The organism is Candidatus Nitrososphaera evergladensis SR1, from assembly GCF_000730285.1.
Classification (GTDB): domain Archaea; phylum Thermoproteota; class Nitrososphaeria; order Nitrososphaerales; family Nitrososphaeraceae; genus Nitrososphaera; species Nitrososphaera evergladensis.
Map to the genome: position 1 here is coordinate 628591 of NZ_CP007174.1, position 446034 is coordinate 1074624.

At 50.3% G+C, this 446034-nt stretch carries 526 protein-coding genes, 10 tRNA genes and 2 pseudogenes (1 of these 538 only partly in view); 248 read left to right on the forward strand and 290 right to left on the reverse strand.

Annotated elements, in window-relative coordinates; translation table 11 throughout:
* The first annotated feature begins 181 nt into the window (after nt 1–181).
* Entirely contained in the window at nt 182–520 is a 339-nt protein-coding gene (locus NTE_RS03125; protein ID WP_148699704.1) for an FUN14 domain-containing protein, read from the forward strand.
* Nucleotides 521–601: 81 nt separating this feature from the next.
* Nucleotides 602–1054: a hypothetical protein gene (locus NTE_RS03130; RefSeq protein WP_226987137.1), complete on the forward strand. Its 453-nt coding sequence runs from the start codon at nt 602–604 to the stop codon at nt 1052–1054.
* Here NTE_RS03130 and NTE_RS03135 read toward each other — a convergent pair.
* Entirely contained in the window at nt 1044–1964 is a 921-nt protein-coding gene (locus tag NTE_RS03135; RefSeq protein ID WP_148699705.1) for a helix-turn-helix domain-containing protein, read from the reverse strand. The genes NTE_RS03130 and NTE_RS03135 overlap by 11 nt on opposite strands.
* Nucleotides 1965–1996: 32 nt before the next feature.
* Complete coding sequence (locus NTE_RS03140; RefSeq protein ID WP_148699706.1) at nt 1997–2701, reverse strand: ACT domain-containing protein; 705 nt, start codon at nt 2699–2701, stop codon at nt 1997–1999.
* A 76-nt stretch (nt 2702–2777) separates the two neighbouring features.
* Between NTE_RS03140 and NTE_RS03145 the strand changes: the two genes are divergently transcribed.
* The 13 genes from NTE_RS03145 (at nt 2778) to NTE_RS03205 (ending at nt 12647) form a co-directional block, all read left to right on the forward strand.
* Nucleotides 2778–4019 carry an argininosuccinate synthase gene (locus NTE_RS03145; protein ID WP_148699707.1) on the forward strand — a complete coding sequence of 414 codons (1242 nt, stop codon included), beginning with the start codon at nt 2778–2780 and terminating at the stop codon, nt 4017–4019.
* Entirely contained in the window at nt 4016–4189 is a 174-nt protein-coding gene (gene lysW/argW, locus NTE_RS03150; RefSeq protein WP_148699708.1) for an alpha-aminoadipate/glutamate carrier protein LysW, read from the forward strand. The genes NTE_RS03145 and lysW/argW overlap by 4 nt, the downstream gene beginning before the upstream one ends.
* Nucleotides 4190–4201: 12 nt before the next feature.
* Nucleotides 4202–5065: a lysine biosynthesis protein LysX gene (gene lysX, locus NTE_RS03155; RefSeq protein WP_148699709.1), complete on the forward strand. Its 864-nt coding sequence runs from the start codon at nt 4202–4204 to the stop codon at nt 5063–5065.
* A 142-nt stretch (nt 5066–5207) separates the two neighbouring features.
* Nucleotides 5208–6260: an N-acetyl-gamma-glutamyl-phosphate reductase gene (gene argC, locus NTE_RS03160; protein ID WP_148699710.1), complete on the forward strand. Its 1053-nt coding sequence runs from the start codon at nt 5208–5210 to the stop codon at nt 6258–6260.
* Nucleotides 6257–7060, forward strand: a complete 804-nt coding sequence (locus tag NTE_RS03165) for a [LysW]-aminoadipate/[LysW]-glutamate kinase (RefSeq protein ID WP_148699711.1) — start codon at nt 6257–6259, stop codon at nt 7058–7060. The genes argC and NTE_RS03165 overlap by 4 nt, the downstream gene beginning before the upstream one ends.
* Nucleotides 7057–8238 (forward strand): aspartate aminotransferase family protein, encoded by a 1182-nt coding sequence (locus NTE_RS03170; protein WP_148699712.1) that lies wholly within the window; start codon nt 7057–7059, stop codon nt 8236–8238. The genes NTE_RS03165 and NTE_RS03170 overlap by 4 nt, the downstream gene beginning before the upstream one ends.
* On the forward strand, nt 8228–8656 hold the full coding sequence (gene lysM, locus NTE_RS03175) for an HTH-type transcriptional regulator LysM (protein WP_075054796.1): 429 nt from the start codon (nt 8228–8230) through the stop codon (nt 8654–8656). Before NTE_RS03170 ends, lysM begins: the two co-directional genes overlap by 11 nt.
* 166 nt (nt 8657–8822) lie before the next feature.
* Complete coding sequence (locus tag NTE_RS03180; RefSeq protein ID WP_193354087.1) at nt 8823–9440, forward strand: hypothetical protein; 618 nt, start codon at nt 8823–8825, stop codon at nt 9438–9440.
* A gap of 83 nt (nt 9441–9523) precedes the next feature.
* Nucleotides 9524–9916 (forward strand): hypothetical protein, encoded by a 393-nt coding sequence (locus tag NTE_RS03185; RefSeq protein ID WP_148699713.1) that lies wholly within the window; start codon nt 9524–9526, stop codon nt 9914–9916.
* 105 nt (nt 9917–10021) lie between these two features.
* On the forward strand, nt 10022–10804 hold the full coding sequence (locus NTE_RS03190) for a class I SAM-dependent methyltransferase (protein WP_148699714.1): 783 nt from the start codon (nt 10022–10024) through the stop codon (nt 10802–10804).
* Nucleotides 10805–10840: 36 nt separating this feature from the next.
* Complete coding sequence (locus tag NTE_RS03195) at nt 10841–11059, forward strand: methyltransferase family protein (RefSeq protein ID WP_148699715.1); 219 nt, start codon at nt 10841–10843, stop codon at nt 11057–11059.
* Nucleotides 11060–11151: 92 nt separating this feature from the next.
* On the forward strand, nt 11152–11745 hold the full coding sequence (locus tag NTE_RS03200; RefSeq protein ID WP_226987138.1) for a nitroreductase family protein: 594 nt from the start codon (nt 11152–11154) through the stop codon (nt 11743–11745).
* 185 nt (nt 11746–11930) lie between these two features.
* The gene (locus NTE_RS03205) at nt 11931–12647 is read left to right on the forward strand and encodes a CDGSH iron-sulfur domain-containing protein (protein WP_148699716.1); all 717 of its coding nucleotides are present in this window, start codon (nt 11931–11933) and stop codon (nt 12645–12647) included.
* A gap of 89 nt (nt 12648–12736) precedes the next feature.
* Here NTE_RS03205 and NTE_RS03210 read toward each other — a convergent pair whose 3' ends face one another.
* Nucleotides 12737–13732, reverse strand: a complete 996-nt coding sequence (locus NTE_RS03210; protein WP_148699717.1) for an alpha/beta hydrolase — start codon at nt 13730–13732, stop codon at nt 12737–12739.
* A 162-nt stretch (nt 13733–13894) separates the two neighbouring features.
* Between NTE_RS03210 and NTE_RS03215 the strand changes: the two genes are divergently transcribed.
* Nucleotides 13895–14449 carry a hypothetical protein gene (locus NTE_RS03215; protein WP_148699718.1) on the forward strand — a complete coding sequence of 185 codons (555 nt, stop codon included), beginning with the start codon at nt 13895–13897 and terminating at the stop codon, nt 14447–14449.
* A gap of 50 nt (nt 14450–14499) precedes the next feature.
* On the opposite strand, the gene NTE_RS03220 is transcribed toward NTE_RS03215, so the two are convergent.
* The gene (locus NTE_RS03220; protein WP_226987139.1) at nt 14500–15018 is read right to left on the reverse strand and encodes a hypothetical protein; all 519 of its coding nucleotides are present in this window, start codon (nt 15016–15018) and stop codon (nt 14500–14502) included.
* Nucleotides 15019–15176: 158 nt separating this feature from the next.
* The gene (locus tag NTE_RS03225) at nt 15177–15635 is read right to left on the reverse strand and encodes a 50S ribosomal protein L15e (protein ID WP_148699720.1); all 459 of its coding nucleotides are present in this window, start codon (nt 15633–15635) and stop codon (nt 15177–15179) included.
* Between the two features lie 220 nt (nt 15636–15855).
* On the opposite strand from NTE_RS03225, the gene NTE_RS03230 reads away from it, so the two are divergent.
* Both NTE_RS03230 and NTE_RS03235 read left to right on the forward strand, forming a co-directional pair.
* Nucleotides 15856–16596, forward strand: a complete 741-nt coding sequence (locus NTE_RS03230; protein WP_148699721.1) for a hypothetical protein — start codon at nt 15856–15858, stop codon at nt 16594–16596.
* Nucleotides 16597–16663: 67 nt separating this feature from the next.
* Nucleotides 16664–17827, forward strand: coding sequence for an RNA-guided endonuclease InsQ/TnpB family protein (locus tag NTE_RS03235; RefSeq protein WP_338031180.1), 1164 nt, complete (start codon nt 16664–16666; stop codon nt 17825–17827).
* Here the strand turns inward: NTE_RS03235 and NTE_RS03240 are convergent.
* Nucleotides 17820–18752, reverse strand: a complete 933-nt coding sequence (locus tag NTE_RS03240) for a hydroxyacid dehydrogenase (RefSeq protein ID WP_148699722.1) — start codon at nt 18750–18752, stop codon at nt 17820–17822. The genes NTE_RS03235 and NTE_RS03240 overlap by 8 nt on opposite strands.
* Nucleotides 18753–18859: 107 nt before the next feature.
* Here NTE_RS03240 and NTE_RS03245 point away from each other — a divergent pair, with 107 nt between their 5' ends.
* Together NTE_RS03245 and NTE_RS03250 are read left to right on the forward strand one after the other, a co-directional pair.
* Complete coding sequence (locus tag NTE_RS03245; protein WP_148699723.1) at nt 18860–19240, forward strand: hypothetical protein; 381 nt, start codon at nt 18860–18862, stop codon at nt 19238–19240.
* A 105-nt stretch (nt 19241–19345) separates the two neighbouring features.
* Nucleotides 19346–19984, forward strand: coding sequence for a DUF1326 domain-containing protein (locus tag NTE_RS03250; RefSeq protein ID WP_148699724.1), 639 nt, complete (start codon nt 19346–19348; stop codon nt 19982–19984).
* A gap of 128 nt (nt 19985–20112) precedes the next feature.
* Here the strand turns inward: NTE_RS03250 and NTE_RS03255 are convergent, their stop codons facing one another.
* Nucleotides 20113–20550, reverse strand: a complete 438-nt coding sequence (locus NTE_RS03255; protein ID WP_148699725.1) for a hypothetical protein — start codon at nt 20548–20550, stop codon at nt 20113–20115.
* Between the two features lie 251 nt (nt 20551–20801).
* On the opposite strand from NTE_RS03255, the gene NTE_RS03260 reads away from it, so the two are divergent.
* The 7 genes and pseudogenes from NTE_RS03260 (at nt 20802) to NTE_RS03280 (ending at nt 25413) form a co-directional block, all read left to right on the forward strand.
* Complete coding sequence (locus NTE_RS03260) at nt 20802–21437, forward strand: DUF1326 domain-containing protein (protein WP_158385049.1); 636 nt, start codon at nt 20802–20804, stop codon at nt 21435–21437.
* 52 nt (nt 21438–21489) lie between these two features.
* Nucleotides 21490–22434, forward strand: coding sequence for a DUF2182 domain-containing protein (locus NTE_RS03265; RefSeq protein ID WP_226987140.1), 945 nt, complete (start codon nt 21490–21492; stop codon nt 22432–22434).
* Nucleotides 22431–22580 carry a hypothetical protein gene (locus NTE_RS16310; RefSeq protein ID WP_158385051.1) on the forward strand — a complete coding sequence of 50 codons (150 nt, stop codon included), beginning with the start codon at nt 22431–22433 and terminating at the stop codon, nt 22578–22580. Before NTE_RS03265 ends, NTE_RS16310 begins: the two co-directional genes overlap by 4 nt.
* 43 nt (nt 22581–22623) lie before the next feature.
* Nucleotides 22624–22860: a hypothetical protein gene (locus tag NTE_RS03270; protein ID WP_148699728.1), complete on the forward strand. Its 237-nt coding sequence runs from the start codon at nt 22624–22626 to the stop codon at nt 22858–22860.
* The gene (locus NTE_RS03275; protein ID WP_148699729.1) at nt 22838–23299 is read left to right on the forward strand and encodes a hypothetical protein; all 462 of its coding nucleotides are present in this window, start codon (nt 22838–22840) and stop codon (nt 23297–23299) included. The genes NTE_RS03270 and NTE_RS03275 overlap by 23 nt, the downstream gene beginning before the upstream one ends.
* A gap of 86 nt (nt 23300–23385) precedes the next feature.
* Nucleotides 23386–23901 (forward strand): annotated as a pseudogene (locus NTE_RS17535) (GNAT family N-acetyltransferase); the annotation flags it as partial.
* A gap of 126 nt (nt 23902–24027) precedes the next feature.
* On the forward strand, nt 24028–25413 hold the full coding sequence (locus NTE_RS03280; protein WP_420835302.1) for an aspartate ammonia-lyase: 1386 nt from the start codon (nt 24028–24030) through the stop codon (nt 25411–25413).
* A gap of 9 nt (nt 25414–25422) precedes the next feature.
* Here the strand turns inward: NTE_RS03280 and NTE_RS03285 are convergent, their stop codons facing one another.
* Both NTE_RS03285 and NTE_RS03290 read right to left on the reverse strand, forming a co-directional pair.
* The gene (locus NTE_RS03285; protein WP_148699731.1) at nt 25423–25797 is read right to left on the reverse strand and encodes a hypothetical protein; all 375 of its coding nucleotides are present in this window, start codon (nt 25795–25797) and stop codon (nt 25423–25425) included.
* A gap of 23 nt (nt 25798–25820) precedes the next feature.
* The gene (locus NTE_RS03290) at nt 25821–26162 is read right to left on the reverse strand and encodes a DUF488 domain-containing protein (RefSeq protein WP_148699732.1); all 342 of its coding nucleotides are present in this window, start codon (nt 26160–26162) and stop codon (nt 25821–25823) included.
* A 96-nt stretch (nt 26163–26258) separates the two neighbouring features.
* Between NTE_RS03290 and NTE_RS03295 the strand changes: the two genes are divergently transcribed.
* The gene (locus NTE_RS03295; RefSeq protein WP_148699733.1) at nt 26259–27311 is read left to right on the forward strand and encodes an alcohol dehydrogenase; all 1053 of its coding nucleotides are present in this window, start codon (nt 26259–26261) and stop codon (nt 27309–27311) included.
* 165 nt (nt 27312–27476) lie between these two features.
* Here the strand turns inward: NTE_RS03295 and NTE_RS03300 are convergent, their stop codons facing one another.
* The 4 genes from NTE_RS03300 to hemB all read right to left on the reverse strand — a co-directional run bounded on the left by NTE_RS03300 (nt 27477) and on the right by hemB (nt 31116).
* Nucleotides 27477–28421, reverse strand: a complete 945-nt coding sequence (locus NTE_RS03300; RefSeq protein ID WP_148699734.1) for an alpha/beta fold hydrolase — start codon at nt 28419–28421, stop codon at nt 27477–27479.
* Between the two features lie 93 nt (nt 28422–28514).
* Nucleotides 28515–29912 (reverse strand): NAD-dependent succinate-semialdehyde dehydrogenase, encoded by a 1398-nt coding sequence (locus NTE_RS03305; protein WP_148699735.1) that lies wholly within the window; start codon nt 29910–29912, stop codon nt 28515–28517.
* A 54-nt stretch (nt 29913–29966) separates the two neighbouring features.
* Nucleotides 29967–30129, reverse strand: a tRNA-Tyr gene (locus tag NTE_RS03310).
* 33 nt (nt 30130–30162) lie between these two features.
* Nucleotides 30163–31116: a porphobilinogen synthase gene (hemB, locus tag NTE_RS03315; RefSeq protein ID WP_148699736.1), complete on the reverse strand. Its 954-nt coding sequence runs from the start codon at nt 31114–31116 to the stop codon at nt 30163–30165.
* A gap of 113 nt (nt 31117–31229) precedes the next feature.
* Here hemB and NTE_RS03320 point away from each other — a divergent pair, with 113 nt between their 5' ends.
* The 3 genes from NTE_RS03320 to NTE_RS16315 all read left to right on the forward strand — a co-directional run bounded on the left by NTE_RS03320 (nt 31230) and on the right by NTE_RS16315 (nt 33152).
* On the forward strand, nt 31230–32183 hold the full coding sequence (locus NTE_RS03320; RefSeq protein ID WP_148699737.1) for a magnesium transporter CorA family protein: 954 nt from the start codon (nt 31230–31232) through the stop codon (nt 32181–32183).
* 131 nt (nt 32184–32314) lie between these two features.
* On the forward strand, nt 32315–32920 hold the full coding sequence (locus tag NTE_RS03325) for a hypothetical protein (RefSeq protein WP_148699738.1): 606 nt from the start codon (nt 32315–32317) through the stop codon (nt 32918–32920).
* 79 nt (nt 32921–32999) lie between these two features.
* Nucleotides 33000–33152 (forward strand): hypothetical protein, encoded by a 153-nt coding sequence (locus NTE_RS16315; RefSeq protein ID WP_158385053.1) that lies wholly within the window; start codon nt 33000–33002, stop codon nt 33150–33152.
* A gap of 213 nt (nt 33153–33365) precedes the next feature.
* On the opposite strand, the gene NTE_RS03330 is transcribed toward NTE_RS16315, so the two are convergent.
* Nucleotides 33366–33671 carry a YybH family protein gene (locus tag NTE_RS03330; RefSeq protein WP_148699739.1) on the reverse strand — a complete coding sequence of 102 codons (306 nt, stop codon included), beginning with the start codon at nt 33669–33671 and terminating at the stop codon, nt 33366–33368.
* A 212-nt stretch (nt 33672–33883) separates the two neighbouring features.
* Here NTE_RS03330 and NTE_RS03335 point away from each other — a divergent pair, with 212 nt between their 5' ends.
* Nucleotides 33884–34273: a translation initiation factor IF-5A gene (locus tag NTE_RS03335; protein WP_193354097.1), complete on the forward strand. Its 390-nt coding sequence runs from the start codon at nt 33884–33886 to the stop codon at nt 34271–34273.
* 131 nt (nt 34274–34404) lie between these two features.
* Here NTE_RS03335 and NTE_RS03340 read toward each other — a convergent pair whose 3' ends face one another.
* Genes NTE_RS03340 through NTE_RS03355 form a run of 4 tightly spaced genes read right to left on the reverse strand, consistent with a single transcriptional unit; the run spans nt 34405 to nt 40903 of the window.
* Nucleotides 34405–35838 carry an ABC transporter permease gene (locus NTE_RS03340; RefSeq protein ID WP_148699741.1) on the reverse strand — a complete coding sequence of 478 codons (1434 nt, stop codon included), beginning with the start codon at nt 35836–35838 and terminating at the stop codon, nt 34405–34407.
* Nucleotides 35835–36884, reverse strand: coding sequence for an ABC transporter permease (locus NTE_RS03345; RefSeq protein WP_226987142.1), 1050 nt, complete (start codon nt 36882–36884; stop codon nt 35835–35837). The genes NTE_RS03340 and NTE_RS03345 overlap by 4 nt, the downstream gene beginning before the upstream one ends.
* A gap of 32 nt (nt 36885–36916) precedes the next feature.
* Complete coding sequence (locus NTE_RS03350) at nt 36917–40036, reverse strand: CFI-box-CTERM domain-containing protein (protein WP_148699742.1); 3120 nt, start codon at nt 40034–40036, stop codon at nt 36917–36919.
* A gap of 33 nt (nt 40037–40069) precedes the next feature.
* Nucleotides 40070–40903, reverse strand: coding sequence for an ATP-binding cassette domain-containing protein (locus NTE_RS03355; RefSeq protein WP_148702005.1), 834 nt, complete (start codon nt 40901–40903; stop codon nt 40070–40072).
* A gap of 82 nt (nt 40904–40985) precedes the next feature.
* Here NTE_RS03355 and NTE_RS03360 point away from each other — a divergent pair, with 82 nt between their 5' ends.
* The 4 genes from NTE_RS03360 to NTE_RS03375 all read left to right on the forward strand — a co-directional run bounded on the left by NTE_RS03360 (nt 40986) and on the right by NTE_RS03375 (nt 45127).
* Nucleotides 40986–41675, forward strand: a complete 690-nt coding sequence (locus NTE_RS03360) for a diphthine--ammonia ligase (protein ID WP_148702006.1) — start codon at nt 40986–40988, stop codon at nt 41673–41675.
* Between the two features lie 10 nt (nt 41676–41685).
* The gene (locus tag NTE_RS03365; RefSeq protein WP_148699743.1) at nt 41686–43059 is read left to right on the forward strand and encodes a signal recognition particle receptor subunit alpha; all 1374 of its coding nucleotides are present in this window, start codon (nt 41686–41688) and stop codon (nt 43057–43059) included.
* The gene (locus tag NTE_RS03370; RefSeq protein ID WP_148699744.1) at nt 43052–44221 is read left to right on the forward strand and encodes a hypothetical protein; all 1170 of its coding nucleotides are present in this window, start codon (nt 43052–43054) and stop codon (nt 44219–44221) included. The genes NTE_RS03365 and NTE_RS03370 overlap by 8 nt, the downstream gene beginning before the upstream one ends.
* 84 nt (nt 44222–44305) lie before the next feature.
* On the forward strand, nt 44306–45127 hold the full coding sequence (locus NTE_RS03375; protein WP_148699745.1) for a D-glucuronyl C5-epimerase family protein: 822 nt from the start codon (nt 44306–44308) through the stop codon (nt 45125–45127).
* A 152-nt stretch (nt 45128–45279) separates the two neighbouring features.
* On the opposite strand, the gene NTE_RS03380 is transcribed toward NTE_RS03375, so the two are convergent.
* On the reverse strand, nt 45280–45696 hold the full coding sequence (locus NTE_RS03380) for a hypothetical protein (RefSeq protein ID WP_148699746.1): 417 nt from the start codon (nt 45694–45696) through the stop codon (nt 45280–45282).
* A gap of 451 nt (nt 45697–46147) precedes the next feature.
* Between NTE_RS03380 and NTE_RS03385 the strand changes: the two genes are divergently transcribed.
* Nucleotides 46148–46903, forward strand: coding sequence for a hypothetical protein (locus tag NTE_RS03385; RefSeq protein WP_226987143.1), 756 nt, complete (start codon nt 46148–46150; stop codon nt 46901–46903).
* 25 nt (nt 46904–46928) lie between these two features.
* Nucleotides 46929–48551 carry a nucleotidyltransferase domain-containing protein gene (locus NTE_RS03390; protein ID WP_158385055.1) on the forward strand — a complete coding sequence of 541 codons (1623 nt, stop codon included), beginning with the start codon at nt 46929–46931 and terminating at the stop codon, nt 48549–48551.
* A 4-nt stretch (nt 48552–48555) separates the two neighbouring features.
* On the opposite strand, the gene NTE_RS03395 is transcribed toward NTE_RS03390, so the two are convergent.
* The gene (locus NTE_RS03395) at nt 48556–48765 is read right to left on the reverse strand and encodes a 30S ribosomal protein S27ae (protein WP_148699748.1); all 210 of its coding nucleotides are present in this window, start codon (nt 48763–48765) and stop codon (nt 48556–48558) included.
* Between the two features lies 1 nt (nt 48766).
* Nucleotides 48767–49147 carry an eS24 family ribosomal protein gene (locus NTE_RS03400; protein ID WP_148699749.1) on the reverse strand — a complete coding sequence of 127 codons (381 nt, stop codon included), beginning with the start codon at nt 49145–49147 and terminating at the stop codon, nt 48767–48769.
* 100 nt (nt 49148–49247) lie between these two features.
* Here NTE_RS03400 and NTE_RS03405 point away from each other — a divergent pair, with 100 nt between their 5' ends.
* Genes NTE_RS03405 through NTE_RS03415 form a run of 3 tightly spaced genes read left to right on the forward strand, consistent with a single transcriptional unit; the run spans nt 49248 to nt 52108 of the window.
* Entirely contained in the window at nt 49248–49652 is a 405-nt protein-coding gene (locus NTE_RS03405) for a hypothetical protein (RefSeq protein ID WP_148699750.1), read from the forward strand.
* A gap of 27 nt (nt 49653–49679) precedes the next feature.
* The gene (locus tag NTE_RS03410; RefSeq protein ID WP_148699751.1) at nt 49680–51134 is read left to right on the forward strand and encodes a menaquinone biosynthesis decarboxylase; all 1455 of its coding nucleotides are present in this window, start codon (nt 49680–49682) and stop codon (nt 51132–51134) included.
* Between the two features lie 14 nt (nt 51135–51148).
* Entirely contained in the window at nt 51149–52108 is a 960-nt protein-coding gene (locus NTE_RS03415; protein WP_226987144.1) for a GNAT family N-acetyltransferase, read from the forward strand.
* A gap of 9 nt (nt 52109–52117) precedes the next feature.
* On the opposite strand, the gene mqnC is transcribed toward NTE_RS03415, so the two are convergent.
* Nucleotides 52118–53218 carry a cyclic dehypoxanthinyl futalosine synthase gene (gene mqnC / locus NTE_RS03420; protein ID WP_226987145.1) on the reverse strand — a complete coding sequence of 367 codons (1101 nt, stop codon included), beginning with the start codon at nt 53216–53218 and terminating at the stop codon, nt 52118–52120.
* 121 nt (nt 53219–53339) lie between these two features.
* Here mqnC and NTE_RS03425 point away from each other — a divergent pair, with 121 nt between their 5' ends.
* Both NTE_RS03425 and NTE_RS03430 read left to right on the forward strand, forming a co-directional pair.
* Nucleotides 53340–54458: a radical SAM protein gene (locus NTE_RS03425; protein WP_226987146.1), complete on the forward strand. Its 1119-nt coding sequence runs from the start codon at nt 53340–53342 to the stop codon at nt 54456–54458.
* 86 nt (nt 54459–54544) lie between these two features.
* Nucleotides 54545–54748, forward strand: coding sequence for a hypothetical protein (locus NTE_RS03430; protein ID WP_148699753.1), 204 nt, complete (start codon nt 54545–54547; stop codon nt 54746–54748).
* Here the strand turns inward: NTE_RS03430 and NTE_RS03435 are convergent, their stop codons facing one another.
* Nucleotides 54749–56182 carry an amidase gene (locus tag NTE_RS03435; RefSeq protein ID WP_148699754.1) on the reverse strand — a complete coding sequence of 478 codons (1434 nt, stop codon included), beginning with the start codon at nt 56180–56182 and terminating at the stop codon, nt 54749–54751.
* Between the two features lie 231 nt (nt 56183–56413).
* Between NTE_RS03435 and purE the strand changes: the two genes are divergently transcribed.
* From purE to NTE_RS03460, 5 genes are all read left to right on the forward strand, one after another.
* The gene (purE, locus tag NTE_RS03440; RefSeq protein WP_226987147.1) at nt 56414–56923 is read left to right on the forward strand and encodes a 5-(carboxyamino)imidazole ribonucleotide mutase; all 510 of its coding nucleotides are present in this window, start codon (nt 56414–56416) and stop codon (nt 56921–56923) included.
* 376 nt (nt 56924–57299) lie between these two features.
* Nucleotides 57300–58844: a purine-cytosine permease family protein gene (locus NTE_RS03445; RefSeq protein WP_148699755.1), complete on the forward strand. Its 1545-nt coding sequence runs from the start codon at nt 57300–57302 to the stop codon at nt 58842–58844.
* Nucleotides 58841–59725 (forward strand): cysteine hydrolase family protein, encoded by an 885-nt coding sequence (locus tag NTE_RS03450; protein ID WP_226987148.1) that lies wholly within the window; start codon nt 58841–58843, stop codon nt 59723–59725. The genes NTE_RS03445 and NTE_RS03450 overlap by 4 nt, the downstream gene beginning before the upstream one ends.
* Nucleotides 59726–59793: 68 nt before the next feature.
* Nucleotides 59794–61236 (forward strand): ArsB/NhaD family transporter, encoded by a 1443-nt coding sequence (locus NTE_RS03455; protein WP_148699756.1) that lies wholly within the window; start codon nt 59794–59796, stop codon nt 61234–61236.
* A 61-nt stretch (nt 61237–61297) separates the two neighbouring features.
* Entirely contained in the window at nt 61298–62173 is an 876-nt protein-coding gene (locus NTE_RS03460; protein WP_148699757.1) for a fumarylacetoacetate hydrolase family protein, read from the forward strand.
* Between the two features lie 38 nt (nt 62174–62211).
* On the opposite strand, the gene NTE_RS17260 is transcribed toward NTE_RS03460, so the two are convergent.
* From NTE_RS17260 to NTE_RS03470, 3 genes are read right to left on the reverse strand one after another with little or no spacing between them, the layout of a single operon-like run.
* Nucleotides 62212–62346 carry a hypothetical protein gene (locus tag NTE_RS17260; RefSeq protein ID WP_264357937.1) on the reverse strand — a complete coding sequence of 45 codons (135 nt, stop codon included), beginning with the start codon at nt 62344–62346 and terminating at the stop codon, nt 62212–62214.
* Nucleotides 62334–62528, reverse strand: a complete 195-nt coding sequence (locus NTE_RS03465; RefSeq protein ID WP_148699758.1) for a hypothetical protein — start codon at nt 62526–62528, stop codon at nt 62334–62336. The genes NTE_RS17260 and NTE_RS03465 overlap by 13 nt, the downstream gene beginning before the upstream one ends.
* A 33-nt stretch (nt 62529–62561) precedes the next feature.
* On the reverse strand, nt 62562–63422 hold the full coding sequence (locus tag NTE_RS03470; RefSeq protein WP_226987149.1) for a menaquinone biosynthesis family protein: 861 nt from the start codon (nt 63420–63422) through the stop codon (nt 62562–62564).
* A 75-nt stretch (nt 63423–63497) separates the two neighbouring features.
* Here NTE_RS03470 and NTE_RS03475 point away from each other — a divergent pair, with 75 nt between their 5' ends.
* Complete coding sequence (locus NTE_RS03475; protein ID WP_148699759.1) at nt 63498–65699, forward strand: elongation factor EF-2; 2202 nt, start codon at nt 63498–63500, stop codon at nt 65697–65699.
* A 140-nt stretch (nt 65700–65839) separates the two neighbouring features.
* Here NTE_RS03475 and NTE_RS03480 read toward each other — a convergent pair whose 3' ends face one another.
* On the reverse strand, nt 65840–66526 hold the full coding sequence (locus tag NTE_RS03480; RefSeq protein WP_148699760.1) for a lytic polysaccharide monooxygenase: 687 nt from the start codon (nt 66524–66526) through the stop codon (nt 65840–65842).
* Nucleotides 66527–66831: 305 nt separating this feature from the next.
* Here NTE_RS03480 and NTE_RS03485 point away from each other — a divergent pair, with 305 nt between their 5' ends.
* Nucleotides 66832–67206, forward strand: coding sequence for a YybH family protein (locus NTE_RS03485; RefSeq protein WP_148699761.1), 375 nt, complete (start codon nt 66832–66834; stop codon nt 67204–67206).
* Nucleotides 67207–68246: 1040 nt separating this feature from the next.
* Here the strand turns inward: NTE_RS03485 and NTE_RS03490 are convergent.
* Nucleotides 68247–68990 (reverse strand): putative quinol monooxygenase, encoded by a 744-nt coding sequence (locus NTE_RS03490; protein ID WP_148699762.1) that lies wholly within the window; start codon nt 68988–68990, stop codon nt 68247–68249.
* On the opposite strand from NTE_RS03490, the gene NTE_RS03495 reads away from it, so the two are divergent.
* Nucleotides 68989–70569 carry a sialidase family protein gene (locus tag NTE_RS03495; protein ID WP_148699763.1) on the forward strand — a complete coding sequence of 527 codons (1581 nt, stop codon included), beginning with the start codon at nt 68989–68991 and terminating at the stop codon, nt 70567–70569. The two genes, NTE_RS03490 and NTE_RS03495, sit on opposite strands and share 2 nt — an antisense overlap.
* Before the next feature lie 194 nt (nt 70570–70763).
* Nucleotides 70764–71693 carry a hypothetical protein gene (locus NTE_RS03500; RefSeq protein WP_148699764.1) on the forward strand — a complete coding sequence of 310 codons (930 nt, stop codon included), beginning with the start codon at nt 70764–70766 and terminating at the stop codon, nt 71691–71693.
* 747 nt (nt 71694–72440) lie between these two features.
* Here the strand turns inward: NTE_RS03500 and NTE_RS03505 are convergent.
* Nucleotides 72441–72755 carry a hypothetical protein gene (locus NTE_RS03505; protein ID WP_148699765.1) on the reverse strand — a complete coding sequence of 105 codons (315 nt, stop codon included), beginning with the start codon at nt 72753–72755 and terminating at the stop codon, nt 72441–72443.
* A gap of 217 nt (nt 72756–72972) precedes the next feature.
* Between NTE_RS03505 and NTE_RS03510 the strand changes: the two genes are divergently transcribed.
* Nucleotides 72973–73242 carry a hypothetical protein gene (locus tag NTE_RS03510; RefSeq protein ID WP_226987150.1) on the forward strand — a complete coding sequence of 90 codons (270 nt, stop codon included), beginning with the start codon at nt 72973–72975 and terminating at the stop codon, nt 73240–73242.
* A gap of 173 nt (nt 73243–73415) precedes the next feature.
* On the opposite strand, the gene NTE_RS03515 is transcribed toward NTE_RS03510, so the two are convergent.
* Both NTE_RS03515 and NTE_RS03520 read right to left on the reverse strand, forming a co-directional pair.
* Nucleotides 73416–73976 (reverse strand): hypothetical protein, encoded by a 561-nt coding sequence (locus tag NTE_RS03515; RefSeq protein ID WP_148699767.1) that lies wholly within the window; start codon nt 73974–73976, stop codon nt 73416–73418.
* Between the two features lie 24 nt (nt 73977–74000).
* Nucleotides 74001–74558 carry a hypothetical protein gene (locus NTE_RS03520; protein WP_148699768.1) on the reverse strand — a complete coding sequence of 186 codons (558 nt, stop codon included), beginning with the start codon at nt 74556–74558 and terminating at the stop codon, nt 74001–74003.
* 731 nt (nt 74559–75289) lie between these two features.
* Between NTE_RS03520 and NTE_RS03525 the strand changes: the two genes are divergently transcribed.
* Nucleotides 75290–75607, forward strand: a complete 318-nt coding sequence (locus NTE_RS03525; protein WP_148699769.1) for a hypothetical protein — start codon at nt 75290–75292, stop codon at nt 75605–75607.
* A 97-nt stretch (nt 75608–75704) separates the two neighbouring features.
* Here the strand turns inward: NTE_RS03525 and NTE_RS03530 are convergent, their stop codons facing one another.
* From NTE_RS03530 to NTE_RS03540, 3 genes are all read right to left on the reverse strand, one after another.
* Nucleotides 75705–76541 carry an SDR family oxidoreductase gene (locus tag NTE_RS03530; RefSeq protein ID WP_158385057.1) on the reverse strand — a complete coding sequence of 279 codons (837 nt, stop codon included), beginning with the start codon at nt 76539–76541 and terminating at the stop codon, nt 75705–75707.
* Nucleotides 76542–76667: 126 nt separating this feature from the next.
* Nucleotides 76668–77081, reverse strand: a complete 414-nt coding sequence (locus NTE_RS03535) for a hypothetical protein (protein WP_148699771.1) — start codon at nt 77079–77081, stop codon at nt 76668–76670.
* A 384-nt stretch (nt 77082–77465) separates the two neighbouring features.
* Nucleotides 77466–78854 carry a hypothetical protein gene (locus tag NTE_RS03540; RefSeq protein WP_148699772.1) on the reverse strand — a complete coding sequence of 463 codons (1389 nt, stop codon included), beginning with the start codon at nt 78852–78854 and terminating at the stop codon, nt 77466–77468.
* A 278-nt stretch (nt 78855–79132) separates the two neighbouring features.
* On the opposite strand from NTE_RS03540, the gene NTE_RS03545 reads away from it, so the two are divergent.
* Entirely contained in the window at nt 79133–79624 is a 492-nt protein-coding gene (locus tag NTE_RS03545; RefSeq protein WP_148699773.1) for a hypothetical protein, read from the forward strand.
* 65 nt (nt 79625–79689) lie between these two features.
* Here NTE_RS03545 and msrA read toward each other — a convergent pair whose 3' ends face one another.
* On the reverse strand, nt 79690–80169 hold the full coding sequence (gene msrA, locus NTE_RS03550; RefSeq protein WP_148699774.1) for a peptide-methionine (S)-S-oxide reductase MsrA: 480 nt from the start codon (nt 80167–80169) through the stop codon (nt 79690–79692).
* 68 nt (nt 80170–80237) lie between these two features.
* On the reverse strand, nt 80238–80411 hold the full coding sequence (locus NTE_RS16320; RefSeq protein WP_158385059.1) for a hypothetical protein: 174 nt from the start codon (nt 80409–80411) through the stop codon (nt 80238–80240).
* Nucleotides 80412–80519: 108 nt separating this feature from the next.
* On the opposite strand from NTE_RS16320, the gene NTE_RS03555 reads away from it, so the two are divergent.
* Complete coding sequence (locus NTE_RS03555; protein ID WP_148699775.1) at nt 80520–81182, forward strand: HAD family hydrolase; 663 nt, start codon at nt 80520–80522, stop codon at nt 81180–81182.
* Here the strand turns inward: NTE_RS03555 and NTE_RS03560 are convergent.
* Nucleotides 81162–82028 carry a hypothetical protein gene (locus NTE_RS03560; protein ID WP_226987151.1) on the reverse strand — a complete coding sequence of 289 codons (867 nt, stop codon included), beginning with the start codon at nt 82026–82028 and terminating at the stop codon, nt 81162–81164. The genes NTE_RS03555 and NTE_RS03560 overlap by 21 nt on opposite strands.
* Nucleotides 82029–82101: 73 nt before the next feature.
* Between NTE_RS03560 and NTE_RS03565 the strand changes: the two genes are divergently transcribed.
* A complete protein-coding gene (locus NTE_RS03565; RefSeq protein ID WP_226987152.1) occupies nt 82102–82521 on the forward strand; it encodes a bifunctional nuclease family protein in 420 nt (139 codons plus the stop codon).
* A gap of 3 nt (nt 82522–82524) precedes the next feature.
* Here NTE_RS03565 and NTE_RS03570 read toward each other — a convergent pair whose 3' ends face one another.
* The 4 genes from NTE_RS03570 to NTE_RS03585 form a co-directional block, all read right to left on the reverse strand.
* Nucleotides 82525–83625, reverse strand: a complete 1101-nt coding sequence (locus NTE_RS03570) for a formate--phosphoribosylaminoimidazolecarboxamide ligase family protein (RefSeq protein ID WP_148699778.1) — start codon at nt 83623–83625, stop codon at nt 82525–82527.
* 36 nt (nt 83626–83661) lie between these two features.
* Nucleotides 83662–83997: a twin-arginine translocase TatA/TatE family subunit gene (locus NTE_RS03575; protein ID WP_226987153.1), complete on the reverse strand. Its 336-nt coding sequence runs from the start codon at nt 83995–83997 to the stop codon at nt 83662–83664.
* 26 nt (nt 83998–84023) lie between these two features.
* Nucleotides 84024–84839 carry a twin-arginine translocase subunit TatC gene (tatC, locus tag NTE_RS03580; RefSeq protein ID WP_148699779.1) on the reverse strand — a complete coding sequence of 272 codons (816 nt, stop codon included), beginning with the start codon at nt 84837–84839 and terminating at the stop codon, nt 84024–84026.
* A 65-nt stretch (nt 84840–84904) separates the two neighbouring features.
* Complete coding sequence (locus tag NTE_RS03585; protein WP_148699780.1) at nt 84905–85366, reverse strand: hypothetical protein; 462 nt, start codon at nt 85364–85366, stop codon at nt 84905–84907.
* Between the two features lie 95 nt (nt 85367–85461).
* Between NTE_RS03585 and NTE_RS03590 the strand changes: the two genes are divergently transcribed.
* On the forward strand, nt 85462–85977 hold the full coding sequence (locus NTE_RS03590) for a HEAT repeat domain-containing protein (protein ID WP_226987154.1): 516 nt from the start codon (nt 85462–85464) through the stop codon (nt 85975–85977).
* A 44-nt stretch (nt 85978–86021) separates the two neighbouring features.
* Nucleotides 86022–86333, forward strand: coding sequence for a hypothetical protein (locus NTE_RS03595; RefSeq protein ID WP_148699781.1), 312 nt, complete (start codon nt 86022–86024; stop codon nt 86331–86333).
* A gap of 14 nt (nt 86334–86347) precedes the next feature.
* Here the strand turns inward: NTE_RS03595 and NTE_RS03600 are convergent, their stop codons facing one another.
* Nucleotides 86348–86716: a VOC family protein gene (locus NTE_RS03600; RefSeq protein ID WP_148699782.1), complete on the reverse strand. Its 369-nt coding sequence runs from the start codon at nt 86714–86716 to the stop codon at nt 86348–86350.
* 88 nt (nt 86717–86804) lie between these two features.
* Between NTE_RS03600 and NTE_RS03605 the strand changes: the two genes are divergently transcribed.
* Nucleotides 86805–87242, forward strand: a complete 438-nt coding sequence (locus NTE_RS03605) for a winged helix-turn-helix transcriptional regulator (protein WP_226987247.1) — start codon at nt 86805–86807, stop codon at nt 87240–87242.
* On the opposite strand, the gene NTE_RS03610 is transcribed toward NTE_RS03605, so the two are convergent.
* The 4 genes from NTE_RS03610 to NTE_RS03625 all read right to left on the reverse strand — a co-directional run bounded on the left by NTE_RS03610 (nt 87211) and on the right by NTE_RS03625 (nt 91548).
* Nucleotides 87211–87285: transfer RNA gene (locus tag NTE_RS03610), tRNA-Arg, on the reverse strand. The genes NTE_RS03605 and NTE_RS03610 overlap by 32 nt on opposite strands.
* Before the next feature lie 36 nt (nt 87286–87321).
* Nucleotides 87322–89628, reverse strand: a complete 2307-nt coding sequence (locus NTE_RS03615; RefSeq protein WP_158385061.1) for an HD domain-containing protein — start codon at nt 89626–89628, stop codon at nt 87322–87324.
* 120 nt (nt 89629–89748) lie between these two features.
* Nucleotides 89749–90486, reverse strand: coding sequence for a 5,6-dimethylbenzimidazole synthase (gene bluB / locus NTE_RS03620; RefSeq protein ID WP_148699784.1), 738 nt, complete (start codon nt 90484–90486; stop codon nt 89749–89751).
* A 39-nt stretch (nt 90487–90525) separates the two neighbouring features.
* Nucleotides 90526–91548 (reverse strand): DNA-methyltransferase, encoded by a 1023-nt coding sequence (locus NTE_RS03625; protein WP_148699785.1) that lies wholly within the window; start codon nt 91546–91548, stop codon nt 90526–90528.
* A 102-nt stretch (nt 91549–91650) separates the two neighbouring features.
* Between NTE_RS03625 and NTE_RS03630 the strand changes: the two genes are divergently transcribed.
* From NTE_RS03630 to NTE_RS16325, 3 genes are all read left to right on the forward strand, one after another.
* Nucleotides 91651–91724: transfer RNA gene (locus NTE_RS03630), tRNA-Val, on the forward strand.
* Between the two features lie 119 nt (nt 91725–91843).
* Nucleotides 91844–92050 (forward strand): hypothetical protein, encoded by a 207-nt coding sequence (locus tag NTE_RS03635; protein ID WP_148699786.1) that lies wholly within the window; start codon nt 91844–91846, stop codon nt 92048–92050.
* Between the two features lie 10 nt (nt 92051–92060).
* The gene (locus tag NTE_RS16325; protein WP_158385063.1) at nt 92061–92219 is read left to right on the forward strand and encodes a hypothetical protein; all 159 of its coding nucleotides are present in this window, start codon (nt 92061–92063) and stop codon (nt 92217–92219) included.
* Here the strand turns inward: NTE_RS16325 and NTE_RS03640 are convergent.
* Nucleotides 92216–92410 carry a hypothetical protein gene (locus tag NTE_RS03640; protein ID WP_148699787.1) on the reverse strand — a complete coding sequence of 65 codons (195 nt, stop codon included), beginning with the start codon at nt 92408–92410 and terminating at the stop codon, nt 92216–92218. The two genes, NTE_RS16325 and NTE_RS03640, sit on opposite strands and share 4 nt — an antisense overlap.
* A 103-nt stretch (nt 92411–92513) precedes the next feature.
* On the opposite strand from NTE_RS03640, the gene NTE_RS03645 reads away from it, so the two are divergent.
* Nucleotides 92514–92726 carry a hypothetical protein gene (locus NTE_RS03645; protein ID WP_148699788.1) on the forward strand — a complete coding sequence of 71 codons (213 nt, stop codon included), beginning with the start codon at nt 92514–92516 and terminating at the stop codon, nt 92724–92726.
* Between the two features lie 81 nt (nt 92727–92807).
* Here the strand turns inward: NTE_RS03645 and NTE_RS03650 are convergent, their stop codons facing one another.
* Nucleotides 92808–93116 carry a hypothetical protein gene (locus NTE_RS03650; protein WP_148699789.1) on the reverse strand — a complete coding sequence of 103 codons (309 nt, stop codon included), beginning with the start codon at nt 93114–93116 and terminating at the stop codon, nt 92808–92810.
* Between the two features lie 112 nt (nt 93117–93228).
* On the reverse strand, nt 93229–93381 hold the full coding sequence (locus NTE_RS16330; protein ID WP_158385065.1) for a hypothetical protein: 153 nt from the start codon (nt 93379–93381) through the stop codon (nt 93229–93231).
* Between the two features lie 272 nt (nt 93382–93653).
* On the opposite strand from NTE_RS16330, the gene NTE_RS03655 reads away from it, so the two are divergent.
* Nucleotides 93654–94484 carry a PHP-associated domain-containing protein gene (locus NTE_RS03655; protein ID WP_148699790.1) on the forward strand — a complete coding sequence of 277 codons (831 nt, stop codon included), beginning with the start codon at nt 93654–93656 and terminating at the stop codon, nt 94482–94484.
* 42 nt (nt 94485–94526) lie between these two features.
* Entirely contained in the window at nt 94527–94760 is a 234-nt protein-coding gene (locus tag NTE_RS03660; protein WP_075055557.1) for a TRAM domain-containing RNA chaperone, read from the forward strand.
* 116 nt (nt 94761–94876) lie between these two features.
* On the opposite strand, the gene NTE_RS03665 is transcribed toward NTE_RS03660, so the two are convergent.
* Nucleotides 94877–95581, reverse strand: coding sequence for a cysteine hydrolase family protein (locus tag NTE_RS03665; protein ID WP_148699791.1), 705 nt, complete (start codon nt 95579–95581; stop codon nt 94877–94879).
* A gap of 95 nt (nt 95582–95676) precedes the next feature.
* Here NTE_RS03665 and NTE_RS03670 point away from each other — a divergent pair, with 95 nt between their 5' ends.
* A complete protein-coding gene (locus NTE_RS03670; RefSeq protein ID WP_148699792.1) occupies nt 95677–96537 on the forward strand; it encodes a hypothetical protein in 861 nt (286 codons plus the stop codon).
* 12 nt (nt 96538–96549) lie between these two features.
* Here the strand turns inward: NTE_RS03670 and NTE_RS03675 are convergent, their stop codons facing one another.
* Complete coding sequence (locus NTE_RS03675) at nt 96550–97356, reverse strand: AN1-type zinc finger domain-containing protein (RefSeq protein ID WP_148699793.1); 807 nt, start codon at nt 97354–97356, stop codon at nt 96550–96552.
* 83 nt (nt 97357–97439) lie between these two features.
* On the opposite strand from NTE_RS03675, the gene NTE_RS03680 reads away from it, so the two are divergent.
* Complete coding sequence (locus NTE_RS03680) at nt 97440–97769, forward strand: DUF2024 family protein (protein WP_148699794.1); 330 nt, start codon at nt 97440–97442, stop codon at nt 97767–97769.
* Nucleotides 97770–97783: 14 nt separating this feature from the next.
* Here the strand turns inward: NTE_RS03680 and NTE_RS03685 are convergent, their stop codons facing one another.
* Nucleotides 97784–98347: a hypothetical protein gene (locus tag NTE_RS03685; protein WP_148699795.1), complete on the reverse strand. Its 564-nt coding sequence runs from the start codon at nt 98345–98347 to the stop codon at nt 97784–97786.
* Nucleotides 98348–98482: 135 nt separating this feature from the next.
* Here NTE_RS03685 and NTE_RS03690 point away from each other — a divergent pair, with 135 nt between their 5' ends.
* Nucleotides 98483–98692, forward strand: a complete 210-nt coding sequence (locus tag NTE_RS03690; protein ID WP_075055561.1) for a hypothetical protein — start codon at nt 98483–98485, stop codon at nt 98690–98692.
* A gap of 26 nt (nt 98693–98718) precedes the next feature.
* Here NTE_RS03690 and NTE_RS03695 read toward each other — a convergent pair whose 3' ends face one another.
* Genes NTE_RS03695 through NTE_RS03710 form a run of 4 tightly spaced genes read right to left on the reverse strand, consistent with a single transcriptional unit; the run spans nt 98719 to nt 104509 of the window.
* A complete protein-coding gene (locus tag NTE_RS03695; protein WP_148699796.1) occupies nt 98719–99384 on the reverse strand; it encodes an adenylate/guanylate cyclase domain-containing protein in 666 nt (221 codons plus the stop codon).
* Between the two features lie 16 nt (nt 99385–99400).
* Nucleotides 99401–99787, reverse strand: coding sequence for a response regulator (locus tag NTE_RS03700; RefSeq protein WP_148699797.1), 387 nt, complete (start codon nt 99785–99787; stop codon nt 99401–99403).
* Nucleotides 99768–102107, reverse strand: a complete 2340-nt coding sequence (locus tag NTE_RS03705) for an ATP-binding protein (RefSeq protein WP_148699798.1) — start codon at nt 102105–102107, stop codon at nt 99768–99770. The genes NTE_RS03700 and NTE_RS03705 overlap by 20 nt, the downstream gene beginning before the upstream one ends.
* A gap of 53 nt (nt 102108–102160) precedes the next feature.
* The gene (locus NTE_RS03710; RefSeq protein ID WP_148699799.1) at nt 102161–104509 is read right to left on the reverse strand and encodes an amino acid permease; all 2349 of its coding nucleotides are present in this window, start codon (nt 104507–104509) and stop codon (nt 102161–102163) included.
* Between the two features lie 104 nt (nt 104510–104613).
* Between NTE_RS03710 and NTE_RS03715 the strand changes: the two genes are divergently transcribed.
* Nucleotides 104614–105738, forward strand: a complete 1125-nt coding sequence (locus NTE_RS03715) for a Clp1/GlmU family protein (RefSeq protein WP_148699800.1) — start codon at nt 104614–104616, stop codon at nt 105736–105738.
* On the opposite strand, the gene NTE_RS03720 is transcribed toward NTE_RS03715, so the two are convergent.
* Together NTE_RS03720 and NTE_RS03725 are read right to left on the reverse strand one after the other, a co-directional pair.
* Nucleotides 105704–106363 (reverse strand): 7-cyano-7-deazaguanine synthase, encoded by a 660-nt coding sequence (locus tag NTE_RS03720; protein WP_148699801.1) that lies wholly within the window; start codon nt 106361–106363, stop codon nt 105704–105706. The two genes, NTE_RS03715 and NTE_RS03720, sit on opposite strands and share 35 nt — an antisense overlap.
* A complete protein-coding gene (locus NTE_RS03725) occupies nt 106364–107200 on the reverse strand; it encodes a 6-pyruvoyl trahydropterin synthase family protein (protein WP_148699802.1) in 837 nt (278 codons plus the stop codon). It lies immediately after the preceding gene.
* A gap of 132 nt (nt 107201–107332) precedes the next feature.
* Here NTE_RS03725 and NTE_RS03730 point away from each other — a divergent pair, with 132 nt between their 5' ends.
* On the forward strand, nt 107333–107587 hold the full coding sequence (locus NTE_RS03730) for a hypothetical protein (protein ID WP_148699803.1): 255 nt from the start codon (nt 107333–107335) through the stop codon (nt 107585–107587).
* Nucleotides 107588–107632: 45 nt separating this feature from the next.
* A complete protein-coding gene (locus tag NTE_RS03735) occupies nt 107633–108430 on the forward strand; it encodes an asparagine synthase C-terminal domain-containing protein (RefSeq protein ID WP_148699804.1) in 798 nt (265 codons plus the stop codon).
* Nucleotides 108431–108440: 10 nt separating this feature from the next.
* On the opposite strand, the gene NTE_RS03740 is transcribed toward NTE_RS03735, so the two are convergent.
* From NTE_RS03740 to NTE_RS03760, 5 genes are all read right to left on the reverse strand, one after another.
* A complete protein-coding gene (locus NTE_RS03740) occupies nt 108441–108836 on the reverse strand; it encodes a hypothetical protein (protein WP_075055571.1) in 396 nt (131 codons plus the stop codon).
* 128 nt (nt 108837–108964) lie between these two features.
* Complete coding sequence (locus NTE_RS03745) at nt 108965–109927, reverse strand: UbiA family prenyltransferase (RefSeq protein WP_148699805.1); 963 nt, start codon at nt 109925–109927, stop codon at nt 108965–108967.
* A gap of 173 nt (nt 109928–110100) precedes the next feature.
* On the reverse strand, nt 110101–110991 hold the full coding sequence (locus tag NTE_RS03750) for a hypothetical protein (RefSeq protein WP_148699806.1): 891 nt from the start codon (nt 110989–110991) through the stop codon (nt 110101–110103).
* A 106-nt stretch (nt 110992–111097) separates the two neighbouring features.
* The gene (locus NTE_RS03755) at nt 111098–111964 is read right to left on the reverse strand and encodes an alpha/beta hydrolase (RefSeq protein WP_148699807.1); all 867 of its coding nucleotides are present in this window, start codon (nt 111962–111964) and stop codon (nt 111098–111100) included.
* A 106-nt stretch (nt 111965–112070) separates the two neighbouring features.
* Nucleotides 112071–112883, reverse strand: a complete 813-nt coding sequence (locus NTE_RS03760) for a class I SAM-dependent methyltransferase (RefSeq protein WP_148699808.1) — start codon at nt 112881–112883, stop codon at nt 112071–112073.
* A gap of 224 nt (nt 112884–113107) precedes the next feature.
* On the opposite strand from NTE_RS03760, the gene NTE_RS03765 reads away from it, so the two are divergent.
* The gene (locus NTE_RS03765; RefSeq protein ID WP_148699809.1) at nt 113108–113308 is read left to right on the forward strand and encodes a hypothetical protein; all 201 of its coding nucleotides are present in this window, start codon (nt 113108–113110) and stop codon (nt 113306–113308) included.
* Here NTE_RS03765 and NTE_RS03770 read toward each other — a convergent pair.
* The 9 genes from NTE_RS03770 to NTE_RS03810 form a co-directional block, all read right to left on the reverse strand.
* Nucleotides 113298–114308: an inorganic phosphate transporter gene (locus NTE_RS03770; RefSeq protein ID WP_226987155.1), complete on the reverse strand. Its 1011-nt coding sequence runs from the start codon at nt 114306–114308 to the stop codon at nt 113298–113300. The genes NTE_RS03765 and NTE_RS03770 overlap by 11 nt on opposite strands.
* A 9-nt stretch (nt 114309–114317) precedes the next feature.
* Entirely contained in the window at nt 114318–114956 is a 639-nt protein-coding gene (locus NTE_RS03775; RefSeq protein ID WP_148699810.1) for a DUF47 domain-containing protein, read from the reverse strand.
* An 83-nt stretch (nt 114957–115039) separates the two neighbouring features.
* Entirely contained in the window at nt 115040–115513 is a 474-nt protein-coding gene (locus NTE_RS03780; protein ID WP_148699811.1) for a hypothetical protein, read from the reverse strand.
* Between the two features lie 539 nt (nt 115514–116052).
* Nucleotides 116053–116682 (reverse strand): Hcp family type VI secretion system effector, encoded by a 630-nt coding sequence (locus tag NTE_RS03785; protein ID WP_226987156.1) that lies wholly within the window; start codon nt 116680–116682, stop codon nt 116053–116055.
* 90 nt (nt 116683–116772) lie between these two features.
* A complete protein-coding gene (locus NTE_RS03790; RefSeq protein WP_148699812.1) occupies nt 116773–119037 on the reverse strand; it encodes a hypothetical protein in 2265 nt (754 codons plus the stop codon).
* 110 nt (nt 119038–119147) lie between these two features.
* Nucleotides 119148–119963, reverse strand: coding sequence for a DUF72 domain-containing protein (locus NTE_RS03795; RefSeq protein WP_148699813.1), 816 nt, complete (start codon nt 119961–119963; stop codon nt 119148–119150).
* A gap of 33 nt (nt 119964–119996) precedes the next feature.
* Nucleotides 119997–120362, reverse strand: a complete 366-nt coding sequence (locus NTE_RS03800; protein WP_148699814.1) for a hypothetical protein — start codon at nt 120360–120362, stop codon at nt 119997–119999.
* Between the two features lie 501 nt (nt 120363–120863).
* Complete coding sequence (locus tag NTE_RS03805) at nt 120864–121208, reverse strand: hypothetical protein (RefSeq protein WP_148699815.1); 345 nt, start codon at nt 121206–121208, stop codon at nt 120864–120866.
* A gap of 2 nt (nt 121209–121210) precedes the next feature.
* Nucleotides 121211–121579 carry a hypothetical protein gene (locus tag NTE_RS03810; RefSeq protein WP_148699816.1) on the reverse strand — a complete coding sequence of 123 codons (369 nt, stop codon included), beginning with the start codon at nt 121577–121579 and terminating at the stop codon, nt 121211–121213.
* Between the two features lie 118 nt (nt 121580–121697).
* On the opposite strand from NTE_RS03810, the gene NTE_RS03815 reads away from it, so the two are divergent.
* Nucleotides 121698–122003, forward strand: a complete 306-nt coding sequence (locus NTE_RS03815) for a hypothetical protein (protein ID WP_148699817.1) — start codon at nt 121698–121700, stop codon at nt 122001–122003.
* 102 nt (nt 122004–122105) lie between these two features.
* On the opposite strand, the gene NTE_RS03820 is transcribed toward NTE_RS03815, so the two are convergent.
* Entirely contained in the window at nt 122106–123470 is a 1365-nt protein-coding gene (locus NTE_RS03820; RefSeq protein WP_148699818.1) for a hypothetical protein, read from the reverse strand.
* Between the two features lie 1755 nt (nt 123471–125225).
* Entirely contained in the window at nt 125226–125621 is a 396-nt protein-coding gene (trxA, locus tag NTE_RS03825) for a thioredoxin (RefSeq protein WP_226987157.1), read from the reverse strand.
* Nucleotides 125622–125837: 216 nt separating this feature from the next.
* Between trxA (NTE_RS03825) and NTE_RS03830 the strand changes: the two genes are divergently transcribed.
* Entirely contained in the window at nt 125838–126173 is a 336-nt protein-coding gene (locus tag NTE_RS03830; RefSeq protein WP_226987248.1) for a helix-turn-helix domain-containing protein, read from the forward strand.
* 842 nt (nt 126174–127015) lie between these two features.
* Nucleotides 127016–127489: a universal stress protein gene (locus tag NTE_RS03835; RefSeq protein ID WP_148699820.1), complete on the forward strand. Its 474-nt coding sequence runs from the start codon at nt 127016–127018 to the stop codon at nt 127487–127489.
* A gap of 62 nt (nt 127490–127551) precedes the next feature.
* On the opposite strand, the gene NTE_RS03840 is transcribed toward NTE_RS03835, so the two are convergent.
* From NTE_RS03840 to NTE_RS03855, 4 genes are all read right to left on the reverse strand, one after another.
* Nucleotides 127552–128118: a flavodoxin family protein gene (locus NTE_RS03840; protein WP_158385071.1), complete on the reverse strand. Its 567-nt coding sequence runs from the start codon at nt 128116–128118 to the stop codon at nt 127552–127554.
* Nucleotides 128087–128668, reverse strand: coding sequence for a hypothetical protein (locus tag NTE_RS03845; protein ID WP_148699822.1), 582 nt, complete (start codon nt 128666–128668; stop codon nt 128087–128089). The genes NTE_RS03840 and NTE_RS03845 overlap by 32 nt, the downstream gene beginning before the upstream one ends.
* 55 nt (nt 128669–128723) lie before the next feature.
* Nucleotides 128724–129329: an RDD family protein gene (locus tag NTE_RS03850; RefSeq protein WP_226987158.1), complete on the reverse strand. Its 606-nt coding sequence runs from the start codon at nt 129327–129329 to the stop codon at nt 128724–128726.
* A gap of 99 nt (nt 129330–129428) precedes the next feature.
* Entirely contained in the window at nt 129429–129854 is a 426-nt protein-coding gene (locus tag NTE_RS03855; RefSeq protein ID WP_148699824.1) for a hypothetical protein, read from the reverse strand.
* Between the two features lie 462 nt (nt 129855–130316).
* On the opposite strand from NTE_RS03855, the gene NTE_RS03860 reads away from it, so the two are divergent.
* Together NTE_RS03860 and NTE_RS03865 are read left to right on the forward strand one after the other, a co-directional pair.
* Nucleotides 130317–130706: a hypothetical protein gene (locus tag NTE_RS03860; protein ID WP_148699825.1), complete on the forward strand. Its 390-nt coding sequence runs from the start codon at nt 130317–130319 to the stop codon at nt 130704–130706.
* A 249-nt stretch (nt 130707–130955) separates the two neighbouring features.
* The gene (locus NTE_RS03865) at nt 130956–131597 is read left to right on the forward strand and encodes a DUF998 domain-containing protein (protein ID WP_148699826.1); all 642 of its coding nucleotides are present in this window, start codon (nt 130956–130958) and stop codon (nt 131595–131597) included.
* Nucleotides 131598–131799: 202 nt separating this feature from the next.
* Here the strand turns inward: NTE_RS03865 and NTE_RS03870 are convergent, their stop codons facing one another.
* Nucleotides 131800–132318 (reverse strand): universal stress protein, encoded by a 519-nt coding sequence (locus NTE_RS03870; RefSeq protein ID WP_148699827.1) that lies wholly within the window; start codon nt 132316–132318, stop codon nt 131800–131802.
* Between the two features lie 180 nt (nt 132319–132498).
* On the opposite strand from NTE_RS03870, the gene NTE_RS03875 reads away from it, so the two are divergent.
* A complete protein-coding gene (locus NTE_RS03875) occupies nt 132499–133560 on the forward strand; it encodes an NAD(P)-dependent alcohol dehydrogenase (RefSeq protein ID WP_148699828.1) in 1062 nt (353 codons plus the stop codon).
* Here the strand turns inward: NTE_RS03875 and NTE_RS03880 are convergent.
* The 5 genes from NTE_RS03880 to NTE_RS03900 form a co-directional block, all read right to left on the reverse strand.
* The gene (locus NTE_RS03880; RefSeq protein ID WP_148699829.1) at nt 133550–134215 is read right to left on the reverse strand and encodes a CBS domain-containing protein; all 666 of its coding nucleotides are present in this window, start codon (nt 134213–134215) and stop codon (nt 133550–133552) included. The genes NTE_RS03875 and NTE_RS03880 overlap by 11 nt on opposite strands.
* A gap of 153 nt (nt 134216–134368) precedes the next feature.
* Nucleotides 134369–134536 (reverse strand): ECF-type sigma factor, encoded by a 168-nt coding sequence (locus tag NTE_RS03885; RefSeq protein WP_148699830.1) that lies wholly within the window; start codon nt 134534–134536, stop codon nt 134369–134371.
* A 260-nt stretch (nt 134537–134796) separates the two neighbouring features.
* Nucleotides 134797–136179: an APC family permease gene (locus tag NTE_RS03890; protein WP_148699831.1), complete on the reverse strand. Its 1383-nt coding sequence runs from the start codon at nt 136177–136179 to the stop codon at nt 134797–134799.
* Nucleotides 136176–136610: a universal stress protein gene (locus NTE_RS03895; protein ID WP_148699832.1), complete on the reverse strand. Its 435-nt coding sequence runs from the start codon at nt 136608–136610 to the stop codon at nt 136176–136178. Before NTE_RS03895 ends, NTE_RS03890 begins: the two co-directional genes overlap by 4 nt.
* Entirely contained in the window at nt 136607–137110 is a 504-nt protein-coding gene (locus NTE_RS03900) for a CBS domain-containing protein (RefSeq protein WP_148699833.1), read from the reverse strand. Before NTE_RS03900 ends, NTE_RS03895 begins: the two co-directional genes overlap by 4 nt.
* A gap of 96 nt (nt 137111–137206) precedes the next feature.
* On the opposite strand from NTE_RS03900, the gene NTE_RS03905 reads away from it, so the two are divergent.
* The 4 genes from NTE_RS03905 to NTE_RS03920 all read left to right on the forward strand — a co-directional run bounded on the left by NTE_RS03905 (nt 137207) and on the right by NTE_RS03920 (nt 139351).
* On the forward strand, nt 137207–137761 hold the full coding sequence (locus tag NTE_RS03905; protein WP_148699834.1) for a CBS domain-containing protein: 555 nt from the start codon (nt 137207–137209) through the stop codon (nt 137759–137761).
* A gap of 6 nt (nt 137762–137767) precedes the next feature.
* Complete coding sequence (locus NTE_RS03910) at nt 137768–138217, forward strand: universal stress protein (RefSeq protein ID WP_148699835.1); 450 nt, start codon at nt 137768–137770, stop codon at nt 138215–138217.
* 47 nt (nt 138218–138264) lie between these two features.
* Nucleotides 138265–138876 carry a hypothetical protein gene (locus NTE_RS03915; protein ID WP_148699836.1) on the forward strand — a complete coding sequence of 204 codons (612 nt, stop codon included), beginning with the start codon at nt 138265–138267 and terminating at the stop codon, nt 138874–138876.
* Between the two features lie 85 nt (nt 138877–138961).
* Nucleotides 138962–139351, forward strand: coding sequence for a nuclear transport factor 2-like protein (locus NTE_RS03920; protein WP_226987159.1), 390 nt, complete (start codon nt 138962–138964; stop codon nt 139349–139351).
* Between the two features lie 996 nt (nt 139352–140347).
* On the opposite strand, the gene NTE_RS03925 is transcribed toward NTE_RS03920, so the two are convergent.
* A complete protein-coding gene (locus NTE_RS03925) occupies nt 140348–140785 on the reverse strand; it encodes a CBS domain-containing protein (protein WP_148699838.1) in 438 nt (145 codons plus the stop codon).
* A gap of 473 nt (nt 140786–141258) precedes the next feature.
* Between NTE_RS03925 and NTE_RS17060 the strand changes: the two genes are divergently transcribed.
* Complete coding sequence (locus tag NTE_RS17060; RefSeq protein ID WP_226987160.1) at nt 141259–141477, forward strand: P-II family nitrogen regulator; 219 nt, start codon at nt 141259–141261, stop codon at nt 141475–141477.
* A 342-nt stretch (nt 141478–141819) separates the two neighbouring features.
* Here NTE_RS17060 and NTE_RS03935 read toward each other — a convergent pair whose 3' ends face one another.
* Nucleotides 141820–143277: a multicopper oxidase domain-containing protein gene (locus NTE_RS03935; protein WP_226987161.1), complete on the reverse strand. Its 1458-nt coding sequence runs from the start codon at nt 143275–143277 to the stop codon at nt 141820–141822.
* A 239-nt stretch (nt 143278–143516) separates the two neighbouring features.
* On the opposite strand from NTE_RS03935, the gene NTE_RS03940 reads away from it, so the two are divergent.
* Complete coding sequence (locus NTE_RS03940) at nt 143517–144131, forward strand: cbb3-type cytochrome c oxidase subunit I (RefSeq protein ID WP_226987162.1); 615 nt, start codon at nt 143517–143519, stop codon at nt 144129–144131.
* A gap of 753 nt (nt 144132–144884) precedes the next feature.
* On the opposite strand, the gene NTE_RS03945 is transcribed toward NTE_RS03940, so the two are convergent.
* Nucleotides 144885–145571 (reverse strand): VIT1/CCC1 transporter family protein, encoded by a 687-nt coding sequence (locus NTE_RS03945; protein ID WP_148699839.1) that lies wholly within the window; start codon nt 145569–145571, stop codon nt 144885–144887.
* A 452-nt stretch (nt 145572–146023) separates the two neighbouring features.
* Between NTE_RS03945 and NTE_RS03950 the strand changes: the two genes are divergently transcribed.
* The 3 genes from NTE_RS03950 to NTE_RS03960 all read left to right on the forward strand — a co-directional run bounded on the left by NTE_RS03950 (nt 146024) and on the right by NTE_RS03960 (nt 148346).
* Nucleotides 146024–146479, forward strand: a complete 456-nt coding sequence (locus NTE_RS03950; RefSeq protein ID WP_148699840.1) for a universal stress protein — start codon at nt 146024–146026, stop codon at nt 146477–146479.
* 315 nt (nt 146480–146794) lie between these two features.
* Nucleotides 146795–147211: a cupredoxin domain-containing protein gene (locus tag NTE_RS03955; RefSeq protein WP_226987163.1), complete on the forward strand. Its 417-nt coding sequence runs from the start codon at nt 146795–146797 to the stop codon at nt 147209–147211.
* A gap of 592 nt (nt 147212–147803) precedes the next feature.
* The gene (locus tag NTE_RS03960) at nt 147804–148346 is read left to right on the forward strand and encodes a hypothetical protein (protein ID WP_148699842.1); all 543 of its coding nucleotides are present in this window, start codon (nt 147804–147806) and stop codon (nt 148344–148346) included.
* Nucleotides 148347–148847: 501 nt separating this feature from the next.
* Here the strand turns inward: NTE_RS03960 and NTE_RS03965 are convergent.
* From NTE_RS03965 to NTE_RS03975, 3 genes are all read right to left on the reverse strand, one after another.
* Nucleotides 148848–149117 (reverse strand): hypothetical protein, encoded by a 270-nt coding sequence (locus tag NTE_RS03965; RefSeq protein ID WP_148699843.1) that lies wholly within the window; start codon nt 149115–149117, stop codon nt 148848–148850.
* Nucleotides 149118–149384: 267 nt separating this feature from the next.
* Nucleotides 149385–149981, reverse strand: a complete 597-nt coding sequence (locus NTE_RS03970) for a hypothetical protein (protein ID WP_148699844.1) — start codon at nt 149979–149981, stop codon at nt 149385–149387.
* A gap of 4 nt (nt 149982–149985) precedes the next feature.
* Nucleotides 149986–150354 carry a hypothetical protein gene (locus tag NTE_RS03975; protein ID WP_148699845.1) on the reverse strand — a complete coding sequence of 123 codons (369 nt, stop codon included), beginning with the start codon at nt 150352–150354 and terminating at the stop codon, nt 149986–149988.
* Between the two features lie 340 nt (nt 150355–150694).
* Between NTE_RS03975 and NTE_RS03980 the strand changes: the two genes are divergently transcribed.
* Nucleotides 150695–152161 (forward strand): DEAD/DEAH box helicase, encoded by a 1467-nt coding sequence (locus NTE_RS03980; RefSeq protein WP_158385073.1) that lies wholly within the window; start codon nt 150695–150697, stop codon nt 152159–152161.
* A 10-nt stretch (nt 152162–152171) separates the two neighbouring features.
* On the opposite strand, the gene NTE_RS03985 is transcribed toward NTE_RS03980, so the two are convergent.
* Together NTE_RS03985 and cobJ are read right to left on the reverse strand one after the other, a co-directional pair.
* A complete protein-coding gene (locus tag NTE_RS03985; RefSeq protein ID WP_148699847.1) occupies nt 152172–152504 on the reverse strand; it encodes a hypothetical protein in 333 nt (110 codons plus the stop codon).
* A gap of 130 nt (nt 152505–152634) precedes the next feature.
* On the reverse strand, nt 152635–153444 hold the full coding sequence (cobJ, locus tag NTE_RS03990) for a precorrin-3B C(17)-methyltransferase (RefSeq protein ID WP_148699848.1): 810 nt from the start codon (nt 153442–153444) through the stop codon (nt 152635–152637).
* 86 nt (nt 153445–153530) lie between these two features.
* On the opposite strand from cobJ, the gene NTE_RS03995 reads away from it, so the two are divergent.
* Nucleotides 153531–153959, forward strand: coding sequence for a hypothetical protein (locus tag NTE_RS03995; RefSeq protein ID WP_148699849.1), 429 nt, complete (start codon nt 153531–153533; stop codon nt 153957–153959).
* A gap of 97 nt (nt 153960–154056) precedes the next feature.
* Here the strand turns inward: NTE_RS03995 and NTE_RS04000 are convergent, their stop codons facing one another.
* The gene (locus NTE_RS04000; protein WP_148699850.1) at nt 154057–154761 is read right to left on the reverse strand and encodes a PepSY domain-containing protein; all 705 of its coding nucleotides are present in this window, start codon (nt 154759–154761) and stop codon (nt 154057–154059) included.
* Nucleotides 154762–156711: 1950 nt separating this feature from the next.
* On the opposite strand from NTE_RS04000, the gene NTE_RS04005 reads away from it, so the two are divergent.
* Entirely contained in the window at nt 156712–157098 is a 387-nt protein-coding gene (locus tag NTE_RS04005; protein ID WP_148699851.1) for a DUF2795 domain-containing protein, read from the forward strand.
* A gap of 766 nt (nt 157099–157864) precedes the next feature.
* Here the strand turns inward: NTE_RS04005 and NTE_RS17065 are convergent.
* Nucleotides 157865–158101, reverse strand: a complete 237-nt coding sequence (locus tag NTE_RS17065) for a hypothetical protein (protein WP_148699852.1) — start codon at nt 158099–158101, stop codon at nt 157865–157867.
* Between the two features lie 289 nt (nt 158102–158390).
* Between NTE_RS17065 and NTE_RS04015 the strand changes: the two genes are divergently transcribed.
* Entirely contained in the window at nt 158391–159173 is a 783-nt protein-coding gene (locus NTE_RS04015; RefSeq protein ID WP_158385075.1) for a hypothetical protein, read from the forward strand.
* 566 nt (nt 159174–159739) lie between these two features.
* Here the strand turns inward: NTE_RS04015 and NTE_RS17540 are convergent.
* The 5 genes from NTE_RS17540 to NTE_RS04040 all read right to left on the reverse strand — a co-directional run bounded on the left by NTE_RS17540 (nt 159740) and on the right by NTE_RS04040 (nt 163019).
* A complete protein-coding gene (locus NTE_RS17540; RefSeq protein WP_226987249.1) occupies nt 159740–159928 on the reverse strand; it encodes a site-specific integrase in 189 nt (62 codons plus the stop codon).
* A 985-nt stretch (nt 159929–160913) separates the two neighbouring features.
* On the reverse strand, nt 160914–161171 hold the full coding sequence (locus NTE_RS04025; protein WP_148699855.1) for a hypothetical protein: 258 nt from the start codon (nt 161169–161171) through the stop codon (nt 160914–160916).
* Nucleotides 161172–161444: 273 nt separating this feature from the next.
* Nucleotides 161445–162164: a PepSY domain-containing protein gene (locus NTE_RS04030; protein ID WP_148699856.1), complete on the reverse strand. Its 720-nt coding sequence runs from the start codon at nt 162162–162164 to the stop codon at nt 161445–161447.
* Between the two features lie 106 nt (nt 162165–162270).
* Nucleotides 162271–162675, reverse strand: a complete 405-nt coding sequence (locus tag NTE_RS04035; protein WP_148699857.1) for a hypothetical protein — start codon at nt 162673–162675, stop codon at nt 162271–162273.
* A 47-nt stretch (nt 162676–162722) separates the two neighbouring features.
* On the reverse strand, nt 162723–163019 hold the full coding sequence (locus NTE_RS04040) for a winged helix-turn-helix domain-containing protein (RefSeq protein ID WP_226987164.1): 297 nt from the start codon (nt 163017–163019) through the stop codon (nt 162723–162725).
* Nucleotides 163020–163259: 240 nt separating this feature from the next.
* Here NTE_RS04040 and NTE_RS04045 point away from each other — a divergent pair, with 240 nt between their 5' ends.
* From NTE_RS04045 to NTE_RS04060, 4 genes are read left to right on the forward strand one after another with little or no spacing between them, the layout of a single operon-like run.
* Nucleotides 163260–163676 carry a DUF7475 family protein gene (locus tag NTE_RS04045; RefSeq protein WP_148699859.1) on the forward strand — a complete coding sequence of 139 codons (417 nt, stop codon included), beginning with the start codon at nt 163260–163262 and terminating at the stop codon, nt 163674–163676.
* Entirely contained in the window at nt 163657–164397 is a 741-nt protein-coding gene (locus NTE_RS04050; protein ID WP_148699860.1) for an ABC transporter ATP-binding protein, read from the forward strand. The genes NTE_RS04045 and NTE_RS04050 overlap by 20 nt, the downstream gene beginning before the upstream one ends.
* Nucleotides 164394–166499 carry a COG1361 S-layer family protein gene (locus tag NTE_RS04055; RefSeq protein ID WP_148699861.1) on the forward strand — a complete coding sequence of 702 codons (2106 nt, stop codon included), beginning with the start codon at nt 164394–164396 and terminating at the stop codon, nt 166497–166499. Before NTE_RS04050 ends, NTE_RS04055 begins: the two co-directional genes overlap by 4 nt.
* Nucleotides 166500–166505: 6 nt before the next feature.
* Nucleotides 166506–167795 carry an ABC transporter permease gene (locus NTE_RS04060; protein WP_148699862.1) on the forward strand — a complete coding sequence of 430 codons (1290 nt, stop codon included), beginning with the start codon at nt 166506–166508 and terminating at the stop codon, nt 167793–167795.
* A 31-nt stretch (nt 167796–167826) separates the two neighbouring features.
* Here NTE_RS04060 and NTE_RS04065 read toward each other — a convergent pair whose 3' ends face one another.
* The 3 genes from NTE_RS04065 to pcn all read right to left on the reverse strand — a co-directional run bounded on the left by NTE_RS04065 (nt 167827) and on the right by pcn (nt 170280).
* Nucleotides 167827–168009: a hypothetical protein gene (locus NTE_RS04065; RefSeq protein WP_148699863.1), complete on the reverse strand. Its 183-nt coding sequence runs from the start codon at nt 168007–168009 to the stop codon at nt 167827–167829.
* 98 nt (nt 168010–168107) lie between these two features.
* Complete coding sequence (locus NTE_RS04070) at nt 168108–169541, reverse strand: aspartate kinase (protein WP_226987165.1); 1434 nt, start codon at nt 169539–169541, stop codon at nt 168108–168110.
* On the reverse strand, nt 169528–170280 hold the full coding sequence (pcn, locus tag NTE_RS04075) for a proliferating cell nuclear antigen (pcna) (RefSeq protein WP_148699864.1): 753 nt from the start codon (nt 170278–170280) through the stop codon (nt 169528–169530). Before pcn ends, NTE_RS04070 begins: the two co-directional genes overlap by 14 nt.
* 194 nt (nt 170281–170474) lie before the next feature.
* Between pcn and NTE_RS04080 the strand changes: the two genes are divergently transcribed.
* Together NTE_RS04080 and NTE_RS04085 are read left to right on the forward strand one after the other, a co-directional pair.
* A complete protein-coding gene (locus NTE_RS04080) occupies nt 170475–171473 on the forward strand; it encodes a cation diffusion facilitator family transporter (protein WP_158385077.1) in 999 nt (332 codons plus the stop codon).
* Between the two features lie 54 nt (nt 171474–171527).
* On the forward strand, nt 171528–172799 hold the full coding sequence (locus NTE_RS04085) for a phosphoribosylglycinamide synthetase C domain-containing protein (RefSeq protein WP_148699866.1): 1272 nt from the start codon (nt 171528–171530) through the stop codon (nt 172797–172799).
* On the opposite strand, the gene NTE_RS04090 is transcribed toward NTE_RS04085, so the two are convergent.
* From NTE_RS04090 to NTE_RS04135, 9 genes and pseudogenes are all read right to left on the reverse strand, one after another.
* Entirely contained in the window at nt 172796–173047 is a 252-nt protein-coding gene (locus NTE_RS04090; protein WP_226987166.1) for an Lrp/AsnC family transcriptional regulator, read from the reverse strand. The genes NTE_RS04085 and NTE_RS04090 overlap by 4 nt on opposite strands.
* A 180-nt stretch (nt 173048–173227) precedes the next feature.
* Nucleotides 173228–175168 (reverse strand): metallophosphoesterase family protein, encoded by a 1941-nt coding sequence (locus tag NTE_RS04095; RefSeq protein WP_148699867.1) that lies wholly within the window; start codon nt 175166–175168, stop codon nt 173228–173230.
* A gap of 241 nt (nt 175169–175409) precedes the next feature.
* Entirely contained in the window at nt 175410–175778 is a 369-nt protein-coding gene (locus NTE_RS04100) for a hypothetical protein (protein WP_148699868.1), read from the reverse strand.
* Between the two features lie 359 nt (nt 175779–176137).
* Entirely contained in the window at nt 176138–176434 is a 297-nt protein-coding gene (locus NTE_RS17545; RefSeq protein WP_148702023.1) for an Lrp/AsnC ligand binding domain-containing protein, read from the reverse strand.
* A gap of 96 nt (nt 176435–176530) precedes the next feature.
* Complete coding sequence (locus NTE_RS04110) at nt 176531–177013, reverse strand: potassium-transporting ATPase subunit C (RefSeq protein ID WP_148699869.1); 483 nt, start codon at nt 177011–177013, stop codon at nt 176531–176533.
* A gap of 8 nt (nt 177014–177021) precedes the next feature.
* Entirely contained in the window at nt 177022–179187 is a 2166-nt protein-coding gene (locus tag NTE_RS04115) for an HAD-IC family P-type ATPase (protein WP_148699870.1), read from the reverse strand.
* Between the two features lie 6 nt (nt 179188–179193).
* Nucleotides 179194–180752 (reverse strand): annotated as a pseudogene (gene kdpA / locus NTE_RS17270) (potassium-transporting ATPase subunit KdpA).
* Nucleotides 180753–181448: 696 nt separating this feature from the next.
* Nucleotides 181449–181775, reverse strand: coding sequence for a transcription factor S (locus tag NTE_RS04130; protein WP_148699873.1), 327 nt, complete (start codon nt 181773–181775; stop codon nt 181449–181451).
* 26 nt (nt 181776–181801) lie between these two features.
* Complete coding sequence (locus NTE_RS04135; protein ID WP_158385081.1) at nt 181802–182077, reverse strand: RpoL/Rpb11 RNA polymerase subunit family protein; 276 nt, start codon at nt 182075–182077, stop codon at nt 181802–181804.
* A 59-nt stretch (nt 182078–182136) separates the two neighbouring features.
* Between NTE_RS04135 and NTE_RS04140 the strand changes: the two genes are divergently transcribed.
* From NTE_RS04140 to NTE_RS04160, 5 genes are all read left to right on the forward strand, one after another.
* Complete coding sequence (locus NTE_RS04140; RefSeq protein WP_148699875.1) at nt 182137–182646, forward strand: hypothetical protein; 510 nt, start codon at nt 182137–182139, stop codon at nt 182644–182646.
* Between the two features lie 123 nt (nt 182647–182769).
* Nucleotides 182770–183222 carry a MarR family winged helix-turn-helix transcriptional regulator gene (locus NTE_RS04145; RefSeq protein WP_158385084.1) on the forward strand — a complete coding sequence of 151 codons (453 nt, stop codon included), beginning with the start codon at nt 182770–182772 and terminating at the stop codon, nt 183220–183222.
* Between the two features lie 11 nt (nt 183223–183233).
* On the forward strand, nt 183234–184727 hold the full coding sequence (locus NTE_RS04150; protein WP_148699877.1) for an MFS transporter: 1494 nt from the start codon (nt 183234–183236) through the stop codon (nt 184725–184727).
* Nucleotides 184728–184772: 45 nt separating this feature from the next.
* The gene (amrS, locus tag NTE_RS04155; protein ID WP_226987167.1) at nt 184773–185843 is read left to right on the forward strand and encodes an AmmeMemoRadiSam system radical SAM enzyme; all 1071 of its coding nucleotides are present in this window, start codon (nt 184773–184775) and stop codon (nt 185841–185843) included.
* Between the two features lie 31 nt (nt 185844–185874).
* A tRNA-Pro gene (locus NTE_RS04160) sits at nt 185875–185949 on the forward strand.
* A gap of 233 nt (nt 185950–186182) precedes the next feature.
* Here the strand turns inward: NTE_RS04160 and NTE_RS04165 are convergent.
* The 9 genes from NTE_RS04165 to NTE_RS04200 all read right to left on the reverse strand — a co-directional run bounded on the left by NTE_RS04165 (nt 186183) and on the right by NTE_RS04200 (nt 194163).
* The gene (locus tag NTE_RS04165) at nt 186183–186536 is read right to left on the reverse strand and encodes a hypothetical protein (RefSeq protein WP_148699878.1); all 354 of its coding nucleotides are present in this window, start codon (nt 186534–186536) and stop codon (nt 186183–186185) included.
* A 1126-nt stretch (nt 186537–187662) separates the two neighbouring features.
* Nucleotides 187663–188397 (reverse strand): hypothetical protein, encoded by a 735-nt coding sequence (locus NTE_RS04170; protein ID WP_148699879.1) that lies wholly within the window; start codon nt 188395–188397, stop codon nt 187663–187665.
* A 223-nt stretch (nt 188398–188620) separates the two neighbouring features.
* On the reverse strand, nt 188621–189262 hold the full coding sequence (locus tag NTE_RS04175) for a hypothetical protein (RefSeq protein WP_148699880.1): 642 nt from the start codon (nt 189260–189262) through the stop codon (nt 188621–188623).
* A gap of 141 nt (nt 189263–189403) precedes the next feature.
* Nucleotides 189404–190252: an integrase gene (locus NTE_RS04180; protein ID WP_148699881.1), complete on the reverse strand. Its 849-nt coding sequence runs from the start codon at nt 190250–190252 to the stop codon at nt 189404–189406.
* A gap of 381 nt (nt 190253–190633) precedes the next feature.
* Nucleotides 190634–191338, reverse strand: coding sequence for a hypothetical protein (locus NTE_RS04185; protein ID WP_148699882.1), 705 nt, complete (start codon nt 191336–191338; stop codon nt 190634–190636).
* A 205-nt stretch (nt 191339–191543) separates the two neighbouring features.
* Nucleotides 191544–191675, reverse strand: a complete 132-nt coding sequence (locus NTE_RS17280; protein ID WP_264357939.1) for a hypothetical protein — start codon at nt 191673–191675, stop codon at nt 191544–191546.
* A 115-nt stretch (nt 191676–191790) separates the two neighbouring features.
* On the reverse strand, nt 191791–192441 hold the full coding sequence (locus tag NTE_RS04190; protein WP_148699883.1) for an ammonia monooxygenase family protein: 651 nt from the start codon (nt 192439–192441) through the stop codon (nt 191791–191793).
* 162 nt (nt 192442–192603) lie between these two features.
* On the reverse strand, nt 192604–192912 hold the full coding sequence (locus NTE_RS04195; protein WP_226987168.1) for a hypothetical protein: 309 nt from the start codon (nt 192910–192912) through the stop codon (nt 192604–192606).
* A 147-nt stretch (nt 192913–193059) separates the two neighbouring features.
* Nucleotides 193060–194163, reverse strand: a complete 1104-nt coding sequence (locus tag NTE_RS04200; RefSeq protein ID WP_148699885.1) for a hypothetical protein — start codon at nt 194161–194163, stop codon at nt 193060–193062.
* 188 nt (nt 194164–194351) lie between these two features.
* Here NTE_RS04200 and NTE_RS16340 point away from each other — a divergent pair, with 188 nt between their 5' ends.
* The 3 genes from NTE_RS16340 (at nt 194352) to NTE_RS04210 (ending at nt 195261) form a co-directional block, all read left to right on the forward strand.
* Nucleotides 194352–194528, forward strand: a complete 177-nt coding sequence (locus tag NTE_RS16340; RefSeq protein ID WP_158385086.1) for a hypothetical protein — start codon at nt 194352–194354, stop codon at nt 194526–194528.
* 127 nt (nt 194529–194655) lie between these two features.
* A complete protein-coding gene (locus tag NTE_RS04205; RefSeq protein WP_148699886.1) occupies nt 194656–194901 on the forward strand; it encodes a hypothetical protein in 246 nt (81 codons plus the stop codon).
* Nucleotides 194902–195012: 111 nt separating this feature from the next.
* The gene (locus NTE_RS04210) at nt 195013–195261 is read left to right on the forward strand and encodes a hypothetical protein (RefSeq protein WP_148699887.1); all 249 of its coding nucleotides are present in this window, start codon (nt 195013–195015) and stop codon (nt 195259–195261) included.
* On the opposite strand, the gene NTE_RS04215 is transcribed toward NTE_RS04210, so the two are convergent.
* The gene (locus tag NTE_RS04215; protein WP_148699888.1) at nt 195248–196180 is read right to left on the reverse strand and encodes a hypothetical protein; all 933 of its coding nucleotides are present in this window, start codon (nt 196178–196180) and stop codon (nt 195248–195250) included. The two genes, NTE_RS04210 and NTE_RS04215, sit on opposite strands and share 14 nt — an antisense overlap.
* A 45-nt stretch (nt 196181–196225) precedes the next feature.
* Between NTE_RS04215 and NTE_RS04220 the strand changes: the two genes are divergently transcribed.
* From NTE_RS04220 to NTE_RS04235, 4 genes are all read left to right on the forward strand, one after another.
* The gene (locus NTE_RS04220) at nt 196226–197632 is read left to right on the forward strand and encodes a nucleotide sugar dehydrogenase (RefSeq protein ID WP_148699889.1); all 1407 of its coding nucleotides are present in this window, start codon (nt 196226–196228) and stop codon (nt 197630–197632) included.
* A gap of 142 nt (nt 197633–197774) precedes the next feature.
* Nucleotides 197775–198824 carry an S-methyl-5-thioribose-1-phosphate isomerase gene (gene mtnA, locus NTE_RS04225; RefSeq protein WP_226987169.1) on the forward strand — a complete coding sequence of 350 codons (1050 nt, stop codon included), beginning with the start codon at nt 197775–197777 and terminating at the stop codon, nt 198822–198824.
* Nucleotides 198825–198874: 50 nt separating this feature from the next.
* Nucleotides 198875–199483 carry a PqqD family peptide modification chaperone gene (locus NTE_RS04230; protein WP_148699890.1) on the forward strand — a complete coding sequence of 203 codons (609 nt, stop codon included), beginning with the start codon at nt 198875–198877 and terminating at the stop codon, nt 199481–199483.
* Nucleotide 199484: 1 nt separating this feature from the next.
* Entirely contained in the window at nt 199485–200057 is a 573-nt protein-coding gene (locus NTE_RS04235) for a methyltransferase domain-containing protein (protein WP_148699891.1), read from the forward strand.
* Here the strand turns inward: NTE_RS04235 and NTE_RS04240 are convergent, their stop codons facing one another.
* Genes NTE_RS04240 through NTE_RS16345 form a run of 4 tightly spaced genes read right to left on the reverse strand, consistent with a single transcriptional unit; the run spans nt 200058 to nt 202995 of the window.
* The gene (locus tag NTE_RS04240) at nt 200058–200348 is read right to left on the reverse strand and encodes a winged helix-turn-helix domain-containing protein (protein WP_148699892.1); all 291 of its coding nucleotides are present in this window, start codon (nt 200346–200348) and stop codon (nt 200058–200060) included. It lies immediately after the preceding gene.
* 42 nt (nt 200349–200390) lie between these two features.
* Nucleotides 200391–201569, reverse strand: coding sequence for a hypothetical protein (locus tag NTE_RS04245; RefSeq protein ID WP_148699893.1), 1179 nt, complete (start codon nt 201567–201569; stop codon nt 200391–200393).
* 38 nt (nt 201570–201607) lie between these two features.
* Nucleotides 201608–202849, reverse strand: a complete 1242-nt coding sequence (locus tag NTE_RS04250; RefSeq protein ID WP_148699894.1) for an MFS transporter — start codon at nt 202847–202849, stop codon at nt 201608–201610.
* The gene (locus tag NTE_RS16345; protein WP_158385088.1) at nt 202846–202995 is read right to left on the reverse strand and encodes a hypothetical protein; all 150 of its coding nucleotides are present in this window, start codon (nt 202993–202995) and stop codon (nt 202846–202848) included. The genes NTE_RS04250 and NTE_RS16345 overlap by 4 nt, the downstream gene beginning before the upstream one ends.
* 201 nt (nt 202996–203196) lie before the next feature.
* Between NTE_RS16345 and NTE_RS04255 the strand changes: the two genes are divergently transcribed.
* A complete protein-coding gene (locus tag NTE_RS04255; protein ID WP_226987170.1) occupies nt 203197–203745 on the forward strand; it encodes an SRPBCC family protein in 549 nt (182 codons plus the stop codon).
* Nucleotides 203746–203882: 137 nt separating this feature from the next.
* Here NTE_RS04255 and NTE_RS04260 read toward each other — a convergent pair whose 3' ends face one another.
* Together NTE_RS04260 and NTE_RS04265 are read right to left on the reverse strand one after the other, a co-directional pair.
* Nucleotides 203883–204788: an arginase family protein gene (locus NTE_RS04260; protein WP_148699895.1), complete on the reverse strand. Its 906-nt coding sequence runs from the start codon at nt 204786–204788 to the stop codon at nt 203883–203885.
* Nucleotides 204789–204963: 175 nt separating this feature from the next.
* Nucleotides 204964–205290, reverse strand: coding sequence for an ArsR/SmtB family transcription factor (locus NTE_RS04265; protein ID WP_148699896.1), 327 nt, complete (start codon nt 205288–205290; stop codon nt 204964–204966).
* Between the two features lie 36 nt (nt 205291–205326).
* Between NTE_RS04265 and NTE_RS04270 the strand changes: the two genes are divergently transcribed.
* Nucleotides 205327–205767, forward strand: coding sequence for an SRPBCC family protein (locus NTE_RS04270; protein WP_148699897.1), 441 nt, complete (start codon nt 205327–205329; stop codon nt 205765–205767).
* A gap of 148 nt (nt 205768–205915) precedes the next feature.
* On the opposite strand, the gene NTE_RS04275 is transcribed toward NTE_RS04270, so the two are convergent.
* The gene (locus NTE_RS04275; protein ID WP_148699898.1) at nt 205916–206308 is read right to left on the reverse strand and encodes a hypothetical protein; all 393 of its coding nucleotides are present in this window, start codon (nt 206306–206308) and stop codon (nt 205916–205918) included.
* Nucleotides 206305–207765, reverse strand: coding sequence for a glycine--tRNA ligase (locus NTE_RS04280; RefSeq protein WP_148702027.1), 1461 nt, complete (start codon nt 207763–207765; stop codon nt 206305–206307). Before NTE_RS04280 ends, NTE_RS04275 begins: the two co-directional genes overlap by 4 nt.
* 121 nt (nt 207766–207886) lie before the next feature.
* Between NTE_RS04280 and NTE_RS04285 the strand changes: the two genes are divergently transcribed.
* Nucleotides 207887–209065 carry an aminotransferase class I/II-fold pyridoxal phosphate-dependent enzyme gene (locus NTE_RS04285; protein WP_148699899.1) on the forward strand — a complete coding sequence of 393 codons (1179 nt, stop codon included), beginning with the start codon at nt 207887–207889 and terminating at the stop codon, nt 209063–209065.
* A 6-nt stretch (nt 209066–209071) separates the two neighbouring features.
* Here NTE_RS04285 and pspAA read toward each other — a convergent pair whose 3' ends face one another.
* From pspAA to npdG, 3 genes are all read right to left on the reverse strand, one after another.
* On the reverse strand, nt 209072–209509 hold the full coding sequence (pspAA, locus tag NTE_RS04290; RefSeq protein ID WP_148699900.1) for a PspA-associated protein PspAA: 438 nt from the start codon (nt 209507–209509) through the stop codon (nt 209072–209074).
* A 170-nt stretch (nt 209510–209679) separates the two neighbouring features.
* Nucleotides 209680–209973, reverse strand: coding sequence for a hypothetical protein (locus NTE_RS04295; RefSeq protein WP_193354088.1), 294 nt, complete (start codon nt 209971–209973; stop codon nt 209680–209682).
* Nucleotides 209974–209999: 26 nt separating this feature from the next.
* Nucleotides 210000–210683, reverse strand: coding sequence for an NADPH-dependent F420 reductase (gene npdG, locus NTE_RS04300; protein WP_148699901.1), 684 nt, complete (start codon nt 210681–210683; stop codon nt 210000–210002).
* A 186-nt stretch (nt 210684–210869) separates the two neighbouring features.
* On the opposite strand from npdG, the gene NTE_RS04305 reads away from it, so the two are divergent.
* The 10 genes from NTE_RS04305 (at nt 210870) to NTE_RS04350 (ending at nt 218502) form a co-directional block, all read left to right on the forward strand.
* The gene (locus NTE_RS04305) at nt 210870–211493 is read left to right on the forward strand and encodes a histidine phosphatase family protein (RefSeq protein WP_148699902.1); all 624 of its coding nucleotides are present in this window, start codon (nt 210870–210872) and stop codon (nt 211491–211493) included.
* Between the two features lie 54 nt (nt 211494–211547).
* The gene (locus NTE_RS04310) at nt 211548–211835 is read left to right on the forward strand and encodes a cytochrome c oxidase subunit II (protein WP_226987172.1); all 288 of its coding nucleotides are present in this window, start codon (nt 211548–211550) and stop codon (nt 211833–211835) included.
* Nucleotides 211836–212327, forward strand: coding sequence for a cytochrome c oxidase subunit II (locus NTE_RS04315; protein WP_148699903.1), 492 nt, complete (start codon nt 211836–211838; stop codon nt 212325–212327). It abuts the gene before it with no gap.
* A gap of 177 nt (nt 212328–212504) precedes the next feature.
* Nucleotides 212505–214028: a cytochrome c oxidase subunit I gene (locus NTE_RS04320; RefSeq protein ID WP_148699904.1), complete on the forward strand. Its 1524-nt coding sequence runs from the start codon at nt 212505–212507 to the stop codon at nt 214026–214028.
* A 16-nt stretch (nt 214029–214044) separates the two neighbouring features.
* A complete protein-coding gene (locus tag NTE_RS04325) occupies nt 214045–214902 on the forward strand; it encodes a cupredoxin domain-containing protein (RefSeq protein ID WP_148699905.1) in 858 nt (285 codons plus the stop codon).
* Between the two features lie 3 nt (nt 214903–214905).
* Nucleotides 214906–215379 carry a COX15/CtaA family protein gene (locus NTE_RS04330; protein ID WP_148699906.1) on the forward strand — a complete coding sequence of 158 codons (474 nt, stop codon included), beginning with the start codon at nt 214906–214908 and terminating at the stop codon, nt 215377–215379.
* Nucleotides 215380–215427: 48 nt separating this feature from the next.
* A complete protein-coding gene (locus tag NTE_RS04335) occupies nt 215428–216507 on the forward strand; it encodes a hypothetical protein (protein ID WP_148699907.1) in 1080 nt (359 codons plus the stop codon).
* A gap of 30 nt (nt 216508–216537) precedes the next feature.
* A complete protein-coding gene (locus NTE_RS04340) occupies nt 216538–217488 on the forward strand; it encodes an iron-containing alcohol dehydrogenase (protein WP_148699908.1) in 951 nt (316 codons plus the stop codon).
* Nucleotides 217489–217748: 260 nt separating this feature from the next.
* The gene (locus NTE_RS04345) at nt 217749–218342 is read left to right on the forward strand and encodes an SRPBCC family protein (RefSeq protein WP_148699909.1); all 594 of its coding nucleotides are present in this window, start codon (nt 217749–217751) and stop codon (nt 218340–218342) included.
* A gap of 64 nt (nt 218343–218406) precedes the next feature.
* A tRNA-Lys gene (locus NTE_RS04350) sits at nt 218407–218502 on the forward strand.
* Between the two features lie 166 nt (nt 218503–218668).
* On the opposite strand, the gene NTE_RS04355 is transcribed toward NTE_RS04350, so the two are convergent.
* The 3 genes from NTE_RS04355 to NTE_RS04365 form a co-directional block, all read right to left on the reverse strand.
* Nucleotides 218669–219940: a YncE family protein gene (locus tag NTE_RS04355; protein WP_148699910.1), complete on the reverse strand. Its 1272-nt coding sequence runs from the start codon at nt 219938–219940 to the stop codon at nt 218669–218671.
* A 762-nt stretch (nt 219941–220702) separates the two neighbouring features.
* A complete protein-coding gene (locus NTE_RS04360) occupies nt 220703–221176 on the reverse strand; it encodes a hypothetical protein (RefSeq protein WP_148699911.1) in 474 nt (157 codons plus the stop codon).
* Between the two features lie 162 nt (nt 221177–221338).
* Nucleotides 221339–221944 (reverse strand): TetR/AcrR family transcriptional regulator, encoded by a 606-nt coding sequence (locus tag NTE_RS04365; protein WP_148699912.1) that lies wholly within the window; start codon nt 221942–221944, stop codon nt 221339–221341.
* A 108-nt stretch (nt 221945–222052) separates the two neighbouring features.
* On the opposite strand from NTE_RS04365, the gene NTE_RS04370 reads away from it, so the two are divergent.
* A complete protein-coding gene (locus tag NTE_RS04370) occupies nt 222053–223141 on the forward strand; it encodes a hypothetical protein (RefSeq protein ID WP_148699913.1) in 1089 nt (362 codons plus the stop codon).
* Nucleotides 223142–223310: 169 nt separating this feature from the next.
* Here NTE_RS04370 and NTE_RS04375 read toward each other — a convergent pair whose 3' ends face one another.
* The 5 genes from NTE_RS04375 to NTE_RS16350 all read right to left on the reverse strand — a co-directional run bounded on the left by NTE_RS04375 (nt 223311) and on the right by NTE_RS16350 (nt 227710).
* Nucleotides 223311–224891, reverse strand: a complete 1581-nt coding sequence (locus NTE_RS04375; RefSeq protein ID WP_148699914.1) for a hypothetical protein — start codon at nt 224889–224891, stop codon at nt 223311–223313.
* 707 nt (nt 224892–225598) lie between these two features.
* Nucleotides 225599–226216 (reverse strand): DUF1326 domain-containing protein, encoded by a 618-nt coding sequence (locus NTE_RS04380; RefSeq protein ID WP_158385090.1) that lies wholly within the window; start codon nt 226214–226216, stop codon nt 225599–225601.
* Between the two features lie 132 nt (nt 226217–226348).
* Entirely contained in the window at nt 226349–226825 is a 477-nt protein-coding gene (locus tag NTE_RS04385) for a PepSY domain-containing protein (RefSeq protein WP_148699916.1), read from the reverse strand.
* 25 nt (nt 226826–226850) lie between these two features.
* Complete coding sequence (locus NTE_RS04390) at nt 226851–227570, reverse strand: hypothetical protein (protein ID WP_148699917.1); 720 nt, start codon at nt 227568–227570, stop codon at nt 226851–226853.
* Nucleotides 227571–227572: 2 nt separating this feature from the next.
* Nucleotides 227573–227710: a hypothetical protein gene (locus NTE_RS16350; protein ID WP_158385092.1), complete on the reverse strand. Its 138-nt coding sequence runs from the start codon at nt 227708–227710 to the stop codon at nt 227573–227575.
* Nucleotides 227711–227943: 233 nt separating this feature from the next.
* Between NTE_RS16350 and NTE_RS04395 the strand changes: the two genes are divergently transcribed.
* Nucleotides 227944–229443, forward strand: coding sequence for a glucose/sorbosone family PQQ-dependent dehydrogenase (locus NTE_RS04395; RefSeq protein WP_226987174.1), 1500 nt, complete (start codon nt 227944–227946; stop codon nt 229441–229443).
* Between the two features lie 190 nt (nt 229444–229633).
* On the opposite strand, the gene NTE_RS16355 is transcribed toward NTE_RS04395, so the two are convergent.
* The 5 genes from NTE_RS16355 to NTE_RS04415 form a co-directional block, all read right to left on the reverse strand.
* On the reverse strand, nt 229634–229783 hold the full coding sequence (locus NTE_RS16355) for a hypothetical protein (protein WP_158385094.1): 150 nt from the start codon (nt 229781–229783) through the stop codon (nt 229634–229636).
* Nucleotides 229784–230101: 318 nt separating this feature from the next.
* Nucleotides 230102–230917 carry a uroporphyrinogen-III synthase gene (locus tag NTE_RS04400; protein WP_148699918.1) on the reverse strand — a complete coding sequence of 272 codons (816 nt, stop codon included), beginning with the start codon at nt 230915–230917 and terminating at the stop codon, nt 230102–230104.
* On the reverse strand, nt 230904–231704 hold the full coding sequence (gene cobA / locus NTE_RS04405) for a uroporphyrinogen-III C-methyltransferase (RefSeq protein ID WP_148702030.1): 801 nt from the start codon (nt 231702–231704) through the stop codon (nt 230904–230906). The genes NTE_RS04400 and cobA overlap by 14 nt, the downstream gene beginning before the upstream one ends.
* Nucleotides 231701–232648, reverse strand: coding sequence for a hydroxymethylbilane synthase (gene hemC / locus NTE_RS04410; RefSeq protein WP_148699919.1), 948 nt, complete (start codon nt 232646–232648; stop codon nt 231701–231703). The genes cobA and hemC overlap by 4 nt, the downstream gene beginning before the upstream one ends.
* Nucleotide 232649: 1 nt before the next feature.
* Nucleotides 232650–233942, reverse strand: coding sequence for an aspartate aminotransferase family protein (locus NTE_RS04415; RefSeq protein WP_148699920.1), 1293 nt, complete (start codon nt 233940–233942; stop codon nt 232650–232652).
* A 151-nt stretch (nt 233943–234093) separates the two neighbouring features.
* On the opposite strand from NTE_RS04415, the gene NTE_RS04420 reads away from it, so the two are divergent.
* Nucleotides 234094–234591, forward strand: a complete 498-nt coding sequence (locus NTE_RS04420) for a hypothetical protein (protein WP_148699921.1) — start codon at nt 234094–234096, stop codon at nt 234589–234591.
* On the opposite strand, the gene NTE_RS04425 is transcribed toward NTE_RS04420, so the two are convergent.
* Both NTE_RS04425 and NTE_RS04430 read right to left on the reverse strand, forming a co-directional pair.
* Nucleotides 234575–235282 (reverse strand): TapB family protein, encoded by a 708-nt coding sequence (locus NTE_RS04425; RefSeq protein WP_148699922.1) that lies wholly within the window; start codon nt 235280–235282, stop codon nt 234575–234577. The genes NTE_RS04420 and NTE_RS04425 overlap by 17 nt on opposite strands.
* A gap of 52 nt (nt 235283–235334) precedes the next feature.
* Nucleotides 235335–235739 (reverse strand): EVE domain-containing protein, encoded by a 405-nt coding sequence (locus tag NTE_RS04430; RefSeq protein WP_148699923.1) that lies wholly within the window; start codon nt 235737–235739, stop codon nt 235335–235337.
* Between the two features lie 56 nt (nt 235740–235795).
* Between NTE_RS04430 and truD the strand changes: the two genes are divergently transcribed.
* The 3 genes from truD (at nt 235796) to NTE_RS04445 (ending at nt 237976) form a co-directional block, all read left to right on the forward strand.
* Nucleotides 235796–237073: a tRNA pseudouridine(13) synthase TruD gene (gene truD / locus NTE_RS04435; protein ID WP_158385096.1), complete on the forward strand. Its 1278-nt coding sequence runs from the start codon at nt 235796–235798 to the stop codon at nt 237071–237073.
* A gap of 214 nt (nt 237074–237287) precedes the next feature.
* Nucleotides 237288–237638, forward strand: coding sequence for a winged helix-turn-helix domain-containing protein (locus NTE_RS04440; RefSeq protein ID WP_226987176.1), 351 nt, complete (start codon nt 237288–237290; stop codon nt 237636–237638).
* Between the two features lie 98 nt (nt 237639–237736).
* Nucleotides 237737–237976 carry a hypothetical protein gene (locus NTE_RS04445; protein ID WP_148699925.1) on the forward strand — a complete coding sequence of 80 codons (240 nt, stop codon included), beginning with the start codon at nt 237737–237739 and terminating at the stop codon, nt 237974–237976.
* Nucleotides 237977–237981: 5 nt separating this feature from the next.
* On the opposite strand, the gene NTE_RS04450 is transcribed toward NTE_RS04445, so the two are convergent.
* Nucleotides 237982–238248 (reverse strand): hypothetical protein, encoded by a 267-nt coding sequence (locus NTE_RS04450; protein ID WP_226987177.1) that lies wholly within the window; start codon nt 238246–238248, stop codon nt 237982–237984.
* A 37-nt stretch (nt 238249–238285) separates the two neighbouring features.
* Between NTE_RS04450 and NTE_RS04455 the strand changes: the two genes are divergently transcribed.
* Complete coding sequence (locus NTE_RS04455) at nt 238286–239542, forward strand: S1C family serine protease (protein ID WP_148699926.1); 1257 nt, start codon at nt 238286–238288, stop codon at nt 239540–239542.
* On the forward strand, nt 239514–240254 hold the full coding sequence (locus tag NTE_RS04460; RefSeq protein WP_148699927.1) for a hypothetical protein: 741 nt from the start codon (nt 239514–239516) through the stop codon (nt 240252–240254). Before NTE_RS04455 ends, NTE_RS04460 begins: the two co-directional genes overlap by 29 nt.
* Nucleotides 240255–240311: 57 nt before the next feature.
* Here the strand turns inward: NTE_RS04460 and NTE_RS16360 are convergent, their stop codons facing one another.
* A complete protein-coding gene (locus tag NTE_RS16360) occupies nt 240312–240476 on the reverse strand; it encodes a hypothetical protein (RefSeq protein ID WP_158385098.1) in 165 nt (54 codons plus the stop codon).
* 75 nt (nt 240477–240551) lie between these two features.
* On the reverse strand, nt 240552–241148 hold the full coding sequence (locus NTE_RS04465; RefSeq protein WP_148699928.1) for a hypothetical protein: 597 nt from the start codon (nt 241146–241148) through the stop codon (nt 240552–240554).
* Nucleotides 241149–241223: 75 nt separating this feature from the next.
* Here NTE_RS04465 and NTE_RS04470 point away from each other — a divergent pair, with 75 nt between their 5' ends.
* On the forward strand, nt 241224–241586 hold the full coding sequence (locus NTE_RS04470) for a hypothetical protein (protein WP_148699929.1): 363 nt from the start codon (nt 241224–241226) through the stop codon (nt 241584–241586).
* Here NTE_RS04470 and pyrH read toward each other — a convergent pair.
* Genes pyrH through tmk form a run of 3 tightly spaced genes read right to left on the reverse strand, consistent with a single transcriptional unit; the run spans nt 241583 to nt 244166 of the window.
* Nucleotides 241583–242287, reverse strand: a complete 705-nt coding sequence (pyrH, locus tag NTE_RS04475) for a UMP kinase (RefSeq protein ID WP_148699930.1) — start codon at nt 242285–242287, stop codon at nt 241583–241585. The genes NTE_RS04470 and pyrH overlap by 4 nt on opposite strands.
* Nucleotides 242271–243539 carry an HD domain-containing protein gene (locus tag NTE_RS04480; RefSeq protein WP_148699931.1) on the reverse strand — a complete coding sequence of 423 codons (1269 nt, stop codon included), beginning with the start codon at nt 243537–243539 and terminating at the stop codon, nt 242271–242273. Before NTE_RS04480 ends, pyrH begins: the two co-directional genes overlap by 17 nt.
* A gap of 30 nt (nt 243540–243569) precedes the next feature.
* A complete protein-coding gene (gene tmk / locus NTE_RS04485; RefSeq protein WP_148699932.1) occupies nt 243570–244166 on the reverse strand; it encodes a dTMP kinase in 597 nt (198 codons plus the stop codon).
* Nucleotides 244167–244319: 153 nt separating this feature from the next.
* Here tmk and NTE_RS04490 point away from each other — a divergent pair, with 153 nt between their 5' ends.
* A complete protein-coding gene (locus tag NTE_RS04490) occupies nt 244320–244997 on the forward strand; it encodes a hypothetical protein (RefSeq protein WP_148699933.1) in 678 nt (225 codons plus the stop codon).
* Between the two features lie 3 nt (nt 244998–245000).
* Here the strand turns inward: NTE_RS04490 and NTE_RS04495 are convergent, their stop codons facing one another.
* Entirely contained in the window at nt 245001–245183 is a 183-nt protein-coding gene (locus tag NTE_RS04495; protein WP_148699934.1) for a zinc finger domain-containing protein, read from the reverse strand.
* Nucleotides 245184–245270: 87 nt separating this feature from the next.
* Between NTE_RS04495 and hsp14 the strand changes: the two genes are divergently transcribed.
* Complete coding sequence (hsp14, locus tag NTE_RS04500; protein ID WP_148699935.1) at nt 245271–245657, forward strand: archaeal heat shock protein Hsp14; 387 nt, start codon at nt 245271–245273, stop codon at nt 245655–245657.
* On the opposite strand, the gene NTE_RS04505 is transcribed toward hsp14, so the two are convergent.
* Nucleotides 245650–247323, reverse strand: a complete 1674-nt coding sequence (locus NTE_RS04505; RefSeq protein WP_226987178.1) for an ABC1 kinase family protein — start codon at nt 247321–247323, stop codon at nt 245650–245652. The two genes, hsp14 and NTE_RS04505, sit on opposite strands and share 8 nt — an antisense overlap.
* Entirely contained in the window at nt 247301–247714 is a 414-nt protein-coding gene (locus NTE_RS04510) for a hypothetical protein (protein WP_148699936.1), read from the reverse strand. Before NTE_RS04510 ends, NTE_RS04505 begins: the two co-directional genes overlap by 23 nt.
* 77 nt (nt 247715–247791) lie before the next feature.
* On the opposite strand from NTE_RS04510, the gene NTE_RS04515 reads away from it, so the two are divergent.
* The gene (locus NTE_RS04515) at nt 247792–248337 is read left to right on the forward strand and encodes an NUDIX hydrolase (RefSeq protein ID WP_158385100.1); all 546 of its coding nucleotides are present in this window, start codon (nt 247792–247794) and stop codon (nt 248335–248337) included.
* On the opposite strand, the gene NTE_RS04520 is transcribed toward NTE_RS04515, so the two are convergent.
* Nucleotides 248323–249384 (reverse strand): phosphosulfolactate synthase, encoded by a 1062-nt coding sequence (locus NTE_RS04520; protein ID WP_226987179.1) that lies wholly within the window; start codon nt 249382–249384, stop codon nt 248323–248325. The genes NTE_RS04515 and NTE_RS04520 overlap by 15 nt on opposite strands.
* 30 nt (nt 249385–249414) lie before the next feature.
* On the opposite strand from NTE_RS04520, the gene NTE_RS04525 reads away from it, so the two are divergent.
* Together NTE_RS04525 and NTE_RS04530 are read left to right on the forward strand one after the other, a co-directional pair.
* Nucleotides 249415–250467 (forward strand): ABC transporter substrate-binding protein, encoded by a 1053-nt coding sequence (locus NTE_RS04525; RefSeq protein ID WP_148699938.1) that lies wholly within the window; start codon nt 249415–249417, stop codon nt 250465–250467.
* Between the two features lie 115 nt (nt 250468–250582).
* Nucleotides 250583–251404 (forward strand): ABC transporter permease, encoded by an 822-nt coding sequence (locus NTE_RS04530; RefSeq protein WP_226987180.1) that lies wholly within the window; start codon nt 250583–250585, stop codon nt 251402–251404.
* On the opposite strand, the gene NTE_RS04535 is transcribed toward NTE_RS04530, so the two are convergent.
* Nucleotides 251405–251707: a 4a-hydroxytetrahydrobiopterin dehydratase gene (locus NTE_RS04535; protein ID WP_148699939.1), complete on the reverse strand. Its 303-nt coding sequence runs from the start codon at nt 251705–251707 to the stop codon at nt 251405–251407.
* Between the two features lie 119 nt (nt 251708–251826).
* Between NTE_RS04535 and NTE_RS04540 the strand changes: the two genes are divergently transcribed.
* From NTE_RS04540 to NTE_RS16365, 3 genes are all read left to right on the forward strand, one after another.
* Nucleotides 251827–252150, forward strand: a complete 324-nt coding sequence (locus NTE_RS04540) for a hypothetical protein (RefSeq protein WP_148699940.1) — start codon at nt 251827–251829, stop codon at nt 252148–252150.
* 80 nt (nt 252151–252230) lie between these two features.
* Nucleotides 252231–252305, forward strand: a tRNA-Val gene (locus NTE_RS04545).
* 438 nt (nt 252306–252743) lie between these two features.
* Nucleotides 252744–253118 carry a hypothetical protein gene (locus tag NTE_RS16365; protein ID WP_158385102.1) on the forward strand — a complete coding sequence of 125 codons (375 nt, stop codon included), beginning with the start codon at nt 252744–252746 and terminating at the stop codon, nt 253116–253118.
* A gap of 215 nt (nt 253119–253333) precedes the next feature.
* On the opposite strand, the gene NTE_RS04555 is transcribed toward NTE_RS16365, so the two are convergent.
* A complete protein-coding gene (locus NTE_RS04555) occupies nt 253334–254392 on the reverse strand; it encodes a hypothetical protein (protein WP_148699941.1) in 1059 nt (352 codons plus the stop codon).
* Nucleotides 254393–254522: 130 nt separating this feature from the next.
* Between NTE_RS04555 and NTE_RS04560 the strand changes: the two genes are divergently transcribed.
* Nucleotides 254523–254990, forward strand: a complete 468-nt coding sequence (locus NTE_RS04560) for a hypothetical protein (protein ID WP_148699942.1) — start codon at nt 254523–254525, stop codon at nt 254988–254990.
* Between the two features lie 241 nt (nt 254991–255231).
* Here NTE_RS04560 and NTE_RS04565 read toward each other — a convergent pair whose 3' ends face one another.
* Nucleotides 255232–255435 (reverse strand): hypothetical protein, encoded by a 204-nt coding sequence (locus NTE_RS04565; RefSeq protein ID WP_148699943.1) that lies wholly within the window; start codon nt 255433–255435, stop codon nt 255232–255234.
* 46 nt (nt 255436–255481) lie between these two features.
* On the opposite strand from NTE_RS04565, the gene NTE_RS04570 reads away from it, so the two are divergent.
* Nucleotides 255482–256324 (forward strand): hypothetical protein, encoded by an 843-nt coding sequence (locus NTE_RS04570; RefSeq protein ID WP_148699944.1) that lies wholly within the window; start codon nt 255482–255484, stop codon nt 256322–256324.
* A gap of 43 nt (nt 256325–256367) precedes the next feature.
* Nucleotides 256368–256553, forward strand: coding sequence for a tautomerase family protein (locus NTE_RS04575; RefSeq protein WP_148699945.1), 186 nt, complete (start codon nt 256368–256370; stop codon nt 256551–256553).
* 7 nt (nt 256554–256560) lie between these two features.
* Here the strand turns inward: NTE_RS04575 and NTE_RS04580 are convergent, their stop codons facing one another.
* Genes NTE_RS04580 through NTE_RS16370 form a run of 4 tightly spaced genes read right to left on the reverse strand, consistent with a single transcriptional unit; the run spans nt 256561 to nt 259188 of the window.
* On the reverse strand, nt 256561–257091 hold the full coding sequence (locus NTE_RS04580) for a hypothetical protein (protein WP_148699946.1): 531 nt from the start codon (nt 257089–257091) through the stop codon (nt 256561–256563).
* A 57-nt stretch (nt 257092–257148) separates the two neighbouring features.
* Nucleotides 257149–258504 carry a M20/M25/M40 family metallo-hydrolase gene (locus NTE_RS04585; RefSeq protein ID WP_148699947.1) on the reverse strand — a complete coding sequence of 452 codons (1356 nt, stop codon included), beginning with the start codon at nt 258502–258504 and terminating at the stop codon, nt 257149–257151.
* A 48-nt stretch (nt 258505–258552) separates the two neighbouring features.
* Nucleotides 258553–258963, reverse strand: a complete 411-nt coding sequence (locus NTE_RS04590) for a cupredoxin domain-containing protein (protein WP_148699948.1) — start codon at nt 258961–258963, stop codon at nt 258553–258555.
* Nucleotides 258964–259023: 60 nt separating this feature from the next.
* Nucleotides 259024–259188, reverse strand: coding sequence for a hypothetical protein (locus tag NTE_RS16370; RefSeq protein WP_158385104.1), 165 nt, complete (start codon nt 259186–259188; stop codon nt 259024–259026).
* Between the two features lie 85 nt (nt 259189–259273).
* Here NTE_RS16370 and NTE_RS17445 point away from each other — a divergent pair, with 85 nt between their 5' ends.
* A complete protein-coding gene (locus tag NTE_RS17445; RefSeq protein ID WP_148699949.1) occupies nt 259274–261379 on the forward strand; it encodes a 4-hydroxybutyrate--CoA ligase in 2106 nt (701 codons plus the stop codon).
* 53 nt (nt 261380–261432) lie between these two features.
* Here the strand turns inward: NTE_RS17445 and NTE_RS04600 are convergent, their stop codons facing one another.
* The 3 genes from NTE_RS04600 to NTE_RS04610 form a co-directional block, all read right to left on the reverse strand.
* Entirely contained in the window at nt 261433–263634 is a 2202-nt protein-coding gene (locus NTE_RS04600; RefSeq protein WP_148699950.1) for an ATP-binding protein, read from the reverse strand.
* Between the two features lie 285 nt (nt 263635–263919).
* Entirely contained in the window at nt 263920–264426 is a 507-nt protein-coding gene (locus NTE_RS04605; protein ID WP_158385106.1) for a GNAT family N-acetyltransferase, read from the reverse strand.
* An 84-nt stretch (nt 264427–264510) separates the two neighbouring features.
* A complete protein-coding gene (locus NTE_RS04610; RefSeq protein WP_148699952.1) occupies nt 264511–265233 on the reverse strand; it encodes a zinc-ribbon domain-containing protein in 723 nt (240 codons plus the stop codon).
* An 89-nt stretch (nt 265234–265322) separates the two neighbouring features.
* Between NTE_RS04610 and NTE_RS04615 the strand changes: the two genes are divergently transcribed.
* Nucleotides 265323–266090 (forward strand): ABC transporter permease, encoded by a 768-nt coding sequence (locus tag NTE_RS04615; RefSeq protein ID WP_148699953.1) that lies wholly within the window; start codon nt 265323–265325, stop codon nt 266088–266090.
* Here NTE_RS04615 and NTE_RS04620 read toward each other — a convergent pair.
* On the reverse strand, nt 266074–267042 hold the full coding sequence (locus NTE_RS04620) for an ABC transporter ATP-binding protein (protein WP_148699954.1): 969 nt from the start codon (nt 267040–267042) through the stop codon (nt 266074–266076). The two genes, NTE_RS04615 and NTE_RS04620, sit on opposite strands and share 17 nt — an antisense overlap.
* 116 nt (nt 267043–267158) lie before the next feature.
* Between NTE_RS04620 and NTE_RS16375 the strand changes: the two genes are divergently transcribed.
* Both NTE_RS16375 and NTE_RS04625 read left to right on the forward strand, forming a co-directional pair.
* A complete protein-coding gene (locus NTE_RS16375; RefSeq protein ID WP_158385108.1) occupies nt 267159–268607 on the forward strand; it encodes a hypothetical protein in 1449 nt (482 codons plus the stop codon).
* Nucleotides 268608–268642: 35 nt separating this feature from the next.
* Nucleotides 268643–269890 (forward strand): carboxylate-amine ligase, encoded by a 1248-nt coding sequence (locus NTE_RS04625; protein ID WP_158385110.1) that lies wholly within the window; start codon nt 268643–268645, stop codon nt 269888–269890.
* Here NTE_RS04625 and NTE_RS04630 read toward each other — a convergent pair.
* The 3 genes from NTE_RS04630 to NTE_RS04635 form a co-directional block, all read right to left on the reverse strand.
* The gene (locus NTE_RS04630; protein WP_226987181.1) at nt 269887–272652 is read right to left on the reverse strand and encodes a DEAD/DEAH box helicase; all 2766 of its coding nucleotides are present in this window, start codon (nt 272650–272652) and stop codon (nt 269887–269889) included. The two genes, NTE_RS04625 and NTE_RS04630, sit on opposite strands and share 4 nt — an antisense overlap.
* The gene (locus NTE_RS17075; protein ID WP_226987182.1) at nt 272609–272803 is read right to left on the reverse strand and encodes a hypothetical protein; all 195 of its coding nucleotides are present in this window, start codon (nt 272801–272803) and stop codon (nt 272609–272611) included. The genes NTE_RS04630 and NTE_RS17075 overlap by 44 nt, the downstream gene beginning before the upstream one ends.
* A gap of 105 nt (nt 272804–272908) precedes the next feature.
* The gene (locus NTE_RS04635; RefSeq protein WP_148699957.1) at nt 272909–274609 is read right to left on the reverse strand and encodes a hypothetical protein; all 1701 of its coding nucleotides are present in this window, start codon (nt 274607–274609) and stop codon (nt 272909–272911) included.
* A gap of 247 nt (nt 274610–274856) precedes the next feature.
* Here NTE_RS04635 and NTE_RS04640 point away from each other — a divergent pair, with 247 nt between their 5' ends.
* Complete coding sequence (locus NTE_RS04640; protein ID WP_148699958.1) at nt 274857–275441, forward strand: hypothetical protein; 585 nt, start codon at nt 274857–274859, stop codon at nt 275439–275441.
* A 7-nt stretch (nt 275442–275448) separates the two neighbouring features.
* Nucleotides 275449–275784: a hypothetical protein gene (locus NTE_RS04645; protein ID WP_148699959.1), complete on the forward strand. Its 336-nt coding sequence runs from the start codon at nt 275449–275451 to the stop codon at nt 275782–275784.
* Nucleotides 275785–275920: 136 nt separating this feature from the next.
* Here NTE_RS04645 and NTE_RS04650 read toward each other — a convergent pair whose 3' ends face one another.
* Nucleotides 275921–276298, reverse strand: coding sequence for a hypothetical protein (locus NTE_RS04650; RefSeq protein WP_148699960.1), 378 nt, complete (start codon nt 276296–276298; stop codon nt 275921–275923).
* A 457-nt stretch (nt 276299–276755) separates the two neighbouring features.
* Entirely contained in the window at nt 276756–277337 is a 582-nt protein-coding gene (locus NTE_RS04655) for a hypothetical protein (RefSeq protein WP_148699961.1), read from the reverse strand.
* A gap of 115 nt (nt 277338–277452) precedes the next feature.
* Here NTE_RS04655 and NTE_RS17695 point away from each other — a divergent pair, with 115 nt between their 5' ends.
* A complete protein-coding gene (locus NTE_RS17695; protein WP_148699962.1) occupies nt 277453–277806 on the forward strand; it encodes a four-helix bundle copper-binding protein in 354 nt (117 codons plus the stop codon).
* A gap of 179 nt (nt 277807–277985) precedes the next feature.
* Here NTE_RS17695 and NTE_RS04665 read toward each other — a convergent pair whose 3' ends face one another.
* From NTE_RS04665 to NTE_RS04675, 3 genes are all read right to left on the reverse strand, one after another.
* Nucleotides 277986–278255, reverse strand: a complete 270-nt coding sequence (locus tag NTE_RS04665; protein ID WP_148699963.1) for a hypothetical protein — start codon at nt 278253–278255, stop codon at nt 277986–277988.
* A gap of 248 nt (nt 278256–278503) precedes the next feature.
* A complete protein-coding gene (locus NTE_RS04670; RefSeq protein ID WP_148699964.1) occupies nt 278504–279028 on the reverse strand; it encodes a hypothetical protein in 525 nt (174 codons plus the stop codon).
* A 54-nt stretch (nt 279029–279082) separates the two neighbouring features.
* Nucleotides 279083–279487: a hypothetical protein gene (locus tag NTE_RS04675; protein ID WP_148699965.1), complete on the reverse strand. Its 405-nt coding sequence runs from the start codon at nt 279485–279487 to the stop codon at nt 279083–279085.
* A 58-nt stretch (nt 279488–279545) separates the two neighbouring features.
* Here NTE_RS04675 and NTE_RS04680 point away from each other — a divergent pair, with 58 nt between their 5' ends.
* Complete coding sequence (locus tag NTE_RS04680; protein ID WP_148699966.1) at nt 279546–280319, forward strand: TrmB family transcriptional regulator; 774 nt, start codon at nt 279546–279548, stop codon at nt 280317–280319.
* On the opposite strand, the gene NTE_RS04685 is transcribed toward NTE_RS04680, so the two are convergent.
* Nucleotides 280285–281286, reverse strand: a complete 1002-nt coding sequence (locus NTE_RS04685; RefSeq protein WP_226987184.1) for an aldo/keto reductase — start codon at nt 281284–281286, stop codon at nt 280285–280287. The genes NTE_RS04680 and NTE_RS04685 overlap by 35 nt on opposite strands.
* Before the next feature lie 102 nt (nt 281287–281388).
* Between NTE_RS04685 and NTE_RS16380 the strand changes: the two genes are divergently transcribed.
* Nucleotides 281389–281559 carry a hypothetical protein gene (locus NTE_RS16380; RefSeq protein WP_158385112.1) on the forward strand — a complete coding sequence of 57 codons (171 nt, stop codon included), beginning with the start codon at nt 281389–281391 and terminating at the stop codon, nt 281557–281559.
* Here the strand turns inward: NTE_RS16380 and NTE_RS04690 are convergent.
* Genes NTE_RS04690 through NTE_RS04700 form a run of 3 tightly spaced genes read right to left on the reverse strand, consistent with a single transcriptional unit; the run spans nt 281556 to nt 283836 of the window.
* Entirely contained in the window at nt 281556–282053 is a 498-nt protein-coding gene (locus NTE_RS04690) for a hypothetical protein (protein ID WP_148699967.1), read from the reverse strand. The genes NTE_RS16380 and NTE_RS04690 overlap by 4 nt on opposite strands.
* The gene (locus NTE_RS04695) at nt 282050–283096 is read right to left on the reverse strand and encodes a tyrosine--tRNA ligase (RefSeq protein WP_148699968.1); all 1047 of its coding nucleotides are present in this window, start codon (nt 283094–283096) and stop codon (nt 282050–282052) included. The genes NTE_RS04690 and NTE_RS04695 overlap by 4 nt, the downstream gene beginning before the upstream one ends.
* A gap of 32 nt (nt 283097–283128) precedes the next feature.
* Nucleotides 283129–283836, reverse strand: coding sequence for a M48 family metallopeptidase (locus tag NTE_RS04700; protein ID WP_158385114.1), 708 nt, complete (start codon nt 283834–283836; stop codon nt 283129–283131).
* An 87-nt stretch (nt 283837–283923) separates the two neighbouring features.
* Between NTE_RS04700 and NTE_RS16385 the strand changes: the two genes are divergently transcribed.
* Entirely contained in the window at nt 283924–284175 is a 252-nt protein-coding gene (locus tag NTE_RS16385; RefSeq protein ID WP_158385116.1) for a hypothetical protein, read from the forward strand.
* Here the strand turns inward: NTE_RS16385 and NTE_RS04705 are convergent.
* The 5 genes from NTE_RS04705 to NTE_RS16390 all read right to left on the reverse strand — a co-directional run bounded on the left by NTE_RS04705 (nt 284169) and on the right by NTE_RS16390 (nt 288889).
* A complete protein-coding gene (locus NTE_RS04705; protein ID WP_148699970.1) occupies nt 284169–285020 on the reverse strand; it encodes a hypothetical protein in 852 nt (283 codons plus the stop codon). The genes NTE_RS16385 and NTE_RS04705 overlap by 7 nt on opposite strands.
* Before the next feature lie 66 nt (nt 285021–285086).
* A complete protein-coding gene (locus tag NTE_RS04710; RefSeq protein WP_148699971.1) occupies nt 285087–285518 on the reverse strand; it encodes a hypothetical protein in 432 nt (143 codons plus the stop codon).
* 51 nt (nt 285519–285569) lie between these two features.
* Complete coding sequence (locus NTE_RS04715; protein WP_148699972.1) at nt 285570–286676, reverse strand: DNA topoisomerase IV subunit A; 1107 nt, start codon at nt 286674–286676, stop codon at nt 285570–285572.
* 3 nt (nt 286677–286679) lie between these two features.
* Nucleotides 286680–288662: a DNA topoisomerase VI subunit B gene (locus NTE_RS04720; protein WP_158385118.1), complete on the reverse strand. Its 1983-nt coding sequence runs from the start codon at nt 288660–288662 to the stop codon at nt 286680–286682.
* A gap of 68 nt (nt 288663–288730) precedes the next feature.
* Nucleotides 288731–288889: a hypothetical protein gene (locus NTE_RS16390; protein WP_158385120.1), complete on the reverse strand. Its 159-nt coding sequence runs from the start codon at nt 288887–288889 to the stop codon at nt 288731–288733.
* Nucleotides 288890–288928: 39 nt separating this feature from the next.
* Between NTE_RS16390 and NTE_RS04725 the strand changes: the two genes are divergently transcribed.
* A complete protein-coding gene (locus NTE_RS04725) occupies nt 288929–289300 on the forward strand; it encodes a SemiSWEET family sugar transporter (RefSeq protein ID WP_148699974.1) in 372 nt (123 codons plus the stop codon).
* On the opposite strand, the gene NTE_RS04730 is transcribed toward NTE_RS04725, so the two are convergent.
* Nucleotides 289267–289515, reverse strand: coding sequence for a hypothetical protein (locus NTE_RS04730; RefSeq protein ID WP_148699975.1), 249 nt, complete (start codon nt 289513–289515; stop codon nt 289267–289269). The genes NTE_RS04725 and NTE_RS04730 overlap by 34 nt on opposite strands.
* A 34-nt stretch (nt 289516–289549) precedes the next feature.
* On the opposite strand from NTE_RS04730, the gene NTE_RS04735 reads away from it, so the two are divergent.
* From NTE_RS04735 to NTE_RS04750, 4 genes are all read left to right on the forward strand, one after another.
* Entirely contained in the window at nt 289550–289771 is a 222-nt protein-coding gene (locus NTE_RS04735; protein WP_148699976.1) for a hypothetical protein, read from the forward strand.
* Between the two features lie 63 nt (nt 289772–289834).
* A complete protein-coding gene (locus NTE_RS04740) occupies nt 289835–291016 on the forward strand; it encodes a beta/alpha barrel domain-containing protein (RefSeq protein ID WP_158385122.1) in 1182 nt (393 codons plus the stop codon).
* Between the two features lie 132 nt (nt 291017–291148).
* Nucleotides 291149–292831: a B12-binding domain-containing radical SAM protein gene (locus NTE_RS04745; RefSeq protein ID WP_148699978.1), complete on the forward strand. Its 1683-nt coding sequence runs from the start codon at nt 291149–291151 to the stop codon at nt 292829–292831.
* Between the two features lie 45 nt (nt 292832–292876).
* Nucleotides 292877–293179, forward strand: a complete 303-nt coding sequence (locus tag NTE_RS04750; protein ID WP_148699979.1) for a hypothetical protein — start codon at nt 292877–292879, stop codon at nt 293177–293179.
* Here the strand turns inward: NTE_RS04750 and NTE_RS04755 are convergent.
* Together NTE_RS04755 and NTE_RS04760 are read right to left on the reverse strand one after the other, a co-directional pair.
* Entirely contained in the window at nt 293176–293805 is a 630-nt protein-coding gene (locus tag NTE_RS04755) for an HD domain-containing protein (protein WP_226987185.1), read from the reverse strand. The genes NTE_RS04750 and NTE_RS04755 overlap by 4 nt on opposite strands.
* Before the next feature lie 102 nt (nt 293806–293907).
* Nucleotides 293908–294465, reverse strand: a complete 558-nt coding sequence (locus tag NTE_RS04760; protein ID WP_226987186.1) for a methane monooxygenase/ammonia monooxygenase subunit B — start codon at nt 294463–294465, stop codon at nt 293908–293910.
* Nucleotides 294466–294581: 116 nt separating this feature from the next.
* Here NTE_RS04760 and radA point away from each other — a divergent pair, with 116 nt between their 5' ends.
* The 6 genes from radA (at nt 294582) to NTE_RS04790 (ending at nt 298159) form a co-directional block, all read left to right on the forward strand.
* The gene (gene radA, locus NTE_RS04765; RefSeq protein ID WP_148699980.1) at nt 294582–295565 is read left to right on the forward strand and encodes a DNA repair and recombination protein RadA; all 984 of its coding nucleotides are present in this window, start codon (nt 294582–294584) and stop codon (nt 295563–295565) included.
* Nucleotides 295566–295640: 75 nt separating this feature from the next.
* Nucleotides 295641–295940: a 50S ribosomal protein L21 gene (locus NTE_RS04770; RefSeq protein WP_148699981.1), complete on the forward strand. Its 300-nt coding sequence runs from the start codon at nt 295641–295643 to the stop codon at nt 295938–295940.
* Nucleotides 295937–296269 (forward strand): RNA polymerase Rpb4, encoded by a 333-nt coding sequence (locus NTE_RS04775; protein ID WP_148699982.1) that lies wholly within the window; start codon nt 295937–295939, stop codon nt 296267–296269. Before NTE_RS04770 ends, NTE_RS04775 begins: the two co-directional genes overlap by 4 nt.
* A 41-nt stretch (nt 296270–296310) precedes the next feature.
* Nucleotides 296311–296928, forward strand: coding sequence for a DUF655 domain-containing protein (locus tag NTE_RS04780; RefSeq protein ID WP_148699983.1), 618 nt, complete (start codon nt 296311–296313; stop codon nt 296926–296928).
* Nucleotides 296929–297648: a ribosomal RNA small subunit methyltransferase A gene (locus NTE_RS04785; protein ID WP_148699984.1), complete on the forward strand. Its 720-nt coding sequence runs from the start codon at nt 296929–296931 to the stop codon at nt 297646–297648.
* A gap of 1 nt (nt 297649) precedes the next feature.
* A complete protein-coding gene (locus NTE_RS04790) occupies nt 297650–298159 on the forward strand; it encodes a class I SAM-dependent methyltransferase (RefSeq protein ID WP_148699985.1) in 510 nt (169 codons plus the stop codon).
* Here NTE_RS04790 and NTE_RS04795 read toward each other — a convergent pair.
* Both NTE_RS04795 and NTE_RS04800 read right to left on the reverse strand, forming a co-directional pair.
* Nucleotides 298149–299177, reverse strand: a complete 1029-nt coding sequence (locus NTE_RS04795; protein ID WP_148699986.1) for an isocitrate/isopropylmalate dehydrogenase family protein — start codon at nt 299175–299177, stop codon at nt 298149–298151. The genes NTE_RS04790 and NTE_RS04795 overlap by 11 nt on opposite strands.
* Before the next feature lie 43 nt (nt 299178–299220).
* On the reverse strand, nt 299221–299784 hold the full coding sequence (locus NTE_RS04800; protein ID WP_148699987.1) for a hypothetical protein: 564 nt from the start codon (nt 299782–299784) through the stop codon (nt 299221–299223).
* Nucleotides 299785–299903: 119 nt separating this feature from the next.
* Here NTE_RS04800 and NTE_RS04805 point away from each other — a divergent pair, with 119 nt between their 5' ends.
* The 3 genes from NTE_RS04805 to NTE_RS16395 all read left to right on the forward strand — a co-directional run bounded on the left by NTE_RS04805 (nt 299904) and on the right by NTE_RS16395 (nt 301892).
* Entirely contained in the window at nt 299904–300659 is a 756-nt protein-coding gene (locus tag NTE_RS04805) for a metallophosphoesterase family protein (RefSeq protein WP_148702039.1), read from the forward strand.
* Between the two features lie 421 nt (nt 300660–301080).
* A complete protein-coding gene (locus NTE_RS04810; protein WP_148699988.1) occupies nt 301081–301644 on the forward strand; it encodes a methane monooxygenase/ammonia monooxygenase subunit C in 564 nt (187 codons plus the stop codon).
* Nucleotides 301645–301754: 110 nt separating this feature from the next.
* On the forward strand, nt 301755–301892 hold the full coding sequence (locus tag NTE_RS16395) for a hypothetical protein (RefSeq protein ID WP_158385124.1): 138 nt from the start codon (nt 301755–301757) through the stop codon (nt 301890–301892).
* Nucleotides 301893–301921: 29 nt separating this feature from the next.
* On the opposite strand, the gene NTE_RS04815 is transcribed toward NTE_RS16395, so the two are convergent.
* Genes NTE_RS04815 through NTE_RS04825 form a run of 3 tightly spaced genes read right to left on the reverse strand, consistent with a single transcriptional unit; the run spans nt 301922 to nt 305720 of the window.
* Nucleotides 301922–303172, reverse strand: coding sequence for an ABC transporter permease (locus NTE_RS04815; RefSeq protein WP_148699989.1), 1251 nt, complete (start codon nt 303170–303172; stop codon nt 301922–301924).
* Entirely contained in the window at nt 303169–304986 is a 1818-nt protein-coding gene (locus NTE_RS04820) for a COG1361 S-layer family protein (protein WP_148699990.1), read from the reverse strand. The genes NTE_RS04815 and NTE_RS04820 overlap by 4 nt, the downstream gene beginning before the upstream one ends.
* Nucleotides 304983–305720: an ABC transporter ATP-binding protein gene (locus NTE_RS04825; RefSeq protein ID WP_226987188.1), complete on the reverse strand. Its 738-nt coding sequence runs from the start codon at nt 305718–305720 to the stop codon at nt 304983–304985. Before NTE_RS04825 ends, NTE_RS04820 begins: the two co-directional genes overlap by 4 nt.
* A 126-nt stretch (nt 305721–305846) precedes the next feature.
* On the opposite strand from NTE_RS04825, the gene NTE_RS04830 reads away from it, so the two are divergent.
* Nucleotides 305847–305987 (forward strand): YHS domain-containing protein, encoded by a 141-nt coding sequence (locus tag NTE_RS04830; protein ID WP_075055745.1) that lies wholly within the window; start codon nt 305847–305849, stop codon nt 305985–305987.
* Here NTE_RS04830 and NTE_RS04835 read toward each other — a convergent pair.
* The 5 genes from NTE_RS04835 to NTE_RS04855 form a co-directional block, all read right to left on the reverse strand.
* Nucleotides 305979–306917 (reverse strand): asparagine synthase C-terminal domain-containing protein, encoded by a 939-nt coding sequence (locus tag NTE_RS04835; protein ID WP_148699991.1) that lies wholly within the window; start codon nt 306915–306917, stop codon nt 305979–305981. The two genes, NTE_RS04830 and NTE_RS04835, sit on opposite strands and share 9 nt — an antisense overlap.
* A gap of 63 nt (nt 306918–306980) precedes the next feature.
* The gene (mce, locus tag NTE_RS04840; RefSeq protein WP_148699992.1) at nt 306981–307412 is read right to left on the reverse strand and encodes a methylmalonyl-CoA epimerase; all 432 of its coding nucleotides are present in this window, start codon (nt 307410–307412) and stop codon (nt 306981–306983) included.
* A gap of 46 nt (nt 307413–307458) precedes the next feature.
* Nucleotides 307459–309066, reverse strand: a complete 1608-nt coding sequence (locus NTE_RS04845) for an acyl-CoA mutase large subunit family protein (protein ID WP_148699993.1) — start codon at nt 309064–309066, stop codon at nt 307459–307461.
* Between the two features lie 20 nt (nt 309067–309086).
* Nucleotides 309087–310010, reverse strand: a complete 924-nt coding sequence (gene meaB / locus NTE_RS04850; RefSeq protein ID WP_148699994.1) for a methylmalonyl Co-A mutase-associated GTPase MeaB — start codon at nt 310008–310010, stop codon at nt 309087–309089.
* A 44-nt stretch (nt 310011–310054) separates the two neighbouring features.
* The gene (locus NTE_RS04855) at nt 310055–310273 is read right to left on the reverse strand and encodes a hypothetical protein (protein WP_148699995.1); all 219 of its coding nucleotides are present in this window, start codon (nt 310271–310273) and stop codon (nt 310055–310057) included.
* A gap of 110 nt (nt 310274–310383) precedes the next feature.
* On the opposite strand from NTE_RS04855, the gene NTE_RS04860 reads away from it, so the two are divergent.
* A complete protein-coding gene (locus NTE_RS04860) occupies nt 310384–310836 on the forward strand; it encodes a cobalamin B12-binding domain-containing protein (protein WP_226987189.1) in 453 nt (150 codons plus the stop codon).
* 29 nt (nt 310837–310865) lie between these two features.
* On the opposite strand, the gene ilvC is transcribed toward NTE_RS04860, so the two are convergent.
* Nucleotides 310866–311867, reverse strand: coding sequence for a ketol-acid reductoisomerase (gene ilvC, locus NTE_RS04865; RefSeq protein ID WP_148699996.1), 1002 nt, complete (start codon nt 311865–311867; stop codon nt 310866–310868).
* 80 nt (nt 311868–311947) lie between these two features.
* A complete protein-coding gene (locus tag NTE_RS04870; RefSeq protein ID WP_158385128.1) occupies nt 311948–312397 on the reverse strand; it encodes a universal stress protein in 450 nt (149 codons plus the stop codon).
* A 124-nt stretch (nt 312398–312521) separates the two neighbouring features.
* Here NTE_RS04870 and NTE_RS04875 point away from each other — a divergent pair, with 124 nt between their 5' ends.
* Complete coding sequence (locus tag NTE_RS04875; RefSeq protein WP_158385130.1) at nt 312522–313136, forward strand: HPP family protein; 615 nt, start codon at nt 312522–312524, stop codon at nt 313134–313136.
* A gap of 337 nt (nt 313137–313473) precedes the next feature.
* On the opposite strand, the gene NTE_RS04880 is transcribed toward NTE_RS04875, so the two are convergent.
* Entirely contained in the window at nt 313474–313806 is a 333-nt protein-coding gene (locus NTE_RS04880; protein WP_148699999.1) for a hypothetical protein, read from the reverse strand.
* A gap of 154 nt (nt 313807–313960) precedes the next feature.
* On the opposite strand from NTE_RS04880, the gene NTE_RS04885 reads away from it, so the two are divergent.
* On the forward strand, nt 313961–314455 hold the full coding sequence (locus NTE_RS04885) for a methyl-accepting chemotaxis protein (protein ID WP_148700000.1): 495 nt from the start codon (nt 313961–313963) through the stop codon (nt 314453–314455).
* 39 nt (nt 314456–314494) lie between these two features.
* A complete protein-coding gene (locus tag NTE_RS04890) occupies nt 314495–314677 on the forward strand; it encodes a hypothetical protein (protein WP_148700001.1) in 183 nt (60 codons plus the stop codon).
* Between the two features lie 110 nt (nt 314678–314787).
* Here the strand turns inward: NTE_RS04890 and NTE_RS04895 are convergent, their stop codons facing one another.
* From NTE_RS04895 to NTE_RS04905, 3 genes are all read right to left on the reverse strand, one after another.
* The gene (locus NTE_RS04895) at nt 314788–315159 is read right to left on the reverse strand and encodes a hypothetical protein (protein WP_148700002.1); all 372 of its coding nucleotides are present in this window, start codon (nt 315157–315159) and stop codon (nt 314788–314790) included.
* Between the two features lie 83 nt (nt 315160–315242).
* The gene (locus NTE_RS04900; RefSeq protein WP_148700003.1) at nt 315243–315785 is read right to left on the reverse strand and encodes an ArsR/SmtB family transcription factor; all 543 of its coding nucleotides are present in this window, start codon (nt 315783–315785) and stop codon (nt 315243–315245) included.
* A gap of 48 nt (nt 315786–315833) precedes the next feature.
* Complete coding sequence (locus NTE_RS04905) at nt 315834–316328, reverse strand: hypothetical protein (RefSeq protein ID WP_148700004.1); 495 nt, start codon at nt 316326–316328, stop codon at nt 315834–315836.
* A 218-nt stretch (nt 316329–316546) separates the two neighbouring features.
* On the opposite strand from NTE_RS04905, the gene NTE_RS04910 reads away from it, so the two are divergent.
* Both NTE_RS04910 and NTE_RS04915 read left to right on the forward strand, forming a co-directional pair.
* Nucleotides 316547–317077 (forward strand): Dps family protein, encoded by a 531-nt coding sequence (locus NTE_RS04910; RefSeq protein ID WP_148700005.1) that lies wholly within the window; start codon nt 316547–316549, stop codon nt 317075–317077.
* A 387-nt stretch (nt 317078–317464) separates the two neighbouring features.
* On the forward strand, nt 317465–320089 hold the full coding sequence (locus NTE_RS04915; RefSeq protein WP_148700006.1) for a spermine/spermidine synthase domain-containing protein: 2625 nt from the start codon (nt 317465–317467) through the stop codon (nt 320087–320089).
* 24 nt (nt 320090–320113) lie between these two features.
* On the opposite strand, the gene NTE_RS04920 is transcribed toward NTE_RS04915, so the two are convergent.
* Nucleotides 320114–321202: a PX domain-containing protein gene (locus NTE_RS04920; RefSeq protein WP_148700007.1), complete on the reverse strand. Its 1089-nt coding sequence runs from the start codon at nt 321200–321202 to the stop codon at nt 320114–320116.
* A 143-nt stretch (nt 321203–321345) separates the two neighbouring features.
* Between NTE_RS04920 and NTE_RS04925 the strand changes: the two genes are divergently transcribed.
* On the forward strand, nt 321346–321624 hold the full coding sequence (locus NTE_RS04925) for a nickel-binding protein (protein WP_148700008.1): 279 nt from the start codon (nt 321346–321348) through the stop codon (nt 321622–321624).
* Nucleotide 321625: 1 nt separating this feature from the next.
* Here NTE_RS04925 and NTE_RS04930 read toward each other — a convergent pair whose 3' ends face one another.
* Complete coding sequence (locus NTE_RS04930) at nt 321626–322168, reverse strand: hypothetical protein (protein WP_148700009.1); 543 nt, start codon at nt 322166–322168, stop codon at nt 321626–321628.
* Nucleotides 322169–322273: 105 nt separating this feature from the next.
* Here NTE_RS04930 and NTE_RS04935 point away from each other — a divergent pair, with 105 nt between their 5' ends.
* Nucleotides 322274–322978 carry a hypothetical protein gene (locus tag NTE_RS04935; protein ID WP_226987190.1) on the forward strand — a complete coding sequence of 235 codons (705 nt, stop codon included), beginning with the start codon at nt 322274–322276 and terminating at the stop codon, nt 322976–322978.
* Nucleotides 322979–323031: 53 nt separating this feature from the next.
* On the opposite strand, the gene NTE_RS04940 is transcribed toward NTE_RS04935, so the two are convergent.
* Nucleotides 323032–323478 (reverse strand): pyridoxamine 5'-phosphate oxidase family protein, encoded by a 447-nt coding sequence (locus tag NTE_RS04940; protein WP_226987191.1) that lies wholly within the window; start codon nt 323476–323478, stop codon nt 323032–323034.
* Nucleotides 323479–323654: 176 nt separating this feature from the next.
* Here NTE_RS04940 and NTE_RS04945 point away from each other — a divergent pair, with 176 nt between their 5' ends.
* The gene (locus NTE_RS04945; protein ID WP_148700012.1) at nt 323655–324014 is read left to right on the forward strand and encodes a Rieske (2Fe-2S) protein; all 360 of its coding nucleotides are present in this window, start codon (nt 323655–323657) and stop codon (nt 324012–324014) included.
* Between the two features lie 41 nt (nt 324015–324055).
* On the opposite strand, the gene NTE_RS04950 is transcribed toward NTE_RS04945, so the two are convergent.
* From NTE_RS04950 to NTE_RS04965, 4 genes are all read right to left on the reverse strand, one after another.
* Complete coding sequence (locus NTE_RS04950; protein ID WP_148700013.1) at nt 324056–324652, reverse strand: GNAT family N-acetyltransferase; 597 nt, start codon at nt 324650–324652, stop codon at nt 324056–324058.
* A gap of 173 nt (nt 324653–324825) precedes the next feature.
* The gene (locus tag NTE_RS04955; RefSeq protein WP_148700014.1) at nt 324826–325284 is read right to left on the reverse strand and encodes an iron chaperone; all 459 of its coding nucleotides are present in this window, start codon (nt 325282–325284) and stop codon (nt 324826–324828) included.
* Between the two features lie 80 nt (nt 325285–325364).
* Entirely contained in the window at nt 325365–325844 is a 480-nt protein-coding gene (locus tag NTE_RS04960; RefSeq protein ID WP_148700015.1) for a VOC family protein, read from the reverse strand.
* Between the two features lie 81 nt (nt 325845–325925).
* The gene (locus tag NTE_RS04965; RefSeq protein ID WP_148700016.1) at nt 325926–326351 is read right to left on the reverse strand and encodes an SRPBCC family protein; all 426 of its coding nucleotides are present in this window, start codon (nt 326349–326351) and stop codon (nt 325926–325928) included.
* 269 nt (nt 326352–326620) lie between these two features.
* On the opposite strand from NTE_RS04965, the gene NTE_RS17295 reads away from it, so the two are divergent.
* Together NTE_RS17295 and NTE_RS04970 are read left to right on the forward strand one after the other, a co-directional pair.
* The gene (locus NTE_RS17295) at nt 326621–326743 is read left to right on the forward strand and encodes a hypothetical protein (protein WP_264357940.1); all 123 of its coding nucleotides are present in this window, start codon (nt 326621–326623) and stop codon (nt 326741–326743) included.
* Between the two features lie 184 nt (nt 326744–326927).
* Nucleotides 326928–327227: a hypothetical protein gene (locus NTE_RS04970; RefSeq protein ID WP_148700017.1), complete on the forward strand. Its 300-nt coding sequence runs from the start codon at nt 326928–326930 to the stop codon at nt 327225–327227.
* 66 nt (nt 327228–327293) lie between these two features.
* On the opposite strand, the gene NTE_RS04975 is transcribed toward NTE_RS04970, so the two are convergent.
* Complete coding sequence (locus NTE_RS04975) at nt 327294–327878, reverse strand: antibiotic biosynthesis monooxygenase (RefSeq protein WP_148700018.1); 585 nt, start codon at nt 327876–327878, stop codon at nt 327294–327296.
* Between the two features lie 120 nt (nt 327879–327998).
* On the opposite strand from NTE_RS04975, the gene NTE_RS04980 reads away from it, so the two are divergent.
* From NTE_RS04980 to NTE_RS04990, 3 genes are all read left to right on the forward strand, one after another.
* Entirely contained in the window at nt 327999–328874 is an 876-nt protein-coding gene (locus tag NTE_RS04980; protein ID WP_148699371.1) for a phospholipase D-like domain-containing protein, read from the forward strand.
* A gap of 320 nt (nt 328875–329194) precedes the next feature.
* Nucleotides 329195–330049: a hypothetical protein gene (locus NTE_RS04985; protein ID WP_148699370.1), complete on the forward strand. Its 855-nt coding sequence runs from the start codon at nt 329195–329197 to the stop codon at nt 330047–330049.
* An 86-nt stretch (nt 330050–330135) separates the two neighbouring features.
* Nucleotides 330136–330624, forward strand: coding sequence for a hypothetical protein (locus tag NTE_RS04990; protein ID WP_148699369.1), 489 nt, complete (start codon nt 330136–330138; stop codon nt 330622–330624).
* A gap of 29 nt (nt 330625–330653) precedes the next feature.
* On the opposite strand, the gene NTE_RS04995 is transcribed toward NTE_RS04990, so the two are convergent.
* Entirely contained in the window at nt 330654–331622 is a 969-nt protein-coding gene (locus NTE_RS04995) for a transposase (RefSeq protein ID WP_158384944.1), read from the reverse strand.
* 195 nt (nt 331623–331817) lie between these two features.
* On the opposite strand from NTE_RS04995, the gene NTE_RS16405 reads away from it, so the two are divergent.
* Nucleotides 331818–331979 carry a hypothetical protein gene (locus tag NTE_RS16405; protein ID WP_158384940.1) on the forward strand — a complete coding sequence of 54 codons (162 nt, stop codon included), beginning with the start codon at nt 331818–331820 and terminating at the stop codon, nt 331977–331979.
* Nucleotides 331980–332046: 67 nt separating this feature from the next.
* Here the strand turns inward: NTE_RS16405 and NTE_RS05000 are convergent, their stop codons facing one another.
* From NTE_RS05000 to NTE_RS05030, 7 genes are all read right to left on the reverse strand, one after another.
* On the reverse strand, nt 332047–332361 hold the full coding sequence (locus NTE_RS05000; RefSeq protein WP_148699367.1) for a type II toxin-antitoxin system RelE family toxin: 315 nt from the start codon (nt 332359–332361) through the stop codon (nt 332047–332049).
* Nucleotides 332362–332367: 6 nt separating this feature from the next.
* A complete protein-coding gene (locus NTE_RS05005) occupies nt 332368–334032 on the reverse strand; it encodes a restriction endonuclease subunit S domain-containing protein (protein ID WP_148699366.1) in 1665 nt (554 codons plus the stop codon).
* Nucleotides 333968–335938, reverse strand: a complete 1971-nt coding sequence (locus NTE_RS05010; RefSeq protein WP_148699365.1) for a type I restriction-modification system subunit M — start codon at nt 335936–335938, stop codon at nt 333968–333970. The genes NTE_RS05005 and NTE_RS05010 overlap by 65 nt, the downstream gene beginning before the upstream one ends.
* Nucleotides 335939–336147: 209 nt before the next feature.
* A complete protein-coding gene (locus NTE_RS05015) occupies nt 336148–336708 on the reverse strand; it encodes a hypothetical protein (protein WP_148699364.1) in 561 nt (186 codons plus the stop codon).
* 308 nt (nt 336709–337016) lie between these two features.
* A complete protein-coding gene (locus tag NTE_RS05020; protein ID WP_148700019.1) occupies nt 337017–337658 on the reverse strand; it encodes a DsbA family protein in 642 nt (213 codons plus the stop codon).
* Nucleotides 337659–337665: 7 nt separating this feature from the next.
* Complete coding sequence (locus NTE_RS05025) at nt 337666–338151, reverse strand: peroxiredoxin (protein ID WP_148702042.1); 486 nt, start codon at nt 338149–338151, stop codon at nt 337666–337668.
* A gap of 219 nt (nt 338152–338370) precedes the next feature.
* The gene (locus NTE_RS05030; RefSeq protein WP_148700020.1) at nt 338371–339138 is read right to left on the reverse strand and encodes an SDR family NAD(P)-dependent oxidoreductase; all 768 of its coding nucleotides are present in this window, start codon (nt 339136–339138) and stop codon (nt 338371–338373) included.
* Between the two features lie 278 nt (nt 339139–339416).
* Between NTE_RS05030 and NTE_RS17550 the strand changes: the two genes are divergently transcribed.
* From NTE_RS17550 to NTE_RS05045, 3 genes are all read left to right on the forward strand, one after another.
* Nucleotides 339417–339545 carry a CDGSH iron-sulfur domain-containing protein gene (locus NTE_RS17550; RefSeq protein ID WP_476727297.1) on the forward strand — a complete coding sequence of 43 codons (129 nt, stop codon included), beginning with the start codon at nt 339417–339419 and terminating at the stop codon, nt 339543–339545.
* Between the two features lie 160 nt (nt 339546–339705).
* A complete protein-coding gene (locus NTE_RS05040; RefSeq protein ID WP_148702044.1) occupies nt 339706–340680 on the forward strand; it encodes a ring-cleaving dioxygenase in 975 nt (324 codons plus the stop codon).
* A 30-nt stretch (nt 340681–340710) separates the two neighbouring features.
* Nucleotides 340711–341379 carry an alpha/beta hydrolase gene (locus NTE_RS05045; RefSeq protein WP_148700021.1) on the forward strand — a complete coding sequence of 223 codons (669 nt, stop codon included), beginning with the start codon at nt 340711–340713 and terminating at the stop codon, nt 341377–341379.
* 83 nt (nt 341380–341462) lie between these two features.
* On the opposite strand, the gene NTE_RS05050 is transcribed toward NTE_RS05045, so the two are convergent.
* Nucleotides 341463–341798, reverse strand: coding sequence for a hypothetical protein (locus tag NTE_RS05050; RefSeq protein ID WP_148700022.1), 336 nt, complete (start codon nt 341796–341798; stop codon nt 341463–341465).
* A gap of 120 nt (nt 341799–341918) precedes the next feature.
* Between NTE_RS05050 and NTE_RS05055 the strand changes: the two genes are divergently transcribed.
* The 5 genes from NTE_RS05055 to NTE_RS05075 all read left to right on the forward strand — a co-directional run bounded on the left by NTE_RS05055 (nt 341919) and on the right by NTE_RS05075 (nt 345799).
* Entirely contained in the window at nt 341919–342263 is a 345-nt protein-coding gene (locus tag NTE_RS05055; RefSeq protein WP_148700023.1) for a hypothetical protein, read from the forward strand.
* Between the two features lie 350 nt (nt 342264–342613).
* The gene (locus NTE_RS05060; protein WP_148700024.1) at nt 342614–343150 is read left to right on the forward strand and encodes a PPOX class F420-dependent oxidoreductase; all 537 of its coding nucleotides are present in this window, start codon (nt 342614–342616) and stop codon (nt 343148–343150) included.
* Between the two features lie 334 nt (nt 343151–343484).
* Nucleotides 343485–343757 (forward strand): hypothetical protein, encoded by a 273-nt coding sequence (locus tag NTE_RS05065; protein ID WP_148700025.1) that lies wholly within the window; start codon nt 343485–343487, stop codon nt 343755–343757.
* A 169-nt stretch (nt 343758–343926) separates the two neighbouring features.
* Nucleotides 343927–344463, forward strand: a complete 537-nt coding sequence (locus tag NTE_RS05070; protein ID WP_148700026.1) for a Dps family protein — start codon at nt 343927–343929, stop codon at nt 344461–344463.
* 169 nt (nt 344464–344632) lie between these two features.
* Nucleotides 344633–345799 (forward strand): oxalate decarboxylase family bicupin, encoded by a 1167-nt coding sequence (locus NTE_RS05075; RefSeq protein ID WP_148700027.1) that lies wholly within the window; start codon nt 344633–344635, stop codon nt 345797–345799.
* Between the two features lie 313 nt (nt 345800–346112).
* On the opposite strand, the gene NTE_RS05080 is transcribed toward NTE_RS05075, so the two are convergent.
* Nucleotides 346113–346325, reverse strand: a complete 213-nt coding sequence (locus NTE_RS05080; protein WP_158385136.1) for a hypothetical protein — start codon at nt 346323–346325, stop codon at nt 346113–346115.
* A 152-nt stretch (nt 346326–346477) separates the two neighbouring features.
* Nucleotides 346478–346747, reverse strand: coding sequence for a hypothetical protein (locus NTE_RS05085; RefSeq protein ID WP_148700029.1), 270 nt, complete (start codon nt 346745–346747; stop codon nt 346478–346480).
* Between the two features lie 207 nt (nt 346748–346954).
* Here NTE_RS05085 and NTE_RS05090 point away from each other — a divergent pair, with 207 nt between their 5' ends.
* Nucleotides 346955–347293 carry a hypothetical protein gene (locus NTE_RS05090; RefSeq protein WP_148700030.1) on the forward strand — a complete coding sequence of 113 codons (339 nt, stop codon included), beginning with the start codon at nt 346955–346957 and terminating at the stop codon, nt 347291–347293.
* A 40-nt stretch (nt 347294–347333) separates the two neighbouring features.
* Here NTE_RS05090 and NTE_RS05095 read toward each other — a convergent pair whose 3' ends face one another.
* On the reverse strand, nt 347334–347675 hold the full coding sequence (locus NTE_RS05095) for a P-II family nitrogen regulator (protein ID WP_158385138.1): 342 nt from the start codon (nt 347673–347675) through the stop codon (nt 347334–347336).
* A gap of 222 nt (nt 347676–347897) precedes the next feature.
* Complete coding sequence (locus tag NTE_RS05100; RefSeq protein ID WP_148700032.1) at nt 347898–348932, reverse strand: alcohol dehydrogenase; 1035 nt, start codon at nt 348930–348932, stop codon at nt 347898–347900.
* A 350-nt stretch (nt 348933–349282) separates the two neighbouring features.
* Here NTE_RS05100 and NTE_RS05105 point away from each other — a divergent pair, with 350 nt between their 5' ends.
* Complete coding sequence (locus NTE_RS05105; RefSeq protein WP_148700033.1) at nt 349283–350338, forward strand: alcohol dehydrogenase; 1056 nt, start codon at nt 349283–349285, stop codon at nt 350336–350338.
* Nucleotides 350339–350439: 101 nt separating this feature from the next.
* On the opposite strand, the gene NTE_RS05110 is transcribed toward NTE_RS05105, so the two are convergent.
* Together NTE_RS05110 and NTE_RS05115 are read right to left on the reverse strand one after the other, a co-directional pair.
* Nucleotides 350440–352650 (reverse strand): MFS transporter, encoded by a 2211-nt coding sequence (locus tag NTE_RS05110; RefSeq protein ID WP_148700034.1) that lies wholly within the window; start codon nt 352648–352650, stop codon nt 350440–350442.
* 30 nt (nt 352651–352680) lie between these two features.
* Nucleotides 352681–353856: an L-dopachrome tautomerase-related protein gene (locus NTE_RS05115; RefSeq protein WP_148700035.1), complete on the reverse strand. Its 1176-nt coding sequence runs from the start codon at nt 353854–353856 to the stop codon at nt 352681–352683.
* Between the two features lie 641 nt (nt 353857–354497).
* On the opposite strand from NTE_RS05115, the gene NTE_RS05120 reads away from it, so the two are divergent.
* Together NTE_RS05120 and NTE_RS05125 are read left to right on the forward strand one after the other, a co-directional pair.
* Nucleotides 354498–355916, forward strand: coding sequence for an NAD-dependent succinate-semialdehyde dehydrogenase (locus NTE_RS05120; RefSeq protein WP_148700036.1), 1419 nt, complete (start codon nt 354498–354500; stop codon nt 355914–355916).
* An 832-nt stretch (nt 355917–356748) separates the two neighbouring features.
* Nucleotides 356749–357381, forward strand: coding sequence for a hypothetical protein (locus NTE_RS05125; RefSeq protein ID WP_148700037.1), 633 nt, complete (start codon nt 356749–356751; stop codon nt 357379–357381).
* A 9-nt stretch (nt 357382–357390) separates the two neighbouring features.
* Here the strand turns inward: NTE_RS05125 and NTE_RS05130 are convergent, their stop codons facing one another.
* On the reverse strand, nt 357391–357822 hold the full coding sequence (locus NTE_RS05130) for a hypothetical protein (RefSeq protein ID WP_148700038.1): 432 nt from the start codon (nt 357820–357822) through the stop codon (nt 357391–357393).
* A 422-nt stretch (nt 357823–358244) separates the two neighbouring features.
* On the opposite strand from NTE_RS05130, the gene NTE_RS05135 reads away from it, so the two are divergent.
* The 3 genes from NTE_RS05135 (at nt 358245) to NTE_RS05145 (ending at nt 360986) form a co-directional block, all read left to right on the forward strand.
* Nucleotides 358245–358631, forward strand: coding sequence for a hypothetical protein (locus NTE_RS05135; protein ID WP_148700039.1), 387 nt, complete (start codon nt 358245–358247; stop codon nt 358629–358631).
* Nucleotides 358632–358636: 5 nt separating this feature from the next.
* Entirely contained in the window at nt 358637–360478 is a 1842-nt protein-coding gene (locus NTE_RS05140; RefSeq protein ID WP_148700040.1) for a helix-turn-helix domain-containing protein, read from the forward strand.
* A 208-nt stretch (nt 360479–360686) separates the two neighbouring features.
* Nucleotides 360687–360986: a hypothetical protein gene (locus tag NTE_RS05145; RefSeq protein WP_148700041.1), complete on the forward strand. Its 300-nt coding sequence runs from the start codon at nt 360687–360689 to the stop codon at nt 360984–360986.
* A gap of 22 nt (nt 360987–361008) precedes the next feature.
* Here NTE_RS05145 and NTE_RS05150 read toward each other — a convergent pair whose 3' ends face one another.
* From NTE_RS05150 to NTE_RS05185, 8 genes are all read right to left on the reverse strand, one after another.
* The gene (locus NTE_RS05150) at nt 361009–361683 is read right to left on the reverse strand and encodes a hypothetical protein (RefSeq protein WP_148700042.1); all 675 of its coding nucleotides are present in this window, start codon (nt 361681–361683) and stop codon (nt 361009–361011) included.
* The gene (locus tag NTE_RS05155; protein ID WP_148700043.1) at nt 361684–365220 is read right to left on the reverse strand and encodes a hypothetical protein; all 3537 of its coding nucleotides are present in this window, start codon (nt 365218–365220) and stop codon (nt 361684–361686) included.
* Between the two features lie 73 nt (nt 365221–365293).
* Nucleotides 365294–365788, reverse strand: a complete 495-nt coding sequence (locus NTE_RS05160; protein ID WP_148700044.1) for a ParB/RepB/Spo0J family partition protein — start codon at nt 365786–365788, stop codon at nt 365294–365296.
* Nucleotides 365789–366146: 358 nt separating this feature from the next.
* Nucleotides 366147–366809, reverse strand: a complete 663-nt coding sequence (locus NTE_RS05165) for a hypothetical protein (protein ID WP_148700045.1) — start codon at nt 366807–366809, stop codon at nt 366147–366149.
* Nucleotides 366810–366836: 27 nt separating this feature from the next.
* A complete protein-coding gene (locus NTE_RS05170; protein ID WP_158385140.1) occupies nt 366837–367610 on the reverse strand; it encodes a hypothetical protein in 774 nt (257 codons plus the stop codon).
* A gap of 236 nt (nt 367611–367846) precedes the next feature.
* Complete coding sequence (locus NTE_RS05175) at nt 367847–368029, reverse strand: hypothetical protein (RefSeq protein WP_148700047.1); 183 nt, start codon at nt 368027–368029, stop codon at nt 367847–367849.
* A complete protein-coding gene (locus NTE_RS05180) occupies nt 368026–368964 on the reverse strand; it encodes a tyrosine-type recombinase/integrase (protein ID WP_148700048.1) in 939 nt (312 codons plus the stop codon). The genes NTE_RS05175 and NTE_RS05180 overlap by 4 nt, the downstream gene beginning before the upstream one ends.
* 78 nt (nt 368965–369042) lie before the next feature.
* Nucleotides 369043–369378, reverse strand: coding sequence for a hypothetical protein (locus NTE_RS05185; RefSeq protein WP_148700049.1), 336 nt, complete (start codon nt 369376–369378; stop codon nt 369043–369045).
* Between the two features lie 374 nt (nt 369379–369752).
* Here NTE_RS05185 and NTE_RS05190 point away from each other — a divergent pair, with 374 nt between their 5' ends.
* Nucleotides 369753–370925: a ParB/RepB/Spo0J family partition protein gene (locus NTE_RS05190; protein WP_148700050.1), complete on the forward strand. Its 1173-nt coding sequence runs from the start codon at nt 369753–369755 to the stop codon at nt 370923–370925.
* Here NTE_RS05190 and NTE_RS05195 read toward each other — a convergent pair.
* Nucleotides 370922–372325 (reverse strand): hypothetical protein, encoded by a 1404-nt coding sequence (locus NTE_RS05195; protein ID WP_148700051.1) that lies wholly within the window; start codon nt 372323–372325, stop codon nt 370922–370924. The two genes, NTE_RS05190 and NTE_RS05195, sit on opposite strands and share 4 nt — an antisense overlap.
* 99 nt (nt 372326–372424) lie before the next feature.
* Nucleotides 372425–372517 (reverse strand) — tRNA-Lys (locus NTE_RS05200).
* 94 nt (nt 372518–372611) lie between these two features.
* On the opposite strand from NTE_RS05200, the gene NTE_RS05205 reads away from it, so the two are divergent.
* Nucleotides 372612–373577, forward strand: a complete 966-nt coding sequence (locus NTE_RS05205; protein ID WP_148700052.1) for a radical SAM protein — start codon at nt 372612–372614, stop codon at nt 373575–373577.
* Here NTE_RS05205 and NTE_RS05210 read toward each other — a convergent pair.
* Nucleotides 373574–374209: a cyclase family protein gene (locus tag NTE_RS05210; RefSeq protein WP_226987192.1), complete on the reverse strand. Its 636-nt coding sequence runs from the start codon at nt 374207–374209 to the stop codon at nt 373574–373576. The two genes, NTE_RS05205 and NTE_RS05210, sit on opposite strands and share 4 nt — an antisense overlap.
* A gap of 103 nt (nt 374210–374312) precedes the next feature.
* On the opposite strand from NTE_RS05210, the gene NTE_RS05215 reads away from it, so the two are divergent.
* Nucleotides 374313–374564 carry an Lrp/AsnC ligand binding domain-containing protein gene (locus NTE_RS05215; protein ID WP_148700053.1) on the forward strand — a complete coding sequence of 84 codons (252 nt, stop codon included), beginning with the start codon at nt 374313–374315 and terminating at the stop codon, nt 374562–374564.
* Between the two features lie 10 nt (nt 374565–374574).
* On the opposite strand, the gene NTE_RS05220 is transcribed toward NTE_RS05215, so the two are convergent.
* Nucleotides 374575–375756: an aminotransferase class V-fold PLP-dependent enzyme gene (locus NTE_RS05220; RefSeq protein ID WP_148700054.1), complete on the reverse strand. Its 1182-nt coding sequence runs from the start codon at nt 375754–375756 to the stop codon at nt 374575–374577.
* A 39-nt stretch (nt 375757–375795) separates the two neighbouring features.
* Between NTE_RS05220 and NTE_RS05225 the strand changes: the two genes are divergently transcribed.
* Nucleotides 375796–376437 (forward strand): hypothetical protein, encoded by a 642-nt coding sequence (locus NTE_RS05225; protein WP_148700055.1) that lies wholly within the window; start codon nt 375796–375798, stop codon nt 376435–376437.
* Here NTE_RS05225 and NTE_RS05230 read toward each other — a convergent pair.
* The gene (locus NTE_RS05230; RefSeq protein WP_148700056.1) at nt 376421–376753 is read right to left on the reverse strand and encodes a hypothetical protein; all 333 of its coding nucleotides are present in this window, start codon (nt 376751–376753) and stop codon (nt 376421–376423) included. The two genes, NTE_RS05225 and NTE_RS05230, sit on opposite strands and share 17 nt — an antisense overlap.
* Nucleotides 376754–376798: 45 nt before the next feature.
* Between NTE_RS05230 and NTE_RS05235 the strand changes: the two genes are divergently transcribed.
* On the forward strand, nt 376799–377026 hold the full coding sequence (locus tag NTE_RS05235; protein ID WP_148700057.1) for a hypothetical protein: 228 nt from the start codon (nt 376799–376801) through the stop codon (nt 377024–377026).
* A gap of 12 nt (nt 377027–377038) precedes the next feature.
* On the opposite strand, the gene thsB is transcribed toward NTE_RS05235, so the two are convergent.
* The 5 genes from thsB to NTE_RS05255 all read right to left on the reverse strand — a co-directional run bounded on the left by thsB (nt 377039) and on the right by NTE_RS05255 (nt 381172).
* Nucleotides 377039–378706 (reverse strand): thermosome subunit beta, encoded by a 1668-nt coding sequence (gene thsB, locus NTE_RS05240; protein WP_148700058.1) that lies wholly within the window; start codon nt 378704–378706, stop codon nt 377039–377041.
* A 75-nt stretch (nt 378707–378781) separates the two neighbouring features.
* Nucleotides 378782–379801, reverse strand: coding sequence for a rhomboid family intramembrane serine protease (locus tag NTE_RS05245; protein ID WP_148700059.1), 1020 nt, complete (start codon nt 379799–379801; stop codon nt 378782–378784).
* A gap of 47 nt (nt 379802–379848) precedes the next feature.
* Nucleotides 379849–380019: a C2H2-type zinc finger protein gene (locus NTE_RS16935; protein WP_193354090.1), complete on the reverse strand. Its 171-nt coding sequence runs from the start codon at nt 380017–380019 to the stop codon at nt 379849–379851.
* A gap of 30 nt (nt 380020–380049) precedes the next feature.
* Nucleotides 380050–380280: an Lrp/AsnC ligand binding domain-containing protein gene (locus tag NTE_RS05250; RefSeq protein WP_148700060.1), complete on the reverse strand. Its 231-nt coding sequence runs from the start codon at nt 380278–380280 to the stop codon at nt 380050–380052.
* A gap of 76 nt (nt 380281–380356) precedes the next feature.
* Nucleotides 380357–381172, reverse strand: a complete 816-nt coding sequence (locus tag NTE_RS05255; RefSeq protein ID WP_148700061.1) for a helix-turn-helix transcriptional regulator — start codon at nt 381170–381172, stop codon at nt 380357–380359.
* A 122-nt stretch (nt 381173–381294) separates the two neighbouring features.
* Here NTE_RS05255 and NTE_RS05260 point away from each other — a divergent pair, with 122 nt between their 5' ends.
* The 3 genes from NTE_RS05260 to trxA (NTE_RS05270) all read left to right on the forward strand — a co-directional run bounded on the left by NTE_RS05260 (nt 381295) and on the right by trxA (NTE_RS05270) (nt 387020).
* Nucleotides 381295–381777: a 50S ribosomal protein L11 gene (locus NTE_RS05260; protein WP_148700062.1), complete on the forward strand. Its 483-nt coding sequence runs from the start codon at nt 381295–381297 to the stop codon at nt 381775–381777.
* Between the two features lie 84 nt (nt 381778–381861).
* The gene (locus NTE_RS05265; RefSeq protein WP_148700063.1) at nt 381862–386628 is read left to right on the forward strand and encodes a S8 family serine peptidase; all 4767 of its coding nucleotides are present in this window, start codon (nt 381862–381864) and stop codon (nt 386626–386628) included.
* Between the two features lie 47 nt (nt 386629–386675).
* Nucleotides 386676–387020, forward strand: a complete 345-nt coding sequence (gene trxA / locus NTE_RS05270; RefSeq protein ID WP_148700064.1) for a thioredoxin — start codon at nt 386676–386678, stop codon at nt 387018–387020.
* A gap of 12 nt (nt 387021–387032) precedes the next feature.
* Here the strand turns inward: trxA (NTE_RS05270) and infB are convergent, their stop codons facing one another.
* Genes infB through rpl7ae form a run of 5 tightly spaced genes read right to left on the reverse strand, consistent with a single transcriptional unit; the run spans nt 387033 to nt 390097 of the window.
* Complete coding sequence (gene infB / locus NTE_RS05275) at nt 387033–388823, reverse strand: translation initiation factor IF-2 (protein WP_148700065.1); 1791 nt, start codon at nt 388821–388823, stop codon at nt 387033–387035.
* A gap of 6 nt (nt 388824–388829) precedes the next feature.
* Complete coding sequence (gene ndk / locus NTE_RS05280; protein WP_148700066.1) at nt 388830–389234, reverse strand: nucleoside-diphosphate kinase; 405 nt, start codon at nt 389232–389234, stop codon at nt 388830–388832.
* A 6-nt stretch (nt 389235–389240) separates the two neighbouring features.
* The gene (locus NTE_RS05285) at nt 389241–389453 is read right to left on the reverse strand and encodes a 50S ribosomal protein L24e (RefSeq protein WP_148700067.1); all 213 of its coding nucleotides are present in this window, start codon (nt 389451–389453) and stop codon (nt 389241–389243) included.
* A gap of 10 nt (nt 389454–389463) precedes the next feature.
* The gene (locus NTE_RS05290; protein WP_075055812.1) at nt 389464–389682 is read right to left on the reverse strand and encodes a 30S ribosomal protein S28e; all 219 of its coding nucleotides are present in this window, start codon (nt 389680–389682) and stop codon (nt 389464–389466) included.
* Nucleotides 389683–389713: 31 nt separating this feature from the next.
* A complete protein-coding gene (rpl7ae, locus tag NTE_RS05295) occupies nt 389714–390097 on the reverse strand; it encodes a 50S ribosomal protein L7Ae (protein WP_148700068.1) in 384 nt (127 codons plus the stop codon).
* 297 nt (nt 390098–390394) lie between these two features.
* On the opposite strand from rpl7ae, the gene NTE_RS05300 reads away from it, so the two are divergent.
* Complete coding sequence (locus NTE_RS05300; protein ID WP_148700069.1) at nt 390395–390577, forward strand: hypothetical protein; 183 nt, start codon at nt 390395–390397, stop codon at nt 390575–390577.
* Between the two features lie 12 nt (nt 390578–390589).
* Here the strand turns inward: NTE_RS05300 and NTE_RS05305 are convergent, their stop codons facing one another.
* Nucleotides 390590–390961 carry an MFS transporter gene (locus tag NTE_RS05305; protein WP_148700070.1) on the reverse strand — a complete coding sequence of 124 codons (372 nt, stop codon included), beginning with the start codon at nt 390959–390961 and terminating at the stop codon, nt 390590–390592.
* A 78-nt stretch (nt 390962–391039) separates the two neighbouring features.
* Here NTE_RS05305 and NTE_RS05310 point away from each other — a divergent pair, with 78 nt between their 5' ends.
* Both NTE_RS05310 and NTE_RS05315 read left to right on the forward strand, forming a co-directional pair.
* The gene (locus NTE_RS05310) at nt 391040–391837 is read left to right on the forward strand and encodes a hypothetical protein (protein ID WP_148700071.1); all 798 of its coding nucleotides are present in this window, start codon (nt 391040–391042) and stop codon (nt 391835–391837) included.
* A gap of 90 nt (nt 391838–391927) precedes the next feature.
* On the forward strand, nt 391928–392197 hold the full coding sequence (locus NTE_RS05315) for a hypothetical protein (RefSeq protein ID WP_148700072.1): 270 nt from the start codon (nt 391928–391930) through the stop codon (nt 392195–392197).
* A gap of 23 nt (nt 392198–392220) precedes the next feature.
* Here the strand turns inward: NTE_RS05315 and NTE_RS05320 are convergent, their stop codons facing one another.
* Together NTE_RS05320 and NTE_RS05325 are read right to left on the reverse strand one after the other, a co-directional pair.
* A complete protein-coding gene (locus NTE_RS05320) occupies nt 392221–392754 on the reverse strand; it encodes a hypothetical protein (protein WP_148700073.1) in 534 nt (177 codons plus the stop codon).
* 238 nt (nt 392755–392992) lie between these two features.
* Entirely contained in the window at nt 392993–393529 is a 537-nt protein-coding gene (locus NTE_RS05325) for a hypothetical protein (RefSeq protein ID WP_148700074.1), read from the reverse strand.
* Nucleotides 393530–393894: 365 nt separating this feature from the next.
* Between NTE_RS05325 and NTE_RS05330 the strand changes: the two genes are divergently transcribed.
* Nucleotides 393895–394392 (forward strand): LPXTG cell wall anchor domain-containing protein, encoded by a 498-nt coding sequence (locus tag NTE_RS05330; RefSeq protein WP_148700075.1) that lies wholly within the window; start codon nt 393895–393897, stop codon nt 394390–394392.
* 30 nt (nt 394393–394422) lie between these two features.
* Here the strand turns inward: NTE_RS05330 and NTE_RS05335 are convergent, their stop codons facing one another.
* The 5 genes from NTE_RS05335 to NTE_RS05355 form a co-directional block, all read right to left on the reverse strand.
* Nucleotides 394423–394989 (reverse strand): Pycsar system effector family protein, encoded by a 567-nt coding sequence (locus NTE_RS05335; RefSeq protein ID WP_158385142.1) that lies wholly within the window; start codon nt 394987–394989, stop codon nt 394423–394425.
* 194 nt (nt 394990–395183) lie between these two features.
* Nucleotides 395184–396680, reverse strand: a complete 1497-nt coding sequence (locus NTE_RS05340; RefSeq protein WP_148700077.1) for a hypothetical protein — start codon at nt 396678–396680, stop codon at nt 395184–395186.
* 5 nt (nt 396681–396685) lie between these two features.
* The gene (locus NTE_RS05345) at nt 396686–397606 is read right to left on the reverse strand and encodes a bifunctional DNA primase/polymerase (protein ID WP_148700078.1); all 921 of its coding nucleotides are present in this window, start codon (nt 397604–397606) and stop codon (nt 396686–396688) included.
* Nucleotides 397603–397989, reverse strand: a complete 387-nt coding sequence (locus tag NTE_RS05350) for a hypothetical protein (protein WP_148700079.1) — start codon at nt 397987–397989, stop codon at nt 397603–397605. Before NTE_RS05350 ends, NTE_RS05345 begins: the two co-directional genes overlap by 4 nt.
* 104 nt (nt 397990–398093) lie before the next feature.
* Nucleotides 398094–398315 carry a hypothetical protein gene (locus NTE_RS05355; protein ID WP_148700080.1) on the reverse strand — a complete coding sequence of 74 codons (222 nt, stop codon included), beginning with the start codon at nt 398313–398315 and terminating at the stop codon, nt 398094–398096.
* A 1039-nt stretch (nt 398316–399354) separates the two neighbouring features.
* Between NTE_RS05355 and NTE_RS05360 the strand changes: the two genes are divergently transcribed.
* The 4 genes from NTE_RS05360 to NTE_RS05375 all read left to right on the forward strand — a co-directional run bounded on the left by NTE_RS05360 (nt 399355) and on the right by NTE_RS05375 (nt 400846).
* The gene (locus tag NTE_RS05360) at nt 399355–399741 is read left to right on the forward strand and encodes a hypothetical protein (protein ID WP_148700081.1); all 387 of its coding nucleotides are present in this window, start codon (nt 399355–399357) and stop codon (nt 399739–399741) included.
* Entirely contained in the window at nt 399741–400133 is a 393-nt protein-coding gene (locus NTE_RS05365) for a hypothetical protein (protein ID WP_148700082.1), read from the forward strand. The genes NTE_RS05360 and NTE_RS05365 overlap by 1 nt, the downstream gene beginning before the upstream one ends.
* 94 nt (nt 400134–400227) lie before the next feature.
* Complete coding sequence (locus NTE_RS05370; RefSeq protein WP_148700083.1) at nt 400228–400410, forward strand: hypothetical protein; 183 nt, start codon at nt 400228–400230, stop codon at nt 400408–400410.
* A gap of 13 nt (nt 400411–400423) precedes the next feature.
* On the forward strand, nt 400424–400846 hold the full coding sequence (locus NTE_RS05375) for a hypothetical protein (protein ID WP_148700084.1): 423 nt from the start codon (nt 400424–400426) through the stop codon (nt 400844–400846).
* A gap of 354 nt (nt 400847–401200) precedes the next feature.
* Here the strand turns inward: NTE_RS05375 and NTE_RS05380 are convergent, their stop codons facing one another.
* On the reverse strand, nt 401201–402532 hold the full coding sequence (locus tag NTE_RS05380; RefSeq protein WP_148700085.1) for a hypothetical protein: 1332 nt from the start codon (nt 402530–402532) through the stop codon (nt 401201–401203).
* 125 nt (nt 402533–402657) lie between these two features.
* Entirely contained in the window at nt 402658–404022 is a 1365-nt protein-coding gene (gene glmM / locus NTE_RS05385; RefSeq protein ID WP_148700086.1) for a phosphoglucosamine mutase, read from the reverse strand.
* A gap of 71 nt (nt 404023–404093) precedes the next feature.
* Here glmM and NTE_RS05390 point away from each other — a divergent pair.
* From NTE_RS05390 to NTE_RS05400, 3 genes are all read left to right on the forward strand, one after another.
* Nucleotides 404094–404204 (forward strand) — tRNA-Leu (locus NTE_RS05390).
* Between the two features lie 55 nt (nt 404205–404259).
* The gene (locus NTE_RS05395; RefSeq protein WP_226987193.1) at nt 404260–404529 is read left to right on the forward strand and encodes a redoxin domain-containing protein; all 270 of its coding nucleotides are present in this window, start codon (nt 404260–404262) and stop codon (nt 404527–404529) included.
* A gap of 60 nt (nt 404530–404589) precedes the next feature.
* Nucleotides 404590–406095, forward strand: coding sequence for a carboxypeptidase M32 (locus tag NTE_RS05400; protein WP_148700088.1), 1506 nt, complete (start codon nt 404590–404592; stop codon nt 406093–406095).
* Between the two features lie 15 nt (nt 406096–406110).
* On the opposite strand, the gene NTE_RS16410 is transcribed toward NTE_RS05400, so the two are convergent.
* From NTE_RS16410 to NTE_RS05420, 5 genes are all read right to left on the reverse strand, one after another.
* On the reverse strand, nt 406111–406260 hold the full coding sequence (locus tag NTE_RS16410; protein ID WP_158385147.1) for a hypothetical protein: 150 nt from the start codon (nt 406258–406260) through the stop codon (nt 406111–406113).
* Nucleotides 406229–406723 (reverse strand): hypothetical protein, encoded by a 495-nt coding sequence (locus NTE_RS05405; protein ID WP_148700089.1) that lies wholly within the window; start codon nt 406721–406723, stop codon nt 406229–406231. The genes NTE_RS16410 and NTE_RS05405 overlap by 32 nt, the downstream gene beginning before the upstream one ends.
* A 141-nt stretch (nt 406724–406864) precedes the next feature.
* Nucleotides 406865–407509: a pyridoxal 5'-phosphate synthase glutaminase subunit PdxT gene (pdxT, locus tag NTE_RS05410; RefSeq protein ID WP_148700090.1), complete on the reverse strand. Its 645-nt coding sequence runs from the start codon at nt 407507–407509 to the stop codon at nt 406865–406867.
* Nucleotides 407506–408486, reverse strand: coding sequence for a pyridoxal 5'-phosphate synthase lyase subunit PdxS (gene pdxS, locus NTE_RS05415; RefSeq protein ID WP_148700091.1), 981 nt, complete (start codon nt 408484–408486; stop codon nt 407506–407508). The genes pdxT and pdxS overlap by 4 nt, the downstream gene beginning before the upstream one ends.
* Nucleotides 408487–408549: 63 nt before the next feature.
* Nucleotides 408550–409053 carry a hypothetical protein gene (locus NTE_RS05420; RefSeq protein ID WP_148700092.1) on the reverse strand — a complete coding sequence of 168 codons (504 nt, stop codon included), beginning with the start codon at nt 409051–409053 and terminating at the stop codon, nt 408550–408552.
* 278 nt (nt 409054–409331) lie between these two features.
* Here NTE_RS05420 and NTE_RS05425 point away from each other — a divergent pair, with 278 nt between their 5' ends.
* Nucleotides 409332–411620 carry an aconitate hydratase gene (locus NTE_RS05425; RefSeq protein ID WP_148700093.1) on the forward strand — a complete coding sequence of 763 codons (2289 nt, stop codon included), beginning with the start codon at nt 409332–409334 and terminating at the stop codon, nt 411618–411620.
* Between the two features lie 10 nt (nt 411621–411630).
* Here the strand turns inward: NTE_RS05425 and NTE_RS05430 are convergent, their stop codons facing one another.
* The gene (locus NTE_RS05430; RefSeq protein ID WP_148700094.1) at nt 411631–412005 is read right to left on the reverse strand and encodes a hypothetical protein; all 375 of its coding nucleotides are present in this window, start codon (nt 412003–412005) and stop codon (nt 411631–411633) included.
* Nucleotides 412006–412136: 131 nt separating this feature from the next.
* Here NTE_RS05430 and NTE_RS17300 point away from each other — a divergent pair, with 131 nt between their 5' ends.
* The 4 genes from NTE_RS17300 to NTE_RS05445 are packed head-to-tail and all read left to right on the forward strand — an operon-like array spanning nt 412137 to nt 415573.
* Nucleotides 412137–412271, forward strand: a complete 135-nt coding sequence (locus NTE_RS17300; RefSeq protein WP_264357941.1) for a hypothetical protein — start codon at nt 412137–412139, stop codon at nt 412269–412271.
* 54 nt (nt 412272–412325) lie between these two features.
* On the forward strand, nt 412326–414275 hold the full coding sequence (locus NTE_RS05435; protein WP_420835303.1) for a 2-oxoacid:ferredoxin oxidoreductase subunit alpha: 1950 nt from the start codon (nt 412326–412328) through the stop codon (nt 414273–414275).
* The gene (locus NTE_RS05440) at nt 414265–415242 is read left to right on the forward strand and encodes a 2-oxoacid:ferredoxin oxidoreductase subunit beta (RefSeq protein WP_148700096.1); all 978 of its coding nucleotides are present in this window, start codon (nt 414265–414267) and stop codon (nt 415240–415242) included. The genes NTE_RS05435 and NTE_RS05440 overlap by 11 nt, the downstream gene beginning before the upstream one ends.
* 52 nt (nt 415243–415294) lie before the next feature.
* The gene (locus NTE_RS05445) at nt 415295–415573 is read left to right on the forward strand and encodes a ChaB family protein (RefSeq protein ID WP_148700097.1); all 279 of its coding nucleotides are present in this window, start codon (nt 415295–415297) and stop codon (nt 415571–415573) included.
* 1 nt (nt 415574) lies between these two features.
* Here NTE_RS05445 and NTE_RS05450 read toward each other — a convergent pair.
* Nucleotides 415575–415649, reverse strand: a tRNA-Arg gene (locus NTE_RS05450).
* A gap of 88 nt (nt 415650–415737) precedes the next feature.
* Here NTE_RS05450 and NTE_RS16415 point away from each other — a divergent pair.
* Both NTE_RS16415 and NTE_RS05455 read left to right on the forward strand, forming a co-directional pair.
* Entirely contained in the window at nt 415738–415890 is a 153-nt protein-coding gene (locus tag NTE_RS16415) for a hypothetical protein (protein WP_158385149.1), read from the forward strand.
* A 7-nt stretch (nt 415891–415897) separates the two neighbouring features.
* Nucleotides 415898–416107, forward strand: a complete 210-nt coding sequence (locus NTE_RS05455; RefSeq protein WP_148700098.1) for a hypothetical protein — start codon at nt 415898–415900, stop codon at nt 416105–416107.
* Between the two features lie 3 nt (nt 416108–416110).
* Here NTE_RS05455 and NTE_RS05460 read toward each other — a convergent pair whose 3' ends face one another.
* Nucleotides 416111–416359: an Lrp/AsnC ligand binding domain-containing protein gene (locus NTE_RS05460; RefSeq protein WP_148700099.1), complete on the reverse strand. Its 249-nt coding sequence runs from the start codon at nt 416357–416359 to the stop codon at nt 416111–416113.
* Between the two features lie 94 nt (nt 416360–416453).
* Between NTE_RS05460 and NTE_RS16420 the strand changes: the two genes are divergently transcribed.
* On the forward strand, nt 416454–416618 hold the full coding sequence (locus tag NTE_RS16420) for a hypothetical protein (protein WP_158385151.1): 165 nt from the start codon (nt 416454–416456) through the stop codon (nt 416616–416618).
* On the opposite strand, the gene NTE_RS16940 is transcribed toward NTE_RS16420, so the two are convergent.
* Nucleotides 416605–416772: a hypothetical protein gene (locus NTE_RS16940; protein ID WP_193354091.1), complete on the reverse strand. Its 168-nt coding sequence runs from the start codon at nt 416770–416772 to the stop codon at nt 416605–416607. The two genes, NTE_RS16420 and NTE_RS16940, sit on opposite strands and share 14 nt — an antisense overlap.
* 123 nt (nt 416773–416895) lie before the next feature.
* Between NTE_RS16940 and NTE_RS05465 the strand changes: the two genes are divergently transcribed.
* A complete protein-coding gene (locus NTE_RS05465; protein WP_148700100.1) occupies nt 416896–417408 on the forward strand; it encodes a cupredoxin domain-containing protein in 513 nt (170 codons plus the stop codon).
* Nucleotides 417409–417515: 107 nt separating this feature from the next.
* On the opposite strand, the gene NTE_RS05470 is transcribed toward NTE_RS05465, so the two are convergent.
* Both NTE_RS05470 and NTE_RS05475 read right to left on the reverse strand, forming a co-directional pair.
* Nucleotides 417516–417758, reverse strand: coding sequence for an Lrp/AsnC ligand binding domain-containing protein (locus NTE_RS05470; RefSeq protein WP_148700101.1), 243 nt, complete (start codon nt 417756–417758; stop codon nt 417516–417518).
* Nucleotides 417759–418188: 430 nt separating this feature from the next.
* Nucleotides 418189–418863 carry a hypothetical protein gene (locus tag NTE_RS05475; RefSeq protein WP_148700102.1) on the reverse strand — a complete coding sequence of 225 codons (675 nt, stop codon included), beginning with the start codon at nt 418861–418863 and terminating at the stop codon, nt 418189–418191.
* 153 nt (nt 418864–419016) lie between these two features.
* Here NTE_RS05475 and sufC point away from each other — a divergent pair, with 153 nt between their 5' ends.
* The 4 genes from sufC to NTE_RS05495 are packed head-to-tail and all read left to right on the forward strand — an operon-like array spanning nt 419017 to nt 422114.
* A complete protein-coding gene (sufC, locus tag NTE_RS05480) occupies nt 419017–419793 on the forward strand; it encodes a Fe-S cluster assembly ATPase SufC (RefSeq protein WP_148700103.1) in 777 nt (258 codons plus the stop codon).
* A 45-nt stretch (nt 419794–419838) separates the two neighbouring features.
* On the forward strand, nt 419839–420561 hold the full coding sequence (locus tag NTE_RS05485; RefSeq protein WP_148700104.1) for a chlorite dismutase family protein: 723 nt from the start codon (nt 419839–419841) through the stop codon (nt 420559–420561).
* On the forward strand, nt 420554–421120 hold the full coding sequence (locus NTE_RS05490; RefSeq protein WP_148700105.1) for a DUF1802 family protein: 567 nt from the start codon (nt 420554–420556) through the stop codon (nt 421118–421120). The genes NTE_RS05485 and NTE_RS05490 overlap by 8 nt, the downstream gene beginning before the upstream one ends.
* Nucleotide 421121: 1 nt before the next feature.
* Complete coding sequence (locus NTE_RS05495) at nt 421122–422114, forward strand: aldo/keto reductase (RefSeq protein WP_148700106.1); 993 nt, start codon at nt 421122–421124, stop codon at nt 422112–422114.
* Here the strand turns inward: NTE_RS05495 and ahbA are convergent.
* Nucleotides 422111–423106, reverse strand: a complete 996-nt coding sequence (gene ahbA, locus NTE_RS05500) for a siroheme decarboxylase subunit alpha (RefSeq protein WP_148700107.1) — start codon at nt 423104–423106, stop codon at nt 422111–422113. The two genes, NTE_RS05495 and ahbA, sit on opposite strands and share 4 nt — an antisense overlap.
* A 104-nt stretch (nt 423107–423210) precedes the next feature.
* Between ahbA and NTE_RS05505 the strand changes: the two genes are divergently transcribed.
* Nucleotides 423211–423390: a hypothetical protein gene (locus tag NTE_RS05505; RefSeq protein WP_148700108.1), complete on the forward strand. Its 180-nt coding sequence runs from the start codon at nt 423211–423213 to the stop codon at nt 423388–423390.
* A gap of 38 nt (nt 423391–423428) precedes the next feature.
* Here NTE_RS05505 and NTE_RS05510 read toward each other — a convergent pair whose 3' ends face one another.
* Nucleotides 423429–423710, reverse strand: coding sequence for a winged helix-turn-helix domain-containing protein (locus NTE_RS05510; RefSeq protein WP_148700109.1), 282 nt, complete (start codon nt 423708–423710; stop codon nt 423429–423431).
* 114 nt (nt 423711–423824) lie between these two features.
* Here NTE_RS05510 and NTE_RS05515 point away from each other — a divergent pair, with 114 nt between their 5' ends.
* Together NTE_RS05515 and NTE_RS05520 are read left to right on the forward strand one after the other, a co-directional pair.
* Nucleotides 423825–424340: a hypothetical protein gene (locus NTE_RS05515; protein WP_148700110.1), complete on the forward strand. Its 516-nt coding sequence runs from the start codon at nt 423825–423827 to the stop codon at nt 424338–424340.
* Nucleotides 424301–424909 carry a YkgJ family cysteine cluster protein gene (locus NTE_RS05520; protein ID WP_148702046.1) on the forward strand — a complete coding sequence of 203 codons (609 nt, stop codon included), beginning with the start codon at nt 424301–424303 and terminating at the stop codon, nt 424907–424909. The genes NTE_RS05515 and NTE_RS05520 overlap by 40 nt, the downstream gene beginning before the upstream one ends.
* Here the strand turns inward: NTE_RS05520 and NTE_RS05525 are convergent.
* The 3 genes from NTE_RS05525 to NTE_RS05535 are packed head-to-tail and all read right to left on the reverse strand — an operon-like array spanning nt 424898 to nt 426899.
* Nucleotides 424898–425116 carry a DUF504 domain-containing protein gene (locus tag NTE_RS05525; RefSeq protein WP_148700111.1) on the reverse strand — a complete coding sequence of 73 codons (219 nt, stop codon included), beginning with the start codon at nt 425114–425116 and terminating at the stop codon, nt 424898–424900. The genes NTE_RS05520 and NTE_RS05525 overlap by 12 nt on opposite strands.
* Nucleotides 425117–425121: 5 nt before the next feature.
* Nucleotides 425122–425622, reverse strand: coding sequence for a 3-isopropylmalate dehydratase small subunit (locus NTE_RS05530; RefSeq protein ID WP_148700112.1), 501 nt, complete (start codon nt 425620–425622; stop codon nt 425122–425124).
* Nucleotides 425623–425624: 2 nt separating this feature from the next.
* Entirely contained in the window at nt 425625–426899 is a 1275-nt protein-coding gene (locus tag NTE_RS05535) for a 3-isopropylmalate dehydratase large subunit (protein ID WP_148700113.1), read from the reverse strand.
* An 84-nt stretch (nt 426900–426983) separates the two neighbouring features.
* On the opposite strand from NTE_RS05535, the gene cofE reads away from it, so the two are divergent.
* Genes cofE through NTE_RS05550 form a run of 3 tightly spaced genes read left to right on the forward strand, consistent with a single transcriptional unit; the run spans nt 426984 to nt 428990 of the window.
* Nucleotides 426984–427757: a coenzyme F420-0:L-glutamate ligase gene (cofE, locus tag NTE_RS05540; protein ID WP_158385153.1), complete on the forward strand. Its 774-nt coding sequence runs from the start codon at nt 426984–426986 to the stop codon at nt 427755–427757.
* Nucleotides 427758–427817: 60 nt separating this feature from the next.
* Nucleotides 427818–428363: a hypothetical protein gene (locus NTE_RS05545; RefSeq protein ID WP_148700115.1), complete on the forward strand. Its 546-nt coding sequence runs from the start codon at nt 427818–427820 to the stop codon at nt 428361–428363.
* A gap of 51 nt (nt 428364–428414) precedes the next feature.
* Nucleotides 428415–428990 (forward strand): hypothetical protein, encoded by a 576-nt coding sequence (locus NTE_RS05550; protein ID WP_148700116.1) that lies wholly within the window; start codon nt 428415–428417, stop codon nt 428988–428990.
* Here the strand turns inward: NTE_RS05550 and NTE_RS05555 are convergent.
* Nucleotides 428982–429422, reverse strand: coding sequence for a hypothetical protein (locus tag NTE_RS05555; RefSeq protein ID WP_148700117.1), 441 nt, complete (start codon nt 429420–429422; stop codon nt 428982–428984). The genes NTE_RS05550 and NTE_RS05555 overlap by 9 nt on opposite strands.
* Nucleotides 429423–429681: 259 nt before the next feature.
* Between NTE_RS05555 and NTE_RS05560 the strand changes: the two genes are divergently transcribed.
* A tRNA-Ser gene (locus NTE_RS05560) sits at nt 429682–429768 on the forward strand.
* A gap of 413 nt (nt 429769–430181) precedes the next feature.
* Here NTE_RS05560 and NTE_RS05565 read toward each other — a convergent pair.
* The 3 genes from NTE_RS05565 to NTE_RS05575 all read right to left on the reverse strand — a co-directional run bounded on the left by NTE_RS05565 (nt 430182) and on the right by NTE_RS05575 (nt 431875).
* On the reverse strand, nt 430182–430532 hold the full coding sequence (locus tag NTE_RS05565; protein ID WP_148700118.1) for a hypothetical protein: 351 nt from the start codon (nt 430530–430532) through the stop codon (nt 430182–430184).
* A gap of 323 nt (nt 430533–430855) precedes the next feature.
* Nucleotides 430856–431146: an Sso10a family chromatin protein gene (locus NTE_RS05570; protein WP_148700119.1), complete on the reverse strand. Its 291-nt coding sequence runs from the start codon at nt 431144–431146 to the stop codon at nt 430856–430858.
* A gap of 510 nt (nt 431147–431656) precedes the next feature.
* On the reverse strand, nt 431657–431875 hold the full coding sequence (locus tag NTE_RS05575) for a hypothetical protein (protein ID WP_148700120.1): 219 nt from the start codon (nt 431873–431875) through the stop codon (nt 431657–431659).
* A gap of 155 nt (nt 431876–432030) precedes the next feature.
* Between NTE_RS05575 and NTE_RS05580 the strand changes: the two genes are divergently transcribed.
* Together NTE_RS05580 and NTE_RS05585 are read left to right on the forward strand one after the other, a co-directional pair.
* Entirely contained in the window at nt 432031–432363 is a 333-nt protein-coding gene (locus NTE_RS05580; protein WP_148700121.1) for a hypothetical protein, read from the forward strand.
* Nucleotides 432364–432800: 437 nt separating this feature from the next.
* Nucleotides 432801–433136: an Sso10a family chromatin protein gene (locus NTE_RS05585; protein WP_148700122.1), complete on the forward strand. Its 336-nt coding sequence runs from the start codon at nt 432801–432803 to the stop codon at nt 433134–433136.
* Nucleotides 433137–433279: 143 nt separating this feature from the next.
* Here the strand turns inward: NTE_RS05585 and NTE_RS05590 are convergent, their stop codons facing one another.
* Nucleotides 433280–433465: a hypothetical protein gene (locus NTE_RS05590; protein WP_148700123.1), complete on the reverse strand. Its 186-nt coding sequence runs from the start codon at nt 433463–433465 to the stop codon at nt 433280–433282.
* A 286-nt stretch (nt 433466–433751) separates the two neighbouring features.
* On the opposite strand from NTE_RS05590, the gene NTE_RS05595 reads away from it, so the two are divergent.
* Nucleotides 433752–434381 carry a CAP domain-containing protein gene (locus NTE_RS05595; RefSeq protein WP_148700124.1) on the forward strand — a complete coding sequence of 210 codons (630 nt, stop codon included), beginning with the start codon at nt 433752–433754 and terminating at the stop codon, nt 434379–434381.
* A gap of 155 nt (nt 434382–434536) precedes the next feature.
* Here NTE_RS05595 and NTE_RS05600 read toward each other — a convergent pair whose 3' ends face one another.
* On the reverse strand, nt 434537–434740 hold the full coding sequence (locus tag NTE_RS05600; RefSeq protein ID WP_148700125.1) for a hypothetical protein: 204 nt from the start codon (nt 434738–434740) through the stop codon (nt 434537–434539).
* Nucleotides 434741–434950: 210 nt separating this feature from the next.
* On the opposite strand from NTE_RS05600, the gene NTE_RS05605 reads away from it, so the two are divergent.
* Complete coding sequence (locus NTE_RS05605; RefSeq protein ID WP_148700126.1) at nt 434951–435268, forward strand: hypothetical protein; 318 nt, start codon at nt 434951–434953, stop codon at nt 435266–435268.
* Nucleotides 435269–435398: 130 nt separating this feature from the next.
* Here NTE_RS05605 and NTE_RS05610 read toward each other — a convergent pair whose 3' ends face one another.
* The 5 genes from NTE_RS05610 to NTE_RS16425 form a co-directional block, all read right to left on the reverse strand.
* Entirely contained in the window at nt 435399–435680 is a 282-nt protein-coding gene (locus tag NTE_RS05610; protein ID WP_148700127.1) for a hypothetical protein, read from the reverse strand.
* Between the two features lie 567 nt (nt 435681–436247).
* Entirely contained in the window at nt 436248–436442 is a 195-nt protein-coding gene (locus tag NTE_RS05615; protein ID WP_148700128.1) for a hypothetical protein, read from the reverse strand.
* Between the two features lie 125 nt (nt 436443–436567).
* Entirely contained in the window at nt 436568–436888 is a 321-nt protein-coding gene (locus tag NTE_RS05620) for an HNH endonuclease signature motif containing protein (RefSeq protein WP_148700129.1), read from the reverse strand.
* A gap of 52 nt (nt 436889–436940) precedes the next feature.
* On the reverse strand, nt 436941–437444 hold the full coding sequence (locus tag NTE_RS05625) for a hypothetical protein (protein WP_148700130.1): 504 nt from the start codon (nt 437442–437444) through the stop codon (nt 436941–436943).
* A gap of 78 nt (nt 437445–437522) precedes the next feature.
* Nucleotides 437523–437675 (reverse strand): hypothetical protein, encoded by a 153-nt coding sequence (locus NTE_RS16425; protein WP_158385155.1) that lies wholly within the window; start codon nt 437673–437675, stop codon nt 437523–437525.
* A 130-nt stretch (nt 437676–437805) separates the two neighbouring features.
* On the opposite strand from NTE_RS16425, the gene NTE_RS05630 reads away from it, so the two are divergent.
* Together NTE_RS05630 and NTE_RS05635 are read left to right on the forward strand one after the other, a co-directional pair.
* Nucleotides 437806–438036 (forward strand): hypothetical protein, encoded by a 231-nt coding sequence (locus NTE_RS05630; RefSeq protein ID WP_148700131.1) that lies wholly within the window; start codon nt 437806–437808, stop codon nt 438034–438036.
* Nucleotides 438037–438222: 186 nt separating this feature from the next.
* Nucleotides 438223–438684: an Lrp/AsnC family transcriptional regulator gene (locus tag NTE_RS05635; RefSeq protein ID WP_193354098.1), complete on the forward strand. Its 462-nt coding sequence runs from the start codon at nt 438223–438225 to the stop codon at nt 438682–438684.
* 4 nt (nt 438685–438688) lie between these two features.
* Here the strand turns inward: NTE_RS05635 and NTE_RS05640 are convergent, their stop codons facing one another.
* The gene (locus NTE_RS05640; RefSeq protein WP_148700133.1) at nt 438689–438979 is read right to left on the reverse strand and encodes a winged helix-turn-helix transcriptional regulator; all 291 of its coding nucleotides are present in this window, start codon (nt 438977–438979) and stop codon (nt 438689–438691) included.
* Between the two features lie 152 nt (nt 438980–439131).
* Between NTE_RS05640 and NTE_RS16430 the strand changes: the two genes are divergently transcribed.
* The 3 genes from NTE_RS16430 to trxA (NTE_RS05650) all read left to right on the forward strand — a co-directional run bounded on the left by NTE_RS16430 (nt 439132) and on the right by trxA (NTE_RS05650) (nt 439986).
* Nucleotides 439132–439305, forward strand: a complete 174-nt coding sequence (locus NTE_RS16430) for a hypothetical protein (RefSeq protein ID WP_158385157.1) — start codon at nt 439132–439134, stop codon at nt 439303–439305.
* A 95-nt stretch (nt 439306–439400) separates the two neighbouring features.
* The gene (locus tag NTE_RS05645) at nt 439401–439589 is read left to right on the forward strand and encodes a protein translocase SEC61 complex subunit gamma (protein ID WP_148700134.1); all 189 of its coding nucleotides are present in this window, start codon (nt 439401–439403) and stop codon (nt 439587–439589) included.
* Between the two features lie 52 nt (nt 439590–439641).
* Nucleotides 439642–439986, forward strand: a complete 345-nt coding sequence (trxA, locus tag NTE_RS05650; protein WP_148700135.1) for a thioredoxin — start codon at nt 439642–439644, stop codon at nt 439984–439986.
* 22 nt (nt 439987–440008) lie between these two features.
* Here the strand turns inward: trxA (NTE_RS05650) and NTE_RS05655 are convergent, their stop codons facing one another.
* Nucleotides 440009–440497 (reverse strand): hypothetical protein, encoded by a 489-nt coding sequence (locus NTE_RS05655; protein WP_148700136.1) that lies wholly within the window; start codon nt 440495–440497, stop codon nt 440009–440011.
* Between the two features lie 129 nt (nt 440498–440626).
* Between NTE_RS05655 and alaS the strand changes: the two genes are divergently transcribed.
* Both alaS and leuS read left to right on the forward strand, forming a co-directional pair.
* Nucleotides 440627–443377, forward strand: a complete 2751-nt coding sequence (gene alaS, locus NTE_RS05660; RefSeq protein ID WP_148700137.1) for an alanine--tRNA ligase — start codon at nt 440627–440629, stop codon at nt 443375–443377.
* 10 nt (nt 443378–443387) lie between these two features.
* On the forward strand, nt 443388–446034 hold the 5' portion of the coding sequence (leuS, locus tag NTE_RS05665; protein WP_148700138.1) for a leucine--tRNA ligase. Its footprint extends 254 nt past the window's final position; the window shows 2647 of its 2901 coding nt (coding positions 1–2647); the start codon lies at nt 443388–443390; its stop codon lies off the right edge, out of view.

Below are 446034 nucleotides of genomic sequence, written 5' to 3' on the forward strand. Positions count from 1 at the left end.
TGATTACAGATTTCAAAACTCCTCCGCTTTAAAAACACGCCTTTGTCTTTTTGAACATGTGTGTGTGTTGTATTCATGATGTTTTTGATTTCGCTGAAAGTTTCTTTTATGCGATTGACCCCGAACATTTTTCCTTCAAGTAATAAATCTGGGCTGCGCGAAGTAGTAGCAGCACATAATCATGAGCGTTGATTTTACTTCTGTCGCAGCGTCAGTAGGCGTAGGTGGCGTAGCAGGTTTTGTTATGGGCTACGCGATAAAAAAGATTCTGAAGATAGTGATGGTAATCGTAGGTCTATTTTTGGCCGCACTTGCGTACCTGGCCAGCCAGAACGTGATAACGATAAACTGGGACAAGATAGGGGCCGCTTCTACTTCTACCTTGGTAGGGCTACAGAATGCGACAATAGGCGCGACGCCCGGCGCTGCCGATCAGGTGATGATGGCGATGGCAAACATTGGCATACCGCTCACTGGCAGCTTTGCAGCCGCGTTTGCGCTTGGGTTCATGAAGGGCTGAGCTAGCGGGCCAAAAACCTATAGAAGGATTACCAATAGGACTTAAATCCTATCGCCGCGCTTGGAAGCAATGAATGATATATTGTTGCTAGATCCACTGTTCTTACAGGTTAATGGAAACTTTGTCATTGCCGCGCTCGCCCTTATCTTTGGGCTCTTGATCCTGTGGATACTGGTTTCCATACCTGTGTGGATTGCGGCAAAAATAGTGACTGCCGGCAGGGCCCGCTTTACGCGCGCAATGCTGGTAACTGCGGCCGGCCCCATCACCTATGCCATCGTGTTCTTTCTCTCTAGCGCAATCCTGGAGATGACGCTTGGAGAGAAGATATTCATAACCACCATCGCCTTCATCCTTGCGTTCATCGCCTGGATAGGTGTCTTCAAGCTGGGCTTTGACACGGGATGGCTTCGTGCGCTTGGGATAGCCATCCTTGCGACCATAGTGTTTGCCGTGATCGGCACGATAATCACGATAGGCTTGCAGGCACTGGTGCCAGAGACGCCGCCGATAACGCCGTTTCCTACATTCTAGAGGAAACTATGAGGATGTACTGGCGCTCTGCCCAGTCCACAATCCCCTGCAGGTCCTTTGCTGCATAGTCGGCGTTTTCGCCGGCAGCCGCCTCGGCTTCCGGGGCAAGGGCGGCAAGGCGCAATTCTCCCTTGAGCCGGCCTCCAATTGCCTTGACGGTGGAAGCAATAAAGCGCAGCGGGCCTTCGCCGGACGAAAACACGCACATCAGCATCAGCCCGTGCTTGTTTCCCCATGCCTTGCTCACGTAGCGCTGCAGGTCAATGTCGAAAAAGGGGTCGATGTCCTGCTCGACGCTTCCCACATAGCGCGAGTCCCATCCAAGTATCTGAAAGACGACAGCCGCGCTCTTGGCAAGGTGCGCCCTGTCGTCGGTGCCTGCAACGCAAAGCACGTGGGCGTTCATCTTTGGCTCTGCAGGGTGCGCGTTGAATTTCACTAGATCGATGAACTCGACCATCATGGAGGCAAGGTGCGCGCGCTCTGTCTTGCCAAGCCTGCCCCTGCTGTACAGCTCTCCAACGGTGTTTGCCGCAGGCAGGATGACGTCTGTTATGATCTTTACCTGGTCGATGTTGGAGTTAAGCACGCTTATCAAGAGCCTGCGGGCCTGCTCCTCCTCTCCGGCAAGCGCAAAGTCAATGAGCCTCTGCTGCACCTGCACATAGTTGACCGGAAACTCGATGTCAGAGATGCCTGTTTCCAAAAACCACACGTTGACGGTGCCTGTCTTTTTCTTTTTTACGAGGCCCATCGTGTTCATGATGTCCAGGTATTTTGTAATCGTCATGCGGTTGATGCCCGTCTTGTCGGCAAGCTCGACGCCTGAAAGCCCGGTGCCGGCGTTCTGAAGCACGTCAACTATTTTCCGCTTTACCTCATCGAGCGTGTAGCGCCGGTACATCGACATGTACCAACTGCCCTGCCGGAAGATAAAAACCCTTACCGGTGCTGCTGATGTTGATGCTTTTTCTTTGGCATCTTTCTTGAATTTGATATCAGGTCGGTCAGTGCGTTGAACGCCTTTCCCACCTGGTCCATACGTACGAGCATGATGGTGTCAGTGTAGCAGCTTACCGTGTCTTCTATGTTGATGTGCCTGCGCGCAAGCTGGTTGTAAAACGCAATGGCGCACCCCGGCGTCTTTATAATCTCTTCCGGGCTGTGCACGATTATGGCGGCAAGGTCGTCTTCAACCTCGAGCACGTCGTCGTGCGCAAACATTGTCTTGACGTCGTCAAGCAGCACGTCGTCAAACACGAGCGTGATGGACATGATGCTTTCAGACACGCTGATAAAGTTGTCAACGTTCTGCGTGAGCGACTTGGCAACCTTTTCAATCGTCTTTTTGCTCTTTGCCGCCGACACCTTGGCAACGTCTGTCTTGACGCTGACCGTGCTCCCTGCAAGGATTGCCGCGATAGGGCGCTCGGGGACGTCATAGTCGCGCCTTGAGCGCTTTAGCGCCGTGACAATGCTTTCAACGCTGGTGTTCTTGCCGCCGAGCATCTGATCTATCTGCGGCTTGACGATCCTTGCCAGCGCGCTGATGTTGCAATAGTCGCGCTGCAGCGAATCCTGGAACGAAAGGTCGTTGTTGACGACTTCTTTTACCGCGTTTGTGATGGATTTCTCGTTGACCGACATTGGTCACTATCACCTTGATTTAGGTCATTCCTGACCAAAAAATATAAATGTAGTGCTCGAAACGAAACGCACGTTCATGGCAAACAAAGTGGTCCTGGCCTATTCTGGCGGCCTCGACACGTCAGTCTGCATAAGGTACCTGCAGACTCTGCACAAGATGGATGTCATTACCGTTACGGTAGACTGCGGCCAGGACGACGATTTTGCAGAGATTGAGCGGCGCGCAAAAGCAATAGGCGCAATCAAGCACGTCTACGTCGACGCCAAGGACGAGTTTGCCAGGGATTACGTCATCCCAAGCATCAAGGCTAACGGCCTGTACCAGGGCAAGTACCCGCTGGCAACGGCGCTTGCCCGCCCGCTCATTGCGGCAAAGACGGTGGAGGTCGCCACAAAGGAAAACGCGGTCGCAATTGCGCACGGCTGCACCGGCAAAGGAAACGACCAGATCCGCTTTGACGTCACCATGAGGGCGCTCAGGCCCGACCTAAAGATAATCGCTCCAATACGCGACATGAACCTCACAAGGGACGTCGAGATAAAGTACGCCAAGGAGCAAAACATCCCGATAAGCACCGAGGCCAAGAAATACAGCATCGACCTCAACCTCTGGGGCCGCGCTGTGGAAGGCGGAAATATCGAAGACGCCGACTTTGAGCCGCCAGAAGAAGCATTCCAGTACATCAATTTCAAAAACGACAAGGCCGGCTATGTTGAAATTGAATTTGACCAAGGTGTTCCAGTCGCAGCAGACGGCAAGCACATGTCGCTTACCGACCTTATCCAGTACGTCAATGACAAGGCCGGCGCACACGGCGTTGGCATAGTTGACCATATCGAAGACCGCGTCGTCGGCATAAAGTCGCGCGAAGTGTACGAGGCGCCGGCGGCAGTGACAATAATCGAGGCCCACCGCGACCTTGAAAAGATGGTGCTGACCAAGCACGAGCTTGCCTTCAAGCGCATGGTGGACGACCAGTGGAGCTGGCTTGCATACGCCGGCCTGTGGCAGGACCCCTTGCGCACGGATCTGGATAGATTTATAGACGCGACCCAGACCCGCGTCAGCGGAAAAGTGCGGGTAAAGCTCCAGAGGGGATCGCTTCGCGTGGTCGGAAGGCAATCGCGCTACTCCCTTTACAAAAACGACCTGGCGACGTATGCGGCCGGGTCGACCTTTGACCAGTCTCTGGCAAAAGGCTTTGTCGAGCTATGGGGGCTGCAGTCGATAATCGCAAACTCGGTTGCAGGCACGGCCGACAAGAAACAGCAGCAACAGCAACAAGAAAAACTAGTAGGAGGAAAAAATAGAAAATGAAAAAAGAATGCCAAGAATGTGGAGCCGACATCAACATCCCGGAAGACGCAGTGGTGGGGGAGATCGTGACCTGCCCTGACTGCGGTGGCGACTTTGAAATTGCCGCCAAGGCAGCAGACAAGGTGGAGTTGAAGCCGGCAGAAACAGTAGGCGAAGACTGGGGACAGTAGTGTGTAGCAGAAATGGCAGTCGAACTCTGCATAATCTACGACAAGGTGCGCTTTGAGGAAAAGGCGCTCTATGACAAGGCCCTTGAAAAGGGATTAAAGGCGCAGATAGTGGATGGAAAAAACATCACCGTCGGCACCGAAAGCAAAAAGAGCGACCTTGCACTCGGCGACGTGGTAATGCAGAGAAGCGTGAGCCATTACCGTGGCCTGTACCTCACAGCCTGCCTTGAATTTCTTGATTACCCAGTAATTAACAAGTTCCAGACCGCAGAGACGTGCGGTAACAAGCTTGTCACGTCGCTCGTGCTGGCAAAGAACAACATCCCGACGCCCAAGACGCAGATGGCGTTTTCAGCCGAGTCTGCAATTGAGGTGATACGCAAGACCGGCCTGCCACTAGTGCTCAAGCCAATAGTCGGCTCGTGGGGCAGGGGCGTTTTTCCGCTGCGCGACGACGAGACCGCAAGCATGATTGTGGAAATGAGGGAGGAAAACGACAGCCCGCTTGCAAGGATCTACTATGTGCAGGAAATGATAGACAGGCCGCCACGCGACATCCGCTGCATCGTGGTAGGCGACAGGGTCGTGACTGCAATATACCGCTACTCTGCCGAAAACGAGTGGCGCACAAACGTCGCCCGCGGAGGCAAGGCCGAGCTTGCGCCGATGACAAAAGAGCTTGAAGATCTGGCGCTGCGGGCGGCAAAGGCGGTGGGCGGCGGAATCGTGGGCGTCGACCTTATGGAAGACAAGAACCGCGGCCTCGTGGTCCACGAAGTAAACAACACCGTAGAATTCCGCGGTGCTGCAAGCGTTTCTACAAACGACATCCCTGGCGCAATGATAGATTACGCCGTCAGCCTGGTAAAGAAGTAGTTGACCAATTTCGGTCACTATTGACCTTTATTAGGTCAAATATATCCAAAAAATATAAATGAGGATTTTTAAGGCAGAACCATATTAACATGCTGCATCATCATCTCGTGAACATGGCAATGATGGAGGACAACGTTTCGCAATGAAGGTTGGAGTAGTTGGCGCGTCCGGCTACGTCGGAGGCGAGCTTCTCAGGCTGCTTGTAACACACCCCAAGGTTGAAGTCAGCATGGTGACTTCGCGCCAAAAGGCAGGCGAGTACGTGCAGAGGGTGCACCCCAGCTTGAAGGGTTTCATCGACCTTACATTCTCGCCGATGGACATGGAAAAGCTTGCGAACAACTGCGACATGGTGTTCACGTCGGTGCCGCACGGAAAAGCCAACAAGATAGTCAAAGACCTGTACGACAGGGGAATCAAGATAATCGACCTTTCTGCAGACTTTCGCCTAAAGAACCCAAAAGATTACATAAAGTGGTACGGCTGGGAGCACCCCTTCCCCGACATGCTGTCCAAGTCAGTCTATGGCGTGCCGGAACTGCACCGCGAAGAGATCAAAAAAGCGCAGCTGGTGTCGTGCCCGGGATGCATGGCAGTGACGTCGCTCTTGGCGCTAAAACCCCTCATCGAGAACAACCTTATAGACACCGAGCATGTGGTCGTCGACAGCAAGATAGGCTCGTCCGGCGCTGGCCAGAAGGCAAACGCAGGCACGCACCACGCGATGCGCTACGGAGTCGTCAGGCCGTACAAGCCTGCCAAGCACCGGCACACTGGCGAGATAGAGCAAGAGCTGTCGATGATAGCCAAAAAGCAGATCAAAGTCAGCATGAGCCCGCACGCAGTCAACATCGTCCGTGGCATCCTGACTACAAACCACACGTTCCTCAAGCGCAAGGTCGAGGAGCTGGAGCTGTGGAAGATGTACCGCAACTCGTACAAGGGCGAGCCGTTTGTCCGGCTCATCCGCGACAAAAAGGGCCTGTACAAGTTCCCCGATCCCAAGTTCGTTGTCGGCTCGAACTTTTGCGACGTCGGCTTTGACATTGACGAGGACAACCAGAGGATAGTTGCGCTCTCGGCGTCTGACAACCTCATGAAGGGCGCCGCCGGCTCTGCTGTGCAGGTGATGAACGTGATGTTTGGCTACGAAGAGACCGAGGGCTTGAAGTACACCCCTCTGACCCCGGTATGATAGTCATAAAGATAGGGGGAAGCGTGGTCGACGGGCTGCACCCGTCAACGCTTGCCGACATCAAGGCAATAGCAGAGAAAGAGAAACTGGTCTTTGTGCACGGCGGTGGCAAGGAGGTGACGGCGACAGCGACCAAGCTTGGCAAGGAACAAAAGTTCATCGTCTCGCCAGGCGGCGTGCGCAGCAGGTACACTGACAAGGAAACCGCTGACATTTACACGATGGTCATGTCAGGCAAGATAAACAAGGCGATTGTTGGAATGCTGTTGCGCCAAGGAATAAAGGCAGTAGGCGTCGCCGGCGTCGACGGCGGCATATTGAAAGCCGAGCGGAAGAAAAAACTGATGGTGATAAACGAAAAGGGAAGGAAGATGGTCATCGACGGCGGCTACACGGGCAAGATAAACGACGTCGACCCGTCGCTTGTAAACACGCTGGTGAACAGCGGCTATGTGCCGGTGGTGTCGCCTATTGCGCTTTCTGAAGAATTCGACTTTCTTAACGTGGACGGCGACAGGGCGGCCGCATACGTGGCCGGAGGCGTCAAGGCAGACAAGGTGATATTTATCACCAACGTCAACGGACTGATGCTCAACGAAAAGCTGGTCACGGGCATGAACCTGGAGCAGGCAAAAGCAACGCTTCCAAAGATAGGCTTTGGCATGGAAAAGAAGGTGCTTGCCTGCACGGAAGCGCTAGAGATGGGCGTCAGGGAGGCCATAATCGCGTCCGGCCAGGTCGACAACCCTATATCGTCGGCGATTGCTCACAACAACTGCACGGTGATAACCCCAAAATGAACGGCGAGGACAACTACCTAGGCACGCTGTACCAGAGGTTCCCGGTAAACGTCGCAAGGGGCAAGGGAGCCAGAATCTGGGACGTAAACGGCAAAGAGTACATCGACTGCATGGGAGGGTACGGCGTTGCGCTCGTAGGGCACTGCAACGACCGCGTCGTTGACGCAATCAAAAGGCAGGCAGAGACTCTGATAACCGCGCACATGTCGGTCTACAACGAGACGCGCCTTGAATTCATGAAAAAGATGGCGCAGGTGGCGCCGCCTGGCCTCGCAAAAATGTTCTTTACCAACTCGGGCGCCGAGTCTGTAGAAGCGGCGCTAAAGTTTGCAAGGAAATTCACGGGCAAGCACGGCGTCATTGCCATGAACGGCGCCTACCATGGCAAGACGTTTGGCGCGCTCTCTGTGACTTATAACGAGAAATATCGCAAGGCGTTCATGCCGCTCCTTGACGGGGTAAAGTTCGTGCCGTACGGCGAGCCTTCAAAACTTGAAGATTCAATAGACGACACCACAGGCGCAGTGATACTGGAGCCCATACAGGGCGAGACAGGCATCATAGTCCCGCCAGACGACCTCATACCCAAGATCCGCGAGATATGCAACCGCAGAAACCTCGTGCTGATATTTGACGAGATCCAGGCAGGCCTTGGCAGGACGGGCAAGATGTGGGCAGGGCAGAACTGGAACACGACTCCGGACATCATGTGCCTTGCAAAGGGCATCGCCGGCGGAGTGCCTATGGGACTGGTGCTGACAAAGCCCGAGATAATGGACGCAATAAAGCTGGGCGAGCATTCGTCAACGTTTGGCGCAAGCCCTTTAGCGTGCGCGGCAGCTTCGGCAACGCTTGAGGCCCTGACGACTGACGGCCTAGTAGACAACGCGGCCAAGACCGGCAAGATATTCAAAGAAAAGCTGATAGCCCTCAAGGAGCGCCACAAGATAATCCGGGAAGTGCGCGGCCTTGGGATGATGCTCGGCGTCGAGCTCCGCTTTGAGGTAAAGGATGTGCTCTTTGACGGAATCAGCAACGGGCTGCTTATGCTGTACTCGGGAAGGAACATTATACGCCTGCTTCCGCCACTTGTAATGGACGAAGCGACGGTTTCCCGCGCAGTTGAAATAATGGATGCGGTACTTACAAGGGAGGAGCAGAGAAGAAATGTCAATTAGCAACATGGACGAAACGGACGAAAAGATAATCCGCATCCTGCAGGCCGATTCAAGAAAGGCGTTTGTGGACATTGCAAACGAGATCGGCCTTTCCGAGTCAGCCGTCAGAAGGCGCGTCAAGAACCTGACAGACAGCGGCATAGTAAAGCGCTTTACGATAGAGCTAGGCGCTTCGGACAAGACAAGCGCAATAACGCTTATCTCGGTAAGCTCTACTGCCGACACCTCGGCAGTTTCGCAGAGGTTGATGAAGCTTGCCGGCGTCGAAGTAGTCTACGAGATCACGGGCCAGTACGACATTGCAGCAATCATTGCCGCGCCTGCTATCGTCGAGATAAACAAGTGCATCGACGACATCCGCAAGATAGAAGGCGTGTCTGACACCAACACCGTCATAATACTAAAGACGATGCGCTAGTATAGCCGAGATTCGCCCTAGAGGGCGCGTCCTTGTTTTGCTATTGATAAAGATCTTGCATATTCGGCCCTATTAAACTCACTATAATCCGTACTTTACTCCATGCTTTTCCTTTTGACCAAGTCTTATCACGAGAATCAGCGCAATATATCCCGGTGACGATTGTGTGAGAGGAGAAGCGCTCGGCAGAAACAGTAGCAGCGTATGGTCCAACAGGTTCATAGCGTCGGCAATAATTCAGGGCGCGGCTATCACCCTGCTTACCGCTTCGTTCGTTGGGATGCAGTTCCTCTTTTCGTCCAGCGTCAACATCATCCAGATCCTTTCGCTGTCGTTTGAAGGGCCGGCAAAGTGGATATTCCTTGGCTACATACTCTACATGATACTGATCGTCGCAATAGCGACTACGGCAATATTCTACAACCACCTGGAGGTCAACCTGCAAAAGAGGATCCGCGGGGTCAGGTCTGCTCTTGCGTGGACCAACCTTGTAGGGATGAACGTCGGAGGTGCCGCGGTGACGTTAATGATGGTCTATGCAGGGCTTGCCGGTTCCGGCGTGCTTGGCATGATTGCCGGTGGCGGAGGAGCGAATGCAGGTCTGACGGAAAACCCTGCGGTAATGGATCAGTTCATCATTCCAATTGCAGCATTTGCAGTGCTTTTGATAATAGGTGTCATTGCAGGCGGGCTGGCATACATTGCCACTTATTTTCAAAAAAAGCCATCCGTATCATATGACGACAGCAACAACATTGACATGGAAAAAATCGGGAGCGTCTAAAAGCCTCCTCTTCCTATTTTTTAGGTCTGTTATTGTGCACAAAGTAGTTCATATATTACCTAGTTGCAAAGATCAATTCATATATGTCCAACAGACCGCAGGCTGACCCTGACACTGCTGCAAAATACAGGGAGAAATGCAACAGCATCCTTGCAATTTCGCCGCGCATACGCTACGCCGGTGTCATGAACAAGTTTGGAAGAACGCTTGCAGGTGGCCTGCGCAAGGGCGTGGTCCCGCTGCTAAAGCCGGAAGAGGCACGCAACGAGTACTTTATTGAAGCAACGCGCAGCCAGCTGAGAAAAAGCTTCGAGCGGTCGATAGGCAAGACAGAATACACCTTCACTGAAAACGAAAAAGTGAAAATCCTTACCCTGACAAACGAGGACAACTTTTACTACCTTACAATGGACAAGGAAACGCCGGCTGCCGAAGTAGCCAAGATAATCGAGTCAGCCAAAAAGCTGGCCAGGTAAAGGTCGCTGGCAACAGCAAGCATACGCCCGCTTGACATACTGCTGTGGACGTTCCGGCGAAGCGAAAAAGACGTCGTAAAACTCTACAACTCGCTCTCTCCTCTGATGACCATTGCAGCCGGAGGCAGGATGCTCAATTTCGGCTACTGGGACGATTCTTCTTCCGCAAAAACACCGCTTGAAGCGCAACAGATGCTCTGCGCTGCAGTTGGCGAGCTGGCCGAGCTTGCGTCTTCCATGACTGTTCTAGACGTTGGGAGCGGCCTTGGCGCACCTGCGGCCTACTGGAAATCCTGCTACAAATCGCTGCAGGTTGCCTGCGTGAACATTAATTTTTCGCAGCTACAGAATTCCAAGGATGCGCAGGCATCCTTGGTAAACGCCACTTCTACAGCGCTGCCTTTTGCCAGTAATTCGGTGGACAGGGTAATAGCGCTTGAATCGGCGCAGCACTTTCGGCCACTTGGCCGGTTTGTACAGGAGTCTGCCAGGGTACTTGACAGCGGCGGCCTCTTGGTCATGGCAATTCCTGTACTAAAACTGCGCAAGAAGAGGCTGCTGCATTTCTTGAGCCTTGGAATACTGGCTGTGACCTGGTCGTCGGAGCACTATGATCCAGAATACGTCGAGCGCGCAATTACGGGCGCGGGCCTGTCGATAGAGTCAAGCCGCTACATCGGGAAAAATGTCTACGGGCCGCTTGCCGACTATTACCTGAAAAACAGGGAAAACTTGCGGCCAAGAATACTTGCTGCATACCCTGCCTACCTTGAAAAGATACTGTACAGGTCGATTTTGAAAATGAAGCAGCTGTCAGACAAAGGTGACATTGAATATGTCCTGCTAAAGGCAAGAAAAACAGACACCTTGACCCGGGAAAAACCTTAGATGATCTATGTTTTTATTCAGCACGCATATACACATATGTCGTCCTCTTCTGCTCCCTCCTCTTTCGCCCGATCCGAATTCAAGATGCTGACGGGCTTCTGGGTCTCAAAAGCCCTGATGGCTGCAGTAGAGTTTGATCTGTTTACAAAGCTCGCCGGCGGCAGGCAGATCACCTTGCAAGAGCTGCAGAAAACTCTTGGAATGGAAAGGCGGCCTCTTGCAGGCCCTGCCGAGATTGCCATCAGCTATTGTTAAAGTAAGTGGGTGCTGACCTGCAAAGGTTGTTCTTACCTACTTGGTAGGAAATTACTACCAAGTTTATTAATACTGCCAGCTATTTGCTTTGCGTGAAACAAGAGCAACAAGCGCTTGGAAGAAAGGCAACTTACGAGATAAACCCGCTGATACTGAACAGGTGGTCTGCGCGGGCCATGAGCGGCGAGGCGCTCTCGCATGAAGAGCTCATGCCACTGTTTGAAGCGGCCAGGTGGGCCCCGTCAGCGTTCAACGGCCAGCCGTGGCGCTTTGTCTATGCAAAAAGGGACACGCCACACTGGAGCCGGCTGTTTGGGCTACTCATGGATCTCAACAAGTCGTGGGCAAAGGACGCCGCGGCGCTTGCAGTGGTCGTCTCGAAAAAGACCTCTGACTATAACGGCCAACCAAACGCTACACATCAGTTTGACACTGGCGCTGCTTGGCAGAACCTTGCCCTTGAAGCTACCTCGCGCGGCCTTGTTGCGCACGCGATGGGTGGGTTTGACCACGATGGGGCAAGGCACGAGCTGGACCTGCCGGATGACTATGAGCCGCTAGCGATGGTTGCTATAGGCAGGCCAGCGCCAAAAGAAAAACTCGATCCTGCCCTTCGCGAAAGGGAATACCCAAGCGACAGAAAGCCGCTGGCAGAAATAGTGATGGAGGGAAAGTTCAGAGCGTAGTGCGGCGCGATTAACAACAATAATTAATCGATTTACATTCTTTTTCTGTGTCGCTTTGAAACAAAATTCCTGCAAAAATACAACAACATCATAACATATTTCCGGTTACTTTCTAGCTCTTGCACTTCCGGCGCCTATTAGCATGAACGATAAATTAATCCGCACCAACAACGATCGTCTATCCAATGCGAAAGGAAGATCAGAACGTGGACAAATCTTTAGAGAAAAAGATAATCGTCAGCAAGAACGGACCCTATCTGGTTTCAGGCGGCATTCCCCTTTCAATGCAGATAATCACCCCGAACAAAGAGGGTTTTTCGTGGGATTGGACAGAGGGCAGATCGTTTGATACGCAATCAGAGTATGCGCTGTGTCGATGCGGGCAGTCAAAGAACAAGCCATTTTGCGACGGAACCCATGAGAAAATAGGATTTGAGGGAAAAGAAACCGCGACGCGCAGGCCGTATGTCAGACAAGCCAAAAAATATGACGGCCCGACAATGGTCCTTAGCGACGCGGAAAACTTGTGCGCATTTGCGCGTTTTTGCGATCCTGCAGGACAGATCTGGAATCTAATCGAGCAAACTGACAACTCTGCTGCCCGTGATCTGGTGATACGCGAAGCGAATCACTGCCCTGCAGGCCGGCTGGTGGTGCACGATAAAAAGACCGGAAAGGAGATTGAACACAAGCTTCCCCCTTCTATTGGGGTGGTCGAAGATCCTGCCTTGGAGTGCAGCGGACCGCTGTGGATTCGCGGAGGCATTCCTATCGAATCCCACGACGGCAAGCGCTACGAGGTGCGCAATCGCGCAACGCTGTGTCGGTGCGGGGCTTCAAGTAACATGCCGTTTTGCAACGGCAGTCATGCAAGCATCAAGTTCAGAGACGGACTTGATTAAGGTAAAATAACGGACTCTAATCATACGCAAAAAAGTCTCTATATATATGCGCAATTTAGCGTTTGTGCAAGAAAAACTGCGTGTTGTTATTATTGAGCTGATGACAACACCGCCCTTTTTAGCATTTCAGAAGCCTGATCGATTGCCCCGCGGGCCGCTGGAGTATCGGCTATCGCATTTAGCATTACAAAGTCGTGGATGGTGCCAAGATACCGGGTTGCCGTCACCGGAACCCCTGCCTGCATCAGCTTATGGGCATAAGCCTCTCCCTCGTCGCGCAGTACATCAAACTCATCTGTAATTATGAGCGCTGGCGGCAATCCCTTGAGCTGGTCAATTGGAGCCTGCAGCGGCGAAGCAGTAGGCTCTTTCCGGGAGTTGTTGTCTGGCGCATAGTTATTCCAGAACCACCTCATGCCTTCACGAGTAAGCCAAAAGCCATCCTGGTACATAGTGTAGGATGGAGAGTCTAAATTGGCATCAGTGACTGGATAAAAGAGCGCCTGAAAGGTCATCTTGGGTCCTCCGCGCTCCTTGGCAAGCAACGTAACTGCGATAGCCATGTTGCCGCCTACACTGTCACCGGCAACTGCCAGCCGCGAAGCGTCAACATTGACGGACTTGCCGTTTTGCGCAACCCATTTCGTGGCGGCATAGACCTCTTCCAATGGTACTGGATATCTGGCTTCTGGCGATGGAGTATAGTTGACAAAGACGATGGCCACATTGGCCTTGCTGGCAAGCTCCCTTACCAGCCTGTCATGAGTGTCGCTACCGCCAAGCACCCATCCTCCCCCGTGGAAATACATTACAGCCTGCAGGGTTTTATTGCCGCTGCCTTGCGGTCTGACGATTCGGATCGATACTTCTTTGCCGCCTGGACCGCCAGGGATGGTACGGTCCTCTATCTCGGCCGGAAGCTTTGTGACCGGTCCTGACTGAAGGCTTGACAATACAGCACGGGCATCCTTTGGCGATAGTGTCTGGATTGGCGGGCCTCCCTGCTTCTTAAGGCCCTCCAAGAATTCCCTTGTCTTTTGTTCTACTTTCGTTATTTCCGAGACTGTAACATTTCCAGAAGACACACTTTCTCTCTCTCATGTTATCGACCACATTGAAAGACTAAAGGCTTTTGAAAGTACTTCATCTAACAAAGCACCGCGGCAAATCAATCTGATGCCTTCGCTGACAGAGTGGATCATAGGATCGCTGCAGTTTGGATAAAAGCTAATTAGACGTGCATCTAGATGAATCCCGTGGCTGACAGGGCGGCGTACGCGGCTATAGGCGGCCTGCTCGTTGGACTCATGTTCCTTGCTATACTGGGCGCTGCGACAAGTGCTCGTCCGTGGCCAAAATATTCCTTTTCTGATTACGTGGTAAGGCAAGAGGGTCCAATCCCGCCTCTAAGGCTTGTGATGGTCTATGATTACAAAGAATATGAAGGCCTTGGCGGCAATATGGCTTGGGGCAGGGATGCGGGGAGCGGACCTATGCCTGGACACTCTAATTTCGATACCGGTAGTGCAGACTATGACGCCAAGAAAATCGTGATAGATTTGAGCAGGAATTCCACGGTATATTTCGAAGGGCACGATTACAACGGAACCCTGCAAGTGAGCACCTATGTTTACGACATGGAAAACGGACCGTGGGGAATTTTGGACGATAGAGGCGATGACGGCACAAAAAAGCACACTTTTGGAGTCAATTTGGAGCCGGGAGATTATTTCGTCACCGCGTACGCGTACGGAAAAGAAGGGTACATTTCTTCATTTTACAGGATTCAAGTCATCAAATAGGATATCGAAGCTGTCTTGAGAAATTCTGGTCATTGGTAAAAATAATTTTTTTACTTCCTTATAACTTTGCGAAGTGCAAAAAATGAAGCCAATGCACTCGCAGATCCGATTCCAATTATCACGTACAATCCCTCGGGGCGGGTGTACCATGGCGCCGGCGGCGGCTTGACGTAATAGTCTCCTGAGAGGGGAGTGAAGATGAACATGCTTGGGTCCTGCTCCTCTGGCATAAAATACCGCCCTTCGAAATCCCTGACCCTGAGTGGCACTTGATTGTTTAGCCGATAATAGAAATAGGCATTCCTGTTGGCGGCATTGTTGTTATCCAGATCTCCGTACTGTATCCATTCCGTAAAAGTGTTGTTTTTGATGGCTTGGTCCATTTCTGCCTTTTTTGCCTCCATCCATTCTTTTCCTTTCATTTCATAGTATTTGTCCCACCTTTCTCTGAGTTCAGCTTCTGATGCGGCTCCATAGGCTGGACAGGGCTTTTCTGGCCAGTCTTTATCTTCTGCGCATTCATCTGCATTAACGCTTTGAAAGTAAAAAGTAGTAGTTGTCATCGTCATCATCATTGCAAATGTCAAGACTAACGAAATTGTCATTCTGACGGCTAATCGTTTGCAAAAGCTATGAAAGTGTGGGCAATTTGACACGCCATTCGTACCTGGGATAAGGAACTGTTAAATTATTTGATTACAACGTGCGTATATACACACGTGCGCAATTACTTTGCAAACGCCTTGAGCTTGCCCCTCATCTCGCGGTCCTTTGATATCGCGGGGTGGGCCGGGTCTGCCATTATTACCTCGTACCAGATGTTCATGCCGTCCTTGTGCAGGTAGTACGAGCCCATCACTTCGAGGTTTGGGAACTTTTCTGAAACTCTTCTCTCGGCAACCTTGCGCATGCTGATGCCCTGCTTGATGTGGACGACACCGATGTGCTTTGGCCTTCTGCCTGCTACCGGGCGCTGCTTTCTCATGCCGCCCCTGCCGACGCGCACGCGGACAACTATTATACCTTGCTTTGCCTTATAGCCCAGCCTGCGGGCCCTGTCGAGCCTGCTTGGCCGGTCGATCCTGTTGATCGTTGGCTCTTGCCTCCATGCAATGGCCTTGGACTTTAGTTCATCCGAGTTCTCCTTCCACATTTTTGTCCAAGTCTGGGCCATGTAGCTGCGCATATCGGTTTCCTGTTGCTAACCCCCTTATAGAGATTTGGATAACGGTGTTAATGGAAGGTTCAAAACTTGACGGAATATACTTTGCATTGCAGTTAGGTCTAGTATCTGCTTAATTTGTGATAACGATACTTGGTTAAAGTTAATGTATTGGTGGTTATTTTGATAATCAAAATTGAGGGTATTTAGCTCTCGTCTTCATTTTTGTTTTGCAGTAGAACAATTGATTCGAGAATCTGTAATTGCATGTATTCCAAGTGCTTGGGATGAAAATCATATAACCTATAAAATCATAGAAACACTCAAGGGAAAACTTAACCCCGATTTTGTCATAAACAGTAGGAACAATACTAATGTTTTATGGCATCCGTATAAAGCAAAAGGTAAAGTTGAAACTGATTTTGGTGACATTGCCATTCTTGTCAACATAATATATGATGATGGAAAAACACTTACAGGAATTGGATTTCTTGAAGCAAAAAGGCGAAACGTACATTCAAAGAAATTCATCCAAATAAAAAGAAGACAACTTGGCAGGATACTTAAGAATGCTCACTATTCTCGCCTTCTCCTCTATGACTACAAGGACATCACACAATTTGCTGATACCAGTATCTTCGATAGGATACCCGGAAGTTTGCATCACAGCCCATTTGTACCTGTTACCCGAAGTGCAGTTGTACCCGTCAGTATAGCTCTTCCAAAAAGAATCACAAATATCTCACTTTACGATTTTTCACTACCTTTTTCTTACCAGCTATGTTTCAGATATCCTAACGGATTAGATCTGGAACTAAGTGAAACAAGTATAGGTGTCGTTAAGGGTGCTATAAAAAAAGAATATGACAGTATGGAGATACCCATAGCTCCAAAATATATTGTTGCTTTCTCAGTTAGCAACGGGAACAGATATCCATCTCTGGAATATCTACCAATCAACAGAGATTTGTATGTGTCCGCCTAAAACGTCCCCCTCTCCCTAAGGTGCTTCTTGGATTAAATACGAATTTGCAATCCTTATTTCTTATATTATGATGCGGAATTACAAGTTTAGATTATATCCAACGTTTCAACAGGAATCTAAACTCGTAAATGCCCTGCAAACGTGCAACTGGGTCTACAATCGCCTGATACAACTAAAGCCGTATTCTAGAAACGAGTTGAATTATGCTCTTACAGAGCTGAAAGAAACGGAACCGTGGTTGTACAATTATCATTCAAAGATGCTGCAAATGATATCAACAAGAATTACAGCCGAACATAATAGTCTCAAAGCCCTGCGTAAGAAAGGCTGCAAAGTTGGCAGTTTTGCTTCTATTGAAAGAGCTAGTTACAATTCGTTTACCTATAATCAATCTGGGTTCAAAATAGAAAAGCGTGGAAAAACTGACCTGTTGTGGCTATCTAAAATAGGATGCACGGAAATCCGCCTGCATAGAAAGCTTGCGGACATTAAACAAGTAACAGTTTTCAGGCGCAATGAAAAGTGGTATGCTATCATAACGTGTGATATTGCAAAGTCTACATTTTGTTTTATTGACCCGCGAAAATCTGTTGGAATTGACCTTGGGATAACAAAGTTTGCTCACGATTCGAATAATCGCATTGTCGACAATCCCTTATTTCTTACATCTATGGCAAAGCCATTGCGGAGAGCACAACGCCAGTTGTCTAGACGGGAAAAGGGTGGTCATAATTATCAGAAAGCAAAAAGCCGGGTTGCTCGTTTACACGAAAGAATTAGGAATAAGAGGCAAGATTTCCTTCATAAGGAATCGTACCATTATTCCAAAGAATACGACTTGATATTCGTTGAACGTCTACACACTTGTAATCTGGCTAGAAATCGTCATACTGCAAAGCGTATTCTTGACAGTGGCTGGTCAACTTTTAGACAATTCCTAGCCTACAAGGGAAAGATGGTCATGGAGATAGATCCCTACAATACGACCGTAGACTGCTCTCAATGTGGCAACAAAGTGCAAAAAGACCTTGCAGTTAGGATTCATTGTTGCGACAGGTGCGGGCTTGTCATAGACCGCGATTACAATGCAAGCTTGAACATCTTGCAAAAAGGCTTGCTGCAACTACCGCAGGGATTGCGGGAAGTTACGCCTGTAGAGATCCTGTGTGGGTCTATGAAGCAGGAAATGCTTACCGGCTGTGACGGTAAATATCCACATGTCATTATATGACGCCACGCAGGATCTGTATTATCTTCTCTGCGATAACGGTCGATGCCAGCTCTTGCCCCTCCTTGGTCTGCGCGCCAATGTGCGGGGTGCAAACGAGATTTGGCAATCCCAAGAGAAGCTTGTTCGTCGGCGGTTCTACCTCAAAGACGTCAAGAGCCGCGCCGGCCAGCTTGCCGTTTTTCAGCGCCTCGTACAGGGCGTTTTCGTCGATTATCTCGCCCCTTGACGTGTTGACGAGGTACGCTGTCGGCTTCATCTTTGCCAGCCGCTCTGCGTTGAACATGTGCTTTGTCTCTGGCGTCGAAGGTACGTGGCACGTGATATAGTCGGCGCTTTCAAGAAGAGTGTTGAAGTCGGTTACTATCATGCCGGTCTCGCTTATGAATTCCTTGTTTATTGGATATGGATCGTAGCCAATCAGGTTCATGTGGAGCGCCTTGGCCATCCTGCCGATATGCCGGCCAATGTTTCCGACGCCGACGATGCCGAGGTACTTGCCGGACAACTGCGTCCCCATTAGGTCTTTTTTGATCCAGCTGCCCTTTTTCGTCTCGGCGTCAGCCCTTGGTATGCTCCTTGCAAGCGAAATCATGAGGCCGATTGCAAGCTCGGCAACTGCAACGGATGCTGCTTCGGGCGCGTTTATAACCCTGATCTTTTTCGCCTCTGCAGTCTTGACATCGACGTTGTCAAGCCCGACTCCTACCCTTGCTATTATCTTGGCGCTGGAGGCAGCGTCGATGACTTCCTTTGTGACCTTGGTCCTGCTCCTTACCACAATAACGTCATAATCCTTGACAGTTGCAACCAGTTCATTGGCCTTGATCTCGGGCTTGTAGTCCACTGCGAGCCCGGCGCGCTTCATGCTGTCGATGCCTGCCTGATCGATTGAATCGCAGACAAGCACCCTGCCGCTTACTTGCATATGGCGCATGGAAATCCCGGTGATAATATATTGTTATTGCGATGATGATTCGCAACGCTTATTGTTTCGTGTGCCTGCAAGTCTGGAGGTTGTTATCGGCGTACGTCGTGCGTATAAAAGAGGAGCAGGAGCGTATGCTGTACGCAAGGCAGTCGCTGTACGTGGGCATCAGGCGTGACTGGTCTTTAGGATCAAAAATCCTGCTCATCAAAAAAAATGTGCAGGGCGACTCTGTAATAATTGGCTCTGCAACGCTTGAAAAAATAGTCGAGCTTGACGCATTGAGCAACATTGAAAAAAAGCCGTGCCTTGAAAACAACTGGTACGGCAAGATGGTGTTTGCCATGCTCGCAAGGTTCCTGCCTGCCGTGCCTGTTTCACAAACGCCTCTTGCCGGCAAGCAGCCCGCGCTCTTGCACGGCCTTGCCATAACCGAGGACGAACTGTACGAGATTGAAAGCCTTGCAGGCTCGAAAATAATTACTTGATGTTATATTGCTCTTGCAAAATTTGGAGCTATTAATTTCTCGTAGGTAACAAAATCATTATTTCATCTTCTAAATACTTAAAATATCGCGCACTATACCAAATGTATGTCTGAAGATACTCCAAAATGGAAAGCTTCAGGAGACTGGTTTGATGTTTGCAAATGCAATATTCCCTGCCCCTGTACATTCGCTCAAGCTCCATCTTATGGAGATTGCGAAGGCATACTTGCATACCATATCAAGAATGGACACTATGGCGAAACGCCCCTTGACGGGTTGAATGTGATGATGGTAGGCGGCTTCAAAGGCAATATCTGGGCGGGGGAGGCAAAAGCAACCATGGGATTCTTTTTCGACGAGCGAGCTAATGAAAAGCAGCGAGAAGCTCTTCAGATGATATTTACCGGCAAAGCAGGTGGCTTCATGGGAGAGCTTGCCAAGGCCTTTGGAGAAGACCGTGGCACGGAATTCGTTCCGATCAAGTTTGAGATAGCAAATGACCTTGCATACTGGAGCGCAGAAGTACCGGGCAAGGTCGTTGCAAGAGGTGAAGCATTAACTGGGCCCATGACTCCACCCGGCAAACGAGTGCAGACTCTTAATGCGCCTGGAAGCGAGACTGGACCAGGTACCGTTGCAACATGGGGTAGGGCTGTGGCTGACGAAGTGGATGCTATGGGCTTCAAGTGGGACTGGAAGGGCAGATCGAGCAAGCACATTCCTTTCGACTGGACCGGCCCCTAAACATTATCATCGAGATTATGATAAACAGAGTGACATAGAAACGCCATGCGCGGAGCAGAGGGTGTGTGCTTTTCTTGGCCAACTATGTTGTCTTGAACATGCCGCTCACCTAGATCTCGCCGTCTAGCCTACAATAATTTATTTGCGTGCCATTCCTTTTCGTGAGTTGCACGTTCGACATCATTGTAGAACATCAGGTTGCAGAACCTGCACCTTACGTCCAGTTTTCTGCGCCGGGACTTGCGGCGCCTCTTGCCCCGTTTCCTTTTCTGTTTTATGTTTGAAGCGGGGAAATACGCGAGGGTATCATGCGCGGTGTCTTTTTGCGACTTTTGCGTTCTGTGTCCGTATTGCAAGGCAGAATGACGAAAGCCGTCCTTCCAGGATGCTATCCACTTTCCAAGCATGAAAGGCCAGTCGATTTGCTGGTCGTCCATTTCATGTATTTCGTCTATGAGTTTTACATAGTCGGCGGTGTCGCTGGTAGAGGCTCGAAACCCTATCGCGTCTGAAGCCAGCTTGATCGCAAACTCTGTCTCGTCAAGATTCGTCCAAAGCTGGATCATTTTCATATAAGATTGCTCTATTCGGCTATAATGAATAAATTCCCTTATTCAAGGATTCTGGCAAGTTGGCGATAAAAAGGTGAAAATTTACTGAAATTATCCTGTTTTTACTATAACTAAATGGTCAATTACCGCAAGTTATTGAGGAGAAGAATAAACCATAATTTTTTTCTAGAATGTCCTGCCGGCTATGCGAGCTGCACCATCGACAACTGCTTATTACATACATGTCCGTATACAAAATCCGTCAAATGACCGCTTCTGTAGTTGAGATTCCTTCTTGGAGGACAAAGAGCGACTACATAGAAACGTGCAACTGCGACTATGGTTGTCCCTGCAACTTTAACGGCTATCCAACATATGGCTTTTGCAGGGCGCTAGTTTTGTATCCTATAAGGGAAGGCCATTACGGAAACGACGTCAAACTTGACAACATTGATGTCGTATACGCCGCATCTTGGCCCAAAGCAATTCATGAAGGAAACGGTACGATGCAACTGTTTATCTCTGGTAATACTACACCGGAGCAAAGAAACGCAGTTGTAAACATCTTTTCAGGAAAGGCAAAAGGGGAGGGGCCCTTTTCGATCTTTGCGACAACCATAAAGTACATGCTTGAGCCCCAGTTCGTTGACATTAACGTCAAGCTGGATGGCAAGAAAAGCAGCTTCTCCGTGCCCGGAGTGCTAGATGTCCGTCTTGAGAGCTTTAAAAATCCTGTTACCTGCGAAGAGCAAGACACAAAGGTGCAGCTTCCAAAAGGTTTCGTCTGGAAAATAGCAGACGCCGCCAAGAGTTCTGTGATGAGGATAATGACGCCAAACCTTAACTTTGACGATTCGGGCAAGAACGCCTATGCCTCAACAGTAGAATACAGAGGGCAGTGAGATGATGATGACGCAGTAACGATGGAGCGAGTTGTTGCTGGCTATGGATAAAGTGCAAAAGATAATCCTTGTTTCACTTGTCTCCGTTTCAGCAGCAAGCTGGCTGACCTCCCAGACCCTTCAGAACGACATGATGATGACAATGACAACGGCGGCTATGATGCCGTCGCCTTTTGCCTCTGGAATGGGTGATGATAATAATGGATTTGGCTTGGCATCTTCTTACCTGTTTTTTGTATTGTTGTGGACCGTTGGCATGGCCGCAATGATGTTTCCTGCAATCACTCCGATGGTGTTTCTCTATAACAGACTGGCCAGCTCTGAAAAAAACAACAGCCAAGTGCAAGTGGCTCTTCAGAAAAATGATGATGCATCCCAAAAGCAAGTCTATCCCTTCAAGACCTTGCTCTTTGTTGGCGGCTATCTTGCAGTGTGGTCCCTGACAGGGTTTGTCCTGCTGCTTGGATGGTCAATGTTGACGAGCATCATGACAAGTGCAGCATCGGGGTTGTCTATTATCCAATACATCTACGGCGCCATCTTGGTTATCGCAGGGGCGTATCAATTTAGCCCGCTCAAGAACAAATGCCTCGGATACTGCGAGTCTCCCCTGAGCTTTTTCATGAGGAGGTGGAGCAGTGGCGCTACAGGAGCAGCCAAGATGGGCGTCTTTCACGGCTTGTACTGCCTGGGATGCTGCTGGCCGTACTTTTTGCTAATGGTGGCGCTTGGATGGATGAACCTGCTCTGGATGGCCCTGTTTTCGGGAATAATTTTCGGGGAAAAAGTCTGGTCAAAGAAGGGGATATGGATTGCAAGGGCTGCAGGAATTGGATTTGTGATAATTGGAATTCTGGTTATGGTTACAGGCGGATCTGCAATAATAATTTCGATGCCTACAATGATGTCTACAGGCGACGCGGCTTTTACCAATACCGCCGACATGGAGCCGTCTGCAAACATGACGCCGGCCCAAAAGATGCCGCAGATGGGATGATGACAAAGAGAAACTATGTGGAAGAAATGTGCGTCTACGGTCATTTTGCAGGCGCGGTAACGGCTCTGCAAAATAATATCGTCATCATCATCACCACTTGCGCCGTGTCCAAAAATGAAGAAAGGTGCAAGAAAGAGTCTCCATAATCGCTTAATACTGAAAATAAATATTTTCTGATGCTGTATCATCATGGGAGTACTGACCTGGATCCTTGTTGGAGTAGTGGTTCTGGCCGTGCTGGGTCTTGGAGTGCGTACGTTCCTGTCGGGACTGCAACAGGGAGTGGAAAAAATCGCCAATGCCCCAATAATAAAAGACGCTGCTGCAAAAGCAAAGCAGCTTGTATCTGAGGGAAAGGACGAACTAGAAAACAGCTTTAAAGAAGATTATCATCAAGAAGAAAATGCAATCACAAATAATTCGTAACAAGCTGGCAGGAATGCTGGCAATAGCCTCCGGCGTGCTTTTTCTTGCTTCCGGCTACCATCCAAGTACCGCTATTTATGATCTAGTTGCCGCCGGATTAAAAGAATACACTGCAAAAGATGTCTGGCAGGTCGCCATCGTGCCGCTTGGGCTGCTGGCGCTGGTTGCGCAGCTTGGCGGCATCGTCGTGATAATCGGGGGAGTGTTGTTTTTCAAAAACAGGATTACAACCGGCAAGTTCTTTGTGATGATAGGAACCGGCCAGGGAATCCTTACTATAATTCTGAGCCTTATCCTCGGCCTTGCATCAGAAGGCTCTGGTTTTCTGGGCAATTACGTCCTATGGTTCACAGGCACCGCGGCAGGAATCGGGATTATCTGCTCGATAATCTCAAGGACGATTGCAATAGCCCCTGTCAAGGCAGGGCAGCGCCGGTGACTCATGTAATTTTGCAGTATCTTTTTTGCATCCAGCAAACCTGCAACCTGTCTTAATAGACACGAATACGCACATCACAGGGCGGTATGGTTCTGGTAATTGAAGGAAAACGGATTGTCTTGCGGACTCCTGAAAAATCTGACGCCCGGTCCATCCAAGAAAACCTAAACGATAAAGAAGTCAGCAGATACACGCGCATTATTCCTTATCCGTACACGTTGCGGCATGCCCGGGATTTCATCAAAATTGCCCAGCAACAACAACAACACCGTCGCGGTGGTAGCAGTAGAGAAGAAGGCTACTCGTTTGGCATCGAGATTAAACAAACCCACAAGATCATCGGGGTAATCAGTTTGACCCGCCTAGACTGCCAGAACAGAAACGCAGAAGTCGGGTACTGGCTGGGCAAAAAGTACTGGGGCAGGGGACTGGCAAAAGAGGCTCTCCTTGGCATCCTGGACTTTGGATTTGGCGACCTGAAACTCTTTAGGATCTACGCCAATGTCATGCATCCAAACACCGCGTCTGCAAAGCTGCTGGAAAAGGCTGGATTTGAGCTTGAAGGCAGGATGCGAAAGAGCGTCTTGAAGGACGGAGAATGGCTGGACGAGTTGAGGTATTCAATGCTTGAAGAAGAGTACACCACTGGCTCGTACAGTCGGCTTGACAAATTCAAGCCGCAAGAGCGTCGATTAATTTATTACGGCGCTGGCGCCATCGCGGTTGCGATGTCATACAGGATTGACAAGGATTCGCTTGGCGAAGTCAAGGTTCCGTCTGACGCTTACTACGGCCCCTTTGCGTCGAGGGCAAAAGAGATGTACAAGGTCACTGGCCAGAGAGCCCACATCAACCTGATACGCGCTTTTGTCATGATAAAGCGCTCTTCAGCCCTTGCAAACAAGGAGCTAAAAGCGCTGGACACCAAAAAGGCCGACGCTATCGTAAAGGCCTGCGACGAGATCCTTGCTGGCAAGCTCTTGGATCAGTTCGTAGTCGAGGCAATAAACTCGGGTGCCGGCACAGCCTTTAACATGAACTCAAACGAGGTGATTGCAAACAGGGCGCTTGAAATCCTGGGCAAGAAAAAGGGCGAGTACGAAACCGTCAGCCCAAACGACCACGTCAACATGTCACAATCTTCAAACGACACCTTTCCCACGGCGATGCACGTGGCAATCCTGCTCAACATGGAAGAGGCAGACAGGTCGCTTTCCATCCTGATAAACTCGCTTCGAAAAAAAGCCAGAGAGTTTGAAGACGCCATCAAGATCGGAAGGACGCACCTGATGGACGCAATCCCTGTCACGTTGGGCGCCGAGTTTGAAGAGTACGCCTACTCGCTTGCAAGGGCGCAAAAGAGGATGCGCGAGTCAATGGACGGCTTGCGCGAGGTGGGCCTTGGGGGCACTGCCGTCGGCACGGGCGCAAACACGCCCAAGGGCTACCGCGAGCTTGCCATAAAGCACCTGTCTGAAGTATCGAAACTAAAGCTGAAACCGTCTGACAACATGTTTTATTCCTTGCAGAGCAAGTTCGATGTCGCAAACGCATCGTCGGCTCTGCGCAACGTCGCAATAGAACTTACAAAAATGGCAAACGACATACGCTTGATGGCCTGCGGCCCCGTCGCCGGCCTTGCAGAAGTCCTGATACCTGCGGTGCACGCAGGCTCGTCGATAATGCCGGGCAAGGTCAACCCGTCGCTTGCAGAGTGCCTGAACATGGTATGCTTCAACATAATAGGAAACGACGTCTCTGTCGGTATGGCGGCGCAGGCGGGCCAGTTCGAGCTGAACGTCATGCTCCCCGGCATGCTAAAGAGCATGCTCGACTCGACTGACATGCTAAAGAATTTCCTGCCGATATTTGCAGAAAACATGATAGACGGGATAAAGGCCAACAGGGAAAAGCTGGAATCGTACATCGAGAAAAGCCCCGTGCTTGTAACTCTTTTGAACCCGTACATAGGCTACCTAAAGGCCGCTGAAATCTACAAGGAGGCGCTGAAGACGAACAAGAGCATACGGGAGCTCGTCCTTGAAAAGAAGCTGATGACAAAGGCAGACCTTGACAAGGCGCTGTCAAAAGAAAGCATCCTTGGAGCAGGCTAGCTCTTTATTTCATATTCTCTTCTGGCTGCTGGCCGTAGCAACCTTTCTTCTTTTTTGCAACTCCAATACTGCAGTCGCTATCAACGCTATTTGCAGTATGTATCCGCCCGTTATGAGCACTATTGCGTTTAATGGCTTTGAAAACGTCGTCATTATCTCTACGTGCGGAGGCGCAAGCGAGTTTCCGACCATCACGATTACTGCAAGCGGGATGCACGCGTACAGCTGCTTTTTGTAGCCGGCAAAGGTCAGCACCGCAAGGGCGATAAACACGCATTCAAGCGCAATCGCCCTGTCAAGGAATGCGGGATTGCCTGAAGGGATTGCAATCGCGCCGGTGACTGCTATTGCCGCAAGGACTATTGCGACCGCGCTGACACGCATATACAGGTGAAAGGATGTGCGTCCTAGCAATTAAAGCGTTTCAGGTATTCCAAAAGCGCAACTGCGTTGTTGTGCTCTGCATCTTTTGCCGCAAACAGCAGGGTCACGAGCCCCTGCTTTTCTTTTTCAAGGATTGCCTTGACAAGCTCTTGCCTTTCGTCAAGCTCTTTGAAGTAGCGTTCCTTAAAGCCGTCCCACTTTTTAGGATCATGGGAGAACCACCTGCGCAACGCGTCGGACGGGGCAATGTCCCTCAGCCAGAGATCCACGCTGCTTTTGTTGACGCCTCTTGGCCACAATCTGTCTACCAACACGCGATAGCTTTTGTCATTTTCAAAGGAGTAGATCCTTGCCACTCTGATCAAAGTATATGCATATGATTGCACGAAATTGCAAGATAAACTGTACGTCTATGTGTGTGTGCGTTTAGTTTAATACCAATCGCATCGTACAACTGGCGTATGAAGGCTGCACGCATAATCAAGACAAAGGAACCTTTGAAAGTAGAAGATATTGCTACACCAAAGCCAAGCGGCGAGCAGGTCCTTGTGAAGGTGGACAGCGCAGGGGTCTGCCACAGCGACCTGCACCTGTGGGAAGGAGGCTACGCCGGCCCGCAGGGCGTTTTCATGAAGGTTGAAGACCGCGGAGTAAAGTTCCCGCTGACGCCGGGCCACGAGGTCGCCGGCTCGATAGTAGAGATGGGCGACAAGGTCACCGGCTATGCCAAGGGCGAAAAGGTGCTGGTCTACCCGTGGATAGGCGACGGGGTGTGCCCTGCGTGCAAGGCCGGAGAGGAAAACCTCTGCGATGCGCCAAGGTCGCTTGGCGTCTACCAGGACGGAGGCTATGGCGAGTACGCGCTTGTTCCAAGTTACAAGTACCTTGTAAAACTGGGCAACTATGACACTGCCGCAGCCGCGTCGCTTGCGTGCTCCGGCCTCACCGCGTTTACCGCCGTGAAAAAGGCGGCAGTAAAGGACGGCGAGACGCTTGTGATAGTCGGCGCAGGGGGCCTTGGGCTCATGGCGGTGCAGATAGCCAAGGCGATAACTGGCGCCAAGATAGCCGTGGTTGATATCGACGACAAAAAGCTGGACGAGGCGAAAAAGCTTGGAGCCGACATCGCCGTGAATTCGGGCAAGGGCGACCCCGTGCAGGGCGTCAAGGATGCCACAAAGGGCCTCGGCGCAGAAGCAGTCATCGACTTTGTCAACAACGCCAAGACGGCGCCAAACTCGTTTAACATGCTGAGAAAGCGCGGCAAGCTCGTGATGGTCGGGCTTTTTGGAGGCTCGATGGAACTCAACCTGCCTCTTATACCACTGAGGGCGTTTACCCTTACGGGCGCCTACACCGGCAAGTACGCCGATCTGGTGGAGCTGGTAGAGATTGCTAAGAAGGGCAAGATCCAGTCGGTGGTGTCACGCCGGTTCAAGCTCGACGAGGTAAACACCGCGCTTGAAGAGCTAAAGGCCGGCAAGATACTTGGCAGGGCAGTAATCAATCCCTAGCCGGCCCGCTCCCTTCTTTTCTCTTTTTGAATGGAACGAAAATGGTTCTGCTACCTTACTTGCGGTTATATACATATGCCGCACATCTCTCTATATTGTTGCGAATTTTTACCTGACCCGATAATAATAGCTTGCAGTAGTGGCCTTGACCATGCTTGTATTGTGTCATATGTTGTATGGCTTGAGAAAATCATGCAAGAGCTCGCAAACCACTGCAGGTTTCTCAGCAAAAGGCGCGTGCCCGGCGTCTTTAACTATTACAGCAAGCGAATTTCTTGTGCCCTCTTTGAAAATTTGACAGTATTTTGGTGGGATCAGCCTGTCCTCGCTTCCCCAGACAATCAGCGTCGGGACATTCTTTTGATCGATTAGCTTTAGCCTTTTAATTCCTATTTGTGTGCTTGTGCTGTTGTTGTAAGCTGACTTGAAAGCAAGCTGCGCGTTTGGCTGTTGTATTCTGTAGATAAAGCCATCAACCAGCACATCAGGGATTCTTGCCGGGTCTGCCACCAGCTGCTCAAACACCTTCCTGACAGACTGCCTTGAAGGGCTCATTGCAGCGTCCAGATACTCCCTGAGCAGAGGCGTTGGACCCTGCAACATGCCCGAAGAGTCTATCAAAACTAATTTGTCAACTAGGTCTCTGTGCCCTATTGCAAGCTGCGCCGCTATGTAGCCTCCCAGTGAATGGCCTACAATACTGGTTTTTCCATCGTCTATGCCAATTTTGTGCATGAATTCTGCTATGGCTTGTGCGAAATTCTCAACCGTGTAATAATCCGTGTCCAGGGGCCTGTCGCTGCCGCCGAATCCCGGCAGGTCTATGGCAACTGCATGGAAACCCAAGAGCGACATTGCATCAGGAATGTCAAGCCACCTATCTGCCGATGACCCAAGACCGTGGATGAACAGCACGTGCCGAGGAGGTTGTTTTCCGCTTTTGGGTCGCCCAGCAGAAGAAGAAGGAGGAGTGGAATTGGCGTTCTTGCTGTTTTTGGCCCAATCATAAGGAAAAGAAATGGGAGACGCAGCCTCCTCCTTCTCTATGCTTGCCTCCAGATATCTCACCTTTACGTGGTGGCCTATGCTCGCATAGGATTCCTTCTTCATCTTTATTACGCGTCTCTGCTTCTGAAAGGTACGTTTACGTTTATTATCTCTGTTTTTTCAGCAGGCAGATACACAGGGAGCATTGAATCTTGTCTATTCTACCAAGAGCTTGCTCTGAATGTCCTTTACTACTACCGACTTGATGTTGACAAACTCTTTGATGCCAAACTCTGACAGCTCGCGGCCGATGCCGGACTTTTTTACCCCGCCAAAGGGCAGGCGCGGATCAGACCTGACCATCTCATTAACCGACACGATGCCGGATTCTATCTGCCTTGCAAGTTTCACCCCGCGCTCGATGTTGTTGGTCCAGATGCTTGCGCCAAGGCCAAACTCCGAGTTGTTGGCCTCGCGGACTGCCTGCTCCTCGTCTTCCACCACTATTATGGGCGCGGCAGGGCCAAACACTTCCTCTCTTAGTACGTTCATCTCATGATCGACGTTAGAGATTATGGTAGGCTCGTAAAAGTAGCCTTCTCCAGCAACGGGCCTGCCGCCGACAAGCACCTTGCCTCCCTTTGTCTTGGCGTCGTCTACCTGCCTTGCAAGCGCCTGCCTCTGGCTGTCGCGCACAAGCGGGCCGATGGTCGTCTTGGGGTCAAGCGGGTCGCCAAGCACCTCTGCCTGCGTGTCTTCGACAAACAGTTTTGTGAATTTCTCTGCGATGCTTTTTACGACTATGAACCTCTTGGCAGATATGCAGCTCTGGCCCGTGTTCAAAAGACGCGACTGCGTGGCCATGTACGCCGTCTGCTTCAGGTCGGCGTCCTCCAGTACTATGAACGGGTCGCTGCCGCCAAGCTCCAGCACGAATTTCTTTAGGTCTTTGGATGCCAGCTCGGCCACCCGCTTTCCCGTGTTCACGCTGCCAGTGACTGAAACCGCGTCAATGTCGGCCTGCACCAGCGCCTCGCCGGCGCGATAGTCGCCAACGACCACCTGGAAAACGTTTTCCGGAAAGCCGGCGTCGGAAAACGCCTCCTGCAGTTTTAGCGAGCTTCCAAGGCAGACGCTAGAATGTTTCAGCACGCTGACGTTTCCGGCAGTCAGTGCCGGAACTGCAAACCTCATCACCTGCCAGAACGGAAAGTTCCAAGGCATTATGGATGCGACCACGCCCAGCGGCTCAAACGACACAAAGCTCTTGCGGAACTCTGTAGGCACTATCTGGTCGCGCAAAAACGCCTCTGCGTGCTCTGCGTAATAGTCGCACACCCACGCACACTTTTCAATTTCGGCAAGCGACTGGCGCACAGGCTTGCCCATCTCTTCTGTCACGATGTGGGCATACTCTTCACGGTTCTTGCGCATCACCCTTCCAAGCCTGCGCATGTGGTCTGCGCGCTCGCCAAGCTCGAGCTTTTTCCATCCAGAAAAGGCCTCCCTTGCCCGCCTCACTTTTTGCGCAACAACTTCTGCACTATCGTTTTCATAAGACGCAATTACCTTGCCGGTTGCCGGGTTTACCGTTTCTATTTTTTGCTGCTGCATATATGGCAGTACTACGCTCTGCGCGCTAATAAGCACTCGATAGAAAGGATTGTATCCCGCCGGCAGGATTTGCTCCAAAACGGCATGTCGCCGGTTTTGTTTGAGCCTGCGACTCTTCGGTTACTGCTACCTGTACGCCCGATAGGCTGCTACACGTGGTCAGCTCTGCTAGCCGACATCTACAGCCGAAAGCTCTACCAGGCTGAGCTACAGCGGGACAGTTCAGTTGGCTGCGAGAATGCTATATATTCTATTGGAGGTATCGGGCAACGTCAAGTGCAAAATACGAGATTATCCTGTCCGCGCCTGCCCTTCTCATTGCGGCAAGCGACGTTATCTTCCATTGCTCCTCGTCTATCCAGCCCATCATGCCGGCGGCCTTTATCATTGCATACTCGCCTGATACGTTCTGCACGGCAACCGGCACGGAAAACCGCTCCTTTGCGCGCCTGACAAGGTCAAGGTACGCAAGGCCCGGCTTGACCATCACCATGTCCGCGCCTTCCTCGATGTCGCCTGCTATTTCCCGTATCGCCTGCTTGGGGTTTGCAAACGACACCTGGTAGCCTGCCTTGTCAATCGCGCCATTTTTTTTTGCAAACGCTGCTGACCGGAACGGCGTGTACAGTGAAGAGGCGTGCTTGGCAGAGTACGAAAGTATCCTTGTCGCATAGTGGCCGTTTTTGTCAAGCGCGCTGCGTATTGCGCGCACCTGCCCGTCCATCATTGCAGAAGGCGCGACAATATCGGCGCCGGCCTCTGCGTGGCTCTGCGAAATCTCTGCAAGGACTTCAAGTGTAGAATCATTGTCTACCGTGCCGCTGTTGTTGCGTACAAGCCCGCAGTGTCCCGACAAATTGTACTGGCAGACGCAAACATCCGTTATCACGTCAAGCGACCTGCCAAACGCCGACTTGATCTCCCTCGTCGCACGCTGTACAACGCCGCTTCTGTCGGCCGCGGCCGAGCCGTCGCCGTCGCGGCTTTTTGGTATCCCAAAGACAATGATGGAGCGGATTCCTGCATCGAATATTTTCTGCACGCTCAAAACCGCGTCTTTAAAAGGCGATATGGATATGCCCGGCATGGCCGCTATCGAGCCGCCTCCCTCTTCTTGTTTTTCTGACACAAACACCGGGCAGATGAGGTGTTCGCGTTTTAGGCCTGCCAGAGAGAGCGTGTCTGCGTACGCGTGCGCCTGCATGTGTGGTCGTGTATTGCGCGCCGGCCTATGAATACGTTATCTATGTTGCGCACGTTTTTATGACAGCTTTCTGCATCATGGCAACAGGCAGGTGTGGGGGAGGATAGACCATAATGATGGAGGCGCAAAAGAGGCAGGAAACAATCACCAACAATGGCCTAGACTGGACCTACATACAGAGGCCGGCCTATGTCGACCTTGCGCAGCTTGGCGAGCGCTACCCCTCGTTCCACAAGCTCAACTTTGAGGACTGCCTTTCCAAGATCCAGCTGCCGAAAATAGACCGCTACGACGACCACATGTTCATCGTGCTGCATTTTCCAACTGCAGACAAGGAGCGGGGCTTTGTGTTTTCGCAGCTGTCAATATTTATCGGCGCAAATTTCGTAGTCACCGTCCACCAGGGCGACCTCAAGCCCCTTGAGGAACTGTTCAACATGTGCAAGGCAGACGAGAAGATGCGCCAGGCCATTATGGGCAGGTCCTCAGGCTTCCTCCTGCACAAGATAATAGACACGCTTGTAGACGACCTTCTGCACCTCCTCATGAAGGTGGTGGGTAACATCGAAGACATCGAGGACCTGGTGTTTGACGAGCGCATCTCTGTCTCCAGGCAGATAGCGCTTTTGCGCCGCGAAATAACGACGCTGCGCAGGATCGTCATCCACCTGCGCCGGACCGTGCTGGAGCTGACAAAGGACGTCCAGAGGTTCTCAAGCGAGGACCTTACCCCGTACTACAAGGACGTGCAGGACCACGTGGAAAAAGTGTACGAGGCACTTGAGGAGGCAAAGGAGACAGTCGAGATCTACAAGGACACCGACTATGTTCTGAGCACGGAAAAGACCAACAAGATCCTTGCTGCGCTGACAATAATATTCACGCTTTCAATCCCGGCGACCGTGGTAAGCGCGTTTTATGGCATGAACGTCAACATTCCCGGCGGCGTGCTGACGGGACCGTGGACGCAGCTGGGGCCCTACACCACGCTCATATTTACAATCGTGCTCTCGGCAGCTGCTGCCGGCGTCATGCTATTGTATTTCCGTAAAGAGGGATGGCTATAACCTTTTTCTATAATTTTTGTTTTTTTTGATCGGTAATATTGTAATTTTAATAATGACCGAAATCGAGTACAAAAATTCCTATTTTTGGAAGCAAAGGGTATATATTCTGGGTGTCTATCAGAGATGAAGGGTTGGCGACAGGAAAGGGGGAGGTAGTTACCGGGTACGTTTGCACCCCTCATGGCAAGCAGACGGCATCACTGGTAGAAGTGTGGAAAAAGAGCGCAAACATTGTCGACATGTATTTTGCAGCCGCGACGTTCTCTGACGAAAGCGTGCCGTACTTTCCGAACAAGGCAAACAACTATGTCCTTGCGTCGTTTGCGAGCATGGCCGGGGTTCTTGATGATATCCGCGGGGGCGGCATGGACAGGCTTGCCTTCATGTTCAGCCTGAACAGCCCGCTCTTTGACCGCATCGGCGACAAGCTGAACTATGTCTCGCTGTACTTTACAAAGTATTCTAGCGGCGACCCTGCGATAGCCGACCTTGCCAACGTCATCGCAAGGCGCGACAGGGTGAAAAAGGCAAGCCTGGCAGAGATGCAGCTTTTGACCGCCGAGCAACCGCGCTTTGCGTTTCCCTACTCCAAGAACCTCGTCATCCTGGAAGTGGAAGGTTCAGAGACGCACCAGACAGACCAAAAATACTGCGAGCGCACAAGGCGCGACGTGGCTAGAAAGGGAATACTGCTGAACAATCTGGTAAGTTTTTCTATTCTTGAAAAACTAAAATAATGTGCGCCAGCAGTCTGTGTAGTCGCCTTCCGCAATACCTAAAAGCGATAAATGCGATAATCAGGTGATGAAGTCGCGGATGGAAGATCTGGTCTGGGAATGCAGACAGGAAGACGACATGGACAAAAAAGTCAAGTTGTTCAACCGGATCCGCAAGCTGCTTCCGAACCCGCCAAAGATGCCCTCGATGGTCACTGACGACTACATCAATTCTGCTCTGGACGATATCTAACAATACAATAATAATAAAAAAGAAGAAGCAGCATCTTTTTTAAAAATCCAGTGCCTTGTTTAGAAAATCAAGATCGGACTTGTCAAAAAATGATATATGATGATCTTGCAAATTATTATACAATAATGCTTGTTCCCCATGGATTGTCAACGGCAACAAGCCACCGTCCGTCGGATTGCCTTTTCAACACATCTGTAGACGTTCCATTCATCGCTACACGCTTTTGCCATCCGGAGAAGTGCCCACCAATGTCCATCTTGAAATATACAGTGCAGTACCTCCTGCCTCGATCACTTGATCGGCTTCTCCCTTGAGCAAGGGCTTTAACGAAATGAACCCCTGAAGTGCTGCGCGAATCGCATCTCTTCCCCGAGCAATGTTTCCTGGCTGCGCGATGATGACTGCTTCCGGATCGTAAAGGCTCGATGCTGCATCGAGGTCGCCTTGGTTGATGGCTGCAATTAGATTTTTTATGGTTTCAAGTGGGTTTGGTTGTTGCTGCTCCATAGACGTACGCACACACAGCAAAAAAGACGGCGAAACTAATAAACCTGTACAGCTCCAAAGAAGTCAGTCCGTTTTCGTAACTTTATCATTCCTTGGATGTTTTAAAAAAAACAGTAGTGGTATTTGACAAGACTCGCTTGCTTGACAGAACCAAAAGAAAAAGAAGCTCAACGCTTAAATATGCTGGATCTTTTCAAAATTCCTGAATTATATTGAGCAAGCCGATGGAACTTGGCGCACTAAAGATTGGTTCATACATTATCATTGACGGCGAGCCGTGCAGGATCGTCTCGTACGACCACAGCAAGCCCGGCAAGCATGGATCGGCCAAGGCCAGGATAAACGCGGTCGGCGTCTTTGACGGCAACACTCACCCGTTCGTGGGTCCCGTGACTACAAGAGTCGAGGTGCCCCTGATAGACAAGCGCAACGGCCAGATAATTTCAAAGAACGGCGACACACTCCAGATAATGGACCTTGAGACGTTTGAAGTGTTCGAGACGTCGTCTGTAGAAGACGAGATAAAGGATAAGCTCCAGGACAACGTCAACGGGCGCGAAGTCGAGTACTGGAAGGTAATGGACAGGATAAAAATAGTCCGCGTAAAGGGCTAGTTAGCTGGATTCGCTAAGTTCATACGCCAGCAGAAAAGACATTATGTCTGGATGCTGATGACGTGAAGGAAGAGCCGTCTGATTTGTGACGAGGATTATGAGTCCTGAGGCATCCACTATTATTATTACTACTACTGCTGCATCATCCTTTTTGCGCGCGGGTTCACTATCGAGTCCAGCGCGTTTCCGATAAGCGCAAACGCAAGGCCCGTCAGGGCTATCATCAGGCCCGGCGGCACTATCCACCACCACAGGCCCCGGACAGCCGCGCCGGCAGAGTTGGCGTCGTGCAGTATCTGGCCCCACGTTGGTATCGACGGGTCGCCAAGTCCCAGAAATGAGAGCGCGGCCTCGCCGAGGATGGCGGTTGGCACCGCAATTGCAATGCTTGCAAACGTCAGGGGCAGAAGCTGCGGGATTATGTGGCGAAAGATTATCCGCGTGTCAGACTGGCCCATCAGTTTTGCGGCCTCGACGTACTGCAGGTTCTTTAGCTGGAGCGCAAGGCTCCTGCTTATCTTGGCCATGCCTACCCACCCAAAGATGACAAGGAAACCCGTTATGAGAAAAATGCTGCGCCCTATCGTGACGGAGAGTATGACGAGCAGCGGAAGCGTCGGCAGGGAGTAAAAGATGTCGTTTATACGCATCAGCCCCTCGTCTGTCCTCTTGCCCTTGTATCCGGCCACCACGCCGTATATCAGGCCGATGAGTATCGATGCTACGGACACCGTGAGGCCGATAAAGAGCGCCACCGGCGCGGCCCACAGGATGCCTGTTGCAAGGTCGCGGCGCAGCTCGTCGGTGCCCATCAGCCCGTACACCTTGCCTCCAAGTATGACGCCTGAATCCGTGACCGCGTCATCCTGTCCAAAGAGGTAGAACGTCTCGCGAATAACGTATGTGCCCTTTAGCACCTGGTTTTTCTGGCTGTCTGCAAATATCATCACCTGCGGCCTCGACGGGTCCTGCCTGTACGCAAAGTCGCCCGTATAGCTGCGCAGGTTCTCGGCTATCCCGCTGTCTGTGGAAAAGACCCTGCCTGAAAACTCGTTGTCGGCACTGCCCAAACTCTGGGATGCAGGCGGAAGCGGCGCAAAGTAGATCCGAAACTCCTTGCCGTCGGGCCTGAGCACGTCTGCCTGCAGAGCCGGCTGCGTGCTGCCGTATTTGGCAGAGTAGAGCAGCATAAAGTCGCTAGGATAGGAATCATAGTTGAAATTCACTGTGTAGGAATACGTCACCGTCCGGCTGCCGCCTTCGCCTAGAGCGGATGACACCTCTGCATTTCTTGCGTGCAGCACAAAGTGCTCCGGCACCTTTGGGCCAAAACCTATGTTTGTCCATGCTGGCGCTGCGGACTTTGGCAGGTCTATCCAAAAGTCGGGGTTGTTCCACTGCCGGTACGAGTCGAGCGGTATTGCGACTACAGAGTATATAGTCATCAGGATCAGGGCCAATAGTATGCCTATGCCTGCCAGGCCGCTCTTTGAGTGCCGAAACTCCAATAGTATCTGGGACCTTGAAATTGCAGCAGCGGCAGCCGCGGGTGATCTGCTACTCATCCGACCTTCACCCTCGGGTCAAAGTACGCGTAAACGATGTCGGTGACAAAGACGGTGATTACGAAAATGACCGTGGCAACGTAGGTGAGGCCGATTATTACCGGTATGTCGAGAAAGCCTATTGCGTCGTAGTAGAGCTTTCCCATGCCGGGCCAGTCAAACACCGCCTCGACGGTTATAGCCCCGCCAAAGGACCCTGCAAGGCTGAGCGCGATCACCGTGACTATGGGGGGAGCAGCGTTTTTCAGCGCGTGGGAATAGATTATCCTCTTTTCCGGCACCCCTGCCGCTCTTTTGGCAGCGATATAATCCTCTCCCAGTATGCCGACCACGAAATACCTCACGATGTATGCCCATGAGCCAAAGCCCACCGCGACTATGGTTATCAGCGGGAGCACCATGTGGTACAGCAAATCAGGCACGTACGCGGGGTCTGACGGCGAAGTAAGCGGGGTCGCCCGCGCCGGGAAAATGTGGTACGTAAATGCAAACGCAAAGATCATGAGTATCCCCACCCACCACGTGGGGAAACTTCCGCTAAACACCGCAAACGCCGAGTTGAGCCTGTCCAGCACCGAGCCGGACTTGTTGGCGACATAGGCGCCGAGGTACAGCCCTATCACGGTTATCACCAGGGTGGAAGTTGTGAAAAGGAGCACCGTCTTGGGCATCTTTTCCAGTATGATGTCCCGGACGCTTGAGGATCCGCTGTCGCTCGTGAAAAAGTTGGACCTGCCTAGGTCAAGCGTCATCACCTTCAGCACGGTGTTTGTGAACCTTTTGGGGGAGTACCACGGCTCGTCCAAGCCGAGCGTCTTTATCTGGAGCTGGACCCTGTCGTCGATGTACTTCTGCCGCTCCTGCGCGCTCTGGAATTTCAGATTCCCGTGGTTTACCTCGTCAACAATAGAAAACCTAGTCGCGTCGGTCAGTATTTTATCCATCGTTGGGCCAAGGAGCGCTATCGTAAGGACAAGCGTCGCAAACAGCACGATTAGCATGTTTGCCGAACGCCTTATCAGAAAGCGGCCAAAGCCTCCAACCAAATTTGCTCCACAGCTTTTTGGATTGCTTTCTATTAATGTCTGCCTGTCCGGGCAAGCGCACTGTAGCCGATCCTTGCAAGCTTGCCGACTGCAATCGCGGACGCGCTTGCGGCCGACAGGACGAACAGTGATGTGCCTATTGACAGCAACAGCAGCGGCGCGTTGCCTCCTGCTGTTGTAGCCATGCCGATTGCAATCAGCGCAACTGCGCCACACATAACTGCAAGCGATATCTTGGCGGCCGTTCCAAACCTGCTCTGCAGGCGCGCCGAAAGCGTCGCCGGCCACAGGTACACTGCGCCAATCAGCGTGCTTGCGACTGCACCTGCGGCCACCGCTCCTGCGTCGCCCCCGGCCGCTGACGAGTACGCCTTTTCTGACGCCATGAGTATCCCAAAGAGCGGGTACAGCGCGGCCTTTACCGTTGCCTGAAGCCACGGCTGCTGGCGTTCGTAATCTGCCACCTGCGGGCTGAACGAGTAGTAGATGCTGTTAAAGGCGTTCATGAACGCCGAGCCGGAGGCGGTTGACAGGATATAGTGCTCCCTAAAGTTGCGCAGGTACTGCACCTGCGGCGTCAATTCAGAGCCAAACGCCGCCGTTGCAATGAGGCACCCGGACGGCTGCGCCGGCTGCTGTTGCTGTCCTCCATTGCCGCCAGAAAGAGTTGTCGTTGTTTGCCCCCCTCCTCCTCCTGTACCATTGTTGCTGCTGGACGGAGCGGCCGCCGATGCAACCGCAAGAATCGTATTGGTCGAAATGTCCGGCCTGAACGCATACTTGCTGTTTGCAAATATCTTTAGCTGGTTTGGCCCCTGCGTCAGTTTTGAAGTGTCGTCCTGCGTCAGTTCTACTTTGAACGTTCCTGCGCTGTCTTGCGCAGGCTTGGCCTCGCCTCTGAGAGCCACTTTGCCGTCCTTGTTGAAAATGAAATATTCTACCAGCGCGTCGTTGCTTGGCTTGCCGTCAACCTGCAGGCTGACTGTCATTTCTGCAGGCTTGCCTATCTCTATCATCTGGGCCGCATTCACCTTTTCTATCGTTGCAAGCTTGGGGTTCTCGTAGGCCGACCAGTGCCCCTGTTCAAACGGGTAGGACGGGTCGCGGAACGCCTTGATGGTGATGGTTCCTCCGGCAATGTTGAAATTGTCGAGGTAGAACGCACCGTTGCTGATGACGGCGTTCTTGTGGGTGTTTATCCAGGCGATGCTTGCGTCGTAGCGCTTTTTAGCCTCGTCTGCGCTCACTATTCCCTTGAGAGCCGCTGGGATGTAATTTTCGCTCTTCATCTGTTGCAGTTCTTGTTTAATAGCCTGCGCATGCTCTGGCACTATCGGGTCGAGCCAGTCGATGTTCTTTGCAACCGCCTGGCTCCTGGAATACGCAAACTTGCCGTCGGTGACGAGCCTTTCTGTCGCTGCGGTTATCTCCCAAGGCTCTGCCGGCCACACAGGCGCAAAGTCGGCAATCTCTTTGTCGTCATAATGCCAATAGTTGACGTAGGATTCCAAGGTGTCGTTGGACGTGAACTCTATTCCTTTGAGGCGCGGGAGCCCCGGCGCCACTCCAGACGTGTATTCGGGGTCTACTGTCCTGTCTCCGTTGCCTGAATCGGTGCCCCACTCGAAAGTGAAATATTCAGAGAACAGCAGGTCAGACTTGTCCATCGGGATGCCGTTGTGCCACTTTGAGTATAGGAGCTTGTACGTGACCTTGCTTGTGGCAGTGGCATTTGGCCCGGCGTCCTTCCACTTTTGCGTGGCCGGATCCCACGTCTGGGCGTTCTCTGATACCTTTAGCTTGCCTGTAGGGCCCTGAGTGGAAATGTCTGTCCACTGGGTCCTCATTGGGATTATGTCGCCAGTGTACGGGTCTCTGAAAGTGGCACTGTCGTAGACAGAATAGAAAATGTCCCTGCTGTACGCATCGGACAGGCCGGCTATGTTGTTCCAAGAGCCTTGGTGGATCTGCTTGACGCCGATGTTGAGGGCGCCCTTGCCGTCCGGCGGCCTGACGTTTAGAAGAGAATACTTGCTTGTGATGCCTGCGCCAAAGTCGTTGACCATGCCCTTGAGCGAAGCGGAGGCTACAAACGGCTCGGTCCTCTGCGCAAGGAATATCCTGACCGATTCCTGTATGCCGCCCTTGACGGCCGTGTTCACCAGCTTGCTTCTCTCTTCTGCCGACGTAAAGTTGGCAAAGAATATCTTTTGCGTGACGTCGTCAAGCGTAGAGTTCTTGTAGTTCCAGAAACTCGGGTTCTGGGAGCCCGGCATGTTGCCGACCCACGGGGCATACATCTGCCCCGGTATTATCGGGTTGTATTTCACAAACACCGAGGTGCCTGCCAGCCCTTCAGTGTAAAGGTGCCACTTGAAGTCCTGCGGGTTGGAAGCGTAGACGATTGTGTTGGCCTTCGTCAGGTCTCCAAAGTCCTTCTGGACCGTGAACCCTGCTTCTTCGAGCTTTGAGGCTACAAGCTCGCCTATCGACTTTCTCTGGGTGTCGTCAAGCCTTATCATGATCTTGACGGCGACAGGGCTTCCCTTGAACATCCACTTGTTGCCGCTTGCAGCATCCTTGGTAGCGCCGGCGGCGGTCATGGCGTCAGATATCATTTTCTCGGCAAGGCCGGGGTTGTAGCTAAAGCCAAACGACTCTACGGTATCTATGACGTTGAGGTATTCCGGCGAGTAAATGCCAAAGGGGTCGATGAGCGGGCTTCCGTATCCCTTGTAGATCTCGTTTACCACGAACTGGCGGTCAATCAGATAGTTCATGGCAAACCTCACTTCCTTGAGGGAGAACGGGTTGAGAGAATTGCCGTCCTTGGACGGCGCGGGGTTCATCAAGAGCCCGGCAGAGCCGGCCGTCCTGTCGTATACCGTCACGCGGGGGTCGTTCTTTGCGTCGGCCGCGGCTTCAAGCGGGATCTGGAAGTAATAGGCGTCAAGGTTTCCCGACTTGATGTCCTCAAGGGCGAGGTTCTCATCGTCGCGGTGGATAAACGTCACCTGATTCACGTACGGGCCCTTCTTTTCCTGCTGTTGCTGCTGGGCGTATGCCGTGTTGAAAACCGTAGTAGAAAAAGCAGACAAAAGCAGTACCAGAATTATCGATACCGATAGCAGAGGTGCCCCTCCTCTATTCACGAGAGATTACCCCTTGGATCTCCAATATATCTTTCATGGTGCATAGGTCCGGCCGCGGTCCGGGTCCGGTATAGCCTCTATCAGCGATTTGGTGTACTGGTGCGCCGGGCTCAGGAGCACCCTGTCGATGGGTCCCGTCTCGACTATCTTGCCTGCGTTCATGATGGCGATGTCGTCGCCGACATAGCGTGCGGTTGACAGGTCGTGGGTGATATAGATGTACGAGAGGGAAAAACGCCGCCGGAGCGTCTGCATCAGATCCAGTATCTCGCCCCTTACAGAAACGTCAAGCATCGAGACCGGCTCGTCGGCCACGATGAGCGCCGGCCTCATGACGAGCGCCCTTGCAAGGGCGACCCTCTGGCGCTGGCCGCCGGAGAGCATGTGGGGCAGGCGCCTAGCAATCTCTTGCGCCGGCACAAGCCTCACTTCCTCAAGCGCTTTTAGCACCTTTTCCTCCTTCTGCTCTTTCGTGCTTGCCCTGTCGTGTATGGAGAGGGGCTCCATCACGATGTCCATTATCTTCATGCGGGGGTTCAGCGACGCGTACGGGTCCTGGTACACCATGTGCACGGAGGAGCGAAAGTGCTTCAGCTGGCTTCCGGTGTAGAGCGTGACATCGTTTCCCTCAAAGATTATCGATCCGGCGTCCGGGTCTGTGGCGCGAAGCACCAGCCTTGCAACCGTGGTCTTGCCAGACCCTGACTCGCCTGCAAGCACGAGAACCTTGCCGCGCTCTAGAGTAAAGCTGACGCCGTCGACAGCCTTGACAAAATCCCGGCCCTTCTGGTGGAGCATCTGCCGAAAGCTGCGCTTGACTGCAAAGTACTTGCGCAGGTCCCTGACCTCAAGCAGCGGGGCTGCCATCAAGATAGCAGTTGCAGCCTCTAGTGATATAAACAATAATGTTGAAGTGTTATATTCCGCCGTAACCTCGCTACTCTCCGTGATGAGGCTTGCGGCGCTTTTTTCCGGTGGCAAGGACAGCACGTTTGCCATCTACCGCGCAAGGCAGGCAGGCCATGCCGTTGAATGCCTGATAACGATGCACCCTGCGGCCGACGACAGCGCGCTGTTTCACTACCCAAACAGCCGCGTTACAAGATACCTTGCAGAGGCGATGAAAATTCCGCTTCTAGAGTCTGCCGCCGTAACCGGCACTGACAGGGACGCTGAAATCAAGGCACTTGCCGCGGCTGTGGCGCAGGCAAAATTGCTGTACCGCGTCGAGGGCATAGTGAACGGCGGCATCGCAAGCGTATTTCAAAAGCAGGCTTTTGAGGAGGCGTGCAAAGAGCACGGCCTTGTGCCCGTCTCGCCACTCTGGGGCGCCGAGCCGGAAAAATACATGGCCGATCTCTTGGCAAGCGGTTTTACTGTGATGATAGTGGGCATCTCTGCAATGGGGCTTGAAAAAGAGTGGCTTGGCAAAGTCATCGACGGAGAATCCCTTGCAAAACTCGTACAGCTCTCAAAAAAATATGGCTTTAACCTGGCGTTTGAGGGCGGCGAGGCAGAGACGCTTGTCCTGGACTGCCCGCTCTACTCAAAAAGGCTCGCCGTGGGGCAGGCCACCGCAAAATGGGACGGCCAGAGGGGAATATTTGAAATACTGGAAGCAGAGCTAGTAAACCGGTAGACAAATACACATGTTTGACAACCTGCGTGACGGCCTGAGGAGCGCGCTCAAGAAAATAGTGGGCGCATCCGACATTAACGAGGAGCTTATCGATTCATTATGCAAGGACATCCAGCGCTCGCTCTTGCTGTCAGACGTAAAGGCAGGGCTTGTCAAGACAATTACCGATAACCTGAAGCAGCGCGCCCTGACAGAGCAGCCGCCAAAGGGGCTCTCGCGCAAGGACCACATCGTTACAATACTGTACGGCGAGCTGGCAAGGATGCTAGGCTACTCTGGCGAGGTAATAACCACTATTGACAAAAAGGGCATAGACGACGACCCCGGCGTCACCGCGTTCTTCAAGCCCGGCAAGCAAAACGTCGTGCTCCTTCTTGGCATACAGGGCTCCGGCAAGACGACCGTCACTGCAAAACTTGCAAGGTGGCTCACAAGGCACGGCTATCGGGTCGGAGTCGTCGGCACGGACACGTGGCGCCCCGGCGCGCTGACGCAACTAAAGATGAACTGCGCCAAGATAAACGTCGAAGTATACGGCGAAGAGGAGAGCAAGGACGCAGTCGGCATTGCAAGGCACGGCCTTGAGCATTTCAAGCCCCAGAATCTGGACGTCATAATCATAGACACCGCCGGCAGGCACAAGGAAGAAGCTGGCCTCCTGCAAGAGATGGCCGAGATGCACAAGGCATCGACGCCGGACCTCGCGTTGCTCGTTCTGGACGGGACCATCGGCCAGCAGGCGTACAGCCAGGCTGAGGCGTTTCACAAGGCGGCGCCATTAGGCGGCATCATTATTACAAAACTTGACGGCACTGCCAAGGGTGGAGGCGCCCTTGCCGCCTCTGCGGCCACGGGTGCAAAGGTGATGTTCATCGGAACAGGCGAGCGCATCGACGACCTGGAGCAGTTCTCGCCCACGCGCTTTGTCGGCCGCCTGCTCGGCATGGGCGACATCAAGGCACTATTGGAAATGGCCAAGGGCCTTGAGATGCAGGCAGACGAGAACCAGGCCAAGAGGGTGCTGTCAGGCAAGATGACGATTGAGGATTTTTACGCTCAGATGGAGCAGGTGAGCAAGATTGGCTTCCGAAACGTCATCGAAAACATGCCCGGCCTTTCCGGCATGGTAAAAGAAGATCAGCTGGACGCGATGCAGGCTCGCATGGAAAAGTGGCGCTTTATCATCCAGTCGATGACCAAGGACGAAAAGAAGGACCCCGACCTCATTAACGAGGCGCGGCGCAAGCGCATAGCCCGAGGCTCGGGGATGCCCGAAAGCGAGGTCAAGCACATGATCACGCAGTACAACAACTCCAAGGCCATGATGAAGCAGTCCAAGGGCCGGCAGATGCAGGGCCTCATGAGGAAGTTCGGACTTGGCTGATGCCGCCGCCCCAAACGCCCTCCTATTGCTGTTAAAGGAATACCAACTATGCAAACACTGCCTGTTGCGGCAGGCTGGCGGAGCATCGGCGGGCAGCAGAAGCAGAAAGGCACCTGAAGGAAAAAAATGCTACATCTGCAAAGGGCTCTTTGAGAGGCTTGACGAGGTTGCAAAAAAGGCGCTCCTTGCGACCAAACAGTACCGCCAGTTTGACACTTTTCTTGTGGGAGCGACGCTTCCGACGCAGCTGTACGAACGGGAGGACGCGCTGCGCGCCCGGCTCAAGATCCGCGGAAGGGAGAGCGTCAAGAGCCAGCTTACAAGGGAGCTTGGGACGCGCCTTGCAAGGATGACCAGTAAAAAGGCTGATTACTTGCGGCCGGACCTGGCAGTCAGTGTCGTGATAGGCAAGAACGGCGAAGTCGAGGCGGCGGCAAGGGCAAGGCCGCTTGCCCTCCTGTGTAGGTATGTAAAGCGTGAACGTGGCTTGCCACAAAAGGCCGAGAAATGCCCGCTCTGCCTCGGCAAGGGGTGCAACCTCTGCGACGGCACCGGCCTTGCCGCTGCCGACCAAGGGAGCGTCGAAGGCATCGTGGCCAAGCACATCATGAAAATAACGGGAGGCCAGGCGCCGAAATTCTCGTGGATAGGAAGCGAGGATCAGTCAAGCCTCGTCCTTGGGCGGGGAAGGCCGTTTTACGTCAAGGTGTCAGACCCAAAGTTGCGCAAACCAAGGAGAACAAGATTTGCAGAGGCAGGCATCGAAGGGAGGGTGGTAGAGGTGCTCGACGACATGCCGGACACGCAGGCGCGCTTTGCAGTCAAGACCAGAATTGCCTGCAGGTGCGAACGCGCGATTGCGACGGATGACATCAAGAAACTAAAGAAGTCGCTTGCAGGCTCGCAGGCAAGATTTGAAAACAGGGCCAAGGTTGCAATAAAAAAGATTCATTCCGTACAAGCCAAAAAAACTGCCGCTGAAGGCGAGTTTGTGCTTACAATCGTGGCCGACGGCGGCCTTCCTATCAAGCAGTTCGTGGGAGGCGAGCAGTACATCGAGCCAAACGTTTCAAGCCTTCTAAACACCAAGTGCGAGTGCGCCGCGTTTGACATTCTCAAAGTAGATCTTCTCAACACCGGCAACAAATTGGGCAATCGCTAGCGGTATTTTGAGCACGAGCTTTGCCAGATGTCTTGACGGTTGAACAGTGCACTTATCATTGTCTTTTTACAAAGATCTGCTGCCATGGCAACTTCGGAGCGACGTACTGGCGGCAACAACAGCCGCGGGCCGGTCCCAGACGAAAACGGGGTCATGATGTACGACTATGGCGGCTCGACAGGCATAGTCTACAACCCTACCGTGGTTGCCACGTACGGGCTGCAGTACCACGACAGTTACCAGCGGACAGGCGATCCGCAGGCAAGGCAGAACCTCATCAACACCGCCGACTGGCTGCTAGAGCACGCAAAAGAACAGAAATACAAATGCAGCAAGTATTCGCTCTGGCAGTATGGCTTCAGGTGGGGATGGTACGGAGGAGTCGATCCTCCATACGCCTCGGCACTTGCACAGGCCGAAGGAATCAACGTCTTGCTGCTGGCAAATGAAATGACAGGGGGAGGTGGCCACGATCGCTATGTTGCAGAGGCGAAAAGGGCTTTTGGCGCGTTTTTGGTCGACTATGACGACGGCGGGGTTACAAGCGACGAGGGGAGGGACTCGATATTCCTGCAGCTTTTGGCCAAGCCGGGCTTTCAAAAGACCTACGTGCTAAACGGCCACCTGAACTCTCTGATACAAGTATGGAAATACTATCAGTACACGCGCGACTATCGTGCGCTCATCGTGTTTGGCAAGGGAGTAAACTGGCTCACAGCTGACGGCAACCTGCAAAAATACTACACCGGCGACTGGTCTTACTACGACCAGATGGGCAACAGGGCACAGGACAACTATCATCGCGGGCACATTAGCCAGCTTGGCAAGCTCTACGAAATAACAGGCGAGCCTGTACTGAAAGAGTACTGCGACAGGTTTGCCGCCTGCATCAGGCAAGACCTGTAAAAAAGTCTCTGCAGAGAAGAGGCCAATTCGTAAAGCTCTTGTGTGTGTCAAAGAAAGAGGGGGGAGGAGTAGACGTGATATTGTCAAGTTATCACGCATCTCCCGCTTTCACGTCATATGTGATACCGCGGGTTTCGAACAGGATCGGTCTTTTAGTAGCCGTTGTCATTGTTGTTGTTATCGTTGTTGTTGTTATGCAGTATGCATACAATGGTGTCCTTTCCATTTTCATCGTCCTTGCTGTAGCTTGACCATTGGTAGTCATCCTTGTTGTCATTGTTGTCGTCCTTGGAGAAGCAAACGCAGCTATTGTCATTGTTGTCATTGTCGTCATCATCATCATTGCTATTGTCCTTGTTGTAGCTTGACCATTGGTAGTCGTTATTGTTGTCATTGTCGTCGTCATCCTTGTTGTTGTCGTCCTTGAAGACGCAAACAACAAAGTCCTTGTCGTCCTTGTTGTATCCGTTCGAGCTTGCAAACGCAGCTGTCGGCATCGCTACTATTGCCAGTGAAGCGATTGCGAAACCCAGCGTCAAGAGGGCGAAGGTCGCCCTTCTATGCGCCATTAGGCTTGGCATGTACATGACTATCCGACATGATTATAAAACCTTGAGCAGAAAGGCTCTGGAGTATAATTATTTTAGAATGTATAAGATCAATTAATCTACAATTTACAATTGTACTATGATAAAGAACTGGAATTTATGTGCCATCTCTTTCCTAGGTAATCTCTGAGGGGCATTTCGGTACAGGTCGGTAGACAGTAACAGTTTACCCGGGAATTTGACATGAACAAGACTCCCGTCTCTGGAACAGGAACAGGGCGGAGGTTGCTATAACAGTCGCGTATAAAATGATGTGCTACGAATATGATGCCGGAACAAGGGTGCAAACTTGCCATAAAAGAACTAGGAACTACAACTACGTTTGTATTTGTAGTCCACTGGAAACGCGCGCACGCACGCGCACAAACTAGACAATCGATCACTGCAAAAACATCTATTTTCAGTAACGTTTTTGTCTGACGCTTGCACTGGAAATGCAAGGATGAGCTTTGACCCGCTTTACAAGGTACACGACGCTGCCCGCGCGGGCCAGATCCCCGAAAAAACCTACAAGCTGATAGTCAAGCGTTTTCCGCTCGTCAAGGAGGGGATAAAGCGGGTCGAGGATGCGTCGGGGTTGAAATACCCGTACTTTTACGTCGAGCCGTCTATGGTGGTTTCCACGTCGGCAGCCGAGTTTGCGCAGTTTGGCGTCTTTTTCGCCCGCACGATACCGGTGATTGGCGATGACAACCTGCTCCGCGTAGTGGTGCAGTTGACGGCGCCGCTGGTAGCGTTTGGGCTGAAAGGCACGATACATGCGATTCTGGCGCACGAGTTTTTGCACTATCTAGAGCTTGTAAGCAGGATAGTCAAGATGAACGTGATATCTGACGAGATATCCGGCACCCTCTTTGAGGGCAGGTACGCCGACTCGGGCAAGCTCCTCGAAGAGCGCGCAGTCTTCAAGTCAGACCCCACTCTTTTAAAGCACATTACGACCCGCTTCCCCGAAGGTTTCCGGGACTACAAGCTGGAAGACAAGTCGATAAAGCTGTGGATGGACAAGGGCCTGCCAGTGATAAGGGTGCCAATAGACGCAAACGTGATCAAGATACCGGTGCAGGCAATGGCGCGCCTGCAAGTCGAGCAGGAAATCCGGGACAAGATAGCCGAGTTTGAAAGCGTAAAACTGCGCAAGCGCAAAAGCCCGACCGGCTATGTCTAGTATATCGCCGGCAGAACTACAAGTATTGCAAAAATGCATTGATAAAATCGCCAAGGGCCGCAAGGTCGCCGCGGCGTGCATCTACGGTTCAAAGGTCGCCGGCTATGCAAGGCCGGACAGCGACATCGACGTCATTGTCGTGCTTGAAAACTATCCGTACAGGGTAAAGTATGCATACGTAAAGGAATCCGGCATTGACGTTTCCGCCCTTGTCGTGAACAAAAAGTCGCTTGAAAGGGACGCAAAGAGCGCGCGCATGGGCGAGTTTGTGGCAGGCCGGCTCCTGCATGTCTACGAGCCGATGATAAACCCTGAATTTTTCGCACAAGTTGAACGAATCTACAAGCGCCGGGTGATACTTGAGGAGCTGCAGGAGCTTGTAAAATCATCAAGCGTCCTTGCAACGGAAATATCATTTCCGCTCGAATACATTGCGTTTTCAAAGGTAAAGCGCCGTGCGGCAATGTACCCAAACGCCGCGTACAGCTATTTCAAGACCTACAACACAACAGCAAGCCCGCGCAACATCGACTTTGCGATGCAGGGCTACAGGCGGGCACTTGCTGACATTGTGATTGAAGACCCCGGGCTGTTCATAATCGACGGGCCGATGCTCCGGCTGTCTGGCGAGCGCGTCAAGTTTGCGCGTGGCAAGCCTGTACTTCACCTGACAAAAAAGCTCCGGCATTTCATCAGCTCGTACGTGGTCCACTCGTACGCCGGCAGGCACATGTTTCACCTTGCTGTCAAGGAGGCCGAGTCAAAGATCCGCCGCCACGTCAGCCAGCACGTCGAGTTCCCGCCATTTCTTGCGTGCCCTGCGTGCGAATACTGGAAGATACCCGAGGGCGCGCTTGTAGTAGTGGCAGACAGGCACAGCGGAGGAGACTGGATTGATGCCGTCGCACAGGCGCACGGCATCTCTTCTGGATATTCTGCAAAAAAGCGCCGGCTTGGCAACCCAAACAGCAGGACGATGCTCTACACGCTAAAGCACGGTGGCAGTGAGTTGAAAATAGCCGCAAAAGAGCTTGCCCGCACAAAGTCGGTCAAGTGGGCCGCTCTAAGCATGTGGACCGCGCAGGTAAAAAAATTCAAGGTCGACCCTATGTACCGACTTGGGACCGAATACCGGGCTTTGCGATACCTGCGCACGCTTGGGCTCAAGACGCCTGAAATAGAGGCCGTGGTCCTTGACAGAAGGATTCTTGCGACCCGGTTTGTGGAAGGTACAAGCCTTGCCGACATTATCCGGGACGCGCTTGCCGGCAACAGCAACGACTTTGGACTTGTCAGGGAAGCTGGAAGGCAGGTTGCAGTTGTCCATGCGCAAGGCGCGTGCTTTGGCAACATCAAGCCCAAGAATGTGATCGCAAGTGACAATGAGCTGTGGTTCACAGACCTTGAGCAGTTTGTCTTTGAGGGTGGCGACCCTGTATGGGACCTTGCGCAGTTTGTGTGCTGGGGCTTGAAAGGAAGCGCAAACGCGCCAGTGGCAGCAAAAGTGGCAGCTGAATTCCTAAAAGGGTACGGGAATGAGCAAGTGGCCGGCCGACTCGCGCAGAGCAAGCGCTACATCGAGAATTTTTTGCCTGTCCTGTCGCCGCAGGTGGCCAGGGCGATTAAAAACGTGGCCCGTAGCCTGTAAGAGGCTACTTTTTGCCCTTCTTGGGGGCTTCTTTGCGCGCAAATTCCGTGTAGCCGCACTTGCCGCACGTAAAGCGGTCCTTGTGCTCCGCCATGAACACGCCCTTGCCGCATTTCAGGCATTCGCGCTTGTTCCTTGTGACCTTGTTGCCCTCTACCTTGTAAAACTTGTAGACTGCAACCTCGCCCTTTGCTGGAGCCTTTTTGTCTGCCATGCTACTTCTTGGCGCCTCCCTTGGCGTCAGCGGCTGCCGCCTGCTTGGCCTTTAGTTTTGCGGCCTTTTCCTCGTCGAGCAGCTTTTTCCTGTCGGCTTTGGGCATGGTGCGAAGCATGCGGTATCTCGGCAGCTGCTTCTTTGCAGCCTCCTCGTTTTCATAGACGTAGAAAACCGCGTGAACGTCCGTCATTCCTGTCTCGCATACAAGGTTTATCGGGATAACTATTTTTTTGTCGACCCCAAGCTGGCTCGCTACCTGCTCGGCAGCCTCTGTCTTTTTCAGCTTGCCGGCGGCTCCCCTGAACAGCGCCTTTACCTCGCGCCTGCTCAAAAGCGAGTTCTTGCGGTCCTCTAACATCACTACTGCTTCTTGCGACAAAGTGAAAGGTACCGTTCCGTGTAACCCATTTAAGTATTTGCTTGACTCTTTTCTACAGGAAAATCAAATATACTGCCTAGTCGCCCGGGACGTTGAGAAAATGAAGCAATTTTTCCAGGACATCTGCGACAAGGTAGTGTCGCTTGACCCCGCGATACGGTTTGCAGGAATTGCCGACGAGGACGGCAAGCTGGTGGCAACAGCCGAGAGAAAAGGGCTGAAGCCACTTTTGACGCCTGAAGAGCGCGCCCAGTACGCAATCACTGCCGCCACGCGCCAGTACACGCGCCTTCGGTGGGAATACCTCCTTGGCAAGATAGACTATGCCTCGTCGCACTATGCAAAACTCATCCGAGCCACGATACCAATAGCCGACGAGAACAGCCGGCTGTACTACGTCATGCTGCTTTCGTTTGACGTCAACGCAGGCGACAAGGTGCATGGCATCATCATGAAAAAGATAATCCCGCTTGTGCGCAAGAACACGGGCAAGTTCATGAAGTGAAAACAAAAAAGGATAGAGTCTTTGCACATGCCGTTTGAAAGCCTCGGCGAGTACGTTGATGCCCTTGAAAGGGCGGGCGAGCTGAAACGCGTAAGGGCAAAGGTCAGCGCGGACCTTGAAATAGCAGAAGTGATGCGCCGGCTCATGTACAAGGGCGACCAGCCTGCAGTACTCTTTGAAAACGTTGAGGGCTCTGACATGCAGGTCCTTGGAAACGCTTTTGGCACCATGAAGCGCCTGAAGCTGGCGCTAGAATCAGAGGACTTTGTGGATATTGGCCAGCGCATTGTCGACCTGACAAGGATGAAGATGCCGTCTGGCATGTTCAACAAGCTAAAGATGCTGCCCAAGCTGTCAGAGATTGGCGAGTACGGTCCAAAGTACGAGGACAAGGGACCTGTGACAGAAGTGGTAGAGGGGGGCGATAAAGCGTCCTTCAACTCGCTTCCAATTCTACAGTCGTTTGCCGGCGACGCAGGCAGGTTCATCACCTTTGGCATGACGGTCACGAAACATCCAGAGACAGAGATCCGCAACCTCGGGGTCTACCGCGTACAGATCGTCGACGACAAGCACGCGATAATGCACTGGCAGACCCACAAGCGCGGCGCACAGCACTACAAGATGCTCAAAGAGCAGAACAAAAAGATACAGGCCGCCATCGTTATTGGCGCAGACCCTGCAACCGTGTTTTCTGCTGTCGCACCCGTACCAGAAGGCATGGACAAGTACCTTTTTGCAGGCATCACAAGGAAGAAAGGGGTGAAACTCGTAAAATGCAGGACCGTCGATCTTGAAGTGCCTGCAAACGCCGAGATAGTGCTTGAAGGGTACGTAGACCCAAACGACATGCGCATGGAAGGGCCCTTTGGCGACCACACCGGCTATTACACACCTGCAGAGCCCTTTCCCACTTTTACGCTGACAGGCATCATGAGGCGCAGAAACCCGATATACCTGACGACCGTGGTGGGCAAGCCGGTGCTTGAGGATGCCTACATCGGCAAGGTAATCGAGCGGTCGTTTTTGCCTCTGATACAGATGTTCCATCCAGAGGTGGTAGACTTTTCCATGCCGGGCGCAGGATGGTTCCAGGGTCTTGCCGTGATATCTATCAAAAAGACGTATCCGGGCCAGGCAAAAAAAGTGATGATGGGCCTGTGGGGCATGGGCCAGCTTGCACTGACAAAAATGTTCGTGGTAGTCGACAGCGACGTGGACGTGCACGACGCAAACGACGTGATATGGGCGGTGACTACGCGGGCCGATGCCGCGCGCGACACGGTCATCATCAACAACGCGCCGACCGACACGCTTGACCCTGCGTCGCCGCTTGTCAACCTCGGCTCAAAGATGGGAATTGACGCCACGCAAAAGACAAGAGAAGAAGGCTACATGCGGGAGATACAGCAACTGGCGGTCGTAGATGACAAGACAAAGGCGCTTGTAGACAGGCGCTGGCAAGAGTACTTCAGCTCCTAGGAGGAAAAAGCGCTTTGGCTTTTGACGTGACGGTTCGCCCCATGCGTGAAGACGACTTGGAAGAGGCAGACAGGATAATGAGGCTTGCCTTTGGCACCTTCATTGGCCTGCCTGACCCGATGTCGTTTGCAGGAGATGCCGATTATGTTTATACGCGCTATCGGGCTGACCCGCCTGCCGCTCTGGTGGCAGAAATTGACGGCAAAATTGCAGGGTCAAACTTTGCGCTGCACTGGGGCAGCGTCGGCGTGTTTGGCCCGCTGACTGTGCATCCTGACTTTTGGGACAAGGGCGTGGCAAGGCTGTTGCTTGAAGGGACGATGGACGTTTTTGCAAAATGGCAGGTAAGCCATGCTGGCCTCTTTACGTTTGCCCAGAGCAGCAAGCACGTGCACCTCTACCAAAAGTTTGGCTTTTGGCCCCGCTTTCTGACGTCGATAATGTCAAAGCCGGTGGACAAGAACCAAAGTGCAGCCAGGATGATCCGTTATTCGCAATTGGCCGCGGCTGAAAAAGAGCAAACCGTCAAAGCGTGCAAAGCCCTGACAGGCACAATCTATGACGGGCTGGACTTGAAAACAGAAATTTACTCTGTCGACAAGCAGGCGCTCGGCGACACTATATTGATTTACGATAATGATAACGCTGACTCTCTGGCGGGCTTTGCAGTCTGCCATTGCGGGCCGGGGACCGAGGCAGGTAGCGGAAATTGTTACGTCAAGTTTGGCGCGGCCGCGCCCGGCCAAGATTCTGCTGGAGAGCGGTTTGAGCACCTGCTGGATGGGTGCGAGTCTTTTGCAGGCTCGCAGGGCTTGTCGCGCATAATTGCAGGCGTCAACACGGGTCGGCACGACGCATACAAAAGAATGATTGCACGCAAGTTTCGCACGGACATCCAAGGAGTCGCCATGCACAGGCCTGACGAACCGGGCTACAACAGAAAAGACGTCTACCTGATGGATGACTGGAGATAAGTTTTCCAATTAAAACTGTCTGACTGTCCTGTACAGGTTGTCACGCTCTGCCGGCCGGTATCCTGCCTGTTTTATCGCGGCTATAATCCTGTCAGACGTCAATTCTGTAGAGCGCGCGCCAGTGGCGCTCACCACTTCTTCTCCTATCAGCGTGCCTCCAAAGTCGTCGGCGCCGTGGTTCAGCGCAAGCTGCGCCATGCCGATTCCGTTTGTCAGCCACGACGACTGCAGGTGGTCGATGAGGCCGTAAAACATTATCCTTGAAATCGCTATCATCTTCAGCAGCTGCAGGCCGCCTGATGGGTATTTTATCAGCCCCTCTGCCTGCATCTCGGTGTTGTTTGGCTCAAAGCTCCACGGGATAAAGCAGACAAAGCCTCCCGTCTTTTCCTGGAGCTTCATTATCTTTAGTATGTGCCTTGCCCTGTCTTCCTCCGTCTCGATAGTGCCGTACATCATGGTGGCGACCGACTTTAACCCGACGTTGTGAGCCTCCTCCATTATGCGGAGCCACTCGTCGCTCTTGATCTTTAGCGGGCTTATCTGCTCCTTGACGCTGTCTTCAAGGATCTCTGCTCCGGCCCCTGCAAACGTGTCCATGCCTGCTGCTTTTAATCGTGCAAGCACTTCCTTTGTGCTGCTTCTTTCCACCTTGGCTATCATGTCGACTTCAGAGGGCGAAAGCCCGTGGATTCCTACCTCGGGGCACTTTTCCTTCATTGCCTTGAAGGCATCCTCGTAGTACTCGATTTTCAGGTTCGGGTTGTGCCCGCCCTGTATGAGCACCTGCGTGATGCCAAACATCTCGCGTGAAGTGGCGACGCGCCTCACAATCTCTTCCTTGGGCACCGTGTACGACTCTTCGTGGCCCGGCGGCCTGTAGAACGCGCAGAACTTGCAGTACGTCACGCAGACGTTGGTGTAGTTGAGTATGATGTTGTTGACAAAAGTTATCCTGTCGCCAAAGAGCCTGTGGCGCAGTATGTTTGCGACAAGGCCCATCGAGTAGGCGTCGTCGGACTTTACAAGCCGTATGCAGTCGTCAAGGCCAAGCGGCCGCTGTCCGGCCAGCGCGCTGTCCAGCACGTCGCTGATGTCAGACTTTGACAAGAATTCCTGGAGCAGCCTGCCTTGCAAATGTCTGACTGTTTTGGCCCTCCTATCTTATTTAATGATTTGGAGACACAGGAGCCTAAATTTATAATGGACCGCGGGCAAGTTACAACACAAGTTGCAGTCAATAGTAGACGCCTTTGGCAAGGTCGGCGGGACGCCGGCGCTTGAAAAGGCGCTTGCCGGGGAGGAGCTGTCCTACGAAGACGGCGTGCAATTGATGAACGAGGAAAACCTCTTTTTGCTCGGAGCTGCTGCAGACAAAATGCGCCGCGACCTGTGCGGCAACACCGTGACTTTTGTCGCTTCTTATTACCTCAATTACACAAACGTGTGCGCTGCCAGTTGCCCGTTGTGCGCGTTCTACCGCAAGGGCAACGAGGAGGACGCCTACACGCTATCTGTAGAGCAGATTGTCGCAAGGGCCAAGATAGCGATAGAGCAGATGGGTGCAACAGAACTCCACATCGTGGGAGGCTTTCATCCAAAGCTGGGGCTTGAATACTACGAAAACATGATGCACGCCATAAAATCCGAACACCCAAAGATGACGATAAAGGCGCTTACGCCAGCAGAGGTGTTCTTTATCGCGCGCCTGACGCACAACTCTGTAAAAGAGGTGCTTTTGAGATTAAAGGCTGCCGGCCTCGACGCGCTCCCGGGCGGCGGAGCCGAGATATTCCATCCAGACACGCGCAAAAAAATAGTGATCGGCAAGTGCTCCGGCGAAGAGTGGCTTGACACGGCAAGGCAGGCGCACGAGCTTGGGATCCGCAGCAACTGCACGATGCTCTTTGGGCACATTGAAAAACCAGAGCACATCGTCGACCACGTAATCAAGATACGCGAACTTCACAAAAAGACCAAGGGCTTTACGACGTTTATCCCGCTCAAGTTCAGCCTTGAAAACACGGAACTTGAACAAAAAGAGATGATCAAGTCAGAAAGCCCGTCGCCCTACGACCTGCGCGTCATAGCGGTGTCAAGGCTTTTGCTTGGAAATACGCTAAAGAACGTCTCGGTGTACTGGGTGGCCCTTGGCAAAAAGATAGCGCAGGTAGCCCTTTCGTACGGCGGAAACGACATGGTGGGCACTGCTTTTTCAGAAGAGATATTCAAGGCGGCCGGAAAGTCAAGCGGAACGTCATTGCAAGAGCTTGCAAGCATGGTGCGCGAGATAAAGCGCGAGCCGGCGCAGCGCGACACCTTCTTTAACATTCTGCGCAGGTTCGACTAAACCACAGAACGCGCTTTTGTGATATATGCAATTTTGCGCACGGCGTGTGAACTAAGCTTAAAACCCGATTGTTTCAAAATTCTTACGTGCTTCCAGAACGCGACAGGCCAAAGATGAAACGGCGGCTGATGATAATCAACATTGCCGCGCTTGCCGCAATGTTTGTGGCGGTGGTAAACCTCGTGACGCTCCGGGAGGTCTGGGTGCTGGCAGCCGCAGTGGCGGTTCTTGTCGGCCTCGCAGTCTATTCCGTAAACGAAAAGTTCAAGTTGAAAAAGCAGTCAGGCTAGCTAGGCTGTCACGTTAAGGGCCGGAACCATCTCTTCTGAAACGTGGTATTGCTGCTCGTACCTTTCTGCGATCTGGATTAGTCGCGCTTCATCAAACGGCCTTCCGACAAGCTGGACGCCTACCGGCAGCCTATTGTCTACTAGGCCGGCGGGAATGTTGAGCGCAGGAAGTCCCGTCACGTCAAACACCGTGGTCAGCCTGCTCAGGACAGGATATACCTCGATATCCTTGCCATCGAGGTGCACGGTACTCTGGTCCAGCAGGGGAGCTGCGATTGGAGTGGTGGGTACAAGCAACGCGTCGTACGGCTTCATGGCCCTGAGAATCGCCCCTCTTATTTCTTGGCGCCACTTGTGCGCGCTGATGTAATGCACGGCCGTTATCTTCAGGCCGTCATCAAGCATCTTTGCGACATCTTTTCCATAGTCGTCATGTCGCGTCCGGAGCCATTCGTTGTGGGTTGTCGCCGATTCGCCCAGCCTTATGGCCCGCCATGTCTCGTATATCTTGTCCGTCTGGTCGACGTCGACGTGAGTTGATGATATCTGGCAGCTTTCAGCTCTTTCTACAAAGCTGTCAAATGTATGCTTGACCTTTGGATCAATGATGTCAAAGAAAAACTGCTTGGGGATGCCAAGGCGGAATTTTCCCTGTGTTTTTTCCACTTCATCTATGTAGTTGGGAACAGGTGCATTGGCACTGTTGGGGTCGTGGCTGTCGTACCCTGCTATATGCTGCATGACTGCTGCAATGTCCCATGGGCTCCTGCATATTGGACCGATATGGTCTATTGATGGGGCAAGGGGCATTACTCCATACTTGCTCACCCGACCATAGGTGGGCTTGAGACCAAATACGCCGCAAAGGGAAGACGGCACTCTGATCGAGCCGCTAGTGTCGGTGCCTATGGACGCCAGCGACATGCCGGCGCTGACTGCCACTGCAGAGCCGCCACTAGAGCCACCGGACATCCTGCTGTCATCCCAGGGGTTCCTTGAAGGCCCGTAATGCGGGTTGATGTTGGTTATCCCGCAGGCAAACTCGTGGGTGTTGTTCATCCCGACTATTATTGCACCGGCTTCCTTCAGCTTTCTCACTACCGTTGAATCATAGTCCGGCACAAAATCTGCAAGTATCTTGGACCCGCTCGTACTCTTGACGCCTTTTACATAGATGAGGTCCTTGAGGCTTATGGGCACGCCATGGAGCGGTCCCTTGTACTTGCCTCGTCTTATCGAGGCATCCGCATCCTTGGCGTCATGCTTGGCCGAGTCTTCCAGGATTGTTATGAAGCCATTCAGCTTTGGGTTCAGCTTTCTGATCCTGTCCAGCGTTATTTCTGTAAGTTCCTCACACGAAATGCTTTGCGAAGAAACAAGCTCTGCAAAGTCCTTGATTGTCAGCTTGGGATTATAGAGCGATGATTTCTTCATTGCAGGACCTCATCATTATAGGGGTAGTTCTGCGATGAATGTTTATAAGTAAATATCATAACTTTTGAAAAAGTTAGTATATATGAAAATATTCCATTTCGCTGATTCATGGGCCGCTCTCTGGGCGGCGGTTATTATGATGCACAACTGACCATAATTCCATTTATGCGATTTTTCTCCCGCTATGTCAACTAGGCTTAATACTTCGTGTTCTAATTCTGCAAAATGTATATGATGCATGAAAAACGACCACTTGTATCTGTAGTTTCGCCATTGCCCCGGCTGCTTGAGCAGGTGAAGGACGCAGCTGTTGCCCTTGACTCTTTTGGGATCAAAAGCGAAGCCCGCATAGTGGCTGCGCACAGGTCGCCTCATAAAACCATTAGGTTCGTGGCAGAATGTCATGCCCGGGGAATTGAAGTGATAATCGCCACAGGGGAAGGGTCAGCACACTTGCCCGGGATGATAGCTTCGCTTACGACCATACCTGTGATCGGGGTTCCCCTAAAAGGAGATGCCTCGCCTGGAGGCATGGATTCTTTCCTTTCCATGGCGCAGATGCCTCGCGGGGTGCCTGTGGGGACGATGGGGATAAACGCGGCGTACAATGCCGGCATATTTGCGTGCCAGATCCTCGCATTAAAGTATCCGGAGCTTCAAGAAAAGCTAAAGCGGTACAAAGAAATGATGGAAGAGCAAGTCGAGTCTGAAGACGCAAAACAGAGTAAAGTCATCAACTAGCGCGCATTTTTTCAGATATTTTTAATGCGCATTTGGCACAGTGACAATTGTGCACGGCGTAATTGCTTTGCAGATCTATTGCAATTGCCACCGCGCAATATGTTTTCAATTGCCAACTGGCCAGAGACGGAATTGAACCATATGTACAGATGAACGCCGGTGTTTGTTTGTCAAATGCATTGTTAGATCTGTGCTTGACAGTGGATATTGTTCCATTTTTGAGATGACTTGTGAGCATTTTTCATAATACCATCATGTATCACAAAATACATAAATTTACATAAATGTGATTTCTTGAAATCATTTATTTATATTTCATCGACGAGATTAGAAGAAACAGGCTTATATCATTCGCAAGAATGAAAATTCTCGAGATATGGTGGAACAGGAAGAATATGCTGAACGTCCTGTGCCGGAGCACGCGCGGCTTGGATTTATGAAACCTACGCTGGTGTGGGCCGGATTTACCTACGCATACATCTGCATCTTTATCGGGAGCCAGATAATGGGCGGCCTGGGAGCCCCGATGGGCTATGTCGCAATCATCGCCGGTCAGGTCTTCCTGTTCGGCTACGCCGGGCTCATCGCGCATAAAAGCTCAAAGCTTGGACTAAACTTTCCAATGATGTGCAAGGCCGCGTTTGGACGGTACGCATATGCGCTGCCCGTCCTGATGATTGCCGGCCTTGTCACCGGCTGGTACGCGTTCCAGGCATGGCTTGCCGCCGACCTGATGGTCGGCCTGTACGGCGGCCAGTCGTTCAACGCCGGGACAGGAAGCGGGGTACTTCCCGGGATATTGGGGACCACCGGCTTTTGGGCGGGCGTCTTTGCGATAGTGTTTGGCATGTTTGCAGTCTATGGGGTCAGGGCCATGGCGTGGATGGGCTGGTTTGCGGTCATCTCTGTGACCGCGCTTGCCGGCTGGATGATCTACTCCATCGTGAGCGTAGTGGGCGTGGAAACGGGCGGCAACCTCTTCAGCTCGCAGCCCATAGGCGAACCATGGACGTTTGCGATGGGCTTTACCGCCTCGGTGGGGACATTCATCGTGAGCGCGACAATGACGGGCGACTTTAACCGGTGGACAAAAAGCGTCAAGCAGTCCTGGGGCGTCATCGCAGTGGCCTTTCTGGCTGCCAACATGCTCATGCTCATGACGGGCGGCATATTCACCGCAGTCGCAGGCAAGCTGGACTTTTTCTTTGGCCTTGGAACCCTTGCGCTTGGCATACCAATAATGATAATCCAGTGGGCAAGCAACGGCTCTACGTGTGACGGGTGCATGTACAACGCTACGCAGGGCTTCAAGAACGTGGTGTACTACATCTCTGGCAAGCGCCTCAACTTTTCGTGGAAAAAGATGGCGATAATAGTAATGATTGCCGGAACAGCAGTCGCTGCGGCAAACCTGCTCACCAGCATCGTGCCGTGGCTCTTGCTCCTCGGGTCGGTCGTCCCCTTGGTGGGCGGGATACTTATCGGCCACTTTTGGATAGTTGCGCGCAAGTGCACGCCGGACGAGCTGCTGGCAGCAGGTGACAAAAAGATAAACGGGCCGGCAGTCACAGGGTTCCTTGCGGGCCTTGCAATAGCCATAGGCATACAGCTGGTGGCGCCGGACCTGCCTGCAGTCTTGGGTGGCCTCATTGGTGGCGTCGGCGTCTACCCGCTTGTGGCCAAGATAACAGGCTACACCAAGGGCGGCCGGCTCACGCCAAAGGGCCTCGGCACCAGCGCGTCGTACGGGGCTGCAGGCACCGCGGACCAGCCGCCTACGCCGTCTGCGCCCGGAAGTGGAGTAGCGGCAAGCGGCGGCCAAGCAAGCCCCTGCGGCAGGATTGACCGGCTGGTGGAGTTTATGACGCCGTTCTGGTCCAGTTTATCATACAGGGGAGGAGGAGGAAGTCAATTCAAATGACCAAGGAAAAAATGCCGCAGCCGCCGACCCCGAACAGGGACTTTACCTCCGCAGCGAGAGAAGAGGTGTTGAAGAGGGTCGAAAAGGACTACGAGGAGTTCAAGAAGACTAAAACCTTCAAGTTCCCGGCATGGCTGTACGGCCCCCCGCGGGGCAAGCTGTTCAAGGTGGAGGTAGAAGACTGCCCGCGCTTTGGCGACAAGGCATGGGTCGAATTTGACTCGGCGCGCACGGCGTTTGTCAGCATCGACATGCAGATCGACTTTTGCGGGCCAAAGGGCTACGTGGACGTGATGGGCTACGACCTCGGGCTGACGTCTGCCCCGATAAAGCCAATACACTACGTGCTCCACAACATCCGCAACGGGACGGACATCAAGGTGATACACACACGCGAGGGCCACCTGCCGGACCTCTCTGACGCGCCGTACAACAAGGTGCTGCGAAGCAAGATAATAGGAGACGGCGTCGGGATTGGCGATATTCCAAAAGGCGGCCTCGGCAGGCTCCTTACGCGGGGCGAAAAGAACTGGGACATCATCGACGATCTCTATCCTATGCCGGGAGAGTACGTGATAGACAAGGCCGGCAAGGGCGCGTTTGGCCAGAGCAACATGCCGCTATTGCTAAAGAACCTCGGCATAACCCACCTGGTGATAACGGGCATCACGACGGACGTCTGCGTACACACTATCATGAGGGAGGCAAACGACTATGGCTACTGGTGCCTTTTGCTAAAGGACGGCACCGGCGCAACCGACTATGGAAACTACCAGGCGGCCATAAAGCAGATCAAGATGCAAGGCGGGGTCTTTGGCTGGGTGTCTGACTCGAAAAAGTTCATCGACGGCGTGAGGTCGGCGTTTCCGGACACAAGCTGACCGCGGGCATCTGTAAACTACGGAAAATCCGATCATGGCTATATACCTCCGGAGACAGTGAATAGGGGTTGGCCCTGCTTGAGGCAAGTGCGGCACACAAGAAAAAGACCGTGATCGGCCTTGCGCTAGTTGCCACACTCTCTGCCATAGTCCTGACGGTGCCGGATGTCCTGGGGTTTTCAATCAGCCTGCCGCTAAAGCTGACGTCGATAGTGCTCCTGTCCGTGTACGTGGTGCTCTCGTTTGAAATAGTGCACAGGACGGCAATTGCACTTGCCGGCGCCACGGCGGTAATTGCAATAATCATATCGACCGGGCTTGTTCAGGCCGGCGAGAGTTTCGAGTTCGTGACAGAGGCCATCGACTTTAACACCATCGGCCTGTTGCTTGGCATGATGATAATCGTGGCCATAATGGCCGAGACAGGCGTCTTCCAGTACCTCGCAATCAGGATGAGCAAGGCGTCAAAGGGCAACATGTGGAAGCTGCTCGTCATGATGAGCGTCTTTACGGCTGTCACCTCGATGTTCATAGACAACGTGACTACCGTGCTCCTGATGGTGCCAATAACCATCTCCATTTTCAGGATATTCCGGCTTTCCCCAGTCCCGTTCATACTCGCGCAGGTGCTTGCATCAAACGTGGGCGGGACGGCCACGCTCATAGGCGACCCTCCAAACATACTAATCGGCTCCGCCGCAAACATCGACTTTAACGCGTTCCTGTTCCACATGGGGCCCACGATAGGCGTCTCGATGGTCGCGTCGCTGTTCATGCTAAAGTTCCTCTTCCGGAAGGACCTTGCGCAAAAGCCACAGAACCTTGACGAGCTGATGGCGCAGGACGAAAAGTCGCTGATAACCGACAAGGGCGTGATGAAAAAATCAATGATAGTGCTTGCCGGCGTCATAGCGCTCTTTGTAATACATGGAAGCCTCCATGTAGAGCCGTCGCTCATTGCCCTCGGTGGCGCAGGCGTGCTGCTGGTGGCCACGCGTGCCAAGCCGGAAAAAGTGTTTCATGACGTGGACTGGGCGACTCTCATATTCTTTGCGGGGCTGTTTGTAATAATCAGTGGCGCCGAGCACGCCGGGATGATAGACCTGCTTGCAAACACAGCACTTGGCATAACGGGTGGCGAGCCTACGGTGACCTTCTTTTTGATAATATGGATGTCTGCTGTCGCCAGCGCGTTTGTGGACAACATACCCTTTGCCGCGACCATGATCCCGCTAATACACGTCTTGAACCAGAACGGAAGCATCGCCTCTGCGTTTGGCGGCTTTGAGATAAGCCCGTTGTGGTGGGCCCTTGCGCTTGGAGTGGGCCTCGGCGGGAACGGCACGCTGATAGGGTCAAGTGCGGGAGTGGTCGCCACCGGCCTTTCGGAAAAGGGCGGCAACCCGATAACCTTCAACAACTTTATGAAGATCGGGTTCCCGTTCATGATAATGACGGTGGCCGTTGGAAGCGTCGTGCTGTTTGTGGACATGATGCTCAGGATTGGTTAAAAGTTTACGTAATACGTCGTGGCAATAGTACGGGCACAACTGGGCTGGGCTGCACACATACATGAAGATTGCAAGGATATCAACAAAAGGTGGCCGTGAAACCTACGCGCTAGTCAGCCCGGAAGGCGACGGCGGCATGGCCACGCGAGACGAAGTGGAAAGGCAGGCAGGGGTCAAGCTTCCTGCGGCCCTTGAGGATTTCGTGTTCGGCGATTATGCCCAGAAAGTGACGACTGGAAAAATCTCGTACGCGCACAAACCTGGCGAGTTCCGCCTGCTCCCGCCAATAAGGCGGACGTTCAAGATAATCTGCCTTGCCTTTAACTATTCGGATCAGGCAAGCTGGGTGCGCTTTGGCAAGAGCCCGCCCAAGGACCCTGTTATCTACCTAAAGCCCCGGACAAGCCTGTGCGGGCCTGCCGACGATATAGCCTGCCCAAAATCCGTCACCCAGCTGGACTACGAGGGCGAGCTTGCCGTGGTGATTGGAAAGGAGTGCAGAAATATGTCAGAAGAAACGGCTCTTGGATGCGTGGCAGGCTATTTTGTGATAAACGACATATCGGCAAGGGATGTCCAGTTCATCGACAAGCAGTACACACGCGCCAAGGGCTTTGACACGTTTGGGCCTTGCGGGCCCTGGCTCACGACCAAGGACGAGATCGCAGACCCGTGCGACCTGCGCCTCACGACGCGGGTAAACGGCGAGGTGCGGCAGGATTCGTCCACAAAAAATCTTGTCCTGAAAATAGACAGGATAATACACAGCCTGAGCAAGGTGATGACGCTAGAGCCGGGCGACATCATATCCACCGGCACGCCAAGCGGCACCGTGCTTTCGCTGTCGTCGCACGTGAAATACCTGCAGCACGGCGACGTGGTCGAAGTGGAAATTGAAAAGCTGGGCAGGATAAAAAACCGCGTGACCTTTTACTAGGGCTCTTGGCTGTTGTTGCGGCGCGCAAACTGCCGCTTCTAGGTGAGAAGCGGCCTTGCCTTGTACGTCATCAGTATGTCCCTGACAAGCTCGGGCGCGGCAGGGGCGTGCATGTCTATTGCCTTTGACAGGCATTCTGCATCTTTCCTGGTAGGAACCACTATTTCGCCCAAATAGCCTCCCCTTTCTTGTACTTGATTGCGGCAGAGCTGCTGCCGCATAACGCATTGGCTGTTTCGACTATTTTTTCGATCCAGACTGTTATGGTAGACGGGGCAAGACCCCGTACAAGGCTGTCCTTGTAGTCTCTTATTACTGCCTGCTCTGAATCGTCGTCGTCGTGGCCGCCGTGCACAAGGCAGCTGCGCGCCTGTCGTATAAAAGATCTCTAGATGACATCCACCCTGACGTCAGATTCTAAAATCCGCCGTTCGCAGGCCATTGAAAACATCTTTTCAATCGCCTTTCTTCCTTCTGGACCCATGTCGCGGGTTATCTCGTTCACGTACATGAGCACAAATTTCTTTATGGTCTCCTTTGGCTGGCCACGGGAATACTGCATTGCGTAATCTACAGAAGCGTCGATGTTGTCAAGGCCGTACTCTATTGATTTTACAAAAAGGTCGCTAAACTCCTTCAACTGGCCGCGGTCCATAGTCCTTGCACTTGCCACGTTTATGCCAAGTGGTACAGGAAGGCCGCCCGTCTGCGAGTCCCACCACTGGCCCAGCTCCATTATCCCCGCAAATTTTGTCTTGTCGTAGGTTATCTGCGCCTCGTGTATGACAAGCCCAGCGTCCACTTCTCCTGTCAGGACTGCCTGCGGTATTGCCTCAAACGACATCTCTTTTTCTCTGAACTTGCCTATGGCAAGTTTCAGCAAAAGGTTGGCAGAAGTCATCCTGCCAGGTATTGCTATCGTGGCGTCTTTTAGGCCGTCAAGGGTCATGCCCTTGTCCTTTCTTGCAATCACCACCGGGCCGTATTTCAGCCCAAAGCTGCCGCCCCCGCGCAATATTACATAGTCCTTCAGGTAGGCGTAGGCGTGCGCCGACACCGCAGTCGCGTCCAGCTCGTGCGCAAGCGCCCTTTTGTTCAAAGTCTCGATGTCCTGGATGACGTGCTTTATCGCAAACCTGCTGGACCCTACTGCGCCACATGCAAAGCCATAGAACATGAACGCGTCGTCGGCGTCAGGAGTGTGGCCAAGCGTTATCTCCATCTCTCTCATGCAGGCGCCTTGCGCCACTATTAAATCAATATCTCCATGAGAAATATAGGCAACATTTATAGTCCCCAAACAAAATTTTTGAAAATTGAGTGTATGCCAAAGTTCAAGTCTACTCAGGAAATCCTGAGAATCATCGGTAATAAGGATCAGATACGCAATTTCGGTGTCATTGCACACGTCGACCACGGCAAGACGACCATGTCAGACAGCCTCCTTGCCGCGTCCGGCATCATCGCGCCGTCGGTGGCGGGCCAGGCCCTTGCTCTTGACTCTATGAAGCTGGAGCAGAACAGGCAGATGACCATCAGGGGCGCAAACGTGACGCTTCTCTACGAAAACGAGGGCAAGGATTACGTCATCAACATGATAGACACGCCCGGCCACATCGACTTTACAGGCAGGGTCACAAGGGCGCTGCGCGCAATCGACGGCGTGGTAGTCGTCTCTGACTCTGTCGAGGGCATCATGACCCAGACAGAGACTGTCACGAGGCAGGCACTTGAAGAGCGCGTCAGGCCAGTCCTTTACATCAACAAGATAGACCGCCTCGTAAAGGAGCTGAGGCTGGACGGGCCGGCCATGCAAAAGTGGCTTTCAAACATCATCGCAGATTTCAACAGGCTTGTTGACCTCTACGCAGAGCCGGAGTACAAGGAAAAGTGGAAGGTATCGATACAGGGCAACAGCGTCGCCTTTGGCTCTGCCAAGGACCGCTGGGGCTTTAACTTCAAGATGGCGCAAAAGCTGGGCGTCGGGTTCAAGGATGTCTACGAGGCATACACTGCTGAAGGCACTGAAAAGATAAAGGCGCTGGCAGAGAAATCGCCGTTGCACGATGCAGTTCTTGGCATGGTAGTCGAGCACCACCCGCCGCCCCACGTGGCGCAGAAATACCGTATCCCGAAAATCTGGCCGGGCGACCTCAACTCTGAGATCGGCCAGGCGCTCTTGAACTGCGACGAAAAAGGTCCGGCGATGATGATGGTCACGACCATCAACGTCGACCCGCAGGCAGGCAGGGTGGCAACAGGGCGTCTGTATTCAGGCACGATAAAGGACGGCGACGAGATCTACCTGATAGACGCCAAGAGGCCCGGCAAGGTGCAGTCCGTGAACATCTACATGGGCAACACCCGCGAAGTTGTGAGCGTGCTTCCTGCAGGCAACATACCGGCGCTGCTTGGCCTTGACTATGCAGTTTCCGGCGAGTCGATATCGACCGTCAAGACCGCGACGGCGTTTGAATCAATCAAGTACGTATCAGAGCCTGTCGTCACCATCGCGGTGGAACCAAAGCACCCCAAGGACCTGCCCAAGCTGGTGGAAGGCCTGCGCAGGATTACCGTGGAGGACCCGAACCTGATAGTCAAGATAAACGAGGAGTCCGGCGAGACCCTGATGGCAGGCATGGGTGTCCTGCACCTTGAAATCGCGACATCGCTCCTGCAGGAAATGGGCCTTGACATCGTCACCACGCAGCCCTTGATCAACTACCGCGAGACGATCCGCGCAAAGGCCGGCCCCATAATGAGCAAGTCTCCAAACAAGCACAACAAGATATTCATGCGCGTCGAGCCCTTGCCAGAGGACATTGTCGACATGATAAGGACTGGCAAGCTGAAGGAAGACATGGACAAGAAGGAGATGGCCAAGATCCTGAGAGAAAAGGGGTGGGGCACCGACGAGTCAAGGAGCGTCGTAGCAATCGATTCGTCCGGCAACATGATGGTGGACGAGACCAAGGGTGTCCAGTTCATACAGGAATCGATGGACTCTATCCGCTCTGGCTTTGACGACGTGATAAAGAACGGCCCGATAGCAAAGGAGCAGGTAAGGGGCGTGAAATTCGTCCTGCACCACTTTGTCCCGCACGAGGACCCTGCGCACAGGGGCCTTGCGCAGCTGATGCCGGCCACGAGGAGGGCGATGCTTGGCTCCATGCTGATTGCAGACCCCGTGCTTTTGGAGCCGATACTTGGCATCGAGATCAAGTGCCCGCAGGAGCAGATAGGCGTCGTCGCAAGCGTGCTGTCAGGCAAGCGCGGCAAGCTCCTCAACGTCGAGCAGAAGGGCATCATCGCCATCATACAGGGCGAGGTGCCGGCGTCAGAGACTTTTGACCTGTCAGAGGTCATGAGGGGCGGGACCGCAGGCAAGGCGATGTGGACGACGTTCTTCAAGACGTGGGCGCCAGTTCCAAACTCGATCTTTAGGAATCTGGTTGCAGAGACGCGCAAGAGGAAGGGCCTCAACCCAGAGCCACCGGGACCTGACGAATTCATAGACAAAGAGTAAAAATACAATCCCCCTCCCGCCCGCACGACTTTGTACGCATAACGTAGGTAATGACGGAAAGGGTTGAGCCGCTTTTTAGGCTCAGAATGGGACGCAGTTTGTACACAGAATCGAGGGGATGGCGGTGAGCAGGATCATTTTCAAGAACGCAAAGAGAGAATTGCCTCCACTATTAAAAAGGATCCAATGATGCCAAGCACAACCAATAGTATCTTTGCCCCTCTGCGTGCTCTTTGTTCCTGAGGCTTGGCTTTACTACGTCTGAACACAAAGTAGCCCACCGCAATCAAGCCTGCCCCTATGGCTCCGACAATTATGGCAGAGTACTGTATCCCTCTTTGAATCTCCAGCAAGCTCTTGCATTCTAGCAGGTTTTGTGTCGATGCAACAGTGTTATTGGTAATCAAGACTATCAAATTGCCTTGCACAGGTAATGCAAGAGGAGACATGGTGTTGACGATAGTTTGAATGATTGCATGATCGCCCGTAAAATTCGATGGCACGGTTACGGACAGAGGGATGGTTGCGCTTGCAGTCATGTTGGCAGCCGGAGTTACAATAACTGGAAAACTCCCTTTCTCTACACGCGCCCAGTCAGAATTAGTTCCATTGAATGTAACGCTGTCAATGACCAATTTGCCAGGGAGCATAGAGCACACTCTCATCTCTTGCGTTTGGGCCTCTCCAAGTTTTATGCGGTAGACAGGGATATCCGCCCTTATTGAAAGTGGCCCCATCGAGTGTGAATATGCATCTTTTAAGATTGTAGAAAAGGTTGCTAATGCAAAGAGAGCTGCGACAACGACAGCAAAGTGGGCTGCTCTCATTATTACAAAGTGCAAATGTTGGCATATACGCTTTCAGGAGTTCAATTCTTTATACTCCTTGTCGATTATAAAGACAAGCCCTCTTTTCACGCTCAGGGTTGTGCCGCTTTTTAGGTATCACTAGATGGTGTCGTACGTTATGGTTAGTTGGAGATAGCCTAAAACCAAATGAACTACTGCTGACAAAAAGTTGGATAAACCAGAAAACAATCTGAATGGAGCCTAGAGGAGAGAGTGCTTTGCTGGCGCCTTCCGAGAATCGGACATGTCAGAATCGATATTAACTAGGAGGAGCAAACGAAGGCGTGCATAGCGGAACACCTGAGGAAGTCCTCAAGTCGATAGTGGACGGAATTAACACGGGAAATCTCGACGCTCTAGTGCCTCTTTATGAGCCGAATGCTGCATTCGCGGCTCAGCCCGGGAACCTTGCTCACGGCCTAGCAGGTGTCCGTGAAGCGCTTACCGGCTTCATTGCGATGAAGGGCAAACTCGATCTCAAAGTGACAAGAGTCCTTGAGGCGAATGGTCTGGCTCTCGTAATTGGGGTATGGTCATTCACTGGAACCGGACCAGATGGCAAGCCGGTGAAATTGGCGTCAAAATCTGCCGATGTTCTGAGACGTCAGGCCGACGGCTCGTGGCGCTTCGTGATCGACAACCCTTGGGGAACGGACTGAATGACCGGCAGATTAATCCACTTACACTGGCAGATGAACTAACGAAAGATAATTCCCTCCCCCTCTTTTGAGCGTAAACTTGTGCCGCTTTTTCAGACATGTACAAAGGCGTTAGTACGTATAACGGAAGTAAGGACGGCCTATCGAGCAAACGTGACACATTTGGTATAAGGTTAAATCTTCTAACGATCATTTCATCTTAAATGATGATGAATGTCGGCGCCACCGGCATCTCCGGTTATGCTCCTTGGGCTACTTGGTTGGATATTCTACTCCTTGTCGGTGGCACTGTAGCGGCGACTGCTGTCGTTGTTTGATACGCTTCTCATAGAAAGCGAAAAACAACTAATTCGCGCCTATGAGTCTCTGCAACCAATTTGCGTCGTCGCAATAACGGCAGTGTTGACGGGCTAGAAGCGTTTAGATAAAAGCTCAAAAGAACCCTCCGTACGTTCTAATTATGTCGATGAGGATCCTGGCCATAATTGCGTTGATAGGAGGAATTGGCATTCTCTTTTTCTTGATACCAGTTATCATATCAGCTTTCAACTCATCGGACCAGCAAATCCTGGACAGAGTAAACAACATGAGAGAAGTGCAGGTATTCCAAGAGAGATTTGGTCCGGCTAGTCCGCGCATAAGCCGTGACGATGGCTGTTGTACCACCGCTGTATACTACGTTGTCAACGGGACTCTTGTCTCCTACCCTGTATATGATACCGAGAAGCAGTACCCATCTGTAAGAAGTATGTTGTTAAACATCAATATTTCCCCGTGGGAAACCAAGATGTCTCTGGTATGCTCAGGTGCAGGATTGCGTCCTACTAACCTAGGTGCAGACATCCAGACAATCAGAACGACGGACTGTTTGGAAAAACCATAATCGATTACTGAAGTAAGGACGGGATAGAGGCCTTTGGATAAAAGTTCAAGAATATCGATATGCTCTTCACGACATGGTGACATGGAAGCACACATAACGAAAGTATTGATAGTCTGGACTTGGGCATCTCCAAGAGTAAGTTGGTGAAAAGAAACTGTCAGCGACGGCTGAATCCTGCAAATCGATTGTAAATCTGTGGGCTAAAACTTGCCAGCACTTTCCGTAATTCGTCGCTAGGGTTCCCGTAAACATCAAACCTGCTTATTCTCGCAACCTTGGAAATCTTTGGAAGTATCGTTTGCGAAGCAACGCCCGTGTTGTGAGCAAGTGCCGCCTCCGAGTTTGCGTACGTCTCGTGTACAATACACTTTGTTTCATCTCTATTAAGATAAAACTGGTAATCGATTGTATCTGGCTCGTTGGCTTCCACTACTCTGCTCATTTCCTGCACCAGTTGCTTGTATTCCTCTATTTTTCCTTCTTCTATGGTGAATTCCGCTCTAAAATGAATCCGACTGCTCTCCATACCATTATTTTTCCTCCTTGTGTCGATAAAAAGACGACCCCCAATTTTTCCATGGATTTGTGCCGCTTTTTTAGGCGCGCATGGCCAGTGTCTTCTGACTTGACGATGACTTAAGCGCATAGGGAAGGTAAAAAGGGTGAAAGTTAATCTTCTTCCCACGCTTGTTTTGTGCGATTTTTTCTGGTTGTCTGAAAGACACAACTGAAGTTGTGTAAAGAAATCGAGATTGAAGGCACTGACAGATGGATAACTATCGTCTAGAACGCCACAAGAGACAACCGGACCAAAATATACTGAGAGAAAATTAATAAAAATAAAGATAAGGTGCAAAATATATCTGCAAGTAAATGCATGTTTCGTAGTAAGCACTGTCATGCCGACAATATCTGAAAGAATTTTGCTTTGCGGCCTGCTGCTTCTCTTGGTAATGTTTCTCGTACCAAAGCATTATGCATCTGCTCAATACGGTTGTCCGCCAATATCCGGCGGTTATGAGCCCAAGGTAATTGCAAGAGGAGAGAACAGCGGCGATGTCTTTGTTTTTTGGAATTACTTTTATGACTGTGGACAGAGGGTGTTGTTCTTCAAAAAGAGTGCAGATAACGGTAATACGTTTGGCAATTCCATTGTCATAGCCGACTCAAATACAGCAGGTAGCGCACCCGCTGTTTCTACTTCCTCAGATGGCAATAATTTGTATGTCGCATGGTTCAAGTATACGCAACCATCACCGACACTATTTTTCAAAAAAAGTACGGATAACGGAGCGACCTTTGGAGAAGCCGTTAAAATAGACACAAATGGCACCGTACAGAACGGCATCTTTGGCGTACTTGCCTCACCTGCCAATAATAACAATATTGGAATCATTTGGTCAGGAATTTTGGCAAACAATGGGACTGATGCGGTTTTCCTCAGCAAGAGCCTAAATGGCGGCGAATCATTTAGCCAGCCTGTTTTGCTTGGTAAGGGTACCGCCGGCTATCTGACCACTCCTCATATGGTTCAAACAGGCACTCAGGCATATGTCCTGTGGTCATCTGCGGGAGACCTTGGCAGAGCAGATTTTGTTACAAAAATAAACATGGACAAGAGTGATGGCGGCCCGTTTTCTGTCAGGCCTGCAGTCAGCCTCGGCAACATTGGGGCACGTGCTATAGCTGTCTCGGATGATAATGTCTACGTTGCTGGAACGACTAGCAGTAGTGCCGATGACAGTTCAGAAGGCATTGCTAGCGGCGTTTCAATACTGTTGGCAAAAAGCAACGATGGCGGACTTGATTTTGACAAGCCGGCTGTACTGGCAAACTACAACAGTCCAGATTCCAATCATGTTAATTCCTTGACTCTTGATGCGTCAGAGAATTTTGTGTACCTGACATGGTATAATTTCCACAGTCCTCAAATTGGCGCGGAGATCGATGCTAGGGCAAGCGCAGATTACGGCAATACATTTGGAAGCATACAAAAGATAAACAGCGGAACCCGCGTCTCTGAGCCTATTGTAACAGCTGCCTCCGGAGACAGGTTTTATGTTTCATGGCAGGATGCGGGTTTCAGAAATAACACATCATATCAGAAGCTCTTCTTTGTACCGAGTTCTGATGGTGGGGATACATTTGGAAAACCAGTTGATCTGACTGGCAACACAGGGATATCAAACCCTGGACAGGCAATGGCAGCCGATGATGACAAGAATCACGTCTACATTGCTTGGCTGGATTATGCTTTCAAAGATGGAAACCATATCATGTTCACAAAAAATATTGATGGAGGATATAACTTTGGCAATGCAACTGATTTAGATGAAGACTCGCAAACAATAACAGAAGCATCGTCGCCTTCGCCAGAATTTGGCATCCCTTTTGCACTCATGGCAATCATGATGGCGGGAGCAGTAGGAATCATCCTTGTGGCTACTAGGACTGGATGGTTTGGGTTAAAGAAGAGCTGATGTGTCTATGTGGCACTGCCAAATGACAAAAAAAGCATACTGCAGAAACTGCAGTTTAAATTTTCTCCTTGAATTGCATTTTTCAAATGCCAATAACCGTCTTTTCTGTGGCAAAATCCTGCAGAGGGCACGTGCAAAACTGGCACGAGTCTTTACTACTCGCCAGCGTGTATTGTCATATTGTAGACAACGACATGCTCAAGGGTATAAAAAATATTTTAGGCATGACCAACGCCGGCACTACAGACAGCCGCACCCCGCCGCCGGCAACGCCGCCGTCCGGTAGAACGGGACCAACAGACCGCTTTGGTCTTGCGAAACTAAACCCTACCAAAGCAGGAGGAATAGAGTGGTACTCCAAATTTGACAACGGCCACGTGCGCAAGCTTGCCTCCGGAATCGATCCGGACGATCCTTGGCTTGACCTCTCGCACGGCGAAGGCAAGTATGAGATAAATGGCTCTGGCAGACTGACTGCCACGGGTCACTATGTACGCATCTATGTGGTATCGCCGGATCATAAAAGAGAATGGGATGAGAACCTCGAGATAACGGGCGTTCTTACAAGAATAAGGGAATTTGGACCTGCAAAAGACTCGTACATCCAGGTGTACTGCCGTACAAACCACGGCATAGACTATGACGAAGACAAGCTGCTTAACGACAACAGAGGCTACGGCGCAGTTTTTCTCTACGATGGTACGTGGTCTTTTGAAAAAGAGACGGCGCATCACCTCGATAACGGCTACGCGCCGGCGCACAATACCGACAAGTTCCCACTTGGAAACGTGTTTCCAAAGAATACTCCCGTGCCTTTCAAGTATGTCATAAGGAACAATGCCGCAAACACGCAGACTACCGTGGAACTGTGGCTTGGAAACAAAGACTCCGCCGACGGGTCCCCGTGGACAATGGTCACTTCCTTTACCGACACCGGCAATAACTGGGGCGTTGGACACGACTCGTGCAGCTCTGGAGTCGATCCTGCCATCAGGCTCACCAGGAGCCTGGTGCTTCCCTCGTGCATAAGCAAAAAGCCCTTTTTGTCGGTGTACCTGAGGAACGAGGAGGGCACAGTAGCCTATGAAAAACTGTCCATCCGGGAAATCGATCCTCTTCCCTGATGATCGACTGTTTTTTTCGCCTGTATATGGGGAGGAGAAGGAGAGGGTTAGCCAAGCATCCTTCAATAGTGAGTTGACAGCGCAAAGATGTTCTTCTCTTCCTATTATTACCACCATTGTGATAGCTAGCTAAAGGCCGCTGCAAGCCAAACGGTTGAAAGAATGCCTGTATTTTTCGATTGGCATTTAGGACGATTGAATCGCCCTGATGAAAACAGAGTCACTTTCGCTTGTTTACATACGAGAATCTATTTTACCCGTCTTGCCCTTCTGGCTTAACAAATACAAGATTTTTTACCGTTATTCTTGTCATACGTTTCCTCTTTGCCAAGATAATCTTATATGCGTCTATATGCATTTAGTTCCCAATGTTGGAAAATCTGGCGTATCCAATAATGGGCTTCGCCTTTACTTACCTTGCACTGGAGACCGCATGGCACTTTGCGGTATGCAGAATTCACGATCCAAAACTCCAGCCTTGCGTGTTCAAGGAAGTAAAGATGTTAGTAGCTCATAATAGAAGAAGCTAACGAGTAGTAAGGCAACTCTTTCTTCTTATCCTTATTTTTTCATATGCGTTGCGTCTGTGTTATGACGCAAAGTAGAAAAAAATGTGAGTACTTTCAGCTGATGACACGATATGCCGTAAATTATGTTACTGTAAATGTGAAAAAAGTAGAAGGGCTGCGGCGCATTTAGTTTTCGTCATGCAAATAAAAAATAAGGCAAGAATTTTTGTTGTTGTTGCTACTGCACCTTTAGCTCTTTGAGCTCAAAAGGCGGCACATTCATGGTCAGGTATTCTTCTATCCTGAACTTGATGTCTTCGGCAGTCAGGTCGCTCATGCTAGGCGAGCCTATGTCAAAAGATATCTTGTCGCTTCCTGTGCTGACGTTTGTCACAACTAGATCGGCATATTGATTCGCAATTTCGTTTATCCAGTAGCTGACCTGGTCCTTGTTCACGTTTGAAACCCTCATTTCAACCTTTATGGGCTTGAACTTTGAGGCGCCTTCTTGATAGCCCTTTCCCGATTCCACATTATAGTCTACATTGGACATCCCTGTCCCTACTCACCTGTTCATTATAGACGCGTTATAATTAAAAAGAGTCTTGATCTTACGTAAATAATCCGCGCAACTGTTTCTGATTGCGGTGTAAATTCCATGTTTTTGATTACCGTTTATATTTCTATTTTGCCGCGTAACTCTTGCGATGCTTTGGAAAACAAGGTGTGGTCATTTTGCAACACGATCCTATGCAGACGCCCACGGTGGATTGTGCAGGAAATGCCACGCCAATTTTGCAGCCCTTGTCGAGCTGGAAAAAAGGTATGGCGAAGACGCCTTGGTGGAATACTGGTATTCCGCAATACTGATCAATCTGCCTGAAAGCAAGGAGGAAATGAAATGCTTCATCTCCCATTTAATCGACTTTTATCAGCAGAAATTAATTGAAATGCCATCAAAGCAGAGATACATCAGGAAAATGCTGTACATGCTCCAGTCAGTTCTGGAGCCAGCGTCTGATGTGGAAACACTGAGATAATTTCCGCATTCATATTTGGTTGCCGTCATTTACACAATCCAAAAAAGGGCATTGGAAGCGGCCCACAGCTCCAGCGCAATAAGACTTTTTGTTGTTTCTTGCGAACTGCATATGTGTTCCGCCAATGCTTTGCATCGTTGCCGGCCATAAAAAAACTAGCCGGGGTTTGTTTTTCATTTCACCTTCTTGAAGACTAGGACAACTGCCCCGATCAAGCCAGCTGTGAAAGGCAATGCTCCCATAAGAAGTTCCGTTGGCGAGATCGCAGACGTGGGTATGACGGAAACGTCAAAGTCTGCCACGAGAGGTTTGGCCATGTGTTCCGGGTTTCCATCGTCCATTCGCATCAACAGGTTTACCGCATAGTCTGTATTGTTCTGAAATGTGTAGGGTATCGTGATGTCGCTAATTTCGTGAAGTTTGTACGGCATTTGTTCTACGATTTTGCCAGAGTCTTTTTCCATTATCTGCACTGCCGCATTTACATTGCTTATCGCCGCATTGTCCTGCAGAACAGAGAAATGCAGTGTAGTGTTCTTGCCTGCCGAGGGGAACTGCGGGATTTGCTGGAATGAAACCTGATAGTTATCGACTTGTTTTACTATGCCGAGAAGGTGCGCCTCTGCCAAATGTCCTTGTTGCTGCAACAATAAAGGTACTGCTACCAGCACCAGAATTGCTAGTGCAAAGGCAGTATTTGCGACAACTCTTTGCGATATTTTCATGCTGATCACGCTGCAAGATTTTGCCTCCTTCTTTTACCTTGAAGGAGACATCGCTACTGTAGTTGTCGGCGGGTGCTGTGCAGCAATGAGTATCTTTGGCAGGAAGATCAGCAATGCGAATGCGCCTAGGAACATCATATGGGCGCTTATTGCAAGCATGCTGACGAGTGGGCGTGGGTCTTCAAAGCCATTGAGTACCACTTTAGATGGATCGCCGTCCTGAAGCCAGTGAAATGACACGTCCAGCGCCAATCCTGCTACGCCAATTAGTCCTATTATCCACATCTGTTTTATGTTGCGCCCTTTCTTCAGGATCGCCCACCTGCGGCCTCCTTGGTCGCTAGATCTTGCCGGTGCAAACTTTTCAAAGAAAAGTACTGGCAGTATCCCTAACAAGGTGAATGCCGTAAGGAAAGTAATGTGGCCGGTCCAGGATAGGGTGGCAATGGCAGGAGTAGTTGTCAGGATGATCTGGTTTGTCGAAAAATCTGCCCCATCAAATATAATCGACAGAGGCGTGCCGTTGGCCAGCGTGTGAAATGAGGCATCCAATCCCAATCCTGCTACTCCAATGATAGAGAGGATCCACAACCTTCTGATGCTCCAACCTTTCCTCAAAAGGACCAGAGAATTAGATGGCTGTGAAATTTTGTTGTTTTGTTTTTTCCGAGTTTCTTCCATTCCGTCTAATCGACATCGATCAAATTTGATGATTTTTAAGGTGTGTGGAGCCCCCCGCTGTAGACAAGTCGTACGTGATAAATTTGTAAGCAGTTAAGCTAAGCACAGAAGTGAACCTAGTGCTATGACAATGTTACACTTTGCATTTCGAATTGGGGCAAAGAACAGGTCCATCTGCTCTTTTCACGCAATCCGCTGTTATCTTGCCAGATTCGAATAAAAACGTAATGCAGTGCATCTCTGTAGAACTCTATCGTTAACTTTACTAACGACGGCAATACCTTTATAATTATGCAGTATGACCGAATAGAATTTTGCTCATTTATCTGATCACCAGTTTTTAATCTATTGAAAATTCCTGATCTCAAAATCATGTAAGTAATATATAACATGCCCTGTAAAAACACATGACTAGTGGTTCTATGCCGCGAGCAAGTATCATGGTTGATGGGCTAAATTTTCACTGAACATAAAAATAATGATTAGGCCATCAACACAAATTTTTTCAAGCAGTATATTGCCCTAGAATGTTATTCTCCACAGAATTATAAGTGCGAAATTCCACACCTGATAGGTCCATGATTATATCCGCATCGCAACACATCCTTTCCATCGACGAGAATATTTTGGCCGTTTGTCTCATGGATTCTAACTTTAGGATTTTAGAGGCGGCATCAAAACAGGCCTTCGACAAGAAATTCAAAATTCCTGACAAGCTCAAAAAGGGCAGCGGCGACTATGCCGCGTTGGTGTTTGCAACTGCGCGGCTTTCGGAGGAAACTTTCGGAAAAGTCGAGTGCATTGTCGTTGATTATGACATGGCAAAAACAATGCTCCTTCCGATACAAGGAAGGGGCTACGTCGGAATAGTCGTAAATCCCTCCACCAGTACGGACTATATCACGCTTAAGGTAAGTGCAACCATAGAGCCAAACCAAGACATAGAAAACTATGTCTAGTTGTCGTTGTGCATCACTTGTGCATTCTAGCCATCAAACACACATACGCGCACACGCGGCTAGGGCTGGTTATGTTTTTTTATTACCCTTGTCTCTTCTACTGCCTTTCAGCGAACCGAGCGGACATGAACTTTTCAAACTCCCTGTCGCCCATGCTCTTTTTGGCCTCGATCATGGCCTGTGCATCTTTTCCAACAATGTATCTCATCTGGGGTGAGTCCGACTTGACTGCCTGCACTATCGCCTCTGCAACCTCCCTGGCAGGAATTGCATCTTGTACCATGTGTGCAGCGGCCGCCTGCAAGCCACTCATGAACTTGGCGTAAGGTGAATCCTGCCTGGTAGCGCCATGTGCAAACTTTAGGTTATCAAAAAAGTTAGTCTTTACCGCGCCAGGCTCGACAAGTACCACGTTTATTCCAAATGGCTGCAGTTCGTAGCGAATGGATTCTGTAATGCCTTCAAGCGCAAATTTTGTGCCGTGGTAAATTGGATCCAGCGGGATTGCAACCCTGCCGCCCATCGAAGTTATGTTCACTATTGTCCCGCCTGCTTGCCTCCTCATTATGGAGATAACCGCCTTCATGACTCTTAGCGCGCCAAACAGGTTAGTTTCAAACTGGGCCTTTATCTCATCCATCGATGTTTCTTCCAGCGCGCCAACCAGGGCAAATCCTGCATTGTTAACCACGACATCAATCCTTTTGCGTTCCTCCATGATGCCATCGATCGTGTTCTTGACCGACTCGCTTTTGTCGACGTCAAGTTCTGCTACCTGCAACGGCAGCTCTTCCTTTTCTGCCCTGTCGACAAGTGCTTTTCCTTTTGCGGGATTTCGCATCGTTGCATAGGTGTAGAATCCGTTTCGTGCAAGCGCAAGGGATGTCTCCAGGCCTATGCCGGAAGAACTTCCAGTGACAATTGCTGTTTGCATAGCCTCTCTTTCTCCTCCTGACATGACTGTACAAAGGCCGCTGCAAATATTTCAAAACTACTGTTGTTAATACACTCACGCAAGATGGCTTTCTTTGAGTAACCTTGTCGTCTGCACTAACCGCGCTTATCCGTTATGTATCTTGATGATGAAAATATTGGCCACATTCATCCCAATGTCCTTGTCTCCTCTTGCATATCTGTCAAACTGCCACGCTGCTGCGCAGGATGATATTGTCATTACATCCTGGTCATCTTTGCAACGATGATCATCCTTGTTGTAGTACCTGCAGCAGTTTGAAAACCGGCATTGCATCTTTATGTGTGCCTGCAGTGTATCGCTAGATGACTGAAAAAGCTGTGCGCCACTCTCTTGAGCTGGTCTTGCATTTATGCTCACAATAGAATATGACGATGGCATATTGCTGTCAATTTCATGACGAAAATTGGGTTGTAGAGCTAGGCACATATGGGCTGAAAAGAAGAGAGGTATCTCGGCGCCCATTTTTTGTCTGCTTTTTTCAAAAGGATCAGCTTTCAAGCCACTAGGAAGGGACTAACTTGAATTACTTTTTACTTCATCGAACATAGGGGGCAATTAAGGTGGCCTTCGTATCCGCGCTCATAGTCAAGTACCACGCCATGCTCGTGACACTTGAACAAACAGAACTTTTTCCCGTCATAGCATCCTAGGTCGACATGGCCAAACAATAGCTGAAAGTTTGTCCAATAACGGTTTCTGGTAATCTGCCGGCCCTGTGGCAGGTGAATTATCAACGCAAAATTATGAATATGTTTCTATAAAGCAATTACGGTATGTGATATGGTAATTTTTTTCCTTTTCCGCTAACTGCAATTAAGGACGGCTGAAATCACGTGTGTAAATCGATAAAAAAAGAGGGAGGATGCCTCCACTCTCACACCATTATGTTCTGTCTCTCAGAAAGGACGGCTTGAATTCTTCGCTATTGTCGTCTTCAGACTCTTCCTCCTCATCCTCGGTGGGCGCTCCCATGTCTTGCTGCTGGTTAGTATCTTCATCCTGTACAGGCAGCAATCCCGCAGCCATGTCTTCTCTGATGTAGCTCATTACCTGTTCGTTCTTGTCAAAGTGGCCGTCTTTGAGTTCATGCAAAAATTCCTCGAATGAAACATCTGTCTCAAACTGTTCTGCAAAGCTGCTATCCTTTTCAAGGAGGTCGACTGTGAATTTCTGTGGCAGAGCATCGGGCTGCGGCAGAAATATGGTGACGTCTCTAAGGAAGGGATCAAACGTCCCATCCAAAGGCTTTGACAGCTGCTGCATGTCCTCATCAGATAGCGTTTTGCCTCTTAGCGACCGGTCAAGCATCGGCGTGTCTTCTCCGTTTACCATGATGTGGCTTGGCACGTACGCGTGCACCGTCCTCATCGCCAAGTCGCCCGTAAGGTTCTCTGTGCCGTCTTGTTTCTGTTCATGTTCATTTGGCGCCGCCTCTGGTAACGGCTCATGGAACGTGTCTTTATAGGCTTTTGCCACCATCTGCAGGTAGACTTGGACAGTCTGCTCTCTTGCTTCCTCTGGCTCCATTCCCTTGTCAATGAGATCAAGGTGCATCTTGCCTAGCTTTACCGCCACCGTGTGAAGCGCAATGTTCTCGCTGTTCCTTGGCTCGCCGCCAGTGGCTATCTGGTCTTCTCCATGATCCAAGACTGTACTCAGGTTGAGTCTTCTATCTTCTCTGTTGCCCGGGTTTGGTCCATCGCGGACTACGTCATACAAGTCATGGGATACAAGCTGCAGCACCCCTAGGTCTTCAAGAGTGGCCCTGTCGCCTTTGTTGTAGACTGCCCGCAGGTCCAGCGACTCTCCGTCGTCAGGCATGGTGACATCACGCGATCTGCTAGTGTCGTCGGTGTCCTCCCAGCGATTAAATATGATTCCTTCCCGGCTGAAAGTCGCGTTTTCCATTTTTTCCTGATTTTCAACAGTCAGCTGGTACGTCTTGCCTGCTGTTCCTTGAAATGTGATGGGAGTCAGTCCTGTCTTTACAGTCTTGTCTGCCAGCTTGATCGTTGCCCGCATGCGAACCTCTTCGTTGTTGGCAGTCAATGCTTTTACAGTGAGGGTTGGTCGTTCTTCTGCGTCGTCTTTGGACGTCTGTATAGCGTCGGTGTCGCCATTTGATGTTGTGGAACGCGCATCATCTATAATGGTGAGATCGTTTGGCTGCGCTGCCTGTGCCACAGCTATAGGTGGTGCATGTGTTGCAGCGCCGGCCAACATCAACACCATAAATGCGCACCCTATGATCGCATTTAGGTCTGAATTCATTTCGGTTCTTTTCTACGTTAAAGAGATCCTTTAAAGCGCTTATGGAATGCCTGGGAGATAATGATGTTCGCTGGGAACTTCATGTAATAAAGATGCTTGACGTGCTAAACGTAGCGGCAAGCTCTGCATCGCAACGCTGTCTAAAAACCCAAATGAGCGACATAGTCCAGTTAATTATTTGCTCGAAATACTGTGTCTTGAAAAATCACTAGGCGGCATAGGTAATAATTAGACATAAAGATTTTACATAAGCCTTATCTTTCCTTCGTTAATCGCAGATGTCTCTAACAAGTGCTGTAGCTATTGCGCTTGCCCTTGTACTTGCCCTGACTGTGTACGCCGGCCAGCAGGCCCGGGCAGAAAGCACAAACATCGCATTTTCGGCGAATTTTCTTGATGGCCTGTTCGAGTACAAAGCCGACATTGACGCCAAGCAGCTCTTTCCAACCGAGGGGATCAAAGACGACATCGTTGGCAAGCTCCAGGAGCGTGATTATAAAATACCTGATATAGAGCGCGAATTCGTCGGGTTTAAGATAAATGCCTCTGACATCAAGATATACATCAAGCCTTCCAAGATCGACAGCGCCAATACGCGCCTATCAGTTGACGTCGAGGGAAAAAACGTCAAAGTCGACAGCAAGTACCTCAACAAAAAATACGACAAGGTGGACATCGACACCATCTACGGCATCTATAACACCAATACGGACAAGGTCACTATCCATGTGCCGTACGCCACCGCGCTTGCACTAGTATTCCGGTGGTAGGCCAAAGCGCGTAGCGCCGGCACTCAAAACTTTTGCAGTACTGGATCCGTGCCTCTTCTGACCGATCACCAAAAGGTACCATAGCCGTGCATCTTTAGCCCGCACTTTTGGTAGTATTTCTGGTGATACTCCTCTGCCTTCCAAAACGCAGACGCCGGCGATACCTCTGTCACTATCTTTCTCTTGAATGCACCTGAATCCTGAAGTTTTTGTTTTATTGCTTCAGCAGCGGCCTTTTGTTCGGGGCTGTGGTAAAACACAGCCGACCTGTACTGTGTGCCCACGTCCCATCCCTGCCTGTTTGGAATCGTGGGGTCGTGGTTTGCCCAGAACACGCTCAGGATCTCTTCGTACGAAACCTGTGCAGGATCGTATTCTATTTGCACCACCTCTGCGTGCCCTGTTCTGTCAGTGCACACCTGCTCGTATGTAGGGTGTTCGATTTTGCCTCCCATATATCCTACCGTTGTTGATTTTACGCCCTTTACGCGGCCAAAAACGTCTTCAGAGCACCAAAAACATCCCATGCCAAATGTAGCCTTCATGTGTGTATATTACACTGCAACTTGGCATGATAGAGAATTAAGCCTTTTTCCACATTGTGCCCAGATCTCTAGGAAGAAGAAATCCTGCCCTCGTTTCTGAGTTCCGACAGGATGCGCATCAGCGTATCATAGTCTACGTCGATGCTGTTTAGGATTGCTGAATGGTCTGCGGTGCCGTTCTTTTTGACAAACTTTTCTACTGCGACTTTTTTCTTTTGATACTTTCTATCTTGGACCACCATAATCGCATCATCATATCATCGGCAGCTGCATTGATGGTATTGTAATAAAACGGCTTTTCAAAAAGGTTTAGATTGTTTCATACTACTACAACAACACGTACACAAGATATGGCGCAGCTAGCGGCTTTTGACATGGACGGCACGCTTCTTGACGGAAGGCTCGTCTTTGCTCTTGCAGAGCGCTTTGGGCTTGACGGCAAGGTCCGGTCGGTCCAGGCAGATAGCAAGCTTGTCAATTACGAAAAGACAATAGCAATAGCCGCCCTTTTTGCAGGGTTGACCCGGCAGGACCTTCTTGCCGCAATAGAGTCAGTCCCGCTTGCCGCAAACTGCGAGCGCGCAATTTCGCTCTTGAAGGAGCAGGGCTGGAAAGTGGGGATAATAACCGACAGCTATGCAACGGCCGCGTCGGTGGTTGCCGAGAGGCTTCGGATGGATTTTCTTGCAGCAAACGAGCTGGAATTTAAAGGTGACAAGATAACCGGCACTGTGCACATGCCGCTTGGCTGGCAGGAGATCGGTTGCACGTGCAAGCTGTCGGTGTGCAAGCGCTTTCACCTTGAAAAATACGCGACCAAGTTTGGAGTGCCGCTTGAAAACACTGCCGCAATAGGCGACACCCGGGCAGACATCTGCATGGTAAGGCGCGCCGGCGCCGGGATTGCGTTCATGCCAAAAGACGACGACATTGCCAGCGCTACAAAAAGCGTGGTGCGCAAGCCGGACATGATGCAGGTCGCCCAGTTGCTGCTACTTGGCGCCGCACATTGAGATGGACCTTATGCTCCTTGCAAGCAAAAACGGTGCAAGTGCAAGCGCGGGCAGGCTGGCTGCTATAAACACCGTCTGAAATGGCGCAAGCGCGCTCGTGCTTGCGCCGGCGCCAATCGCGCCCAGGCCAAGCACCGCAGAAATCATGCTTCCAGCGCAGGTAGGGCAGCCTACAAACAGTCCAGTTGCGGCGCCGATACCGCCTACTATGGAAGTCTTGCCCTGCACGGCCTGCCTGAGCCTGTACGCATAGACGCTGAGTGCCACGTTAAAGCCAACCATCACCGACACGACAGCGGCAAGGATGACGTTGACTGGGATCACAAGCAGGAGAAAATGGTCGGTGAAATATGCGGTGAACATGGGCATGTAGCCAGGAGCGCCGCAGCATGGTATCAGATCGGTGGACGGGACTGCTATCCCTCGCTCTGAAAAAGAAACGTCGGGCCTGTAGACCAGTATCTGCGAGAGAAACGCAAAGAATATTCCATAGCCAACGGCGGAAATCGCCATGATGCGCCAGTACCTGCCGTCAGAAAAGGCACCTGTGATAAACGACATGAGGCTGCCACCACCGCTGGCGGCGGCGCGTGCTTGCTCTGCGCGAAAGATGGTGTGTGCGCCATACATGGCCGCGGCAAGTGATGCGGCAGTGACGCCCAGAATGGCATACGCAAGGTCGGTCAGTTGCGACGCCTGCACAGGTGCGTCGCCGGACGTGCCTGACAGCCGTGAGTAGATTACAAACGCAATTGCAAGCGAAAACACGCCTGTAAACATTATCCTGTAGCCACTTTCGCGCATGGCCCGCCAGCTCATTATCGTGCATAGAATGTCCTGCTTCAAATTAAATCGTATCGCCATCATCGCCGTCTTCTTTCCGCAAATCCTTAATTCTCAGTCTTGCCAATACATTGTGATGCTCGGCCGTGAGGATGAGTACGTCAGCGCGAGGATTAGTTATGTTGGATTTGTAGATCAGGTGGGCCTCGAAGGGGTTGTCATACTAAAGGCAGAGGACGGCCGCGAGTTTCCCATGCGGGCGTTCTCCGGCGAGGTCGCAAGGCACATCTCGCGCTTTCAGGAAGGCGACAAGGGTGCCATACCTACCATCTACAACCTTGTTGAAGAGATTGCCGCAATGGCAGACCTGATGCTGACAGAAGTGCGCGTCTACCAGAGCGGGACAGTGCTGCGGGCAAACCTGTATTTCCAGGGCAGAAAGGGGGAGATAGTGCTTCGCAACTACCGTGCCTCTGACTCCATAGCCCTTGCCTCCTACTATGACACGCCGATAAAGGTGCGAAAAAGCCTCTTTGAAGAAGCGCTTGAGCACTAGCTGCTAGGTTACAATGTCGCGCAGCTTGCGCTGTGCCGCCGCATTCTTTATCTCCATGGCAATCCTGCGGCCGACGCCCATCGTGTGGCCATAGTAGTATTTCGTGTACGGGCTTGTCGTCGCCATTATCGGGTTTCCCGGCACCCTGAGAGACACGTCATAGACTACGAAATCCAGATCGGTGGTGACTATGCTCTGGAGCGAAATCGGGCCGATTATCCCCGGCGGGTATTCCTTTCTTGCCGCTACTGCAAACTTGTCCCCCATCTCAAACACCTTTTCAAGAAGCGACTCGCGTATGCTTGCCGGCGTGTGGCCGACTTCGATGTTCTGCGTCTGGATATTCTCTATCTCCATCTGCTGCCTGGCAGGAATGGACACAAAGTCGTGGAGGTTGGTCTGCAGCCTGCGCTCAATACCAAGAAACTCTGTCTCGCCAGTAATGGGCGAGTGGAAAAAGTTGAGGTTAAAGTAGGTGCCAAGCACGTACTCCTCTATCACCGCGTTTTCAAGGTCCTGCTTGCTTATGATTCCCTGCTCGACCTTTTGCTTGGCCTTTCGCTTGTAGTCCTCGTACGAGGTGACTATGAAAAACGCCCTTTCCAGCTTGCGCTTTGCCTCCTGCACCTTGACCATCGCCGGGCCGGCTATGTCTGACGGCTTGCGGTATATCCTTGGGTGGCGCAGGCCGGCCTTTTCAATGAGGTAGTACTGGTTCCTTGGCGCGGTGCGCTCTTCTGCTCTCAGGAGCGCCCTGTTGCCAAACACGGGCACTTTGAAATTGTTCTCGATGTTGTCGTAGCCGAGGTAAGCGGTAAATGCGCGGTGCGCAACCATTATGCAGTTTCTGTCGCGAAGCTTTTCTTGGTTCTCGCGGTTCAGTATGTCGGAAAACTTGTCCAGGATTATTATCTCGTCGGCGAGGCGCTTGAACCTGCGGTACGGCAGATCCCTGCCCTTCTGGCATATGCAGATCGTCTTCATTCCCTCGTCCTTGGCGCCGTCCATCACCTCAAGGGCAGAGTGGCTCCCTATGGCGCCAATGGTGACGTGCTTTGGGTCGTAGCGGTCTATTATCGGTGCGATCTGCTGCTGGCCGATCAACGGCTACAGAGAGAGAAAAGATTGTAATAAAAAGCCTTACTTTTTGGTAGACTTGTTCAGCTCGACGTCGATTGCCGCTCTCAGCTCGTCGTCGTTCTTGTTGGTGTAGTTGATGCCAAGCGAGTCTGCAATCTCCTCAAGCTTTTCCCTGCCTACCCTGTTATTTTCCTGATTCTTGTATTGCTGGAGCTCGCGCTTGGCTTCTATCTTTGCCTTCTCGTATTCGGCAGAGGCCTTGCCAAAGCTCCTTGCAATTTCGGGGATCTTTTTGACCCCAAAGAATACCACCACAATTGCTATTATGATGAATATCCATTCAGCGCCGCCTAGGCCACCAAACTGCATTATGAGGCTTGAAATTCCTTCAGCCATCAAACAAGTATGTAAATATTAAGAATTTAAGTGTTATTAGATACCAATCTTGCCGCCTTCTCAAGCTTTTTAGCCCTGCTTTCGACTGCCACCATGCCCGCCAGGTACAATGCTATCATTGGGCCGGCGACAAACCACATGGTGATGCCGCTTCCGTCAGGGGTTATGATGGCACCAAACACCACGAGGACGATGACTGCGTAGCGGATGTTGTTGCGCCAAAAGTAGGGCGACATGGCACCTGTGAGTGAGATGCCATACATCAGGACTGGAAGCTCAAATGCGATGCCAAAACCCAGGAGGAACTGGAGAACAAATGATATGAAATCCGATATGTTAAACAGCGCCACCGCGCCTATCGCCTCGCCGTACTGGTAAAGGAACTGGAGCACAAACGGCACTGCCACCAGGTACGAGAACACGACGCCGGCGACAAAGAGGGCAATGGCCGGCGCAACAACATGAGATATCGACTTTCTTGTCCCGGGACTTATCGCCGGCGCAATAAAGCCTGCTATCTCCTTGACGACGACCGGCATGGCGCCAATCACTCCTGCAAGCATCGAGACGTACACCTGTGCAAAGAACGCCTGACCCGGCGCGGTCTGGACCAGAGTGACTCCAGTAGGGATGAGGCTCTTTTGCATGTAGAGCATTATCTGGGATGAGACGTTGTGTATTGGGTCTGGAAAAGGATATGCTAGCTGTATGCCTGCATACTCTACCGGCTTTAGGCCAAACGACATGCAGAAAATGCTTATGGCTATGACGGCAATGACTATGCGCACTATGCGAGCGCGCAGTTCATTGATGTGCTCAAACAGGGTCATCTCTGCAGCCATTGCTTCTTCTTCTCTTCTTCAAGCTAGAGTAGCCAGCCGTAGAATATAATTTCTTAGTTATTTGTCTAGTCTGGACCGGGTATCGGAAGTGCCTTTCCTGCAGGCAGCTTCCACGCCTCGCTGTCTACCTCTTCTTTGGTAGCCTTTTCAAACTCGACAGTGAGTTCCACCGGCGCATTGAACTTTAGGCTTAGCTCGTTTGCCAGTACGCCCACTGCCTTGCCGTCGGCAAACTCTTTTGAACCTTGCAAAAAGCCCCTTGCCTGCCTGTACAGCAGCTGCCCGCCAAACTTGCCCTGCAAAAACGCGGCCAGGTCGTCGACCGTCTTTTTGGGAACGTCGTTAAAGTAAAAACAGATGCCGTGCACCGGCTCTTTGTCAAACGGCGTACCGTAGCGGTACCAAAACACCCCAAAGTGCTCATATTCGCCCTGCATACACTTGATGTCCCAGTGGTTTGCCTTTTCGGAAGGATACGCCGATTCCAGAAGGTCAGTGATGCCAAGACGCCAGTACCTGACACGCATATACGGCGCATCTGTAACCCGCAGGATTATAATAACTAACGTCTAGTGCATTCGACAAAAAATAAAAAGGCCTTGCCTGCAAAACCAAGGAAGAAATGGCTGCCAAAAAACAACAGGTCCACATTAATAATGACAATAGCAGGCTAAAGTTATTTGAGGAGATGGAGGCGCAGTTTGACGAAAAAAATGTCGATTATTTCAAGAAACTGCTGACACACCAGGACAGCGTCGTCCGTACAAGGGCGGTGTGCATACTGGCAGAGATCGCCGGCGAGTCGGCGGTAACGCCCATAAGCAAGGTGCTGAAGAACGATGACAACGACCTGGTGCGCCACGAGGCCGCGTTCTCGCTTGGCCAGCTAGGCTTTTCAAGCGGGATAAAGCCGCTTGCCGATGCCGTGGAAAACGACAAGAGCTTTTTCGTGCGCCACGAGGCCGCGGTGGCTCTTGGTGTCATCGGATCAGAAGACGCAAGAAAGACGCTGGATTATGCCCTCAAGAACGACGAAAGCGAAGAGGTGCGTGACTCGGCAGTGGTTGCCCTGGCAAACCTCGACTATATCAAGGCAGTCAACAGAAAGAACGACTTTACCCGCATGACTGGCGGCTAACAATATAAAACGGAGCCTGCCGGTGTACTGGAAGCATATATCATATGACCAAACAAGACGGCCAATGGCTCAACAATATTGACGGCAACTGGCGCGACACCCGCTGCCCGTGCGGCAGCACGTTCCACTTTCGCGGCAAGGTAGACGAGCTGTTTGCCTGGGAGCGCATACACCTGCGCCACATGGCCTCAGACAGCGAAAACCACGAGATGCTGTCGTTTTACCCAAAGGACATGGTCATCATATACCACGCGTCGTCAGGATACGTAGTCGAGAGGCGCAAGCACCGCCGGGAGGAAATAAATGAGGTCCACCAGGCGCGCCTGTACGGAAACGCCAAGCTTGCCGGCGTCTAGTGTAGTTGCTATGATTACTGCTGTGGTTTTGATTCCCAGAGCCCAAACGTATTGTTCTCTGTGTCCGTGCATACAGCAAACCATCCCATATCTGGCACTTCTGTCTTGGGCACCTTGACCTTGCCTCCAAGCTCCTGCACCTTTTTGGCGTATTTCTCAACAGAGTCTACTCCGATGTAGTTGATGATGCCCTGATCCGGCGTCTTCCTCTTCATAATGCCGCCGCCTCCTACCTCCTTGCCGCTCTGGTCGGTAGTGCTAAACATCAGATACTCTACTGGACCCGGCATCTTTTCGGTTTTCCAGCCAAACAGCGTGCCGTAGAACTTGCCGGCACGCTCGGTGTTGTCGCTTGCTATCTCAAAGTAAACTATTGTAGCCATGTTACTTCGAGATATCAGATATAGAAAAGTAATATTTTAATTGGCAGGTATCGATCAGGTAAGTGGGTGAAGACAGGGTAAGTTGTCCGTGGCCAATTATGTAGCGGTAATGCAGCAATTAAAGCAGTGCCCAATCAACTATACTTTCCAGATAATCGGAAAAAAATTCACGGTACTTCTCATGCGCAACATGATGCTCTTTGGCCACAGGCACTTCAACGAATTTTTGACAATCGAGGGCATCAACCCAAAGACGCTTTCGCAGCGCCTAAAAGAGATGCAGAAAAATGGCCTGGTAGAACGCAAGGTATACCCCGGCACGCCTGTCAAGATAGAATATTTCCTGACCGAAAGGGGCATGGCACTCAAGCCCGTGCTTGACCAGCTGATGCTGTTTTCGATGCAGCATTATCCGCAAGAGGTGTGCAAGGACGGTAAGCCCAAGACGCTTGAAGATCTGTGCAACAAAAACAGCGACGACGACGACAAGCAAGCGGGCCCGGTGGGATTCGAACCCACGACCTAACGCTTAGGAGGCGTTCGCTCTGTCCATGCTGAGCTACGAGCCCTGGCCGCCTGAGTGTTCAACCACGGTTGCGTTAATTTTAAGCCTTCGTCGCCACTGCTGCTGGCCTCGGCACAAGCGTGACTATATGGGGTTTTTCTAAAAAGTCCGGGTCTGTCCAGCCTGCCGGGAAATACTGCTTGCCCGCGTCGGAAGGAACAAGCCCTGCCCTGCCTGCCGCATACATCAGTTCCTTGAGCTGCAAGCTGCTTGCCTCAATGTCTGTCAGAACCTTGACCGTGCCGCCCGGGGCGAGCTTTTTGACAAGCACAGAGAGCATAGTTTCCATCTTAGCTTTTTCTTCCTGCGTGGCAAGCGGCTCGACGCGAGCCGGCATCACGACTAAAAAGTTGTCGATGGTGCCATCGGGTATGGAAGGCAAGAGCTTTTGCACGTCGCCCCAGAACGCCGACGCATTCTGCGGGTCAAGCTGGGCGAGCCTCGACTTGGCCTTTAGGACCTCTCCTTGGTCCTTTCCAATGCCTATGAAATACTCTGACCAGTTGTCCGATGCTATTTCCTGCAGCATCTCGCCATGCCTCATTCCAAGCTCCATGTTTACCTTGAAGTAAATCTTGCGCGCCATCTCTATGGTGCGGTTGAGCGGGGTGGACGGGTTGCCCTCGTGGAAGAACTGGTATATCAGGCTCCATCGCCGGCGAAAAACATCTGGGAACCCGCGCTGGGAGAGGAGCTCCTTGTAGAGGGGCAGGTCCGCAAAATCTGCAAAGAACGCGTCGGTCCTAGATACCGCCTCAAGCTTTGGCAAAAACAACTCGTCGTAGAGGTTGTTCACCCTGTCCCACGCCCTGACGGGGTCAGATACCATGTACGTCACGGAAAGGTCTGCGAGCCAGAGCACTTCTGCAAGCAGGTTCACCTTGCCATTGTCCTTCAGTTGCGATAGCAGGGCAGAATACTTTTCCTGCGCAAGCTTTTGCTTGAAGAATGGAAAATCTGTCCTCCATATTAGCGTCTCGATTATGAGGCTTTCAGTAGGCGTCCAGTCGGACTTGACCCTCTCCGGATGCGTGGTGGCATAATCTTCCGGCGGCCGGAGCGACTCTGATGACGACTTGTATTGCCGGAAATAGTCCTCAAACTCGGCGTTTGTCATGGTAAAGTACGCGTCATGGATCCTTGTCTTTTGCACTTCCTCTACTGTCCTTGCCGCGCTCGGGCCTTTTGGCTTGCCTGAATTTGACCCAAGCTCCTGCGCGGGGTCATAGTCGTGCAGGAGGGCAGCCACCAGCAAAAGCTCATAGTCCTTTGGGCCAAACTCGTATCCGCGAAAATAGTCGGGGAGCAACTGCATCGCGACATACGCCACTTCAAGCGAATGGTGAAAATTGTGGTACTCGCTTGCGCCCTCGCCCAGGCCCTGCCGGGTGTACGCGTTTTTCAAAAAGCGCATCAGCGTCTGGATCTGTGCCCTCCTTGCAGGCGGGATCTTTTTCCTCTGCGCCAGCTCCACTATGGACGCTACGAGCTCGTCGTCGCCCACGTTTGCAAGGTTGGCGTTTGTCTCGTAGATCTTGCGCTCCTTTGCGCCGGGAAAGTTGCGTATGACCTGCCTGTAGACGATGCGCAGGGGCAGGCTCTTGTTGAGGTATATCGCAAACGTCATGAAGCGCCACGGATAGCGCACGCGCAGGCGCTCCCACCCTGCGACCTCGTTTGTGGCCGCTACAATCTTTCTGTTGACATCGGCGATGAGCGCGCTCAGCTCCGGCCCTTCGGCCTCGTGCTCGGAGAAGCGCCGGCGCTCGGTATTCATGACGAGCCACTGCGGTATCTTTACTATGTAGCGGTTCATTATCCGGCCCTCGTCGCTCTGGTCCTTTGACGTGACTGCCACGTTTCGCATCCCGGTTCCAAACGGCAAGTCTCTATCCCGAACAACCTGCAGTCGTATTTCGCGGCCTGAGCTCTGCAGCGACAGCAGTATGTGCCAGTACTTGCCCTTGTCCATCCACGCCGGAACCGTCGTTTCCTTGTCCCAGAAATCCACCGGGCCCGACGGCACAAAGCCATCGTCATACTCCCTTGTCATGGGGTTGTAAGACTTGTACTCATAGTCGCCTATCATAGGGTCGAGCCTGCGCGCGGCAAGCCTTGCGTCAATGACTGCGCTTGACGACTTTGTGAATTCCCTGTAGGCCATGATGCCCCAGATGGCGCCAAGCGCGCTGAACAGGGCAAAAATGCCAGAGATGATGTCGGCAGTCCCGATGAAATATCTGGGGATGAGCGGTATGCCAAACCAGCCGGTCGAAAGCAATCCTGAGAAGAGAAGCAGTGTAAAGAGCCAGCGCGCAGCGTCATGATAGTGGAGGCTAAACGGCAACAGGTGTCGTGTGTTACGCCTGCCGTACACGCGGCTACTGCAAGAAACACTAAAACTATTCCCCGGTTTTGAACCCAATATGCCTGCCTGCCGGTATATTTTCAATCCCGGTCGATCCATCTATATATTATTTCGAGAAAGCCTGCTCACTGCGTCGCACAGGCCTGACCATTTTTCTGACTCTTGCTTGCCCCATTTTTCGTAGCATATCACCTTGGCAAGGTCCATCCTCGGGAGCCAGCCAGCCCGCTCTAAATCCGGCTTTTGCGCAAACTCTTCCACATAGCCGAGGCACAGGTAGGCGACCGGCTTGACGTGCGCAGGTATGCCTAGTATGCGTTCGAGGTCTTCATTTGATAGTATGCTGACCCAGCCGACGCCGACGCCTTCTGCCCTCGCCGCAAGCCACAGGTTCTGAATGGCGCAGCAGACGCTGTATACTCCCGTGTCCTCGATTGAAGTCCTGCCAAGTACGAACGGCCCAAAGCGCGTCGGGTCGTACGTGACGCAGATGTTGAGAGCCGACTCCATTATGCCTTCAAGTTTCAGCCTGGCGTACCTCTCTTGCTTCTCCTTGTCGTTTTCAAGCATCTTTATCGAGCGCTCCCGCTCACGCTCAAACGACTCTTTTACCCTTTTGCGTGTCTGTGCATCTTTTATCAGTATAAAGTTCCATGGCTGCGAAAAGCCGACGGACGGCGCGTGGTGAGCCGCATTCAGTATGCGCAAGAGCGCGTCGTCGGGGATGTCTTTATTCCGTACAAAGTGGGACCTGACGTCCCTCCTTGAAAATATCGCCTTGTACAGGCCCTCCTTCTCCGGGCCGGAAAAAGCGTAATCTACTCCTCTTTCAGCCACTGTGCGTGTCTCTGTGCTTTGGCGCAACACCGCTGGTTATTAGATTTGCTGCTGCGCCCGCAAAATGTTCTTGCTCGCCCTGTCAACGTTTTCCCTGTAGAGGTCGATGCCGACAAACCTGCGCCCAAGCGACACTGCTGAAATGCCCGTGGTCCCCCTGCCGCAGAACGGGTCAAGGACAAAGTCGCCCTTTTTGGTGGCAAAGAGAATTATCTTTTCCACAAGCTCTTCGGGAAATATGGCAAAATGTTCGTTTCCATAGTGCGCCCTTGTCGCTATCTCCCACACGTTTGAGGGGTTCTTGCCGTTTGGGTTGCACACTGCAAATATGGGGTAGTGCTTGTGGTCGCCTATCCTGCGCCGGGTCGCATGACGCTTGAACTTGCGGTAGCACGTCGGGCAGAACTTTTCCGGGTCGTAGCCGTAGGCGCGCGCTATCTCTGAAGTGCTTGGCAGTTCTGAAATCGGCGTTCCTGCAGTTGCGTTGTGGATAATGTCTGCAATGCGCTCTATCTCCTTTCTGTCGGGGTTTTCAGGTGCAAACTGCAGCATCTCCTTTGGCGGGACCCTGTTTCTGCCTTCCACGGCTTCGTTGCCCTGCACCCTTACTGCATCAAGGTCCGCGTACGAGTGCGCATTTTTGGAAAAGAACAGGACGTATTCGTAGGCCTGCGAAAAGTTGTCCCGAGAGCTGGAGCTGATGTTGTTCTTTTTGTACCAGATGATGTCCTCTCGAAACCTGTAGCCTGCACTTGACAGCCTTTCTGCAAGCCTATGGGGCACGCGAAGCTTTTCCTTGCGCCGGCGCGTGTCGCCTATCACTATCCATAGGCTCCCGTCTTCTGCAAGCAGCCTCTTGCACGCAACAAAAATGCCTTCAAGCGCGTCAAGGTACCTTTCAACGTCGCGCTCTTGCCCTATCTCACCCCTGTCGGGGCCATAGTGCCGGTGGCCAAAGTATGGCGGAGACGTTATTATCGCACGAAATGTCCCGGGCTCTAGGCTCTTTGCAATGTCCCGGGCGTCGCCCTGCAGCACCTGAAATGGATCGTCGCCGGCCAAATTTCGTTCTAACAGCGCGTGATCAGATTCTTAACCTTTCCTGCATGCGGCATCTACAAAATGTGTAACAATATATTTGGGCGGAAAAGGTAGTTGGCGTACGGGCGGGTGGTCTAGCTCGGTATGATACCTCGTTGACATCGAGGTGGTCGCGTGTTCAAATCACGCCTCGCCCACTTACTTTTCTCCTCTTTATAATATGTGTATTGTATGTATATGCGCCTGATGCGGGACGTGCAACTATGCTTGCAATCTTTTGCCTTATTAGGGGGCTTGGCTATCATATGTGTCAGTCTTGGCAGCAGCGTACGACGAGCACATCGTAAAATGCAGCATTTGTGGCCGCGCCCTCATTGTCAAGGACACGGTAAACAATGGCGTGGCATTTCTGAGCCACTTGAAGATAGACCACGGGATTACGTATTTTGTGCAGCAGATGACAACAGAAGAAGCAAAGGCCGCGCAAAAAAGAACCAACCAGACGCTTGCACCTTTGGAGTAAAAGATCTACTGTGGTAAGCTGGAGTTACATTGTGGTTTGCAAAAAATGCGGCTACATCTCTGCCGAAAAGCTTCCGGAACAGGAGGCAAAGGACCTTAGACGCTCGCATCTTGAGGGAAGCCACGGCTGCACTATCAGCCACATCACACTCATGAAAGTCAGGACCTAGGTTACTCCTGCCTTTTTGTAGAGCATTCTGACACACTCGCCGTACGTCCTGTACTTGAACTTGATCTCTTCGATGGGGCTGTCCACCTGAAGGCAATCGCGCTTTGTATCAATCTTGTACTTTCTCCCAATGTCCTCCAGTATCGTGTTTACTGTCGCGTTTTGGTACGACTCGACAATAAGCTGTGCCACGATGTTCATTGTGCAGAGCCCGCTTATCAAACTATTCCACGCAAGGTAATGGAAAGCCTAATCAGTCCTTGGCTCTAACCCTAGTGGGTAACGGGGAAGAAATATGGCAATAGATAGCGATGCAGAACAGATATTTCGGGAAAACTATGCGCAGGAGCTGCGCAAGAAAAAGCAGAGCGAGCTGGAAGACGAAAGAAAGAAGGTGAACCAGCAGGGGATGAAAACGCCTGGCAGAAGGGGAGAGGCGATAAAGCATGAAGAAATCGACAAGGAGATAGTACGGCGCTACAAGCTAGGCCAGAAAAAACTATCTTGACCTATGTGCGTGTGTGTATTTAGCAGCAAAAGAAAAACATCGTTTCTATCAGCACTGAATCTTGTCGTCGTCGTGTCGAGTCTATTGCAGCAATAACTCTCTTCTTCTTTTTTTACCGCCTAAAGAGCTTACAGTTTCGTGAAAGTGTTTCTCTACTTCTGTGAGCCTGTCCAGCGAGCCGTCGTTTCCTCTGACCTTGGAAAATGACGTGTCGTGGCGTACCTTGTTCAGAAACGATACGACCTGTTCATTTGTGACACCGTGCTTGATGTCATAGTCAATCTGCCTGCATATGTTTGAAAAGCTGACGTACCTCTTGTGGTTCTTTTTCTCCCACGCAGAAGCATTGGGAGCAAGCCCGCCCACATACTTGACTACTGTTTTTTCCATATGCTTGACGTGCCACTCTCTCATTGGAAAACTATTTTGAGCCAAAATCAGATTTCTATTGTAGCGCGTGCCATATAATCTGAATGGATGCATGCGAGCAAGAGAAAAATGCCTACTTGCGGCACTCTTTGTTTATCTTCGCCTTGCATCTTGTTGCATCGTGCCGCCAGCTTCCATTCCTGAAATATTCAAGGTGCTTGCCACCATCCCTGTCTGCTACGATCCTCTCGTGACCGTCCTTTGGCGCGCCGGAAGTCTCCTTCATGGGAGAGCCAAAACTCCTCAAATTACTTGCGGCCCCTGATTGTTTTGCCTGTGTTCATCATAGAGCAGTGGATCCTATCTAATAAGAACGTACGATATCCAGATCGCATTATTGCAATCATGTTGATATTTATGTGGCAATGTCATTACAGGCGTCAGGGACGTGATGCCACTACGACTACTGGGGTGTTGAACGCCGAACTCCATTGCCATAACACCTTCTCGAACCACCAAAACGGATCTGCCCGCGTTCCGTTTGACTGTGGGGTCGAGATGGCGGCACAGCTGGAAGCCGCCCTTGCAAGGGGTATAGACGTGCTGTTTGTGACAAACCACAACACCCTTGACGGCTACCGCCAGATATTGGAGTATCAGGCAAACCATGCAAAATTTCAAAAGATCACAATTTACCCTGCCGAAGAAGTGACTATAGACACAGGCGGCCACGTACTGGCCTACGGCATATACAGGACTATCCGGCCCGGCATGACTCTTGACGAAACTCTTGACGAGATAAAGAGGCAGGGCGCAGTGTCGTGCGCTGCGCACCCATTTGCAGTATCAAACGGCATACGTGAAAAGGCGCTATATTGTGACATGATAGAGTCATTTAACAGCAACAACGTCGATCGCTTTTCAAACATTGTCGCTAGCAAGTTTGCGCACGACAACTCGATGTCTGAAGTGGCTGGAAGCGACTCGCATGTCCTAAGTACGCTTGGCAAGTGCGTCAACACTATAGAGGCAGAGAACAACCTTGACTCGGTGCTTGATGCCATGTTGCACAGGAGGATAAAGATGGTGTGCAGGGAATACGCCTCACACGACGAACTGTATGAGCACGCCTATTATATAGTCCAGAGCTCCCGCGAGCTCCTGCTTCGACATGCTCTTGAGAACCACCCTCGCTTTTACTGGGTATTAAAATGGGCGCTTGACTCGTACCTTGGAGACTACAAGAGCATGTTGTGGCGGTCGGTGGCTGCATTTTCGCTGTACCTGACAAAACGCGTCTCTGAAAAGGTGAACATGAAGGGCCACAGCCCGCATGTGTTCTCCAACAGGCAGTGGATGAAACTCATAAAGATGAGCCTCCTGCCATAGCCACACCTTTATATTACAATCGTGCCCACGTTACACTAACGAATGTCATACCAGAGACGTGGAAGTGGCGGCTTCGGTGGCAGCTACGGTCCAAAGCCTGTGGAAACAGGTAAAGAATACGAAGTGCAGATAACCGAGACGAGCAGAAAAGGCGACGGCATTGCCAGAGTACAGGGATTCGTGATCTTTGTTACGGGCGGCCAGGTTGGTCAGAAGGTCAAGGTAAAGATTACCAACGTAGGAAACAGGTTCGCCACAGCAGAAATCGCACAATAAAGATCTAATCACGACCCACAAAAACTAACGTGGCAACATTTTGCCGACGATAAAACATCAGCAAAGTGCCACATTATCTTTTTTCATATTATCATTATATTGCTGTTGTCATTATTCTAACCTTGAACTATTTTTTGATGATTGCTGTCGTCGTCATTGCTTGCCACTCTCTTTTGCTGCACCTGCTTTTGCGACGCAAGAAGCGAGCGTTCAAGCTCGTCAATGTCCATGACAAAGCCGTAATAGTCCTTTACAATCTCAAGCGTCGATTCGAAATGCTTGCGGTTGCCCGACGCGGTGGCATCTGACACCAGCACCACGTCATAGCCGTTGTTAAACGCGTCCCGGAGTGAGGTCTCGACGCAGATGGAAGTGTCGATGCCGCAGAACAAGAGCGTGTCGACATCGAGGCTCTTGAGCCACACGCCTATCTCGGTGTCGTGGAAGGCCGAGTCTCTTCTCTTTATCACGATATGGTCTTCCGGCGCTGGTTTTATCGCGTCCACTATTCCTGCGTCCCACGTGTCTCTGACGCATATTGGCCTTCTGCGAATCCTCTCCTCCCTTGCCTTTGGCAGGATCTTGTGCGATCTTGTGAGCAGGTCTATTCCGGACTTTTCCCTGACTGCCTGCGTGTAAAAGACTGGCACGCCTGCGTCCCTGCACAGGGAGATGAGTTTTGCTATTCTTGGGATGACTTGCTGGTAGTGCGCTGTCTCCATTCCGAGGAGGTCGTACGAGCCTCCCTTGCTCACAAAACCATTCTGGACGTCAATTACTACTAGGGCGGGGCTGACCTTGTGGCCCCTGATGGTGGCCATGCCCTATAGAGTAGCAGGCTCGATTAAAAAGAGTTAAGCTATCGCGTTCTTGAAAAAGCCTATAAAGTCATTTTCTGATTAGAAAAGCAGGGCAGTTGCAGCAAAAAAAGACACCAGGCGGCCGGTCGACGACCGCCACCACGCTTGCGGCAGTCCTGCCGGCCGTCGTTGTTGCAGGGCTGCTGGTCTTGACGGCGTCAGGCGACCTAAAGGCGCCAATCGAAGACCTGACCGTGGCGGCTGCTTCTTTATCGGCTGCGGCAATTTCGATTCCCGTGATGCTTGGACAAAAGACCCGCCACGGATACAAGCCGTTTCTGGCGCTGTCTGTCGGACTTGCACTCTGGGCTGTAGCCGAGATACTGTGGGCATACTTTGAGCTTGTGGCAGGAATCGAAGTCCCGTACCCGTCAGTGCCTGACATATTCTATCTGTCCGGCTACGCGTTTGTCGCACTGTTTCTGTTCTCGCTCTACCGGGTCTCTCCAAGGGCGTTTGAGAACAAGATGGTAGTAATAGTAATCGCAATTACCGTCGAGTCGTTCTTTCTCAACTTTTTCCTCATACAGCTGGTGGAAAACATTGTAGGGTTTGCGCAGCCGACGGCAGACGACTGGCTGCTACTTGCCGTCAGCGTCGCTTACCCGCTTCTTGACGGCATCCTGCTTGTGCCGGCGGCGGTCCTGATAACGGGATACCAGCTTGGCATAATGAGCAGGTTCTCAATTTTGCTCTTTGCAGCGGCGGTAGTGCTCTTTGCCGTGGGCGACACTGGATTCAGCTACTTTGCGCTGACCGACTTTGCCGCGCTGCAGGATGAAAAGGTGTGGAACACGTTCTATGCCGTGTCGTACGTGCTATTTGCCGGCTCGCTACTTAGCGTTCTTTTAGAGATGCGCGCAAGCCCCAAGCAAGTTGGCGGGATAAAGGCCGGGGCAACAAAAGACTACTACTAATGATAATGGCGTCTAGGGGAACCCGAGTCCCCTGCCGGACGCAAACCCTACTGCAATGTAGAGGAGCGCAGACGCAGCCAGCGTAAGCACCCAAACAAGCTTGTTCCACGCAAATATCTTTTGCCCGTCAAGACCCATGAATGGTATCAGGTTAAAGATGGCTATCCATGCGTTGAACCTTGCGCCCACCACCAGCAGCTGCGAAGGAGAATCTGATAGCATGAACGCAAGCAGCATTCCGGTGCAAAGAGCTACGTTGGTGAGCGGGCCCACAAGCGATATCTTGCCGTTTCTGCGCTCGCTTATTGACCCGCTTATGAACACTGCTCCCGGCGCTATGAACTTGAACGGAAAGAACGGAAGGGCCGACATTGCAGTCACTATTGCGCCAAAAAATATCACGCGAAATTCCGCCCATGCCCTGTAGAACTGGGCAAGGAATTTGTGCGCAAGCTCGTGGAGCAAAAACGCGCTTACAAATATTGCAATGTACGCAGGCTGGAAGCGAAAGCCAAAAAGCGACATGCCAACAGCCGCTACAAGCGTCATGCCAATGGCAAGGTGGGCTATCTCCGTCTTTGAGAACCTGAGCAGAACCGTGTTTTTCACAATGTTTGCAGCCCGCTCGCCCACGCTTCCTCCTCCCATGCCGCTTACGTACTCTACAAACTCCCTGTCCTTCTCAGGCTGGCGCATAAAGTCGTTTATGAACAGGCAGTTATGGTTTGGAGGCAGCCTGTGTTCTGAGCAGAAGTAGCCCTTGCAGTAGCGACACCTGAACGGAATCTCTTCCTCCCTGCCGCATATCCCGCACTCCAACTACGTGAAGACATACGCATTTCCAAGATAAAAATAGCGCCGGCCAAAAAATTAAAAGTCGTTCCTTCTAACCTTGGGCATATATGCAACTTGAACCCTACCACGGTGGACGCAAGAAGGTCGTAGTATACAACACGTATGCTGACGGAGGCCGGCTTCATTTTGACGTCTTTATTCCGACGGACAAGTCAAACGCCGGACAGGTTTCAAAGGACATGGACGCCCAGGCGGTGGAATACGCCAAAGAGTTCCTGAAGCTGATAGGCAAGCAGTCCACCGGCGACAACATGATGGTGAACATCTGCGAGCGCTGCCACATCGACGACACTTCGCTTTACTCAAACGAGCTGTGGCAGCTTCCCGGAAAAGAAGTGTTCATCTGGCCGATGGAAGGCTGTCCCAAGCCAAACTAGTAGTACAAGCACTGTTATTCCTGCTCTGGCTTGTACCCAAAATTTTTCAGCTCTTTTAGAAAAGTCCAAGGTTCTCTTGCATCCGCGTTCTTGCCAAGGCGGTAGAGCGCCCTTGTAAGGCTGCTTTTCTCCTTTGCAAAGGAGCTTGGGACGTGCATTGCAAGCAAGAACCCCTTTGTCGCAAACACGTCCTTCCAGTCTTTCGGGTAAGGCACGTGAACGGGCGTAAAGTCAAGCGGTATTGCCTCATGGGGCGGCCTGAGCTGCGGGTCGCGGTTTTGCCACAAATATCCAACATAGCCGGGGCTTGCGTCCTTGGCGCTTTTTCTGGGCTTTGTCACCTGCTCCATAATCGCCGGGTCGTGCGTCCTTCCGACCACTACAAACGTGGTTCCGCCGTACCTTTTTGCCGCTGCCTCTCTTTTTGCAGCTTCTCTTGGGGCAGCGGCGCCACCGCCTTTCTTGCCAAAAAAGCCCGTGATATGCACCTGAATTACGGTTCTTTCGGGCTTGTATCCAAACAGCTTTAGGTATTCAAGGATCTCTTGCCTCCTGTTGGGTGGGACCTCTCTTGCCACAACATGCTCAGCAACAGCTCTCTGAGCTTTGGATGCCGATTCCATGCATATGTTTCTCTTGCATTTGTAAAAACAGTTTTTATCTGATTTACACAGTAAAGATAATAAGCAAAAACCATAGAGCTTGCTCTTGTCTTGCACGTAGCAATAACGAAAAAGCCTGAATCCGTGCGCTATACCTTTACGTGGTGCTGCATGAAGATGGCAGGGGCCAAGGAAAAGAACATGGTCAGGGTCACGCCGGATGGCTCTGTGGAACTGTATGACAAAAAGGGCGAGCTTGTAGACCCTGACATGACAAGGTGCCCCTTCTGCAAGACTGCTATCGTGATATCGCACGGCTGATTGGTGTACACAAGGCCCGTCGCCTTTTATTGGGCCAAATCGACAATGTACAGGCTGTAGCCCGTTTCTGAAAACATGGGCGCACCCTTTACCTCGGAAAAAGCATAGCCGGGGACGTTCTTTGCCATTTCATACAGCCCCTGGCCTATCACCACCCCGCACGGCGGGGCAAGCGGGTTCATCTTGGAGGCCATGTTGACCGGCGAGCCAAAGATGTCGTTTACGGACGACGTGGACATCCTTGCCACCACCACTGCGCCGTACTCGCAGCTTATCCTATACTTTATTTCCGGCAGGCCTTCCTTTCCCAGAAGCGCGTTCAGCTGCGGGCCCTTTTCAATCATGGCAAAGCAGCACCTCAGCACCTGCTCAAATGCCAATGCATCGCCGGACTCGGTCGCAGGAAAGTAGTACAGCAGGCTGTCGCCGATGTTCTTGACCACGACGGCGCCGTTGCGGGAGACGACATCAGCAAGGCCGTTAAGGAATATGCTGTAAAAGCGGCTGACCTTGTCTGGCGCCATCTTCATCGTGGCGGCAGTAGAGCCCACCATGTCGACGATGCCGACGCAATAGTTCCTCGTGGACGAAAAGAACTGGAGCAGGAGGTCTATCTGCTGCTTTTCCTTTACGTCATGCTCGGCGCCAGATTGTACAGCAGTGTGGGTTCTGTACTGGTCGTCACTTGACAATAATCAAAACACCAGTCTAGCTCTTGGCTGTAGAGGCTCGCAACTTGCCAATCTCTTCCACCTTTTCAAACAGATTCTCTATCCTAACCGGCTTTCTCAAACACGAATGCACGCCTTTTTTCACCAGCTCTGCCACCTCCGCGTCCGTGATGGATGAGGCGGTGAACAGGACTATGGGGCTGTCCCTTATCCTGCCTGACTGCACAAGCTTGTCAATCACGTCAAGGCCGGAGAAATCCGGCATTGCAATGTCAAGGAAGACAAGGTCAAACTTGCCGTCATTTATCATGACAAGCCCTTCCTTGCCGTTGTCGGACGAAGCCACCTCATGCCCGACGGTGGTGAGAACCTTGACGAGCAGGTCCGTTATGTCGTGGCTGTCGTCAATTATGAGGATTCTCATTTTTTGTTTCTCTCGGTAGACTGAAATAAAAACTAGAGCCCTTGCCCTCTTCGGTGTCGACCCATATCTGGCCGCCAAGGCCGGTGACTATGCCCTTTGATATCGCAAGCCCAAGGCCGGTGCCGCCGTGCTTGCGCTTCAACGAGGTATCTACTTGGTAGAATTTCTTGAACAGGAACCTCTGCTTGTCCTTTGGGATCCCTGGCCCGTTGTCCCTGACGCCAAAGACAATGTCGCCGTCTCTTGCTTCCGCCGTGAGCTCTATCCTGCCTCCCACCTTGGGGACGAAATCGACAGAGTTGTACAAGAGCGCGTTCAGCACCTGTATTATCCTCGTCTCGTCAGACCGCAGCTTCAGGCCCGGCTGTGCATTTACTGCAAACTCGATGTTGTTTTCCTTCATCACAAACTCCAGGTCGCGCTCAACGTTCTTTATCACGCGGTCCACGTCCACCTCTCCGATGTTGAACTTGAATTCGTTCAGCTCCAGCTTTTGCGCGTCAAGCATGTCGCTCACCATTTTCTCAAGCTTGACCGCGTTCTTTTCAATGGTGTCGACTGCTGCACGCTGCTCGCCTGACAGCTTGCCAAGGATTGTGTTTGACTTTAGTGCATCGCACCAGCCTATGATGGGAGTGAGAGGCGTCTTGAGTTCATGCGACGCCATGCTGAGAAACTCGTCTTTCAGCTTGTCCTTGCGCCTGAGCTCCTTGTTTGTGACGTTCAGCTCTTCTACCTGCATCTTGATTATCTCGGCGTTTGCCCTGTCGCGTGCAAGCGCCTCATTCAGGCGCTCCTCTGTGTTTTTCAGGTTGGTGATGTCGCTGTGTATTGCGATGTACTGCTTGGGCTGGCCGTCGTCACCAAGGAACGGCACGATGGTGGTCTTGACCCAGTAGAAGCTCCCATCCTTGGCCCTGTTCTTTATCTCGCCTTCCCATATCTGGCCGGAGGTAATGGTCTTCCACATGTTCTCAAAAAATGCTGGCGGGTGGTATCCTGACTTTAAAATCCGGTGGTTCTGTCCTATGAGCTCCTGTTCCGAATATTTCGAGATCTCTGCAAACCTGCTGTTCACCTTTGTTATCGTGCCGTCTCGGTCGGTTACGGCCACGATGGCAGTTGCGTCCAGCGCGTTTGTCATGTCGGTGAGCTCTTTTGTGCGGTCGCGCACCAGCCGGTTCAGGTTCATGTTGGTCTCAAGCACGCTCTTTCGCATCATGTCAAACTGCTCTGCAAGCCTGCCTATCTCGTCGCCAGACTCGACTCCTACCCTATGGGTGTAGTCGCCCTTTGTGATCTTGTCGGCGGCGTCTCTGAGCCGAGTTATGGGCCTTGAGATGGTCTTTGACACGTACAGTGCTATGGTTACTACAACGCCCGTGATTATAACGCCTGCGATGAGGATAGCGTCGCGCAGCTGCGTTACGGGCTGAAATATCTCTGCCTCGTCAATCTCTGCCAGGAGCACGAACCCGAGGTCACGGGCGCAGTATGACGAGCCAACGATGGGGATGTTCCTGTAGTCGGGGTATACCGCAAAGATCTCGGCGCCTTCGTCAAAGCACTTGTTGACCGCAAGGGTATTGACCGTGGTCCGAAATGCGGCGTTCTCAATGAACCTTGACTCGGAAATGAGCGTCCTGTTGGCATTTACGAGGTAAACCTCGCCAGTCTCCCCGAGGCCCTTGCGGTTTAGCAGGATCTCGTCAAACTTTGCAGTGTCCATCGTGGCCATCATGACGCCTATCGCCGGCGCCGTGCCTATCTGGCCGTTTTTGTATATCGGGACGGTGACTATGGTCTTGCGCTGGCCGTTAACCTGGTCAAATTCAAGAAAACTCTCGTTCACCCCGCGCAGAAACCGCCTATCATGCGACAAGTCCGCGCCTTCCTCCGACCGGTCGGACGAAAAAAGCACGCGCCCGTCGATGCCCATCACCTTGACATTTTCAAGCCCTGCAGGGGTCCCGACCACCTGCCGAAAAGACTCTACGCCTGCCGTAAAGTCGTCTCTGTACTGCTGCATCCTCTGGCTGCTTGCCGCCGAACCGTTCTGGTTCAACTCTGCAATAGCATTTTGGAGCGCGCTGTTTGTGGACATCAGCCGTATCTGTTCTATTCTTGTGTCGATAAGCGAGCGTATGGCCGCGCCCCTGCCTGTGGACTCGCTTATCAGCTGGTCGCTGACTCTTTCGCGCAACTGGTTGTCCGCAGAGATAAAACTGATGAGGGCGACGGCAAAAAGGGTCGTTATGGCAAGAAAGAGGCTGACAAACGTGATCTTGGACCTGATGCTCAGGAAAACAGGCTGGTGCAAGACGTGATAGATCGCACAGCCTGAGAAATAAAAACGATGTCCGCGTATACACTTTACTTTCCAAGCATCCTTCTTACAAACGACGTGGCATGATACATGCCTGGAATGCCAAAGTCCCTTGCAATCATGACCGGGCAGTGGAACCGCTTGAGCATCTGAAGCATCTGCGGGTTGTCAAGGACAGAGAACCTGCCGATGCTTGCACCCATCACCACGATGTCCGGCCTGTACGCATCGATTGCAGAAAACACGTTTGCGGCAGACTCTTGCATACTGGCACCCAGGTGCACCTCTGTCAGGTCGACTCCAAGCTGCGACAAGTAATCAGGCTTCATGGCTACGCTTCCGTCCGTCTCTTCTTCCTTTTTGCTCACGGAAACTAGGTTGACCTTGAACCTGCCAGAGTGCTCAAGCCAGCTTGTGATCTTTAGGACAAGGTTTGCGTGCGGCCCGCCGTCGTATATCACTACCATGTTCTTCTTTTCCTCGGCAGGCACCGCGTGCATCTCAAGGTCCGCCTCGACCTGCTCGCGCACCGGCTCCATTTCCAACTCGTCGCTTTCGGCCGCTATTGCCAAAATGTCGCAAGTGGCAAGGGTCAAAAGCTTTTTGTTCCTGCGCAGCGTCTCAAGATCGGCTATCAGCAGGTTTACCTTTTGCTCCTCTATGGTCGCCAGCATCGCCTCTGTCGCGTCATGCGATATCCTGACCAGATAGTGGCTTGGCACGCCTCTTTTCTCAAACACCTCCTCAAGTGGCTGAAATGCCCGCCGGGCACTTTCCGCAAAGGCCGTGCCGGCAGAAAGCGGGGTCTGGAGGGGAACCGTGATTATGCGAAGCACGTTCACTTCTCCCGCCGTCTCCCTTGCTATTCGAGTCGCGTATTTCGCCAGCCTGTCGGGGTTTTCCGGGCTGTACATAAGAAGCACTCTGTAGGCGCGCCGCTCTTCTGCGCCCTGCTGAGTGACAAGGGGCGCATAGTGCTCCACTTCCTTTTTGAACGTGTACATGCGGTACAGGACAAAGCCGACAAGTATCCACAGGATGGTGATGACCCAGCTGAGCGGCTGCGTGACAAGGAGGTAGATGGCAAGTCCAAGCTTCAAGACTATTCCAATTACCGGTATCAGGGGGAACAGCGGGGTCTTGAAGCCATAGTCAAGCTTGTTGCCGTACATCCTGCGAATAGTGATGACAGAGACGTTGACCTGCGTGAAAAGGAGGAGGAATATCACGCCGGCCGCAAGGGCGATGTCGTTGAGCGGCAGCGCGTATGCCATGACGGCCATTATTATGCCTGAAACGATGGCGGCAACGTAGGGCGTCTTGTTCACTGGGTGTATTTCGCTGAGCTTGTGGGGAAGGTTGTAGTTTCTGCCCATTGCAAGGGCGACCCTTGCCGATGAAAACGTGGTGGCGTTGAGCGCGGCAAGGGTGGACACGATGCCGCCTGCAAGGACCACGAACGCGCCGTACGGCATGAAAAGGTCGACAGCCCTGCTTATGCCAAGCTCCGCGTTGTCGCCTCCTATGAACTTCCACGCTGGCGTGCCGTCAGGCGCGTTTGTTGCGGCCAGCGCCACAAATGCCATCAGGCAGTACAGTGTAACCACGATTGCAAGTGAGATGAATATTGCCTTTGGTATGTTGCGCTTTGGGTTCTTGACCTCTTCGCCCGTCTGGACTATTATCTCGTAGCCCTCAAACGCAATGAACGTAAGGCCCATCGCTGCCACCATGCCGCTTATGCCAAGCGGCAAGAATTGTTCGGAAAACCGCTGCTCCCATCCCGGATTGTTCAGTATGCCCCACAGGCCAAACGCAAGGATGGCCAATATTGCGCCAAGCTGCACCAGAGTCACTGCGGTGCCTGCTTTGCCGGTTTCAGACGTGCCCTTGACGTTGACGTATGTAAATGCCGCTATCGAGGCCACCGCTATCAGCTTGTCGACGGGAAATATCCCAAGGAGCATCTGCGACGGAAGCACGCCTGCAACATTGAGCAGGCTGTACGCAAACGAGCCAAAGCCCACGGCGTAGAGGCTCCCTGCAACAATGTGGGCAAACCACGCCATCCACCCGCTGATGAACGCGTTTGGTCTTGGCAGGCCCTCGCGTATCCACAGGTAGCCGCCGCCGGCCTCCGGCATTGCCGAGCCAAGCTCCGCGTACACCATGGCCGTGAAAAGCGTGATGATGCCGTTTATCACAAACGCAATTATCACTGCGCTTCCTGCAAGCCCTATGGCAGGCCCCGTGAGAACAAATATGGCGCCCCCTATCATGGCGGCTATTCCGACCATTACGACGTCGGTCAGGCCAAGAGTGCGTACCAACTGGTGCTGGCCGTGAGCTTCAGCAGCCGCAGTTGGCCGCTGCCCTCCGTCAGCCGGTGCAGACAACTTAGCAGTGCACTCAATAGCTTGGGAAATAAACGTTTACCATCTCTGTATATAGAGAAGTGAGAAAAACGTTATCACGGCGCCATGCCTTAGTACGCCATACAATGGCGCCCAGCGCAGTGCAGATGGTGAGGGGGCCTGCCACCGTGCAAGTCATTGGTAGGTGTCATGTACTTGGGATGGACGTATCGCTGCGTACGATTGAGGTGAGGGCTGGAAAGGCACTGCCTTTTGAACTGGATGCGGACTGCAAGCTTGACGTGCAGGGCGGCGAGTCGTGGATCGCAGGCGCCGACAACGCCGGCACTTGCATGTGGCAAGAAATCGCAGAAAACATTTTGGCGCTTGGCAGCGCAGCAGCAACAACCGTGGTGGTGATGGTAGTCGGCGCAACAGACACGGGCAAGTCTACCTTTTCAACCTACCTTGCAAACCTTGCCCTTGGCCGCGGCATAGTACCATGCATAGTTGACGGCGACATCGGCCAGGGCGACCTTGCGCCGCCGACGGCCCTTGGCGCGGCAGTCATCAAGGAACAGGTTGTTGACCTGCGGGATGCGCAAGCCGGCCTTTTTGAGTTTGTTGGCGCGATAACTCCTGCCGGCGCAGAAAAGCTGGTGGCGCAAAAGCTAAAGTCGCTCGTTGGCAGGATGAAGAAGACGATGATGATGACGACAACAGCAACGCCTGCAGCAGCAAGCCTGAAAATAGTCAACACGGACGGCTATTCTGATCCTTTGTACAAGTGGATGCTTGCAAGCGTTGTTTCGCCTGACGTTGTCATCTGCATGGGGCAGGACAGCAGCAACAACAATAACGACCTTGCCCGTGCGCTTTTGAGTCGGTGGGAGTTGTTCGTGGCACCTTCATCGAGCGCGCAGGTATTAAAAACACATTCTGAAAGGGTGGGCCGCCGGATGGAGCAGTACATCAGGCATGTCGGAGACGGGCTAGTCTCAAAAAGCACGGACGCGGCACGCTTTTTCTATCGAAACAGGCCTATCCCGCGGAATGCCGTGCTTGCGCTTGGACCGGAAGGGATGTTCGTAGCGCTTGGCTCGCGGCGCAGGATCGCCGGCTTTGGCGTGATAGAGTCGATGGATGCACACCAAGTATCAATAAGGACGGGCGTGCAGGATTTCTCTACAATCCATGCAAGCGAGATCCGGCTGCGCAAAAACCACGAAGAAAGGATCACCTTCTTTTCTTCCCAAGCACGGGGTCCCTGATGCCAAGGGCTGAAAACGCCTCCAGACGCTGCCTGCACGCGTAGCACCTTTCGCAGGGAAGCTCGCCTTCCTGATGGCAGCTCCATGTCATCTCTATTGGGACATGCAGCTTGCGCGCAAGCATTATGACAGCCTTTCTGTCCATCTCCGCCAGAGGGAGCACTATCTGGTACGGCCTGCCGTCGCACAGCAGGCAGCTTTCTGCAAAAAGCGAGTTCATCTTTTCAATGTACGTTCTGGACGCGTCCTTGAAGAATGACGCGTCGTGGCTGTTGTGGCCGCCCACTATCCACTTGGCATTGAGGTACTCTGCATAGTGCGCTGCTATGGAGTAGAACATCATGTTTCTTGCCGGCACGTACGAGGCCCATCTCAGGTCGGAGCCCTTTTCTTTCTTCATCTTGCCACCGCCGTCAAAGTCAGACGCCTCCTTTACAAACGGCACGTCGACCTCTATGACCTGCACGCCGGCCTTTTCTGCAAGGAGCTGAGTAGCGCGCTTTTCCTTGTCAAGCCTACCAAAATAGTTGAACGTGATTGCGGAAACCGAAAACCTTTCAATGGCCCAGTAGAGGCAAGTGGCTGAATCCAGCCCGCCTGAGAGCATGACCAGGGCCTTGTCCATCTAACCCTTTTTCTCTTCCTTCTTGACGCCCGCTATGATGTGCGCGCCCTTGTTGACGCCTTCGTAAATGTAGACGCCAAGCGCCTCCACGTTTGGAGGCATACGCGGCGCAAGCAGCCTGATTATTTCTGTCGACAGGTTTTCCACCGTCGCCTCGCCGGGCATCAGCCAAGTCGTCATCTTGGGCAGCTGCAAATTGAAATATCCACGTGGTCCCTGAAATGAGACGTAATAGTGCGTGTCGTCTTCTTTTTCCAGATACTTTTTGTTGATGAAGAACTTGTGGTCTATCATATTGATGGTATCTTTGATTATGCGCTTTGCCTCGCCAAAGTCGACTACCAAGTTGTTCTTCATGCTCCCTATTATCTCGACCATGACAGTCGACGTGTGGCCGTGCAACACCGAGCATTTTTCCACGAGCGGAAGTATGTGCGCATAGTCAAACGCAAGCGACGGGTCCTCGATAAAGATAGAGCCTGTCTGCGTCCGCTCTGACTCGTCGTAAAAGAACATCGAGTCTATCTCGTCCACTTTGCTGGAATATTTAGAGTGGCCTATTGCGACGATGTCAAGCACCTGCATCTCTTCCTTTATCCTGCGGAACTTTGCCGCGTCCGCTTCTGAATCGACGACCTCTATGTGCCTGCTGCCTGCTACAAAATCCACGCGCACGACCTTGCCATCCGGCAGCGTCACGGGCTGGTCATACTTGTAGTCATGGCCTAGAAAGTCAAGCATCCGTGCAACTGACAGCTCGGCTCTTGTACGCATAAGATTGCCCTTACTGTCGAGGTAGCGCAGATCGCTGTTCAAAACGACCCGTTCGGTGGGCATTAATTTGCTGCCTAACGTGAGCGGCTAGAGTCTATATAAATGGTATTTTTTGCCAGATACCGAATCCTTATTCGATAATCGCCAAACATAACTATTTTTAGGTACGTCTAGACACCAAAGAACACATACATTTTGTCCAATAACCAGAAAAATACAGGATCTATACCCGGCAAGGACCTTGGCAGGGCAATGAACAACCTGCGCAAGTCGCTTGGGCCTACCGTGGTGGACCTCCTCATAACGGACCTGCAGAGGCAGGGCATAACCCTTGCAGGCGGCGAATCGTACTCCATAAAGCAGGTGGAGGGGGCACTGAAAAAGACCTTTGGACAGGACGGGGGCGAGCTTTTAACGGACATGATAAGCAAGTCTTTGCAGGAACCGTGATTACCGTTTTATTCAGGATCTGTATTCTACCTGCCATACATACACATGTCGCTGCTACGTCAGGAACTAGAGTGCGCCCTGCACGATATAGTAAGAGCCGTCTTGCCGGAAAAAAATGTCGCAGTCGCGTTTTCCGGCGGAGTGGACAGCACGCTTCTGGCAGTCATTTGCCGCGACCTTGGCAAGCAGGTGACGCTTGTGACTGTGGGGTTTCCAGACTCGCACGACGTTTCGTTCTCAAAAGAGATTGCGTCAAAGATCGGCCTGCCGCATAAAGTGGTCGAGCTTGACAGCCTTGATTTCAAAAAAGACCTTGCGCACGTCCTGCAGACGATAACATGCGGCAATACCTCTCATATCGAGAACTGCATCGCGTACTATTACATAGCGCAAGCTGCCGGCAAACTTGGGCTTTCGGTGGTGGCAAGCGCCAACGGTTGCGACGAGCTTTTCTGTGGCTACAACGGCTATCGGGCAGTCTACGACAAGGGGGAGTCCGCGATAATGGAGTACATGGAGTCCAAGATAAAAAACGAGCTTGTGCTGGTGCAGGAAATATCTGCCGTCGCAGCCGAGTTCTCGGTGCAGGTGCGCCAGCCCTTCCTCTCTACCGAGTTTGTCGAGTTTGCAAAAAAGGTGCCAATAGACCAAAAGATCAGAGGGGCAAACGACATGGTGCGAAAGCACATCCTGCGCCAGGCAGCCCTTTCTTTGGGCGTACCAGAAGAATCAGCACTCAAACCGAAAAAGGCGTTGCAGTACGGCTCGTATATACACAAAAATTACAAAAAATCTCCGTCCGCTAGGACAGACGGGAAAGAAATGAAAAAAAGCGTGGTCTAGAAAGAGACGCCTAAGGCCCCTTTACGAGGATGCCTTTAAGCTCCTGGTTGTCCAGAAGGGTGTCGATAAGCTTTTGCTGCTCTTCCTTTGGAAGTTCGTTTGACATCTCGAGCGAGTCGATTGCCTTGAGCTTCCAAAAGTTGGTCAGCGCGTTGTCGACAGTCATCTGCGAGTCGTAGACCACCTTGCCAAACGCGGTGAGGGTGTATTTGCCACTCTTTTTCCTAACAAGACCTGACTTTGTCATCCTTGAGAGCCTGGAATAATACTGCTTGCGTGTGAGCTTGGTCTTGCCCTTGAGGCTCTCGCTGTCGATGCTACCATGGGCAATGGTTCTGAAAAGTTCCATCGACCTGTCGTCTGAAATGGTCCTAAGGACTGTGGCTGTTGTCTGGGACTTGGCCATTTTACAACTTTACTCATAATCGTGAGCGTATTATAGCTTAGGTAACTTTTAGCAGTAGTTATGGCTAGAAAGTATCCAGTTTTGGATACTATGTAGCCCTAAAAATACAGCCTAGTGGTCTCTATATGCTAGAGCATAAAGACTCCTATGGGAAGGCCTGAGAGCAGCATCAGGTCAAACGGAAGCAGCCTCTTGTGCTGTTTGCGAATGAAATCCTTGTCCTTTGCGCCCTTTATCGTCTTTGACAGCCTGATGACCATTAAGGCTGCAAATGCGCTTGAGAACGATGCCGTGACAATACCTATGCCGTCAAGTGCATAAATTGCCCAAGATATCCCGGCCATTCCAACTACCATCATCATGCCCATCTTGATGGTGTTTTCTCTGCCTATGACTATTGGTATTGTCCGCCTTCCAGCAGCCTTGTCGCCATCGACGTCGCCTGTGTCATTTAAAACGGACGAAATAAACCTCATCGTGCCTAGCATAAATGCGGCGTGTATGAACACAACAGGACTGCCAACAAGCGGATCAAGGCTATAGGCAGTCGTGGCGCCAAGGGCTGCGCAAAGCATGTAGTAAAGTGCTATCACGACTGTTTTGATGAGAAACCTGTCGTCAAGCGCGATTTTTGGCGCAGAGTACATGATGCCTATTGCAAGCATTGGGGCGACAAGGATCATGCTTGCAAAATTCGCTGTCGCAACTGAGAGCACCACTGCCAAAACATTGGTCCATGTAATAAAGATCCAGGCTTGCTTTTTGGTTACTTGGCCTGACGGCAACGGTCTCTTTTTGCCGTTTGCCCTGTCCAGGTCAACATCGAGGAGATCATTGAGAAGGAACATGCCAGTTGTTATCAACAATGAGATCAGAGGCAGTGGTACTATTCGTTGCACAAGGGTTGCAGCATTTGTTTCTGCCAGCATGGCATCGATGGTTCCTGGGACTAGGAGCAGTCCTGCCATCGTTGCTAGGGCGTATACGATGCCCCATTTCATGCGTGACTGGAACAGAACAAGCTGGGAATGTGCAAAAGAAACTTGGGCCTTTTGCCTGCCAGTTGGGTTCAGACTTGTGATGATAGACATTGCATTGGCACCAAAGAAACACTTTGTAATGTGCTTTTTTTCAGAAAAGTCGCCAGTAACGGCAACTAATAATGTTTATTCTACAAGAGTCCACACTAGATTTAAAGCAGGATTATATTGCTAGGTACTTTTCAGGTAGGAGGAAACAAAACTGATTCTATTGCTGGATAAAGTTACTTTTCCCTGATGCTGGTAAGAAGCCTTGGAATGACCGCATCCTTGGCTAGGCTGTTGTAGTAAGAAATCAGCCTCTCTGCAAGATAAGGATCGTCATAATGGGATATGGCTAACGTGAACTCTTCTGGGTTGGTATAGTTTGTAGTCTCGTAACATACCATCCTTCCATCCACCACCATAAAGCTTGCAGGTATTTCCTTCTTTCTGAGATCAAACCACGGGGATTTCACAAGGGCGTTGACCATCTCGAAGGTCTCCCTGTTCGGCGGCGTTCTCAGGACCGCGTTCAATCTGCTCTCTACGGAGATCTGGTCCGGGAGGCTGTCTAGCATGTGCACCGTCAGTCCTTCGGAAATTTTCTTGAATATTATCTTCGCAAAGTTTGGATCATGGTAGCGAGTAGCAAGATACACTTCTTTCTGCGCAATTCCTAAAAGCTTTATGACTTCTGCTACCAGTTGGCTGTAGTTCTTTACCACAGAAAAGCCTGACAGATGGGTAGAGTTTACAATATTTCTCAGGCTACTGCTCTGAATTATCTCGTTTATTACGGACTCTTTTTGATGCTGAGGAAAGTCTTGCCTTGTCTTCAAGACATCTACTGCCTTGAGGTTCCAATAGTTTGCCAGCATCTCTTCCAGCGTCTTGACGTGGCTGTTGCATACCAGCGAGCCAAAGGTGGTAGTAATGTAGATGTTTTCTCGCTTTTCGATCAAGCCTGCTTCCTTTAGGCGCTTGAGCCTGACGTAGAACTGCTTTTTGCTTAGATTGCCTGCGTAGCTATTAGAAGAGGCCTTGAAACCCGAATAAGCCATTTTTAGTATGTTGACTGAATGCCTGTCTGCCAATATGGAGAAAACGTGCTGGATGTTGACCGGCTCTGACATGTGCGACTATGGATAATCCCCATAGTATATAAATATTCGACTTTTGTCCAGTTCAAGCAACTTGGCAGCTATAGGTTCTACGTAATGCACCAGAGCCTGCGCTCTTCTAACGGAAAGAACTCAGCCAATCCCGTATTGTGGAAATGAATCTTATCCTGGATTCTTCCGAGTATTTTGGCGAATCCTGATTAAAAAACATGGCATCGTAGAACCAGTGGTCACAGTCAAACATCTTTAATTCCTTGTTCTGGCTGCGAAGCATCTTGAGATATTCTTCAGATACTTGGGGGTAAACGTTTCTGTCCTTTTGCCCATGCAAGAGGAGGATAGGATCGACAATGTCTGCAAGCTCGGCAACTTTGCTGTTACGCGTTGCCAGGACGTCGACAAGAAACCTGTACGAGTATTCTGTATTGATCATTTTCTTGCGCACAACCTCCTCAAATTCCTCGCCGCTTACTTTTGCGTATTGCGGAAGCACCTTCATCATGTCTGCGGTGCTGCGCGGAGTGAGTATCCTGCGCAATAACAGGTAGAGGAACATGCCGGCGCTGGGCTCGGTGTCTGACCTCTTGATGTTGTTTATGTGTATGTACGGGCACATTATTATCAAGCCGTCCACGCTGTTCTTGAAGGAGTGCGCGTACCAAAGAGCAAAGGTAGAGCCCATGCTGTGTGCCATTATAAAGACGCGTGATCCGCTCCTTTTCAGGTCAGCGACGATTTGATTGATTGACTGGAGGCATTTTTCAAAATCCACGTCTCCTCTTGGGCCCTCTGATCCCCCGTGACCGGGCAGGTCCATGCTTAGTACGTTATACCCTGCCTGAGACAGTTTTGTCCCTACATAGGTGAATATCCTTGCGTTGGATGGTATTCCGTGGATGCAGAGGATTGTGTCATTTTTTGGATTCTGCGATGGAAACTCGAAGACGTTTATCTTGCCGCTTGCAGTCTGGTAATGACAAGTCAAATAAAGGAATCTCCCGCCCCTTCCCCTTTTTAGGTGTGGATAGCTTTGGCATAAGCATTCCGTTTATTGACCAGGAAATTCTGGCGTGACGCCAGCGATGATGCTGTTAGCCGCCGTCTTTCTTTCCAATTACGCTGAAAAACCGTGCGTAGGTTACAAAACTGTCTTTCTTTTTGGAAAGTTGCTTGAGGTCGCTAAACATCCTCTCATATTCGCTTTCCTTCATCACGCCATGCTGCAGGATCGCCGGCTTTAGGCTGTCTGCTATCCTCCACCCAAGCGAACATAGCGGCTCGTTGCCCATCATCAGGCAAGGCGCATAGCATTCTACGCTTGCATGCAGCGATTCCTCCACCGCCATCTTGTACAGCTTTCTGCCTGCGAGCGGGTCGCCCCCTGATTTTCTCACAAGCGTTACAAAAGCCTCTCTGAGCGTGTCAACGCATTCCTCGTGTGGATGAGATAGCCACGAATCCGGAGAATGATCAAGCTCTTGAATTACCACCGTTCCTCCGTCCCTGACCATGCCCTTCATTGCCTTTACCGCCTGCTTGGGGTCCTTTAGGTGCACAAACATGAACCTTGAAAATGCAAGGTCAAATTTATCGCTCTTTTCCTGTAATGACGATATTATGTCTTGATGGATAAAGTCGACATTGGGAAAGGTGTTGACAGTACGGCAATACTGGAGATAGTTGTCGTCAATGTCTACGCCTGTAACATGCCCTTCTTTGCCTACCATCTGGGCCATCAGGCGAGTGACAGAGCCCGAGCCAGAACCAACATCTGCACAATCCATGCCCCTTCTTATTCCCGCTTTTAAAAGCGCGTCTCGTGAAAACGGTTCGAAAAATGACGCCTGTATGTCTAGCCTCTCGATCTCGCTTTTTCTGTTGCCAAGGACATAGCTGTCTGCCATCTTGTTCTTTTTCACCTTTTAAGAGTGTATTTGCGTGAATATTCTAAAGTACATGTTACTATATGAGGCAAAAAGTGAGAAATTTCTCCAAGCTTCATTCTCGAAGGTATGTCATACTTTCTCTTAACCTTTTTCTAAATTGACCGTGTGCGCCATCTTCAATATAGACCAATATAGTCTATATAGAAATGCTTGATATTCCTGATCGCCAGTCTCATAATCGTATGCTAGCGTCTACAACCAAGCTTGAGGTTTTGAAAATAAGCCTGATTTCAGAACAGGTGGCTCGCTTGCAGGTGATTTCTTGCGACCTTTGTGGCTCACAAAAGGCATCTTTTGACGTCTATGTAAAAGGCGCAGTCGAAGGCGTGCCTGCACTAAAGAGATGCTGCGATAGCTGCAAGTCGCTTCTTATCACCCAGTAAGCGCCTTTATTGCCCACATGCACGCCGCTGCTATGGCGGCGCTTGCCGGTATAGTTATCACCCAAGCATAGATTATCCTCTTTCCAAGTCCCCATCTTACTGCGGAAAACCTCTTTGTCGCGCCGACGCCCATTATTGCGCCAGAAATTGCGTGCGTAGTGCTTACAGGTATCCCAAGCCACGCCATCGAAGTCAGGATGGCGCCGCCGCCCGTCTCTGCGCAGAACCCCTGGTACGGCTTTAGGTTCGTCAGCCTAAACGCCATGGTCTTGACTATTCTCCATCCTCCAAAGAACGTGCCAAGCGCTATGGCAGACGCGGCACTTATTATCACCCACAACGGGACGACAAATTCCTTCGAGTGCATCAGGCCGCCTGCGATCAGGAGCGCCGTTATGATGCCCATGGTCTTTTGCCCGTCGTTTGCGCCGTGCGTCAGCGAGAAAAACGCCGAGGACACTATCTGCAGCCTGCCAAACACCCTGTTGACCCTGCCGGGCACCTTTTTGCGCAAAAAGTACATCATCGCAAGCGCAAAGCCGCCTGCGACTGCAAAGCCCATGGCCGGCGACACCACCATGAACGTCAATGTTTTTTCGACGCCGGGCGCAACTATGGCCTGCAGACCGCCTGCAAAGAGCGCCGAGCCTACCAGCCCGCCGATGAGCGCGTGGCTGCTTGACGACGGCAGACCGAACCACCACGTTATGAGGTCCCAAGCTGTTGCACCCAAAAGCCCCGCTATTATGACATCCACAGTCGAAAATTCAGGCATGATGATTCCTTTTCCTACTGTGGCGGCCACGGCCGTGCCAAAGATGAACGGACCGCTAAAATTGGCCGCCGCTGCAATTCCGACGGCTTGGATGGGTCTGAGCACCCTTGTGCCGACGATTGTTGCGATAGAGTTTGCCGCGTCATGAAAGCCGTTTACGAAATCAAAAAACAGAGCCGCGCCGATTGCACCGTAAACCACTAGGATTATGCTCTGGTCGGCCACTTTTGATCCTCAACCGTATTTTAAGCCGATATCCTCAAACGTGTCGGCGACGTCCTGACACCTGTTGACCGCGTCTTCCAGCTGGAGGTAGATTTCCTTGAACTTGATTATTTCTATTGCGTCGCTGGTATCAAATAGCTCTGCGATTGCAAGCCTGTATATGGTGTCAGCCTCGTGCTCGTACTTGTTGATGTTCCTGCAGTGCTCTATCAGGTCTGCCGAGTTTTTGAAGCCCCGGAGGCGCATCATCAGCGTGTGCACCTCCTGCGTGGCAGAAAGCAGGATCTTGGCAAGCTCTATCATGTACGGCGTCGGCTTGCTTATCTTAAAGAGCACGAACCTGTCTGCCGCGCCGTCTATGTAGTCGAGTATCTCGTCCACCTCGCTTGTCAGCTTGGAAATGTCTTCTCTGTCAAGAGGCGTGACAAACGTCTTGTCCATGATGAGGTAGATGTTGTGGGCTATTTCGTCGCCCCTATGCTCAATGTCTTTAATGTTGACCTTGCGCTCGCCTACATTCTCAAAATTTGAAACTAGGTCAACAAGGGCGTTAGCGGCCTTGAGCACGTTTGCGCCCTGCTGCTCTAGTGCATCGATGATCTCTCTGTCATTGGAGCGGATCCATGAGAGAAAGCCGCCGCCAGCCATTATCTACTGGACTACATGAATGCACTGTATAATACCCTATACTACATGATCTACATATTCTATATTGATATTCTCTCTCTGTCTTAGATTGGTATGGTGACCCGCTCTATCATGGCGGGATGCTTTTCCCTGTAGTGCCTCACAAGCTCTTTTACTGTGGCAAACGTCATCCTGCATTCTTCGCAGCTTTCTGCCGGGCTCTTGGAAACGGAAAAGAGTGGCCTTTTGCTGACCCGGATTGTCCTGTTGCCCGGAAGCGATATTGCAAGCATGCCGCCGTCATCCCAGCTCTTCAAGTGCTTTTCAAACTCTTCGTACGCCGAGAGGTTGAAGCACGCCACTGGGTCGTTTTCAAAGTCACACGCCCTCTTTTTGGTCATGTAGTCCTCGTGGATCTTGCGCAGCCATTCATCGACTATTTCCGGGTTGTCTGACAGTATGTCCTGAGCAATCCTCAACGTGTACACCGCGATCTTGTTTTCCAGCGCGTCGTTTGGAACTATCAAGTAGCCCTTCAGCTTTAGGCCCAGCGAGCCGTCTTCAAATGCGTGCCCCATGACACTGTCTTAATACATTTCCAATAATTAAGCATTGCTTAACTGAATAATCAAGTATATTTAGATTCCAAATGAATAATATAATTTTCTTAACAAAGAAATGAGATTTTAGATAAATATTGTAATCTGTATTTTCGCGGACAATGGACTCTAGGCATCCTTGATGGCATCTCCGTGTGATAATAATCCGGATTTTGAGAATCAGCGCGTAAATAGCTTTTTTTCCAGTTTTGGCATAAAAACGGGCTTGTAGTTGTCAAAATCATCGTATGCGCCACAATAGCCCGAAGCCTCTTCATCCGAATGGCAGGTCGCAGAGTTATCGTCGTAAAGCTTGCAAATGTGCGCATATCTGCACATTTCCGATTTCATGCATATCATGCAGATGGCATCGAATAACAGTAACATGTTCAAAATCACGCAATAGCATGAAAAATAATCCCATGTTCTGTTATATCCTGTTGCATGGCGTGTATGAAAAAAATCTTTTTGGCAGAGCTACAATACATGAACAAAAAAAGAAAGAAGGGAAAAAAGGCTTAGCCCTTTTTGTTCTCCTTTATGTCCCAGCCTCCGGTCATTGGCGCGCCCAGAGAGCCGTCAGGGTTTGTGGGATAGTACGTGAACTCTATCTTGGCAAAGTTGAGCGAGAAGCTGTCTGTAGGAACCGCTCCTGAACTGCCTCCTTGCTGGTACGAGGAGATGAGCACGTCTGTCAGCTTGATCTGGAGGAACTGCTGGCCCTTTTTGCCGCTCATTTCGCCTGTGAGTGTGACCTGCTTGATGTGCTGGCCTGTAGCCGTTGCAAGCATCAGTTTTGGAGATGACTTGTCAATCACCTTGGTAAAACTGATGTCTTGGAACGACACCTTTCCCGCTCCCGCGCCGCCTCCTGCGCTTGCCGAGCCCGTGTTAGACGCACCCCAGCTGAACGATTCGATGTTTATCTCGCCCTTGTGCCTGTCGCTTGTTGATTCTCCTTCAATGCCGTCTATCTTTAGAAAATAGTCTACCGTGGCAGCATCAGCAGAAGGAATCCCGAGCAGCGCCTCGCTGGCCGAGATCTTTTGCGACGCAGAAGAAAAAGATGCCACTGCAACATACCCTGCAAGAATCGACGTGACAACCGCTACCGACGCTACTACCTGCATCTTGCCTAGGTTTGGCATGGCGACGCATAAGGCAGTAAAGATATACCTTTTCTGTAGTTTGGCTCTATAAGATAGATGGAAAAGAAGAAAGGGGGAAGAAGAGATGCCCTACTTGGGCAACTCTCTCTTTTCTGTTGCCGCCGCGATCCTCGGGATGGATCCAAGGTCGACGCACGGCACCTGCTCCAGCGCGACTGCCGCAGTATCGGACGCGCCATAGCCCGTTATGATGCCAAAGCCGTTTGTGTGCTTGGGATACACTCTCAGTTCTATGGCAAACGAACACTTTTGATGCGCGCCGAGCATCTCGCCAAACGTCTTTTCGGCGGCCTTGGCATTTGCCGCATTGAGCGGGCTTGGGATCGGCGGGACAGTCGAGGGGGCGTTTGCAGTGCCTGTCTCTATCGTCCCGCTTGTGTCGTTGAGCCCGCGCACGAACCACAGGTTGTAGCTGTGCATGAACTTGTTGACGTGGAACGCATAGAACCGCACCGTGAACTTGTCGCCAGAGCACCCTGTCAGGAAGAGGCAGCTTCCCTCTACAGGCGCGTCGTTCTTGCGCAGCGCAACAATGTCGCCATAGCAGGCGACGTTGTCTGCATGGAACATGTGTACGAGTGCGGCATAGTTCACCGCGTCGGTGGCAGTCTCTGTTGACCATCGCCTGAAGGTAAACGGCTTGTCGATCCCTGCTCCCGCTGCGCCCGCAGGCTTGATCCTGTTTCCAGCCCCGTCAAACACCTCGACTATCACAAGGTGCTTGCCGTTGTCATGCATGGTCGTGTTCCATGACTGGTGGAACTGGAACCAGAGCCACCCGCCGTCTGGCGCATCGGATTCGTACGGGATGAGGTACAGCCCCGAATTGCTGCCGACCGCATTTGGACCAAGCGCGACTGCCTCTGTCTGCAATTGCGTCCCGACCCACTTCCAGCGGCTCCATGCGACAGGGTCTGTCAGCACCTGCGGCACGCCATCCGGGTCGCCGGAAGAGTTTGCCCTGACCACGCTTACCCTGTAGTATTTTGCGCCTATCCCCTTCATTCCCTCGTGGAACTTGAGCCTGAAGCTGAGCGTCTGGCCCCAAGGCTGGCCAGTGTAGTTGTTGTTGACAAGTCCGTCGCCGGGGTTTGCCGATGAGACGCCAAGCTCGCTGTCCTGCGCAGGGCTTGCAAGCTTCCAGCTTGGGATGTAGCCAATGTTTTCCAGCATCACAAAGTTCGTTCCGGGATCGGGGACGTCGCTTCCCGGGTCACAGGCGCGCCCCTTCCAGGTGCGCAGGTGAGCATCGTCAGAGGCAGTAAAGTAGTCGTGCGTTGTCGAGCCGTCATAGATGTACACCCACTGGTTGTCCTGCCACTGCCTGACCTTGTAATAGTAGGTTATCCTGCACCCTGCCCTTACAAACGGCCGCCAGTAGCAAAAGCTGAACTCGCCGTCCTCGTTCACGGGCGTTTCGCCGACCTTTCTTGAACTGCACGTGCAAAAGATCGGGTAGAGGTAGTAATGGGCGTCAATGTATGCGAGTCTGTCCTGCAGCGGAAGTGACATCAGCATGTAATAGTCCTCTGCTAGTTTTTCAGGCGGGTTGCCAAGCGGCACCTTGGCGCCTGTTGCGCGCACAAGGCTTGCCGCCTTTTCCATCTGCCTTATTGGCACAGGGTCAGGACCGGGTCCCGGGATCGGAATAGGGCCTAGCTCTGGCCATGGGCTTATGGGCCCCGGATCCGGGTCAGGAATTGGAGGAACACGTTCTATCAAATCTTTGAGCCTGTCAAGTATGTCGTCTATGTCAAAGGGCGGTCGCAGCCTGCAGCAGCACGTCTTTTCATAGACTTCGACGACGGCGTTGCATATTGGCGCGCAGATGGTAGGCAGCGTCAATGACGGCGTGATTGTTGTTGCCTTTGATATTTCTGGCCTGAGCGTCAGAACGTCCGTAAATGTCGTTGTCTTTGCAAGGGCAATGTCTGCAAGCAGCCACGGCCTTGGCCTGCACCTGTGCACGTCGCCATGCACGCAGACTATGGGAAGAATCCAGTCGCGCCACTTGGGCGTAACCTCTATCACGCCTGTCCTGGACCACTCGGCGACTTTCTCCCTTGGCCTGAAGGTGACGAGCATTTCCCTTGTCACTTCTTTTTCGTCAATGTCTGGGCCAAACCCGTAGCTTGCCCCTTCCTTGACGTTGCGGGCTAGCTCTGAAAGCTGGATCTTGTTTCCTTGAATGGATCCGAGTTTTCTGACAACGCCCTTTTCGACTGCAAAAAGTGCCACGCGTGGCGCTTGGTCTTTCTCAGTGCTTCCAAGAAACCGTAGTTCTAGCGTCTTGTCGCTATTGTTGTTGGTAGCAGGTATCCTTGAGGCTGCCATGGCCTCTTGCAAGTTCCCATTTATTAAAGAATAGTAGATATAGTTTCTAGTAAATAGTATCTTGCTACAAGGTTAGCCAATATGAGATAATAATGATAATAGATCACTTTTTACACGAAATCTGTTATCCTCGATGGTTTTCTGCGGATCTTACGTTCAATTCTTGTTATGGTCTTTTCCTGCATTTCGTCCAGCTCGCCTCTCATTGCCAGGAACTGAAGCGCATTGTGCGGCGCGCCAGCATTGTAGTGGTTGTTAAAGTAGGCGTACGTCACCGGGACCTTAGCCTCCATCTCTTTTAGCTTGTCAACCCAAGGCATCAGCTCTTCTTCTGAATATGTATAGTCGTACCAGATGGGCTTGCCTCTGCCGTGCCACCTTACGTACGCGTGTGTTGATGAAGTCACGACGATCTTTGACAGAAACTCTATTGGGGATTCGGTTATCGTGTTTGCGACATTGTATTTCTTTAGCAGATCCCATGTTTCTTTTCTGTCCCACGATTCGTGCCGGAACTCGACTGCAAAATGGATGTAGGAAGGCAATAACTCTAAAAAGGATTCCAACACGTCTGCCTCGTCATAGGAAAAGCTGGGCGCAAGCTGCACAAGCAAGCACCCAAGCTTATCTGACTCTTCAAGCGGCTTGATGACGTCCAGAAACTTTGCCAAATCGTCCTCTGCACCCTCCGTGAGGCGCTTGTCGTGGGTTATCGTCTTTGGCAGTTTCAGCGAAAACTTGAACAATGGGCCTGTCGCCTTTTCCCATCCTCTTACCATCATCTTTGTCGGCATACGGTAAAACGACGAATCAACCTCGACTGTGTCAAATACTTTGGCATAAAACGGGAGCTTGGCAACCCTGTTGTTTGGGTAGAAAAGCCCGACCCACTCCTGGTAGCTCCACCCGCAGGTGCCAAGAAGCAATGTATCTCTATTTCAGAACGCTAGGATATTTGTCTACTGCTGCCTCGGCTTTTTCAGAAACATCTTGGCCACTTCGGGCAGTGCAAATGCGTAGTGTATGTGGCTGCAGTCCTTGGACTCGCACAGCCCACAGTAGAGCGTCTTGTCCTTCAGGTAGACCTCTGCGGTCTTGCCGGCTTTGGCGTCGCGGATGAACAGTATGTTGTCCTGGTATCCAATCTTTGAGAAGTAGGGCGCGTAGCTCTGCAGGAACCTGTCGCGCTCTATGGCTTCAACAAGCACAGAGTTGATGTACTCCTTGGTGTTCCAGTGCATCTTTTCTGCAGTCGACTTCATGACGTCGTACGTCTGCTTGAAGATCTCGACCGTTATCACTTCCTTGCCGCCACGCTTGACCATATACAGTAACATGTTATAACATGCTTCCTTATATCATTTCTGAATGTAAAAGCATGTTATGTCATGTACTTTTGATGCTCCTTCACCAAATCTTCCGGGATAAAATGTAAATTGTCACATACAACTCGTAGGGTCACTGTCACGCTGGCATTCAACAAATGTGAATCCATATCCGGGCATGCGAACGATAATGGCGAATGGGTTGCTCATGTCGTCAATAAACACATTGACACCTTTCCAGCCTTCTGGCAGCCAATCAAATGACTCTTCCTTCCTACTTCCTTTCCAGTGAACTTCGTACGCAATTTTGTCCGTATAGTCTACGACATCTGGATAATAGTCGCGTCCGTTCCGAAGCGGAGGGCCCTGCCTTTTGCGACGGTACTTTACGTTTGGCTCTATCGTGTGTAAAGGGTACTTTTCTTTGAGGCACCTTGCAAGTTTTGCAACGACTCTGTCATGAGTGTCCTTCTCATTGTAATATGGTGACATGGTTACTCTCTAGCTATCCTCTTTCTGTGCTACGAGCGTCCAGCTGGCCACACCATCTGCATACCAAAAGTGGCAAACCTTTCCTTCGTCGTGGTCAACAGGATAAGCAAGCCTTCCCTTTGCCAAGATCTCTGTAATCGTCTTGGCGTCAATCTCGACGGGCATGTCCTTGCCATACTCTTGTTGGTAATGGTGTGCAAATGTGTCCATGTCTATCTTGAAGGCCCTTGGACCATTTTCACTCCTCTCTAGCAGGAGGGCTTTCCATGCATTGGCTATTTCACGCTCTCTTGTCCGCGGGCTCGAAATTACCCTCTCTACAGATGCTTGGATCTTTTCGCCAAAGATTTTCATGATTATGCTACGCAACTGGTTTTCCAACTCTTCATAGAGTTGGCTTCCCTTGCAGCCCCCTTTGATGGTGCAAGTTGCAGGCCTTCGAGAGTTATGATGTCGATTCTTGACGCTGCAAAGAGGGCTTGGATCCGACGAATGCTGTTGGAGATGTCCGATTCCTTAATGTCAACGCGCCTGATTCTCGCATAGTTTCCAGCAATAGCCTGAAGTTCGTAAAGAGTGTATTTCTTCATGCCCGTGTAATTGACAGGCTTGTTGGCAATTACTGTGAGGATGTCGATATCCAGTTTTGCATGCTCCCTTTCACTCAGCTTGAGCAACCCCTCAAGCAACCTTGCGTTCAGCAGCTCTTCTTCTTTTCTTGGCATCGGCTGGTGGGCACCACCGCGGGTTAATCTTGGAAATTATCAAGCCTTTAGTTCTTAGGTCTGCTCTACAATACGTGCGGTTACAACTTATTCAATAGGCTCTTAAATTACCGCATGTTTGCCGCAGGAGAGGGGTCCTCTTCAAGATCTGCTGAGAAAGATGTCCAAGAAGGGATTTTACGAGATTCTAAAATACATCGACAGTAGGGGGCCTCTGCATTACAATGACATCCTACGTCACGCTCAAGGTACAAAGGTAGTAGATAGCCGCGGCCAAGTCAACATAATAGTGAATGGATTGACCTCCCTAGGTCTGTTAGATAGGGCAGTCTCTTTGGACAAGCCGGTGAGGACGAGCTACAGCATCAGCAAGAAAGGAAAGCTGGTATTGGAATTTCTAATGCGATTAGAAAAAGAAGCGTAAGGCTTGCGGGCAGCAAAGTCTGGCACACGTAGGATTCCTTTGACTCGCATGGTCTCTGGATGACGGCATCTACGCCGTGGCAGAAACCGACACGGAGAGTTTTTACGCCAGACCAATCGTCCTTGCTATCCTTTTACGTGATTCTTGAATTTCATATCTGACGTGATTTCTTTCTGGGAGACTGTCTGCCGCTAGCCCTAGTGCATAAACCAAGGCCGGCACTAATTTTCTGTTTTCAATTGCTTCGCCCATTGCAGCTTTGAGCAGAGGAACAAGTCTATCCTGCCGCGTGACATACCTGTTGAGATACACATAGAGAGGCAGGTTTTTCGATATACTTTGGGCAAGCATAGAGACGATCTCGGTAAAGAATTCTCGGTATTCTCGTTCAACCGTCGCCCTCTTTACCTCTAGCTCTTCAACTGAGGCTTGACATATCTGCCTCTCATCCCTCCATGCCTCAGTCTCTGCCATAACGCCAAGGCACTCGTCATTCTTTTCTTCAAGTTTCTGTTCTTGACATGCAAGCCATTTTTGAAAACCTACTATTGGCGAATAGTGCTCTTCGACATCATGTAGGAAACGCGGGAATGCAAGTTCTTTACTGACGCCTCTTTGAATTGCTATTTGCGCTATCTTCTCTGCAAGGATTTCGATTTGATGTGGAAGCAAGCAACCCCTATTTGCAACACGCTGAAGCTCGATTGCCACGTTGGCCGATTCTAGTTCCTTGATCTTCTGCTCCGTTAACTTTTCAACCTCTGCAAGGTACTTCTTTGCCGCTGCTACTCTGGCATCGTAGTTTTCGACATCGGAGAGTTTTCCAACCATCTTCTTGGGGCTACAGCCATCCTTTTCATATTCGACAAACATTCTGGAAATTTCTGGTATGTCAGAGTAGTCTAGGTCATTCTTTGTAAGAAGTTTGTCAAATGCTTCTTTTTTGGCGAGCTGGTCTCTGGCTGCATTTTCCTGTCTCTGTACATCTTCTAGCTTGGCTAACCCGGCATCGATATCTGCTCTGATGTTTCGAAAAGTTTGAAGGTCCTCCTCGGCCTTTTTAGGAATCTCATCAAGTGGAAGATAAGGGTTGACGGTGTATTTCGCAGCTGTCCAACGCAGGGTGCTACCAAACGTCTTTCGGTTTACTTCTGGGCCCATAAGAGGCATCAAACCATCGGCAAATTCCTTGGCGTTATCCAGGCCCACTTTTGCAAATGCCACCGCCGTTTCGTACCCCCACACTGCCTTGGACGGATGCATCTGACTTTGATTGTGGGTCTTGGCAAATTCCCTATGGGCCTTCAGACGGTCAGGGCCTCCTACGAACTTGGCGAACTTGCTTACTTTATTCTGGACGTTGGTTTCAGAGGTACTGCGTCTTTCAGCTATCTGCTTGCGAGGAACGTTGTTTATGTGGTCAGCCAGTATTCCCATTGTAACGTCTTCTTCAGTTTGGGCTGTCATTTTTTTGACGGGTGCGGTAAAGGACGCATGTAAATAAGGTTTGCGCGTACTCTGGTATTTGTTGGGTAGCAAGTTTGGGGCCCCGGGAAATGTCTAGTATCCGATCCCGCGTGTCAGGTTTCTGCTTCAGGAAGTAAAGTACTATGTCAGGTGCTTTTGAAAATATGTCAAGTGGGGGCGAAAAACCAGTCAAGTGGAGCGTCAAGTGCCATGTCAAGTACTATGTCAAGTGTGATCTGAGCGCAAAATCAGATACAAATTGCTGCGGCAATTTTTTCAGGCTTCCTCAAGCACAAAAAAGACATCGGGGCCCCGAAAGGAAAGACACAATGAGAGCGCGCCTAACTACACTGATATTAGCCTGAATTCTGCTAGGTTTGTGCAGGAATAGCCTTTCAGGAAGGAAATGAGGGCCCAAGCTAGCGGATCTTGTAAAGAGGAATCTAGGAGTCATAGAGAGGTACACAGAAAGAGGTAAGCATAGGCTTCGTACTTGACGTGACAAAACAGCCAACTTGACAGGATCTACAGAGGGTCCTTCTACTACGGCAGATAGCAAACATCTTTTGAGTTTGTCGGTGCATATTTTCTCCTCTTCTCAACCGACTGTCGCTTCCAAGGCGAGGGTCGGGGCCCCGTAAAAATGTCAACGCCAAGAATAAGACAAAAAGTTCGACAATTGTCCGGTCAATTTTTACGTCTGAAAGAAGCCGGCCATTTATCAGGTTTTATCAGTTTATCAGTTTCACCCGTAAAAACCTGATGAATCCAGAAAAGTGATGACAGACTATTTTCCTAGCATTTTCATCAGTTCGTTGTCGGGGTCCTTTGCAAAGCATGCCTGGCAATTCCTGATAAATAATGGCTCATATTTTTTTGGCGGGGCCCCGTTTTGCACCTAGCTGCAAAAACGAGAGGTCAGCAATTTCCTGTATAATCATAATGCTCAGGGGCCCCTACCCACTTCTGCAAAACAAGTAGAAAGCCAGCGCTCGTCAATAAAGAAACAAAAGTCGCAGCAAAAGCATGGCTCTTGCAATCACGGTTGTTTGAGCAAGAATTCTACTGCCTCTTCGGGGCCCTTCACACAAATGTCTCCAAAATCACGCGTTCTCGCGTACGAGTGGAATATAGAAGGGCCCCGACAATTTGCTGACACCAGCAAGTTCGGACGCATCAAGACTGGACTAATTGAAGGCAGGAACAGATGTCGACAACTTTAATAATATCTAAAATTTAGCCTGTGCACCTTGAGCAATATCGAGGAATCAGTTCCAAACTTGTCCTCTCTAATGGAAGATCTGGCTATGGCAGAGCCAGCGAAAAGGCATGCAATGGTCTTGCAGTACACTTCCGACAAGACAGACCAAATGGTCTTTTTGACCGTTCTTTCAAGGAGAACTTGTCGAGCCAATCGATCTTCCTAACGGAGGCCACGGAGAGCGACACTTTCTGACAAGGGATGAGTTTGATGAAATGTTCTTGAAACTTCATCGAGATCCCCGCTGGGAAATCTGCTACATCGATTGGGATTCTGAAGGCAACAGATTAGGCTATGGGCGAGCGGTCCAAAAAAATAACGATAAACTTGATTAGATTAGCGTATGCCTAGTTCGAGCTTATTTGCATCCAAATACACTGATAGAAACTTAGGTTGTTCTTCCAAATCACTCCAGTCCTTGATATTATGTCTACAAAATGCAAGTGCGATTCCTGTTAGATTAGACTTCGTTACCCCTTATACCCCATCGTCTTTCAGAGGCTCATGATAGTCGCTATCATGGACTTTATCCTAGACCTTATCTGCGCCTTTGGAGCTACTCCTCTGAACCCGTCTAGTAATTCTCCGTTCCTGAAAATTATGACAGTCGGGACGCTCTGTACTTCAAACAAGCTCGTAATCCTTGGATTCTCGTCTACGTTCAGCCTTCCAAAGACTGTTTTGCCTGCCATCTCTGAAGCCATCTGTTCTATTGTCGGCACAAGCATTCTACACGATCCGCACCATGGAGCAAAAAAATCCACTATGAGGAGAGGATATTTTTGTAGAGCCTGTTCAAAGTTTGAGTCAGTCAGCGCAATAGGGGTGTCAATAGTCACTTCTTTGTTGTTGCCACTTCTTCCAAACTCCATCTTGTTGACTCGGGCCATCTCTCCTATCCTCAAGTCAGAGTTGCGATTATTACATTGCACGGTATTGCATGCACCATGCAATACTGATAGACCCTGCCTATTAAGTATTGCGTTATTGCCAACACAGTACAATACCTTTAATAGTGAAATGCGGCAAGGGATGCACAGATGCGAAATTCATCTCTGAGTGTAATAACAGCGGGTAATGCAACATGTAAAGATCTTCTGTCTTGTATGTATGACCTTTCTTCCTCTGATATGGCATTGCTGGCATTATTGCTTAGGGAAGCAAAACCCCAGACTTTGGATGAACTTGCCGATTCAATGGATCGAGATAGAGGCACCGCGTTCAGGTCGCTTCAGAGGCTAGTCAGCCTAGGCTTTTGTACAAAGCAGACTGTAAATCTGAAAGAGGGGGGTTACAAGCACCTCTACAGTTCTGCAGGTATTGAGCAGATTGAAAAGAATGCAGAACACCGTGTAAAAGAGATACGGTCTTCATTGAATCGCTTGATGAAAAAGTTCCGTCAAGATATCCGATATATGGCTGCTGCTACTTCTGAGCAATGACGACGATAAACAACTTTCGCCCTTCATTTGCAAACCTTTGGCAATTCTCAAAGAGAACAGCAAAAAGAAAAGAAGGAGGATGTTCAGGCTGAGAGAACTCCTTTTATTTCCTTTACCTTCTCAAGAACCATTTTCCTGACATTCATTTCCATTGTTCATTGAACTCTCTGCCATGCAGTGTACACCTACTCGATAAGAAATACCACTACAATTGAAACACGAAGGTACAACAAATGGGTAAGATTAACGGAGAAAATGTTGCAGGTGCTGCATTTCTACTATTTGCCAGTGTCTTCTTGGCAGCCGGAATGGTAAATCCTATAATTGCTTCAGTTGCAGTCGTCTTTTACTTCCTTGCTGCGGCGGGGGTTGCGCTAGTGTTTTTGGGGTATAGGACGCATCGCAATGAAATCTTGTCGTCTGGAACAACAGCCGTTCAACAACAACATCACTGAATTTCACTCCTTCCCTGCTCTAATTCTCCTTTATTTGCCATGCACTGTGTACCTGCTGCTTTAATGCAATGACTCTTCTAACATCCTCACTCCAAACTACAGTCGAGATCCTTGGCTCATCTCCGCCCTGCGTTCATATCGGCATATGCTACTCTGTTGATGGTGGAGGTGAGCCATGACTGTTGTCGATAACGCGAATACTTGGCGGACTTGTCAAATGCATCTCTCTAGTGCATCTCTGATTTCTATCCTGTTTTCTGTATCATAAGTGCGACTTTTGCATCAAGTCTCCAATGCTTCCAATCTACAGCAGTGATAGTCACAATACTGCTAACGTTCTTTCTCTGATAGAATAAAAAGATCTTATTGCCAAAAAAGCATACACATATGTCCAGAGATATCAAAAGCAATAGAATAAGAAGGATTCTTGTTCCTGTAGATGGGTCTGAAAATGCATTTCGTGCGACTTCTTTTGCCATCGACCTTGCCAAAAAATATGGTGCAGAGTTGGTAGTGATATACGCACTTCAACTGAATCAGAGCCTCTCTTACCTTGGCACCTATGGTATGCCTACGCCTCAACATATTGCAGATATGATACAGGCTGCAAAGAAGGAAGCTGATCCTTGGTTTGACCGTATCAAGAAGGAAGCCGACGCCTCTACCGTAAAAGTGAAGAGTGAGGTTATCGAAGCACCGTTATCCATTGTTGGCGATATTGTAACGTATGCGGAAAATAACCAATTTGATATCATCGTGGTAGGAAGCAGAGGACGGACAGGTTTCAAGAAAATTTTGCTCGGCAGCATTGCATCGGGCATTGTGACCTATGCCCATTGTCCCGTCCTAGTGACAAAATAGTTGAACTCATTCTTTTCATCTCTTTGGAAAAGTGTTGACGGCCAGTCGTACCCGTCATATTGCTATTTCTGCATACTCTTCTTCTTTTCCTTCGCGTGCAAGAGTTCTCCGAGCTCTCTGCCAATTGTCTCAAAAAACTGTTTCATTTCTGGTTTGATGTTGGCCTGCGTTCTGGACTTCTCCTCACCTTCTATCTTCTTCTCTTCCCACACTACCGTTGCGGAGCTGTGCGGCCTAAGAATTTCAAGTCCATATGTTACAAGTTTCTTCTCGATATACTCGGCCGCACTTCCCGCCATTACGTCGTCAAGCCGCGTGTCAAAAGCAAAGCCATACTTGCCTTTTAAATCCAAGGCTCTCAATCGCTCCAGGAATTGCTTTATTGGCTTTGAGGCGGTAACGAATTGAGTTGGTGCGCCTATTGCAATGAAGTCATAATTGGCGATCTTGGCAATGCTAGTATCCGTTATATTGGCGCAGTCTGCCTCGATGCCTGCTTCTCGCAACCCCTTTACAAGGGAGTTGCCTACCTTCTCGGTATTCCCAAAGAGTGTGTCAAAAAGGATTATTGCTTTCGTGCCTCTCTCACACCTTCTCCTAGTCTTTCTTGTAACTGATGCCGTTTTCACTAGCTTTCGTGCTACCCTGCCTCTGTGCTCTGCTATCTATCACTGTGATTATGGCTCCCACTATGAGAGCGATAATTCCAGCCGCAGCCAGGCCTCCTCCTGCGATTACCATGCCCAGTCCACCCTCTTCTCCTGCTATTGCATTGATATTGGGTTTTCCATCAGATCCCACAAATGACATATATCCAAATGCTCCACTGACACTGACTGGCTGGGTCCCGAGGTTTGACACGGTGACGGTATAGATCCCTGCTATTTGCGGATTGAAGCTGTTAAAGAAAGATTCTCCAAATTCATGGCTGCTTACCACCTTCCCAGTGGGATCCGTTATCGTCTCTTTCAGCCTTATGTCTGAAAATGCCTGTTGTTGCTGTCCCGACTTGTCTATTCCAATTGCCAGGGAAAGCGGTTTACCAAGTTGATTTACATTGGCCCTCGCGTCCACGGATCTTCCTGGCTCTATAGTCGTCTTTGCCACTATCGTATTCTCCTTAAGAAAAGAGCCAGCAAAGGAAATGCCCCATACTACAGATATTGTTATTCCTGTCACTAACAAGACGACACCAGAAATGAGTACAATATGTCCTCTTTTCATTTTCTAGAAATCACTCCCTCAGATATTTGGCAGTACTTTGTGTACTTCTATTGTCATCGTTTGTAGTTTTTATCACGATAGTTTTTGCAGCTCGGCTCAACAATCTCTGCCTTTTGTCATTTGTAAATATCCATCCGAAGAAAACATCTATTGGCAGAAGAAATGCTTTTCCAAAGCTAGAGATTGCGATGCTTGTCGTATCTGCTTGATTGCCTTCCAGGTTTGTTGTCCTGATGTGCAAAAGCATCTTTCCTATCGATCGACCCTCGTGTCTTGATTCCATGTATGTCCAATACGCAAAAAACACCAGACTGCTTATGGCAAAGCTAAAAGGCCCACCAAAGCCGCCGTTCCACCACCATTCCCCACCGATATACGGTAGTGATGAAGTCATCATCCCTCTTGTCATCATGATCATTCCTGGATTCGTAAATCCATAAAGCCACATTGGCATTGATAGCAAGCCAAACAGTACTGCTAGAGCGACATTTACCACCATGAAATCAACAAGCCACGCCCAGAATCTTGTACTCCACTTTGCCAAAATTATCTCTGGATTCTGCGTAGGGGGCCGATCGCCACCGGCAGCGCCATTAGGTTGATTCTTTGGATTCATGGACATGAATGTATGTGTCTTTCCACTTTATCATATTAGAATACATGGATTTCACTGCAATGCACTGCAGACTTGATGTGGTATCTTAAGTCGAACTCCTCAAGGTTTGTGTGGATGCTCTGGTGGAATGAACGTCCCAGTATCAAATCTCTGCATAACCTTTTCAATTATGTCTTGCTCTGTCTGGCAGCCTTTGAGGCAGTCCAAAAGATAGAGTCCCAATTCTGTTAGCCGAGCCTTACTGAACAGAAATTCCTGGAAATAAACGTCTCCTGCAATGGCAAACAAAGCCTCGGTACTATATTCACCAAGCTCAGGACTGGACTCTTTTGCCTTGTTCAGCTCTATTACGCCGTTAACCATGGCATGGTTGACATCCTTCCTAGTCAGACCGTATTCAAACAGTTCAAGAACCGAGAGGCTGGCAATGTCCAGAACTGTTACTATCCTCACTATAATTGGATCTCTCAGAAGTCTCTTTAGCTCTTGTGTGTCAACTTGCTTCTTTTGTGTTTTCTTACTCACAGGCGTACCCTCAGATCGTGATTGAAAATTATAAACGTCATGCATTACACTGCATTGCAGAATTGGGCCCATCTCCACCGATCGACGGCGTAGATATGCCGATAATTGCAGCGGCAGAGATGGACACACAGCCCGCTTCTTTTTCGAACTATCAATACCGTCCGCGTTTTTTGCTATATTGACTAGGTGTACACTGCATCGCAAAAATCAAGCTGTTGTGACAAGTTCGAGTCAATATGGAAGCCCGGATCAAACATCGGAGCATCGAATAGGCAGGTATTTGCTGTTTGACAGTCAGGCGCCCTGCATGAGAAAGTCGCTCATCGTTAATTTTACAAGGTCGGTCACACGTAGGGTATTGCAGTGGCAGAAAGTGTGGCTATTGTTTCTTTTATCAGAATTCACTGCACGGCACTGTACTCTCTCTTCTTAATTATGAACTGGTCAAAATTACTCACAGATATGTCAGAAACAAAGTTAGTTGCTCTCGAAGATGTTAGGAGCCAATTTACAAAGCTAAGAGAAACATATGAAAAGGTACTTCCGAAGGTGGACCCTGCCCTTCTCAATGACTTTTTGGAAAGAGAAGGTGTAACCAGCGACCCAAAATCCTACACAATCGAAGTATTTACAAGGGAAGGCGTCGACGTAGAGACAGCTCGTCAATACATCCTTGCTAAAACAGGCATGGCTCCGGCCATTTTTGACAATGGCACACACTACGTTACCAATCAGAAGCTGACCTTGGAGATGCTCAAGGAGATATCTGACTCGGAAGACGTGGTAGAAGTCAGAGGAAACTATTGTGGCGGATTGGGAATGAAAGGCGCTTATTTTGAGAGGCGGTCATAATCGGGTTTTATTCCCTTCCTCCCGACCCCCACCCTTTTCTTTCGTCTTTTCTCCAAAAATCTACTTCCGTCGAACATCAATGAAAAGACTCTCCCCTTTTTCACGCTCGGAGTTGTGCAACGTTTTTAGTCGTTGATCAATTGTACAATGCGTGGCAGTGCAATCCCTCCCCTTGTAGTCAACGAGCCCCTCTTGTGAGGTATGGACAATGCAATCCAGATGGAGACTAGAACGACATTATGAAAGGTCTTGCTTATTTGTGGCATCATTGCTCCTCCACTTTACGCTGGTACTGACATACTCGCGGGAACTCTATATCCTGACTACAGCTTCACTGATCAAGCTGTAAGCGAGCTGTTTGCAATCGACGCTGCGACAAGCGGCCTTGTAGTTTCACTTTTCACTGTATATTCTCTCCTTATGTTCACATTTGCGTTAGGCGTTTGGCTCTCGACTGGTCGGAATCGCGCTCGCCGGCACATGCTGGCTTTTATGCTGATTGCAAACGCGGTCAACGGGCTGGTGTTGTGGAATTTCTTCCCACTGCACATGCGTGGCGCCGAGATGACGTTCACCGATACAATGCATGTGATTCTCGCAGCAATGGGCGGCATCTTTGGTTCGCTGGCCATAGGATTTGGGGCAGTTACATTTGGAAAGCGGTTCCTGTTCTACTCTGTAGCGGCAGTCGTGATGCTCTTTGCGCCTACCATTCTGGCATTCTCGTTCGTACCGCAAGTAGCCGCAAACTTCTCCGTGGTTAGGGCTCTTGGAGCGTATCGCATTTGCGGGCTATATGCAATGGCAGATAGTACTATCTGTCGTTCTTTTGCGCGAGAAGAGTGGTCGTCCACAACCTCGTATAGGGGGACTTCCAAAGAGGCCCAATGAGGAGGCAATCTCCCTTCTTTTGTGCGGGAGTTGTACGCATAATGCAAGCAGTGATCAGAAAAAATGAGGGCACGTCTCCGCTGTTTTAATCAGAACTTGTTCGCTTCTTCACCCAAGAAGCTAGATGAAACGCAGCAGCAATTGCAATATTGGACAGCATATCTTCGTTTTCATAGTATTCCCCTACAGCAACTCGTAATATCTAGTGCACTATCATAACCGGACAAGGTGCTCTTTCGCTGACCCCTCTTGAAACACTGCCAAGAGTCTTCAGCTTTGATACCCCGCTCAACCCTACATTACCAATGACAATGAGATCTACATTTTCACTTGCCGCCTGCTCTACTATCTTGTTCGCGACAGGATCACCAATTATTACAACTGTCCTAACTGTCGTGCCCCTGTTTTCTAAGAAGGTTTCAATTTCTTTCTTTTTCTTTTCCAGCATTTCTGCCGCATGAACTTTCATCTCTGCATACAGTCGCCTAACGTATTCTGACAATGGAATATGCTCGCCTTTACTTGTGCTCATTGGCCGTTCAATGAAAACCGGAGATGCGGGAATTTCGGGCACGACATGCAGAAGAATAATCTCACAGCCAGCAACGTCATCATCAGCATAGCTGTTACGTGAAATGGCCTTGGCAAGATCCATCGCATATCTGGTAGCCTTGTCTGCTGGTTTTGAGCCATCGTATGGCACAAGAATTTTCTTGAACATATTCTCTTAGCAGAAGGGTGCGAGTGCATCATTAAAAAGATTACATTGGCATTTCTGCGTATATGCTTCTCCTGCTTCGCAATCTATTCTTCGCAGGTCTATTTCGATTCGAAGAGTACACGCACTGCGCTGCAGTGCAGTCCATTTCTTGAAATAGTATGTGTGTGCTTACAGCACAGTATGACCCAGACCATGCTTTCTGCAAGGCTCCATGAGTATCAAAAACCCTTGATAGTGGAAAACGTCAAAGTTCCAAATGCGCTAGGAGAAGGCGTAGTAGTAAAAGTTGGTGGCGCAGGATTGTGCCATAGTGACCTGCACTTGATAAATGGCGAATGGAAGAATGCCATACCTCTTGCACTGCCAAAGACACCGGGGCACGAAGTTGCAGGCTGGGTAGAGGAGATGGGCAACTTGGTCCCCAAGGGAATGTTTGAGAGAGGCGATCTAGTTGCAGTGTTTGGCGGCTGGGGATGTGGTTCCTGCCTCGCATGTAAAAGGGGTGACGAGCAGATGTGCCTCATTGCAAAATGGCCAGGGTTGTCGCAACACGATGGAGGCTACTCGCAGTACATCGCAGTGCCTTCGTACAGATTTTTAATAAAAGTGGAGGGTTCAAGGCTGAGACCTGAAGAGATTGCACCGCTGACAGATGCAGGTCTTACTCCGTACCGCGCAATCAGAAGATTTCGCCACGTACTTGTGCCTGGAACTGCAATTGCGGTAATAGGTATTGGAGGGCTAGGCTCGTACGGGATCCAGTATGCCAAGATGCTTGCGCCAAATTCAACCACAATAGCCGTCGACAGAAGTGACAAAAAACTAAGGTTCGCAAAAAATCTTGGAGCAGAGCACGCAATCAAGTTGTCAGAAAACACGAGAAAAGAAGTGATGGAGATAACTCAAGGCCGCGGGGTTGATGTCGTTGTCGATTGCGTAGGTGCAGAAAATACTATTTCTGCCTCCGTGGCTCTTCTTGCAAAGGGCGGCGCGCTTACGCTAGTCGGCCTTTTTGGTACTAAAATATGTGCGCCATTGATGTCTACCGTAATAAACGAATATCAGATAACTGGCTCGCTATGGGGAAACTATAACGAGCTTCGTGAAGTTATAGAGCTGGCAAAGCAGGGCAAAGTAAAGCATACGATTCAGACATTCAAGCTTGAGGACATCAACAATGCGATAAACCTGCTGAGGAACGGGCAAATAACAGGAAGGGCGGTCATCACGCCTAACCAGTAAGGCCCAAGCCTTTTATCACAAGGTCCCAAGGTGTTAATATCATGCCATCTGCAAAAAGACACGACGTTCCGATATCTGAGAAGAAATGCGCCATAGAGCCTGCGGCGCCCTTTGGATCTACGCGTATTCCCTTGATCGCGCCAAGGCCGCTTAGCTTCATGGTTGCAAGCACCTCAAAGCCCCTGCGTAACACAAGTTCTCTTGTTTGAGAGCGGAGCAGGTATGCAAGAAACTTTCTGTCGTTGATTACATACGGATGAATATCCTGCTCGAGAAAGACAAGGTTTCGTACGCCCTTTTCCACCATGAAGGAAAGTGCATCCAATACGCTTGCATCCTTATCAATGGTTAGGAGTGGAGACGCAAGCTTTTGTACCTCAACCTTTAGTCCCTTGGCATGATCTATCAAGTCCCTGAGAGACAGTGAAGCAACAATTCTGTCGTTGGATGCCACTGGCATGAATGCAAACTTTGTCTCCCTGAAAACCTGTAACGCCTTTCCAAGTGGGTCATTTTCCTGCAATGGACGCTCAAGAGCTTCCATTATTTCCGAGACTTCGCCGTCAAGCCACCTTTCCCTTGTTTTTAGAATGTGGCTTACAAGGGCGTATCCGCCTATTCTGCCTACAAGCTTCTTCTTGTTTTCTTCAATCATGACCAGACCATCAACGTAGATCTGAGGACCTGTGGCTAGAAAGGTGGCGGCCTGAAGCACAGAGTCCGAAGGGTTTACGTACAGTAACGGCCTTTGAAAAATATGAGGCGCTACCTCCTTTATGGAGATATCTTGCAATCCGAACTCCTCTGATTACTCTGCAACAGCGTATCCTAGCAGTTCTAGAATCCTCTTTGCAGATCTTTCGCCAATGTCAAGCTGTTTGGAAATTTCCTGTATTGAAAGGCCGGACTCGTACATCCTTGCGAGTCGCTTGAGCATCCAAGGATCAACATTGACAACTTTATTTTCTCTAGCCATCGTATCTATCGTAAATAGATACAATGATCAAAGGGATAAAGTACAAGACTTCAGTGCGTGGCAGTGCACTTGAAAGAAAAAATGCGGTGTCGTCGTAGTACGCAAAATCGAAATCCCAACAAAAGTGGTGCAATTGCGGCCCTGGCTGAAATTAGAATAACCAGCCCTGCGTAATGAAAAGATCATAGTTTAGCCGCGCTGCAATGTCCATTATCATCATCCCCACCGTAATTGTCTACGATAAATTCTAGTGCGATGTTCTAATCTTTGCCGTTACGGCAGGGCAAGCGATATTTTCTCTTAAGGACCTCATAGGCCACAGCTCCTGAGACTGCTGCCCCTGTGCCTGCCACCACAGTGACTAAATCAAACTGAGTGAGCATTGCAATCGAAGTTACTATGCCAATACCAGCAAGCACTGGAAATTTCCCTATGCTCCAAGGTGAACGAAAAGGCCTTTTCATCTCCGGTTGTTTGTACCTGAGCCGTATCAGTGAAAGATTGACAAACACATAGACCATGAATATTCCAAACACTGCAACCTTGGCGACTGCGTCTATTCTTCCCGAAGATGTCGCCATGACTCCTATTGTAAGCACCATGATGGTGATTATGGCACGGAATGGTGTCTTGGTCCTTGGATGAATTTCAGACAGCGAGGAGGGAAGTGCATTGTCAGTTGCCATTCCGAACAGGATGCGTGACCCCGATATGAGCATCATTAGTACTGTGTTACTTGTAGCAAAAAGCGCTATTGACGACAGGATGACAGTTCCTGCCTTGCCAAACACCTTCTCCGCGGCAAACGTGAGAGGAGCATTTGTCGACGAAAGTCCTTCCCACCCTACAATTGCAACTGCTGATACTGCTACTAGTATGTAGATGCCAGTCGTAATTGCTATGGATACTACAAGCGCAATTGGAATGGCTTTGCGCGCATTCTTGGTTTCTTCTGATATGTTTGCCAAGTTTTCAAATCCAAAATAGGCAAAGAACGCAAGGCCTGCAGCGCTCACTATGGCAGCAAGAGCGAGTGGAAACGAAGAGGAGGGGGACGAAGAAGTTACTTCCGGTGGCATTTCAAAATAGTCCGTTGCCGCAGGAGAGGCTAGAAACAGGCCGGCGCATATGATTATGGCGAGACCTGCAATCTCTATTAGGGCAAATGTGGTGTTCATCCACATCGATTCGCGAATTCCAACAAAGTTTACGCCAGAAAGCACAGCAACAAGCAATATTGCAGAGACAGACCGGTCAAGTCCTGGCAAAAGGGCGTCAAGATAACTGGAAAAGCCAATTGCTACTGCGGCTGCAGACACTACTGCAACAAATACTATGAGCCATCCGGAGACAAATGCCAACAAATTGTTGCCAAAAGCATTCTTGACAAACACATACTCTGCTGCGCTCTTTGGAAAAATTGAAGTCATCTCTGCATAGCTAAGCCCGGTAAAGGTGGCAATCGCCGCGGCCAAAGCAAACGAGATCCACATTGCATTGCCTGCGATGCCTGCGACATCGCCTATCAGAACATATATTCCAGCACCAAGGATTAGGCCAGTGCCATACATTATCGCCTGAAAAAGGCTTATACTCTGCTTCAGGCGCAAGTCGCTAGTCTTTTTCAATTCGATCCCTGTCATTTGGTGATCAGGACAGAAATCTTGGAGCTGTGCACTACGGCATTTGAAACGCTTCCAAGGAAAAGTTCCTTGACGCCTCCGAGTCCCCTGCTGCCCATGACTATCAAGTCTGCATTCATTGCCTTTGCTGCATTTAGTATCGCTTTGGCAGGACTGCCCTCTCTGAGAAGGATATCAGCCTTGATTCCGTGTAACTCGACCTCGCGTTGTTGTTCCGCAAGAAAGGCCTTTGCATCTCTTCTGTAGAAGAGCAGGATCTCTGGGGTAAGCTTCTTTCCAAAGCCAACAGTCCTTGGAATCTGAAGAACGTGTATGATTGTAAGGGAGCCATTGGATGCCTTGACAATCTTTATGGCTGACTCTAACGCCTTTCTCGCACACTCTGATCCATCCGTCGCGACAAGCACCTTTGAATACACTTCTTTTCTCATCTGCCACCCTGCGGTTGGTATATCTCACTCAGCATGAATTCCGAAAGCCTTTCGTAGATTGGCCTATACTCGATGAGCACGCTGTCACCTATTGTGCTTGATACCAATTCTTGGCTCTTTAATATGGCACGGAAAATATCCTTGTCAGTTACAATGCCAACCATCTTGCCCTTTTCAACGACGGGCAATCTACGAATATTTTTGGACTGCATCGTCTGTAGGGCATCCTTTAACGACATCATCGTATCAGCCGTTACGACTGGCTTTTTCATCACGCTTTTTGCAGCCGCTGCGAATGATGTTTTGGGAGAACCTACAAGCCGAACTATGTCGCGCTCTGTGATTATGCCTGATGGGGAGCCTTTGTTGTCTACAATCACGACGCTTCCAATGTCGTTCTTGTCCATAATCTCTACTACGGTCCTTAGGGTCTGACCCTCGCCTGCCGTCCTAACTTCTTTGGTCATAATACTCGATATTGGTATGGTCTCTATGCTCATAGGGCACGTTTGGCTCCGTAATATTTTATATCTAGGAATCTAGTGCATTGCACTGTATACACGCACAATATATCGCTCCCTCATGTTAGTTAGGCCATGCAGGCCGATCTTGAAAGAAAGGTTGGAGAGCTGGCGACTCCGGAAATTCTTGTGATGGACGAGTTGTCTACAGTTGCGCAAGCAGCAAAGGCAATGAAGAAAAAGGACTCTTCGAGCGTATTTGTATCTCGAGGAAGTACAAAAGATCTAGTGGGAATTATTACCGAGAGGGATATACTTTATAGAGTAGTTGCAGAAAACATGGGGCCCTTCAAGACAACCTTGAAAGAGGTCATGAGCGCTCCGCTTATCATAATCGATTATTCTGCAACTGTGCTAGAGGCGATCCTTCTCATGAGAAAGGAAGGAATAAGGAGGCTTCCTGTTAGAAGAGATGGAGGTATAGTCGGTGTTGTAACGCTTTTATCGATCACGGGCAACATCCCAAGCAAGAGTGTTGAGGCAGGACAGGTTGAGACAAGTCTGGGCAGCAGTGGCATAGCCTGCCCATACTGTGGATCAGGCTTTGAGAGCAAAAAGGATCTCTCAAAGCACATCGATAGGCTGCACATTGGAAGCGGCCTTCTGGAAGGCGACCTGAGGCAGATCTGAGCAAAAATGTATCGCAAGATACTCGTTCCGTACGAAGGTTCACAGTTCTCTGAAAGAGCGGCAGAACACGCGGCATACCTTGCGAAGTTGTCAGGTGCAAAGGTTACGTTTCTTACCGTCACGGCGCTTCCTTCTCTTATCTATACATACAATGAGGCCGTAAACGCAGCAATAAGCGAAGCCGCGGAGCTTCTCATCATGTCATCTGAATCGCCTGTCGTCAGATCATTAAAGTCGCGAGTAGAAAAATGCAAAAAACGGGGTATAGATGCGAAGCTCGTACATACCGTTGGCGACCCTGCAATGCTAGTGTTAGAGACCGCAAGAAAAGAAGGGACCGACCTAATAGTTTTGGGAAGCAAGGGCCTCAAAGGTGTGTCAAAGCTCAAGGTGTTCGGAAGCGTTGCGCGTAAAGTTACAGAGCTCTTAGTATGTCCGGTTCTCCTAGTGCATTGAAAAAAGGCTTTTTAGGGCGAGTTTCACAGCTGACACTGTATACACATATGTCCGGAGACTCTGTAGGCCCAGAAGCTTCCTCTTCCTATCAGTCAAAAAAGACTCGCAGTGTCACATTCAGGATCGACTCTTCCGTAATAGATGAGCTGCAGGGCGAGGCGGACACGCGTGAAATTTCACTCAACGTCCTTGTCAACCAGGTGCTCAAGCGCTATGCAGAGTGGGACAGGTACGAGAGCAAGATTGGAATGATGCCAGTGCCAAAACTGATGCTTTCGACACTTATTGACAAGGCGATATCTTCTGCGAAGGCAGGAGGTATAAAGGAGGTGGAAGTGTATCGAGACCTTATTGTAAAGGAGGCTGCACAGATCGCCTTTAACCTGATGAAAGATTCGGTGCTTTTCATGAAGAAGCACTATAATCTATGGGTAGTACTCTCGGTTCTTGAAGAGTACATGAAGGTCTCAGGCATAAAGGCAGATCATAGGATAGAAGGATCAAGCAAGCATGTCTTTGTGGTTCAGCACGAGCTTGGTGAGAACTGGTCCCTCTTTACAAAGGAGCTCCTTACTCTCATATTTCAGAACCTTGCAAAGGTAAGGGCAGACATTCATGTCACGCCAAATACCACTGTCGCAGAGGTTATTTTGAGGTAGATGTCGAGATAAACTGCAATGCACTGCAATCCGACAGGTTATTTATCGATGCGTCGTATTGTTGGCAAAGGTGAACATGTATACTGTGATGCCTAAAAGCAATGTCAAAGGTTCTGACGGCCGAGAGGGCATCGTGTACAGGTTCTTCAAGCTGATAGAGGACAAAGACATAGATGGACTTCTTGACCTGTTTGACTGCGACGCGACAGTTTACGAACCCTTCAGTAAAACCCAAGGACTGCATGGCCGGTCATTAATCGAGCCGTTTCTCAAGGTGGCCATGATGGCAAACAACAATATGCGTCACAAGATCAAGATACCTGATTCAGGGAAGAGTCATCTGGATGGCCAGTTGACCGCCCTTGTTACCTTTGAGCTAGGTGACAGAGCAAAGGCGCGCTTTATTTTTGACCTCGAGCCGGACGAGCAAAAAGCGTGGAAGATAAAAACCCTCCACATCAACTTCCTAACATAATAATAAGAAAACCAGTGTATTATCATAGCAGGTCAATCTTCTATTTCTAATACCTATCTTACGACGTTTCCAAGACCCCTCCTATCTCTGCTCTTGAAAACTGTTCCATCGTAGGGCACCAGAACTCTTAAACCACCATCATAATCGAGAGCGCGGTATCTACGAGAAATGACTATACTGCAATGCACTGCATGCCTGAAGCTTAACTATGACGGGTTGCAGCTAATATCATGCTCCTTGGAAAAGAACGAAGGGCAGAGGAATCACCAGAAAGCCAAGTCCTGCCTCATGAGGATCTGAATTCAAGACAACGGAAGATTACAGGTGAGAATTTCCCCGATACTGTACTTGAATTTTGCGACTCTTGTCATTGGTGTGCAACCTGCATGAATGGGAAACGGATGCAAGTAACCTGTCCTATATGCAGAAGGCGAACTTCTAGAATTCCAATGACTATGGACGAAACATGCGTACTTGAAAAGGATGAAAAACGCGGCATCACGCTCCGCTTTGTTAGAAGGCTTCCGCTCCGATAACTATAGTGAGGCCATTTCTAGCTTGATTTGGTATTATTCGTGCATGCAAAAGATTTTTTCAAATATTTTGAAACGGCAGAGTGCATATGCATTGCCATGCACTGCATACCAGACTTTGAAATAGGAAGATTTCATCAAACTGCTTGTGGCACAATCCAACACGTATCACAATGGCAAAGAACTTCATTGGACAAAAGTGATAAACGGTATTTTGACGAGAAGGCTGTCAAAAAAAGCGATGTTAAAGTCAAAAAACGACTGTGCGATAAGGAGGGAACTAATTTGACCAGAATGCGACAACCCCACAGCTTTCACGAAGTAAAGATACACAACCCTGAGACTATATGCATCAAGTGTGGCACGGCGACTCCAAATGTTTGTGAGTGGTGTGGGGCATGTCAGGCATGCCATACAGGTACAAAAAGAGACCCTTACTAAGAGAGATGCACACATAGACTTACTATAGTTCAAGTGCGTCCCCAAGTGAGCGGTAACGACTATAGTCGTCTGCAAGAATTTTAGCTAGCCTTCTGGTGATATCAGTTGCAGACATCATGCCGACAAGCGAACCGCCAGTTTCTACAACTGGCAGTCTTTTTATTTTGTTCTTTGTCATAGCTTGGGCAGCAGTATCGACAGAATCGTATGCCTTGACGGTTATTAGGGGCGATGACATGATACTCTTGGCAGATATTTCCTTTGGCTTTTTGTTTTGAGCTGAGACCTTTTTAAGAACATCTCTCTCTGTAATTATGCCCACTGGTCTTCTTTTTTCCAAGATTATTATGGCACCTTCCTTGTGCTTAACCATTGCTTCTACGACATCAAGCACGGAGGGGTCTGAGTCGGCGTCAACAGTTACAATCTTTGAGGACATTATTTCGCTTACTGCACTCATGTTTCAATCGTTTTGGATATTTCCTCCTCTTAATAGATATGTTTGCAGCGCGATGTATTCTGTCCCCCTCCCTTTCTCTCTGAGTATATGTATCTCCGTTACTAATAATGACGATGAAGGTTGATGATGCATGATCGTCCAATCCAGCGAGGGACTTTAAGCCATTCTTTAGATATGTGGAATGCAGTTACGGACTTGCTTGCTTGGAGAAAAGCAGATTGTGCCGCCACATTTTCACTATTTCAAGACCTTCGATAAAATACACGCTCGTGAATAGAGTAATACAACAACAATAAGGGCCTGAATAGAAGCATGCAGGAAAGGAGATGATGGCAATGAAAAGAAGCACTTTGAAATCCTAAGGGAAGTTCGAGAATTGGTGGTCCATTCAATCAGGATGTTGGAAGCTGTGTAATTTCAGCACGGTATAATGCAAATACTTTATCACATACCCGATTTGAAATAAAATATGTATGAACAAGCTTGATATAATCATCCCTCAAGAGCGCCTACCCAGGCTTAACAAGCTACTACACAAACACAAGGTTGGCGGAATGTCCTTTTATGATATCAAGGGAGGAGGGCGCACAATACAGGAACGAGTGACTGTTGGAAGAGGCGTCATGACTTATGTACCAGAGTTTGGCTTCCGCACCAAGGTTCAGGTACTAGTGCCTGACGCTTTAAGTTAAAAGATTATTGACGACGTCCTCAGAACCTTTGGCGTTGGTACTTCTGCGATTGGCAAGATCTTCGTCTATGACGTGGTGGAGGCCTATGACCTTGGCACCAAGGAGAAGGGAGATAGTGCTCTATAGTACTTGCGTCAAAAAAGTCTCTGCATATCAGCCATTTGCTCAAGAAACTGGAGTGAGAGGTACTTCAAGACAGATATGAGAGATTAAAAATTAATGACTCTATTCTCTGCACTCTGCCTCTGATCTGGGTAGACCTAGCGACACCAATACGATCGGATGGTAAGCTTTTGCCGGCTGTAGTGGCCAATTGGTTATGTCTGTCTACGTTAGCCTGTTTTACTCAACAATCACCGTTCCTTTCATCCAAGGGTGAAGCATGCAGTAGTAATCGAACTTGCCTTCCTCCTTGAACGCATGCTGCCACTTTGCTCCAGCCTGTACGAAGCCTGAATCAAAGATGTTGTTCACTTCTGTCACTGTGTGGATCGCATTATCATCGTTTGTCCATGTGACCGTAGTTCCTTCGTGAACACTTACGGCCGCGGGCACAAACGGCTTTGTAATATCAGGAGTCGAAGATCCTTTCACAATTGTTACCGCATCTGCCTTGACTGCAGTCACGTTTCCAGCAGCGTTTTCCTCAGCATTATTGCTGCCGCCATGATGATTGGAGTGCATGGATGATGGCGGCATTGATGCTTGGCCAAGGTTATCATATTCAGTCAGCTTTGCCTTTTCAAGACTCTCTATGCGTTGTTCTTGCCATTCGATCATGGACTTACTTTGCGGCATGTTGCTTGGCTTTTCAAGCGCCTTCAGTTGCGTGTCATTGTCAAGCACGTCTAGAAATGCCATTGAGCCTCTCTCTTCCTGTATTCCATGAACATGAAAGAGGTATCTGCCCGGCTCATCCCATTTAGCTTCAATTATTGCCGTGTCGCCATTAGCAACAAGGTGTGTCTGCGCCCAGTGCGGAGCGTTCCACAATATTCCCGATTGCCATACTTTGAATAATGTACTGTGGATGTGGAAGGGCGACTGAAGAACGCCACCAATTCCTATTACGTAGAATCTTGCAGTTTCGTTCTTTACTACCCGGATTGGTTCTTCCATGTACTGGTCTGCATAACCGTTAATGGGGTAGAACTGCGTAAAGTTTGCAAGAGCGTTAGTAGGATCAAGCTCGCTCAGGACAAACAGGTATTCCCTTGCAGGTTGCATTGGATGGTGAACAGGATCAATGATCATGGCTCCGTACATTCCCATTCTGACGTGCTCTGTTGTAGGAAACGCGTGGCAGTGATACATAAACAGACCCGCTTCTTCTGCAGTGAAATTGTAGACGTATTGCTGTCCCGGCAACACTTGTGGAATTACACCATCGTTGGCTGAATTGTGGGAGCCGTGAAAATGGAGTGTGTGAGAGTATGGAGTCTTGTTGATGAACTTGACTGTAACGCTGTCGCCTTCATTAAATCTCAGTGTGGGCGCCGGAACTGTGCCATTGTACGTCCAGACCTTTGCTTTTACGCTCTTGGCTACTTCGATCTCTGCGTTCTGCGCTATCAGTGTATATTCTCTATGTTGAGGATTTGGATTGCTGGCCTTGGGATAAACATCATTTGCGGTGATATATGCACCGGATGATATAGGGGAAACGGTGCTTAGCTGTTCTTGTTGTTGCTGCTGAGCCTGAGAAATAAATCGAGTCTCAAAGATGAATACAAAGACCATACTCAAAGTAATGCCCATAACTAGTCCTGCTACGAGGTACCAGATTGCAGGTCTTTTCACAAATCCTCACCTGGTCTAAGAGCTATTAAATCAAAACCTATTTTCATTTTGAATTTATCCTCTTTGTTATCTCGCAAACATGACATTGCATTTGCATCTCACAGATTCTAATTCCAATAGAGATCATTTCTTGGTCGAACCAAAATGACCGCGAATCAGTTCTTAACCCCTATGTATGCACCGCCATGCACTGTACCCTTTGTGGATAATAGCCAGATTTCCTATTAGGATAATAGTCTATGACGGCAGGACCAATGTCCAGAGTTGGAAACGAGAAGGATAAGTGGACCAAAAGGTTTATGGCAGCAGCTATCGTCCAAGGGGCAATTGTTGCGGGGTTAACAATCTTTCTGCTGCTAAGTCAGATATCGTTTCTAAAACCAGAAATATCCAGAGTTATTGCAGGAGGTGGTGCAGGAACATGGTTTACTTTCGGTTACGTTATGTATATCATCATCGGCGTCATTGGCGTAGCGGTATCTGCGTTGTTTTATCATTATCTTGAAAACGTAGTGGGAAAGCGCATGCAAAAGGGTGCAGATGTCTTGGCTTGGGTCCACCTCATTCTGATGAACATAGGAACTGTCGCCACAATGGGCATGCTGATGTACGCTGGGTACATTGGAGGAGCGTCAATGCTGCCACAAAGCGTTGGAGGGAAGGGCTATAACGCGGGACAAGCCCACGAGATTCTAGCACCCTTTGTCGAGCCCATATCGGCAACTGTAATCATGATCGTGATAGGAGTCATAGCAGGTGGGGCGGGCTTTCTTCTCACTTATAGCTCCACATCATCTGGCAGAGAGTCTTTTTCCGAAAGGAGAAGAGGAAAGGGCGCTACGGAGGCTGCGTGAAAGTATATGCCGGTCTTGGCTGACAAAAGAAGGAGATGAGAACAAGGTTAGTACGGCTCATCTACATTCTCATTCCGATCTTTTGTACTGAAGAAAGTAGATAATAGCTAATGACTGTCGTCATTATTATTACTCCCATCCCTGCGCGTGGATGTTGTGACGAGGATTTTGACCCAATCGTGTTGACATTAATTTTAGGCTGAGGGCCCCTCCCTAATGTCTTGCCAACATGCAAAGCAAGAAATACACAATGAAACACAGTGGAGCTCTTTGAGCATAGCTATCAATATCGATTGATAGTAAAGAATAAATGAATTGTCAAGGGTCCGACAGTCCTCCAAGGAGAAATGTTGACACTTCTTACCAAGAACAAAAAGGTAGTACAAAACACTGGGATGTTCTTCCTAGTTTTGGGCACTTCCATACATGCATTCAATGTTGCAAACCTTATGACTCCGGGTCTAAGTCACACATGGTCTGCTATTGCAATTATGGGTTTTGTTCCTACTGCAGGAAGCCAAGTTGGTGGCAAGATCCGAAAGCAAGCGGCTAATGTAAGAAGAAGGAAGCGACTCTACTCCAAACTGTCTATGTTGGGGAGCGAAGACAGAAACGTGGTTCCTCTACCATAGACTCTTTCATGTCGTTTTCATGTCGTTGTTTGTCCGTTTTTGTCTGTCTTTCTGTCCGTAGCAGATTTTTTAGCTATAAAGGAAGTAATAAAGTAATTTCGGAGCAGTATTTTTTTTGTTTTCATGACACTAGATGATTGAGTATGTAACCAACTAGGAATGCAACAGCCGCGGCAATTCCGCCCAGCGCAAGCGTGCCAAGACCCGACCTCGCAAGCGACTTGCCCAGTATCCTTCCTTTTACTGCACCAATAATAAAAAATGCTATAGCGGTAAAGACGCTAGAATAAACAAATGCTTCCTGCGATATTGTTATCGTGCCCGCCGCATATATTGCTACAAAGGGCAAAAGCGGTATCACGCCTATTGCGTTGAAGGCCGCAAATGTTGTAACTGCTGTATCAATTGGTCTTCTCCTATCCTCGATTAGACCGAGCTCTTCTTTCATCATCGTGTCGAGCCACACCTTGCGCCTTGAAGTAATTATGCGTACAATTTCCTCGAGCAGCTCATCCTTGAAGCCCTTCTTCGCGTAAATGTCACGAATTTCCTGCTTTTCCTGATCTGCAAGGTGGTCAATCTCCCATTCTTCGCGCTGACGTGCTCTTTCAATGGCTTCTTTTTGCGACTTGGTCGCAAGATAGTTCCCGACAGCCATGGAAAAGCCATCTGCAAAGAGATTGGCAAATCCGAGAATAAGCACGATGGCAGGAGAAAGCGATGCTCCCACTACACCTGCAACGACAGCGAAGGTGGTAACCGCGCCATCAGTTGCGCCATACACAAAATCCTCTAGCGACCATCTCATTTTCTACGTGTTTAGAGCTTTTGCTTTGATATGTAGTTTTTATCGATAGCCTTGATGCCCCTCAAAAAGGGTGGTAGAGCCAAAAAGAAATCTCGTCGGATGCCGCAAATGCTTTAGTAAAGGCAAGCGGAGTTTCAATTCCTCTCCCCCTGCCCATATTTTACAGGAAATAATAATTCACAATCGTCGTCTGTACCCTGCTAGTAAACACCGCAAAAAGGATTGAAACTATAATACGTTTGTGCAGGGCGTTTTAAGCTGCCTTTCATACATACTACTGACTGCAAGAGTATTTCCTTTCTTTTTGGCCTTGACTTGCGGCATATTTTTTTGGGCAGATGCCTCTCCCCTCCCCTCTGCTACAGAAGGTAGCAATAACGGAGACGAATAATAGTTCGGCACCATAACCGTTCTGCTTTTAACTCTCTGTGAAATAGCAAAAGTGAGAAAAAGTGGTAGAGATAAGCAGGTTCAAGAAAATTCTTACACCAGTCGATGGTTCTAAAGAGTCCCTGCGAGCCGTTGATGTCGCCATCTCGATAGCAAGAAAATACGACTCGTGGTTAACTGCCCTTTACATTGTACACATACCTTTTGGAGAAAATCGTTCTTCTTATCCTAGGACAATGTGGTACAAGGAGTTCGCGGACGATGTCAAGGAGGACACTCGCAAATGGTTTGAAGAAATTCAAAAGAAGGGAAAAGAAAACAAGTTAGAGATAGAGATGAAAATGACAGAAACCATCAAGTCCGTTCCATCCGAAATAGTAAGATTTGCTGAAGTGGACAAAACCGACTTGATTGTAATTGGGTCACGAGGAAGATCCGGCGTCAAAAAATTATTACTTGGCAGCGTTGCATCAGGCGTTCTGACCTATGCTCCTTGCCCAGTAATGGTCGTAAGATAACAAGAATTGAGCCTCTTTCTGCTAGTGAAAACCTCCAAGGTTGTGCACAATGTATTTGACCTTTTGTGCTTGTCATGATTTGTCGTGATTCCAGCGATTAAAACTACGTTAGAACGTAAAATCGCCAAGACGTTATCTGCCCCATGCTAACAACATTATTTTTGTGTGTGTACGACGCAGAACGTAGTAGATGGTTCTTTTGACCCTTCTTATGCAGTGCATGACAGTGTACTCTCCCTGCTAATAGGTGTGTTATGTGAAAACCATGTTGTGTCTCAAATACCGCCACTGAGAATAAGTGATGGCAAGTTAGTATTGATCGCGCTAGTGGGAACGATAGCTGCATTTGGCATATTGCTAGTACTTGTAAGTGGCGGCGCGGTGAGGCACGTCGCCATATTCCTGCCCGAAAAGACGGAAGATACAATAGCCTTCAGGAATATCGATGGTGAGGTACAGGTAATGGGCGTCAAAGGGATCGCAGGCGTAAACCCTACTTTGCTCACAAGAACAGGGGACTATGTACTTGAACTTACTGTCATAAATGAGGATGACAGAGTTCACGTGCTCTATATTGATGGAGGAATTCATACTAAAGTACTCAGGCCAGGAGACAGCGATGTGATAACATTTCATTCAAAAGATGAGGCAACGTACAACTATTATGATTGGGGTTCAGGTAGAGGTCCACTCGGTCAGATACAGGCGATCAAAGTGACCATGTATGAATAGATGAAAGAAGAGGAAGAGTGGCAGCCCATTATCTATTCACTTACAGGGGATATTCTTCATAGTTGAATTGCGGCGATGCCATTAATGATGAACTTGACCTTGTAAGCACGATTGTTATCAATGTCGTTCTCTTGAACTTTGCTTGGTCTATTCTGCCTACAATCTTGCGGCCAACAAAGGAACCTGCAAGAATGCAGCCTCCAATATGCAGCCAGTTGCTATTGGTCCTGTGATAAAGCCCGATATTCTGCCGCCAAGAATCAAGGACTTTGTGCTTGCAGGAAAAGCAAGTTTTTGCTAGGAAGAAGGAACGCAATTGATAGCGTAATCAAAAATTTCTTTGGATTTCACTGCACGGCACTGTACTCTCAGGTCTTAATACTCATCTAGCCTGGATTATGGCTATGTTAGAAATAATCCTGTTAATCGTGCACCAAGACGTTAAAGGTCAGTTTACAAAACCAAAAGAAACGTATCAGGAGAAAGTACAGCAAAAAGGAGGATCCCCTGCTTCTCCATGACCATCTGGAAAGAGAAGGTGTATCTGGCAAGCCAAAATCACACACAACAGAGGTATCACAGACCTCGACACTTGGCTTATCCTACAGAGGCTGCCACATTCAGGTTTGACAAAAAGCTTCTGGCTCAACTCAGGCTAGAATCTAAGGAGAAGCGAATCAATCTTAACACAGTGTTAAATCAGATTGTAAGATCTCATATCGAATGGCATGCAAATGCAGCAAAAGCTGGATTTATGCCAATTAGAAAAGCGCTAATCAAAAGGCTGTTTGATCCGATGACCAAAGAACAGATAGATGCTCTGGCGGCTGATGTCTCGCGAGGCTTAATAGAAGAGACCATGATGATTATTATGACAAGCCAGCGTACAGAAGAACCAGTCTTTGAACTATTGGAGAGGTGGATAAGAGTATCTGGCTTTAACTATCGTCACGAAGTGACTGACGATAGTCATATCTTTGTAATTCAGCACAATATGGGAGAGAACTGGTCGCATTATATGGGTCGATTGTTTGAAGAAGCTGCATCAGAATTCATGAGAGTCAAACCAGATACCCAAGTTACAGAAAATGCACTTTTCATTAGGATTAGAGAGGTTTACGACAAAGACCTGTGAGATCGTGGAAGAAATAATCATGCCTAGATGACAGACACTTCCGTCTTTGTAGAGATGATCACTACTTGCCAATAGAAATGGGGATATTTCTCCGTTTAGGCAGGAAAATCTGCTGGTCTGTAATAAACTGCAAAGCTTGGCAGCTGATAAAACCTGCTAGCTTTCACCAAACATGATTCCCAAGAAGAACCATTACAACGTCAAGTTGCTGTGAGTGTATGAATGCTCAGCTAAGCAAAGAGCGACTCTCCACGCCCACCTCTTCCCGAATCACAATCCCTCAGCCAGAATGATGGGGAGCAGAACGTAGATGGCAATAAACCAAGCGCTGACCAGCATGAAATCGTGTAAGTTAAACGGCAGATATGGTAGCAAAGACTGCAACCCCGTTGTTTTTCGAGGGATCACCAAGAAGTATCGCACCGCAGTTTATCGATGTGAAAGCAAGGAAAATCTCAACCAGCGCTGCGACCTTAATGCCTAGGGATCTCACAATTCAACCTAGTCTGATCTAGGATCGCCTCTCTTACTTCCCCATGCTCGCTGCTGCTTCATACCCCAAGAGACCCAAGTGGCCCCCATTATTGCCATAAAGCCTATGAGAATCACAACAACGACTGCAATATTCTGATAAACGTTAAAGTTCTCGGCGTAGAAAAACAGCCACAGAATGATGCCAATTACAGAACCGAAAAATGTGAGGATAGATAGAGCTATTCTCCAACCCATTCCTTGAGAGGTATTAGTATTATTATTTGCTGTCGTTTCCATGCAAAACTATCTTCCTTTTTCAACAATATAGGTAGTAGGTTTGCACTGCCATGCAAACAAAATGTATTTTGACTGGGGAAAAATCCTTGGCTTCTCATTGTCATGAATATATACACTCTTCTTGGATATGCACTTTATCTTTCATGCGTAATAATCAGCATATCCTATTTAGCTAGAATGACTATGCAGTGCAATAGAAATTGTAGCAATCAGAATATTCTCCTCTCATGCCGAGCAAAGCTAAGTTAGTCTTTACAAACAATGAAGTTATTTGCTGCGTTTCGGTACTTGGTCTTTAGGTCTTGAATTTCTGTCTATCCTTGATTCTCTTAATGCCTGTCTTTGAAAGCTTGACTTGCGCTTTGGCCTGTTGTATTTGTTCAGTTTGGCTTCCCTGTTGCGTATTGCCTTCTTGCGGATTTTTTCGCCCTTTGGGACGCGCTTTTGACTTGGGGTGACGGTGCTTGGACCGTGGTACGGAGGAGAGATTCCAAGTGCAATGGAATCCAGCCGCAAGAGGCTTCCATGTGAAGCCAGCCACTCTATCTGTCCGCTAACTGATTTTGCCATCTCTTCATTTTCGGTGACCAAGTATATCTTGTCCATGCCGCTTCTAAGCCCTCGCATAGCGGCTTCTTCCACCTTGCGTATGGAGAATTGATTGTCCTGCGTATCTTGGTCGCCGCCTTCACTTGCTCCCATCAGCACAAAACCGCACTTTATTTCCGGGAGGCTGGGGTGCACGGGTATTTTCCAGACGACGTCTATGGGTCCTGCCCCATAGTCTTGTCCACTCTCTACTTCAAACCCTTTGGCAAGGCCGGATTCTGAAAGCAGTTGCGTAGCTTCGTCAAGCTTTTGCACGATATCAGAGCACCTCCGTGGCACTGTCTCTGCTCTGGATCTCGCTCTTTGACACAAGGGTCGATGGCGTCAGAACCGTGATGTATTTACGCAATTGCAAAATACTCCTGTCTGGCATGGACTCTATCGCGTCTTTTACCTGCTTTGTCATGGCTTCTGATGGGACTATCAGGACCAATTTGTCAACCAGGTTTAGCATCGCACGCGCAATTGCCTCGTTAATGACAAATGCCGAGGTGTCTGTCAGACATATGAATCCAAGACGCAAGTCAGGGATGGACTCGGAGCCGTGTTTAAAGTTCCAAACTGCATGAACGGATCCTGCGCCCAGATCATGGTTCTCGATTACCTCGTACCCACGATCCTTTCCCATCTGAATTACTGAAGCTATTAAGGACCTGATCATCTCTTTATCGCTGACAATACTATTTTCGTTTGGTTGTTCAAGATTCACATTGGCAGCCATATTGGTGTACTACGTTTTCAAATCTTAAATGACCTTCTGAATTTCCAGTCAGCGACACTCAAAACACGGTGTTAATTGAGATGGCTAAATAGAACATGATTGCGTTCTGCCTAAAAGACATTAAAGAAAGTGGCCTATCTTACGATAAATTTCAATAGATCTTCTACACCCAATTTCTTAAAAAGACCCCCTCCCTCCCCTCAAGGTCTCTATTCTTAATATGCTGTTTTGGTGGAGGCTCCATTCCATGATGAAAACAAAAGCAAATGATGATGGTCATCCTAATCTAAAGACTCAAAAAATAATCTTTACTTCGGCCTTTGACCTGCTTCGCAATCCCCTTGCAAATGATGATGCCATCATTATCAAGAACGAGAATCCTCAGCCTCCAAGTGACCTTTGCCAAGAAAAAGAAAAGAAAGAAGGCATTGGTGAATTCAGGCGCCATCATCTTTTGCCCTCACAGTACGGAGGGCCTGCTATCAAGTCCCTGCACTTTCCTTTTGCTCTAAAGCCTGACCAGATCAAGGCAGTGGAAGCATGGATGGCAAATGGGCAAAGAGGGTCATTGATCTACAGCAGCGGAACAGGCAAGACTGAAATTGCATTTGAATGCGCAAGGCAGGCGGCTGACCGTTCAGGGAAACAACATTTCCGCGTTCTTTTAATTTTGCCTAGGATTGTCTTGATAGAGCAGAACTATCGTAGGCTAGTCAACTACGGCATTTCAAAGGAAAAGATAGGCAGGTACTTTGGCGAGCAGAAGGAAATCCGGGAGATAACGCTCAGTACATACCACAGCGTAGCAAATGCGTTCAGCTTGGTACGAGATGCTGACATGATAATCTTTGACGAGGTCCATCTTGCAAGTAACACTGCACGCGCATTCAGCAGGATATTTGACATCGTATCAAAAAAGGAGAACGGCAACAAGGCTCTGCTTGGGCTTACTGCTACCATAGATGAAGATGATCCGCGCAACTTTACTATTCTGACTGTTCTGCCGCCTGTCAGAAAATACCTGATAAAAGATGCAGTTCTAGATGGGCGCCTGGCCAGGCCGGTCATAGTTCCGATAAGAGTAACGCTGACGGAAAGGGAGCAAAAAACCTATGATGCATGCAGCGACAAAATCAAGAGAATCTCGTCTAGATTTCACAGGCACGACCCTCAGAGTATGATGAAACTATTGAAGGCGGGCGGGTTTCCAAGCTGGCAGGCCAGAGCGTGGTTTCTAAACGTAAGAAAAAGAAAGACGCTTCTTGCCTCTGCCGATAACAAGCTATCAAGAGCCGCAGAACTGATCGCAGAAAAACAGCGCAACAAGCAGAAGGTGATGGTTTTTAGCGAGACCCTGGAGTCTGTCCGAAAGCTAAAGCAAATGCTCAAGGAGAATGAAATAGACTCTATGATCATCGACAGCAGCATGCCATCGTTCAAGAGGCAACGGATATTGTCGCAGTGGGGAACCAAGTTTTACCCTCTGCTATCTGTCCATACCTTGGAAATCGGCTACGACGTGCCCGAAGTAGACGTGGAGATAATCCTTGCGTCGACGTCTAACATGAACCAAGTCGTCCAGAGGATTGGCAGGGTGATCCGAAAATTTAGAGGCAAGGAACACGCCTTTGTGTATGTCGTCTACGTGGCTGATACCAAGGATGACTACATGTTCTCAACGTTCAAAAGGGCAATAAACTCGGCGGCTTGTTAGGATGGCAGTATTATAGTTCCTCTTCTTCTCTCACCTGAAGATATTGCTCAAGTTGCGTCCTTAGCGCCTTCATGTCCGCGTGGCGCTTTTTTTCTACCTTGCCTTCTGGTTTTCCAAGGACTATAATTTTCCCTTCCAGCTCGACTACAACACGCTCTATCGTTTCTTGAGAAAATCCGTCCAGCGTATCCCATAGTTTCATCAAAGTGATGGCATATTCGTTGGCCTTGCGGCTTTTGTTGCTAACAACTCCTTTGGCTCTTATGTGGTAGTCCAATGCGGCGTACTTCCAGATGCCTTCTAGGCGCCAGATGAGGTCCTCGATGGCTGTTGTTGTCGTCACATAACATATAGAGTGCATATTTCTTTTGCAAATACAACCTTTACAAAAACAGCATATTAAGAAAGGTGGAGCTGAGGGGAGGGGGGAGAGGCAGGACCGAGACACCACTGCTATAGTGCATAGTAGTAGTTTACGCCTTGGCTTGCGGCGTTTCTTTTACTAGCTGGTATTTTGACGTGTAGCCCCGCGGGTTTATCATCATGCCCTTGTAGTTGTAGGTCGACGAGTTGCCCACAATGACGGTTGTTATCATGCCAAGCATGTCTTGGTGCTCAAGCATCTCGTCAATAGTTGTAATGACCACCTGCTGGGTCTCCCTGTACGCACCCTTGATTATGGCTACCGGGGTTTCCGGCTTTCTGTATTTTAGAAAAATGTCGCGGGTGTCGCGCAGCTGGTGCACCCGCTTTTTGCTTGCAGGGTTGTAAATGACGGTGACATAATCGCCAAGCGCGGCCGCTTCGACCCTCTTTACTATCATGTCCCACGGGACCAAAAGGTCGCTCATGCTGACGACCGCAAAGTCTGTCATCAGAGGCGACCCGACAAGGGCTGCGCAAGAGTTTAGAGACGAGACTCCCGGAACGCACTCGACATAGATGCCTGAATCCTTGTCCCAGCCCTTTTCTGCAAGGATTTCGTAAATGAGCCCGACCATGCCATAGATGCCCGGGTCGCCGGATGAAACAAGCGAAACGATCCTTCCTTTTTCTGCAAACCCGATTGCCTGGTTTGCCCTGTCCACTTCCTGCGTCATAGCATAACGGTACACTTCCTTGCCCTGTATCAGGTCTTCCACTAGGCCGACGTACGTTTCATACCCAACAATGACTTCGCTTTCCTCGATGACCTGCTTTGCCCTGTACGTCATATGGTCGTGGTGACCGGGGCCTACGCCTACCACGTACAGCTTGCCTTTATTTGCAGGTTCACTTGTCATTTGGCAGTTGAGGTGCCAAAATACAATTTATCTCTTTCCGGACTGTCCGCAAACAATATCAACATCCAGCATCATATCCCGATGATATGGCCAGAGGGTCAACAACAGGTGGAAGAAAAACAAACGGCATCGTCATAAAAGCAAAGGTCACATCTTCAAGGATTCTTGAGATAGGGCAGAACGGGGTCAAGACCGAATTTTCTGACAAGGGCACAATGAGCGGCAAGTATCGCGGAGTTCACTGGGATACTGTAGAGACACAAATGAACATCGACGGGACATCGAGCTGGCGCGTCAAGTTTATCCAGATGACCAACAAGGGAGACATGCTTGTGGGAGAAGGGGAAGGAACAGGTGAGGCTCCAAATTCTAAAGGGGTTGCAAAACTAAAAGGCGAAGGAACAATAATGACGGCTTCTGAAAAGCTGGCAGAGCTAAATGGCAAGAAATGGGTCTGCGAAGTAGACAACAATATCGCTGCCGGCTCTGCGACAGTGCGTGTGACTTTTCAGTAAGTGGTGCCTCTCTGCCTTTCTTTTTTGTTAATTTTTTACCTTATCTTATAAAAAAGTACAATGCATTTGGGTTGAAAAGGGAAAAAGAAAGAGATGGCTAGGCTTGGAAGCCCATGCCCATCATCGGACCTTCTGAGGTCTCGTTGCCCGATGGCGGTTGCATCATTTCTGGTGGCGGTTGCATCATCATTTGGCTGCCTGGACCGCCTCCGCCAAACATTCCACCGTGGGGACCCATCATCATGCCTCCATGCATAGCAGCAAGCTCAGCAAGCGATATTGCCTGCGAGGCAAGTACGCTTCCATTACCCGCGTCAACGATTACATTGTGTATGATTTCGTTGTTTATGTCAACTACGATTACTCTGTATACCAAGAAGCCCTGCACTACATCAAGATGTGCTGCAACTGTTGTTCCGTTGGCAACCTGAGCTTCTGCTGTTGCTATTGCGTCGCCAAGTGTTACGTTCAGATTGTCAGTTAGGAAATCCTTTATGGCTTGCTTGACATTGATGCTGCCATTCATCTGACCCGGCATTTGAGCACCTTGTTCTGGAGTCATGGTCTGATTGCCATTAAGCTGCACATTGACTATGCTGTTGCTGCCTGGAAAAGCGACCGGCTGGGTGCTATTGCCTCCCGGCGTCGTTTGATTTCCACCCGGCATCGTCTGATTGCCTCCCGGGCTGGTGGTGTTTTGTGCAAACGCTGCCGGCACAATCATAACCGACGATGCGACTGCAAAGCCCATCACCAACAGGGAAAGAGAAAACACTGTCTTACTTCCTGTTAGACTTGACATTATTCCAAATGTCGCAGTTATCATTTTAAAGAGTTGAGCAAGAATGATAGGTAATGGCATTACCGGAAATATGTAAGGTAGAACTAGGAGCTTATGTTACCTGGTAACGTGAAGTTGACAAAAGCCTTGTTGTTTCAAGATTTAGAACAATAAAATACGAAAAAATGAGGTTTCGTGAACCCTAGGTCGTGGGTCCGAATCCCGCCTAGGGCTTCTTTCCCATTTGTCTCATTGTTTACTACACTCTCACTCCACCAGGCTGCAGCTACTAATATCTCTCATAACCTTTCGATACCTGTTCTTCACCCTTCAGCCAAGCAAGTTCAGAGGAGGTAAGAAAGGTCATCGATACAACACTGCGGGCTGCCGTTAATTAGGTTTGGGTTCAAAAACAGAGGAGGGGGATCTATTTAGTGCTCTGCACTGGTGTCTTGTGCAGCAACTGACGGATTTTAGACCCCGCTACGACGTATGCCAACGTTATTCCTAACCCCGCTATTGCCACATACATTATAGGAAAGGCGAATGTTGAAAAGTCAACCATTTGTTGTCACTATACTTACCCTGTTCGCGCTCTTTAAGCACACTTGTCTTTGTTAAGCAATGCTAACATTCAGGTCGGAAAAACTGACATCCAGTGTAGCAAAGCTCGCGTCAGGTCGCTAGTCGAGGAAAGATAATCAAGAATTGAAGTTTCGAATGGGTTAGACCGATGCCATCAAATGAACCCAAGTCCCAGATAGCTTCAGCTTCTACATGTCTTTTTGAGGCATGCAGTTACTGTTTTTCGGATATAACCCACGTCTTCTATAAATCCCAACTATTTACGTCTTAGACAAATCTGGCTGAAATTAGAAGTGCGGAGTAGGCCATAGATGTCAAGCCTTACAGGAAACGACAAGTTGCCATTTAATCAGCAAAATGGCGTTTCATGTAAAAAAGCCTACCCCGCGAGCAAACCTCTGCAATAGCCGAATATCTGCTTATCTTCATGAGAAGGATTGTGTGGTAGAACGAAGCAGCTCAAGTCTCAGTCTCTACTAGACCTAAATCTGATAGAAACTTGGCAGTTTACGTACTTGCGTACGACGACTGCTTTCGACTTTTGCTGCAATGCCATATTCCCAACCGGTGCATATACGCATATTGCCCAAGGGTGTCAGTTTTGGTAGCGCCAGAGCAGGAAGGCTTGACGACGACGGTTCACTAAATGAGCAACCACAGTCACCACAAGGACAAGATATGTCCAGGTTAGGAACGCAATGCTATCGACATCATCAGCCGCCATCCTATTATTGTTGTCCAGCTCTGGCTTCCAGTCCTATCCGACATGCTTTAAAGTCATTGCAGAGCTCTTTAACGGGGCATTTTCCAAGAAGGCGGATTTGATCAGGTAAATTGGCACGCCTCATTGGTTAGTTCTCAACAATATCGTTTTTGATTGATCTAATAGTCGGCCTTCCGCACCTACGGCAGCTTCCCTCCCTATGTTCGTCTGCTGACCTATTGCAGGAAAAGCAGGTCTAGCAAAGAACATGGCAGGGCGGTATTACAATGGAAGGAGCTCAGGTGTGTGTAGGTGCATATCAAAGATACTGCACATTCTGTAAATCCAAAGCCCTTTTCGACTCTTTTTAATGGATAACGAAATTCTTTTTTTTGCGCAAGCTTCAAAATCTTTTTGCAATTGAAGTTCAGAATATTGTATCGTCATTCAGCGAAAATCCCCTTTACTCGCTCTTTATTCAGATGTTATTGCACAAAGCACTGTTCACAAAATCTGCAAAGGGTGTAGAGTGTTCTTCCTTTTCTCTGATTACCTCTATGCTTGCACTTGCAGTGCAACATCTACAGTACGGCGGCGGAACGTATTTTTGCATCACTAAACAGCATACATCTGACGGAGCTAGCTGCAACTGTTTAATTTCATGATTGGCCGGTACTCTTTTGATGGCAAAGGAAGACAAACCTGAGCCGCGCACGATAAAGACGCGGACGGGACCGACGGAAAAACAGAATAATACTACTACTAGGTTCATCTGCAAGGTCTGCGGCGACACTTTTGACGATCAGGATGTTCTCAGGCGGCATGTTGACACGATGCACGAGCAAAAGAGGACGGTGACTGCCACCGAAGTCATCCGGAAGGCATTTGGCGGCAGGATAAACTTTCCAAAAACCAAAGCCGAGATTGTAAAGGAGGTAGAGGAAAACAAAGAGTCGCTGCCGCTTGAAGTCGTCGATGTCGTACGGAACATGCCGGACAGGAGGTACAACGACGAGGCAGACTTTGTACGCGGAATAAAAGACTACACCGGCGGCTCAATTGCAGAATAACGGCCGGCTGCATGCATGCTAATAACGTCATTATGGCGAAGGTGATGACTACGCAAATTTATCCCCTAAATCCTAGCAAGTGATGTTGCTGCCGTAATTGTCGCTGCAATAACCAAACGTGATTATAGAATATTGGAGGAATCTACTGAGCTTGATGGCCCCGCCGGGTGATGAAAACCTAAAGTTCTAGGGAGAATGACCCCGGCGGAGCCTGACTTCATTATTGCAAGCTACACACCGCCATTATTTCTTAAAAAAGTATACACAGCAAGCAGATGCAAAACTCATTAAGATAACGGAATCGGAAGTTCAACAGAAACTTTGTTTGGCTTGTCGTAACATCTGCCAAAGACATCCTGATGCTACACAAAAGCTTGCACATTATTCTAGAGGATGGTGGTGCAGGCTATGTGAGAGATCTTTTACCATAGGACCGCGCTGTCCATGCTGTGGAATGTTAATGAGAGCAGCCACGCGACGTGCCAAAGGAAAGGTGAAAGACCATGTGCCAGATATCTTGCGGACCATGTCTACACAGCGATTCAGCGTGGCGGCCTAGCTCAGGTATAAGCAAGCAAATCAAAGAATTCTGGCCCATCCCCGTCGACTAATGGAGGCATACTGAGGATAAACTTATGGCGGGAATGGACCTCCATTGCAGGCTGTTGACGTCTGTCGGCATAGTACCTTCGTCTGGCTATCCTTAAAGAATTTTGTATACAGTGCAAACTGTACCAGTTAAGGACACAACAAGATAGCTAAGGAATCAAGGCAAAATCCATTCTCTACCTTGATTCATAGGTCCTGCTCTTTCTTTAGCAATCCTTTGTGCTTTTCTTGGATGGATGTATGTTATCCCTTTCAATAGGTCTCGTGCTTGAACCTCATTCAGGCGCTTAACAAAGTCCACACTTACGCCCATCTCTATCAGCGTTGTCCTGGGAGAATCATCATCCTTGTTGGTCGTAGAGGCTAGTAACTCGGTACTTCGTGACTTTGGCATCTCCTCTTTCTCTCTCTTTCTCTCATCGACGGGAGACTACTCTTATGTATATGAGGCTAAGAGTTCTACTAGACGTAGCTTACTATAAAAAATACCAGAAAAAGGGGATATGCTTGGCAACCTATGAGATAATGCACCAAGGCAGCTAATCAGCTCGGTTCTGTTGCAAAGGCGACTGATTTCGGGGCGCGTTGCAATTCGACTGATGACAAGCCAACTTAGAGCCAGAATTGGCAATATCCAAACGTTTGGACAAACTCCTATATCTTTGGCGACCACGTAGAGAACTATGCGCATTGGTAGGACAGTCGGCACAATATCCTTAGTAGTCATAGTATTGACAGGAGCGACAGTATTAGTTTTATTATCGACATGGAACATCGCAGAGAGCGGCTCTGCCTTTGCCTCTGAAATGACTGACATACAAACGGAATCAAACGATGAGGAAAAAGTGCCTACAAGTGTCAATGAGTTTTATCCGGTTATCACAGAAAGATGGACTGGTCCTAACGTTACCGCCGTAACCAATGAAATGGAAGCAACGTACACAGCTAATTTTGATGTAAAGTTTCCAAGAGAGATGCCATCAAGCAATTACAAACTTCAGCTTGGACTTGTTAGTCATGAATATGGTAATCATAACTACGATGACAACAACCATGTGTTTCTCTTTTACTCTGAGGAGCGTATTACAAATAAACTGACATTGAACCAATTCTGGGAGCAGGGTGGAATCTGGGTTGTTTACAACAAGAATCTTACAATGGTTCAAAACAATTTTCCAGAATCTAAAGGCTCTGAAAATTATGGCGAATGGAACCCGACATGGTTCAATTTGACAGACACGCTTATTGCAGCCAAAGAATCAGGGATGGATGTCTATGAGACTGAGATTAATGGACACTACGTAGTTGCCATAGAAGCTCAGGATAGAGAGTTTCAGGGATTTACTGTCCATGACCCTGCTCAGGTGGAGTTTATGGCTGGAAACACGCATGTCATGCTGCGAGGATACCAAGATACTGAAGAGCTGATAGAAATAGCGGAGTCGATGTGGTTTGATCCAAGTTGACCTTCGCCATCATGAATGGCTCTAGCTATCCTTTTTCTCTTTCGCCGCCAATCGCATGAGGGCTTCGGGTTATCATTTATTTCGTCGTGAAATAGAACAATCTCCAAAAGTGCTTTAGCATTATCATAATAAACAAACCCAACGAAGGTACACCAACGTCTTCTGTGTTCATCATACCCGCGCCTGACATCTATTGGCTAGGACTCTTAAGGGGAGGATGTTGGCGCGGGTAATTATACTCTTCAACAAGAAATCAGAAAGGTCAGGGTTGGCTGGCGCAAATTGCAAGCCAATGCCTGCAGTCCAGCCCGTGCCTGACCCCACAAATGGAGTTTGTTGTACTCTCTCAGCTTCGCATTCATGCATTTAAGGAAAGAGTCTAAGAAATTGAGACCGTCGCGATAGTGAATCTAAACACTTGTAGATACAAGCTTTGATGGCATAACAAGGTTAATCGAGTGTTTTATAATGCTGCTTCGAAGAAGGAATACTACATATACCCCATGTTAGCGGTCTTGCCCCTGACTGCTAGTGCTGTGGTTTTCATTGTCGGAGAGACAGGACCATTAAACAATCTGCGTCATCAAGGCTTCAACCAAATTCCTAACCCTTTCTGTATTCTTGTCGAAATCTGGCCTGAAATAATGCCGGGCAAAAACAGTCTTTGGTATTCTACCTTGAAGCAGGTCAATAAGCTCAGACTCGATGCCATTCATGCGAAGATAGGTGGAGAATATCTTGCGACAATAGCCCATGTTCAATGAAGTCTCTCCTCTTTAGCATTAGCCTAAATGCATTATATCCGCAGTCAGGTGAGTCTTTCGCCAGCTTGAGTATTTCCTCTGTTACGAGGCTGATGAAAGCCTTCTTTGTACGGCGTACGAAGATTGAAGGATATTGGAAGTGCTCCAAAGTCAGGCGGCCTTTGTTTAGGTACTTGGCGGGATCATTTTGGATAAGATGGATGCTCTGAAATGCTTCATCAAGACGCAAACCGGTCAGCGTACAAAAGCGAAGGATATTGGCATAGTCAGAAGGAATCGTCCTGCAAGTATCCGAAAGCCACGTAAGCATGATTTCCTACTTGTTCTTTCCACCATAGATTTCATTGAATGCATATAGCCCATCATCAATCGACCATTTCAGTTGGTACTGTTCTTTGATAGTCTTCCAGTCAGCATAACAGCCATAGTATTTTGACAGGTTAGCCAACGCTCGCATGGCATGTTGTCTATTCTTTGGTGTCAATGTCAGAAGCTCCGAAGCATTTCCAATTTGCAGAATGTATTCGTACTTCCTTGCAAATCTGATTAGTCGACTAGCTATTCCTTTTCATCTCTCTTTGTTTATCCAATTCTGAAATCCATCAAAACTAGGTGGGATTCGGAGACACGAGCTGCCATTACTGGTGGGTTTCAAAGATCCGGCGATTTAGGTTCCTAGGACTCAAGAGCAGCACGATGGTTCTGTCAGCCATAGGTATGGAATCTGTGACCCTTGAAATCACATGCAAGGCTGGCTGAATTATTATTGAATTAGCCATCATAGAAATATGTCCCATAATCAAGTGGGGATGGGGGTACAAAATGCAGCTGCATTACCAACAGCAGAACTCAAGATGAATAATTTTTTTTAAAAAGGTTAGAAAAAAGAAAAAGAGAAGGTGCCCACCCCTCATCATCTGTTTGACGTTTGTGGGCTTTATTGTCTGCGCGATCGCTCTAGGTCGTTACCTCGTTCTTAACTAGTCATGTTTCCGCCAGTCTGGTTTCCGCCGGTCATGTTTCCACCTGGAGCTGGAGGTGCTGGAGGCGGTGCTTGGTCTGGATTTCCTTCAAATGCTGTTGAGGTTGTGTTTCCGCCAGTCTGGTTTCCACCCGGCATTGTCGCGTTTTGAGCAAAAGCAACCGGTGTTGCTATCGCCAGTGATACGACGACAAAGCCTGCAGCTAGCAACGCAAAGGTGAATGCCTTTTTGTTTCCTGTTAGACTTGACATCGCTGAAATATTCAACAATACTGATTATAAAGGCTTGAGCAAAAATGATAGGTATCGAGATTATGAGGAACATTTAGGGCAAAATTTGTAAATCATTATTTTGACTGTAATATGTCTGGAAGCTTTTCCGGCCTTATTTTTCCATTTGATGCAACTTTGTGTATGTTTTTTGCAATCCTGCGCAACTATGGAGATTCGGCACGAGAAAAATGAACGCAAACAGTTTGAAAAAAAGAGAGAGAAATAAAAAAGGGGGGAAAGATTAAAACCGCGTCAAAAAACGCCTCCGATCCCAAGATCGCCCATGGGCGTGCCTTCCGAAGTGGTAAGTATGCTTCCTGTTCTTGGGTCCACAACTACCTGAAAGAGCATTCCATCGTTTACATTGACCACGGTGATATTGTACACTGGATTGCCCTGCATCACCTCAAAGCTGCCTGCAATTGCTGCGCCGTTGGCAAATTGCCCTTCTGCAGTGCTGGCAGCGTCCACAAGCGTCGCAGTCAAGTTTCCGGCATTTGACAAATTCTCTCCTACTTGACCGATTGTGCTTAGAGGTCTTGCTTCAGAAGTACCAAGTACCCTTCCATTGCTTGGATCGATGAACACGCTGTAGACAGTGCTATTGTCCAAGTTGGCTACTGTGGTGTTGTAAACTAGAAAGCTCTGCACTACATCAAGATGACCCGAGACTACGGTTCCGTTGGCGACCTGATTCTCTGCCGTATCTGATGCATCGACAAACGTTGCGTTCAGGTTTTCATTCAAGAAATCCTTTGCTGCCTGCTTGGCGTTTATAGTGCCGTTTGTCTGAAGAGAAAATGATGATGTTTGCTGCGTGGCATTACCTTCTGTCGGATTGACTGGAACTTGTGCAGAAGCAGAAGGCATAGTTACTACTACTGCTGCCAATGATGCAACTGCAAAGCCAATAGCCGACAACAGAGCGGGAATAAACAACCTCTTCTTTTCGTTTCCTGTTAGGCCTGACATTACTACATTCTTGTAGCTATGATTTTAAAGAATTGAGAAAAAATAGTAGTTAAGAAAATTACTGAAAACTCTGCTAGAATCTACCGGTTGCTTTGCCGTATTGTTATTATCTGTTATTGCTACTATTGTTGTTATTATTATTTGCAGGTTCGTCCTCGTCAAATTTCTTGTCAATTTCCTCTTGGAGCTTTTTGTACCTGTCGTATTTCTTGGTCCACTTGGAAAGCACAAGCCACTGCCTTATGCCAATTCCAAGCCACACTATGGACACTATCCATGGAAGCTGCCTGAGAAATACCCTTTCCTGGTGTATCTCACGAAATCCTCCCGGGCCCGGCATGAAAGGCTCTGTAAGGGCGTTTACAATCAGAAACGTCAAAGGCGGCACTATCATCCCTGTCAGGACCATGACGATGAACAGCCGCTTTGTCCTGTTGAGCTCAAAAATTATGCCGTCTATTATCTTGAAGAGGTTCTCGCTCTTGTGGCTTTTACCTTCGTCACTAGACAATTCCCGGATTGCCCTCCTCAATTGATGTGCAAACAGAAAACTTTTCTTCAATCATTTGTTGTGGTATCGCCCCTTGGAAACAGTTCTTCGTACGGCTCTAGGACCGCCCTGAGTATCTCCTTTCCTTTTTCAGAGACGCTGTATTTTATTATCATCTTGCTCCCCCACGGCTCTTCTTTTCTGTTTATCATGCCCTTGTTGACCATCTCGTCAAGTATTTCCCTGTGCTTTGCGTTGTTGAGGCCACAGTAGCTCATGAGTTTACTCTGGTTCAACTCTCCATGCTCGTACAGCTTGAGTATGATGTCCTTCCTGATGTAGATCCTTTCTCGATATTCATGCACCAATTCAACTCATGCAGTAATTGCCTATTCTCTTCATTCTGCCTTGTTTGCTCTCTATATAAATAAGTGATCATGCTTTCTGTTTCTTCTCTCAGAAGCGAGATGACGACAATAGCGCAATTCATGGATCAAAAAATGTCTTTCTTGCATCCTAAAAAGTACAAAGGTAACTATGTTACTTGTCATTTGTAAACAACGCTTATTACAAAACTTTCTTACATTTTTCTTCTGGGTATGGCAATGGCTACAAAAAGAGTATTGTATTATGCTGCAGCCGCTGCCACTGCAGTAGGGGGCATCCTTCACCTCATTCTTGCTCCAAACATGCTTGGGTTCAACATTAACACGGGCCTATTTTTCCTCATAGGCGGGATTGCCCAGCTCTTCTGGGTCGTGCCGATGGTGAAAAGGTGGGGCAGACCGTGGTACGCAATAGGCATTGGCGGCACCGCGGTCTTGGTGGCGGTGTACTTTATCACGAGAATGCCGGGAAACCCGATCACCGGCAGGGGAGGCGGCGTGAATTCGATGGCAATTGCAGTCGAGGTCGCGCAGCTGGTGTTCATCGGCCTGTGCATTGCGATTCTTGCAATGGCCGGGAAAAAGAAAGAAGAAGAGGAAGAAGAGGTCAACAAAAATGACAAAGCCGGAATCTGACAAAGCGCAAGACATCACAGCAGTCCAGACTAACGATATAGCGCTGGAAGCAAGGGACCTGTACAAAGTGTTTGACTCGGCCGCCGGCAAAGTGGTAGCCCTCAAGCACGCGACGTTTACAGTGCACAAAGGCGAGTTTGTGGCCATAGTCGGGCCTTCCGGAAGCGGCAAGTCCACTCTGCTCAACCTGCTCGGAGCCCTTGACAGGCCCACTTCGGGCAAGGTGATTATAAACGGAGTAGACATTTTTTCGCTTGATGATCAGGAAATAGCTACGATGAGGAACAAGCTCATCGGCTTTATCTTCCAGTCGTACAACCTGATAAACAGGACAACGGTCCTCAGAAACGTCGAGCTTCCCGCAATCGTGATGGAGATAGACAAGGAAGAAAGGCGCAACAGGGCGCTAAAAGTGCTTGAAGTGCTGGGAATAAAGGACAAGGCAAACTTCAAGCCAACGAACCTGAGTGGCGGCCAGCAGCAGCGAGTCGCCATTGCAAGATCGCTTATGAACAACCCTGCAATACTGCTTGCGGACGAGCCGACAGGAAACCTTGACACCAAGACTGGAAACGAGGTTTTTGCACTCTTGAAGATGTTGTCGCACAAGTTCCGCATGACCATAGTCATGGTGACGCACAACCCCGAGCTGGCAGCGGCAACTGACCGGGCCATCTACGTCAGGGACGGCGGCATTGAAAAGGAGGTTCGAAACCTATGATGTCATCCTATACTGGCAAGAGGAACACTGGCGCGCAGATCCTGTCGATTTTATTGATCGGAACTCTGCTCTTTTCCCTTTCATCCGCTCTGAAAAACGCAAGCGCGGAGGGTGATCTGCCGCAACCATCCGAGAGGCAGATCATCGACGGTTCAGTGAGCGGCCCCGCATTTCTAAACGCGTACTGGACCGACCGTAGCGCAAGCACCTCGACCGCGGATGTCAGAAAGGAAGTCGGGCCAGGAGATGGCGCATCGACTCTGGCCGTGGTAATGGTGAACAGGGGATTCTCTGCAATCACAGGCATTACCGGTTCGCTCACCCTGCCGCAGGGGTTCTCGTCCAACGGGCGGGCTTCTTCTAGCGACACTGCCGTTGCCACCGTTGACAGCGTGGTAGACGCAGGCCAGACGTTTATCCTGTACTTTGACCTTGACGTCTCTGACAGCACCCGCGTTGGGACGTACAACACGGCGCTAAAGGTGGAATACCAGAGGTTGTATGAAACCGGGAGCCCGCGGACCAGCGAGGACACAATCCCATTCAGGTTGACGGGTAAGGTCATCCTTGACCCAGTCGCAGTAACCCATAACCTGGTCCCAGGCGTGTCAAACAACGTCGACATTGCGATAAGGAACACGGGCAGCGCGCCTGCGACCGGCGTGATAGTATCAATGACCGGCATCAGCATAAACGGCGGGTCGACAAGCACCATTGAAAGCTCCTCGGGATCAACAATCCGGCCGCAGATAACCAACTTTGGGACAAACACCTTTACCATCGGCACCATACCGGCAAGATCAAACGCCACGTTTACCACCGCTCTCTTTCCCAACATATCTGCAGGCGGAAACACTGCTGGCATACAATTGCAAATCACGTACAACGACGCTACAGGCAGTGCCAAGACCCTGACCCCTGCGGTAGGCGTCATCGTGCTGCAAAATGCGCCTTCTATCATTGCCGTGAGGGCTTCGTCAGGAGAGAACCAGACTGATAACCGCATAGTTGCCGGCAAGGCAGACAACTTTGTCCTTGAAATCGCAAACAAGGGCACCAGCCTGATAACAAATGCGGTCGTGACCATGCAGTCATCATCGACTTCGTTGAACATACTTGGCGATTCAAAGTGGGCTGTAGATCAAATCGAACCTGGCTCGCAGGCCAAGCTTGAAACTCAGGTGTTTGCATCAACCTCGCTTATCGGCAACCCTGCAACGTTTGACGTAACGATTGACTATATTCTGGACGGGTCGCCCAAGACGGAAAAGTACGTCCTTGGGACATATGTTGACGGCGAAATATCGCTCCGCATCTATGATTTGTCAATTAACTACGTCGGAGCAACGCCTACCCTCGTCGGCAACATACTCAATGAGGGCAACACTGCGGCATTTTTCACAACCATCGAGCTGGTGCAAACACCTGGACAAAACCAGCTTGCCACGCGGGGCAACTTTACCGGCGCCGGCGAGTTCAATCCGCAACAACAACCGCAGCAGAACAACAACTCGCCAGGCGGCAACGGGCAATCCAATCCACTCGGTTCCCTGTTCCCACAACAACAGAACAATGCCGCGAACAATAACAATGGCAACGGCAATGGGGGCGGACAATTCCGCAGAAACAACAACAACACTGCCTTTGCTCCTCCTGCCCCGCAGTACCTCGGCGACCTGACTGCAAACTCACCACTTCCATTCAGCATACCGCTGAACATCCAGCGCGCTGAACCTGGCACTTTGTATCCAGTAACTGTCAAGATTACCTACAAGGATAACCTGAGGAACTCCCACGAGTTTGTGACCAGCGGAAACGCCGTTGTCGCATCGCAGCAGCAGGTGGCGAACATAACTCTTGGCGGGCGGACCCAGAACCCTGTCGGAGGTCCATTATTCATGCTGATAATAGTAGGTGCCGCGATTGGCGCAGCTACAGCCGCCTTCTTTGTCATCAGGAAAAAGCGTGCAAAAAACAAGAAGAAGCTAAACACCCCGGGAAACGGTCCTGACAAGCGAAAGAACATCGAAGACATACTTGAAAACCCTGCCGCCACTGACGTAGCAAAGACGAAGGATGATCCGTCAACAACAACAAAGTGATGCGCAGTGAAAATAGACGACATCTACTATCTCTCCTTTGAAGCTCTCCGGGACAGAAAGGTCCGCTCTGCCCTGACTATACTGATGGTAGTCGTCGGAAGCTCCCTCATGGTCGCACTCAATGGACTTACTGCAGGATTTGGAGTATTTATCGAAAAGCAATTCAGCAACCTGGCAAGCAATGTCCTCACCCTGACCAACTCCGGCGGAGGCGGCAATTTTGGTGGCGGCGGTGGCGGAGGAGGCGTTGTCATTTCTGCCGGCGGCCAGCCGCAATCATCCGGCACCATAGTCAACTTTAACGCCGCAGTCGTCACAAAGGTAAAGACGCTCCCGCTTGTAAACGACGTTATACCGACGTACCAGGGACGCGTAACTCTAGAGTCGCAGGGCAAGTCGAGGGGCGTTTCTGTGTTTGCCATAGCTCCTGAGAAACTGACGACCATTGCGCCTACGATACAATACAAAGAGGGCGCTGAACTGAAGGCAAACGACCCCACGGGGATGGTCGTGGCAGACCTAATCGCCAACCCTGAAGGCCAGCCGACCCCCTTTCTCGTAGTCGGCCAGACAGTCAAGGCGTCGTACTCATTTACTGATCCGTATACAGGCGAGGACAAGCAAGAGTCAAGGTCGTTCATAATAAGAGGCATAATGGCCCAGACGGGAAACCCGAACATCGACAGGGCCATCATAATAAGCCCTGAAATCGCAAACTCGCTCCTTCACAAGAACGGGAGGTATGACTCGCTCATGGTGGTCGTGCCGTCGCCGGACGATGTCAGCACGGTGCAGGATGAAATCCGCGTGATCTATGGCAACGGAGTCGGCATCAGCACCCCGCAGGCAGTGCTGCAGGCAAGGCAGCAGTTCACGTCCGGCTTTAGCTCCTTTATCCTTGCCATAGCTCTTGTCGCGCTGGTCGTAGGCGCAGTCGGCATCGTGACTACGCTCTACACTTCAGTGACAGAGAGGATCCGCGAAATCGGCACGATAAAGGCAATCGGAGCCCTCAACAAGGACATACTCTTGATTTTCATAAGCGAGGCCTCGATAATAGGAGTCATGGGAGCCACGCTCGGGCTGGTATTTGGGATTGCCACAGGGTCCCTCCTGACAGGCGCATTCAGTTTTGGACCAAGACCAGGCGGCGGCCAGGACATTTCGCCGGTGTATCTGCCAACCGACCTTCTGTACGTGTGGGGTCTGTCGGTAGGGCTGAGCCTTCTGGCCGGCATTTATCCTGCATGGAAGGCATCGCGGCTAGAGCCTATTGTGGCATTGAGGCGGGACTGAGATAATAATGGCTGCGCCCTGACATGCCTCTTTATTGCTTATACACGGGCTTGTCAGATGGCACAAACTTGTCAAGGATTCTCTGCGCGCGCTCTGGCTCGGTGCGCAGCACCTCTCTGATAATTTTTTGCACTTGCTCAAGGGTGTAAAAGTAGTCTCCCTTGCGAAACCAGACATCATCTCCCTTGAGGCCAAATAGCTCGTGCAGTTCCATCGTCTGCAGCTTGAAGATGGATTCTGCAATATTGAATACTTGCTAGTTTTCTCACTTGCGAGAATCGTTACACAAGGTATGTGTGTGTATAGCTAGCTTTATTTGCGCACCCTTGTTTTTCCTAGTCCAAATTCGTCGTGCAGGGCGTTTACTGCGCCCTCGCAGTCGCTGTCGTTTACTACAAAAGCGAGGTTAAGCTCCGACGAGCCCTGCGCTATCATTATGACGTTTATCTTGCGCTTTGCAACTGCGCCAAACACCTTTGCCGCCACCCCTTTTATCCCGCGCATACCAGAGCCTACCACCGCAATTACCGCAACGTCGTCGCTCACGTTCACCTGCTTTATCACCTTGCCAAGCAGGTTCAGTTCAAGCGTGGTAGTCGCCTTGTCAAGGTCGCTCTTGCGCACCACCATTGATATGCTCGATTCCGACGGGCTCTGAGATATCATCATGATGTTCACCCTGTTCTTGGCAAGCGTGTCAAAGATCTTGGCCGCAGTCCCGGGCGCACCCACCATGCCGCCTCCGCTCACGTCGATTAGCGCGGTGTGGCGTATTGCGCTTACCGACTTTACTATCTTTTGCGAGTCGCGGCTAGGGTTTTGCGTGATTACCGTGCCGGGATGCTTGACGTTGAACGTGTTGCGTATGCGTATTGGGATCTTGGTGTCCATGACAGGTTCAAGGGCCCTTGGGTGCATGTACTTGGCTCCAAAGAGCGCCATCTCCATCGCCTCTGCAAACGAGACCTCTTTTAGAACCTGCGCGCCTTTCACTATCTTGGGGTCGGCAGTCATCAGGCCGTCAACGTCGCTCCACAGCCACACCTCGCTTGCGCCAATGCTTGCCGCGACTATGGTTGCGGTATAGTCAGAGCCCCCGCGCCCTATAGTAGTCGTGTTGCCGTGCTGGTCGGCGCCGATAAAGCCGGTTATCACCGGCACCGCTCCGCGCTTTGTTACCGGGCCCAGCCTGTGGCTTACGCGCAGTTTTGTAGTATCCATGAGCGGACGGGCCTCGCCAAAATTGGAATCTGTCACGATGCCGGCCTCCTTGCCGGTGAGGTATTCCGAGTCGACGCCCATGTCTGCAAGTGCGTACGCGACTATGGGTGTGGATAGGCGCTCGCCAAACGACATCAGGTAGTCAAGGGACTTGGGAGTCACCTCGCCCAGAAGGACGATTCCTCCAAGCACGTCTTCAAGCTCGCCGATGGTTTTTTTCATGCTTGCAAGCGCATCCTCCCTCAATTTCTTGTCGGATATTGCGCCGTTTACAATGTCAGTGTGAGTCTTTAACGACTTTTTTACGAAATCCTCGATTGAGGTGCGGTCGCCACGCCTCACGCTGTCTGCTATTGACAAGAGTCCGTCGGTCATGCCCCTGACTGCCGAGACGACGCAAACAACGTCGTTTCCCGCCTTGTGGGATTTTATCAGCTGCGCCACATGCCGGACCTTGTCTGGCGAGTCCACCGCCGTCCCGCCAAACTTCATCACGATTATCATTACAAAGTCAGTCCTGTACACGGGGTGCCAGGTAGAAATGTATGCGGCCGACGTTTGCTATCTTGAACTCTAGCCTGAGGGGCATCTTGCTCGAATATTCTGCAGCGACAGAGCCTCCCATCGCAATGACTGCCTTTGTTATCTTGCTTAGGTAATCAAGGCTGTACGTCGCCTTGCTGTCCTCCTTGACTGCAAGCTCTTCAAGCCCCTCGTTTCCTGCTTCAAGCGTCACACTTGCCTCGCCCGAGTCGCCCTTGCCTGCAAAGTTTATCCTGCCAGACTTGCTCTCAAGGGAGATGAACTCTGACACCACCTGGACGTCTGACAGCACCTTGTCAAACGCTACCGCCGAAAGCACCGCCTTTGAGTTAAAGTTGAGCTTTGGCAGCGGCGTCGAGCTGGCCGAGCTCTCTATGAGCCGGGTCTTGTACTCGCGCTTGTAGCCGTTCTGCATCCTTACATGCAGCATGCTGTCGTCGCTCAGCAGTATCTCGACAGTGTCCTTCTTGTCCGCCCTCTTGACCAGCTTTGAGAATTCGTCTACGCGGATCCCAAACTTGACTGCGCTGTCGCACTCGTACTTTTCAAAGGCCGCAGCAGGCCAAAAGATGTCGATAAGCGCGATGTGAGACGGGTCCATCCCGCGAAAAGAGATACCCTCTGCTGTCGCTTCAAACGTGGCCTCATCAACCAGCGTCGAGATTGCAGACGCAACGGCTTTCCACTCATCGGGAGACTTTGTCTTGGCTACAAATACCAAATTAATACTACGGTAGTATGTGGCAGCATATACCGATTTTAAACATTGCTATCCATGCGCCCCTGTCTTGGGCACAAAAAGATCTTGTGGGCTTTTTTAAAAAACCAGCTATAGATCTGCAAGCGTGTTTGCAAATGTTGCAACCTTTTCCAACTCTTAAATATGATGATCTCGATAGTTATCTTGTCAAGTTATTGGACGATCCTTTCGCTGTGGATGTCCAGCATGGCAGTCCAACAGCAGCCGAAACCGCAAGAAGTAGCAGTAGTAGCAGTAGCATGTCAGAGGGCCTGAAAGCAGGCCAGCAGATAGCCAAGATTTCTGTGATAACGCTGGTTGCCATAGGCATAGTCGAACTTGTCGTAGGGCAGATAAGCGGGAGCATTGTTGCAACGGCAGACGGCATTGACTCGCTGTCCGACGCAATGATATCCCTTATCGTTTTTGTTGGGTTGTACCTTGCGACTAGGCCTGCCAACAAGAGATTCCCGTTTGGATATTACAAGGTGGAAAGCTTTGCCGCCCTGCTTGCGGCCATTGGTATGGTTGCAATAGGTGCATTCATACTCTATCACTCGTACGAGTCGTTTGTAAATCCCCACAGGATAGAGCAACCGGTTTTGACCATGGTGGTGCTGGCATCTGCTGGTGGCGTGTCTCTTCACCGGGCGCTTCAGATGAGAAAGATAGCGCGAAAATACGACCTGCTTTCGCTCAAGACGGACGCCAAGAACTCGATAAAGGACGGCTCGGCGTCGATAATTGGTTTTGTCAGCGTGCTTGTCGCCTCGCAATTTGGGTTCCTCCAGATGGACGCAATAGGCGGTATGATAATAGCAGGCTACATTTTCTCTGTCGCGTATTTCTCACTGAGGCAGTCGTCTCTTACTCTCGTTGACGCATGGCAGAACCCTGGGACGTCTGACAAGGTAAAACAGCTTATCGAGTCCAAGTTCCAGGCAGAGCCGGTGAAGGTCAGGTCGGTGTTTCTGAGGCCAACCGGCATGATGGCACATGCAGAAGTGCACCTTGAGGTTGACGGAGACAAGAAACTGCAAGATTTCGAATCGCTATCCTTCCAGGTCCAGAGCCTCATCCGTTCCAAGTTCAGGCTGATTGACAGGATATCCGTGATACCGCACCCTCTGACTTTTGACGGCGGCGGAAAAAAGAAGGGCACGACAACGGCCTAGAAGAAGAAAGGAAACAGAAAGTCTTTAACAAATGAGCTGTATCTTTTTTCCGTCGTGAAGTTTCTCTTCGTGTCGCCAGAAGCCCTGAGCCTTGACCTTGCATACCGAATAGTGCAGGAAGGGCACGAGGTAAAGTTCTGCGTGCAGAGCGAGACCGAAAAGGACGTGGGCGATGGCTTTGTGGAAAAGGCCGACAAATGGGAGGACCACGTTTTGTGGGCAGACGTCATAGTGTTTGACGACATTGGCTTTGGAAGGGCCGCAGAGAAGCTGCGCGCAGAAGGCAAGAAGGTAGTGGGCGGGAGCGCCTACACTGACAGGCTTGAAAGCGACAGGGAATTTGGCCAGAACGAGCTTGCCCGGGCCGGCGTCTCGACGCTTCAGGGCCGGACGTTTTCTGACTTTGAGGAGGCGATAAATTTCGTGCAGGCCAACCCGTCGCGGTACGTGATAAAGCCAAGCGGCAAGGCGCAGAACGATAAAGAGCTCCTGTTCGTGGGGCAGGAGGCCGACGGAAACGACGTGATAAACGTCCTTGCGCACTACAAGAAGCACTGGTCAAGCAAGATACGGGTCTTTCAGATCCAGCAGTTTGCCTCCGGAGTCGAAGTTGCAGTCGGCGCGTTCTTCAACGGCAAGGACTTTGTCAAGCCGATAAACGTGAACTTTGAGCACAAGCGGCTGTTTCCCGGCGACATCGGGCCAAGCACGGGCGAGATGGGAACCTTGGTTTTCTGGACGCACCAGAGCAGGATCTTTGGCCTGACGCTTGAAAAGATGAAGCAGCAGCTGGTCGAGTCCGGCTACATCGGCTACATCGACATAAACTGCATCGCAAACGGGACTGCCATCTACCCGCTGGAGTTCACGTCGCGCTTTGGCTACCCGACAATATCGATACACATGGAAGGGATTACAGGCCAGTGGGGCCAGTTCCTCTACTCGATTGCAAGCGGCCAGAGCGTTGAGCTTGAGGCAAAGAAGGGCTTTCAGATCGGGGTGGTGATCGCCGTGCCTCCGTTTCCATTTACAGACGACAAGACGTTTCGCAAGTTTTCCGAAGACGCGACCGTGCTGTTCAAACAGCCGGACATGGCCGGCGTGCACCTTGGCGAGATAAAAAAGGATGGAAGCGACTGGCGTATTGCAGGGCGCTCCGGTTATGCGCTTGTGGTGACAGGATCTGGCATAACAACGGAAGAGGCGCGCAGGCAGGCGTATAGCAGAGTTGCAAACATCATGATACCAAACATGTTTTACCGCACTGACATTGGGGCAAAGTGGATAAAGGACAGCGACCTGCTTCTTTCGCTTGGATACCTCTAGGCAAGCGCGCTTATGCCGTCGTTTGTGACGACCATCGTTATGGTCGACCGGATGTCGTCTATCTTGCGCAGTTTTGACGATATTATCTCTTTGACCTTGTCCGGGTCGGGGGCTTCTATCTTGACCAGTATGTCATAGACCCCGCGAACCTTGTAGACTTCTTTTACTCCCTCTATCTTGCGCAGCTCTTCTGCAACGTGGCCGTCGGTTCCAAGGCTGGTGTTGACCAGAACAATGACTTTGCGCACAATTATCATAACACAGTCCAAGGATTTAAACTCCCTCTGCGAATCTATACCAAGATTCTATACTTGTATAATGTACTCAAAACATACTTTTCCATTTCTGGAGTAGAGACTTGTACTTGAAAGTACTACCATATAGTCTTGCTTCCTTGTGCACTGTTGTTGCATTTCTACGGCAGCTGACTAGGACCTTCTGAGCATTCTTGCCCTCAGGCTTTCTTCAAGCGGACTCCTGTCCATTTTTGCTATTGCCTCGTAGACTTTGCTATCCTTGCCCCCTTTTCGGACTATTAGCTTGTGAATTACGCTTAGGTCCTTTTCAATGGTGACTAGGCCAATGTTGTTGTCTGAAATTATCAGCGGAGACAATGGGGAGCCTGCTGTTCTTACTATTGCCCGCGCCTCGATCCAGTCAATGCGCCGAGCTCCACTATCGCTATTGCTGCCACCACCACCGTCGTCTATCATTGCGTGACCCACACGGACTATTCGCTTGAAGGGAAACAACTGGCGAATCCTGCCCAAGATGTCACTGATAAACGCGATCTTGACCAGGCTCGTAGTCTTTAACGCACTGCTGGTCAATTGCGTCACGTTTATCGTTGTCGCCATGTCCTTGGGGTTTTCTTGCGAAAATGCAATAGCAGCTCTTGTGGTAAATCCAAAATGGACGTCGCCGGACATGATGATGCAGCGCCGCGGCGCAAATTCTCGCGCCAAAAATGAAAGGAACCTTGTACGTACTTTTGTATTTGCATACCATGTCTCTAGGTCAAGCGCATAGATGCTAGTTGCCACTGCCAGCGCCTTTTGCAACGCCTCAAACAGGTAAAAGCCAAGGACGGGCGCGGCAGAGACGATGATGATCGGGTCGCCCTTTTTGTAGCCGGCAAGCTGTGCGACTCTGGAAATTGCCGTCAGACCATCTTTGCCTATCAACTGTGGCGGTCCCCTAAAGCTGTCATAGTGCCTCTGCGTCCTGCTGTCTGTAAAGATTGCAAGCGGCTTGGTCGGCGCACCGAACGTCCAGCCGTGGAAATTCAAGAACAAGTCTTCAAACAACGTCTTTTCTTCTGCCGTTGCGTCGCCGTTTTTTCCAAGGTAATTGGAAATCCTGCCTATAAAGTCGGGGTCATACAGCGAAGGGTCGTTGCCCCATCCCTGAAAGACCCAGTATGCCAAAAGCGCGTTGGCAATGACTTGCTTTCCGCACTTGCTGTATTTTGCATTGTCGTGCCATTCTCTGGTGATGTTCCAATCGTCAGTTACATCGTGATCGTCAAAGATCATGTATGTGGGAATGTTTGCCAGAACCCGTCGCACCGCCGCAAGGTCCCTCCGCGCTTCTTCAAGGTGTTTGATCTGGTCGCGGTACTTTTCTTGCCTGTTGTCCGGGATAGATGCAATATCTGGAAACTCGACCGGCCAGTTCTCTTCGTTCCATGCCAGCATGTACATTGCGGCAAACTCGCCAAAGGCAAGCAGGTGGTTCTCCGCTTGGCCCGAAGTAAATCCTGCATATTTCTCTACCAGCTTTTGCCGCGTTCCTGGTGCAATGTCTGATATTTTTTCATCGACGCCGTCTATGCGCTCTTCCCATCCAAGGAGCGCAACGCCAAATTCTGTCAAGTAACGTGCAAGCGGCACTGCCACATCGTCAGCGTATATCTGATCGCCGGTGAGAAAGAGGGCGCTTGGCCTGTTGCCAATATCTGCAAATGACTTTGATATCACTTTGTCCGCCGCGGCAAAGCAGTCTTCGCCTTTGCCGTGCAGCTTTCTGCACGAACCATGAAGGAGATTCAGAGGGCCCTTGTCATCTCCCTTTATGAAAAAGGTCGGAAGCGAGCTGTCCTGCAAGTAATAGGATATGGAGTTTTCGCCGCTTGCAAGTCCGAGGTCTGCCAACCTTTTGCCGGCAGCGGCTATGCCGTCCTCTACTTCGGTAATAATTTCAAGATCGTATGCCAATAGCGTATCGGTAGGGAAGAAGCTGGCGGCACTACCATGTTGTTCAGGTTGGGGTCGTGCGATTGCAAGGGCCGCGTGGAGACGTTTGCCTAGCCGTAGGGACTTGGTGACTCCAGATCCAATCACCGAAGGCTTCTTTGCATCCTGCTGCAAATCTGAGAACCGGAAAATTTCTGCCTTTACAGTTACGGGCTTACTACAGGCAACCCAGACGCATACCTGATTGACATCCACCCTTCGCAGGATCGGGCCCAGCAGGATCGTTTGAGCGTCTAACCTGCAATTTAGATCCTGCAAAATCGTGCAACCGTGAAAAAGATTACTACACGACAATTTAAGCGCCACAGATTAATCTTCTATATATGCGTCGCAGCAGATGCTACTTGAAAACTTACTAGTCCACGCGGTCATGCTTGCGAAACGCTCCATAGTAGGCAAGCGTGGCTATAGCCAGGGCAACAAGATACCAGTTTGGTATGACAAAACTTCCAAGGTCGATTGCGCCCAGATGCATCGAAGTCCAGTCGGTAAGCTGCATAAGCTTGCCTCCCTTGGGATCGTCTGCAAGGGGCATGAGCCACCTGTTGACAAACCACGCAAAATCCTCGATGAGGATTGCCGCTACCAGATTTGCAACTCCAAGAAGTAGCGCCTTTTTCCTCTTGTGCTTGCCCAGCAGCTTGAACGCCATGTCGTCCCATAGGGCGACAAAACTGATGAGGATGAATATGAAGAGCATGGGAAAGAGGTGGTACTGGTACATGTTGCCGATGATGGGCTTGGTCTCCCTGCTGGCAAGACTTGCTGTTCCTTCGACCTTGCCGTTTGAGATCTGGAGCGCGGGGTCTTTGATGTAGTAATATTCAAGGTGTGCAAAACTGACTGCAAAGACAGCGCAGATTACTGCAGTGGCGATGAACTCGACCTTCCTTGCTCCCAGATGTGCCAGAATGTGCTCGCGGTAAGTCAGGCCAGAATGATCTTGTTGTTCTTCTTCTTTGTCCTTGCGTTTTGATCTAGAGGGGCCTATGTGTGTATTGTAGGCTTGTTTTGGATAAAAGAGTTAAGGGCGGTTTTGTTTCTAAACGCCAGGCTGCAAAAGAATCATCTCGCATCTTGTTGTTATTGTTGCCTGGCCTTGGTGCTGGCTGCAGCTATTATCGTTGTAGTCGTACATGTCATCCCCGGCAGAGTCCTTATCTTGACTATGGTATCGCGCAGGGCCTCTTCAGACTTGGCATCAACCTTTATGATGATGTCGTATATCCCTGATGTCTCGTAAACGGCCGTGGCATTTGAAACACTTTCTAGTTCGCTCTTGGCGGCCTGTACGAGCCTGGATCGCAGTTGGGAAATACAAATGCATACGTCATTTTGGAATATGCACCTAGTGCTACTTTTCCGCCCTGAGCAGGGAATACGCCAGCACTGCTGCTGAAACTACAAGCGACGCGACAAATATTGCAAGGGCCATGTCCACCATCTTGTTCTTTTTCCCTCCTTCTCCTTTTCCTCTTACCTGTCCCTCTGTCCTTCTCCGGGCAACTCTGCATAGACGTCAGGGTACTGCCTTGCAAGCTCGATGTTCAGCTCTAGCACGTTGACATATTCAGGGGCAAAAGCCACCAGGTTTGCCGACCTATTCCTCTCTATGTTGAGCTCTATCATCGTGACGAGGTAATTCTCCGGTATGCCCGTGGCCCGGCTTACGCCCTTTGCCTGCGAGTAGGCGTCGTCAGGGGTTATGTGGGGGTCAACCCCTGACGCTGTCTCTGCCGCAGGGCGGGGGTGGAAAAACTTGGGCGACGAAAATTCCTGCGCAATAAGCCGTGACCCGACCTCCTTTCCATTCAACTCTAGTATGCTCCCATTTGACTGGAAGGGAAGCACGCTCTGTCCTACCGCAACCAGCGCAAGCGGGTACGCTACTCCAGTTACGACCAGCATCAGCACGATCACCCTGATTGCGGGCTTTAGCGTTCCAGACTTGATCTCCATTTCCTCCCTTATCTCATAAAGAGCGACAACAGGATGTCGATCCCCTTGATGGCCGCAAACGGCAGCACCGCCCCGCCTATGCCATAGATGAGCATGTTTCTCACAAACGTCTTTTGCGGGGGCTCCGGCTTGAACCGCGTCCCCTTTAGCGCCAGCGGTATGAGGAGCGGTATGATGATTGCGTTGAATATGAGGGTCGACAGCACCGCCGTCTCGGCGCTGTGCAGCTGCATTATGTTGAGCGCCTGCATCTTGGGGTTGCTCTCCATAAACATGGCCGGCAGCAGCGCAAAGTACTTTGCCACGTCGTTTGCGATGCTGAACGTGGTTATGGCTCCTCTCGTCATGAGCAGCTGCTTGCCGAGCTTGACCACCTTCAGTATCTTTGACGGGTCAGAGTCAAGGTCGACCATGTTGGCAGCCTCCTTTGCAGCCGCAGTCCCGCTGTTCATGGCAAGGCCGACGTCTGCCTTGGCAAGCGCCGGCGCGTCGTTGGTGCCGTCGCCTACCATGCCTATGACGTGACCCCTGCCCTGCTCTTCTTCGACCTTTCTCAGCTTGTCGGTGGGCTTGGCCTCCGCTATCACTTGGTCAACGTTTGCCTCGCGCGCAATGACCTCCGCAGTCAGCCTGTTGTCCCCAGTTATCATGACCGTGCTTATCCCAGTAGCCCTGACCTCGTCGAGCTTTTGCCGGATGTTTTCCTTGAGGTTGTCCTTTAGCGCAACGAGCCCTACGGCCGTCTTGTCAATCATCACGATGAGGGGCGTGCCGCCAGTCTTTGAGACTTCTTGGCACTTCCACTTTAGCTCGGCCTCGTTCAGGTTGTTGCCTGCCGTCGAGAGCATGGCGTCTATTGAACCTTTTAGGATCTTGGCGTTCCTGTTGGTGCGGGAGATCTCTTGCAGCATCGCCGCGACTTTGCAGCCGCTGCTTACCGGGCCGTTGAATGACTTGACTGTTTCCATTTTCTCAAGAGTCGCCCTCTTGCTCGGGATGAGCTCTATTCCGCTGTACCTCGTCTCCGCGCTGAACTCGATTGGCCTTGCAGTGATTATCTTTTCCAAGAGTGGCGGCACGAATTTCTTTGCCTCCGCAAGGTCGATTATGGACTTGCCCTCGTGGGTGGTGTCGTGTATGGATGCCGCAAACGCCGCCTGGCCAATGTCCTCTTCTGTAAAGCCCTGCATCGGCACGAACGCGACCGCGCTCCTGCTTCCTTCGGTGATGGTGCCCGTCTTGTCAAGCACCAGGACGTCGCAGTCGCCAGCAGCCTCTATTCCCTTGCCGGATTTTGCAATGATGTTGTCGCGCCCAAGCCTGGTTATCCCGGCGACTCCGATTGCTGGAAGCAATGCCCCGATGGTGGTGGGCATCAGCGCCACCAAGAGCGCCACGAGCGTCGCAATGTCCACAGGATATCCGAGGAAGCGGGCAAAGAACAGCAGGGTGCCAATTACCATGACAAATATTATCGACAGCCCTGCGAGGAGTATCGTCAGCGCGATTTCGTTCTTTGTCTTGGGCCTCGTCGCGCTTTCTATCAGGCCGACCATCTGGTCAAGAAAACTGCGTCCCATCTCTGACGTGATCTCTATTAGCAGCTTGTCGCTTGCGACCCTTGTCCCTCCAATCACCCTGTCGCCCTTTTCCTTAAAGACGGGGTTTGATTCTCCAGTCATCATCGACTCGTCGACAAACGCCTTGCCCTCGTTCACAAGACCGTCTCTGGGTATGACCTCTCCTGCGTGGACCATGACCTCGTCTCCCGGCTTTAGGATAGTTGAAGTAACCATCGTTTCCTTGTTGTTTGCCCACTTGCGCGCAGGAACTTCTTTTTCCAGGCTCCTAAGCGAGTCGACCCTTGCCCTTGCCTGGGCTTCAGAGAGCGACTCTGAAAACGTCGCAAACCACACCGTGAGGATGAGTATTACCGCGCTCTCTATGTAGAATGTTCTGCTCTGGTTCACGTATTCTTTGGATATGTCCGGAAACACTGCAATCGCCAGGACCAGAAAGAACCCAACTTCAACTGCAAACATCACGGGGCTGTTTTTCGCCAGATAGTAAGGGCTCATTTTTGTGATTGAATCCAGGATCACCCTGCCGCTTACCGCGGATCCCTTTTTTCCACGCGCTTTCTTTTCTGTCCGGATACTGTTGTTTTTGCTCATCACTATTCAACCTCCCATCGAAAACGGCCCTATCGCCAGGAACGGAAAGAACGTCAGCGCAGTCAAAAGAAACGTCATCACGACCAGCACGGCTATGAACAGCGGCCCCTGCGTCTTGATGGGCTCGATGACTTCTTTTCTGTCCTTGACGGTGAACGAGCCTGCGATTGCCAGCATCAGGCCAATCGGGATGTACCTGCCAAGCAGCATCACGATTCCCGTTGAATAGTTCCAAAACGGCGTGTTGGCAGACGTGCCAAAATAGTCCGAGCCGTTGTTTGCAGCAGCCGACGTGTATTCGTAGAGCGTCTGCGTATATCCTGCGGCCGTGACCGCTGTTGTCTGCTGGCCCTGCATCCCAAGCACTCCTTGCGCGTCTCCGCTCACAAGCGATACTGCAGTCGGGATGAGTATCAGCGCAGGATGTATCAGAAAAATAAACACCGCCAGCTTGATGTCATGCGAGCTTATCTTCATGCTCAGGTACTCTGGCGTCTTGCCCACCATCAACCCGACTATGAACAGGGTCAGGACGACATAGACTATCATGGTCATCATGCCTGTTCCGTCCGCGCCGGGGATTGCCTGGACAAACATGCCCAGGAAAAGGCCGGTGACCGCGCTTGGCGACATGCCTGCAAGCGAGGACGCCACGGCTCCTGTGTTTGTGGACAGCGACCCAACGTTGAACAGCACGCTTCCAAAGCTGCCAAACCTGGTTTCAAGAAGTGCCGGCCCGCTTGCCTGCACAAGTGCTATTCCAAGCATCACTCCAAATCCTGCAAGCATTGCTATCAGAATAGAAACGCCTCTTCCCTTCCCGACCAGCTTTGCAAAGGCGATTGGAAATGAAAGCGGTATGACAAGCATCAGGAACGTTTCAAACGGGTGGGCCGAGTTGGCAGAAAAGTAGCCTCCGCCGTTGCTTCCAAGCTGTTTTATGGACAAAAAGGATGCCACGGGGCCCATGACCATCGTCTGCTGGCCGCCCTCCAGCGTGCCAACTGTTGCCGACGAGGATAGCGTCTGCGGCACTCCAAAAACATCAAGAGCAGGGCAGAGACAAACGCCACGGGAAGCAAAAGCGTCACGATGACGCGGATAAAATCGACGTAAAAGTTGCCCAAGCCGAAATTTTTCCTGATGAATGCACGTATGAAAGCAAATGCTGCCGCAATGCCGGACGCCGGCGCGACAAACATCACAAAAGTCATCACTACCATCTGCGAAAACACTGAAAGCTGCTGGTCGCCTGCATAGTGCTGAAGGTCCGTATTTGTGATAAAAGACGCCGCCGTGTGAAAGGCAAGGTCTGGGCTAAGGCCCGCTAGGCCCTGCGACACCGGCAGTACGCCCTGGGTCACCAGCATGACGAACACAAAACCCGCCACTATGGCGTTAGTCACTACAAGGGCAAGGAGGTATTCCTTCCAGCTCATCTGCTGGTCCTTGTCAATTCCGACCATCCTGTAGAATCCGTTTTCAACTCTTGCCAGCGTCTTTTCCAGCGGCCTGCTCTCGTACGTTATCATCCTTGCCATGTACATCCCAAACAGAACCGCCATCGTGACGGTGCTTCCAAGCAGTACGACTAGCTGCACGACTGGATCTGCCAAAATTATTATTGCCTCCTAATCTGGCACTGAAGGGGCATGTCATCAGAATCTGACAGCAAAGAAATTCTGCCCAACTAGATCATCTAAACCGCATCTAGGATGTTGAATATTAAAGGGTTGTGAAAACAAAAATGTGGAAAAGTTTTATTTTTGCTATCTGATATTACAAGAAATTACATGGCATCGAGCTCATGGCAGTAGAGGACTGCCACCTTTGTAGCTCTTATTTTCAAAAAGACATTTTTGCCGGGCCGTTTTTTTGCCATCCTGCTTATAAAGCGTCACGCTCGGTCCTTGCACACACAAGCAAATGCACTATATTTTCAACTTTGGCGCAACAACAAGAATGAATTCTACGATCCTTGCCAGTTTTGAGAAGACTAGCAATTCCAGTTCAGTTCAATGGATTTACTATGGTTCTAGCCAAAAGTGCCGCGGCTAACCGAAAGGGAAAAGTTGCAATTTGCTGTTTTTATTCCAACATCTCATACGGCAAACGAAAATAACATCAAGCTTTTCTGCGTACAAAAAAGAATATTTTGGGTAATCTCAACAATGCACACATATTTTGTGTATTGCTATAGAATAGAGAAATGCAATAGAACCTGGTTCTATCAAAAGGCCAGATTTGCCGGAAAAGGAAACCTATGAGTAATTGCGCCAGGTGTGGTTGCACTTGGTGCACCTGAAAAACTGGGTCGTGGCCTCGTCAGCCGACCTCGTCTGGAGCATCCACCATACCGCCGTGTTGTTGTCACAGGTCGGGCACTGGATGGTTATCGTGGGCAGGTCCTGCTGCTTATTGTCGTCGTCCATCACCTTGAGCGACGCATCTCTACCTGTGACCTGCTTGACTTCTGTCACGCTCTTGCCGTCAGAAGCGCCCTTTTTTGCTTTAAAGCCGCACTTTTGGCAGACAACATCGTCGCCTGACGGCCTTAATCTGGTCTGGCATTCTGGGCAAAAGCGCATATACTGTGAATCCCCTCACACGTTTTTTACTTTAGCGCCGCCTTGACAAGGCCGGCAAGCTCTTTGGAATAATCCGCAGCAGAAACTGCAGCGTCTTGGATGACTTCGGCGGGATCCTTTCTCTTTGTCACGACCCTCATCTTGAAATCCTTGGTGAGTGGGTGCTGGAGCATCACTCCTGCAAAATCAACGCTTTTTTCCTTCAAGAGCTCGTGCTGGACGATGTAGAGGATAGAGATGTCTTCCTCACGCACTTTGAGCTCAAGTTCATTGTCCTTAAAATCGGTGATCTCGGCAAGCATGATACGTAACAGAGAAAGACAACTACTTATTGAGGATATAAATGATACCATGCGGGATATTGTCAAGCTACATCAGCGGCGCAACTCTTGAAAAATCGCACGACACGGTCAAGGCTGACCAGCCGCTCACGTTGAGCCTAAGCTTCAAGATAGACGGGGCCATTCGCGAGGCGTTTTCCCAAAAGAACTGGGAAAAGGCGTACAACAAGCACGACAATGGCTTCCGCATGACCATTGAAGTGGACATAAAGTCTGGCAGAAAGACCGTCATGCCGCTAAAGTTCGTGAGAAAGGCCGCGCTGTTCTGGACCAGAAACCCCAAGATACCGCACAGGATATGGGTGTCAGTCGTCAAGGACGAGACGCCGTTTTACCCGCTATCTGAAGAAGAGGCCAGGTTGCTTTTGTTCGATGTAAACAAGGTGATAGAGCTGTCGGGAACCGAGCTTGCGTCAGGCGCCCACAGGCTGTCGGCCGATATACGCGTATACTGGGGCAAGCACGATTACACGGAACCTGTGGAAATATCGGCCAAGTCAAACGAAGTAGAACTGCGCGCCGTTGCCTAAGATTCGCAGCGTAACAAATTCCATTATATTGTTGCTGCAAGCGGCCAATGTTTATTAGTTGGTTTGGTCATTAATCGTTAGGTTACTAACTAAATGCAAAAGAACATTCAAGCTAACCTTGGATTGACGTTTAAAAACGCCGTTATCATGATGCAGAAGGCGTTTGATTTCGATCTCCGGAAGAACGTGGGGATCAACTGGAGCCAGGCAAAAGTGATCATGACGCTTGCGCAAAAGAATGGGGTGGCACAGAAAGAAATCGCAGACGGCATCTGCATCGAGGCCCCGACGCTCGTCCCGATTATAGACAAGATGGAGCGCGAAGGGCTGGTCGAGAGGAGGCAGGACATGGCCGACCGGAGGAACAACAGGGTATACCTCACTGACAGATCGCGATCGCTCCAGAATGCCATAGACGAGAGCATAGCGCGGGTAAGGAAGGTGGCGTACAAGGGCATAACAAAAGGCGATCTGGAAACCACCATGGAAGTCCTGGAAACGATCACCAAAAACGCCTCCGACTATCTAGAGTCGCAGGCTCCCGTTGCAGAGGTCCAAAAAGCCGCAAGGCAGTGAGATGATTTTTCATGGAAAAAGAAAAAAGCCAAAACCCAGACAAGATCCCGCTTTCTGCGTGGAAGACGCTTGCGATTCTCAGCTCCATCGCCACGATGGTGATGTACGTCGAAACAATGCTCGTGCCGTCGCTTCCGCACATCATGCGCGAGTTCTCGCTCCCCTACAGCATATCGCCGTGGATATTGACCACCTACCTGATAGCCGGCGCGGTGATGACGCCGATTGCAAGCAGCCTTGCCAACCTGCACGGCAAGAAAAAAGTGCTCATGTGCATAATGCTCGTCTATGCCGCAGGCGTGGTAGTCGGCGGGATCACAAACGACTTTTACAGCTTTATCGTGGCGAGGGGTATGCAGGGAGTGGGCATGGCAATGTTCCCACTTGCCTTCAGCATAATAAGAGAGCAGTTCCCAAGGAGCCGGCTTGCCATAGGGCAGGGCATAATCACGTCCATGTTTGCAAGTGGGTCGATACTGGGACTGCTCGTGGGAGCCGGGATTGCAGAGGCGTTTGGATGGAGGATGACGTTCCTTTCAATAGTGCCCATCACGGGCCTCTTGCTCTTTGTCATCATGCGGTCAATACGCGAAGGCCAAGTCCACCCGCAGTGGCGGCAACAGCAGCAAGGCAGCGCCGAGCAGGCCGGACCCAAGCCGTCGCTTGACGTCTATGGCGCAATTGCGCTTGCCATAGTGATAACATCTTTCCTGCTCCTCCTCACGTACATCCGGCCGGACGCCGGCGCCGGAGGCAACAGTAGTAGCAGCATGCCGACGCTGCTTGCGATATCCGGGGTCTGCGCCGCGTCGCTTGCAGCGTTCGTGCTCATAGAGCGCAAGGCCACAAACCCGGTTGTAGACTATCGCCTCTTCAAGAACAAGACGCTGCTCTTTGGAAATGTCATGATAGTGGTCATCGGCTTTTCGATGTTCATGGTGTTCCAGACCATTCCGATACTTGCGGAAAGCCCCAAGCCGATAGGCTTTGGCGCAAACGTCACAGAGGCGGCAACCATACAGCTTCCATTCGCAGTGATCCTGCTGATATTCGGGCCGACCTCCGGGTTTATCGTGTCAAAGATGGGCTCAATACGCCCAGCGATAATCGGGAGCGCCGTCAACGTCCTCGGCTTTGTACTGCTCGCTACGTTCCACTCGATTCCCTGGATGGTGTCCATAAGCCTTGCGATAATCTCCACGGGGCTGTCGCTTGGTAGCGTGGGCATCATGAACATCATACTGCTGAGCACGCCACAGCGCCAGATGGTGTCGTCCCTCGGCAACACCACGCTATTCAGGATAATCGGAAGCTCTGTGGGGCCCGCCGTGGCCGGGGTGCTGATGCAGACCCACCTTGTGGCCGCAGACGGGGTTTCCGGCACGTTCCCCGCGCCAGAGACCTACACGATGATATTTGTCGGTGCCGCGGTCATGGCGGTTCTGTCGGTAGTGATATCGGTGCTTTTGAGAAAAGAGCTGCCGGTTTCGCTGCGCGCCATCTGACAGGATCCATGTGGATTTATAAGATAAAGGCACGAATATTGCCTCATGATGCAGGGCGAGGTTCCCGGCAGGGACGCAGAGCTTGGCGTTGCACTGCCAAACGGCAGGGTGAGGTGCACGGCTTGCGCCCGCTACTGTGAGATACCCGAGGGAAAGACCGGCCTGTGCGGCGTCCGGGGAGTGGTCGACAACAAGCTGCGGCTGTTTGTGTACGGCCGGGTGATAGCCGGCAATGTCGACCCGATAGAGAAAAAGCCCGTCACTCATTACCAGCCAGGTTCGTCGATATTTTCCATTGCGACAACCGGCTGTAACTGGTTATGCCAGTACTGCCAGAACTATGACATTTCGCAGCGAAGAAAGGTGGAGGGGACGGAAATGACACCCGAGCAGGTAGTACAGGCTGCAGAGACGCAGGGCGCGCAGGGCATGGCCTACACATACAACGAGCCGTCAATATTTATCGAGTTTGCCCGCGACTGCGGCATTGAGGCACACAAGCGGGGCATATTCAACATCTTTGTGTCAAACGGCTACGACACGCCCGAGTCCGTGAATGAAATGTCCAAGTTCCTTGACTGCATCACCGTCGATTTCAAGGGCTCCGGCAAGCAAGAATTTGTCAGGCGTTACATCGGCATACCAAGCGCCGACCCGATATTTCAGACGCTCAAAGAGATAAAGAGCAAGACGAAAATCCACGTCGAAGTGACGGACCTTATAGTGCCCAAGGTGGGCGACGACTTGGAGCAGGCAAAAAAGCTGTGCAGGTTCGTACACGACGAGCTTGGGCCTGACACGCCAATTCACTTCCTGCGCTTCCACCCTGACTACAAGATGATGGAGTTTGGGCTGACGCCGGTAGAGACCCTTGAAAAGCACTACCAGGTTGCAAAAAATGAAGGCCTGACGTACGCATACCTTGGAAACGTGCCCGGGCATCCTCTTGAGGACACGTACTGCCCCGGCTGCAATTCAGTTGCAATAGGGCGCTATGGCTTTAACGTCGATGAATGGAACCTTGACGCCGACAACCGCTGCAAGACCTGCGGCTGCAAGCTTCCAATAGTAGGCACCCTGCACAAGCAAAAACGACGCTTCCAGTTTGTAGTATAGGTTAAAATTGCGCTTGCCGCCCGCAGTCTGCGGGGTCGTTGTCTAGCTTGGTTAGGATGCCAGCCTTGGGCGCTGGAGGTCGCTGGTTCGAATCCGGCCGACCCCACTCTCTCATTAATTCATCGTTACCAAGGTTGCTAACTATGCTAGCCAATAGGTCTACCTTTGTATTTAAAGAGGTCAACCTTTGGTCTACCTTCGCGCTGGCGGTCGCATCGCTAACTACAGCCACTTTGGCCCTTGCAAAGTCACGCAGAAATTGGCCTAAAGTCGAGTAGCCAGACTGCTCTAGTAGTCGATTTAATGCTATTAGGTCAGTCTGTGACAGCTTGGCGCTAATTACTGGCATTTGTCAATTACCCTCGCTAATTCTGACTTGGCTTTGGCCTTGTCAATGTCGCCGGCCAGGTATCTCTCAATGACGCTACGAGCATACGGTAAGGCTGTGACTGCCCTAGCCTTGATCAAATTAGGGTCTTTAGCATCAATGTCTTTGACATTACCAAGTAACCGCCATTTCTGCTTGCCTGCGACTCTGGTGATGTGGTAAAGGTATTCTTGTTGGCCTAACTTCTTGACGGTGTACGCACCTTTGGCCTTTGTCTCTTGATGCATGATTAAGTCATCGGCGGCAAAGCCTTTAGATGACTTTGCAGTCTTGGGCTTGTGCGCGCCTGTGTCACGCTTACGCATGGTCAACCTTACTAAAGTTAGTATTTAAGATTTACTAGGCACAGTAATGAAGTCGTCAACTTTCGTCTTGTAGACCTTTGCAAAGTTAACGACGAAAGTCGTCGGCGGGCTAAATTTAAGAAAGATGGCCTTAGACATGAAATTTACACGTGATTAAAGACCAGCACTGCTAATTTCGACTTGAAATTTGTAGGTAGGGGGGTAGTCATCGACGCCAAGCGACAAATGCTTTCGGCAATTTCGCGGCTTTGTACGACCTACAGTCTGTTAGGCTGTAGACTTGAATGTCGTTACAACGCAAATCGGTAGCGTCATTTGACAATGACTAGACTATCATACCCTTGCAGATTTGTCGAGTTGTCTAATTGGCTTTCACGTTCAATCTGAAAGAACAAGACAAATACGGCAAGCGTCGAATTTGTCTGATTCTTGCCGCTTGAGCACAAATTACAATTAGACAACTAGACAAATTGATAGGGGTCTGCTCATACGATAGTGTGCACTTTCAATACCATGCTAGAACATGAATGCAGCCTCACGGCGTCGCCTCACTTCGCATGGCTTCGTTCGGCGATTGCTTAGGTAAATACTAGGCTATGTTAGATGCGACATAGGCTAACGCAATCGCCTTACTTCGCATTTGTGATGACCTCATTAGGCTATTTCGGGCGGGCTGGTGCGTGGTTGTGTGTGCGTGTGCGTCTTATTGTAGGGTCTGGCCGGCACATGCTATACCCTGTGCGCTTTAACATAGACTTGCTATGTCTGAGTAGACTTTGACAGTTCTATGACAAATTAGACTTCGGCACTTTAAGTATGTCAATCTCTGCAAAGAATCGTCTTCGCATGACAGCTAACATCTCTACCGCATGGTCACTGGTGAATACGTCTTCTGACTTGCCAGTAAAGTACAACAACCGTATTACCGTCGCAAATGCACAACCTAAGACGAAATCACGCCCGTTAGTTATCTTCATAGTGTCTTTGCCTATTTGGCTGGTAGCCAGCTCAGTATAGACCGGTGCAAGTGATACTGCTGTGTCTATCGCTTTGTCTAACTTGCCGCGGTCAGAATCGCTAAGGGTCATTTGGCTAGTCTATGCGAGCTTTCACTTAAGGTCTTTCATTATGTTAATCGAGTCAGGCCGTACTTGCTTAGAGAATACAGAAAGTCGGCCACATCGTCTATCTTGTTAATCTCATCGTAGGGCCAGCTATACGCAGGGCTTGGTAGTCGTTTATTGATACGGCTCTTGTCGTTGGCACTGTTACCTTTGACCCAACCCTTAACTTCAAATACATAGTCGTTTGAAGTCGCACTAAGAGCCAGTATTACATCAGGTATTTCGTTGCGCTTTGCCCAGCGTTTGTACTGTGATTCATTAATTAGCAAGTCGTTGCAGTCAGCAGGCCCCGTCTTTACTTCGACCTTTAGGCCACTCGGGTAAAGTATGAAATCTGGCCCTAGCTTGTCTTCGGGTAGGTATAGCAACTGATGATCAAAGTTGTACCAAATCTTATGCTGATTTAAGACAGATAGAATGGCCATTTCACCCTTGATACCGCGTACTTTGTTTGCCAAATCGCGTTTAGGGTCTTTGGCTTTGTAATAACCGCCGCCTCGCTTGTCGAACCGTGCACTTTCAACTTTAGCAATGGCTTGATAGGCATTGTCTGCATCACTATCGATTTCTATAAGCCGACCAACGTAATTCTGTGCATCGTTTGGCGATACTTGTAGTAATTGTTCAATGGTCGATGAGGTCATCAGTAAACGATGCTGTGACTGGCGAACGTCTTGTAGCTCTGGCCTAATGTGCTCTATTTCTCGCTTTGATTTGGTCTTCTTTCGTGCTTTCACTATTACAAATTAATAGCAGTAATCTCTATTTAAGTATTACTAACGTTAGTAACTACATTGAATTAGCATAACCATGCGAAATAGTGTCACTATCTGAAATACCTCATAGATTTGTCTAGTTGTCTAAATGCCGCCACTGTCACCAGCAATGCATTTACGACATACGTGAAACGTGTTTGTCTTCATGTCTAATTGTCTATTACTCAAAGTAGCATGGCATAAGTCATGCCGGCAGCCCATTTAACAGCGCGCCTATTCTTGCCACGATGGCAGCCCCTGCGGCCACGCCCTCAAGAATGTTCTTTGCGGTCACAAGACACTCTTTGATTCTTTGACTCTTTGGTTTCGACGATTGCGCCTGCAAGGCCAATGTTTCAATTTCTGTATTTAATTCGCCTTTCTGCTCGGGCGTCAAGTCTGCAGTACTGGCCGTCTCTCTTAACATCGAAATAATGTCACGTAGCTCGACTAACTGCTCTTGGCTAATGCCAGAAGATTGAGTCAAAGTAGCGGTCTGACTAGAGTTAGCCCCACTTGCCTGAATTTGCGAGTTATTCATCTGGCCTACGTGAATAATGTTTACTGTGGCCAACGGTGCAAAGTGTTCTGTCGGTTGCTCTGGGTGCTCTAGGGCTTCTTCGACTTCTTTAATGCCAAAGTGTGTTATGCCTATGTTGCCACCAATACCCGTACCCGTGATTAGCCCTTCGCCTGTAAGGTATTGTACTATAATGTGGGTCAGTTCACTATGGCCTTCACCAAAGCCAAGCTCTTGGCCGACCTGCCACATGTTTACAGACGTGTGTTCATTGCCACACGTCAGCTCGTAAACTCGATGCATGAATTGTAGACGTTTCTTCTTCATTTCTGTTATAGAATACAAATCAAGTACATTATGCTCTGTTTCTACTTAACCTTTACGAACGACATCAACCGTAATCGAATCTACAATGTTACAATAAACCCGCATGTAATTTGCATCGTTTGACTGACCTGACTTTGTATCTTATGCTAGCTCTTTCTTCAGCTCTGGCAGCAGTCGAAGTATGCGCTTGGCTTGTTTGTCAAAGTCTGGCCGGTAATAGTGCTTACCAAAGATGCTAGCCGGCGTACGGCCCTGCAACAGGTCTATAAATTCAGTCTCTATACCATGCTGTCGTAGGTAGGTCGCAAAGACCTTGCGACAGTATCGCATAGGCATTGGTATCTTACGGCGCTTTAGGTACGACCGTATGCTATGGTAACTATCACTCGATTGCTTTGCCAATGTTAGTAAATCGTCGTCTACTAGCGAGATGTATGCCTTCTTGCTTCGGCGAATGAATAGGTCTTTGTGCCTGTAGTGCTCTAGTATGCCGCGCTCTTCATTGTAATAGTCTTTAGTGGCTTGCTTGATCAGGCCAATGGCTTTGCACGATTCGTCGGCTCGTAGGCCCAGCATGGTAGCGACGACAAGAGTATTAGCACAGTCGGCGGGTAATACCTTGATTGCCTGCTTAATACGGTCTAGCATCTCGTTAATGTCTTCTTTCTCAAAGAAATTGAAATTGTCGTCAGTGTGCCGCCAGTGTAGCGCATGATTCTTGATGATTCTTTGCCATGTCTCATAGCAACCGTTGAACTTTGCCAAGTGCGACAGTGCGCGCATGGTCTGCCTTTGCATGTCGTGCGACATCGCGAGTAATTCGCTAGCGTTACAACTGGTCAATACGTGCTGGTACTTGTTAGCGCGGGCGTGTAGGTAAGTAATGTCTTTGTCGCTTGTCAGCACCTTTCGCAAATAAGCATCAAAGCCGTCTAAAGTAATGGCAATGGCCGGCCTTGTCGCTTGTTCGACGTCGTAATTGCTGTGCAAGGCCTTGGGCGCTGGAGGTCGCTGGTTCGAATCCGGCCGACCCCATTGATGTATCTGATGAAAAACTCGAAGATTTGTGGGCGTATTTTGTCAAGAGGCAGACGTATATGACAGAAGGCTCGACATCTGCTGGCACTTATTGTGCTCCAGAGATTTCCTAACGGAAAGGCGGTTACGCCTGCGCGTTTGTGAGAGATGAGCTATTAAAGTATTTTCAAAGTGAAAACCACGAATTCATGGTTGCAATGAATCAACAGCAGCCGGCTCCAAATAATATGGTGAGATACAGCAGCAGGTAAGCAATTTGTCGCAGGATCTTTTCAAGCTGCGGAGCAAGTATTGAAAACCCTGCAAAAGAAGGAATTACTGCTAATCTCTATTTCATGACTGGCCGAAAACCACCAGTGTGCCACCCCAAGCATATAACCAGCCTTCAGTGTTGCAACCGCCAAGCCTAGTTACCGGTATCAGCGTTAGAGAATGTTTGCCTTGGGAGATATCTTCCAGAGTTATGACCCCTGTACTAAGTGGAATGGGCGGAGATCTGCCTTCATAGCCTAACCAGTGGGTTACACCTACAGTTTCGCCATCGACTTTTACCACGACTCGAATATCTGCACAATGAAAAGCTGATGGAGTGGCATCGTCAGAAACGTCATCGAAGAATTGGAATTGCAATGTCTGTGTCTCATTTACATATACAGTGTTTGTCACTGCCAAAGACGTTGGAGAAGGTCCTTCAGATTGGCTGCCTCCACTTTTTGTAAATTGAATGACTTTCTGTGCATGAATTTCGTCAATACTTGCTGGGCAACATAGTGCTGCTATACTATCTTCCAAGCTGACTCCAGGTTGCTGGCCAATCAAAATAGGAACATCAGAAGAAGCATCTTCTACTGCTGCCGTCGTCATTGTTGTTGCGGCATTGGCATTCCTTTCAATCAGGAATGCAGGAGCCAGTAGTTGCAGTATCGGTATGCCTGCAGAAGACAAGAACAGTGAAGCACTTAGTATTGCCACTGTTGCAATCAATAGAGCCGTGATCATCTTCTGGCTTGAATAAGCTTTCTTGGAGTTGCCAGGCATATCGTAATTGCGGTAAGCTGAGTATAAGCATTGTTGACTATTGATCGGCAAGTAAGTGATGACTCTACTCTTTCTGCTTTGAACAGAGTTGGTTAGTCATAACATTGCGTTGTTACTGAGATGGACAAACTGTTCAGTGCTCTGCCGCTATCGTTGTACAAGCTTTTTCTTAATGTTCTTCTCTCTTCTTCTTTTTTCTCTGCTGCTATCCAGATTCAGAGTGCCCTTCGTGCGCTTCTGGGCTGTGCCCTCTTTTTGCCCTTGTTGCAAACAGCACCCCTACAAGGAACACAAAGATGCCTATGGTGATGGCGTACGTGCTCATTGCGTCGGCCATGCTGTTAGGTCAGGCGAATGTCGAAGATAAAGTTGTCGATAAGCGACGAATCTGGAATACTGGAAAGCGTTCGCTAGAACATATAAAAATGAAAAGAAAAGGAAAAAGGGGAGGTTTAGTCCCACTTGCTCCACGCGGCCATCCATCTGTATGTCCACGTGTTAAGTTTTGCACCCAACGCAGTCATGGGTACTGTTAGCACTGCACTAGCGCCAGAACCTAGCGCCACAGGCGAGTTGTAAAACTTACCTACCTGAGGCTCTATAGGCGTCATGTATGCAGGCAGCGTCGGTCTCGGATACTTGAAGGCTACCTCAAGCGGGTCCCTGATGAGCAACAGGTTGACCATGTTGAACAGCGGAAGTGATAGGCCAACCAGCGTGCCGCCGATGATGATGACAGCGTGCTTGTTGCGTCTTGTCGCCCAGTACGTGAGGTCCAACAGCATTGCCGATGGGATCCACACTGGCACCACGATGAAGTCGTATGGATAGCCAAGTGCAAACCATGCACCCTTTGCAACCCATGTGTAGATAGTCATGATTGTGGCGTAGTATGTGGCCGTGCCCGGAACGCCTGTGAACAACATGTAGTATACCGCACCCACAGCGAGCATCGTCGACTGTGACACGGAGAATACTACGAAGGATGTCCACATCCAGTCTGTGTAGAAGATGTAGTCTCCTGCGTTGATGGTTAGCAGCGTGCTGTTGACAGCAACGACTACTATGAATAGGTAGTGCGTTGTACGTCTAAGCCAGACCATTGGAAACCATGACAGAATGCTTGTATTTAAGATTTACCGTTGCCAAAAATCTTGTGCGAAATCCGCACATATACCTTGATTTGTAGAAAACATGACACGAATAAAGCCTACCGTACAGGGGGGGGGGGGTAACGAAAAAGAAAAAGAGAAAAAAGGCTTTTCTTAAGCCCTTACCGTCTTCTCGCCCGTGATCTTCATGATGAAGAAGAATCCGAGGGCCTCGATTACGGTCAGAACGGACAGTGCGTATAATCCGCTAGGCAACGGGTATGCCCATGGGTAGACTGTGACGCCTACGTAAACACCGCCCGCAGTTGCAGCCCAGCACAGCGCAAAGCCCAGAATGTAAATTCCCTTCATGTTTTCGACTCTGCGGCCGATCATGCGTTCGATGTCGTCACGGCTTTCGCCGCCGCCTCCACCGCTACCACCCTTACGTCCACCACTTCCATATCCCTTTGGTAGAGTCATTCTGCTGTACAGATAGAGCATGCCTTTTTAAATTTTGCTGTCCACGGGTACGATAGGCATTTGCCTTCGCGGATTTCGCACGTAAAGAGAAAAAGATGAAAAAAGGAAAAGGAGGAGGGGAGGAGAGGTTGGTTGTTATGTTTGGCACTAGAGTGCGCTATTTCTTCCGCCAAACATGCCTCCAATGCCTATGCCCTTGAATCTGGTCATGGCTACGATAAATGCGACTGCAATCGCGGCAATTATCGCTGCGCTTACTGGAAACTCGGGCACGACGACTACGCCAAAGTCGGCTTCCTCCGTGAACGCGCCAGTGTTGACCCCGCTCACTGAATGAAGGACTATGCTGATGCTGACCGGCCCTCCGTTGCCCATCTTGACCGTCTGGACTCCTGTCGAACTTTCGCCGGTAAAGGCATTCTTTTTGTCGTAGATGACCTTTCCGCCTTTCTCCGTCACCGTAAAGTCGTAGTTGACCCTCTCTAGCTTTTGCCCGTTATTGTCTGCAAAGTCGACAGTGAATGTCGTGTTGCCGTTTGGCTGGATTTCTACCGGGTTCCAGCTGAGAGTCACGTCATAGGTTCCGCGTGCTGTAGATTGTCTGAGCGGAGGCTGGGGGATCTCTTCGACCGACTTTGGAACTGGCGGCTGGCCTGTACCGGTGGCGAGCAAATCAAACTTGAACTGAATTGGCGGCTTGCCCGATGCCACTTCGACAAATGTCTCTGCCTTGATGGGGAACGGGAATTCGTTCTCTATCCATATTTTGTTGTCTACGCCCTTGTGCCATCCGACAACTGTAGTGTCAAACGTGCCTGCTGGCACCGTGACCTTTTGCTGCCCTTGCGGCTTGAGTTCTTCTCCGCCTATTGCGGCAATCTTGCCCCACGAGCCGGCTTTGAGAGAAAGTGGCGCCGACACAGATGTGAACGCTTCGAGCCACTGGAGTGAGCGGCCATAGGCTCCGACAAACGGCCTCATGTCGTCGGGCACTTGTGACCCTCCACCGAGAGCCGCAAGGTTATCGCCAAGCCTCAATGTCCCGTTGTAGACGTTGCCTTGGTATTCAACAAACGTCGGTGCTATCCATGCACCGCGATCGTCCTTGCCCTTGAAGTATATTGTCATGTCAAACGGTGCATCATTGTTGGTGTCATATTCCTGTATTCTGTATTTTACATACGTGTCCTGTTTGGCGCCTTCGCCTACGTACCAGAGGTCGTCGGCCGCGTAAGCGCTCTTGACGCTCATAACACTGGCCAGGACTCCGAAAACCAGTACAGCAGCTATCGCCGAGAAGGCGAAATACCTGGACTCCATTATAATGGAAGTAAAATTTGCGACCTGATAAATGTTTATTTTCCGCCTACAATTTTTCTGCTGCAAAAAAGCGGCAGCAGCGACGACGATAAGCAAATAAGTGGAACACTTGCACCTACATGCAGCAAAGACATATGTGCAAATGCGCCAAGGTCACGTTCTATGAAGTAGAGTTCAAGCTTTCGGGGATGAAGGTCATCCCGACGCACAAGAACTGCGGCGAGGGGCTGAACGACGACCAGTTCAACTCGTTTGAGAAAGAACTCGTGAAGTACTGGGGCTTTGAGCAAAAGTAGCTTCTTCTCTATTTATATTTGAAATTCTGTCAGTGTTTAAATGCTCCAAGGGTTGTCTCTGGCTCATATACGCCAACTTTATTAATGCCGGAGCAAATTGCGTCTTTGGTGGTTTTGAGTGACCAAAATGTATAGCGTAACGATTGAAACGACAGGCGTGGATGCAGCTGAAGCCAAGGACTGGGCAAACGAGCTCGCAAACGTGTATGCCGATATGGCAGTTTCGGACGTAAACGTCTCTGGCAACAAGATCTCATTCAAGGCCGGCATGACTGGCATGGATGACACCGAGCCGGACGACATCAAGATGAAACTTGATGAGTACGTCACGATGCACGAGGCATTCGGCGTCAAAAAGATCGACATCCGTTAGGCCAATTACGGCCTTTTTTCTTGTTTTCATTCTCTATTGATGCATACAAATCATAACCGATTGTTACTAATACAGAAATAGAAATTTTGCAAAGTGTGGGGGTATCAACACATGACTTGCAAGGGTATATGCATACGTCACAAGGCTCAAAAGCCAGTCGGCTCGGGCAGGTACGCCAGCGGCCAAAAGAGGTGCCAGATCTGCGAGATATTCATCAAGTGGGATGGACTCTGGTGTCCGTGCTGTGGGTACAGGCTGAGGACAAAGCCAAGGAACTTGAAGTACAAGGCAAAGCTGCGGGCCAAGGCCGCCAAGATGGTCGACGAAGCGCCGCCGGTCCTGACCGTTAGGAGAAAGTAGTAGTATCATCAACCGTAGTCTTTAGGCCACTTTTTGCGGCCAAGGACAAGCTCTTCCGCAACTTCTCTAGCCGTTGCTCATCGCTAGATAGGTCCATTGCGAGCTGGACAAGCTTGGCATAGCGCCTGAAAAACGCGTCGTTTCTTGTAGCCAGGTTTTCCGCCGCTACCCTGCCTGCATAGTAGTAGCAGTCGGCAAGCATACTCTTTTCTAGCAGGTGCTCTACCTTGACACGAACAAGCTCTTTGTCATAGTCTTTGGATTTCAGCTCCATCATTGCTTCTGTTGACCTTGCTATGGCCGGCCTCGTGGCACGCTCTATCCCGATGCATTCAAGCGCGGCCTGCACTCCGTCTGCCGCATCCGCGGGCAAGTCGGCCTGCCTTGCCTGCGCAAGCTCGTGCAAGGGCATGGGCCGCGCGCCGAAAATCGCAAGGGTGCCTGCAACAAGGTGGTAGGAAGCCATCTTGAGCCACATGGCGCCCGCTACCTGTTGCTGCTCATCATCCTTCTTTTTGGCAATAAGCTTGAACTTTTGCTGGCAGAAAAGCGAGCTTACAAGCGCCTTTCTGCCCGACGCAAAGAGGGCTTTTTTGAACTTCTCATCTTTTTCATCCGCGATGCCTTTTAGAGTCGACGAAATGGAAAACGCCTTGGAGTCTTTGATTATTGACATGTCTCTCAGGGCAACGAGATGATCCTTGGGCCGGCTGATGTGCACAAGCTCTATAATGTGGCCGTCAACCTTTTCCAGCCGGTTCTCGCCCTGCCCAAACACCGCAATGTCGTACTCGCAGCAAGGGTGGGACATTTCGCCAGCAGCCCTGCAACCCATCAGGCCTGTCGGATGGGGCAGCCCTGCTACATAATCCCTGACCGCCTTGGGCACCAACACCATGCCAAGGGCCGGCACGAGCATTAAAGCTTATACGGACGACAGGATGAAATCTGTCTGCACAACAGCATGAAGAAGAAAAAGACTAGCAACACCAGCAAAAGTAGTAGTAATAATAGTGGTAGTGCGATTTCATCGCTTGCAGGCAAGATAAAGTCCGGCAACGTGAAAATCGCTGTCTATGGGCTTGGACACGTTGGCTCGCCGATAGCATCCGTTTGGCTCAGGTTTGGCGCCCACGTTATAGGAGTTGACAAGTCGCCTTCCGTCCTTGAAAGCGCCAGAAAGGGCAAGACGCACGTGCCAGAGCCCGGAGTAAACGAGGCATTTGCAAAGGGGCTCAAGCAAAAGCGCTTTTTCGTTTACGATGATCCTGTCAAGGCGTCGCAGGACTCGCAGGTCAAGATGATCTGCGTGCCGGTGCTCACAGTCGGCCAGTCGCTTTCTGCCGACCTTGGCGCAGTCAAGCAGGTCGCCTCGTCCGTGGGAAAGGGGCTCAAAAAGGGCGACCTTGTGGTCCTAAATCCAAGCGTGCCTCCTGGCACTTCTGAAGATGTTGTCATCCCGATACTTGAAAAGGAAAACAGCGGCGGGCTCAAGGCCGAGCGCGACTTTTTCATGGTCTACAGCCCGGAGCGCATCTACGAAGGCAGGGCGATTGAGGATATCGAGGAGCGCTATCCTGCAATAGTGTCCGGCGCCGGGCCAAAAAGCGTCGAGGCCGGATCAAAGCTGTTCTCGCTCGTGTTCAAGCGCGGCGTGATAACAATGACAAACATGCGCACAGCCGAGGCCGAGAAACTGCTTGAAGGCGTGTACAGGGACGTCAACATTGCGCTTGCAAACGAGATGGCGCGCTTTTGCGAAAAGGTGGGAGTCGACTTTTGGGAGGCAAGGGAAGGGGCAAACTCGCAGCCGTTCTGCCACATCCACAAGCCCGGAGTAGGAGTAGGCGGAGCCTGCATACCCGTCTACCCTCAGTTCATACTGCACACGGCTGATATTGCAAAAGCCGAGTGCAACATCACCAGACTTGGGAGAAACGTCAACGACTCGATGCCGGCGTACTGCGTCTCGCAGGCGCTAGGCCTCCTTGACGGAATTGCGCCGGCGCAATGCAAGGTGGCAGTCCTTGGACTTGCGTTTCGCGGGGGAGTGTCTGACACGAGGCTTTCGCCAACCTACCGCGTTATCGACGAATTGAAAAACGCCAGCGTCGCGGAAATCCGCGTCCACGACCCGATGGTGAAAAGCGACCCGGCGCTTGCGGCAGACATCAAACTAACGCAGGACCTGCGGGCCGCGCTAAAGGGCGCCGACCTAGTGTTGCTTGCCACCGACCACAAGGAGTACCAGAAACTGTCAAAGCGCGATACAGGCGACGCAGCGGTGTACGACGGCCGCGGCATGCTCGATGGAACGAAATTCGCCGGCAGGTTTGCGTCGATAGGCAGAAAGAAAGAGGTCGCCTCCTAGCCAAGCGCAAAAAATATTTTTTGATGCTCCCGCCCGCGAGAACTGGCGCACACAAGCTGACGTTCGCATGGGCTGGTGAAAAACAGCATCGGAAAAACCCTAGTTAGGTTTAATACCGCCCAAGCGACGTTTTTCTTCCTGCTTGGCCAAGAGCAAGAACCTTGATCTTTTGCTTACCGTAGAATGGAAAGACAACGCCGTTGTCATGATCGACCAGACAAAGCTCCCAAACAAGCTGGCCTATGTAAAATGCACCGACTACCACCAAGTCGCAGACGCGATAAAAAAGCTGGTGGTGAGAGGTGCGCCCGCAATAGGCGTAAGTGCCGCACTGGGGCTTGCACTTGCCGCGCAAAACAGCAAGGCCAAGACGCTTTCAGAACTCATGACCGACCTTGACACCGCTTTCAAGGAGCTGAGAGCGACGCGCCCGACTGCTGTCAACCTGTTCTGGGCGCTAGAGCGCGTTATGGGCAAAGCCAAGCGCGCCAAGACGCTGGAAGACGCGAGAAACATCGTGCTTGCCGAGGCGCAAAAAATGTGGCAAGAAGACGTCAAGGCCAACAGGGAGATGGGCGCAAACGGTGCAAGGCTGTTCCAGGACGGCGACGTGGTGCTGACGCACTGCAACGCCGGCTCGCTTGCAACAGTGGCTTATGGCACTGCGCTTGGCGTAATAAGGGCGGCAAGGGAGTCGGGCAAGCGCCTGAGCGTGATAGCGACCGAGACGAGGCCGGTCATGCAGGGAGCAAGGCTTACCGCGTTTGAGCTGCAGCATGACGGGGTCGACGTCAGCCTGATACCTGACACGGCGGTGGGCCACATGATGGCAAGGGGCGCGATAAAGCGCGTCATTGTCGGCGCCGACAGGGTCCTGCGGACGGGCCATGTCTTTAACAAGATAGGGACCTATCAGGTGGCAATACTTGCAAGCAGACACAAGGTGCCGTTCTACGTCGCAGCCCCCCTTTCGACTTTTGACTTTGAGAGCGACCCAAAAGACGTCGTGATAGAGGAGCGCTCTGTCGACGAGGTGGTAAAGGTGGGCAAAAAGAGGGTCGCGCCAAAGGGCGTCAGGATATTCAACCCCGCGTTTGACATGACACCTCCAGAGCTTATCACCGGCATCATCACCGAAAGGGGCGTGCTAAAGCCGCCGTTTGAAAAGAACCTGAAGGCGCTTTTGGGCTAGTGCGACAAGTATTTATCGTGTGGCAGACAAGTACCCGCTGCCAATAATATATGTCCGCAGCCGCACCACAGCAGGTCACCAAAGATCAGGTTTACGGCGCACTAAAAAAGTGCATGGACCCAGAGATCCCGGTAAACGTAGTGGACCTTGGGCTCATTTATGGGGTCAACATAGCTGACGGCAGAAACGTCGACATCAAGATGACCATGACCACGCGCGGCTGCCCGCTCCATGACACTCTCGTAAGTGACGTCAAGCGCTACGTGGGCAAGGTGCCTGGAATCGGCAACATCAACGTCGAGATAGTGTGGGACCCGCCCTGGAGCCTTGACAAGATGAACCCGCAGGTGCGAGAGCAGCTTGGATTTGGCAAGCCAAAACTGCGCTTCCAGATTGACTATGAAAAGGCCAAGCCCATGAAGGTGGGCCGGTACACCAAGCAGGAGGATGGCTCGATGATACTTGCAAACGACAAGGACCAGGGGTTCATGGTAAACGAAGCAATAGTCGAATTCTGGAACACGTGCGATGGCACAAAAACGATAAACCAGCTGACCGACCAGTTCTCTGCCAAGCTGGGAATGCCCCGGCAGCAGGTAGAGCAGGAAGTCGTGCAACTTGTGCAGCAGCTTCTTGAAGCAGAGCTTTTGAAGGCGTAACATGTCTGAGGATCTGTCTCTAGTCCCACCACATACAAGGACCATAGTGGAACTTGGGTCAGGCGACTGCCGGCTTTTGGAGACGCTTGCAGAAAAAGACCCGCAGACCGTGTACATCGGGATAGAGCTTGACAGCGAGCAGTGCAGGCAGGCCAAGTCGCGAGTCAACCTGCAGAACGTGTTTGTCATGCAGGGCTCTTTTGAAGACATTGTCCCGCGCCTGCCTGACGACTCGGTCGACGGCTTTATCGCTGTCCTGCCAGACCCTGCGTTCATTGACGAAAAAAAGGAGGACAAGTGGAAGCCGCTCTATAGGGCGGTGTATACAAAGCTAAAGAGGCCCGGCGCGTTCCGGCTCGTGACGGAAATCACGGACGAGATCCTGCAGCCAGTCTCCAACGAGGCGTTTGACAGGTGGTCGATATGGCTTGTCTCTGCGTTTCGCTCTGTCGGGTTCAAGGTGGCAGGCATGACAGAGGGCGCGCCTATAGAGTATTCGTCAAGGTGCCTTGACCAGTTCCGGGGCGACCCGGAGCGGATTCGCATTGCGACTCTGGACTTTGTCAAGGAATAGCTAGTACTCGCTGCCGTTTCCCATTATCTCCAAAAAGCCCTTCATCTTCCAGTACGTGTCTAGGAACTCCGATCCCCTCGGGGTTATGCTGTACCTCATGCCTTCGTCGTCGGCCACTTTTCTGGCAAGGCCAAAAGAACACAGATCGCTGACCATGACGTTGAGCCTGTCAAGGGGGACGCCAACGCCGTACGATATCCTTGTTATCCTGTCTGTGCCAAGCCTTATGACTTCAAGTATCGTTGCATAGATTTCCACCTTGTTTCTCTTGTTCTTTCTTCCTGCTGCCATCTTTTTCGCTGCCGCCCTCCTGCTCCTCTATCCCCAAAACTCTCACAGCGGAAACGCTGGAAGGCTGGCGACTTTTTCCGACGCGCTCTTGGACGTGACATTTCTGCCGGTTTCAAGCCGGCGCGTATAGGTGGTCTGCCCCACGGTACAGCCGTCATGGATCTCTATTTCATCTGCGACTATTTTTTCTGCCTCGGCGCCTTTTCCAGCAACAACCTTGGACCCATAGACATCCTGCACCTTGCACCTCTTGCCTAGCTCGACCATGCCGCCTACAAGCGGCCCCTTGCACTCTGCATGGGACGCTATCTTTATCCCGCCGCCTGCCTTTAGCCCCGCGCCCGTCTCCACCTGTCCTCCGATCCAGGCCCAGCCGGTCAGGATCGCCTTGCCTGCCTTGAACCGTCCTCCGACCCCAATGTCTGCGCCGGTCATGGTGTCTTTTACTTGGAGGTCTCCACCAACTCCGAGTTTGCCTGTCAGCGCAAGTGACCCTGCGACCCTGGTCTCTCCGCCGACTTCGAGCGTTGCGCCGGAACAGTTTCCGCCAACCTCGACGATCCCTCCCACCTTGATCTTCTCGCAGGCAAGGTCGCCGGTAGTGGCAAGCCGCCCTCCCACGTTTATGCCCCTGCCCTTGGCCGTGCCAAGCTCTACCCTGCCTCCTACCGTGATGCTGTCAAATTCAAGCTCGGACTTGCTCAGCAAAGTCCCGCCGACTCTGATCTGGCCCTGCACTGCTCCACTGCCTATCTCGGCCTGCCCGCCCACGCTCAGGTCAACAAGCATGGCTTTTTGCACAATCACCTTTCCGCCGACCTTTACAGATTCAGCGTCCAAGGTGTCTGACACTTTGAGCGTGCCTCCGACCCTGACAACCCTGCATTTTATTGAACCTGCGCTGATGATGCCTCCGCCCGCCACGCCTCCTTCTGCAGCGATGCTTCCGTCGACGTAAAGCGCGTTTTCGACGTCGACGTCTCCGTGCACCAAAAGGTTTCCTGCGACTCTCAGCGTCCCCTTTTCCACCTTCAGGGATCTGCATTCAAAGTCGCAGTTGATCGTACAGTCGCCCCTAAAGCGCGCACTGCCTGCGACCGTGACCTGCCGGTTGCTGCCGTCGGCCGCTTCTATCGTGGCGTTTTTCTCGACCTTTAGGTTTCCCTCGACCCTGCCAAGAGTGGCAGAATTTCCGCGCTCAACACGAACGTCTTGTTGCATGGCTCTCATTCTCCCGGATCTGATAAAAAGAAGCTGGCTCACAGCACATGATCATTTCCCTCGCCCTCCTCCTCCTGCCTAGGTGCGATTCTGGCCTGCCTTGTGGCAAACCATATCCCCATCATTACTGCCGGCACGGTCATGGCTGCTGCAACCATAAACGGCAGGCCGATGGCGCCTACTGCAATTCCCTGGCTGAACACTGCCGCACCAAAGCTTGGGCCGATTATCTGGGAAATGCCAGCAACCGACTGGCCTATGCCAAGCGTGGCGCCCTGCTTGTCTGCAGCTGTTCTCAGCGAGATCAGGGTTGTGATCGATGCCGTGGTCAGACCCATTCCAAGGGGCACAAACGTAGAGCTGACGATCAGAGTCGCAAGATCCTGCGCAAAGCCGAGCAGCGCAAGGCCTGCCGCTAGCGACGCGACTCCCGCCACAAAGAGCGTCTGTGGCGCGTACATCCTTGACAGTTTTGGCACTGCAACGCCCTGCACGGCAGACACCACTCCTCCTATGTACAGAAACAGCAGGCCCACCTGGAAGGGACCATAGTCAAACACCTTTTGGAGCCAGGGAGTCGACGTGCCTTCCATGACGTAGAACCCAAGCATCGTTATGAAGTACGCCGCAAGGAGCAGCTTTATCCCCGGGCTTTTTGCGATCTGCCTGAACGACTGCAGGAACGAGTCTTTTGTCCTTGCGCCCCTAGATTCTGGCATCTTGAAGTAGCCTAGCGCCAAGTTAGAGAAGGCAAGCGCGGCTGCCAAAAACGCCGGCACTGCGTATCCAAACGCGCTGCTCAGCGTGCCTCCTACGGCGGGGCCGAGGATGAGGCCCATGCCAAACGCGGCTCCAAGCCTGCCCATCTGCGCCATCCTGTTTTGCGCAGTGGTGATGTCTGACGCATAAGCCATTGCCACCGGGACGGTTGCTCCCATTGCGCCTGCCGCTATCCTTGCAAGGAACAAGAGCACAATGTTGCTCGCAATGCCAAAGAGCACAAACGCCGCTCCGGAACCTACAAGGCAGACAAGCATTATCTTTCTCCGGCCCAGCCTGTCGCTCAGGGCTCCCCACACGGGGGTAAAGGCAAACTGGGCGACGCTGTACGACGTCAGCAAGAGCCCGTAAACTACCGGAGAGGCGCCCAGGCTTGATGCGTAAAAGTACAGGTAGGGAAGCACCATCGCAAAGCCAAGGAAATCCAGAAACACCGTGACAAAAAGCACGGGAAACACCGACGACGATGATGTTCGGCTTGTTGCTGCTATTCTTCTCATTGCCTTGCCATCTTCCTCCTATGATGGATGTCGCTGCCGTACCAGTGCAGTGCAAATACCTTCCACGACGAGTCTATGGCATTGTATAGTAGTGCGCTGAAGCTGTGGTAGTCTTGGTCGTTGTGCGGCCAAATTTTTTCATTCATGGAAGAAAGCAAGCGGCAAATGCCTAAAAGGCTGGCTCACTGTACGTGATCACATATTGTGAGTAATGGAAATTATTAGTTAATTCTCTTAACCGCTTTTGCAGCTGCCTGAAAGAGCTAGCATTTCGGACATATCTTGCACTGGATGAGATTTTCCAAAATAACGATATGGTTATATAACCTACGGGTTATAATAGACGTATGGATGTGCAAGAAATGAAGGACGCAAAACCAAGTGACATAAACAACCAAGTTGGAACAGTAACAATCGAAGGCGAGTATGCGACTCTCCGGTACGAACGCCGCCTTCTCCATCCTCCTGAAGTGGTATGGAAGGCCATCACGGATCCCAAGGAGGTGGCCGTATGGTTCAGCACTAGTGCAAAGATTGACGCGCGCCCCGGCGGCGCTATAGAGTATATCAGCGTGCCTGTCGGTTTTCGCAGGACGGGCCGCATCCTAGTCTGGGATCCGCCGCGTGTTTTTGAGCATGAATGGCGCATAGACCCGCACCCGCAGCTTCCAAACGGCGAAGCGGAATCTATAATCCGCTGGGAGCTCGTACGGGATGCCGGCCAGACCATTCTTATGGTGACGCACAGTCGCCTCACAAAGGACAACGGCCTGCGCTTTGCACCCGGATGGCACGCCTTCTTGGACCGCCTGACCGCCCAGCTTGACGGCGAGAAAAAATTGCCGGACTTGATGGAACGCATAGCTGCGGTCAAGGGGCTTTACCCTGCGCAATAGCGCTGAAAAAGAAAAAGAAGTAATGTGCACACCTGTATGGACACGCAGAGCGTGTATCGGTCAAGTGCATTTCCCCATCTTTTTCTTCCACTTTTTCCATCAGGCCGCAGGCTTCATGCCGTCTTTTTCTGTCGATTCTATGATGATAAACCTGTGACGATGCTTGACACGAGCTTGCGCGCTATTGAGCCATCTCTGTCAAGGTTGGGATTAAAGATGGTAATGTCCATTCCAACAACCCTGCCCGATTTGAAAAGAACTTTTAGAATCTCGCCAAGTTCTGTAAAGTTTAATCCGCCGCCATCTTTCATCCTGTAGTCCACTGCTGGCATCACTGCATCGTCCAAGACGTCGACGTCAAGGTGAACCCAGATGCCTTTTAGCTCTTTACAGAGTAACAACCTGTCAAGAGCGTTCGACGCGGCTTTGGCTACTCCTGATTTTCTTACCTCTATAAAATCCAAAACGTAAATGTCCGATTCTCTTACGTCCTGAGATCCATAGCCTGCAGCCTCTTTTGTATCCCTGTAGCCGAACAGTACAATGTTCCTGTCTTGGACCAGCGGTTTGAGGCCGTCGATATTGGTCAAGACATCCGGACCTCGCCCGGAAACAATTGCAAGATCCATGTCGGCAACCTCGCCGGTTGGCGAGGCTTCTGGTTGATAAAAGTCGGCATGGCCGTCGATAAAGAAAAGTCCGTACTTTCCCAGGCGCCTCAAAGCCAAGGCGTTTCCTATCAGAATACTGCAATCGCCTCCAAGCACCAACGGAAACTGGTTTTTCTGCAAGGCAGAGGCGACTGCATCGGCAAGCCGCAGCGAATAACTGTGGATTGCCTGTGGATTGAGCAAAAGCGTTGTTTTGTCCCGCTCTGGACTATACGGTGGCGCCTCCACTCTTCCAGCATGTTCTGCGCCAAGCTCCCCAAGCAAATTGGCGGCTTTCAGCGCGTCTGGAAGGCGTTCCACTCCCGTCGGTTTTAGACCCAGGATTGACGGAGCTTCGATGACAACAAATTTCGGCACCTGCAATAATTCCATTTACGCCTGCATCAGTTATTTGATTTTCCCAAGATGCTGCAGCTCATTGTGCTTTTTCAAGCAGTGGTAAAAAACTTGCTGGCAAAATGAAGCCACAAAACATTGTTCATTTTCAAAACAGGTTTCATCTACATCGGCATTCCGGCGCATCAACAAAAGTGACTAGTTAGTGCGCTCATTCTTCAATTTCGCGTTTCATTCGGGCAAGCAGGTCGACTGTTCCGGCGGCATACTCGCAGATCCAGCGGTCGTGCAGTTCTTTGATGGGAAGCGGGTTGATGTAGTTCCAGCGATGGCGACCCTTGCGCTTTACTATGATCAAATCCGCCCTCTCAAGAACACCCAAGTGTTGCATGACTGTACAGCGATCCAGTTTCTTGAAAAAGAGATCGCACAGCTCCCCCGTTGTCCTGGGTCTCTCTCTGAGCAAATCAAGCATCTCTCGTCTGCGGGCATTGCCAAGAGCTTTGAGGGTCAAGTCGTGCCTGCGATCTCTTGACATGTTATACTTATATAACATGTCGTATATTAACTGTTCATGGAACTGAGATTTGATGTATACGCAAAGATCAGAAAACCAGTTGCCGAAGTATTTGACGCCGTCTATAATCCAAAGAAACTCAGCGGATATTTCGCGACAGGCGGGGCGAGCGGCCCCTTGGATGAAGGAAAAACAGTCACGTGGGACTTTCACGATTTCCCGGGGGCCTTTCCAGTTCATGTCAAGCAGGTGATAATGAATCAAAAGATCGTGTTTGAATGGGCCAATAACGAAGGCACAAACTGTCGCGTGGAAATGAACTTTGAGGCTCTTGACAAGCACTCTACGCTTGTCAAGATTAGCGAATCCGGTTGGAAGAAAGAGGACCAGAAATCCTTGGATGCGTCATACGGTAATTGCATGGGCTGGACGCAGATGCTTTGTTGCCTCAAGGTATACGTAGAGGATGGCAAAAACCTTAGAGAGTTTTTCTTCTGACCGTTCTCGCAACTTGTATGTGTGTATGTATGGATGTTCGGCGGTCTTCCCTGGCAGATCCGGGTGACTCTCAAAACTTACAGGATTGAGGCCCTGAATATGATGGCTAGGACAAATCTTTTTCTGCGCGCATTTGTGAATAATTTTATTATTTGTGATGCCTGCAAGCCGCGTGATCGGCCATGCACTCTTTGGAGCAGAATTCCAGCTCGCAACTTTCGCTTGCACACGGCACCGGCTCGTGGCCGAATTTCTTGTTGCAGTAGGTGCACCTTGATTCAAGCCCGGGATAGTTGCGGTTCATGTACGGCCCGCAGTTGCGCTTTTCACGAAACCACAATACCTCAAGGTTCATCTTTTCCGCGTGAGTCAGAACCGTGTCGTACGCCTCATAGTAACCGGGCGCATAGAACTGGCGTACAAGCATCGAGCCTTCCGGGCCCCTGCCTGAAGGGTTCCTGAACGCGACAAGCCACTTTTCGGCAGGTACGTCGCCCTCGCCTGCAAGCCTGCTGTCCTTTTTCTTGTTCTTCATTATCATCGTTTGATCTGAAGCGAGGCGCGCATAAAGCCTGCAAGCTCGCCCGTCCTGACCCTCTCTTGCTGCATGCTGTCGCGGTGGCGCACGGTGACCGTGTCGTCCTGCATCGTCTGGGGGTCGACCGTGATGGCAAACGGCGCGCCGACCTCTTCAAGCCGCCTGTACCGCCTGCCTATCGAGCCAGACTCGTCGTAAAAACTGTCAAAGTCAAGTTTCAACTCTGAATGGATCCTGCGGGCCTTTTCGCCAAGGCCGTCCTTGGTCATGAGCGGGAGGACGCCTACCAGCACCGGCGCAAGATACGGCTTTAGCTTCAGGACCGCCCTCGTCTCGTCCTTTACCTGCTCTTCGTAGTACGAGTGCTCCAGGATTGTGTAGAGGCTCCTGTCGATTCCCATCGACAGCTCAAAGACGTGCGGGAGCACCTTCTGCTGGTCTGAAGGGTCGACCACCTCAAGCTTTTGCTTGCTCGTTGTCGCGTGCCCCTTGAGGTCATAGTCGGAGCGGTAGTTGCACGCCACAAGCTCCAGCCAGCCCGTGCTCGTCTGCACCTCAAAGTCAAACGCGACAGAGGCGTAGAACGCCTTTTCCTCGTCAGAGAGCCTGCGGAACCTGCTCTTTGTAATGTCGATTCCTGTCTTTTCGTAGAATTCGGTAAGGAGTGCAAGATAGTACGCGACCAGCTTGTTTGGCACGAGGCCCTTTGCGATTGCCTGCTCTGCAGTCAGTGCAGTTATTTCAGAATCGCCATCCCTGAACAGGCGCAGCGTGGTGCCCTTTACTTCGTCAAAGCGCGGCATGTCGTCAAGCTTTGCCGGGTTGCAAAACACCTCGATCTCTGCCTGGTAGAACTCGCGAAGCCTCAGGAGCGACTGCCTCGGCGCTATCTCGTTGCGAAAGCTCTTGCCGATCTGCGCTATTCCAAGGGGCAGGCGGCCGCGCATTGTCTTGAATACCCTGCTGAAATCGACAAATATCGTCTGGCACGTCTCGGGGCGAAGGTACGCCTCCTCGCCGGCAGGCCCGATGCCTACTCGAAACATCATGTTGAACCTGCTGACGTTGCCAAGCTCGCCCTTGCAGTTCTGGCATTTCAGCCCGTGCTTTTTTATCAGGGCGTCAATGTCCTCGTTTGACAGCCTTTCGGGCACCCGCTCGTCCGTCTTTTCCTCGATAAAGCGGTCCGCGCGAAAGATAGAGCCGCATTTCGTGCATTTCACTATCGGGTCGGTGAAATTGCCGAGGTGGCCTGACGCGACAAAGACGCTCTTGCTCATTATCTGGCAGCCGTCTATCTCCATCATGCCGTCGCGCCTGACAAGCTCGCGCCTCCAAAGCTCGATGAACTTGTTCTTCATAGAAACGCCCGTGGGCCCGTACTCCCAGAACCCCGCGGGGGCATCGGAATAAATCTCGCAACTTGGAAAGTAGAAACCGCGCTCAAGGGCCAGCTTCATGACCTTGTCGTAATTTGACGTTGACAAACGAAAAGCAAACGGCGCTTTACAGGCTTTAAATCTATTCCTCGCTGCTGAAACATAACAATTTATCTCGGTCAGCCAGTCACCAATGTGCTAATTGAAGGTCTCTGACAGGACGCACGGCGTCGAGTACGCCATCCGCGACATTACCGCCTATGCAAACAAGTTCAGGGCTCAGGGAAAAGAGATCATCTACCTGAACATAGGCGACCCTGTAAAATTCGACTTTCCAACGCCGGAGCACATAAAGCGCGCCCTGACCGATGCTGTGAACAAAAATGAAAACTATTACGCCGACTCGGAAGGCCTGCCAGAGCTGAGAAAGGCAATAGTCGAAAAAGAGTCGGAAAAGGGCCTCGACGTGACCGAAGACGACGTCCTTGTAACAAACGGCGTGTCGGAGGGCCTTGACATGGCCCTTGCATCAATAGTGGACCCAAACAGCGAGGTCCTCATGCCCGGCCCTTACTATCCTCCATATTCGTCGTACGTAAAGTTCTATGGCGGCAAGCCCGTTGAATTCCGCCTGCACGAGGACGGCAGGCCGGACCTTGAAGACCTGCGCAAGAAAATAACGCCGCGCTCACGGGCGCTTTGCATCATCAGCCCAAACAACCCCACCGGGGAGGTTTTTGACAGAAAGAGCCTGCAGCAGCTCATCGACATTGCTACAGAACACGACCTCTATGTCATCTGCGACGAGATCTATGACAAGATAACTTTTGACTCTACATTTACCGGCATTGGCAAGGTGGCCAAGGACGCTCCGGTCGTGTTGTTGAACGGGTTTTCCAAGGCGTACCTGATGACAGGGTGGCGCTGCGGATACATCTGCATGAACAGCGGCTCACGCAAGCTGGACCAGTTCCGTGAAGACGTGCCCAAGCTTGCGCGCGTGAGAATAGCAACGAACCTGCCGGTGCAGATTGCAGCCGTTCAGGCTCTCCGGGGCCCGCAGGATCACATCCCTGTCATGGTAGAAAAACTGCGCAAAAGGCGCGACCTTGTAGTCAAGCGTCTAAACGGCATAGGAATCCAGTGCAAGGTGCCAAGGGGCGCGTTCTATGCTTTTCCAAAGATAGATCTTGGAAATAGATGGAAGGACGACAAGCATTTTGTCATCGAGCTGTTAAACAGCACCGGCGTGCTAACGGTGCACGGCTCGGGCTTTGGCACCTCTTATGGCTCGGGGCATTTCCGCATAGTGTACCTGCCTCCAGAAGACGTGCTTGAAAAGGCGATGGACAAACTGGAAAAATTCGTGAAAAGCTACTAGAGCGAGTCAGTTTTCCGGTATAACGCCTTCGCCCACGAACAGCTTTTTTGCCTCGTCTACCGGCAGGTCGGCACTTGGCAGGATTATGTCAGACCTCACGATCTCTCCAGGCTCTACTGCCTTGCCATGCTTTATCGTGATCTGGTTAAGCTCGGCAAGTTTCTTTTTGAACCCGACGTCGTCGGCCTTTTCGCTTGCGACCATTTCAACAAGCTCGCTGTCAATGTCGTTAAGGCGCTTGAGCGTACGCGCGTCGACGGTGAACTGGCCGTGGCCCATTATCCGCACGACTTTTTTCGCTGCAGCCGGCGCCATCTTGGCCTTCTTTGGACGGGACTTTTTTTGTGCGAGCCGGATGATTTTCTTTGCGCGCCTTGGTTTGTTTTTTGCAACGACCTTGGCCCTCTTGCGCGCCTTGGCCTTTGCTTTTACCTTCTTTTTCATTGTATGGTTTCTGCTGATAGTATTGTTTCATATGCACTCCGACTTTAACTTTGCTAATTCTACCTCAATATTGTCATGTATTGCAATTTTTTGCATTTCTCTCATGATTTCTTTATTAATTGAGAACATTGGAAGTTAATCAATTCTACAATTGACGTGTTCTTGGCCTTTTATCTATTGGACCTGCGCCACTCGTGCTCGTCAGGCGGGCCATAATCCTCTTTTTTTCTATAATAGCCCCAAAAAAGAAGAATTCCTCCGCCTATCGTCATGGCGATTACAAATTTTTCATTGTTTATCTCAGAGTTCACAAAGTTGTCTAGATAGAACCCAAAAGTATACGCGGTGGATATGAGAAACAGGTCCCGCAGCGCGATTATTGCGGCGGTAATGAGAAAGAGTATTCCCATTGCAGTCATCCAGTTGCGGCCCCGGCGCGTCTTTTCCTCTTTCCACCGGCCCATGTGATTTCTTTAACGCTCCTGCACTACTATGTCAGCTTGACGCCTGGATTCTTCAATTTGTTGCGCTTTGCCGCATTGAGGAGCATCGGGGTGAGTACCTCTGCCTGGTACGTGAGCGAAAGCGGGCCCAGGTACACGGGGCGCAGACCAGCCACTTCAGACGCAAGCTCGCTCAATTTTGCTACAACATTTGGGTCGTCGCCGCAGACAAACGTATCTGCGTCAAGGCTGAGGTTGACGTTCTTTAGCTTCATTTCAGATATAGTGTGAAATGCCGACACCACGCGGGATCTTGGGGCCATCTTGTCTGCAACCCATTCGCCGGCTGTTTTTTTGCCCTGCTCAAGCAGCGGGATGTAGACAAAGCCGTTGTCGGTCCTTGTCATGGGAACTATGGGTGAGACTATTATGCAGTCAGGTCTCACCTGGGAGGCAAGCTTGCCACACGTGTCCTCGATAAACTCGTAGGGTATGGACAGTATGAGGATGTCACTGTCCTTTGCAAGCGAAATGTTGTCGTCGCCGGTTATGCTTCCGGCGATGCTGACGTTTGGCCCGTACGCCTGCCTGGCCGCATTCCTATAGTTTGCAGCGGCCTCTTTGGCTTTCTGGGCGTCTCTAGAACCTACCATGACATCGTGCTTGATGCACCACCTCATGGCAAACCCCTCGCCCATGCCGCCGGTGCCCCCTACTATTCCAATCTTCATGGCGACTTTCACGGAATCTTGCGATATTAACTTTAGGCTTTGCATTAGGGCAATCCTTAGGCTTCTGCCGACAAAGTAATGTGTGTATGTGCATGAAAAAAGAAGCAAGGAAATTCTAGTATGTACTTCTCCAGAAATACGCGCGTGCATGAAACAATAATTAACGGCTTTTGACAGCAAAATCCCGTGCCACTTGTTATCTTTATGCGCCACGGACAGGCCGATAACAACGTAAACCGCATACTCGTGGGCAGGCACATCGAGTCGCACCTGACAGAGCAGGGCAGAAAGCAGGTAGAGTACGCTGCAAAGGACCTGAAAAACGTCCAGATAGACAGGGTTGTGGTATCGCCAGTCATCCGCGCAGTCGAGACCGCAGAGATAATCTGCAAGGAAGTTGGCACAGGCTACGAAATAGACGAGCGCCTGTACGAGATAGAGCTGGGCAAGCTGGTAGGCATGAACTTTGACGAAGTCGTAAGCAAGTACGGCAACCTGTTTTTGAAATTCTACGACGAGCATGACCCGGCACTTGAAAGCTTTGGAGTCGAGCCATTCACCTCTGTGAAAAAACGCGTAAAGAGCCTGCTTGAAGAAGCCGCAGAAAAGCATGTTGACCGCAACATCCTGTGCGTGACGCACCTTGACCCGATAAAAGCCGCGATTTCAACCATCCTCGAGCTGAACCCCGAGGCGCTCTACCGGTGGCACATACGCAACGCGTCGATGACTATTCTCCGGCAGGACGACGGACTGTATTCGCTTTCTGGCGTCAATGTCATGTCGATGCACCGTTACGTGCATGAGTGATTTTCCAAAGCCTTAAATAAGATATGGAAACTTTCTGACACCAAAGGGACGAGTATGGCATCGTACAAGTTACTTTTGATCGCGATTCCCGTGGTCGCTGTGCTGTTTATGGACTTTTCAATCGCCTTTGCACAAGGTCAAGGTGAGCAAGCCGGGCAGACAGGGCAGTATATCTATGGCAGAGTCGAGATATGGGCGCTGTTCTACAGGCTGATGGTGATTGCATTTGTCATCGGCGCAATTCTGATGGGCGTGATATTCTACGTGGTATACCGGTTCCGCGAGTCGCATCCAAAGAACAGGAACTTGCCGGTTAGATCAACGGAGGGTGAGCACCACTAAATGGGGCACGCAACAATCGAGTGGGTCTACATTGGTGTGGTAGTCGCGCTCTTGATCTATGTTGGCGCTGACGCGTGGAACATCGAGCGCGAACTGGACCATGCCCCGCCAGAGTCAAAGATAATCAAGGTCACCGCGCAACAGTGGTTCTGGACGTTTGAACACGAAGACGGCAAGAAGGAGATCGGAGAACTACACCTTACAAAAGGCGTTCCGTACAAGTTCGAGATCACGTCCAGAGACGTCATACACGCGTTCAACGTGCCTGACTATACCTTGATGATGGACGCTGTGCCGGGCAAGATAAACACGCTGTGGGTCGTTCCTGACCAGAGCGGCGAATTTCTGATCCAATGCAGGGAGTACTGCGGATTCTCGCATTACCAGATGCGCGCCAAGCTCTTTGTCGAAGAGCCGGCAGCTGGCGGTAATGTGACGCAAGTGGCTTCAGACCTGACTCCAAGCATTGGCGCCCAGGCAGTCGCAAGCTAAAAAGCAAGTTCTCCTCTTTTCTTTTTTCCTCCTTTTCATTTTCTTCCTCTTTTAGTTCATTTTTTCAGCGCAAAAATTTGCGTATGCCGCGCGTGCACGCACTATGCTTGCATAAAAAACAAAATGCTTTTATTTGATACCGGCTCCAGTTACAACCGATTTAGAGGCGAATAAGTAGTGGTACTAGAAGTTAAGAAACCCCGCCCGATGTGGGAGATACTATTTTCGTCCCACCACACAGATGTCGGCCTTTTGTACATCATTCTCTCCTTCACCGCTTTTATTATCGGTGGCGCCCTCGCAATAGCGATCAGAACAGAGTTATTCCTCCCAGGAACGCAGCTCATTGCTGATTCAACCACCTTCCACAGAATCTTTACTGTGCACGGAACCAACATGCTCTTCCTGTGGCTTGTGCCGTTCGCGTCAGGCATGGGCAACTACCTGATCCCAATCATGGTCAGGTACAAAGACATGGCGTGGCCAAAGCTCAATGCAATCGCGTTCTGGATGATTCCGGTCGGCATGGCCATGATATGGATGGGCTTTTCAGATACCACCTGGATGGCGTATCCGCCTTATTCCACAACCAAAGCGCCAGGTCCAGCAGCGGAAATGTGGATATTTGGACTAAAGATACTTGGGCTTTCTTCGATCCTTGGTGCGATAAACTTTGTAGTCACGATACTAAAGATGAAGCACCCCGACCTGCCGTTGATGAAGACGTCGCTCTTTGTGTGGGGCACCCTCGTGACATCTTTGATGATACTTGTTGCGCTGCCGACGTTTACGGCCGCGCTGATAATGCTGTACACGGACAGGCTTGGAGTGACTGGGTTCTTTGACCCGACAAGGGGCGGAGACCCGATAGCGTACCAGCACCTGTTCTGGTTCACGTTCCACCCTGAAGTGTACATATTCCTGCTGCCTGCAGTGGGCATGATGTACGAGCTGATACCCAAGTTCTCCAGAAAGCCACTGTTCAGCTACCAGTCTGGAGTGACTGCGTTCGTCCTGCTTGGGATCGTAGGCTTTGCATCGTGGGCGCACCACATGTACTCTACAGGCATGAGCTTTACAGAAAAGACCGTGTTCATGGTAGGAACGCTAGCAGCAGTGCCTGCGTCTGCCATGCACATCTTTAACTGGATAGCGACCATGTGGGGCGGAAGGATCAAGTTCGCATCGCCAATGAGCTTTGCTGTGGGAGGAGTCGTGTTATTCTTCTACGCGGGAGCCGGAGGTATAGTGAACACGGCCATGCCGCTTGACTTTATCACGCACGACAGCTACTGGGTGGTAGGACACTTCCACCTGTTCGTCATGGGAATGGTCACGTTTGGCTTCATCGGGTTCCTGCTCTACATGTTCCCGTTCATAACAGGCAGGATGTTTAACGAAAAGGCGGCCATGGTATCGTTCTGGCTGTTCTTCGTGGGAGTATCACTGATATTCCTGACCCAGCACGTGCTGGGCCTGTACGGGCAGCCAAGGCGTGTCTACGACTATGTCCCCGTCCAGCCGCTCATCATACTGAACCAGATATCGTCCGTAGGAGCATGGATAACTGCAACAGGCGCAGCTCTGCTGACAGGCATCCTGATACACGGTTCGATGAAGGGCAGGTATGCAGACTTGAAGGACCCGTTCCAGATCGGCGAGACTTATTTCCCAATCGCCGCAAAGGAGCCGCACCACTAGCAGGTGATACATGTAGATGAGCCACGAACACGAGCACGACTCTGAACCAGTACTGAGGACGAGCCCGGCACGCATGGCAAGGGGAATTGCAATCGTAGGCATTACGCTTGCTATCGCCGGCACCATCCTCATGTTCACGTTCAAGGACATGATTGCAAACCCGCCTCCCGTAGCGCTGATAAAGAAACCAACTCCTCCACCGCCACCGCCCGCCGCAGGCGTGACCCAAATATCTATACCGTCAGGCGCGTCTGTACAAGGGTCAACATCCTATGATCCTGGCGATGCAAAGGTTCCGCTTGGCAACAAGGTGGTATGGAACAACGCCGACAATGCCATACACACTGCAACCTCTGGCACAGGAGCTTCAGACCCTAACGTTGGCAAAGCCTTTGACACTTCCCTCATCAACCCTGGCGAAAAGTCCAAAGAGATTGAAATCACAGGAGCCAAGGTGGGCGACTCGTTTGCGTATCACTGCACGGTCCACCCGTTCATGACCGGCAAGATCACGATTGTAGAAGCCGCGGCAGGAGGCGGCAGCACCGGCTCTGGAAGCGGAGGAGCTGCAGCATCTGGCCCGACAGTCCACATACTGTCAGGCTCGTCAGTGCAGGGTGCCAAGGCATATGACCCGACCCCGGTAGAAATCAAAAAGGGCGACAAGCTGACCGTCGTCAACGACGACTCTGCAATCCACACGGTGACTTCGGGCACCGGGGCTGAGGACGCCAACGCTGGCAAGGCGTTTGACAGCAGCCTGCTCGATCCGGGCAAGACAGTCAGTGTCGACACGTCCGCCCTCGCCGCGGGCTCGTACGACTTCCACTGCATGGTCCACCCGTTCATGAAGGGCAAGCTGAACGTGACCTGATGAATGACCCTGCTGCAAAAGCTGTCGTTTGGGACGCTTGCCGTCCTCTTTTCTCTTATTTTCATAGGCGGCTATGTTAGCTCGTCCGGCGTCGGCCTTACGTGCCCTGACTGGCCGCTCTGCCCGCATGGGTTCGTGCCAGCATACGACTTTATCATAGAATACATCCACCGGACAGTCGCGGCAAGCACGGGTGCCCTCGTGGTCATCACGATGGCCTTTACGCTCAAGTCAAAGCAGGCGCCAAGGGGGATGAAGATTGCGTCAATAATAGCAGCAGGCGCGGTAATAGGCCAGATAACGCTTGGAGCGATAGTAATAGTCGAGCGGCTCCACTCGATACTTGTGACGGGCCATCTTGCGCTTGGACTCGTGCTGTTCTCGATGGTCCTGATGACGACGGTCTATGCCTGGAAGATAAAGGCGCAGAACAAGGCTGCCGTGGAAGCAAGCGGCAGACAGCAGCCTGCTGCCTAGAGAAAAAAACAATATGGTTTATACGGGAAAAGGTGGATTTGCATTTTGATGCGCAGGTACGCCTTCGCACTTGCCGCCGTGGTGACGGCAGCGGCAGCCACGCTTTTTGCTGCTACTGTTTTTGCATCAGCGCAAAACGCGTACGCCCACTTTGAACATTTTGGGCACTATAACGCCAAGGGCGACGCAATCGGCCCATACTACGCCTATGAGCAACTGGACCCGGATTACGCCAAGCCGGGCGAGCCTGCCGCCATACAGTTTAGCATCCAGGACCATGACGGGCGCGATACAAAAGACCTCGTCACGATGGTTGAAGTATACTCTGGGATAACCGGCGAAAGGCTTGCAGCGTTTCCGTGGACCAAGCAGGACACTGGCGACTTTCAGCTCTTTTACACTTTTCCGGACGTCGGCTATTACCAGATAGTGCTGTCAATGGCAACAGGCCCGGCAAACAACCTCAACGGGGTTGACCCGCCAAGGACCACGCTTTCAGGCACCGCTGGATGCAACTGCGACAGGGCCGTCTTTAACGCCGCCATATCAAACAACTTTGGCGAGATATGGAGCACGGCGATGATTGCGTCGGTGCTCATCCCGCTCGGCATAATAGGGGTGGTGCTTGGGCTCGTCTACAAGCGCAAGAGAAAAGAGCTGCACGCAAACTCGTCAGAAGAGTTTGTCAAGTGGAGCCTGCTCCTGCTCGCAATAGCCGGAGGCATGGTGCACTTTGCCATCTACTCGGAGCACGCCTCGCTCCGGCTGGAATACAGCATATTCCTGATAACTGCCGGGATTGCGCAGGTGTCGTACGGGCTCATGTACATACTCCTCACGATGGTGGGCGCAGAGGAGTCCAGGATAAACCCGCGCCGGTACTACCGCAAGACGGTCGTTCTCAATCTGTTTGGGTTGATTGGAACAGCGGTTCTGCTTGGGCTGTATGCGTATGCCATCACTTTTCCTCCTCCGCTTTCACCAAATCCGGTGCCCGAAGACGTCGACCTTGCAGGCATACTTGCCAAATCCGCGGAAGCGATACTGGTTGTGGGCATCATCTACCTGATGAGGCTTGAAAAGCGCAGGCTCGCAAGCCGCCTAGCCGAGACACCCAGTAAAACATAAAACCCCTACATCCAGAACATAACTGCACATATGTGGAAAGTAATGATGCCGAGGAAAATAGCCTTCGGCGAAAACGCTGCAAAAGAATTCCAGTATCCCAAGAATTCCCTTGTGATAACCACCACGACGCCTGACATTTACAACAAGTGGCTCGACTACATGGGAATCAAGAACTACGAGGTGTACGACAAGGTCACGCCGGACCCGTCCATCGAGGCCATAGAGGCCATCAAAAAGCAGTACGAGGGCAAGGAAATTGGCGCCTACATCGGCCTTGGCGGCGGAAGCTCGATGGACGTCTGCAAGTACCTTTCCAAACTGACAGGCATTCCAAAGATACTGATACCCACGACGTTTGGCACCGGCGCGGAAATGACGACGTATGCGGTAATCAGCTTTGAGCACAAGAAAAAGCTCTTGCAGGACGAGGCATTTCTGGCAGACGCGGCAATAGTTGACCCGTATTTCCTGCCCGGCACGCCCTTTAACATCCTGCGCAACTCTGCGTGCGACGCGGCGGCGCAGGCGTCTGAAGGCTATGACAGCAAGGCTGGAAACCCGTTCACGCAGTTCTTTTGCAGGGAAGCCTTTGACATCCTCTACGACGCCATAATGAACGACAAGCACCACATGCTCCCGTACGGCGCCATGCTCTCCGGCATCGGCTTTGGCAACTCGTCCACTACGCTTGGACACGCGCTTTCGTACGTATTCTCAAACGAAGGCGTGCCGCACGGCTATGCGCTCTCTTCGTGCACCACCGTTGCCCACAAGTTCAACAAGTCGCCGTACTACAAGCGCTTCAAGGAAATAGCGCAAAAGTTCAAGTTCGAGCCGCTAAAGTTGAAGCAGCCGCTTGATGCGGCGGCCGACGTCATCATGCCTGACAGGGGACACCTTGACAACAACCCAATACCTGTCACCAAGCAGGACGTCGTCAAGTGCCTCGATGAAATAGTGAACACAAACCCGCTGGCCTAGGCTACGGGAGACGTCTCTTTTCTAGATGCGCAACCGCCAGAGGGGAGGGGCGTGCTTCCAGTGGAACTCGCCTTTTTTCATTAATTCTTTTATCCCAGTCGCAGATTTCCAGATGTCTATCGTAGCGCGGAGCCCGATTTTTTAAAAGCAAGTTAGCGCCACTTGATTATAGTCGAGATCCTCCGCTCAATTTCTGGCTTTATACGTCAAGTCTGCGAGCCCAAAACCTTTAAATTCAGAATGGCAGAGTTCCTTCCTTAATGACTGTTATAAAGAAGAGCATGGAAATCAACGCTCCAGTCAACGAGGTGTTCACTTATTTTGCGAGGCCGGAGCACATGGCAGACCAGTTCCCCGAGAACATGGGTCTGAACGTCGTGCCAGTCGAGGTAAAGAACGGCTTTGGCGTAGGGACAATTTTTAGGATCAACGGAGATTTTGACGGCAAGAGGCTCGAATGGGACTGCGAGACCATCGAGTATATCCCGCTGAAAAAGATCGTGGCCAAGATGATCGAAGGCCCGTTCAAGAGGTGGCAGATTTCTGTCACGTTTGACGAGCTGGGCGAGCGCAAGGCTAACGTCACGCTTGAAGTCGACTATGACATGCCGATGGGCCCGCTGGGCGGATTCCTCGACAAGGTCAAGTTGAGCAAGATAGCTGAGCGTGGCATGGAAAACGGCCTGCTTCGCGTAAAGGCACTGCTTGAAGGCACCGGCTCCATTCCAGTCTACATCACCCTTGATGCGTACAGGCACATCATCAAGGAAAAAATGGAGATGAACTGCTCTGTCTCTGAAGCGATTGTCAAGATCATCAAGGACAGGCAGGAAGCGCTGGCCAAGACGGCCTAATCTTTTTCCTTTTCTCTCTTCTTCTTTTACGTTTAAATAACGCATTTTACACGATTGATTTCGCGGGTTCGTAGCTCAGCCAGGTAGAGCGTTTGGCTCTTAACCAATCAGTGTATTTCACTGGGTTAAAATGTCGTGGGTCCGAATCCCACCGAACCCGCTTTACTCACTAGTTCGGCTATTTGTACATGGAAGTATGAGTACAACTTTTCTGCAGTTACAAGGAAGTGACGGGTCAATATCGACTTGACTAAGAATAGCAATCTGAATTCAGACATCTTCATCTACCGAGGACTGCTGATACTTACCGGCCTTATCCGCTGCGCTCACGGCTCAATCGAAAGTATCGATATGCTATTCATTGATTCGTGAGTTTGGTAAATGCTATGATTGTCTGGGTCATACGCAATATCGTGTGAGCCCGGTAATGTAGAGATGTTATCGATGACCGTCAGGCTTTCAGTATCTATTACAGATAGCACGCCAACTCCGTAATGGACAACGTAGAGGTAATTGTTATCGGGATTGAAAACAATGGCAGTTGGTGAGGACGAGAGTAGCTCCTCCTTGCCAGTCATTTGCTCAATCCTTTCCGTAAAATTACCATATACCACGACCTTTTGTGTAGAAGGGTCGTGTCTATAGCCATATGGAGTATCCGGAATTCGTATGGTATCGGTAATCTTGTAGTTGTCAGTACTTATCACAAATACCTCTCCTGACAACGATGTTACATATACACGAGGATAGTGCGAGTCAAGCGCTATATTTGATGGAACATTATCGTATGTCGAAACTGTGGCGATAACATCATGTGTATTAGTATCGATTACCGCTATTCCTGCTCCAGCATAGCTACCACCGAACATAGCGACATACATCTTTTCATCATCAGGGTCGTATACGATGTCAGTCATGAACGTTCCATCTCGCAGCTTGATATTGTCAATGACCTCTAGAGTTTCATCGTCGACCACCGAAATAGTGCCTGAATTTACAACGTATACTTTGTTGTGATCTGTGTCAACGGCAAGTCTTCCCAGCTCACCGGAAATCTTTATTTCGCCTACAATCTTATGGTCCGAATCACTTATCACCGAGACTTTGCCGTACGGTGCGTTTGCCGCAAATATGTAACCCATTGCAGGATCGTAAGCTAGCCCCAGAGGTCCGGCAAAGGAAAAAGTGTCATTTCTTTCCGCTATTGGAATGACATCTATCGCTGTATCTGTGGTTGCATCCATTACGACGACAGAGTGAGTGGCAGAGCTGGCCACATACATCTCGCGGGTTTCAGAATCATATGCCATCCCAACAGGCACAAGGAAGGGAAAGTTGCCGTCGGCATTAGCGACTTCCTCGTACTTCATTTTATCATTATCCAATAATGTTGATTTGACAACTTGGCTACTGTCAAATGTTGGAGATGAGAAGTTCGTCTTTTCATCTTTGGAATGTTCGATTTTGTCATCCTCACTATCATCTGCAAAAGCTACAACTCTGCCGTAAGGAAAAGAAGGAGGATGGAGAACAGCAGATGTTGACAGAAGAATCAGGGCCGCCGCTGAAACTGCCAATTCTAATGCGGCCTTTGACATATAATTAGAAAGGAGTGCAGACCATTTTATTAAGCAAAGAGGAGATTGATTCGATAACCGAAAACACGTAGAGGGCTTCTTTTGGATCCTACCTGACTCGTCTTTCTATATGCAGTATTCAAATCACGCCGAACCCGCGTCCCGTCACACTCTAAAACAATAAACACGTTGTATAGAGATTTTGTCCTATCAATAGCATCACATAACAACGTCGAGTCGGTGACATTGCGATGCCTGCAATCTTATATCACTTTTCTGCGCAGAAAAACTGTGGAGCGCAGACAAACCGATACACTGGCAATAGTGCTGCTAGTCATATCTGTTGCTACGCTGGCCGCTTCGCTCGTCTTCTTGTCTCTCGGGTTCTTTGTCTTCTTTTTCTTTTTGCCGATCACTTTCGGCATACCGTGGTCAATTAAGCGCCTTATGAAGAAAGGCAGTCGAACTGTCGGCGAATAGCGCCCTATAGGAGAGAGGCGTGCACGCCTCTCTTTTTATTATGATATAGAATGCCTGTGGACACAAACAAAATGAAGGAAGCATATGCTGCTTTTCAAAAAGCTACTCTTGAGACCCCGCAAGTAGTCACTAAAACCGGACGGACACAAGAGGCTAAATGTAGTACTGATTCATCCGGCAATGTCTCTTGCCCTTGTGAAGCGTCGAGCCCTAACCAATACGCCCCGGACCTAGTGGTGGAGGAGGTGGTGGCAACTCTCTGACTACAAGAGCTCACAGCCTCCTGAGGCGCCAACGAGATCGTCAGGCCTTGCCCCACACGGGATAGGAGCAACCAAAGCCCTCCAAGCACACGCTTAGCCATACGGAGGTGCCCTCCTTGATGCTCAGGTTCTTGTGCCCGCAGCCATCCTTGACGCCGGTGTGGTCGGAAACCGACCCTCTCCATTCGCCATTCCAAAACAGCCACGTGGTCACCGTTTTGCCATCGCCCTTTTTGTCGCAGGCGTACAGGTGCTCGCCAGAAGCCTTGAATTCACCATATCCGCGGTAAACGTCGTTTCCATAGAACTTGACTATTATGTCATTGCCTTGCGCGGTGACTTTTACTGATTGGTTATCGTTGCCGTTGGCAGCAAATGAAGGCATACTACTGGCTTCAGCTGCTGCTTCTTGCGCGCTGGCATAGCTAAGCGGCGCAGCAAGAACAATCGCAGCCGCCGCCAACAAGAACAAATTCCATTTCTTTGTCCTGAACGTGTTCATAACAGTTCCCATTGTTGGGAACTAATTCAAAATCGCTAATAAGATTAGTGCCCTTATATTCTGGATCACTTTTTGATTATTTTCTTACAGACAAAATAGGTTTGGCTATGTAATATCGTAGACTAGATTTTCAGACAATCAAATCAGAAAACATCTCAAATCGTCATTATTGTTTTATTGCTTACTCGACGCTGCTCCTATTATCGCTCTTATTGTTTCGGTCCATACTCTTTGGCTCTCAGAGTTGCTTGTTTGCAATAGCAACTTGTTTGTCGCCAGACCATTGTAAAGGGCTATGAGGCCTGCGGCAATAGCATCGACGTCGATGTCTTCTCTGAAAAAGCCTCTCTCAATCTGGGCCTTTAGAAATTCTTTTACGGCTTGGTATACCTTGTTCTGATTTTCAGCCAATATCTTCCTTAACTTTGGGTTGCGCGTGGACAATGCAATCATTTCAAACCATATCGTGTCAGCGCCAAGACTCGCCCTACGATATTCATCATAAAATCTCTCGGCATCTGACATGATGTTCTCTTTCTTGCTGAATAATCTGGATAGCTGATTTCTTAATTGTTCCAGGTTGTATTCACATAATGCAAAGAAGAGGTCTTCCTTACTCTTGAAGTAAAGGTACAGCGTGCCCTTGGCCAACCCGCATGATGCGGCGATATCTTCCATTCTTGTTTTGTCAAACCCTTTCTTGGCAAAGTTCTCAACCGCTGACTGAATAATCCTCTCCCTGAGCTCTGCCCTGTACTGTGAAGTAGCTCTTGTTCGCATCGTGTACTTGCTTTCTCCTTGGGTACTTGTAAAACCCTTTACTTAATAAATATGACTGACCAGTCAGTCATATTTATTAATGACTGCACCGTATTAACTGCCATGTCGTTGAAGTTGTCTACTTCGCGCATGAACATCCTGCTTGCAGCATTGCTCGTGGCTACTGCCGGCGGAATCCTGCAGATAGGCGGTGCCAGCTGGGACATTACATCTCATATCCTGAGGCAGCCGGAAACGTTTTTCACTCCATCCCATGCGGTGCTCTACACAGGCGCAGGCCTGACCGTTATTGCAGCAACCATTGGTTTGTTTGTTTTTCTGAAAAATAAAGAGGAAATTCGCAGCAGGTCGTTTAACACTGCTTTTAAATTATTGATAGTAGGAGCGGCCATACAGCTCGTCTCCGGGCCCGGCGACTTTATGTGGCACTCTGTCTTTGGCGTCGACGGTCTTATGAGCCCGCCTCACCTGTCGCTTGCAACGGGCATCTTGATTGGTACTATTGCAACTGTAGTCGGGCTTGCAAGGATTTTGCCGCACATTGAATCAAAGAGGAATCAGGGGTTCGCTAAAATTGCGATGGTCCCGGCGTTTGCAGCTCTCTGGTTTTCAACCATCTGGTACATCTTTTTCTTTGTGCTGCCCCTCTCAAACGGCCAGCACTTTACGTTCAACCCTGACCCAGCGGCCGCCATAGTAATTGCAACTACCGTCCTTCCGTTCATGAGCGCATTGATATTCCTTGTGTCCGCCAGAACCATCGGCAGGCTGGGCGCAGCGACTGCGGTTGCAGGCGCTGTAATCAGCATGAACGTGCTTGCAAACATTGTTCCGGCATACCAATTCTTGGGGTCATTCCTTCCTTGGCAATTGCTCGCCCTCATTCCAGCCATCGTTGGAGCAGACATTGCTATCCATAAAGCGCGCCCCCGGACAGGGATGATGATTGCAGGAGCCTTGATTGGCATCACGTTCTATGTCTTTAACTATCCCATGCTTCCAATGGCGTTTGCAGAAATCCTGCATCAGCCTAATGCATCCTTCGCTGACATCCTGCCAAGCATGTATCCTACACTCTGGCAGGTCATTGGCATGACGGCTGTCCCAAGCGCGCTTGCGGGCATCATCGGCGCAATAATGGGATCAAAGATAATAGAAAAGCCGCAAGCTCGCGTGATAAGTGCTACCAAGACATGATAAGGTTCAGGCTGGGGTACAAGCACCCCGGCGTCCATTATTATTATTGACAAGCTTTGATCACTGCAGGATTAATGGGGCCGCGAATTACTCCCTGATGATTTACATTTTTTTCGTCCTTCGATCTAAAAGTTCTGTGCAGTAGCTGACTTCTGCTGCTTGATCATCATCAAATAATCATTTCAACTAATTTTTTCAAATTATCGATGTGGGTGGATGTAGCTGGTCGATCCACTCCCCATCCCCACAGGACCTTCCACTCGGATTCGCTTGCAGGAACCGCAGCCATGTTTGGGAAGCAGTGCTTCATCCCGTCATTATTATCATAAAAGGCAGGGCACTCGAAAACAATTTTTCCACCGGCAAAGGCAGTAGAGTCACTCGATGATGATGTAGTAGCTATGCCAGCCTGAAAGAAATTTACGTTTCCCCACAGCGAAGTTACTAAAGGGTTGTCGGCCGGGAAAAAGCCGTTGATCGATATGACCCCGAGATTAAAATACGGATTCTCAATTTCAGGCGCCGTAAATGAACTGTACTTTATCCAGCTATCTGAATCGACAGTACGGTAATACCAGTTCACTGTCCTTCCATCTCTTGCCCATTCCATAGCGATAGCGAGAAAAGACTTTGGGATGTTGTTATTAATGGGCACCACTGATTCATGCATTATCGACCTCCAAGGAAAACCAGAGCATGCCGCATTTTGATCGCATGTCTCCCAAGCCCTTGCTACAAGGTATTTCGTGCCTTCTTTTGTGAATAATACGTCTGCCCTGTAGCCATAGTCCAGGCCATCCTTGCAGCAGTTTGGCGACTGGGCTCCAATCCCTGCAAGAAGGATGTCATTATCATCATCATTGCCAGTATTTTCATTTCTTGAGGATAATGATGATGTATTATTATCGATGCCTTGATGCTGGTACAACGAAGTAAAGTTGAGATTGACTTCGACGCGCTTTGTGCTAAAGTACTGTTCATTGCTGGCTGCGCCTGAATAATACATGGGCGGCGGAATGGATGATAGCATCTTGGGGCAGTTGCCGCCATCTTGATGACCGCTGCTACCGACGTTTTCGATATCAGGCAGCAAGTCAATCGGAGCAAGGAATGAGGGATGCATGGCGAAAATTCCAAAACCAAAGAATATGGGCACCGATAGAGACGCAAAAAGTTTCTCCCTTGTCATTTTCAATTTTTTTGAAGACGCCATCATCCCTTTCGGCCCATTAGCATTCAGATGGTTATTGTTAGGCTGAACAAGATGACGACGATGATGATGATAATAGGAATAACCAATCCTGCTTCCAGCAATCCCGCTCAACGCTGACCCACCAATTGCCACAACTAGTTGGATCACCTGCCAAAAACTATCATCATTGTTGTTGTCAGGGAACGTCAAGGCCTCAAAAAGAACAAAGAGCACCGTCTGACCAAGCACCGATGCACCAATCGCCCATTTTTGACTACTATTGTTATTGCCGCTGCCAAGTTGCGAAGCAGTCAGTCCTGCCAACAAGAAAGGTACCGTCACATAATAGAAGAACAAGAGTGCACGAAACGTTGGCTCGCTTGGCACATCGTACAGCAAAGATGCAGGATAAATCCCGACAAAAATCGCAACCACAGTTGAAGCAAACAGGGGATGAATCGACGACGGCGATGATGTTGCAGCTATTGCTGCCTTATCGTATTCGTCACCCTCGTCGTCATTGTTCAAAGTAAGACGAGCCCATTTGCCGCGGATCAAGCCCGCTGCTGAGGCACTGAATAACAGTAGAAAAAGCCGGACCTCTCCAAGCCCATCAGGCCCAACGTAGTAGCACTCCCTTGCCTCGCAAAATTGGTACAAGACCAAAACTAGTGATAGTACAGCCGCTGCACACCCGATGATGTAATAGTTAACGTTGCCTCCCTTGCGAATGTTCAACCCTGCAAAATAGCCAAGTGCAACTGCAGAAGCTACAAAGAAGAAAAGCCTAGCACCTGAATAAAAAAAGAAAGTATTGTCATTGATCTCATACAAATGAAATGTGTACAATTCAAACAGCCAAGGAGCCACAAAGATGAGGGCAATGAGGATAAGGCTAATGAATTTCAACTGGTTTTTGCCAGCTCCACTAGCAGAGACATGTACTACCTAGGAATTCTATATCATTATCTGATTAATATTGTGACGTTAGTTCATACGCTGTGCAGCTTTAACCTTCAGTCTATATGCGACGTCGATGCGAAAACATGTCAAAAATTGGGGAGCTAACTGGCACGTCAGAGAAACCAGCTTTTCAGACCCTGCTTTCGGGCGCAAAGGTTTTGATGGCTTTGGTTAGCCGAAGCGTTTTGTCCTTGGGATCTGTACATTGCATATTATACGCTCGCATCTCTGCACCTTTTCTTCCATCGATGAAAAGACAGTGCATGTGGTAGCGGCAGCAATCCTGGATCGAATGACTTTGCCTATGGCGAATATGCAAATTTTGAATAAAAGCCATTCTTGCCCGAGTTGTCCCATTTCATGCCGTGGTCGCTGTAGCTGTGTTTTACGGATTTTGCGACTACCGCCGGAAAACCCGGGGCAACGGTCATGGGGACGTTCTCTATCGTGGTTTCTTTGTTCTGGCCCTCTCCACTCGCGATGCCTTCGATTGCCACATCCATTGCAGACGGAATCTGCAGGGACCTTTTTCTGCCGTCTGCCTCAAACTTTATCGGAACCGAGCGTACTCCTGCCATGTCGCCGATGAATCCGGCGGCAACCCCAAAAAAGCCTCCTGCCTGCCCAGAATATATCTTTACAAGGGCATCAGCCTGGTCTTTGTTTGCGCGCTCATCCAGGTACAGGGCTGCCTTCCATTTTGGACCTGTAAACATGTTGCCCGGTGCATGAAATACCGCGACAACATTCAGGCCGTCAAGCCGGGTATTTCCGAAATTGCCCTTTTGAATGTGCCAGGCTACTGTGACATCACATTCGCCGCGATCCGGGTCACCCATAAAAACGCAAGGACACACTACGTCGCAGTTGCAGGCCTCAAAGTAGTCGCCTTCGATCTTCCATGACTGGGGAGCGGACAAGGTATCTGGATCGTCTTGACGTAAAGATATAAGGTTGTAGGTCAACGGATCGGGATTCCGTTGCAGGTGGCAAAGTATTTTGATGTTCATACTCGGTTCTTGATTCAGCCTAACAACCTATCGCAAAATCGCCTAGTCGGTAACGCCCCTCTGCAGCACTCGGCCAGTATTTGCGTCAACTACAAAGTCGTACTCTGGTTTTGTGGTGTTTTCAAAGTTTAGAACAACTTTCCAGTAATAGTGGTCTGGCTGCGTATTGTCAAGGGAGTGGGGCATCTTGTCGCCCAGCGTTCCATCGTCTTTGTCAACTGCGAAATTTGTTCCGTCCTTGCCGACGTAGATGAGCGCCGTTGAGCCAAGCGCCCCGCCCCTGACTGCGCCCTTTTCATAGCCGCTCCTTTGATAGGACTCGTCAAGGGCGTCCCTGGAAGCTTTTTCAGCCTCTGTTTCGCCGATTATGGTCGTAATCCTTGTAGAATTGTAATCCGCCGGCTTTGGCACTTCGACAAGAGGGCTGGCCGCCATGTATGCGACAATAGAGAGCGTCAGGACCATGCCTGCAATCGGCAGCACAATCAGGCCAATTATGAATTTCATGGTCCTGGACAACTTGAAAAACCACTCCTCATAGTTATCATTTCATGGATTCTGCTATCCTGGCAAGTTCGTCTATTGGCATGTGTGCTTCCAATCTGTAGATTATGTCTTTTTCGTCGTCTACGACCCAGAGAGAAGAGGGGTAGTCATACTGCTCTGCATGTATCGTGACATTGTTTTCGTCAACCGCCACTGACGTCCCGGTCCCGGCGTTATATCCTACTGCGTGCCTGTTTCCATCCGAAAATGCGTATTTCCTTGCATCGATGCTTCCTGCGTTTTGCAAAGTCTGGAATCGCCCTTCCGTATACTGGCTTCCATCAATCCTCTCTGCCGCATTAGTTCCTGCAATGCGTTCACTAAATGGATCTATTCTAATTTCAATGGTGCCGTCATGCAATGACTTTGGGCCGTCGCCACCGCAGATCGTAGAATTGTAAAACTCCATGAACACCTCCTTGACGCCAGAGTAATCCGCGTACTGGAGCGAATATCCAGCCGGGAGCGCCGTCGGCAGCGGAACGGCAAAAGGCGCTCTGGCTTTAACAATCTCGATGGGCTGGCCGCAGGCAATCTCTCCATTATCGTTGTACCACGTGATTTCGCGGTCACGCGGCCTGGCGTCTTGTGAGCCTGTCGCATAGACGGAAAATATCAGCACAAACAGGATTCCCGTGGCAAGGCCTGCCGCCACCGGAATTGTTGCCGCCCATGCCGCCGATGGCAGTTTCTCCCTGCTAGGCTCTCCCGCTGCCATTCTCATTTCTCCGGCATGATATGCTGTTCTTTTGTATTCTTGGATGATATGTCGTTGTACGTCGCGGCAGGCAGCATGACAAACATGAAACCAATTGCTAGTGCAAATACCAAAACATACGAGCGCTGGCCAATCAGCATTTAAGGTTATTATCTGCAAATCTTCTATTGAAGGTTTGTCCAAACGCCAAGCTCGTTTGCTGTCACATCGCACTCGCTCCTTATATCCTGAACTTTTCACATGAATATTTGGATATGATATTACAACAATAATAAATTATGTGGGATAATATAATGATAATCTTAGAAAATATACGATAATTCTCAGAATCCATTGTAATTTAAATATTCTGGAGTGGAAGTCACCCATCACTATGGGAAAAATTAGGCCTCTTTTGCTGTCCGGACTCGCAGGCGCTCTTCTCTTGGTCTCACTTGTCACGTTTTACACGCCGGAAACGCAGGCAAGCGACACACCCTTTAGCAACAATAGTACGCTTGGCGCAAACAACAACACTACTAGCATTATGCGATTGCCTAGTCAGGAAGGCTTTTCGGTGCGCCTGCTTGCGGCAAACTTTAGCGCGCCGTACAACATCCTGTACGGGCCCGATGGCGCCCTGTGGATCACCGAACGCGTTGGAAAGGTCATCACGCGTGTCGACCCGGAGAGCGGGTCAAAGCTTGGCAGCATACCCGTTCCAAACGTCCACCAGTCCGCCCCTCAGGACGGACTAATGGGGATGGCGTTTGATCCTGCCTTTAACAACACGCATCATATCTATGTCGCGTACACGTACGATGCAGATCCTAGCGATGCGCTTGACCGGCGCGTAAAGATCACGCGCTTTACGTACGACGCGGCCGCCGGTACTATAGGCAATCCTGTAGACCTCATCAGCGGGCTCTATGGCAGTACCGACCACAACTCTGGCCGCATGACGTTTGGCCCTGATGGCAAGCTGTACTACACCATTGGCGACCAGGGCAAGAACTACCTTGCCAACTACTGCCTGGAGAACCAGGCGCAGTCTCTCCCGACGGCAGAGCAGGTCGCGGCTAGAAACTGGACTGCGTACCAGGGCAAGGTGCTCCGCATGAACCCTGATGGCTCCATCCCCGATGACAATCCTGTGATAAACGGCGTCCGCAGCCATATCCTCACGTACGGCCACCGCAACCCGCAGGGCATTGCAGTGGGTCCAAATGGCAACAGCCTTTACGTCTCTGAGCACGGCGACAAGTCCGATGACGAGCTTAACCGCCTGCAGGCAGGCGGAAACTATGGCTGGCCAAACGTCGCCGGCTACAATGACGACAAGGCGTACCAATACGTCAACTGGTCCGGAGCAAAGAACTGCAAGGATTTAAAGTTCGACAACACCGCGCCTCCGCCGCCGGGCGTGCCGGTGATGAACGAAAGCGAGTTTGACGCGCCCAACTTTGTGCCCCCTGTCCACACGTTCTATACTGTCGAGAATGGCTACAACTTCCGTGACCCTGCGTGTGGCGACCTGACCTACATCTGCTGGCCGACCGTCGCGCCGTCGAGCCTGCGACTCTACACGTCTGATGCCATTCCCGGCTGGCAAGACACCTTTCTGATGACTACCCTGAAGGCTGGCAAGATCTTTCAGCTTGCGCTGGACGAGAACGGCACGGCGCTTGCGCGCGATCCTGTGGAACTCTTCCGTTCGGAGAACCGCTACCGCGACCTTGCGTTCAGCCCTGACGGCAGCACTATCTACGTGATCACCGATTCATCAGGCCCCGCACAGGCCATCGGAGGCGGCGCAACCATCAACCTGTGGAACCCTGGCTCGGTGCTTGTGTTCAGGTACGAAGGCACTGGAGGGGCTTCCATGAGCAAGTAGAAACAGAGTACATGTGCGTCCTTGCATGCCTGCAAGACCGCCGTAATAATGATGCAAGGTCTAGAGAGTATGATAGGTAGGTAAAGATCAACAGCCGCCAAGAATTCATTTCTTGTATTTCTTTACAGCGGCCTCAACCTTGCGTCATCGATCAATGGGGCATGACATATGCGTGTGATTATCATGACAGTTATGCATCGCCGTATCTTCTCGTCAGCTCTGTTGCCTTTGTGAGCAATTCTGACAACTGCTCCCTCGAAGGCCTAGTCTGCTTGAAAAACTCTACGTTCATTCCAAGCAAGCCAAGCTGAACGTACAGGTCGTCGTCTGAGTTTGTCATAGATGTAGCGACGCTTATGATTTATTTAAGCAAACTCAAATGAGACTCTGTTATCCTCTACTTCAGTCCGGCTCTGTACGGCTGTACAGGATAGATTGCAGACTGGAGCTAGTTATAGAATAACCGGCAATGTACGACCTGCAAAACGCGCAAAAAGCGTGCTCCTTTCTTCTCTAGACAACACAACTTTTAAACTGGCTCTGGGCAAACCCTATTGCCATCATCATATGATGACGCCAACAAAGAAAAAGTTTGCACTTGCTGCAGCGGGGGGAGCTGCGATAATCATCTTTGCAATCATCAAACTCATCTTTACGCTTAACGGCTCGTAGTAGCAATAAGCAGTTTCTTTGCAGCCTGCACGGTTCCTTCTACCGTATGGTCCTTTGCTTCGTAATGCCTGACTTTTCTTCTTTTTAGCTCGGCGCTTGTAAACGGGCCTATCGACACTACTGCCTGTACCAGCCGGTCAATTTTTCGACCATCATCGCTTCCGCCAAGGGCATCGACGATTTCAAAAAACGACCGGACGTTTGACGCGCTTGTAAACACTATTGCGTCGATCTTTTTGTCCAAAAGCATCCTGTGGAACCTCTTCCATGCCAGCGTGATTTTTGCAGTGCGCACGGTGTACATGAAAACCTCGTCGACTGACATGCCAAGGTCCAAAAGCGCCTTTGTGGCGTAGTTGCTACTGCCTGCCTCTGCGCTGCGCGGAATTATGATCTTTTTTTTGCCTCTCTCGCTGTCCCTTGACAGCATCTTTGCAAGCCCGATTGAAGAAAAAGAATCGGGCATCATGCCGACTCTGACACCGCGCCTTTCAAGTTCCTTCTTTGTTTTTGGACCGACTGCGATCACCTTTGTTGACTTTAGGGCGGAGGCGACTTTTCCTTTCCCGCCAAGATCAAAAAGCACTGCTACTGCCTGTGCGCTCATGAACGCGCAATAGTCGTGCTGTTTTTCCTCAAGCAGTTTCAGGAAATGCGCCACTGCCTTGCGGCCCTCCGGCACAATCTCGATGGCCTGTACGGGGATGGCTTTTCCCCCCTCTTTTTTTACAAGCCTTGAAAACTCGGCTGCTTCCTTCTTGCCCCTCGTTATCGCAAGGACCTTGCCCTCAAGGCTTGGCACCCTTGCCCCTACCTCCTTCTACTCCTTTTCTGAACCACGCGATCTTTTTGTGAAGCGAAGCAACCCTTCCGATGACTACAATCGCAGGCGGTTTTATCCCGCTCTTGGTTGCGACCTTGGCGGCTGTCGCAAGCGTCCCCATGACGACCCTCTGCCTTGCAGTCGTGCCGTTTTCGATTATCGCGATTTTTGTATTCTTTTTCATGCCGCCTTTTATGAGGTCTTTTGCGATCTCGTCCAGCTGGCCTATGCCCATGAGGACGACTACGGTGTCAACTGCCTTCGGCAGCTTTTTCCAGTCCACCGATACGTCGCCCTTGTTGTCCACTCCCTCGTGCCCTGTCGCAATCGCGACGGCTGACGAATAGCGCCTGTGGGTCAGCGGGATGCCTGCGTACGCCGGCCCTGCTATGGCAGACGTGATGCCCGGGATTATCTCAAACTGGACGCCTCGCTCCAGCAGGTATTCTGCCTCCTCTGCGCCCCTGCCAAAGATGAACGGGTCGCCGCCCTTCAGCCGTAGCACGCTCTTGTTCTCTTTTTTGGCGTATCTGACCATCAGCTCGTTTGTGCGCTTTTGGTGCGTGGTAGGGTCGCCTACTGCCCTTCCGACGTACACCTTTTCCGCATTTTCTGGTATCTGGTCTATTATCTCCTGGCCTACGAGGCGGTCGTACAGTATCACGTCGCAGCTCTTCAAAAGCTCCATTGCGCGCACCGTCATCAGCTTGGGGTCGCCGGGGCCGGCTCCGCAGATGTACACCTTGCCGGCGGCAGTGGTGCTCATGCCTTTTTGTTCCACTCCTCAACAGCCCTGCGCCAGCCTTCTGCCATCTCTTGCGCGCCCTGCTTGACGAGAAGGTCTGCAACGCTCTTGCCCAGCTTTTCTGCGCTCTTGGCGCTGCCTGTTTTTTTGACCTTGATGTTCCTGCTTCCGTCTGCTGAAAACACGCTTGCGTAGAGCGTTATCCTGTCTCCCTTTGTCACTGCGACTGCCCCAAGCGGAAACCTGCATCCCCCTTCCACCTTTTCAATGAGGGCGCGCTCGGCAGTCACCTCTGCCCTCGCCCTTGGGTCCTCGATGCTCCTGAGCATCTCTATCGTCTTTTTGTCGTTTCGCCTGCACACGATGGCAATCGCGCCCTGCCCCGGCGCCGGGACGAATTCTCGCACTCCAAACCTCTCTACTATCACGTCTTTCATGCCTATCCTTGTCAGCCCTGCCTCTGCAAGCACTACCGCGTCAAACTCGCCACTGATGACTTTTTTCACGCGCGTCTCGACGTTTCCGCGTATTGGCTTGACTGAAATGTCTGGCCTTTCTTTCATCAGTTGAATTGCCCTGCGCAGGCTGCTTGTGCCCACGACAGAGCCGGCGGCAAGCTCTTGCAGCTTTTGCCCTTTTTCGTTCACTAGGACATCGTTTGGGCTTGCCCTCCTCGGTATGCACGCGACTGTCAATTCTTCTGACAGGTCGGAGGGAATGTCCTTGAGGCTGTGCACCGCAAAGTCTACCTCGCCTTTTTTCACGGCTTCGTTGACCTCTTTTTCAAAGATCCCCTTTTCGTCCATCGTAAACAGTGGCCGCCTGTCCACGTCTCCCTTGGTGCTTATCATCACGACCTCAAATTTTGCGCCGGGGTGCGCCTTTCTGAGCGCGGCAAGCGCCAGCTCTGTCTGCGCCACTGCAAGCCTGCTCCCCCTCGTGCCTACTTTGATGATTGTCTTCATTTTATTTCTGCAGTTCCTTTATTTTCTTGAAAGCCTCGCTGTACGCGTCCACCGTCCTGTCCACGTCGTCCTCGTCGTGCGCGTACGACACAAAGCACGTCTCAAACTGCGACGGCGGGATGAACACGTTGCGCTTTAGCAACTCGTCAAACAGCCTTTTGAATTTGGCAGAGTCTGCCCTTTTCGCACTGGCGTCGTCCCTCACCTTGTCGGCAGTGAAAAACACCTGGTACATCGAGCCAATAGAGTTTATCGTGCAGTTGACGCCTCCAATGTCTTCAAGCTCTTCTTCTATGCCCTCAACAATGCTGTCGCATGTCCTTGCGACCTGCGGGTAGATGGAGTCCTTGGCCTCAAACAGGGTCGAAAGCGCCGCAATTGCCGCAGACACTGACACGGGGTTTCCTGCAAAAGTGCTTGCCTGGTACACCTTGCCTGCAGGGGCCAGCTGCTGCATTATCTCTTTTCTTCCTGCAATTGCGCCTATCGGAAAGCCGTTTCCAAGCGCCTTGGCAAAAGTCGCAATGTCAGGTTTTATCCCAAAGAACTCGCCAGCTCCTCCAAGCGCAAGCCTAAAGCCAGTTACGACCTCGTCAAATATCAGAACCACGTCGTTTTGCTGCGTTATCTTTCTGACGTCGCTCAGGTAGTTCTTGTCGGGAAGCACGAGGCCAATGTTTGCAAGCACCGGCTCCATTATCACGCAGGCCGCGTCGTCTCTGTTTCTTTCAATAGTGCGTTCAAGCTCTGCCGCATCGTTGTATGGCGCAACTACCGTTTGCGCCGATGCCTCTTCCAAGATGCCCTCCGACGCAGGCAGGCTTGCTGCGCCGGACCCTGCCTTTGCAAGAACATAGTCGTGCGCGCCGTGGTACCCGCCGTCAAACTTTATCACCTTCTTTTTCTTTGCAAACGCCCTTGCAAGGCGTATTGCGTTCATCGTGGCCTCCGATCCTGTGTTGACGAGCCTGACCATGTCGGCGCAGGGGACAGCCTTTGAAATCAACTCTGCAAGCTTTATTTCAAGTTCGGTCGGAACGCAGTACAGCGTTCCAATGTCAAGCTGCGACCTTGCCGCATCAAGCACTGAAGGGTAGCCGTGCCCAAGGAGCATGGCGCCGTAACCCATGCAATAGTCGGTAAGCGTCTTGTGGTCGGAAGTCACAAGCTTGCTCCCCCTTGCGGATGCGGCAAAGAACGGGTAAGGCTCGAAAAAGCGGACCGGGCTGTCTACGCCTCCGGGCAGCACCTTTTTTGCCCTGTTGTACAGCTGCTCTGACCTGCTGCTAGCCACCACGAATGTTTGTCATTTTTGCGCCGTAATAAGCGTATTCTTGGCACCTGGCAGATCAACCAACAACAAAAAAACGACTGGATATGTCAAACCATCCGGTACGAAAGCGCATATACGTTGATTAACCTGCCGTGGCATTGAGAGGGACGTATTGGCAATTACTACGTTTTCCGCCATCATGGATGATTTCCGCGCAAACGTGGCGCAGAACCGTGATGCCCTTTTGGCGATAGCGAAAAAAAACCCGCACATGGCTTACCAGAAGGTAAACGAGCTTGCGCTGTTTGTCGGATCGCGCCACGGCGTCAACTTGCAACTGCACTTTCCGGTTCCGGCCAAGGTCGCAGACGTTGACGCGTACGGCACGGAAAACATTGGCATCGTTGTCGACAAGTTCCGCCGGACGTTTCCAGTGGCGCGAGAAATAGTGAAGCACAAAGCCGTTGAAATCCTCGGCCCAGACGCAAGGGCGCTTGACGCCTACATGTACGAGGGCAAGGAGGGGGTAAAGGTGATTATGACAGAAAGCAGCAGGATTGAAGTCCTCCCGGGTTCGGTGCACCTGTGGTGCAGAGTAGACGACGAGCGCGTGAAAAAATATGCAGACTGGCTGATGGAAAACGTGTATTTTGTCAGCGCGTCAGGCTGACAAGCTCATACTTGTAGTACAGCTGGTCGTTGATGTCGTACGTCTCTGCCTTGACCGGCATGGGCAGGTCCTTTACGACGTATATCTTGCTCGTGTTGTTGTTCAGCTTGTAGCTTAGCACCAGCGCGTCAAACGTGCCTGCCGGCGTGGTGACTTTTTCTTGGCTTGTTATCTTGACAGTTATCGGAGTGGTGCTGCCGGTGACTATGGTGTTCCACGGCGCGCCCACGACTAGGTACTTGTCTCTGCCGCCATAGTCCATGTCCCTTATCGCAAGTATCGACGACTCAATTGGCTCCAGGTACTGCCTTGCGGACTCGCTAATGCTTCCCTCCTTTGTGAGCTCTTTTGAATACATGACGTCAAAATTTTGCGTACCCTGCGTGCCGTTTACGACGTTGAATGTTGTGCGCCAGCTGCCGCTGTTGTCGCCTGCCTTGGCAAATGTTATCGAAACTTTTGCATCTGCAAGCGACGGCGGGCCCTGCGAATCCACCGTGTAGCCCATCGAAAGGCCGTCTGTCACCTGCGCGCCGATCACGTAAATGTCGGCAGACGTGGGCGGGTTTAATATCGATGCGGCGTCGCCGCCTGAAAATCCTCCTCCAAACGCGATGATTCCCACGCTCACGCCGATTCCAAGCGCGGAGAACAGACCGACCATCACTGCGACTTGCTGCTTTGGGGTCACGCCAGCTCCTCTCTGTTCAGCTTCCTGCCTTATTTATAGAGTTTCGGACATTTTAACCTGACATCTTCATTATCCTTTCCCACAGCTTTTTAGGCACCGGCATCACAGACAGACGGGATACCCTGACAAGCTCCCACTGCGCAAACGCAGGATCGCTCTTTATCTTCTCCAGTGCAACCGGCTTTTTCAGCCTGCCCGCCGGCTTGACATCGACCACCACAAGGGATTCATCCTTCTCTTTTGGGTCTGGATAAGGATCGGACACGATATCAATTATGCCGACTGCCTGCTTTTCGTCGCCGGTGTGGTAGAATATCGCCCTGTCGCCCTTTTTTACGCTCCTCAGGTGCTTGAGAGCAAGGTTGTTCGCCACTCCGTCCCACACGGTCCTGCCGTCTTTTTCCAGTTGCGCATAGTTGTACGTGGAAGGCTCTTGCTTGAACAGCCAGTATGCCATATGTCAACCGTCTATTGCCGCACAATATAAGTTACAAAGGAAGAGGTGCTAACTTGTTGTCGCCGTCGTCATCGCCCCCTGTGCCAGAGATAGACATGATGGCCGGGATCGAGTGCTACTGCAGCGCCGATTTTTCAGGCATAGGCGGGTCGATAAAGCAGGACAGCTCCTCGTTTCAGGTGTCAGAGCTTGTCGACGAGTCATCGCTTGGCATCTCAAAAGAGTTTGAGGGCGCATACCGCTACCCGCTCTACCTGCTGCAAAAGGAAGGCGTAGACTCTAACCACGCACTGTTTGAAATCGAGCGGGAGCATCGCCTGCGCCTGCGCGTGATGGGGATAAAGGACGCAAAGGCAGTTACGAGCCAGTACGCAGGCGCAGAGAGGGCGTGGCAGAACGCGCCAAAAGAGCTGCGCACAAGGCATACCATGCTGACGCTTCAGGGATTTACAAAGAGGCCGCTTGGCAGGGAGCTTTTGGCTGGAAACGAGTTTTCCATAGCTATCCAGAACCCGATGCGCGACGACATCTCCGGCTTTGAAAACCAGGTGCAAAATATAGCCAACTTTTACGGCCTGCAGCGGTTTGGAAGCGAGCGCCTGGTCACTCACCTTGTGGGCAGGGCGATAGTGAAAAAAGACTTTGCAAGGGCGGCGGAGCTTTTGCTGACGTACACGACAAAGTACGACACCGACTCTAGCCGCGAGATAAGGCGCAAATGCCTTGACCCTTCAGGCTACCGGCAGGCATTAAAGGAGGTCCCCAGGGGCATGGACATTGAAAGGCAGCTCTTGTCAGCCCTTGTCGCAGGCAAGGGGCCGGTACAGGCGCTTCGTGCGGTTCCGATACAGATACGCAGGCTATTTGTACAGGCGTACCAGGCCTACATCTTTAACATGTGTTTGAGCAGGGCAATCGCGCAGGGAGAGGACATTACGTCGCCAAAGCAGGGCGACCTGTGTTTTGAAATGGAGGGCCCCTTTGCGTTTGGCAGGATAAAGAAATACGATCCTTCGTTGTTGTCAGATAAACAACAATTTGTCCCGGCGGTTAGGATGGCCGGCTATACGTTCCAGCCAGGCAGGGGCCGTTTTGAAGAGATTACAAAAGAACTTCTCGTACAGGAAGGAGTTGCCGCAAAGGACTTTTATGTTAAAGAAATGCAGGAGCTGAGCCAGCAGGGCGGCTTTCGCCAGGCGCCTCTGTGGTGCCAAGATTTTGCGTGGAAGAAAAACCCACTGACAGTTTCATTCAAGCTCCCAAAGGGCTCGTACGCCACCACGCTCTTGCGCGAGCTGATAAAGCCACAGGACCCGATAAAAGCAGGATTTTGATAACAATAACAGCGGTGGCCCTGCCCCGCGGAAAGGGAAGAGGCGCCGCATGGGCAGGGCCGCTCTGTTCTTGGGGTTAGCTATGCTTGCTAGCCTGTTTCCGTATTAAAGGCTGGCTTAACATTGTTCACTCTCACCTTAACATTGTTAATCGACCTTTAGATATTCGCCGGCCGATACATACTATGCAGAGAGAAAGAACGTGTCGCGGCTGTTGTCTACGTCAGCAACAATGGTCCCGCAAGTAACGGCGGCAGTATCCTACCGGGACAGGATCTACATAGTCAAGGACATCCTGCTAAAATTGGTAGAATATGGCGAGCTGAACCAGACTGCGCTTGTCAGCTTTTGCGGCCTGAACCTGAAAAAGCACAAGCCGATACTTGAAGACCTTGAGCTCAAGGGCCTTGTGCGCAGGTCGGAAAAAACTTCTGGAAAAAGGACCATAACGCTCTACTCTACGACTGCGTGGGGCATGGAATTTTGCAGGACTATACTAGAGCCGTACGAAAAGATGTTCCCAAGAAGCAGGACTTTGCATCCGCCTGCCGTCACGTCAGAGTAGTAGTGGTAGTCGTTGTAAAGTCAAGCTCGACGCCTCTGTCGCCGGCCTTCTTCTTCACCCTGTACGTTTCATTTGACAAAATGGGGAGTGCCTCAACCATGCCTTCTGCGCCGCAGCCGGGGCACCTGTCAATGCGAGTGGCAGGTCCAAGTCCTGAAGCGCACCAGAGGCATGAGTTGCAGACAAGGAAATTGGCTCGCGCAAAGGGCTTTTCACGAGCAGCCGTCGACGATCTGCTGACAAAAGCCGGCGGTCTTTCTTCAGCAGCAGTCGTGGTGACTACCATATTGTTATCATCACAGCCTGACGCGCACGTCGAGTTAATTAACATCAATTAACAATGTTAAGGCGCCGCGCCTGCAGCCGCGCGGATTCTCTGCTTGTACTTCTGGCCGCGGGGCTTTGTGCGCAGCCTGTATCCGCAGCACGGGCAGACGTTTCCGTCGCACATTATGAACAGGTCGCATATCTGGCACCGCTTCTGGCCGCTGGCGTACCTTCCAAGCCCCCTGGTCTTGGTGGCCCTGTAATCTTCGCATATCCCTCTGCACGACATCAGGCTGCTGTGGGCAGCAAGGAGGATAATCCATTGCGTAACAATGTTCAGCAAGACATTATTTGCCACTTCCTACATATCTTGCTTATATATGGCCGAGTCGTCGAGAACTCCTTCTACCACCGTTACCATGCTTGCCATACTGTTCGCAGGGATAATAATTGGCGGCGTGCTTGGCGCCGGGATACTGACGTACGCTCCTCAATCACTGTCGTTCTGGAGCAAGCCGCAGCAGGCGCCAAGCGCGGTTGCGCAGCAGCAACAGGCAAAGACAACAATGACTGCCGCTACTACTACCACCACCACTACCGTGCCAGCTACCCCCACAACCGCTGACCATGACCTTGTCTCGCTGTTCAAGCAGGTGGAAGGCTCTGTCGTGCAGATAACAAGCACCGTCTCCACCGTGAACAACAACATCATAATAAACGGCGATCCGCTGAAAAGCGAGTCAAAACGGCTTGGCTCCGGCTTTGTCTATGACGCGCAGGGGCTCATCGTCACCAACAACCACGTAGTTGACGGCACAGACACTGTCGACGTGACGTTTACCGACGGCAACACCTATTCTGCAAAGGTGCTTGGAAAGGACGCGTACAGCGACCTTGCAGTGATCAAGATAACCGACGACTTTACTGAAAAGCTAGTGCCGCTAAAGCTAGGCAACTCGACTGACCTGCAGGTGGGCGACCAGGTGGTCGCAATAGGAAACCCGTTTGGGCTCAGCAACACCATGACCACAGGAATCGTGAGCCAGCTTGGCCGGCTCATACCAAACGAGGATAGCACTTTTTCGATACCCGACGTCATCCAGACAGACGCCGCAATAAACCCGGGCAACTCTGGCGGACCGCTCCTTGACATGGAAGGCGAGGTCATCGGCGTCAACTCGGCCATCCAGTCAAACACGGGGAGCTTTTCCGGCATCGGCTTTGCAATCTCGTCAAGCGCGGTGCAGCACATAGTGCCTGCGCTCATAAAGGACGGCAAGTACGACCACCCGTGGCTTGGCATAGCCGGCACAAGCCTGACTCCAGACCTTGTGGGAAAGCTTGGCCTGCCCAAGAACTCTAAAGGCGTGCTCATAACAGATGTCACGGCGGGCGGGCCGGCGCAAAAGGCCGGCATAATGGGCACGGTGTTTGACAGGTTCACAGGCGACATCCGGAGGGCCGGCGACATTGTGACTGCGATTGATGGCCATGAGGTAAAGCGCATAGAGGACGTAATTACGTACCTTGAGCAGCATGCGCGGCCCGGCGACGCAGTTACGCTTGACCTGAACAGGGCAGGGCAGGTCGTGCAGGCGCACGCTACGCTTGAAGCAAGGGCGGGCCCCAGCCAATAATGACAGGCGACAACACAATATATACCGCCTAGTGCTAAAGCGCCACAGCAACAGCGACATGCTTGGGGACCGCAACCTGCGCGGAATGATAGAAAAGGCGCTTGATCGCCTCAACGATGATCTGAACATCAAGATCGACAGGAAAAACCCTGACAGGATACACGCGCTTGAGGCGGCTCTTTGCACGCGGTTATCCTACTATGAGCGCAAGGACCCCATTCCCGACGACAACGCGTCCAAAGTCTCTATTCTGTTAAGCCACGGCATCAGAAACGCGCTGAGCAACATCCAGGGCGAATACAAAGTCGACAGCCTGACCCTTGACGTGAACGCCGACATGATGATAGGCGACGAGTTTGTCGTGCGGTTTGAGATAGTGCCCGAGCTTCCCCCCATGCCGCATCCCCGGCACCTCCTGTACCTGAACACGTGCCTGTTCGCGCTTGGCAAGGACGAAGGAATTCTCATCTATATGACTGCAGACGGCAAGACGGCAGAATATTCGGTCACAAAGAACAACCGCATGTTCGAGGAGATCGTGCGCAGGGCGCGCGTGCTAAGCACGCTCTTGAAGGACAACAAGGTCCCGATAGTCGAGCCGTCTGATCTGTGCCTAAAGTGCAAATACTACTCCCGCTGCTATTCGCGTGAAAAAGCCCGGGAATCCACAGACATGCTGCAGGAAATATTTGGCAAGCTGTCGCCAAAGTAAAAAAGAGTGTGTGTGCATGCGTGCACAGGTGGGGAGAGAGAAAAAGAGAAAGTTATGTCATTCTCCGTGACTGCTGCTACTACTACTACCGCCATGGGCACTGACTGCCGATGACGACGAATACCCCTGACTGTATCTTCTCGCCCTTGCCGCAAAGACTATGCCGACCAGGAATGCGAACACTCCCGTCACTACGCCGAAAATGAACACTTCTTCAGCCATGTCGTATGCGTTTTGTCCAAAGTTTTTATCCTTATCGGTACTGCTTTCCGCACTGCAAGATAATATCATAAAAATTTACGGGAATGTCAGGCTGAAATCCCTGTCTTCTGCGGTGGTCTGCAGGTTTGCAGCCGTGAGCCTGTACGAGTAGGTGCCGTCAACTGTAAAGGTGGTGTTGCCGGCGACCATCTTGTCCCACGCGCCTGCAATAGCACTGTTGCGCTCGACTGTCTGGGTGTCCTTTGCAGTAAGGGTCGACCCTGACACTATGGGAAAGAGGTTGCTCTGCGAGTCAAGAAAGCCCTGCGCGCTCTGCCCCACGTCGCCAATGGTCATTCGCAGGCCGTCTACGTTGACGTTGTAGTGTATCGTCTCTAGTATCATGGTGGTGTTGTTGGGATTCTTTACCGTGAACGTGACTTGCACGTTGGCATGACTATCGCCGGCCTTTTTCACCGCAATGTCCTTTACGTTGATAACTGGGGGCATGATATTTGGAGCGTTACTGCTGCTTCCACTTGCGCCGCCCGTCGAGTTGGCACCCTGATTATTATTATTGCTATTGCTTATGCCGGGCAGCTGGCTGTTGTTGTTTGCGCCCAGCACAAAGAATACTATTACAGCCGCGACGGCAATGCCTCCGCCGGCAGCATAGATTGCCTTTGTGTTCAAAACAGAATTAGCTGCCGCCTGCCCGTGTTTAAATCTGTCGCTTGTCCTCCTTTTTTACACACAAAAGTGTGTGTAATGATAATGCTTATACTTGTGAAAAGGCGCACCGGCTATGTATTGCAGTACCACAAGGCGGCCCACCTCGGCAAGCAGCGTGCGCAAAAGGCGCAGATGAAGCTGTTCGACTACACCGGCTTTGCGATGCTTACGTACACGATAAAGCAGTCCGGCGAGGGTTCTTTTGAGCCCGTGGGCGAGGAAGAGCTTGCGGCCAAGATGACAAAAGGCGAAGAGGCGATGCTGTTTATCTGCGACAGGGACGGCTACGCCAAGGCGCAGTCAAAGCCGATGCCGCTTGCGCAGGGCGAAGAGGCGTTCAAAAAGATGGTCGCTGACGGCATACCTGCGTTTTCAGGCGAAATAAAGACCGTTTCCTAGGCGCCGACTATTATTTTCGTGCCGGCGGCCTTGTTCTTGAGGACGACGTCTCTAATCACTTCTGGCTCTGACTTTATCACGACGGTCGGTATCTTGGACCGCTCGATTACCTTTAGCGCGACGATGTCCATCAGGTCGTAGCCCCCTGCCATCGAGCTTTCGCCAGAAAGGAGGTCGCGGCACTGTTTTGTAGTTATCTCGGAATAGTGCCTTGCGCCCTTGTTCTTGCGCGGGTCGGAATCGTAAATGCCGTCAACGTCGGTCGCGTTGACAAAGCGCGCCGCGCCCACCTTTTCCGCAATAAGGGCGGAAGTGGCGTTCGTGCTCTGCCCCGGATGCAGGCCGCCTGCAACGACTATTTTGCCGCTTGCAGCCGCTTCTGTGACCTGCTCAAGATCCTCCGGCACTGCAGGATATGCCTTTTCGCCGAGCGCGGCGATGAGAAGTTTTGCGTTGAGCCTCGATACTTCTATTCCCATGATGTCAAGGCTTGCCTCGTCAAGCCCAAAGCCCCTTGCGATGTTGATGTAGTGGCGCGCGACTCTGCCTCCTCCTGCCACCACCACTGGCTGCACCTTTGCAGAAGAAGAAAGGTTTGCAAGCATGGACGCGTATCTCTTTATCTCGCTTCCGTCCTCGCCGCTGAACACCTTGCCGCTCAGCTTGATGACGACACGACGGCTTTTATCTAACACTACCATGCAGTCTCCCTGCTCCCATTTCCATTGTCTCCTGATCTCCAAGCACCTTTTTAACAGATCGCTCGACTTTCTGCCTGCTCTCCGCGGTGGTGTAGATGCGCAGCATGTCAAAAAATCCGGCGATCGAGTCCACAAGCGGTATCTCTGAAACTGGAACCTCGCGCACGCCCTTTTTGTCGGTGACAAGCACCGAGAACATTTCCCTCTTGCTCGGCGTGAGCGGCATCGACGACGCCCTCGAAGCGTCGGCAAACACGTGGCTCCTGTCCACGCCTGCAGCCTGGGCGATCTCGACTTCAAGTGCAGACAGTGCCTTTCTGTCCATGCGCTTGTGCCTGTCGCGCTTGTGCAAGAGCTTTTCATACACGCATTTTAGGAGGCGCCGGTCGCGGTAATCGCGGGCCAGCCTTGCGGCCATGCCATTGTCCAGCGCGCATAGCCGCTCAAGCGTCGCCTCGTCAGTGATGGAAAGATAGTTTTCAAGCGACGTGTCCGTGAGGGCAAGCGCATCGTCGGCGTTTATCATGGAATGCAATAGCATCACCTCCGCGGACCGGACCGTCTTGTGGAAATAGACTGCCTTGAACATCTCGTACCTCGATATCAGCATCGATTCAAGCGAATTGAGAGCCGACCTGTTGATGGCAAGCCTGCCAGAAGCGACCTCGTACGAGCTTATCAGCCTGTGATAGTCTATCTTGCCGTACTCTGCGCCTGTGAAATACGAATCGCGGGGCAAATAGTCCATGATGTCGGCAGAAAGCCCGCCCGAGATTATCTCGTTGAGGAAATGCACGTTTGACTGGCCAAACGACAGCCGCGATATGTGGTCTGCGCTGTAGCCGTTTTTGCCAAGCGCGTCTGCAATCTCGCTTTTTGTTATTATGAGCCGGCCCATCTCCTCGTGGCTTGTTCTGCACCTCGTTTCCAGAACTTCCTCAAAGAGGTGCGAAAACGGTCCGTGGCCGATGTCGTGCAAGAGCGCGGCAAGCCGCAGCTCCTCTACTACTTCGGCGTTGTCGATGTAGCCCTTGCCAAGCAGGCTCTCGCACGCAAGGCCGGCGATGTGCATCGCGCCAAGCGAGTGCTCAAAGCGCGAATGCTGCGCGCTGGGGTAGACGAGGTGCGCGCCTGCAAGCTGGCGTATGCGCCGGAGGCGCTGGAACGCCGCGCTGTCTATGATGTCCTTTTCCGCCTGCGAAAACCGGATGTAGCGGTGTATCGGGTCCGTGATCTCGCCTGCAAAATCCAAGGTACGAGATGCACACCTGCAAAGAGCGACTTAAACTTTCAGTGCCTTTCTCACTGTTTTCAGTATTTCCTGGTGGACCTGCTCCTTGCTTTTAGAGCCGTCCAGCACCTTCCACTTGAACTGCCGGGCAAGCTTTTGGTAGTTCTTGTACGCGGCCTCTGCAAGCCTGGCGTCGCCCTCAAACGCATCAAGCACTTCCGCGCGATTCTTTGACACGCTCGGGTTGACAAGCAGGATGAGCACCATGTCTTCCTTTGGCAGGCCCTTGTCCAGCTTTTGCAGCCACCCTGCGTCCATGCCGTTAGAGATTCCGTATACCAGGTTTGACTGCCAGTAGCGGTTCATGATGATTATGGTGCCGTTTTCCACCATGCTCTCTATCTCCTTCTTTTTCTCCCACCTGTTTGCAGAAAAGAGCAGGTGCTTGACCTCTGCGGGATAGTCGCGTTTTCCGTCAAGAAATGCGCGGATTTCCATGCCTATTGGCGTCGTATAGTCTGGAAAGTCGATTACCACGCATATCTTGCCGAGCGCCTTGATGGCTTCCTGCAGCATGCGAGACTGGGTAGTCTTGCCGGCCTTGTCGGTTCCCTCTATAACAATTATCTTGCCCTTTGCCACCGCCACAGGTCAAGGCAGGCGCCAATAAAAAGATGTTGAATAATTCTCGGGAAAGCGGGTTTGTGAGATTTGCACCTTCGATTTGCCCAGAATTTTAAACCAAAAAACCAACAAATTAAAATATTATCCATCTTGTTAACAGGTGAGCACGGTTAGCGCTTGAAAGACGGAAAATCAAACATTGCAATATTTGACACGTTCAAGACTCGCCGGAACAAGTTCACCGGCGAGGCCAAGAGGCAGCGGGGCATAATCGCGCATCTTGCCACTGAGCAGAGCCCTGAACTGCGCACCCGCACGTCCATTGCGCACGCAATAGCAGAGCAGCACGGAATCCTGTGGCAGAACATCTATTCCGGGATATTCCGAGACCTTGATGAAGTCCTCATCCCTGCCGGCGTGGTAAAAGAAGGGGGCAGGCTGCCGCTCAGGCGCGGGCCAAAGGCGCTCCAGCTTGAAGGCGTGCCTTTTTACGAACTCACGGACACCGGCCTGCTTGTGGCGTCGTCGATAGAGGAGCTTGGGGACAAGCGCATGGGGCTGCTAAAATCGTACGTGTCGTCGCTTCCAGCAAACGACTCACAATGCAAGGCTATGAAGGACGGCCTTTTGTTGCTCATAGACCGCGCCCCGTCCTTTGTGACAAAGGTCATCAACGAGTACATCTATGCGTACAGCACTGGCCTGATAAGCAGCATAGCGCCCCTTGAGACGAAAAAGCTGCGCTCCGTCATTGCAAAAGAGATTGCCGTGGAAAAAGAGCTTGTCGAGGCGTTTGTGGCGTTTTCAGGCGATCAAAAGGACCTTGCACGCAACTTTTTCAAGGTAATGACCTGAGCTTTACTTGCCCTTGTGGCCGCATGCGGGGCACTTGTATTCCTTGGACTTGCCCTTGCAGCCCTCGCAGCGCCATATGCGCGCGCTTTTGCACTTGGGACACGAAAAGTTCTCTGAAATTTCGCCCGGGTGGACGTCTCTGCCACAAGCGTTGCACTTGGGCATGTCGTACGAGCCGGAGTACATAGTATCTCTGCAGCTGTGTTTGCCTTCTGGACTATTTTTACTTATTGCAAATAAAGGATTTATACCGAATGCACGAATCAAAGCCATATGGGTATAGGAAGGTATGTTGTGCGTGAGGTTGCAAAGGAGCTTGACCACCGGTCGAGGGAATTCTACGAATTTGTCATGCCGGCCATTGACATGGTAGAAGAGGGAAGCGATCTCGTGGTCATGATCGACCTGCCAGGCTTTGCCAAGCAGGACATTGCGCTAAGGATACAGCGCAATATCCTCTCAATAACCGCCAAGCGCGCAGCGCCAGAGGAAACCGGCACGGTCTACCAGAGGCACAGGCCGCTGCGGATTGAAAAGAGCATCGTGCTTCCGATCACGGTCAAAGAGGGCGAGAAGGTGGTGGGCACGGCGACGTACACAGACGGCGTGGTGACGCTCAGGATACCCGTGCCGTCCAAGGAAACGATCCCCATCACCTGATCCTTTTTCCTTTTATTGTGCCGACAATGATTGCTGCGGCGGCTGCTGCAAAGCCGGCGTACGAAAACGCCGGGTTTTGCGCAAGCATAAAGGCCGACCCGACAAAGAGCGCAGAAGCAAGTATGCTTGCAGGAAGCATCGGACTGGAAGACTGCTGCCTCTTTTCGGTCCCAAACATGGGCTGATTCTCCAGGTACGACTTTAGCAGGGGCCCCACGGTTGCAGACGCCTCGATGCCCTTTGCTATGCGCCTTGCCGAGACCTTGACTTCTTCAATGTACGCGTCCCTTACGAGGCCCTCTTCCTCAAGCAGGTTGCCAAGCACCTTTACAAACTGGAACTTGACCTTGTGGTGCTGGTAGATACCTTCAAGTATCGAGGCCATGCGCATATACAGCGCCAGGTTCTTTGGAAGCCGGAATGGAAAGCGGCTCATCGTCTTGTTGGCAAGGTCCATTAATGCCTTCACTTCCATCTTGTCCACCTGCCTGCCGTACATGGTCTGGATGGAAAGTGCGATCCCTTTTTCGACGATGTAGCGGTTGACGGTCGGCTCTAGCGTGCCAAGCTCTATGAGCACGTTTACGGTGCGCTCGGGGTCCTTGTCCAAAAGGCCGAGGTACAGCCTGATGAGCCTAAGCCGCGTCTCGTTGTCCAGCCTGCCGACCATCCCAAAGTCGTACAGGATGAGCCTTGCCTTGTCGCTGTCTTCCACGGAGATGTTGCCGGGGTGCGGGTCGGCGTGAAACACGCTGTGGCGCAGGAGCATCTTGAAGAACAGGTGGTGTATGTTGATGACCAGCTTTGCTCTGTCAATGCCTCGCGCGTCAAGTGCGGCAATGTCTGTTATCTTTATCCCGGGCACGTACTCCATAGTCAACACGTGCCTTGACGTCCTGTCCAAAAAGACGTCGGGTATTCTCACCATCGAGTCGCCAGCCAGGTTGCGCTTTATCGTGGCAAGGTTCTCTGCCTCTATCCTGTAGTCCATCTCTTCATGGATTGTTTCGATAAACTGCGCAAGCATGCCTTCTGCAGAAAAGCGCAGGTTCGGGTCGATAAAGCGCGTGGCTAGAGGCAGTATCTTTTGGAGGACGTACACGTCGTCTGCGATGATGCGCTCTATGTTTGGCCTGCCGACCTTGACAATGACCTGCCCGCCGTGATGCTTGGCAAGATAGACCTGCCCAAGGCTTGCCCCCGATTTGGCGATGGAGTCAAACTCTTCAAACACGTCTTCTATCCTGCCAAGCTCCCCTTCGATTATTGGCTTTATCTCAGAAAACGGGGCCGGCGGGACGTCGTCCTGTAGTCTGGCAAGAACCTCCAGGTACGGCTGGGGAAGAATGTCTGCCCTCGAGGAAAGCCACTGACCCAGCTTTATGTACGATGGCCCAAGCGAGATAAACGTGGAAAGCGCCTTTTCGGCGTGGCGCCTGTACTTGGCCTCGTCAACGCCCTTTCCCTCCTTTCTGACCCATTCGCGCCTGTCTCGCCTGAGCGCAAGTGCGACTGGCAAAAGCTTTAGAATGACCCGTACAACGCGCAGCCTCGACGGCCTGGAGTAAACTGGTACAACGTCTTGAACGGATGATGACGATGACGATGGTGCTGCCGCAATCTCGCGCCCTTGACCTGCCATCTCACTTGACCTTCTTTGCGGCATTTGCGGCCGCAAATGCCAGTTTGCCGGCAGACGAGCCTGCAAACAACCCTGCAACCAGCGCATCCACCGCGGCGTCTCTGGCGCCCTTGCCGTCCTTCTTGCGCTTTTCGTATACTGCCCTGCCTACTTTGCGCCCAACATACGCCGCCGCTGCGGCGCCGGCGATGTATTCGGGCGCGTCGGCCAGAAGGTGTCCAAGCGGGTCTTTGCGCGGGTCGACCCTGTCCATGTGCACAGTGTAATGACTGTCATATTCGCGTATGTGGAGGTTGCCGTACCTGTACTGTTTTTTTGCACCTCTTTTGCTTCCAAGGACAGTCTCTTCAATGTCGATAATCGGCCTGATGGCCTTTGGGATGATGATGTTGCCGTCAGGATCCACAAACTCCACAGGCAAAAATAGGCCGGTTTCGGATATAAAATTAGCGAATCAATAATTATAACCTGCCTTTCGCTATACACCACACGTTGCCAGACATCATCAGGGTTATTGCAAGCAGGCGCGTCTACGCGGGCGCCATATCGCTTCGCAAGGACAAGTTCTCGGTAAACGGCGGGAGGGTGGTCGAAAAAGAGATAGTCGAGCACCAGCCGTCGGTGGGCATCATCGCCGCCGTTGACAATGACAGCATCATCCTTGTAAGCCAGTACCGGCGCGCCCCGGACAGGACGCTGCTAGAGATACCTGCCGGCAAGATAGAGCAAGGCGAGACTCCAAGGCAGGCCGCCGTCCGGGAGATGGACGAAGAGATAGGCTATACGGGAAAATTGAAGCCCTTTCTCAAATGGTATCTTGCACCCGGCTACGATACCGAGCTCATGCACCTGTTTGTCGCCACGGACCTGAAAAAAATTGACAATACTAGACGCGCAACAATGGACGACGACGAGGACATTGTCGCAAAAAAAGTCAAGCTAGCGGCCGCCGTGAAAAAGTGCCTCAACGGCGAGATACAAGACGCCAAGACAATAGCCGCCATCATGGCGTACGCTTCTTTCTTAAAGCCACTCTGACTGGACCGGCTGGTACACCTTTTTCCTTGCGTCTTCTAGGCTGCTGCGCTCTATTATCAGGCCCTGCCTCTTTAGGTCGTCGACTGCCGCCTGCACCGTCCTTCTCGGCAGGTGGCTCAGGCTGATGAGCTCGCCCTGCTCCACCGGGTGCTTGGTCCTTATTATGTAGTAGATGAACTTGGACGCCGGCCCGCCCTCGGGGTCCTTGCGTATATACGAGACGCCAAACGCGGATTTTGCCAAAAAGCCACGCCTCTGCGACTCGACTGACGCTATTGCCTCCGGGTGGACCTCTGCAAGGTTGACGCGCTGGCCAAACTCTGCCATCAGCGCCGACTGCTGGGATTCAAGCGGCGCCTCAAAGATGAACGTGCTTGGCGGGTACTCGTTTGTCATTGCGCCAACAAAGCTCCACTTTACGAGGCCCTTTTCGTCGTATATGCCGACGTTGTAGCCCTCATTTGCCTCGATGACTACCTTTTTAGAGTCCAGCTTTACCGCCTCGTCGATCTTTTTCAAGGTGTCGTCGATCCCAAGCTGGTGCCTTGGGTCCTTCTTGCCCACCTTCCACTGGTATTCAAGCCCCGCCGCCTTGACTGCCTCTGTTATCTTTTTCTTTTGTGCTATTGACAGGTCGATGCTGCTTTCTCCTATCTCGACCATGTCAAAGCCGACCTTTGCAGCCTCCCTTGCAAACCTCTCTAGCGAGCTCTCGACCACGGCAAATTCGGTTATAGTGCTCCCCGTCGAGACCTTGATGTCAAAGCCGTGATAGTACTCGATCTTTTTTCTCAGGCTCTCGTCAGAGACCAGCATTGGGAGCGCGCCGTACACCTTGACTACGTCTACAAAGGGCGCTATTGTGGCAAAGTTTTCCCTGTCAAGCCCCTGGAACTTGTCGATGGTGCACGTCAGGCCCTCCTTGCGGGGCTTTTTTGCGTCCAACCTGTTCTTGGCAAGGCCGTCGAGCATGTTGCTATATGCGATATATGCAGATTCTGCACATATTTCTAGGTTGTCAGTCGCGTATTGCGCATTTAACGTCAATTATATTGCACCGACCGCGCTAGCAAAAAGGTGGACTTTAGGCTCAAGCTGGGCATAGCCGCGGCCCTCGTCGCTTTTGTCATCGGGACTTCCGTGGCGCTCAACGACCAGCCCCTTGCCAGGTACAGCGGGGCATCCGGCCCTTCTGACGTGCTGAGGCTTGGCTACTTTCCAAACGTCAACCACGCACAGGCAGTCATAGGGGTTGGAAACGGCGACTACCAAAAAGCCCTCGGCAACATACAGCTTGAGACGCAGGTATTCACTTCAGGCCCCTCAGCTATTGATGGATTCTTTGGCAACCGGATCGATTGTTCATACGTGGGACCAAACCCTGCCGTCAACGGCTACCTGAGATCTGAAGGCTCGCTCAAAGTCGTATCAGGCGTGTCAAGCGGTGGCACAGTGTTTGTAGTCCGAAACGATGCCGGCATCGACTCGCCGGCTGACTTTGCAGGCAAGAAACTCGCATCGCCACAGGTCGGGAACACCCAAGACGTAGCCCTCCGGAATTACCTTAAAGAACATGGCTATGAGGTCAAGCGCGAAGGCGGCAATCCTGAGATACGACAGGTCAAGCCGGCAGACATGTTGACGCTGATGGCCAAAAAAGAGCTGGATGGCGCGTGGGTAGCCGAGCCGTGGGGCGCAAGGCTTGTTCGAGAGGCAGGTGCCAGAGTTTTTGTAAACGAGCAGGACCTCTGGCAGGACGGCAAGTTTGCGACATCGCTTTTGGTCTGCAAGGCCGACTATATCAAGAGCAATCCCGAGACTGTCAAGAGGTTAATTGAAGCGCACGTCAGCGAGACCCAATGGATAAACAGCCACAAGGAAGAGGCAATCAAGTCGTTTAATACCGCTGTTTCCAAGATACTTGGCTCAGGATTCAATGAGGATGATTTGCGCACCTCGCTGACAAGGATGGAGTTTACCTACGACCCGCTTGAAGAGACTGTGCAAAAAGCGGCCGACGACGCATACGCTCTTGGCCTGCTTGACAAAAAACCCGGCCTTTCAGGCATGTTCGACCTGCAGATCCTAAATGGCGTTCTGCAGGAAAGGGGACTTGCAACTATAGGGTGATAGAATATGCGAAAAACCCGCATATCTTTAACCAATTGCGCATATGCCGCAAGTTATATTGCAACGCTGTTAACGATCCTGCAAAACAGCAACAAAAGGGCGTGGCCATGATAATATGATGCAACAACAGCAAAAAACGACAGAAGCGCGCAGGAAAAACGGGAACACAACTATAAACGACCTTGCTAGCATCGCGCTCTTTCTTGCGGCGTTTGGGGCCGCGTGGCAGGTGGTCTACCTTGCAGGGCTCTTTCCTGCCTATTCGCTTCCCTCGCCTATATCTGTTGCAAAGTCATTTGCAGACCTTGCCTCCGAAGGGTCGCTTGGCACTGGCATCGCGGTGACGATGGGAAGGCTTGCCGCCGGCTTTGCAATCTCTGTAGCCATCGGTGGCACCGTGGGCCTTGCGATGGTGCGCTTTAAGGACTTTGGCAAGACCATGAGCTCCTTTTCGGTCGGCCTTCAGTCGTTTCCAAGCATAGCGTGGGTGCCGTTTTCTATACTGCTCATCGGCTATAACGACTTTGGCATTTTGTTTGTCATGGTGATAAGCTCTGTGTTTTCAGTGATGATGTCTACCTACAGCGGCATACGCAACATACCGCCCATCTACGTGCGCGCCGCGCGCAACATGGGCGCAGACGGCTTTGTGCTGTTCCGCCACGTCATGCTTCCTGCAGCGACTCCTACCCTGATAATCGGGCTCCGCCAGGCGTGGTCGTTTGCGTGGCACGCGCTTGTGGGCGCAGAAATACTCATCTCGCTTGTGGGTCTTGGGCACATCCTGAGCGTCGGAAGGGAGCTTAACAACATGGGATGGATAATGGCAACTATGATAGTGATATTTGTCATCGGCATGGTAGTCGACAGAATAGTCTTTTTCAAGCTCGAAGAGCGCATCCGCTCAAGGTGGGGCCTCAACCAGCACGCCGACTAGCTAGTCCTTGTGGATCTCGCTTATCTTTTGCGCAAGGATCACGTCGTAGTTGCTTACCTTGTTGCCGATGTCGTGCGTCACAAGGTTGATGGTGACGTGGTTGTAGACGTTTGACCACTCGGGGTGGTGGTTCAGTTTTTCCGCCTCTATCGCAACGCGGGTCATAAACGCAAACGCCTCCGCAAAGTCGCCAAACTCAAACGACCTGCGCAATTTGCCGTCGGCTATCTTCCAGCCGGGCATCTTTTCAAGCGCCTTGTCAAGCTCTTGCTTTGAAAGCTCGCGGTAATCTTCATCATGCATAGCAAGTCTCTCGTAGGCGCAGCTAATACGTTTTTTGCCGCAGGCCAGGGAAAAGCCGCGCGACTGTTACGGAATAAAAAATCATAATATACTGTGAACTGCTAATCTATTTTGTCTGTATGCCATATCGGCTGGCAATTCTGGCAGTCGCACTGGTACTGGCTGGCACGGGACTCTGGCTTTTGATATTGCATGTTTCAACTTACACAAGAATCGGCACAGACGATAATGATGGTGTGACCGCACATAAATGGCGACTGAACGAAAAAGGCGTGCCCGAACTGTACCTGTGCAACAACTTGATGTGCAAGTCATACAGTGAAATTCGGTGGCAGTACGCAGGATACTTTGCCATCGACGCGATTGTCTTTTCTGCAGCCGCTGGGCTGGTGGCATTCTTGTTTGCATGGCGCAGGCGTACAAAGGCTCAGAGCATCATCTGATGTGTGGCGGAGTTTGTATGCACACGCGCTCTCTGTCGCTTGCAATTTATAGGGCAATCAAACCTTGCAAGAATGACAACGGGCGGCTGGTCTAGCTCGGTTATGATACCGCTCTTACACAGCGGTGGTCGGGTGTTCAAATCACCCGCCGCCCACTTTTTGCAAACATATTTTTTCAGTCATGCATATACTTGTGCGCGGTTACACTTGTGAAAAAATCCTCATTAGAAAATGCGCGTCGTCCCTTTAGAGAGGTAAGTGAAGGGCCCACCCGCGCATGATGTCAGTCAATGTCTAATCAGCATGTGACCCTTCATTACCTTCTTGCGGTGACGACGACTGGACTGTGCATATGCTACACGTATATGTACAGTAATGCCATGTGCGCATCAAGTGAATAAATAAATGGCTAAACTATGTTCATGGATAAATTCAAGATGCTGTCATGCAATGGAATCTATTATCTAGAATTACAGTCGACAAGAATTACCTACAGACTTTCAGAAGAATAATTACCCCACGTTCTCACGTAAGGATTTCCCTTGCCATAGTTAATCAAGTCATTAAAAGCGCCAGCATGAGATTGGTATTTAATGTCAAGTCTAACAGAAAACAACAAGAAGGCATTAATTGCCACACTCTTGGTTCTGGGCTTTGCAGTCGCATCATCGGCAATGGTAATGCCGACCGCTGCTTTTGCAAGCTCGGGATACGACGACGAGGACGACGACCATCACCACGACTACAACAACTGTGACGACAGCGATGACGACGATGACGACAACGGCCATGACCACTACTATTGGTCAAGCTACAGCCACGATGATGACGATGACGATGATGATGACAACAACTGCTACTGCGACAACGGCGATGACGACCACGGCGATTACTACCACTGGTCAAGCTACTACAACAATGACGATGACTGCGATGACGACGATGACGACAACGGCGACGACTATTAAAAAACAACATCATAGCAAAGGCCAAGACATGTTACGTCTAGGCGCGATGATAACTCGACATCGCGCCTCCGCCTTTTTCTTTCATGGCAATTCCGGACGATTTTTTTATCCTGTGCCCAGATCGACAATGTGTATGTATTTAGAGAAGAAAAAGAAAAGACCAAGAAAAAGAAGGCTGCAGACCTGCAGCCAGCTACATCTATACCCTCCCGCCATCAAAACTGCATTTTGCCGGCCTTTAGCGTCCTGACGTACAGGATTATCGCTGCAAACCCGACTGCTGCAATTGTCCCTGCCAGCCCGACCGGGAATTCCGGCACGACGTTTGCCGCCGTGACGATTATCGTCGACTGGGAAGAGCCACTTGGAGCGTCAGCCTGCACCACGTCTTCGTGCCTGCCTGTAAGGACCAGAGTTGTAATCTTGTCGCTTGACGATGATGCGTCTTCCTTGACGTCCAGAGCCGCGCCGCTACCAAGTGCCGCTGAAAACGGACCGGACATCATCTGCTTTGGTATCTCTAGCCTTATGGTGAAATCTCCGGAATGCCCTGTTGCATTGCCGCTTCCCGAAGAAGAAGAAAGGATCAGCTGCTTGTTTTCTGTTTTCAGCTCTGCCTTGCTGATCGCAATTGCGGAAGAGTATGCGCCTACGTCAAAGGCCGTGTCCTGGTAGTTTACCGTCAGGGTTTGCTTTGGGGTCAAGGGCAGGACAAAGTCGTATTTCAGAGGCTCCGGCAGGAATGTATTGTCAAAGTCGATTCCGGTTACCTCGATTGCGACCTTGTAGTTGCTTGCTGTAGAAAACACCTGACCCTGAACCTTTATCGGACTTCCAAAGTCAGATACGTAGCTTGCAGCCAGGTTGTCATAGTTTGCGCTGACCCTGTACGTCTGTGCCGAAGCGTCGTTGATGAAGCGGATGCTGACCTTGCCTTCATGGCCGTGGACCACCTCTGAGAACACCTGCGTTCCATCATCTTTGGTGATGATGACGGTGTAGCTGACATGGGGGGCATTCTTGCCGGTGTTTTTGTCTATCAGCGACAGATCCATGTCGATCTGGTCGCCTGGCAAGGGAGCCGCCGGGGTTGTGGTAAAGTCAAGGGCCAGCTGCCTGTCGCCAATGTTTGCAGTTGGAAGGTGCGACTGGTCCGACGTCATGTGACCGCTTGACTGCGCGTACACCTGGACAGAAGAAAAAGAAGATGCAAAGGTTACTGCCAAAAGGACGGCCATAAAGCCGGCTACAGTCTTTGACGATGAATGAGACATATCTATGTGTATCCTGAATTATCAAACTACCGTCCATTACTTTATAAATTATCTGTTGGCACATTTTCCACAAGACAGCGACAACAACAATAAAACTCAAATCACGTTCTCTTGGCTGGAACAGTCAGGGATGGGCAGAAAGAAGAACAAGACGGCGGTCATTTCAGGCACAAGCAACATCGCCCGCACAATTGCGGATTTTCAGTCAAACATCAGAAAGGATTGGTGCGCCTGCGTCGACTCGTCCATCCCGGCGTTTTCCATGAGCGACGGGATAAGGCAGGGCTACGTCTTGGCAAAAAAGCGGGGTGTGAGAATAAGGTACGTCACCGAGATAACCGCCGAGAACCTTGAGTACTGCAAGGAGCTGATGACGTTTGTCGAGCTTAGGCACTTTGCGGGCGTGCGGGGCAGCTTTGCAGTCAGCGAAACCGAGTTTGTCGCCGGCATCCGGGGCAACAACAAAAAGAAGACGCCGCTGGCAAAACTTGTCTACAGCAACGTAAAGGAAGTGGTAGCACACCAGCGCGACGCTTTTGAAACTCTGTGGGAAAACGCGACGCCGGCCGTGCGCAGGATAAAAGAGCTTGAAAGCTGAAATGCATCTACGTATGCAGGCCATTCATCTGTGTATGTATGCGCACGTGAGCTGGCAAATCTGCAAGCTTGGCCAGGCGGCTGTTATGAGTAGGATAAAATTTTCACTATTTCAGTACCAATAATGTGGATATCTGTGAATAAAATAACAGTTATGTATTATTTCTATAAAATCTATTGCTTAGTTCAAATTTATATTTTCGGACGTGGTATGATGTACGATCAGAATGGGGACAGTTGCTTTAGACCTTGGCAAAGGGGGAGAAGGAAAGGAAGAAGAAGGCCTGTCTGGCGTCATTGTAAAGTGCCCGGTATGCGCCGGGTCCGGCTCTATTCAATGCATCAAAAATAACCGCGTTAATCCCCTTTGCCTGTCGCTTCCTCTTGCCGTTGAAGAGAGGTGCAATTGTTGCGATGGGCGTGGGTGGGTTAGAAAAGAGCAGCAAGAATGCAGTTCCTTCTGCTCTAGCGTAACGAGGGAGAAAACGTGAAATGAATGCGAGAATGATAGCTGCGATTTTCATAATTGCAGGACTTGTGGCAGTAGTCTATGTCTTTTCCATCGTTCCGTACCTGTTTGGCTCCTCTGGCAAGCCCTCATCGGCGCTGCCCGTTATCCAGATCATTATTCCTGCTCTGGCTTTTCCGCTCATAGCGGTTCTTGTGTTCCTGGTGCCCAAGCGGCAAGTTGTAACTCAGGCGGTATCTGAACATAAAACTCGTGATGAGGCAGAATACAGATACAGGATCAGGTCCTTGTGGTCTGGAACTGCCGCGGGATTTTTCGCAGCAGCGATACTTGTAAGCCTGATAATTGGGGGTGATGCACTGCTCGGGCTTCCGCTTGGAACCTTTTATTCCATAATCGGCATTGCAATGGGTGGCCTTGACGTGCCTGTCGCGATATTTTTCGGCACCGTCTTGCACCTGATCATGGGAACCCTGATAGGTGCAGTATTTGGCTATATCACGACGGTGGTGGGACCCTTTAACATAACAAGCATGGCAAAGGGGACTGGAGTCGGCATTCTGGCAGGCTTTATTGCGTTCTCTGTGCTCTTTGTCCCGCTGACCCGATTTGAAGTGGAACCTTCACTTGTAAAAGTCCTGGCGAGCATCTATCCGCCTGGCACTTCTGCAGAAGTGCTCCAAAACAAGGCTATTGACGTAATGTCGTCAGTCCTTGCGGGCTCTATTCTGTTGCACGTAGTTTACGGCGCCATCATGGGTTCGACTACCGCGCTTCTTCTTGGATTCCCCGCGAGTGAAACAAAGAGGGAGGATTACAGAGCCGACGACGCCCATAATAATCATCATAACCTGACAAAGACGTAGGGCTGAAGAATACAACTGCGCACATGCCTGCATCATACGACACATGCCAGTAATTCAGATAACCATGAGCCAGGGCCGGACAGTAGAGCAAAAGCGCGAGCTTGTAAAGGTGCTGACGCGGGAAACTGCGCGCATATTGAACGCAAAGGAAGACGGCGTGCGCGTCCTCATCTATGAGGTGTCAAAGGAGAACTGGGGCAACGCCGGCGTGCTTGGACTTGACATGTGATTGATTGCTATTGTTTCTTGCGCCTGTCAAGGACAACGACAATGACGCCCCCTATCATCACCATGATGCCTGCAATGATCATTCCAGCGCCGATAATGACTCCTCTAAACATCTCTACGTTGACGTTGTTGTCTTGGCCCACGCCCGGTATGTAGCCAAGCACAACGTCGACTGTTGTGTCCGTGCTTCCGTTGTTTGTAACTGTCAGCCTGTAGCTGCCAGCCTGCGTGGGGACCGTTCCTTCTGCCAGCGTCTCGCTAAACTCTTTGCGCAAGACCTCGCTTCCGTCCGGCCCGACGAGGACTGCAGTCATGGGGGCGGAATTTCTCGCTGAAACCACCACCGAAAGCATTCTTTCCGGGTCAGCGACCTGAAACTCGGCAGACGCGGACTTGGCCGCGGCAAGTGACACTTGCTGCAGTATCGTAGTGTCTTTCTGCAGCTGTTGCGCTACTGGGAGTGCCCATACCACGGTCAGCGCGATGCCTATTGCAAAAAGCGCCGCGCCGCCTATCAGGACATAGTAGCCGCGTTTCAATGCTTGTTTTGTGTCTGCGATCTCCTTTGTTATTAACCTATATGCTGCAAAAAAAAGCTAGGCGGCAAACTTTTCGATTATCCTGACCATGCACTTTGTGCACTTGTTCAGAAGGTCGATTCTTGCAAACTCGTTTGGCGAGTGGATGCGCGCAAACATGTACGTGCTCCCGATGGATATGCAGGGCGCCTTGAGCACCTTGACAAACGAGTACATCGGGCCGGTGCCGGCAGAAGACACACTCAGTATAGAACTGCCAAACGCCTCCCTTGCCGCCTCGTCCACCTTTTTCACAAACGGGTCGTAGATTGAGGTCCTTGCCGCCGCCTCGCCGTGGATGAAATTGACCTCAATATCTGAAAAGCCGTGGTCCTTCAGGTGCTTCTTCAGCCGCGCCAGCTGCTTTTCAGGCACCATGCCGGGCACGAGGCGGAAATCAATTTTTACACGCGCCTTTGCCGGTAGCACAGTCTTGGCGCCTTCTCCGATGTAACCCGAGTCAAAGCCGGCGATGTTGCAAGTGGGCATCCCAACAAGCGCCTTTTTGGCGTCCCTGCCGCGGGCGCCTGCCACAAACCTCTTGATGCCGTACTCGCTCCTGAATTCCCCCTCGTCAAACGGCTCTTTTGAAATGACCGCAAGCTCTTGCTTTGTAAACGGTTTAACTTCCTTGTACCAGTCCTTTATCGTGACCCTGCCTGACTTTTCGTCGCGCATTGTCTTGAGCGCAGAGACAAGCCGCCACGCCGGGTTTTCAATCAGCACCGCAAGGCTGGAATGCGCGTCCCTTGACGGTCCCGTCGCTATCAACTCGACGTACAGCAGGCCCTTCATGCCAAGGCTTAGTATCGGCCTGTCCTTTGCGTCGACGTAGCCAAACTCCCATATCACGCCGTCGCAGGCAAGTTTTTCCTTGTATTTTTTCAGGTACTGCTCGACATGCACGCTACCGACCTCCTCCTCGCCTTCAACGATGAACTTGATGTTGCAGGGGACGTTGCCTGTCTCTTTCAGGAAATACTCGACTGCCTTGATGCGGGTTACCAGCTCGCCCTTGTCGTCTGCAGAGCCGCGGCCAAAGACCTTGTTGTCCCTGACCGTGCCGCTGAACGGCTCGTCCTCCCACAATTCAAGAGGCTCCTCCGGCTGCACGTCATAATGGTTGTAAAAGAGAAGCGTCTTGGCGGCAGGGTTTGCTTTTGACTTTACTTCGCCGTAAACTATGGGTGGCACAGTCTTATCATCGAGGTATAGCACCTCGGAATTGATGCCTGCCTTTTGCATCATCTTGGCAACAAGGTTTGCGCATTCGACGAGCCCGACCTTTTTTGCCGAGACGCTTGGCTGTCTGATTAGCGCCTGCAGGTCAGAGATCAAGTCGTTCATTCCAGCATCGACAAGGGAGTCTATCATTAACATTCGGTAACACTCTGGATATTGAAAATAAAGGTTGCTTTCTGACTAGGGCGCAACCTTGATTGTGCCGCGCATCCACGGCCAAGGCTCCGCATGGATGGTGTATTCGCCCATGTCGTTAAACCTGCACTCAAACGACTCGCCCGGCGCCAGCTGCTTTTCCAGCTTGACCCTTGAAGCCGTGGTGGCCTTGTATACATCAGACGATGGCGTACAGGCCGGTCCTATTACGACGGTAGTTGGGGCTGTCTCGTTGTTGGTCCACCTTATTGCACTGCCTGATTTCATGTCTATCACTTCAGGCTCGAAGTTCCTCTCCTGCGCTGCCGCTCCTTCTGGAATTTTCACTGCGTAGACAATCCACGAGTCAATTCTGTACAGCGGCGGGTTTGCGGCCCACGCGGAAAACAATGCCACAAACGCAAATCCTGCGGCAAGACCTGCTGCCGCCGGCATAGCAACATGCACGGCACAGCTATCGCGAACAGAATAATGAACTTTTATCGAAACAAACTGTCAGGGCTGTCCCGACGGCACTTCGATATTGAGCCTGTGCGCGTCGGATTCACTGCTGCTGAACTGCCGCTCGCTCACGTCTGAAAACGCGTAATACGCGACAAACACTGAAAACAGGAACGCAATGACTGACGGTATGACTACCAGGAGCAGTATGGCAGACATGTTTGTAATAATGCCGCGCGCACAATAAAAGTTCACCTCGATGCGCACATGCATTTATAACCATCCTGACACGCATTTTTCCCAAATGTCCAATAATTCCATCTTCTTCTCGCCAAAGTCGATAGCAGTCATTGGAGCTTCAGAAAAGCCGGGCGTAGGCAAGACGATATTTACAAACATTGCCAAGCATTTCAAGGGCAAGATCTATCCCGTCACCCCGTCAAACCCGACGGTTGGCGGCCTGACGGCGTACAAGAGCGTGCTGGACATTCCTGAAAGCGTGGATCTTGCAGTCGTGGCCGCGCCAAGCAGGTTCACCCCCGCGGTGATGGAAGAGGTGGGCAAGAAGGGGATAAAGGGCGCAATCATTGTATCCGCAGGTTTCAAGGAAGTCGACGAGGAAGGCGCCCGGCTTGAAAGAGAGGTGGGCGAGATTTCCAAAAAATACGGCATCCGGGTAATCGGCCCCAACTGCCTTGGCATCATGAGCCTGTCGAAGGACAACATGATGAATTCCACGTTCTTGAAGATAACGCCCAGCTACGGCGGAATAGCGCTTGTATCGCAGAGCGGAGCCATCTGCGCGGCAACAGTGGAAGACGCCGGAGCGCAGAACATCGGCTTTTCCAAGGTGATAAGCATGGGCAACAAGGTGGACATGGACGAAAGCGACGTGCTGGAGCTCTTGGCGGAGGACGATGACACCAAGGTTGTCGTGATGTACCTGGAGGACATACGCAACGCAAGGCGCTTTATGGACATTGCAAAGAGGATAACGACAGAAAAGAAAAAGCCGGTGATCGTGCTGAAATCAGGCAGGACGGCGGAAGGCGCCAAAGCTGCTGCGTCGCACACCGGCGCGCTTGGCGGCTCTGACGCAAACTATGAAGCCGCGTTTGCGCAGTGCGGAGTCATCCGCGTCGACACGATGGGCGAGCTGTTCGACCTTGCAACCGCATTTTCCAAGCAGCCGCTGCCAGAAGGAGGCGTAGTCATTGTATCCAATGCGGGCGGGCCGGCAATCATATCCACCGATGCCTGCTCCAAGTACGGCCTGAAAATGGCAGACATCTCGTCAATACGCGACGACATTGCCAAGGTCATACCGGCGTACGGCTCGCCGCGAAACCCCGTCGACATTGTGGGCGACGCGGATTTCAACAGGTTTGACAAGGTGCTCAACCTAGTCCTTGCGCACCCAAACGTGGGCTCTGTAGTTACGATGTGCACGCCTTCGGCGACCCTGAACTATGACGACCTTGCAAGGGTGCTGGTAAAAACGTCAAGGCAGTTTCCAAACAAGACGATACTTGCTTCCCTCATGGGGCTTGCAGAGGGCGTGGAGAACAGGGCGATAATGTCAGAAGGCGGAGTGCCGTACTACCTCTACGCCGAGCCGGCGATAAGGACGCTCAAGGCCGTCTATGATTTCAAGAGCTGGGTCGACAGCGCCAAGACCAAGGCTGGCACGCTCTCGTTTGCCAAGGACACTGCAAAAGTCAGGGAGATTTTTGCAAGCGTCAAAAAACAAGGTCGCAATAACCTGCTTGAAGAAGAAGGCTACGAGGTTCTGCGGGCGTACGGGTTTCCGACGCCAAAGAGCATCCTTGGAGCAACGGAGGACGAATGCGTAAAAGCTGCAAAAGAGATCGGCTATCCTGTCGTCATGAAGATAGCGTCGCCTGACATCATACACAAGTCTGACGCCGGCGGGGTCAAGGTCGGGATAAAGAGCGACGACGAGCTTCGCGCCGCGTTCAGGTCGATAATGGAAAACGCCAAAAAGTACAAGGCCGACGCCAAGATAAAGGGCGTCCTTGTGCAGGAGATGGTCAAGTCTGCAAAAGAAACCATACTTGGCGCAAGCCAGGACCCGACCTTTGGGCCGGTCATAATGTTTGGGCTTGGAGGCATCTATGTCGAGGTGCTAAAGGACGTGGTGTTCCGCGTTGCGCCCATTGACGAGCGGGAAGCGGCAAGGATGGTCGAGTCGATAAAGACAATAAAACTGTTGAAGGGAGTCAGGGGAGAAAAGCCGTCCGACCTGAAAGCGATTGCAGACTCGCTCCAGAGGCTGTCGCAGCTTGTCACCGACTTTCCAGAGATAAAAGAGTTTGACATCAACCCGCTACTCGTGTTGGAAGAAGGCAAGGGCGCAAGGGTGGTCGACGCCAGAATAATACTAAAGTAGTTAGCAATTACATGGCGGCAAAATCGACTGCCCTGTAAAACTAGCTAGGACGTTTACTTGCTGACAAGGGGCAGGCTGAATGCAAACGTTGCGCCCCTGCTGTCTTTGTTATTCTTGGCCCATATCTTGCCGCCATGCGCTTCTACAATGCCTTTTGAAATGAACAGTCCTAGCCCTGTACCTTTCTCTGACTTGCTGGCAAACTTTGTGAACAGCCTGGGTACTATTTCTGGATCTATTCCGGAACCGGAGTCTCTGACTGATACAATGGCAAATCGGCCGTCGTCATTTGATTCTTTTCCAAGCATAACCGTCACGGTCCCTCCCCCAGCGAACTTGATGGCGTTGCTTAGGAGATTGTATATGACCTGTGTTATCCTTCCTCTGTCTGCGTTTACGAAAACATCTTCTTTCTCTTTTCGCAAGAAAGACAATGTTGTCTTGTTGTTGTTATTATCCATTGATTTTTCCATGTCGCCGATGGCTTCCATTATTGTGTCGTTTAGGTCGAGCGTTTCTTTGTTCAACCGTAAGGATTGACTATCTATTCTTGCAACATCCAGCAGAGTCTCTGTAAGCCTGTTCAGCCTGTTTGCGTTTCTATTGATAATCTCAAGCAGCTGATGGTATTCGCTGCTGTTGCCCTCCTTTTGGTTTAGGATTTCTGTCAGCCCGATTATTGGCTGGATGGGTGTTCTCAACTCATGAGCAGCTATGCTGATAAACTCCTTTTGCATCTCGCTATGTGCTTTTAATTGCTCGTACAATTGTTTAATCCGTTCATACAATTCTGCCTGATTCCACAAGCTCTCAAATATTGAAGTGTATGACAATACGGTTGCCTTGCTGTTAGAGTACGTGGCCATGCCCATCGCTTCAAGGGATGTTTCTTTGGCGTCGTCTTTCAACTCCACTGCCAAGGAGTATCTCCTGTCCACTATGAGGAGCGTGACTCTGGTTTGCAGGGATGGTTCAATGCTTTTGACCTTGATCTTTTGCTGCGAATGCTCTTCAAATTTCTCCACTGTTTCTTTAATTCTGTCATCAATCGGCGTCATGATCCTGATTTGTACGCCGCCGTGCCCTTCTGCCATCTTTGTTAGCAGTCGCATCAATCCGGCACGCTCTTGGCGGAGAAATGCGTTGGCCGATGAAAATATCACCAATACTTCGCTTTTGGCCTCCTTGAGAAGGTCATAGCCGAGTTTCAATACTTTATCTGGATCTTTTATCGTCTCGATAAACTCTGGACCAATTCCCTCCTCAATCTCTTTTATCCTCTGCTCGGCAGGAATGGCCTTCTCCCAAAGCGTATCAAAGAGGTATTGATGCTGCCTTATGAGGTCTCTAGAGTTGCTGTATATTAGCTGCGGATTTGAACTCATTGCATAAACAGAAGTCGGAGCCAAAAAAACGGCCTCACTAATGCCAAAATTTAGGTTGAAGCCGTTAACATGCCGGATCTCTTGAGTTTTCATCAGCTCCTTGACCGAAGGCAGATTTTCCGCCGTAATTTCGGTTATCATTCGAATCTTCCCGCCCCTCTTGACAAAATCAGTACCTGCTTCGTACACGGGCGACCCGACTATTTTTGGTGGGACCAGGGCATCACAGCAATGATCAACCGCTTGTCTTGCCTTTGAGAAACTCTCTATGTTTCTTTTGAATATGCCATCCCACCCTGTCACAATTTCGGTGATTTCCGGCTCTATTCCCTCCTCAATCTCTTTTATCCTCTGCTCTGCTGGGATTGCCTTTTCCCAGAGCATGTCAAAGAAATATTGCTGCTGCTTTACAAACTGACGAGCTGTACTTCTGATGACTTCGGTCGGATGCTGTCCTCCTACCACGGATGCACTGCTTCGAAAATCCACTCCATCTGCTATTCCAAAGTTGCCCTTGATCCCCTGCAAATGCCTGAGCTCCACCGCGTTCAATAGCTTTTTACACTGAGGAACATTCCCACGGGTAACTTCTGTAATGTACCTGAGTTTGACGCCTTTCTCTTTAAGCCGTGCCAGTTTCTCATACAGGTTTGTCGCAACGGACGAAACGCCGTTAGAGTCCATACAAGTGTCGAGCCTCTCCCTTATCTGAGAAATAGTTTCCGCAAGAGCAACGACATTTTCGACCCCTTGTATGATTTCAGTTTTTTCCGGCTCTATTCCTTCTTCCATCTCTCGATAACCATGCCGGACTTCAGTTTTTCCTTCTTGATCCTCGTCATCAGCAGCGGTAGTAGTTGATCGAGTCACAGATTGCGCCAGAAGAAATAGAGTGCAAGGAGCAATAAAAAGCCCCAAGTTCGGCAGTTCAAAGAAGAGATTACTGATAGTTATTCTATAGGTTCCGTGAGTACAATGCAAATCGAACTTGGCATCATCAACCTTGGAGTTACCTGTTGCTGTCCCAAACTTTGCTCGTGTAAACACAAATCTGAACCTCCAAAGGTCCTGATTTGATTTTGTTATACAACTAGCTAGTTCCAAATAGAGAGCTATCTTGTCACGGACTTGGCTGATACGATTCTTTGTCTAAATTCAAAGTCTTTTCTCGTAAACAAAGTAAATCTTGCTGTTGCCGTCTGTGCCTTTCTTTGATGACCAATCTCGTATAGGATTTCGCCGGTAGCCGAGTTGCTCATAAACTCGATGGGCCTCTGTCATGGTCGGCTGGGTCGAAAGGACCATCTTGGAATACCCGGATGAGACGGCCCGTCTCTCACAGGCCATAATGAGGCGTGATGCAACACCCTGTCCCCGTGCTTCTGGATAAACTGCCAGCAAGTGAATTTCAGCTTCATCCTCCTCTGCCACCTGACGGGCCGGGCTAGTTGGGAGGACAAATATGACCATGCCGAGAAGTTTTCCTGTCGGCGATCTGGCCAGCATGATCTCGCCGCGTTTTTGCAGCTCGGCAAGTGCAAATATTTTCTCGGCGCTTGATTTTTCCGTATATCCCTCGCCAACAAAAACACGAGCCAGCAATGATGTGATTTCCAGATCTTCTTCGGCTGTGCCATGATAATTCAGGATTTGGAAACTCACTATCTAGCGATTGTTAATTGTCCTGTTGTATCTTAAAAAGAATATAGTGCCAGAGGTGGCACCTGTATAACTTGCGGGGGATTATTACAGCTTGGTGCCGCACTCTTCGCAGAATGCCGCGCCAGCCTCATTCTGGTAGCCGCACGACGGGCACTTGCCTGCTGTCGCCGGAGCGCCGCCTGCCTTTAGCAGTACAATGTCTCCTATCTTTGAGATGCCGTCCCATTGTACTTCCTTTTTGTCTCCCGCGCTAGAAACTATCTTGACTGATATCGTTGCCCTGCCGCCCTGCTTTCTCAGTCCTACTTCCTCTATCTTGCCCACGAGCATGGCCTCGCCGTCGTATGCAGCCATGCCCACGAGCTGGCTTATCGAAACAAAACCCCCGTCCTGCGTCGGCGAAATGACTGCCGCCGGCACCGGAGTAATAGCGCTTTCGGGCGCGGGGGCTGCCTCTGCCTTTGGCGCTACCTGAGGCGTTTGCGCAGGCGCGTTGAACTTGCGGTACTGCGCAATGGTCGCGTTGCACGCCCTGCACTTGTACTCGCCTTTTTCCACGAGCGTCACGCCCTCGCCGAGATCCTCGTTAGGGTTGTCGTAGCTGAGTGTGGGCGCGCCCTCAAAGTCGCGCTCGCACTTGTTGCAGAAATATTTCACAAACCTGCCAGTGTCAAGCCTGCCAATCCCGGCAAGGAACAGCTCCGGCCCGCCAAGGTTGGCCATCTTTTGCTCCTCGTCGCTAACCTTTGCAATAGCATAACCTCCAGAGCCGCGCAATTTTTTCTCGGCCATGTCCTCTGTCATCATGTTTGATAGCTATCACCGCGTAGGTTTGTTATTTAAATCGTGCTTGTGCTTTGTTAATATACCAAAGATGCTCTCTTGCAGTTATCATCATGAACACCGTCGCAGTCCTGCTGTACCGTAACCTTGTCGCCTCGATAGACAAGGTGTTTCTGATATGGCAGGTGGTGTTTCCGATAATCTACATCTTTATCGCCGGCTACTCGTACGCGGGTCTCTTGGGCGGGCAGGGCATTGCGATAGGGAGCACGAGCGTCCCATACCCCGCGTACCTTGCCGCCGGCATGATAGGCTTTAACATGATGAACTCTAGCACGGTGGCTGGCAGCATCATATGGAACGACAAGAAAAACGGCATGTTCAAGCAGATCCTGGTGATGCCCTTTGCGCGCATGGAGTACGTACTGGGCAACATCGTTACGATAATGCTGATGGGCCTTGCAAGCGCCGGCCTGATACTTCTTGCCGGCTCGCCCACGCTTCTTGGCAGCGCGCAGCCTACATTTGTGGGCTCGCTGTACGTGCTCTATGCGCTCATAGTCGGCGCGGTGTTCTTTGGCTCTATTGCGATAATCATATCGACTCGGCTGAAAAGCAGCGAGGGCTTTAACGTGATTGTAAACAGCGTGTTTCTGTTCTTCTCGTTTGTCAGCTCTGCGTTCTACCCGTCAGAAGGGGTGCCTTCAGAACTTGGGACTGCCTTTTACATAAATCCCTTGACCTACATCGTCGACATTACCCGCGCCGGCGTCTTTAACCAGATAACGTTCTTTACAAACGTCGAGGTAGGAGTGATAGCCGCAGCGACTGCAGGCACGTTCCTGCTTGCGACGCTGTCAATTCTCAGGATGAAGATTTAGCACTGCTGCTTACCACCGTCAGGAACACTTCCTCAAGCGTCGGCGGGTTGACCGATACGCTTTCCATCTGGATGCCGTTTCTTGCAAGCGCCTCTATCGCCCTGACAAGCACGTCCTGCGCGTCCTTGGAGCTTATCCTTATCGTGTCTTGTGCAGGGACTTCGATGACCGACTGGCCGCCGGCTATTGGGCTTAACAAGCCCATGACAGACTGCGCGGTCGCGTCCTTTAGCTTGATCTCGACTGCCTTTATACCGCCGTACTTTTGCTTCAGGCCAGCCGGCGTGTCTATCGCTATCATCCTGCCCCTGTTGATGATTGCTATCTCGTCGCACAGGTATTCTACCTCTTCCATGATGTGCGTCGTGAAAAACACGGTCAGGCCGCCGTGCACGTGCTTTTTCACATAGTCAAGGAGCGTGCGCCTTGCCGCAGGGTCAAGGCCGACCGTGGGCTCGTCCAGGAACAGGAGGTCCATGTCGTGCATGAACTCCCTTGCTACCTGCACGCGCCTTCTCTGCCCTATTGAAAGCTCGTCGTTTTTCGTGCCCCGGATCTCTAGCAGGTCAAACTGCTCCAAAAGCTCGCGCACCCTGTCGCGCCTCTTTTCACCCGGCACGCCCCACATCATGCCGTACAGGTCAAGGGACTTTTCCACCGTCACGTTTCCCTCAAAGCTTGGCTCCTGCAGGACTACGCCTATCCGCTTTCTGATCTCCTTTGCGTGTTTTACGACGTCCTTGCCAAATATCCGGACGTCGCCGGATGTCGGGTGGACCAGCGTCGTCAATACTTTTATCGTGGTGGTCTTGCCTGCGCCGTTTGGCCCAAGAAAGCCAAACACCCTGCCATAGCCGACGTCAAACGACACGCCGTCTACGGCCCTTACGGAGCCATAGTTCATGCGCAGTTGCGAGACGCTGATGCAGCTATTGTTGTCGTTGTCTTCCATCGGCCAGCGTGTTAATAAAAACGGGCCGGCTAATATGACATTCCCTCTTCCTCTCTTTTTCTCTCAATATATATTAGCAAGTTCTCCAAAATGCTTCTTGGGCTGAGGAAATTCGTTTGTCGCCAAGCTTCATTGACATGGTAAACGTGCTGCTAAAGCAAAAACCCGGGCTGACGGCAGAGGCAATCCGCGACATGGTGGATGAAAAAAAGCGCAAGGTGGGCGCCGGATACCTGACCGACCAGGGAGCATTGTTTCTTGTCGCGGCCGACCTTGGCATCTCTTTTGACAGCGTGCCCAAGATGCAGTCGGGATTAAAAGACCTGTATGTCGGCGCAAAGGACGTCACGATTACAGGCCGCATCATGAACATTTACCCTCCTTTCAAGTTTACCAGAAAAGAGACCAACGAACAGTCCTCGACACGCACGCTTGTCATCTACGACAAGGAAGCCCGAGTAAAGGTCAAGCTGTGGGACAAGCAAGTGAGCGTGCCTGACGAGATGGGCCTGCAGGCCGGCGACCTTGTGAAAATTGTCAAGGGCTATGTCAGGGCCGGCCTTGACGGCAAGCCCATAGTCAACCTTGGAAGTTACAGCGCAATTGAAGTCGCGCAGGGCGACTCGGACATCCCTCCGCTGGACTCGCTTGCCATGACGGTCGACGACGTTAAAGAGGTGCAGGACTCTGCAGTAATCACGGGCGTCGTGAACGCAAACCCGAGGATTTCAGACTTTGTGAACCAGCGGGGCGAGGCAAGCAAGTCGCTGCAGCTGCAAATATCAAACGAGGCAAACACGCGCACCTTGCGGGCGGTGGTGTGGAACGTCGACGAGTCACGGGTGCCAAAGGTCTTCAGGACCGGCTCAAAGGTCAAGCTGGTGGGGGTCAGGGTAAAGCAGGGCAACCCGCAGTTTGGAAACGGCGACTTTGAGCTGCACGGCGACGAAGGGACCATCCTTGAATTTTCCGGCTCGCAGCAGGACGTGGACGTGATGCCCTTGCGAATAATATCGGTGGGAGAAGAGACGGGCAGGGGAAGCTTTCTCTGCCTTGCAGTCGACAGGGCGGCAAGGGCTCTTACGCTCACCATTGACAACAATGTTGCAAGCCCGGACCAGCTGTCCGCCGGCACCATGATAGAGTGCGTGCCAAGCAGGATATTTGGAAACGCAGTCACGCTTTCAAAGGAGGACTCGTATTTGCGCATTACAGACGACGACCCGTCGTTTCCGTCGCTTGGCAAATTCGAGGCCAAGATAAAAGACATCACTGCTGTTACCGGCGAGCCTGCCCCAGTCGTGCTTGAAGCCATCGTCCTGCAGGCTCCTTCAACTTCTGACGTGAACCTAAAGTCGGGCGAGACCGTGCCTGTCACGTCGACGCTTCTTGGCGACGACACGGGCCAGATCCGCCTGGTGGGATGGCGCAACCAGAGCTCCGCAGTCAACAAGCTGGCAGTGGGCGACAGGGTCAAGCTGGTAGGCGTGACTGCCGGCGCTGGAAGGGAAGGCGCCCCGGAGCTGACGCTGCGGTCGTATTCTTCAGTCATCCACCTGGGGTAGAAACCCAGAAAAAGCGCCAGACGTATATTGATCTCTTGGCGCACCCGAAAAAAATCTACGCGCAGGCAGACGAGCTCAAGGCGCGCGTCAAAAGGCACGCAAGGAGAAGGGACGAGACTTTTCGCGTCGGAGTCGAGATCGAGATGTGCCTGCTTGACGGAAAGGACGGCAGGCCGGCAAACGCCGCTCCCGTGATTGAATGCCTGTCACGGCGCCATCACCAGATAGACTATGAGTATGGCAAGTGCCAGCTTGAATTCAAGACCGACCCAGTGTCGATGGACAAGATCGAGGGCCTGAACCTGCAGTTTGAAGAGTTTATCGAGCACCTTGAAAAGGCCGTGAGAAAAGCCGGCAAAGACGTCGTGCCTGTGTTCCTCGGCGCAAACCCGTCGCCGTTTGCCCTTGCCGACGGCCTGATAACTGACAGGCCCCGCTACGCAAGGCTTGCGCACTGGCAGAAAAAACTTCCCGATATCGAGATGGATGGGCAAAAGTTCAAGGCCGTTCACGTCGCGCCTGCTATCCAGGGCTTCCACCTCCACCTCCAGGGCAAAAACCCGCATTTTACGGCAATGATGTTCAACCACATCCTCAACCTGGTACCGTCCGTGATACTGCTTGGAGCAAACAGCCGCCTCTTTGCCGGCAGGGTGTTTTCGCTACACGAGCCCCGCCTATTCATGTACGACCAGTCTGAGCAGCAGAATTCAGGCTTTCCCGGAATACCGCGCTACCTTGCAGGCGTGGAGGATTACATCGACTATATCATTTCAAGAAAGCCGGTCATCGCCAAGGACTATCTCGAGATGGAAAAGGAGCGCCACGACGACTGCCGCATACGGCTGAACGCCAGCTCGTACAGGGTCGAGGCGCGGGTCATGTCGGTCCAGCCGACGCCCCGGACCATGATGGCCATGATAGAGTTCTTTATCGGCTACCTGCAAAAGTCGATACATGAAGAGCGCGAGCTTCGGCCGCTTGCCGCGCTCAGGGAAGAGCGCCAGTCGGTGGTGAGGTCGGGCTTTAACGCCAAGACGCACTTTGACGTCGTGCAAACCGCCAAGCACCAAGTGGAGCTTGCGCGAAAAGGACTTGCAGACCTTGGGATAAAACCTGCGTTCCTCAACATCTTGGAGAACAGGATTGAAAACAGGACTACCGCCGGCGAGTACGTAGCACACCTGTGGCAGTCCAAGTTTAATGGTTCTGTTGAAAAGACGCTTGCCGAAGTAATTGCAGACGTGTGGGAAAAGACCAGAAACAACAGGGCAATATTCTAGTCGTTCCAGAATCCGCGGGTAATCACGTACTGCTTTTCCGCCTCGTATATGCCCCGGTACATCAGGTCGTCGTCGATGTAGTTGCGCAGTATCCTTGCCGCCGTGTCGGCTCCGACGCCGTGGCCTGCAAGGACAATCAGCGCCTTTTTGCCAAAGTTGTTGACAAGCGACGCCACCTTCCACGCCCGCTCAAACCGGTGGTTCTCCTCCTCTAACAGCTTGCCGCCGGCAAGCCTGCGCTGGATTATCTTTGATATGTCATAGTCTGACCAGAAAGTGGCAGTGACAAGCTTGGACCTGCACGACGGGCACACTATTTCCTCTGGCGCCTCCCTTGTCTCCATCACTCGCTCCCATTTTCCACAACGGATGCAGACGAGCCTGTGCTTTGTCTTTTCCAGCCTCTCCTTCACGAGCTCTATCACTCCCTTTTCTATGCTCTGGGGCGCCGCGGCAGATTTTGCAGAGTGCTCCATTATCGGCCTTGCAAGGTCAGAGAATTTTGTGACTTCAAGCCAGTGGATCTTTACTGCGCCTTCCTTGATGCCTGACAGGACTTTTCTTGCCTGCTCGATGTCGTACTTGTCGTGCACAAGCTCCCTTATCGACTCGGAGCTGACCGGCGTCTTTGCGTAGCGATCATAGATCATGCGCGCCGCCTTTTTGTCATAGACTGCCTCCCTTGCGATCATTCCAAACCTCTTGGCGACCATCCACACCTTCCAGTTGATCTGGTGCGTGCCGGTAAGCGACGCGATGATGACCGGCTCCAGGTCGTAGACGTCGTTAAGCGCCGCTTCAATCCTGCCCTTTGCCATCCTTGCGCTTGACGTGAGCATTATGCGGTAGGCGTCAGAGCGCGACTCGACTATGTATCCAAGCTGCGACGAAAGTATCGTGGAAAGCAGGGACGCAAGGGTGTTGTTCACCTTTGACCCAAATGCCGCGTGCATAACAAGCATGTTCCTTGCAGAGAAACTCTCGACCACGACGTTTTTTGAATCCGGGATAACGCCAAGCGACTTTGCGGCATCCTGTACAAGGTCGGTTGACAGCTTGACCGCTCCCTTTGCCGCCTTGCTGCGGATGCTTCCGACCTGCTCTGCCGTCCTTGAGTCGACCGGTATCATCTCGCCGACCCAGTAGGGTATGTTTATCGCCGCGCCGTGTAGCGGCTCGACGTTTACGACCATCCTGCCTTCATCTACAGAAAGCACGCGCCACTGCGAGCTCTTTAGCACAAAGACGTTGCCCCGCTCGCCATAGTCGCCTACGAACTGCTGGTCAAGCGTCCCTATCCTGCGCTTGCTTATCGTGTCAATGACCTCAAACTTCAATACATGAGGTATCATGGAGAGGTTCTCAAAGTAGTACTTGAACGCCTTGATCTTGCGCGTGTACGTGCGGCTTTCCCTGTCGTACTTTATCACGTTGTGGGCTGCAAGGATGTCGAGGCAGCTTTCAAGGTCAAAGAGGCTGACGTTTCGGAACGGGTAAGCCCGGGTTACAAGCTCGTACGCGTCTTCCACCCTGACCGGGTCTCGGGTCTGCATGGCAAGGCCGACAAGGTGGTGCGCCATGGCGTCAAGCGCACCTTCGTGCATCCTTTGCTCCTCTATCGACCCTTGCTTCATGCGGTTGATTATTGCAAGCGCCTCTATCTCGTCGTCGGCGTTGTTCGTGACTATCAGCCCCTTGGCAAAGGTGCGCTGCTTGTGCCTGCTCCTGCCGATCCTCTGCATCAATTTTGAAACCTGCCTTGGCGAGCCATAGTGTATGACGAGGTCGACAGAGCCGATGTCAAGGCCCAGTTCCAGAGAGCTTGTGCATACAACTATTCCTGCCTCGCCTGCCCGTAACGTATTTTCGGTTTCTTCACGCATCTCTTTTGACAGCGAGCCGTGGTGAATGTCCACCTTGATGTCAGACTGGTTTTTCAGTATCGTGCCCAGGTACTCTGCCTCGTCGCGGGTGTTTGTGAACAAGAGCACAGAGCCTTCTACCTTGCTTTCTTTTACGTACTGGACCACAAAATGGGCGACGTTGTTGAGCGAGCCCTTTACATATTTCACGTCAATGTCATAGCCCCTTGCAGAGCTGTCCACTAGTATGGCGTGTTTTCTGCCTGCGCCTGAAACAAACTGCGCGGCCTCCTTCAAGTTGCCTACGGTGGCTGAAAGCCCTATCCTTGAAACATGCTTTTGCGACGCGGCCTGCAGCCGCTCCAGAGAAATAGACAGGTGCGACCCGCGTTCTGAAGGCACAAGCTCGTGCACCTCGTCAACGATGATGTATTCAAGCCCGCGGAGGGCGGCAAGCATCTTGTCGCTTGTCAGGACAACTGCAAGCGACTCTGGCGTGGTTATCAAGACATCGGGCGGGTTGTCCACTATTTTCTTTTTTGCCGCCGCCGTGGTGTCGCCATGCCGTATCTCCACGCGCAGGCCGTCTGACTCTGCGTATTTCACAATCCTGCGCAGCACGTCGTTGTTGAGCGCACGCAGTGGTGTGATGTATATCGCCCTTATGGTTCCCATCTCGCCTTTTGCGTGCGACAGCATCGAAAACACGGGCATAACAGCCGCTTCAGTCTTGCCAGAGCCGGTTGGCGCAACCAGTAGGCAGTTTATCTTTCTTGAAATGACTGGAAGCGCCTTTTTCTGGATTGCGGTTAGCTCAGAAAAGCCTTCCTTGGAAAACTTGGCGTGGATTATCTGGTCAAGAGTCACTGCTACTTCTGCTGCTACGCTTGGCGTCGACATCCGCAGCTGTATGCTGCTGTTGTTGTTGGTGCTTGGACTTACTGCTGCTTGATTTTTCATAAACCATGACTGCGAAAAGCCCGACTACAAATAGCCCTATGGCGACGCCCACATAAGGGTCAAAATTTGCAATCGCTTCGCCCACCATCACTACCAGATTTGATGTGCATCAATAAATACATTCGGTTTGGGAAAAAAGGAAAAAGAAGAAGAAGAGGAGGAGGCCTGTCCGGGACTTCCGGACAGGGTCTACTGCTTAGGCAAGCGCCTTCTCTGCTTGTGCGAGCTTGTCGAGTATGGTAGCTATGTGGGCGTTGATCTGGTCAGCCGGAACCTTGTCGCTTATCTTTTCCCTCAGCTGGACCCTCATCAACTGCTCAATCTCTTCCATCAGGCCCTTTTGGCCTGCGTCAACGAGCGGGCCCTCGACGTGCTCAAAGTTGTCCAGGTACGCCTCTACCGCAAGGCTGTCTGCCTTGGTATAGTTGCCTGCCGCGTACTCTTCTTTCAGCTCGCCAAGCAGTGTCCTTATCTTGGCGATAAACTCTGCAGGCGTGGTCTCGTGGGCCGTTACTGCCTGGATTCCTGCCCCTTCCTGGATCTCGTGGATGGCTCCCTGCACGAGGGTGTTGATCGCCGCCGGCTCTTGCGCGTTCTTCATGCTTGTCTTTAGGTTTGCCAGGATCTCCTTTGCTTCTTCTGCCTCGTGAGCCGGAAGCTGGGCCTGGATTGTCCTGAACAGGACGTTTGCCCTGGCGGCAAACGCCTCTGCGTCCTGGTACTCTACCATCTGGGCAATCTTGCCGCCCTGGATGGCCTCGGCGTACTCTTCCTGCACGGTCGACAGGAGCGTGTTGGTGACTGCCGCTCTGAACTTAAAGTCCGCCCAAGTGTCTCCGGTGACGACGTCTGCCGTTGCCGTGTTGAGCATCCTTGTTATCTTGACTACCTGCGCCTTGGTGTCGACCGCTGACATGTTCTTGATGTTGGCCGCAAAGCCTTTCAGGGCAGTCTCCAAGTCGCCGTCAAGGGCCTTGTTGTGCTCGCCAAGCTCTGTCTTTAGCAGCGCATAGTGTTCTGCTATGGGGTGGCCTGCGTGAGCCGCCGCAAGCTCGTAATTGTTGTTCAAGACGTTCTTGACTGCCTGCGACATGTGGCCCTTTATCATCTCGACGTTGGCCGCAAAGCCGGCTTTCTCGGAATCGACAGCCGCCCCGCCAAGCTTGAACCCTTCGGTTATCTCGTTGTTGATGCCGCCTATGACGGTCTCTATCTTTTCAGAGTCTGCGTTTGCAGAACTAAGTGAATGCAGTTCTGCGAACAACTCGGTGGCTTCTTCTGCTTCGTGCTCTGGCATACTTGGCTTGATCTTGCCAAATATGACCTCTGCCCTGTGGATGAAGGCGTTAGCGTCCTGGTACTCTACCATCTGCATGATGGTGCCGTTTGCCACGCCTTCGTTGTATTCCTCGACGGATGTACTGAGAAGGCCCATTGCAACCTGCGCCCACAGCGTGGTGCTGTTGCTGTCATTGCCAACCACCTTGGTCACTGCGCTGTCCAGGCTGGCGTTGATGTCTGCAACCTTGGCCTCGACATCGGCCGCAGTCATGTTCTTGCCAATCTGTTCAAAGAGCGTGTTCAAGTCGCCTTCAAGCTTGGTGTCAAGTGCCGCGTCGTCTCCCTGTATATCTGCCTTGATGAGGGTATAGACCTCTGCCACGGGGTGGCCTGCATGAGCTATTGCGAGCGTGTTGTTGCCTGCTTTCTTGTTCTCTATGGCCTTTTCAAGGTGGCCCCGGATATACTCGATGTTAGTAACGAAATCCACCGGCTTGTCTGTGTGAGCAAATGCCTTTGTGGTCATGATAGCCGGTCCTGCTATGGTGGCTATTGAACCTGCAAGCATCGCCAGAAGAGCCAGTGGCACAACCTTTCCTACCTTCGCGTATGCCATGCCGGGCAAGCTTTTCTGGAACGCTTATAAACCAAATCTCGATTTTCCGCCTAGAGAATAGACGAGCGTTATGGTATTTTTTTCTATCAAGGGCATCAATAGTGCTATTTTTCCAAAAGATCGACAGTCATCCTGTCATCATATTATAAACCAACATTCGATTCTCTGGTCAGAGTCTCTTGGCTGATAATCAGTACAGAAAAACATTCGTACCTTAAAATCGAGAGAAATTTTACATGCAGACCCTGTGCTAAAATCCGAAACATTAACCGCAACCAAGTCAATGCTTATCCTGACGGTTTTTGGAACTGCAGTCGTCTCCTTGGATATAGTGGTGCTTGGTCAGCTTGTGGACAAGAAGCTGGAAAGCGTCATGATACTGCATGACTACTTTACGGTCTTTGCCGTAATGTCAGGCGCAGGTTTCATCGGGCTTTTGGCGTTCAGCAGCGAGACGCCGCAAGGAGCAGTCAACATGCTCAAAATACTCTCCATAGCGGCCGCAGCTTCGGTATTTCTCATAATCTTGACGGAGACGATAGGATACATCGAGTACAGGCTGCCCGATCCAGACAGCGCCAAATCAAAGATAAAACAAACCTTCCCGTTTGCCCATGAACCCATGTTTGAATCGATGGAGTACATGGGACTTTTGGGCCCGATGTGGGCAGGGCTTGTCGCGTACCTTGCATGGCACTACAATGACCGTATGTTCACAGACAGGGCTGTCAAGAGCACGCTGATGGCAATGATCTCACTTGCAATAATGTATGCCCTGTTCATCTCGCTCATGGGCATAGTCCCGACCAAGATTGCGTCGGTGCAGGGGTGAAAAACAAATGACAACGTCACAAAGCATGTCTGTGGCAGTTTCAGGCAAGGTCGCAGCGGCATTTCTCTCAGCCTCAATAGCGATGGTTGTAATGGGGGTGCTCACGTTTGTACGCAAGGACCAGCAGTGGCTAGTCCCGTACGGGCCGGCAGCTCAGTACGGCGGCATATTCGTGTACAGCGAAATAACGTGGGCCGTGCTATGGATGGGCCTGTACATTGCAATGCGCAACAAAGAACGCGTCGGCACTATAAAGTTCTGGCTGGTGTTCTTTCTGATGTCGCTTGCGGTGGCAACCGGTCTTGCCGAATCAAGTTTAAAGTGGTTCCCGCTTCCATGGTGATGTGTGTGTATGCCTCTCTTTTTACGGGGCATCATCACAAATAGCACGCATACGCGTAGACAAAGTCTGCTGCAGATGCGATCGCAATTGCAGGCCATCGCCCCGCCGCTGCCGTACAATATAAAAAAATGGCGGGCTAAAAAGCTGCTGACTGCTTGATCACGTTAACCTGCGCCGAGGACAGGTGCACATCATTCTTTTCAAACTGGAGCAGAATCTGGTCACGGGACAGGTTGAACTCCATCGACTTTATCCTGCTCCTGTAATAGACCACCTTCTTGCCCTTGCCGTCCAGCTCTATCTTTTCGATAAAGAGTATGCCCACGTCCTGCAACTTCTTTATCTTTTTGTACGTCGAGCTAAGGGGGAGGTTGTTTTCCACGGAAACCTGCGCAGCCGTCTTGGCCGTGTCTATGGTGGACATTATCAACCTGTATGAAATACAGTCCACAAGCTCTTGCAAAAGAGGCATTGCAGTAGTATGGCTGTCAAACGTCAGTGCATTCATCGTCAATTAGGACGGCCTAATTAGGCAAGCCTAAGTATTTAAACAGTCTTGCGGGGTTCTGTTAACTTGCTGCGGATTGGCGCGATTTCCCATAAAGGAAGATGCACTAACTTTTCACGAAGAAAGTCATTCTTGTAACCTCACATTTGCGTCCTTGAACGCTAAAGAATGATACACTACACAATCTTAATTTTGAAGCAAATCTATCTAAAAAAGTGTGTATCTCAGCCTTGCCGTGAAAGGTTTGATCGCTATTGCTTTCGCAGTAGCTGTCATGATCGCATTGTTTGGTGTAGTTGCTGGCGGGCCGGGCAATTGACACTATTGTAGGTTTGCTGATATCTTTCCTTCCTCATCTGTGGTTGCCCCAGTCATATGCTCGCCTTTTGGCATATTTTTGGTAGGGAGAAGAGGAGGGTGGTGTATTCTTTTTGCATTCTCACTCTCTTACAAGTGAACATAATCAAGATACAACTGGAATGTCAAGTTGTACCACCGCATTTGTTGGCGTTCTTTCAACCCTTATAGATTCTACCATTACAGAAAGCAACCCCTTGGAGTCAAACTTGTGCTCTAGTGTGCCTACGCCGTCTGGCGCGCTTGTCTTATGGCCGTGCTCTACTCCCTTTCCGTCTAGCAGCATGTGTACAGAGTATGAAACATCGCGCAGGTGATCGCCGGTGGTAGAATTCAGAAATTCGAATGTAAATTTGGTAGGTGCCTTTGTGTTGACTGAATCCGGCTTCCATGACACCTTTACCAGAATGCCGCTAGAAGTGTCACTGTAAACAAAAGGCGATTTGGGCAGAGGACGCGTGCCATCTGCGGACGTGGCCATGTTCATCATTTTCATATCCGTGTCCATTTTGTGGCCGGCGCCATCATCATCACTATTATTATCATCCTCGTGCTGGTGCTGAGCATATGCAGTTGCAAATATTGTCCCAGTTCTTGCAGTCAAAGCAACAGGGCCCAAAACAGTTGCAGCAGCCAAAAGTATCAATAGATAATAGTGTGTTTTCACGGGCAATTCGTAAATTGTCATGAATTAAAATAGTTATGAATTTTCATTTTGAAATCGCCAAGAAGACAGACACCCTCAGGATCATAGCCGTAGAAATCGACAATACTTGTAAATATCATAATTACCGCAGGTATCTATGTCAACCAGTAGCAGTACCAGCCTCCAAAATTCAAAATGGCAAAGCTGCATAGATGCCTGCACGAGTTGCGCCGAGGCGTGCGAGTTCTGCGCCACGTCGGACCTTAAAGAATCGGACGTAAAGATGATGGCTTCTTGTGCGCAGATCAATAGGGAATGCGCGGCCATATGCTGGACTTCTGCGTCGCTTATGTCTATGGACAGCCAGTTTGCAAAGCAGTTCTGCGACCTGTGCGCAAGCGTCTGCGATGCGTGTGCACAAGAGTGTGGCCGGCACAATGTCGACCACTGCAAAATGTGCGCAGAGCAGTGCCGCAGGTGCGCTGTCGAATGCCGGCGCATGATGGGATAAAAGGTGTTTTGTAGCTTCAGCATGTACAAGATGTGATTGTGCAAATGGCTTTCAAGTGCAACAAATGCGATATGGAATTTGATGACAAGGAGCGCCTAGAGCGCCACAAGCAGGTGCACGGCAGAAAACCAAAGGTGCGCTATGCCGGCGAGATAAACTTTGACCAGGTGGGCGTCTAGCTAGCCCTCAATTTCCTGGCGCCGGACTATCAAGAGCGCGATGCCAAAAGACCCCGAGAGCAGGCCGGCTATGAGCAGGTTAGGATAATGCACCGAAGATGCAGGCGGGACATGCGCTGTACTGCAGCCTGCTCCCCCTCTTCCGCACCTTGGCTTGAGTCCGTTTTCGTCGTTCATGGCAAGAATCCGCGAATAGGCGCCCACGCTGATGCTCAGCAAGAGGCCGGCGACAATCACTGCACCAACGCCAAGCATGATAAACGGTTTCACTTGTTATTACTCTTCCTCCCTGTTAGCCGGCTCTCTGCCGCCGGCTTCAGCCAAGATAACGCAGAACGCGGATAAAAAATCTACGAAAAGAAGATGTGTGTGTATGCGCACCGTGACAGCAGCCCTCCAAGGCAAGGCGCAAGCTCCGGGAACAGAGGAGCCGCGTACAGGCCCGGAGGAATCACGGTGCAAAAAAATCATGCTTGGACATGCAATATAATCCAATCCGACTGCTGCACCATTCCATGTCAGTCATTTACCGTACATCCAAAGCCGCTTTTGCCGTTTATCATGTTTGAAAACTCGTCTGCAGACATTTCCTTGCTCTGCGACACTGGCACAAAGCCAAGCAGTCTGGACTCTGACGTCATTTTCACCTTCATGCTGTTAGTATCACCTGTGTTCTTGCCGTTCAAGCTATCTGCAAACGACTGGAATACTGCCGCAAGGGCCGCCCTGCCGTTGACTTGCAGCGCGCCGTCCACGGCTACTGCCTTGTTTGGCGGGATGGAGGAGACGTTTTCAAATTTCATCGTGGCAAAATCGCTGTCTCTGTACGTCGCCACGAACTGCAGCCTGTCAAAGCCCGCTGGAAAGGGCGTCGGGTTGCATATGTCCATTGCAACGTCTGTGGACGACTGGGCAAAGTTGTACCCCTGCGCCCCGCGCGACCTGTACTGGAGGCTTGCATTGGCGTAGCTGCTGGCCGCAAGCAACAAAACAAAGATCACTACCACTGCAGCGGCTCCTGCCGCTATATATCTGGTCTTCACCACAATTCCAAAAAGGACATTATAGTTAAGACTTGAGTAAATTCTTTCTATACTTTATTTCTCAAGGTCGCGCTCCCAGTTCTCAATCTCGGTGTCAAACGCCTTTAGCTGCTCCTCGAACTGCCCGTCAGTCATGCCGTTTGGCCGTACAAACGTCCAGCTGACCGTCGCGCCGCCGTTGTTTGGGACGATGCGCACATAGACGTCCCACGTGATGCCCTGCCCTGCAAAGACGTGGTCAAGTATGCCGTGTTCTTTTGAAACAAGGGTGTGTCTTATTCTTGCCTTTCCGGCCGGTGTGTCGCCGGACCACCATCCGCCGTCGCCGGTCTTGACAAGCGACTTGATGGCTCCTCCTGCTTCCAGGTTTTTCATGTCCTCAAAATACGTAAACGCGCCGTGCACGTCTTTGCTGGTAGTCAGCGTCTTGACAATCACTTTTCTTGGCTCTTTGCTCATGCAGTATTTGGGCGAGGATAACTAGATAAGGACCATCTCCCCCGTAGGGGGTAAGGAAATGCTGGAGCAACAGCTGGTGGATCTTGGGCTAACGCAGGGTGAGGCCCGCGTCTTTCTTTCCCTGTTAAAGCTGGGGCCTTCAAAGGTGGGCGCCGTTGTCAAGGATTCCAAAGTATCGTACTCGAAGGTCTACGACGTGCTGGAGCGCCTTGCCTCAAAGGGCCTAGTCAGCCATGCAACAATCGGAAATATCAAACACTTTAACGCAGTCGAGCCCTACCGCCTGCACGACTATCTGCAAAAAAAGGAAGACGCTCTGAAGGCGCAAAAGGCGACCGCAGAAGGGCTTGTCTCCGAGCTTGCCAAGGTGGCAAACAGGAACAGGGCGGCAAAAGGGGCGGAGATATTTGCCGGTGACAGGGGCCTCCGCACAGCCTATGAAATCCTGCTCAAGGACGCGTCGAAAAACGATGTGCTGCGCTACTTTTATCCATTTGACGACTATCATCCTATTGCCACACCGTTCTATTCCAGGCTGCACCTTTTCCAGAAGGAAAAAGAAATAACACAGCGCGGCATCGGGACGGTCGCGTTCAGCAGGTCTGCGCACTATCGCGAGATCGCCGGCATGGTCGACATGAGGTTTGTCCCTTTTCCTCTTCCGGGCACGATGGACGTCTTTCAGGACAAGCTGCTGATGGTGTCGTGGGAGAGCGAGATTGGAATACTCGTCACGTCAAAAGATATTGCCGATCACTTTGCGCGATACTTTGATAGCGTGTGGCAAGTAGCTACTATTAGTAGCGGTACTCGTCGCCGCAGTCGCCAATGAGCTCAAACAGGTTGCGCGATCTGGCAGTCACTGCCTCTATCTTTTCTCTGTCTTCCTCGTCCAACCTTAATTCAAAGACGCGGGCGTTGTCCTGCCTGTGCTCTGCTATCCCAAGCCGGGCGCCTATGATAACCCCTGCAACTGCCGGCCTGTCAAGTATATAGCGCGCAGTCACGTTTGCAATGCTTGCATTGTACTTGGTGGCGACCTGCTTTAGCGCTGTCAACAGCTCCTGGAACAGCTTCCACCCTCCCCACGCGTCTATCATCTTCTTGTACTTGCGCAGGCTCAGAGTGTCAAGCTGCGCGCTTGACGGCTCGCTTTTGCCGAGGTACTTTTCTGACAAGAGCCCTCCGCACATCGTGCCGTACGCGAAAATCACGACATTGTTCTTTTTGCAAAACTCTTGCATCTTTACCTGCGGCCGCTGGTCTATTATTGAATACTGCACCTGGTTTGAGGCAATCCTGATCCCCGCGTCGGCCATGTCCTGCATGTGGTCCGTGTCAAAATTGGTGAGGCCGACGTTTCGTATCTTGCCCGCGTCGCGCAGCTCTGACAGGTGCACCAGCGCGTCAAGCCACGCAGGGTTTGCATAGTCCCACCAGTGGAACTGCACGAGGTCTATTGATTCGACGCCCATCCTGCGCCGGGAGCGCTCTATGGCCTGCTCCACCACCGCCTTTGTCATGCGCGCCGGCTCGGGCACGAATTTTGTAAACGCCTGCATCTTTGCCAGCTCGCCTGCGCCTTTTTCTTCTGCAAGTCTCTTTCTGAAATCGCCGATAAAGTCCTCTGCCGGCCCGTAAATGTCTGCAAGGTCCCAGCTTGTAAAGCCGGAATCGTGGTACGCCATCATCTCGTCGATTGCCCTTTTCTGCTCTATCCTGCCGTGGCCTCCTGCAACCTGCCACATGCCGTTCAGTATCCTGCACACCTTTAGATCGCCAAGAGCAGCGGTTTCCACGCCCTTTGTATCACTCGGCACGCAATTTATGTATATTATCTGCAATTGGTTTTCGTCAATAGAAGAATTTTATGTTCTGCGAACCCCTTTAATATTCTGGACTTGAGAATCTTACGAGCAATAACGAACGCCATAAACAAGCGGCTCGACAGGAAGGGCAAGTATCGCAACCCTGAATACGACGACAGCGAGATCGAAGGCATGATGCGCTACTTCAAGCTGTCAAACTACTACGACCTCTTGCGCCTGCTCAAGAACATGTGCCGGGACTAGCTGCTGTTCCTAAACAGCCTGACGAGCCTTGCCATATAGTTCACAAGCACGAAAAACACCGCCCACGCCACTATGGACGCTGCCATTGCAGAGATGTAGGCGTCGTTGCTTGATTGCAAGAGCTGAAACTGCACTCCTACCTTGGTGAGCGAGAACGCCACCTCTGACACTGAAAACGTTGCGAGCAGCTTTTTGACGTCTGCCCTCAGCTTTTTGCTGTCGCGCCTGCCAGTCGACGGGTCGACGTATTTGTACCTGTTGTCCCAGTAGTACAGAAAAGCAAACGCCGGTATGTACACGGCGTACTCTGAGGCAAGCGTGAAAGCCGAGTTGGCAAGGTTGTTGCCGCTTTTATCAAAACTAGAGTACAGCTGGGCCACAAGCGCGCCAGTAAAAAACGCGCCGAGGCCGGCGATTACGATGTTTCTGTTAAACTTGATTGCTTCTCGATATCGCTTGAAAAAGCCCTGCTGCTTTTCTTCTTTGCCGCTCAATTCAGCGCGGGCTCTCTTCCCTTGAAATGCCTGTACACTGGCTCGATTATCCTGTTGACGTACGTCGCAGTCGCGTTTTTCAGGTCCATCGGGTGGATCTTTTTTGCCACAAAGTCATCTTCGACATTTTTGTAAGAGCCGTACGTCGTGTTGCCGCCGTACTTGGCCGGCCTCTCTATGGTGAACTCGGAAAACTCGTGGAAAACGACATAGCGCACAAGTTCAAGAACGGGGTTGCCTTCTGCCACGCCGACTGGGCAGAACGCCTTGGCCATCTTGTCCCTTATCGCCTTTTCGTCGTCGTGTATCAAAATCCCGCTTGACGGCTTGCTCTTGCTCATCTTGCTTGACACCTTGGCGTCTTCGGCCGCGTTCTCGTCAAGGCCCAGTTTCACCGGCTCTGCAAGGCCGGGGAGCAGGTGGTGGTGCACGCACACCGGCGGCTTCCACCCCATCTTGGGAAATATCTCCCGGACCAGCATGTGGATCTTGCGCTGGTCCATACCCGAGTGTACGATGTCAAGGTCAAGCGCCTTGATGTCGACAGACTGCATGGGCGGGTACAGGAGCTGACCAAGGTCCATGTTGTCTGTCTCTTTTCTGCCCATTATCGTGAGCGAGCGCATGGTCCTTGCAAGCGTCATGTGCTTTGAAAAACGCACGAAATTCTCCCAGTAGTCGGGCGTCTTTGCATACAAGTCGCTGCCAGTCACGATGTTGACGCCGGGGCAAAAGAACCGAAACGCATCGGCGTAGTACTCTGATACTTTGCGTATCCTGTCCCAGTCGCCTCCCAGCTTGTCGTTTATGTACGTGTGCCAGTCGGCAAGAAACACCGTGCAGTCTATTCCTGCCTTGATAAAGTCGTTTATCTTGAAACCAGTAAGTATCAGGCTCCCAAGGTGCAGTATGCCGGATATTTCAAGGCCGATATAGTGCCTTGGCTTGCTCTTTGTCTCAAAGAGCGCCTTTAGCTCGCCGGCAGTGATGACCTCCTCTGTCGGCTCTCGCATTACAAGCGCGATGCGCTCTTGTACATCCATCTTTCTCGCAACAAAAGCGGGCCGTCGCAGTTCTATAAACCTTGTACCCCGATTACGGGGGCGTGGTCTTCAAGCCATTCCTTGTGTTTTCTGTAGCCGGGATCCGCGAATTCTACCAGCTGCCAGAACCTTTTGGAATGGTTCATCTCTGCAATGTGGCACAGTTCGTGCACGATGACATAGTCAATGACTTCTGCCGGCGCGGCGGAAAGAAGCAGGTTAAAGTTCAGGTTCCTTTTCTTTGAGCAGCTGGCCCAGCGTGATTTCTGGCGCTTTACCGTAAACTTGTTGTACGACAGGCCAAGCCTTGCACTCAGAGGAGGCAGGTGCTCTGCGATGACTTTTGCCGTCTGTTCTTTGTACCACTGCTCTATCTCTCGCTTGTACCTGCGCATGTCTGTCACGTGGAACGTGGCCATGCCAAGCGCATCTGAAACGACAGCGGAAACAAGCCTGTCCTTGACGAGGCGCACGCTGTACCTCTTGCCCAAGTAATAGACAACATTAGATTCGGTGTGGCCCGTTTTCTCTCGCAACTTGCTGTAGTAGTTTGCAGTCTTGATTATCCAATCGCGCTTGTACTGCACAAACTCTTGCAGCTTGCCTTCGTCATAGCCTGCTGCTGGCACGACTGCCTCGACCCCGCGGATGCCGGAGACAAGGCGCAGGCGCCTTGCCCTGCTGCTTGTCCTGACGTTGATGCAGAGGACGCTGCCGTCGTCAAGCGGTAGTGAAAGCAAGCCTTCAGAAATCCTGCGTGCCAGCTTTAAAGGTTTATGCGCGATTATATTGCACCTTTTTTCAACAACAGCTGATAATAATATAATATGCCTGCCGGCACCCGGATAAAACAGGGAGACCTTGAGAAGGTTCTGTCTGCCCTTGACATTGACGAGGGGGTGAGGATCGAGTCTTCTGCTGCTGGAAAAAAGAAAAAGATGTTTGTCAACAGGAGCACGTCGGGGATTTTTGTGGTGCAGGTCGGCGAAGAAGAATTTTATTACCTGGATTCTGCGGCGCAGGTCGCAAAACTTGCCTACAAAGTTTTTGGAAAGAAATATTCTGCGTATGTCTATTGATGCCTGAAGCGGAGAATCACCAGCATCGCCATAGAGCTTGCAACTGCCGCAATGGCTGCGGGACCAAACTCTGGTATGACAGTAGTCCCGATTATGTCGATGTTGTGCACCTTATCTCCGTCGTACTGTAATGAAATCGTCGTGGTGTCTTTGCCTGTCGCGTTGGAAAACACGCTCTCAAACTCGGCTGGCTTGCCTTCTGCAAGGACCGTGTACGGGCCACCAAGGAATTCATGCGGCAAGGCAATCTGGAAAAAGCCCTTTTCTTCTTTGTTTGCCGGGCCGTTTGCCTCTATGTGCAGCTTCTTTCTGTCTTGATCAAAGGAAAAGTTGCATGTGTCTGCGTTTGCGACTGTTCCAAGCTCAAATCCTCTGCCTCTACTTACAGTTGCATTGGAGGAATTTTCCTGCGTGGATATCGTTTCTCCAATCGGGATAAACGATCCAGCCATGTCGATCTGTTTGCTGCCTTTTTGAAATGGAATCTCTAATGTGATACCGCAATTAGTATGCGTCATGTCTGCAAACACTTCTATTTCATCAAGAAAGATTACTGGGTAATACTTGGTATCGAAAGAAATGCTATTCAGCAAGCCTCCAGGCAAGTTGACAAGCAGCTTGCCGTCAGAGTCTGCTTGAATCATTGCGGTTATGCATCCTGTCTCACACGTTTGAATGGACTTGACGCTACCTCCTGTGATGCTGTACGTAATTATGTACGACTTGCCATTGACATAAACTGCGTACGCGTGTATGCTGCCAGAAGAGGAATTTTGCGCGTACGCCGGGATTGCCGCAAGAGTTGACAACAGTAATACTGCCATGCCTGCAAGCAGCAGCTTCAACTACGGATGCGTTGTTACAAGCTAGTTTTTGAACATTGTGGATTGCAAATGTATTTTTCGAATGTCCTAGCCGACAGTAAACTGCCAGCTATCCTGCTTTTCAAACAAAATGACTGTGAGGCTGTATCTTCCCTGCTTGTCGATTGTGATCATCTGGTCTCCTGCAACATCTGTAGAGTTCCATGCAAGATGAGGAAAAGCTGGATCATCGCTATAAGGGCAATGTATGGGATAGGGCCTGGTCTCCATCACTGTCTGATTGGTGGCCGTGTCTTTGATCACAACGCCCGGCTTTGTACATTCGCCCTGTGTGTCAACGACAAAGTGTATTTCCTCGCCAGCATTGTACGTGTCATGCAGATCCCTGACCTCTATTGTAGGATGGCGCGACCCAAGTGCCACCGGCTCTGGAATGGGCGCAAACATTATTACTGCAATTGTTGCCAGGACGGCTCCTGCGCCGACAACGATACCTGCAACAACTGGCGCGTTTTTCACAGCTACAAGAGAAGTGACAGGATGCGCCTTTTTGAATATTGCGTAGTCTGGCTAGATGACGCCGGCCTCGCGCAGCTTCTTTGGCAGGTAGACTTCTGCAAGGTACTTGAAGCCGTGCTTGAAGAACGCGTCCAGCTCACACTTTTCCTTGCGCTTCAAAAAGAGGTCGAGCTCCTTCTGCCACTGCTTGTCATGGAACCATGGCTTTTTCTTCATGTCGTTTGCCCTGTTAATGTCCTCGTCGGATGCTGCAAGCCTTGCAACCTCCGGGATGTTGTATTCGTAAATGTCGGAGAACATCATGCCAAGCACCTTGGCGTTTGGAGTCACAAGCCTGTCGCTGTCGTAACTCAATGATTCGCTTCCGATCTTGTAGCGCAGAGCGATGCCAAGGCCCCACGGGTCTGCGTCTGCAAAAACGACAACAGGTTTTTTCCACTCTTCGTTTAGGGTCTTGACCATCATTCTCGTTGCGCGGTCAGGCTCGCCCGAGCCCGTCAGCAGTATCGCGTTGTATTTCTGGATAAAGCCGGACTTGCGTATGTTGTTGAGCACCGTGTCTTTTTCGACTACCATCACAAAGTCGGCCTTGACCTTCACTATCTCTAGGTCGCGGATGTTGGTCGGGATTAATTGCGAAGTGGCCCTACTTCCAAGGTTGCAGTCGATGATGTCGCCGCCCACGCGAAGCGTTATCGGCCCGGAGATCATGCCCTTTGGCTTTGACGTGACAGAGAACTCTTCACGGGGCGTGCCTGTCAAAAGTTCCAGCGCCTTTATCGCATCGTCCGACTCGTCCTGGCCCTTCCAGAACTTTTGCTTGTTCTTTTCGTCGCCGACAGTGCTCAGCGTTGCATAGTACATGCCTCTGATGGTGCTCTCCATCTCTTCGTCCAACAGCTTGCGGATTGCGTTTGCCATGACGAGGTACTGCGCAAACGTGGGGATCTTTTTCGTGCTGTCTGGGCTTACCCTGACAGTCTTTTCGCCTATCGTCAGCATCCTCTTTTCGTCGGACCAGACTGTGTTGTCATAGCCTACCTTTGGCACGTCAAGAACCGGCATCGTCTTTTCAACCATCAGGTCGGTGCTGACGTCCTTCATTATCAGGCCGATCTTTTTCATGACTTCTTGGTGGCGCTTGTCTTTTGTTGGCAATCCTTACTTTTTCCTCCCGCCACTGTCTTTTTTTGTCATGACCGAATCAAGAGTCGTCTGGCCTCCTCCTTCCTTTTTCTTGGACATGGGCTTGCTGCGCTCGCCTTTTCTTCTTGCCGCGTTTATCGCTATCTGGCTCTTTGAGCGTTTTACAACCTCGCCGTCAATCTCTTCTGCCACGACCTCTTCGTCTGCCTCGTCCGCTATGCGCTCTCCTGTTATCTCGTCTTCTTTTTCCGGCACGGGCATCGACGTTATCTCGCCGGCGACGTGCTTTTCAGCAAGCTGCGTGAACGCCTGCTCGAGCTTTTGTGGGTCAATTTTGATGGACTCTGAAATGGCGTTTACGATGAGCGGTATGTAGTACTTGTAGAGCGAAAGCCTGCTCTGCGCCTCTTTCATGCGCAGCTCCTTGCGTATCTGGGCGCTGACCTTGCGATACAGGTCCGACAGGCACGCCTTCATGTAGCGCTTTAGTTCGCCTTCAGAGGCGATGCTCTCCTTGCCCGCAGTCTTGTACGGAATTTTTGTTGAGCAGATGTGGAAGAATATGTGCAATGGCAGCAGTTCCACCGCCCTGTCTGACTTTGCATCCGGGTTGGCAAACTGCTCCTTGACCTCCTTTTTAGAGATGCCCATCTTGTTTATCTCTACTTCGGACACAACTTCCCTTGCGACGTCAGAGCCCTCGTCGTACAAAAGCGGTATCTTGTTTGCAAACCTGTACAGCTTGAATGAGCCAATGTCGCCACCGTACGCGATTCCGCATTCCACTATCGTCGGGCGGTTGTTGATTACGCACGTCCTTGACGAGTATGCGGTAAGCGACGGCTTTAGCACCTTGATTGAAAGCTGCGGCTGCGTCCCCTGCTGCGTGGCCTCGTCCTTGTTCGTGATTATCGTGTATTCCTGCGTCATGCCTGCGGTCAGTATCTCCTCGCCAATCGGGCTCAGGTGGTCGGTGTTTGGCATGTGGAATTTTGTCTGCTTGCAGATGTTTACCACCTTGATGAGCTCGTGCTCGTCGTACTTGTCTGCAGGCTTGTTTTCAAGGCCGGCCTCTGAAATTATCTGCCTTGCCTTTTCACTTGACAGTTTCTGGAACGAATCGGAAAGGACTCCCTGGAGGGTCGTCTTTTGGTTCATGAAATTCATGATGGCCTTTTTGAGCGTCTTTAGGTCCATGTCTGCCGGGTGCGGAAGCACCTCTTTGGCCGGCTCGGGCATCCTGTCCGTCCTGCGGTCAAATGCGACCTTGCCGTCGTCTGTTTCAAATTCAATGTGGGCGTAAGGGTTGACGACTGATGTCTGGCTGATATAGTCGTAGATCCTGCTTTTTGTTATCGGGGAAAGCTTTGCCCTGAGCATCGCCTCGACTCTAAAACCCGAGTCGCCGCTCATGGCGGCGTCTTCCTTTACCTGCCTTTTTGCAAGCACTATTGGCCTGTTGGTGCTGATGTCCGTGCGCAATTCAAAATAGTATTCTTCGCCTTCTTCCAGGGACTTGCTCCACACCTTTAGCGGGTGGTCCGTGTCTTTGGTCGAAAAGGCGGCAATCATCTTCAGCCCGACGCCAAAAAGGCCGCGCTGCTGCTTTTCCACATACTTGCCCGACGTCAGAAACGAGCATACCGCTACCGGCACCTTGTCAGATGGGATGCCGATGCCGTTGTCCTGGCAGGTAATAGTCCACATCTCGTTTGCCGGGTCTACCATCCTGAGCGACAGCGAAATCCTTGGTAGGATGTGGCTGCTTTCGCAAGAGTCAAGCGAGTTTTCAATGAGCTCGCGGACAGCCATGTAGAGGATGCGCTCGCCGGTAAACCCTGCAAGCGCCGAGTTGTCCACAAAGAACTCTGACTCTGCCTTCTTGTCGTATTTTACTCTGCCTCGATGTACCGCCCGTGTCTGAGATGCCGGGACATCTGCAGGCTTGACAACAGCAGCAGAAGAAGCAACCTCGGCGGTAGTAACCTTTTGCGTCAAACGCTGAGAAGTGTTTCCATAACTCAATTTAACCTTTTACGGAATTTTTATTGACTTGGTGCTAAATGTTAGTCGAACTGGGATCCGTACGGGGTGCCGTGGCTCTTTAGCTCCTGCACCTTGAACCCCGCGCATTCCACCAACAGCCTCTTTTTGCCCTTCTGGATGACGATATAGTCAGAGCCAGAGCCCACCACCGTTCCGTCGACAAGGTCTTTTAGCTGCACTACGCACTGTGTTGTGTCGGCGCAAGTTATTAATTCTTGATGGCAGGCTTTTTAACGCCGGGCGGGCAATGGGCGGCTGTGCCGCTACTGCTGCCACCATCCCAAGTCCTGCTGTTGCAGGTCATATCGGACGGCATTTTCATTACACTGGTTGGGTCGGCTGCCGCCTGCCTCACTACCAGCAGTTTTCTACCGCAAATATTTAAGGGCTACAGGACCAAAAAGATGCAGGATGTCTCGCCGTACCTGATGGCACTCTATGCGTCCGGCACCACGCTCTGGCTTGCGTACGGGATATTCAAGGATGACTGGGTGATAATAGGCGCAAACGCCCTTGGTACAGCGTTCAACCTGCTGCTTCTTTACATGAAGCGCATCTACAGGCGCCCGTCGTCGTCATTGGCCGCCTGAGCAAGGTGGTACGGGTTCTGCCTTTCAGCCTGCGCCATCAGCGCGACCGTGTTTCTTACCAGCTGGTACATGCTGTCGTGGCAGGGACACGCGCACATCCTTGTGACCTGCGAGCCGTTCATCTCCTCCTTGAAATGCCCCTGGCACCTGCCGTGGTTGTTTTCAACGCAGTCAGATGACTTGGCCATGTCCTGTACGTGTATGTGTATGCGCAAATGCATTTAAAAATCCTGCCGTGCCAGCAGGGCTATGGCCAAGAAAAAGCAACAGCAGCCGCAAGAGCCAAAACTGGAAGGAAATGCCATAGTGTCTTCAGCCGGCAAGTCCATTTCGATATCGGGCGACGACGGAGGGCCTGTTCTTGCGGTGACAAACGAGTACGGCAACTCTGCCGTCTACCGCATCGAGGCGCATTCTTTTGACAGCCTGTGGTCGCAGCTTTGGCAGTTTGTCAAGGACAGCCAGCACTAGCGCCACTAGCCATATCCATATATTCAGGCAGGCAAAAGAACCCCCGGTCGCTGAGATATAGCAGTGCTTGCGGTGGACACCTTCAAGGCAAGTCTGGACCCGTCGCTCTTCAAGCTGTACCGGAGATACCTCTACTCTCGCTACAAGGCTACCGATGAGCTGGCGCAGGGCGAAGTCGTCCACGAGATCGCAAAAGAGCGATTGGTGAGACTTGCAGGCAAGTTTGAGAAAAACGCGTCGTATTTTGACCCCGGCGAGCAGCTTGCGCTTTCCATCAACGGACTTGAACTCAAGAGCCCAGTCGGAGTCGCCGCCGGCTTTGACAAGAACTGCGACATGCTGCTTCCAATGTCGTACGTTTTTGGCTACATGAATCCCGGAAGTGTCTTGCTAAAGCCGAGGGCCGGAAACCTGCAAAAGCCCAGATCAGAAGGGACCGTGCGCATGGCAATAGACGACGAAAGGCAGGCGATAATAAACGCGCAAGGATACCCGCACAAGGGGCTGGAGCATACTGTCAGGAACCTGCAAAAATTCTCGCAGGAAAAGCACCATCATCGCGGTGGCAGGGCGCGAATCTTGCTGAACTTTTCCGGCATCACCGACTCGTACACTGAAGACGCGGTGCTTGACGCGTGCAGGGAGATACTGGTGCGTACGTCGCCCTATGTCGACCTTGGCTTTGAGGAAAACAGGACGTCGCCAAACACCGACTTTAACAAGGTGCTGCAGAGCCCGGATTTTACGAAAAAGATGGTTGACCTGATGAACGCGCACGTGCCTTCTGGCAAGCTAAAGGCGTCCAAGATCGCCCCTTACAGTGAATTGCCCCCAAAAGACGCTGAAAGAGAAGCGCGCATGAAATCAATAAAGGTGTTTTACGAAAACGGCGGGCAAGCCGTGGTCATTGGCAACACCCGGCCGGTAGGCACCAGCTTGCTTGCGGCCAAGTTTTCCCGGCCCGTTGCCGGAGAAAGCGGCCGGCCGCTTTTTCCCTACATGCTCAGGATGGTCGAAGACGTGCACAAGGCATTCCCAGGCCTGGCAATAATAGCGTGCGGCGGCATATGGAACGGCGAGGACGCCTGGCAGGCGTACCAAAAGGGCGCCACGCTGGTACAATTGTACACGGCGCTTACGTTCCAGGGCTTTGGAATCGTCCGGGAAATCCACGACACTTTGAAGAAAAAACTGGCAGGGCAAACCCTACAGGGCTTTATCGAGAAGCGGGATAACCATCCGTGATACTAACAACACTGTACACCCTCACAGAATGTTGGAAAACTTTTAATTTATCTTCAATTAATTTGATTTAAAAAGGGATTTAGGGCATTGTCAAAGCACCCAAAGATTGTACTTACTGCTGACCGTACACTGATGTCCCCCTATAGGGGCATATCGCTTGCATCATTTTTCGGCTGCGCTCCAGCACTGGACATGAACAGGAGCCACGACTCGTTCTGGTACCGCATACTTGGCAACCAGGTCACGCCAAGGATACTTTTTGACTTTATCTGCAATCCTATAGAGCACACAAACGGTTACGCCAACTATGCGCCGTACGGCCTGAGAAAGGTCGAGGCCGCTCTTTTGAGGGACGGCTTTGCCCGCGAGGACGTCGTAGTGGCGCACCCTGACTATGTGGAACAGTTCATCGGCCCGGAGACGCAGGTTGTCGGCACGTACGAGATGGACCCCCTTGGCATGGGCCCCGTGACCATGACGTTCACCTACGGGCGCAAGCAGCAGTCCTATGACGAATTTTACAACGCAGACCTGCACCACCGCATAAGCGCCGCCAAAAAGAGGACGGGAAGCAAGGCCAGGGTCATTGCAGGCGCTTCAGGCACCTGGCAATACAACTATGACCCCGCCAAGATAGAGGAGTACGACCTCTACGGCATCGTCGAGGGCGAGCTTGGAGGCATCGGCCCAGAGATTGACGGCGCGGCAGGCCCGTTCTTTGACGCCCTCATTGGAGGCGAGTTTGACATGGCAAACCCCTTCAAAAAGAGCCAGTTCAAGGTAGAGATCAAAGAGTTTGTAAGAAGCGACAGGACGTACCACGGCAGGTTCATCCACTACTGGAACGAGCCTTCAATAGACGAAATCCCAAACATCGTCAACCCAAGCATGCACGGCATGGTAGAAGTCATGCGCGGCTGCGGCAGGGGATGCAAGTTCTGCGACGTGACTCTTAGGCCGCTGCGCTACTACCCTGTAGAGAAGGTGCAGAAGGAAATCGAGATAAACATGAAGTACGGCGGGCTGAAGAACGCCTGGATACACTCTGACGACATTTTCGTCTACGGCCTCAACCCGAGGACGACAAAGAACATGCAGCCAAACAGGGAAGCTATTGAAGAGCTGTTCAAGGGCATCATGGCCACAGGCGTCGAGCACACCAACCCGACGCACGGAACGCTTGCCGGCGCAATCGCCGACGAGCGCCTCCTTCCAAACGTGTCCAAGATAATCCGGTCAGGACCCAACAACCACATTGGCATCCAGTGCGGCTTTGAAACTGGAAGCATCAGGCTCATCGGCAAGTACGCCGACCGCAAGCTGGCTCCGTACAAGCCAGAGGAATGGCACTGGGTGGTAAAAACCGGCGTCAAGGCGCTCAACGAGCACTACTGGGTCCCTGCGTTTACCCTCATCATGGGGCTTGACAACGACGAGACTCCAGATGACAGCTGGGAGACAATCCGGCTCATACACGAGCTGGAAACCGAGCAGCCAGACTCTAAATTCACGGTGACTCCGCTCACGTTCGTGCCAATCGGCCTTTTAGAAAAGTCGGACTTTTACGACATTGGAAACACGATGGACCCTGCAAAACTGGGCGTCATGTACAAGACGTGGCAGCACAACTTCAAGCACGGCATCCAGAAATTCATGGGCAAGGTAGGACGCGACAACCCTGTAAAGAACATGTTCTTTACCGCCCTTGCGTCAAGCCTCGGCGGCGTACCGCTCACTGCTATGGAAAAGTACGCGCGCAGAAAGGGTCCGGAGCACGAGCGCGTGATAGAAAAGATCAAGGCCAGTTACTGGTAGGCCGCCGCTGCATCATTTATACAGCGCCGGCCCGAAATCCGGCGCATGGCCGACTTTTTTGAGATCGACAGGCTGATTGACGAGCTTGCCCGGCTCTATGCTACTGCGTGCGCGACTGCGTGGTTCAAGATAGAAAAGAAAAAACCCGCGCAGGATGAATACCGCGCCAAGGTAGTTGAATTCATGCGCCACTTTGAGTACACGCTTTCTACCTTCCAAAAGACGCCCGAGGCGGACAGCTTTAGGGCCCACGCAAAAAAGGCGCTTGAAGCTGAAATTGAAAAGGTGCTTGCAGGCCAGAACAAGGAAGTGGAAAAGCGCTACAAGTACTTTGTCGATTACAGCTAGCCCGAGATCTCTTTTTCCAGCTGGGCTAAAAACGCCTCCATAAAGCGCGTGCGCTCGCTTGCAATCTTTTTTGCGGTGGCAGTATGCATGGTGTTTTCAAGCTTTAGCAGCTTTGCCTTGAAATGGTCGACGGTCCACCGCGTGTCTTCCGGTTTTCTGTTTGTTTTGCAGAACGGGTCTTCCGGGTTGTAGAACCTGCGCATCTCGGAGCCTCCGACTGAAAACGTGCGGGCGATGCCTATTGCGCCAAGCGCGTCCAGCCTGTCTGCGTCCTGCAGTATCTTGGCTTCCAGAATCTCTGGGTTGGCGATATTTTTGGAGTAGCTGTGCACCCTTATACAGTACGACACTCTGTCTATCCTGTCTTTGGTCCAGCCGCGTGCGGCAAGCATCTTTTCTGCAAGCTCGGCGCTTTCGTCTGCCGACTTGGTCCTTTTGTCGCTGCCCTTTGGATAAACTATGATGTCGTGCAAGAGTGCGGAGGCAAGCAGTATTTCCATGTCTGCACTTTCCTTTCTGCCAATCCGCTCTGCAGTTTTGTAGACGCGCGTGACATGGGCAAAGTCGTGGCCGGGGTCGCGTCCAGCAAGCATCCTTTCTACTTCGAGTTTTATGTCGTCAAGCAAAAGCGATGCTGCAAGTAAAGATGCTCTAGTGTATTAAGCGATTGCCTTGTAGAATATGGAGAAATTAAAAGGAAAAAGGGGGGAGCGTATTTGTGTGCTCTTTTAGATGACTTGCCACGGTCTGGTAGCGAAGGTTATGCCAAGGCCAGCTCCGATGATTATACATTGGTATACAATGTTGTTGTACGGAATTGGCTTTAGTATCGGCTCGCCAGTGACGTTCACCGTCTGACCCCTGCCTAGACCCGGACCGATGTGCTCAATGTTGAGCTGTGTGTGTACGTGGTATGTGCCTGGTTCAAGCGCCTTTACGGTGATTGAGTACGGCACTGTTTGACCTGCCTTGATGTCGAATATGTTGCCTGGTGGGTCTCTTGCGAGGAACTCCCATCTGTTACCAGCGTTTTCAGATTCGCTGAACAGAGAAAGCCAGCCTCTGAGGTCTCTGTTGACCAAACTCTTTAGTTCGCCACTTACGGTTAGCTCTTCGCCTGTCTGGAGGGTATTGTCGGAGAACTGCTCGTTATCAATTCTCACAAACCTGCTCTGCAGCTGTGCCTGCACACCGTGCGCGCTAGCGCTTGGCATGTATGCAATTACGGCAGACAGTACCATGACTGTCGCAAGAGCCGTCACGACCAACGTCTTGCTTTCCATCATATCCCTCTATCTTAGGCATACCAGAATGAACATAGATATATACTTTTATGCTTCGGAGCAAGCGCTTCTTGTGCGCCCGATACCAATTAGTAGCCGGCGCACAAGAGAAATCCGCGTTGGGAGAAGACGAGAGCTCCAAGCTTGCACTTGGCTCCATAGAGGACATCGGTCCTGCGACCGAAAAGCGGCTAAAGGAGGCTGGTTTTCGCTCGATAAAGGACCTCCTAGTGAGAGGGCCGGTCGACGTTGCAGAGGCAACGGGCATGGAGATGGATGAGGCAGTGGAAATGTGTAACAAAGCCCGCATCGCGCTTGAGGAGCTTGGGATCATCGACAGGAGCTTTGTGACGGCAACGAGCCTCTATGAAAAAAGGATGCTTGGCGGCCAGCGCATATCCACCGGCGCCAAGAACTTTGATGACCTGCTTGGGGGCGGCGTGGAGACCAAGGCTGTCACAGAGGTGTACGGCGAGTTTGGCACTGGGAAAACGCAATTGTGCCACACGCTTTGCGTGATGGTGCAGCAGCCAAAGACCGCAGGAGGCCTTTCCGGCAAGGCTATCTACATTGACACGGAGAACACGTTCCGGCCGGAGCGCATCGTGACAATAGCAAGGGCGCGGGGCGTAAACCCTGACAGGGCGCTTGAGGGCATTGTCGTTGCCAAGGCGTACAACAGCGCCCACCAGGAGCTGATAATAGAGGAGACGGGGCCCGTGATAGAGGAGCAGGGGATAAAGCTTGTAATCGTTGATTCCGCTGTGGCGCACTATCGCGCCGAGTTCCTTGGAAGGGCGACGCTTTCAGAGCGCCAGCAGCGCCTCAACAAGTTCATGCACATCCTTGTGCGCATGGCCGAGACGTACGAGGTCGCAGTCGTCGTAACGAACCAGATACAGTCGTCGCCGGACGCGTACTTTGGAGATGCGGCAAGGCCTACCGGCGGCAATGTTGTCGCCCACACGAGCACCTACAGGATATACCTGAAGCGCTCGTCAGGCAAGAACAGGATTGCAAGGATGGTCGACAGCCCGTACCACGCAGAGAGGGAAGTGCTCTTTACGCTTGCCGACAAGGGCATCGCCGACGTTGAGAATTGATGATGATATAGTTTGTCCTTTGAAAACCCGTGCAGATAACTTAAATTAAGGTTAAAACGCTTTCGTATTGAAAATATGCCAAGATCGCACGGTACCCGGAGAAAGGCTCGCTCAATCCTGACAAAGGACAATGTAGTCAAGGGCATATCTTACCTCCTTCACGATTACAAGGTTGGAGACAAGGTTATCATTGAAGTTGACCCACGTGAGCACGACACCACGCCCCACAGGCGCTTCCACGGGCGCATCGGAGTGGTAAAAGAAGTGCGCAAGCGCACGCTAAAGGTGTCAGTGATGTTTGGCTCCAAGGAAAAGATCCTCCAGACGCGCCTCAACCACATCAAGCCGTTGGCCGCTCCGGAGGCGTCAGCATGACCGAGACTCTGGAAAAAGAGATAATCACGACCGCGCAGGTAAAGGAGATACTGGACTCTGTCAAGGCCGATGACATGGACCAGATCCAGCGCTGGACGTCAGACTATGTCGGCAAGTTTGCCAAGACAGACGCCAAGACGGCTGCAAAGATGGTAAAGCAGCTTGTGGAGCAGTGCGACCTCACTCAGGAAGAGGCAGTGGAGGTCGTTAACGTCATGCCCACCACCCTCGAGGAACTGAGGGCTTTTACGTTTGGGTGGAAGAAACTCATACTCACCGAGACCCTTGAAAAGATGCTTTCCATACTCAAGTCCGAGAGCCAAGGCTAAATAGCAATTATTCTACAGTATAGGGAGGATAGAGAGCCAGTTTGTCAGCAGCACAAGATCCAGCCGCCGGCCAGCAGCCGCCAGCAAGGGCCGAAGCGGGCCACGACCACGGCCAGAGGAAATACGAGGAATATGCCTACGTCCTTGACTACACTCCAAGAGGCAAGTCTGCCACCGTGAGGGGGCGGGAGGGAGTCATTGTGCAGGCCATAGGCGAGGAGCGCCTGACGCTTTTGGAGCTACTGGGCGTGCAGAACTCGACCTTTGAGGTAGGCGAGCGCCTCTACATCGGCCGGGAAGGGCGCAACAAGATAATGAGCGTGCTTGGGAGGCTGGACTATAACGACGTCTCGCAGTCGGCCAAGAACGAGCTTCCTGCAATCGTGGAAAAGGTGGTGCTGGCAAACGAAAAGCGGTTTGTCGACTACATCAACATGTCGCAGCCGATAACTCCGAGGATACACGCGCTGGAGCTTATACCGGGCATAGGCAAGACCTACATGATGACGATAATCAAGGAACGGGAAAAGAAGAGATTTGAGAGCTTTGCAGACCTGCAAAACCGCGTTGGGCTGCGGGAGCCGGCAAAGCTTGTGGCCAAGAGGATAATCGAAGAGATAATGGGCCAGGCCCGGATGAACCTTTTCGTCAGAAAGTAATTGCCAAGGCGCACCAAGACGCAGGCACTGGGACAGCATTTCCTTGCCGACCTCAGGGTGCTTGCCAAGATACTTGACGCGTCTGCCATAGGCAGGCATGAGACCGTGTGCGAGGCAGGAACTGGCAACGGCATCCTGACAAAAGAGCTGTGCCGGCGCGCAAAGAGCGTCGTGTCGTACGAAGTCGACAGGGCGCTTTATGCTGTCGCCAAGACAACGCTTGCCTTTTCCAATCTTGAACTTGTAAATGCGGACCTGTTCAAGCGCGACGAGCAGTCTTTTGACGTGTTTGTGTCAAACCTGCCGTATTCCAAAAGCCGCGACGCGTTTGAATGGCTTGCCACAAGGGAATTTGACCGCGCGATAGTGATGGTGCAAAAGGAATTTGTAGAGAAGCTGTTGGCAAAACCCGGCGACCCTAACTATCGGGCAATCTCTGCAATTGCGTCGTACTGCTTTGACATTGAAAAGCTGTTTGATGTAGAAAAAGAGTGCTTCAATCCTCCGCCGCTGGTAGAGTCGACAGTCATCCGGGCAACTTTGAAACACTCGATGACACGCGAGACAGTAAAGAACGTCAACCGGCTGTTTTCGCAGCGCAACAAGCGCGCGTCAACCGTCGCTGCAAAACTTGGTATCCGAATGGACTTTGGCGACAAGCGCGTGGACCAGCTTGTACCCGCGCAGATAGTCGCGCTTGCGGCAGGGATGGTAAAATAACATGTACGTGCCTGCAGAAGACACGCTCTTTTTGGTGGAATGCGCAAAACACTACCGGGGCACGTGGGCCCTTGAGATAGGCATCGGCTCGGGCGCGGTCGCGCAGTCGCTCCTTGCAAATTTCACAAACGTTGTGGGAACGGACATTGACCTTGCATCGCTTGGGTATTGCAGGGGAAAATGTATGATGCTCGTATGCTGCGACGCGGCGTCCGCACTTTGCGGCAAGTTTGACCTCGTAGTTACAAACCCGCCGTACCTGCCCGGCGACCCTCGAGTAGACACAACGATACACGGCGGCCCAGCCGGCATGGAAACAACTATTCGCTTTATCGAGTCGGCGCTCCCGCTCCTGTCAGAAAAAGAAGGCAGGATGCTTGCAATAGTGTCGTCGCTTGCAGACTCGGCCACACTTGATAAATTTGTGCGAGAGAAAAGGCTAAAGAAAAAGGTGGTCGCAGAAAAGGCGCTTTTTTACGAGCGCCTTTACGCCATCGAGCTTACTTTTTGAGCAGTTTTGCAGACCTTGTGGCTATCTGGTCGGCCATCTTGGACAAAGATGCCGTGCCACCTAGGTCGTAGGTCACGTACTTGTTCTCGTTTATGACATCCTCTGTGGCCTTGAATATCGCCTTGCAGATCTCGCGCTCGCCGAGGTAGTCTGCCATCCACGCGCCCGATAGCACCGTCGCCACGGGGTTGACCTTGTCCTTGCCTGCGTACTTTGGGGCGGAGCCGTGCGCCGGCTCGAACATCGCATAGTCATCGCCATAGTTGCCCGAGTAGACGTTGCCGATAGAGCCGACGTTTCCGGATGCGCATTCGGATATCACGTCCATGAACAGGTTGGTGCTGACAAGCACGTTTTTGTTAAAGCGTTCCGGGTTCTTGACCAGCTGCTGCGTCATGTTGTCGATATAATATTCCTCGTACTCTATTCCCTTAAAGTCCTTGGCCGCGTTTTCAATCGACGACCAGAATATGCCGTCCGTCTCCTTCAGGATGTTGCGCTTTGTGATTGCGACGACTTTTTTCCAGCCGTAGTCCTTGGCAACCTCAAACGCTTTTCTTGCAATGCGGTCGCATCCCTTTCTTGTGGTCTTGCGGATTGCTATTGCCGAGTCGTCGCTTGTCTTGAACTCGATTCCCGCGTACAGCCCTTCGGTGGCTTCGCGGACGCAGATAAAGTCAAGCTGCTTTTCGGCGTTGGCGTATGTCTTTATCGGGCGCAGGTTGCCGTACAGCTGGAACTTTTGCCTGATGCTTACTGCCACGCTCCTTGGGGCGTTTGGCACGGGGACCGTGGTGGTCGGACCCTTGAAGCAGGCGTCCGAGTCTTCGAGAAGCTTCCAGACCTCCGGCGAGATGTACGAATTGCCGCCATTTTTCTCCCACCATTCAGAGCCGGCGTCGCACTGGACGAGCTCAATCTTTGTGTTGCACGCCTTTAGGACCTTGACCATCGCGTTTACGAGCTCCGGACCTGTCCCGTCTCCTCTGATTATAGCAGCAGTAGTCTTTTTAGCCAAATCGAATCAAAGCGGGAGCCTGTGCTTTCCTATTTAATCCTACTCACTTGTGCGTGAGCTCCATCCTTACGACCATCTCCTTTGTAAAGACCGGGACATCCTTTATGTCAGGGACTTTGGTGAACTCGTTCTTTTCAGAAAAGTACGAATACTGGACGTTATAGTCGTTCAGGGTCAAAACCTGGTCAACGTTGCTGCCGGTCGAGTTGCTGACGACGGTTATCGTCCTGTTGTCGTACGAGTAGATGCGCATAAAGTCGACCATCGAAAGCTTCACCGGCCTGATGTATTCAATGTGTACGTCGTTTCCTACCTTGTCCGTGTGTATTGGGCGCAGGCACTCTTGGCCGTCCTTTGGCTGGTGGCCTACGTTGTCAGGCAGCTGCATGGGCTGGCCGTCTACCATTACTTCAATTCTTGGGAAAAGCTGGAACGTCTCGACGTTGTGGTTCTTTAGGCAGACCTGCCAAGGAGGTGGCGGCGGGTACAGCTGGGTCAGCAAAAGCGCAACGAGGGTGGCTCCGCCCATGATGATCGGGATGATGAGCATCTCCTTCTTGCCAAGCCTCTTCTTTGGCTTTTCCTCCTTTATCTTGCGCTTTGGCATTTTTGCTGCTGTTGTCCTACTAACTATTTGGAGGCGTTAATATAACATTGCTTTTTTTGCTTCTGTCTTAATGCTGCTGGCAAAACGTGTTATATAGCGCGGAGGCTGCAAATATGCAGATGCGTCTTGTCCAGCTTTCAGACATCCACGTAGGCAGCCTCTTTTCGCAGCAAGTGTTTGACACCGTTATCGACGAAGTGAACAAGCTCAAGCCAGACGCAATCATAATCACCGGCGACCTTACTGACGAAGGCATACTGCCGCAGTTTGAAAAAGCGCGCAGCGAAATAAAGCGATTCGAGTGTCCAAACATCATTGTCATCGCAGGCAATCACGACTACAGGCACACGGGCTACCTGCTGTTCAAAAAGTTCTTTCCCACCAAGCACGTCTACGAGTTTGGCGACGCAGTCATTCTGACGCTTGGCACGGCAAGGCCTGACAGGGACGAGGGTGAAGTAGGCTACCGGCAGAACCTGTGGATGGAAAAGACGCTTGCAAAATACGCAGACAAGGTCAAGATAGTGGCAATGCACCACCACCTCGTGGGAATACCCGACACGGGCACCGACAAGATCCTGATCCTCGACGCTGGCGACACGCTAAGGACGTGCCTCCAGTCAAAGGTGAACCTCGTCCTGTGCGGGCACAAGCACAGGCCGTGGGTGTGGAAGCTTGGGTCTCTTGAGATCGGCTACGCCGGAACCACCTCTTCAAGCAGGTTCCGGGGGTTCTTTGAAAACTCGTACAACATCATCGAGATAGAGAACCACAAGGTAAATGTCGACATCAAGATAGTGGGCAAAAAGCGCTTCCCTCTTTCGGACTTGGTAGAGATGTACAAGCCGTTCCTTGAAGAAAAGCATGATTATTAATGCGGGGTGCGCCAAGCTTGGTTGGCAGCTGTGAAGATTCAGAGTTAATCCTGACACAGATGAAGAGAAGGCATTTGACTGAGCTGCCACCCATGTCTAGCAGCAGAGCGCATGTGTGTGTGTGCGTATGCCTTTTGCACTCTTGCAAAATCAAAGTAAAGCCAAAATAGCTGCATGTCTATACCATAGAGTGCATTCTGTAAGCCCCTCTTGTTTTGTCGATTTTCAGATGAAAGATGAAGAGATTATCGTCTTTGATAATCACTTTCGCTTGACACTTGTTATGTATTATAAATCTGCATTTTTAACTTATACATTAGAAAATTTCAATATTGTTTGATGATAATGCTATATTAATTGATAGCTACCTGTGTATTTTTGAAATGCAGGTTAATATATGCGAACCTTAACTAGGTAAATCATGGCGCAGATGCCAGCACTGATCCCGAAGGAAGTCGAAATCCAGAGACTGAAGAAGATCTACATAATGGTGATCATGCTCGGTTCAATTGCAGCCTCCGTCGAAGTAGACAACTTCGTCGATGGCTCGCTGCACCAGACTGCAATCAGAGACTCGGCCTTTACACCGGCTCACTGGTGGCTGTACAGCCACTTCGTGGCTCTCCCGGTCGGCTGGGGTATGGTAGCAGTCTACGACAGAAGAGTCCCGATACTCAGAGGTCCAGGCAACTCGATGAACACAGGCCTAAAGATAACCATCATCGGCTATCTGGCGACCATGTTCACGATCGGCGTAAACGAGATGTGGCACTTCTGGTTCGTGGAGGAAATCTTCTCCGTTCCAAACCACTGGATGTTCAACATGGGTGTCGTAGTGGCATTCATGGGCGCCCTTGCGTACGTGGTAAGGGTGTACGCCAGACTGGTGGAACTGGGTGCAGAAACACCGGCCAAGAACCCGTATGTAGCAGAGATGTACAAGCTAGCGCTTGAAGGCAAGCTGTACAGCAGGTCCATCCCATAAAACGGGATTTTGACTCTATCTGGACCGCAAGGTCCGGATTCTGCCTTTTTTCTTTTCTTTAACCTCTTTTAAAAAACACAAGTATCCCTTCTGCGTATTATTATACCGACATGGACATGTCTGCGACGTGCGGAGCCTGTGGGAAAAAGACGCAGGACTATCCTGTGTTCTGCTACATGTGCAACGACTATTTCTGCTCGGAGGCCTGCCACATGACAAAGCACGCAAGGCCGTGGCAAAAATACTGACGATGGTATGCGTGTGTGACTCTGTGTGGCTATTCGCGCCTTAGCGCCACTATCGGGGCTGTCCTTGAAGCGCGCCATGCAGGATACATGCCGGCAAGCACCGACAATCCGACTGAAAGTCCCCATACTGTACCCATGTCCTGCGGCAAAAACACTGGCGTCATGTTCTGCGAGCTTGGGTCCTGCGACGCAAAGCCTGCGATAAGCACGTATCCTCCCATGATTCCAACGCCCATGCCGGCCGTAGCGCCAATGACCCCTATGGTCAGCGCCTCGACTAGAAACAGCACCAGGATAAAGCTGTTTTGCGCACCTATGGCCTTCATCGTGCCTATCTCCCTGATACGCTCGGTGACTGACGTGTAGAGCGTGGTGATTATGCCGACGGCACCTACCAGAAGCGCCACAAGCGCGATGCTGGTGGTAAACGAGCTAAAGCCTCCGATGAACTGCTGTATGGTCTCCAGTATCGCCTTTGGAGTGGTGATGCCAATGTCCTTGCCGTAGAGCCTGCGGATCTCCTTCTCGACAGCGTCGACAAAGTCTCCCGAGTCTGCCGCCACCAAGAGCGCGTCATACTTGCCTGCCTTGTGGAGCATCTGGTTGCCGGCGATGCGGTTGAACACGACGGCGTTATCGATCGTGGGGTTGCCTGTGGCCTTCATGATGCCCGAGACGACAAAACTCCTCGTCTCTTTTTCCTGCTTGCCCGTGTCAGGGTCGACAAACGTGTACGTGGCCCGGAGCGTCTGGCCTACCACTGCAAACGGGGTAGAGTCGCCGGGCGGGTTTGCCACCCTTTCTGCGAGAATTATCGCAGAGGGGTCGTTTTGCCGGATGCTAGAGCCTTCAAAGAACGTCGTGGTAGGGGCTATCACGTACAGCTTTTGCGGATCGATTGAAAACACGGTCGTATCGTGCTTTCTGCCTCCAGCCTCAAGCGTTATGGCGCCCTGGTACGACGGGATTACGTCGCTTACAAACGGGAGCGAGCGTATCCTGCTCACCACGGCCTCATTGAGAGTTATCTTTGGCACAGGCGGCGGCCCTCCTCCGAACGGGTCTCCTCCGCTCTGGGCCTGCGCGCTTGTCACAAACAGCACGTTTGGCGCAAGCTTGCTGAACTGGAAGCTGATAAAGTTGGAAAAACCGGCGGTCATGCCGTTTAGCGCAACCATGAGCGAGCTTCCAACTACCACCATCATTATAGTGAGGGCGGACCTTGTCTTGCGCTCCCTCAGCGCGTCAATGGATAGCGCAAAGATCTCCTTGATGTTCATTTGCCTGCGCGCTCTTTTTCTTCTTTCTTGCTGCCGCTGCCAAGGTGGCTGTCCAGCACTGACTCGATGTCGTCATTGCTGCCGCTGCCGTCGCCGTTCTGCTGCTTGCTGAACTGGAGCGTGTGCTTTAGTTTCGACTTTTTCCTCATGCGTATTACAACCACCGCGATTACAACCGCAGCGATTATGCCTGCAATGACTCCTATCATCATCGTGCTGCCTGCCTGGCTCTGCTGGGTGTTTTGCGCAGGTGCCTCTGGTTTAAAGTCGACGTTGGCCTTGATGTCCAGCGTGTGCTGTTCTCTCAGGCTGTCCTTGTACTGCACCTTTAATTCCACGGGGTACGTCCCTGCGCCAGTGTTGTTGGCGACATCAATTGGTATGCTGAATGGAAGGGGCGAGTTTTCCTGCAGGTCGCCAAGGTACTGCTGCGGCGGAAGCGAGTTTGCAAGGCCATGTGCGCTTGTCACTTCCACTGTGGTAAAGAGCGCAAGCACATTTCCTTCGTTGAGGAGGTTGCCCGTTATGTTGGGCACGCCTCCGATGTAGGTCACGCCTATCTCGTACGCCTTGACGCTTATCTCGCCATCGACGTACGTGCCGATGTCAAACGTCTCTATCTCTGGCTGCCCCGCCGATATGCGCTGGACAGTGAGCTTGAAGGTCGCCGCCTTGCCTATCATGTCGGTTGACGAATACACCTGAGTTGATATCTCCTGGCTTGCGCCGGGCGCAAGGTCGCCTACCGTCCAGCTGGTCTTGCCGAGGATCTTTATCTGCTCCGCAGTAGAGCTTATGGAAGCCACTATGTCTGACAGCTGCTGGTTGCCGTTGTTTGCAAGCGACACTCTCAGGTCCGTTATCTTGCCAGCTGTCATTATGGAGGAGTTGCCGACGGGCGTAGCGCTCAGTGGCGAGCTTGAAGACGTCGGCAGGATGATGAGGCCCACCGGCACAGTCGAGTTCTTTTTCTCGCCGTACGTGTTGCCGTACTCTATCTGGAGGGGAACTGTCTGCAGCGTCTCCCCTGCAGAGTTGCTGGCGTACAGCACCGGCTCTATCGTGGTAGAGTTTCCCGGCGTAATTGTTCCAATCTCAAACGATTTTTGCCCAACTGCCACAAGCGACGCCTGCTGCGTGGTGGGGTTGACGCCGGACGAGCCTGGAACGGTCACAACGACCCCTGTGGCCGGCGCGCTTCCCGTGTTTGTTATCTTTATCGCCACCCTGCCCGAAGTTCCCGGTGCGACTCCGCCTTCTGACGAAGCGTCAAGGATGACCTTGCCTGTCAGCTTGAACGGGACGTTGATGTCTGCAGTTCTTGGCGCGCCTGACTCTAGCGTTCTAGAATACTCTACTTTGAGACCAGAGCTGTAACTTTGGATTGACGCATTGTCAGAAACGTTCACCTGGAAAAAGAGCGTGAACGTGTTGCCTGCAGTGACGATTCCGTTGTACGTCGCAACCGCTTCGCTGGATCTGGAAGAAGATGTGAACCCCGACGGTAACGAAAGGGTTCCTGACACGGAGGTAATGTCTGAAAATCCCCTGTTGACAAGCGTCACCGCAAGGATGGACGAGCCGTCTCCCGGCGCGACTTCGACCTTGGAAAGCGGGGTGCCTGCCGGAGGCATGGTGGTTCTGTCTGTCCAAAAGGCGTCAAGGAAGACCGGCCCGCTTATATTGGCGTTTATTATGTCTGCCTCGCTCAACTGCGCCAAGGCTCCAAGCGGGGTACTGACAACAAGCGCTGCTGCTACTACTATTGCAGCCGCCATGACTGAAGGAGTAAAGGAGGAGTAGTAGTTTTTCAATTGTTCACTACCTCCTTTTCGACTTTGCCGTCGCGGATGTATATCGCCCTGTCGCAGGCCTCTGCAAGCTCTGGGTTGTGCGTGACCATCACTATGGTCCTGCGGAACTTGCTTGAAAGCATCTTTAGCAAGTCAAACACCTCGTTTCCAGTCTTGGTGTCAAGGTTTCCAGTCGGCTCGTCTGCGAGGATTATCGCCGGGTCGTTCATAAGCGATCTTGCAATGGCGACTCGCTGCTGCTGGCCGCCAGAAAGGTTGACCGGCTTGAAGCCGGCCTTGTTGCCAATCCCAAGCACTTCAAGCAGCTTTTCTGCCCTCCTCTGGCGCTCGGCGCTTCCCATGCCTGAAAGCACTCCGGGGAGCTCGACGTTTTTCAGGACCGTCGTCCTGTTTATCAGGTTGTACGACTGGAAGATGAATCCGATGAGGTGGTTTCTCATGGTGGCCATTTCCGAGTCTGCAAGCGCAAAGACGTCTATGCCGTTTATGTAGACCTTGCCCGACGTCGGCTTGTCAAGGGCGCCAATTATGTTAAGAAGCGTCGACTTGCCGCTTCCGGAGGGGCCGACTATTGCCACAAACTCGCCTTTTCTGATTGAAATGTTGACGCCGCGAAGGGCTGCAACCCTTCCGGCTGCCGAATCAAAGACCTTGGTGATGTTGTCTACCTTCATGACGACCGTCTGGCTGTCAGAACCTGCATTATTCAAAGCGGATTCTCTAGTGGTGTCCAATTATATTTATAGAAACAGATTAGTGGTAAATAAAGATAACTGACTGGTCAGTCAGTTTTTTCCTACCTGCCGTGTAGTTCATTTTCCAAAACAATAAATACACTTTTGCAGCGCAAAACGCCATAAATGCCAGTCGATCCCGTATGCGGAATCGAGATGGACCAGGAGCTTGCGGTCTCCCACGAACACAACGGCAAGACATACTTTTTCTGCTGTGAAGGATGCAAGCGCATATTCGTCAAAAAGCCTGGCAAGTACTCAAAGTGACGCAACAGGCGTCACGGGAAACGCGCCGCACGTCCTGCAGAACTTGCCCGTCCACTCAAAACAGCCGCCGCATTCCGGGCAGCGCCTGCTGCATCCGCCTGCTTCCTCTTTTGGCGGCGGATTGTAGCTGCGAAACATTGCGTAATAGTGCAGGTGCTCCTTGCTTCGCAGTTTAACGCCTTCCAAAAGCGCGATTTTTGCCCTGTTTGCGTACGTAGAGTCGTCTATCATGTCCTCGACGTATTTGTGGAACTGGTCGGTGCCGGCGCCCTGCTCCTGCGCCATCTTTTTGCGCCACGCAAGCCCACCGAGGTCGCGCTCAAAGCATTTCCGCAGGACAAACTTGCCCCACTTTTCTCCGTCGCGCTCGCCTACCTTTTCGCCTGCAGGCATCGACTTGGCGTACTCTGCAAATTCCCTGTCAAGGAATGGCGCCCTGACCTCGACGCCCATCTTTTCGCCAAGCGCCCTTGAGGAAAAATGCATCACTTGCCACAGGCGCGCAAGCTCTTGCCCAAGCTTCTCATAATCGCCATAATAGCGCGACAAATAGTTGTACCCTGCAAACAGCTCGTCGCCCCCGTCGCCTGTCACCACGGCGCGGTAGCCATCCTCCTTGGCCCGCAAAAGGGCGGCAAGTGCAACGCACGAATTGCGCACCTCTATCGGGTCAAACGTCTTGAAAACCTGTACAACGATATCGACAAGCTCGACCATTTTTTCAGGGCCAAATACTGCCTCCGCATGTACCCTGCAGTACTTTTGCGCAACCTGCCGGGCGTAGGCAAGGTCCGGCGCGTCTTTGCCAAGGGCTGCAGTCACGCAATACCGCGGCTTTAGGATGCTTGCAATGATTGCGCTGTCGAGGCCTCCTGACAGCAGGAGCGCGTCGGCGCGGTTTTTCTCTACCGCCTTTGCAAGCCTTTGCACAAGATCATCGCAATAGTAGTCCAATCTGCAAATATGGAAAAGGAGGGAGAGGGGTATTAGCCCTTACTCTGCGTTGTTGTTGTGATGGTGGCCGTCAGCAGCCGGCGGTGCCTCGCAGAACTCTGTCAGCACGCCGTTGAGCGATTTCGGATGGATGAACGTGATGCGCCTCCCGTACGAGCCGGTGCGCAGGTCGCCCAGCATCCTCATGCCCTGCGATTTTGCCCTGTCAACGTCCTTGACAATGTCGTCGGCGGTTATTGCGATGTGGTGTATGCCCTCGCCGCGCTCTTTAAGGAACTTGGATATCGGGCTGTCAGGGGACGTTGGCTCCATCAGCTCTATCCTTGTGTCTTCGAGCATGAGCATCGCAACCTTGACCTTTTCATTGGGCACGGTCTCGATCTCTAGGTGGTCGACGTTTAGGATCTTTTGGTAGTTCTTTAGGGCCTCGTCGACGTTGTTGACTGCGATGGCAATATGGTCTACGCGCATATATTCTTCTATTCCATGCCCCCATCTTATTAATTTCTCTTGCATTTTAGAACGAGATCTTGGGCTCGTACCTGCCAAAGATCCCGCGCAGGGTGTCGCTTATCTCGCCAAGCGTGGTGTAGCTCTTGACGCAGTTTATGATGTGAGGCATCAGGTTCTCGTCCTTTTCCGCGTTCTTTTGAAGGGTCGCAAGCGCCGCATTTACTTTTGCCATGTCCCTGCCTGCCTTGAACTCCTTCAGCCTTGCAAGCTGCTTTTTCTCAATCTCCGGGTCAATCCTGTTGAGCGCCGGTTCGACGTCGTGTGCGTCCTGGTACTTGTTGACGCCGACAATGACCCTGCTGTTTTCGTCAATCTCTCTTTTCAACCGGTAGGCATTGTTGCGGATCTCCTCCTGGAAATAGCCCTTTTCGATCGCCGCCATTGCTCCTCCCATCTTGTCGATGCGCTTTAGGTACTTCCACACCTGCTCTTCAATTTCGCTTGTCAGCTGCTCGACATAGTACGAGCCGGCCATCGGGTCGACCGTCTTTATCGCGCCCGTCTCGCTTGCGATTATCTGCTGCGTGCGAAGCGCTACCTTGGCAGACTGCTCCGTCGGAAGCGCAAGGGCTTCATCGCGCGAGTTTGTGTGAAGCGATTGGCAGCCGCCAAGCACCGCGGCCATCGCCTCTGTCGCAACCCGTACAATGTTGTTGTCCACCTGCTGCGCCGTCAGCGATTCGCCGGATGTCTGGACGTGGAAGCGCAAATGCTGGGATTTGGCGCTCCTTGCGTGGAACCTTTCCTTCATTATCTTGGCGTATATCCTGCGCGCCGCCCTGAACTTGGCGATTTCTTCAAAGAACTCCATGGTGCAGCAGAAAAAGAACGACAGCCTTGGCGCAAAGTCGTCGACCTTGAGGCCCCTGGCCGTACACGTCTCGACGTACTCGATGGCGTCTGCAAACGTAAACGCCAGTTCCTGCACCGCGTTGGAGCCGGCTTCGCGTATGTGGTAGCCGGAGATGCTGACTGGGTACCACTGGGGCACCTTTTTTGAGCAATATTCTATCATGTCGCCAATGAGGCGCATCGAGGGCTTGGGCGGGTAGATGTAAGTGTTTCTTGCGATATACTCTTTCAGTATGTCGTTCTGGGTTGTGCCCCGGAGCTGGTCGGGCTTTACCCCCTGCGATTCGGCGACCGTGATGTACAGGGATAGCAGCGTCGACGCTGTCGAGTTGATTGTCATCGACGTGCTGACCTTGTCGAGCGGTATGCCCTCAAAGCAGGTCATCATGTCTTTTATGGAGCTGATGGCAACGCCTGTCCTGCCTACTTCGCCCTCTGACATCGGGTGGTCAGAATCCCTGCCGGTCTGGGTGGGGAGGTCAAACGCCAGTGACAGTCCTGTTTGCCCCTTGTCAAGCAGGAACTTGAAGCGCTTGTTCGTCTCGTCGGCGCTTCCAAAGCCGCTGTACTGGCGCATGGTCCAGACGCGCTCGCGGTACATCTCCGGGTACAGGCCGCGCGTGAACGGGTACTTGCCGGGGTCCTCGTCCTTGAGGCCCTTGATGTCAGCCTTTTTGTACGCGCGCTTGACTGGGATGTTAGAGTCGGTTACTATCTTTTTTTTGCTCGTTGTTGCCGCGTTCTCTGCTGTTTTTGCCATCTCTTCTTTTCTCTCCTCGCCTACTTGAAGAGGCTTGCAGCAACCTTGTCTGCAGCCATGTACGGGTCTATCTCCTTTCTTGCAAGCTTGTCTATAAAAGCCGAATACTTTTTGTTCTCCTTTAGCATGGAAGCGACCTTTTGCGAGACAATGTCTGAAACCATGTCTTTCAACTCGTCCTCTAGCATCTTCCTCTCGCGTACTTTATAATTAATGCTTCTTTCCTTTAGCAATTTGTCAATATGCTGCGCTAGTTCCCTGACGCCCTTGCCCGTCTTGGCAGACGTCTTTAGTATGGGCGGCCTGCGCTCGGTGTCGCCTATCATGTCTACAAGGATGTTGTACAGCGGTCCTGCGCCGTCGATGTCGGCCTTGTTGACGACGTAAATGTCTCCAACCTCTGTCAGCCCAGCCTTGACTGCCTGCACGTTATCGCCGGTGTTTGGCGTAAACAGAACCACTGTCAGGTCGACCACCTTGGTTATCTCTATTTCAAGCTGGCCTGCGCCCACGCTTTCCACCAGAATCAGGTCATAGCCGGCAGCGTCAAGCACCCTGATCGCGTTCCGGAGTGACTTTGACACTCCACCTACTGCGCCCCTTGACGCCATACTCCTCATGAACACTTTTTCGTCATCAAGGCTGCCAAGCATCCTTACCCTGTCGCCCAAGATGGCACCTCCCGTTATCGGGCTTGTCGGGTCCACTGCCAGGACGGCAACTTTGTGGCCAAGCGCCTGGCACTCTGGTATCAGCCGTCCCACGAGCGAGCTCTTGCCTGCGCCGCCCGGCCCGGTAAAGCCGACGGTGCGCGCCTTACCCGTCTTTTCGAAAATCTCTTTTATTATCTGCCTTGACTCGGGCTCTTGATTATCGACTATTGAAATTGCCCTTGCAAGGGAGCGCCTGTCGCCCTGCACGAGGCCCTTTACTATGGGAAGCACGGGCAAGCTGGGTGCTGGATATTATATATCCTTAACAAATATCGTCAGGCCGCAAGCGATTGCGAGATCATCCTGGCAAGGTCGCCTTTTCCTTCCTTGGAATAGCGCTTCATGTTGGCGTGCAACTGCTTGCGCATTTGCTTGTACATCTTGACCTTGTCGTACGAAGCAAGATCCTGGGCATCTAGGCACTTTGCTAGCTGCTTGTAGATGTCCACCTGCCTCTTTACGCTCTCAACCTCTACTTCTGACGAAGAAGCCATCTGCACTGTAATTATTGCATCTTTATTATATATGGCTTCTAAACGGCGGACTTTATTCATCGCATTTGCAGTGAATAAATATTTTAAGAGGAAAAACTGCATAGCAGGTGATGTCGTCGTCAGCATCGTCTTCCACTGCCACTACTACCATGCAGCAGCAACAAAAGCCGATAAGGGTGCTAGTTTCCAAGCTTGGCCTTGACGGCCACGACAGGGGTGCGCTCGTGCTTTGCAGGGCGTTTCGCGACGCTGGCATGGAGGTAATCTATTCAGGTTTGTTCTGCACGCCAGAGCAGGTGGCAAGCATGGCAGTTGACGAGGATGTCGACGTGGTCGCAATGAGCCTGCTCAACGGTGCGCACCTGACGCTGTTCCCAAAGGTTGCCCGGCTCTTGAATGAAAAGGGCGCAGGGGACATACTGGTAGTTGGCGGAGGCATCATACCTGAATCCGACAGGAAGGAGCTTGAAAGCAAGGGCGTCACTGGCAACTTTGGCCCCGGAACGCCGCTATCCGTAATAATCAAGCACATCAATGAAAACGTAAAGAAGGGCAAGAAGTAACGCCTGCCTTTCTTGTTTTTGTAAAAAATCTAGGTTTCCTGGTCCGGCCACATCATCTTGCGGAGGTCCTTGCCGACCTTTTCTATCTGGTGGTTCTCGATGTCCTTCATGTAGCGGGCAAACGAGTGCTTGCCTTCCTTCTTGTACTTGCTGACCCACTCCTCTGCAAACTCGCCTGACTGGATTTCATTGAGCACCTGCTTCATCTTGTTCTTGGCGTCCTTGTCCACCACGCGGGGTCCGCGGGTGAGGCCGCCGTAGCGGGCAGTCTCGCTCACGCGGTTGTACATGCCCGTCAGGCCGTACTTTTGTACAAGGTCCGTGATTAGTTTCAATTCGTGGAGGCACTCAAAATATGCCACCTCTGGCTGGTACCCTGCCTCGACCAGCGTCTCAAAGGCGTTCATGACAAGCGCGTGCGTCCCGCCGCACAGGTCTACCTGCTCGCCAAACCAGTCAGTCTCCACCTCTTCCTTAAAATCAGTCTTTAGCACGCCCGGCCTTGTGCTCCCTATGCCCTTTGCCATTGCAAGGACACGATCCCACGCCTTGCCCGTGTGGTCCTGGTGCACGGCCACAAGCGACGGGATGCCAAAGCCGTCCTGGTAGAGTTCGCGGACGCGCTGGCCCGGACCCTTTGGCGCGACCATGATGACGTCGACGTCCTTTGGCGGGACTATCCACTTCCAGTGGATTGCAGCGCCGTGCGAAAATGACAGCGCCTTGCCTGCCGTCACGTGCTTGGCGATGTCGCGCTTGTAGGTCTCTTCCTGTTCCATGTCGGGGATGAGGATATGGATAATGTCTGCAGCCTTTGCGGCGTCGGCAACTTCCATGACCTTGTGGCCTTCTGCCTCTGCCTGCTTCCAAGTCTTGCCTCCCTTTCTCAGGCCGACTATTACGTTGAGGCCTGAGTCCTTCATGTTGGAGGCCTGGGCGCGGCCCTGGATACCGTAACCGATAACCGCTATTGTCTGCTTCTTTATTGGGTCAAGCGATACCTCTTTGTCAAGCCATTTTTTGGCGGGCATGTATATGTCGGTAAAAAAGTCTCCGTCTCATGTATATTATTGTATGGACATGATGACGATAATGATCGTTATCATCGTCATCACTTTACTATCATGACTGAGCACTGGCAGTTCCTTGTCACCTTTTCTGACACGCTCCCGATGAGCATCCCCTTGAGGAACCCTAGGCCCCTCCTGCCGACTATCACAATGTCTGCGTTGGTTTCTGCGCAGTATTTGCAGATTGCGTCAGAGATATCGTCTGCCCTGACAATTTCAGATCTTATCTTGTTCTTAAAAGTGAACATGTTGCTGCCCACCACCAAAGATTCGTGCAGTCTTCTTGTCTCCTCTTCTGCTTTTTGCAGCTTGTCGTGGTCAATTCTGCCCTCGGTGTCGGCGATGTCGCTGTTCTTTATCACAGTGAGCACTATGGTCTCGCAGCCCGTGGCGTTTGCCAGGCTGGCGGCAAAGCCAGCGCATTTTCTGGAATTTTCAGAGGAGTCGACTGCAACTATTATGCGCCTTATTTTTTCTCCGGGACCTTCCATGCTTCTTTGTTGCTGTACTGCAGGACACATGTTCTACTACATTAGCGTTGATAAACTATTGATTGCACGCGCTTGCAGGCGATGGAAAGGCACAAAAATCGTCAGCGTCTTTTGCCGGGAGTTTATGAGCGCAACCAGCAGCCCTTCAGGGCGCGGGCAGAAAAAAACTACAGGCGTTTTGCGCGCGTTGTTAAAAGCGTATGCCCTGAAAATAGGAGGCAACGACCGCGCCCCTCCGATCAAAATTGCGGCCAAAAGCCAGCTTGTCCCTTCGATCGCGTCGCTTGCAGGTGCGCTTACTGGCATAGTGGCGGTCGGCTTTATTGCCTCTTATTTTTCTCTGCCTCTTCTTATTGCGCCTTTTGGGGCATCAGTTGTTCTGCTTTTTTCCGTCTACGACAGCCCGCTTGCGCAGCCGCGCAACACTGTCGTTGGGCATGTCCTGTCTGGGTTGATTGGGGCTGCTGTGGCCCTGCTGCATGCCGCGTATTTCGCAGGCGGCGAAAAATACGTCTTGATGGCCATCTCTGTTGCAGTCTCTATCTTTGCGATGCAGATCCTGAGGCTGACGCACCCGCCAGCCGGCGCGACTGCGTTTTTGGCGTCAACAGCGGTAACCGATGCTGGCTCTCTTGCCTGGTTCATGATCCCTGTGGCTGCCGGCGCCTTGATTCTTGTCGCAGTGGCAATTGTTTTTAACAATGCCATCCCAAAAAGAAGGTATCCCGTATACTGGTAGTAATGGCCTTTTGAGCCCGTATAAGTACAGAATACATCTTGGAGGAAACTTTTTTACTTTTTTAGCGCGTACAAGAACAATATCCTGTGAAATGGCGGCCCGGGCTTCGGCTCCGTTCACCGCAGGTCGCTATTGCGGTAAAGGGGGCAGGCCAAACACGGAGCTGGCCCATAATAGCCCCTTTACCAGCAGGCCTCACATTGCCCGCAAGCTTTTGAAATTCCATTGACGGGGCGTTGAAAAACCACGACGGCTCGGCTCCGCCTGCAGTCTTTGCCTCCCAGCCGCCGTCGTTGTTGCTGTCTATTTTCCTAGTGCACTGAGCATCTCCTCTGCCTTAAAGCGGCCCAGCCACAGTAGGGAGCAAAAGCCCTGCTATTGCGGCAAATACCCAGATTATTACTGCCACGGCCAGCGACTTGAGCCATCCCATGCCGTACAGCCCCCTGAGCGCAAGGAGCCAAACGAACCCGCCTATTATTGCGGCCAGCCAGCCCGTGCCGAACAGGAAATAACTCACAGAATAGACTATTGCGCCGATTATTGCGGCCAAAAAGGCGCGGCCTATCCCCTCTTTTTCTCCGAAAAGCTTTGTAACGATATAGATTATGACCGTCGAAACGATGAGGCTTATGACGAAGGAAATGGCATAAATGATTTCATTGGCCACGCAGGTTATTGTCACTTTTAATAATAAAGAGTTTGATTCAATACCACTTGATCTGTCCAAGCAGCAAAAACAACCAAAGGGCATGTTTAAAACGCTCTATTATTTTTCATTATAGCATCTAAACTCCTTAATAATTCAAAGTCGACATTTTAACATGGAGACCTCTTCAAAAAGAACAACCACGCTTGCGGGAAAGAGTCCCGAAGAGATAGCTGAAACGATAAAAAACATTGCCAAAAACCTGCGCGAATCGTCCATGCAGATAAGGGAGACTGTAAGGACGCTCAGGGAAAGCGGAGGGTTGCACGAGATAAGCGAGGCAGTGAGCTTTGCTGCAATTGCCGCCAGGGATACTGCTAGGGACATTAACGAAACAGCCAAAGAGCTGCAGGAAAAGGGCGTAATTGACAACACCGTAAACGCCATAAACGAGACTGCCAGCGCCACGAGGGACACTGTAAAGCAGTTCAAAAGCCAAGCCAGCAAAGCGGCTGAAGACCTGAAACCGGCCAAAAAGGACCTTCAAGAAACGGGCAAGGATCTTAAAGAGATAGGACAGAGCGTAAAAGAGTCAGTAAGCGATATGCCAAGCGGTAAGCAGGCGTCCGGCGCCGGTGGCAGGGCAAAGAGGGAAAAAGAGCCTGCATAGAAAGAAGGAGACAGGGCACCCTGTGGTGAGAAAAGTATCTTGAGCAAAGAAACCAAGAATCCTACAAAGCGGGATCAGGCGCTTAACGATGCAACCGAGGGGCAGTTTGGCAAAGAGCCCCGTCCAGAACCTGAGCCAAACGTAGGAAAAAGAAAAGATCCAAGCAGAAACGCAAAAGATGCTAGAGAGAAGGCCAACCGCGAAAGATACTATGCCAAGTAATAATGATGATGACATGACCGGGCCTTCCTGCTAGCTGTGCCGATCGTCGGTCTGAGCGAGAGCCGGATTCGATGACGCGGCTGGCAAGGGCTTGCGCGTTTTTTAGTATTTCAGAGCCGCCCTGTTTTTTCAGGCAGGAAAATGATCCTTCTTGTGTCGTACGGAACACTGGCATATTCTGCTGTCGATCTCTTCTTGCGCATATCTAGTATCTTGTTAAAAATTCTCCGGCGGAGCTTTCCATACTTGTTGCTGTTTGAGTAAATCTTTACCTTTTCTTTGCAGTGCTCGCAAATGTTTTTCCTCTTCGAGACTACGAGGTTGGTAAGCGGGTATATCCTATTGCATGATGAGCACCAGTAATAGATCAATCCTCTTACTTGGCGCGCATCAAGCGAATCGAAATCTATCGCTTCCTCTGCGCACACGTCTTTTGCGATCTCGATCAATTCTTGATTGGGCTCGATAAAGATCTGATCCATGGTTCGATATGTGATATCGGTTAGATAACTCTAATGGAGTCCCGCTCTATTCAAATGACATGTCATATTTGCCTGTACGAATACTAGAATTCTATCAATTTCTCCTTCAGAAGCGCCTTTACTGCTTTCGTATAGATCTCGTATATGATGCCCTCGTCGCCGTAATCAATTTCCGTGTTGACATAAGGCCCTGCGGCCTCGATAAGGTAGGCCGACAGGTTTTTTGTGATGAAACTGGTCAATTTCTGGTCGCGCATGAGCGATTGGTTGTTCAACGCCAGCATCGAAATGATCCCCCTTTCTCTTTCCAGGCGCGCGGCATAAAAATAACTGACTACATCCCTTGGAAGGGAGTTAAAATCATAGAGCTGGAGGTAAGAGTTTGCAGCAAAGAATTTCTGAACTATGCCGTGCGATTCCACCTCTTTTTTCACTATGCTGACGAGGTTGTGCTGCTTTAGTATCTTCAGGTGGTGGTTGAGCGCAGCTTTGGAAAGTCCCAGCTCCTCTGCAAGCTGCGTCTGGGTCATAGGCCTGTCCCGCAGCATCATGAGGATGGTCCGGCGCATTGTATCTGTCATAGCCCTTGCCACCACCTGATCACCTATTATCTGGACGGCCTTCATAACCTCACACGCAACAATTAGAGCGTTCTAAATGTTGTTTCAATCTGCCTATGTCACGGTATCCTTTAAAGAAGATATTTCTTTGACGGTCTCGTTCACGTTCTTTATGACCCCGGATTTTCGTGAATCTGATATGGCTAGCTTTAATTCCTGCACGAGTTCCTTTACTGCCTGCACCGTTTCCTTTGAAGCCTGCATCACTTCGCTGTTGTTGCCTCCTGCCGCACTTCCAAAGGAATCCATGACGTTTCTTGCGGACTCGGACGTTTTCTTGACCTCGTCAAGCACGCCTGATTCCTTTAGTTCTTTGAACGTGTTTTCCATCCTAGACGCCGCATCCTGCATCGACTCGGCAGTGAGACGCATGTTCTCCATGTTCTTGACCATCTCGGGAGTAGAAAGAGCCTGTATGATCTCTCTGACCTCTTTTGTGGTGTCCTTGATCTTGTCAAGGGAGCTTCGCACTTCGGGAGTGCCTATTTCATGAATTATCTCAATAGCATCTGACGCCGTCTCCCTTATGTCCCTTAGTTTTCCGCTCATACAGGTTATTGCCGGATCTAATAATAATGACTTTGGGACGAATTGCGCAGGTCATTATTCCGTAGAATAGAGAAAAAGGGCAGAGCTGGACTGCCGGCAGCAGATGCACATATGCGCATGTGTATTATTTTTTTGGATTTCCTGTAATGTATGCATGTTTTTTTGCAAAACAATTTTTCCCCTTAAACTCTTTTATATTTTTTAACTCTCTATTACACATGACCAAACAAAGTCTAGAAGTTTCAAGGCTCATACACGCGGACAAGGAGCCAAAGATTGGCATTCCAGAAAAAGACCGCGAAGGTGTCATCAGGATTCTGACAGAGTTGCTATGTGACGAATATGTAATGTCTGCCAAGACCAAGAAGTACCACTGGAACGTAGTCGGGCCGGATTTTAGCGAATTGCACAAGTTCCTTGAGGAGCAGTACGAGGAAGTGGACGAGATCGTAGATTTGGTGGCCGAAAGGATCCGCTCGCTTGGTGGCCAGACGATCGGGACCTTGACCGAATTTATCCAGTACACGCGCCTGAAGGAGGACCCTGGCAGCTATCCTGACGCGCATACAATGCTTGCCAACCTCCTGGATTCACATGAAGCAACCATCCGCATCCTCCGGGGCAATGTCGATGAAACCGACGAAAAATTCCACGACATGGGCACCAACGACTTTCTCATAGGCCTGATGGAAAAGCACGAAAAGATGGCTTGGATGCTAAGGTCTTATATGGTTGAAAAGCCGCGCTGACCTTCCTTCTTCCTTCTTTTTTTCTGTAAACTGCAAAAATAACATCGAGCCGAGCTTGAAAAGTTGGTTGTGCATATGAGCCAGCCGGCGAAACCGTTTTGCGCAGGTTTTTTGTTACGCCCCGTAAAAAAATATACACGCACGCGCGCCGATGAGGGCTGGCCATTCAGGCACTACGCCCCCACCCGCGGAGGGAGATAACCTCTGCCAATACTAGAATAGGAGAAAATAAAAGGGTTTAACCCACACCCGATAAAAGGCTGCATAGCGCTGCTACTCTAAAAAAATTCTGCCGCTTTCCTATAGACTCGGACTTCGTTTGCTTAAACAATGATTGCTGCATAGACTTTCAAAAAGAGAGAAAAGAAAAGGAGAGAAAGCGCGGATTTGCTTGATTATAGTTTAAAGACGAATAGGAACATGCTGGCCTTTCTGATGGCTGTCCTGTTCTTTGCATCCCTCAGCACGGTGCTGTTTGAGCTTGCTCTGACCCGCGTATTTTCCATAATACTGTGGTACGACTATGCGTTCATGGCCATCTCTGTCGCGTTCTTTGGGCTTGGGATAGGCTCGCTCCTTGTCCACATGCAAAAGGATTATGGTAACGGTACGCAGCATAGGGGCGGGATATGGCGCTGGCTGTCGACGCCGCAGACGATGATGACTCCTGCGGCGCTTGCAAAAAAGATAACCGAACACTCTATCGCGTATGCAATCTCGGTGCCCCTGTTCATTCTTGCAATCGCGCTAATCCCGCCTGATACGTCGTACATCTATGTCTTTTACCTCATATCGTCGATCCCGTTCTTTTTCGCAGGGTCCATAATGGCGCTCGTCTTCTTTGCCATGCCCCGGCAGATAAGCAAGCTGTACTTTGCAGACTTGGTGGGCGCCTCCTCTGCGGCCCTGATGCTTGACCCGCTGATGCTTGGCCTGGGGGCAGAATCGGTACTCTTGCTGACGTCGCTTCTGGTCGCAGGGTCTGCAATCATCGGTGCGCTGCTGCTCCTGAGGAATGGCAACAGCCGCCAAAAAGCAGCAGGGCCGCCGGAAGCAATGGTGATGACGAAAAGGTCGAAAATAACTGCCGCCGTAGTCCTTGCAGGGATTGCCATCCTGCTCGTGGTCAGCAGCCCTGCCGCAATGGCCGCGATGCAGCCGCAGGTGGCCAAGGGCATCGACACCTTTGCCAAGGTTCACCCCGGGCCAAACAAAGGACTGTACTGGCAGCTGAAAAATCCGGCCTTTGAGCACCTGTCTGCAATGTGGAACTCGTTTTCAAGAGTCGATGTAACAACACAGCATTCCCTTGAAGGAGTCGACGTTGGCGCCGGCACGCCTGTCCGGAGCTCGCACGAGCTTGCGCACATCATAATAGACGCCGATGCTGGCACGCCGATATACGGATGGTCAGGCGACAGGGCCGACCTTGCATGGATGCGCGATTATATGGACTATGTTCCGTACAACTTGACAAGGGCGGGCCACGTCCTTGTGATCGGGGGCGGGGGCGGCGAGGACATCATGATGGCCCTTGCAGGAGGCGCTGACAAGGTGACTGCTGTCGAGATAAACCCGTTGATAGTGTCTGCAGTAAAGCGCTTTGGAGGGCCGGCCAACGTGTACGACAACCCCAACGTCGACCTGTTCATAGATGACGGCAGGCGCTTCATCAGCTCAACGATTGACAAGTATGACGTGATAACGATAAAACTGGTCGACTCGTGGGCGGCGCAGCTTGCCGGGGGCTACGCCCTGTCAGAGAACTACCTTTACACGGTAGAGGCGTTCCAGCAGTACTATAGGCACCTGAGCAATGATGACGGGATGCTGGTGATGATCCGCTGGAACTTTGAGCTTCCCCGGCTCATGCCAATAGTGGCCGAGTCGGTGGCAAGGGAGACCGGCCAGAGCATGGAAGACGCAAGCAAGCAAATAATGGTAGTAGAAGACCGTCCCGGACTGTACTTTGGCCGCACGCAGGACTCTCAGCAGTACTATCCGGTGCTTGTCATGGTCAAGGCTTCGCCCTTTACCGACGAGCAAGTGAACCTGGTGAAGCAAAAGGCCGAGGCAGGCCGCGCAGACGTGACGATGCTTGCAGACTCGATGATAAACCCGCCGTACGACAAGCTGTTCTCAAGCGCCAGCACTTACGGCGACTATGTGGCGGCATCCTCGCTTGGAAACCCCAAGGTCCCAACTGACGATTCGCCGTTCTACTTTGCAAAAGAACCGGTGCCGCAGCAGATGGTGATACTGCTTGAAACCGTGCTTGTAATCTCGGCTGCACTGTCGGTTATCCTGGTGTACCATGCAAGAAAGACCGGGACGAAATTCAGGCAGAGGGGAGAGCCGGGAATGACCGCGCGCACGGCCGGCTTTGTGATGTTTGCGGTGTTTATCGGCCTTGGATTCATGATACTTGAAATCACGTTCATACAGAAATTCCTGCTGCTGCTTGGTACCCCGATAATGGCCCTGACTGTGATACTGTTCTCCATCTTGCTTTCAAGCGGCATCGGCGCGTACGTGAGTGGCAGGATGTTCCGGGACAGGCCGCACAGGGCAGTGTTTGTGTCAGTGCCGATACTTGTGAGCATCATACTGTCTTACTTTTTCTTCCTGCAGGGCATAATCGATTCAAGCATCACTATGGAACTTTCTTCAAGGGCCGCCCTTACCTTTGCACTGCTGTTTCCCTCCGGCCTGCTGATGGGGTTCCAGTTCCCTGCGCTCATAAGGATGGCGTCTACGCCTTTGCGCTTTGCCAACGGTGCGCGCGAGAACAAGAACAACAATAACACCACTCTCCTCTGGGGAATAAACGTGATAGCGTCCATACTGGGGACCGTGCTTGCCGCAATGCTGGCCATGATAATAGGGTTCAACGGGAACCTGCTTGTCGGCCTTGCGATGTACGCAGGTGCAGGAGCGTCGGCGCTATTGTCGTTTGTAGCCGGAAAAAGGTACTATGCAAACCAAGCTCCTCCGCTGACAGAGCGCGAATAAAATTTTTCTTTTCTCCCTTTCTCGTTATTTGTTGTCCGCGTCTGTCTTCCAGTCGCGCCTGTAGATCTCGTCTCGAAGTTTCTGTCCTTTAAACATGTGAAAATACGCGTTTCTTACCTTGCTCTGCCTTTCAAGCTCTGCCTGTATCCACAGGTTCTCAAACATGGAGTAGTACGTAAAGACCGTTGACTCGCTGTTAGAATACGTCGCAAGACCCGTGGCGTCTGAAAACGTGCTCTTGGCATCGTCGCTTACCTCAATAGCAAGCGAATAGGTCTGGTCTATCACAAGCGTTGTTATCTTGCTCTTTACGGCTTTTTCAATGAATGCCACGTTGATGCGGTCATGTTTTTGCTTGATCTTTTGCTTGTAGGTGTCCTTCATCGTTTCGTCGTCGACCTTGACCAGCACCTTTACGGCCGCCCCTCGGCCACTTGCCTCTCCAAGCAGGTCCAGTATGCCGTCCTTTTCTGCCCTGTAAAAGGAATTGATGGTCGAAAAGAGGATGAGGACGTCAAACGTGGCAGAATCTATCAGTGCCTTTGCAAGATGCAGCGCCTTGGAAGGCTCTCTTATTGTATCGATGAATTCGCTCTGGATTCCTCGCTCTATTTCGCGCAGCTTGTCCTTTGCCGGAACCGTCCTGCCAAGCAGGCTGTCAAACAGGTATTGCTGCATCCTGACAAATTGTGGACGCCTGGTCAAAAGCGCCTGACTAGGGTGCCCTTCTTCGCCGCCATCTGCGTGACAGATATACATAGAGCCGTCAACAATGCAAAAACTGCTGGCAATTTGTCCTTCCGCATGGTAGACATCTGCATATTTTATCAGCTGCTTTAAAGCCGCGGAAGTATCTTTTGTGATGCTGGTGATGACGCGCAGCTGCAAGTTCTTTTTCTTGAGATCTGCAAAAAACACCGCTAGCTGTTTTGCATTTGCTGCCTGCCCAAACCTTGCAAGAGGGTCAAGGCAGAAATCAATCTTGTTTGATGCATCTGACAAGAGGCTGAAAATAATAGTACCTGGCTCGTCGGCCAGTACGACAAATTCCTCGTTGTCAGCAACGGGATCGCTGTACGACGATGGTGGTAATGATGATGATCCTCGGCCCAAACAAACTCTCTGCCTGTTCCTTGGAATGCTAAAGATATAAAGTAGCAGTGCATCTTACGTGAAATTTTCATAGCAAGGACGATACTAAAATTAACTAAATACATGATAGCAAGCCTTATATTCTAAATTTCTGATAACTCCCTGTGCCCACTTTTCTTGACGTCCACAAGGTGCCATTCAGCGAATCAAACCTAAAGGAACTGTGCATGTCTCCAACCGACGAGTTTGGAGTCAGACACGTCAACCTTTTCTACAACAAGGATTCCGGCGTGTGTTTTTGCTTGCTGGAAGGACCCGACATGGATGCCATTGAAAAGCATCATTCAAAGGTCAACATCAAGTGCGAATGGATAACAGAAGTCACGCTGGCTCGGCCGTCCCCGCCGCCTGATAGTTCCGACAAGCCGACAACAACAGCCTAGCTTAGTCGCCTTCAAACCGCTTGTGGTTTACGAGGTCGTGCTGATTCTGGAATTCCTTGCCGCACTTGTCACATATGTAATTTGATTGCGTCGTGGGAGGAATCTCTGGATAGTCTTTTCTCTCCTCGCTCTTGTTTGCAACCTCTCTTTCCTTTATGCCCCCGCCGCGTATTTTCTGCCTTGCAAAGTTGGGACGCTTTCTTGTCTCGTCAGATATCTGGTACTGCTGCTTGTACTTTGTGCCGTTTTCTTCTATTATCTTGCGAATGTGGTACGCGTCCTTGAATGCGATATAGCCGTCAAGGCCTTCAAACAATCCAATAATGTCTTGGTCTTGTGTTTTGTTTCTGACGTGCTCTAGGATCTTGTGCTTAAACGCCGGAAATTGCAAGTCTTTTAACTTGCCAATCGCGTCGTCAATAAAATCGTCGTCTCCCCTTGCGACTCGCTCTATTGCGCGGTTGATTTTTTCAGTATCAACCATTGAACGGTGGACCGCAGAATCAATGGTATCCTTGCTGCGGTCCGGCACACGTCTCGTCATATGCGTTTTATCCGCACCGATTTTTAAAAACAGTTTCCAGACGGCCTGAGCAGGGCGCGGAGGTCGCAGCAGGCAAAAATAATAGCCTTCTTGCGCCTATCTACATTGGTGGTGGACAAGCTGTTTGTCGCAATCATTGCAGCAGCAAGCCTGATATCAATAGCGGTGGTTGCGGCTTTTGCATCTGAAGTACTGCAGTCATCGTCGTCATCATCTCCATTATTATCGTCGCCAGCTATGCAGCAGAATAATAAAGAACGGGTCGGGTTTTTCGCTAGTACAAACAACAACGATAACAACAACAGCAGCCTCATAGTTGACCAGAAAGGCGACGCGAGGCCAGACCAGCAATACAAAACCAGCATAGTGCCTGCCGTCATGGGGTATCATGATATCCTGTGGGCCGATGTCCGCAAGACTGCCAATGGCGATGATGATGGTACATTTCTTTTGACAGCCGGCCTTGCCGGCGATCCCAACTTGAATGAAAAATACGAAACAACGTACGTATGGCACATCATGACTTCTTTCAATCATGTCTACACGGTAATCTTGCCAAATTTTGCGCCAGACTCTGGTTTTGCCGCAAAGGGATGGTACTTTGCCGTCTACAACAATACTGGCCAGAAATACACGGTTCCAATGACGCGCATATCTTTTGACATGCCCAGAGACCGGGTTGAATTTCCACTAGAAGCGTCGCTCGTAGGCAGCCCGCAGTCGTTCCACTACTGGGTGAGCGTGCACGTGAGGGTTGACAGCCAGAATCTTGACAAACCTCCTGACTATTTGATGGATTACGCCCCATGATAGCTTCTCTCCAGTGCCTGCAAAACGTGGAAAGAGGATGCAGTAGTCTCTTTTTACATTGCCTTGCCAAAATCCCACGCAGAAAAGAATTTCGGCGTGATCTGGATCACAAGCTCTGTCCCGTTTCTGGTGTTGTCCATCAGCATCTTTGCCAGCGGGTGCTCGAGCGTGCCAAGGTACTTTAGGTTTATCTTTTCCACGATTGCCAAGTTCTTTTGCCTGTCTTCAGATATGCTTGCTTCTCCCCTTCCCTTTACTCCCTTGTATGGAAAGTTCTCGTCGTCGATGGAAAAGTAGATCTTGCCCGGGTTTCTCCTTATGTTCTGAATCTTTTTTGTCGTCTTTTGTGTTCCTGTGTATATCTTGCCGGATTCCTTGTCATAGTAGAACCAGATAGGCTGGATGTTTGGATAGCCTTCTTCGTCAATGGTGGCTAGCTGAATGTTGAGCTTGCTTTCAAGAAATCTTTCAACTTCTGCTTCGGTGACAGGACTCGGCATGTCTGGCATAGCCTGTATGAGTTTCATGTGTGTACGTACGTTAGGGTCAAGTTTTGATATAAACATTGAGATGCTACAAAAATATGTACGAAGACTTTAATTGCCAGTTAATGTTTTTCGCGCGATTTTGATGATGACGTCAAACCCGTAAATAGAAAGGACGCATTATATTCTGCATGGCAGGAGAAGCCAGAGGGTTTCAAAAAGTGGCAAACAAGGGCGACTTGAAGGAAGGTGGCCTTCTAGGAGTGGAGGTTGAAGGAAACAAGATTGTGCTGGCCCTGGTGGAAGGCAAGGTCTATGCGATGGACGCGGTCTGCTCACACGAGGGCGGGCCGTTGGAAGAAGGCGAGCTTATGGGGCACGACCTCAAATGTCCTTGGCACTATGCTCTTTTTGACGTGCGCAGTGGCAAAGTGTCTGACGCAACAGTGTGGGCAACTGACCAGAAATCCTATCCTGTGCAGGTTGACCAGTCGACAGGTGACATTCTGGTAAACCTTGGCGGCGGAGCGGCAACGACAAGCACCGCGTAGCAGTAGTATAGTGTACAAGTCGTTGTTCTTGTAATGTTATATCATCTTGGGGTTCTTGGTTTGCGGAGCATCGGAAAGATGGTCGGCGACTTGCCCGCATGGATGGTGCCAAGTAACTCAAACCCGTGCCGTTCGTAGAGGGGGATATTCTTTGGATTTGAAGATTCAAGATAGGCAAGCTTGTGGTCGCGGTCGCACGTGACAAGTGCATGCTGCATTAAAGCAGAGCCGAATCCCTTGCCCTGTTGAGACGGGTCGACACCTATGAGCGGCAGATACCAGTGCGGCTCACTTGGGTGATAGCTACCCATCTGCTCAAATACTGCAAGGGCGTCCTTCTGAATCTCCTCCGGCACGGTGCGCTGCAATAGTGTGGTTAGCTCGTCTTCGTCGGGGTGGACATCCGGTGGAAGCCACAATGCTACGCCGGCGTACCCATCAACATAGTATGCACTCCCATGAGTAAACGCTCTTCCTCCGAACGCCTTGACAAAGCTGGGGAAATGCGTGAGGTACTGCAGCGGATCTGGCCATGCCCATCGCGCAGCAGGGTCTGCGCTAAACGCCAGTACCAAGACATCAATTGCCGCTGCAGCTTCATTGTCTGTTGTAGTAGTCTTGATTAGCGACGCTGTCATGGCCCTTGTAGAAGTAATCATTGCATGGCAAAAAATATTGTTTTCCTTTCACAACAGTTGAGAGGATCTGTCGATTTAAACAAACATCTCTTGCTTGCAGTCTACTCTCCGAGAATCTTTTTTGTTGAGGAATGCTAACTTGGCGGGCTGGTCTTCTTTTCATTTTTTTGACTTCAGCTCTTGTATTTTCTAGCTTTTACTGATAATTCCTTTACCCTTGCACGCACAATTTTCTTGACAAGCGCCGCTGGCAACGGCTTCTCAGGTATGAAATGAATGGTTGCGCCTGACACTCTGTAATTTTGCAAGTCTTTTTTCATCGCTTTTACTAGCGGCGGGCTCATGGTGTAAAACGAGCAGAGTCTTTTCTGAGGGTTTCTCTGAGCAGAAAACCCGACTAGATCGCGTTCTAGTCTGAATATGGGAATCCTATAAGCAATCCTCTCTTCAGCTCCAGGAACTATGGATTTGATGGTGCGCCTGAGTTTTTCAAGGGCATCGCGCACATCGCCTGGTAATGTTGCCAGATATTCGTCTACGGTTGTAGGCATGCTTGTGGTTGGTTGGAAGAAATTTTCTTTACGCATGTTTATCTTTTTTGCAAACGTCAGGCTGTCGAGTTTTCCAACCAAATGCTTTGGTATTAAAGTCGGCCATGTACTTTCTGTCTTCTGCTGGAATTTTCAAAATAGACTACAGGGTTCATCTTCTATTATTGCCCAGCGTATGCTTTTTGCAGAGTGGCAATATCGAACTTTTTCATTTTAAGAAACGCTTCGGTTACTCGCGCTATTTTCTTCTCGTCTTTATCCTTCATCATCTCGCCCATAACAGTAGGCACAACCTGCCATGAGAGACCATACTTGTCTTTGAGCCAGCCGCACTGTTCAGCTTCGGGAACTGCAGAAAGCTTCTGCCAGTAATAGTCAATTTCTTCTTGGGTGTCACAGTGTACCATGAATGAGATAGATTCATTGAACTTGAAGAAAGGTCCTGCACTTATGGCCATAAACGGCTGACCGGAGAGCTCAAATGAAACGATGTCACAATCGCTAGATGGCGTGTTGTGAATTGTCGTCACATTCGTTATCCTTGAGTTCGGAAATATGGATACATAGAACTCGGTCGCCTCCTTTGCTTCCTTGTCGAACCATAAATGTGGTGTGATTTTTTGGACAATAGCTTTGCTCATAGGTGTCCTATAGCAAATGGCATAAAAGGCATTGCTCCCCAAGGGGAGCCTTGCTAGAAAGGTTCACCGATGATATTTTTTTCAATTGCTTGCTTCAACGTATTTCTTAAAGTTGTCCAAAATAGCCTGCCAGCCGCCACGCTGCATTTCAAGGGGATTGGTGCTTTCAGCTTCAAAAGTTTCCACCACTTTGGTTTCAACATCGTTATTCTTTGTGAAAGTAACCTTCACTTTTCTTTCATCGCCAAGAGTGTAAGCAATCAATTCATTCTTTTTTACTTCGTCATATACGCCGGCAAAGTCAAAGCCAACGCTGCCATCTTTTGCTTCCATTCGGCAAAGGAATTTTCCGCCTGCCCGCAAATCATTTTCTGCCCGTGGCGTGTGCCAGTCGTCTGAAGCATTGTTCCATTTAGTGATGTGCTCGGGAGCAGTCCAAAGTTTCCAAACTTTTTCTACAGGAGCATTGATTACTGCTTGAACTGCGATTGTTTTTTTCGTGTCCATGAAACTGATTGTGTTCGTTAGTAAATAAAGTCTCTTTATCTCCATAGAAAGGCTACCATTTCAAAATTCCAGACGTCTATTTTACAGCTCACAAGATCGTTAATTATTTAAAATTAAGAAAGCAGCAGCTTTCTAACGGTTGGAGATCGCAAGATCCCTGACGTTGATTGATGAAGAAATAGAATACCGGTGGTCTACAATTTCTATCCAAATGAGGCATTCCACGCAGTGAAATATTCCTTGACTTTGAATTACGCGAAGAAGATCCATTGCTGAAGCAGAAAGACCAGATGCAAAAAGCGATTGCAATGGCTAGTCCAGAGCAACTTGGGCAGATGCAAGAGATGTTCCAGAAACTGGGCATCGGCAATATCATCCAAACCAGCGCGTAGTTCAAGCGAAGAAGCAGAAAAACTGATAATAACAGAAGGCTGGAAGTTCATCGGGGTTCTTCCGACCGGAAAAGTTATCATAGAAAAAAGGTTTCCGAACCTAATGTAAGAGCAGGCCCGTCGGTAACTGACTCGCAAATAGTTCTCTAAAGTTGAGTTCGCACAAAAAGGTGAACTCGAAAAAATGATGAAAACTCAAACAGACCCTTGGACGATGTTCTTGTACTCGCTAAAGTCGCCCGTGCCCAAGGTAAAGTATTCGCACAGGCTGGCCACGTTTTTGGCATTTGCAGGCCTGCCGTCGGATATTCCAGAGGAAGAGCAAGCGAGGCTGTTCGCTTCGAAAGTGGCTTCTGATATGAACTGGGTGTTCGACGTAATTCTGAAATTCGTAATGTATCACCTCGAGAGGATGAACAGGGGGAGGAATAGTAGCGGCCACGGTTTGGCCGGAATTTTTATCAGCGTCCTTTTTGCTGTGTGAGGAGACGAAATAAAAGTATCAAACAGATGCGGCATTTTCGCAATTCATGGGAATAAGAGGCCAAGTCTAAGCGTATTCATTCTCTTTTTTTGAGTATAACCATTTGCGCAGCAGCCTGCTTAATGCAGGCATTGCAAGATAGGTCAATAATAGTACTAGTATTGCAGTGTAGACTACGTTTGAAATAAAGAGCGATGTTGACTCAAGGTAGTGATTAAGCAAATAGCGTGCTGAAGTACTTATAGCAAATGCGGCAGCAAAGACAATTACAGCCATTTTCCATTTTGGCGGTGCGGCTACTGCGTGCAGGTCAGGTACTGTAAACCAGGTCTCAAGGCCAGTAGCTGTTTCGTAATGGCGGGTAGAGTAATTGTTAACTTCCTCTAGCATCTTTATGGCCTGTTCAGACCTTTCCCATTCATCTAGTGAGTCACTGTTGGCAAAATGGTGTATAATGTATCGCAGATTGGAGTTAGTTCCGCCTGGAACAATCACTGTTGTACCCAAATAGCCACGGGCCTGCCTTTCATATGTTAGATACCGCCTCAGCCAGTCATCGTATTGCTGTTCGTGACCGGGCTTTATGTTCCTAGAGTAAATTCGCGTAACGCCCTTGGAAACATTGGCCATAAACATGCCTGCCTCTCTCAACTATTTATCAGATCAGTCGTCAACGGCTTTGTGTAAAAAGTCGGTAACTGTCGATACTTTTTAAACAGCCAGCTTACTTTTTAAACAGATATTCTCCAGAATGAAATTGCCTGACGGAACATGGGTTCAAGAAAACAGTTCAGAATCCTTTATGATGGAATGTTAGATATTCCTACTAGCCTAAATGGAATATCTGTCCTTTCATATGATTTGGATCACTTGGGCAAGACTAATCATAAAATCTCTGTATCTTTCACCGTCCTGCACATTAATCAGAGCAACACTGTTGACGATATACGGTTGTATGTGCTAAGTAGAGATCAGTTTGTCACCTGGGCTCTAAACTGTCTAAGAAATAACAACGCTTATCTCTGCCCTGTACAATATTCCCATTATTCAGGACAGGTACCTTCAGGACAGGTTACTTTGCAAGTGCATTCAGGCGGATCACTTCATTTCCTATTGGATAACCGATATTCCACTTTCAGCTCAAAGAGAGTTGCGATTCGCATAGACGAAGAGTGGGAAGAACAAACAGGACAACTAGACCTCGTGACAACAATTCCGCCGCATGACAGGTCGCTGGAGGATGAGGCAAAACGGATGATTTGTAATTGCAATCATACATTGAAGATTATCTCGCCATACGCGGACATGTCATTCGTTAAGGATATCCTTGAAAAAAGCAAGAGCGCCAACATTCAAATCATTACAAGAGCCAGAGATGAATTTACAAGTGATAAAAGGCAGGCTTTTGGCTTCATCAAGGATAATCTAAAGGATAACCATAGAATCAACAACTTCGTTCATTCTAGAATAATAATAAGGGATAATGAAGAGGCTCTTATTTCGTCAGCCGACCTAACCCAAGATGGTCTCATGAAGCAGTACAATACCGGCGCAATAATTTCAGATGCAAATGTTATGAGAAAGCTGCTGAAGTACTTCGATGAAGTTTGGCATCAATCTACAACAGTGCAAACTAAAGCAAAATGAGTTCGAGACCCGCAGCGCTTAAATATTGATGTCTTAACCCGCAGCGAGATTGCTTCGTCTCTTGCTATCCGAGATTCTAGTGGGACTTTTCAAACAATGGCGGATTTTGAGCACCCTTATATAGAAAAGTTTTATAGTCTATAGAATAACAACTACCGTATGACTATGCTGTTTTGGTTCAAACTGCGACGAAAGGACGGCACCAATTTCTGTTCAAAGGGCGTCGCAAATGGTTTGTCAATGCAATAAGAGTCAGATAACTAGCTCATGTGTAGATATACTTAACAGTAGTACGTATCCTGTAATAGGAGGTTTTGCCTGTGAATACTGAAATCCCTGAAAGACTCTGGCTTCCTTTGCTCATACTCGATAAATCTGATGGTGTAATCCACGGCAAAACCAAATTCCAAAAGCTAACATTTCTTACTCAAGTCTTGGCACACATAGACGAATATGACTTCAGAAAATATCATTATGGGCCATTCTCAGACCTATTGGAGCTTGATTTATCTGCCTACTCAGGCTTAGTAACTATAGTCGAAAATGAATCAATGATGAATTATGGTCAACATTACTTTTCTTTCTATTTGACCAGCAATGGTAAGAAGGAGATCGAAAAAATGAAAAAAGAACTTCTGCCCCGTACATTAGAGAAAGTAGAAAATATTATTGAATCACGATTGGCAAGAACCAGATGCGAACTTCTCGATGAAGTCTACTCCAAGTTTGGCATTGACCCTAAGGATTCACTAAAGTTGGCCGCCGAGGTAAAAAAAGAACTGGAGAACATCTTACCTCCCTTAATTGAATGCAGTAGGACGTATAATAATCGGCAATCCGCGTTTGTTCTCTCTACGTTAGAAATAATCGGCAATATCTTGAAGGCACTCGAAAGCGTATCAGATACAGCCAAGAGAGGAGTGGCACTCTACCTTTCCAGAGAACTCATTCACAAGATTGCCGATACATCAAAGGATGTAAGGCCGCCTGCAAATTCGGAATTGCTACGTCCAAGATTCTTGGAGATTGCAGAGTTAGAGTCTTATCTTCTAGGATATTGTGATAAAAGAAAAATCTATAATAATCCTTTCGAACGTACTCTTGACGAGGCGTTCACGGAGGAAGAAGCGAAACGGCTAGCGCAGTCCCTTTCCAATTTAAATCTGACAGCATAGTAGTTCCAGACACTAATGCCTGCCTCAGCTATTCAATAAACCATAAAATCCACGGCATACCTATTCAATTGCAGAATTACAAATCAATGAAGTATTATCTCGACTCAGAGATAAGTAAAGTTGCGATAATTAAGACAGTCGAATCCGAAACACATAAGAAAATTTGGGATATTCTTGCCGAGAAGGGAGGAGATTTAAAATTAACTCCACTTCAAATCAGACTGCTAGTCCATAAATCCCTTGAGAATTTTAGTAGACTTCACAAAAACTATGGCATACTTCCTGATGATGTTTCCTTGATGCCAAACGTCGAAAACATGTACGCAAACATTTGGTCGGGAGGAAATACCCTCCAAATTCAGGTGTGGGTATCAATAAAGAAAAAAAATAGTCCTGCAGATGGCCCGCCGCGCGGAAATGATTTACGGATTCTTTCTACTTCCGCCAAATTTGCCACATATATCAAGACGGAGTTATTGACTTTTGATCACGATTTTATTGCCTTTGAACAGGAGATCAGGAAGACATTTGGATTAGACATAATCAACGGCGGAACGATTCCGCATACATACTAATTCTAAAAGTTTTGATTATTCTCCAGGTTTCAGACTGAAAAATCTGCCCGTATTCCCAACTCGTGTATTTCCTGAATCACCACGCAAATATTATGACATAGAATCTTTAACAAAACTTCATTGAATTGCGCCGTTTCATCCTTACTTCTTACATATTCTCTGAACTTTGTCTTTATCATATGAAATGCTGTTTCGACATTCGACCGCTTGTGATAATGCTTCATAAAATCATCTCTATGGAGGTTGAAATAGTGGTACATCCTATTCCAGGCAGGTGCTCCTATAGCCAAGCCTCGGCTATTCACCTTGAAGGGAATGAATGGTTTTCCACCGAGGTCTTCTACAAACTGGAGATTCGTTCTGCTGAGATATGCTTTGTCTGCAACAGCTTCCTTCAGGTTAAATGACTGCGCTGTCTTTTCCAACAATGGTTGAAAGTACGGGTGGTCAGGACGGTCACCATCCGTAAGCTGGACTGCAGTTATTACGTTTGTCTTTAGGCCACAACAAATGTGTGCCTTCACCCACTTTTTGTACTTCTTGTCTTTCCCATGCTTGAAGTCGAAATATCTAGCAAAACGAGAGGAAGTACCAAAGCCAGAACTATCCACTCCAAAGGTAGTTTCTACGGAAGCCAGTGGAAGGCTTGATAGCTTGATAAGTTCGTAAAGTATCGGTGTTAGCTCTTTCTTACGCATATAGTTTGAAACAGAAGAATAAGAACAGAAAGTGTCAACATGACCCTCTGCGACTGCTTTTTGCATCTGGCTCATGAAGCGACGCAAGGAGAAAGTTGAATACACTTTCAGCGCAGAAGCAAAAACCATATCCGAAAGAGGCAGCCTGGGCCTTCCGAAGTCATAGGCAGGTTGATCAACATTTCTACACAAATCTGACAGTAGCTTCAAGAAGGTATCTTGCTCACCACATTGTGCATCATCATAAGCCTTCCAGTTTTGAGCATACGTTTGGCGCTTGTCAGAAGGAAATTGCGTCATCCTAAGCTGTCTCCGGTCTTCCAAGTAGGTTGTGACCTTTCGCCGCTTGTGCTTGCTCCGCTTGGTCATTTAGGCCATGATAAAGCACTCCTCTTGGCTGCATATTGGTATATACATTGGTCTATTATATATAATTGTTGGGCTATGTATATACCAATAAGATAAATAGACCTGGTAGGTATTGTAGTTTGAGCATTGAAAAGCAAGGTACATTACGTTCGCAAGGGTTCGCCTAGCGTCAAAACTGTAATACCAGAAGGAGTCGCGGATGCTCTCAAGGTAAAACATGAGGATGAGCTCGAATGGGAAATATTCTCTGAAGATGGAAAGATCAAAGCTAAAGTAAGCAAGAAATGACGACTGATTCATTATGGATTACTATATGAGAAATATATCAACAGAAATGATCGTCCAGTAAGATAAACTAATCGTCTACGGCTTTTTTCGCACTCACTTGTATTTTTCCTACTTCCCTAATGTATCGCTTTATCTCATCATATACGTCATCACGCGTATCCAATGCAACGATCATAATTTTCTCTTCATCATAAGAATAGACGGCTCTAAATTTTCCGAATTTATATTTGAAATATCCCGCGAGATCTCCAGTTAAAAGAATTCCAACCTGGGGGTTTTCCCTGATTTCTTCTATTGCCTTTGCTACCCTCTTTTGTGTATAAGAATCAAGTTTAGAAAATTCTTTTTCGACCTTTCGACGCCCAAAGAAGACTTCGCGCATCCAGTATCATAACCCATATTTTGACTTGATATCATCAAATGATACCACATATCCTTCATCCACCTCGTTGATTCCTTCATAGATTTTGTTTACCGAATCCACTTTTGCTTTTAGTTCTATGGTCTCTTCGAGTGCTTTTCTCAAGTTGTCAACGCTACTAAACTTGATGGATCCTTCGAGTAAGTTTTCCAGCAGGCTTACCGTTTCGTGTTCCACTAGAGCAGCCAAATCTTTGAATGCATATGCCTCCCTCGTAAGCTGAGAAATCGCATTATGTACTGACTGGTCATGGATTACTGCTATCAGAACCTGGCCAATGTCTTTCTCGCCAATTTCATCTACTACACCCCCATAGGTCTTTGCAACAACCTGATTGTATCCATATGGTGTTGATAGGAATGTAGCGATGTAGGCTGCATCTACAGGATACTCTAATTCGGAGGGCTTGTCCTTATGCGGAATAATTCTGAGAATATGCTGTGAAGCAGCCCACCCATCCGTAATCGGGGTCGTCAGCCCAATTCTTCCGATTGTTCCCGAACATGTCACCAGTGTCCAACCCGGCTTAATTATCCAATTATTAAGACTGGCAGTCATTTTTCTTGATAGGTACTTGAGATTGAATGGCCTGTTCATGGGCAAGTCGCTTCCCTGTAAGAATGGGATGCCGTATTCCTTTTCAACGTAGATTCGCTTGAAACGTGGAGCGACGATAACTTTACCCAAGTCTTTTGTCTTTACAAGTTTTGTCGAGGATTTTCTCAGCATCCGCAAAGTCTCTATTAGCACAGGGTTGTGAAATGAGGCATCTAATCTCGTGTCCAGCGAGGATGATTTGAGTGAAAACGATTTTCTGTTCTTTAGTGGGTTATCAATTTCCCGGGTGAGACCTGCAGAATCGTAAAAGAGTGCTTCAGCCTCGTCTAGCTTCTTATTTGCTTGCTGGCGTAACGAATAAGCATATTTTATTTGATGATCGAATAATCCCATTATTTTCTTATCCAAGATGGGAACTGCCAAATCCTCAATCTGGTGAGGCTCAACATGATTTATTGCCAGGCCATACTGATCCCGGGTTACAACAGACTGTGCAATCCATGTTGAGAGAAATGCATAGAGATAACCTGAAGGAATTTCTTCTTCGTTGGGTATAATTCGAATAAGATCGTGCGTGAGTACAAACTGGGAAAGATTTTTGTCAACGATGGTAAGCCGTCCGATAACTCCAGAGCATGTCATCAGAATCCAACCTTCTTTTACGAGGAGATCGTCCAAATTCTCCGTCTTTGATTTTGAAAGATACCTTTCACTTTTCGGCCTGAACATCAAGGTCTCAGTTGCACTGAGATAAGGGATCCCCTTTTCCTTGTCACCTGCATAAATTCTCTTGAAGCGGTAACCACTAAACATTTTTCTTTGAACCAGTGTTTTGAGGGGACGTGTTGAAAAGCGTTTGTCATTTAGTATCCGCAATGCCAGATCTTTTTCTTTAGCGTAGTAATCAGCATCAAGCCTCAAATCGCCAGAGAAAATCCAGCTAGACTTTAAGGAGAGACTTCGAAGTGTCGCCGCATTTTGATGCTCTTCTCTTGAAACTAGCGCCATCTTATTTCCTGCCTTTCCTATTCCACCATTCCACAAATTCATCGCCAATATGTGGTAAATCATCATCCAAGATGGGTTCCTTCGTGACTAGCTTTTCTCTTACTTTGCTCCTGTCAACAATTTTTACTATGTATGTCTCCTTCTCAATTTCTATCATTTCGCCCTCGGGAGTCCTCTTGAAGATGCTGTCGCCTCTACTGTTTTTTCCCACTTTGCCAGCTATGGCCATGAATACGTCATAGTCAGGAAGCTTCCCACCTTTCTTCTCTAGGGCCATCTCTGTCTCGTTCTTTCGTTCAAGTATCAGAAGGCTGGTTTTCGTCCCGGTTGAAGGTTCAAACGCTTCTTTTGCCAGGTCAATGCTGGCTATAACTTTGGTATGCGTAAGAATCCAATGGCGAACGTACTTTAGCCCTGGATTACTGAGGACAGAGTCGGGCAGAACGATTGCCAGTTTGCCATTCGGTTTTAACAGTTGAACAGATCTTTCGATGAACAAGAGTTGTGGAGGCATTCGTGATTTAATGTCATCAGTCCTTTCGAGTATTCCATCATCATTTTCTTTCCAGACGTGTGCCAGATCATACTGCGATAGGAGATGTCGGTCATCAATGATAATATTCTCTCCGAATGGTGGATTTGTCATTAACATATCAAAGGAGCCAAGCTTGACTTTTTCCGCAACATCAATTGGCCATTCACCAGGAGCTTTCAGGGAGTCCACCGAGAAAAGATTGCTAGAGCCATTACCATGGATGACCTCATTCATCTGCGCTGCTTGAACCAGAACTTCATTAAAGTCAATTCCATATAGACACCTAGCACAATACATTCTAATTTCATCATCTACGATTTGCATTGCCCTCTCATGCGAAGGGTCCTTGGCAATCTCTCTATCATAATAATACTGCCTCATTGTGTCTATGACAGATATCAGGAATCCACCTGTCCCGCAGGCAGGGTCTATTATCTTTGCATCTTGAATCTGTTGCTTCGTATGCATCGCAAGGAGTATTCTTACTGCCAATCGGCAAATGTTCCTTGGAGTGAAATATTCTCCAAGACTGCCGCGCAAATTCTTACCGACAAGTTCTTCGTATGCATCGCCTTTTACATCAGCGTCGGTTCGGAGCAGATAATAATTCTGTAATTGACCTACAACATAAGCAAGGACTCTCGGATTTAGTAGAATCTTTGGGTCATTTTTGAATATGTATTGATACTGTTTTCTAACCGAGTCGAATAATTCGTCTATGCGTTTTTTTACACTCATCGCCCCCATGTCTGAGCCAATTTCTTTGTTCGTTACATAGAAGTGGATTTCGTCCGACCTCTCATCATAGACTTTGCAGAATATTAGCTTGAGCAGTTCGTGAAATGCTTGGTCTTCTCTCATTCCTTGTCGGCCATATATGTAATCATTAATACGTTTGAAAACAGACTTTAGCTCTGTAGCTGGACGAAGCTGGGTAAAATCAGGTTTTTCATACTCTTCGATTGTCTTCCCATGAATGGGTATGTCAATGACAGGCTTGGGCTCATACTTCTGTCCCTTTGTCTTTGATTCTATCTTCTGAAAGCATAGCTTTTCAAGACCGTTTGTCCACAGGGCAAATTCGCAATTCATTGCACTGGAAACATAACTTCCCAGTTGGTCTATGCCACTCTCTTTATCAGTACTCTTGATCTCTGGCCGTTTTGTTTCAACTATGATGTAGATGTTTTCTTGTAGTGGTGGTTTTCCGTCGTGAAAAACTGCTATATCGACGGGAAGGCGCTTTCCACCTACCGCCAGTTTAAAGTTAACCCTTATCTGCGACAGGTCGTAGCCATACTCCTCGACCAAGCTTCGTATGACTCTTTGCCTGACATGCTCTTCAGGAGTCTCCTTTATCAACTCTTGAGTAAGATATGATTGTAGTTTCCCAGGAGGGACGTAACTCACTGAATTGCCGTCTACAAATCTGTCCATGTCTTGCGCCCCACCCCTATCCCTATGTGCCGCCAGTATTTCGACTTTTTGGTTTTGAATAAATGGTTTTCGCGAAAAATCGCTGAAAAAAGACGAAATCCGACGATGGTCGATTCATGAATGTGCCTCGGACTAACGATCATTTGAAAACCTTCTTGCAAAATGATTACTATGATTTTTCTGCTTTACTCAGTTACACTGTAACACATCTAGGATTGGACGGTTATTACCCTCGGTAGTTCCTTCTTCAATATGCAATAACCCTTCACAAAATCCTCTGCTTCCTTCTTCACATAATTTAGTATGTTGTCATAATTGCCATCAAAGTACCACGATTCCATATTCTTTGCCAGCCCTGATTTTCCCAGGAAGCGCGAGTAGCCGTCGAACCTGCCGCCATTCGCTATAACCAAGACATGCTTGAGGTCGATCATTGGTCTGTGGCCGAGCCTAAGACCCTCTAAATTGCAATATTGCTTTAGCTTGCTCTTCATAAACTGAGACTCGAAAGCCAGATTGTTGCCTACTGGAATGAAGTTCCAAACACCCTTGTCAAGATAGATTTTCTTGAACTGCTCCACCATCTCTTGTTCTCCAATTTCCCACTCCTTCAGTATCTGCAGGTCGCCGACCGGCTTGCCCGTGACGCTGTGAAGTTGCTGATACTGGATTGTTACTATCTTGGCCTTAGAAGGGACAGTGCCCGCCTTTTCCTCGCCACGGAATGACTCTAAGGGAACAGTCTCGATGTCGAAGTAGTACTCGGGCAAACAGCAAAGTAAAATGCTACCAGTTATTTAAGAATAGAAGATTTCTATATATTTAGTCGCACTGTTCTCAAAATGACTTTTTAAACAGATTATGGACTTTTTTAACAAGAGCGACTTATTACACAAAGCCGTCGTCAACAGAAAAATTCTTAACAGTTTCACATCATGGGACTTTCAATTGAAAGTGTCGTCAAACAATCCTTCTGCAATCAGATACAATTCTGCACCTGGTAAAAAGCCCATGCCGCTGTAACAGATGGTTGTTGAATTTATTCCGCATCGATACCATATAGGATGAGAAATGCAATTCACTTTCTGTAATGAGTTCTTTTTGGAGTTTGCGCGTTTCTCCCAGCTATTTTCTTGCTACCTTTGGTGATGGGATGTCGTCGTTGCTGATCTGCAATTGTTTGCTTGATAGTTTCTACTAATGTTTCTTCATTCCATGAATCGTCATGACGTATATCGTTAATGTAGAAGGTAGGTGTACCGTTTACTCCACTACGGATGCCGCTCATAAAGTCATTATGTACGCGACCAGCGTGAATATGCTTGGCCATTTCGTCGTCGAACCTTGCAATATCCAGTCCTACCGCTGATGCATATTGTCTCAAATGGTTTTCATCAAGCTCTCTCTGGCGCTCATACAAATAATCGTGCATTTCCCAGAATTTCCCCTGGACCCCGGCGGCTTCTGCCGCCTCTGCTGCATGCTGGGCATGAGGATGCGCTTGGGTGATAGGAAAGTTGCGAAATATAAAACGCAGTTTGTCTCCAAAATTCTTCTGGACGCTTTTGACTATAGGATATGCCTGTCCACAATAGGGACATTCGTAATCGCCATATTCGACCAAGATCACCGGCGCTGACTCCTGCCCTTGGGCGTGATCGCGCTCGTTAACAGGTTGGTTTAGTCTTGCGATTTCCGCTTCATCTATCTTGGATGACATTTGTTTGCTATTTCTCCTCCTTCGCATCTAATGATTCAAGGGCTGCAAGAATGCCATTAGCGCCGGGATTTACGCCAATCGGGGAAACATAGCTCCAGCGAATCACCCCGTCACCATCGATGACAAAGAGTGCTCGCTCAGCCGTACCGTCTCCTTGACGATATACGCCATACTGTTGGGCTACCGATCCTTTTGGATTAAAATCCGACAGCAAAGGAAACCCCAAATTTCTGGCTTTAGAAAACGCTAGATGGGACCAGATATTGTCTACCGAAATTCCTAAAAGCTGGGCATTAAAGCGATTGAATTCTGGCAGTATTTCATTAAACAGAGCCATTTCGTCTCCGCAGACCGGGCTAAAATCTGCAGGATAGAAGGCAAGGATCACAGGCCTACTGCGAAATTCGCCAAGCGATACTGTCTTATCTGGTGTACTCCTAAGTGTAAAATCTGGGGCACGCGTTCCAGGTTGGAGCGGCGTCGAAGATGGTATCGTTGCGGATTTCTGCCGCGGCTTATTGAGCTTCTTTTTATTTTTGCTCGTATCGCCATACACCTTTCTCAAGATATGTACTTAATACAACCTTCTTTAAACGAGTTACATTTTACAGATGGGAGTAGTATCTTGCATTGTCATCAGCTGGCATCGCATTATGGAACTATAAACTGACAAAAACTATCCGACATCATATTTTTGCCCTGTTAATCAATGCTAGCGTATAGTCTCTCCGCCGTCTATGACTATTGTCTGGCCATTGACAAACGATGAATAGTCGCTTGCAAGCAGCAGGACAACTCCTGCAATTTCGCCAGGTCTTCCAGCCCTTCCAAGAGGAATAGAAGATACCAGCTCGTTTCTCTCTGCGTCTGATAGTCTCTCCCAGTTTCTCTGCGTCGCAATGGTTCCTGGTGCTATTGCATTGCACCTTATGTTGTATTTTCCATATTCTGCGGCGATATGCTTTGTTATTCCAAGATTGGCTGCCTTGGCCACAGTGTAAGGCGCGCCCTTTGTGTATCCGCTTATGGCGGGCGTTGAGGAGATATTGATGATGACTCCATACCTTTGCTTTTGCATGACTGGAAGAACTTCGCGGCAGCAACGGTAGGTGCCCTTTGTATCGACATCCAAAACTCTATCCAGATCCTGATCAGAAATCTTTTCAAAGGAAACGTCCCATAATTCATCTCTGATTGGAAAACCTGCATTGTTTATCAGGACATCGATCTGATTGTATTTTTGCAGCACTCTGGTAACCATTTCCCTTACTTCTTGATTAGAAGTTACATCCACTTTCAAACCAAGGGGCTCAGTTTGGTGTTCTTTCAAAATCTCGTTCACAGCATTTTGAATTTCCTTCTCATCTCTTCCTGTGATGACCACGTTTGCCCCATGTTCAGAGAATAGATTTGCCATGGCCAGCCCGTTTCCCTTGGTTGAACCTGTGATAATGGCAACCCTACCGTCTAGTAGTCTCATTCGATGAATGCACAATGGTCTTACATAGATTGAATATTTAACAACTCTGAGACTATCAATTCAACAGATCTAATAGAGAACTTTTACTCTTCCCAGAAATCATAAGCATACATCAGGATATTCAGCCAAAAATGAGATAGATAAATATCATTGCAAGGCGTAGTTCAAGTTCTGCTTTGGAAACATCAGATCATGAGTCAAAACCAAAGATAGTGCCTCTGCCAAATGGACCCCTTTATCTCGTTAATGATTCTCGACCCAAGTCCATAGATAATCTAGTGAACTACAAAGGCGAACCCTTGTCCACGGTCGTTGGAATCGCGCTTTGCAGATGCGGTCAATCAAAGAATAAGCCATTCTGCGATGGAACTCATCTGAAAATAAAGTTTAGAGATGATAAGAGTTAAGAAAGGTCGTTATTATTCATCATATGGTAATAACAAGCTCAGTAAACAGCCATACAAAGTGGTGCGTCTGGGTGAATTAGTTTCTTTGTAGAATTTTTTGATGGAAGGTTCGTTTGAAGGGATAATAACAAGAGAGACGTAGAAAATCTACGTGAATGAAATGAAGGATATTTTAGGTATTCACCATGTCACTGCAATAGCAAGTAATCCGCAAAAAAATATCGATTTCTATTCTTCACTACTAGGGTTAAGGTTAGTGAAACTTACGGTAAACTTTGACGACCCTACGACGTATCATCTCTATTATGGCGATGAGATTGGACATCCTGGGACCATCCTTACGTTTTTCCCTTGGCAGGATGCACCTAAAGGAGTTCATGGAACTAGTCAGGTTATAGCAACATCATTCCTAATTCCTGAAAACGCAACTGGTTATTGGACTGAACGTCTGAAGAAACATCACGTAGCCTTCCAAGGACCCATTGCACGATTTGACGAGCAAGTTATAGCATTTCATGATCCGGATGGACTTGCTCTGGAGCTTGTTGCCCATAAATCGGCGCGAGAGCGAGAAGACCGCGTGTGGAAACAAGGGCCCGTTCCGGCAGAGCAGACCATAAGGGGCTTTTATTCTGTAACTCTCTCAGAAGAAGGCTACGAAAGGACCGCTTCAGTCCTCACCGATAAATTGGGATTTTCTCTTCTCCGGGAGGAGAATGGACGTTTCCGATATACAATTTCTGGTGAAGGCGCCAGCTCTATTGTTGATCTATTGTGCTTGCCATATTCAAAACGTGGAAGGATCGGCATTGGCACAGTCCATCATGTAGCTTGGCGAACGCCAACTGACCCGCAGCAGGAGGAATTACGTAAGAGTATAGTGAAAGCCGGTTTGAATGCTACTCCCGTAATAGACCGCAAGTATTTTCATTCGGTTTATTTCCGTGAGCCTGGTGGCATCCTCTTTGAAATTGCTACTGAACCCCCGGGCTTTATGATAGACGAGAAAAAAGAGGAGCTTGGAACGCATCTTGTACTACCTACATGGCTTGAAACAGAAAGAAACAATCTCGAAAGAGTATTGCCACCAGTTAAGGTTGGCGAGAAGCTGGTAGTAGGAAGATTAGGAGTATAGCGTAGAAAACAGCAAGAGCAGAAAGAAAAAATGTCCAGACCAGATCTAGGCTTTATCCATCGCTTCGTACCGCCATCAGCAACTCGCAAGGAAGTAAAAGACAAGCGACAGATAATAACTCTACTTTTACTTCATGGTACAGGGGGAAACGAGGATGATATGATACCCCTTGGCCAGGCACTTGCTCCTACATCAGCTACCGCTATACTCAGTCCTCGCGGCAAAGTACTAGAAAATGGTGTTGCGCCGCGCTTTTTCAAAAGGCTAGAGGAAGGTGTATTTGATATGCAAGATCTAAAATTTCGTACGCATGAACTCGCGGATTTTGTAGAGGCTGCGTCCAAAGCATATGGCTTTGACCTAAAGCATATTGTTGCAGTTGGATATTCCAACGGTGCGAATATAGCCACAAGCATCATGCTTCTTCGACCTAAAACGCTTTCAGCGGCCATCCTCTTCAGACCCATGGTGCCTCTTGTGCCTGATATGACGCCGGATCTATCTGATGTAAACGTATTCATTTCTGCCGGATTGCATGATCGAATAGTGGCAAGAAAAGAGACCGAACAACTGGTCAATTTGTTAAGCAAAGCCGGTGCCAAGGTCGTTTTGCATTGGCATGAAGGCGGTCATGAACTGGGACGCGAGGAGATTGTAGCGGCCAAAGACTGGCTGGCAACAAACATTACGCCGCAATGAGCCAGCAACTATTCCGCCTAGCCTTGCTTCCTAGTCAAAATTTACGAAATTCCTAGCTTTCTGTCTTGCAAATTTCTCCATGTTTAAACCTTGAATTCAATCATAGAATAGCTCTCTCTTCTTGGCATCTGTTCAAACAATGGCTTTAACCTTTCAACAAGGTCTGTGAGAAGCTTGTTATCTGGTTTATAAAAAGTATCCATGTCTTCTTTGTTTTCCCAAAAAGTCAGAATAATGGATTCGTATTCCTGATCTTCTATGCCATCCATAATTGCGTATCCTCTCATTCCCTTGACTTTCCCTTCGATTCTGCTAAAGAATTCTAATAGCAGTTTTACAGCTTCTGCTCTTTTTGCCTGCTTTTGGTAATAGACCCTGTTATGCTTGACGAATCGTATATGTGTCAAATTTTTCTTCATCGGTTACCAGATGACTCGCAGAATTCTTAAAGTATATGACACTGTTCAACCCCCACGTGCCCACGAGCGATGACTTTTTATCAGATAGTCTTAAGACAGAGCTAGAATTAATCTAGTCATATGGATGCCGGTAGAAGACCAGCGGGTCCGCTGAGTTCTCTATTTGCAGGTAGCGAAGCGGCCAAGGTAATAGACTTTCTTTTATCTAAAAAAGACCAACACCAGACAATATCCGAAATTCATGCAGGTACTCGGGCATCATTGGATATGATAAACAAAATAATTGGAAATCTCTTGGATATAGATGCAGTTGGCATTGGCGCAAGAAGAGTAGACGGTCTAGGTAATGAAGATAAGAGCAAAGACGAGAATACATACTATATAAGAGACGATACTGATACAGGTAAGTCAATAAAGGACTTGTGGTATCATTTGATGCAAGTGCAAACAAAGAATTTCATCTGATTAAGAAAATAATCCACTACAATAATTTAGCTGTCATTTCTTTTGTGCTGATTCTTGTTAAGCGCAGTGATCATCAATCAATGGAAACGTCTTGCAACATACCATAGTCGTTGCCATCTCCGAGAAATCGTATGGTAATCCCAATTGGATTTTGTTTTTCACCCAGCCTTTTATTTGGTCTGCATTTAGTTCAAAATCAGAGTAAGTAGTTAATGTTACAGAGATTGTCCCTGCGTTCTATCGACTAGGCACCACAATAATGGTTATCCACCCGCCGAATCGAGGGTCTCTGTGAGACAGAGTATTCTATTGCTTATATGCATCATTAGCTCATATTCTCTCGAGCTGAAATGAAAGATAAGGAAAGTGACTTTTCAGTCGACATAGTCAACGATCTTCCTAACAGCGCAATCCTAGAGCCCAGGCAAGAGAATGTAGGCGCAAGTCGCAGCGTTACATACATCTCAAAGGAAGACATTACAAAACTTTTTGTGGGAAGGAACCTCGCGTTCATATCTACATTGTCTAGGGACGGATCACCAACTGTTACGCCTGTCTGGGCAGATATTGAAGATGACATTATTTTGATAAATTCGTTCGAAGGTTCTGCTAAAGTTAGGAACGCAAGAAGGGACCCAAGAGTTGCGCTTGCGATAGTAGAAACGTACAATACCTATAACATGGCATCAATTAAGGGAAGAGTCATAGAAGTAACTGCTGAAGGCGCGGACGCTCATCTCCATAAACTTGCAAAGAAGTACCTGGGAATCGGAAGGTATTACTATAGAACGCCCAAAAACAAGCGAGTGATCATAAAAATAAAGCCTGAAAAAATGATCGGAATATCCATTCATCCTGCTTCCCTCTTTCTAGCATATACTCCCTGAAGAATAACGAGCGTCTCTTCGAAGTGGTGGTCCTATCATCTCTAACAAAAACAATAGGACTTTGATGACATCGTGGTATTATGCGCAACTTGTCAAGGGAATAATAGTCAATATCAAAAAATACTTTGTTTGATGATCCAAATGACTTCCTTAGAGAGGAGCACAGGACTAAAGCCAAGTATTTTCGTGACATCCACATCTCTGAGCAAAAGTGTGCAAATTCATTCACATGGACTCATTGAGCCCCTTGCAAACAACTCTTTAATTTTCTGATAACCACTATGTCCATTGATGCGATTGAATTCGTTCGAGATGGAGAAGGTCAGAGAAGAAAATGACGGAAGAAAAAGAAGACAATAATACGAGTACAAACTCCTCTATGATGAAAAGGGTCACATGGCAGTCAGAGAATTGCTTGTCATGTAAATGGTTCTCTCCATCAGATCCATTGAATGCCGACATATTGTCAACTGGCAAGTGCGTTCACCCATCACTTCAGAAATTCAAGCTGACAGTATCGGGAAGAGATTGGTGCAACTTGTTTGTAGAAATATCGCAGGAACAGATCGACCAGATGCAGGAAAAAGCAGCAGGGGCAGAACAATAAAAGAACAAGATTCTGTATCATTACCTCCCTACAGTCATCAACTTAAAAATGCGTTATTTTCAGCACTTTTGTCCAAGCTCTTGTCTTCTGAACAACATTATGCAATTTTGTAAGATAAAGATTGCGAGAAAGGCATATCTTTTACGTTCAAGAAACGGTACAAAGAAATATGCAATCAACGAAACCCAAAATAGAATCGCATCCTGTACCGACCCAGCTTGCTACAAGGACTGATCTTTCTCCACAGGAGGTTAAAGCTATAACGGAGGCAGTCAATCCACTTATTGCAGATGCTTTTGCGCTTTACGTCAAGACAAAAAACTTTCACTGGCATCTGTATGGCTCTCATTTCAGAGACTATCACGAGCTGTTCGATGAACATGCGGATTCAATATTCGAGTCAATCGACATAATGGCCGAACGCGTAAGAAAAGTAGGCGGCACTACAATACGGAGTATAAGCCACATAGGCCAGCTCCAGACCATAAAAGACGACAACAGTTCCATGGTGCCGGCTGGAGACATGGTTCAAATCTTGATGGAGGACAACGGCCACATAGCGAAGATGATACGCGATGCAATCACGGTTTGCGATAAGAACCGAGATTCTGCCACCAGCAACCAGCTACAAGACATTCTGGACAAGACAGAGCGTCGCAAGTGGTTCCTTTACGAAGTGGCGCAGGGAGCAAAGAATACCGAATAATTCAATTGGCGGTAATGGTCGGCTCTCTCTTCTGCTATCGAGGAGTGGCCGCGCACCATTTTTTTCCTTTGCGTAACACTTGCATGAATTCCATCTAGAAGAAAAGAAGTAATAAACTGCTTTGAAATGTTACTTACCGAGTTATATACAAGATTCTTGAAAGTGTCTCATGACGCGACGACTAAATGATGAGGATGAATTGGACAAAGTTCCACAGCCAATTCGAGGCAATGAAGGCTATGTTGACAAGGGTCCTCGAAACGTTATGCTTGATCGGCAGAACCCGGACATCTTGAGTCCGCCAGCTACGGATCACGGTACTTTGCCGAACATGAAATTTTCATTCTCTATGGCACACCAAAGGCTCCAAGAAGGCGGATGGACTCGTCAGGTCACCCAGCGTGAACTTCCAGTGGCGACTACAATCGCAGGAGTCGACATGTGCCTAAAACCAGGAGGTATCAGGGAACTGCATTGGCATAAGGAAGCCGAGTGGGCGTACTTGCTATGGGGAACGGCTCGTATCAGCGGAGTTGACCAAAACGGACAAAATTTTCTAGATGATGTCGGTCCAGGGGATATGTGGAACTTTCCATCAGGGATTCCGCATTCAATTCATGGGTTGCAAGGAGGTTGCGAGTTTCTCCTGTTATTTGACGATGGGAGGTTTTCGGAGGACTCTACTTTTCTAATCACTGATTGGTTCAACTGCACTCCAAAAGAAGTTCTGGCAAGGAATTTTGGAGTATCCGAAAGTGATTTCGCGGATCTTCCAATCAATGTTGATCATACTCGATATATCTTCCAAGGCGAAGTGCCGGGTCCACTATCTTCTGACAAGGTAAAGAATCATCTTGGGGAGAGAAAGTTTAGCTATCGCATATCCGATCTCAAGCCAGTCAAAACCAGTGGCGGTACCGTCCGAATTATAGATTCAACAATTTTCCCGGCTGCGTCGACCATCGCTGTCGGGATAGTTGAAGTTGAGCCTGGAGGGATGAGGGAATTACACTGGCATCCAAATACGGATGAGTGGCAGTACCATCTCGAAGGGACCGCGCGGATGACAGTTTTTGCCGCAGAACACAATGCACGTACTTTTGATTACGGTCCAGGAGACGTGGGTGCAGTGCCCTTTGCCTATGGACATTATGTTGAAAATACCTCAGATGATACACTCCGTTTTCTTGAAGTCTTTAAAAGTCCTCAGTTTCAAGATGTATCACTGAATCAATGGATGGCCTTGACTCCTCCTGAGCTTGTGAAACAACATTTAGAAGTGAACGACAATTTTATGAGAGCGCTTCGCAAGGAAAAGCGGCCAATTGTAAAGTAAGAGGGAGAAAAGAATTTTCAGTGAGGCTTTTTGCCCTGAATGTGACTGGGTCTAGTTTTATGCCAATGGTCAATTATGCAATATAATAATAACCACTGTGCCTTCTCCCACAGCAGGATTGTAGATCGCACCTAAGACAGTAGTATTGAATCCTCCGGTGTTGCCGGCTATTGTCCATTTTCCGTTGTTAAGCAGGACAGACTGTCACTTCAGCTTTTCTTCAAAAAGCTCGTAATCTGTGCGCTTTTTCTTTGGCCAGCTTTTTCTGCTTTATCATACATCCTTTTTCGTTTTTCTCTCTCTCTCTCTCTCTCTAGTGTGCTGCTGCAATCATTTCTTTTCTCTTCTTGTCCCAGTCAGCCTTATCGATAACGCCTTTTTCTTCAAGCACGTGGGATAGGCTTTCTAGCATCTTTGCCATCTCTTTTGGATGTTCCTGCTCGTTATGCTTCCAACGCTCTTCAACTGTGTTAAAAGTAGCGCCGCACAACTCGCATATCACAGTTCCACCTTTAGTTTCTGACACAACATTTACTCCAATCCCAAACATTTACGAGTTTTGTACGAAAAGAGAATGGCTTTGTTCAATCTTCGGGCGATGGCACCGCAAAATCGGTACTCGCTATTGGTGGCAATCAGCTGATGCTTTGGCAGTGTTTATTGTTATCGCTTTCTTCCTCACCCATGCCCTCCTTTTCCTCCTCTTTTTCTTCTTGACGTCGTTTCAGTCCTAGCAGAGTCCGATTCCTCCTCCGCAGCCTCTGTCTTTTCTTCTGAACGCCCTTCACTATACTCATGTTCTGGGTTATCGTCCAAGGTAGTACCGTATTCAAACCCCTGATCCTCGAACTCTTCGTCCTTTTCAAATTGCTCTTCGTCTTGCAATTCATCATTTTCTTCCTGGATTTCCTGATGCTCTGTTGCATCGACGTCATTGTCGGAGCTCATTTATCCTACCTACAAGTATATGCACCATGCAAGTACTTACGCGATTGGATGCAAGCTTGCAGCAAAATTTTCTATGTCAGACCACTTGCGCGTCCTTACCCCATGTGTCACGAAAGCTTGATACAGTAAGAAGAAACAAAACTTTAACATTATTGATTTTTCTAGAGCCGCCTTATGTGGCAGGACCTTCTTCTTGTGTGGGGCTGCATGCCAGAGCTTACCAGAGATTGTCAGGACATGACCAATGCCTCAAGTACCTACCTTCGTATAGTAATAGGGGCCATAATTGGCGGCATTGTCGGCTGGTGGATTTACAATAGACAAAAGAAGACTGCGGATGAACAGGACGCTACTTTGGAGCGCATAAAAAGGCTAGATGAGCGCCACGACAACATCTTGAAAAGGTTAGAAGAGCATGAGAAAGATCGCGACGCAACCTTGAATAGATTACTGGAACTGGACAAAAAGATACAGCGTATTGTTGAAAAGCAGGATAAGATAGAGAAATCGATTCAGTCTGCCCTCAAAGAAAAAGGGAGCACATAGTTGAATCAGTTAGGCGAGAAATCAAGGAGCTTTTGATCTCTCAGATTGCTTCTTCATCTCTCTTTTGTGTTACAAAATCAACGGCTCCACTTACATCCGAGATGAAGGCCTTTCCACCCAAGTTAGGGTCTCCTCCAAATTTATCAAGAACCTTTTTTATCACTTCTGCTAGATTTTCCCTAACAACCACTTCGATCTTGGTTCTTGGAATGAACTCCGGCGTAGCCAAACCTGTTCCCCTAGAAATTGCGACGCGTGCAGGTTTCACTCTACCCCTTCCCTCTATTCGAGTTACACTCATACCTCCGATTTGCACCTCCTTCAACGCATTGTCTATCTCGCCTACCCATCTATTTGGAACTATTAGCTCGATCTTTTTCATTCCGGGCATACTACTACATCAAGTTCAATAGTATCTATAACGGTAAAAGAGTTACTACTATTAGCAGGTGCATGCAGTTTTGCAAGGAAGAGATATGAAAAGCCAATCTTCTTTCAAAAATGGAGATATGAAGTCATGTACATAAGATAAGAGAAAAAGATCTTTCGACAGAATATCTATACTTATAATAGCTGGTAGCGAGGGTCGAGAGGCTTACCGCCACTAATGCTCTGTTGTAAGTACGGCTCGAAACCGAGCCTTTCCACTTATCATTTGCTGATAGGCCTCTGCTGCACGCTCAAGTGGATAGACTTCAGTCATTGGTCGGACGCCAGAGAGAACACTAAATGATAGCGTGTCCTGCGAATCAGTTGCTGTTCCAGAAGCCCAGCCTACCAAAGACCGGCGTCCTAATAGTAATAAATCCGTCGGCACTTCAATCGGCTCATCAGAATGGCCGATGACTACGAGTTTTCCATTGACAGCCAACCCTCCAAGAACTGAATTCATTGCCTTTGCACTTGGCACTGTTGCAAGTATCACCTTGGCCCCACTGCCACCGTCACCACTGCCTCCATATTTTTGAAGCTCCTCGGCGGCATTTACCGAGTTGGTGTCAATGTAATGAATTGCTCCAAGCTTTCTTACCCTCTCTGCCTTGTCCTTTCCCCTTCCGATGGCTATTGTCTTAAAACCCATCTTGTTCGAGAATTGGATAGCCAGATGACCCAGTCCGCCTATGCCAAGTATCGCCACAACATCACCCGGTCGCGCACCACTGTTTCTGAGTGCATTGTAGGTTGTTATTCCCGCACACATTAGCGGGGCCGCCTCTGTTGGTGAAAGCTCGTCAGGGATGGACGCAACCGCTTCTTTTGGTGCAATCATGTAGTCAGCATAGCCGCCATCATAGGAAATACCTGGTATCTGCAGGTAGGAACAAGTGGTAAAGTCTCCCCGTCGACAGGAGTCACAGTGGCCGCAATGACCGCCGTGCCAGCCTACACCTACCCGCTGTCCAGACTTCCATTCATTGACATCTTTACCGACTGCGTCAATGATTCCTGCAATTTCATGACCAGGAACCCTTGGGTACTGGATGCCAGGATACAATCCATCTTTAGTGAGGTAATCGCTGTGGCATATGCCGCATGCCTGTACTTTGATACGTACCTGCGCTGAACCCGGTTCCGGGATATTATTACGTTCTACGACTTCCAAAGCTCCTTGGGGCTTGGAAACTTGTACTGAACGCATATGCATATTTTTTCTCTCGGCAGAATATGCCTTAAGGCTTTGGTGTATGCTTATCGGAAAATATACACGTAGCGACTGGTGTTATGGTTCTTTAATGCAAAGCTCTATGGGTTAAAAGAGAGAAGGCCGTTGTAGAAGAAAATTGAAAATGCCAAGTGCTACAGGGATCAAAGGATAACGTATAATAATAATTCAGTTGGTGGTTGTTGGCTGGCTCTATTGTCACAGGCCATCATTTGTTGGGAGGCACTTGTCTTAATGTTGAACTTTTGTTCAGATTTCTAAAGATGACAATGTCGTGACTTAAACTGTTTAAAGAAATAGTCACATCATTTACAATGTGTGTGCCAATGAAAGCAGCAAGAATCGTCAATGTAAATGAACCGTTGCAGATTCAACAACTTGAGGTGCCTAAACCTAAAGGCACTGAAATATTGGTTAGAATTGCATCATCAGGAGTTTGTCACAGCGACATACACCTGTGGGAAGGTGGATATGAAGGCATTGAAGGCCAGTTCCTAAAGGCCACTGATAGAGGAGTAAGATATCCGTTGACTCCTGGACACGAGATCGCAGGTGTTGTTGAGACCATGGGCGAAACAGCCGAAGGCTTTAGCAAGGGAGATAGAGTAATTGTATATCCCTGGATCGGCGACGGCATTTGCCCCGCATGCAGAGCAGGAGAAGAGAATTTATGCGATAAGCCAAGGTCTCTCGGAATCTATACGGAGGGTGGCTACGCAGAGTACGTGCTTGTTCCCAGCCACCGGTATCTGATAAAGATACGTGATGGGCTAGATATTGATTTGGCAGCAGTTTTGTCATGCTCTGTGCTAACGGCGTACACGGCAGTAAGGAATGCAGCACTAGAACCGGATTCCAATGTAGTCATAGTTGGCGCTGGCGGACTTGGGCTAATGGCCATTCAAGTGGCTAAAGCCCTTACGGGCGCTCGCATAATCGCGTTGGACATAGATGACGACAAACTGCAGATTGCAAGAAAGAACGGCGCAGACATGATCATCAATTCCAAAAAGGACGATCCAATGCAAAGGGTGATGGAGTTGACCGACAAATTGGGTGCGGATGCAGTAATCGACTTTGTTAATGCATCAAAGACGGTGGAAACAGACATGCAGATGCTAAGAAGAAGGGCCAAGGTGGTTCTAGTGGGACTTTTCGGAGGCGAACTGAAGCTGAACCTAGTTTCAATGCCTACCCGGGCGCACAAGCTGATTGGCTCATATACAGGGAATCTAAGAGACTTGAGCGAGCTGGTGTCACTGGCCGAAAGAGGGATCATAAAACCCATAGTTTCGCACAAATTCAAACTCGAGCAGGCAACCGAAGCGCTGCAAATGATGAAGGATGGAAAAATAATCGGAAGAGGCGTCCTAAACCCATGACGATGATGTTATTATATCATATCGGCGTCACCGGTAGCGATAGCATCTCGTTTCATCAATGTCTCTCTCAGGTGAGACGCGCAAATGGTATGCAATATATCTTAATTTCCTGCCTTTGTTAGCCTGTCATACTGCAGCCTGAAGAGAGATATCACTTGAGGCACATCTTTTTTGTCTTTTATCCAGTAGTTGATCCACTTGGACTCGGGGTATACGTCATGTAGTGGCAATAACGATGGTGATAATGACGACGATTTTTCTTCCTCTCTCTTGTTACTTTCCAGTTCTCTAGGTGGCTCGACGAGTTTATTGCCGTAGCTGTTGTTGTTGTTGCCGCCGCTGGCAGCCTGAGCCGCTGCTGCCGCGCTAGGGGATAACGGAAGATCCACCATATTCTGTCCATGCAAGTGACCCATTTCTTTGGTTCCTACACGAAATTCAACGCCACCAAAGCCGTGCGGCCGTGATGTCACACCGGGCCAGCTCAGTATTTCACACTTGATCGCCTCTGCAATAGCTCCTTGCATCTCGCCCCGTTCTTTTGGCAAGTGGTTTTGGCACTTTGGACTTTTTCGTGCCAGCATAATGGCAAAGCCTAGAGAAAATAGAGCTAATAATGTACATGTAAGGTATATCAGGTTGTACGATTCTGCTGACGGATAATTCGCTTGGATAGCTGCTGTTGTTGCTGATGCTTCTGGTGTTGCTGCACTAATGGCAGCTGAATAGCTGTACAAATCCATAAACATTGCAGCGACGACTGGCCCTATGGCACTTCCTATAATTCTCAAGAGCATTGCCATTCCCAAGGATATGCCGCTGTTCTGTCTTGGAGTGGATAGTATGACTACGTTTACAGCTCCCACGTTTGTTAGTGATATTCCTACGGCTAGGATTGCAAGGGCTGCAGATACCAAAAGTTCCGTTGAATGCAGCAAATAGAGCAAGAAAAATCCCAGCGTGCTAATAGAAGTGCCTGCAATAATTGGTATCCTCGAGCCAATCTTTGATATGATAAATCCAGACGTCGGTCCAAAAACAAGCAGTATTATGGCAAAAGGGAGCTGGACCATCGCAGCACTTATTGCATTCCCTCCAAACCCCACTGGCTTTGGGTTTTCTACAAGTACTGGGATAGTTTGAAACACCGTGAACATCGAGAACCCGAGGGTGAAGATCAGGATGTTCGCCTGAAGCATGGTCTTGTTCAAAAAGAGGCTTAAGTCCAAAAGTGGTGATCTTACCCTTTTTTCAAAGATTACAAAAAGCACGAGCGAAGTAGTCCCTAATGCAAGGAAGACCGCGATTAGGATTAGCGCGTAAGCCGCCGGAACCGACCCGGGCTCCGTAAACGTGATTGCCAGAAGAAAAGAGGTAATTGTCAACGCCAACGTTATTGCGCCTTTTACATCCAGACGAACATTTTTTTCCGTCGCAATTTCAACGGCGTTGTTCGTCTTTCTTTTGTTTTTATCATCATCATCGCCGTCGCCACCGTACCGTTGCTGCCGCCGTCTTCTGCCTCTATTGCTGCCACTGCTATAATCATCATTATCTGCCAAGCCGGTATTTTCCGCACTTGACGTTGTTGTTCCAATTTGTTTCCTCTGGAGCTCTTGTAGAGGTATTAGATTATACTCATCTTCTGTACGAATAAATCTCCATATTACAATAGTCAGGATTGCCGCAACAGGTATTAGCGAATGATAGGTGGCCTGCCAGCCGTACTGCTGAATTATGCTACTACCTACTGCCAGGCCTATTACCGCGCCTGACGCATACATGGATGAAATGATTCCTTGGCCTATGGCAACTTTCTGCCGCGGGAATTGGTCCCTTGCCATGCTAAACGCGATAGGAAACATCGACAGGCCTATCCCCTGAAGCGCCCTTACTGCAAGCAAGAACGATATGCTGTTTGCAAAACCCCCTAGCGAAGCGCTGGCAGTATAAATTATCATTATTGCTAACAGTACCTTCTTCTTGCCATAGATGTCTGACAGTTTCCCGCTGATTGGAGTCATGACTGCCGCTGACACCAGATATGTTGCAAGAATCCAAGAAGAAGTGCTGTAGGAAATGTCGAAATCCTTGATCAAGCCCGGAATAGCCGGTATCAACATCGTTTCTGCATACATGGTCATTGTAGCAACCGAGCTTAAAATTGCAGTTACCTCCCAGGCGCGGCGAGGAATCTTTGTTGCAGGTGGCGGCCTGGTAGAAGAAGAGTTGGAGGGGGCGTTGTTGTTATTATTATTTTTGTGATCGTTGTTATCATCATCGTTTTTGTTGCCATTTTGTGACGGCGGCAATGCTGAAGAGCCACCTTTTTTTTACTACTGCTATTTCTTCAACATGACCGGCTGCGCGTTGACGTGGATACGAAATAGCACATATGGCTTCCGGCGCAAGTCGCGTCCTTGGTGAAAGCGTGCTTGTCTGTGCAACTGGTTTGCTGTGACGTAAAGGTAGCCATCGGTTGCAAGCGAGAGCGTATCCGGCCAGCGCAGGCGAGCGTCATGGACCACGGTCTCCCATTGTCCTTCTGGGAAACGCCTCCGCAGGATCGCATTATGCTCGTAGTTAGTGGAGTATATGTATCCGGCCGCATCGGACTCTAGCCCATCCGCAGCGCCTCCCTTGTCTCCCTCATCAGTCACGCTGTCGTCAACTTCCCTGTCAGCGAGTGCTTCCGTCATCACGCTGTAGAGCTTGCGGCTGCCAAGTGGACAGTAGTACAGACGCGTTCCGTCTGCACTGATTGCGATACCGTCTGCTCCCATACCCGCACCCGGCTTTACTGAGCCGTCCTGTTGATGTTCTAAAAAGGGTCGCCCTTCGACAATCGGAAGAAAGCCTTGTAACCCCTCTGCCTTGGTAGAAGGGTGGTCGTGAAGCCTGCGCCAGCTCTCGCCATCCTCAAGGTCAACCACAATAATCCCGTTTGGGCCCGTATCTGCAGAATCTGTGATGAATGCCATCCCTTCATTTCCGCGCCGAAGGTCAAAGCGCACATCGTTGAGGTAGGTAGTTGGTAGAGCTACTTCCTGTGGAAAGAGAATTTTCTTGATGATCCTGTTTGTTGCCAAATCGACGCATACTAGCTTTGGTCCGCCATATTTTGTCGGCTGAAACATCGGGCTGCCCGTGTCTAGAATCCACAAGCGATCCGCCGGGTCGATGACGACCGATTGCACTGAGATAAACGCCGCTGCCTGATCATCTAAGCGGCTTTGATTTACTGCCTCGTCGGGGTAGGCGACCGGCTTGCCGCCGCGTATTTCTGCGACCGTGAACGGGACATCGTAGCCCCACCTTGGAAAGTTGACAAAGATGCGCCCTTTCTGCGATACCGTAACGCCGGTTGGCATTGCGCCATCAAAGTAAGCGACAGGCTCCAACGCGCCAAATGATTCATCTGTTGGCAGCTCTTGTTTAGAAATGATGCCCGCCGGCCTCTCGACTTGATGATTGGTCGTCGTCGCAGATTGTCCTCCCGTCCCAAAATTTTCGGACATAGATCCGGTTATTCAAGACTAGACGCTAAAAGTGTATATCTTGAGACAGCACGATAGAGGAGATATGTATATCATGTGTTGAGACGTGGAGAGCGGCCCGTTTGTGTCCTGCGGTGGCCACACCCGTGGTGCTTTGCAGGAGGAATAGAGACTCATTCTTGAAGAAGAGGCACGAATTGCCTCGATTAATAGCGCCTTGCATGATGGAGGTAAGGTCTTATTGCATCACTTGAAGAAATAGTCAGGATGTTTCCAATGACTTTGGGCAATCGCGCCTCTTTTTCATAAAAACAAGGAATATTTTGCCGCATTACAAATCATGGTTCGACAAGCCATTTCTGACAAAGAACGGCTTTCTTGGCAAAGCCTGAAATGCTGGTGAGCTTGATCACTTGTGTTCGTTAAAAACATCAAGAGATATCTTTAGTCAAATGTTGCAAGACTGAAGAAGATTCACTGACCTTGGAGGTGGCCGAGACGGCAGAGTGCTTCTGCGTACTGAAAAACATTAGAGCAAAGGCGACTATTTCATGGAAAGGAAATGCGATCAAACCTGCGCCGCCGATACAGATCTCACTAATTACAGACTTATTGCAGCGCTGCAAAAATAATTGACTCACGTAAGAGAATATAATATGGGCATGACCGCCGAGGCAAATAAACCTGTGGCAGCGGTAGTAAAAACAATCAATCCTTCCAACGGAGAAGTTCTTGCTGAATATGAGCGCATGAGCAAAGAAACAATATCTAAAATTACCAAGAAATCTAAAGACGCATTTTTGGAATGGAGAAAAGATGTACACAAGAGAAGTGAAGTACTGCACCAATTTGCCGCAGACTTTCGTAAAAACAAAGAAAAACTTGCAAGAACCGCGACAGGGGAAATGGGCAAGCCGATAAAAGAATCACGATCTGAAGTCGAGAAATGTGCATGGGTAATGGATTTTTACGGCTATAATGGAGGGATTTTTATAAATCCCGAGTCTGTCAACACCGACGCCAACAAGAGCGCCATAAAGTTTGAACCTCTTGGCGTGATAGGCAGCATCATGCCATTTAACTTTCCATATTGGCAAGCATTAAGGTTCGCATCTGCTTGTCTTATGGCTGGAAATACTGTTGTCCTAAAGCCTGCAAGCGCGACACTTCAATGCGGTATTGAAATAGAGAAAACCTTTCAAAGAATCGGCGCGCCAGAAGGCGTCTTTCAAACGCTAACTGGAGACTCTGGTGTAGCTGAAGAACTAATTGATTCAGACGTTAACGGGGTGACATTTACCGGCAGTGTAGAGGTTGGCGCCAAGGTGGGTCAGAGGGCCGTGTCACAGCTAAAAAAATCTGTGCTAGAGTTAGGTGGAAGTGATCCTTTCATAGTTTGCGAAGATGCTGACATTGAAAAAGCATCCACCGGTGCGGTTAAAGGACGGTTCATAAATTGTGGGCAAAGCTGCATTGCAACAAAGCGATTCTTTGTGACAAGGAAGGTCGCCGATGAGTTTGTTGAAAAATTTGTCCAAAAGACAGAGAAGCTCAAGGTGGGAGATCCTCTATCCGATGGGACTGACATAGGTCCATTGGCAAGCAGTAAAGGGCTTCAAAATATCGACGGCGTGATTAAGGAGGCAGTAAGGGACGGCGCCGAAGTTCTTACAGGCGGAGAGCAAATAGGTGAAAAGGGTTACTTTTATCGGCCAACTCTGCTCAAGAATGTGACTTCTAGTATGCGAGTGTCCCGCGAGGAAACATTTGGCCCCGTTGCTCCCATAACAATCGTTGAGGATGAAATGGAGGCGGTAAGACTTGCAAATGATTCAGAATTTGGGCTTGGAGCCAGCATTTGGACCCAAGATCTCGCCAAGGCAGAAAGACTATCAAATCTTGTTGAAGCAGGAATGGTAACTGTTAACAATGTAGTAGTTTCTGATCCTAGGGTACCATTTGGCGGAATTAAGAAAAGCGGTTTTGGCAGAGAATTGTCCAGGTATGGGATGCTAGAATTTGTCAATGTCAAGTCCGTAAGGTTCTACGATCAGCTCTTAGTTAACCATCATGTGGAATAAGAGCGATAATGACACATGACTGAATCTGTGGATAATGTCCTAATGCTTTAAGGAGAGGGCTTTGTCATTTAAACTCCGTTACCACATCTGGAAGACTACATACGTCATCTCCCAAGAAAAAATCTGCATATCTGCGACCCTTTGACATGTTCGTACAAGGGAAAAAGAGGATGCTAGATAGTCTGCCTGATCTCGGCTATTGACGATTTTTATTACTATTCATCGTACAGGCGATTGTGTTCTCAATTAATCATGGAGCACAAGGTGGAACACTTTACTACCTCTAACTCGTTATAGTCTCTGAAGCCGCTTTAAAGAACTATTATTATGGCGGGCCCGTCGGGATTGCATCATGCGAGTTGGCATGATTTTGGGTAGAACCCCTTGACGGACTGGCAAGAAATAGTTTCTTGTCTGGCTCCACAGTGCATCGTATTCTTTTTCGGCATTGTGGAACATCATTATTTGAAAACTGGCGGAATGATATAAGGTTATAGAATAATTATTCTTTTTTAATGGAGAGTAGACACGTTCCAATGGGTGGACATGGTGGACAAGTTAGAACTAAAGAATGACTCAGCTCACGCAAATTATTCGGAGTATCACAACAAAATGGACGTATAAGCTATCGTGAACGTCTTTGTCAGCGTGTACAGTCGAATAACTTAGTTTTATACACTGTTGAATATGCGGGTGATTTTCCTCCCGCGTTGAATCAGGGTCATGGCTTGTTGAATTAGGGAGATAAAGTTAAAGCTAGAAAAGTTTTCTGCATAAAAAGATAATAACCTGATCCTTTTTTCTACGAGACGGAACGGCGGTATAGTGAATAGTGCTTCCTAAGACAGTCCAGGAATTTTACCCCTTTGCAGTTCATACGATATATGCCGTTATAATTACACTTAGCTTTGAAGTTGCTAGTCATCTACTTATTCCCATTGAAAACGTCTTTTCCTCATGGGATAACATTCTAAGAAGTGCAGGGCTGATGCTGGCGTACATCATCATAATTTCTGGATGGATTGGATATACCAAGTCCATTAGTAAACGTCCTCACAGTGAAAATCATCTAGGTAACGCGCGATTTGTAATGGATTTGGTTATTCTCTTTCTTGTATTCTATCTGATGAGTTTTGCAAACGAGGAGGATGTACCTGGTGTGATAACTGACAAATTACCCGCGAACGTGATTATGAAAATTAACAGCATAGTCACGATACAGGAGTTCGTTTACTTCTTTGCCAGTTTCAGATACGCGCTCGCTACTACTTATTTCGCACTGAAAGATGCTCAAAAGATTGCACCGCCGCCCTATATTGTTGGAAGTTATCTATATGATATAGTAGCAGCATGGAATCTAACGCATCATCGCGAGCCGTTGACCCTTGGATATATGATGGCAGCAACAGAACAAATTGCAAATAATGCAGCAGATGTTCACGCTGATGCCGCGTGTTATAGATAGACGGCAGTCCTAAGCCTTCTTTGACCTGCCCTGACCTCGAGTCTTGCGTGCTTTAGTTCTCTCATATGTCGCAAAGAGCTCAGGAGCATATTTCTTTGCAAATCTCACATATTCATCCAGCGCCTGCACTCTCGTACAGGAGAGGTTGCCCTTTTTGTCTAAAGAGATCGCTATAGGAACCTGCGCCCGCGTATCGTACATTACCACCCGTCCCGGGCCTTTGCTGACGAGCATGAGGCGGGGCAGGTTGTGCCTATTTATGTACAGTTTTACAAGCAGGTCAAGATAATCGGAAATCAGCGGGTTTCCATAGACTTCTCCTATCTCCTTCTGAAAAGCTTGAAACTCTGCCTTTAGCGTGTCCACCGTTGACGCCAGCAGGTTGATTGTCTTGTACCCGTAGTTTGTAAGGTAGGACTGCGCCTCCTTCTTCTCCGCCAATTGGCCGGGAGTGCTCTACCCCAATATTTCAAACTTGTGACAAGTGAGCCGTACACATCCTACATATAGAAATCTTCTACAAAAAATGCAAATACTAATTCACCAAAGTAGAGAATTTGCGCTTATTGTACTGGGGTAGAGCATAAACTGCATAAACAAACAAACAATATTGTAATTTACGCAAAGTATTAAAGCACTTGGCTTATTATTATTAGTAATGGCACAAACGACCGTAACTCGAAATCAAGGCGTGCTATTGCATTGCGGCCACTGTGGAAAAAAGTGGGTTTATTCCGGCGGCAATAGTGAATACGCCACCTGTCCCGACTGCCGTCGCCTCGTAAAAATACAAAAAAACTTGAAGGGCACTAAGCTACCAACTGAGGCCCTTCAAGTTCACTCTCCTACTGAGGTAGAGCGCTATGATAGATAACGAAAAAGACGTTGTTAAATCTTCCCCTGTAATATGGCGGGCTTTCAGGGACTACGAGAGCGTGCTATCGGATGATTTCGCAAACGCATATCCTGAATTGGCAAGCAAGATTCAAGACGCTAAAGGCGCGTTTCAAACTGGCAGGACGATGACTGACGGCCCTTACATCTACTGGTATAGAATCGTGTATGCAAAAGACGGCCGCATTTTGACTTTCGTAAATCGTAAGCAAAAAGCAGACAGAAAGCAGGATTTCAAAAATGAAACCCTGACCTGCTTGCACGCAATAGTCAAAAACACGACACTACAGACAGAGCTCCTTAAGCGCATTGATGAAAAACTTGCACCGGTCCGCGACCACTATGAAAGAGGATGATCATCGTGGCAACACTTGAAGTAACAATTCACCGAGAGGGCAATATTGTTTGCATCGATGGCACAAAAGCAAGTGTCACGTTCAAGCCGCGCGACAAGGATAAGACATTCAAGGCGCTGATAGAAAAATGCGCCCTACTTGACAAGGGTTTTGAAGATAAAACTGAGCTTGAATATCTGAAAAACAGTATCGAGATACAACTGACGCAAATCTATCAAGATTACGAACGAGAACGAGCAAGAAAAGAAAAGCCCAAGAAAAAGGATCTGGTTGTAACTCGTGAGATAAAGAAGCTTGATATTTCATTTGAGGATTGGCAAAAACAACTCTTTGAAAAATACAACAAGGTCAAAGAAAAGGCGGATGCCCTATCTCCCCATATCTGGCCGGGCCTTGACTTTGCGCTATCTGTCAAGATGATCCTGCACATCAAAAACTGCACATTGCCATTTTTTGGTGTCATACTTGGTAGGCCTAGCTCATGGAAGACGTTCATCATCGAACTTTTCAGGGATGCAGCATTTACAAAGTACAGCGACGCATTCACACCGAAGGCTTTCGTCTCTCATTATTCTGGGTTCACAGAAGAGGAGCTGAAGGAGATCGACTTGCTACCAAAAATCAAAGATAGCACATTCTTGACGCCAGAACTTTCACCAATATTTACCAAAAGAGAAGAGGAATTAACGGAGCTATTCGGCATAATCACGCGCATACTTGACGGTCATGGTTATACGAGCGACAGCGGCGCACAAGGGTCAAGAGGCTACCACGGCGAGTACATGTTTACGTGGATAGGTGCAGGCGTCGAGGTTCCGAGACGGGTGCACAAGCTGCTTGGCACACTTGGGCCGAAACTGTACTTTTTCAGACTCAAAGCAGACGATAAGAGTGAAGAGGATTACGTCAAGGCACTAATCCTTGATGATTATCCAGTTAAACGTAATGCCCTTGTGGATGCAATGTCAGACTATCTTTCATTTTTTGAGAGAGGTCCGGCAATGGAACTTGTTGCAGGTGTGCCAAAAATGAAGATGGAAAATGCAGGACAGGATGATCTAAAACTGATAGTGCGACTTGCCAAACTGTTAGGGCGGCTGCGTGGCGTCATTCCGACATGGGAAACTTCAGGCACTGAAGGCGCAAACTACGCTTATTCATTGCCGACTATCGAAGAGCCAAGTAGAGCCATCACCTTATTGTACAACCTATCAAAGGGCCATGCGCTTGCACAAGGCCGGACATGCATCAACCTTTCAGATATTGCTTCCCTGATCAATGTTGTGCTATCGACTGCACCGGTTGAAAGAGTCGCAATTTTTGACCTGCTACTGGCCCATGATGGAGTACTAACAACTACTGACATAACAGAGGGATTGAACACAACAAATCCGACAGCAAGACGGACCATGACTGAGCTCAAGGCGCTAGGCTTAGTCCATGAGGAGCAGGACGGTTCAAATCATGAGTGGAAGATAACACTGAAAGAAGAGTTCGCATGGTTCAAGTCTGATCAATTTATTGCCTTAAGAGGGGGCCATTTTTCTTTCAGCGACAGCGACAATGAAAGAAATAAGCCTATACATGGATCACAATTTTCTTTCAGTGACGGTTCTGAAAGTATGGCTGAAAGAAATTTGGCCTACATGGAAGGGCAATTTATCTGCCCTCTTTGCAACTATGACTGTAAGACATATGACGAACTAGAGCGTCACGCGGTGCAAAAACATCCCGGCAAGGCAGTCATAGCTGAATGGTCAATGAAACACAAGCAGGTCGAACTTGGCGGAGGGCTTGGAAAGCCTGTTGGCGAGACGGCAGCGAAGGAGGGCGGCAACAAAGTTTGAGGGTCGATTATCGCCTTCATAATTTTTGCAAGACGTGCGAGCTGCTATGTGCAAAGTCTGTCTTGTACTGTCCTGTCTGCAGAAGACGGGTAAGGACCCGGCCGCGCGTGGGGTTGACGCTCAAAATCATGGCAATATGAGGTCGTCACCTCTACTATAGCAGTGGGCGACAAGCTTTTAACATACTTTCTATAAGATTCATACATATATGCGCCTCTTCGGAGGAGAAAAGAAAAAGTTTGAATTGGGAAACGGCACAGTTGTTGAAAAATTCGACCCCGAGAAGCAATGCGCGTGGTGCGGTCGGCGACTGAATAAAGATTATCGGTATAGTGAAGGCAGGGAATTTGATGGTACCATAGAAGAGCTCGTGAAGAATTACAAAATAAATGATTATGATATAGTCACGATCGGTGGTCGTAAAATTATCGGAATCATGCAAAATTACCACGGACGCTGCGCGAACGTCATGCGTGGAAAAATAGTTGCGCCAATAGACGATTACTAAGAATCGTCTCTAGCCCGCGCTTTTAGTAAAACCACCGGCCGATTAGATCATCGCTCTTTTTACTCTTTTTTCCGCTGCTCCGGCGTGCAGTGAAATCGAAATTGATGAGATAACCTGCAGCCGGGTTGCTACTGAAAAGATGATCACTATGTGCAGGTTCATCAGAGCGCCACACACTTTCGTACGAGACATCGGACTCAAAGCGCCTGCCGGTCGGTCGGCCTTGCCAGTCAAGTCGAAAAGCAGGAGGGCTAAAGGCCGCAGCGTAATTTGCAATATTTTGCTGTACATAATAATCATCGACACTCTGAGTTTCAGCATCCTGATAACTGTGCCTTGCCCTTCTTCCTTTTCTTGATCTCCTGCCGCCTCTGCCTCTTCCTCCACCTCCGCCGCGGCCGGCATAATAATCGCCGGCCTCTTGAAGCTCTTCTCTGATAGTGCTAGCTACCTCGACTGCGGCCTCTTTTGCGCGTTCGACTCGTTCAGATGGCTGATAAGTCGCGGCCTTTTGAATTGCTCCTCGTACGCGCTCGCCGGCTATGCGAACGCGCTCTCCTGCTTCATCTAGTTTTTCACGGGTCAGACTGCCTTTGATTTTATCGACCGGTATGTGTGGAAAGCGCTCTTTGAACATCTTGCTTCGTCGTTTTTCATCGCCTTCGCGTTCTCTTCTGATAAATTCATCCTTGTCCACCTATCGCCGCCTCCTACTCCTGCTTTTCTTGCTACCGGGCAGAAATTCTCTTAGATAATCTCCATAATCGTCCATTCTATAGCCGGGCAGCCGCTTTGCTTGTTTCGTACCGAACACCGCGACGAGTGGGTCTGGTACTGCAAATAGCCTCTCAAAGTAATTGCTTTGCTCTCTTCTTGACGCCCTCGCATACTTGCCTGTTGTCTCAGGCAAAAAGAACGGGGGAAAGTCAGGCGGCCGCCTCTCAGGTGGTACTCGAGGCAGGCCGTGAAAGTCAAAGCGAGTAGCAAGCTGTTGTTGAAGCTTGAAAAGTTCCGCCGGCGTCTGCACTGGTATTTGCGTCTGTTGAGAGCGGATGAGACTGCCAGTATCGCGACTTTCACCAAAATTTGTGATTTGCTTCAAAAATCGCTGGCTATTCTCTACCGGTGTCTGCAACTGCTGCAAACCCCGCTTTTCGATCGCCGTCTCGCGTATATTTTTGCGAAGTGCTCTATCGAGGTCGCTTTCCCCTTCAAGTTTCAAGTTGCCAAGCAGTTGTTGAGTTGCGATCTGCTTTTCAGTGCCCTTTGAGTTTTGCATCTTCGCTAGCGCATTAATCATATTTTCAGATGCTTTACGCGCTTGTTCTACTGCTTGACCGGGCTTGTTGTCTACAAATTTTGCAAGGTTCATCTGAACGCGATTAGTGAAAATCTCACCCATGGAGGGCGGGCCCCGGCCTGAAGAAGAAGGCGCTGGAAAAGCGACCACCTGCGCGAGATCTGTGATTGTCTCTTGCTGCTGCGGACCTGTTTCAGCAGCGGCGGCAGCATAGCCAAAACCGCCAGCTGCACTAGACGCTGCCAAAGCAGCAGCGGCTGACGCTCCTAGCGCATTACTTAGCGATTTTTCAGCCGCTTTGCTTGCTTCTTCTTGCAAGCTCGCGTCGAAGGTGAAAGCATCAGCACGTTCTAGCGGGGTCAGAGACGTTTTGCCGATCTTCGTTACCTCCGCGGCCGGTGTAAAGTCGAATGGCCTCATAGTTTTATTTGCGCTCGTACCTGGAAGGTCCTTTAGCGCTTCTTCTGCTCCTCGTACTTGCGACGCACGCTTTGCAAGTGCACTAGCAGCCGCTTTCACCTCTTTGAGGTCGAAAGTGACCCGGCTCCATAACGGAACATCGCTTGATACCGGGATCAACGGGCTTGCTCGCACTGTGCGCTGTGGCAGCTGCTCTGCAAGATCAAGGCCAAACTCGCCAAGCTTGGGTGTTTTGCCCGTGATAGAGACCGCCGCTTTTTGAAGTGAAATGTCTGCTGCTTCAGTTGCTACTCTCGCGTCCGTACCCAGAATCTTGCCAGCGACAGCGCCGGTAAAGCCTCTACCATAATAGTCCTTAATGTCCTTCGCGGCCAGCTCTCCAGGTTGCAAAGTACGCGGAGCAGGCGGACCTTGCCCGACTTTGGGCTGTTCAAATCCACGCAAAGCGATCTTCTGCTCTTCTGAAAGTGGAGCAGTAGCTATTCTAACCTCTCCAGCGCGAGGCAATATTCTTCCAATTGTAGGCGCTGTTACATCAGCACCGGCCCTTATCGCAAAGGCCTCTGGCATTGTTGGCACCTTCAGCTGAACCTTGCCCGCAGCTAGGGTTGCAGCCTCGCCTGTTATTTCCATCTTCGGATAGATGACGCGTCCCGACTCCCAGAGTGGCCGCCAAAACGTGCCAAATGGGCCTCTTGTGAGAGGAGTTTCTGCTTTTCCTAGCGCTTGTACGGTAGTTTCTTGGTATCCTACTCGTTTTGCAGCCATCGCGGCTATTTCCTCAGCTTTGCTAACAGTAGTGCCAACTTGTGCAACTCTCGCGCCTTTTGTCACAAGGCCGGGACCTATGAAGCTCAGAGCTTCAAGGGCAAGATTGCCCGCAGCGTACGGGATGTTCTTTATGATGTTCTCGCCGATTTTTTGAAGATCTGCAGCCTTTACGTCTGTTTTTCCTGTCGTTGCAAGCTGATAGGCGCTTTGAATAGCCAAGCTACTAAGATCTGTACCGACTCCCGACTTTAGCTCCGGCGGTTTAGGGATGTTTCTAGAAATTTCGTTTCCTTCTAGGTCGAGTGTACGGCGTGGTATCTGACGAGGCGCGAGTAATGCGGCCACGCCCTGCGCGCCATACGCCAAGTTCGCCACTAGATTTTCTGCCTCCACCTTAGTTCCCTTGGCCGCATCGATTACCGGCCCAAAAAAGCCGGGCGTCGGTGCCGGAGCATCTTTTACGAGCGGTTCTTTGCCTTCTGCACTGTGCGGCCTGTACTGACCGACAATCTGCATAGAGCCATAAAATCCCGCAGCATTGCGCATTTCCAGAGCAAACGGGTTCGTGGGTCTCATTCCTGCGCGCTGAGCAGTATATGCAGCCGACCAGTCGGCATTTTGCACTTGGTTCGCCCATCGCTCGTTCGCGGCCTGTTGCTGCGCGTAAGAATGAAAAGGATCCACCGGCTGGCCTGTCGCGGGGTCGATGTAATATCTCTGAAAATTGCGCGCATTGTGTCCGGCAAACTTCTCTCTTGCCTCTTGTACAGTGAGCGTCCCGAATGTTTTTAGTTCATTTGGTGGATTCCGGCCAGATTTAACCACGTCGTAGGCCCAGCGCTGATAATCACCCTGATCCTGTTGTATTGGTATGCCGGATTCGTACTTGCCTCCGGGTTTTACCATGGCTAGCGCCTGCTCATTGATTTTATCAGCGGTCAAAGTGACGGGTTTTCCGGTTGCGAGAGCTTGCTCCTGTGCGGCCCTGTTCGCAGCCTGAAAGCCTCCGTAAAGTAAAGTCTGCATTGCTCCAACCGGCAGCGTCAGACTTTCACTGTAACCGTAAAAGCGCTTTGTTTCTGCCTCTGTAGGCTGATAAACCGCGTACTGCTGCCCGTCTTTCTCTTCAAGTTTGACAATGCCCTTTGCGTCAAAGCCAATATCGCTTTGAGCGCCAATTGTGACGTTTTTCACCTTGCCGGATTCATCATATTCAAAACGGGCATTTTTGAAAGGATCAAAGCCCATCGGTCCCGGTGAAGTGCGCGAGTACGGTCCTATGTATTCGGGTGGATGCTGGACAGTTATCGTCGTCTGTTGTGCCATCCGTCTTTGTTCGGCTGCAACCTGCGATTGTTCAATCTGTTGACGGTAGTAATCAACCATTCCCGGCTTCGATCCTTGTGACCTGTTTTGCGCCGCTCCTGCTGCGGCTTGTCGTGCGGCCTGCTCCTGTTCTTGTCTGACCTGTAATTCGTTTCCGACATCGATTATAGTCTTACTTGCACGGCTACCACCAGAACCACCGCCACCTGCGCCCCTGTCTATGCGCCCTATGGGCGATGGTGTAGAGCCGGTAGGAGGAGAAGCCGGTGCTCCTGTCGGAGAATAACCAAAAGAGACGTTGCCTGACGCGTCCCTGCTTGAGGTGATCTGTTGCTGCTGGCCTGTCTGTATCGCTTGCTGTTGCGCTGCAAGGTTTGCTTGCTGAAAGGCTGCATAACGTTCAGCTAGGGTTGACATACTTCACTTGTCATAAGTGGACGTACGATATAGACTTGATGCCAGACATTAATCTGCGGGAATGAATCCCGCATCAAAAACTGAATATGACCTTTGGGCGGGTTAGCAGCTGCTTCTTTTCCATGCTGAGACCTTGCTTCTCTGCGTGGTTTAGCACTTCTTCAGGGATGTCGCGTACGAGTTGCAGGTATTCGCGCTGGCGCTTGGCTGAAAGGCCGACCTGTTTTGAGATGGAGAGAAAGTCCTTTTGAGGACGAGTCGTCCTCGAATTGTCAGACTCCGCATTATTAATTATGTGGAGATTCTGAATAGCCGTATTGACATCATAGCCGTGGGCAGCGTACAGCTCTTTCAGCCCGTGCGCCGTCTCTCTGTCAGTCAGGTCCTTCCTTTGCAGGTTCTCGATTATGGCCCATGCAAGCACCTGCCTGTCATCCGCGTTCGCCTTGACTATTGCTGGCACGTCTTTTAGTCCTGCAACACAACTAGCGCGGAACCTGCGCCCTCCTGCGATGACTTCGTACTTGCGCCTGCTTGCATTGATTATTCTTACTAAAATATAAAATATCTATTCTTATAATAAGGGGCAAAAAACTGTGCTCAAAGATGCGCATTTTCTTAATTTTCTCTAAAGTCGATGTATTTGGACGGTTGAAAATCTTGCAAGTCTACCCGCAGCCCTTTTACAGATTATTTATCGTCTAGCCAGCTAACGAGCAAGTCCTATGACGTTTACAAGAGAGCTCATCAATCGCTATTGATACACACGAGAATTTCCCACACAAGTCTTGGACGGGCGTTTATAGAAGGCCGAGGGTACCCCCGAGGGTACCCTCTAGACGTACATGCCCTGTACAACCAGTCTCTTTGCCATTGAGTAATCGTAGAAAAAATAATGCATAAAAAAGAAGAGGAATCTAGTCTTTTCAAACTAGGGACTTGGCTATCTTCTCCAGCTCATCTGAAGGCATGTATGCTTCTAGCAGGTACTTTTGGTTCCCATCATAGAATACTATGATAGACGTAAGACCAAAACTTCCAGTCTGCACCGTCGTGCCATTTTCGTAGGTCAGGAAGCCTTTTCCACAATCTTGGCATTGTTCTCTCACCGCAGCGACATTTCCATTGATTTCAGTTATTCGAGTCTTTAGGTCTGGATTGACGCCTTGGAAGCTAGCTTCGATCTCGGCTTTTCTATCTGGTATATCCGGCTCAGCATGTTTGGTAGCTACGAGGACAGCGCCACTTTCTATCAGGCCATTCCTATTTAGTTGAGATTTCTCAAGCGGTCTGCCACCTCCGTAGAACATGAGCACTACATCCGGACTACCATCTCCGCATACGAACTTGTATTCTGCTGGAAGGTATGTCGGCTCCTTAACCTGTATCTTTCCTTCGGTCTTGGCTAATGCTTCTTCTCTTGTCTGACAGAATTGCTCTGCGCTGACTGTCTGAAAGTCGCTGCCTACTGCTTTGGAACCTGTACCATTTGGCTGCAAAGCCAAATTGTTGCTTGCGTAAATTGCACCTATAGCTACAACACATGCTATGAGCGCAGCCATTACGATTGTTGTTGTTTTCTTTTGCATTTTTTCTCTCTCACCATTCTTATTACTCTAAGGAAGGATGGGCTTGGCGCTTGTGAATTGGCGTGCATCAAGATCACAAGCCGTGCCAGACCCCGGAGGCGAAACATTCCAATTATTCCTGTCAGTTACGAGGTTGGTAACAAATGGAGAATCGTCCCAGCAGTATTCTGAAGCAGACGAAGAACTCCAGTTGGCTGCTCCACCACCTGTAGCAGGATAGTACTGTAGCCCTGCATACTCTGTACCAGACAGGAATGTATTGCTGCCACTATTGGAAATTGACCAGACCTCTCCTAGACCACTATCAAAGCTACTGATGCATCTATTTTCAGAGTATGATGTTCCGAGTGTTATGCTCCAATTTCGGCAATTGTTTATCGAATCAAATGTGCCCCTAAGCGTAAGTGCTGAAAATGCGCTTCCGCCTTCTTCTCCGGCAAAGCCTAGACCCGTAGTACCGTGAAATACATCGTAGTAGTATGATGCCATGCTGTTGTGTATATTGTTGCTGTTATCTTTGTAGTGCAGCCAGCCTGCTCCAACAACGCCATTTCCGAAGCTGTCCCACGTTAGGATAAACTCGCCAGTAAAAGCTTTGGCCCAAGATACATTGGCTTGGTCAGTCAGTGTGGATGTCGCCTTTGCTACAGTTCCTTTGTTTCCCCACGTTAGTACACCATGCATTTGCCTATCTGACCTCTTGTTTGGATTTGTAGTGGCAAATGCAGATTGCATCTGAACTGCCAATAGCATTATAGCTATTAGCACGAACAAAGTTATCAATTTATAGTTCAGAGACATAGTAGTACCCTATTAAGGGATATTATACATAAGTTTTATGTAAGACAGTTACTATAGAGAGCTTTTGGCGATAACTTGGTCAAGAGTGTTTGACATTGCAGATTGAGATCTCGCGATTCCTGCATAGTACTGCTTGAAAATGAAGTTATCCCACTGTCGCTCCCTTCCATTTCATGATATATTCTCTCTGAAAGAAATGTGGCCTCCACGCAAGGCCAAGATGACCAGCAACAGCGTTAACTGTCGGGCGCAAAGTCCCAGTTACAGTGCGGGCACTTGATCATCTTCTTCGGCTTCTCTGCCTGTCTTAGAACAGGAGGTCCAAACAAGGAATTGATGTCAAGTTCGTACAGATGTGAAGGTGCGTCCAGTGCCTCTTTCACTTTAGCAAAGTATTCCATCACTGTCTCTTCCTTCATTGTATATCAAGCACTCCACCATATTCGACGTATGCCATCAACAGCTTCTGTATTGGAGGCCTGCGATACCGACCCTGAACACCTGAAAAGTGACCCATAAGTGCCTCCTTCAATCCGTGAGGCATGTGCGTACTTTCCAGCGTTGAGGAGAAGTACTTTCTAAAAGAATGACAAGGCGCTATGTCGTACCGTCTCTTGCTTATCTTCTCCCTTGCAATACCTGCCTTCTTGATCAGCCTGACTATTGCGCTTTCAATCGCTTTTTTGGTGATGTGCTCTCCTGTTTCATTGCCGGGAAAGATATAATCTTCATCAGAGAGCTCCCTGCCTATCTCTTCCTTCAAAGACTGCAGCCAAGCCCGTACTGCTGCAAGGCAATTCTTTGAAGCGAACGCGTCATACTCTGTATTAGTCCCCGCGTAGATCTTGATGTACAATAAATCAAACTTCAGAACAGGTCGGAGATGCTTGTACTTCAGCTCGCAAAGCGCCTCAACCCTCATTCCGGTGGTTGCAAGGAGGAGGATTGTTGCCCTGAGCTTTAGATCTGCATGTTTCAAAAGGAGGGCAATCTCTGCTTTTGTGTATGCGCGGTCGAGTCCTACGCTGTCAGGATTCTTTGAAACAATCTGGCTCTTTATGTAGTCCCAATCAAGGCGGGCGCGCTGGCTGACATAGAACTTTTGCAAGCCGGCCCTGATGACGTTCTTATAGGAGGGAGAAAGCCCGTCATCTTCTAGTTTTTGAAAATAGGCAATAATAGAATCTTCAATGACTTTTGGCTCTCCTTGCAGGAGATCCGCCCAGCTGTCAACATTCCGATATTCGATAAAACCTTCGACTGCACCTGTATAATTGCGCCAAGTATCTTCTGTCTTGCAAAGACGCTCCAGCAACTGAGCGACAGAGACGCTTTCAGCAAGGGCCTGAGCCATCCGTGGTCAAAGCTGCGAAAGACTAGGATATAGAGATGATGCCACTTATGACAAGTGACGGCACCTATAGACATAGAACTAAGTTCCGGAAGGGTTTTGGGCTTTAGATCTAATCAGGAAATATAAAACTGAACCCATGCTTATTGCAACGAGCAGCCACGCCACGTTAGTCGCTCCTGCCGTTGCAGGCGTGGCAAAAGTTGCAGTTCCGACAAAAAATGAAGCGATGAACAGCCCAACAAATGATGTCAGCATGGGGTTGTGCGTGCGTAGGAAAATTATCATTAGAATGATTCCCCATGCTATCATTACAAAGAAACCACCGAAGATAACCTCCAGTGGATATGTGAAGAAGTTAAACAAGCCGCCGAATGTCGAGGGGTCACAGGTGGCTAGTTCCAAGCATGATGCCATGATTAGGCCACCTCGTCAGGCGCGCGCCTGCTTGCACTCATTATAGCGAATAAGACTACTACTCCCACCAGCGCGACCGGGATGTAAAAATAAATGTTGTATAGGTTATCCCGAATCTGCAAACACTGAGAGGAGCAGTGGGTCCATAGGGAGGGGTTCTCCTTGAGAGAATACATGACAGGTGTCAGAGTGAACGATGCGACGCCAATAGCCAGAAGGGCCAGAATCGTTTTAACGATTATGATAACTGCCATACGAGATTCCCTGTCGCCCCTAATTCATGACAAGTCAGTACTATGATATAGAGATGATGGCACTTATGACAAGTAGACTCAAATATTATATACAGCGCCCCGCTTATCTCGTTCGAGTTGATGCAAGCAGAAGAACGGCATCAAAGTCAGCTGTTGTACGTCTATGTAGATTCTATCCAGCCGCCTTCTTTCGAGCTTCGCAGTGATATCGAGCAGGCTAACGACCCTGCTTTTCAAGAACTTTGCAATTCTGTACGAGAAACAGGAGTAATCGAGCCCCTCATCGTAAAACCTGTTGAAAATGGCAGATTTGAACTCATTGCCGGCGGCAGAAGGCTCAGGGCGGCTATGCTTGCCGGCCTGAAGGAGGTCCCGGTTATCGTCAAGCCTGCCCTAAGCGACATTGACGCCAAGGTCCTTGCAATTGCAGAGAACTTGCACCGCAAAGACCTTAGTCCAATCGAAAAAAGCCGGGCCCTGATTGCTCTATACGAATCGGCTGGCTATTCTGCAGAGTTATCTTTGAAATATCTCATGAGGCTAGATGAAGATCATTATCGCGGCGAGGCGAAAAGGGCAGATGCGATAGTTGTACCGGAGCACTTTAAAGAAATCGAAAAAAAGTTGGGTCTGGCTGCTAACCGGCAATGGCAACTACTCAAGTTTGCAGTACTTGACGACGACGTATTGAATTATGCCAAACAAAAGGGCTTGAATGGAAACAAAATACTGATGCTCACGGCAAAGGGCATAGTCGAAAAGGGTTCTGACGCGCACAAGCGCATCATCGATCACATTTGCAATCTGAGGGAGTATGAAGCACGCGAATACATACATAGATGCCTTATCTCAACAGGCCGGCCTAAAAAACAAGAAGAATCGAATCCACAACCTTTCGAGCAACAAAGCGCTCCAAGTGCAGAGAAGCAGAAGGAAGAAGAAGAGGAAGTTGTAAACACGTCACGTTCTGAGCGGCGGTATGCAAGACTTGCTCACTGCGACAACGACGACAAGGATTCAAGCAGGCCAGCAAGTGAGCTTGCATATCTTAGTGTGTATGATTTGTGCCTGCCGGCAGAGTTCTTGTCGCTGCTTAAGCGGCGCGCTACCATCGCAGGCAAGTTCGACTTGGGACAATATCTGACGTACGTTCTATTGTATAAATTACAACGCAGTAATGGAAGCAGAAGACTCTCACTTCCACCTGCCGAAAGGGCGTGGTTCATGTCAAAAAACAAGGGCTGTGCGACCGTCAGGACAGAAAAAGAGAAAATGAGAGAAGGGGAAAGCTAGTCTACCTTCTTGTCTTTTTCACCCGTTGTTGTCGATTGACAAGGTGTTAGCAGCGGGAACTTGCCAATGAGCAGGTCGCGACCTTTGACAGGTGCAACATATTCAGCCCACATCTGCAAGAATGTGGCGACGGCCTCTTGCTTGCTGTTTGTCAATGCTACTTCAAGCTGCGCCACCCTTTCTTTCAGGTTGTTTTCTTCGGCCATTTGCTCTTCAAGCGCCTTTTTAGTCAGAGCGTATCCACACTTCTGGCATTGCCTGAACTCCAGCGCATTTACAGTCTCGCACCGTGGACATACGCGATTTAGGGGAGCAGGTTCGGCTTCTTGAGTAATTATGCCGTCGTGTGCAAGAATTGTTTTCTCCACCTCTTCACTCAACGTCATTGCCATGTACCGGCCTGCCTGCTTGCTATCCGGAACCCATCTGACCTTCTGAGTCAGAGCGTAAGAAGGCAAGTACGTAGCGTCATGACGTATTGCGGAATGACGGAAACAGTAAGGATTCCACCTTTTCGTTTTCAAGAGAAGTTCAAGCTTTTGAGCTTCTTTTTCATCCTTGATTTTGCCTGATGCAAGCATGGCCTTGATGCTCTTTCTCAAGTTGTTCGTGATTTTCCACAGATAGTCAGGGTCAAGAGGATCTCCGAGCGTTTCTCCACCCTTCATATTGCAAAGGAGTGGAGCGTTAGGGTCGTCCTTGAACGGATGCTCATTCTTCCATGCAAGCAGGTATGGGAAAGACATTCTCAAAAGGACCGGCCCTCCTCCAGTCTTGGTATTGCTTGGAATCTCTGCGCGTGCATAGTTGTCAAAGTATTGAACGTGTTTGTTCATCATTTTACAAAGTTCGTGGTTTCTGCCGTCCATATCCCATAGCATGGCAATTGCCGCCTTGTTGCGTACTAGAGGTTCGTATGGTAGAATTGCCAGTACTTCTTCTCTCTTCCAAGTCTCGCTTATGGCATAGGTGCTTTTGCGCTTTGTACGCATTTTCTTTATTTTGCAGAAGTCTGGAGTTTTCCAGTCTTCAATTGGGACTTCATCGGGCCCCTTGCCGGGAATCCTGACGTTATGAAGCCAGCGGAAGAAGTGCTTTAACCTGTTGAGGTAGTCGTTGTACGTCGTTTTCCACGCTTCCTCGTCAGGTGATCCCCTGTATTGCTTCAAGAAATTCAGAATATCCTCCTTATCCTTGATTGCAAGAAGCGTCTTGCTCTTGCTCGTCTTGGACAGCCAAGCAGTAAAGTACGTGACCGCCTTTAGGTTGTTTTTTCGGTAACTCTCTGAGGTGAGATTATGGTCCATGAAGGCATCAAAATCATGGATCAGCTTTGCATTAGTCCGATTTCGTACCTGCTCGTCAATCTTGGCTTGGACTGTTTTGAGAGTCACCGGCATCGGGTGGGTCTACCTCCGCGAGTGCTTCTTACACTATTATGGATTCGCTGCTTCCTCCCTACCTTCGGCAACTGGCTAACAGTAGAACCAGACAAAAAGCGGGCCCGTCGGGATTCGAACCCGAGACAACCGGATTTCTTTCTTACGTGAAAGTTAAAAGTCCGGTACTCTACCTGGCTGAGCTACGGGCCCACACCCGCACGTAACGCTTGCGCTGGGCTTAATTTAATGGTATTTCAACAAAAACACCATCACCTTTAATTGTGGCGCTCTTTATACACTCATAATGGTAGATATAATCTACGGCAGGGGCTTTACCGACCTTGCCCGCGAGATGCCCTTTTACATCAGCATTTTCAAAAAGATCATCGCTTATCGCCTTTTCAAGAGCAAGCAGCCCATGTACGGCTCTGTAGACGTCAACAATATCTGCAACCTGCACTGCACGCACTGCTACTGGTGGCTCAACCGCAAGGAAGGCGAAGACCTCACCGCGGAGGACTGGCGCAAGATAATCAAGGAAAAGATAAACAAGAACCACCTCTTTGTCGTGACACTGGTGGGAGGCGAGCCTACCATGCGCCCAGACGTCATCCAGACTTTTTGCGAGGAAATGCCCCGGCGAGTTTGCGTCGTGACAAACGCCACTTTTCCGCTAAAGCGCTTTGACAACCTCTACTTCTACTGGGTCTCGATGGACGGCACGGAAAAGATCCACGACATGATTCGCGGCAAGGGCTCGTACGCCAAGACAAAACAGAACATCCTCGACTATATCGCCGGGCCGGACAGGCAGGGCAAGGCCGCATGGAGGGACATCTGGATAACCATGACGATAAACTCGCAGAACTATATGACCGTTGAAGACCTGACAGAGGAGTGGCGTGGAAAGGTAAACAAGATAGGGTTCCAGTTCCACACGCCCTTTGCGAAGGGCGACCCGCTGTTTATGCCCTTTGGGGAAAAGCGCAGCGAAGTGGTGGACAAGATAATTGCGCTAAAGAAAAAGTATCCTGACTTTGTGATAAACTCTCCAAAGCAGATCTCCCTCATGAAGGGCAACTGGGGCGGCATTGGGACCACTCCTGTAGACTGCCCGTCGTGGGCAATCATGTCGTTTGACCACATGGGGCGCATAAAGATGCCCTGCTGCATAGGAAGCGCGGATCCAAAGGCGCAAAAGCCGCTCTGCGAAGAGTGCGGCCTAGGCTGCTATTCCATACTCGTGGCGCAGGGCATAGTCGGCAACTAGAGAAGCGCAAGCGCCCTCACGGGCGAGCCTGACGCGCCAGCCAGCTTTAGCGGCGCAACTACCAGCGTGAACCTCTTTTGCTTTATCTTGTCAAGGTTGCAGAGGTTCTCGACGGCAAGCACACCTGACGGCAAGAGGATGTTGTGCGCCGTGAATTTTACGTCAAAGCCGGCGTCAATGCTTGGGCCATCTATTGCCACGGCGTTAACCTGTTTGTCTACAAGATAGGCTGCAGCCTTGCCCGACAAGCCCGGGTTTTTCGTCATGTAATGGCTGTTTTTGTATTGTCGCTCCCAGCCTGTGGCAAACACAACCGTGTCGCCCTGCCTGACCTCTTCTGAAATGTCGCTTACCTCGATGAGCTGGTCTGCCTTTTTTGGCACCTTGACAAGTACTGCCTGCGTGACAAGCCTCGACGCAGAAATATCGTCAATTGCCTGTTTGCCCGGCGCAAAGTGGGACGGCGCGTCCATGTGTGTGCCTGTGTGGGTGCTCATGTGCATCACCTCAGAGTCATAGCCGTGCACGTCAAATCTGGACCAGCCGACAAATGTCGGCTGGAGCGAGCCGGGAAATACCTTGATTGCCGGCGACACGCTCATAGTGAGGTCGATAACTTTTTTCATCATCATTATGCCATTTCCTCGCAAGCCCCGGTTAATAAGCAGCAAAAAGAATCTCTCTCTCATGTGCGTCTCGCGGTTTGTTTAATAACTTGAGTCACGAAAAGGAGACATGCCAACAGCATATGTCCTTATCAACTGCGACCTTGGTTCTGAAGAAGACATCATCCGGGACCTGAAAAAGCTGCCGGAAGCAGTAGAGGTGAGCGGCGTGTATGGCGTGTACGACATTATCGCCAAGATACGCTCTGACACTATGGACAAGCTGCGAGAGACCATCACCTGGCATGTACGCAAGATAGACAAGGTGCGCTCTACACTGACCATGATAGTGATAGAGGGTCAGGGAGAGAAGAAAAAGTAACTTTCTCTCTTTACCCTAGCAGTGCCTTTATCTGGGCTGCAACGGTTGCAGCCTCTGCCTCCGTATTGAAAAAGTGAGGCGCAGCCCTGATTATCTTTCTTCTTCCGCCAGCCTCGCGCTCGGCAAGCACTATTCTATTTTCTTCTTCCAGCTTTCTCACTATCATCGACGGATCCTTTGGAACTGAAAATGTGACTATCGATGTGCGCTTTTCTGCGTCTTGCGGTCCGTACAGCGTCACGCCCTGAATCCTGCCAAGCTCTTCTCTTAGCGCCTCTGCAACCTTCATGTTCGCAGAACGTATGTTGTCGATTCCGACGCGAAGCACATAACGCAGCGCCGCTTCAAGGCCGGCTGCGCCCGGATAATTCCTAAAGCCTGTCTGCAGGCGGTGAGGCATTTCTCTTGCGGCGATGATGCCGCTGTCGGAAACTATGGCCGACTCGCCTCCAATCGAGGGCGGCTCTAGCGCCTCTGCGGCCTTTTTGCTGCAGTACAAAACCCCTATGCCCATTGGACCGCACAGCCACTTGAAGCCGGGAAACGCCATAAAGTGGCAGCCTATCTTTTTGACGTCTATCTTGATGGTGCCGGCAGTCTGCGCCGCGTCCACGCAAAACAGGGCGTTGTTCTCGCCTGCTACAATGCTGCCGACCTCTTCAAGCGGCATTATTGCGCCCGTGTTGTACAGCGCGTGGCTCATCGTGACAAGCCTGCTACCCTTGGCGGCTTTTTCCAGCTCAGCCAGATCGAAAAAGCCGTTTTCGTCTATCACAAGTTCTTTCAGTGATGCTATTGTGCCTTTTTGAGACAGGCGCAGCCATGGCAAATAGTTGGCAGGGTGCTCGTGCTTTCCTCCTCTTGCGATTATCGTGTCGCCCTTTTTCCACGAAATACCGTTTGCGACGATGTTGATGCCCTCCGTGGTGCTCTGGGTAAGGACCACTTCTTCCGGCTCGCAGTTTATCAGGTGCGCCACCCGCGTCCGGAGCTCTTTTAGCAGCGAAGTGATATAGTCGGAAGTGGCCTGCGCGTCAGGGCCCTCGTCGGCGCACTTTACCATAAAGTCGGTCGTGGCCTTGACCACTGCAAGTGGAGTCGGCGCCACGGCGCCGTTGTTCATGTATATCGTCTTTTTTGTTATCGGAAAGTCAAGCCTCAGGTCGGGCGATGCGTCTTGAACCGCTGTCATTATCTTATATATTCTCCTTCCTTGATAGTTGTTTTGCGGTTGGCCGAATATAATCTTGCCAGCATGTTGAGCAAAAAGGGCCTCAACTCGCTACTTTTCAGCGACCCGTACGCCAAGCTATGCTGCACGTCGATGCTTGCAGGGCAAGAAAACGTCGTCTATTTCGACCTTGACACGACGTTCTCTGCGTACCTGAAGGCCGGCCTTGTACAAGCGCCGGGCATAGACGTCTACCTCCCTTCAGAAGGCAGGTTCGTAGAGATGCTAAAGGACGTCCTTGCGAGGATGGGAGAAAAAAGATGCTCCCTTGTGATTTTCGACTCGATAAACAGCTTTTATGCGATGTACTACAGCTACTACAGGCGCAGTACCGAAAAAGGAGGATCAGGCGGCAGCAGTAGCAGTAGCGGCAACATCAACCATCTGCTGTCGGTGCTCCTGATGCTGCTTGTGAGGCAGGGGGTGACGCTTGGCGTGCCGGTTCTTGCCACAAGCATGCTGCGGTTCCGCAAGGAAGGGGGGTGGAAGCAGTCACCGGCAAGCCGGCGCCTGTTGCAGAAAAAGAGCGCGACACGCCTGCAGGTCGAACGCGTGGAAAACGAGATCATTGTGCAGGTGCTAGAGCATGAAAAGGTCCCTGCGGGAACGTCGCTTTCCTTTGGGATTACAGTTTCACGTTGACTAGTAGATAGCCTATCATGAGTGCCACTGCGACTACGCCAAAGCCGCCTGCAAGCATGATCCTCTGCGCCCTTGCACCCGCAGACTTGCCGGCCCTGTGGAGCATGAACATGCCTGCAAGCCCTATCACCAGTATCAGGGTTATCGCGCCTGTTTCGCCCGGCGTCTGTACTGACCTTGACGGCACGATAAACGCCGCCACCTTGGAGCCTTCTGTTGCAGCATTTAGCCCGCCTGACGCAAGCACAAAGAACGCAATGATGTATCCTGCCGCCACGACTGCGGCAATCTTTGAAGCGCCTGCAAACAGCGACATATCTTTATGCAACCCTTAAAGTTGGGTCGATAAATAAACTTTGCAATGAAAAAGTGCGCGGCCTGCGCAAGGGAGTCCGGCGACAAAAAATACTGCAGATACCATGCAAAAGCCCTTGAGCAGCTGAAAAGCCACTATGACTCCTGGGTGGACGCGTACGACGACGGCAGCGCCATTTCATGGCAAGACTATTTGACAAGGTTGCAAAAGATGGAAGAAGCGGGACAGTGGGTCAGAGAAGTCATTGAAGCGGAAATGAAAAAGGAAAGGTAAGGCCGGACGTCTTTACATATCCATGCCCATTCCGCCCATGCCGCCACCCATGCCTCCACCGCCTGGCGGCATAGCCGGCGCGCCTCCCGACTTGCTTGAGGCGATTACGTCGTCTATTCTGAGGATCATCGACGCAGCCTCTGTCGCAGACTTGATTATCTGCTCCTTGACAGCAAGGGGCTCGACGACATCGAGCTTGGACATGTCGGCGACCTTGGCATTCCTTGCGTCGACCCCTGTCCACTTGCTTCCCTTGCTCTGCTTGGCGCGAAGTTCCGTCAGCGTGTCAATCGGGTCCATGCCTGCGTTTTCGGCAAGCGCAAGCGGTATCACTTCAAGGGCCTCTGCAAATTTCTCTGCGGCAAGCTGCTCCCTGCCAGAGAGCGTGCTGGCCCATTCGCGAAGCCTTGCTGCTGCATAGGCTTCTGGCGCGCCTCCGCCTGCCACTATGGCCGGCTTTTCAAGCACGTCCTTGGCAACCATGAGAGCATCGTGGACCGACCTGTCGGCCTCGTCTACGACCCTCTGGGAGCCTCCGCGGATGAGGATTGTCACGGACTTGGGGTGCTTGCACCCTTCAATGAACACCCACTTGTCTGTCTCTACCTTGCGCTCTTCTACCAGTTCGGCAGAGCCCAGGTCTTTTGCAGTCAGGTCGTCAAGGTTGTTGACGATCCTTGCTCCCGTTGCGCGGGACATTTTCGTCATGTCGCTTTCCTTTACGCGCCTTACGGTGAGGATGCCTGCCTTTGCAAGGTAGTGCTGGGCAATGTCGTCTATTCCCTTCTGGCAGACTACGACGTTTGCACCCGCCTTGATCACCTTGTCAACCATGCCCTTGAGCATCTTGTTTTCTTCTTCGAGGAACATCTTCATCTGGTCGGGCGAGCTGATGTTTATCTTGGCGTCAAACTCGGTCTTTTCAATCTCTAGCGCGGCGTTTATCAGCGCAATCTTGGCTCCCTCTATGCGCTTTGGCATGCCGCCGTGCACGACTTCCTTGTCAAGGACGATGCCTTTTATCATCTTGGTGTCGCGGATGGAACCCCCTGCCTTCTTTTCCACCTTGATGTCGTCCACGTCCATCCTGAATCCGCTATCGGTCTTTTCTGCCACGGAAAGCGCCGCGTTTACCACAATGGCGGCAAGGTCGTCAGCTTCCCTTGACACTATCTTGGTCTGCATCGAGGTCCTTGCAATCCTGGCAAGCTCGCTCTTTTCGTTGCCCTCGATCTTTTGCGCGATGCTGTTCAGGACTTCGATGGTCTTGGCTGCGCTCTTGCGGTAGCCGTCGACGATTATGGTCGGGTGAACGTCCTTGTTGATAAGCTCCTCTGCCTTTTCAATGAGGGCGCCTGCAAGCACGACCACTGAGGTTGTGCCGTCGCCCACCTCATTGTCAGTGGCCTTGCTTATCTCTACCATCATCTTTGCAGCAGGATGCTGCACGTCAATCTCTTTCAAGATGGTGGCGCCGTCGTTTGTTATCGTGACGTCGCCAAGGCTGTCGACTAGCATCTTGTCCATTCCGCGTGGGCCAAGCGAGGTCCTGACTACCTCTGCGATGAGTTTTGCCGCCGTGATGTTATTCTTTTGGGCGTCGCGACCCTTCGTCTGGGACGCTCCCTCTTTCAAAATCAGTACTGGCATTCCGCCTGCTGAAGCTTGTTGTATTGACATTTTTCATATTCCTCCTAAAATAGGCAAAATAATTTCACCTTTGGCGGATATTTTAGCCTTGCTACGATATTCGGATCAGGGTGGTGTCTTGGCAAGCCTTATCCTGGCAATGCCGTTCAGGTATTGTACTGACTCGACGGTTGCGCCGGTCGCGGTGTCTGGGAGCTTGGCAGCCATCTCGTACCTGCGCGACCCGTTGGCGCTGATCCTCACAAGCTTTGAATCCGGCTCGTATGTCGCGCTTATTGCCGACGCGTCGGCGACGCCTTTGATCTCTGCGATTATCTCGTAATAACTGGGGCCCTCTATGACCTCCGGCGGCGTCTCATTTACGACGTCTTCTATCTTGGGGCGCACCTTTTTCACCGGCGGCTTGTACGTAGTGCCCTTGCCTGCAAGGCTTGCTATCTTGGGCAGGATAAAGCCCCTTCCAACAAGGCCGGTTGCGGCGCCGGCGATAAAGCCTCCGACGTGCGCAAGGTACGCGACGCCAGAGTCGCCTAGCGGGCCAAACTGCCCAATGATTCCAAATATCAGCTGCAGCGCAAACCAGAACGGTATGTAGACCAGAACAGGTATGCGCACCGTGTAGATGAAAAATGCCGTGATTATGGTGTAGATTCTTGCCCTGGGGAACAGGACCATGTACGCGCCAAGGACTCCTGATATTGCACCTGACGCACCCACCGCAGGCACCCCTCCTCCGTCGCCGGTGTACACGGCGACTGCGCTGTGCAAGAGCGCGGCTGCAAAACCCCAGCCGATGTAGAGAAGGATGTATTTTACGCGCCCGAACTTGTCCTCGATGTTGTCTCCAAAGACCCACAAAAACACCATGTTGCCGATGATGTGGGCGATGCCTCCGTGCATGAACATCGAAGTCACGACGGTAAATGCGCTTCCCGGCCACTCGGAGAACAGCCTGTCCGGCACGGTGCCGTACGTGAGGAACATCTCTGTCACGGCCCGCTCGTCTGTGAAAAAGCTTGTCACTGACGCCTGCCAGATGAACACCGCGATGTTTATCCCGATCAGGGTATAGTTGAGCCACGGTCTGCCATGTATTCGCTCGGTGTCATCATGGATTGGAAACATATGCTCTAGCGCGTTACCTTTACCACAAACCTATGCAAATTAAGTCTTTAGCCAAATCCAAACGGGTTTGTGTTTGGCATGTCTCCGCCACCTTTCTCGCTGTGCGCTTTTTTCATGTGGCGCTTCATGCGCTCCTTGTCGTCAAACTTCATGTCGCAGTACTGGCACTTGAAAGTCCCGTCGGCCTGCTTTTTTCCTCCCCTGCCAAAAAGTCCCAAAACGCCTTCTCTGCGCCTCCTCCAGCTCCTTCACTCCATGACTATCATGGTAAGCGTCGACTTTACTCCGTTGAGCTTGCGCAGCTTCCATGTTATGGTCTCTTTCACCTTCTCCATCGCTTCGGCCTCGACCTGAGCCACTATGTCATAAACGCCGTACACCTGATAAACTTCCTTGATGCCTTCCATCTTTTTCAGCTCGCTCACTAGCGAGTCTTCGCTTCCGAGCTCGGCGTTCATGAGAACAAAGGCTTTTGGCATAAGCAGTCTTTGGTTCCGGCGTATAAAAACTTGCACTTGATTTTCTGCTTATCCTGTGGACGCCTGCGCGTGCGTGTCATACTTCGCGCTTTAATTTTCCTTCATCGAATGCGTCGGCGCGGCTCCACTGGTAATTGAAAAAGTCATTGCACCACTCTAGGAATTCTGCGGTTTCTCCATAGAACATGACGTTCAGGTCCGGCTCGCCTTTCTGGTTTGGAAACATGACGCATCCTTGCTTTTCGTTGAATATTGCCATCACCTTGACGTCGGGGAGCATCCTGCGCTCGACTAGGCCCTTGTTGATAAAGTTGCGCCAGCCGACCTTCTGGAGAAGCTGCGTCCTGCCCTTTGGCACCACGGCGTTTGACGCAAATATGTACGAGAATTTCACGCCCTCGTCGACCTTGGCGCTTATCGTCTCTATGAGGTCAAGGGGCACCTGCGCCATTATCTCCTTGATAAAAGTGTCGGAGCTGCTGTACAGGGTCTTCCAGCGCTGGAGTATCGCCATCACGCCATGCACCATCTCGCAGCCCTGAAAAGAGCCTAGGCGCTGGACAAACTTGGCCGGCAAGTCGCCAAGGCTGTGGTCTGCAAAAAAGTCGCGGTTCTTGTAGAGAAAATCATAGCTTGGCACAAGTGAAACCACCGTCCTGCCGTACGCCGTGAGCACCAGCTCGCCTTCCTTGCCTTTTGACACAAGCCCCGACTCTATCAGCCGCGTCATGTTCCTGTGGGCTTCCTGCATGGTAGCGTCAAGCTCTGACGCAAGCTGCGACAGCCGATAGTCCTTCTTGTTCAACCTTGACAGCATTGAGAGGCGCAAGTCGCCTGCAAGCTCAAAGAATAGCGAACCTACGCCTTCGGTGGGCTGCTGCTCTGTCGCCATAGTGTATTGTGACCGTCACTTTTTACAATGCCCGGGTTTAAAAATCTGTCAAAAAGGCACACGAGACAACAACAGGAACGATTATAATTTGGGTAAACACACCCGCACAGGTAGAGAGTAACATGGGCGATAAAAAGTCTATTTCCGCGCTTGTCAGCGGCGGAGAGGCCAACGCAGGTCCGCCACTTGGCCCGGCATTGGGACCTATGGGTGTAAATGTCCTGCAGGTGGTCAATACCATTAACGAAAAGACCAAGGATTTCCCCGGCATGAAGGTGCCCGTAAAGGTCGAAGTCGACGCCGAGACGAAAAAGTTCACGGTCGAAGTCGGCATACCACCGACGGCCGCACTCGTGGCCAAGGAATCAGGCATTCCAAAGGGCTCTGGCACAGCAGGCAAGGACTATGCAGGCGACCTGTCGATGGCGTCAGCGGCAAAAATCGCCAGGATGAAGATCGACGGCTCGTATGCCAAGGATATCAAGGGTGCTGCCAAGGAAGTGATTGGCTCGTGTGTGAGCATGGGCGTCAAGGTGGAAGGCAAGCCGGCAAAAGAAGTCTACCCTGACATTAACGCCGGCAAGTACGACGACCTGCTGAAATAGATGGGTAATAATTTTTTAAACCTCTTTTTCCTTTTTGCGTCGAAATCGTAATAACCAAGAAGGGTACCTCGTATATCGTAATATTTGATCCGTCTAGCAGCGGTGGTCATACTCCTTGCCCTTGTCGCCTCAGCCTTTGTCGCGCCCGCGTACTCGCTTGCGCCAAGCAGGGAACAGGTGCTGTCAGGAGGAATATCAGAGTCCCGGCCTCTGTCTTCGCTTCCCATGCAGACACCTGCTGCTAATTCGGATGATACGGTGGCAAGCATCTTTGGTCGCAACGTGCCAAAAAGCGCAATCAGGTCCGACTTTGGCTCGATAAACCTTGGCAGCCTGCAATACAACGGCAATGTAGGCAGGACGCTCGTGCTTGGCCCCGGCGACCCACAGGCACTTGCCGGCGCGCACGTGGTGGGGATGGGTGGAAGCCCGACGCAGGGGTCATTCCTTGGCGTAGCGTTTTCCAAGAACCCGCTTGCGCAAAGCGGTAATGGCTTTGGATATGCAACCGACACGCCTCTTGCCTTTGACTCGCTGCCTCATAATAATAATAATAATAATAACAGCAACACCCTTGCAGGCTATGACAATAACAACAGCGCCTCCGGCAGGCTCTCTGGCACATCGATAACCGGCGCCGACCGCGCCGCGTCGCTCTACAACGCAACAGGCGACGGGGTCAAGGTCGCCATAGTTGACACCGGCTCGGACTTTTCAAACCCTGACATGCGCGACGCTGTCGCAAGGGATGCAAAGGGAGTCCCGATAATGCTTGACTCTGACGGCCAGGGGCTCGTCCTTACAAGGGCAAAATACGTTGCCAATATCAACCAGCAGACCGGCGTGATAATGAATTATACCACCGGAAGCAACGGCAAGGTGCAGCTGCCAGAGAACACGACCTCGTATACATACGTCAATGGCACGGGCGTCTACCTGAGGACATCTGAGGGCAGAATACCCGTCTACAACATGCTGTACCCGACCTTTGGCGCGCCAGAGCTTAGCGCCACTGCAAACGTAGACTGGAAGATAGGCAAGAGCTCGACCGACTACATCCGCTCAATGAGCGGTGTTTATCACTTTGGGGTCGTGTACCAGGCAACCACAAAGCTTGGCACGATATCGCTTACGCTCATACCCGTGCTCGTAGTGGACAGCACCGAGCCGGGCGTGTACGACACCATAGTTGCAGACATGTCGTACGGCTGGTACTATTTTACGCTAGGCATAGCAGGCGCGTTTCCGCAGACCAACCACCTGATGCCTGCCCAGCTTACATTTGACTTTACCGACGAAAAGCCGTTCAAGCTCGGCGACGGAAACGAGTTTTTGACCTATGACTACAACAAGGACGGCGTCCCGGACTATTCAGCCGGCATTGCCGGCGCAAGGGTGCTTGACATCTGGCGCATAACCGACAACAAGACACAGGTGGTGGTGGCTGACAAGTCCGGCGTCTCTGGCGCAGTCTCGGCGAAACTGCTCGAGCCGATGGACCCAGACGGGAACTATTTCGGCCTGATGTTTGACTTTGCCGGCCACGGGACAAGCACGGCGGCAACAGTCGCATCACGGGGGCATGCACAATACGACATTTACAACAACGCTACCCGTTACACGCTTGCAGGCATGGCGCCGGGCGCCAAGATAATACCTGTCAAATCCCTGTGGATGGGCGACGCGCTCTATGGCTGGCTGTGGGCCTCCGGCTTTGACCTGAAAGAATCTGATGGAAGGTGGGCCTACACGGGCAGCCACAAGGCCGACGTCATGAGCAACAGCTGGGGAATCTCTAACTTTCCGCTGCTGAAATATGGTCCCGGCTATGACATACTGAGCGTCTTTTCGTCGCTCCTCATGGTGCCCCACGCCCTTGCCAAGGACTATCCGGGAACGCTTGTGGTGGACAGCGTTGGAAACAACGGTCTGGGATACGGAAGCGTGGGCGCGCCAAACACGTCTCCGCTTGCAATCTCTGTTGGGGCAACCACCAACAACGTGCACCTGCAGTACGGGCCGTTTGCCAACATTACCCGCTTTGGCACGTCCGCTGCCAGCTATGACGATGTCGCCGAGTTTTCAAGCAGGGGCCCAAGCCTGCTTGGAGACCCCAAGCCAGAGCTGATGGCAGTCGGCTCGTACGGCTTTACGCCGACTGACGTGACCATGAAGAACCTTGAGTCAAAAGAGGGCGACCCTAACGACGACGGCGCATTTGCGCTCTTTGGCGGGACCAGCATGGCCGCCCCGATGGTGGCCGGCGCTGCCGCGCTCGTGGTGCAGGAAATGAACGAGACGGGCAAGGCGCCCGACCCGTTTGCGGTCAAGAGCATCCTGATGTCGACTGCAAAGGACCTGAAAAACGACCCGTTCGTACAAGGTTCTGGAAGGGTTGACGCGCTTGCCGCAGTCCAGCTTGCCCTGGGAGACACAGGGTTTTCCGTCTACACCGATGACACTGCCAAGACAATTATGGATTCACTCAGGCCATCAATCTTGACGTACGCGCCCACGCTTGGCATAATCAACAACGGCTATCCCGTCCAGATTCCCGGCACGGTTCCGGCCACTGCAATAGACGGGGCCAGAGAGACGCGCTGGTTTGCCGGCCGGATAGAGCCGGGTAAAAAGGCATCAACGGATGTTGTCATTGAAAACCCGTCAAAGCAAAAGGATCTGACAGTCGAGCTTTCAAGCACGATTGAAAAGCTGGTGGCGCGCTATGAAGTCAAGAATGCAACAAAGCTGTTCTTGGAAGACCCAACACACAGCAACAAAACGTTTGGTTACGAGCCCAACTATTACGACCTTACAAAATTGGCAGGAGTGGAGGGAGGCAAACTTCCTGACTCTGATCTGATGGTTGCACGGGTAAACTTTCCGTTTTCCAGCTTTATGAACCAGACAGAGCTGTTTGCAGACCACCTGCGCATCGCTTCAGTCTACAGCTACGACTGGCACGATGCCAACAAGGACGGCAAGATTTCCTATGCCGAAATAGGGATGGTAAACAGGGGAGGAGCCTGGGGCACCACTCAGGAGGTGCGCATAAGCGACCCAAAGGACAAATTCACAGGGACGCCTGTCGTGGGGGTCTATCCGGTGCCCACGGTATTTTCGTTCTGGAGCGGCGACAAGCTCATCAACTCGACTTCGATGAACTATACGCTCACAGTCGAATTGTACAAGCGAATGCCAAACCCCGACGTACAGCTTGACAAGAGCCTTGTCACGGTTCCGCCAGGGGGGACTGCCAAGGTGAACGCCACCATAGCGGCGCGCAACGATACGCTCTCTGGCATATACTTTGGCGAGATAATGGCAAAAGGCCCGCGCAACAGCGTGGTCATGCCGGTGAGCTATGTCGTGACTACCAAGCCAGTGCCAAAGGACGTGCCGGTGGTGCTGTCGCCTCCTGCTGCTGGCTCTGCGCAGAAGCAACCGGAATCGGAGATTGAAGGATCGCTTGGCCTCAAGCCAAACGGCTACGTGGGCGGCCTATCGGACATGGTGTCTCGCTATGCCGCCGGCGACTGGCGCTCGTACTATTTCACAGTCACCGACCCGACCGTGACGGCAATGACCCTGAAGGTGTCCTGGCCTCACAACTCGACAAGCGTAAACGCCATGGCGTACGGTCCCGACGGCCGCATGGTGGCATCAAGCGTGCCGGCAGGCGTGTTCCAAGAGTTTGTCAGCTGGCCAAGCAACGACTGGCTGGGAACCTCTGCCGTCAGCGAGGGGGGCGCATTCTTTTTCAGCCAGAACGCCGGCGAGCGCTCGACAGTGCTTCACGTGCCCGTGAACGCAACCGGCATCTACTCGCTACTTGTGCACAACACGCTGTTCCATGGCGAGAGCCTCTACGAGCCGCTTTCGGTGGAGGCGAAATTCTCTACCCTCCTTCCTGACACGACGCCTCCAAAGTTAACAGCTGATGTGCCCAAATTTGTCAGGGGAGATGCGGTTGCGGTCCCGGTAACAATAGACGACAGCAACCCCGCGGGTCTGTCGTATTCCGTGGATGGCAAGGCCGAGCCTTCCTCGGGCAACCAGGTGAGGATCGAAGGAGGCACGCTTGCGGAAGGTCCGCACCTTTTGACAATCGAGTCCAAAGACACGGTGGGCAACCTGGCGTCAAGCTCGTGGCAGTTCACGGTAGACAAGACTCCTCCTGCCACAGAGCTTTTTGTACGTGATGGCAACAACAATAGCACAGATGCAATAGTGGCCGGCAAGCATCTGGTAGTATCAAAGCAGGCGACCCTTGCCTGGAACGTCACCGACGCAAACGGCGTGGCAGGCAAAGTCACCGTGAGGCTGCCGGATGCTAACAACAGCACCAAGCCTGCCAGCTACGATCCCGATTCGTCAATGGTGTTCAACTCGACTGCGCTTGCCGACGGCCATTACAACTTTACAATTTCCTCAAGGGATCTGCCGGGCAACAAGGCGACAAGGACGTGGGACCTGGTAGTAGACAACACGCCGCCAAAGGCGTCTGTGGGCGTAAGCGGGGGCGACGTTCAGGGGATCACAAAGGTCGCGCTGGGAGCACAGGATGAGAACCTAAAGTCTGCAACGCTGTCCGTAGGCGGCAACCGGATGGTGGTAAACGTCACCGGCCTTGGCGAGTACGACCTTGACACGACCGGCCTTCCAGACGGCAAATACGAGGTCAAGCTTGCCGCGCTTGATACGGCGGGAAACGAGGGCACTGCAAGCGCAACGCTGACTGTCGCAAACGTCCAGCCCATGATTGAAATGGTCGCAATTCTTGGCGTGGTAGGTGGGCTTGCGGGAGGGGCTGCCATAGCATGGGTGATAGCGTCAAGGCGGCGCAAATAGCAGATACCAAGAAATCTTAAATAACGAGCATGAGAAGTTTCTCCCAGATGAGCGAAAAGCAGCACGCCTCGAACGTGAACCTTCTGGAGCTTGCGGAAAAGAACTTTGAAGAGACCATAAACGGCAGCAAGCCTGTCCTTGTGGACTTTTGGGCTACGTGGTGCGGCCCGTGCCAGTTCATGCTGCCTATATTTGACAAGCTGGCCAAAAAGTATGGCGACAAGGTCACCTTTGGCAGGCTAAACGTCGACGACAACCAGGGTGTGGCCATGAGGTACGACGTATATGCTATTCCGACGTTCATTGTCTTCATGAACGGCAAGGCCATCGACAGGGCTGTTGGCGCGGTGGGTGAAAAAGGCCTCGAAGGGCTGCTCCAGAAATACCAATAGCTGTTGCTGTGACTAAAGGTACCCGAACGCCGGGTCCCCTTTTCTCTTTAGCGCAAGTATCAGGTCAAAGACCTGTTTTTCCTGTTCGTTTAGCCTGTGGCTAAACCGCTCTGCCAGCTGCTTGGCCTGGCGGCTGTTGATGTCCGTGTAGAATATGTCGCCCTCGTTTATCTGCCTGCCTATGGTGGGCTCTTTGAGCGAAACTGCTACCTGCATGCCGGTCGTGGCCTCCTCCATCGCCTTTCCGCTATCTTGGATCTGGTGCACGATGCCCACCTTCTTTCCTTCCACGTTTATCACGTGCACCTTTTGCCTGAGCTTGCCCACCTGGATCTCTGCGCCAAACACCGCAGGGTCGTTTCTGCGGAACACGAAGCCCTTCATGAACTGGAACTTGCAGATGGGCGGGATCTCGTTAAACAATATCGATTCTTCGTGCTCTTTTTGGTATGCGACCCAGTCGACGTAGCTCCTGACTAGGTTGTAGATTATCCGCTCGTTGAATATCTTGACGCCCCTGTCCTGCGCCTCGCGCTCGGCATCGTCAAGCACCTTGACGTTAAAGCCAAGCACGACTCCGTGGTAGCGGTCGCTCTCCTTGACTGCAGACGCTTCTATGATGTCGCGCCGTGTGATACTGCCAATGTCTGCAGTCCTTATGGGGACGCCATCTTTTTTCAGGAGGTCGATTATAGCTTCAAGGGAGCCTATCGTGTCGCACTTTAGTATGACGCCTGAAGTCTCGGTGCTGACGATTGCGTTTTTGATCTCGCCTTCCACTATAGATTTCAGGCGTTCCAGCTCGTCCTCGCCCTTGGCCTTGTCAAAGACGTAGAGCGGGCTTCCCGCAAGGACGCCTTCGAGGTCCGGCGACGTGACCTTTAGGCCTGCCGCCGCTATGACCTCGCTTACGGGCTTGAACTTGTCGCGGGGGTCGCGCATCTCGTCAAGGGGCTTTGGCAACAATAGCGCTTTAACCCGCGTCTGCACCGCGCTGTCCCTCTTTGCTACCACGATGCTGTCGCCCTGCTTGAGCGTGCCGTCAAGGAGTATGATGTTTGCAGAAGGTCCAAGGCCGGGTTCCTCGTTTATCTCAAGCACGATTCCACGCGCCGCGCCCTCGTGGCGTTCCAGCCTCTTGGCCATGTACTGCTGCGTGAGGCCGACAAGGACGGCCAGAAGCTCGGGTATGCCTACCCCCGTCCTTGCGCTCACCGGCACTATGGCTATTTCCTTTGTAAAGTCCTTGACGCGCCAGAACGCCTCTGATGGAAACCCAAGCCTTGACAGCGAGCCGACGACGGTGTAGAGCTTTTCATCAAGCATCGTCTGCACATCTGCGCTCTGCTTCTTTACCTCCTCTGAAATGAACTTTGAGAACGGGCGCCAGCCGGTTACCATGTCTACCTTGTTTAGCGCAACCACAAAGGGCACTTTGCGCTTTTTCAGGATCTCGATGCTTTCTATCGTCTGCGCCTCAAAGCCCTTGTTCACGTCTGCAACAACAATCGCAATGTCTGCAGCCGACCCTCCCCTCATGCGCAGGTTTGCAAACACTTCGTGGCCCGGCGTGTCAATCACAAGCAGGCCGGGTATAGGGGCCTCTGACTTGGCAAGCCTGTCGTAAAGCGGGCCAGTGACCTCCTTTATGGTGTCAGTCGGGAAAAAGCTTGCGCCGATGTGCTGCGTGATGCCTCCGACCTCGCGGGCCTGAACGGCTGTCCCGCGTATCCTGTCCAGTAGGGACGTCTTGCCCGAGTCTACGTGGCCTAGAACTACAACTACTGGCTGCCTAAGTTCCAAGGGTCGCTAGCCGAAAATGACTCGCGACTCTTTTATGAAGCTTTCAGAGGAGTCGGAAGCGTGGATGATGTTGTCGGTAAAGCCGAGGCCAAAGTCGCCCCTGATGGTTCCCGGCGCCGCCTCAAACGACTTGGTCGCCCCTATCATTATCCTTGTCGTGCCGACCGCGTTGTTGCCCTCCAGTATACACGCGACCACCGGGCCGGATGATATGAACGACACTAGCTCGCCAAAGAACGGCTTGGCCTTGTGGACCGAGTAGAATTCCTGCGCCTTTTCTTTTGTGAAATTATAATACCTCAGGTTCTTTATCAAAAAGCCCTTTTCCTCAAAGCGTGCAAGGATCTTGCCGGTCAGGCCGCGCCTAAAGCCGTCTGGCTTGACAACTATGAGTGTCTGCTCTACTGCCAACGAGAATCACTTCTTTGTGCGCAGGCCGCCCTTGATGTACTTGCTGGTCCACTTTAGCTTTCTTGGGTCGCGCTTTAGCAGGCGCAGGTTCTTTTTGCACTTGCTGGAGCAAGTCCACTGCACCTGGCCGTCGTTTCTGACGAGCATGATACCGTGGCCTGCAGTTATGTGGCGACCGCAAAAGAAGCAGTTGCGAAGAGATGTTGCTTGCTTGCTCATTTCTATATTGTCACCTTATCTTGCGAGCCTCGCGCTCGGTTTCCCTCAGCATGAGGATGTCCTTCATGCGGACTGCGCCCTTGACGTTTCTTGTCAGGATGCGGCCCCTGTCCTTGCCTTCGAGAACCTTGACTCTCACCTGGATAACTTCGCCTGCAATGCCCGTCCTGCCGACGATCTGGATGACCTCGGCGGGAACGACCTTTTCTTCAGCTGCCTTGCTGCTCATAATTTATCTGGCACCAGCCTCTCGCCGTTTTTTACTCCTTCTTTGCCGTCTTCAAGCCAGCGATGGAGTTGACCACCTGCTCGACGATGTGCTGGGCCTCGCCTGCCTCCACGATTGTGGCAGCAGCAGAGCCAACGTCGATGCCAAGCGACATGCCAAGCTGCTGCTTGCTTGGGACAAATATGTAGGAAGCGTTCCTTTCTTCGCAGAGTATCGGCAGGTGTGCCACTACCTCTGGCGGCTCGACGTCCTCGGCAATGACTACAAGCTTGGAAATTCCGCGCTCTATTGCCTTGGTCGTCTCGTTCGTGCCCTTGCGGACCTTGCCGCTCTGCTTTGCCACGCGTACAGCCTCGTAGGCCGCGTTGGCCAGGTCTTTTGAAACTTCAAATTTTACGAAATATGGTTTGCTCATGATATCACCCTATGGGATCATCCGATTGCTTTCTAGTTGATTCAAAGGCGTATTAAAAACGTTGTCAATACGCTCATTATCGAGTGTTAAACGGTGACAGAATACATTTGTCTGTCTGACTGTCGATCCTTTCATTCTATGATGCACTACGAAGTAGTTAAGCATTCCCTCCGTGCGGGGAGCCTTCAATATCAGCTTTTCATTAAGCCATTAGATTTGAAAAATGACAACGAATACCCACATTTCATTAAGAGAACGAAGATATGACTTGGTTTTAACAACGCAGCTAGCGTTTGTATGTATAGGCTCAAACTTGACAAATACGCCATAACTACAGAACAAAAGGACTCTACAGGAGATCGTAATGCGCTGGTCAAATTAGGCATAAAGGCGGATCTTTTGAAAGATCTAGACGACAAACAACTTGCCGAACTTCTTGCAGCATTGCTTTATACAAAAATGAAGAAGGAAATGGAATAATCACTTCTACCACTATTGAGAAGTACTTTGGTTGGGAGTGCTCTTACTTTCCAATTCTTTCTTTTTTGCTTCTCTTAACCTATCTCGTGATTTGTCTATCTTTTTGCGATAATGACCAGAACCCCAAGCGATTATTATCATTCCTGTTGCTATGAGAATAATTGTTATTGCATACAAATTACTAAACTGTAACCATTTTCCCAAGTCGTTGATCTGACCGAGAGTAACAATTGCAACTAGGGCACTTATTGACGAAAGCAAAAGTCCAAAGCCTGCACTAGACGCTCCACTGGCATTCACCTGAAGTTTTGCCAAATCTGCTTGGTATTCAATTTCGTCATAGGGAACCTCTTCTTTCCGGCGGTTTTCCTTTTCTACGTTCATTACCTGAGTTAGTACTAGAACAATTATTTATTTTAGTCCATATTCAATAAGATTGAAACGAAGCAAGAGGAATGGCAAGTGGCAGAACAATTCATTGAAGTGGGAGATATCCTTCGAGAGCTGACTCGACTATTGGGGAAGAATCTGTCTAGAGACTTACCGGATACACCCATACAACAATCAATAAACACAATATTTCAACTTCATAATGCGCATAGATATCAGGAGAGGAACTACCATATCGCCATTCTGCAGTTTCTAGTAAGAAACTTACTGGACATTGAAAAGCACGATCAAAAGTTGCTCAAGAAGTACAGACGCATAATTCGTGATTCGTTGGACGTTAACAAGTATTATGGAGCGAGGTTTGAGGTTGCTACAGCTTCGACTCTGATACGCAATAAATGTAACTTTGAAAGAGTTATTGAGACGACTACTCCCACTCCGGATTTCGTTATTCATGAAGTGTCAGACGTTTTCTTGGAATGTGGAAGCACTCACTTGTCAAATCCAAGACCAAAGGACTTTGAGTACAAGATAATTTCTGAAGCAAAAGAAAAGGGAAGAAAGACCTATTGTAATCATAAAACTGTGCTTCTACTCGATATTTCCAATATTCTTCACCATGCGATTAGGTTCAACATGCCAATTCACGCTAGACTGGAAGCAATAACCGAGAAGGCAGTCGGAAGTACCAAATTCGGGAGTCTGTTATTGTTTGACTACATAATCGATAGCAAAACACACCAATATTCCCATAGCTACCTTAGAAAAGACAATAGTGATATTGATTCAAACCTTCAACTCTTGCTCGACAGGATATTTCCTTCAGGACATGTTCGTATTGAAAGTTTTTATCAACCTTCGTTTGGTTGACGTTTTTTCCAATGATAATGTTTGCTACGACTCCCTCTCCCCGGGGTGACAGCTAGGTTATTCTCCTCCTTCCTGAGCTTATAGCTCTCAATGTCTATCGAAGAAAGGATATCCAAGCACCTAAAGATGTACGAGCGTGACTTGTCAGAGAACCACAACCCTATTATCATAATGACAAATGAGGCGAAGGTACGAATCCTCAAAACTGCTCCTAGAGACCTAAACAAGCTTAACGTCGAGATAGCATTGAAGACCAAAGCTTACAATAATGAGACAAAATTTCCTGAACGAGAAATTCTTAGAGTGGAACTACATGCCTTGGAATGGCTGCGATTGACAGTCAGAATAGAAGCGGGTTAGTGCGGCCTGATCGTACCTCGTAATCACAACCAAACCTTTCTTGTTAACACAAAGTCTTCAACCACACCGGTTTCATTACTGTGGTTTACCAAAGTCACTCTGATCCTACTCCCATATGCGGTATAGGGGTTGGGTGTGTATGCCATGCTGTAGCGTTCATCGTCCTCTCCTGTTATGTCCTGTTCAGTAGTTGTTTTAAATCTAAGGAGATATGGGTGCCGGTAATTAGGTTCACCATGTGGATCCGGCGAGACGCCACTTACAGGTGCAACCTCTCCTGCCGACAAACCCCATGCTTTTTGCAATAATTTCTCAAATGTCAAGTGGCCGCCCATTATCGAGATCTGAGCACCAGAATCTGCCCATATGTCCACGCTTAAACCAAGGTGGCGACTATTGCCATGCATTTCATACATGAAAATTTCACCTTTCTCCTTAACGTCTAATACAACTCGCTCCTCATTTGGCTGCAATCCAATATTGGCAAAGTTATTCTGTATGTACTGGAATTTTCTGCCAGACTGATCGACTTCAACGGGATTAGTAATCTGAGCCATGCTTATCACCTAATTCTACCGCAGTTGGCGGTCAACGTCTTAATCCACAGAGCCTCATTGGACAAATCTCTAACGCTAGAATAATCACCGAGTTTGACTGCCCTTGTAATTGCATAGTCGAGATTGTCAAGAATATTCTCACTTATCCGGCAGACTTCTCCTCTTGCGGAACGAGAGAGTCTTGGGATCAGTTTGTTAGCGGCGCGTACTGATTTTTCAGGCAATTATTACCACCCTGCTATGTATAAGAGAACATTGCCGCAGTTATCGCCGAGTTTGGCCTTGTTAACTCTGACTTTAACGGTTGTCCGTACATATAGCTGTTCATGCGGCCATTGTTCATCGCATTCAGATCAACTTGCGACATTTTCCGCAGACCGTTTTGATTCTGTACGGGTGCAGAATTGATACCATATGCACCAGAAGGGAAAGTATTGTCGTACAATCGCCTAGCATGAGCTATGGCAGAATTGACGTGAGACTGGAGATTGAATCCCATTCCACTTGCCATCCTACTTATGATAGTGCCAACGACAGCGCCTGCACCTAAGTTGACAAATGTCTTTTGTTTAAGAACATATCCCGTACCTGCGGCAGCGAGTCCAAGCCCACCTGTCAATGCATCTGCTTTACTAACAACAACATTACCTAATGGAATTATTGGGGAGTTCAAGACCGGCTGCGAGTTTGCAATCTGATTGATAGCAAAGCCACCCACAGCTCCTAACGCCAACTGAACAACGTCATTAGAACCTAAATTTGAAAGACTACTCATGAATATTCAATATAATATGTTTAAACATGTATTTAAAGTACTGCTGATTTTAATGAAAAAAGGGCAAGATTTCTTGGTTATAGTATAATACTAGGGGTGAAATTACACAGGAGTCAGGATTATGTGATTTGAAAACCTCTTTTGCCGGAAGCTAATCTGTTTTCCCGTATCAAGTCCTAGTTCTTCGAGAATGTTTTTGTCTAATGAAATATAGTGAGACACACGGATCAGTTGAGAGCGGCGTATATTGCTAGTCAAATTTTATTACCAAGTAATATTTATGGACTGTCTTACTTAAACATTTAGCGGAAAACTATAACTTTTAAGCTCATATTTAAATTCTAGTTCATAGTATAAATAGTAGAATGACAGCGACGATTTCATTCAGTGGCAACGGTTTTGACTTTGACATTAACATGTACGGATTCACACCCGGCGAATTAGTTACCATCGTCTTTACGAACGTGAACAACTCTAATGACATGTATTCGATTGATACCTATGTAGGCTACAATCCGGTACATGTCCTCCAACAACACTTTCCGGCGGAAGCTGAAGGCAATTACCACGTCACGGCCGTAGGTTCAACTGGCACAAAGGCGGAAAATACTTTGACTATAGGTTATCCTACCGTGCAGGGCATTCTGCCAAATACAGAAGTGCCTCTGGAAAATATCACAAATCAAGGTGGAGAGACGGTACCAATATTCGGGCAGCTAGAGAATATTGGTGGAGCTGCTATCCCTGCAGCGATTCCTACCCAAACTTCACAGAATAATTCAATTCCATTAGTCTTGGCAGGTGGAGCTCTGTTAGGAGGTCTGTTGCTAATATCTGGTGGAAAGAAGAAGGTGTTTGCCTGACAATTAGCATTTCCTATGAAAGTGGCATATCTATTTGAGAGTGTTTGCCAATACTGACAGAACGGCTGCAATCGGAATCATGATAACCGCATAAAGGAATGCTCTCTGACTTTCCTTTAGGTAATCGATCTTCTCTTCATTTAACCCTGTATTCTTGTAGCTTGCATCCAAATAGTCCTTTATCATTCGGCTATTGTAAGATTCCCTCTCTGCATCTTTCCACGTTCGGATTTCCACATTGTTGAATTTGTCATCTTGGATAAATTGCGAATACATCAGGACATGCTTGTACTCCGCTATCTTGTAAGCATTGGACGCAGAAAGGATAGTCTTGATAAGAAAAAGTAGCTCCAAGAACATTGCTACAATAGACGCTCCGAGTATCCAGTTCAAGGCAGCATCTTTAAGGACAAAAGCACCAAACCCAGTAAATATGGCTGCAATCACGCCTGCCATTGTGATCATATTACTGGCCTTGTTGTCAATGCGTTCTTTGATTTCAAAATCCTTTTCATATTCCGCTTTTAGATCCTCCCTAAACAAATCCGCAGTAGAGTCTGTCAGATCCCCATTCTGATTTGGCAAGTCGTTTCTCAAAGAACTTGCTTATATAAGAGAATTATTAATGATATTTACTTGACTCAAGACGACGAAAAGGATAAAGAAAAACTCAAGGCTTCTACGGGCATAAAGAGAGAGGCATACATAGCCTCAGTTGACAAAAAGAAAGAAAAGAAGTAAGTCGCCGGAATTGCCTTCTCTTCTAACTTTTTTCGAACAATCCCCTCATTTTAGATCACCTTTGTTATGAGAATCCGTCTCCTTGCCGAGCTGCGATCGATTTGAACCTCTATCCCAAGTTTGCGAAGATTAGGTGCGCTCTCCTTGATTTTTAAGCTCATAGCTTTCAAGTTCTGCGGCCACAAAGTCTTGTCTTTGACGTTTATACCAGAAGTTTCAGCGATTCCGTCAAGTCTATTCTTTAACTTTGTAGGCGTGTCTTCTACGTTCTTGTTGTTCTCCATTAGTAATGTTATCACTTGTGCTACCGGATTGGATTCAATCGCCAACTCTGTTTGGAGGTCAACTATCCTAGAATATGCATTGGTGAAAACGTCTTCAGCATATCCGATTTTTCTAGAGATTATCTCGCAAGCTTCAGCAAAGTCCTTCATTCTGAATTCCTTTGATAGCTTGATTCCCCCTTTCTCTTTCTCTTGAAGATATTTTACCAGAGTGTCAAAGAGATAGCCCAACAATTCTGGCATTAACTCTCGTACTCTGTTATCTATCTCTTCGTCACTTTTTCTTTTCTCAATGGCAGCCAATTCTATGGGTATTGATCTCTCTAAGAGGTCTCCTTTGCTCGCAACTTGGCCTATACCATTGAATCCTATGCAGCGTTTGAAGTTGTAGAGAAAATCTTCGTCGTTTTCGTAGTGCTTGCGTTTGCCAAATCCTGCACCAGTTATTGCTTGACAAAAGAGATCGCTTGTGGACTCATTTATGCCGGATAGGTTATCATAGAATAAGAGATAGTTGTGGCTAAGCTGTTGGATAGTATCTTCTTCTTTCTTGCTAAGTTTCCAAAGCTCGACGGTGGCCGGATCTACTACTCTCTTTAGGAGTTTGCAAAATGTTGACTTTGCAGTTCCCCATTCACCGTAAGGAGATATGGCAGCGTGCGATATATTTTCCACAAACAGCGAGATCAAGTAACTCTCTACCAGTACCCTCTGATCTTCGTCCTTTATGTTCAGGAGGCCGATATAGTCTGCAAGTATTGTTGGCCGGTATGTCCTACTAGGATATACCTGAGGTCGATTGTTGTTATTTCTCTTGAATATCATTTTTTGTGGTGAAGATAGACCGCTGCCTAGAATCTCCCAACCCTTTGAGGTTATCTTTACTACCTCCCAATTATCATTGCAAAGGTCATAGTAGATTGCGTTATCTTCTTGAGCTAGTCTGACATACAACTTACGTTTGTTTTTTGAATAGAGGGCTTGCGATACCATATTGAACTGAATTTTTCTGACTAGCTCTTCTGAAATGAGCATATCCTTGTGGTTTTGAAACTCCCGACTAAGGAAGTGTTTGAAATCTTGTGACTCTATTGCAACTATCTCAGTGTGCCCGTCTACCACGATTTCAATGTAAGCCCGGCCAAAGTCATCTTTGAATGATTGTCCTACCAATGACTTGGCATGATCAAACAACTCCTTTTCAAGAGATATCTTTTCCTTGTTGGAATTTTCCTTCGAGTCTTCAACTCTTTGTCCTGACATATCTCTTAATTCACCTGTTTTGAAACGAACTTTACAGCGTCGTTCCATTGCTTTTCAAATTGAGTATTGTCTAGTGGTGGTCTGCAGTGTTCTTCGTTCCATACGTGACAGATTTTCTTGACAAAGTGTTCGCCATACTTGCCACGAAAACTAACAATCAAGCTCTCCATAGCACGCATAAGGGCTTCATGGCGATTGCTCCCCTCAGATACTGTGAAAGTCTCTGAGAAGAGTTCAGTTATGGGTATCTGAGATCTATTGCCATGTTTGTTTTCCAAATACTTCAAGCCGTATTTTCTGCAAACTTTGTCAATGTGCTGTTCCAATATCGAAGTTTGAGCAGCTGTCAGCGTTGCAGGTTCTTCGGTACCTATCAGTTCGTATTGGTGGCCTGACTTGTGAAATGAAGGACTGCAATACATTATACCATGTTTGCCGTCACCTTTGACTTCAAGTGCAGGAATGTTATCGTCTACCGCAACTCCAGTGGTTGTATTTCCAGTATTGTCAGAGCTCTTTTTTGTCAGGGGCCGGGTTGTGTAAAAGTAAATGTGTGCCTTGTTTGGATTGTCTTTGTGTTGCTCTACAAAATGCTGCTTTGCCAGCTCTTGAATCGTGCCAGTTACACCATTAGTATTTAGCACTTCTTCAATTGCAATTTTGTTATCGCAATCTATCGCTGCAAGGTAAAGGTGTTTTCTGTCTGTCCTATGCCAGACCTTGCCGCATATCACGGCCATTCCTTGATTGAATCCGTTTGTAGCCTTCCACTCATCATGTTGTTTATTGCTGATAGGAGAATCCTGATATTGTGACCACTTGATCCAAGTCCTTTTGTTTCTAGTGTCTGCAGGAATCACGTTTACTCCGATCACGTTTCTCCAGAAATCCGCCCACTCGTTGAAACTTAATGATAGGTCTATCATGCCCAAAACACCCCCATTACAATTTCCTTCTGAATGGCTTCCTTTAGCTTTGTCAGTCGGCTAATTTCTTGGCGATAAGCAGCTATGTCAATGTCAATCCTTTCAACTTCAATCTTTTTCTGTTCAAAGTAGTTCTTGTACTTGCGCTTGAGTTCTGCTCGTGTTGCAGAATCAAGTAGTCGCCTAATCTCTACCAACGATTCATACTCGATTTGGTAAAGGTCACACCTTTCAGCAATCTTCCTCACCACAACTCCAGTTGGGGTTGTCTTATCACAGGAGATTGTTGTTTCAAAGTCATCAGTTGTCACTATGGTGAATATTTCATCTCCAGCTGTTATCGACCTAATCCGTCTTTTCGTGTTGAAATCCGATACCATCATGTTACTTACTCACCGAGATTAGTGCAAGTAGCACCATAATAGGCACGGAGATCGCTAAGGAAACGACGAATTCAGTAAAGGTTTTTAAATCGGGAAGTGCAACTCTAATTTGCATCTCCAGTTTCACCGATTGGGGTTGTGTTTGCCGGAGTGTTAGGAGCACTTTGGCCATTTTCTTTACTTACAACATGCTTGGTACCTGCATTAGCTAGATAGAATTTTGCAATCTTTTGCAAAACCTGATCATAACTTTCAGACACAATACCGCACTGCGCAACTAATTCCTTGGTGGCAGGCGAGATATTTAACGAACTTCTTTCAGACATATTCATTCTATTTATACATTTTGCTGATATATATACTTTAAATAAAAATACAACTTTTTTGGCAAGTTTTCATCCATATTGCTATACTGAGGATCACTTGTTGTAATAACTATAGTATAGTAGTGAGGGTAATATATACATGAAATCTTATTGTGACAGATCCAATGACAGATTAGTGACGGATCGCTGAAAAATGTGTCATTGCAAAACTCTTAGAATATTGCTCTTTTGGCCTAACGGGGCTGTTTTTGAGGACTTTTTTCGGCAATGACGGATATGACGCTTGTGACGGATTATTGGGTACGTTTATCTGTTGAACAATTTAAAAAATATAATATATAGTAGCAGGAGAATGTTGGAAAAAATGTGTCATATCCGTCACAACCGTCACTAAAGGATCAATCTCCTCAAATATTGCTCTGTTTGGCAAACGAAGCCTAAATCAAGGACTTTTTTAATGACGGATTATATTGCCAATCTGTCACAAATGTGTCACTGATCCGTCATAGACCTGTCATTTCGTCAATTATCGCACCAAGTGAAAAGGGTCTTGGCCGGGCCAAAAGGAGCAAATCTAGAATCTTTATTTCATGTACCAGATCGAAATAAAGATCTTTATCCATGTACCAGAAAAAAGTCTAGATTCTAAGAAATGGAGTACAAAGAGGCATAAAAACAGCTGCAAATGACATAAAAGTACAAGAAAACACCAGAATCACCGCCAATTTTTGCCAATGCGTCTCATTAACTCCATTCCACGTTTTTCTGTTCTTTTTACTTGTTTGCAGTTCATTTAGACCTTCTTTGTACGAATTTCTGGTACATTTGCCCTCCTTTTTTGCCCAAATCTTTGGTTTGAGTCCGGTTGAGTCTTGAAATAAAGATTTGATCTGATACATGCTTTCTTGGAATAAAGATTTTGAAAGAGTCTAACAATCAAATCTTGCAATCAAATCCAACAACTAATTCCGAGATTTGTTATGCAATTTCATTAAAGATTTAAATATAAGAAATTACTCTAATATTGTATTAATAAAGAATGACAGAAGATTTACATATTTCAGAAACCACAACCAACGTCGAGGAAACAAAATCTGGCATATCTGAAGCTGACCTAAAGTTACCAACTATAGACGCCGAGACCCAGAGAGTGATAATCGAGAAAGGCGCCAATATCGTTGCAAGACTTGCAGGCATTGATGTTAAACCAGTTGAAGACAAAAGAAGTGTGTCAATCCAGCTGACAAAAGAAGAGTATGAAAATTTCAATCTTTGGTCAGAAGAATTGGCAAGAAAGAAGATTATTCCAAGAGCTTCAATGTCAAGCGTAATCAAGTTCAGTGCAGTACAATATCTTGAAATTATAAACGATCAAGTACGCAAACAGGTGCAGAAACAACAGGAGGTAAAAAAGAGTGACCATTAATGATTCAAAATATTATCAAGAAGAAAGACCCAAAGTATGTTACCGTCTATGTCAACAAGAATTTAACCGGCACGATTGAATCAAAGATACAACAGCTTGCCGAGCTAGGTATCCTCCCGCCAAATACTACCAAGGCCAAGTTCATTAAACACGCTGTCGGGTTCTATCTTGCCAATTTTTCAGAAGGAAACATTGCTGGTCTTCAGGCGTATCAAACCTCCCATAAAGAACATGGAATAGGCAAGAATGCAAAGGATCTCTATGCAGAAATCAAGTTAGAGACCTTCAGAGCAGTCCAAACAAAACTAGCTCATGAAATCGAATGGATAAAGAAACAGAACACAATGGCACCTTCCATTTCCAAGCTCCTTAACAGCGGTGATACAAAATGAACAAGATAACTATACCACCAATCATGGAGAGAGAAGAAGCATTAGAAAGAGTTGCGCTATTCCTCATAGCAAAAGAGGTATCGGTACTTCGTAAATGGTTAGGGGAATAAGAATGGGCAGACCAAGGAAGAAGAAGCAAGAGAAGAGAACATTCACCCTGACAGAATGGGAAAGGATTCGCAGAGAAATGCCTTCATTCGACGAACAAGAGTTAAAAGAATTCTTTGACTTTCCCCGGATAGTAGCTGATCCAAAAATGGATTCTGGATATCTTTAGCAAGGTGGGCAGATTGGGCGATCTTAATTCATTCAATCCAGATGATATCCCTGCTTCCAAGAAGACTCGCAATGTGGTAGCAGGTGACATTAATGTTGGAAAGAAGTCTCCAGCGGAGTTAGAGCAAGGTCATATCGAAGAGGATTTGCAGACGCAAGTATCTGCAACGGATTCAATCTTTTCATTACAGTCATTAGACGATAAAACCCAAAGAGAGTTAGCGGAGTTTGCCGGGTATTACTATGAACGTGGAAGGATAACCCAACCAAGTATTCAGGTATTAATCCAATACCACTTTCAAGAAATCATGGAAAGAATGAGATCTGAATATCAAAGTTACATTTTCAACAAACAGTTAGAAGAAATGATGATGAAGAAAATGGGTGTTAATCCTGACATGGTATTTTCAAAGTTTAACAACTTTTATCTGCCTTAGTATGATACTGTACCTTGTTCTTCCTTCTTTTATGTGAATTTTCCTATAAGCTTAAATACTTAAGTTAGTATATTTACATTGCCTACAATCACTACTGTTTGAACGGCACTTTGGAACTGCATTCGGGGTGGGGGTTGACCCTCCCACCTCATACGTCTCTTCCTTATCCAAGTTAAGTCTTCTTTAATAGTGATAATTGTACAGTACAATTGAAATGGATGTACTACCAATACTTTTTGTAGCTGTAGGCGGATTATGCGCCGCAATGATCTATGTCGTGATGGGATCAAAAATTCGTAGCTGGTTGCACGTCGCACCGGTGAGAAAATAAGATCCCTTTCCTCTTTTTGAATTCTAATTCTGCAATTTCTTCGTTTCTATCTCCTCAAGTTCTTCCAAACCCGTCTTAACGTTGCCCCTTTCTCTTTCAGACTTCCAGAATAGCTCCATATCCTTATCTCGTTGTTTTTGCATTTCCGCAATCTGTTTCTTTAGCACTTCTACGTCAGAATTCTTTTCTGTTTTCAAGATATCCAACTGTTCTGATAAAGTCCTAATGCGACTCTGAGATACTTCAAGCTCCTTGACCAAGCTTCTCTGCTTCTCTTCAATTGCACTCGTGTCCATAAAGGTAATCAGATGTTCAACCCCGGCAAAGTCTTCTGCAATTTCTTCTTCAGTCTTCTTGGTATATTCGTGAACCTTCCGTCCAATGTGGTACTTTGCGTACTGCTCGTTGACAGCTTTGGTGCAAGCTGTGAAAACATACCGGCGTAGAGTGTGTAAGGTAATCTTTCGCCGCTTTCCACCTTCTTCATACCCTATTTCCAACCTATCTATTAGATCTCTGAACCGGTCTGCAGCCTCTTTGTAAAGTGCCCGGAGGGTCGCAACAAGTTCTTCGTGATACGGCGCAAAAACATAATCTTCTGGTTTGGGAACGGGTATCACCTGTTTCTTATTCCAAACGAGTTTGCCGTTCTTCAACACTTGACGATTGATAGTCCTTGGTCTATACTTGAAAGCAAGCCATTTCTCAATTTGCGACCTCATTTCACTAGTGAGTTGTCTACGCTTGCCTGCCTTTGTCTTTGAGTGCTTTCCTCTGACATTGACAAAGGTTGGATTTGTGGTGAATTTCAAAGTCTTTAGGTCGAGTCCTTCCAAGTGTTGGTTCTGGATCGAGAAGCTTTCTTTCGCACGCCAACCCATACTCGCCTCCCACATAGCATACGTTTGTAATCTGATATCCTCACAAGCTATGATAATACTTTGAATGGTCTTCTTGGCCGCTGGTGAAAGTTCTGGTTCCTCTGGTTTGGGGTACTTTACTTGCTGCTTGAAGATTGCATTACTAATCGGAATAAAGTTGACTTCTAAAAAGTTCCTCGCCCAACTTACTTTCAGTTTGATCGTTCGGGCATTGTTACTTCCACCATTATCTTCAAACCTGTTCTTTACAAGCCAGTTTGCGTACGCTTTCATTATGTGGTAAACTTGTTCCTCCTTCGGATCGTCCGTAGCCGTACCGTCCTTCAGCTTTTTCACCAGCTCGGTCACCCTCATTTTTAGCTGGTCTTTTGCATAGGTTTCAAAGTCCTTAATGAAATAGCCGACAGCTTTTGCACTGCCTACATTCTGAGTGGCTATCGTATCGAGGTACTTTTGGACGAGCGGATCCGGCATACAAGATGCTATGATATTATTGGATATATTTACGTATAATGGTCATATTTAGATTGTATAGAAGAAGGGTTAAAAATGGATACTAAAAATCGTATATTGTCCACCTTTAACCCATGATTATACGCTCATTGTGCCATTTTTGACCTCACGATCCTCGAATATTCATCCACTTTGGAGTCAAGCAATGCTCTGTCAGTCGACTCGGCGTACATGCGTATCAGTGGCTCCGTGCCGCTTGGCCTCACCATGAGCCACGTTTCGTCGTCTAACCATATCTTGGCCCCGTCCATCGTCTCTATCCTTTTTGGGCTGCCGTGCTCCATGCACGCTTTTACCACTCTTTCCACTACTTCGCGGGAACTGCATACGAATTTTGTCTTAACCTGAAATGTCCTTGGCAATTTCTCTACAAGTCGCGAAAACGACTCGCCGGTAGCTGCAAGCATGTCAAGCACAAGAGCCGTCGTCATCGCGCCGTCCCTCACCTCGTTTATGGGCCCGTACATGAACCCGCCGTTTTCCTCAAGTCCCATCGGCGCCTTGCGCTTTACCATCTCCCTTGACACCTCGACGCTTCCAACCTTGGTGTGCACCACCTTTATGCCAGATTCTTCTGCGACTTTGGATAGCACCATTGACGTGTTTACCGGGCAGACTATCTCGGAGCCCCTGTGCCTCTGCGCAAGCAGGTTCTTTGCCAAAAGCGAGCCGGTCTTGTCGCCCCAGTAGATGCTGCCGTTGTTGTCGCAAAAGATGCTCCTGTCGCCATCGCCGTCAAACGCGACTCCAAAGTCTGCCCTGCCGTTTCTGACGGTCTCTGCAAGCACGCTCAGGTTGTCAGGCGTGGGCTCTGACCCTCGACCGGGAAAGTCGCCGTCAATGTCGCCATTGATGACGATTACCTTGCAGCCAAGCTTTTTTGCGATTATCGGGGCGACAACCGACTGCGCGCCGTTTCCCGTGTCCATCGCCACTGTAAAGTTCTTGGCGCGTATCCTGTCGGCATCGACAAGCGACAACACCTTTTCCATGTATGTGGGGACGACGTTGTCATCCACGTACTGGCGCCCACAGCCTGCCATCGTCGCAAACTTTTTTGAATGATAAATATCCTCGACTGTCAGCTCGTCCTCTCGAGATATTTCTACACCGTCTGATGCTGCCGGCTTGATGCCGTTGTACTCTGGCGGGTTGTGCGACGCCGTTATCATGATGCCACCGTTGTAGCCGAGCCTCTTTGCGGCATGCTGCAGGCATGGAGTTGGGACCAGCCCTGCGTCTGCAACGTCTAGGCCGGCCGAGTTGAGTGTTGCGCGCACCAGCCTTGAAACCACCGGGCTTGACTTGCGCCCGTCGTACCCGACCACTATTGGGCCTTTTTTGTAATACGTGGCGATTGCATACGAAAGGTCGATGACAAGGTCGCTTGTAAAGTCATTGCCCCACACGCCGCGCACCCCGTTTGTGCCAAATAATCTTGTTCTCTGCATCTGCAAAGGATGCAATGTAACAATAGATAAAAATTTGGCTACCATCCGCTGGTGCAGGTGCGCACGCATGTGCGGGGGTCGCCAAGCCCGGTCAACGGCGCAGGGCTTAGAATGGGCGCATAATTGCCCCTACAACCCTGTTCCTTAGGGATTCGTGGGTTCAAATCCCACCCCCCGCACCATTTTCGTTTTAATAGCTCATAGAATGGTCTGAAACATATTTTCAAGGATGGCGCCTTGGCCGCTCAATGGGAGCATAAGAACTCACAGATACAAAAAATAAAGGCATTGGAGGCTAAGGTAATCGGAGTGAACAAGGAAACACTATATTCCCGCCCCAAGTTTGTGGGCAAGTACCGCCTTGATTTTCTGCTTTTGTCAGACCGTACAAACAAGACGATAAAGGCATACTGCCCTTATGGTGGTAAAGGAATCTTGGACTTTGGCATGACCAAGAAGAAGACGCACATACTTGACAACAGTGAAAAAAATGATCAAGATATGTGAGAAAGTCAAGTCTGATGGACACGAGACTGATATGCTTGAGTTTCTGAAAAGTGTGAGGACATGAAATCTGAGAATCCTGTCATAAACCAGATACTCGATGCTTACAAACCCATTTGGTCTATAAATCATGCCACTTCTCTAATGGGTTGGGACTTTGAGACTTACATGCCTAGGAAGGGCACTGAAGAAAGAGGAGTGGCCGATTCTCAACTTCGCCTGTTGTATAAGGAGCTCCTGCTAGACAAAGATTTTGTTGACCTTGTTGAATTGGGGAAGAAACAGGAGGGCCTTAACGATGCGGAGAAGGGCATTGTACGAATGCTTGAGAGAAACATAACCAAGCAGATAAAGATACCAAAGGAGTTGACTGAAGCAGAATCTCTGGAAAGAATAAGAGGCAACATGGTCTGGAGGCAGGCGAGAGAAAAATCTGATTTCAAGATGTATGAGCCCTACCTCAAGAAGATGGCAGAAATAAAGAAGCAAATCGCTGAGAAGATAGGTTATGAAAAACATCCATATGATGCGCTTTTGGATACATTCGAAGAAGAGCTTACAGTAGCCGACTTGGATAAGGTATTCGGAGTGCTGACTCCACATATTCAGAAGATATTGAAAAAGCTCCTAGATTCAGGCAGCCCCTTTTGCAAGGAGATAAGCAAACTTGGAAAACCAAAGTATGATATTCAAAAAGTTGATGAGCTCAATCGTGAAATTTTAACTCTCTTGCAATACGACATGGAGCGCTTTAGAATGGATGTATCCACACATCCCTTTACTCAGGCTATGGACCTCAATGACGTTAGAATAACTACCCGGTATGAAGGGACTGATTTCAAAAGGTCGATATCTAGTACTATTCACGAAGGTGGTCATGCCTTGTATGACCTGCAATGCGATCAATCATTGTCTGTCACTCCTGTCGAGGGCGCATCTTCGCTAGCGCTTCATGAATCTCAGTCAAGGTTTTGGGAGAATATTGTAGGCAGAAGCAAGCCTTTCGTTCAATTGATAGCTCCTTTGATTAGAAGGAAAGTAAGTTTCGCAGGCCAAGCCACCGACGACGAGTTGTACCTGTATTTCAATACTGTCAAGCCTGGTTACATACGAGTTGACGCCGACGAAGTTACCTACAATCTCCATATCGCAATAAGGTATGAGATAGAGAAGAAAATAATTGGAGATGAGCTAACCGTCTCTGAAATCCCTGAATTCTGGAACGATAGAATGGAGCAGCTGCTTGGAGTAAGGCCAACCGATGACTCGCAGGGTGCGCTCCAAGATACTCATTGGAGCAGCGGCCTCTTTGGCTATTTCCCTACCTACACTTTAGGAAACTTGGTTTCAGCGATCATTGCTTCAAAGATGCGCAAAGACCTACAAGATTACGAGGAAAACATCAGGAACGGTGATTTCCGGCCTGTCAGGGAATGGCTAAGACTAAAGATACACCAACATGGATCTGTTTATGCACCCAAGACGCTTCTTAAAAATACCTTCAATGAAGAAGGCTATAACCCAGATTACTTCGTGAAGTACATAGAGAACAAATACTTTGGGTCTTGAACTCTAACCTATTTGCTAGTAAAAACGGGCGTAAATCCCGCCTTCCACGCTAGTTATTATCCTATTGACGTTCATGGCTGAACTAGCCGACATGATGTGGGGAGAGGGGAGGCCCGGGTGGCCGCCTCTGATGTTATCCTGCTGCTTCTTCTTGGACGATGTCAAAATCAAAAGTTATGGTCGCGGCTCCTGACGGTGCAGAGAATACCAGCTGTTCCATGCCTGCTCGTATGGGTATCATGACATCTTTTACGTCGCCATCATAGTTGCTCCAAGGATCCTCTTTGGGGTAGATGGCAACCTGAGTTGGACCGTCTGCCGACAGGGAACTTCCATTAGCGTCTGTAAGTTTGATCGAGACCATTCCGCCTTCAACTACCGCGGTGCCGACTACATAGACAGGCGTTGCGTCAGAGCCAGTGTCTAGAGAAACTATCTCCTCTTGGCCTGATTCTAGCGCAAGGCTGCCGTCTGCAAGGTGCACTCTGGTTTGGCCTTCAGCAACATTATTGTCGTCGTCTTCTGTAGACTCTTGAGCTAGGGCTTTGGACACGGGAACCGATGGCAGGCAGGCTATGGATGCGATTGCCAGAACGCCTATGGCGTACATGAGAATCTTTGGACTCATCGAACAATTTTATAATTGAATTATATTTAAGAAAGGTGTAGTGCAATTTTATTAAAGTTTTTAGTACTAGACTACAAGTATTCTAGCTAGGCATTTTCTTTCCAGAAGCAGAAAAATGATCAAATTATAAAAACAGCAAAGTTACTTGCCGTTGCTCTTTGCGCGAAAGTCGAGCGCCATCTTGATTATCTGCTTGTGCATCCTTGCGTCGCCTGCAAGCTCGGGGTGGAACGAAGTGCCGATGATGTTCTTTTGCTTTACGGCGACTATTTTGCCCGCGTGCCTTGCGATTATCTCTACGTCCTTGCCGACCTCGCTTACTGCCGGCGCCCTGATAAAGACGCCCCTGAACGCGCCCTTGCCAAGCATGTTCATCTTCAGGTCTGTCTCAAAAGAGTCGTTCTGCCTGCCAAACGCGTTGCGCTCTATCACAATGTCAAGGTTGCCAATCGTTTTCTGCTTTGTCTCACCAATGACGCGGTCGTACACTCTCTTGGAGAGCATTATCATGCCTGCACACGTGCCAAGCACCGGCATCCCTTCTGAAATGCGCTTCTTTAGAGAAGGAAGCGAGTGCTGGATTGCCGCAAGTGAGCTTTGCACCGTGCTTTCGCCGCCTGGCAGTATCAGCGCGTCAATTTTCTCAACATCCTCGGCGTACCTTACCAGCTGTATCTTGCCGTCTATTTTTAGCTCGTCAAGCGCCTGCCTCGTAGCAGCGACATTTTCCTCAATGTCGCCCTGAAAGCCAAGGACGCCTATCGTGACATCTTTGTTGCTGCTCAAGCCGACTGTCCCCTTTCCTGCATGCGTAGTTCCAGGTTCTTGGTGTCAAGGCCAAGCAGCGATTTTTTCTCGTCGACCATCTTTTGCGCTTCCTTGACTATCTTTGCGTCATCGTAGAATGTCGTCGCAAGCACGACTGCGCGTGCGCGCTGCGCCGGGTCGTCTGACTTGAATATGCCCGACCCTACAAACACGCCGTCGCAGCCAAGGTTCATCAGAAACGCCGCGTCCGCCGGAGTCGTTATGCCGCCTGCCGCAAAGTTCACGACAGGGAGCCTTCCAAGCCTTGCCGTCTCTTCCACTATGGCAAACGAGACCTTCAGCTCGCGCGCCGCCTTCATCAACTCCTGCTTGTCGTCATCGAGATAGTGCGACCTTATCCTGCGGATCTCGTTGTTTACCATGCGTATGTGCGTCACCGCCTCTGCCACGTTGCCGGTGCCCGGCTCGCCCTTTGTGCGTATCATGGCCGCACCCTCTTCAATCCTGCGCAGGGCCTCGCCGAGGTTCTTGCCTCCGTTTACAAACGGCGTCGTGAAATCCCATTTCCAGATGTGGCGCTCCTCGTCTGCAGGCGTCAACACCTCGCTTTCGTCTATCATGTCAACGCCCGTCACTTCAAGCACCTTCGCCTCGTCGATGTGGCCTATCCTGCACTTGGCCATTATCGGGATCGTGACTGCGTCCATTATCTCCTCGATTACCTTGATGCTTGCCGTCCTTGCGACGCCTCCTGCCTTTCTCACGTCGTACGGCAGCTTGTCAAGCACCATCACCGCAACCGCGCCGGCCTCTTCTGCTATCTGCGCCTGCTCGACGCTTGTTACGTCCATGACCACGCCGTGCTTTTGCATGTGTGCAAAGCCGCGCTTTAGAAGGGTGGTGCCGCGAACCGCTCTGGCGCTCTCGCCGGCAACAGCATCTTGTACCTTGATGCCCTTTGCGCCCGGTTCACTTGCGACAAGCGAAATTGTCATATTTTGTTACGACTGCAATTCGCTAAAATGCGTTATATAGATATTGTTTTAGCTAGCCAGTCTCTACGTCTTGCTTGCGATTATCCCGTCAAGCTGGTTGCCGACGTTTGTTATTAGCGGCGGGATAGTGCCGTCGTACGCGTCCGGCTCGACCCAGCTTATCGTCTTTTGCTTGTCGGCGGTTTTTACTGCAAGCGTGTAACTTGCAAAATTGCTTGCGTTCTCCGACTGCGGATAGTCTGTCTTTGGTACGTCCATAAAGCCCGTTTCAAGCACCAGCCCCTTTATCTTGGCAAACTCTTCTCTGCTGAGCGAAAACCGCTGCGGAACTGGCATGTTCTTTTCGCGCGGGTCCGTCTTTGTGTACGTGCCAGAGCCGTCCTTGTCTATTGTCAGTGTCTCTAGCTGCGTGGCGACAAGCAAGCCTCCTGTTTTTGTCAGGTGCTGCCTGTTGTACTCGATTGTGACGTCTTGTGCTGCAGGCTGCTGGCTGACGCTTGGCAGGGCAATCAAAACTGCCATCACTATCACAATGCCTGCAATTACAAAGACGAACTTGTTGACCAACTGCTATTACTACTCTGCTGCTTTTCAATAGCAAGCAGGCTTTGTATTAAATTAAACGATGCTAATGACATGGCTTTAAAAAGTGCCTTTTGTTAAACAAGCCGGTGGACTCGACTCGGTGGCTTTGGGTGCTCATTGGAGTGATGGCCGCGATTTTTGGCTATGTGCTGCTCCTCAAGAATAGCGCATAAAAGCGAGGTTGCCGAGACAAAAAAATCCGACGACGCAAAAGAGATATAGCCAAAATTGCCGGTTTTCTATTGGTAGCACATATACTTATGTCGTCAGAAGAGGCTGCGAAGATAGAGACTACGCCCGAGCTTGTCGGCCGGGTGTACTCCAAGCTTGAAGCAAACATTGCGAAATTCCGCAAAATGACCAACAACAGGCCGCTCACGCTTGCCGAGAAAATCCTGGTGGGCCACCTTGATGGCGATAATGTCTATGACCCCCAGAGGGGCAAGAGCTATGTTTTTCTGAACCCTGACAGGGTCGCGCTGCAGGACGTCACCGGCCAGATGACGATACTCCAGTTTGCGCAGGCCGGATTAAAGCGCGTAAAACTTCCAACTACCGTTCACTGCGATCACCTGATCCAGGCCAAGGTCGACAGCGCCACCGATACTAGGTTTGCAATCATCCAGAACAATGAAGTGTTCCAGTTCCTGGAATCAGCGTGCAGAAAATACGGCATCGGATTCTGGAAGCCGGGCGCCGGCATCATCCACCAGGTCGTGCTTGAGAACTATGCGTTTCCCGGCGGCCTCATGATCGGGACCGACTCGCATACGCCAAACGCCGGCGGCCTCGGCATGATAGCAATCGGAGTGGGAGGCCTTGACGCGGCAGAGGTCATGGCCGGGATGCCTTGGGAGCTGCTGTACCCAAAGCGCATTGGCGTGTACCTGACAGGCGAGCTGAACGGCTGGGCCGCGCCAAAGGACATCATACTATATGTCGCGTCGAAACTGACGGTGTCAGGCGGCACGAACGCGATAATCGAGTATTTTGGGCCCGGCGCAAGATCCATCAGCTGCACGGGCAAGGCAACGATAACCAACATGGGTGCAGAAATAGGCGCCACCTGCTCGGTGTTTGCGTACGACGAACGCATGGAAGCGTACCTTCGCGCCACGAACAGAGGCGCCATAGCAGACCTTGCAAACAAGCACAAGGCGCTGTTGACAGAGGATCCAGAAGTCGAAAAAGACCCGCAAAAATACTTTGACCAGGTAATCGAGATCGACTTGTCAAGGCTGGAACCTCACATTGTAGGACCGCACACGCCCGACCTTGCAAGGCCGATATCCCAGATGGCCGCAGACGTGAAAAAGAACAACTACCTTGACAGCATCTCTGTTGCGCTTATTGGAAGCTGTACAAACTCTTCGTACGAGGACATGTCCCGCGCCGCCGACATTGCCAAGCAGGCAAAGGCGCACGGCATGAAGACGCCAGTGTCGCTTCAGGTGACGCCTGGCTCGGAGATGATCCGCGCAACCATAGAGCGCGACGGCCAGATGAAAGTGTTGCAGGACATTGGCGCAAACGTGCTTGCAAACGCGTGCGGCCCGTGCATCGGCCAGTGGAGCAGGCCGGAACTGAAAAAGGGCGAGCCAAACACCATAGTCACGTCGTACAACCGCAACTTTCCCGGCAGAAACGACGGCCGGCGAGAGACAATGAACTTTATCGGCAGTCCAGAACTGGTAATTGCGCTTGCGCTTGGCGGCAGGCTGTCTTTCAACCCGCTGACTGATGAACTGACGGCGCCTGACGGCACCAAGTTCAGGCTGCAGCCGCCGGGGCAGGCTCCCGAAGTCCCAAAGGATGGCTTTCAAAACGCCAAGGATGTCTACGTGCCGCCGGCGGCAGACCCTGACAGCGTACGGGTGGTCATCGACCCAAAGAGCGACCGCCTGCAGAAACTTGAACCGTTTGCGCCGTGGGACGGCAGGGACTTTGAAAAGCTGCCTGTGCTTGCCAAGACCAAGGGCAAGACCACCACCGACCACATATCGCCTGCAGGCGCATGGCTGACGTACCGCGGGCACCTTGACAGGATAAGCGACAACCTCCTGCTTGGCGCAGTCAACGCCTATAGCGGCCAGGTTGGAAACGGCAAGAACCAGCTTGACAGCCAAGTAGAGTCGTTCCCGCGTATTGCGCGCCAGTACAAGGCAAAAGGGATCAAGTGGATCATTGTCGGCGACAGCAACTATGGCGAAGGCTCCAGCAGGGAGCACGCGGCCATGACGCCGCGCTACCTGAACTGTGCCGCTGTCATCGCAAGGTCGTTTGCAAGGATACACGAGACCAACCTGAAAAAGCAGGGCGTCCTTGCGCTCACGTTTGCAAATCCTGCCGACTATGACAAGATACTGGAAGACGACAGGCTGAGCATAGTCGGCCTGAAGGACATGCAGGCAGGCAAGCCAGTGAAATGCATAATCACACACGCCGCCGACGGCAGGATCGAGGAAATAGAGCTGAAACACTCGTACAATTCTGCCCAGATAGAATGGTTCAAGGCCGGCTCTGCCCTCAACCTGATGCGCTCAAAGTAAAAGCCGCTTTTTACGGCTTGGCAGGAGGAGGCGAAATGGGGAGCACAGAATCCGCCTCGATCATTCCTGCTACGTCATAATTGCGGTACTGTTCGGTGGCTCCATAGGAAAATACTCCTGAAATCTGGAATTGCGCGTTTGTAAATCCAAGTGCCGGCTCGCCTCTTGAAAGCTGTTCAATGTTGCTCAGCGCATAATGGCTGCCGTCAGAACCTTTGAATCCTGGCACACACAAGCCAGTGCCGTACCTGCCAAAAAGGTCCTGCTTGTGTGGAAGGCAAACCATCTGGCCTATGATGCTGACGGTCTTGCCGTCCTGCATGCGGTACGAGATATCTCCAAATGCAATCAAGGCTCCTGCCGCAGCAACTGCTACAGCTGCCAAAGCGACAGCCGCGGCAGCCTGTACCGCATTGCCATCATGTGCATATGTTACAAGAAATAGAAAAAACATTATAATTTAGTTTTTAACCAAACGCGATAAAGTATAATAACTTTGGATGCGGTGAGGCAGTAGTGACGGCGAGCGAGGAAGTTGTCAGGTGTGACAACTGTGGCAACCCCATCGACGCGTGCATGTGCGCGTGCCCGTACTGCGGCAAAAAGGACGCCTGCGACTGCTGCCTGCTTGATGCCGCGACAGGCGGTTAATAATAAAACCTGTAAACCATTAAAAGCAGGGCATGGGCAGATTTTCATGTAATGATGGTAGTAAACTCGCTCAGCTGGGTAATTGGTGGCGCCCAGGGAAGCGGCGTCGACTCTGCGGCAAACATTTTCTCCCGCGCCTGCGCGGTGGGTGGACTACACGTGTTTGGCAAGCGCGAATACTACTCTAACATCAAGGGTGAGCACAGCTACTTTACAGTGCGCGTGGCAGAAAAGCGCATCAGGTCGCCAGTGGACGAGATAAACATACTGGTGTCTTTTGACGCCGAGACGGTGTTCCGCCACTTTGACGAGGTGACTCCCGGCGGCGCGATATTCTACGATTCTGACGCTGCAGAGACAAAGTTAAGCGAGGTGCCAACGATTGATGATTATGCAGCCGCCCGCATCCAGAGCACGCTTGAAAAGGCGGGCCTGGAGCCGACCGTGCAGGGCGCGCTGGAGCACGCCAAAAAACGCGGCGTGACCCTTTACCCTCTGCCGTATTTCCAGTTGCTGGAAGACTTTGCGCAGAAAATGAAGGATCCGTCGCTTAGCAAGCTGGCAAGGATGACAAACGTGATGGCCCTCGCCGCGTCGATGGCCTTGTTAGAATTTGACAGCGAGATCCTTGCAAAGGGGATAAGGCACATCTTTCATGCAAAACAGCGCGTGGCAGAACTCAACGTCAAGGCGGCGTACCACATTTACGAATATGCAAAGAGCAAGTTTGCAAGGGACGGCTTTAACTACCGGCTGACGACCAAGACGCCAGAGCCGGGCATCATTGCCGTGCAGGGCAGCCAGTCGTCTGCCCTGGGCAAGATGGTGGCAGGGTGCCGGTTCCAGACCTACTACCCGATCACTCCTGCGTCAGACGACAGCGAGTTTTTGGAATCAAACGAAGTTCTCGAGCTTTACGACTCGGGCAAGAAAGGGTCCACGGTGGTGGTCCAGACGGAAGATGAAATTGCCGCAATCACTATGGCCATAGGGGGCGCGCTTGCAGGCGCAAGGTCTGCGACTGCGACTTCGGGCCCGGGCTTTTCGCTGATGGCAGAGGCGATGGGGTGGGCAGGCATCAACGAAGTGCCTGTCGTCGTGTCGCTGTACCAGCGCGCAGGCCCATCCACAGGCCTTCCAACGCGGCACGAGCAGGGCGACTTGCATTTTGCAATCCATGCCGGCCACGGCGAGTTTCCAAGAATAGTCCTTGCGTCAGGAGACATCGAGGAGAGCTTTTACGACACCGTCAAGGCGTTCAACTTTGCAGAAAAGTACCAGGTGCCCGTCATACACATGCTGGACAAGGCCATAGCAAACAGCATCACCACGTGCCCCGCCTTTGACCCTTCACGGGTCAAGATAGAAAGGGGCGCAATAGCGACCAAGATAACGGACGCAGAAAAGGGCGCGGCCGGCAACTATTTGCGCTTTAAACTTTCAGACAACCCGGTCAGCCCGAGGATCCCGCTTGGCACGGAAGGCGCGATTTTCTGGAACACCGGCGACGAGCACACAGAGGAAGGCCACATCACCGAGGATCCAGAGGTGCGCAGCAGGATGGTGGAAAAGAGGATGGGCAAGCTGGAAGTCGCCCTGAAAGAGATACCGGACGAGGACAAGGCCGTGATGTATGGAGACAGGGACGCAAAAATCGCGATAATCGGCTGGGGCTCGACAAAGGGCGTTGTGCTTGACGCGATGGAAAAGCTGGCTGAAGAAGGGATAAAGTGCAAGTTCGTGCAGGTACGCCTGCTCAACCCGTTCCCCGCGGACCTTGTAAAATCGATGATAGGAAATGATGCAGAGGTAATCGTTGACATTGAGATGAACTACACTGCGCAACTGGGCGCGCTCATCAGGCAGCACACTGGAATCGAGCCGGACCACCTTGTAGTCAAGTACAACGGCCGGCCAATGTCGCTTGAGGAAGTTTATAACTCTGTAAAGAGAATAATCAGCGGCAAGGCTCCAAGGAGACAGGTGTTGAAAAATGGCACTTAAACTGGCAGACTACAAGACAGACGTCCACAACGACTGGTGCCCGGGTTGCGGCGACTTTGGCATACTGAACAGCATCCAGATGGCGCTTGCAGACATGCAGATACCTCCGCACAAGGCCACGATATTTTCCGGCGTCGGCTGCTCGGGCAAGACGCCGCACTTTATCCGGACGTACGGCATCCACACGCTGCACGGCAGGGTCATGCCGTTTGCGCAGGGGGCGAAACTGTCAAACCCTGACCTTGAGGTAATTGCGGTAGGTGGCGACGGCGACGGGCTTGGAATCGGCGCCGGGCATTTCGTGAGCGCAGGCAGGCGCAACGTGGACATGACCTACATCATATTCAACAACGCCGTTTACGGGCTGACAAAGGGGCAGGCGTCGCCAACGCTAAAGCTTGGCATGAAGACGAAATCATTGCCGCAGCCAAACGTAAACAACTCTGTAAACCCAATAGCACTTGCGCTTGTCGCCGGCTTTACGTTCATCGCGCGGGGCTACTCGTACGACGTGCGCCACCTGAAGGACCTGATAAAGAAGGCGGTGGAGCACAAGGGGCTTGCGTTTGTAGACGTTCTGCAGCCATGCCCGACGTACAACGACATCAACACCAAGGAATGGTTCTCAGGCAGCAACAATATCGACCCTGTTACAAAGAAGGTGATGCCTCGCATTTACAAGCTGGAAGAAACAGGCTATGACGGCATAGTCCGCGATCCTGCAGAGATAAACGAAAAGATGGGCAAGGTAATCGAAAAGGCAAACGAGTGGGGAGACAAGATTCCAATCGGCGTGTTCTACCAGAACGAGCACATACCGACTTTTCAGGAAAGGATAAGCGCAAGGATACCCAACTATGTCGAAAGCCCGCCGGCAAAGCAAGAGATAGCAGACTTGTCGGGCAAGACGATAACAAACATCGAGAAATTGCTGGACGACTACCGGCTCGACCGGGAAAACTTTTGATCTCACAAGAAGAAGAACCTCTTTAATATTATTTTGAACCAGTGTACTACATATGCCAAGAGGCAAACTGTCCGAGAGGACAAGAAAGCAGATAGACACTCTCCCGGAAAAAGCCCAGCGCACTTTTAGAAAAGCACACGAAAGCGCACTGAAGCAATACAAGAGTCCGGGCAAGAGGCGCCGCAAGAGCGACACTGCAGAAGCGGTGGCGCAAAAGGTCGCGTGGAGCGCGGTCAAGAAAAAGTACAGGAAAAGCGGCGACAAGTGGGTAAGCAAGAGCAGCAGCAACAACCGCCGCAGCAAAAAGACGAAATCAAAGAAAGAAGAATAGGCGGGCCCGGAGGGCTTCGATCCCACGACCTGCGGTTCCGAAGACCGCCGCGATATCCTGACTACGCTACGGGCCCCTCCTTACTCCCATAGCAGGTGCCGCTATATCAAGCCTGATCGAAATGGTAATGAGGCGGGCGGCTCCAACAGTATAACAGTATAGCGTTGTTCGGCCTGCGGCAGCTGTTTTGCGATCATGAAGAATCATTTGCGTACAGAAAGTATGACGACTTTGACTTTGTGGAATACTGCCGCTGCCGGCGCTGCGGCAAGGTGTTAAAGTCGTTTCAGGGCTTTGACGAGGACCTGAGAGGTTGAGAAGCATATGAATCGCTACCTTGCAACCCTTCTGATTATCTGGTGGGCCGGCGCCGCAGTAGCAACCGTCGCCCTGTTCATCCCTATATACAACAACTATGTCGTGGCAGGCAGCATAGGGTGGGGCATTGTGGTGGTGTGCACGTTTTTGATATTCTTTGAAATGAAGAGGGTAAAGGCAGAGGACAAAAAGAAGGAAAACCTAAAGAGCGGCTGAGAGCTAGCCTTTTCCGCCCTGCTCTTCGATTACCACGAGAGTCACGGTCGACGTAATGCCAGTGATCTTGCGGATCTTGTTCGTGATCACGTGGTTCATCGACTCTGTGTTGTCTGACTTGACCTTCACAAAGATGTCGTGAACGCCGTACGTGCCCCTGACTTCTTTGACATCCGGAAGCTTGGCGATCTCGTTTATGATCTTTTCCTCGGAGCCAAGCGTGCAGTTCACGAGTATATATCCAGTTGGCATATACCTGAGAAAGAGCGGAATTTAGTATTTAGCCTTTCCTGCCCTCCGGCTTCACAATGCTTAAGAATTGATCTCTTGCTACAATAGCAAGTATATGCTTGGCCAGCTTTTCCTGAAAATCTGCGCCGGCTCGCCGATGTGTGGTCCAGTTGACTACCAGATGGTGTTATTGGTCTTGACGGCAGTGATAGGCTCGGCTTCAGTCGGCCTGATAGGCTTTCAGAGGTTTCGAAAGGCAAAGCCTGCTACTTTTTCGTGATGCTGCGCCTGTCCGGCTCGATATAGTGTTCAAGCAGTTTCTGGCTGTAGCACGAGCCGCAGATAAAGCCCGAGACATTCCAGCCTTCCATTGGCCTGTACTTGAATGTGAGGTCGGCGCCGCACACGGCGCACTTGCCAGCGCTCTTGGCCATGTTTTGTAGCAGCTGGCGTGTATATGATGGCGGAATAAAAGTCATTCCAAAAAGCGCGATTGCAATAAAGTGCAAGAGATTCCAAAGGAAATTAATATAGGTACTGCTCAAGTAGCGAACGAAATGGCAAGACCCGGAGTCATCGCTTTTCCCGTTTTGCTTGTCCTAGGCGCAATAACCGGCTACCTGACGTACAACTGGATGATAGTTGACTCGGTTCCAAAGCCGGGCGATTTTAGCGACTCGCCGTACTACAAGCCAATTTCTGCGGTATCGGCCGATCAAAAGAACAGTACAGGTAACGCTTCCGGACCTGTTGACGAGTCCAAGTTCTCAAACATTGTCAAGATCTCGATCCTTTCAGGCGCATCAGTGCAAGGCTCGCCAGACTATGACCCTGACGCACCAACCGTCCCCAAGGACGCGCTGATAAAGTGGGTCAATAACGACAACGTCCCTCACAGCGCAACGAGCGGCAAGGGCTTTTCAGACGCGGATTATGGCAAGCTGTTCGACTCGGGCTTTTTGGACCCGGGTAAGGATTACAGCGTTCCGGCAGAAAAAGTTGGAGCAGGCGATCACGTCTACTTCTGCCAAGTCCATCCGTTCATGACCGGCACTGTAAAAGTACAGTGACCTCTCATTTCTTTTTCTTCTTTTACGACACACACACTAGCCTGAACAATACCTGCACGGAAAAGAAAGAGGGTTGAAGGGGCAACGTAAAAGATGAAAGAAAACCTCTAGTCTGCTTGATCGCTTCCGTAAACTATGCTTGTTATGGCAGCTACGACGCCCGTGACTTTTCTGATGTTCTTGATTATGTCTCTAAGCTCTGACTCTGTCTCGGCCTTGACCTTTAGTATCAAGTCATACGCGCCGCTAGTGGAATGGGATTCGACCACTCCTTTGACTTTCTTTACGTTCTTCTCCGCTGCGCTCCCTCCGTCTACGTTGCAATTCACAAAGATGAACGCGAGGGTCATATTGTGTATCTTCTCTCAACTCGAGAGAATATTATTAAACGGTTTCTGAATTTGTTTAGCATTGATTATAACGAGACATTTGATCATAAGAAACTAATAGAATGTTAGCTCAAGATGCGACATGCTGCAAGCTCTTCATAAGATATAGAATGTCAAATTGATATCATCTCTGTACATAATGTGTTTAATAGCAGAAAGTTGACTAGTATATTACGCGCGTCATGATTCACCAAAGTGAATTGGTAGGGTGCAAGGACTGCGGCATAGTTTTCTGGAGCAAGGCCAGAAAAGTTGTAGAAATGGGTAAAGAGCCTGAGGTATGTCCTAACTGCAATTCCCAGAAAACTGACAAGATTGATAGATCATCGTAAATACGCTAAAGGATGGAAAGAACTGCTAGAGAGGGCAGTCAAGAAAAATGTTTGATGGATTATGCCCTTCCTTTAAGAATGGCAAGCCGACGATTAATTTCATCTACTCTAGCTTTGTTGGGTGTCTTAGAACCACTATATTTCGCCAAAGCCTTTTCCAAATAAGCTACAAGTGTTGCTTCATTTATCAACTTACCAATCAATTCATGCCATTCTTTATCTTCAAATTCTATAACTCTCAGGATTTTTCCAAAGATAAAATCATGTGGGACAGTAAATTGCTTCTTGTTTTCATCTTCTGTGTTGACAAAAGCTGTGCCCCCTTGTACGCCAACTGAAAGTACTTTATGATGGAGTACTTTCAATCCACCTTGTTCGAGAGGTATTGCACTGACAATAATTTCGCCACTTTGAAGTAATTCTGGAGTACCGTATAGAATTATGTCACATGGTTTGGCGATGTCTTCATGAACAAATTCATGCGTCAATCCGATATAGCCAGAATCCATAAGTCGTACGCCGTGCAGCGCGCTCCACTTTTTCGTAGCTAGGTAAACATGCCACCTACTTTTGCTATTTAATGCTGCAAAAACCTTCGTTAGAGTATCTGCAACAACTGGGGATACGGCTTCAATTTCCTTTGCAATTTTGGCGTAGACTTCATCCTTCGTAGGTGCGGGTTCTCCTGACAAATCATCTGCGGTAGGTAAGACTAGGCTAAATTCTTTCTCCATGATTATTTTATGGAACTATCCCATGAAAGAACTAATTTGCCAACCATTTTGCAATAACCAAAACGAACACCCGGTAGATTCAACAGAACCCACGATTGAAATATAACGCCGTTAAGTCTAAATATCTTATAAAGGAGAGCTGAAACGGTAAAAATGGCATTTCTCGAAATAAAAGACTTGCACGTTAGCATTGATGGTAAGCAAATTCTTGATGGCCTGAACCTCAGCATCGACAAGGGCGAGGTCCACGCCATCATGGGCCCAAACGGCTCTGGCAAGAGCACCCTCGCAAACGCCATCATGGGCCACCCCAAGTACACCCTCGACTCTGGCGAGATAAAGGTCAAGGGCGAAGTGATAAACAACCTTTCCACTGACCTGCGGGCAAGAAAGGGCCTTTTCCTTGGATTCCAGTACCCGACCGAGATATCCGGCGTCGGCTATAGCCACTTCCTCAGAAACGCCTACAACCAGCTGAACAAGTCGCTTGGCGAGGAGCAGAACCGCGAGGTGTTCCTGACAGTGCGCGAGTTCCACGAGTACGTGAAGAGGAACCTTGACGCAGTGGGCCTTGACCCATCGTTCCTTGGCAGGTACCTGAACGAAGGATTCTCTGGCGGCGAGAAAAAGCGCTCGGAGGTCATGCAGATGCTGGTCCTAAAGCCAAACATCGCCATACTTGACGAGCCGGACTCTGGCCTCGACATTGACGCTGTCAAGGCAGTCGCCGAGGCGATAAACAAGCTGATAGACACGGGCGCCGGCGTGCTTGTGATCACGCACTATGCCAGAATCCTGCGCTACATGAAAAAGCTCGACCATGTGCACGTGGTGGCAAAGGGCAAGGTGATAAAGTCTGGCGGAAAAGAGCTGTCCGAAGAGCTTGAAGCCAAGGGCTACGGCTGGCTTGGCATCGAAGACGACAAGTAAGCAGCTTTGCCTTAAATAAGGCAAGCCGGAATCTAATTTTGAAAATTGTCGGCAGAAAAACCTTCATCATCACTTCAGCCGTCACAAGAACAGCAGCAACAACCGACAACATACTATCTCAATTTCACTTTCCTCAAGGTAGACCCAAAGTGGCGCTGGCTCAACGAGATCGGCAAGGACGAGGCGGCAAAAGAATTTGCATCCTTGATTGAAGTCGCCAACACCAAGATGAAGGTGCGCACCTACTCGACGGTCGGCCTGCGAGAAGACGCAGACATGATGGTCTGGATGATCTCTGACTCGATTGAAAAGACCCAGATCCTTGCGTCGAAAATTTACACCACCGTGTTTGGCAAGTACGTCACGCCGTCGTACGTCTTTCTGTCATCAAGCCGGCCGTCCGTGTATTCAAGCAAGGTGACACCGGGGTTCATGACCGACGAGCAGCCGCTAAAGTACGTCGTCGTTTATCCTTTCGTCAAGTCAAGGGAATGGTACCTGCTGCCGTTTGAAGAGCGAAAAAAGATGATGGAAGAGCACATCGCAGTGGGCCGCAAGTTCCCGCAGGTGCGCCTGAACACGACGTACTCGTTTGGAATTGACGACCAGGACTTTATGCTTGCGTTTGAGACGCAGGACCTCCCGGCGTTTCAAGAGCTGATAATGCAGTTGCGCGAGACGCAGGTCAGCAGGTACATCGTCCGGGACACGCCGATGATAGTGTGCGTGCACAAAAAGCCCGAAGATATACTGAAGAGCCTTGGGTGATGATTGGGTAAAAATGCAGGCGCTAAAAGAGTGGGCAGTCGTTTGCAAGGCGCTGCAGGAAGGCCGTCAGACCGTGCTGTTGCGCAAGGGCGGCATTTTGGAATTCCGGCAGGGCTTTGAGGTAAAGCACGAAAGGTTCCTGCTGTTTCCCACGTACGAGCACCAGGCAAAAGAGCATTTGCAGCAGGATTATGCAGGCAAACTAGATGCGGTGCTAAAAGAGCAGCCGCCTGCAGGCGCAAACCTTCTGACAGGCTATGCAGAGGCCAAGCTGGTCAAGGAAATAAGCGACACTTCTGTATTGAAAAGACTAGAGAAATACCATATATGGAACGAAAGCTATGTTAATGCGCGAATGGCATACAACCCCAAAAAGCCAATGAGCGTGATACTGCTGCGAGTTTACAACCTTTCAAGCCCAATTAGCGTAAACACGAAGGAGGAGTGGGCCGGCTGCAAGTCATGGATACCTGTCGACCTTGAAGCTACAGGCAGGCCGTCGCTTGACGACGCGGCTTTTGACAGGGTTTCAAAAGAAGTGACGGAGGTATTGCAGTAGCATGAAATACAGGAGATTAGGCAAGAGCGACCTCAAGGTAAGCGAGATAGGCTTTGGCGCATGGACAATCGGCCTTGACTGGTGGGGCAAAAAAATCGACGATGCAGAAGCTATTCGGATGCTGAAAAAGGCGTACGACGTTGGCATCAACTTCTACGAAACCGCCGACATGTACGGCAAGGGCAAGAGCGAGAGGTTGATGGGCGAGGCTTTCAAGGACATGCGCAATGAGGTTGTCTACTCAACAAAGTGGGGCTATGACCTGTACGGCGCAGAGCAGGTGGGACACCAAGAGCTTCCGCAGAAGCACGACCCTGAATTCCTGCAGGTGGCGCTCAAAAAGAGCCTGGAGCGCCTGCAGACGGACTATGTCGATGTCTACAGCCTGCACAATCCCAAGATGGATGCAATCCAGAACGACGAGCTGTTTGCGTCTCTGGACGACCTTGTGAAAAAGGGCACGATAAAAAGCCATGGAGTCGCCCTTGGCCCGGCAATCGGCTGGCGCGACGAAGGGCTGTTTTCGATAACAAACCGCAATGTCACCTGCGTGCAGACCGTCTACAACGTCCTGGAGCAGGACCCCGGCCGCGACCTGATGAAGGCAGCAGCGCAGAACGATGTCGGGATAATGGTGCGCGTGCCTGATGCTTCCGGCCTGCTGACCGGCAAGGTGACTGCCGACACGAAGTTTGACAAGAACGACCACCGCAGCTTCCGCAAGCAGGAGTTCATCAAGGAGGCCATGCAAAAGATAGACAACATGAAGCCGCTTGCAAGCAACAAGGGCTGGAACATCACAGAGCTTGCGATCAAGTTCATTCTGTCACAACAACAGATCTCTGTCGTCCTTCCGACGATGGTGAGCATAGAGGAAATAGAGATGTTTGCCACAATTTCTGACGGCAAGTACCTGTCAGCCTCTGAAGCGGCGCAGCTGGAAGAGATGTACGAAAAGAACTTTTATGTCAAGCCATCTGTAGCCAGCAGCTAGACAAAGTACTTGACCCGCTCTTTTTTGAACTCGCGGGAGCTAAAGAGGATCTTGTAGTCGCTTATGCCAATCTGCCCTGACATCTCGACTGCCATCTTTTCAGCGGCTTCAAGCGACCTTGCGTGCACCATCGAAAACACGTTGTACTTCCAGTCCGGGTACACGGGCCTCCGGTAGCAGTGGCTCACTTGCGGGAACGCGGCAAGCTTGAATCCGACGTCGTCTACTCTTTCTTCCGGCACGTTCCACACCACCATGCCGTTAGCAACAAAGCCGGCGTCGCGGTGGCGCAGTATTGCGGCAAACCTGCGCATCAGGCCGACCTTTTCGTATTCCCTTGCCTTTGCAAACAACTCTGCAGTTGTGATCCCAAGGTTCTGCGCCATTTCTTTGAAAGGTTCCTTGACCACCGGCAGGTCCTTTTGCAATTCGCGGACATACTCTTTGTCGCGCTCGGTTATCTCTAGCTTATCAGGATTCAGTTCCTTGACCTCGTCAGTGGGTTTTGGTTTTTCTGCGTCTCCGTTGACCATGTCAAGTTTTACGCCTATCTTGTACATCTTGAGCGTCGGAAGCAACCTGTATTTGACGACGCCGTCAAGCGCTGCCATCCTGTCAAGCTCCTCCTTCATGTCCGAGTCCGGCGGGACTGCAAGGGTAAACCACATGTTGTACTCGTGGTTGCGCTCATAGTTGTGGCTGACGCCGGGATGCTCGTTCACCTTCTCTGCCACTGCGTCAAGTTTTTTTGGCCTGACAGCAAAAGCGATTAGCGCGCTCTTGTACCCAAGGCGCCTTGTGTCGAAAATTGCGTTGATCTGCCGTATCAGACCTGCGCCCTTTAACCCGCTTATCCTGCGCATCACTTCATCTTCAGAGATGTTGTAGTTCTTGGCAATCTTCAGGTAGGGCCTGTCTGCAAGTGGGAAAACCCACTGGATGTCGTTCAGCAACTTTTTGTCCATCTCGTCTAGCTGCTGGTTTGCCTGCATATGATAAAGCGACCGGAAATAGACGTTTATCTATTAAAAACCTACCTGTGTACTGTGGCGCATAGTCTAAATATCAATTGCGCATCTTTTTGCATGTTCGGAAAATGGGCATCATAACGATGCAGCTTGTCTGCGACACGTGCAAAAAGGTGATCCTGGAAAAAGAAGGCGAGGAGCACCTGATGAACGAGCGCTTTCCGATCACGGGTGAGGAAGCAAAAAAGCTCGACCTGGAGCACCGTGGCCACGAATGCCACATTGAAGCAGTCGAAAAGTCTCAGTAGAGAAACACACGCGCGCGTCTTGTGTTTTGTAGGCCTGACTAGAGATTCAATCCAAACGAGTTTGCCATTTCTGCAAACTGGTTGTACCTGTGTAGGTATTCCTTGCCCTGCGGGGTGATGACATATATCCTCTGCCCGTCTAGGACCTGCTCCTGTATCATGCCTGCCTGTATCAGCCTGCCTGCAACCGCAGCCAGCCTTCCGTAGGAAAGGTTTGCCTTTCTCAGAAGTGACGTGAGGTTGACGCCGCCAATGCCATGCTCTTCGGTGATCTGGAGCACATCACCCAGTATCTTGACGCTATTGCGGTAAGGCGCCATTAGGGGATGAGGTATTAAACACCATAATAAGGATTACGTAAAAAGCTTCTGTAAAGTCCTACACTGAAACCTTGGCTTTTATAGCGGCCGGTGCAAAAGCAACTCTATACCGCTTTGAGTAGCAACAAGCCTAGGGCAATAACGTGGTTCAAGGACTTTATGGGCGTCGGCTACCGCTACCACGACGTCTACATGAACGTCTTTCCGCTTTTTCAGGACAAGATGCCTGCTTTTAAGCTGTGGAACAAGAGCGTCGACTGGTGGCCTGACGACCAGATAAAACTGCGCTTTGTAGAAGACGGCGACCATTACTGGTTCATCCTGTACGGCGGCTCTGACTACAAGAAGGACAACACCGGCTTTGTAAAAAAAGTCCCTATGTCAGAGAACTACCAGCGCTTCAAGGTGGGCTATGAGAAAAAGGTGATGCTGCGCTTTGGAATATACAAGGAAAATACGAACCCGAAAAGAAAAGAGCGCGACGGCAGCATGAAAAAGTTTGATCTTGAGATCCTCAAAAAAACCAAGTCAGTCTACGACATTGCGTTTTTGCAGTTGCCCGAGCTTGCCAAGGATTCGGTCGAGTGGCAATGCATAACACAACAACAAGAAGAAAACAGCAGCCAGTGAAAAAAAAGTTCGCCTGCGTACAAGGCTGCTCGGACTGCTGCATATACCGCGAGTACTATCCTTCTCCTGACTTTGGCAAGATAGGCGTGCTCCTCTTGCCCGAAGAAAAAGGCAAAATGGAAAAACTTGCAAAGGAAAAGGGGATCGAGATTAGAATAGTGCCGCGCCTTGCTGTAGGGGGCACGGCCGGACCTGAAAAGATAATCGCGTACCAGATGATGGGCAAGCAAAAAGACGGCGATCTGTGCCCGTTCCTTGACCTTGAAAAGCCCTCTCCTCATGGGGGCTTTGCTTGCGGGATATATGCGCAAAGGCCTCTTGCCTGCAGCGCGTATCCAGTGGTGGACGCGGGGAGCAAGGACGTGACTCTTGATCCCCACTGCCAGTTCTGCAAGCATAACCACAATTATTCTACAAAAGCCAGTCTCGAAGGCTTGGAAAATGAGCTGGAATCGCTTTCAAAGATCAAGGCCGCTGTAAAGGCGGAAAACGGCGTGCACGTCTGGCGCTACGCGACGGCAACGGGCGAGCAGGCAACGCTTGACGAAGGGTGGGTCCTAGAGTCCTGATTTTTTATACAATGTTTCGTTGCCCCGCCTTACCTTGGCTATCCTGCTTGCCGGTATGACGGAAAAATTCTCTGACAGTAAAACAAACTCTTGCAGCGGGACTTCGACAATGCTGTCAAAGTCGCGGTAGCTGACAAAATAGAGGAAGGGGTCGTCGGCGTAGAGCGCCCTGCTAAAGATCTCTTCCAGTCTGCCCTTCCTAGTCATTATTATTATGATGATGGCTTGTACTTCATGAGCCCGCCGGCTTCAACTATCTTTGCAATAAGCTCTGGAAACGGCTTCATGGAGTACTGCTCGTTCTTTGTGACGTTTGTTATCCTGTTCCTTGCTAGGTCTATTTCCAGCTCGTCCTTGTCAGAGATCTTTTTCACGGTCGCCGCGTCTATCTCGATGGGGAGGAGATATCCTCCGTCTACTGCGTTGCGGTAGAATATCCTTGCAAACGTCGGCGCAAGAATGGCCTTGATGCCTGTCTGCGAAAGCGCGATAGGCGCGTGCTCCCTGCTAGAGCCGCAGCCAAAGTTGCTCCCCGTGACCAGAAAATCGCCCTGCTGGACTTTTTCCGGGAACTTGGGGTCGATGCCCTCCATAGCGTGCTTTGCCAGCTCTTTGTGGTCGTGGATCTTCAAGTAGGGGCCGGGTATGATTACGTCGGTGTCGATGTTGTCCCTTTCGTACTTGTGGACCCTGCCTCTCAATGTCTTGTTCATTTTTAATTCCTCACGTCCCTTGGGTCTGTTATCTTGCCTGTTATCGCAGATGCGGCCACCACCACCGGCGAAGCGAGGTACGTCTGCGACTCGACGTGGCCCATCCTGCCGGGAAAGTTGCGGTTTGTGGTGCTGATGCATATCTCGCCCTTGCCGAGGACTCCCATGTGCGCGCCGCAGCACGCGCCGCACGTCGGCGGGCCGACCACTGCGCCTGCTTCCATGAATATCTGCACTAGGCCCTCCTTCATGGCCTTTACATAGATGGACTGCGCCGCTGGCAGCACCTCGGTGCGGATCTTGACTTTTTTGCCCTTCAATATCTTGGCCGCCGCTCTCAGGTCGTCAAGCTTGGCCCCCGTGCACGAGCCGATGTACGCCTTGTCTATTTCGGTCCCCTGCAGCTCCCTTGCGACAGAGATGTTGCCGGGAGAGAACGGCTTGGCAATAGTGGGCTCCATCTTTTCAATCTCTATCGTAAACGTTTCAGAGTATTGCGCGCCCTCGTCGCCGTGCACAGGCGAGTACTGCGCGTCCGTGCGCTCTCGCAAGTAGGCGTACGTTGTTTCGTCCGGCTCGATTATGCCGTTCTTGGCGCCGGCTTCGGTAGTCATGTTTGTAAGCGTCAGGCGCTCTTCCATCGATAGCTTTTCTACCACATTGCCTGCAAACTGCATTGTCTTGTAGTTGGCGCCGTCAGTGCCTATCTCGCCGATAATCTTTAGGATGATGTCCTTTGCCATGATGTGGTCAGGCTTGTTGCCCTCTACTCTGAACATCATAGTCTCGGGAATCTTGAACCAGATCTCGCCGTTCATGAGAACGTACGCCACGTCGGTGTGGCCAAGGCCGGCGGCAAAGGCGCCCATTGCGCCTGTCGTGTTTGTGTGCGAGTCGCCTCCCACGTACACCTCGCCGGGGAGCACCATCGCCTCCTCATGCGAAAGCGTGTGGCAGATGCCGTACTGGCCCAGGCCGTACTTGAAGTGCTTCTTTATCCCGTACTTTTTGGTAAAGTTTGAAAGAGTGATGACGTTCTCTGCCGAGACGCGGTCAGCCGCCGGGACGAAATGGTCTTCTGTCACCCACACCCTGTCGGCGTTCCAAATCTTGTCCAGTTTCAGTCCCTTCTTCTCCCATTCACTGAAAACCTTGATGACGCCGGGGCCCGACACGTCGTGCATCATGACCTTGTCCACCTTTGCAAACACCACGTCGCCGGGCGAGACGCTCTGCCTGCCGGCGGCGCGGGCAAGTATCTTTTCGGTAATCGTCATTGCTGCCAAAACCGTATCACTTGAGGGGAATGTGGCGGATGGCGGATTAAAACCTTTGGCAAACGCGAAAGCAGATTAAGCCGGGTGCGAATATCGTCACTGCGCTTGGAGATACTGACAGTCAAGGTTGCGAGGAAGAGCGGGAGGTTCAACCTGTTTGAGAGCCTGCAGGGCTTTGATTACAAGGATGGCGACATTATCGTGGTGTCAAGCAAGTTCGTCTCGATGGCCGAAGGCTCTGTGGTGGACATGGGAAGGATAAGAGTGAGCAGAAAAGCAAAGGTGCTTGCAAAGAAATGCCACATGGAGCCAAGACTTGCAGAGCTGGTACTGAGAGAATCCGACTATATCGTCAAGGGCGTGCCGGGATTTCTTTTGGCGATACGGGACGGCATGATAGCGCCAAACGCCGGGATTGACAAGTCAAACGTGCCAAAGGGATTTGCAATCCTGTACCCACGCGACCCGTTTGCCTCTGCAGAGGACCTGAAAGACGCATTCCTGGCAAACCTCGGCATAAAGGTGGGAATAGTGATAGCAGACAGCCGGCTCATGCCGACTAGGATTGGCACCACCGGGGTCGCAATAGCGTGCGCCGGCTTTGAGCCTGTCGAGGACCTGCGTGGTAAAAAGGACCTGTTTGGCAACGTGCTGAGGGTGACGTTCCGGGCCGTGGCAGACGGCCTTGCCACTATGGGGGTGGCGGCAATGGGAGAAAGCGACGAGTCTACGCCTGCAGCGGTGGTGAGGGGCGCCAGGGTGCAGTGGACGGACAAAAGGCTGTCGTGGCGCGACATGGCAGTTGCGCCAGAGCAGGACATTTATCTTCGCGGCCTGAAAAGCGAATCATTATCATGAGGTGTACTTGCACACAGTTTTAATATTCCCTTTTGGGATTGCTGTCTAGCGCACCAAGTAATGTCTGAATTCCTTACCTCCTATCCAAGGACCAGCATTGCAAAGGGGATCAAGAACCTCATCAGGCAGGAAGAAATCGAGCTTGACCACCTCAGCCTCATGGTAAAGATAAAGAAGGACGAAATCATAAACGCCCTCCTCTCAGAAGGCTTCAAGCTCGTAAAACTAGAGAACAAAAAGCCAAACCAGCTTGGCTGCGGCTTTGCAAAAAAGCTGTCCAAGCCGTGGGAGATGCACGTGCGCCTCTTTACTGTCGAGCAGGGACTCATTGCAATACAGGCCGAAGTCGAGGTGTCAAGAAAGTACATTCAGCACATCCGCTCGGCGAGGGCGCCTGTCATCTACGAGGTCGAGCAGATCCTCAAAAAGCACCAGATAGAGTACAAGATCTGGAACGAAAAGATCCGCGACTATATCACCCGCGTGATTGACAACCACGAGATAAAGCTGGAGGCGCCAAGCATCCCGATATCGTGGAAGCAGATGGCCGGCTACGCCGCAGCACTGGGCGTAATCTACCTGCTAAAGTTTGCAAGCGTCATCTAGCACACATATGCAAAAAGGCTTTATCTTGCGCAGGCACATCTGCTGCCGCTGTTGGCAAGCCTTTTGCCGTCATCGTCATCATCCTCGGCCGTCTTCCGGTATTACGGCGCCTCTGCGTGGGAAATAGAGACGCTGTACGACACGCTGTCAAGGTCGTACGACGTGCAGGATTCTGAAGTCCCGGCAGACGACCCGCAGTTTGTCACGATGGTCGAGATAGGCTTTCCTTCTCCTTTTGGCGAGCCATTTTTCCAAGAGTTTACGATGGAAAGCTGGTTCAAGGTAAAGGGCGTGCTAAAAGACATGAAGAAGAGGCGGGGCAGAAAAGGCGTGAAAACCTACATCCGCTTTGCCAGCTTTGAGGGCGGAAAAACTCCGGTGGTTTTCCCGCTCCTGTCAAAGGGCGACCGCCAGTACGAAATGGGCGTGGAAAAGCTGGAATACCTTGTGGACATTGTCCCGCTGCAGCTAAAGACGGTGCCAAAGGACGCAGAGGAGGTGTGGTACTCGTACGAGGAGGCGACCTTCAAGTGGAGCCCTGCAACTGCGATGGTAAACGGCGTCAATTACCTGTACAAGAACAACGAATGGGTGCCGCCGTCGGCTGCAAAGAAATCATCAGTCTAGCTGGTTGACGACGCCCGAGTCGTGCAGTCCCTTGCTCAGCTCCTTGTACTTTTTGTCAAGGAACTCTAGCGACTCTTGCAGTTTCTTTGACTTGCCGTACTTGAAGCGCACAAGCTCGCGGTGGCGCCAATAGTGCTTGCCCTCTGACACCGACAGCGTGGTGAAATAGTCCGGCCCTTTAAGGCTGTCGTGCAGCTTGATGCTGTGCGGGAAAATGTACTCTACTGAAAACCACTCGTCGCCATCAGGATAGTCGTTTCCTGTGACGACGTCAAAATAAAGGTGCAAAATGCTGTCGACCGTCAGGCCGTCGTCGCCAATCGCAGGATGCTTGACTGTCGACTTGCGGTAGTCCATCTTTAGCAGCTGGGGCTCAAAGTACGCTTTGATGATGGCCCGCCTAAAGAGCTCGTTTGCTTCCTTAAGGTTCAAAGATAGTATAACGGTGCGTGACTATTTTATAATCTTTTTAACGCAATGCATTAATTTTTACAAGCAAGTCTTTTGTTGCATAGGATCGTTTTTTGAGCGTGCATAATTGCATAATTTGAGCGTGGCTGTGCATAATGTGAAAAAAGCGCGGGCATTGTGTAAATGCTGCTGTGGCATAGACATTGTATAATGGCATGTTCGCAGTAAAAAGAACTAATGGTTGATTAATATAATGTGGATTCCATTTGCATGACGACGGGCGGGGGTCGCCTAGCCTGGTAGGGCGTGGGATTGCTAATCCCATGTCCGCAAGGACCCGTGGGTTCAAATCCCACTCCCCGCGCCATATTCATGTAGTTATACACAGAGGTGAGAATATGGCTGCTGGTGTCAAGCAGTCTATACAAGATTCAGACTATGCTCAGTCCTTCGGCGCATGTCCAGTGATAACGCTTGCCATGAGTCTTCTTTTCGGGAGAATAGTATCTCTGGCCTATCCTGATTGGATTTCCACAATATCTGCAAACCGGCTCTACGCCAAATCTCGTTGCTATTTTTTTGTATGAAGTCGTGCTCATAATTTTCGCCATATGTGGCGATGCGTGCTCATTGGTAACCGTTTGTTGGTCATCCAAATGACATATTATGTCATAGTAGAAACTATTTTAGTTTTCTATCTCACTTGGACATTTTCTTGGTATCGTAAGGACGTTCTTACAGTGCAATCAAAACTGATTCATTTGTCGGCCTAAAACAAGGCTACGGAGTTAAGGTCGAGCTTGCTTCTTCTTTGTATTCGCGCCCTCTTTCGCTATAGGCTATCTTGTAGTCTTCTATCATTGATTGCTTGAGGATTTCAGCCAATCCTTCAAGCTCCTTTTCGTCATTAAGTTCTGTCCTCGTTCGCGGCTCAATTCCCAATGAACGCAAATCGGCAATTACGTCACCTTTTGTAGTGGCTTCCACAACATCACGCCCCATAATGGACATATATAAAAAATAAAATAAATAAAGGGTTTCGGTCAGTCCATTGGCGATAATCAGCCGTACAAGCTCTTGTCGACTGGCTTTGGCAGCAAGGACCCGTGGGTTCAAATCCCACTCTACCATTAATTCAATACAAATGTGCGGTTAATTAGGTTCAGCTCAAAAATTGAAGGAGGGGGTCTTTATTTCGTATGTACCGGCGCTTTATGCAGCCATTGGCGTATCTTCGACCCCATTACCACATAGACAAGAGCTCCACCTAGCCCCGCAATACCAGCATATATCAGAGGGTAGGTGAGGTCGGAAAAGTCCATCTGCCTTCGCGGCTTTTATCCAGTTCGTGCTCTTTAACCACGCTTAACATAGATCAGGCTCATGTTCGGCCACGAACAGACATTTCTCGTATAACTAACATGCAGAGTGACGATGATAATTTCGGATGGAATCTAAGCCTCTGCATCCCTGACCGCCTTCTCTTTTGCAGAATACAACATGCGTTGCATTTCTCGGTAATTATTCAAAAACCTCTTTCCCTTTTCTGTCGTACGATAAAGGTTCCTGTTTTGTGGGGTGTGTTCCAAAAGTTGGTTCTCTGTCAGCAACGCAATATACTCCTTAAGCTGTGGAAAAGACAAGAATGCGTTATACATTATCCTCGTCTTCAAGACTCCGCTACTGCCCTGCGCTATATCAAGAATCGTAGCAGCAATATCCATCCTGTTCCGGTATTTCTTCATGCGCAGCTTTCGCAAGAAAACTTTAACGAGTTTTTTTGCAATATCATTAGTGCATAAAGAGACCGTACTAAACGTAGTAATGTACTACCTGTAAAACTAGTCGCATTGTAACATAGAGATCTGCTCTAGTTGCTGATTGTTATTATTGGTAGTCAGGGTATCTACTTGGCTATCATCTACAGAACTGTTGCGTATCACTGGCGAAACTAATCCGCACTCTGCTACATAGAAATTAACTCTTTTTAGAAAAGATTGATAATAATTATAAAAATAATAGTGTAACAAATATAGATTATATCTCAATCGGCGGCAATCCTTATATTTTACAAATGCGTATAATTGTCGGATAGCAGCCGAAGGAAGAAACATCGATACGCTTACACCGGATCGATGGACGGGGATCTTTGGATTGCCGTTTGGTTCCAAGACTGCTATCCTTTGTAACCGTTGTTGAATCCTGACAATTTGGCTAAAGAATGCACTGGGCTGTTGTGCAAATGAATCCTGTAATCATTCTGCAGCTGATCCTGCTTCTTGCTCGAATTTGCTACCTTTTTTGCTGTAAGCAGTCTTGTAGTCCTGCAGCATTGACTGCTTTATAATATCGGCCAATTCCTTCAGTTCCTTTTTGTCATCAAGTCCTGTCTTTCTTTTTGGGTCAACACCAAGGGAGCGCAATTCGGCGATTTCTTCTTCCTTATCATTTTCTGGAATGTTTTGTCCTGACATGAGTGTAGATCCAAGTCATTAAAGATAAGTCTTGACAACAAATTAACTGAAACATAGCTTATCAAACAACTTTCTGCAAGCTTGGAAAGTCGTTCATGCAGCGGAAATGTTAGCTATATGGTATCTCTTTAAAATTATGAGGACGGTTCTCCATTATGGGAAACTGTCAAGATGAACTTGCAAAACTCTGGATCTTTTTGAACCTCATTTTATACGATAACGAGGTATTGGAGGCAAAGCTGCGATACGTCACGAATCATCTTTCTGCAAAACAAAGACAATCCATAGCCGCAGAGCTGGATGATGCAATAACCTCTGACAAGGATAAGGCGAATCAAATCCTTGTAAAAAGGACAGAGCAAATCATGGCATCTTTGCAACTGAGCCCCGCCAATCTAATGTCTCTGCAAAATGAATTGCTTGAAGAAATGAAGAGGGTCTGTAATGGTGACACTACTACTGCTACTACCAAATTTGCATTGGCGTGACTATCCGACATGACGAACAGACTCTAACGGATGCAAAAAATCCATGGGTGAGGCAGGAGGCGCAAGTAAGTGCGTTTGCCTCAAACTCCCGTCTCTTTAAGGAAATCAAACATTGTATTGGAAAGAATCGTGCCATTGCCTTTGCAGGCCTCGCACGTTGCAGTGCTAGAACCCGTCATGACATACCCTCTTCCCTTGCAATTCTGGCAAATTTCTTTTGACATGCAGAGACCAGCTAGGAAAATGGATGAGCTATTTTAATCTCACCAATCTATGTGCGCTCGAATCAAAACATTTTCTGTGTTATTAACGCATGATTTATCTCTGTGATAAGTATCTGACACATAGTTACATTATTATTCCGTATCGTAGTGTCTTGAATCACATATACATGATAAAAACAACCAAGATTGAAGGCGTGGTGGTGGAAAGTACCAATGAAATTTAGAAGCAGAGTGGATATAGCCGCAGAGATTCTCGATGCCGCAAAAGATGGTCAGTTGAAGACAAGGATAATGTATGAATCCCATACTTCGGTCAAGCAACTGAACCCGTACCTGGATCTTCTCATCGAAAGCGAACTGCTGGAGTATCTGCCAGAGGAGAGGATTTATCGTACGACAGAAAAGGGCAATCGTTTTCTCGATGGCTATCAAAAAGCCTGGCACATACTCTTTTATGCAAAGAGCAAAAAAGCCTCAAAACAAGAGGAGGCTGTTTCCATTGTCAGCAGCAGGAACAATAACAACAGCAGCGGTCAGAACGTGAGTTAGCGGCTGCGGAAAAATTTTGCTGCTGTAACTCGATTGGCCGTGTTTTTTTATGTTATGGCACAATATCTTCGCGCACACGCCCTGTAGGCCCTGATGAAACGTTGCAGCTTCTTTTGTCTGCGGCAGCGCATGTTTTGCTGTGGCTAGGCCTTGTATACCGCGTCTTTTATGCAGGCATCGCAGTACTTCCGGACTATTATCGCTCCCTCCACCTTGAACAGTGCTTCGGTAGTTGCAACCGCCTTGTCGCATTCTATACAAAATGCCACCTTCTTTCTAAGGGCAAGCTGTACCGGCCTTGTTGCAAAGGGTCTTGTCGCCACTACCATGTTGCTGAAAAATCTACTAGATGAATTTACACGTCACGACTGCGTTTATTTTTGAATATTTTATTATTGTAAACAATTTGAAGATATATGCAGAGTGGGATTGGAAAAAGAACACTGGCTATTTCACTTCATTCCGGCAAGCATCTCTCACGTTATTTTTGCCCCGCTTGTCATCCCTTTTTCCTGTCCAAATATGTAATGATCTACCTGACTTTTCATGTACTAGAATGTAATAGAAAGAGATAAGAAAAAAGAACTTATAGTTTTATTAGATAATCTTTTTCTAGTGAAAGCCATAGTATGGCTATCCGTCGGCATCGTGGCGGCAATGCTCGGCACTGCATTTGCGTACAACACGACATCCCAGGGTTCTTTTTCTGCCCTGATGTCTTTTGCAGGTGACGCAAAAAGCGCTGGCAGTGCGCAAACCGAACAAGTGGCAAAGATAACAACCCAGACTCTGGCGCCTTCCTCTTCTTCCAAGATAGACTTGGCCAAGACGGCCAAGCTTATTCATCAGAAAATCAACGAGCAGCGCGCCAAATTTGGCCGCGGGGCGCTTGCATGGGACCCTGCTCTCGCCAATATAGCCTTGGGCCATTCAAAGGACATGGCCAACCGGCACTATTTCTCGCACGATGATCTCGAAGGGCATCGGTACACGTTCCGGTACAGTAGCGCGGGGTACATATGCAAGCAGGGAAGCGGGGAAAACATTTACCGCCTTGGCACCACCCGCACAATAACAGAAGAATATCTTGCAAGCAGGGCAGTCAATGCCTGGATGGACAGCTCGGGGCACAGGCAAAACATCCTGTCCAAGTCCTTCCACAACGAGGGGATAGGCGTGGCATTTGATTCTGTCAGAAACTACTATGTAACGCAGGATTTCTGTGCGGTCCATGTTGTAAAATGATGTCGTTTTTTTGGCCGGCACACACACACCTGCCGGGACATTTTTTACACATGGTAAAATCTGGCTATCATCTATAGCTTGATGATGGTGATGGAATGATAATCCAAGCGACGATGCAGAAAAGAGGGCAAGAAGGTAACGCACTCTGTTTCTGCCTATACGCGTAATGTGGTGCCGAAAACAAGACCCAGGATGACGAGAAGGATGCCACCGGTGCTCTTGTTCACGAGCTTTGTCAGCCTGTTTGCGAAATCCAAAAGCTCTTCGTCGGTGAGGTTGAATTTTTTGAGGGTCTCCACGTTCACTCCAAGAGATCGAAGGCGCTCATACAAAGCCTCCCGAATAGAATCTTTTGACACTTGATACACTCTCCAGAATTGGTGCTTCCATATGAACGCATGTGCCAGAAAAAGTCCTGATTCAGTATTGTAACTTATAGTAGAATTAATCCTAATGATTCTCTATTTGATGGAACTGTTTTTGGGCACATGCAGCTTGCTATATCCAAAAGAGATAAATCACTATCAGGATTTGCATCTCATACGTGAGAACGGCGGGGGCGCGGGGTTATGGTAGATGTTGAAACACTGGCAGATGCCGTATTTGACAGTCTAAAAGTGATCTTTGGTTCTACTGTCTTTCCAGCGCTGATGGAGATGATAGAGGAGGATTATCTGGGTGCTGAAATGGATGCCCGCACGGCGCTAGTGGAAAGACCCGACCTTTTTGAACGCGCGTTTGTGGGGTTGCTTGGAGAGTCCGGGAAAAAGATCCTTGTGGACATATGCGAGGAATTGTGCACGAGATTTCTCCTTGATGATAAAAAGGCTACGGATTTGAACACTAGGGACCTTGCCGAGTGTATGGCGATAATCCCAAAATCATGACTTGCGTATATGCTGCAAAACCCAATCCTGCCTTTTTTTACATATGCATAAAAAATATCTCAACTGGACTGCCTGATGGCGCTTTTTTGCCATCCATGAAGAGTGGTTTTGACGCAGAGCGCGCACGCACCTACCGGCCATCTGGAGCGGCCGCCTTTAGGTGCTGGAAATAATAATCTAATAGTACGACGGTGGCTCCTATTTCCTCTGCAGACAAGGTGACCAGGGAATAATGGTAATCGGCCAGGATAAAGCGCCAGCCTTCAAGCGTCTCTGCTTTTGTCTGGTTTCCGCGCAGGCTACACACGAGAAACCTCCGGAACGATACCGTGAAGGTGACGCCTTTTTGTTGCTTTTCAACAGCATGTACCTCCAGCAGCTTGTCAATCAGCCCGTTAATATCCCACATCAATTGCCGTTATTGGAGACTAATATGACATTAATAACCATATTTAGTACACCATATAGATAATTTATCAAGAGTTTACCACGCTAATGGGTTTGCATGTCAGGTCAGCCAGTCAAAGCCGAGAACGTGCATATATCCTGCCTTTTAATTTTGGTAAAAAGGGCTCTACTTGCCCTTGCGGGCTTTCGAGCCCCGGTGCGCATGGGGGTGAGCTTGCAGGTTTATGCGATTATATACAGAGAAATCCATTATATACAAATTACAAGCAGGCGCGCACTCGTTATTGGGCAAATTCCCCAAGATATCTTGATCCTTTGAGATGGAATTACATATACTCGGATAATGTGCCCGGCATATCCAAACCAGAATCCCCGTCTTTGAAATATGGTCAAACGACGACGCCACCGACTATGCCGCCAAGATCTCCGGCCAGCCCAAGTTCCTGATAAAAACGAGCGCACGGACAGAATACACACAGCTGATCTACGCGGCGCCCTATACCGAAGAGAACCTTGAGGGACTGGCATACATCCTTGACAGGATAGCCACAAAGCACAGCCGAAATAATAGCTAATCTTCAACCCACGTGCTTTCGCGCCAGCCGCCGCTTCCGCCGCAATTGGTGCATAGCACGCTTCCAAACCCGTTGCAGTCGTAGCACTTTTGCCATCCCGGCGAAACCTTGCCCGAGCCCCCGCAGGCAAAACACATCTTTCTCCCGCTGTTGCAGAACGTGCATTTTTTCCACACCTGTTTTGATGGCATTTAGTGTATGTCATGCTGACGGCGTGCTGTATTACATTTTAACGTACCTTTGATCCTGAAAGAGTGTCAGGAGTACGATGCTGCCTTTTGTGCCCATGCCTGAGAAGGGCAATAAAACGCCCGTTTTATTTCCTGAAATCCACCGGGACCTTGTCAAACGCCTTGCGCAGGCCGCCAAGGACTCCCTTTTTCTTGTTCTCGCGCTCTTCGACTGCCCTGTAGCAGCTTGGGCACAGCGCGCGCAAATTCTGCGGCCTGTTGTCCTTCTTGCTGCCGTTGATATGCTCAAAGTGCGGCTCGACTGACGGGCTGAATTTTGTGGAGCATTTCTGGCAGCGGCCCCGCGCCCTTTCAAGTACGGTCTGCCTGATGGCCATGGTCAGCGTCCCGTACTTTTTGGGATCAAAGCTTGGTCCTGTACCGCCTGGCGGCCCGAAAAACGACACGCGTTATATTTTGTAAAGTCTCAAACTTAACTCTTGCGTTATGTATGCGTCTCTATAGCAGGTGCGCGCCCCTAGCGACCGCGTACACGTGGTCCTTCAGGTCACGCTCGTACAGCGCGCCCATCTTTTCGCGAAGCACCTGCCTTGCGTTCTGCCTGTCTTCTTCCGCCTGCGACATCAGGGCGGCCGCAAAGATTTCTGGAAAGTTCTCCTTTATCCAGCCGTCCAGCACCAGGTAGCGGTTCTCGTTTATCCATATCACGCGGTCAGTTGCCTGGTCCACCTCCTGGTTGAAAGGGGAAGTGTCGACGCGGTCGATGAGCATAAAGACGCAGTTGTTCGGGTCGGGGTTGCCAAGCACCTGCTTGGAGTGGTCGCCAGCTTTTCCTGCGTTTACCCTTTCAACTAGCCCCGACGGGCGGATGGCCGTCCCAACTATGTGGACGCGGCTCCCATTTACCGACTGTATCCTGCCTATTACTATTCTGCTGTACTGGCCGTCCTTTTGCGCCACAAATACAAACTCGCCTGGCTTTATTCCGCCCTTTCCAAACATCTGTGTATACTAGCAAAAAATCAGCCTTGTAAATTATATAATACTTGCTGTTCTTCTCCCTCTCTTTCTTTCTTCTTATTACGCAAGCGCCTTTTTTCTTGCTCCAAGAAGCGACAACCCGTTCAGCTCCTTCCAGTGCGTGCAGACAAACCACAGGACAAGTGGCATTGCTATCCCAAACGTTGCGTACGCTGCATAGACATCCATGACGTTCAAGGCGCGGTATCCCATCTCTGCCTGTCTGTTTAAGTATATAGTTATTATGCTGTCAGAGTATAATCATACAAGAATTAGATCTTTATATCCGCAACAATGATCTATTCTTAAATATCTGTTAAGAGTATATAAGAATCGATCAGGCATGTCTGAACCAGCAATACTCAACTGGGAAAGGGTCATGCACAAAAACGTACGCTCCCATGACGGCGTAGACGTAGGAACGATAATTGCAGACGACGCAGACACCGTGACCATCTACAAGGGGTCCGGCAGGGAATACAAGCTGCCAAAGACGCTCGTGGAAGGGTTCAATGGCGCCGAAGTGTGGCTAGGGGTTACGTACAGGGAGCTCATGAGTTACAAGATCCAGTGAGGCCCCTCCTTATTTTTTGGAAAACTCAAAGTTGGCCTCGGCAGCACGAGTTTTTTCAGAAATCTAAAACTGCGCGACAAAGTAATCATGTTTTGGCGCCGTAATCGGAAGAGAATTACATTTATTAACACAGGCGCCAAAGGTTATGGCGGTAGAGAGAGTTTGCACAAGTTTGATGAGCTTGACATGAGGATTTTGTCCGAACTCACAAGGGACGCAAGCATCTCAGTCCCGCGCCTTTCCAAAAAGCTGAACATAAACGCATCAGTCCTGTACAGCAGGATAAAGCGCCTGTCCAAGCGCAGCCTTGTCAAGAAATTCACGGTCGTAGTGAACGAAAGCATGCTTGGCATAAACGTCAAGGCGACCGTAGGCATAAACCGCGACCCCAAGCTGAAAGAGCCCATCCACGGCGAATTGCTAAAGATCCCGGAGGTAAGGTCGGTGTCTGAGGTGACCGGCAGGTTTGACATGATAGTGACCGTCAGCGCGCACACGCTTGAAGAGCTGCACAACGTGGTCATCGAGCGCATAGGCAAGATAGAGGGCATACAGAACACCGAAACTTTTGTAGAGATGCAGCGCACCGAGAAGGAGCCGCTCTACACCACGCAGGCTACTGCTACAGCAGCGGGGATATCCCGCTAGCTGCTTAGGCCATATCTGCAAGCTCCCTTGCCTTTTGCAGCACCTGCCTGCCCTTGTTTGTGGCAGTATAGTGGACAAAGTAGCGCTTGTTTATCTTTAGGCTTATGGTCGTTATCAGGCCAGCGTCTTCGAGGTCCTTGAGCCGCTGGGACCTGGTCCTTTCGTTTGGGCTGTGGCTTTCAAGGTCGGTAAACCGCATCGGCTTTTTGCTTACTGCTTCAAGCATGTCCAGCGCATACGTCTGGGCAAGCATGTACACAAGCTTCCACTTCGCCGCCGAATGCGTCGCCATCATGTAGATGCACCGTCCATGTAATAAAATGAATTTTCGATAGCTATATACAGCAAACTTTAATATAATAAAGTTACAAACTCCCAAAGGGTACAAGTGCGCAAAAGCGTCGCCGCAATGGTCCAAAGAGAAAAAATTAGAAGGAAAAGAGAAAAATGACGGAATTCTCTGATTCAAGCTCACACCAGCAAAAAATGTCGCACTCTGTACCGTGCGAACTGTGCGACGCGCTCAGTACAGAAGCAGAAAAGGCAAAAGCCGCTGGCGAGGCCGACCGTGCGCAGCTTATCCTGTTTATCCTGCGCGAGCACAAAAAGGCGTGTCACTAGCAGCTTGGGCCTGTTACGCCGCCGACAGCCCGCAAAAAACGCTAGAACCGATGTTTTATATAGCGCATAAAGCCAAGTTTGCAAGAACAAAAGATATGTCCGTGGTCGAGCGCAAGATAGGGGAGATAATTCAGACCCTCCGGCTGGCCAAGAAAACCAGCAGGCAAGACTATACCCAGCACCTGCGCCTGGTGGGCCTTGGCCTTGGGGCGGTGGGCGGCATCGCCTTTATAATAAAACTGGTGTCCGAGTTTATCACGATTGGCCTTGGCGGACGGGGCTAGCTAGCGTATCTTATCTAATATCGTTAAAATACTGTCTTGTCCAAGGAAGGGCATGGAAACCACAAACAACAGCGTCTTGCACGTCAACACAAAGACATGGGATTCAGAAGTGATCAAGTCCGACCTTCCAGTCTTCGTTGACTTTTGGGCAGAATGGTGCGGACCGTGCAGGATGGTCGGCCCTGCAGTGGAGCAGATAGCCAAGGTGATGGCCGGCAAGGTCAAAGTCGCCAAACTGAACGTGGACGAAAACCAAGAGATAGCCATGAAGTACGGCGTCCAGTCAATTCCGTCGCTCATCATCTTCAAGGGCGGCAAGGAGGTTGGCCGGACCATTGGCGCGATGCCCAAAGAGTCCTACCTAAAGTTCATCGAAAGCACGCTTGCAAAAGCGTGAGCGCCTCTTTTTTCATTTTCTGTCAGGGCACGGTTATTCTGAACCTGTGCAGGGAATGTGCCTGATTTTCATCGATAGAATCCCACCCCGCGATCACGCTGATGACATAATCGCCTGAAGGCCAGTCAACCACGAGTTTTCCGTTTTCCTCAAAGTGAAGCGGCTGGTTCGAGTCTTCAAGCTGCTGGTCGTCGTATTTGAGCAGGTGGTAGCGCAAAGAGATCGCCCTGTTGTCTAGGCTAAAATCTGCCTCCGATCCGCGGGGCATCTCGATAGGCTGCAGGGACAGGGTCCTCGCATAGATGGAAAACTCGCATCCCCTGCCGCAGTAATAGTTGTCGTCTGCAGGATGTCTTTTTCCGTCAACAGTCATGTACATGAGAGGAGAGTCGGGAACTCCCCTGATCGCAGTCCATACATAGATGCTCCACGGCCCAAGGAAAATGAAAATCATCAAGCCTGCTGCGGCGGCAGCCGCAATGCCTGCAACCACCGGGAGCTTTCTGGCCATCCCAACAACAGTCTATGGCAATCCAATTTTGAACTTTGTGCAACAGTATTCTTGTTTCCAACGAAAGCATTAATACCGCATTGCCAGCGATAACACAAAGAGCACATACAAACGAGAGAGAATGCACACTTGGGCAAAAAAGAACTCGCCGCAATGTTTTCGCAAAACCCGGACCGCTACTACAAGGTCGCGCTGTTTGACAAGATAGGGTTCCAGCGCAGGCAGTGCAACCTCTGCGGCAAGCACTTTTGGACGCTGATAGACAGGCAGTCGTGCCCGGACCACGAAAATTACGGCTTTATCGGCAGGCCACCGACCACCAAGCGCCTCGACTATGTCAACGCCTGGAAAGAGACAGAGAAGTTCTTTTCAAAAAACGGCCACGAGATAGTGAGGCGCTACCCTGTCGTGTGCAGGTGGCGCGACGACCTTTACTTTACGATAGCTTCAATCGTTGATTTTCAGCGCGTCATGAACAACCAGGTTGTGTTTGAGCTGCCGGCAAACCCGCTTGTGGTGCCGCAGATGTGCCTTCGCTTTAACGACATTGAAAACGTCGGGCTTTCAGGCCGCCATTACACGGGCTTTTGCATGATAGGCCAGACCTGCAACGCAGATGCGCCCGGCGGCTACTGGAAGGACCGCTGCATCGAGCTTGACTATGGGATGCTCACGCAGGGCCTTGGGATCAAGCCGGAAGAGATAACGTTTGTCGAGGACGTGTGGATGGGGGCCGGCGCTTTTGGCTACTCGCTTGAATACTTTGTCCGCGGCCTCGAGCTTGGCAACGCCGTCTTTACCGAGTTTGAGGGCGACGAGAACAACTATCGCGTCATGAAAAACAAGATAATAGACATGGGTGCCGGCCTTGAGCGCTTTTCGTGGGTGACCATGGGAACGCCCACAAGCTACGACTGCTGCTTTGGGCCAGTCGTTGAAAAAATGCTGGACATGACAGGCACAGACCGCGATTCGGAATTCCTGTCGAGGTACTTTGGCGCAGTCGCATCAAAGCTTGAAACGACGGAGGGAAACGTCAGGGAGCTAAAAGCAATCCTTGCCCGCGAAATGGGCCTGTCATACGACCAGCTTGCCAAGATGGTCGCGCCGCACGAGGCCGTGTACACGGTTGCAGACCATGTGCGCACGCTGCTCTTTGCGATATCCGACGGCGCGCTCCCGTCAAACGTGGGCGGAGGCTACAACCTGCGCGTTATCCTGAGAAGGGCGCTGTCAATCCTTGAGAGGCTCAACTGGCAAGGCGTCAAGCTTGAGGATGTCGCCGACATGCAGATAGACTATTTGCGGCAGATGTATCCCGAGCTTGAGGAGCACAGGCAGGACGTGCGCACCATACTCGGGCTGGAATCTGGCCGCTACTCTGGCTCGCGGGAGCGCATGAACGGCATCGTGTCATCGCTAAAGGCCAAAAAGTCCGGCGAGCTTGCAGTCTCTGACCTTATCAGGCTGTACGAGTCAGACGGCATAACTCCGGACTACCTTGTAGAGCAGGGAGTCATCCCAAGCGTGCCGTCCACGTTCTACACGAAACTTGCGGAGCTGCACACAAGCGTCGCCGGTGGCGGGGCGGAAAAGGCCAAGCCTGTACGCGGCCTCGAAGGGCTGCCGGCCACGGAGCTTCTCTACTACAAGGACGAGTCTATACGCGAGTTTGACGCCAAGGTGCTCAAAATAGTCGACAACAAATTCGTTGTCCTGGACAGGACTGCGTTTTACCCACGCGGAGGCGGCCAAGAGCCGGACACCGGCGAGATCTCTGGCGCCAAGGTTGTCGAAGTGACCAAGCAGGCAGACATTGTGGTCCACAGGATAGAGGATGGTGGCAAGCTGCAGGAAGGACAGGCCGTAAAAGGCATCGTGAACGGGCGCAGGCGCGACATGGTGACAAAACACCACACCGCGACGCACGTCATAAACTCGTCTGCAAGGAACAACCTCGGCTCGTGGGTGTGGCAGAATTCTGCTTTCAAGGAGGAGAACTATGGCAGGCTCGACATCACGCACCACTCGGCGCTGTCAAAGGAGGAAGTGCAAAAGATAGAGCAGACTGCAAACATTGCAGTGCGCAAGAACCTGCCGGTGGACATCAAGTTCTATGACCGAGGAGACGCCGAGCAGAAATACAGTTTTCGTATCTACCAGGGAGGAGTGGTGCCGTCAAGCAACGTGCGCATCGTCAACATCGACAACTGGGACATCGAGGCGTGCGGCGGGACGCACGTGAGGCGCACGGGCGAAATAGGGATGATAAAGATCGTAAAATCTGAAAGAATCCAAGACGGCGTCGTGCGGCTGGAATTCGTGGCAGGCGAGGCTGCTGTCAACTACATGCAGAACCAGGACGCCCAGCTGTCGACCATAGCGCAGGCGCTTGGCTCAAGCAGGGAAAAGGTGCTTGAATCGTTTGCAAAGGCGATGGACGACGCCGAGTCGGCAAAGAAAAAGCTGCGCATAATGCTTCGCACGGTTGCAGAGACCATGGCAAGGAGCGTTTCAGAGAACGCGAAAAACCTAGGAGGCGGTGATGTCAAGCTGTACAGCGTGTACGACGAGGAGCTTGACGAGGATTATCACATCGCGGTGGGAGAGAAGGCAATAGAATTTGACCCGTCGCTTGTGTACGTGGCGCTGGTTGCAAAGGGCGCCGGGATGAGGGTAATCGTGTTTGCAGGAGAAAAGGCAAGAAAGTGCGCAAAGGCAGGCGGAATAGCCAAGCAGGTGTCGGCCAAGCTTGGAGGCTCTGGAGGCGGCGACGACCGCTTTGGCCAGGGAGGCGGCCGGCTGAAGGAAAAGATCAATGAAGCCCTCCTTTCCGCAGAAGAGATGATAGCAGCGGCGGCAGCAAAAAAGGCGTCGTGATGATGTCCCAATGAGTAGCAATAACATTGACTGGCGGGAAATAGAGGAAAAATGGATCAAAAGATGGGACGAGCAAAAACTCTTCCAGGCCGACCCCGAGCCTTCTAGAAAAAAATACTTTGTCACCGTTGCCTACCCTTACCCCAACTCGCCCCAGCACATTGGGCACGGCCGCACGTACACGCTTGCCGACGCGCACGCCCGGTACATGCGCATGAAAGGCTACAACGTGCTCTTTCCAATGGGCTTTCACTACACTGGGACCCCAATCCTTGGCATGTCGCGCAGGGTAGCGGCAGGCGACAAGGACCTTCTTGACACCTTCCACAACATCTACAAACTAACCGACGATGTCATCGCCACGTTTGTCGAGCCCGTAAAGATAGCAAGCTACTTCCACAACGAGATCAAGCAGGGCATGAAGGAGATGGGCTACTCGATGGACTGGCGCCGGGAATTTACCACCATCGACAGGATATATTCCAAGTTTATCTCGTGGCAATTTCGGACGCTTCAAAAGAAAGGGCTGATAGTGCAGGGATCGCACCCGGTGGGCTGGTGCCCCAACGACCAGAACCCTGTGAGCCAGCACGACACGATGGGCGACGTCGAGCCGGATTTCACGGAATATGTCTTGGTAAAATTTGTCGCGCAAAATGATGGACTTGTCGTGCCTGCCGCAACGCTTCGGCCAGAGACATTATTTGGCGTCACCAACATGTGGGTCGACCCAGAGGTTGAATATGTGGAAGCAAGGGTTGATGGCGAGCGCTGGATAGTAAGCAAGGAGGCTGCACGCAAGCTGGAATTTCTCAACCACGCCATAGAGATAATCAAGACGATCAAGGGAAGCGAGATGGTCGGCTGGCAGCTGACAAACCCGCTCAACGGCGCCAAGGTGCCAATGTACCCTGCGTCGTTTGTGGAAGCTGACAGCGGGACAGGGATAGTGATGTCAGTTCCGGCACACGCGCCGTACGACTACCAAGCCCTTGCAGACCTGAAAAACGATGCGGCGATGCGGCAAAAATACGACATCGCTACAGTCGCCGAGCCGGTAAAGATAATCGAGTCAGAGGGCTACTCTGGAATTCCAGCAGCCGAAGCGATAGCCAATGTCCCGGCAAACAGCAGTGACAGACTAGAAAAGGCGACAAGCGACCTTTACTCACACGAGTTCTACAAGGGCAGGATGATGCAAAACACCGGCAAGTACGCCGGCAAGCCGGTGTCAGCGGCAAAGGAGGAGCTAAAGGCCGAGATTGCTTCTTCCGGCCTGACATCCGTAATGTACGAGCTCACAAACAAGCCCGTGATATGCAGGTGCGGCACTGAATGCGTCGTCAAGCTGCTAAACGACCAGTGGTTTCTCAATTACGCAGACAAGGAGTGGAAGGCCCTTGCGCACGAGTGCATCCAGAAGATGGACATTGTTCCTGCAGACATACGGCAGGAATTTGACTATGTCGTCGACTGGCTGCGCGAAAGGGCGTGCGCAAGAAAGTCGGGCCTTGGCACGAAACTTCCGTGGGATCCAGAGTGGATAATTGAAAGCCTGTCTGACTCTGTGATCTACATGGCCTATTACACGATTGCCAAGTACGTCAACGACAAGACGATACCAGATACTGAAACAATCTCTGACTCTTTCTTTGACTATGTGCTCTTTGGGCAGGGCGACGCAAAAGCAGTCGCAAAAGAATCAGGAGTGCCTGCAATAGAAAAGATACGCGCAGAATTCCAGTACTTTTATCCTGTCGACTCGCGCCATTCCGGACGTGACCTCGTACCAAACCACCTGTCGTTTTTCATATTCAACCACGTGGCCATCTTTGACAGAAGCAACTGGCCCCGGCAAATCGTCGTCAACGGCTCGGTGCTCATGGAAGGAAAAAAGATGAGCAAGTCGCTTGGCAACATCATCCCGTTGCGAGCCGCCATACGGGAGCACGGGGCTGACACCATACGCCTTGCGATGCTTGTCTCTGCAGAGATACTGCAGGACGCCGACTTTTCCTTTGACACTGCGAGGGGGATAAAATCCAAGCTTGCAGGCGTCTTTGAGATGGCAGAGAAGGTGAAAAACGCCAAGCAGGCGCCGGCCGAGCAAGTCGAGGACAGGTGGCTTGCAAGCAGGCTTGTACGCACTGCTCTGCAGACGGCCGAGTCAATGGACAGGCTGCGCGTACGAGAAGCGATACACCACATACTCTACACGCTAGAGCAGGACTTGCAGTGGTACGACAGGCGAGCGCGAGCAAAGGGGCGTGAAAACTCGCCGGCAGTCGTGTCTGCATTAAGAGAGTACGTCAAGGCGCAGGTGCAGATGCTTGCGCCCTTTGCGCCGTTTACCGCGGAGGAGGTGTGGGAGCGCCTTGGCAGCAAGGAAACAATAACTGCAGCAGGATGGCCGTCAACCGACGAAAGCAAGCTCGACATCTTGGCAGAGGAATCTGAATTTCTGGCGCAGAGCCTGATTGCCGACATTGCCAACATTGTCAAGGTGACAAAAATCGCGCCCAAAAAGATTGTAGTGTACACGGGCGCCGGCTGGAAAAACAATGCCTACAAGACCGTGCTTGAAAACATTGCAGCCGGCAGGACAAACTTTGGCGACATGATGAAGCAGCTGATCGCAAACCCTGAAACTTCCAGGA

Coding starts and splice junctions, on each gene's coding strand:
- NTE_RS03125 (WP_148699704.1), top strand. CDS start 182: ATGAGCGTTGATTTTACTTCTGTCGCAGCGTCAGTAGGCGTAGGTGGC.
- NTE_RS03135 (WP_148699705.1), bottom strand. CDS start 1,964: ATGTCGATGTACCGGCGCTACACGCTCGATGAGGTAAAGCGGAAAATA.
- NTE_RS03140 (WP_148699706.1), bottom strand. CDS start 2,701: ATGTCGGTCAACGAGAAATCCATCACAAACGCGGTAAAAGAAGTCGTC.
- NTE_RS03145 (WP_148699707.1), top strand. CDS start 2,778: ATGGCAAACAAAGTGGTCCTGGCCTATTCTGGCGGCCTCGACACGTCA.
- lysW/argW (WP_148699708.1), top strand. CDS start 4,016: ATGAAAAAAGAATGCCAAGAATGTGGAGCCGACATCAACATCCCGGAA.
- lysX (WP_148699709.1), top strand. CDS start 4,202: ATGGCAGTCGAACTCTGCATAATCTACGACAAGGTGCGCTTTGAGGAA.
- argC (WP_148699710.1), top strand. CDS start 5,208: ATGAAGGTTGGAGTAGTTGGCGCGTCCGGCTACGTCGGAGGCGAGCTT.
- NTE_RS03165 (WP_148699711.1), top strand. CDS start 6,257: ATGATAGTCATAAAGATAGGGGGAAGCGTGGTCGACGGGCTGCACCCG.
- NTE_RS03170 (WP_148699712.1), top strand. CDS start 7,057: ATGAACGGCGAGGACAACTACCTAGGCACGCTGTACCAGAGGTTCCCG.
- lysM (WP_075054796.1), top strand. CDS start 8,228: ATGTCAATTAGCAACATGGACGAAACGGACGAAAAGATAATCCGCATC.
- NTE_RS03185 (WP_148699713.1), top strand. CDS start 9,524: ATGTCCAACAGACCGCAGGCTGACCCTGACACTGCTGCAAAATACAGG.
- NTE_RS03190 (WP_148699714.1), top strand. CDS start 10,022: ATGACCATTGCAGCCGGAGGCAGGATGCTCAATTTCGGCTACTGGGAC.
- NTE_RS03195 (WP_148699715.1), top strand. CDS start 10,841: ATGTCGTCCTCTTCTGCTCCCTCCTCTTTCGCCCGATCCGAATTCAAG.
- NTE_RS03205 (WP_148699716.1), top strand. CDS start 11,931: ATGCGAAAGGAAGATCAGAACGTGGACAAATCTTTAGAGAAAAAGATA.
- NTE_RS03215 (WP_148699718.1), top strand. CDS start 13,895: ATGAATCCCGTGGCTGACAGGGCGGCGTACGCGGCTATAGGCGGCCTG.
- NTE_RS03220 (WP_226987139.1), bottom strand. CDS start 15,018: ATGACGATGACAACTACTACTTTTTACTTTCAAAGCGTTAATGCAGAT.
- NTE_RS03225 (WP_148699720.1), bottom strand. CDS start 15,635: ATGCGCAGCTACATGGCCCAGACTTGGACAAAAATGTGGAAGGAGAAC.
- NTE_RS03235 (WP_338031180.1), top strand. CDS start 16,664: ATGATGCGGAATTACAAGTTTAGATTATATCCAACGTTTCAACAGGAA.
- NTE_RS03240 (WP_148699722.1), bottom strand. CDS start 18,752: ATGCAAGTAAGCGGCAGGGTGCTTGTCTGCGATTCAATCGATCAGGCA.
- NTE_RS03250 (WP_148699724.1), top strand. CDS start 19,346: ATGTCTGAAGATACTCCAAAATGGAAAGCTTCAGGAGACTGGTTTGAT.
- NTE_RS03255 (WP_148699725.1), bottom strand. CDS start 20,550: ATGATCCAGCTTTGGACGAATCTTGACGAGACAGAGTTTGCGATCAAG.
- NTE_RS03260 (WP_158385049.1), top strand. CDS start 20,802: ATGACCGCTTCTGTAGTTGAGATTCCTTCTTGGAGGACAAAGAGCGAC.
- NTE_RS16310 (WP_158385051.1), top strand. CDS start 22,431: ATGATGACAAAGAGAAACTATGTGGAAGAAATGTGCGTCTACGGTCAT.
- NTE_RS03270 (WP_148699728.1), top strand. CDS start 22,624: ATGGGAGTACTGACCTGGATCCTTGTTGGAGTAGTGGTTCTGGCCGTG.
- NTE_RS03275 (WP_148699729.1), top strand. CDS start 22,838: ATGCAATCACAAATAATTCGTAACAAGCTGGCAGGAATGCTGGCAATA.
- NTE_RS03280 (WP_420835302.1), top strand. CDS start 24,028: ATGTCATACAGGATTGACAAGGATTCGCTTGGCGAAGTCAAGGTTCCG.
- NTE_RS03285 (WP_148699731.1), bottom strand. CDS start 25,797: ATGCGTGTCAGCGCGGTCGCAATAGTCCTTGCGGCAATAGCAGTCACC.
- NTE_RS03295 (WP_148699733.1), top strand. CDS start 26,259: ATGAAGGCTGCACGCATAATCAAGACAAAGGAACCTTTGAAAGTAGAA.
- NTE_RS03300 (WP_148699734.1), bottom strand. CDS start 28,421: ATGAAGAAGGAATCCTATGCGAGCATAGGCCACCACGTAAAGGTGAGA.
- NTE_RS03305 (WP_148699735.1), bottom strand. CDS start 29,912: ATGCAGCAGCAAAAAATAGAAACGGTAAACCCGGCAACCGGCAAGGTA.
- hemB (WP_148699736.1), bottom strand. CDS start 31,116: ATGCAGGCGCACGCGTACGCAGACACGCTCTCTCTGGCAGGCCTAAAA.
- NTE_RS03320 (WP_148699737.1), top strand. CDS start 31,230: ATGATGGAGGCGCAAAAGAGGCAGGAAACAATCACCAACAATGGCCTA.
- NTE_RS16315 (WP_158385053.1), top strand. CDS start 33,000: ATGGAAGATCTGGTCTGGGAATGCAGACAGGAAGACGACATGGACAAA.
- NTE_RS03335 (WP_193354097.1), top strand. CDS start 33,884: ATGGAACTTGGCGCACTAAAGATTGGTTCATACATTATCATTGACGGC.
- NTE_RS03340 (WP_148699741.1), bottom strand. CDS start 35,838: ATGAGTAGCAGATCACCCGCGGCTGCCGCTGCTGCAATTTCAAGGTCC.
- NTE_RS03355 (WP_148702005.1), bottom strand. CDS start 40,903: ATGGCAGCCCCGCTGCTTGAGGTCAGGGACCTGCGCAAGTACTTTGCA.
- NTE_RS03360 (WP_148702006.1), top strand. CDS start 40,986: ATGAGGCTTGCGGCGCTTTTTTCCGGTGGCAAGGACAGCACGTTTGCC.
- NTE_RS03365 (WP_148699743.1), top strand. CDS start 41,686: ATGTTTGACAACCTGCGTGACGGCCTGAGGAGCGCGCTCAAGAAAATA.
- NTE_RS03375 (WP_148699745.1), top strand. CDS start 44,306: ATGGCAACTTCGGAGCGACGTACTGGCGGCAACAACAGCCGCGGGCCG.
- NTE_RS03380 (WP_148699746.1), bottom strand. CDS start 45,696: ATGGCGCATAGAAGGGCGACCTTCGCCCTCTTGACGCTGGGTTTCGCA.
- NTE_RS03395 (WP_148699748.1), bottom strand. CDS start 48,765: ATGGCAGACAAAAAGGCTCCAGCAAAGGGCGAGGTTGCAGTCTACAAG.
- NTE_RS03405 (WP_148699750.1), top strand. CDS start 49,248: ATGAAGCAATTTTTCCAGGACATCTGCGACAAGGTAGTGTCGCTTGAC.
- NTE_RS03410 (WP_148699751.1), top strand. CDS start 49,680: ATGCCGTTTGAAAGCCTCGGCGAGTACGTTGATGCCCTTGAAAGGGCG.
- NTE_RS03435 (WP_148699754.1), bottom strand. CDS start 56,182: ATGAAGAAATCATCGCTCTATAATCCCAAGCTGACAATCAAGGACTTT.
- purE (WP_226987147.1), top strand. CDS start 56,414: ATGATGCATGAAAAACGACCACTTGTATCTGTAGTTTCGCCATTGCCC.
- NTE_RS03445 (WP_148699755.1), top strand. CDS start 57,300: ATGGTGGAACAGGAAGAATATGCTGAACGTCCTGTGCCGGAGCACGCG.
- NTE_RS03450 (WP_226987148.1), top strand. CDS start 58,841: ATGACCAAGGAAAAAATGCCGCAGCCGCCGACCCCGAACAGGGACTTT.
- NTE_RS03460 (WP_148699757.1), top strand. CDS start 61,298: ATGAAGATTGCAAGGATATCAACAAAAGGTGGCCGTGAAACCTACGCG.
- NTE_RS03475 (WP_148699759.1), top strand. CDS start 63,498: ATGCCAAAGTTCAAGTCTACTCAGGAAATCCTGAGAATCATCGGTAAT.
- NTE_RS03480 (WP_148699760.1), bottom strand. CDS start 66,526: ATGAGAGCAGCCCACTTTGCTGTCGTTGTCGCAGCTCTCTTTGCATTA.
- NTE_RS03495 (WP_148699763.1), top strand. CDS start 68,989: ATGCCGACAATATCTGAAAGAATTTTGCTTTGCGGCCTGCTGCTTCTC.
- NTE_RS03490 (WP_148699762.1), bottom strand. CDS start 68,990: ATGACAGTGCTTACTACGAAACATGCATTTACTTGCAGATATATTTTG.
- NTE_RS03500 (WP_148699764.1), top strand. CDS start 70,764: ATGCTCAAGGGTATAAAAAATATTTTAGGCATGACCAACGCCGGCACT.
- NTE_RS03505 (WP_148699765.1), bottom strand. CDS start 72,755: ATGTCCAATGTAGACTATAATGTGGAATCGGGAAAGGGCTATCAAGAA.
- NTE_RS03525 (WP_148699769.1), top strand. CDS start 75,290: ATGGATTCTAACTTTAGGATTTTAGAGGCGGCATCAAAACAGGCCTTC.
- NTE_RS03530 (WP_158385057.1), bottom strand. CDS start 76,541: ATGCAAACAGCAATTGTCACTGGAAGTTCTTCCGGCATAGGCCTGGAG.
- NTE_RS03540 (WP_148699772.1), bottom strand. CDS start 78,854: ATGAATTCAGACCTAAATGCGATCATAGGGTGCGCATTTATGGTGTTG.
- NTE_RS03545 (WP_148699773.1), top strand. CDS start 79,133: ATGTCTCTAACAAGTGCTGTAGCTATTGCGCTTGCCCTTGTACTTGCC.
- msrA (WP_148699774.1), bottom strand. CDS start 80,169: ATGAAGGCTACATTTGGCATGGGATGTTTTTGGTGCTCTGAAGACGTT.
- NTE_RS16320 (WP_158385059.1), bottom strand. CDS start 80,411: ATGGTGGTCCAAGATAGAAAGTATCAAAAGAAAAAAGTCGCAGTAGAA.
- NTE_RS03555 (WP_148699775.1), top strand. CDS start 80,520: ATGGCGCAGCTAGCGGCTTTTGACATGGACGGCACGCTTCTTGACGGA.
- NTE_RS03565 (WP_226987152.1), top strand. CDS start 82,102: ATGCTCGGCCGTGAGGATGAGTACGTCAGCGCGAGGATTAGTTATGTT.
- NTE_RS03575 (WP_226987153.1), bottom strand. CDS start 83,997: ATGGCTGAAGGAATTTCAAGCCTCATAATGCAGTTTGGTGGCCTAGGC.
- tatC (WP_148699779.1), bottom strand. CDS start 84,839: ATGGCTGCAGAGATGACCCTGTTTGAGCACATCAATGAACTGCGCGCT.
- NTE_RS03585 (WP_148699780.1), bottom strand. CDS start 85,366: ATGCGTGTCAGGTACTGGCGTCTTGGCATCACTGACCTTCTGGAATCG.
- NTE_RS03590 (WP_226987154.1), top strand. CDS start 85,462: ATGGCTGCCAAAAAACAACAGGTCCACATTAATAATGACAATAGCAGG.
- NTE_RS03595 (WP_148699781.1), top strand. CDS start 86,022: ATGACCAAACAAGACGGCCAATGGCTCAACAATATTGACGGCAACTGG.
- NTE_RS03600 (WP_148699782.1), bottom strand. CDS start 86,716: ATGGCTACAATAGTTTACTTTGAGATAGCAAGCGACAACACCGAGCGT.
- NTE_RS03645 (WP_148699788.1), top strand. CDS start 92,514: ATGGCAATAGATAGCGATGCAGAACAGATATTTCGGGAAAACTATGCG.
- NTE_RS03650 (WP_148699789.1), bottom strand. CDS start 93,116: ATGGAAAAAACAGTAGTCAAGTATGTGGGCGGGCTTGCTCCCAATGCT.
- NTE_RS16330 (WP_158385065.1), bottom strand. CDS start 93,381: ATGAAGGAGACTTCCGGCGCGCCAAAGGACGGTCACGAGAGGATCGTA.
- NTE_RS03655 (WP_148699790.1), top strand. CDS start 93,654: ATGGCGGCACAGCTGGAAGCCGCCCTTGCAAGGGGTATAGACGTGCTG.
- NTE_RS03660 (WP_075055557.1), top strand. CDS start 94,527: ATGTCATACCAGAGACGTGGAAGTGGCGGCTTCGGTGGCAGCTACGGT.
- NTE_RS03665 (WP_148699791.1), bottom strand. CDS start 95,581: ATGGCCACCATCAGGGGCCACAAGGTCAGCCCCGCCCTAGTAGTAATT.
- NTE_RS03680 (WP_148699794.1), top strand. CDS start 97,440: ATGCAACTTGAACCCTACCACGGTGGACGCAAGAAGGTCGTAGTATAC.
- NTE_RS03700 (WP_148699797.1), bottom strand. CDS start 99,787: ATGAGAATCCTCATAATTGACGACAGCCACGACATAACGGACCTGCTC.
- NTE_RS03715 (WP_148699800.1), top strand. CDS start 104,614: ATGGCGCCCAGCGCAGTGCAGATGGTGAGGGGGCCTGCCACCGTGCAA.
- NTE_RS03720 (WP_148699801.1), bottom strand. CDS start 106,363: ATGGACAAGGCCCTGGTCATGCTCTCAGGCGGGCTGGATTCAGCCACT.
- NTE_RS03725 (WP_148699802.1), bottom strand. CDS start 107,200: ATGCCCACCGAACGGGTCGTTTTGAACAGCGATCTGCGCTACCTCGAC.
- NTE_RS03735 (WP_148699804.1), top strand. CDS start 107,633: ATGTCGCTGCTACGTCAGGAACTAGAGTGCGCCCTGCACGATATAGTA.
- NTE_RS03740 (WP_075055571.1), bottom strand. CDS start 108,836: ATGGCCAAGTCCCAGACAACAGCCACAGTCCTTAGGACCATTTCAGAC.
- NTE_RS03745 (WP_148699805.1), bottom strand. CDS start 109,927: ATGTCTATCATCACAAGTCTGAACCCAACTGGCAGGCAAAAGGCCCAA.
- NTE_RS03750 (WP_148699806.1), bottom strand. CDS start 110,991: ATGTCAGAGCCGGTCAACATCCAGCACGTTTTCTCCATATTGGCAGAC.
- NTE_RS03760 (WP_148699808.1), bottom strand. CDS start 112,883: ATGGCAGACAGCTATGTCCTTGGCAACAGAAAAAGCGAGATCGAGAGG.
- NTE_RS03765 (WP_148699809.1), top strand. CDS start 113,108: ATGCTAGCGTCTACAACCAAGCTTGAGGTTTTGAAAATAAGCCTGATT.
- NTE_RS03775 (WP_148699810.1), bottom strand. CDS start 114,956: ATGGCTGGCGGCGGCTTTCTCTCATGGATCCGCTCCAATGACAGAGAG.
- NTE_RS03780 (WP_148699811.1), bottom strand. CDS start 115,513: ATGGGGCACGCATTTGAAGACGGCTCGCTGGGCCTAAAGCTGAAGGGC.
- NTE_RS03785 (WP_226987156.1), bottom strand. CDS start 116,682: ATGCCAAACCTAGGCAAGATGCAGGTAGTAGCGTCGGTAGCGGTTGTC.
- NTE_RS03790 (WP_148699812.1), bottom strand. CDS start 119,037: ATGGCAGCCTCAAGGATACCTGCTACCAACAACAATAGCGACAAGACG.
- NTE_RS03800 (WP_148699814.1), bottom strand. CDS start 120,362: ATGGTCAAGCGTGGCGGCAAGGAAGTGATAACGGTCGAGATCTTCAAG.
- NTE_RS03805 (WP_148699815.1), bottom strand. CDS start 121,208: ATGAAAATCTTTGGCGAAAAGATCCAAGCATCTGTAGAGAGGGTAATT.
- NTE_RS03810 (WP_148699816.1), bottom strand. CDS start 121,579: ATGCCAAGAAAAGAAGAAGAGCTGCTGAACGCAAGGTTGCTTGAGGGG.
- NTE_RS03820 (WP_148699818.1), bottom strand. CDS start 123,470: ATGACAGCCCAAACTGAAGAAGACGTTACAATGGGAATACTGGCTGAC.
- trxA (WP_226987157.1), bottom strand. CDS start 125,621: ATGGCCCGAGTCAACAAGATGGAGTTTGGAAGAAGTGGCAACAACAAA.
- NTE_RS03830 (WP_226987248.1), top strand. CDS start 125,838: ATGTATGACCTTTCTTCCTCTGATATGGCATTGCTGGCATTATTGCTT.
- NTE_RS03835 (WP_148699820.1), top strand. CDS start 127,016: ATGTCCAGAGATATCAAAAGCAATAGAATAAGAAGGATTCTTGTTCCT.
- NTE_RS03850 (WP_226987158.1), bottom strand. CDS start 129,329: ATGAATCCAAAGAATCAACCTAATGGCGCTGCCGGTGGCGATCGGCCC.
- NTE_RS03860 (WP_148699825.1), top strand. CDS start 130,317: ATGTCAGAAACAAAGTTAGTTGCTCTCGAAGATGTTAGGAGCCAATTT.
- NTE_RS03870 (WP_148699827.1), bottom strand. CDS start 132,318: ATGTTCAAGAAAATTCTTGTGCCATACGATGGCTCAAAACCAGCAGAC.
- NTE_RS03875 (WP_148699828.1), top strand. CDS start 132,499: ATGACCCAGACCATGCTTTCTGCAAGGCTCCATGAGTATCAAAAACCC.
- NTE_RS03880 (WP_148699829.1), bottom strand. CDS start 134,215: ATGATTGAAGAAAACAAGAAGAAGCTTGTAGGCAGAATAGGCGGATAC.
- NTE_RS03885 (WP_148699830.1), bottom strand. CDS start 134,536: ATGGCTAGAGAAAATAAAGTTGTCAATGTTGATCCTTGGATGCTCAAG.
- NTE_RS03890 (WP_148699831.1), bottom strand. CDS start 136,179: ATGACAGGGATCGAATTGAAAAAGACTAGCGACTTGCGCCTGAAGCAG.
- NTE_RS03895 (WP_148699832.1), bottom strand. CDS start 136,610: ATGAGAAAAGAAGTGTATTCAAAGGTGCTTGTCGCGACGGATGGATCA.
- NTE_RS03900 (WP_148699833.1), bottom strand. CDS start 137,110: ATGAGCATAGAGACCATACCAATATCGAGTATTATGACCAAAGAAGTT.
- NTE_RS03905 (WP_148699834.1), top strand. CDS start 137,207: ATGCAGGCCGATCTTGAAAGAAAGGTTGGAGAGCTGGCGACTCCGGAA.
- NTE_RS03910 (WP_148699835.1), top strand. CDS start 137,768: ATGTATCGCAAGATACTCGTTCCGTACGAAGGTTCACAGTTCTCTGAA.
- NTE_RS03915 (WP_148699836.1), top strand. CDS start 138,265: ATGTCCGGAGACTCTGTAGGCCCAGAAGCTTCCTCTTCCTATCAGTCA.
- NTE_RS03925 (WP_148699838.1), bottom strand. CDS start 140,785: ATGAGTGCAGTAAGCGAAATAATGTCCTCAAAGATTGTAACTGTTGAC.
- NTE_RS17060 (WP_226987160.1), top strand. CDS start 141,259: ATGAACAAGCTTGATATAATCATCCCTCAAGAGCGCCTACCCAGGCTT.
- NTE_RS03940 (WP_226987162.1), top strand. CDS start 143,517: ATGACGGCAGGACCAATGTCCAGAGTTGGAAACGAGAAGGATAAGTGG.
- NTE_RS03945 (WP_148699839.1), bottom strand. CDS start 145,571: ATGAGATGGTCGCTAGAGGATTTTGTGTATGGCGCAACTGATGGCGCG.
- NTE_RS03965 (WP_148699843.1), bottom strand. CDS start 149,117: ATGGAAACGACAGCAAATAATAATACTAATACCTCTCAAGGAATGGGT.
- NTE_RS03975 (WP_148699845.1), bottom strand. CDS start 150,354: ATGGGAAAGGATCGTGGGTACGAGGTAATCGAGAACCATGATCTGGGC.
- NTE_RS03980 (WP_158385073.1), top strand. CDS start 150,695: ATGATGAAAACAAAAGCAAATGATGATGGTCATCCTAATCTAAAGACT.
- cobJ (WP_148699848.1), bottom strand. CDS start 153,444: ATGACAAGTGAACCTGCAAATAAAGGCAAGCTGTACGTGGTAGGCGTA.
- NTE_RS03995 (WP_148699849.1), top strand. CDS start 153,531: ATGGCCAGAGGGTCAACAACAGGTGGAAGAAAAACAAACGGCATCGTC.
- NTE_RS04000 (WP_148699850.1), bottom strand. CDS start 154,761: ATGTCAAGTCTAACAGGAAGTAAGACAGTGTTTTCTCTTTCCCTGTTG.
- NTE_RS04005 (WP_148699851.1), top strand. CDS start 156,712: ATGGCAAAGGAAGACAAACCTGAGCCGCGCACGATAAAGACGCGGACG.
- NTE_RS17065 (WP_148699852.1), bottom strand. CDS start 158,101: ATGCCAAAGTCACGAAGTACCGAGTTACTAGCCTCTACGACCAACAAG.
- NTE_RS04015 (WP_158385075.1), top strand. CDS start 158,391: ATGCGCATTGGTAGGACAGTCGGCACAATATCCTTAGTAGTCATAGTA.
- NTE_RS17540 (WP_226987249.1), bottom strand. CDS start 159,928: ATGGGCTATTGTCGCAAGATATTCTCCACCTATCTTCGCATGAATGGC.
- NTE_RS04025 (WP_148699855.1), bottom strand. CDS start 161,171: ATGTCAAGTCTAACAGGAAACAAAAAGGCATTCACCTTTGCGTTGCTA.
- NTE_RS04030 (WP_148699856.1), bottom strand. CDS start 162,164: ATGTCAGGCCTAACAGGAAACGAAAAGAAGAGGTTGTTTATTCCCGCT.
- NTE_RS04045 (WP_148699859.1), top strand. CDS start 163,260: ATGGCTACAAAAAGAGTATTGTATTATGCTGCAGCCGCTGCCACTGCA.
- NTE_RS04050 (WP_148699860.1), top strand. CDS start 163,657: ATGACAAAGCCGGAATCTGACAAAGCGCAAGACATCACAGCAGTCCAG.
- NTE_RS04055 (WP_148699861.1), top strand. CDS start 164,394: ATGATGTCATCCTATACTGGCAAGAGGAACACTGGCGCGCAGATCCTG.
- NTE_RS04065 (WP_148699863.1), bottom strand. CDS start 168,009: ATGGAACTGCACGAGCTATTTGGCCTCAAGGGAGATGATGTCTGGTTT.
- NTE_RS04100 (WP_148699868.1), bottom strand. CDS start 175,778: ATGTACCAGTACCACCTCTTTCCCATGCTCTTCATATTCATCCTCATC.
- NTE_RS04110 (WP_148699869.1), bottom strand. CDS start 177,013: ATGGAGATCAAGTCTGGAACGCTAAAGCCCGCAATCAGGGTGATCGTG.
- NTE_RS04115 (WP_148699870.1), bottom strand. CDS start 179,187: ATGAGCAAAAACAACAGTATCCGGACAGAAAAGAAAGCGCGTGGAAAA.
- NTE_RS04130 (WP_148699873.1), bottom strand. CDS start 181,775: ATGCGCTTTTGCCCAGAATGCCAGACCAGATTAAGGCCGTCAGGCGAC.
- NTE_RS04135 (WP_158385081.1), bottom strand. CDS start 182,077: ATGCTTGCCGAGATCACCGATTTTAAGGACAATGAACTTGAGCTCAAA.
- NTE_RS04150 (WP_148699877.1), top strand. CDS start 183,234: ATGGAAAAAGAAAAAAGCCAAAACCCAGACAAGATCCCGCTTTCTGCG.
- amrS (WP_226987167.1), top strand. CDS start 184,773: ATGATGCAGGGCGAGGTTCCCGGCAGGGACGCAGAGCTTGGCGTTGCA.
- NTE_RS04165 (WP_148699878.1), bottom strand. CDS start 186,536: ATGCGTAAGCGTGACACAGGCGCGCACAAGCCCAAGACTGCAAAGTCA.
- NTE_RS04175 (WP_148699880.1), bottom strand. CDS start 189,262: ATGAAGAAGAAACGTCTACAATTCATGCATCGAGTTTACGAGCTGACG.
- NTE_RS04185 (WP_148699882.1), bottom strand. CDS start 191,338: ATGCCTGGCAACTCCAAGAAAGCTTATTCAAGCCAGAAGATGATCACG.
- NTE_RS17280 (WP_264357939.1), bottom strand. CDS start 191,675: ATGGCCGACGCAATGAGCACGTACGCCATCACCATAGGCATCTTTGTG.
- NTE_RS04190 (WP_148699883.1), bottom strand. CDS start 192,441: ATGGTCTGGCTTAGACGTACAACGCACTACCTATTCATAGTAGTCGTT.
- NTE_RS04195 (WP_226987168.1), bottom strand. CDS start 192,912: ATGACTCTACCAAAGGGATATGGAAGTGGTGGACGTAAGGGTGGTAGC.
- NTE_RS04200 (WP_148699885.1), bottom strand. CDS start 194,163: ATGAGCGTCAAGAGCGCTTACGCGGCCGACGACCTCTGGTACGTAGGC.
- NTE_RS16340 (WP_158385086.1), top strand. CDS start 194,352: ATGCAGCAAAGACATATGTGCAAATGCGCCAAGGTCACGTTCTATGAA.
- NTE_RS04205 (WP_148699886.1), top strand. CDS start 194,656: ATGTATAGCGTAACGATTGAAACGACAGGCGTGGATGCAGCTGAAGCC.
- NTE_RS04210 (WP_148699887.1), top strand. CDS start 195,013: ATGACTTGCAAGGGTATATGCATACGTCACAAGGCTCAAAAGCCAGTC.
- NTE_RS04215 (WP_148699888.1), bottom strand. CDS start 196,180: ATGCTCGTGCCGGCCCTTGGCATGGTGTTGGTGCCCAAGGCGGTCAGG.
- NTE_RS04220 (WP_148699889.1), top strand. CDS start 196,226: ATGAAGAAGAAAAAGACTAGCAACACCAGCAAAAGTAGTAGTAATAAT.
- NTE_RS04230 (WP_148699890.1), top strand. CDS start 198,875: ATGTCCGCAGCCGCACCACAGCAGGTCACCAAAGATCAGGTTTACGGC.
- NTE_RS04235 (WP_148699891.1), top strand. CDS start 199,485: ATGTCTGAGGATCTGTCTCTAGTCCCACCACATACAAGGACCATAGTG.
- NTE_RS04240 (WP_148699892.1), bottom strand. CDS start 200,348: ATGGCAGCAGGAAGAAAGAACAAGAGAAACAAGGTGGAAATCTATGCA.
- NTE_RS04245 (WP_148699893.1), bottom strand. CDS start 201,569: ATGCAACAAGACGTTCGTGTTGAGCGCGGAAATTCTGCCACTCTTGGC.
- NTE_RS04250 (WP_148699894.1), bottom strand. CDS start 202,849: ATGAGAAGAATAGCAGCAACAAGCCGAACATCATCGTCGTCGGTGTTT.
- NTE_RS16345 (WP_158385088.1), bottom strand. CDS start 202,995: ATGAATGAAAAAATTTGGCCGCACAACGACCAAGACTACCACAGCTTC.
- NTE_RS04255 (WP_226987170.1), top strand. CDS start 203,197: ATGGATGTGCAAGAAATGAAGGACGCAAAACCAAGTGACATAAACAAC.
- NTE_RS04260 (WP_148699895.1), bottom strand. CDS start 204,788: ATGGAATTATTGCAGGTGCCGAAATTTGTTGTCATCGAAGCTCCGTCA.
- NTE_RS04265 (WP_148699896.1), bottom strand. CDS start 205,290: ATGTCAAGAGATCGCAGGCACGACTTGACCCTCAAAGCTCTTGGCAAT.
- NTE_RS04270 (WP_148699897.1), top strand. CDS start 205,327: ATGGAACTGAGATTTGATGTATACGCAAAGATCAGAAAACCAGTTGCC.
- NTE_RS04275 (WP_148699898.1), bottom strand. CDS start 206,308: ATGATAATGAAGAACAAGAAAAAGGACAGCAGGCTTGCAGGCGAGGGC.
- NTE_RS04280 (WP_148702027.1), bottom strand. CDS start 207,765: ATGAAGCTGGCCCTTGAGCGCGGTTTCTACTTTCCAAGTTGCGAGATT.
- pspAA (WP_148699900.1), bottom strand. CDS start 209,509: ATGAAAAAGAAGGTAAAAGCAAAGGCCAAGGCGCGCAAGAGGGCCAAG.
- NTE_RS04295 (WP_193354088.1), bottom strand. CDS start 209,973: ATGGGCCGGTGGAAAGAGGAAAAGACGCGCCGGGGCCGCAACTGGATG.
- npdG (WP_148699901.1), bottom strand. CDS start 210,683: ATGAAGATTGGAATAGTAGGGGGCACCGGCGGCATGGGCGAGGGGTTT.
- NTE_RS04310 (WP_226987172.1), top strand. CDS start 211,548: ATGGCATCGTACAAGTTACTTTTGATCGCGATTCCCGTGGTCGCTGTG.
- NTE_RS04315 (WP_148699903.1), top strand. CDS start 211,836: ATGGGGCACGCAACAATCGAGTGGGTCTACATTGGTGTGGTAGTCGCG.
- NTE_RS04325 (WP_148699905.1), top strand. CDS start 214,045: ATGAGCCACGAACACGAGCACGACTCTGAACCAGTACTGAGGACGAGC.
- NTE_RS04330 (WP_148699906.1), top strand. CDS start 214,906: ATGACCCTGCTGCAAAAGCTGTCGTTTGGGACGCTTGCCGTCCTCTTT.
- NTE_RS04335 (WP_148699907.1), top strand. CDS start 215,428: ATGCGCAGGTACGCCTTCGCACTTGCCGCCGTGGTGACGGCAGCGGCA.
- NTE_RS04340 (WP_148699908.1), top strand. CDS start 216,538: ATGTGGAAAGTAATGATGCCGAGGAAAATAGCCTTCGGCGAAAACGCT.
- NTE_RS04345 (WP_148699909.1), top strand. CDS start 217,749: ATGACTGTTATAAAGAAGAGCATGGAAATCAACGCTCCAGTCAACGAG.
- NTE_RS04355 (WP_148699910.1), bottom strand. CDS start 219,940: ATGTCAAAGGCCGCATTAGAATTGGCAGTTTCAGCGGCGGCCCTGATT.
- NTE_RS04360 (WP_148699911.1), bottom strand. CDS start 221,176: ATGGGAACTGTTATGAACACGTTCAGGACAAAGAAATGGAATTTGTTC.
- NTE_RS04365 (WP_148699912.1), bottom strand. CDS start 221,944: ATGCGAACAAGAGCTACTTCACAGTACAGGGCAGAGCTCAGGGAGAGG.
- NTE_RS04390 (WP_148699917.1), bottom strand. CDS start 227,570: ATGGCAGCGGGAGAGCCTAGCAGGGAGAAACTGCCATCGGCGGCATGG.
- NTE_RS16350 (WP_158385092.1), bottom strand. CDS start 227,710: ATGCTGATTGGCCAGCGCTCGTATGTTTTGGTATTTGCACTAGCAATT.
- NTE_RS04395 (WP_226987174.1), top strand. CDS start 227,944: ATGGGAAAAATTAGGCCTCTTTTGCTGTCCGGACTCGCAGGCGCTCTT.
- NTE_RS16355 (WP_158385094.1), bottom strand. CDS start 229,783: ATGACAAACTCAGACGACGACCTGTACGTTCAGCTTGGCTTGCTTGGA.
- cobA (WP_148702030.1), bottom strand. CDS start 231,704: ATGAGCACCACTGCCGCCGGCAAGGTGTACATCTGCGGAGCCGGCCCC.
- hemC (WP_148699919.1), bottom strand. CDS start 232,648: ATGAAGACAATCATCAAAGTAGGCACGAGGGGGAGCAGGCTTGCAGTG.
- NTE_RS04430 (WP_148699923.1), bottom strand. CDS start 235,739: ATGGCATACTGGCTGTTCAAGCAAGAGCCTTCCACGTACAACTATGCG.
- NTE_RS04445 (WP_148699925.1), top strand. CDS start 237,737: ATGCCTTCTGCGCCGCAGCCGGGGCACCTGTCAATGCGAGTGGCAGGT.
- NTE_RS04455 (WP_148699926.1), top strand. CDS start 238,286: ATGGCCGAGTCGTCGAGAACTCCTTCTACCACCGTTACCATGCTTGCC.
- NTE_RS16360 (WP_158385098.1), bottom strand. CDS start 240,476: ATGGCTGAAGAAGTGTTCATTTTCGGCGTAGTGACGGGAGTGTTCGCA.
- NTE_RS04470 (WP_148699929.1), top strand. CDS start 241,224: ATGATAATGCTTATACTTGTGAAAAGGCGCACCGGCTATGTATTGCAG.
- pyrH (WP_148699930.1), bottom strand. CDS start 242,287: ATGGTAGTGTTAGATAAAAGCCGTCGTGTCGTCATCAAGCTGAGCGGC.
- NTE_RS04495 (WP_148699934.1), bottom strand. CDS start 245,183: ATGTACTCCGGCTCGTACGACATGCCCAAGTGCAACGCTTGTGGCAGA.
- hsp14 (WP_148699935.1), top strand. CDS start 245,271: ATGGGTATAGGAAGGTATGTTGTGCGTGAGGTTGCAAAGGAGCTTGAC.
- NTE_RS04505 (WP_226987178.1), bottom strand. CDS start 247,323: ATGCCGCAAAGAAGGTCAAGTGAGATGGCAGGTCAAGGGCGCGAGATT.
- NTE_RS04530 (WP_226987180.1), top strand. CDS start 250,583: ATGATGCAACAACAGCAAAAAACGACAGAAGCGCGCAGGAAAAACGGG.
- NTE_RS04535 (WP_148699939.1), bottom strand. CDS start 251,707: ATGCATGATGAAGATTACCGCGAGCTTTCAAAGCAAGAGCTTGACAAG.
- NTE_RS04540 (WP_148699940.1), top strand. CDS start 251,827: ATGCCATATCGGCTGGCAATTCTGGCAGTCGCACTGGTACTGGCTGGC.
- NTE_RS16365 (WP_158385102.1), top strand. CDS start 252,744: ATGTCAAGTCTAACAGAAAACAACAAGAAGGCATTAATTGCCACACTC.
- NTE_RS04555 (WP_148699941.1), bottom strand. CDS start 254,392: ATGTCTCATTCATCGTCAAAGACTGTAGCCGGCTTTATGGCCGTCCTT.
- NTE_RS04560 (WP_148699942.1), top strand. CDS start 254,523: ATGGGCAGAAAGAAGAACAAGACGGCGGTCATTTCAGGCACAAGCAAC.
- NTE_RS04570 (WP_148699944.1), top strand. CDS start 255,482: ATGAATGCGAGAATGATAGCTGCGATTTTCATAATTGCAGGACTTGTG.
- NTE_RS04575 (WP_148699945.1), top strand. CDS start 256,368: ATGCCAGTAATTCAGATAACCATGAGCCAGGGCCGGACAGTAGAGCAA.
- NTE_RS04585 (WP_148699947.1), bottom strand. CDS start 258,504: ATGATAGACTCCCTTGTCGATGCTGGAATGAACGACTTGATCTCTGAC.
- NTE_RS04590 (WP_148699948.1), bottom strand. CDS start 258,963: ATGCCGGCGGCAGCAGGTCTTGCCGCAGGATTTGCGTTTGTGGCATTG.
- NTE_RS16370 (WP_158385104.1), bottom strand. CDS start 259,188: ATGTCTGCCATACTGCTCCTGGTAGTCATACCGTCAGTCATTGCGTTC.
- NTE_RS17445 (WP_148699949.1), top strand. CDS start 259,274: ATGTCCAATAATTCCATCTTCTTCTCGCCAAAGTCGATAGCAGTCATT.
- NTE_RS04610 (WP_148699952.1), bottom strand. CDS start 265,233: ATGATGACAGAGGACATGGCCGAGAAAAAATTGCGCGGCTCTGGAGGT.
- NTE_RS04615 (WP_148699953.1), top strand. CDS start 265,323: ATGAACACCGTCGCAGTCCTGCTGTACCGTAACCTTGTCGCCTCGATA.
- NTE_RS04620 (WP_148699954.1), bottom strand. CDS start 267,042: ATGGAAGACAACGACAACAATAGCTGCATCAGCGTCTCGCAACTGCGC.
- NTE_RS04630 (WP_226987181.1), bottom strand. CDS start 272,652: ATGTCGACGCCAAGCGTAGCAGCAGAAGTAGCAGTGACTCTTGACCAG.
- NTE_RS04635 (WP_148699957.1), bottom strand. CDS start 274,609: ATGGCATACGCGAAGGTAGGAAAGGTTGTGCCACTGGCTCTTCTGGCG.
- NTE_RS04645 (WP_148699959.1), top strand. CDS start 275,449: ATGACAACGTCACAAAGCATGTCTGTGGCAGTTTCAGGCAAGGTCGCA.
- NTE_RS04655 (WP_148699961.1), bottom strand. CDS start 277,337: ATGACAATTTACGAATTGCCCGTGAAAACACACTATTATCTATTGATA.
- NTE_RS17695 (WP_148699962.1), top strand. CDS start 277,453: ATGTCAACCAGTAGCAGTACCAGCCTCCAAAATTCAAAATGGCAAAGC.
- NTE_RS04675 (WP_148699965.1), bottom strand. CDS start 279,487: ATGAGCAAAGAGCCAAGAAAAGTGATTGTCAAGACGCTGACTACCAGC.
- NTE_RS04680 (WP_148699966.1), top strand. CDS start 279,546: ATGCTGGAGCAACAGCTGGTGGATCTTGGGCTAACGCAGGGTGAGGCC.
- NTE_RS04695 (WP_148699968.1), bottom strand. CDS start 283,096: ATGGATGTACAAGAGCGCATCGCGCTTGTAATGCGAGAGCCGACAGAG.
- NTE_RS16385 (WP_158385116.1), top strand. CDS start 283,924: ATGCCTGCCGGCACCCGGATAAAACAGGGAGACCTTGAGAAGGTTCTG.
- NTE_RS04725 (WP_148699974.1), top strand. CDS start 288,929: ATGGCAGGCTTTTTAACGCCGGGCGGGCAATGGGCGGCTGTGCCGCTA.
- NTE_RS04735 (WP_148699976.1), top strand. CDS start 289,550: ATGGCCAAGAAAAAGCAACAGCAGCCGCAAGAGCCAAAACTGGAAGGA.
- NTE_RS04745 (WP_148699978.1), top strand. CDS start 291,149: ATGTCCCCCTATAGGGGCATATCGCTTGCATCATTTTTCGGCTGCGCT.
- NTE_RS04750 (WP_148699979.1), top strand. CDS start 292,877: ATGGCCGACTTTTTTGAGATCGACAGGCTGATTGACGAGCTTGCCCGG.
- NTE_RS04760 (WP_226987186.1), bottom strand. CDS start 294,465: ATGATGGAAAGCAAGACGTTGGTCGTGACGGCTCTTGCGACAGTCATG.
- NTE_RS04770 (WP_148699981.1), top strand. CDS start 295,641: ATGCCAAGATCGCACGGTACCCGGAGAAAGGCTCGCTCAATCCTGACA.
- NTE_RS04775 (WP_148699982.1), top strand. CDS start 295,937: ATGACCGAGACTCTGGAAAAAGAGATAATCACGACCGCGCAGGTAAAG.
- NTE_RS04790 (WP_148699985.1), top strand. CDS start 297,650: ATGTACGTGCCTGCAGAAGACACGCTCTTTTTGGTGGAATGCGCAAAA.
- NTE_RS04800 (WP_148699987.1), bottom strand. CDS start 299,784: ATGCCAAAGCGCAAGATAAAGGAGGAAAAGCCAAAGAAGAGGCTTGGC.
- NTE_RS04805 (WP_148702039.1), top strand. CDS start 299,904: ATGCGTCTTGTCCAGCTTTCAGACATCCACGTAGGCAGCCTCTTTTCG.
- NTE_RS04810 (WP_148699988.1), top strand. CDS start 301,081: ATGGCGCAGATGCCAGCACTGATCCCGAAGGAAGTCGAAATCCAGAGA.
- NTE_RS16395 (WP_158385124.1), top strand. CDS start 301,755: ATGGACATGTCTGCGACGTGCGGAGCCTGTGGGAAAAAGACGCAGGAC.
- NTE_RS04815 (WP_148699989.1), bottom strand. CDS start 303,172: ATGAACATCAAGGAGATCTTTGCGCTATCCATTGACGCGCTGAGGGAG.
- NTE_RS04830 (WP_075055745.1), top strand. CDS start 305,847: ATGCCAGTCGATCCCGTATGCGGAATCGAGATGGACCAGGAGCTTGCG.
- mce (WP_148699992.1), bottom strand. CDS start 307,412: ATGCGCGTAGACCATATTGCCATCGCAGTCAACAACGTCGACGAGGCC.
- NTE_RS04845 (WP_148699993.1), bottom strand. CDS start 309,066: ATGGCAAAAACAGCAGAGAACGCGGCAACAACGAGCAAAAAAAAGATA.
- NTE_RS04855 (WP_148699995.1), bottom strand. CDS start 310,273: ATGGCTTCTTCGTCAGAAGTAGAGGTTGAGAGCGTAAAGAGGCAGGTG.
- NTE_RS04860 (WP_226987189.1), top strand. CDS start 310,384: ATGTCGTCGTCAGCATCGTCTTCCACTGCCACTACTACCATGCAGCAG.
- ilvC (WP_148699996.1), bottom strand. CDS start 311,867: ATGCCCGCCAAAAAATGGCTTGACAAAGAGGTATCGCTTGACCCAATA.
- NTE_RS04870 (WP_158385128.1), bottom strand. CDS start 312,397: ATGGAAGGTCCCGGAGAAAAAATAAGGCGCATAATAGTTGCAGTCGAC.
- NTE_RS04875 (WP_158385130.1), top strand. CDS start 312,522: ATGAGCGCAACCAGCAGCCCTTCAGGGCGCGGGCAGAAAAAAACTACA.
- NTE_RS04885 (WP_148700000.1), top strand. CDS start 313,961: ATGGAGACCTCTTCAAAAAGAACAACCACGCTTGCGGGAAAGAGTCCC.
- NTE_RS04895 (WP_148700002.1), bottom strand. CDS start 315,159: ATGGATCAGATCTTTATCGAGCCCAATCAAGAATTGATCGAGATCGCA.
- NTE_RS04900 (WP_148700003.1), bottom strand. CDS start 315,785: ATGAAGGCCGTCCAGATAATAGGTGATCAGGTGGTGGCAAGGGCTATG.
- NTE_RS04905 (WP_148700004.1), bottom strand. CDS start 316,328: ATGAGCGGAAAACTAAGGGACATAAGGGAGACGGCGTCAGATGCTATT.
- NTE_RS04910 (WP_148700005.1), top strand. CDS start 316,547: ATGACCAAACAAAGTCTAGAAGTTTCAAGGCTCATACACGCGGACAAG.
- NTE_RS04930 (WP_148700009.1), bottom strand. CDS start 322,168: ATGACGAGACGTGTGCCGGACCGCAGCAAGGATACCATTGATTCTGCG.
- NTE_RS04940 (WP_226987191.1), bottom strand. CDS start 323,478: ATGCCGAGTCCTGTCACCGAAGCAGAAGTTGAAAGATTTCTTGAAAGC.
- NTE_RS04945 (WP_148700012.1), top strand. CDS start 323,655: ATGGCAGGAGAAGCCAGAGGGTTTCAAAAAGTGGCAAACAAGGGCGAC.
- NTE_RS04950 (WP_148700013.1), bottom strand. CDS start 324,652: ATGACAGCGTCGCTAATCAAGACTACTACAACAGACAATGAAGCTGCA.
- NTE_RS04960 (WP_148700015.1), bottom strand. CDS start 325,844: ATGAGCAAAGCTATTGTCCAAAAAATCACACCACATTTATGGTTCGAC.
- NTE_RS04965 (WP_148700016.1), bottom strand. CDS start 326,351: ATGGACACGAAAAAAACAATCGCAGTTCAAGCAGTAATCAATGCTCCT.
- NTE_RS04970 (WP_148700017.1), top strand. CDS start 326,928: ATGATGAAAACTCAAACAGACCCTTGGACGATGTTCTTGTACTCGCTA.
- NTE_RS04980 (WP_148699371.1), top strand. CDS start 327,999: ATGGGTTCAAGAAAACAGTTCAGAATCCTTTATGATGGAATGTTAGAT.
- NTE_RS04990 (WP_148699369.1), top strand. CDS start 330,136: ATGAAGTATTATCTCGACTCAGAGATAAGTAAAGTTGCGATAATTAAG.
- NTE_RS04995 (WP_158384944.1), bottom strand. CDS start 331,622: ATGACGCAATTTCCTTCTGACAAGCGCCAAACGTATGCTCAAAACTGG.
- NTE_RS05000 (WP_148699367.1), bottom strand. CDS start 332,361: ATGCGCGAAGTCTTCTTTGGGCGTCGAAAGGTCGAAAAAGAATTTTCT.
- NTE_RS05005 (WP_148699366.1), bottom strand. CDS start 334,032: ATGATGATTTACCACATATTGGCGATGAATTTGTGGAATGGTGGAATA.
- NTE_RS05010 (WP_148699365.1), bottom strand. CDS start 335,938: ATGGACAGATTTGTAGACGGCAATTCAGTGAGTTACGTCCCTCCTGGG.
- NTE_RS05020 (WP_148700019.1), bottom strand. CDS start 337,658: ATGTCATCCAAGATAGATGAAGCGGAAATCGCAAGACTAAACCAACCT.
- NTE_RS05030 (WP_148700020.1), bottom strand. CDS start 339,138: ATGAGACTACTAGACGGTAGGGTTGCCATTATCACAGGTTCAACCAAG.
- NTE_RS05040 (WP_148702044.1), top strand. CDS start 339,706: ATGAAGGATATTTTAGGTATTCACCATGTCACTGCAATAGCAAGTAAT.
- NTE_RS05045 (WP_148700021.1), top strand. CDS start 340,711: ATGTCCAGACCAGATCTAGGCTTTATCCATCGCTTCGTACCGCCATCA.
- NTE_RS05050 (WP_148700022.1), bottom strand. CDS start 341,798: ATGAAGAAAAATTTGACACATATACGATTCGTCAAGCATAACAGGGTC.
- NTE_RS05055 (WP_148700023.1), top strand. CDS start 341,919: ATGGATGCCGGTAGAAGACCAGCGGGTCCGCTGAGTTCTCTATTTGCA.
- NTE_RS05060 (WP_148700024.1), top strand. CDS start 342,614: ATGAAAGATAAGGAAAGTGACTTTTCAGTCGACATAGTCAACGATCTT.
- NTE_RS05065 (WP_148700025.1), top strand. CDS start 343,485: ATGACGGAAGAAAAAGAAGACAATAATACGAGTACAAACTCCTCTATG.
- NTE_RS05070 (WP_148700026.1), top strand. CDS start 343,927: ATGCAATCAACGAAACCCAAAATAGAATCGCATCCTGTACCGACCCAG.
- NTE_RS05075 (WP_148700027.1), top strand. CDS start 344,633: ATGACGCGACGACTAAATGATGAGGATGAATTGGACAAAGTTCCACAG.
- NTE_RS05085 (WP_148700029.1), bottom strand. CDS start 346,747: ATGAGCTCCGACAATGACGTCGATGCAACAGAGCATCAGGAAATCCAG.
- NTE_RS05090 (WP_148700030.1), top strand. CDS start 346,955: ATGCCAGAGCTTACCAGAGATTGTCAGGACATGACCAATGCCTCAAGT.
- NTE_RS05095 (WP_158385138.1), bottom strand. CDS start 347,675: ATGAAAAAGATCGAGCTAATAGTTCCAAATAGATGGGTAGGCGAGATA.
- NTE_RS05100 (WP_148700032.1), bottom strand. CDS start 348,932: ATGCGTTCAGTACAAGTTTCCAAGCCCCAAGGAGCTTTGGAAGTCGTA.
- NTE_RS05105 (WP_148700033.1), top strand. CDS start 349,283: ATGAAAGCAGCAAGAATCGTCAATGTAAATGAACCGTTGCAGATTCAA.
- NTE_RS05115 (WP_148700035.1), bottom strand. CDS start 353,856: ATGTCCGAAAATTTTGGGACGGGAGGACAATCTGCGACGACGACCAAT.
- NTE_RS05120 (WP_148700036.1), top strand. CDS start 354,498: ATGACCGCCGAGGCAAATAAACCTGTGGCAGCGGTAGTAAAAACAATC.
- NTE_RS05135 (WP_148700039.1), top strand. CDS start 358,245: ATGATAGATAACGAAAAAGACGTTGTTAAATCTTCCCCTGTAATATGG.
- NTE_RS05145 (WP_148700041.1), top strand. CDS start 360,687: ATGCGCCTCTTCGGAGGAGAAAAGAAAAAGTTTGAATTGGGAAACGGC.
- NTE_RS05155 (WP_148700043.1), bottom strand. CDS start 365,220: ATGTCAACCCTAGCTGAACGTTATGCAGCCTTTCAGCAAGCAAACCTT.
- NTE_RS05165 (WP_148700045.1), bottom strand. CDS start 366,809: ATGCAAAAGAAAACAACAACAATCGTAATGGCTGCGCTCATAGCATGT.
- NTE_RS05170 (WP_158385140.1), bottom strand. CDS start 367,610: ATGTCTCTGAACTATAAATTGATAACTTTGTTCGTGCTAATAGCTATA.
- NTE_RS05175 (WP_148700047.1), bottom strand. CDS start 368,029: ATGAAGGAAGAGACAGTGATGGAATACTTTGCTAAAGTGAAAGAGGCA.
- NTE_RS05180 (WP_148700048.1), bottom strand. CDS start 368,964: ATGGCTCAGGCCCTTGCTGAAAGCGTCTCTGTCGCTCAGTTGCTGGAG.
- NTE_RS05185 (WP_148700049.1), bottom strand. CDS start 369,378: ATGGCATCATGCTTGGAACTAGCCACCTGTGACCCCTCGACATTCGGC.
- NTE_RS05190 (WP_148700050.1), top strand. CDS start 369,753: ATGCAAGCAGAAGAACGGCATCAAAGTCAGCTGTTGTACGTCTATGTA.
- NTE_RS05195 (WP_148700051.1), bottom strand. CDS start 372,325: ATGCCGGTGACTCTCAAAACAGTCCAAGCCAAGATTGACGAGCAGGTA.
- NTE_RS05205 (WP_148700052.1), top strand. CDS start 372,612: ATGGTAGATATAATCTACGGCAGGGGCTTTACCGACCTTGCCCGCGAG.
- NTE_RS05210 (WP_226987192.1), bottom strand. CDS start 374,209: ATGATGATGAAAAAAGTTATCGACCTCACTATGAGCGTGTCGCCGGCA.
- NTE_RS05215 (WP_148700053.1), top strand. CDS start 374,313: ATGCCAACAGCATATGTCCTTATCAACTGCGACCTTGGTTCTGAAGAA.
- NTE_RS05220 (WP_148700054.1), bottom strand. CDS start 375,756: ATGACAGCGGTTCAAGACGCATCGCCCGACCTGAGGCTTGACTTTCCG.
- NTE_RS05230 (WP_148700056.1), bottom strand. CDS start 376,753: ATGTCGCTGTTTGCAGGCGCTTCAAAGATTGCCGCAGTCGTGGCGGCA.
- NTE_RS05235 (WP_148700057.1), top strand. CDS start 376,799: ATGAAAAAGTGCGCGGCCTGCGCAAGGGAGTCCGGCGACAAAAAATAC.
- thsB (WP_148700058.1), bottom strand. CDS start 378,706: ATGTCAATACAACAAGCTTCAGCAGGCGGAATGCCAGTACTGATTTTG.
- NTE_RS05245 (WP_148700059.1), bottom strand. CDS start 379,801: ATGTTTCCAATCCATGATGACACCGAGCGAATACATGGCAGACCGTGG.
- NTE_RS05250 (WP_148700060.1), bottom strand. CDS start 380,280: ATGCCAAAAGCCTTTGTTCTCATGAACGCCGAGCTCGGAAGCGAAGAC.
- NTE_RS05255 (WP_148700061.1), bottom strand. CDS start 381,172: ATGGCGACAGAGCAGCAGCCCACCGAAGGCGTAGGTTCGCTATTCTTT.
- NTE_RS05260 (WP_148700062.1), top strand. CDS start 381,295: ATGGGCGATAAAAAGTCTATTTCCGCGCTTGTCAGCGGCGGAGAGGCC.
- trxA (WP_148700064.1), top strand. CDS start 386,676: ATGAGCGAAAAGCAGCACGCCTCGAACGTGAACCTTCTGGAGCTTGCG.
- NTE_RS05285 (WP_148700067.1), bottom strand. CDS start 389,453: ATGAGCAAGCAAGCAACATCTCTTCGCAACTGCTTCTTTTGCGGTCGC.
- NTE_RS05290 (WP_075055812.1), bottom strand. CDS start 389,682: ATGAGCAGCAAGGCAGCTGAAGAAAAGGTCGTTCCCGCCGAGGTCATC.
- rpl7ae (WP_148700068.1), bottom strand. CDS start 390,097: ATGAGCAAACCATATTTCGTAAAATTTGAAGTTTCAAAAGACCTGGCC.
- NTE_RS05300 (WP_148700069.1), top strand. CDS start 390,395: ATGTATAGGCTCAAACTTGACAAATACGCCATAACTACAGAACAAAAG.
- NTE_RS05305 (WP_148700070.1), bottom strand. CDS start 390,961: ATGAACGTAGAAAAGGAAAACCGCCGGAAAGAAGAGGTTCCCTATGAC.
- NTE_RS05315 (WP_148700072.1), top strand. CDS start 391,928: ATGTCTATCGAAGAAAGGATATCCAAGCACCTAAAGATGTACGAGCGT.
- NTE_RS05320 (WP_148700073.1), bottom strand. CDS start 392,754: ATGGCTCAGATTACTAATCCCGTTGAAGTCGATCAGTCTGGCAGAAAA.
- NTE_RS05325 (WP_148700074.1), bottom strand. CDS start 393,529: ATGAGTAGTCTTTCAAATTTAGGTTCTAATGACGTTGTTCAGTTGGCG.
- NTE_RS05330 (WP_148700075.1), top strand. CDS start 393,895: ATGACAGCGACGATTTCATTCAGTGGCAACGGTTTTGACTTTGACATT.
- NTE_RS05340 (WP_148700077.1), bottom strand. CDS start 396,680: ATGTCAGGACAAAGAGTTGAAGACTCGAAGGAAAATTCCAACAAGGAA.
- NTE_RS05345 (WP_148700078.1), bottom strand. CDS start 397,606: ATGATAGACCTATCATTAAGTTTCAACGAGTGGGCGGATTTCTGGAGA.
- NTE_RS05350 (WP_148700079.1), bottom strand. CDS start 397,989: ATGATGGTATCGGATTTCAACACGAAAAGACGGATTAGGTCGATAACA.
- NTE_RS05355 (WP_148700080.1), bottom strand. CDS start 398,315: ATGTCTGAAAGAAGTTCGTTAAATATCTCGCCTGCCACCAAGGAATTA.
- NTE_RS05360 (WP_148700081.1), top strand. CDS start 399,355: ATGACAGAAGATTTACATATTTCAGAAACCACAACCAACGTCGAGGAA.
- NTE_RS05365 (WP_148700082.1), top strand. CDS start 399,741: ATGATTCAAAATATTATCAAGAAGAAAGACCCAAAGTATGTTACCGTC.
- NTE_RS05370 (WP_148700083.1), top strand. CDS start 400,228: ATGGTTAGGGGAATAAGAATGGGCAGACCAAGGAAGAAGAAGCAAGAG.
- NTE_RS05380 (WP_148700085.1), bottom strand. CDS start 402,532: ATGCCGGATCCGCTCGTCCAAAAGTACCTCGATACGATAGCCACTCAG.
- glmM (WP_148700086.1), bottom strand. CDS start 404,022: ATGCAGAGAACAAGATTATTTGGCACAAACGGGGTGCGCGGCGTGTGG.
- NTE_RS05400 (WP_148700088.1), top strand. CDS start 404,590: ATGAAATCTGAGAATCCTGTCATAAACCAGATACTCGATGCTTACAAA.
- NTE_RS05405 (WP_148700089.1), bottom strand. CDS start 406,723: ATGAGTCCAAAGATTCTCATGTACGCCATAGGCGTTCTGGCAATCGCA.
- pdxS (WP_148700091.1), bottom strand. CDS start 408,486: ATGACAATTTCGCTTGTCGCAAGTGAACCGGGCGCAAAGGGCATCAAG.
- NTE_RS05425 (WP_148700093.1), top strand. CDS start 409,332: ATGTCGTCAGAAGAGGCTGCGAAGATAGAGACTACGCCCGAGCTTGTC.
- NTE_RS05435 (WP_420835303.1), top strand. CDS start 412,326: ATGGTAGTAAACTCGCTCAGCTGGGTAATTGGTGGCGCCCAGGGAAGC.
- NTE_RS05440 (WP_148700096.1), top strand. CDS start 414,265: ATGGCACTTAAACTGGCAGACTACAAGACAGACGTCCACAACGACTGG.
- NTE_RS05445 (WP_148700097.1), top strand. CDS start 415,295: ATGCCAAGAGGCAAACTGTCCGAGAGGACAAGAAAGCAGATAGACACT.
- NTE_RS05455 (WP_148700098.1), top strand. CDS start 415,898: ATGAATCGCTACCTTGCAACCCTTCTGATTATCTGGTGGGCCGGCGCC.
- NTE_RS05460 (WP_148700099.1), bottom strand. CDS start 416,359: ATGCCAACTGGATATATACTCGTGAACTGCACGCTTGGCTCCGAGGAA.
- NTE_RS16420 (WP_158385151.1), top strand. CDS start 416,454: ATGCTTGGCCAGCTTTTCCTGAAAATCTGCGCCGGCTCGCCGATGTGT.
- NTE_RS16940 (WP_193354091.1), bottom strand. CDS start 416,772: ATGGCCAAGAGCGCTGGCAAGTGCGCCGTGTGCGGCGCCGACCTCACA.
- NTE_RS05465 (WP_148700100.1), top strand. CDS start 416,896: ATGGCAAGACCCGGAGTCATCGCTTTTCCCGTTTTGCTTGTCCTAGGC.
- NTE_RS05470 (WP_148700101.1), bottom strand. CDS start 417,758: ATGACCCTCGCGTTCATCTTTGTGAATTGCAACGTAGACGGAGGGAGC.
- NTE_RS05475 (WP_148700102.1), bottom strand. CDS start 418,863: ATGGAGAAAGAATTTAGCCTAGTCTTACCTACCGCAGATGATTTGTCA.
- sufC (WP_148700103.1), top strand. CDS start 419,017: ATGGCATTTCTCGAAATAAAAGACTTGCACGTTAGCATTGATGGTAAG.
- NTE_RS05495 (WP_148700106.1), top strand. CDS start 421,122: ATGAAATACAGGAGATTAGGCAAGAGCGACCTCAAGGTAAGCGAGATA.
- ahbA (WP_148700107.1), bottom strand. CDS start 423,106: ATGCAGGCAAACCAGCAGCTAGACGAGATGGACAAAAAGTTGCTGAAC.
- NTE_RS05505 (WP_148700108.1), top strand. CDS start 423,211: ATGGGCATCATAACGATGCAGCTTGTCTGCGACACGTGCAAAAAGGTG.
- NTE_RS05510 (WP_148700109.1), bottom strand. CDS start 423,710: ATGGCGCCTTACCGCAATAGCGTCAAGATACTGGGTGATGTGCTCCAG.
- NTE_RS05520 (WP_148702046.1), top strand. CDS start 424,301: ATGCATAACACAACAACAAGAAGAAAACAGCAGCCAGTGAAAAAAAAG.
- NTE_RS05525 (WP_148700111.1), bottom strand. CDS start 425,116: ATGACTAGGAAGGGCAGACTGGAAGAGATCTTTAGCAGGGCGCTCTAC.
- NTE_RS05530 (WP_148700112.1), bottom strand. CDS start 425,622: ATGAACAAGACATTGAGAGGCAGGGTCCACAAGTACGAAAGGGACAAC.
- NTE_RS05535 (WP_148700113.1), bottom strand. CDS start 426,899: ATGACGATTACCGAAAAGATACTTGCCCGCGCCGCCGGCAGGCAGAGC.
- NTE_RS05545 (WP_148700115.1), top strand. CDS start 427,818: ATGTCTGAATTCCTTACCTCCTATCCAAGGACCAGCATTGCAAAGGGG.
- NTE_RS05565 (WP_148700118.1), bottom strand. CDS start 430,532: ATGGTAGAGTGGGATTTGAACCCACGGGTCCTTGCTGCCAAAGCCAGT.
- NTE_RS05570 (WP_148700119.1), bottom strand. CDS start 431,146: ATGAAGAAATACCGGAACAGGATGGATATTGCTGCTACGATTCTTGAT.
- NTE_RS05575 (WP_148700120.1), bottom strand. CDS start 431,875: ATGTCAGGACAAAACATTCCAGAAAATGATAAGGAAGAAGAAATCGCC.
- NTE_RS05580 (WP_148700121.1), top strand. CDS start 432,031: ATGGGAAACTGTCAAGATGAACTTGCAAAACTCTGGATCTTTTTGAAC.
- NTE_RS05585 (WP_148700122.1), top strand. CDS start 432,801: ATGAAATTTAGAAGCAGAGTGGATATAGCCGCAGAGATTCTCGATGCC.
- NTE_RS05590 (WP_148700123.1), bottom strand. CDS start 433,465: ATGGTAGTGGCGACAAGACCCTTTGCAACAAGGCCGGTACAGCTTGCC.
- NTE_RS05605 (WP_148700126.1), top strand. CDS start 434,951: ATGGTAGATGTTGAAACACTGGCAGATGCCGTATTTGACAGTCTAAAA.
- NTE_RS05615 (WP_148700128.1), bottom strand. CDS start 436,442: ATGCCATCAAAACAGGTGTGGAAAAAATGCACGTTCTGCAACAGCGGG.
- NTE_RS05625 (WP_148700130.1), bottom strand. CDS start 437,444: ATGTTTGGAAAGGGCGGAATAAAGCCAGGCGAGTTTGTATTTGTGGCG.
- NTE_RS16425 (WP_158385155.1), bottom strand. CDS start 437,675: ATGGGATACCGCGCCTTGAACGTCATGGATGTCTATGCAGCGTACGCA.
- NTE_RS05630 (WP_148700131.1), top strand. CDS start 437,806: ATGTCTGAACCAGCAATACTCAACTGGGAAAGGGTCATGCACAAAAAC.
- NTE_RS05635 (WP_193354098.1), top strand. CDS start 438,223: ATGAGGATTTTGTCCGAACTCACAAGGGACGCAAGCATCTCAGTCCCG.
- NTE_RS05640 (WP_148700133.1), bottom strand. CDS start 438,979: ATGATGGCGACGCATTCGGCGGCGAAGTGGAAGCTTGTGTACATGCTT.
- NTE_RS16430 (WP_158385157.1), top strand. CDS start 439,132: ATGACGGAATTCTCTGATTCAAGCTCACACCAGCAAAAAATGTCGCAC.
- NTE_RS05645 (WP_148700134.1), top strand. CDS start 439,401: ATGTCCGTGGTCGAGCGCAAGATAGGGGAGATAATTCAGACCCTCCGG.
- trxA (WP_148700135.1), top strand. CDS start 439,642: ATGGAAACCACAAACAACAGCGTCTTGCACGTCAACACAAAGACATGG.
- NTE_RS05655 (WP_148700136.1), bottom strand. CDS start 440,497: ATGGCCAGAAAGCTCCCGGTGGTTGCAGGCATTGCGGCTGCCGCCGCA.